Genomic DNA, 431,573 nt, shown 5'->3' with positions numbered 1-431,573 from the left:
ATTTAATCATTATATCGTTATGCCCGCGTTAGGGATTGTAGTGGATAGCCCACAGCGGAGGTACGACGCGAGCACTTGAAACCCTTAGACTCCGCTCAGGATAAAATTCAGCCCGACCCCTTTGGGGAACGCACTAATGAATTTATACATATATATTGTGTGGGTTTGTTTATACTATTATCTTTGCAGCCTTAATTTAAATTATTTTAATGATACATATTACTTTACCTGATGGTAGCGTGAAGACTTTTGACGAGGGCGTTACACCAATGGATGTTGCTAAAAACATTAGTGAGGGGTTTGCGAGAAATGTGATTTCGGCAAATTTTAATGGTATAACTGTGGAAACTGCTACGCCATTGACCACCGATGGTTCGTTGGTTTTATATACTTGGAAAGATGACGAGGGAAAGACGGCTTTTTGGCATTCGTCTGCACACGTTTTGGCTCAGGCTATTGAGGAATTGTATGCTGGTGCTAAATTGACTATTGGTCCTGCGATTGAAAATGGTTTTTATTATGATGTAGATTTTGGCGAGCACACCGTATCTGAAAAAGATTTTAAGGCTATTGAAAATAAAATGTTAGAGATTGCTAGAGAAAAGCACGATTTTAATATGCGCTCTGTTAGCAAATCTGAAGCATTGAAAATATATAAGGACAACGTTTTTAAAACGGAATTGATAGAGAATTTGGAGGATGGCACGATTACGTTTTGTGATCATTCTACATTTACAGATTTATGTCGTGGTGGCCATATACCAAATACTGGTATCATTAAAGCCGTAAAAATACTGAGTGTTGCTGGTGCATATTGGCGTGGCGATGAGAACAAACCACAGTTGACACGTGTTTATGGAATTTCTTTCCCGAAACAAAAAGAGCTTACTGAGTATTTAGAAATGCTTGAAGAGGCCAAAAAGCGTGACCATAGAAAGCTTGGTAAAGAATTAGAGTTATTTACATTTTCACAAAAAGTTGGTCAAGGTTTACCATTATGGTTACCAAAAGGTGCGGCTTTACGTGAGCGCTTAGAAAACTTTTTGAAGGCAGCACAGAAAAAAGCTGGATATGAAATGGTGGTGACACCGCATATTGGGCAAAAGGAACTTTATGTTACTTCTGGACATTATGCCAAATATGGAGAAGATAGCTTTCAGCCGATATTAACGCCTAAAGAAGATGAAGAATTCTTGTTAAAACCAATGAACTGCCCACACCATTGTGAGATTTACAACAGTTCGCAATGGAGTTATAAAGATTTACCAAAGCGTTATGCCGAATTTGGAACCGTTTACAGATATGAGCAAAGTGGAGAATTACATGGTTTAACTCGTGTACGTGGTTTTACTCAAGATGATGCCCATTTGTTTTGTATGCCAGAACAATTAGATAAAGAGTTTAAAGATGTTATTGATTTGGTGCTTTATGTGTTTGGCTCCTTAGGCTTTGAAAATTTTACAGCCCAGGTATCTGTAAGGGATCCTGAAAACCCAGACAAATATATTGGTGATGTCGCTAACTGGGAAAAAGCAGAACAAGCTATTATAAATGCTGCTACGGATAAAGGCCTTGATTTTGTTATTGAAGAAGGTGAAGCTGCTTTTTACGGTCCGAAGTTAGATTTTATGGTGAAAGACGCTTTAGGAAGGCGCTGGCAACTTGGAACAATTCAGGTAGACTACAACTTACCTGAACGTTTTGATTTGACTTATAAAGGTAGTGATAATGAGTCTCATAGACCTATTATGATACATCGCGCACCCTTTGGAAGTATGGAGCGATTTGTGGCATTATTGTTGGAGCATACTGGTGGTAATTTTCCGCTTTGGCTGATGCCAACGCAAGCAATTATTTTATCAATTAGTGAGAAATATGAAAAATACTCTGAAAAAGTTTTAAATTTGCTAGAAAATGACGAAATTCGCGCCCTTGTAGACCATAGAAATGAGACTATAGGGAAGAAAATCAGGGAAGCTGAAATGCAGAAACACCCCTATATGATTATCATTGGCGAACAAGAAGAGCAAGAAGGCAAAATAACTGTAAGACAACATGGTGGCACAGATTTAGGCATGATATCAGTAGAAGCTTTCTCAAACATAATAAAAGAAGACATTAAAAAAACGTTGAAATCGTTTTAAAAAATAATAAGTTTAATTTAAAACCATAAAGCCATAGCAATTAGAAGAAGACAGCAACCTAGAAGGGTTTCACAAGAAGATAAGCATAAGATTAACTCTAAGATTACTGCTCAAAAAGTACGTCTTGTAGGAGATAACGTTGAGATTGGTATCTATACCAAAGGAGACGCTATGAGAATAGCCAACGAGCAAGAATTAGATTTAGTAGAGATTTCGCCAAATGCTGATCCTCCTGTTTGTAAGGTTATGGATTATAAAAAGTTTCTTTACGAGCAAAAGAAACGTGATAAAGCTTTAAAGTCTAAGGCTACTAAAGTTATTATTAAAGAAATTCGTTTTGGTCCTCAGACTGATGATCATGATTACGATTTTAAAAAGAAGCATGCAGAGAAATTCTTAAAGGAAGGTGCAAAGCTTAAAGCTTTTGTATTCTTTAAAGGACGATCGATTATATTTAAAGAGCAAGGACAAATTTTATTGCTTCGTTTAGCACAAGATTTGGAAGAATTTGGAAAGGTAGAACAGATGCCACGTTTGGAAGGAAAACGTATGACCATGTTTATTGCTCCTAAGAAATAATAAAAAATTACTGAAATAAGTTCAGTAGAAAATAATTAAGCGAAATAATTAAAAACTAGGAAAAGAAATGCCTAAAATGAAAACAAAATCTAGTGCCAAAAAGCGTTTTAAGCTTACAGGTACTGGTAAGATTAAAAGAAAGCACGCTTTTAAGAGTCACATCTTAACAAAGAAGTCTAAGAAGCGTAAGCTTGCGTTAACCCATGATACATTAGTACATAAGGCTGACGAAGATAATATTAAAACCATGTTACGTTTAAAGTAACCAACGTTTTAATCGGTTAAAACAATTTATAAACCCTGGAGTTAGGCCATATTGAAAGTGTCAATTTATTGACCGCCTACTACAAAAAACAATTAAAATTATGCCAAGATCAGTAAATTCTGTAGCAAAAAGAGCCCGTAGAAAAAAGGTTCTAAAACAAGCAAAAGGTTACTTTGGACGTCGTAAAAACGTTTGGACAGTAGCAAAAAACGCGGTTGACAAAGCGATGCAATACTCGTATAGAGACCGTAGAAACAAAAAGAGAACATTCCGTGCTTTATGGATTACGCGTATTAACGCAGGAGCCAGAGAATACGGTTTATCATATTCTCAATTTATGGGGAAATTAAAAGCTAATGATATTGAATTAAACCGTAAGGTTTTAGCAGATTTAGCTATGAATAACCCTGAAGCTTTTAAAGCTATAATTAACAAAGTAAAATAAGGCGCTTTCGCCTATTGTAAAACATATTATTCGCTTAATAAAAAATCCGGTTCGCAAGAATCGGATTTTTTTATTTATTACTTATTTCAATGCGTTATATATACGAAGTAATATTAAGTTTGTAATTCAAAACGGTTTATATGAATTTATCTAAAATAAAATTGGTTGTGACCGATATGGACGGCACCTTACTAAACTCTAACCATGAAGTAAGTCCACTATTTTTTGAATTATTTGAACAGCTGAAAGAACACCATGTGTTGTTTGCAGCTGCCAGTGGCAGACCGTATTATAGTATTATTGAGAAATTAAGCGCCATTAAAAATGACATTATTGTTGTTGCCGAAAATGGAGGTATCGTTATAGAGAAAGATGATTTGCTATTATCGACACCAATAAATAAAACACATTTGCATGATATTGAATTATTAATAGATTCAAACAGCCACATTCATCCAGTGTTTTGTACAAAAAACAAAGGTTACTTTAAAAGTAACTCTGATGGTAATATCAAATTATTATCTGAATATTACCCATTATTTGAAGTTATTGAAAGTATTGATGACATAGAAGATGACATTATGAAGGTAGCGTTGTATCATGCCGAAGATTCAGAAAAGTACATATACCCGCATTTTAAACATCTTGAAAATGCTTATAAAGTAAAAATTTCCGGAAAGCATTGGTTAGATCTTTCAGATGAATTAGCTAATAAAGGTTATGCGATAGAATTATTACAGCGAAAATTTAATATATCACCAGATGAAACTCTAGTTTTTGGAGATTATAATAACGATATAGAAATGTTGAAAAAAGCAACTTATAGTTTTGCGATGGAAAATGCACATGAAAATGTAAAAGAAATTGCTAATTATAAAACAAAAAGCAATAATGATTTTGGAGTTGAATATATTTTAGAAAAACTGATAAATTCAAAAACTAAGTTCCGAAAACAGTAATTACTATAGTTCTGGAGCCTCCATAATCTCTATGCTCACACAGATAAATACCTTGCCAAATACCTAAATTTAACTTACCGTTGGAAATTGGTATTAGCACAGAAGCTCCTAACATAGATGCCTTAATATGTGCAGGCATATCATCTGAACCTTCATACGTATGTTTGTAATACGATGCATTTTCAGGAACCATTTTGTTAAAGTGACTTTCGAAATCTTGTCTTACTGTAAAATCTGCGTTTTCGTTAATTGTTAAACTAGCCGACGTATGCTTAATAAACACTTGTAATTGCCCAATACTAATCTGATTTATTTCAGGTATGGCATTCAATACTTCGTTTGTAACTAAATGAAACCCTCTTGGTTGTGATTTTAATTTTATTTCTTTTTGAAAATACTTCACTTGTTTTTAATTTTAAATTTCATGAATACCATAAATTTTCAACTTGTCTTTCTTTCCTTTTAAAAGTAAATCTCCAATTTTTTCAGACTTATATTTCGATTTTAAATTTAAATCCTTTAATATATTTTCAGATATTAGAAGTGATTGATTATACTTATTACAAGCCTCTTGTATTCTAGAGGTTGTATTTATGACATCGCCATGATAAGCTAACTCCTTTTTTAATGTACCAACTTCAGTAACTATTAATTTTCCGCCATGAATACCTGCCTTAAAAAACGGTTCAATTTCATAATTTTTTAAATAATAATTTGAGCGTTTTACTAGAAGTTTCTGAAAATCAAAATACAAATCAATACATCTCCTGTTTTTTATACCTTTGTTATAATTCCAACTCAAAACTGCTTCGTCTCCAACATATTGATAAACTTCAGCATTATAACGTCCTATTATTCTATTAAGATCGAAAAAACAATCTTGAAGAAGTTGACTGTATTTATAATGTCCTAATTTTTCCGCTAAAGTTGTAGAAGATTTCAAATCTATAAACATAAATAAGCGTTCTTCTTCAATCGGTTTTCTGTACTTACCTGAAATCATATTGAATAAAACACCTCTACCAAATTTCTCATTAGCTAGCTTAACAAATTGAAACACTAACGACGCTATGAAGAAATATGAGATGACCACCCAGAAAATTCCATTATTAAGCCACCAAGATATATCATTTACTAAGTCTATATCCATTTCAATTTCTGCCAGATTTATAATAAACAGAAATGAAAACACAAGTAATACTAAATAAATAATTGTCTTTAAAAAGATGGCTAAACCAAGATAAATATTTTTTGTAATTAATTTCTCGAAAAGGAACTCAATAACCGAATAAACTGTACCAATTAACACACCTAAAATAACCCCGAAATGTAACCAACTAAAAATATCACTCGTGTTATCTGAAACCGAATGTATAGCCTCTTGCTCTTCTCCGTAAGCAACAAAACGAATAAAAATAAATAAGAAAAAGGCTAACGTCCAAAACAGAATTGAATAAACAAATAGTCTTAAAAATTGTTTTAAGTTATACATTTTAAAAATTTAATTTTATTTTTAATATACATAAAAACTGAGTTTATTGATAAATTACTTTGATCATTTTTAAATTGTAAATAATTTTACGCAACCAATTTACATTTTTTTCATCTTGTTAATGACAAACTACCTATTTATGAAAACTAAATTTCTTTTATTTTATTTATCTATCGGACTAATTGTTAGCTGTTTACCAGATAACAATATCAAAACGTCCGATCAAACGGAAACTATTATAAAGTGGCATTTAAATACTGTTTCTGGAGGTTTTGCTGGAGTAGATCACAATTTTGAAATGGGTGTAATCCTATGGCAATTTGAAGACGCAAATGGTATACTGTATGTTGAAAACAACAATAACGATGATGACCTTGAAGATGGTTTTGATACAGGAATTTATTCTTATCGAGTCATACAAGATGAAGATTCTAGACTATACTTAGAAGTGGATGGAATTGATAATGGTTTACTTTCTATTTCTGATGAAGATGGTACTTTTACTTTAGACCAAAATACTAAATTATCGGGCTCTGGTGCTGACGGCTATATCTATACTTTTACCAGAGAAGTTGTTGTTGTAGAATAATTAATTCGTTCTCTAGCCAATTTAGATTATTTCACTTTTTAAAAGTTTAATATTTTCAGTTACATCAAAAACTTGGATAGGTATTCTAGTGATTCAACATATTTGGGTATTACATTAGTTTTACTTTGAAACAATTTAGAAGTCTTTATTTATGTTTTTTGTTTTTTCTTTTTTGCTGCTGGAAATAAAACATTATTTAAAATTAGGCGATAACCTGGTGAAGTTGGGTGCAAATCTAATTCAGTCTTGGCATCTCCTACTCTATGTTGATAATCTTCAGGATCATGCCCTCCATAAAATGTAAAAAAGCCTTTACCTTTTATACCATGAATATATTTGGCTTCTCCATTTGATTTTGTTTCTCCTAGCACCAATACGTTCGATTTTATTTCTTCTCTAGTAAAGGATGTGGTTTGTCCCATAAAACCTTTTACTAAAGCGGTGTGATTTTGACAAAGCATACTCGGAATTGGATCCCATTTAGCAGAAAATTCCATGAGTGAAAAATAATCAGCAGTCTTTGGAATCATGCGTTTTCTAGTCATATCAATAGAAGAAAATTCATAAATTTTTGGGTCTCGTTCTAAGGTATAATTAGTAAATGCAAAGGTTTTCTTATAATCAATTTTATTTTGATAACCGGCATCACTTCCATCGCCATCAAACATAGGCTCACAAATGTCTACTCCTTCAGCAGATAAAGCAATATCAAAACTATCTGTTGCGCTACACATCGCAAACATAAATCCTCCACCTATTACATAATCGCGAATTTTAAGGGCCACAGCCAACTTTTCTTGAGATACTTTATTATATCCTAAATTACTCGCTAATTCTTCTGCATCTTTCTTCTCTTGAATATACCAAGAAGCCGCTCTGTATTGTGCATAAAATTTACCATACTGTCCTGTAAAATCTTCGTGATGCAAATGCAACCAATCAAAAGCTAATAACCCATCGTTTAATACCTCTTCATCATAAACCGTTTCATATGGAATTTCAGCATATTGCAAAACCATTGTTACGGCATCATCCCAGGGCTGTTTTCCGGTTGGGGTGTAAACGGCAATTTTCGGAGCTTTTTCTAAAACTACAGCTTCCATATTTTGACTCGGACTTGCTATTTCTTCTAGAATGCCTTCAGCTTTAGCGTTAGAAATAACTTCGAATGATACACCTCGAATTTGGCATTCTCTTCTGATAGCTTCAGTATCTGGGAGTAAAAATGAACCTCCTTTGTAATTTAAAAGCCATTTAACTTTTAACTCTTTTTTGAGTGTCCAATAGGTTATTCCGTATGCTTTTAAATGGTTTTTTTGACTATCTACATCCATAGGAATTAGGATGTATGAGGCAAACATAGGTGAATAGATAAGTAAAAATAATATGAATAGGGCTTTCTTCATAGGTTGAAAGATACTCAAAAAATATGCCCGAGTAAAAACTTTATAAAAAAATTAGGTATTAAGAGTTCTATTAAAATGGTACTTCGTTATCCTCATCATCATTGAAAGAACTTCCAAATGCTTGATCTGGACTCGCTTTAAAGTTATCCGATTTAAACGTATCATCATTGGCGGCAGCATTCATTTTAGAATGAAACTCGAAAGGCGAATCAAAATCATCGAGATTATCAAACTTACCTAAATGCCCAATAAATTTTAATCGAATGTTTTCTAAACCACCGTTACGGTGTTTTGCAACAATAAATTCGGCTTGACCTTCTGTAGGTGAACGTTCTTCATCATCCCACTCATCAATTTTGTAGTATTCCGGTCTGTAAATAAAGCTTACAATATCGGCATCTTGTTCGATAGCACCAGATTCACGTAAATCTGAAAGTAATGGTCGTTTACTTCCACCACGAGTTTCAACCGCACGCGATAACTGCGATAATGCGATAACAGGTACATTTAATTCTTTCGCTAATGCCTTTAAGTTTCTTGATATCATAGATATTTCTTGCTCACGATTTCCACCATGACTACTGCCACCAGTCATTAACTGTAAGTAATCAATCATGATTAATTTGATACCGTGTTGTGACGATAAACGACGTGCTTTTGCTCTTAAATCGAAAATAGAAAGTGATGGTGTATCATCAATAAATAGAGGCGCTTTTTCGAGTCCTTTAACTTTTACGTTTAATTGTTCCCATTCGTGTTTTTCAAGTTTACCTGTTCTTAATTTTTCAGAGGACAAGCCTGTTTCACTAGAAATTAAACGTGTAATTAACTGTACTGATGCCATCTCCAAAGAGAAGAAGGCCACTGGAATATTTTGATCTACAGCAATATTTCGTGCCATAGATAATGTTAATGCTGTTTTACCCATACCAGGACGGGCAGCCACAATGATTAAATCTGAAGGTTGCCAACCTGAAGTTAATTTATCTAATTTATTAAAACCTGTTGGAATACCACTTAAACCTTCTTTATTTGAAATTTCCTCAATTTTCTTTTTAGCCTGAATCACTAAATCTTGAGCTGTTTCACTGGATTTTTTAATATTACCTTGAGTGACTTCGTATAATTTCGCTTCAGCATTATCTAATAAATCGAAAACATCTTTAGTTTCGTCATAAGAATCTTCAATAATTTCACTAGAAATTTTTATTAAACTACGTTGAATAAATTTCTGTAAAATGATACGCGCATGAAACTCAATATGTGCAGAGGAAGACACTTTTTGGGTTAAGGAAATCAAATAAAAATCGCCTCCTGAAATTTCTAGCTTGGAATTTTTCTTTAATTGTGATGAAACGGTTAATAAATCCACCGGTTCACTATTTTCGAAAAGCTGAAAAATAGCTTCAAAGATATGTTGGTGGGCTTCTTTATAAAACGCTTCGGGACTTAAAATATCTATAACTTCATCAACCCCCTTCTTGTCAATCATCATAGCGCCTAGCACAACTTCCTCTAAATCAAGAGCTTGAGGAGGGATTTTACCTTTCTCAAGATTGATTATGGTACTCTTGTCTATTTTATAGCCTTGTAAATGATTGGGTTGTTTCATAGCTACGAAAGTAATTAAAAAGAAGGTTGTTTTGTAGTTTTATTATATTTCTATGTTCACTACTCGTTAACAATTTAACTGTTAATAAGTTAAAAAAATTGTGGATAAGTACAAAAAAAACTGAAGATTAAACTTCAGTTTCTTAAAAGTTATTGATTTAAAAGACTTAATCTTTATAAACTCCCATTTGAGCATATTTATCCATACGCTGAGAAACCAAATCTTTTGGTGATAAGTTTTTAAGTTCGTCGTAACATTTTACGATAGTGTCACTAACAGATTTAAAAGTTTTCTCTCTATCTCGATGTGCTCCACCAAGTGGTTCTTTAATTATACCATCTATTAATTTTTGCTTTTTCATATCGGCAGCAGTTAATTTTAACGCTTCAGCAGCTTGTTCTTTATACTCCCAACTACGCCAAAGAATAGATGAACAAGATTCGGGAGAAATTACAGAATACCAAGTGTTTTCAAGCATGTACACTCTATCTCCTACTCCAATACCTAATGCTCCACCCGAGGCACCTTCACCAATAATTATCGTTATAATCGGCACTTTCAAGCGTGTCATTTCTAAAATGTTTCTTGCAATAGCTTCTCCTTGCCCGCGCTCTTCAGCTTCTAATCCAGGATAAGCACCAGGTGTATCTAGCAATGTTACAACTGGAATACCAAATTTCTCTGCAGATTTCATTAATCTTAAAGCTTTTCTATAACCTTCTGGATTTGCCATTCCAAAATTTCTATACTGTCTTGTTTTGGTATTAAATCCTTTTTGCTGACCAATAAACATGAAACTTTGATCGCCAATTTTTCCCAAACCGCCAATCATAGCTTTATCATCTTTAAAGCTTCTGTCTCCATGCAGTTCCAGAAAAGTGTCCCCACAGATGGCTCTAATATGGTCTAAGGTATAGGGTCTGTCTGGATGACGTGATAGTTGAACACGTTGCCAAGGACTTAAGTTTTTGTATATTTCTTTTTGAGCTACAGCTAGTTTCTTCTCAATTTGTTTACATGTCTCAGAAACATCGACATCGCTTTCTTCACCTATCACCTTGCACTTTGTCAATTGATCTTCTAGCTCTTTTATTGGGAGTTCAAATTCTAAATATTCCATAAGAAATTTATTTTTGACTTTTAAAATTTAGTTAGTGTACAAATATAAAAACTTTAATTGTGTTTAAACGCTAAGTATACTTTCTTTTTAGTTTTCTCTTATTTTTCAAGATGGCATTTAAAAACACCACGCCAATAATTATGATTGCTCCGTAATAAAAGGAATTTGTCATTTTTTCCTTTTCGGGGAATAAAATAAGAGCTAAAATAATTCCATAAACAGGCTCTAAGTTATAGGTTAAAACTACAGTATATGGGCTAATTGTTTTCATAATATAGACTGATGCGATAAAAGCATATGCGGTGCAAATTGAGGCTAAAATGAAAAGATACCCAAAATCTAAATGACTCAGATTGAAAAACTCTGCAGTAAATCCTTCGCCAAAAAATAAGAGGTACAAAGAAATAAATGTTACTCCGCTAATAAATTCATAAAAAGAAATTACCGTTGCCGTATGTTTTTTTAAAAAACTCCCATTAAGTACAGCAAATAAGGATGATAAAAAAGCTGATGAAATTCCTAAAATTATTCCAGTAAGATATTTTAATTCACTTTGTGTAATTATAAAAACACCTGTAATTACTAATATCCCGAAAACTATTTCATAGCCAATTATGGCTCGTTTATAAATAATAGGCTCAATAATAGATGCAAAAAAAGCCCCAGTTGAAAACATAGCTAAAGCAATAGATATATTGGCTTCATCGATACTTCCAAAAAAGGTAATCCAATGTAAGGCTATAATGACTCCAGCGATAGAAAGTCGTAGGACTGATTTTAAGTCTATTTTTAAGTTAACCTTCGCTATTTTAATGTAAATGAATATTAAAATGAACGCCATTACCATTCTATACCATACTAAAGAAATGGCCTTTATAGTAATTAACTCACCTAGTATAGCAGTAAAACCAGCTATAAAAACTAAGAAATGTAAGTGTAGAAAATTTTTAACCTTAGCGTTTGGCATTGTACAATAAGTATATTGCTAAAATACCAAAAATGACATTAGGAAACCATACGGCAATTAAAGGCGGGAAGTCTGATTGTTCTGCCATGACACCAAAAATTTTATCAAAAAACACAAATACCATAGCGATACATATCCCTACAGCAAGGTTTACTCCCATTCCTCCCCTTCTTTTAATAGAAGAAACGGCAACAGCAATAATGGTTAAAATAAATACCGAAACAGGCAAACTCCATTTTCTATATAACACGAGCTTAAATCGCCCAACATTTGAAGATCCTCGTGCTTCTTCCTTAGCAATAAAATCTCTTAATTCGCCATACATTTTTGTTTCAGCAGCATAAATTACAGGAATTAAATCATCAACATCAAAAGAGAAAAGCGTGTCTTTTCTTCTTATAATTTCAAGCTCATCGGTATGCTCTCCAATGTCTCTTTTTACATAGTTAGTTAATCTGTAAACAGTATCATTAGGCATATACCTTATACTGCTCGCTGTAATTTTATATTGAAGTTTATTATCTTCAAAATGTTCTAAAGTAAAGTTATTACCTACATTGTTTTTAACATCAAAATTACTTACATAAATAATTTCTTGGTCATTTATCTGCCTAAAAACGTTGGTAGTTTCAATTGCACTTTTTCCTTTCTTAAAATATTTATATGAAAAATCATTAAAACCTTCACTTGCTTTTGGCGCTAAAAATAATCCTAAAACTATTGAAAAAAGTGCCACAAAGGTAGCACCAATCATATAAGGTCTTAAAAATCTTGTAAATGACACACCTGAACTTAAAAAAGCTATTACCTCTGTATTGTTAGCTAATTTTGAAGTGAACCAGATTACCGAAATAAATAAAAACAGCGGAAACAGTAAATAAACAAAGTAAACAGTAAAATCTAAAAAGTAAATCATTACCTCACCGAATGGCACTTCGTTTTCGAGAATTTTACCAATTTTTTCAGCAATATGCACTGTTATCATTATTGGAATAAATAACAATAATAGCATGGTGAAAGTAATCAAATATCGTTTTAATATGTACCAGTCTAATATTTTCATTAATGCCTATAAACGATTGTTCATTTGTTTAACCATTTGATCTTTCCAAGTATTGAAATCTCCTGCTAATATATGTTTTCTTGCTTCGCGAACCAACCATAAATAAAAGCCCAAGTTATGAATGGTTGCTATTTGTTTTCCTAATAACTCATTAACAGTGAATAAATGTCTCAAATAAGCTTTTGTATATTCAGTATCCACAAAAGTGATTCCCATCTCATCAATAGGTGAAAAATCATCAGCCCATTTCAAATTTTTAATATTTATACTTCCATGAGCCGTAAACAACATACCATTTCTAGCGTTTCTGGTTGGCATAACACAATCAAACATATCTACACCTAACGCAATATTTTCTAAAATATTGATTGGTGTCCCCACGCCCATTAAATATCTTGGTTTATCTTCTGGCAAAATAGAACAAACTACATCGGTCATGGCATACATTTCTTCAGCAGGTTCGCCAACTGATAATCCTCCAATAGCGTTACCAATAGCGCCTGCATTGGCAATGTATTCAGCTGATTGCTTTCTCAAATCTTTATAAGTACTCCCTTGAACTATTGGGAAAAAAGCCTGGTTATAATCATATTTTAATGGTGTTTTTTCAAGATGATTTATACATCTATCAAGCCACCTATGTGTCATGTGCATGGAACGTTTTGCATAATTATAATCGCAAGGATAGGGTGTGCATTCATCAAAAGCCATAATAATATCTGCACCTATTGAACGTTGAATTTCCATAACATTTTCTGGTGTAAACGTATGGTAGCTTCCATCAATATGAGATTTAAATTTGACACCTTCTTCTTTAATTTTTCTATTTGCAGACAAAGAATACACTTGATAACCACCAGAATCGGTTAAAATATTTCTATCCCAATTCATGAACTTATGCAACCCTCCAGCCTGCTCTAAAATGTTGGTTTGAGGACGTAAGTATAAATGATAAGTGTTACCGAGAATAATATCTGGGTTTATATCTTTTTTTAATTCACGCTGATGTACGCCTTTTACTGTTCCTACAGTACCAACAGGCATAAAAATTGGTGTTTCTATAACACCATGATCTGTAGTTATTTTTCCAGCTCTAGCTTTACTTTGAGCATCTTTTGCGTGCAATTCGAATTTCATTGAAAGTAATTATAAGCAGCAAAGATAAATAACTGAAAAAAGAAAATGATTGTATTAAAAAGAAAATAAAATACTTTTGGCAACGTTTTTGATATTGTTAATGAAATCTAAAAAAACGAACATTATGAAAAGTTTGCAAAACTTTCGTGAACGCTTAAAACCTTTTAGCGTCGTGAACAAGAATTTATTTTTTATTTTATTTATTGCCATTGTTATTCCAAATGTTTCTTTGGCTCAAACCGCTCAAGGTATTGGATTAAAGGCCGGTTTAAATTATAACGCTAATGGTGATTATTTTGAATCTATTAATGATAACTACAAGAACCCCGACAGAAATGTAGGTTATCACATTGGATTATTTGGGAAAATTGGAAATCAAGTATTTTTTAGACCTGAAATAATCTATACTAGTACCAAAAGTGATTATGATGATGATAGTTTTGAAATGCAAAAGCTTGACGCACCATTATTGGTAGGTTTAAAGGTATTAGGACCAATTAGCGTATTTGGAGGCCCTTCTTTACAGTATATTTTAGATACTGAATTTGATGGTATTGCTATTAATAATGTAGAAGAAGATTTCTCCGTAGGATTAAATTTTGGAATCGGGCTTAACTTTAAAAAATTGGGTATTGATTTAAGATACGAACGAGGGTTTACTGATAATGAAGCTACTTTTATTGGAAACAATGGTATTAGTACGGATAGATTAGATACCAGACCAGATCAATTAATTTTGAGTTTATCGTTATTATTATAGATATACATTTAAACAAAAAAACCTCGCTAACGCGAGGTTTTTTTTGTTTTAAAATACATTTATTCATCATCTAAATAATCATAAATTCCATCTGAATCAGAATCTGTAAAGGTTATTATGGTACCAGTATATGTTCCATCTGTTTCTTTTGATATTTTATTTAAAAGAACTTGGTTAGATTCCAACGGCAAGTTTTTAATTTCTTCAATAGTTGCTCTATTTTCAGTTGTTACAACAATTTCATCTTCGGTTAAAATACCATCGCCGTCATCATCAGTATCAAAATAATTTGGTGCACCATCGCCATCTGTATCATCATCTGTTTCATCAGTTAAATCATCAAAGTTAACATCAAAAACTGCGTCGCTTCCTGGTGTTCCATCCCCTTTAAACAAATCTTCTAAATAAGAAGGGATGCCATCGCCATCATGATCATTTTGAAAAGTAGCAATCAATTCAAATTTAAAAATAAGAGGTGCGTATGAAGACCCAGGTACTGCAGATGAAAAATAAGCTAATCCTGAAGGTAAAAACATAACACCTAAACCACTATTTACAAAATTTACTGTGCCATCGCCATTTTCATTGTAGCTCTCAGCCGTATTAAATTCTGGCAAAACCAATCGCCATCCTTGAATTAAGGAAACTAAATCAAAAGGATCGTCACCTAATGCATTCACTCTACTGTCAAACACCTCATTATCTAAAGTAAAACCTTCGTAAGTTACTACAACATTATCGGCAAAAGTTGGCTTATCGATACCGCCGCCGTCATTTAATCTTAAAACATAGTAATCGTAATCAGTATCTTCATAAACAGCTTGCTTTGTTAGTACAGCGTTTATTAACAATGAATCTGCATCGCTAGAAATAATCTCGTCTGTGATTTTGGTAATTTCAATGTCTGCTAAATTAAGGTCAGTGCTACTTCCATCAAAAGCACTTTTGTTAAAATAATGAGTTTCTAAATAGTCTATAATAGAATCATTATCACTTATTTGTTGCTCCGCTCTATCACGTATTTCAATGGTCACAATATTTCCGTCGTCATCCTTTTTACAAGAAGCAAATACAACAACAAAACTTAATATATAAAAACCAATTTTTCTTAAACTCATTATTCCTTATTTTTGAGGCTGCAAGATACAATTTTAAAACATTCTTGCACAACAAAATTAACGCCCTTTAACACATTAATTGTATGCGTGTAGATAAGTATTTATGGTGTATCAGGTATTTTAAAACAAGGACCTTAGCGACTACCGCTTGCAAAAAAGGGCATATCAAAGTTAATGGTGATGTCATAAAACCCAGTAGAGAAGTGTTTCCGCAGGATATAATTGAGTTGAGAAAAGATCAAATTAATTATAAGTTAAAAGTTAATGATATTCCAGAGAGTAGAATTGGCGCGAAATTAGTAGATATTTATAGAACAGATACCACGCCAAAAGAACAATTTGAAGCTCGAGAACTTTTAAAATACTCTAAAGATTATTACAGAAAAAAGGGTGTGGGTAGACCGACTAAAAAAGACCGAAGAGATATTGATGATTTTACAGATGAAACTTCATTAGAAGATATTTAATTTTAATTGCATTTGACGCCTTTAAAAACTAGAGAATACAAATAAAAATGAGTAATTTTATACTTTAAATTTACAAACACCCTATGGAAGTAAAAGATAACATCATCCTTAATCATAACGAAATTAAACACAAAATAAGGAGAATTGCTTTTCAAATATATGAAAGTAACGTAGATGAAAAGGAGGTTATACTTGCTGGAATTGATAAAAATGGATTCGTATTTGCAAAAAAAATAAAATCCGAATTACAGAAAATTTCAGATATTGAACCCATTCTTTGTAAAGTTAGTATTGATAAAAAGAATCCATTGGCAGAAATAAAAACTTCTATTGCTGCTGAAGATTTCAAAAACAAATCAATTGTATTGGTTGATGATGTTTTAAATTCTGGAACTACCTTAATTTATGGCGTAAAACACTTTTTAAGCGTACCACTAAAACAGTTTAAAACAGCTGTATTAGTGAATAGAAATCATAAAAAATACCCTGTAAAAGCAGATTTTAAAGGTATTTCGCTTTCTACATCATTACATGAGCATGTGCAGGTAGTATTAGAAGGCAAAAAATTTGAAGTTGTTTTAGAATAATTCAAGAATAATATCTTCTACAATTTCGTCTTTAGTTTTATTATCAATAGCAACTTGTATTTCCGCTTGGTTATAAAATTGAACACGTTCAAACAAATGTTTTCCAATAAACTCGGTCATTTCTGTTTCAGTTTCTATGTGAGCTATTAATGGGCGTGTTGCCTTCTTTCTCATTAATTTTTCTACCAAAGTATTCAAAGAAGCCTTTAAATAGATACTATTAACATTTTTTGAGTTAAGAATAACATCCATATTACCGCTGTAACAAGGCGTACCACCACCAACGGATAAAACCCTGTTTTTTTTAGATTTTAATAATTTATTTAGATAAAAAGATTCTTGCTTTCTAAAATAAATCTCTCCTTTCTCTTTAAACACCTCAGTAACAGACATGTTCTCTTTTTCTACAATATAATCATCTAAATCAATGAATTTATAATTCAATTTTTTTGCTAATTTCTTTCCAACAGACGTCTTTCCGGAAGCCATATACCCAATTAATACAATGATCATTTTTTCGCTATAAATTGATTATTAAAAACATACGCATTTGCTGCACAAAAAAACGAAAATTTCTTTAAAAAAAGTATTGTTTTATTAATTAAACATTTTATATTTGCACCCGCTAACGGCAGTATGTTAGTTATTGAAATAATGACCTGGTAGCTCAGTTGGTAGAGCATCTCCCTTTTAAGGAGAGGGTCCTGGGTTCGAGCCCCAGCCCGGTCACAAGAAAAAAGTTAAGCGTTATTGCTTAACTTTTTCTATTTTTACTCACCTCATTAATGCGCACGTGGCGGAATTGGTAGACGCGCTGGCTTGAGGGGCCAGTATCCGTTTTAGGATGTGGAAGTTCGAATCTTCTCGTGCGCACTTTATAGTGTATCATTTCCTTGCTTAGTTTATTATTCAACACGTAATAAATTATATTTTTATTACTTTGAACTGTCGTGATTTTTACTATTTAATCATTAGTAAAACATCGGGTTTTAACAGAAACAAATTATGATTAATAAAACTTTTTTGCTAATTCTCAATTAATATTAGTATTTTTGTTTAACAAAATATAAATTTTAATGAACAATATTAAGGTTAATTTTAGTATTAAGGATTTAGAGAACCTAACAGGCATAAAGGCTCATACCATTCGTGTTTGGGAAAAAAGATATAATCTTTTAAGTCCAGATAGGTCTGATACCAATATTAGAAATTACAGTTTAACAAGTTTTCAGAAACTTTTAAATATTTCTTTTCTCAATAATAATGGTATTAAAATTTCTAAAATCGCAAATCTCAGTGAAGAAGAAATCCCGATAAAAGTCAGAGAAATTGCCTCTAGAGCCAAAGTTGAAGATCATGCCATCAACGCCTTGAAAATGGCTATGATTAATTTTGATCAAGTTTTGTTTTATAGTACGTACAACAACCTACTCGAAAACAAGACTTTCAGTGAAATTTTCTATTCTGTTTTTCTTCCGTTGCTTAATGAAATAGGACTATTATGGCAAACAGACACAATAACGCCTGCACACGAACACTTCCTATCTGTACATATAAAACAAAAAATTCTCTTAAATACAGAACGTATCCAATTATTAGAACCTAAACCAGATTCTAAGACCTTTGTACTTTTCTTACCCGAAAATGAAATTCACGATATCGGACTGTTATTTATAAACTATCAATTACGCAGTAAGGGTTATCATACTATTTTCTTAGGAGAAAGTGTTCCTATGGAAAGTTTAACCGATTTATTAGAGTTTTTTGATGAAGTAACCTTTGTATCATACTTTACAGTATATCCTGAAGCGAAAGATATACCAAAATACTTAAATGACTTCAATGAATTACTATTAAGGAAAGAGAATACAAAATTATATTTACTAGGAAAAAAGCTTTCTGAAGTTGAAACGATTAGCCTTCCTAAAAAAATGAGTACCTTCAATTCTATAGAAAATTTGGTAAAAGAGTTGTAAATATTTTGTTTTGTTTAACTTTTTACTATATTTGTTAAACATTATGAAATCAACAATCAACATTATAGGTTCCGGATTTTCTTCATTAGCAGCATCTTGTTATTTAGCAAAAGCTGGTTTCGAGGTTACAATCTTTGAAAAAAACAGTACTATCGGCGGAAGAGCAAGACAACTTATCAAAGATGGCTTTACCTTTGATATTGGTCCAACTTGGTATTGGATGCCCGATGTCTTTCAACGCTTTTTTTCCGATTTTAACAAAAAACCATCGGATTACTACACCTTAGAAAAATTAAACCCTGCTTACAGTGTTTATTTTCGAAAAGACGACTATATCACGATTGAAGATACTTTAGAAAAAATTAAACTTGCTTTTGATAAAGAAGAACCTGGCAGTTCAAAAAAGCTCCAAAAATTTATAGATACCGCAAAAAACAATTATGATATTGCTATAAAAGACTTGGTTTATAATCCTGGGGTTTCACCTTTAGAATTAATTACTCCGGCAACAATTAAAAAAATCAACCAATTCTTTAGTACTATAAAGAAGGATGTCAGAAAAGAATTTAAAAACGAAAGGTTAGTTAAAATTCTTGAATTTCCAGTCCTATTTTTAGGCGCCAAACCAAGTGATACCCCTTCATTTTATAGTTTTATGAATTATGCCGATTTTGGATTAGGCACTTTTCATCCTAAAAAAGGCATGTATCAAGTAATACTGGCTATGGAACATTTAGCTAAAGAACTTGGAGTTAATATAAAGGTAAATGCACCTGTTGAAAGCATACTTATAGAGAACAAAGAAGCAAAAGGATTAGTTTCAAACGGAACCAATTATTATTCAGATATTGTAGTAAGTGGTGCAGACTATCATCATACAGAAACACTTATTGATTCATCATTAAGGCAATATTCCGAGAGTTATTGGGAAAAGAAAACATTTGCTCCTTCTTCACTCCTCTTTTACGTAGGGTTCGATAAAAAATTAGAAAATGTAAATCATCACACCTTATTTTTCGATGTTGATTTTGATGTACATGCCAAAGCCATTTACGATAACCCAAAATGGCCTAAAGACCCATTATTTTATGCGAGTTTCCCGAGTATAACAGATGATAACGCTGCCCCCGAAGGCAAAGAAGCAGGAATATTTTTAATTCCATTAGCTCCTGGATTAGAAGATACTCCCGAATTAAGATCTGAATATTTTGATAAAATAATCAATCGGTTTGAACATTTAACTTCTCAAGACGTTAAGAAAAGTATTATATTTAAGGAGAGTTTTTGTATTAACGATTTTATAAACGACTATAACTCATATAAAGGAAATGCATATGGTATGGCTAACACGCTATTGCAAACCGCGTTTCTAAGACCAAAAATTAAAAGTAAAAAGGTTAATAATTTATTTTTTACCGGACAATTAACTGTACCTGGTCCTGGGGTTCCTCCATCATTAATTTCAGGAAAATTAGTAGCCGATTTAGTAACAAAACACCATAGTATTTTAGTATGAAGTCATTATTCGATACCGTTTCTTACAATTGTAGTAAGCTAGTAACAAAAACGTATAGCACGTCTTTTTCATTAGCTACAAAAATGTTATATAAATCAATTAGACACGATATTTATAACATATATGGCTTTGTGCGTTTTGCTGATGAAATCGTAGACTCTTTTCATGATTACAATAAAGAAGAGCTTTTTGATAGATTTTCTGAAGATCTGGAGTTAGCATTGAAAGATAAAATAAGTTTAAATCCCATATTGAACTCATTTCAATATACGTTTCATAAATACCAGATTGACAAGGCTTTAGTTGATGCTTTCATGCAAAGTATGAGGCTCGATTTACACAAAACCACCTATTTAACCGAAGATGAATACAAAGCATACATCTATGGGTCTGCAGACGTTGTTGGCTTAATGTGTTTAAAAGTATTTGTTAATGGGAATGACGAAAAATATAATGAACTCAAGGAATCTGCTATGGCATTAGGTTCAGCCTTTCAAAAAGTAAATTTCTTAAGAGATTTAAAAGCTGATTTTGAAGGTTTAGATAGAACCTATTTTCCGAACACCGATTTAAAAAATTTAAACGAATTATCGAAACAAGAAATTATAAATGATATCGAAAATGATTTTGAAGCAGGATTAAGCGGTATTAAAAAATTACCTATTGAAGCTAAATTTGGTGTTTTTATGGCTTACAGGTACTACAAACAATTATTAAAAAAACTTAAAAGAACACCCGCGTTAAAAATAAAAGATTCTAGAATTCGCGTCTCAAACCCGAAAAAAATCGAGCTTTTAATGCGCAGTTATGTAAAATATCAATTAAATTTATTGTAAAATTTCAAACATGCATACTTTCTATTGGATACTTATATTTTTAGGCACCTATGGCTTTATGGAGTTTATGGCGTGGTTTACCCATAAATATATTATGCATGGGTTTTTATGGAGTTTACATAAAGATCATCATCATAAAGACCATGATAGTTGGTTTGAACGAAATGATGCTTTCTTCATTTTTTATGCAGTGGTTAGTATCGGTTTCTTTTTACTTTGGAAATACACCAGTTTTTGGGCAGGCTTACCTATCGGACTTGGTATTTTTGCTTACGGATTATCATACTTCATTGTGCATGATATTTTTATCCATCAGCGTTTTAAACTGTTTAGAAATGCCAATAATTGGTATGCTAAAGGCGTAAGACGCGCACACAAAATTCATCATAAGCACTTAGGTAAAAAAGATGGTGAGTGTTTTGGGATGCTATTTGTACCTTTTAAATATTTTAAAAAGTAGTTTACACTTCAAACTAATGGCAAATAATACCCATTTCGATTATATCATTATTGGAAATGGTTTAGCTGGGTTACAGCTTGCTCTAAAATTGGCATCGGATACTTTTTTTGATAACAAAAACATCGCGTTAATTGATGCATCACCTAAAAATAGTAACGATAAAACGTGGAGTTTTTGGGAATCTGGTAAATCTCAGTGGGATACTATAACCCATAAAACTTGGAGTAAAGCATCGGTTATAACTAATAAAAAGCACATCAATTTAGAGTTAATTCCATATACGTACAAAACCGTTCGGGCAATTGATTTTTATAATTATGCGAAGCAAATGCTTTCAGTTAAAGAAAACTTTAATTTTATAATAAAGAAAGTTGAAACGGTGACAGAAGTTGATAACGTATCTGTAAAAACTAACACGAATACATATTCAGCTTCTCACGTTTTTGACAGTAGAATTCCTGATGCATTTTCCCTTCTTTCAAAAAAGCATATTTCGATTATCCAACATTTTAAAGGCTGGGTTATAGAAACTAAAAAAAACGTATTTAAGCCTGATTCCATTACCATGATGGACTATCGATTAAAGGACGGCAATCAAACTACATTTACCTATGTGCTACCCTTTTCTGAAAACACGGCTTTAGTAGAGTTCACCTATTTTACATCAGAATTGGTCAGTGAAACTACGTACGATTCTTTTTTAAAAAAATACATTAGTGATTACCTTAATATTGAAGACTATAAAATTATAGAAACTGAAATGGGTCAAATACCCATGACTAACTTTCCATTTGAAAACTATAGCACAAATAGTGTAACAAAAATAGGAACTGGTGGTGGTTGGGTTAAAGGGTCTACTGGGTATTCTCTTAAACACACTGAGAAAAAAGTCTCAAAAATTATAGAAAATTTAAAAGCCAATAAAAACCCTTCAGCGCGCTTATTTAAACGTCGATTTAAGTTTTATGATAAAGTATTCTTGAAAGTTTTAAAAGATGAAAACCATAGAGGAGAATGGATATTTCAACAGTTTTACGATAAAAATTCAATACAAACCATGTTCCGGTTTTTAGATGAAGAATCAACAGTAATTGAAGAAATTAAAATCATGTATTCTTTATTTTCTTGGAGTTTTATAAAGGCCTTTTTTAAAACGTTTTAAAGTTTTAATAAATCGTCAATAGTAGTTCGGACTTTGTCGCTATTCCAATTGGCTGCTCCAGTTTTATCAATAACAATATGTCCTTCTTTATCTAAAAGAAATGTTCTTGGAATACTTGTTACATCAAAGTTGCTAGGATATTGCGTCAATGGGTTAAACACTTCAAAAGTGTAGCCTTTCTTTTTAATAAACTCGTTAACTACTTGAAATTCTTCATTTGAAACAAAAACAAAGTCAATTTTACCACTATAATCTTTATATAGGGCTTCCATACTCGGCATTTCAGCAATACATGGCGGACACCAAGTAGCCCAAAAATTAACCAAAATAACTTTTCCTTTTAGGTCTTGAAAATTTAGAACGGCACCCTCACTGTTTTTAAGTAACCAATTGTAATCTTCAAGAGTTTCTTGTTTAGACGTATTGATTGTAGAAGGACTAAATACTGCTAAACTTTTATGCAACAAAACCTGTATTGGCTGTCTTGTTTGAGGAATTATTAATAAACCAATAATTATAAAAAAAATAATATTTTTTATTTTACCTTTTGTTAATTTCATGGTTTAAAAATCAAAAAACCTTCTAAATGAAGGCTTTTTATATTTAATATTATTCTTCTTCGTTTGAAGCTTCTTCTTCAACTATTTCTAAATCGTTGAGCATATCGTGCTGTTGCAACAAGTTATACCATTGTATTACTTTCTTAATATCGCTAGCATATACTCTATCTTCGTCATAATCTGGCAGAACATCAAAGAAATATTCCTCCAATTTATCTTTACTATCTTTTGGTTTCACAGAAGTTGGCGCTCCGTTTTCTTTCTTTTTTATATTCAGAAAAACTTGACGTAAAGGCACTTCTTCTGTTAAAGTATAAATTGCAATCTCACTTAATACACTTACATTGCTTTGTATACTTACAGAAATTCGTTTATTGTCTACTAATGATTCAGCAACAAAACCACCACGCGTTTGAGTTATTAACTTATATAACCCTGGTTTTCCCGAAATTGAAATTACTTTATCTAAACTCATAAATTATGTTTTAAAAAGGGGCAAATATCAAATGTTTATTAATGTATTGCAAGTATTATCGTTTCTTTTTTTCATCGGGAAAACGCATTCTGTAATCTACATTTATTTTTCCTTTAGAGATATTGGTTAACTTGCCTTTTATTAATCTCTTTTTTAGGCTAGATAATTTATCGGTAAATAAAACACCTTCTATATGATCGTACTCATGCTGAATTACTCGAGCTATTAATCCGTTATAAGTTTCTTTATGCGGATTAAAGTTCTCGTCTAAATATTCAATTGTAACAATTGGTTTTCTAAATACATCTTCCCTTACATCCGGGATACTTAAACAGCCTTCGTTAAATGCCCACTCATCACCCGCTTCTTCAACAATTTTAGCATTTATAAAAACACGCTTGAACCCTTTTAACAACTCTTTTTCTTCATTTGTAAAATCTTCATCTTCTGAAAAAGGTGCTGTATCCACTAAAAACATTCTAATTGGCAAACCTATTTGGGGTGCAGCAAGACCTACTCCAGCCGCATTATACATAGTCTCAAACATACTTTGTAAAAGTGTATCGAAATTAGGATAATCTTTCGTTATCTCTTTTGCCTTCCTCTTTAATACAGGGTCTCCGTATGCTACTATTGGTAAAATCATGCTGTGTTTAATTAAATCTTTGCAAAAATACAATACTTATATATTTTGTATTGTATTTAACAAAAATTTATTCTTTTAAGAAATAAATTATTTTGAGTATAAATAACTTTGTAAAATAAGAGTAGCGCTTATTTCGTCTATAAGAGCTTTATTTTTTCTTTGATTCTTTTTTAGTCCACTATCAATCATGGTTTGAAATGCCATTTTAGAAGTAAATCGTTCGTCTACACGCTTAATAGGGATTTTAGGAAAAGCCTTCTCCAATTTAGTAATAAAAGGTAAAATGTGAGTTTCACTTTCAGAAGGCGTATTGTCCATTTGCTTTGGTTCACCAACTAAAAACAATTCAACGGTTTCATTTGTGGTGTATTCTTTTAAAAATTGAAGCAACGTTTTGGTTTCAACTGTTGTTAAACCAGATGCTATAATTTGCATTTCGTCCGTTACAGCTAAACCAGTTCGTTTGGTTCCAAAATCAATTGCTAAAATTCTTGCCATTTATTTTTTTTGCAAAAATATGATAATAAAATAAGAAAGGCTATCCAAACGGACAGCCTTTACTCAATAGTTAACCTTAATTATTAATACTTGAACATTATTTTTAAGCTCTTGCAGCTTTATTTATTTCTTTAAAAACTAAATTGATATTACTTACTTTTCTTTTACGGTTTAAGTAAATTCTAATATCACTAGTACTTCGTGCAATCGTTTCATTAAATTCTGAAACATCAATTAATAATGAATCATCATTTACAGTATTAGTCTCTACCATCATAGTAGCTATTTCAGCATCTACAGAAAAAGAAACAGTCTTATTAGTTTCTATTGCATCTACTTCAGAAGCACTTTGTGCATTTCCGAAAGAGAAAGAAAGTAATAAAATTAATAATATGTAAATATTTGTTTTCATCTGTTTATCATTGTTTGATGATTCAAATATATATCGAGTTGTTATGTTTTGAATAAAAAATTAGTTGTAGGAGCCAGTATTTTCGATAACTAGAGCAGCGGTAAATTTTTACCGATAAATGGTTTAAATACAATTTTTAACGCTCAAATACAAGCTGTCCTGCTTTTAGTCGAGTAATCGATTAGTCTAAAAGATAAAAAGCACTATTTATCCATAAAAAGCACATACAGAATTGAATAATTTTCATTGAAATGAGCTTATTATTATTTCTTATTCAATGACTTTTTGAAGGATAGCCATTATATTTGCCAAAAATTATAAATCAATGACTGAACTACAACAAATCATAGAGAACGCTTGGAATAACAGAGCGCTTTTAAAAGAAGAGGAAACAACCACAGCTATTAGAAACGTAATCGATTTACTAGACAAAGGTGAATTACGTGTTGCAGAACCAACAAAAGACGGTTGGCAGGTTAACGAATGGGTTAAAAAAGCAGTTGTTTTATATTTCCCAATTCAAAAGATGGAAACTCTAGAAGCTGGTATTTTTGAATATCATGATAAAATTCCGTTGAAAAGAAATTATGCTGAACGCGGCATTAGAGTAGTTCCTAACGCTGTAGCACGACATGGTGCTTATATTTCTCCAGGAACTATATTAATGCCTAGTTATGTAAATATTGGTGCTTATGTTGATGAAGGTACCATGGTTGATACTTGGGCTACGGTTGGAAGCTGTGCTCAAATTGGTAAAAATGTTCATTTATCTGGTGGTGTTGGTATTGGTGGTGTTTTAGAGCCATTACAAGCTGCTCCTGTAATTATTGAAGATAATGCCTTTATTGGTAGCCGTTGTATTGTTGTTGAAGGCGTACGTGTTGAAACCGAAGCTGTTTTAGGTGCTGGAGTTACTTTAACTATGAGTACTAAAATTATTGATGTTACTGGCGACAAACCAGTTGAATATAAAGGTCGTGTACCAGCGCGTTCTGTAGTTATTCCTGGAAGTTATGCAAAAGAGTTTCCTTCAGGAACTTACAACGTACCATGTGCTTTAATTATTGGTAAACGTAAAGAAAGCACCAATAAGAAAACAAGTTTAAACGATGCTTTACGTGAACATAATGTAGCGGTTTAATTTAAGCAACGAATTAAAATAAAAATAAGATCAGCTTTATGTAAGTTGGTCTTATTTTTTTTCAAACAATTTCTACTTTAAATTTAATATTAAACTACCTTGTAGTTTTATTTTATATTTGTCAAAATTATTCGCATAATGCTTAAAAACATACGTAAGTTCAGCATGAGGATGTTGAGAAAATTAAAGTTTTTACCTCCAAAAACTTATGCTCACTTTCTTTATGAACATTACACCGGAAAAAAATTAAATCTCGAAAATCCACAAGAATTTAATGCCAAAATACAATGGCTTAAAGTTTTTTATCACCCTGACATCTTAACACAATTGGTAGATAAATATGCAGTAAGAGCATATGTTGAAGCAAAAATTGGTGCACAATATTTAAACGATATTTATGGCGTTTATGACCATCCAAAAGAAATAAATTACGACGATTTACCTGTTAAATTTATAGTAAAAGCGACCCATGCCAGTAGTTATAATTTAATTGTTCGAGATAATGAAAATCTAAATAAAGAGAAAACCAGCAAACTTTTTAAAAAATGGCTAAATAAAAGTCAGTACTATCGAACAGGTCAAGAATGGGCATATAAAAACGTAAAACCTCGATTAATTATTGAAAAGCTTTTAAAAGATGAAGGCGGAATATCTTTAATTGATTACAAATTTTATTGCTTTAAAGGGAAAGCTAAGTTTTTAGAGGTACATTTAGATAGAGAACAAAATCATAAACGTGGATTTTATGATTTCGAATTTAACCCTCTGCCATTTAGATATGTATCTCTTAAAAAAAGTATTTCATCGGAAGTTGAAAAACCAAGCAATTTAGAAGAAATGATAAAATTATCTGAAATCTTAGCTGGTAATTTCCCATTTGTTCGAGTTGATTTTTACTCTATTGAAGGCAAAAGCGTTTTTGGCGAAATGACATTCTATCCCTCAGACGGAAGAAAAGATTTTATTCCAGATGAATACAATAAAATTATTGGTGAATATATTGAACTTCCTAAACTTAAAAAAGGGCAGAAAGTTATTACTGAAATTTAATAAATAAAATGTTACAAGATACCATCCGCTCGTTAAGTTATGACTACAACTAAAACAGAAGAACTTATTATTGATGCCGTAATTTTATGGGTAGATGGTGATGACGAAAAACATCAGGCCAAAATATTGCCTTTTTTAAAAGACTCAAATAAAATTACTTCTAAAAAATTCAGAACCCGATTTGATCAAGTCAATGAGATTAAATTTACAATTGATTCTATTCTGAAATTTGCTTCATATGTTAGAAATATTTACGTTGTAACTGATGAACAAACTCCAAGTTTTCTGAAAAATGAGCATAAGGATGCTAAATACAAAAACGTAAAAATTATTGATCATACGGAGATTTTTGATGGTTATGAAAAATATTTACCCACCTTTAATTGTAGGCCCATTGAAACGTGTTTATATAGAATTCCTGAATTAGCTGAACATTTTATTTATTTTAACGACGACTTCTTCCTAATTAATGAAACAAAACCATCAGATTTTTTTCAAAATGGTCTCCCTGTATTAAGAGGTAAATGGTTGAAGTTTGATAAAGATATCTTTTATAAAAAGTTCAAAAAAGCAAAAAAAGGTCATAAAGCAATACAACAAAATGCTGCGAAACTCGCTGGATTCAATAAATACTATAATTTCAAACATACACCGCATCCATTACGAAAAACGACGTTTAAAACATACTTCGAAGGTCATGAGGCTGTTTTAATTGAAAATATTAAACATAAATTTAGAAGCGACCTACAATTTACACCTCAAGGATTAGCAAATCATCTTGAAATAAAAAATAAATCCTGCGTTTTTAAAGATGATTTACAATTGTTATACTTTAGGTCTTACAAGAAACCATTAATTTGGTATAAGTTTAAATTAAATGTAAAAGCAAAAAACAAGTTATTTTTAAGCATGCAAAGCTTAGATTTGTGTCCGCCAAAAATTTTAGATTATATTTTGAAATGGCTAGAAAACCGTATGGTTTAGTGATAATTTCAAACCAATTGTAATCTCAAAAGTTAGAATGAATTATAGATTTTTAATTTACATATCATATAGTTATGCGCTGCCCATAGGTAATCCTTTGGAAACAGAGATTATAAACAGAGGTTTTACCGTAAAATGGTTTGCAGATTTAGATGACGGAAAAAAATCAATAAGTCATAAAACAAATACATTAGATACAATTAACGACGTAATAGCATATAAACCCGATATTGTTTTAACTGCAACCAACGAAGTTCCAGATTTCATTACAGGTTTAAAAGTTCAAATATTTCATGGTTTTTTAACTTATAAAAGACCTGAAAAGAAAACAGGAGAAGCACATTTTAGAATTCGGGGTTTTTTCGATTTGTATTGTACACAAGGGCCTTCAACTACAATAGGGTTTCTAGAACAAAAAAAGAAGCACCCTTATATTGAAGTTATGGAAACTGGTTGGCCTAAAGTAGACCCTTTATTTCCGTTAGAAAATAAAGAAAACACTAAAACGATTATGATAGCTTCAACGTTTACTGAACGTTTAAGTTTAGCCTATAATGATGCTGTTTTTAATGAAATAAAACGACTTTCAAATAGCGGTTTGTTCAATTTTATAATGGTTTTACATCCAAAATTACCAGAACATATTGTTGAAAAATGGCAATCATTAAACGGAAAACATTTCAAATTTCATAACACAACCCAATTAATTCCGTTGTTCAAAACATCAGATATTTTGTTTGCCGATACCACTTCAGCAATTCAAGAATATTTATTACAAAAAAAGCCTGTAGTAACTTTTAACCACACCTACAAACACGATTACTTATTGCATGTTAATAATGCGAGTGCTTTAGAAGACACTTTTAACTTTGCCTTAAGCTATCCTAAAGATTTAATAGAAAAAATTAACGACTTTGTTCAAGAATTACATCCCTACTCCGATGGAAAATCGAGCGGCAGACTTATTGATGCTACTATTTCATTTTTACATAAAGATAAACGCCATTTAAAATCTAAACCGTTAAATTTGATTCGAAAATTTAAAATCAGAAAAAAGCTTAATTACTTTACATTAAAAAGCTATAACAAGCAGTTTACCATTTCAAAAGATTAAAAATGCAAAAGCTTACAGCCATCATCCCAACTGGGAATGAAATACATAATATTGAAGCCGTTGTTGCTTCAGTAAATTTTGCAGATGAAATAATAGTAGTAGATAGTTTAAGTACAGATGGCACCTATGAAAAAGCAAAAGAATTAGGCGTAAAAGTGATTAGAAGGGCATATGAATATTCTGCATCTCAAAAAAATTGGGCTATTCCACAAGCGAAACACGAATGGATTTTATTGGTTGATGCCGATGAGCGAGTTACACCTGAATTGAAATCCGAAATTCTTCAAACTTTAAAAAATCCTCCAGAACCTATTGTAGCCTACTGGATAGGTAGAAACAATCATTTTATGGGTGAACGCGTCAAGTATAGTGGTTGGAGAAACGATGCTGTTATCCGATTGTTTAAAAGAGATTTCTGTAAATATCAAGATAAGCATGTACATGCCGAAATTATTGCAGATGGTGACGTAGGGCGATTAAAAGAAAAACTGTATCATAACACCTATATTACTTTCGATAAATATCTTGAAAAAATGAATCGTTATGCGTGGTGGCAAGCGAAAGATTATGATAAAAAAACGGGAAAGCTAACACCTTATCATTTTATTATAAAACCATTTTGGGGCTTCTTTAAACACTATATTTTACAAAGTGGTTTTCGTGATGGTGTTGTAGGTTTAACCATTGGTTATATACAAGGATATGTTGTATTTATGCGCTATGTAAAACTTTGGTTACTTCGAAAAAACAGACAATGATCTATTTTTTCCAAAATTTCAATTTCTTTTTTAGGCGTTTCTTTTTATGAAATTTATATTGAAACGTTTCTGTAGAATTCCACATTAAATCAAAAATCTTATTAAAATCTTCACCTGATGCTTTCGCATACTCATCACTCATTAATTCAACCATAGATTTATGAGTTGTAAGTCTAGAGAAGTTTTTAATTCTACTTTCAAAATCTAAAGATTCAAACTTCATCCGGTTTAAATCCACTAAGTAAAAATCGTAAGTATTACCATTTTTTTTAATTAAAGTATTTCCAGGAGAATGATCTAGAAAATGGATTCCTTTTTCATGCAGACTATAGGTAAATCTCGTAAATGCTCTTAAAATAGCATTGAAATCAGGGTAATTTAAATCTTTAGTAAGTTCTCTATAAGTTAAATCGCATTGTAATTGCTCACTAACATAAAAGCTCTCTTTAAAAAACAGAGGGTTCTTATTTTCAAAATATGCTATTGGTTTCGGGGTTCCTACTTTTAATTCACTCAACTTTTTCGCATATTCAAAAGAACGTTGTGCTTTACTTTTTCTAAAAAAATTATAAGCTATTTTGTTAAATATATTAGGAATTTTAAAGGCTTTAATATTATAATCAACCCCTTCTATTTTCACTATTTTGATGATGTTTCGTTTTCCAACACCACCTTCAATCTCACTGAAGTTATCAACTATCTTAGAAATCTCCGTTTTAAAAGAGTCACTTAAATCTTCACTAAAAACCTTAATTTTCTTCATATATAAAACAAACTAGCAAATGCTAGTTTTATTTTCTGTTGTAAATTTGCAATGCTGCAAATATAGCTTCAAAATATGAATAAAGAAATTAATAGCGCACTTGAAGTTTTAAAAGCAGGGGGACTTATACTCTACCCTACAGATACGGTTTGGGCTATTGGTTGCGACGCCTCGAACGCAGAAGCGATAGATAGAGTTTTTGCATTAAAAAAACGTGATAAAAGCAAACCATTAACCTGTTTGGTTTCAGACGACAGAATGCTAAAAAAATATGTAAAGCACGTGCCTGCTTCTGCTTTAAACATCATAGAAATAACCGATAAACCAACAACTATAATTTACGACGAAGCTCAACATTTGCCTTTAAATTTAAATGCTAAGGACGGAACAATCGCCATTAGAATTCCAGACGACGATTTTTGCTATTGGCTTACCAGAAAACTTAATGGTGCACTTGTCTCTACCTCTGCAAATATTAGTGACCAACCAACTCCAAAATCATTTAAAGAAATAAGTCCAGAGGTTTTAAAAGGTGTGGACTATGTTGTAAATTTGCAACACGATAAAATCTGTTCAAAACCATCATCAATAATCAAATTGGGTAACAATGGTATTGTTAAGATTATAAGAGCTTAAAACCTCAACATCATCAATGAATTACAAAGAAGCGTTACAACATCCTATTTTCAATATCATATCAAAATCTGCTAAAGAACTGCAATTGGATGCTTTTGTTATTGGAGGTTTTGTTCGCGATTTTCTTTTAAAGCGCGGTGATGCGAAGGATATTGATGTTGTTGCGATTGGCAATGGTATTAAATTGGCAAAACAAGTTGCTCAAAACCTTCCTAATAAACCAAAAGTACAAGTTTTTAAAACCTATGGAACCGCTATGTTGCGTTTTGAAGATATAGAAATTGAATTTGTTGGCGCACGCAAAGAATCTTATTCTGAAAACAGTAGAAATCCATCTGTTGAACACGGCACACTTGAAGACGATCAAAACCGACGCGATTTCACAATTAATGCCTTAGCTTTAAATCTAAATCCAGCTCATTTTGGCGATTTATTGGACCCTTTTAATGGTATTAAGGATCTAGAAAATAAAACGATAAGAACACCCTTAAACCCAGATATTACTTATAGTGACGACCCATTGCGAATGATGCGAGCTATACGTTTTGCAGCCCAATTAAACTTTAAAATTGAAGATGCTTCTTTAAAATCCATCTCAAAAAATTGTGAGCGCATCAAAATAATTACCGAAGAACGTATCGTGACGGAGCTCAATAAAATTCTTGAAAGCCAACAACCTTCCATTGGCTTTTTGCTATTAGAAAAAACAGGGTTACTTAAATATATTTTGCCCGAATTAATTGCCTTAAAGGGTATTGATGAAGTTGAAGGACAAAGGCATAAAGATAACTTTTATCACACCTTAGAAGTGGTTGATAATATTGCCCAAAATACAGATAATCTTTGGTTACGATGGGCTGCACTGCTTCATGATATTGGTAAAGCTCCTACCAAAAAATTTAGCAAAAAAGTTGGTTGGACATTTCATGGGCACGAATTTGAAGGTTCAAAAATGGTATATCGCTTATTTAAAAGACTTAAAATGCCATTGAATGACAAAATGAAATTTGTTCAAAAAATGGTATTAATGAGTTCTCGCCCAATTGTTTTAGCACAAGATATTGTAACCGATTCGGCCGTGAGAAGATTGGTTTTTGATGCGAGCGATTATGTAGATGATTTAATGACTTTATGTGAAGCCGACATTACTACCAAGAACCCAAAAAAATTCACGAAATATCATAATAACTTTAAAATTGTTCGTGAAAAAATTATTGAAGTTGAAGAGCGCGATCATGTTAGAAATTTTCAACCTCCTATTTCTGGTGAGGAAATCATGTCGGTTTTTAATTTAAAACCTTCACGAGAAATTGGCATTATTAAGGAGGCCATAAAAGAAGCCATCCTGGAAGGTGAAATTCCAAACGAATATGAAGCAGCATACAAACTCATGCTGGAGAAAGGTAAAAAATTAGGGCTAAATTCTGCCGTAGATTCATGATTACTGTAAAAAGAACAAATTCTGAAAATAAAGATTTTATAGGTTTGGTATCCTTATTAAACACCTATTTAAAAATAATTGATGGCGATGAACATGCGTTTTACAGTCAGTATAATAATATTGATGTTTTAAATCATGTAGTTGTTGTCTATAAAAATGAAACGCCACTTGCATGTGGTGCGTTTAAAGCCTTAAGCGAAGATACAGTTGAAGTAAAACGCATGTTTACTCAAGAAGATTCTAGAGGCATGGGTTTAGCCTCTAAGGTAATACAAGAATTGGAAGTTTGGGCAAGAGAACTTGATTTTAACACCTGTGTTTTGGAAACAGGAAAACGTCAAAAGGAAGCCGTTTCATTTTATAAAAAAATGAATTATAGTATAATACCAAACTACGGACAGTACATTGGTATTGAAAACAGTTTATGTTTTAAAAAGGAATTAAAATAAACTATTTTCTCCTCGAGCGCAGTCGAGAGGTTATAACATTTAATAGGTCTCGACTGCGCTCGACCAGACAGATATGAAAAAGGACAACAAAAAAATAATTTATTGGTTATTAACGGGTTGCATTTTAATTTTTATAATGGTTGTTGTTGGTGGCATTACCAGATTAACACATTCTGGATTGTCTATTTCTAACTATAAACTAATATCAGGAACCATTCCTCCTATGAATGCAGTTGAATGGCAGGAAGCTTTCGATTTATACAAGCAGTACCCAGAATATCAAAAATTAAACAACCAATTTACACTTGAAGATTTTAAAGATATCTACTTTTGGGAATGGCTCCACCGTGTTATTGGAAGGTTTATAGGTCTCGTATTTTTAATTCCATTTTTATATTTTTTAATAACGAAACAACTTTCAAAATCCACTTTAAAAAAAGCAATAGTTTTACTCTGCCTTGGATCCTTCCAGGGCTTTCTAGGTTGGTATATGGTAAAAAGCGGATTGGTTGATAATCCTGATGTTAGTCATTACAGATTAGCAGCGCATTTAACTACCGCATTTATAACCTTTGCTTATACTTTTTGGGTAGCATTAGATTTAATGTTTCCTGATAAGAAAGCAATCAATAATGCGTTTAGAAACTTAATTCGCTGGGGGTTATTTATAGTAATTGTGCAAATTATTTACGGTGCTTTTGTAGCAGGTTTAGATGCCGGTTTTATGCACAACCATTGGCCAATGATGAGCGAAGGAAAATTTATGCATGAAACCGTTTATACCGAACAAACTCCTACCTATAAAAACTTTATTGAAGGCAAAAGCGGAGTGCAATTTGTACACAGAATACTAGCTTTTGTAGTGGTTGGATTTATATTAGCAATTTATTTTATATCTAAAAAATTAGCCCTTACAAACTATCAATCAAAAGGATTAAATTTATTAGTTATTATTTTAGGGTTTCAATTTTTATTAGGGGTTTTTACCATATTATTACAAGTCCCTGTTTGGTTAGGTGTTGCTCATCAAGTTGGTGCATTTTTTCTTTTAAGTGCTATGACATTTACTTTGCATCGCTTTTCCAAATAAGATAAATGAGTTAACTTTGCACTTCAATATTTATACGTAATGATCTATAGATTTAGAGTTATTTTAGATAATGACACAGAAGAAGATATCTTCCGCGATTTAGAAATTCGTGAAACCGATACGCTTGAAGATTTGCACAACATCATAACGCAATCGTTTGGTTTCGACGGAACTGAAATGGCTTCATTTTATTTAAGTAACGATCAATGGGATCAAGGTGAAGAAATTTCATTATTCGATTTAAGTGATGATGGTTCTGCGCGTTTAATGAATGAAACTAGTTTAGATAGTGTTGTTCACGAAGCACAAACTAAACTTATTTATGTTTACGATTTTTTAAGCATGTGGACCTTCTTTGTTGAATTAGCCGAAATAGTTGAAGAAACTGAAGGGCACGATTATCCGAACTTGATGTTTGTTAAAGGACAAGTTCCAGATGAAGCTCATGAAAAATCGTTTGAAACTTATAGTGACGAAGATGAATTTAATGAGTTTGAAGATGAAATTGACGTTGATGATTACGATAATTTAGATTTTGATGAGAACTGGAATTAACCTATTAGCGTTTTAAATTTTCTAAAGTAACATTCTCATAATTACGGGTTAAAAAGTCAAGCGAATATTTAAGTATTTCTCCCATATTCTTACTTTTCTTAAAATTTACATCGTTGGTGTAACTAAAAATAGTCATCTTTAATTGGTCCACGTGTTCTTTTGGCGAAATGTCATCTGCCTCCATACATTTTATTAATCGGGCTACCCTATTTTGAAAACTCTTTAAACGCTTTACTAATATAGAACGCTCTTCAGTTTTGTATTGATCTATTGACAACTTCTGAATACTATTTGAAACTAATTCTACCATTTGAAAATTTTCCTTGAAAAACTGAGGTCTATAAATATTAAATTTTCCTTCATAAGACTGTTGATCAAAATCTATGGCTCTTATCTTGTAAACTACTTTATCAAAATCATGAGTAGGAACAATTACATAGTTATACGAACGCATATCTCCTAGCATTCTAATCATGCAACGTTCATTAAATTTTACAAACTCTTTGGCTATTTGAGACTTTTCAGATTTATTACAATCTGGCAACATATTTTTTATAAACTCATCACCTGGGATTCCTGCAATATGTTCTTCAATCAAAGTGTTTTCGTATACTAGAAAATTCAAATTGTAAGGCGAAAGCATGTGCTCCAACTCCAACCCGTAAACACGAGAAGCATCGGCAGTTTTTACATAGAAATAAGTAGAATTATCATTTAAAATATTTCTAATCTTTACTCTAAAAGGTTTAGAGTTTCCGAAAGTGCAATAATCTATGGCATCAACACTTAAAAATGGCAATATATTCTCATTACCATCTGAGTGGAAAATGGTATAAACTTTTTTTAAGGCAGACTCAATTTCTTCACGCTCAAACTCATTGTAATACACACGAATCCAAAGGGTGTCATTATCATCTTTATCATACACCACAATAGACCCTTGAAATCTTAATAAATCATCATAAAAAATAGGAATTTTTACGTTTCTATTATATAAGGTAAGATATTCATCCAACTTTTGTGTTATAGGAAATGAAGGCTTTCTTTTAGATATTTTTAAATCTTGCATAGAGGTATAAACTTATTCAAATTTAAGGTTTTTATCATAAACTTGTAACAATAATTAAAGACTCTCGTCTTACTTAAACAACTAACCATTGCTAACATCTTCAGCTAGCAGAAAAACATTATAGTTTGGAATCTATTCTTACAATAAACAACCTTACGAAAAAATTCGGGTATTTAACGGCTGTTAAAGATTTATCATTCACCATTAACAAAGGAAATGTTTATGGAATTTTGGGTCCGAATGGTAGCGGAAAATCTACAACCTTAGGCATAGTACTTAACGTTGTGAACAAAACCGAAGGGAGTTTTCATTGGTTTGATGGCAACACCTCAACACATGATGCTTTAAAGAAGGTAGGCGCTATTATTGAGCGCCCAAACTTTTACCCGTACATGACAGCCACACAAAATTTAAAATTGGTTTGTAAAATTAAGGGCGTAGATTTTAGTAAAATAGACGAAAAGCTAGAAATAGTTGGTTTATTAGAACGTAAAGATAGTAAGTTTAAAACCTATTCTTTAGGTATGAAACAGCGATTAGCCATTGCTTCTGCCCTATTAAACGACCCAGAAATTTTAATACTAGACGAACCTACAAACGGGTTGGACCCTCAAGGAATTCATCAAATTCGAGAAATAATAAAGCAAATTGCTGCAAAAGGGACTACCATTCTACTTGCATCTCATTTACTTGATGAAGTTGAGAAGGTATGTTCTCATGTTGTTGTACTTCGAAAAGGTGTTAAATTATATTCGGGCAGAGTTGATGAAATGATTTCCAGCCACGGTTTTTTCGAGCTTAAATGCAATAAAGAAACCGAACTTATTAAGTTGCTTGAAAACCACAAGTCTTTTGGTAAAGTGAAGATTCAAGACCATTTAATTACTGGATTTCTTAACGAACCCATGCTTTCTGATGATTTTAATAAATACCTTTTTGAACAAGGTATTGTATTAACGCATTTAGTGCAGCGTAAAGAAAGCTTAGAAGAGCAATTTTTGCAATTAACAGACCATAACCAAAACTAATTTTTATGCTACGACTATTAAATTTAGAATTGCAAAAATTATTGCTGAATAGAACGAGTAAAATACTCATTTTTATATCTTTTATTTTGCCTTTTTTTGTGATTTTACTATCATCATTAAAAATTAATGTATTTGGTTTTTTTACGTTAGAATTAGGAGAATTGGGAGTGTTTAATTTTCCGATTATTTGGCATTTAACAACTTTTTTTGCCTCTCAGTTTAAATTCTTTTTCGCTATAGTTGTAGTGAGTATGATAGGCAACGAATACAGTAATAAAACTATAAAACAAAACCTTATTGATGGCTTAAGTAAAAAGGAATTTATACTTTCTAAGTTCTATACCATTGTATTTTTTTCGTTGGTTTCAACAGTTTTAATTACGTTAATTTCATTTTGTATTGGTATGTATTATTCCAGTTATACCGAAGTTTCCATAGTGGTTAGAGAAACTGAATTTTTATTAGCTTACTTTGTTAAATTGATTGGTTTTTTTAGTTTGTGTTTATTCTTTGGAATGTTAGTAAAGAGATCTGCTTTCGCTTTAGCCTTTCTATTTATTGTATATATTTTAGAATGGATACTGTTTGGTTTAATAACATGGCAATTTAATGCTTCAATTGCAGAAAAAATACAAAATTTCTTTCCATTAAAGTCTATGTATAAACTTATAGACCAACCTTTTCAGAGAGTAGCCATGACGAAATTCCCAGACAAAGGGGAATTGGCCTATGATTATGGCGCTCACAGCTACGAAATAATTATTGTACTATGTTGGACTGCCTTATTTATCTTTTTGTCGTATAGATTATTAAAAAAGCGAGATTTATAATATCTTTGGTAGCTTTCGCTATTGAAAAATGAAAAAAACTGCTTTATCTGTAATTTTTAGTCTTTTTGGACTACTAATCTATGCTCAAAATGAAGCCTCAAATTGGTATTTTGGAGAGAATGCGGGTATATCTTTCGATCTAGCTTCGAATACCATTATTCAAAAAACCGACGGACAATTAAATACTCGTGAAGGCTGTTCATCAATATCCGATGAAGATGGTAACTTGCTTTTTTATACTGATGGCGTTACCATTTGGAACAGTAACCATTTACAAATGGTTAATGGGTTTGGTTTACATGGTGATTCATCCAGTACACAATCCGCCATTATAGTTCCAAAACCTGCAGACCCAGCAATTTATTATGTGTTTACAGTTGATAATAGTCTCGACGGCGTCAATAACGGTTTAAATTATTCAGTAGTCAATATGACACTTAATGGAGGTTTAGGTCAAGTGACAGCTAAAAACACCCAATTACTTTCATTTTGTTCAGAGAAAATAACCGCGGTTTTAAAAGATTGCGTAACTGAATCCATTTGGGTGGTAACTTATGCATCAGAAGATGGTACAGGCACTACTTTTGATACGTTTCATGCCTTTGAAATAAGTAATACAGGTATTAACACCACTTCTGTAAAATCTCCTGGAATGAATCCAACTAACGAGTTACGTGGCTATCTAAAACTATCTCCTGATGGAACGAAAGCTGTTGCTGCTAATATAAAAAGTGGATTATTTTTATACGATTTTGATTCAGCTTTAGGTACACTGTCCAACGAAACCGCCCTATTTATTTCCTCAAATAATGGAGGAGCTTTTCCTTATGGAGTAGAATTCTCACCAAATAGCAAACTTTTGTACGTGCATTCATACAATGATTTTTTTGATTTTCAAAATCCTAATAGCAATGACAATCCAAGTAATCATAAATCTACCTTAACACAATTTAACCTATCAACTGCCGATGTGCAAAACTCTCAGGTTAACTTAGATTCAAGACAACTTTTTCGAGGAGCATTACAATTAGGTCCAGATGGAAAGATTTATAGAGCCTTAAGTTCAACTTACGATGTTGGATTACCTTTTTTAGGTGTTATAGAAAACCCAAATACTGCGGGTTTAGGTTGTTCTTATGTACATAATGCTATAAACCTTTCTCCATTTAATTCAACTCAAGGGTTACCGCCATTTATAGCTTCTTTTTTTAATACTGAAATTGATATCATAAAAAACGGAAAAAGCTCGATTAATTTAAATATTTGTGATGGTGGCTCGTACACTTTAGCCGCTGATGATATTCCTGGAGCTACTTATATTTGGACGGTTGATGGTAATCCTTTAACTGAAACAGATTTTGATTTGGAAATTTTTCAAGAAGGACATTATCAAGTTTATATTGAGCCCAACAATGGTGACTGTGCTTTAGAAGGGCAAGCATTTGTAAATTTTGTTCCCAATCCAGAAGCAAATAATCATGTTTTACTACAATGTGATGAAGACGGAATTGCAGATAACTTAACTACTTTTAATCTAACTGAAGCACATAACGACTTAGTCGGGAATATTTTTAATCGATCGACAAAATTTTATCAAGATTTTTCACGAACTATAGAGCTTAATGCTGATGCATATAACAATATATCTAATCCTCAAACGGTATATGTTGAGGTTATAAACGATTTAACAGGATGTTCAAGTTTTTCAGAATTGGTGCTAGCGGTTAGCTCTACAAGTGCTAGTGATGCTTCCCTAGAGCATTGTGATGATGATGGTATTGAGGATGGATTTTATAGCTTCACCCTTAGCGATGCCGAAAATGATATCATTAACGGATTGCCTGCAGGGTTAAACCTCTCGTATTTTGAAACTTATAACGATGCCTTGTTAGAAATAAATCATTTACCAATTGCTTATACCAATATTGTCCCTTACAATCAAGTTATCTATGCACGCGTTGAAAATGCCAACAATTGCTACGGTATAAGTGAAGTTTTATTAACGGTACACGAATTACCGAATATAGAAACTGAAGGGTCTGATATTTATTGTATCAATTTTTTTCCAAGCACTATCAATATTGATGCAGGACTTATAAATGATGCTTCAAGTAATTACAATTACAATTGGTCTAACGGAGATACAAATTATGTTACTCAAATAAATGAGGTTGGCACCTACACCGTTACGGTAACTCATAAGATAACAGGCTGTACCAAAAATAGAACGGTAACAGTAGAGCCATCTAACATTGCAACTTTTCAAGATCCAGCTTTTGAGGTTACCGATGCCTCACAAAATAATACTATAACTGTTTTTGTTAGCGGCGAGGGCACGTATCAATACAGCTTAATTGATGAAAATAACATCACCACGCATCCATATCAAGACAGTAACTATTTTGAGAACGTTTTTCCTGGGATTTATGATGTTCTCGTTAAAGATGTAAAAAATGATTGTGGTATTGTAAATCAAAATGTATCAGTCATTGGGTTTCCAAAGTTTTTCACTCCAAATAACGATGGGGTGAATGACACATGGAAAATATATGGTGTTTCAAGCATGTTTCAACCTAATACTAAAATTCAAATTTTTAACAGATATGGTAAATTGGTTAAAGAACTTGACCCTTTAGGGCAAGGTTGGAATGGATTATATCAAGGTGAAATATTACCTAGTGATGATTATTGGTTTGCTGTTCGTTTACAGGATGGTAGAATATTTAAGGATCATTTCACTCTCAAACATTAACATATTGAAAGTATATCTAAAATTTAGTTTTTTCTGTTTGATAGTTTTGTATTCGAACTTATTAATAAGTCAAGAACCAACGGATTGTATCAACGCTGTAACAGCATGTGGAAATGCTGATATTACTTTAGATGTAAACGGAATAGGCACACAAGAATTAGGTGCAGGCCAAAACTGTTCAAGTCAAGAAAACAATAGCATTTGGCTTAGTGTTACTACAGTTACTTCTGGAACTCTTGGGTTCACCTTATCACCAAACAGTAGAAGTATCACTGAAGATTATGATTTTTTTGTTTTTGGTCCAAATGTGGCTTGTGGCGCTTTAGGTCAAGCTATAAGATGTTCAACAACTAATCCTCAAAACGCAGGTTTATCAAACAATAAAACTGGTATGAATGGTTCAGAAACCGACACTTCTGAAGGGCCAGGAGCAAGTGGCAATAGTTTTGTAAGATGGCTTGATGTCAATGCTGGAGAAACCTATTTTATTGTTATAGACCGACCTATTGGTAACAGTCCGTTCAGTTTAGAATGGACAGGAACTGCTACCTTCTCGGAGCCTCCAACTGATGAGTCAGGAACTTCTGGAGCAGCATTAGATATTGATTCTTGCGATGAAATTGCACCTTTTACAGATGAAACAACAGAGTTTACACTTTCCAATAATACACCGTCAATTATAGGTTCACAATCCAACGTTTCAGTGACGTACCATATTTCTGCAAGTGATGCTAATATAGGCACAAACGCTTTAAACAGCCCTTATACTAATATTAACAATCCACAAACTATTTATGCTAGAATTACAAATAATTCCACTGGTTGCTTTGAATTAACTGATTTTCAATTAAGTGTTAGCGGACCAGATTTTACAACACCATCAGATTATATTTTATGTGACAATCTAGATGATGGCGATGATAAAAACGGACAGGTTATATTTGATTTGGCTTCAAAAAACAGCGAAATTCTTAATGGGCAAAACCCGGCAGATTTCAATGTATTATATTATACTTCAAGTACAGATGCTGAAAATAGAATTGGTGCCCTTCCCTATTCCTATTACAATACTACGCCTTTTAACGAGCAAATATTTGTACGTATTGAAGAAGTATCCAATTCATTTTGTAGCAGTTTTACAACTTTAAATTTACAAGTAAATGAAGCTCCTGAAGCTTTAAACACTACTTTATTGCAATGTGATGAAGATGGGTTATCAGATGGGTTAACAACTTTTAATCTAAATCAAGCAGAGGCTGAATTATCTGGAGCTGCTGCGAATAGGACATTAAAATTCTATACGGATGCCCTAAGAACTTCTGAAGTTAATGGCGATGCATTTAACAATACCTCGAATCCACAAATAATTTATCTAGAAGTAATTAATAATGCTTCGGGATGCATTGGCTATTCTGAACTTACACTTGCGGTTACCGTTACAGATTCGAACAACGCATATCTCACTTTTTGTGACGATGATGGTATAGAAGATGGGCTTTACAACTTTAATTTAGAGGATGCTTCAGCAGATATATTAGCGGGGTTACCGGCAAATCTAGATGTTGTTTACTATCAAACTTTTAAAGATGCCGTATTAGAGCAAAATCCGTTAAGTCCAATTTATACCAATACTACACCATTTTATCATATTGTTTATGCTAGAGTTGAAAATGCGAATGATTGCTATGGCATCAGTCAAGTTTTTCTATATGTGTTCCCTTTACCTGATATTAAAACTGAAGATTTATTTTACTATTGTTTGAATGATTTTCCTCAAACTATAACTATTGATGCGGCATTGAACAGCGGAAATCAAAATAATTATACATACAACTGGTCTAACGGAGCCAATACCTATACAACTCAAATAAATGAACCAGGTATTTACACCGTAACAGTTTCCAATGGTTATAACTGTTTTAAAGAACGTACGGTTACCATTGAAGCTTCAAACACGGCAACATTTAACTCTCCAGCTTTCGATGTTAATGATGTTTCTCAAAATAATACCATAACAGTTTACGTTTCAGGAGAAGGGATTTATCAATATCGTTTGATAGATGAAAACGGATTTACCGTAAGAGATTATCAAGACAGCAATATTTTTGATAATGTTTATCCAGGCATTTATACGGTTTTAGTAAAAGATGTAAAAAACGATTGTGGTATTACACAAAGTGATGTTTCTGTTATTGGGTTTCCAAAATTTTTCACACCTAATAATGATGGCGTTAATGATGAATGGAAAATTTATGGCGTATCTAGTATGTTTCAGCCCAATACTAAAATCAAAATCTATGATCGCTACGGAAAATTAATAAAACAACTCATTCCGTTAAGTGAAGGATGGAATGGCTATTTCAATGGTGAAAAATTACCTAGTGATGATTATTGGTTTTCTGTCATTTTACAAGACGGAAGAATATTTAAGGATCATTTCACTCTGAAAAACTAGATGACAGGGTCTAAAAAACTAAATTTCGTGCATTTTGTCCGATTTTTTTTGCGCTTCATCTAAATATACCTATTTTTCGGCCATATTAGTCCCAACTAATGGTCATATTTTAATTAATAATAACCTAATAGAAAATACCTACACGTTATGAGATTTGCACGTTTCATCATAATTTCGATTCTTTGCGGAAGTAATTATTTGTTTTCACAGCAAATAACTGTAGATGATACTGTTAGTTTACAAGCTTTAATACAAGACAATCTAGTAAACGGTTGTGTAGATATTTCTAATATTGATTCATTCGTGAATGGTAGTGCCAACGGTCTTTCTAGTTATGCTTATTTTGAAAGAGGTAGTTCAAATTTTCCGTTTGAAAGAGGTATTATGTTATCAACCGGTGGAGCAGCCTCTGGAGGTAATGCTACTATCACACCAACGCTTAGTGAAGGCTCGAATACATGGGGAACAGACCCCGATTTAGAAACCGCTCTTGGAATTACAAATACAGTTAATGCGACATCAATAGAATTCGATTTTGTTTCTATTTCAAATCAGTTTCAGTTTAATTACTTGTTAGCATCCGAAGAATACTTTGGTATTAATCCGTGTCAATTTTCTGATGGCTTCGTTTTTCTAATAAAAGAAGCCGGAACAACCAATCCATATCAAAATATCGCACTTATTCCTGGTACAGCCATTCCTGTAAACACCAATACCATTCACGACGAAATTTTTGGAGTTTGTGCTGCACAAAACGACCAATATTTTGATGGTTATAACCGTGGTGACACAAATTATAATGGGAGAACTACCGTTTTAACAGCAATGGGTAGCATTCAACCTAACGTCACCTATCATATTAAATTAATAATCGCCGACCAAACAGATGGAACTTTTGATTCTGCTGTATTTATCGAAGGTGATAGTTTTAGAGTACTCGATTTAGGGGAAGATATAGCAACTTGCGAAAGTGTGGCAACTCTAGATGCAGATTTACAAAATCCATTAGCTTCTTACGCTTGGTATAGAAATGGTACTTTAATACCAGGAGCAATATCACCAACCTATACAACTATTCAAGATGGAACTTATCGTGTTGAAGTTTCTGTACCTGTAAATGGAAGTACTTGTTTAGAAACAGATGAGATTGAGGTTGTTTTAAACACCGAAGAGCCTATGGATCCTGTTTCGGATTATGAGATATGTGATGATGCAAGCGGCGATGAAACCGAAATCTTTGATTTATCAACCAAAGATGCAGAAGTTATTGCAAATATTCCTTTTACAAATTATACGTTTAGCTATCATTTATCCGATAGTGATGCACGACTTGATATTTTACCTATAACAACGCCTATTTCAAACACCTCAAACCCGCAGCCAATATTTGTTAGGGTTGAGGATGACGATAGTAATTGTTTAGCATATACAAGTTTTAATTTAATTGTTAATCCGTTACCAGATATTGTAGCGCCTACAACTTTAGAAATTTGTGATGGAGACGACATCCCTGATGGTTATGCCATTATTGATTTAACTCAAAAAGATGACGAAATCACACAAGGTCAAACTAATTTACTAGTAACCTATCATTATAATCCTCTTGATGCTAGTACAGGAAACAATCCTATACCAACACCTTACATTAACACCAACACACCAAATGAACAAGTTTATGTAAGAGTTGTTGATACAACCACAGGATGTATTACCACCACAACTTTAGATGTTGTAATTACACTTAGTCCTATAGTGAACAGAGAAACTCAATATATTGACGCCTGTGATAGAGATTTAGATGGCGATGCCACGTTCGATTTAACTGAGGTTATAAGCGCCATACTTAATGGCTTAACAGGTGTTTCCACAACTTTTCATGCCACTTATGATGATGCATTTAACAACACAAATGTTATTGCAGACGAAACCAATTACCAATATACAAATGCCGTGTTAGAACCTGGTTCTGCCACATTATATTTAAGAATTGAAGATGATACGACCGGATGTACAACTATAGTACCATTCGAAATTCATACCAATTTATTACTTACTGGAACGGATACTGGCGATTTTGCACTTTGTGATACCAATGATGACAATTCAGACACCTTAAATTTCGATTTAAATACCGTAGAAATATTTATTGCTAACGATTTACCAAATTCCATTACAGTTACTTTTTACGAAACAGAAGAAGACAGAGATAATGGGACAAACCCTATAGATAAAACTGCACCTTACGCGGCAACAAGCCCACAAGTTTTATATATTAGAATAGAAGATGGTGGTTGTGTTGAAAATTCTCAAATTACATTATTAGTAAACCCTATATTATTATTTTCAAATGTAACAATACCATATTGTGATGATGATGATGACGGTATAGCAAGCATAGATTTACAATCAATAGATGACATAATCACTGGTGGAAACACCAATTTTACGGTTACTTATTTTGATAATAATGCAGATGCTCAAAGTAATAATACGGCGAATCAATTACCGCCTTTTTATAACAACACCAATGCCGTAGAAACCATTTATGCGCGTATTGAGAGTTTAGATTCTGGTTGTTCTACAGTAAACCCGTTTCAAATTGAAGTATTGGTTGCTCCTACTACCAATCAACCTACTAATGAAATAATATGTGATGACGATCAAGATGGTTTTTCAATAATAAACCTTGAAGATAAAATTGATGAAGCCGTACCAAGTAGAACAGGTTTAAACTTAGATGTTTATACATCTTTTGAAGATGCTGATAACAATACAAACCCTATTCCTGTTGCAGACCGAAGTGCTTACAATTCAAATACACAAACCATTTATATCCGAGTAGAAGATGCTGCAAGTGGCACGGGTTGTTATTCTATTGTTTCATTTGAAGCGATTATAAATACATTACCCGTTTTCCCAACTATTAGTAATTTTCAATTATGTGAAGATGATGGTGATAGAACTTCAGATTTCCTATTAGTTGATAAGGATGCCGAAATTTTAAACGGACAACCTGGTAAAGAAGTTTATTATTTTGAAGACGCAGCATATACCATTCCAATAGATAAAAATAATGTCTATCAAAATACTTCTAGTCCTCAAACAATTTATGTTAGGGTAGAAAATATTACAGATCCATCCTGTTTTGGTACCTCATCTTTTCTCATTCAAGTTTCGCCAGATCCTGTTTATAATCCAGTAGTAGATTATTTAATTTGTGATGATGATAGTAATGATGGTTTACATGAATTTAATCTAGTTGAAAAAGCAAATGAAATTAGTTCAGGTTCGCCCGATAATTTAAATATTTCGTTCCATATTTCACCTGAAGATGCGGATTCTAATACAGCGCCTTTACCTTCTACATATACTAATACTACGAATCCGCAAAGTATTTATATCAGAATTGAAAGTGAAGATTCATTATGCCACATCGTTGAAGAATTAGGTATTAATATTATAGCAGCTCCAGATGTTATGTACAACGTGCCTAGTATTACCAATTGTGATATTGATTATGACGGTATTGTTGATTTTGATTTAACAACATATAATATTGATACTGTTGATGATGATTTTGAAGTTTTAGATAGAGTAAAAAGTAATCTTTCTATAAACTATTTCGAGAATTTAACAGATATAAATCCAGACGACGGTTTAGATAACTCCATGGAAATTACAAATCCATCTAATTTTAATTCGAATACGAAAACTGTTTATATAAAAGTAGCCAATAATTTAACTGGCTGTTTTGTTGTTATTCCTTTAGAATTAATAGTAAACCTGCCACCTGCAACTAATTTAATAGGTACAATCGAGATTTGCGATAATGAAACGAATACTTATGATTTATCGCAAGTTGATAATATGATTGTTAGCGATCCTTCTGCTGTTACGATATCATATCATAATTCACAATCTGATGCGGATGATAATTTGGCACCTTTAAGTAGTACCTTTAATTATTCAGCGGCAAGCCATACCATATACATCAGGGTATCAGACCCTTCTACCGGATGCTATTTTGTACCCACTTTTGTATTGCAAATAAATGAAAATCCAGTTGCCAACACACCGCCAGATTTAGTTGATTGTGATGATGATTACGATGGTATACAAAGCTTTGATTTACGAGATAATAACAGTATTATTCTAGGGTCTTTAAATTCATTAAATCATATCATAACCTTCTATAGTTCTTTAGAAAATGCTGAAAGCAAAACGGATAATCTACCGAATATTTATTCAGCTTCAAATGGCGACACAATCTATGCAAGATTGGAAAACAATAGAACAGATTGTTATAGCACAACACAATTTAATATTCGCATAAATAATTTACCCGTTATTGCAATGAATGAAACTGTACCGTTGTGTAATAACGAACCTGTTACTGTATCTGCAGATACCGGAGTAGCTGGCGATAGATATCTATGGTCTACAGGAGCCACTACTAGCAGCATTGTAATCCCTCCAACAAATCCTGGTAATTATGCTGTAACCGTAACTAGACCTAATGTTGTGGGTAATGACTGTTCATACACTCATAATTTTGAAGTAATTCCTTCAGAAGATGCGATAATAAACTTCACTTCAACTGTTAATTTTGCTGACCCAAATAGAATTACAGTTGAAATAGATAACTCGAGAATAGGAGATTATATTTATATTCTGGACGATGGTGAACCGCAAAATTCAAATATTTTTGAAGATGTTTCTTTCGGAGAACATCTTGTAACCGTAAGAGATATCAACGGGTGTATGGATGTTACAAAACAAGTATTCGTTTTCGATATTCCAAAATTTGTAACTCCAAATAATGATAGCGCTTACGATACTTGGCATATTGTAGGAGCAAATCAATTGCCTGGAACTATGGTTTATATTTATAACCGACACGGAAAACTCATTAAAACATTACCTCATTATTCAGAAGGTTGGGATGGAACTTATAATGGCGAAAATATGCCTTCAGATGATTACTGGTTTTCGGCAGACATAGTTCAAAATGGAGAAACTTTCAATATTAAAGGGCATTTTGCTTTAAAACGATAATTTAAAAATAAAGTTGTTTTAACGATGTAATTAAACCTTAAAAGTTTTTTTAAGTCTTATTTACTTTAAATATTATATTTTAGTTTTTCCAACTAGTAATTAAGGTAATTACTTAATATTAAAACATGACGAATAATATTATCGTTAAAGGATTTATATTTTGTTTATTAATTCTTTGTAGTATTCGAGGTTATGCACAATTAAGTAAAAAACACTACATACCGCCACTAACGTTTGCCAACTCGGGTAGTTCCACTCCTCAAGACCAGTATATTTACTTATCAACGCCTAGAAACATAGATGTTCCTTATACTATAAAACCAATAGGCCAACCAGAGGCGAATTACATTACGGGCGTAGTAAATAATTCAAACCCTGCAGAAATATCAATAGGATCTGGAGGTAATACACAATTGTTTATACCCTCGCCTTCATCGAGTGTCATAACTACTAATAAAGGATATATAATTGAATCTGAGGATGTAATTTATGTATCAGTTAGAATGAATGCAGGTTCTCAAGCAGGTGCATTAGTAAGTAAAGGACTATCTGCACCAGATACAATTTTTAGAATTGGTAGTTATACGAGTGAAAATCCGCAGGACAACTACCTCAACTTTGTCTCTGTCATGGCCACAGTAGACGATACTAAAGTTAATTTCAGTGATCTTCCAAATGGTATTATCATTCAAAATTACAGTGGACCAATACCCGTGAACGTCACATTGGATGAAGGTGAAAGTTATACCTTGGCCATTAATTGTAATGATACGAGTATAAATACCGATGGATTAATAGGATGTCTGGTGAGTTCAGACAAACCAGTTGTAGTGAATTGCGGTTCTGCCAATGGAAGTTTTGGTACTGGCGGTGCAAGAGATTATGGTATCGATCAAATAGTTGGATTAAGTAAAATTGGTACTGAATATATTTTTGTTAGAGGCGATGGCACAAATGACTGGGAAAACATTTTATTAGTGGCCCACACAAACAACACCTCTATAAATATTAACGGAAATGTTACAGGAGTAACTATTGATGCTGGAGAGTATTATGTAATAGAGGGCAACTACTATAGCAGTAATGGCAACATGTATGTTGAAACCTCCCAAACCGTTTTTGCATATCAAGGGGTTGGAGGACTAAATAACAATGGCTCACCCTCCGAAGCCAACCAAGGTATGTTTTTTGTACCTCCTTTAAGTTGTGAAACTCGAGGTAATTTAGATAATATTGCCAATATAAATAACATTGGATCTACACCTTATGAGGGTGGTATTACAATAGTGACTAAAGCTACCGCAAATGTTACAGTGACGTCTTCTATAACTGGAAATATTAACTTAGGTGCTGTAAATGCTGTAACTGGAAAAGCAGATTACATCACTTATAAAATAAAGGGAATAAGTGGCAATATTACAGTTGAAAGTGATGACGAGTTGTATTGTGCATACTTTAACTATAGTGGCGCCGCAACTTCTGGAAGTTTTTATTCAGGTTTTCCATCACCACCAGAAATTAATTTTAACGCAGAATTTGCAACACTAGGAAATTGTATTCCAAATGTAACTTTAGAAGCCGCTAATGCAGAAAACTTTGATAGTTTTAGATGGCTTTTTGATGATGGTAGCGGGTCAGGGTTTATTGATCTTATGGAGTCTACAGCAAGTTTAACACCAAATGCACCTGGCACCTATAAATTAATTGGAATAATTACTTGTACAGGTGAAGAATTAGAGTCTATAGAAATCCCTGTAAGTATTTGTCCCGATGATAGGGATGATGACGGTATTATCGATAACGTTGATATTGATAACGATAACGACGGTATACCCGATTGCACAGAATCTCTAGGAGATGTCATTATAAACGTAACTAATCTTAACACGCCTCAGCTAATTTTTCAAGACGCAAGTACCAATAACACCATTGCGAGTGGCGTTCTTATGCAATCAAATAGTAATGGTGGTACTAATACATTTAACGGTAGCACTGCAGGTAAAATTACGAGCACATTAGCGCCAGCTTCATCAGCGGAAAATAACTACAGTATATCATTTACAGAATCTGTCGATGTCAAATTTTTAGAAGATATCTCAGCAGTACATTCCACTAGCAACGGTGAATATTTTATAGCCAGAATACTGCCTGTAAATAAAAATATAACACTTGTAGACCCAGATGACAGACTATTAGTAGATTCAAATTTCGATGGTATTTTTGAAACTGGTGTAACTATGCTTTCTGGTTCAGAAATACGATTTAAATTTAATCCATCCCCAAATGGCACGACACCATATGAGTTTCTTGCGAATCAAGTTGATGGTTTATCATTTGTTCATATTTTAGAAAATGGCAATGCGACATCAACATTTAACGGCATCATTTCCTTATCGTGCTATAAAAAAGATACAGATTTTGATGGAATTAAAGATGCCTTCGATTTAGATAGCGATAATGATGGTATCCCAGATTTTATTGAAAATACAGGAACCTATGTTCCTTTGTCTGGTGTGGATTCTAATAATGACGGATTAGATGATATTTACAATGCTAGTATAGCCCCATTAGATACTGATGGTGATACCATACCAGATTTTTACGATTTGGATAGTGATAATGATGGGATTACTGATTTGTTTGAAACAGGTGAATTAGGATTGCTTTCCGATACCGATTTAAACGGTATTGTTGATGGCCCAGGTTTTGGAATTAACGGTTGGACAGATTTTGCCGAAACCACACCCGATAGTAATGAAATTGGATATGCACTTAATGATGAAGATATCGATGGTATTTTTAGTTATATAGATGAAGATAGCGATGGCGATAATTGTACAGATGTTATAGAGGCCGGTTTCTCAGATGGAAATATGGATACTTATTTAGGTGACGGAACTGTTTTAGTAGATTTAGTATCCGATTCTATTACAGGACTAGGATTAGTTACCAATGCCAGCGATGGTTACACGATACCAAATGCAGATTATTTAACCCATAGTCCTATTTCTATAACGCAACAACCTTTAAATCTAGTGGCATGCGAAGCATCAATAGAAAGTTTTATAGTTATATCTCCCGAAGCAGAAGTTTTTCAATGGGAAATTAGTACCAATGGTGGTACTACTTGGGCTTTAATTACTGATGATGCAACTTACTCCGGTTCTCAAACAGATGAGCTAACTATAACTAATATTCAACCTACTTTTAATAATTTTCAATTCCGTGTAAAACTGGATAGAAGTGGGAATAGTTGTGGCATATATTCTGAGGCTGCATTATTAGAAGTCAATGAATTACCGGTTGCAAATAATCCTAGTATTTATAATCAATGTGATGACGATAGTAATGATGGGCAATCCTTTTTCAATTTAACTCAAGACCATATTAAATCTGAAATAAACCCAAATTTTGTAATAGAAAATTTAGTTTTTACCTATTTCGAAACTGAACCAGACGCAAACAATAATACTAACCCGATTTTAGCCCCGGAAGCCTATCAGGATGCTTTAGGCTTTACACCAGAAACGATTTGGATAAGAGTTGAAGACTCAAACGGTTGCTATAGAATTGTGCCTTTAACACTCGAGGTAAACCCAAGTAGTGCGGTATTAACAACTTATAATGCACAACCGTTGTTTCAATGTGATGATGGTGTTGATAACCGCGATGGGACTGCCATTTTTGATATGACAGCTATTAAAGATGACATTGAAACCAATGTATTTAATACCATAAACGTTACGACTCATTTTTATGAAAGCATAATTGATGCCGAATTAGAAAATAACGAAATATTGGATGTTGCGAATCACGAAAACACTAACTCTCCCAATATTCAAACAATATGGGTAAGAGTAAAAAGTGATTTAGGTAATAATTGTTTAGGTCTAAAAGAGCTCACGAATATTTTAAATGTTGAAGCCTTACCTGTTGCAAGTCCTGTTGAGTTTGATAGACAATGCGATATTGATATGACTGATACCATTTTAAACTTTCCGTTCGATACTTCACAACTAGAATCCGATATTTTAAATGGCCAAAACCTAGCAGATGTTAACATAACCTATTATACTGAAACGGGCGCTCCACTTTTTTATTCAGATGGTACTCAAGTTGTAAGTCCTATTCAGCCTAATTTTTTAACTGAAAATCAAAATATAATAGTTAGAGTGACTAATAACAACACTCAGGATCGTGATGGTGCTTGTTTCGATGAGACCTTAATTAACTTTATTGTAGATGAACAGCCTGTAATAGTTAATACTATTCCTGCTCAAGTTGAATGCGATGGAAATGCAGGAGATGTTGATGATGATGGTGTTTTTCCGTTTGTAACAACAACATTTTCAAATACTATTTTAGGAAACCAAACGGGTATGAACGTTCGATTTAGTTATATTGATGAAAATAGTGTTAAGGTTAACAACAGTCCTACTCTACCCGATCCATTTATCTCAGGAAATCAAACTATTACTGTAGAAGTTTTTAACACTATAAACCCATCATGCTCAGTATCAACAACGGTAGATTTTGTGGTAAATCCGTTACCTGAATTTGAAGTAGAAAGCCCAAGATTAGTTTGTTCATCAGACCCAACGTTCTCCATTCAATTGGAGCCTTTTGAAGCCAATTCATCAGAGGTTTTTGATTATGAATGGTTTTTTACAAGTTTGGATAATACGGTTTCAAATCAATTTTTTTCAAATAATAGAATAATAACAGTATCAGATCCTGGCATTTATACCATAACATTAACCAAAACCGATGGAACTAACTGTTCTAAATCTAAGGAAATTTATGTTGATGCATCCGAAATCGCAACCATTACTCAGGACGATGTTACAATTGTTGATCTTTCTGAAAACAACTCAGTAACTATAAATACGACACATCTCGGTTCGGGAAATTATCAGTTTGCATTACAAGAAGAAGGTTCAACATTTATTGTTTATCAAGACAATCCTTTCTTTAATAATGTTCGCCCAGGTTTTTACACCATCCATGTTTTAGACGATATTTGTGGAGTTTCCACATTAGATATTGCCGTTGTTGGCTATTCTAAATATTTCACACCAAATGGGGATGGCGTTAATGATACATGGAAAATACAAGGTGTAGATGCTAGATTTCAATCTAACAGCACCGTACTGATTTACGATAGATATGGCAAGCTATTAAAACAGCTGTTAGTTGATTATGATGGCTGGGACGGATCTTTTAATGGATCAATTTTACCAACCGATGATTATTGGTTCCAAGTTTTTCTTGAAGATGGCAGGCAATTTTCTGGTCACTTTACATTAAAACGATAATTCTAAATTTCACAAGGCTTAAATTCCAAAATCCATCTACTTTAAGTAATTTAGTCAAATAAAATACTTTGGCATTTAAGTGATATATGAAATTCATAATTGAATCGGATTTTAGTCCAACTGGCGACCAACCTCAAGCCATAAAACAACTCGTTCAAGGAATCGAATCTAAAGAAAGATACCAAACCTTACTTGGCGTCACAGGTTCTGGAAAAACATTTACTGTTGCTAATGTGATTCAGGAAGTACAAAAACCTACTTTGGTTCTAGCCCATAATAAAACGTTGGCTGCTCAATTATACTCAGAATTCAAACAATTTTTCCCTGATAATGCAGTTGAATATTTTGTTTCATATTACGATTATTACCAACCTGAAGCTTACATTCCTGTTTCTGGCGTTTATATAGAAAAAGATTTATCTATAAATGAGGAAATAGAAAAAATGCGTTTAAGTACTACATCATCGTTACTTTCTGGCAGACGAGATGTGTTGGTAGTAGCATCGGTATCTTGCCTTTATGGTATTGGAAATCCGGTTGAGTTTCAGAAGAATGTAATTACAATAGAAAGAGATCAAGTTATTTCCAGAACAAAATTGTTACATCAACTCGTGCAAAGTTTATATTCAAGAACCGAAGGAGAATTTAATCATGGTAACTTCAGAATAAAAGGAGATACTGTTGATATTTTCCCCAGTTATGCTGATGATGCCTTTAGAATTCATTTTTTTGGTGATGAAATAGAAGATATAGAATCATTCAACATTCAAACCAATCAAGTGGTTGAAAAATATGATAGATTAAACATTTATCCTGCAAACATGTTTGTGACTTCGCCCGAAATCCTTCAAGGGGCGATTAAAGAAATTCAAGACGATTTAGTTAAACAACATGATTATTTTAAAGAAATAGGCAAACATTTAGAAGCCAAAAGACTCAAAGAACGTACAGAATTCGATCTAGAGATGATACGTGAATTAGGGTATTGTTCAGGTATTGAAAACTATTCGCGATATTTAGATGGCAGACAACCTGGAACTCGTCCTTTCTGTTTATTAGATTATTTTCCAGACGATTATTTAATGATTGTTGATGAAAGTCATGTTACCATTTCACAAGTACACGCTATGTATGGTGGCGACAGAAGTAGAAAAGAAAATCTAGTGGAATATGGATTTAGGCTACCAGCAGCTATGGACAACAGGCCTTTAAAATTTGAAGAGTTTGAAGCATTGCAAAATCAAGTCATTTACGTGAGTGCAACACCTGCCGATTATGAACTACAAAAAACTGATGGTGTTTATGTAGAACAGGTCATTCGGCCTACAGGTTTACTTGATCCTATAATTCAAGTCCGACCTAGTTTAAACCAAATAGATGATTTAATTGAAGAAATTCAACAACGCGTTGAAAACGATGAGCGCACTTTAGTAACGACTTTAACTAAACGTATGGCGGAAGAGCTTACTAAATATCTGGATAGAATTCAAATTCGATGCCGATACATCCATAGTGATGTGGATACTTTAGAACGAGTTGAAATTATGCAAGATTTGCGAAAAGGACTTTTTGATGTTTTGGTTGGAGTTAATTTACTTCGTGAAGGTTTAGATTTACCTGAAGTATCGTTAGTAGCTATTCTGGATGCCGATAAAGAAGGCTTTTTACGATCGGCACGTTCATTGACACAAACCGTTGGTAGGGCCGCTAGAAACTTAAATGGAAAAGCCATTATGTATGCCGATAAAATTACCAAAAGCATGCAAAAAACTATTGATGAAACGGAATACAGACGCGAAAAACAAATTGCTTACAATACTAAAAACAACATTACACCAAAGGCTTTAAATAAGAGTTTAGATAACGCACTTTCAAAAAATTCGGTTAGTACATACAGCTATGAACTTGAAGCGCTAAAAGCTGCTGAACCAGAAAGCGAATATTTAAGTAAGGGTGAATTAGAAAAGAAAATCCGTGAAAAACGTAAGCTCATGGAAGAAGCTGCTAAAGCTTTAGATTTTATTGTAGCAGCAAAACTTAGAGACGATATTAAAAACTATCGTACAAAATTAGAAAAGCTAAAAGAATAAACTTTTAGCTTTTCGGTAATCTACTCTTGTAAATTATAATCAACACTAAATTATTAGGGTCTTTAGAACTATCTAAAGAGAAACTACTAGTTATACTGCGTCTTAAAAATGTCTATTAAAACATCTGGAGGCACAATTTTATTTGGAAAACTTTCCATTAAATAAAGCACTTTGGTAATTGATTCATGGCTCAGACCCATGCGCAAACCAAAATTATAAAGTTTAATTACTCCAGCAGAGTTATTATCCTCATTATGCTCTTGTTCTATATTCATTAACAAAACCAATCTATGGAATTGAACAATGCGCTCACTATGAGATTTTAAATGTGTATAAGTTACTGGGTTTTCTAACAAATATTCAAAATCTTCTCGAGAGATATCTAACTGTTTTGCAACTCCTAATAAGAAATTATACTCGATTCGCCGAATATCCTTGTCGTATTTCGCGAATGCTATCATTTCTGATAGAAGACTCAATTTTTCTACTCTATTTATCATTATGGAAGGGATCAATTAATTACAATATAAAGTTAAGCAGATACATCTTTTAATAATCGTGGTTATTAGGTAACTTATCGAAAAAGGATAGGTATTTAATCGTAGATTTTGACAATTTCATCAATTATTTAATTTATTATATCCAAAAAAAATGCAATTCAACATTTTTATTATTTACTCAAAAGTTAAAATAAACGAATACATATTGTTGATTTTCAACATTTTAACTTAATTAAAGATACGCAAAATTAAGTTCTTAAAATAGCAGGATTTTTAGTGTCTCAATTAATAAAGACAAAACGTTAGATTTGAAGTCTGCAAGAATGAAAATCGATGAAATACATGTATCTTTAGACCGTTAAAAGAATTACGATGACAAATAACGATATTTTAAAAAAATTAAGGGTGGCTTTAAAACTTCGGGATGATGATATTGTAAAAATATTAGCACTTGTAGATTTTAGAATATCTAAAAGTGAATTAGGGGCATTTTTCAGAAAAGAAGATCATCCAAAATATATGGAGTGCGGTGATCAAATACTTCGGAATTTTTTAAATGGTCTTGTTATCCACCTTAGAGGACCAATGCCAGACAAAAGAATAGACCAATCCAAAAACGATTCTAGATTGGAAAAAGACCAAGCTTCCGCGAAAGCGAAAAACAAAAAACCTAAAAAAAAGAAAAGCTTATTACATTCTAATACAAATAAAAAGAGCATCAAATAATTGATGCTCTTTTTTTATTTCAAATTACAGAATTCTTATTCTGCAATATCTATTTAAGCTAATACTTCTTGAACTTTATCTGCAGCTTCTTGAAATTCAGTTGCACTTAATACTGCTAAACCAGAATTATCAATTAACTCCTTCGCGATATCTGCATTAGTTCCTTGTAAACGCACTATAATGGGTACATTAATGTTACCCATGTTTTTATATGCATCTATAACACCTTGTGCAACACGATCACAACGTACAATACCACCAAAAATATTAATTAAGATGGCTTTAACCGCTGGGTCTTTTAAGATAATCTTAAATGCTGCTTCTACACGAGCTGCATCTGCAGTTCCACCAACATCTAAAAAGTTTGCCGGCTCTCCTCCTGCCTGTTTAATTAAATCCATTGTAGCCATGGCTAAACCTGCGCCATTAACCATACAACCTACATTTCCATCTAAGTCTACATAGTTTAGTCCTAGTTCACCTGCTTCAACTTCAATAGCACTTTCTTCACGTACATCACGTAAATCAACATAATTTTTATGTCTGAATAAGGCGTTATCATCTATAGTTACTTTGGCATCAACTGCCATAATTTTATTATCACTCGTTTTTAAAACAGGATTGATTTCAAATAACGAAGAATCAGATTTCACGTAAGCTGTGTATAATGCAGTTACAAATTTCAACATTTCTTTAAATGCTAAACCAGAAAGTCCTAGGTTAAAAGCAATACGTCTTGCTTGAAATGGCAATAAACCAACAGCAGGATCAACTTCTTCAGTAAAAATTAAATGTGGTGTTTGTTCAGCAACAGTTTCAATATCCATTCCACCTTCAGTAGAATACATAATAATATTTCGTCCTGTACCTCTATTTAATAAAACAGACATATAGAATTCATTAGTTTCACTTTCTCCAGGATAATACACATCCTCAGCTACTAACACTTGATGAACACGCTTACCTTGGGCTGAAGTTTGTGGAGTTACTAAATCCATGCCAATAATTTTTCCAGCAATTTCTTCAACTTCTTTAAGGTTTTTGGCAAGTTTAACACCGCCACCTTTTCCACGTCCACCAGCATGAACTTGAGCTTTAATAACGTGCCAACTTGTGCCAGTTTCGCTTGTTAGTTGTTTTGCTGCAGCCACAGCTTCTTGAGCATTTTGGGCTACAATTCCGCGTTGTATACGCACTCCAAAAGTGCTTAATATTTCTTTACCTTGGTATTCGTGTAAGTTCATAATTTAACTTCTGTTTTAAGATTCACAAATGTATATAATAGCGTTTACTTACCCTAATATTTAATTACGAAAACTTGAATAATATTAATTATTGTTAAATAATTAACATTATGTTTAATTTTAAAAATTTTTTATTTATTTATTTTTTTTTTCACTCAAAGAAATATCTTTGACAAAAATTAGAAGTACTATGTTAGATAATCAGTTGCTTAAAATTGCACAAGATTTTGGAAGTCCAGTTTATGTTTACGATGCTGGTAAAATTGAAAGTCAGTATAAAAGACTCACCAATGCCTTTAAAGATGTTAAGAAGTTAAAACTTAATTATGCCGTTAAAGCTTTGTCAAACATTTCTATTTTAAAGCTTTTTAAGTCGCTTGGATCTGGTATTGACACGGTTTCAATTCAGGAAGTTCAATTAGGTTTGGCTGCTGGTTTTTCGCCAGACCAAATTATTTACACTCCTAATGGCGTATCATTAGATGAAATTGAAGAAGCTGCAAAATTAGGTGTTAAAATTAATATTGATAATCTATCTATACTAGAACAATTTGGGACAAAACACCCTAAAATTCCAGTTTGTATTAGAATTAACCCGCACGTTATGGCGGGAGGAAATGCCAATATTTCGGTTGGACATATCGATTCAAAATTTGGGATTTCAATACACCAAATACCACACATACTAAGAATAGTAGAAAATACCAAAATGAATATTAATGGTATACATATGCATACTGGTAGTGATATATTAGATATTGAAGTGTTTTTATACGCCAGTGAAATATTATTTGATACGGCAAAACAATTTAAAAATTTAGATTTCATCGATTTTGGTTCTGGTTTTAAAGTACCTTATAAACCAGGAGATATAGAAACTAATATTGAAGAATTAGGCAAAAAATTAACGGCAAGATTTAATGCATTCTGTAAAGAATACGGTAAAGAATTAACCTTAGCTTTTGAACCTGGAAAATTCTTAGTCAGTGAATCTGGTTACTTTTTAACTAAGGTGAATGCGGTTAAACAAACAACCTCAACGGTATTTGCTCAAGTAGATTCTGGATTTAATCATTTAATTAGACCCATGTTTTACGGCTCTCATCATGAAATCTCAAACATTTCTAACCCGAAAGGACGTGAACGTTTTTACACTGTAGTTGGCTATATCTGCGAAACAGATACTTTTGGTAACAACAGACGAATTAATGAAATTAATGAAGGTGATATTTTAAGTTTTAAAAATGCTGGGGCTTATTGTTTCTCTATGGCGAGTAATTACAATTCAAGATTCAGACCTGCTGAAGTATTATGGTATAATGGTAAAGCGCATCTTATTAGAAAAAGAGAATCTTTTGAAGACATTCTGAACAACCAAATTGAAGTGGATTTTTCTACAAAAACCAAAAAACAGTTAGTAAAATAGCTTATTATATTTCATTATTACAATTTCAAAAATGCTTAACAAATGTTAAGCATTTTTTTATTTTTTCTTCTTATTTCATAAATATTATTCAAAATAGTTGTTAATATTCAATATTTTATCTAATATTATACTATTCCCTAAGTTTTTTTTAACACTAAATAAAAAGACTTTTATGCTATCTCTGAAATTCATTTGGCGTATTTTTTTAATTACTCTTCAATAACCTATAAAAAAATGAATCAACCCATAAAAATATTGATTGTTGAAGATGAAATGATAATTGGTGCAAACATGTCACTGCAACTTACTTCCTTAGGGTATGATGTAATTGGTCTTATTCCCACTGGCGAAGAAGCTTTGAATCAAATAAAGCAAAACCAACCTGATATTATTTTACTGGATATTAATTTAAAAGGAAATCTTACAGGCATTAATACTGCTGAAATTATACAAGAAGACTATAATATTCCAATAATTTATGTTACCGCCAATGCCGATAATGCCCATTTTAATAAAGCAAAATCTACAAATCCTTATGCATTTATATCAAAACCGTTTAAGAAATTAGACTTACAACGCGCAATAGAGTTGGTAATAAATAGAATGCAATTTGAAAAAGATGTAGAAATTCCAGTAACCGAAGAAAAAGCGAATCCTTTTATATTGAGTGACTGCATATTTGTACGTCACCATGAAAAAATGGTTCGTGTTAACATCAAAGACATTTTTTATGTTGAAGCTGAAAGAAACTATTGTCGGATTCATTGTAAAGACAAAGAATATTTAATAACCACTACCCTAAAAGATATGGATGATAAGTTACCCGATCATCATTTTATAAGGGTACACAGATCATTTATAGTTAACCTTTCAAATATTGATGAAATAGCTAATACCCACATTGTTATATCAAAAAAAGCCATTCCAATAAGTTCAGATTCAAAAAAACAATTACTTCAACTTATCCAAAAAGTATAATTCATAACTTCTCTCAATTATGAAAAAACTGTTATTCCTACTATCAATTATTCATTTTATAGGATATAGTCAAGAAACAAGTATTAACGATCTTCAGCAACAATTAAACTCAGAGCAACAACCAAATAAGCAACTCGAAATTATCAACCAAATGGTAGATATTGCTTTTAATAAAGATATGGCGCAAGCCTTAAAATTTGCTAAGAAAGGCGTAAAATTATCTGAAGAAATAGACGATAAAAGCTGGCGACCAAAATTTTACGAAATGCAAGGCAGGATGCATGCCAATTTGTTACAATTAGATTCGGCCACTATATTTTTTAATAAAGCTGTAAAAGGTTATGAGGCTGTTGACAATAAAAGAGGAAAAGCCACTACACTATTTAAATTGTCATGGGTTGATAAAAAAATTGGCAATTTAGACGAGGCGTTACAGAAAGACATTTCTGGTTTGAAATTAATGGAACTCCTTAACGACAAGGAAGGTATATGCGATGGTTTAACCCGAGTTTCCGAAGACTTAACAAGGCAAAATCGATTAAACGAAGCTTTAGATTATGCTGAAGAAGCAATTCAAATTGCAGAAGAAAACAATTTAACTTCAGAGAAATTCTATGTTATTTTTAACGCTGCGAATGTTGCCATGGCAAAAAATAATTATGCCCAATCTCTTGAGTATTATAAAGATGCTTTGGCTATAGCACAAGTACAAAACTTAGGCTTACCAACCCAAGCCGATGTTACCAACGGTATAGGAAATGCTTACAAAAGACTTGGGAAATATATAGATGCCATGAAGAGTTACGAATCTTGTTTAGTATTGGCAAAAAAATCTAATTATTTTAATGCTATCAACACCGTAACTGCAAATTTGGGGGAAGTAAATATGCTCCTAGGTGATTACGACACCGCGTTAAATTACCAATTACAAACTAAGGCATTACAAGAAAATAATAATGACTACTCGAATTTAATTGAAAATTATAATCATATAAGTACCATTTATAATAAGTTAGGAAACTACAAATCTGCTTTAGATTTTAAACAAAAAGCATATACGCTAAGAGACAGTATAGCATCGATGGAAAGTGATGCAAAAATGTCTGAGCTTTTAACCCAATATGAAACGCAAAAGAAAGAAGAAACCATTGCCATTCAAGAAACTAAAATTACTCAACAACGTTTAATTCAAACTCTTAGTTTTGGTTTTGTTGCACTTTTATTAGGCTTACTTGTTTTTGGTTTTATAAGTTATCGAAACAGAAGTAAAAGAAATAAACTGCTGGCTGCAAAAAATGCTGAAATAGAATTATTATTAAAGGAAGTGCACCACAGAGTGAAAAATAATTTAGAAGTGGTATCTAGTTTACTATCGTTACAATCGGCTCAAATAGAAGACTTAAACACCAAAGAAGCCATGTTAGAAAGTCAAAATAGAGTAAATTCAATTGGTATCGTACACCAAAAACTTTATCAAGGCAAAAACCTTGGAGCCATTGAAATGAAAGATTACTTTCTAAACTTAAGTGAAAGTATTTTAGATAGTTTAGGTGCAGAAAATAAGGTAAGTTTAAATTTAGCTATGAATCAATTAAACTTAGATATTGATACAGCTGTTCCGTTAGGTTTAATAATTAATGAGCTATTAACCAACACCGTTAAATATGCATTTCCTGAAAATAACAAAGGAACTGTTACTATTAAACTTCAAAAACAAAACAATAATATACTTCATTTAGAAGTTGCTGATAATGGTCAAGGTAAATCTGATGTCATAAAAGGTACTGGTTTTGGCTCGCAACTTGTCTCATTACTCACTCGTCAATTAAATGGTACCATGACAGAGATAAATAAAAACGGTACAACTTTTATTTTCGATTTTCAACTCAAACATTCTTCATAAGAGTCTCTGTTTTACTTTTTAAGAAAATCTAAAAAAGGCCTTTCGATAAAAAAAACCTATCCTTTGGACATTATTTAATCCGTTTCGTCCGCTATCGCTTTTATTACATTGTTTATAATCAGAAATTATGTAAAAATTTAAACTATTTAGTTAGTCGATTTTTCAAACCAACCAATCAAAACTAAACCTACATTATTTGATTTTGATATGTGTCAACTTCAATTTTGTAGGTTTTTTTTAATTCAATAATAAAATGAAAAAAGCAGGTATTATAGGAGGCTCAGGTTTTATTGGTAGCTACATCACAAAAAAATTTCTAGAACATGGGTATCAAGTAAAAGTTTCAACAACGGATATTTCTCGTGAAGACAAGTATGAACATTTAATGACACTTAAAAATTCTGAAAATCTTTACATAAGTGAGCTGAATGTTACAGATAAGTCCGCATTAAAAGATTTTGTAAGTGATTGTGATATAATTGTTCATGGCGGCACACCTTTTAAATTAGATGTTGAAGATCCAAAAACCGAATTATTCGACCCAACCATTACAGGCACTGAAAATTTTTTAGACATCGTCAATACAACACCAAGTATCGAAAAAGCAGTTTTTATAGCTTCAGTTGCCGGATGGAATACAAATTTTCCTTTTCCGCCTGAGGGCAAAAGTTTTACTGATACCATTGATGAACAAGGAACTAGGTTTATGAGCACTGAAAGTCATCCTTATGCTCAAGCAAAATTCATAGCTAACAAAACCGTTGAAAAATTTATTCAAAATAATCCAGATACGCATTTTGAAATTAGTACTGTTTCTCCAGTAGCAGTCATGGGAAAAGCCCTTTCTAAAAGAGAAGATTCTACTTCTAATGGTTTACAATTTTTGATTAAAAATAATATGGCTCCAAATGACTTTATGAAAGCATTATACGAAAACGATGTGCCTTTTGCACTGGTGGATGTAGAAGATGTTGCCAACGCCATTTACAAACTTGCGACTACGTTGGGCCTTCATGGTAAAGATTATTTACTGAGCAGTGAAACCTATAAAATATCTGATATGCAAGCAATGCTTAATAATGATCAACCTAATGAAAAACCAAGCATTGTTTATAAAAATGATTTAGCTAAAACCGATTTAGGTATTCAATTTAAACCTATAAAATCCACATTAAACCATTACTCAACATGAGTATTAAAATAACTCTATTAACAAATAACTTAAAACCAAGAAAAAATGAAAACAAAAACTTTATTACCAATTCTCGCTTTTCTTTTAAGCATCACGAGCATTTATGCTCAAAAAAAATCAAACGGTACTGTTTATATCGATCATCCAGCAATTGTAACAGTTGAAGCCATGACAAAAGCATTTGTTGCAGGCGATTCTACAAAAGTGGCTAGCTATTTAGCAGATGACTTTAAAGTTTATAATGGTGTAAGCACAGCCACAAAACAAAAAGGTCGAGACAAGGCTTCGTTTGCAGGAGGCGCCATTGGCTGGAACAAAGCTTTAGATTATTTTTCAATAGTACGTACTAAAGGTGCATATCCAGACGCTATTGAGTACAAAAAAGACAACGACAAAAACGAGGTTTGGGTACAAACCTGGGAAGACATTAAAGGTGTTCACAAAAAAACTGGAGTAAAAGTTAATATGCCCATGCACAGACTTTATGTTGTGAATAAAGACAATAAAATACAAACTCTTATAAATTATACTAACCAAAGTGTTTTCGACGAGATTGGAGCTAGCTATGGAAATAGAACGAATGGCACAATTTACAATCATCATGATAATATCAACACGGTTCGTAACGCTTTTTATGCTTTCGAACAATCAGATTTAGACAAATGCTTAAGTTATTTTAGTGATGATGCTACTTTCAGCACTATTCATCAGAAATTCGGGGAATCGGACAATAAAACCGAAGCAAGAGCGCGCTGGCAAGGATTCTTGGATAATTTTGAAATTGTAAGTCTTGATATGATTGGATACCCAGATTATTTAGAATATGAAATGAGTAACGGTCGTGAGGTGCTTTCATGGTGGAATTATCATTTAATACGCAAATCTGATAAAAAAGAATTAGAACTACCTCTTCATGCAAGTAGCAGTTTTGATAAAGATGGTAAAATTACATCGCACATGATTTATTACAGTCAATCTTTACTAGATGCGAAGTAAGCTTCATACTATACCAAAAGACAGCCAAGCCGTATTGGCTGTCTTTTAGTTTTATTCCCTTTAACGAAACTCGTTATCATAAATCAAACCATTTAAATAATGAAAACAACACAAAAACTAAAATTAGGTTTGTTATCAATCATTCTTTGCACGATTTTCTTAGGATGCAACCAAACCAAACAAGAGGAAATTAAAGAAGTTGAAGTAGTTGAAACAACGCCTGAAGGACCGGATTTCTTCCTACTGCGTCCAGAAGTTGAAAAAGCTTACGGCTATTCGCACGCTGTTAAAATTGGAAATGACATTAAAATATCTGGAGCCGTAAGTATGGATGATGAAGGAAACCCCACAGCAATTGGGGATATAGAACAGCAAATGAAAAACTGTTATTCCGATTTGGAGAAAATCTTAAAACATTATGGTTGCACTTTTGATGATGTGATTGTAGAAAATGTTTTTACCACAAACATGCCCCAGTTTCTCGAAGTTGCAGGATATAGAAATGAAATTTACAAAGGAAGATTCCCAACAGGCTCCTGGTTGGGTGTAAAAGAATTGGCAATTCCCGAATTTATGATTGAAATTGAATTAGAAGCACATAAAGCCAAATAACAAATTATCACTAAAACTATTAACCAACCAAAAATTAAAATCATGAGAAATCTTAAAAACATACTGCTATTATTTGTTGTCTCAATCAGCGCACCGAGTTCATTTTATGTACATGCTCAAAATGTAGACGTAGAAAGAATGCACCAACAATATATCACGTTGATAGATACTGAGAATCTAGATTTTATAGATGAATTGTATACCAAAGATGCCTCAATTAAAAATACAGACGGTAGTATGGTATCTGGTTTAGATGCCATAAAAGCTCAATATGGTGCCACATTTAATGCTGGAAAATATAATATTACCTTAAAAACGATTGATGAAACGGTGTTAAAAAAAGGTTTTATGTTTGTTAGTGGCTCTTTTGTATTTAGTAAAATTGAAGAACCAAAAGCTGTACAAAGTGGGCAATTTGTAAACACATTAAAAAAGGTAAAAGGCAATTGGAAAATTTTTAAAAGCTATCGCTATGCCATACCTCAAAAAAATGCAGCCATAGTTGATGCAATGTATAAAGCATTTTCAGAGGGCGATATTCCAGCAGTATTAAGCCGGTTTGATTCTAAAATAGTCTGGAATGAAGCAGAAAGTAATAAAATGGCAGATGGTAATCCTTACATTGGTCCAGATGCTGTTTTAAACGGTGTTTTTGCACGTGTTGGTGAAGACCATGAATATTTTAAACTCGCTGATATTACATTGCATGAAATGAGCAATAACAAAGTTTTGGCAACATTGCGCTATGATGCCAAATATAAAGAAAGTGGTAAAACTTATAATGCACAGGCAGCTCACCTCTGGACAATAAATGACGGAAAAGTAATTGCTTTTCAGCAATACGTAGATACCAAAAAACTCGCCGAAGCAGAAAAAAAATAAACCGTCATGCAATTAAAACAATCACTCATAATTGCAGTAACTATAGGATTTCTATCAGTAACTGCATGGGAGCTTTATTGGCGCTCGCAAGGTCATCACCCAAATATCGACGATAATAAAAACCTTTGGGCGAATCAAAGAGCGAAATTAGAAAATAGCCAAGAAAACACAGTAGCTATTATAGGTTCTTCCAGGATTTTATATGACTTACAATTAGATATTTGGAAAACAGAAACCAACACCGACCCAGTTATGTTAGCCACACAAGGGGCATCGCCTATTCCTGTTTTTAAAGATATTGTAGATAACACCGATTTTAGTGGAACACTCTTAGTAGGCGTTACACCTCCGTTACTATTCGCTACAACATATCCTGAAGCGGAGTTTATGAAGCGATCTCAAACACTAGTTGATTACTATTATAATAGAACCTACGCACAACGTATTAACCATAAGTTATCGGTTCCGCTTCAAAAAAGTTTGGCATTTATTCGTGATGGTGATGAAAATTGGGATTCTGATGTGGATTTAAAAACACTACTAAAAAATTTAAATCCAGACGAACGTGGAGGTCCAATTTATCCGCCCTTCAACAATTTTGAAGACATTACTTTAGAAAGGCATATGAAAATGACCAAACGAATGGAAAACGACACAGCATATGCCAACACCGTAAAAAAAGTATGGACCGCTATTTTATCAGGCGACCATCCACCACCAGATAAAGACGGAACAATTGCTGCATTTTCTGAATTAGCTAAGAAATTCAAAGCAAGAGGTGGCAACCTCATTTTAATAAGGTGCCCGTCATCAGGTCTTTTTCAAATGGTTGAAAGTAAAGGGTTTCCGAGAGAAGCGTTTTGGAACGTCCTTGTTGAACAATCGGGAGCGAAAGCTTATAATTATCTTGACTACCCTAAATTTCAAAATTTATTTTTACCTGAGTGGTCTCATTTAGCTGTAAAAGATGCTCAGTTTTTTACCAGAGAGCTTATTAAAATTATGAAATCTGATGGCGCATTAACTAACTCTAACACCAATTAGTTATGTTATTTAATTCATTAAGCTTCGTAGTATTTTTAGTTGTAGTTTTAGCACTTTATTATTTAAAACTATTTAGTTGGACTGGAAAAAAGAGAATGCTTCTTTTGGCGAGTTATGTGTTTTATGGCTTATGGAATCCGCCATTAGTTATTTTACTTTGGATTTCAACAGTTGTAGATTGGACGGCAGGTAAAAAGCTTGCTATTGAGGAGAACCAAAAGAAACGAAAAATGTGGTTACTGCTAAGCATGTTTGTTAATCTTGGATTTTTAGCATTTTTTAAATATGGCGATTTTATACTTGAAAACTTTGTCGCTCTTATGAATGCTTTTGGGGTAGATTTTCAGGCGCGACCAATGGATATTATTTTACCAATGGGTATTTCCTTTTACACGTTTCAAACCATGTCTTATACCATTGACATGTATAAGAGAAAAATTGAACCAGCTAGAACTTTTCTAGATTTCGCATTATACGTTACCTTTTTTCCTCAATTGGTTGCAGGACCAATTGTTAGAGCAAAAGAATTAATCTCTCAGTTTTACGAAGAAAAGAAAGCAACGGCTAATCAATTTATTTGGGGATTGTTTTTATTAACCATCGGCTTGTTTCAAAAAGTAGTAATGGCTGATACCTTATTGGCTGATACTTCAGATACTGTTTTTGGCGCTGGCAAAATACTCAATGGTGTTGATGCGTGGATAGGAACCGTTGCTTTTTCAGGACAAATATTTTTCGATTTTGCAGGCTACTCAACCTGTGCAATAGGAATCGCTTTAATGTTAGGAATCATTCTACCAGACAACTTTAGATACCCTTATGCATCGCTTGGATTTTCTGACTTATGGAAACGTTGGCACATTTCATTATCATCATGGTTAAAAGATTATTTATACATACCATTAGGAGGAAATCGACATGGAATTACTAGAATGTATGTAGCGTTGATGCTAACTATGTTGTTAGGCGGTTTATGGCACGGAGCAGCTTGGACTTTTATTGTTTGGGGCGGTTTACATGGCACCTATTTAATTTTAGAACGACTGCAACGGCAATATTTACCATTTAAAATAACCAAATGGAATGGTGTTTTTTTAGCATTCATCACATTTTCATGCGTTAATATTACATGGGTGTTTTTTAGAGCTAGAGAATTTGAAACCGCTTGGAACATGATAAAATCTATGTTTTATTTAAACCAAGATGGTTCCAAAATTCTTCAATCATTCGATATAATTAAAGTATCAATAGTTATAAGTCTTTTATTTTTATGCCATTGGATCATGCGAAATACTTCAATGAAAGAAGTATCTTTAAAAACACCAACGTGGGTATTGGGTGTTGTTTGGGCAATCATGTTTTTTTTAATCGTTATTGCACAAGGCAGCGGCGAACAATTTATTTATTTTCAATTTTAAACACTTAAATTAGTTGCATGAGTATCATAAAATCAACCCGAATTGAATCTATTGATGTATTAAGAGGTGTTGTCATGGTAATTATGGCGCTAGATCATGTTAGAGATTATTTTCATTATGGAGCGTTTTTTAACGACCCAACCAATCTTGAAACAACAACACCATTCTTGTTTTTTACTAGATTTATAACACACTATTGCGCACCGGTTTTTATATTCTTAGCAGGGACTTCTGCATTTTTATATGGTAGTAAAAAATCAAAGTCCCAACTTTTTAAATTCCTTTTAACAAGAGGGTTGTGGTTAGTTTTTTTAGAGATTGTTTTAAACAATTTATTTTGGTGGTTTAATATTAATTATGAATTTATTGCGCTTCAAGTTATTTGGGCTATAGGCCTATGTATGATACTTTTATCTTTTCTTATTTACCTCCGAAAAAAACTACTGTTACTGATTGGTGTAATTTTAATTGCATGCCATAATTTGTTAGATGGAATTGTGCTTCAAGGCAAAAGTTTTACGTCTATCTTATGGTATATATTGCACCAATTTCAATTTGTAAGTTTTGAGAATGGCAGAATGATAGCCTTTGTTTATCCCATAATTCCGTGGGTCGGATTAATAAGTTTGGGTTATTGCTTTGGAACGTTTTATAACAAAGATTTTGATGCTGCTTTAAGAAAAAAATGGTTACTACGCCTAGGTCTTGGAGCTATTCTTTTATTTTTTGTTGTTAGAGGGTTAAATGTTTATGGAGATTTAGTCCCATGGACAGAACAGGCTACCACTACAAAGACTATTTTATCATTTTTTAAAGTAACCAAATACCCACCTTCCCTTTCGTTTTTGTTAATTACCATAGGACCTGCACTTTTATTTTTATATGGTATAGAACGTGTGAAAAATAAAATTACCGACTTCTTACTAGTCTTTGGACGTGTGCCCTTCTTTTTTTACTTCATACATGTCCTTGTTATTCACGTTTTGGCCATAATAGGTATGCTTATTTTTGGCGGTAATTGGAAAAACATGATTATTACTGTAGATGTTTTTAATAACGCAAAGCTTCTAGACTACGGTTATTCACTATTTGTGGTATATTTAGTTTGGATTGGAGTTATTGCACTCCTATATTTTCCGAGCAAAAAATACATGATTTACAAAGCTAATAATAAAGACAAATGGTGGTTAAGCTATTTATAATAAGGAAACTATGATTCAAAAAGAAGAAGGATTAAAAAGGCGAGTTGGCGTATTAGGCTTATCAGCAAACATCGTTAATATTATAATTGGGTCTGGTATATTTGTACTTCCTGCCATTGTAGCCAGCTATATGGGAGCTTCAAGCATCATTGCTTACCTTTTTTGCGGCTTATTAATGGCAATGATTATGCTATGCTTTGCAGAAGCAGGCAGTAAAGTGACCAACACTGGCGGTCCTTATACGTATATAGAAACCGCGTTTGGAGATTATGCCGGTTTTATTGCAGGCTTTTTTGCCATTGGAAGTAATTTGTTTGCAGATGCGGCAGTATCCAATGCTTTAGTTAATGTTATTGGTTCTGCATACCCGATTTTCGCAGAAGGTTTACCTCGGTTTGTGTTCCTTTTTATATTGTTTTATGGCATGGTGTACATAAATGTTATTGGCCTGAAACAAGGTATTGGCTTAGTGAAATTTAACACACTAATGAAACTCATACCACTACTACTTCTTATTGTTATAGGTTTTAAAGATGTTTCAATAAGTAATTTATATTTTGAAAATATGCCAAGTATTAAAACGCTTGGTGAAACATCGCTTATATTATTTTTTGCCTTTCAAGGGTGTGAAACTGGTATTATTGTTGGTGGTGAGGTCATCAATCCTAAACGTACAATTCCTAGAGCTATATTAATAAGTATTACAACAGTAGTTGTTGTCTATGTATTAATTCAAACGGTTTCTCAAGGTGTTATGGGATCTGATTTACCAGATTTTAAGGCAGCACCATTAGCAGAAACCGCTAAGGTGGTTATGGGTTCTTTTGGGTATACGCTGTTAATTATTGGTGCCGTCATTTCTATGTTTGGTTATATGAGTGGCACTATATTAAATAGCCCAAGAATAGTTTACGCCCTTTCAAGAGATAACGTTATACCTATAAAAGCATTATCTAAAATTCACAAATCATTTGCAACACCTTATGTCGCCATAATTGTATATGCAACCATCGGCTTCATTTTAGCCATATCTGGGAGTTTCGAACAACTTGCAGTTATTGCCAGTAGTTCTATGCTAATCCTCTATTTAGGTGTAGCCTTGTCTGTAATCAAATTACGTAAATCTGAAAAAGATTCTTATGAAGGTTTTAAAATTCCTGGAGGTTGGACCGTACCAATTGTAGCTATTGCCACTATTCTGTATTTTTTATCAAATCTATCAACAAATGAAATGGCAGTAACTGGAATAGTCATTTCAATTTTAAGCTTAATCTTTTTAATTATGAGATTTATTAGAAGGAAAGGATAAAAAAGATGAACTCACTATTCTCTTAACTTTCCAGAGAACACACTAACTTTAGAATTAAACGGATTACCAGAAGCACGTCTCAACATAACTACTTGTCCGCAATGCCACAGCGCATCTGAAATTGGCCCATTTATAAGATTCCAAAACGGGAATTTTTCATTATCGAATTTTGATAAATCATTTGTTCCTCTTAGTAATTCTGAAGCCTTTTGAAAGTTTAGCAATGTTTGCTTTCTTTGTTCTTGAAACGTCATGTCTTCAGCCTCCAAAGCTTTAAAATCTGAAGAAATTGATTTTAAAATAAAATTAGAAAGTCCAAAAATATGAGCAATCGTTTCTTTTGAAGTTCGTCCCGATTCACTCGGTTTATAGTTTAAATCCTCAGGCTTTAAACCTTCAGTAGCCCAATAATATCGAAATCCTAACCCATCAACCATTCTTGAAGCCACTGTTCCAGGAGTATAAGTTTCAGCGTAATCTGGTATTTGATAAAAGGGCAGTTTTTCTTCGTTCTGAGCCATAACAAAGGTGTTTAAAATTAAGACTAAAATGATGGGTAATTTTTTCATTTAGTTAAACTAATCTTTTATTGGCGCCGCATTAGCAATCGGGTTTACGCCATATTTATCGAACAAGTATACCAAAGCGGTCATGGTTGCAGCACCCAACTCTAGCTCCCTTTTATTAACGGCATCAAAGGTATCGTTGCTTGCATGATGATGGTCAAAATAGCGCTGCGAGTCTGGACGCAAACCAGCCAATACATTGGTTTCTGTTTTAAGCGGACCTACATCTGCACCGCTTCCACCCTTTTCAAAATAATGAATAAGATAAGGCTTGAATAAAGGTTGCCAACTTAACACTTGATTAAAAGCAGCGTCGTTACAATCAAAACTAAACCCACGAGGTGTAAAACCACCTGAATCACTTTCAAGCGCAAATACATGGTTTTCACCTTTTTGTTTGGCCACCTCAGCATATTTTCTTCCACCTCGTAAACCATTTTCTTCATTCATAAATAAAACTACTCGAATGCTGCGCTTTGGTGTTATTCCTGATTCCTTTAAAAGCCTCAGTACGTCCATAGATTGTACAACACCCGCACCATCGTCGTGTGAGCCATCACCTAAATCCCATGAATCTAAATGACCACCAACAACCATATATTCATTAGGGTATTCGCTTCCTGTTATTTCTCCAATAACATTATAAGACTGCACATCATTAAGTTGTTTGCAGTTTTGTTTGAAGTAAAATTTAATGTTCTTGTTTAGCTTTAGCATGGTACTTAATAATTCGGCATCATTGGTGCTAATTGCGGCAGATGGAATACGTCTATCAACAGGTAAGTTATCGTAAGTCATACTTCCGGTATGAGGCAAATCATCCATTCGTAAATTCATAGAACGCACAATAACCCCAATTGCTCCATATTTAATGGCCTCGGCAGCCCCTTGATAACGTTGATTTACACAACCACCGTATGCTTCAAATGTATTTACTAAATCGGCTTGCATGGGACGGTTATAGAACACAATTTTACCTTCAATATTTTCGGCTCCCAAAGCGTTTAACTCTTCAAAATTTTTCACTTCAACAACTTCGGCTTTTAAACCTAAAGCTGGTGTAGCTACTGAGCCACCTAAAGCACAAATATTCACATTGGTTGTTTTTCCTGGTTCACTTTCAATATAGGCGTACTCTTTAGAACCTCGAACCCATTTAGGAACCATGACAGGTTGCAACCATACTTTGTCTAATCCCAGTTTATCAAGCTCTTCTTTTGTATATTCAACAGCTCTTTCGGCTCCTAAAGACCCTGATAAACGGCTACCAATTTGATTGGATAAATGATTTAACCAAGCATAACTTTTACCGTTAGTCAAGGATTGTTTATAAATGGTTTTTAGAACATCCTCATCGGTTTGTGCATTAAAATTTAATGTTGAAATGATTGTGAGGACAAGTAGAATAGATTTTAAAATTTTCATGGGATTGAAATCTTTTTTTGGTGCTCAATAAGAATCTTTATTATAATTCGACAATGATATTTTCATTGTTAAAGATACTATTTATTGAAAACTGAAAACTAAAACTGAACTTAAATTTGTGTTAATACCATGCATTAATTGCATTAACGCTTATACGGTTTGAATTATGGGAATATAAATCTGTAGATTAGTTAAAAGGTATAAAAACTACCTAATAAACTTATTCATTATTAAGTTGCTGTTTATACATTTCGATATTGGCTTTTATATCGTCGTCAAGTTCTGGTTCTTTAATATTGTTGTATGTTTTTAAGGTATCCAACATAATTTTTGCTACCAAAAAACGAGCAGTCGGTTTATCATCGGCAGGAATAGTAAACCAAGGCGCATGAGGCTTTGAGGTTCTATTGATAGCGTCTTCATAACAGTTTTGGTATTTATCCCATAGCTTGCGTTCTTTTAAATCGCCTGGTGAGAATTTCCAGTTTTTTTCTTGTTTACGCAAACGACGTAAAAGTCTATTTTTTTGCTCAGCTTTGGATAAATTTAAGAAGAATTTAAAAATGATAGTTCCGTTTTCTGCAATGTGTTTTTCGAAGTTATTTATTTGCTCGAAACGCTTATTCCAAAAAGCATCGTTAACATCTTCTACACTTTCTACTCCCGGAATATTTTCACCCATAATGTAATACGGATGCACCCGAGTTACTAATACATTTTCGTAGTGCGTTCTATTAAAAACACCAAACTTACCACGTGCCGGAAGCGCGATGTAATGCCTCCATAAATAGTCGTGTTTTAACTCTAATTCTGTAGGCACTTTAAAACTATGAACTACAACCCCTCTGGCATTAAAATCTTTAAAAACCTCTCGAATTAAGCTGTCTTTACCCGCTGTATCCATACCTTGTAAACATACCAATACTGAATATTTACCGTGTGCGTAAAGTGTGTCTTGAAGTTTTCCTAATTCTTTTCTAAGTTTTTTAAGTTGCTTTTCAGCATCGTCTATAACAACTTTGGTTTGTGTGCTTTTTAAAGAAATGTTTGAGGTTACTTTGTAATCGTTCATAAAATTTTTAATTAACTGGATTTAAATATATAAAAATGCTATCGATTTTCTCATGCATAGCATTATTAGTTTCTATTTAAAAACGATAATTCAAGGACATAAAAGTTGTTATTTTGTTATAATGAAATGAATTATGAATAAAACTGTTATTATACAAGGTAGCTCTAGAAGTGAGGGAGACACTAGCAAAATAGTGAATTATCTCGCTAGTAAAAATCATTTTGATGTTATTGATTTGAACACAAAAACAATTGGACATTATGATTATGATTATAAGAATGAAGATGACGATTTTATAGATTTAATCACCAACATTATAAACACATACGATACCATCATTTTTGCAACACCTGTATATTGGTATAGTATGAGTGGTTTATTAAAGGTGTTTTTTGATAGAATTTCTGATTTGATAAGGGTGCATAAAAATACAGGTAGAAAATTACGGGGTAAAAATATGGCTATGATTAGCATTAATAATCATGATGATTTAGTTGAAGGATTTAACATGCCGTTTGTGCAGTCTGCTAAATATTTAGGGATGCATTATTTGGGTGATATTCATACCTATGTTGAAGACAATAGGATACCCGATGTTATAAAAAAAAGAATCGATGATTTTGCTAAACATATTAAAGAGGTCTTATAAAATAAGACCTCTTTTGATTTATTTAGAAGCAAATAACTTAACATCCTGTTCGCTAACTTCGTTACCTCCAAGAATAATTAATCGTTCTATAACATTACGAAGTTCTCGAATATTCCCTGTCCAGTCATACTCTTGTAAAAGTTTAATTGCTTTATCTGAAAACGTCTTTTTAGTTGTCCCTTGCTCGTTGGCTATTTTTTCTGAGAAATGATCTACTAGCAACGGAATATCATCTCGTCTCTCATTTAAAGCTGGAACTTTAATTAAAATAACGGCGAGTCTGTGATATAAATCTTCACGGAAATTACCCTCCTCTATTTCCTTTTTTAAATTCTTGTTTGTGGCTGCAATTACTCGAACATCAACTTTAATATCCTTATCGCTTCCAACACGTTGCACTCTACTTTCTTGTAGTGCCCTTAATACTTTAGCTTGGGCCGAAAGGCTCATATCGCCAATTTCATCTAGAAAAATAGTTCCTCCATTAGCCGCTTCAAATTTTCCTGCACGATCCTTATTAGCACTCGTAAAGGCTCCTTTTACATGCCCGAACAATTCACTTTCAATTAATTCACTTGGAATAGCAGCACAGTTTACTTCAATTAAACTACCTTTTGCACGTTCACTTTTTTCGTGTAGCCAATGTGCTACTAATTCTTTACCAGTTCCATTTGGCCCTGTTATTAATACACGTGCATCAGTTGGTGCTACTTTATCGATAATTTCTTTAATCTGAGAAATGGCCTCACTTTCGCCAATCATTTCATACTTTTTACTTACCTTCTTTTTTAGAATTTTGTTTTCTACAACTAATTCCTTTCTATCTAAAGCATTTCTAACCGTGTTTAACAATCGGTTTAAATCTGGTGGTTTTGAGATATAATCAAAAGCCCCTAGTCGCATCGTGTTTACTGCAGTATCTAAATCGCCATGACCAGAAATCATAACAATAGGAATTTCAGGTTTAATTTTTTTAACTGCTTCTAACACCTCAACACCATCCATTTTAGGCATTTTGATATCGCAGAGAATTAAATCGAAATCGTCATTTTTTATTTTTTCTATACCAGACAATCCATCTTCTGCTTCGTCCACAGAATATGCTTCATTTTCTTCAGATAGTATTTTAACTAGCACGCGTCTTATAGCTGCTTCATCTTCAATAACTAGTATTTTTGCCATATTTATATTTTAAATTTTAAACCTGTTCTTAAATAAAATGCATTCACATCGTTCAATTTAAAAACTTCATCTCTATTTTTATTTCGTAATACATTATTCAATCTAAACGTATATCCTGTATACATATAAGCCACTAAATGTTTTGTAAAGCAATATTCATACCCAAGTCCGCCAATGGCAACAGATAATGAAATATGATCTACATTTTCACCATTTATTGTAGTAGGTTCTTGTAAATGTGCCAAATATCCATCTAACCCCACAAATGCTTGTAAGTTGTTTTCTTTGTTAAAGGTATATTTAATATTAGACTTTGGTACGCCTAAATTAAAACTCCATTGCTCATTCACCTCTCTAAAATAACTTACAAAGGGTAGCGGAAAAGGAATCCCTGTTGTTGCATTGTAAGTTAATCCTAAAATTAAACGGTATGGACGTTTTAAACTTTCATCTTTAGTTCTGTCGTTTAAAACAAAAACACCACCATTCATGAAATAATCATCGGAGTTTAAAGCCTTTGAAAGTGTTGATGCAATTCTAGGATTAAACTTCACACCAAACCGCCAGTTTTCATTCCATTTAAAGGTATAACCCAGATTTAAATCTATTACATGAATTTTATTTAAACTCGATGTTTCAAACGGATAACTATCTTCTAAGTTAAGTAATATTCGATTATATTCTGCACCAACAATAAGATAAGAGTCGTTTTTTAATTCTATAGGGTAATTTAAAAGTGCTCGTAATCGGGTGTATTGATCTTCAGATTTACTTTGAGGTATAAACGAATACTCTAGCCTCGCCAAATCAGTAAGTTGAGCAGTTGTAACCTGAAAAGATAAGAACATAGATATCACTACAAATCTTGCTTTTAGCTTTAATTTATAATCTAATTTGCAATTAATCAATTCGATGTCTATTTTTTTATAATATGAATATCTCTTTGTGGGAATGGTATAGTAACGTTATGTTCTCTAAATAATCTATCTATTTCAAAACGAATATCGCTCTTAGGAAATTGTGCTTTAAAACTATCGTTTAATGTAAATACGATTTTAAAATTAAGTGAGCTGTCGCCAAAATCTGTAAAAACAACTGTGGGCTCTGGTGTACTAATAACCTCTGGATGTGTACTGGCTGCTTGAATTAATAACTTTTTTACCAATTGTACATCACTTCCATAGGCAACACCGACACTTACAGACTCTCTTGTGGTTGTGCCATTTTGTGTCCAATTAAATAAACTATTTTCTAAATATAAATGATTCGGAATAACCAACACCTTATTATCTATCGTTACAGCGCGCGTAGTTCTTAGTTTTATTTCTTCTACTCTACCAATTTTATCATCAATTTCAATAATATCGCCTACATGAACAGATTGGTCTACTAAAATAAAAATACCAGAGATAATATCTTGAAAAAGCGTTTGCAGCGCTAAACCAATACCAATTAATAGAGCTGCTGAAGCTGCAAAAATAGCTGTTACATTAATTCCTATAGAATCAAAAACAACGAGTAAAACGATGGTGTAAATTATCCATTTAGCAAACGAAAAAACGGTTGTAAATTTAACCTTATCGTCTTTAGGCATGTTTTTAGTTACCAATTTTCTAACCGACCTTAAGACGAATGTTGTTGCGATTAAGACTAAAGCAACCAATAATACATATTTTACCTTAAGCACAATATCGTGGGCTTCAGCACCTGTTCCGGTTGTATAATTAATAATTTTATATTCGAGAAACTCATTAATTTTCTCCCATAAAGAACTTTCAGTAATGACTTCTTCTACTTGTTGTACTTTATCTTCGATTTGATTTTTTACATTGTCTTGCATGCTAATATTTAATCCATTTAATTAATTCTTTGTAACTCGGTTTCTTACCATACATCAATATACCAACACGATAAATTTTTGCTGCAAACCAAACCGTAAACATAAAAGAGCCTATTAAAACTAATAAGGATAGTACCTGTTGCCAAATTGGAACACCAAAAGGAATCCGCATTAGCATAACCACAGGCGAAGTTAATGGTATAAATGAAAATACCGTTGAAACTGTACCGTGGGGATCTTCTATAACCGTAAATATACCAATATATACTGCTAAAATAAGTGGAAGCATTATGGGTAACATAAATTGTTGGGTATCTGTTTCGTTATCAACTGCTGCACCAATTGCTGCGTATAACGAACTGTATAATAAATAGCCTCCAATAAAAAATAATATAAAAGCAACAATTAAATTAGTTAACGGTAAATTATAAAAACCTGTTAGAATATTTTGTAATTGTGCATTCACCTCCGGGCTTTCCATGGCTTGTTCTATAATTTGTTGCTGCGGCGTTTGCATTTGCGCCATATCAATTCCTAAAATCAATGACACTATACTCATTAATATAGAACCTAAAATTATCCAAATTACGAATTGAGTAATTCCGGCTAGCGACGTTCCAATAATTTTACCAAGCATGAGTTGGACAGGTTTTACTGAAGAAATTATCACCTCAATAATTCTACTTGTTTTTTCCTCAATAACGCTCCGCATAATCATGTTACCATATATAATAATAAACATGAATAATAAGTAACCTGCTAAACCTCCAAAAATAAGTTTGATTACACTATCTGCCTTAGATGTTTTTTCACCTTCAAAACTTTCTTGATTAATTTCAATATTAACTATAGAAGCTTTAAGTTTTTCAACATCAATTCCTTCTTTTATCCTATTTTGAAGGGTTAACTCTGATTGAATTTGACTTTCTAAACCAGATATTAAAGTAAGAGATGGTGATTCTTCGGAATAGAATGTGATATTTTTTGATTCGATTTTTCCACCTGAAATATCTTCAATATGTAACAACCCATAACCATTAGAAATTTTTACTAAGTTTTTAGCGTCTTCTAAAGACATACTTTCTAGAATATTATACGATGTATTTTTAGTACTCTTAAAAATATTTTTTACTAAACCAGATTCATCTAATATAGTTACTACTCTTACTTTATCACTATTTAACTGGGATAAATAGGCAACAATGGCAACAAATGCTATAACAATTAACGGGCTCAAAAAAGTCATTATAATAAACGACTTGTTTTTCACTTTCGTTAAATATTCACGTTTAATAATAAGGGGTAAGTGATTCATAGCTTAGTTATTCTTAACAGCTTTAATAAATATATCGTTTACACTAGGAATAAGCTCCACAAAATGAGACACATCGCCTCTTTCTGTTAGATAGCGCAATAACTCATTCGGGGTTTCATTCTCTTGAAGTTTTATATTGAGTTTCAACTCGTCTTCTAAAGTTTTAAAATTAGCTTTTGAAATACTAAATTTATCAGCTAAATCCTTTTCTAGATCATTTTGATTGTTGGTTCTAATTCCTACTTCATAAGTATTAATTTTAAATTGACGTTTTATATCAACCAAATTACCATCTAATATTTTATTAGATTCATGTATTAAAGCAATATCGTCGCATAATTCTTCAACCGATTCCATTCTGTGCGTTGAAAATATAACCGTCGCTCCATTTTCGCGAAGTCTTAAAATTTCATCCTTTATTAAATTAGCATTTATCGGGTCGAAGCCGGAAAACGGTTCATCAAAAATTAACAATTTAGGTTCATGAAGCACAGTAACCACAAATTGAATTTTTTGTGCCATCCCTTTAGAGAGTTCTTGAATTTTTTTATTCCACCAATCTCCAATTTCTAAACGCTCAAACCAATATTTCAGTCTTTTTTTGGCTTCAGATTTACTCAAACCCTTTAATTGGGCCAAATAAATACACTGCTCTCCAACTTTCATAGATTTATATAAACCTCGTTCTTCAGGCAAATATCCTATATCAACAATATGCTTTTGACTTAAGCTTTCACCATCTAAAAAAACAGAACCAGAATCGGGTATTGTAATTTGATTAATTACCCTAATAAGTGTTGTTTTTCCGGCGCCATTAGGGCCTAACAACCCAAAAATACTACCTGATGGTATTGAAATGGACACGTCATTCAATGCCCTAAAATCGCCAAAATACTTGGAAACACCGTTTACTTCAAGCAAGTTATTCATGCAAATTTTTTAATTAACTTCTAAATGGTAAATATATTAAATGTTGCCTAAGAAGTTCGGTGCTTTCAGCAATAATTATTTTTAATTAGTAAGACATTTATTAAATTTTTTAAGTGAACTCGGAATTCATTCGGGATAAATTCTACTTACAATTTTTTGGCTTCCTAAAATTGAGTTTTACTTAAAAAACAAAACCCACCCTTAATAAATTAAGGATGGGAAAAAAATTGCTATGAAAAAGAAAAATTACCACTAAATAAATTTAGTGATAGTCAAATATAGTTTTTTTTTCAATAATAATAGCAAAACTATTAATTATCTTCACTTTTTATGCAAAAAAAAATCCACTATAAAAGTGGATTTTCATGCTGTATGACCCGTTTTCTTAAGAAAACATATCTTTTACTTTTTCAAAGAAAGACTTATCTGAACTTTCTGGTTTCGGTGAAAAATGGTCGTCATCTTGCATCGATTCAAAAAAGTCTTTTTGTTGTTTATTTAGTGTTTTGGGCGTCCAAACATTTACGTGAACTAGCAAATCGCCTTTACCATAACCATTTATGCTTGGTATTCCTTTTCCACGTAATCTTAAAATTTTACCAGACTGTACACCGGCTTCAACTTTTATACGCACTTTACCTGTTACGGTATCAATTTCTTTTGAAGTCCCTAAAACGGCCTCTGGGAAACTCACATACAAATCATAGTGTAAGTTATCGCCTTCGCGTTGTAATTTTTCGTGTGTTTCTTCTTCAATCACTACAATTAAATCTCCTGAAATTCCATTTCCTGGTGCTTCATTTCCTTTACCAGAAACTTTAAGTTGCATACCATCAACTACACCTGCAGGAATTTTAATTGATACAGTTTCTTCGGCTACTTTCAAGCCTTGTGCATCTGCATCACTCGGTTTTTTATCAATAGTCTGTCCTGCACCACCACATACATTACAAGGTGATGATGTTTGCATTCTACCCAATATTGTATTCGCTATTCTGGTAACTTGCCCAGAACCATTACATGTCGAGCAAGTTTTATATGTTGTACCTGGTGCTTGAACTTTACGTTTTACTTTAACTTTCTTTTCAACACCGTTTGCTATTTCTTCCAAGGTTAATTTGACACGAATACGTAAGTTACTCCCTTTTACTCGACGTTGGCCACCGCCACCGCCAAATCCAGAGAAACCACCTCCAAAGCCACCACCAAAAATATCACCAAACTGACTGAATATGTCATCCATATTCATTCCACCGCCACCAAAGCCACCACCATTCTCGAAAGCTTGATGACCATATTGATCGTAACGCGCTTTTTTGTTCTCGTCGCTTAGTACTTCATAAGCTTCAGCTGCTTCCTTAAAATTCGCTTCTGCTTGTTTATCATCTGGGTTTTTATCAGGATGAAATTCAATCGCTTTTTTTCTGTAAGCCTTTTTAATTTCAGCAGCACTCGCACCCTTACTAATTCCTAATACTTCGTAATAATCTCTTTTAGCCATGTCTTAATTTTATTGCCCTATAACTACTTTCGGGAAACGAATTACTTTCTCTCCAAGAAGGTATCCTTTTTCTACAATGTCGATAATTTTTCCTTTTAAATCATCGCTTGGGGCAGGTATTTGTGTAATTGCTTCGTGGTTATCTGCATTAAAGGCATCGCCTTTGTTAACCTCCATTGCTTTTAAACCTTTTTGCTCTAATGTTTTTATTAATTTTTGATAAATTAACAACACTCCTTTACGTAATTCTTCAGCTTCTTTATCTTCTTCAATATGAGTTAATGCGCGTTCGAAATCATCAAGAACAGGTAATAAGGTTTTCATCACATCTTCACTCGCTGTTGAAAATAACTCAATGCGTTCTTTTGATGTGCGTCTTTTATAATTTTCAAATTCTGCAAACAAACGTAAAAACTTATCTTTTTCTTGTTTCAATTCAGCTTCAAGTTTTTCTTCTTTGGTTTGTTCTTCAGTTACTTGCTCCTCAACTTCAACAGTTTCTGCTTGAGTAGTTTCAACTTGTTCCTTATCAATATTCTTCTTATCTTTTTTACTCATAGTAAATTCAAATTTTCAATCTTAAATTTAGTTGGCAAAAGTACTGCCAATATTATAAAAATGTCATAATGTCATTAAAATTATTTTAATTTTTTTTTTGAAAGCGAATGACTAATTTTACAAGCCAACACTAAAAACAATTAAAATGAAAAAGAATTTTGTAATTATTTTATTTATTTCAGCATTTACATTTGCTGTAACATCCTGTAAAGACAAGGCAAAAGAAGCAACGACTACAGCAGCCGAGGCAGTTGAAGAAGTTGTAAACGCAGAAGCTTACACGGTTAACAAAGACGCATCAACGATTGCATGGAAAGGGTTTAAACCTACGGGAACGCACACTGGCACCATTGCTATTGAAAATGGGGTGCTTGATGTTTCTAATGGAAACATAGTAGGTGGAACTTTTTTAATTGACATGAACTCTATAGTTGTAACCGATATTCCTGCTGAAGACGAGAAAAACGCAAAACTTACAGGACATTTAAAAAGTCCAGACTTTTTTGATGCCCAAAAGTATCCAAGTGCAGGATTTACAATAACTGGTTTAGAAGAGGTTGAAGGAAAAATGATGCTTTCTGGTAATTTATCTCTTAAAGATGCAAAGAACAATGTAACATTTCCAGTAAGTGTAACTAATGAAAATGGTGTGGTTACTTTAACAAGTGAAACGTTTACCATCGACAGAAGTAAATGGAATGTACAATACGGTTCTAAATCGTTTTTTGATAATTTAGGTGATAAATTTATTAACGACGATATTGAATTAAAGGTTTCTGTTTCGGCTGCAAAGTCTTAATTGATAGAACAATCTAATTGAAAAACCATCTTGTAAAAATAGGATGGTTTTTTTATTTATATACCGATGAGCATCGTATCAAAAAAAGTAATAATCCTGCACTAAGCTTTAACGCGAATATTATTTACCCAACAAATCTGTCAATGCTGGTTCTAGATAGTTATACTCAAAATTAAACCCTTTGTTTTCAATTTTTTTAGAACTTACACGTTGACTTTCAAAGAGTAGAATATGCATTTCGCCCAAAATCAATTTCATAAAAAACTTAGGAATATTTGGCATAAATAAAGGCTTGTTTAATACACTTGCCGCCGTTTTGGTTAACTCTAAATTAGAAACTGGATTTGGTGCTACCGCATTATAAACACCAATTAAATTATTTTGTAATACATACATAAATAAGTTTGCTAAATCGTGAATATGAATCCACGATTGCCATTGCTTACCGCTACCAAAAGCAGCGCCTACACCAAACTTTATTGGTTTTACAATTTCTGTAAGTGCGCCACCTTCACTGGAAAGCACCAAGCCTATTCTTATTTTTGAAACACTTATGGATAGTTTAGCAAACTCATCGACTGCCTGTTCCCAAACCTCAACTACGTTTCCTAAAAACGACGCACTAACTTCTTGATGAGATTGGTCGTAATAATTGGTTAATGAGTCTGGATAGATACCAATTGCACTTGCCGATATTACTTGTGTAACTTTATGTTTATTATGCTTAAGCGCATCAACTAATAAAGCCGTAGTTTGGGTTCTACTGCTTAAAATTGCTTTTTTATAACTAGGTGTCCAACGTTTTGAAACCGTTGCGCCTGCTAAATGAATAATGGCATCAACATCTTTGATGCACTCAACATCAATTTCGTTTGCTTTTGGATTCCAATAAAATCCTTTATAATTTTCTTTTTGAACAATTTTAGATTTACTTGTTGTTAAGTAATTTACTTGAATGTCTTTTTCATGACAAAGCTTTACAATTTCTCCTCCAATTAATCCGGTTGCTCCAGTAATTAAAACTCGCATTTACTTTTTTTTATAAAGTTACGAAATGGTAAGAGGCTTATTGAAATTTTATATTAGGTTTAACACAGTGTAGGAAGAAGATGCAAGTTTCAAGCAGGAAATTAAAAATTATCACTTGCCTTAAATACTTCTACCCCAAACTGAGAAAGAATACGGCAAATTATTTGGTAGCCCTTAGCATTTCGCGTTTACCTGGAGGCCCAGGAAGTCTTTCTACTTTAAACCCAACGGCTTGCATTGCTCTACGCACACTTCCTTTGGCAGAGTAAGTTACCAAAATGCCTTTTGGCTTTAAAGCCTTGTACATTATTGTGAATATTTGCTCTGTCCATAAATCGGGTTGTACCCGAGCTCCAAAAGCATCGAAATAGATGATATCGTGTACTTTGGAATCATTAATTTTTGAAAAAAATTGTTTTCGTTTTATTAAATTGAACGCATCATTAATTTGATGTTTTTCTTCCCAAGTGACTTTATGAAGGGTTTTAAAAACTTCAGATTTGTTTTCTGCATTTAAAGTTTCGATATAATTTAATGCTTGAATTTCAGCTGTTGAAACTGGGTAAGCTTCTACCCCATTATAATTGATGTTTAGTTTTAGTTTTTCGGCTTCTAAAAGTGTAATGAAGGCATTTAAGCCTGTACCGAAACCGATTTCTAGTATGGAGATGTTATTACCATATTCGTCACTTTGTTTTGAATGACAAAAATGATGCAAACCAGACTTAATAAATACATGATACGCTTCTTGGATTGCGCCGTGTTTGGAATGGTATTGTTCGTTCCATTCTGGGATGTGAATGGTTGAAGATCCATCGGCGGTAATAATAATTTCGCGCTTCATGTGTTGCTTATCTATAAATGAGTTGATTTTAAATTGAACGAAAAGCTGTCCATTATTGATTGACCCCGCGTTAGGGATAGTAATGAAAAGCCCACAGCGGAGGCACGGAGCGAGGACCTGTAATGTATAGCCCGACCCTTGTGGTAACCTGCCTGCCGGCAGGCCGGCGCCCAAAAAATTATTTTTTACTGTGCTACTAAAACACCATCGGCCTCGAAGGAGTACGTGCGTTTAGGCTCTGTAATACTTGCAATTTCTTCGGGGGTTTTACCAGCATCTTCGGCATAATGGCGCTGCTCGTCTACAGAGACTTCTTGTATAAATGCCTTACCATTAATGATAACGGTTTTGCCTGAAATGTCTTTTGGAACGAAAAATCCATAGTCTTTAAACTTTACCATTACCTCATTTTCGTCGTCTAACTGTAAACGCATCCAACAGCCTTTGGCTTGACAAACTTCGTTTACTTTTGCTTTTATTTTTGAGTCGATGCTATCGCCTACATTCAAGGTTTTGTAATGGGTTGCCATAGAGCTAGCTGCAATGGCATCTGTGGCAATAATACTTTTACCGAATGAAGCGAACTCTATTTTTTTTTCTTTTGGGATAGTTTCTGTATTTTCTTGAGCATTGTTTTTGCAAGAAATTAACATAAAAACTGATATAATTAATAATGTAACTGATTTCATGACACTAAAATTTCAATTTTAAACGATTTATGTAAATATACCGCTTTTTTAAAAACGATTTTCTTTAAATTTGTCTCTTAAAATAACAAGACTATGAATACTATTATCAACAACATAGCGATTGAAAAAGCTAAAACTTCGAAAATCAATGAAGTAGATTTTGATAATTTGAAATTTGGACATGTTTTCTCTGACCACATGTTGGAATGTAACTATAAAGGTGGTAAATGGCAAACTCCTGTAGTGAAGCCTTACCAACCCATTGTATTGGATCCTGCTGCTAAAATTTTTCATTACGGGCAATCTGTTTTTGAAGGCATGAAAGCTTATAAGGATGTCGATGAGAAAGTCTGGTTATTTCGCCCGTTAGAGAATTTTAAACGTTTGAATATTTCATCGAAACGATTGGCTATTCCTGAGCTTCCTGAAAGTTATTTTATGGATGGTTTGAAAACTTTGCTAGAAGTTGATAAAGATTGGATTCCAAAAAAAGCAGGAAGTTCGTTATATATAAGACCGTTTATTTTTGCTTCAGGAAATGGCTTTCATGCATCGCCAGCAGATGAGTATAAATTTATAATTTGTACTGCACCATCAGGGGCTTATTTTGCTGGTGAAGTTAGAGTTTTAATTGAAGAAAAATATTCGCGTTCTGCTAATGGTGGTGTTGGTTTTGCCAAAGCTGGTGGTAACTATGCAGGACAATTTTACCCAACACAGTTAGCTATAGAAAAAGGTTATCAACAAGTGATTTGGACTGATGATAACACCCACGAATATATTGAAGAGGCCGGAGCTATGAATATTTTTGTTCGAATTAATGATACATTAATTACCGGACCAACAAGTGATAGAATTCTTGATGGTATTACCAGAAAGAGTATTATTGAATTGGCTAAAACTGAAAACATACCTGTAGAGGTTAGAAAAATAACGGTTAGTGAAGTTGTTGAAGCTGCTAAAAACGGGTCGTTAAAAGAAATGTTTGGCGCAGGTACTGCTGCTGTAATCTCTCCTATTTCTGGGTTTGGTTATAAAAATGAAGATTACGAATTACCAAAATTTGATGATACTTACGCTAGTTATTTAAAGAAGCGTATTACCGATATTCAAACTAACAAAGCAGCAGATCCTTTTGGATGGCGCTACGAAGTTAAGTAATAAAAAAAGCAGCCAATTGGCTGCTTTTTTTATATATAAATTATTTGGAATCTATTTGTCTAAAATGGCTTCAATATTTGGTTTGAAATAATTTGGACCTTTTAAAACTTTACCGTCTTCTCGATAAATAGGCTTTCCGTCTTCACCCAATTTACTCATGTTACTGCGCTGAATTTCTTCAAACACTTCTTCAATTTTATGTTGCAAACCATGTTCGATGATTGTTCCACATAAAATATACAGCATATCTCCTAGCGCATCGGCGACTTCAACTAAATCATTATTATTGGCTGCATCAAGGTATTCTTCATTTTCTTCTCGCATTAACTTATACCGTAACATGTTTTTTGCGAGACCTAAATCTGCTTTAGGAGTTTCTCTATGACCTATTTTAAAAGCGGTATGAAATGCTTTTACAGCTTCAATTTTATTTTCCATCTAGTTGATATTTAGTTGTTTAAATTACGATGCGGTTTAATTTTTTTGGAACATTCTTATTTAAAAGTAAATCCTATCTTGATTTTGCTAAATTTGCAATAAAAATAACTATATGTTTAGTAAAGGTCAAATCATTTTTGGAATTATATTTTTTTTGGTGTTCGCTACTATAATTGCATATACTTACCGAAAAGATTTAAAAATACATAAGCGCTTTTATGCTGGTAGCGTTTGGATATTAATTGCCTTTATTTCATTTATATTATTTATTTCTGCGATTAAGTTTTTCTTTAAATAAGAATCCCAATACATTCTACAATCATTTATGAATGGTTAATAATAAGCCTTAGATAATTAATTTATTTTTTTTGACGCAACCATTTTTAAAAGATTGCATCTAGTATATACTAAACAAAACTAAAAAATGAATATTTTATTAATTGTTTGCGCTCTCGTAATAGTCAATCTAATTTTATTAGTTTTTAGTGTAAACAACAAAACAGAACCTTAAAAAAGATTCTGCTTTTGTTATCCCATTTATTTCAATATTTAATTTACCTCTGGTAAAAAGCTATATTGCTCGCTGTAGTTTAGCATTTGTCCTGCAAATGTTTCTGGTTGCGTTATTTTTAAATCTGTAATTTCACCTTCATCATTTTTTTCTGCAACTAATACAGGGTTTACAAAACCGCTATAAGGTGCAGAAGTGAATTGCTTATTTCGTTCTAAAACTTCAGCATGTATGGCTTGATCTACTTTTACGCCGTAATTTTCAACCAATGCCTCAACAGCTGCATAATCGCCCTCAGATTTAATACGTTGGGTTTCTCTTAATAATTGACCGAAAAGTTCATGGAGTTTTTCGTAATCGTTAATATTAAAATAGGTTTTACCATCTCGGGTTACTTTTTCGATTACATTATCTTTTAGCCCTTTTTCATAAGCCCAAGCTGAAATCCATTGTCTATTACGCATGTGAGCTTCTTCAACATCATCGCCTAGATTTAAACGAATTAACTGCATCATCAATCCATTTCGTATATAACCATCATAAGTAGCTTTTCCAACTGCTTTCCAGTCATCAACCAATCCTAATTCTTGCAGTTTTGGGTTATACAAATAAAATAATGCCACTAAATCTGCTCGTCCTTCTTCTAACGTGGAAGCGTAATTTTTTAGCGTTTCTTTAGTTTCTCCAACACCAGGATTTAACTGACCCGATGCATGACCAATCACTTCGTGTAATGCAGTGTGCAACTTGTCTCCTAACTGACCAAATTTTTCTTCCAATTCAAATTCTTCATCATCATGTACAAATTCTTTTAATCGTCCGGAGCTTGAAGCATTATTATAAGCATTGGTTATATTTCCTAATGAAACCGATTTACTACCTACAGCAGCACGTATCCAGTTGGCGTTTGGTAAATTCACACCAATAGGTGTACTTGGTGAAGCATCACCAGCTTCCCCAGCCACATTAACCACCTTATAAGTTACACCCACAACGTTCTTCTTTTTATGAGCATCCATTAATGTAGAATTGTCTTCAAACCATTGTGCGTTATCAGACAACACCTTCATTTTCTGTGACATATCAAAATCATTAATTTGTACGATATTTTCATAAGAACCTCTGTATCCTAAAGGGTCATTATACACTTCTATAAAACTATTGATGTAATCAATATTACCTTCTGTTGCTGCTGTCCAAGCAACATTGTAATCATCCCAAGTTTGTAAATCACCTGTTTTGTAATATTCGATTAAAAGTCCAAGAGCATTTCCTTGCGCTTCATTTTCTGCCACACCTTTTGCCAATTCTAGCCATTTTACAATTTCATCAATGGCTTGCCCGTAAAGTCCGCCTGACTTATATACACGCTCTTTTAAAACACCATTTTCTTTCACCAGTTGTGAGTTTAAACCAAATGATAAGGGCTTTTTAGGATCTGGAGATTTTTTTGCTTTATAAAATGTTTCAACATCTGCATTGGTAACATTGGGTCCGTAAAAATTCACAGCTGAAAGTGCAACATTATCTACACCTTTAGCTTGATTAACCTTTTTAGCATCTTCGTTATTAAAAATAACATCAAAAGCTTCACCTTTTAAGGTTGTTTGAGTCGCAGTTAACAATTCCTTCAAATAATCTGAAGAAAATTCAGGTTTTAGCTTGTCATTAGAATAGTGGTGGTGAATGCCATTACTAAACCAAACACGCTTTAAATAGGTTTCAAAAGCCTTCCAATTTTCCGAAGTTTTATCACCATCAAAATTCGTATAGATGTTTTCTAAAGCTTTTCTTATGGTTAAATTATGTCTGTAATTTTGATCCCACATAATATCTCTTCCTGATAATCCTGCCTGAACCAAATAATAAACTAATTTTTTCTCCTTAATTGTAAGTTGCTCCCAACCAGGAACTTGGTATCTTAATATTTTAATATCAGCGAACTGCTCAACGTTATGATCAAACGCTAAAGATTCTTTTGATGCCAAATTATCACTATCTTTTTGAGATTTCTCATTACCACAGGAGAACAAAATTGCAGCAACAAATATTAAATTTAAAATAGATTTTAGTTTCATCGTGTTTAAATATGTTTTAAATTATAAATAAAAAAACGCTTAAAAAAGCTCTTAAATTATTGATAATACGAAAATTTTACGTTTTAAATATTAATTATCTATTATCAACACAACAAATGTAATAATTTATTAATCGAAAATTAAAAATGATTATCTTTGATTTGTAAATAATCAAACAAAAAATAATGAAAGCTCTCAAATACATTTTATTCTTATTACTCATAGTTATAATTGGTGTAGCTATATATATTGCAATTCAACCTAACGAGTTTGAAGTGAGCAGAACTAGAACAATAAAAGCACCTGCACCAGTTATTTATAACAATGTCATTGATTTTAAAAACTGGGAAGCTTGGTCGTCTTGGGTGGAAGCAGATCCAGATATGCAAATAATGCTTTCTGATCAAACTCAAGGTGTTGATGGTTCTTATTCATGGGAAGATAAAGATGGCGTTGGTACGATGAAAAATATTGCTACAACTCCAAATAAATCCATCACACAACAAATGCTATTTGCTGATTTTCCACCTTCTGATATTTCTTGGGAGTTTAATCCAAATGAAGACCAGACAACTGATGTTACCTGGACCATTTCAGGTAAAAATTTACCTTTTGGTTTTAAGGCATATGCAACGTTTACTGGAGGTATGGAAAAACAAATTGCACCACATTACGAGCGTAGTTTAGAGAAATTAGATAGTATTGTTGTTGCCGATATGAAAAAATTTAGTGTTACCGTTGATGGTGTTACCGAACATAGCGGCGGATTTTATATATACAACACTGTATCGTGTAAAATCCCAGATATGCCAGCAAATATCGAAAAAATGATGCCTAAATTAGGTGCATATGCCATGGACAATAATATTAAGATGGCTGGAGCTCCTTTTAATTATTATCATAAGTGGGATGAAGAAAATAATACAACCATGTTCTCATGTTGTATCCCAACCATTAGTAAAATTATTTCAACTGAACCCGATATTCTAACTGGTCAGTTAAAGCCATTTAAAGCACTTAAAACAACTTTAAAAGGTGATTATTCTAATTTAAAAGAAGCTTGGGAAGTTGCTATGAAATATGTTGAGGATAATAATTTAGTACAAGATGAAAATGGTCCTGCTCTTGAAGTGTACACGAACGATCCTATGCAACATCCAAATCCTGCCGATTGGACAACCGAAATTTATTTGGCATTAAAGTAATGAAGCAACTGTTTTTAGTTTTTGTTGGTGGCGGATTTGGAAGTGTGTTACGATTTATACTCGGGAAATATTTAAACAACGCTGAAAATAGCTTACCATATGGTACTTTTTTAGCCAATATAATAGGAAGTTTACTTATAGGTATTATTCTCGGTTTAGCGGCTAAAAACAATACCTTATCACAAAGTCAATCCTTACTTTTAGCTACGGGTTTTTGCGGCGGTTTTACAACCTTTTCAACTTTCGCTTATGAGAATCATATCTTTTTAAAATCTGGCGATTTTACAAATTTTGCCATATATACCATAGCTAGTTTCGTTATCGGTTTTTTAGCAGTTTTTCTGGGAATCTTTTTAGTGAAATAAAAAATGAATGCAAAAGTAGATACATTTTTAGCTAACCTCAAAACTTGGCAAGAAGAGTTGACACGATTACGAGAACTTATTCTTGATTGCGGATTAACTGAAGATTTCAAATGGATGCACCCTTGTTACACTTACAATGGTAAGAATGTGATTTTAATTCACGGTTTTAAAGATTATTGTGCCCTACTTTTCAATAAAGGTGCCTTGTTAAGTGATGAAAAAGGCATTTTAGTACAACAAACAGAAAACACACAATCTGCAAGACAATTAAGATTTACAAACCTTAATGACATTGAACAACAAAAGTCCGTTATTAAATCTTATATTTTTGAAGCCATAGAAGTTGAAAAAATGGGTCTAAAAGTAAAGATGAAAACAACTTCTGAATTTGAAACTCCAGATGAATTAGAGCAGATATTCAAAAGTAATTCAGCGTTTGAAAAAGCTTTTTATAAATTAACTGAAGGCAGACAACGGGGTTACCTTTTACATTTTTCTAAACCGAAACAATCAAAAACTAGAATCTCTAGAATCAAAAAAAACATTAAAAGAATAATAGATGGTTATGGTTTAAATGATTGCACTTGTGGCTTATCCAAACGAAAACCGAATTGCGACGGTTCCCATAAATTTATTTGAAACCCTATTTTTTAGAAAAAGCTTTTACTCCCGCTTCAATTCTAGTTTTTAAATAATTTTTTCTTGGAACTAACGGACAAGAATATTTATCATTATAAGCGCAATACGGATTATAAGCTTGGTTAAAATCAATTATCATAGTTTCGCCCTCAGGTATTCTGGCATCAACATACCTACCTCCACCATAACTTTCTAAACCGTTGGTTTCATCTAAAAAAGGTAAAAACAAATAATCTTCATAACCTTCTTTGGTGATTAATTCTTGATTTTGATAGATATTTAAAGTAAAAGATTCGCCTTTCAAATTAAAAAATAACTCACCATATTTCACATAAATGGGTCTTCTTGAAGTTGTCGTTTTCATTTTAAAGGGTTTTTCATTTGGTGTTCTTTTAAAACTGGCTTCAACAACATAAAGCGAATCAAACTTAAAAAAATCTAATCCTTCAAATTGTTTTCTATCCTTATCTTTTAAAGGAGATTGTGAGGCATCCTTATATTTTGCGTTAAGCTCTTTTTGAAACTCGGTTTCCCCTTTTAACGCTCTTTTTTTTTGTGCGCAACTCAACAGTGAAATGAATAGAATACTAATAAAAATTGCATTTTTCATTAATTTTCTGGATTAAATGATGGATTAAGATTGGTATTATAATTTTGTATTAAATCGTTTGAAAATGTATTAAAAGTCTCTTCATCAGCAAACATTTTGATTTTTTCAGGATCAAAATTTCCTTGCAAATAAAAAGCTGTTGTCTCAGTTGGATTACTATTAAAAATAATGGCATCGGTAACGACAACTCCTAATTCACGCACAGAAATAATTCGAGTATTATCAAACTCATTTTTTCTAAATACATCTGTAAATCCATTATTTGTAACGGCACTCATTTCCGCAATTAAGTTTTGTCGCTTTATATTATCAACCTTCTCGAATTTTATGTATTTGAAATCTGAAATATTTCCAATGGCGTGTTTTACTTCGGGAGAAATATTACCTAAAACAGCTTTCATGAAATTGGGCACTTGAAACGATGTTGTGCCCATATCTGCTTTATGGTTATCATAAAAACTTTGAAAACTACTACTACAAGAAACCAGCAAAAAGCTGATTAATAATGCTAAACCAAATCGCTTCATATTATAAAAATTATCAATGTAAAAATACAAGTTAAATTTATTTTACCTAGATTTGATTCACGAAAAGAAATAAAATGTTAAATAACGTCAGAATTTATAGAAAGCAATGGACCTCTTGTATTAAGGCAAGAAGCTGGACTTTTTATATATTATGGTGATATGATTATAAATTATTACAATATGTAAAAGTCCGACTTCACCGTCGGACTTTTTATTTTTAAAGACATTACGAATTCAATTTTAATATGCAGTTTCGCACCAATTAAAACCAATGAAAAAATTATTCAACAATTATCTTGATACATTTAAAGGACTTTCAAAAGAAGTATGGTGGCTTGCTTTAATTACATTAATTAATAGAGCCGGTACTATGGTCATTCCTTTTTTATCATTATATCTTACTGAAGATTTAAACTTTTCTTTAAGTAATGTTGGTACGCTTATGGTTTGTTTTGGTCTGGGGTCAGTTTCTGGTTCATGGTTAGGAGGTAAATTAACCGATACTATTGGCTACTACAAAGTTATGGTAAGAAGTCTTTTAAGCACGGGCGTTTTATTTATAGCGCTTCAGTTTTTAGATACTTTTTACGCCTTATGCTTTGGTATTTTTTTAGTGATGTTGGTTGCAGATATGTTTCGTCCTGCCATGTTTGTGGCTTTAAGTGCTTATAGCAAACCCGAAAATAAAACACGAAGTGTAACGCTTATAAGGTTAGCAATAAACTTAGGTTTTTCAGCGGGTCCTGCTATTGGTGGAATTATTATTACTACTATGGGATACGGCGGCTTATTTTGGGTAGATGGCATTACATGTATACTGGCAACAGTAGTTTTAATAATGGTATTAAATCCTAAAAAATCTACAGTACTCGATGATATTATGGTGTCTAATCCTGTTTCTGCATATAGTGATAAGGCATTCACGATATTTTTGATAGCCATGTTTTTATTCGGTGTTATATTTTTACAATACTTCTCTACAATGCCTATTTATTACCGAGAAGTTCATGTTTTAACAGAACTTGAAATTGGGCTACTTCTTGGTGCCAATGGCTTTTTTATTTTTTTATTAGAAATGCCTTTAATAAAGTGGCTAGAAAATAGCAGACTGTCGAAAACCGAACTCATGCTTATAGGTGCAACCCTAACAACATCAAGTTTTATAATTTTAAATTATACAACTTGGTCTGGTATTTTAATTGTTGGTATGTTTTTAATGACCATAGGCGAAATGATTGCTTTTCCTTTCTCCAATGCTTTTGCAATGGAACGCGCTAAAAAAGGAAATCAAGGGGAATATATGGCTCTTTATTCCATCGCGTTTTCAATGGCACATATTTTCGGACACAAGGCAGGTATGCAAATGGTTGATGGTTTTGGGTTTGATAATACTTGGTATATGATTACCATTATAGGTGGCTTTTGCATGCTGTTACTTCTTATTTTGAGGAGTCATTTAAAATTAAAGAAAAGCTTTTAAAATTCTTTGTTTATGAATTTAAATCAAATAACCGTTCCGTCTCTTCAATTAGAACAAGCTGTAGCGTTTTATAAATCTTTAGGCTTGAAATTAATTGTGGATGCCATCCCAAATTATGCAAGATTTGAATGTCCTGATGGAGATGCTACCTTTTCTATTCATAAAGTTGATGAGCTTCCAAAAGGTGCAGGTGTTACCATCTATTTTGAAGAAATTGATTTAGATACATATGTAGATGAACTTCGAAAAAAAGGTATTCAATTCGATGTTCTTCCAGAGGACAAACCGTGGCTTTGGCGTGAGGCACATTTAAAGGATCCTGACGGAAATTGTATCATTTTATATAAAGCAGGTGAAAACAGAAAAAATCCACCTTGGCGCGTACACTAAAGGATTACTTAAGCGGTTTTATTTCTTTTTGTTTAACAACCCGAGACAAAACGATTTGAGTTTTTGATTCACCATAGGTAATCAATTGGTCTATAAAGGTTTCTAAATGTTTTTGATTTTTCAAAACTACTTCCATTACAATGTTTTCATCACCTGTAATTCTATAACAATTGATAACTTCATCATAGGTTTTTACTTTTTCTAAAAAGGGCTTCAGTTTACCCATAAAAGCACGTAAGGTTATGATAGCTTTAAGTTGATATCCAATTTCAAATGGAGAAACAATAGTTTTATAACCCTCTATTATTCCAAGATCTTCCATTTTTTTAATGCGTTCTGAAACTGCAGGAGAACTTATGCCAACTTGCCTCCCAATGGCAGCATTTGATAGTCTCGCATTTTCTTGTAAGCACTTTAAAATTTTGCTATTTATATTATCGATACTCATTTAAAGGAAAATTAACTAAAAATAATTAATAATTAAAGCAAATATACATTTTTACTTTAAAAACTAAAGTTGAATATCATAACTTGTGAGTAATTTTGGTAAAATTGCTTACTGAATTAAGATATGTTACACAATACCCCATCAAACCTATCGGATTTACCGGTTTATCAAAAGGCTTTAGAGATTTTCGCCTTATCTCAGAACATATCTTTGTATTTAAATCACGACCTATCTAATTTAAAACCAGATGGTTCAGAAGATATCAATATCTATTTCTCTGGTGATATTGTACAACAATCTGTATCCCTTGTTCCTGAAATTGTTAATGCCGAATTAGAGCGCTATTCAGATAAGAAACATAAACATCTTGCGTCTTTAAGAAAACTTACAAACAAACTTTACAGAAACTCCTATCGATTAGAAAAATCTAATAGTAACGGTAAAGATTTCTTGCCAATTTTAAGAAGTGAATTGAAAAAATTCAAAAAACTTCAAAGTTCGTGGATGTTGACTTTATAATTTAGATTTTATTGAATTTTAGTATTCAACTGTCATTGAATTACTGCACCCTTTGATTAGTTTAAAAAAATGAGATTATGTTCTAAGTTAAGTGATTAACGGCTTACATATTTCTGCGATACTGACCTCCAACTTCAAATAATGCATTCGTTATTTGCCCTAAGGAGCAAACTTTACAAACTTCCATTAAAGATTCAAAAATGTTTTTGCTATTAATAGCTTTTTGTTGAAGTTCTTTAAGTAAGGCTTCGGTTTTATGTGCTTTATGAAGATTTTCTAAAGTTTTAATTTGGAATTTCTTTTCCCCTTCCGTGGCTCGAATAACTTCAGCAGGTAAAACTGTTGGAGATCCCTTACTACTCAAAAATGTATTTACACCTATAATTGGGAAATCCCCGTTATGTTTTAATGTTTCATAATACAAACTTTCTTCTTGGATTTTAGATCGTTGATACATGGTTTCCATGGCACCAAGAACACCTCCTCTTTCAGTAATTCTATCGAATTCTAACAACACAGCTTCTTCTACCAAATCGGTTAATTCTTCAATAATGAAAGATCCTTGAATTGGATTTTCGTTTTTCGCTAATCCTAATTCTTTATTTATTATAAGCTGTATAGCCATTGCACGACGTACAGATTCTTCAGTAGGTGTTGTTATCGCTTCATCATAAGCATTGGTATGCAGTGAGTTACAATTATCGTAAATGGCATATAATGCTTGAAGCGTAGTACGAATATCATTAAAATCAATTTCCTGAGCATGTAAACTTCGTCCTGAGGTTTGGATATGATATTTTAGCATTTGTGCTCGCGCATTGGCTCCGTATTTAAGCTTCATAGCTTTGGCCCAAATTTTTCTTGCCACACGACCTATAACAGCATATTCAGGATCGATTCCGTTTGAAAAGAAAAACGATAAATTAGGACCAAATTTATTGATGTCCATACCGCGACTTAAATAATATTCTACATAGGTAAAACCATTAGACAGTGTTAATGCCAACTGTGTGATTGGGTTTGCCCCAGCTTCTGCAATATGATAGCCTGAAATAGAAACTGAATAAAAGTTACGCACATTATTTTCAATAAAATATTCCTGAACATCACCCATTAAGCGCAATGCAAATTCAGTTGAAAAAATACAAGTATTTTGTGCTTGATCTTCTTTTAAAATATCGGCTTGAACCGTTCCTCGTACTTGGGATATGGTATTCGCTTTTATACTTTCGTAAACATCTTCAGGCAACACTTGATCACCTGTTACCCCTAACAACATTAACCCTAGTCCGTTATTACCTTCAGGTAATTCTCCATTATATTTGGGTCTTTCATTACCTTTATAAATCTTAGTTATTTTAGCTTCAACCTCTTTTTCTAAACCGTTTTCTTTTATATAAATTTCACATTGTTGGTCGATGGCTGCATTCATAAAAAAACCTAATAACATGGGCGCAGGACCATTTATTGTCATACTCACCGACGTCATAACATCAGCCAAATTAAACCCTGAGTACAGTTTTTTAGCATCATCTAGACAGCAAATACTAACACCAGCATTTCCAATTTTTCCGTAAATATCTGGTCTATAATCAGGATCGTTTCCATAAAGCGTTACACTATCAAAAGCTGTAGATAAACGTTTGGCAGGCAAACCAGCACTTACATAATGAAAACGTTTGTTGGTTCGTTCTGGACCACCTTCGCCCGCAAACATTCTAGCAGGATCTTCGCCAGTTCTTTTAAACGGATACAGTCCAGATGTAAAAGGAAATTCCCCCGGAACATTTTCCTGCAAACACCATTTTAAAATATCGCCCCAAGCCTGGTATTTAGGAAGCGCTACTTTCGGAATTTGGACATGTGATAAAGACTCCGTATGGGTTTCAATTTTAACCTCTTTATCTCTAACTTTGAAGCTATAAACTGGATTTTTGTATCTGTCTACTTTTTCGTTCCAACCTGTTATCATTTCCCAGTTATGAGGGTCTAGGTTTAGTTTTACTCTATCGAATTCTCCTGTAAGCAATTTTATAAACTCTCTATTTTCTTTAGATTCGATTGACTTTGAATCAATTCCTGCTTTATCTAATTTTGGAGATTTTCCCAAAACAGATTCTAAGGTTTTATAAATTCCATATAATTTTTGTGCAACATCAACCTGATCAATAGCTGTTTTATCATAAGCTCTATTATTCTCTGCAATTTCTGATAAATAACGGGTTCTATTTGGGGGAATTACAAAAATCTTTTCACTCATTTCAAGTGAAATTTCAAACGTAGATTTTAAATCAGAGTCCGTCTTATCAACCAATTTATCCATGACTGCTTTATATAGCGTGTTCATACCTGGATCATTAAACTGTGATGCTATGGTACCAAAAACAGGTAAGTCCTCTTGTGGCGTATTCCATAAATTGTTGTTACGCATATACTGCTTTTTCACATCGCGTAAAGCATCTAAAGAGCCTCGTTTATCAAATTTATTAATAGCTACTAAGTCTGCAAAATCAAGCATATCAATTTTTTCTAATTGTGTAGCTGCTCCAAATTCTGGAGTCATAACATACAACGAGACATCACTATGTTCAATAATTTCGGTATCTGATTGACCAATTCCTGAAGTTTCTAAAATAATCAAATCAAACTCAGCTGCTTTTAAAACTTCAACCGCTTCATTAACATGTTTTGATAATGCTAAATTAGATTGACGTGTAGCTAAACTGCGCATATAAACTCTTGAGTTATTAATAGAATTCATTCTGATTCTATCGCCCAACAATGCGCCACCTGTTTTTCTTTTAGAGGGGTCAACAGATATAATACCAACTGTCTTAGAAGGAAAATCAATTAAAAATCGTCTTACTAATTCATCGACTAAACTAGATTTACCTGCACCTCCTGTTCCTGTTATACCTAAAACTGGGATTTTTGAATTTTTATTCTTAATATGAATTTTATCCAATGTTTCTTTTGCTATATCCGGAAAATTTTCTGCGGAAGATATAACCCTGGCAATGGTTTTTGGAGTTTTATTTTCTAAGTCCTTTAGCGTTATATTTAAATTATCACCAATGGCAAAATCTGATTGGTTAACCAAATCATTAATCATGCCTTGCAATCCCATTTCTCGACCATCATCTGGCGAATAGATTCTAGAAATTCCATAATCCATTAAATCTTTTATTTCCGCAGGCAAAATTACGCCTCCGCCGCCGCCAAATATTTTAATGTTATCTGCTCCTTTTTCCTTAAGCAAATCATACATGTATTTAAAATACTCGTTATGTCCACCTTGATATGAAGTTAAACAAATAGCATTCACATCTTCTTGAATGGCAGTATTAACAACCTCTTCGACGCTTCTATCATGCCCTAAATGTATCACTTCTACACCTGTTGCTTGAATAATTCGGCGCATAATATTAATTGACGCATCATGTCCATCAAAAAGTGATGCAGCTGTTACAATTCTAACTTTATGCTCGGGCTTATAAGGCACTTGTTGGTTCATTCGTAAAGATTATTACATTTTAGTACCGCAATTTACGAAATATTCAAAAAAATAAGCCATTTACAAAAGATTATATAAAACTATTATTCCAATTCTTGCCTAAGTCAATTTTAAACTATTTTTAGCGCCGAATACTGAAGGCATTATGAATAAGATTACCATATTAATACATTGTAAAGACCGACCTAAAATAATTGCATCTGTTACAAGTTTTATTGCAGAACAAGGCGGAAATATTGTTTATATTGACCAACATGTTGATCGAGAACAAGACATCTTTTTTATGCGATTAGAGAGTGAATTTAGTTCGGAATCATTTTCTACAGAACATTTTAAATCTGTTTTTGAAACTGGTTTAGCTAAAACATTTGAAATGAAATGGCGTATTTATTCTTCTGAAAAGAAACCTAAAATGGCTTTATTTGTATCAAAATATGACCATTGCTTATACGATCTACTTGGACGCTACAACTCAGGAGAACTCAATTTAGAAATACCTTTTATTATTAGCAATCATTTGGATTTAAAACCTATTGCAGACAGTTTTAATATTCCGTTTTATCATATACCAGTAACTAAAGAGTTAAAAGATGAAGCTGAAAACCAACAGCTGGAACTTCTAGAAAACCATAGAATAGATTTTATAGTACTTGCCAGATATATGCAAATAGTTTCTGGAAAATTAATTGATCAATACCCTAATAAAATCATCAACATTCATCATTCGTTCTTACCAGCGTTTGTTGGTGCCAAACCTTATCACTCTGCTTTTAAACGTGGTGTTAAAATTATTGGTGCCACAAGCCATTATGTTACAGAGGAGCTAGATGCTGGTCCTATTATCGAACAAGATGTTACAAGAGTATCACATTCTCATGCCATATCAGATTTAATTGCAAAAGGACGCGATTTAGAAAAGATAGTTCTCGCCAACGCAGTTAAACTGCACGCTAATAGAAAAGTAATGGTTTTTAATAATAAAACTGTGATCTTCTCCTAGTCCATTTATTTAAGATTCTTATTGCAAAAAATTAAAATTTACTCTTAACAAATGTTAATTTCTATTTTTTTTGTGTGACTTATTTATTTTATGTGTGTCTCACAATTGTGGAAATATTAACCCATTAACTAAATTTTAATTTTTATGAAAACAAAAGTATTTTTATGCCTAACTTTTTTATTAGGCTTAGGTTTTGCTCAAGCTCAAAACCTACCCTCGAACCCAGAACCAGGGAAGTGTTATGTAAAATGTATCACGAAAGATGAATTCAATGAAGTTACAGAAACTATTGAAGTATATCCTTCTTATACAAAATTAGAAGTTGTCCCTGCAACTTACAAAACTGTTGAAGATCGTGTATTAATTAAAGAAGCGTCTAAAAAATTCGTATATGTACCTGCTGTATATGAAACTGTTGATGTTCCTTATACTAAAAAAGATGGTAGAGGTGATTTAAAGGTTAGTCCTGCATCATTTGCTACTAACTCTAGAACTTTTGAGGTTTATCCTGAAACTTCTGGATGGGAATACAAAGAAACTGCATGTGATTCTCCAAACAAAGAGGACTGTATGGTTGCTTGTTATGTTGGGTACCCAGCTCAATTTAAAGATGTTAGCTTTACAACTTTAGCAAAAGATGCTACAGTAAGTAACTCACCAGTTGGAGAAGTAGGTGGAACTTACAAAAAACGTGTTGTTAAAACTCCAGCTACAATGACTGAGATTGAAATTCCTGCTGAATATGGAACTATCACTCGTCAAGTTGTTGCTAGTCCTGCAACTACAAGAAGTATAACTGTACCTGCAAAAACACAAACTATTACTAGAACTGTTTTAGCTAAAAAAGGTGGAATCACTACTTGGGAAGAAGTTGACTGTGGATTATTTGACGCTAACGTATTACCAATTTTCTATGAGTTAGGTAGCGCGCGTATTACTCCAGCTTCTAAGAAAACTATTGATGAAACTTTATTACCATTATTAAACAGTAAGCCTGTAAATATTGAATTAATGTCTCATACAGATGCTAGAGGTAATGATGATTTCAACATGTCTTTATCACAACAACGTGCTAATGCTGTTGTAAACTACTTAGTATCTAAAGGTATTAACAGAAGCCGTTTATCTGGTAGAGGATACGGAGAAACTAGATTAGTAAACCGTTGTTCTAATGGTGTAGAGTGCTCTGAAGCAGAACACCAAAAAAATAGAAGAACTGAATTTAGAGTATTAAAAAACAACTAATAGTTATAATTCAACACTATAATGAAAAAAGGCATCCAATTGGGTGCCTTTTTTTATTTATACAATCTTCTTAAGATATTAAGGTCTAGAAGATTTATCTTCCTCTTCTTGTTATTATATATTCAGGATATTGAGTAACCTTCTTTTCAATATCAATACCATAATTATCCTTCATTATAGACACCATTAAATCAAAATACTTATAATGAATATCCCAATCATGCTCTTGGTTTTCGACATTCGATGTTACGATTATCGGTGTTTCAAGTACATTAGAAAGCTGAAACTTAACTTGATTTAATGTAACATTATCTGCCTTAATTTCAGAATCACCAATTAAAAACTGCTGTGTATCCTTACCCCAATCGATTTGATTAGTATCCCAAAATGTTGGGTTCTTAATTTCAAAAACCAAAGCTTCTCCCTCAGTATATTTTCTGGACTCCTTCATTTTTAATGCCTTCAATATATATTTAGATTTATTATTAAACGCATCCGAATCAATTCTTAATTTAACCCGATACGAATCATTATTGGCATTAGTTAATTTAATTTGGCTTTTGTAACAATCTAGAGCATATGCCAAAATATCTTTTAAATTACCGGTTAACTCAATATAACTGTCATGTTTTACAATTTGTAATGTAGCATCCCAAGATTCATTTAAAGGAGATATCTCAATATCTTTTTTTAGCTCATCTTCCTTTTTAGCAACCGTTTTTTGATATGCTTGCGTTAGTATTATTTTATCTACTGCTATTTTATTGGGGTTATCTCTCAAAAACTTTTCTAAATGATTTGGCTTAAAATCGGCAGGATGACCTTCCCAAAGTTTCATACCATGTGCGTTGTATAAAATGCTGTAAGGTAAACTCTGTACTTTATTTTTGGAAAAAGTTTGTCCTTCGTAGTCGATTGCTGTAGCTAATCCATTTTGATGTTTAAGCATAAAACGTTTCACAACTTCCGGACTTTCTTGAGATAACGAAAGCACATAAAAATCATCAGCATATTGCTTTTGTAGCGATTCAATATATTTAGATGCATGAACACAAGGACCGCACCAGGTAGCCCAAAAATCTACAAAATAAAGCTTATTGTCTGTTTGAGTCGCAATGGATGATTGTTGAATATATTCAGAAACCTTTATTTGTCCGAAGATAAATGTCGAACTAAATAAGCATACTAAATAAAAAGATATCTTTTTAAATTTCATTATAATTTAAACTTTAACTTGATTAAATTGTCTTTGTATCAATTACATAACAAACATTGTGCTAAAATAGTATTTTATTAAATAAAAGTATAAACCTAAAAATTTTAAGAACTAAAATTTATCTTTGTTTCACATAAAACCCAAAATCATGACACGTAAATTATTAGCCTTATTTTTAATTCTTAACCTAACTGCCTGTGCAGAACTTCAACAAGTTGTCAATCAACTCCCGCAAGGAGGAACCCTTGGAAATTCTGATATTGCTGCTGGATTAAGACAAGCATTAGACTTTGGTATAGATAAACAGGTAACTAAACTAACCCAAACCGATGGATTTTTTAAAAATGAATTGGTTAAAATATTACTACCTGAAGAACTTCAGAAAGTCGATAAAACACTTCGAGATATTGGTTTAGATAATTTGGCAGACGAAGGTCTAAAAGTACTTAACAGAGCTGCGGAAGATGCCGTTAAAGAAGCTACTCCAATATTTGTGGATGCTGTAAAGGAAATTACTTTTGATGATGCTAAAAACATTCTATTAGGAGATAATGATGCTGCAACACAATACCTCACCGCAAAAACACAATTGGAGTTATACGCTAAATTCAACCCAGTAATTAAAAATTCTTTTGATAAAGTAGGTGCAGATGAAATTTGGAGTAATTTGATTAATAGATACAATAACATTCCTTTTACAAACAAGGTGAATCCAGATTTAACGGATTATGTAACTAGTGAAGCTTTAAAAGGGGTTTATACCATGATAGCTGTTGAAGAAAAAGATATTAGAACAAATATATCTTCAAGAACAACAGATTTACTCAAAAAAGTTTTCGCACTACAAGATTAGAGTAAAATGCCTTGTCTTATTGGACTAATTTTTCTCGTTTGAATTTTTTAAATAAAAAATGTATATTTAAATGATTGAAATTTAACTAAGTCATGCAAAACACGGATGTGATTCTTAAAAAGCAGGAAGAACTCAATATTAAATACAAAAAATTAGTTGAACAAGCTTATAATTTTAGACAAACAGATTCTGCATTAAGTGATATTTCAGAATACAAAGCAATAAAGCTTCTAAACAAACTTAATCGACTAAAATTTCTTGCTAGAGAACAATATCAATCTATTGCTTAAATTTATTTAATAATTCTTTAACTATTCCGTCACATCTAATTGGCTCATTTATACGTACTTTAAAGTATAAAAAAGAACGTATATGAACACACAATTTTGTAGAGTTGGAAAAATAAGACCCAACCTTAGTAAAGCAATCAGTTTAAAAGAATTAGAAAGACGAATAGCGAACTTTGTAGACGACACATCAAAAGTCTATTATTCTGAAGATTTAAAAAGTGCTTTTTAAAACTTTCATCGAAATATATTAAAATATCTAGCTAGTTTCGAAAGAGTATAGCTTAGATATTTATGGCTAAAACTCAATCAAATTAATTCTAATATTGAGCGCATTTCTTCCTGCAATTCTTGAGATTTTCTTGCAGCGGCCTGTGCAAAATCAGTATCGTTTGAAGCATAAATAATACCTCTTGAAGAATTTATAAGCAAACCGACATTATCGTTCATCCCGTATTTACAAACGTCTTGCAAATTTCCGCCTTGAGCGCCAACACCAGGAACCAATAAAAAACTATCAGGAATTATTTTTCTAATATCCGCTAGATATTCGGCCTTGGTAGCTCCAACTACATACATTAATTGCTCAGCATTTTTCCATTGTTTTGAAGTTTCCAATACCTGTTTGTACACTTCTTTTCCATCAATGGTTTTTGTCTGAAAATCAAAAGCACCTTGATTTGAAGTAAGGGCCAAAAGTATAGTGTGCTTATTTGTAAATGCTAAAAAAGGCTCGACGGAATCTTGACCCATGTAAGGTGCAACTGTTACAGAATCGAACGCAAGGTCTTCAAAAAATGCTTTAGCGTACATACTGCTTGTGTTACCAATATCACCACGTTTAGCATCGGCAATTGTAAATATTTCAGGATGATTATTATTAATGTAGTTAATAGTTTTTTCTAAAGACTGCCAACCTTTAATACCATAAGCTTCATAAAATGCCGTATTTGGTTTGTAGGCCACACATAAATGATGAGTGGCATCAATTATGGCTTTATTGAATTCGAAAATTGCATCCTCGGCTTCTAAAAGATGCTTTGGTATTTTATTTAAATCAACATCTAATCCTATGCATAAAAAGGATTTCTTTTTTTTGATTTCCTGAACGAGTTGTGCTGTTGTCACTTAGTTAGTTTTAAATTACGTCGCTATTTGCCTTTAACTTTTCGGTATTTTCAGCAAGCTGTAATTCGTCAATTATTTTTTGAATATCGCCATTTACTATATTACTCAAATCGTAAAGAGTTAAACCAATTCTATGGTCTGTTACACGACCTTGGGGATAGTTATACGTTCTAATTTTTGCACTTCTATCACCAGAAGACACCATACTACCACGTTTAGCTGCATCTTCTTCTTGCTTTTTAGCAAGTTCTAAATCGTATAATCGTGAGCGTAAAACTTTAAATGCCTTTTCTTTATTTTTATGTTGTGATTTTTGATCTTGACATTGAGCAACTAAACCGGTTGGAATATGCGTTAAACGCACCGCCGAATACGTGGTGTTTACCGATTGACCACCAGGACCAGAAGAACAGAAAAAATCAATTCTTACATCCTTCGGGTTTATTTCAACATCAAATTCTTCAGCTTCAGGAAAAACCATAACGGTAGCTGCACTAGTATGCACGCGACCTTGTGTTTCTGTTTGTGGTACGCGTTGAACACGATGCACTCCTGCTTCAAATTTTAATGTTCCGTAAACATCTTCACCAGTAACTTCAAACTGAATTTCCTTGAAGCCTCCATTGGTGCCTTCACTAAAATCTACAGTATCTACTTTCCAACCTTTACTTTCGCAATATTTAGTATACATTCTAAATAAATCACCTGCAAAAATACTTGCTTCATCACCACCTGTACCCGCACGTAATTCTACAACGGCATTTTTAGCATCTTCAGGATCTTTAGGTATTAATAACACTTTAATTTCTTCTTCTAAAGCTGAAATTCCTGATTTGGCTTCATCATATTGCATTTTAGCCATTTCAACCATTTCTGAATCGCTTCCATCAGAAATAATTTCTTCAGCTTCTGCTAAATTATTGGTAAGTTCTATGTATTTCTCGCGTTTATCCATAAGAATTCGCAAGTCTTTATATTCCCTATTTAGCTCAACATATCGCTTTTTATCTGATATAATATCTGGTTGGATAATTAAATCGCTAACCTCATCAAAACGTTGCTTTACTATCTGTAATTTCTTTAACATCTGCCTTTTATAATTGGACACCAAAAATACGATAATTTATCAATTTTCAATGATTAGTCAGGGTTGTAATTGGTAAAATAAAAAATAATATCTCGTATAAATCGTTATTAATGATACTCATGCAGCAACTATTATCCATATTGATGTTTTACAGACCATTTATTATTTGGTCTTTAATACTAAACATGTTGTTTTCTTTTATAAAGTTAGACATCATCGTAATTCTTATAGTTAAATTGCTTTTAGTGCTTTCATTATGGCATTTATTGAATGAATCTCGTGCCAAACGTAAACTAAATCTCTACAAAAATTTAGGCATAACAACTTTAAAATTGTTCTCATTTATTTTTATTATTGACGCGGTATTTTCGCTTCCCTTTTTAATCATATTACAAGAGTTTATATAATTGAAGTTGCCTTTTGAATAATAAAAAAAGGAAACCAATGGGCTTCCTTTTTTAAAAATCTATTTTATTCTAATATTAACCGCACTTTGAAGAACCGCAATCTTTACAAGTTAAACAACCTTCTTGGTAAATTAAATTTTCAGATTTGCAATTATCGCAAGCTTGTCCTTTGGCCTTTGTACCATCTGCAACATAACGCTTCAATGCTCTTACTACACCATTTTTCCATGTATTGATAGATTCACTATCTAATTGTAAACTGTTAATTAAATCTACAATTTTATCAATTGGCATACCGTGACGCAGCGTGCTTGAAATGAGTTTTGCATAATTCCAAAACTCTGGATTAAATTTATGCGACAACCCTTCTATAGTTGTTTTATAACCTCGGGTGTTTTTGTATTGAAAATCGTATCTGGTACTACCATCCTCATCTTTATTTTTAATGATTACACCTTTATTAACCCAACGCGGAATTAAGATTCCATCTTCATCATCAGCTAGTCCAGTAAACACTTCATAAGGCTTCTCATCTATTAACCCTATGAAGGCAATCCACTTTTCTTTACTGTTCTGAAAACGAACCACATCGGCTTCTAAAACTTGCGGACGCTTAATTGGGAACGCCGTTAGCGTTGTATCTGCTTTTTCTTCTTTATTATCTTCATTAGAAATTAATACTCCTGAACGCGAACCATCTCTATAAACGGTAACGCCTTTACAACCTACTTCCCATGCTTTTAAGTACAACTCGCCAACTAAATCTTCTGAAACATCATTTGGTAAATTGATAGTTACACTAATGGAGTGATCTACCCATTTTTGAATAGCACCTTGCATGCTCACTTTACTTAACCAATCGACATCATTGGAAGTCGCTTTATAGTAAGGCGATTTTTTTATTAGCTTATCAATTTCAGTTTGAGAAAAGTTTTTCGTAGTATCAATGCCTTGCACTTCCATCCATTGTTTGAAACGATGATGAAAAACAACATATTCTTCCCAAGAATCTCCTACTTCATCAACAAAATCAACACGTGCGTCATTATCGTTAGGATTTACTTTTCTTCTTCTTTTATATACAGGCATAAACACCGGTTCAATTCCCGAAGTTGTTTGTGTCATTAAACTTGTTGTTCCTGTTGGAGCGATAGTTAACAAGGCAATATTTCGTCTGCCATATTCCAACATTTCATAATAGAGTTGACTATCGGCTTCTTTTAACCTATTTATAAAAGGATTATTTTTTTCACGCTCTACATCAAAAATCGAAAATGCACCACGATCTTTAGCTAAATGCACAGATGCTCTATAAGCTTCAATTGCAATTGTTTTATGAACTTCTAATGAAAATGCATTACCTGCTTTACTTCCATACTGAATACCTAAAGCTGCCAACATATCGCCTTCTGCCGTAATACCAACTCCCGTTCTTCTTCCTTCTTCAGCTTTACGCTGAATGTTTAACCATAAATTACGTTCGGTAGCTTTAACTTCGTCTAATTCTGGGTCTTGGTCAATTTTTTTAATGATATTATCGATTTTTTCAAGTTCTAAATCAATGATATCATCCATAATACGTTGTGCTGCCGCAACGTGTTTTTTAAATAATTCAAAATTGAATGCTGCTTTATCTGTAAACGGATTTTCTACATAAGAAAACAAGTTTATAGCTAACAATCTACATGAATCATATGGACACAAAGGGATTTCTCCGCAAGGGTTAGTAGACACGGTTTTATAACCTAAATCAGCATAACAATCTGGAACTGATTCGTTGATTATAGTATCCCAAAATAAAATTCCGGGTTCTGCAGATTTCCATGCATTATGAACTATTTTTTTCCATAAAGTATTTGCTTTTATAGTTTTAGAAACTTTTGGGTTTTCACTGAAGACTGGATATTTCTGAATGTAATCTGAGTCGTTTTTAACAGCTTTCATAAACTCATCATCAATTCTTACTGAAACGTTCGCACCAGTTACTTTACCTTGCTCTAATTTGGCATTGATAAAATCTTCGGAATCTGGATGATTAATTGAAACTGAAAGCATAAGTGCACCTCGTCTTCCATCTTGCGCTACTTCTCTTGTAGAATTTGAATAACGCTCCATAAAAGGCACAATACCTGTAGAGGTTAATGCCGAATTTTTTACGGCTGATCCTTTAGGTCTGATATGTGACAAATCGTGACCAACACCACCACGGCGCTTCATAAGCTGAACTTGTTCTTGGTCAATTTTCATGATGCCACCGTAAGAATCAGAATTTCCATCATTACCAATAACAAAACAATTGGATAGTGACCCAATTTGATAAGGATTTCCTATTCCGGCCATTGGGCTTCCTTGAGGAACTATATATTTAAAATCTTTAATAAGATCAAATATTTCTTTTTCAGACATCGGATTTGCATACTTTTTCTCGACTCTAGCAATTTCTTTTGCTATGCGAGTATGCATATCGTTAGGCGTTAATTCGTAAATGTTCCCTTCCGAATCTTTTAAAGCGTATTTGTTTAACCAAACACGGGCGGCTAATTCATCATTTTTAAAATATTTGAGGGAGGCTTCAAATGCACTGTCAGTGCTGTAAGTTTTGGCTGTTTTTTGGGCAAGTTCAGTGTTCATTAATACATTCAAGGTTTTAAGGTTAATACAGATTAATTAATTCTATAAAGAAACCCTAAATGTACAACATAAAATATGACAAAAGTCATAAAGTTTACCAACAAAACGACTTAAGTAACTGATTTATAGTGTTTTGATAATTTATCAACATAAAAAAGTTAACAAATTTTTCAATAAAGTTGTGATTTATTTTTTTAGAAATCTAGAGCAAAACCAACTCCTAAAAACTGTTTCCATTGCACTTTAGCCCCAGCTTCATCAAACTCCCCCTCTATCTCGGTAGGTGTTTGTATTTTAACATCGTCGTCATATCTAATATGAGAACCAAGTGTGGCTCGAACAAACGAGTTCACTTTAAAATCGAAATCTATTCTCCAATCAATATCTAGATTTCCGAAGTTATTTATATAATCTGAATAAAGACTTAATTGATTTTTAACGTTTATATTTTCTGCAAGCTCCATTTGATAACTATTGGTTACCAAAACTCCTACTTCCCGCCTTATTTGTTCGCCAGGAACAAGCACATTGCCTTCATCATCGAAAATCGCAGGCGTAACACCAAATGATCCAGCATTTGCTAAATCTTCATCTAAAACAAAAGTGGCTTTTAAAGTTAATGGAGAAAAGTAAAATGATAGTTGTTCAATTCGTTTACCATATTCCATACCAACACCTAAAAACAAGTAGCCTGGAGCCATTAATCTAGAAATTGGCTCATCAGTATTTGGATATTTATAACCGTTGGTAAGTTGAGTTCTGAAATTTAGTCTTGCGGAGTAAAACCAATTTGATAAACTATCTGGTTTATACCCCATATTCGAGTTTAACTCAAATAAATCGTCGGTTTTTCTAAGCTCACGTGATTGCTGTTTATTAATACCGTAACTAATGGATGCGTTATTTTTCCAATTGAAGAATTTATCACTATAATTTAAGGCAGATCTTAAACCAACTAAAGCAGAAATTGAATTACTACCACCAGAATTCCAGTTAGTAAATGAAACTTGATTGATATCTGCTGATACATTATTCTTTTGTTTCCATTGTGGCCCTGTGTATTTTTCTTTTTTAACTTTTATGTAAAGCGTATCTGGTTGCGCAAAGACAAAATTAACAAATAGACATACTAAAATTAAAATGGTGTTTTTCATGGTTGTTAGGTTGATTTTAAAATCAGTTTTTGCCTCAAAAACTATTCCACAGTAAATTAAATTTTAAGAATTTTAGTAACTAAACTCACCAAACTCTGATTTTATTGTAAGCTTCTTAACTTTTGAAGCCTCAACTCTACCTATAATTTTAGCATTTACATTAAAAGACTTCGATATTTCAATGATGCTTTCCGCCACTTCAGGTGATACATATAATTCCATGCGGTGTCCGCAATTAAAGACTTGATACATTTCCTTCCAATCGGTTTTTGATTGCTCTTGAATCAATTTAAATAATGGTGGAATTGGAAACATATTATCTTTTACAATATGAAACTCATCAACAAAATGAAGAATTTTAGTTTGTGCACCACCAGAACAATGTACCATACCATGAATAGATTCACTGTTATATTTAGATAAAATGGCTTTTATTATTGGCGCATACGTTCGAGTAGGCGATAGCACTAATTTACCAGCATCAAGCGGTGAATCATTAACACTATCTGTTAGTTTCACACCTCCAGAATACACTAAATCTTCTGGAACTGACGCGTCAAAACTTTCAGGGTATTTTTTTGCTAGATATTTACTGAACACATCATGTCGTGCAGATGTTAAACCGTTACTTCCCATACCTCCATTATATTCCTTCTCATAAGTGGCTTGCCCGAAACTCTCTAAACCAACAATAACATCGCCAGCTTTGATATTTGCATTATCGATAACCTCGCTTCGTTTCATTCTTGCGGTTACGGTAGAATCAACAATAATGGTTCTAACCAAATCGCCAACATCGGCAGTTTCACCACCTGTAGAATGAATAGTTACACCGAACGATTTTAAATCATCGAGCAATTCTTCAGTACCGTTAATAATAGCAGAAAGTACTTCGCCTGGAATTAAATTTTTATTTCTTCCTATGGTTGATGATAACATGATATTATCAGTTGCCCCAACACATAACAGGTCGTCGATATTCATGATTAACGCATCTTGAGCAATACCTTTCCAAACAGAAATATCGCCAGTTTCTTTCCAATACATGTAAGCTAAAGAAGATTTTGTCCCTGCACCATCGGCATGCATGATTAGGCAATAATCGTCATCATTAGTTAAATAATCTGGAACTATTTTGCAGAATGCTTTAGGAAACAATCCTTTATCAATGTTCTTAATGGCATTATGCACATCTTCTTTTGATGCTGATACACCGCGTTGCGCATATCGTTTTGAAACTTCTTGACTCATAAAAATATAATATGGTGCAAAGGTAATTCTTTGTATTAAAACTTAAGTGGTTTTTTAATCCAGTTTTACTAACAGGTTTTAAACTAAAACAAATTTCATTTTGTAAAAATTTTCAATTAAATTCGTTTATTTAATTAAAAATAACGCATCTGAGTTTTTAATTGCCAACTAATAATGAAGGGGAAAATATTTGCTATTTGGATTGTCTTTTTATTACTAACATTACTAAGTTGTTCTGATTCTGACTCAAAAATTGAATATTTCCCTGACTATGATAAAGTCGAACAGTTTAAAATGGTTTGGGTTGGCGCCGAAAAAGAATACAATTCAAATATAAGATATCGTTTTGATACTAATAACAACTACACATCTTTTAGTACTGGTAGTCTTTTTGCAGAAAAATTTAGCGAGCCGGATAGTTTAGTGATTGATGATTATTTTACGAATTTAACAAATCTCTACATAACAAGAAGATGTATTAAATTTAATCATGAGCATTTTGTCATATATAGATTTGATAGCAAAATGAAATTTATTGAACACAAATCAATAATTCATTTTAACCAAAATAAAGTCATTACAAAAATTCAAACCTTTATTTCTTCAGATAAAGATTCTCTTGGGTTTCTCGAGGGGCATAAAATTATTTTTTCTCATAACGATCAAGAAAATCTAATCAAAATAGAAGAGTTTACAAACGAAAACCCATCGCCAGTAAGAAACACCAATACAAACTGGAGAAAAGGATCTATTTATGAAAATTTTGAATTCTTAGACCATTCATTTCCCAGCTTATTACTTAGTAAACAATATTATTATGTTCTACCCCAAGAGCTATTTGTTATACTCTACAACAAAGGTTTTCGATTTTCTAAAAAAGGAATTACAAGTTTTTACCGAAACTATATAGATTATAATGGCAATTTAAGTCCTTACAGTTATTCTTTAGAAATCAGAAAACAGAATGAATTCCAGTATGAAGTTAAATCCTTCGATAACAATTCAAAATATAGTAAGTATGATTATTTAGTTTCATTTAAAGCTTTAGAATGAATCAGAACCTAGTTTTCAAGCGAATTTAATTTTACACTTTTATCTCTTTTTCTGAGAAAAACATTATTTATTAAAAATATCAAGAAGCCATTTGAACTTAAACTCCAAAATAGTCACCTCAACTGACTAATGAAAAACTATCTTGTAAACAACATTTCACGGTACTTGGTTAGAGGCCAAATTTCGTCGTCGATTAACAATTCTAACTTGTCGCAATGATAACGAATATCATCAAATAATGGTTTAACCTGATTGCAATAAGCATGTGCCTTTTTATCAATGTCTTTCATATCGTTTGCCACTTTTCTCGCGTCAATCATTTTATTTACATTAATGTTAATGCCTTCTATATGATTTGAAATTTCTTCAATAAGATTGATTTGCTCCTTAGACACACTGTTGTACTTTTCTTCAAATATCTCCTTCAATCCGCGTACGTTTTCAACCAATATATTTTGATATTTCACAGCAGTTGGTACGATATGATTTCTTGCAATATCACCTAACACTCGGCTTTCAATTTGCACATGCATGATGTAAGCTTCAACCTCAATTTCGTAACGAGCTTCAGTTTCGGTTTTACTCATTACTTTCATGTCTTCAAACAAAGCAATACTTTCTTTTGAAATTTTAGCTTTTAAGGCTTCGGGCGTGGTTTTGTTATTACTTAATCCACGCTTTTTCGCTTCTTTTTCCCATTCTTTTCCATAACCGTTTCCTTCAAATAAGATAGCTCTCGAAGATTTAATATATTCTCTTAGTACATTAAAAACGGCTTCGTCTTTCTTTAAGTCTTTTTTCGCTATTAAGGTATCAACCTCTTTTTTGAAGTCTTTTAGTTGTTTAGCAACGATGGTGTTTAAAACCGTCATCGGGTTACCGCAATTTGCAAGCGACCCCACAGCTCTAAACTCAAACTTATTTCCTGTAAAGGCGAAAGGCGATGTACGATTTCTATCAGTATTGTCAAGAAGTACATCAGGAATTTTACCTACTACATTTAATTTTAATTCGGTTTTTTCTTCTGGCGATAATTTACCTTTGGTTACACCTTCTAACTCCTCTAAAACCTTTGTTAATTGGTCTCCAATAAACACCGACATAATTGCTGGCGGCGCTTCGTTAGCTCCCAATCTATGATCGTTACTTGCAGAAGCAATCGATGCTCGCAGAAGAGCTTCGTAGGTATGTACTGCTTTAATGGTATTAATGAAAAATGTCAAAAACTGCAGATTACTCATTGGGGTCTTTCCGGGTGCCAATAAATTCACACCGGTATCTGTTGACAATGACCAATTGTTATGCTTACCAGAACCATTTACACCTGCAAACGGTTTTTCATGAAGCAACACTTTAAAATTATGTCGTGAAGCGACGCGTCCCATAATATCCATAAGTAAAGCGTTATGATCGACAGCTAAATTGGCTTCTTCAAATATTGGAGCCAATTCAAATTGATTCGGAGCCACCTCATTATGTCTTGTTTTAACCGGAATACCAAGAAGCATACATTCGGTTTCTAATTCACGCATAAAGTTAAGAGCTCTGTTAGGAATAGATCCAAAGTAATGATCATCTAATTGTTGTCCCTTGGCTGAAGAATGTCCTAATAAGGTTCTGCCCGTTAAGGAAATATCTGGACGACTGGCCGCCATTAATTTATCTATTAAAAAGTATTCTTGTTCCCAACCTAAAGATGAAGTTACTTTTTTTACGTTTTTATCAAAATATTTACACACAGCTGTTGCCGCTGAATCTACAGCTTGTAAGGCTCTTAAAAGTGGTGTTTTATAATCTAAAGCCTCTCCTGTATAAGCTACGAAAATGGTTGGAATACAAAGCGTTGTACCATATATAAAAGCTGGTGATGTTGGATCCCAAGCGGTATATCCTCTTGCTTCAAATGTATTCCGAATACCTCCACTTGGAAAACTAGACGCATCTGGTTCCTGTTGTACCAATTGATTACCTCCAAATTTCTCAATAGCCATTCCGCCTTCTATAGTTTCAAAAAAGGCGTCATGTTTTTCTGCAGTCGCACCCGTTAAAGGCTGAAACCAATGCGTATAATGGGTTACGCCCTTAGATAAGGCCCAATCTTTCATAGATGAAGCCACCTGGTCGGCAATTGATCTTTTAATTTTGGTACCATCCTGAATGGCACTCATTACACCAAGAAAAGCGTCTTTTGTTAAATACTGACGCATCGTGTTCTCATTAAATACATTTTTTCCAAAAATCTCTGAACGCTTCAAAGATTCTTCAATAGGAATAGGTTTATGAGCGAATGATTCTTTTAAAGCATGAAATCGTAATGTTGACATGGGCGTATTAATTTGATTCAATTAGAATTACAAAATTAACTATAGCGATTGAATCCTGAAACACCTAGTTAACAATTTTTCAATATTTATATAATATACTATGCTTTTTTTAAAATAAACCCCAAAAAAATAGGGTATAAATAAAAATAACTCAGGTTTTCACATTAACACCCCCTCAAATATGCAGTGTCTCAATAAAAATATATATTTGTTGAAACAATATTAATTTCTCATTTTAAAATATTATGGCAAAAATTAAATTAGAATACATTTGGTTAGACGGGTATTTCCCAACTCAAAATTTGAGAAGTAAAACTAAAGTAGAAGAGCATGAAAACTTTAAAGGAACTATTGAAGAATTAGACAATTGGTCTTTTGACGGATCTTCAACTAGACAAGCGGAGGGCGGATCTTCTGATTGTATCCTTAAACCAGTTGCTATTTTTCCAGATCCGGAGCGCGTTAACGGTTATTTAGTTATGACTGAAGTTTTAAATGCTGATGGAACACCTCACGTATCAAACGGAAGAGCAACTATTGATGATGATGATAATGATTTCTGGTTTGGTTTTGAGCAAGAATATTTCATAATGGATACTGCTACTCAATTACCATTAGGTTTCCCTGTAGGAGGATATCCTGCGCCACAAGGAATGTACTACTGTTCTGTTGGTGGTAAAAACACACATGGTAGAGATTTAGTTGAAGAGCACGCTGATCTATGTATTGCTGCTGGATTAAACTTTGAAGGTATTAACCAAGAGGTTGCTTGTGGACAATGGGAATTCCAACTATTCGCAAAAGGTGCTAAATTAGCTGGTGACGAAATGTGGGTTGCTAGATATTTATTAGATAGATTGACTGAAAAATATGGATACTACATTGATTACCATCCAAAACCACTTGGAAAAGATATGGATTGGAATGGTTCTGGTATGCACGCTAACTTCTCTAACACGACTTTAAGAACTTGTGGTTCTAAAGAAGTTTACGAGAAAATATGTGAAGCTTTCCGCCCTGTAGTGAAAGAACACATTGCTGTTTATGGTGAGTTTAACGATCAACGTTTAACTGGTTTACACGAAACAGCTGCTATTACTGATTTCTCTTATGGAGTATCTGACCGTGGAGCTTCAATAAGAATTCCAATTATTACTGTTGAAAAAGGATGGAAAGGATGGTTAGAAGACAGAAGACCTGCTTCTAATGGTGACCCTTATAAAATTGCAGGACGTATTATTAAAACTGTTAAATCTGCAAAAGTTTAATAATATTAGTTTTGTTCATAAAAAAAAGCGCTTACAGTTGTAAGCGCTTTTTTTTTTATAAATAACTTTAAGAGGGTCTTTAATTGAATTTGTATTTAAAACACCTAACTTAGTGATTCACAAACACATTAAACTAACTAACCTCTAATGTTATGAAACTATTTCAATATCTTTTTATAGCACTCTTATTAATGGGGTGCGAAACTAAAATAGCCACAAAAAATACATCATCTGAAGATTTAAAAAATTGGGCATTTCCGTATTTTGAAAAAGTTGATAGCTTAAACCCTATTTTAAGTCCAACCTCGGATTTAAAATTTTTAGACCCTATTACAAACAATACGGTAAATTGGGAAGAACGCAATGTGCTTAACCCAACAGCAATTGTAAAAGACAATAAAGTTTATTTATTATACAGAGCACAAGACTCTTTGGGAACTTCCCGAATTGGTTTGGCTATAAGTGAAGACGGTTTGCATTTCGATAAAATGCCAGAACCTATTTTCTATCCTGATACCGATGCTATGAAAATTTACGAATGGAATTATAAAAAAGATTCGACTGCGCAAACAAATTCTGAAGACTGTTATTTCTGTTATTTTGATGGTGTTGAAGACCCTAGAATTGTAGAGAGCGATACTGGAGAATATTTTATGACCTACACATCATACGATGGAAAAACGGCTCGCTTGAGTATCGCATCATCAAAAGATTTAGCAACATGGGTAAAACATGGTTTGGTTTTAAAAGATGAAAAATATAAAGATTTATGGTCTAAAGCTGGTGCCATAGTAAGTGAATTACAAGGCAATAAAATGGTTGCAAAAAAAATTGATGGCAAATACTGGATGTATTTTGGCGATACTAATATTTTTATGGCATATTCTGAAGACCTTATAAATTGGGAAGTCGCTGAAAACTCGGAATCTAAAAAAATGATTTCAGTACTACACCCAAGAATGGGCTATTTTGATAGCAGATTAGTTGAACCTGGACCTTATGCGTTAATTACAGACGATGGCATTCTGTTGATTTATAATGGTAGTAATGCCGAAAATTTTAACGATACGAGTTTACCGAAATTTACTTATGCTGCAGGACAAGCCTTGTTTGATAAAAACGCACCTTTTAAACTAATTGATAGAACGGATAAGCATTTTATTCACCCAGATAAAGATTATGAAAAAGTGGGCGAAGTGAATGAAGTATGTTTTGTTGAAGGTTTAGTTTATTTTAATAACCAATGGTTTTTATATTATGGTACTGCAGATTCTAAAATTGCAGTTGCCGTATATAAAGATTAAAAGATTTAAAATTTGCCTTTGGTAAATACCAGAAACATAAAAACACCGTAACAAATTACTAGAAAGAATCCTTCGAGTCGCCCTATTTGTAATCGTTTGGGTAAAAATATTAATGGAATTAAGACTGCTGAAAAACCAAGCATCCAAAAAATATCGCTTGAAAGAATTTGTGGTTCTGTTACTGGAATTGGCTTAACTAAGGCTGTTAATCCTAAAACGGAACCTATATTAAATATATTTGAGCCAATTAAATTTCCTAAAGAAATAGCTTTCTCCTTTTTAGCTGCGGCTATTACCGATGCTGCTAATTCTGGAACACTGGTGCCAATTGCAATTAAAGAAACGCCTATTACGGCTTCACTTACTCCTACAGAACGCGCGATTTCTTTAGAACCTTCTACCAACCATTCGCTACCAAAATATAACGCCACCGCACCAATTAATAACCATAGTGCAATTTTAAAATTTGATATAGTAGAAAGTGCTTCGTCAACTTCTTCTACAACCAAATCCTTTTTTGCACTTTTAATAAGAATGACTAAAAATAAAAGAAGGCCGATGAAAAGTATAGCTCCTTCTGATGCCGATAGCAGGTTGTCGTTTTTTAAAAAATAATAAAGTACTATTGAAAAAACCATCATTACTGGCCAATTTAGCTTGTAAAACGATTTATCGACAGCTATAGCACCTACCAAAGCAGTAATTCCCAGAACTAAACCGATATTAGCAATATTTGATCCTACAACATTATTTATGGCTATTGCAGGTGAACCTGAAAGTGCTGCTTGTAAACTAACTAATAACTCGGGTGCAGACGTGGCAAAAGATACCACCGTCATACCAATAACCATTCTAGAGATATTAAATTTAAATGATAATGCTACCGAAGATCTAACAAGATACTCACCTCCTACGACTAGCAAAATAAAACCAAGGATTACCCAAAGGATACTCATAAATAAAATTTTTGCGAAGATAATACAAGAATTTACGAATTACGATTTTTGAATTATGATTTTCAAATTGGAGTTGAAAACTTAAAATTTAGTTAAATAACTACTAACATAGTTGTATAACTATAAAAATAGTTATAGGTTTGTAATGCGTTAGGGATTGCAGTGGTTAGCTTTTGGCGAGGCGAGCATCGAGCCAAAACTAGTAACGAAAAGCCCGACCCTTGTGGTAACCTGCCTGCCGGCAGGCAGGCGCCCAAATTAAAACACATAAGTTTACGCTTGTACCGACTTAAAAACACATGAATTAATGGAAAAATTAACCAATAAGGAAGAGGAAATTATGCACATTTTATGGAAGTTAGAAAAGGCTTTTGTAAAAGATGTACTTGCAGAAATAAAAGATGACAAACCACATTATAACACGCTTTCTACAATTATTAGAAATTTAGAAGACAAAGGTTATGTGGCTTACAACGCTTATGGTAAAACACACCAGTACTACCCTATTGTGAAAAAGGAAGATTATAGAAAACGATTTATGAATATGGCCATAGATAATTATTTTAATAATTCGTATAAAAATGTGGTGTCGTTTTTTGCTAAGGAAGAAAAAATAAGTATTGAGGACTTAAAGGAGATTATTAAACTAATTGAAAAAGAAGCCTAATCATGGAACATATTATTAAAGCCAGTGCCATTATAGCTATATTATACTTGTTTTACAAACTACTGTTACAGCGAGAAACATTCTTTAAGTCTAACCGATGGTTTTTGTTAATAGGACTGTTAGTTGCTTTAACTGTACCTTTGATTGTTATTCCGGTATACGTTGAGTATACACCTGTTAATGTAACCAATTACGCTTTTATTGATGTTACGCCTGCTACGACAGATTCGGGATTGAGCTTAATAGATTATACCATATTTGCCTATGTATTGGGGATGGTCTTGTTTTTTACGCGATTCTTAATTCAAATGTCTTCTTTAGCACGAGTTATAGCAGGAAATGATAAAGAGAAAATTGGCGAATACACTTTTGTAAAAACAGCTGAGGACGTGTCTCCCTTCTCATTCTTTAATTGGATTGTTTACAATCCAGATCAATTTGATCAAGCAGAGTTAAATCAGATAATAGCACACGAAAAGGTTCATGCAAAACAATACCACAGTATTGATATTTTACTTACACATTTGGCATGTATTGCGCTTTGGTTTAATCCGTTTATATGGCTTTATGCCAAAGATTTAAAACAAAATTTAGAGTTTTTAGCTGATAATGATACCGTTAATAATACGGTATGCAAAAAAACGTATCAATATACCTTGCTTAAAACGAGTGTGCCAACTCATCAATTGGCCTTAAGCAATAATTTCTATAATTCATTAATCAAAAAACGAATCGTTATGTTACAAAAATCAAAATCAAAAAACATTAAAAAAATTAAGTATGCCCTTGTTGTTCCTTTAATAGCTCTATTTCTTATGAGTTTTAATACGAAGGAAATTTATATTGAAAAGACAGAACCTGTTGTGAACATGATGCCCAATACGATTCTAGGTAATTTAGAACCGTTTGAAACTTCAACTGCGCTTGGAAACGAAATGGTAATCGTTAAGCCATCAGCTATTAGCAATGGTATAGATGCACGAAAAGAATTAGAAGTATTTATTATTACAAAAACCACAACCGACGCCGAATTAGATAAAATAGCGAAAACCGCCAAATCGAAAGGTGTTACATTAAAGTTTAAAGGTTTGAGTCGTAATGCAGAAGGTGAAATAACTGCCATTAAAATTGAAGCTTCTGGAAAAGACTCGAACGCCAATTTTAACTTAAACTCTGATGAAGCCATTGCACCTATTAAAATAGCTTTTGGTAAAAACGGGAAAAACATTTCTATTGGCAATGCAGATATTAAAAGAGAAATAATCTCTTATGTTATAAAAGATGGCGATACTGTTAGCCACAAAATTCGTAGAACAGGAAGTGGCACTAATGCTATTTTTATTTCTGATGAGGACGAAGTTTATGAATTAAATAATGATTCTATTCATTTTATAACTAAAGATAAGGGAGAAAACACCTTTAAAAAACGCATTAAGGTTGTTGAAATTAACGAAAACAGTGATGAAGACGATATTATTGAAGTGATAGTAGATAATGACGACATCAACAAAGAAGAAGACATTATAATTGTTAAAGGCAATGAATCAAACGGGAAATCTTATAAAATAAAAACATTAGGAAAAGGTGAAGGTAAAAACAAGTTTGTTTTAAAAACTGAAGATGGTGAGGAACCTTTATACATTATTGATGGTAAAGTTGTAGATTCAAAAACGTTTAAAGCATTAGATAATGATGATATTAAAACTATAAACGTGATTAAAGGAGATTCCGCCATTAAAAAACATGGTAAACCGGCTGAACATGGTGTTGTTGAAATTACTACCAAAAAATAAAAGTATCATTTTAGTTTAAAATTCAAAGGCACTCCTACGAGTGTCTTTTTTTGTTTTAATTATCCTAAAAAAGATGAATTCTTTAAAATATTGAATTTTTACAACCAAAAACCCCTAGGGTTTTAAAAAACAGTACAAAACACCTCTATATTTATAACATAATTTTACTTTTTTAATATAATTTGTTATTAATTGAAACTTCTACAAAGGGGGTCACTATAATATTAAAACTAATTTTATTTTATTAATTACAAATCTATATCCAAATTCATCGATTTTTGCTTAAACGTTTGGTGGACATATCTTGAAATCTATATCTTCAAAAAACATTCAAAAAAATAATCTAATTAATAATCTTCTAAATTTTAAAAACTATGATTGCACTTGCCAAAATTATCATTAGTGTGATATTATTTCTAATCGCACTTATTTAATCAAAATGCTGTAAAACTTAGTCTAGAATAAGTTTTACTATTTTTGCATTAAAACAGACAGCAACGTGAAAAAGCAAGTTTTTAAAATATTAGCAAAGGTTAACAAACTCATCTTACCGAGTTATTCCAAAAAACAATTAGATTTAGCTAAAGCCACTAAAATACAAATAGCAATTATAGGCTGGAGATGGTTTGTAACCAGAAATGCATTAAATTGATAGGTAAAATTTGCATTTTGGCTTAAATTTTGTTTTTTAAATGATTGGTATATTACATTTGTACAATAATTAAAAAAAGCCCCACAAATCGAACACTCATGGTTAAACATATTTATCCATTAATATTATTTTTAAGCTTCACCATAAACCTATTTGCTCAAGAAGAAGCCAAAATTGCTACCAAATTCGCTCAAGATGGTGCGCTTTATGCCACTGAAGCATCAAATTCTGAAACTATTGCTGAATTTAAAGAGAACGAAAGATGTATCGTAACTAGCTACTTAGGCAGTTATACCTACAAAGTAAAATATAAAGACCTTGTTGGCTTTGTAAAAGATCAATATCTCTTTGTGAATGAGCAAATGATGGATTTATATTTCGATCATGAAGAAGCTCAAAGAATAAAAGCTATTGCCGAAAGGAAAGAAAGACAAAGAAAATTAGACGAAATAGCGAATAAAGCCAATGCAGAAAAAGCTTTAATCGAACAACGAAAGAAAGATTCAATTGCAGCAATTGAAGCTGAAGCCAATAGAATACTGGTGGAGAAAAAACGTAATGACTCCATTGCTAAGGCTAAAGTTGAAGCTGAAAGACTTTTAGCCTTACAAAAACGTAACGACTCCATTGCAAAAGCGAAAGCCGAAGAAGAACGCCTGCGTTTAGTGCAAGCCAAAAAAGATTCTTTGGCCCGAGTAGCTTTAGAACAAAAAAGACTTCTAGAAGAAAAACGAAAACAAGATTCAATCGCTAAAGCAAAAGCGGAAGCCCAAGCTGAAGCTGAAAGACTTTTAGCCTTACAAAAACGTAACGACTCCATTGCAAAAGCTAAAGCCGAAGAAGAACGACTGCGTTTAGTGCAAGCCAAAAAAGATTCTTTGGCCCGAGTAGCTTTAGAACAAAAAAGACTTCTAGAAGAAAAACGAAAACAAGATTCAATCGCTAAAGCAAAAGCGGAAGCCCAAGCTGAAGCTGAAAGACTTTTAGCCTTACAAAAACGTAACGACTCCATTGCAAAAGCGAAAGCCGAAGAAGAACGACTGCGTTTAGTGCAAGCCAAAAAAGATTCTTTGGCCCGAGTAGCTTTAGAACAAAAAAGACTTCTAGAAGAAAAACGAAAACAAGATTCAATCGCTAAAGCAAAAGCGGAAGCCCAAGCTGAAGCTGAAAGACTTTTAGCCTTACAAAAACGTAACGACTCCATTGCAAAAGCGAAAGCCGAAGAAGAACGCCTGCGTTTAGAACAAGCCAAAAAAGATTCTTTAGCCCAAGTAGCTTTAGAACAAAAAAGACTTCTAGAAGAAAAGCAAAAGCAAGACTCTATCGCCAAAGCAAAAGCTGAGGCTCAAGCTGAAGCTGAAAGACTCCTTACATTACAAAAGCGTAACGACTCCATTGCAAAAGCCAAAGCCGAAGAAGAACGACTGCGTTTAGCGCAAGTCAAAAAAGATTCTTTAGCCCAAGTAGCTTTAGAACAAAAAAGACGATTAGAAGAAAAGCAAAAGCAAGACTCTATCGCCAAAGCAAAAGCTGAGGCTCAAGCCGAAGCAGAAAGACTCCTTGCGTTGCAAAAACGTAACGACTCTATAATAAAAGCTAAAGCCGAAGAAGAACGCCTGCGTTTGGAACAAGCCAAAAAAGATTCTTTAGCCCAAGTAGGTTTAGAACAAAAAAGACGATTAGAAGAAAAGCAAAAACAAGATTCTATCGCTAAAGCAAAAGCTGAGGCTCAAGCCGAAGCAGAAAGACTCCTTACGTTGCAAAAACGTAACGACTCTATAATAAAAGCTAAAGCCGAAGAAGAACGCCTGCGTTTGGAACAAGCCAAAAAAGATTCTATTGCCAAAGCTGAAGCAGAAGCAGAAAAGCTAATAGCACTGCGAAAACGTAACGACTCTATAATTAAAGCAGAAAAAGAAGCACAAGAGAAAGCACTGGAGCTACTAAGAAAAAGAAACGACTCTGTTGCCAAAGTTCAAGCAGCACAAAAAGCATTGGACGAAAGAAAAAAGCAAGAAGCGATTGCCAAAGCTGAAGTAGAAAGGCAAAAAGAACTCGAGCTTCTTAGAAAAAGAAACGACTCCGTTGCAAAAGCGCAAGCACAACAAAAAGCATTAGCAGCAGCTCAGGAACAAAATAAGTTGAATCAGAGTCAAGAGGCACAAGCAAAACTACTTCTAGAGAAAAGAATTAAAGATTCTGTCGCCCAAGCAATAGAAAAGGAACGTAAAGAATTACAAAAGCTTAAAAGACAAAACGATTCTATCGCTCAAGTTTTACAACAAGAACGCTTAGCATTAGAAAGAATAAGAAACAACACAAATAACGCAACTGAAAATCAAAAGATCGCTTCTAAATCTGCTGAAGAAGAACGTAAACAAAAGGCCTTGTTAGAAAGGATGAAGTTTAGAGACTCTTGTCATTACCAGATTAATGAATATGATAAATTCTATAACATCACAACTATAAGAACTGAGCCTTATACCTTAGGTAAAAATCTAACAGTAGAGCTTTACAAACAAGGTAGAAAAACAGACATCTTTTTCAATCTAACAGATGATTTAGGTTGCGCCACATATTTACCAAACCAAAGATCTAGCGTACGTGTAACCCTAGAAAACGATCGTACCATAGCATTTTATCATTCTTGGGATATCGAATGCGGAGAAGTATTTCTTTTCAAAGCAAGATTATCCGATACACATATAGAAATATTAAAAACTGCTCCCATAAAATCTATTGAACTTCGCGGAACCGAAGACATTAAAATCATTCCTTTTATAGAATACAAAGAGTTCTTTATGGATAAGCTAAAATGTATAGAATAGCGAATAAAAAAAAGCGAGTTTCAAAATTGAAACTCGCTTTTAAATACTTTTTCTCTAGTAATATTTTTGTGACCATGGCAGGATTCAAACCTGCAACCTCTTGAGCCGTAATCAAGTGCGCTATTCAGTTGCGCCACATGGCCTTTTTTCGTGGGTGCAAATATACATTTTTTATTAAAACTCCACCAAACAATTTCTTTCAATTTTTTTAAATTCATTACTTTTGAATATGAATTCAAACGTACTACAAAATAAATTCAATTCTATTTTTGATGAAGCGCTCCTCAACGAAATAGATACTGTTGGTAAATTAGTTTCTTTTAAAAAGGATGACATCATCATAGATATCAACCAACCACTAACGCACATTCCTATTCTTCTAAATGGAAACATCAAAATACTCCGTGAAGACGAAGGTGGTAACGAGCTCCTTATCTATTTTTTAGAAGCTGGCGAAACCTGCACCATGTCCCTTACCTGTTGTATGGGTACCACAAAAAGTAAGATTAGAGCGGTTGCTGAACAAGACTCAACCCTAATTATGATTCCTGTTCAAAACATGCAAAAATGGTTTCATAACAATGAGAGCTGGAGAAATTTCATCATTCAAAGCTACCAAACCCGATTCGATGAAATGCTAGAAGCCATAGATAGTATAGCATTCTTAAAAATGGACGAGCGCCTCTACAACTATCTCATAAACAAAACTAAACTGCATGCGTCAAAAACCTTAGTTGTAAAACATTTAGACATCGCTGAAGACTTACATACTTCGCGCGTGGTTATTTCAAGACTGTTAAAGCAACTCGAAAACGAAAACAAAATCAAACTCAGCAGAAACAAAATAGAAATATTGTAAACCGTTATTAGGGCGCCTGCCTGCCGGCAGGCAGGTTACCACAAGGGTCGGGCTTTACACTTCAAGTCCTCGCTTCGTACCTCAGCTGTGGGCTTTCCATTTCAATCCCTAACGCGGTCAAGACCTATGGTTCAAACACTTTACGTATCTTTCGGCATTAATAAGTAACAAATATTACATAACTTAAATTCGACTAATTTAAATTCGCAGAAATTCATGGACTTACAATTCATTTTAAATCCATGGCCTTGGTATGTTTCAGGGCCATTAATTGCCTTTGTTATGGCACTTCTACTCTACTTTGGTAAAACTTTCGGCATGTCATCAAACCTTAGCACCATGTGCTCAATGGCTGGAGCTGGTAAATTCTCAGATTTTTTCAATGTTAATTGGAAAGATAAACTCTGGAATTTAACTGTTGTTCTAGGATCTATAATTGGGGGTTTTATTGCTGTACAATTTTTATCCAATGACAGCGGAACCAATTTAAACCCTACTACCATTGGAGAACTAGAAAAAATGGGGTTTAATAATCCAGGAAAAAGCCTAGTACCAAACGAACTTTTTGGTTTAGAAAATTTAAACTCACCAAGTACACTCTTATTATTGGTAGTTGGTGGCCTTTTGGTAGGTTTCGGTACGCGCTATGCCGCTGGCTGTACTTCAGGTCATGCTATTTCTGGTTTAAGTAGTTTACAAAAACCATCTTTAATTGCTGTAATAGGTTTTTTTATAGGCGGTTTAGTCATGGCAAATTTTTTATTACCTCTAATATTTTAAACATATGAAAGCATTAAGATTTTTATTAGTAGGTATATTTTTTGGTATCATTTTGGTGAAATCTGAAGCCGTTTCATGGTACCGCATTTATGAAATGTTTAGGTTTCAATCTTTCCACATGTATGGCATTATTGGTACAGCCATAATTACTGGAATTGTATTTCTTCAAATTTCAAATAAAGGATATATAAAAAGCATCACAGGCTCAAAAATACATGTTCCTAAAAAAGAACATGGATTAGTTAGATACATTGTTGGTGGAATAATATTTGGTTTTGGTTGGGCGCTTATAGGTGCATGTCCAGGGCCAATGTACATCCTTTTAGGTACCGGAGTTTGGAGCATGATAATTGTTATAGCTGCTGCCATAGTTGGAACTTTCATATACGGACTTGTAAAAAACAAATTACCGCACTAAATGGATTTAACCGAAATGTTAGGATACTTAGGAGCACTAATCGTAGGTCTAGTTTTAGGACTTATAGGTGGTGGTGGCTCCATTTTAACAGTTCCTCTTTTGGTTTACTTACTTGGTTATAATCCTGTCATTGCTACAGCATATTCTCTTTTTGTAGTGGGCACATCATCAATGGTGGGCACCTATCAAAAGCACAAAAAAGGTCTGGTTGATTTTAAAACAGGATTAGCTTTCTCATTCCCGTCTTTTGTCGCAGTATATTTATCACGACGCTATTTGGTTCCAGGAATACCAGAAACTCTGTTATCTATAGGAGACTTTCAACTTTCAAAAGGGATGGGCATCATGATATTTTTTGCCATTATCATGCTTTTGGCCTCTATTTCTATGATTAAAAATAGAAAAGAACTGGAAGTAAGTTCAAAGAGTCAACCTTATTACAAAACATTTGTTCAAGGCTTAGTAATAGGAACAATTACGGGAATTATTGGTGCCGGCGGTGGTTTTTTGTACGTCCCAGCTTTAGTGATTTGGGCAAATATTCCTATGAAAAAAGCCGTAGGAACATCGTTAATTATTGTAACTATAAATTCATTAATAGGATTTATCGGTGACGTTCAAACTTTAGAAATTGAATGGGTATTCTTGTTGACATTTACATTAATTTCAGTTTTCGGAATCGTTTTAGGCGTGTTTTTATCAAAATTTATTAGTGGCCCTAAATTAAAAAAGAGTTTCGGCTACTTTGTATTAATTATGGCTATATATATCATTTACAAAGAGTTAAAATAGTATTAAATCTGACCTAAATCACATTTCGATTGATTAAGGTTTTGTAATTTTAAGACAATTAAGATTAGTTATGAAAATTGAACAAATATATACAGGCTGTTTAGCCCAAGGAGCTTATTACATTGAATCGAATGGTGAAGTTGCTATTATAGACCCCTTGCGAGAAACACAACAATATGTTGACAAAGCGAATAAAGAAAATGCCAAAATCAAATATATTTTTGAAACCCATTTTCATGCCGATTTTGTTTCAGGACATATTGATTTAGCAAAAAAAACAGGCGCTAAAATAATATTTGGCCCTGGTGCTAAAACCAGTTATGATATTCATGAAGCCAAAGATAATGAAGCGTTTAAAGTGGGTAATATCACCATTAAGGTATTGCATACACCCGGACACACACTAGAATCTTCAACCTATCTGTTATTAGACGAAAATGGAAAAGAACACGCAATTTTCTCTGGTGACACCCTGTTTTTAGGTGATGTTGGACGACCAGATTTAGCTATAAAATCAGATTTAACAAAAGAAGATTTAGCGAGTATGTTATATGATTCTCTGCGTAATAAGATAATGCCTTTACCAGATGATGTTATTGTTTATCCGGCTCATGGTGCAGGATCTGCATGTGGAAAAAATTTAAGTAAAGAAACTGTTGGTGTTTTAGGCGAACAAAAGAAAACAAACTATGCGCTTCGAGCAGACATGACCAGAGAAGAGTTTGTTAAAGAAGTTTTAACTGGTATTGCACCACCACCGCAATATTTTGCTAAAAATGCCATGATGAATAAATCTGGATATGATGCTTTTGAAACCATTTTGAAAAAAGGTGATACACCTTTAAATCCAGAAGAATTTGAAAATATAGCGAATAATGAAGATGCCCTAGTATTAGATGTGCGAAGCGAAAAGGAATTTGTAAAAGCACATATACCGAACTCGATATTTATAGGTTTAAATGGCTCTTTCGCGCCTTGGGTTGGTGCTTTAATATCAGATTTAAAACAACCTATTTTATTAGTTACTCCTAAAGGCAAAGAAAAAGAAACCGTTACAAGACTTTCTAGGGTTGGTTACGACAATACCTTAGGTTATTTGGAAGGCGGTTTACAGGCTTGGGAAAAAGCTGGAAAAGATATTGAAACCATTGAATCTATTGATGCTGAAACCTTTTCTGAAATTTTTAAATCTCAAAATATTAAAGTTTTAGATGTTCGAAAAGATGGCGAATACCAATCTGAACATTTGGAAGGCGATAATGTGAAACACTTTGCATTAGACTATATTAACGATAACATGAATGCTATTAATAAAAACGAAACTTACTATGTGCACTGTGCTGGAGGTTATCGTTCTGTTATAGCTGCATCCATTTTAAAAGCTCGTGGATTTAACAATTTAGTTGATTTGGCAGGTGGTTTTGCTGATTTGAAAAAAACCGATTTGCCAAAAACCAATTATGTGTGCCCATCAACTTTAAACTAATTCTTAAACTAATCGCATATGAAAAAGAACATTGGGAATTTAGATAAAGGCTTAAGAGTCATCATAGCAATTACAGTGGCGTTATTATATTACTTTAATGTTATTGCTGGAACACTAGCCTATATATTAATGGTTGTTGCCATTATTCTACTAATAACTAGTTTTATAAATTTTTGTCCTATTTATAGCATTTTAGGAGTGAATAGTTTAAAATCTAAAAAATGAATACTACAATACAAATACAAAATTTAAAATGTGGTGGTTGTGCTAATACCATTACTAAAAAACTCTCTAGTTTAGATGATGTTTCACAAATTTTAGTAAATAACGAAACAAGCACCGTTACTTTTGATTATGAAAATGAAAGTACTATTGCAAAAGTGAAAGCCGTTTTAGTGGATATAGGATATCCTGAGGTTGGAGATAAAAATGCCATTACCACAAAAGCAAAGTCGTTTGTGAGTTGTGCTATTGGCAGAATGAATAATTAAACGATTTCTGCACTCAATCCTGCTTCTAAAAGCATAGAGCAACGTGGTTTTAAATCGTCGTATAAGCCTGTTTTTACAGTACATTTTCCCTTATAATGCACGATTAACGAACATTGTTCTGCTTGTTCTGCGGTATGGTCGCAGGCATAAATTAGTGTTTCAATAACATGATCGAAGGTGTTTACCTCGTCGTTATATAACACAATCTCGTTTTGAGTTAAGACTTCTTCCTGTAATAATAATTCTTCGGATGTTTTTTCTTGATTACTCATAATTTCAACAATCTTTGGGGATTAATTTCTTTACTAATTTAAAAATTTTAATGATACCCAATTGTTTCGTTCTAGTTTTTCTTCAAATTTTAACAAATGTTTTTCACATTCGTAAGTGATTAATGCAACATCGTCATCATAAAATCCACTTAAAAATAACATGCCATTTTTATTTAAACACGAGATGTAAGTTGCCATATCTTGCAATAAGATGTTTCGGTTAATATTTGCAATTATAATGTCGTATTTATTTTTTAACACTGTTGCATCTCCCTCAATAACAGTGATGTGTTTACAATTATTACGCTCTACATTTTCTAAACTGTTGAGATAGCACCAATTATCATAATCTATAGCATCTATTGGTTTTGCGCCTTTTAATTCGGCTAAAATAGCCAACACGCCAGTACCGCAGCCCATATCTAAAACAGATTTATCTTTAAAATCATTTTTTAAAATATGCTGTATCATCATATGTGTAGTTTCGTGATGCCCTGTACCGAAACTCATTTTTGGTTCTATAATGATATCGAATTGCACATTAAATTTTTCGTGAAATGGCGCGCGAACTGCACAATTATCATCGACTACAATAGGATTGAAATTCTTTTCCCATTCGGCATTCCAATTGGTTTGCTCGATGTCTTCAAAAGTATAGGTAATATTGAACTCCTTGGAGTTTAGTATTTGAACATCTTCCAAAATATCTTGGTTCCACTCTTTTTTTTGAATGTATGCCGTAACGCCATCTTCATTTTCAACAAAACTTTCAAAACCGGCATAACCCAATTCTGCAATGAGTATTTCTACTGCTGGTTGAAGCGGTTGTACTTTAAAGTTGTAACCAATATAGATTGTATTGGACATGGCTTAAACTATTATTTTGACGGATTAACCCGCGTTAGCGATTGCAATGGAAAGCCCACAGCTTTAGCGATTAATATCGCTAAAGCGAGGACTTGAAGTGTAAAGCGCGACCCTTGTGGTAACCTGCCTGCCGGCAGGTAGGCGCACAAGTTATTTTTAAAAATTTCCTTAGTTCGGGAAATGTTAAAAACTATAAATTTTTAAAATGCGTTTACTATAGCAAAGAAATCATCGGCATTTAGCGACGCTCCACCAATTAAACCTCCATCGACATCTGGTTTTGAGAAAATCTCTTCGGCATTAGCAGGTTTTACACTTCCGCCGTAAAGAATTGAAACTTCTTCAGCAATATCGTTTCCGTATTTATCTGCAAGTGTTTTTCTGATGAATGCATGCATGTCTTGCGCCTGCTCTGGACTTGCAGTTTCGCCAGTTCCAATAGCCCATACTGGTTCGTAAGCTAAAATGATATTTTGAAATGCCGCCGCATTTAAATGAAACAACGCGTTTTTGATTTGGTTTCCAACTACTGTTTCTTCTTTTCCAGCTTTTCTGTCGGCCAATTCTTCACCAAAACAAAAAATAACGCGCATTCCTTTTGCAAGAGCAGCATCTACCTTTTTAGCAAGCAGCTCGTCGGTTTCATTGAAATACTCACGACGCTCACTGTGTCCTAAAATAACTGTATTTATACCGATGCTTTTTAACATACTTGCACTGATTTCGCCAGTGTAAGCACCATTTTCTGCAAAATGCATATTTTGTGCTATAACTTCGATTTTTGAATCTTTTAACGAGTTATATGCTTGCCACAGATTGGTTGCTGTCGGCGCAATCATGACTTCGGCATCAGTAGTTTTAGTTTGTTTTTTTAAGGCAGTGATTAGCGCTTCGGTTTGTGCTAAATCATTGTTCATCTTCCAGTTTCCGGCTACTATTTGTTTTCTCATTTTATAATACCCATTTTTAAGTTTGGGATTTTATTTAATTATTTTAAACTCTGTTTTATGTTATCGTCATCGGCTTTTATAGCCTTGAATAATTTTATGTTTCCTTGGGTATCAACTACCATATATCTTGGTATCCAATCTAGTTTCACAAACTCTCCGAATGGACCATCCCAACCTGATTTCATGAAATAATGATTCCCCTTTATCTTATATTTTTTAATACCTCGTTTCCAAGCTTCTTGGTTTTTATCTAAAGATAAAAACACATAAGACGCATCTGGATACGATTTTTGTAATGCTTTTACTTTTGGCATGCCTTTTAAACAATCGCCACACCAAGATGCCCAAATATCTATAACGATGGTTTGATTGCTCTGGGCTTTTAAAATGTTATTAAATGCTATATCATCACCATCTAAAGTGACAAACATATCATTTAGAGCGACTTCTGAAAATTGTGCTGGTACTTGCGAATTACAGCTAAAAACTGATAAAAATAGGATTAAGATATACAGTGTTTTCTTCATACGTTAAGGCTACTTGTAAAGTGCTTGCTTTTACAGTAATTATTCTAGTTTTACTTTTGGGTCTAACCAAACGTAAATAATATCTACAAAAATATTGATTATTATAAACATTACGGCTATAATTAACACAGAACCCATAATTACAGGTAAATCTAGTGTATTTAAGGCGTTTACAATCTCTTTTCCTAAGCCGTTCCAACCAAAAATGTACTCCACAAACACTGCTCCTGCCAGCATGGAAGCAAACCAACCTGAAATTGCAGTAACAACAGGGTTTAGCGCATTCTTTACGGCGTGCTTTTTAATTATTTGAAATTCGCTTAAGCCTTTGGCACGTGCGGTTCTGATATAATCTTGATTAAAAACTTCTAATAACGAATTTCTCATTAATTGAATGACTACAGCTAACGGACGAATTCCTAAAACCACAGCTGGCAAAATTAAATTTTTCCATTTAATATGCATGGCTTCACCAAAATCATCAAGTTCATACAGACTTCCCGTCATTTCTAAATTGGTGAATTCGTGTAAAATATAACCAAAAAACCAAGCGAATAAAATCGCACTAAAAAAAGAAGGAATACTCATCCCCAAAGTGCTAAAAATTTGAATACTCTTATCAAGCCATTGATCTTTATAGAGTGCCGATACAATACCCAATAAAATTCCTATTATTATGGCTATAATAATTGCCGATACCGCTAAAACAAATGTATTTGGCAAGGTTTCAGATAATACCTGACTAACACGTTTACCTTGCTTCGCAAAAGACTCTCTTAAGTATGGCTTTTTTAATACTGTGATTGTATTACCAAAAGAAAACAGCGATGTTGCATTATATTTCCCTTCACTTAGAAATGTATAATCTTGTGCATTATTAGAATGAAATGATATGGGAGATAAATCGTTTAAGTAATACAAATACTGTGTAGATATTGGCTTATCAAAACCGTATTTTTTCTTGATTATAGCTAATTGTTCGCTATCATCATTTTGCCCCATCATCATTTGTGCAGGATCTCCTGGAAGGACGCTAAATAAAAAGAATATTACTGTAACGACTCCCAGTAAAGTCAGTAACGCGTAAAAAATTTTATTTAGTAGATAGTTTATCAATAAACAATATTAGTTGTTGATGCGTTTAGTTGTTTTGAATTCAAATACAGATTAATCCTTGAGCTCTATTTCGATAATTCCTTTATATGTAGTCTTATTTAAGGCATTCAATTCCTTAATTTGAACAGAATCCTTAATAACATTTACACTTTCAATGTTAGCAGAATCTATTGCTTCTACTTCTACTTTTGTTGATGGTTCTCCATTCACAAAATAGGCTATTTCCTCTGCTTTTTTTGGTTCTGGTTGTTTTGCAACCTTTGGAAGCTTCAAATCTTCAATATCATTCCAGTGCACTTTTTGTTGCACCAAACCTTTATCTAATTCTAAAACTCCTGGGTTAGAACGCACCACAGTTTTTAGTGCTTTTTCATCGCATAAATACCAGTTGAAATCAATATTATAAGCCTCATTTATTCGCTTTTTAGCATCTTCTCCTGAAGCTGTTAACCCTATAATTTGATAATTGTTTTTTCTCGCTTTATCTTGTAACGCTTTCAGTTTTAAAGCGCCTTGTTGTTCGATGCTTTCTAAACTGTAAGATACCACTAGAATTAGATTTTCTTGTTCTAAGAAGTGCGTAGTTAAATCTTCATCCGCACTTTCAATGGAAAAATCGACTACCGGTGGCGTGTAACCTTCTTGAATAACTTTTGTTTCAACCTCTAAAAACTCGCCATCAACAGACGGATAAGATCCATTGGTTTTTATAATTTTTTCTTCGCCATTTACATTAAACTTCCAACTGTATTCTTGAATTGGTTTTGGTGCATCTTCTGGTATCAACATACCTTCTTGAATATTTTTACCAATGGCATAAGCTCTAAAATCGATTGTTGGTAAATGCATCAGCACATGGTATCCAAACCATAAACTGATGATAAAACTTAAAAGCGCAAGAATGGTTGTAGGCAATTTTGAAAACACAGGATTGATATACTTCACACCAATAAAAAGAATGAGTATAAAAAACAAAAGTGCCACATCTTTCCAGAAGGTTTCCCAAGGCTTCAGTTTAATAAAATCGCCAAAGCAACCGCAATCTTTTACTTTTTCAAAATAAGCGGCGTAAAAGGTTAGAAATGTAAAAAACAAAATCATAAGCAATAAACTCCAAACTGTAAATTTTGGTTTATAACCTATGAGTAAAAACACCCCTAAAACCACTTCAAAAACAACAACAAAAATTGAAATTATTAATGCGTAAGGTTCTAAAAAAGGAATATTTAATACATCTGGACTGAAATATTCTTGTAATTTATAAGAAAACCCTAATGGGTCGTTTAGTTTTATAAATCCCGAAAAAATAAATAATACACCTACTAAAATTCTTGATATACTTACTATTGCTTTCATGACCTGCCTTCGTTTAAATGAATCATTGCAAAAACCGCATAGTTAATCATATCTTGATAATTAGCATCAATACCTTCGCTCACTATTGTTTTGCCTTGGTTATCTTCAATTTGTTTTACACGCAACAACTTTTGTAAAATTAAATCGGTTAAACTACTCACACGCATATCTCGCCATGCTTCGCCGTAGTCGTGATTTTTATCTTCCATCAATTGTTTCGTTATAGCGACTTTCTCTTCGTATAATTTTGCGGCTTCTTCAGTAGACATATCGGGTTGTTCTACAACACCTTTTTCCAACTGAATTAAAGCCATAATGCAGTAATTTATAATGCCAATAAACTCACTAGCTTCACCCTCATCAACTTTTCTAACCTCGTTTTGTTGTAGACTTCTAATACGTTGTGCTTTAATAAAAATTTGATCGGTTAAAGATGGTAATCTAAGAATTCTCCAAGCGCTTCCGTAGTCGCTCATTTTCTTTACAAATAAACTTTTACAGGTATCTATTACCGCATCGTATTGTTTTGAAGTATCTTGCATCTATAAATTGAATTTTGCGTAAATTTCGCATAAATAATTAAAACCTTCAAGGTTTATGGTTTAAAGTTTTAAATTATGTACCAACACCATTCAAAACAATATAAATGACTATTAATTGCAAAGGCGAACTGATTGATTTGTCGTCACCAAAAGTGATGGGAATACTAAATATAACCCCAGACTCTTTCTATGATGGTGGTAAGCACAAAAATGAAAGAGAAGTTCTAAAACACGTTGAGCAAATGTTAAATGAAGGTGCCACTTTTATAGATGTTGGAGCCTATAGTTCGCGACCCAATGCAGAGCATATTAGTGAGACCGACGAATTAAATCGTATTCTACCAATTGTAAACTTAATTCTAAGAGCATTTCCAGAAGTTATACTTTCAATTGACACCTTTAGAAGCGAAGTCGCACAAAAATGTATAGAAGCTGGTGCTGCTATAATTAACGATATTTCTGCGGGAAAATTAGATAGCAATATGCTAACAACCATTGCTAAATTACAAGTGCCTTATATTATGATGCACATGCGCGGAAACCCAAAAACCATGCAAAAACTTACAGAATATGATGATTTACTGAAAGACATTTTATATTATTTTTCAGAACGTATTGCTGCTGCAAATGCCTCAGGGATTATTGATGTTATTATCGATCCTGGTTTTGGTTTTGCTAAAACTTTAGAGCAGAATTTTGAGCTTTTGAACAAATTGCAGCTTTTTAATACTATTGAAAAACCTTTGTTAGTAGGTGTATCCAGAAAATCAATGATATATAAACCCTTAAAAAATTCAGCAAAGGAGGCCTTGAACGGTACTTCGGTATTAAATACAGTGGCTTTACAAAAGGGTGCTTCAATTTTAAGAGTTCATGATGTTAAAGAAGCCTTAGAATGTATTAAGTTAGTTGAATTGTTAGATTTTAAATAATTATGAAGTATATATTTTTCATGTTCATTTTATTAGTTTTCATATCCTGCGGAAACGAAAAAGTAGTACAATTACCAGAGATAAGTCATTCTGAAATATCTGAAATAAATGATGTTTCGGCAGCGTATTTATTTTATGATGAGACAGCTGAGGACGGTGTGGAACTTAATAGAAAAAACCTCATCAGCACCACGAATTGGTTAGTTAATGTTGATAAGCGCTTGACGTTAAAACAAGTCATTCCTAACATACAATATTTACAAAACAAAAAGGCTAATGCTGGTCATAAAAATGAAAATGCTAAAAACTATTATACCTGTAGTGATACCAGTAAAAAGAATTTAGGATTTATTGAGTTTACTGATATTGCTTATCAAACTGAATCGTTGGATAATTATTCTGGTGCCATTTCAAATTTTGAAGATTCAAATAATTCTACCGCGATAGCTTTTGAAGCCAACAATGGAATTACTATAGCAAGCACGTCGCTAAAAACCATGATTGTAGAAACAACAAAAGACAGTCTATCATATTACCTAAAAAAATGCGATACAATTAAAGGCATTATTTTATTGAATTTTAATGAAGATTTATCTTTCCAAAACTACATTGACTATAAATCAATAATGGAACAAACAGATTTAAAACATACTAAAATCTCTAATAAAGAATTCATTTTTAATTAAGCCTTTTTTACTAAATTTACAAAAACCCGCCACCATTGGATATTTTTAAAGACCTTTTAAAATTTACTGTTGTAGATATTATAGATGTTATTCTCGTTGCACTTCTACTCTACTATGTTTACAGACTTATTAAAGGAACCGTTGCTATCAACATTTTTATTGGAATCATTATTATTTACGGCGCTTGGAGATTAACGGATTTTCTGAATATGGAACTGCTAACTGGTATTTTTGGTGGTTTTATGAAAGTGGGTATTATCGCGTTAATAGTTGTATTTCAGCCAGAAATTAGAAAATTTTTGCTCATGGTTGGGTCTACAAATTTTGGAAGGCGACGCAAATTTCTGCAACAAATTAAATTTTTAAAAACAGAGACTAATGATGAAACCAATGTTGATGCCATTATATCTGCTTGTAATAAAATGTCGATGTCTAAAACGGGAGCACTTATTGTTTTCGAGCGAAATAATAATTTAGATTTTTTATCCTCTTCTGGAGATGAAATGAATATAAAAGTTACCCAACCTATTATTGAAAGTATCTTTTTTAAGAATAGTCCGTTACACGATGGCGCCATAATTATTAGTAATAATATTGTTAAAGCAACACGTGTTATTCTCCCTGTAAACAATGAAAAATCAATTCCGCAGCGATTTGGTTTACGTCATAGAGCAGCAATTGGAATTACTGAAAAAACCGATGCCCTAGCTCTTGTAGTAAGTGAAGAAACCGGACATATATCCTATTTTAAAGATGGTGAATTTGTAGTTTTCGATGATACTACCGAGCTTACAGCAATGATAAAAGAAGATTTAGTTTAGTATGACTTGTAAAAATTGCGCCAATACTTTAAGTTCTGATTTTAGTTTTTGCCCAAGCTGTGGCGCAAAAGTTGTGAGTAAACGAATTACTGCCAAAAGTCTTATTTCAGATTTTTTTGAACGCTATTTTAATTTAGACAATACCTTTTTTAAAACCCTTTGGAACATGCTTGTAAAACCGCAAGAAGTTTGTGGTGGGTATATAAACGGATTGCGAAAAAAATACTTAAACCCTGTGAGTATGCTAGCCATAGCGCTAACAACATCGGGGTTAATTTTGTTTTTTATGAAAAAAGTGGCGTGGGGTAAAATCGATTTTTCAAAAATAAGTTACGCCCAAACAAGCAACCCACAAGAAGGTACAGAAAAAATATTCTCAGCTTCAATGGAATATAGCTCATTAATCTATTTCTTATATATTCCAATTATTACGTTAGCGAGTTATTTAGTCTTTAATAGAAAGAAGTATAATTTACCAGAACACGTTATTATTTCTACTTATTCACTTACAAGCTTCAGTATCATCTCAACGGTTTATGCAGTATTATTGTTGGCTTTAAGCCCTCAAATGTACGTAGATACAGCCTTAATTTATGTGGTTATAATGATTCTATTTTGTATGTACGTGGCTATTAAAAATTCACCCTGTAGTTATGCATCATTGCTTTGGAGAATACCTTCATTTCTAATGATTGTATTTATTGGCTATATGGGCATTTCAATTTTTACAATGATTATTTTATTTTTAACGGGCGATTTAAATATTCAAGATTTTGTGCCTAAAAAATAATTAAATAAGCTCTTCTTCTTGTAAAAATTGAACTTCGTATAAGTTTCTGTAATACCCATCTTTCTTTTTAAGAAGTTCATCATGTGTACCTTGTTCTACAATTTGTCCTGCATCCATAACAATAATTTTATCTGCTTTTTTGATTGTTGCTAAACGGTGCGCAATAACTATAGAAGTTCTTCCTTTTGTAATTTTATCGGTTGCATTTTGAATGAGTTGTTCTGAATACGAATCAACAGACGACGTGGCTTCATCCAACACCAAAATACTCGGTTTAGTTGTGTATGCTCTTAAAAACGATATGAGTTGGCGCTGACCAGATGATAACATCGCACCTCGCTCCTTTACGTTATAATGGTAACCATCGGGTAAACTCATAATAAAATCATGAATTCCAATATCTTTCGCTGCTTGATACACCTGCTCTTCGGTAATTTCAGGATGATTTAAAGTTATATTGTTTAAAATAGTATCGGCAAATAAAAACACATCTTGCAAGACCACAGCTATTTGAGTCCGTAGCGACTGTAAAGTCACTTCTTTAATATTAATACCATCAACGGAAATGACACCATCACCAATTTCATAAAAACGATTCAGTAAATTTATAATTGTGGATTTTCCTGCTCCTGTAGCACCAACAATAGCAACAGTTTCGCCAGCTTTCACATCAAACGAAATACCTTTTAAAACCTCTTCATCAGGAACATAGCTAAAGTGTACATTATCAAACTTTATATTTCCATTAAAAGATTGCGCTACGTGAGTTCCCAAATCATCAATTTGCGATGTGGTATCAATAACCTTAAACACTCTTGTCGCTGCAACCATTCCCATTTGAAGTGTATTAAACTTATCGGCAATTTGTCTTAAAGGTCTAAACAACATAGGTACAAACATGATAAACGCTACCAAATCTCCTTGCGACACCAAGCTACTTTCCAGTACAACATTTAAACCACCATACCAAGCCACCAAACCAATGGTGATTGAAGAAAACAAATCGGCTAACGGGAAAAATATCGAGTTATACCAAACCGTTTTTAACCATCCTTTTTTATGGCGTTCGTTTATGGCTTTAAATTTCTTGTATTCTGTAACTTCACGCGTAAAAATTTGTAAAATCTTCATCCCTGTCAAACGTTCTTGAACAAACGAATTCAAATTTGAAACCTCTGTTCTTACCTCCTCAAAAGCGCGTTTCATATATTTCTGAAAAATCCTAGTGGCATAAAGCAACACAGGCATCATTATAAACACAATTAAACTCAGCTTCACATTTAAATAAACCATCACACCAAAAACAACAGTCATGGTTAATAAATCTCTTACAATCATAAAAAGGCCTTCACCAAAAATATCAGCAATTCTTTCCATGTCGGTTACGGCTCTAGTTATAAGAACCCCAACCGATGAGTTATCGTAATATTTCATTTTAAAACGCAACAAATGGTCAAACAATTTTACGCGCACATCCATCACAAGATTTTGCCCTAACCAAGCCGCATAATAAATAAACAGTAACTGAAAAACCGTTTGCATCACTAATACCCCTAACATGAGCATGATGTAAAACAAAAAGTCTTTTTCAACTTTGTTGGTTATACTTTCATCAATGGCATATTTAGTAATATAGGGTGTTGCTGCACTTAAAGCAGCCAACATGATAACAAGAAATATTAAACCAAAAAAAATAACTTTATAAGGCTTAATATAATCAAACAGACGCTTAAAAAGTTTCACGTCAAAAATTTGCTCTTTCGTTTTACTCATTTACAATTTTATATCTTCAGGATACTCAATATTCGTTAAATACAACCCATGCGCCGGAACCGAGTACCCCGCTTCACTCCTATTTTTCGAAGCAATTATGGTATGTAATTCGTCAACCGAAATCTTCCCTAAACCAATATTAATCATGGTCCCCACAATAGCGCGCACCATATTTCGCAAAAAACGGTTGGCTTTAATAACAAAATGCAGCTCGTCATCTTTAAAAAACCATTCCGCATATGTAATATCACAATAATACGTTTTTACATCAGTATTACTTTTAGAAAAGCATTGAAAATCTTTATACTCCAATAACATTTTCGAGGCTTCATTCATTTTCTCAACATCCAAATCCTGTTTTACAAAGTAAGCATTATCAAAGGTAAATACATTTTTTTTTAAGGCTACACGGTACAAATAGGTTCTACTAATTGCGTCAAATCGGGCGTGCGCTTCAGGTTTTACTTTAAAAATGCGGTTAATGGCCACATCTATGGGTAAAAAAGAATTTAGCTTGTATGTTAGGTCCTTAGGTACAAAATTAACAGCGGTATCAAAATGCGCAAATAGCTGTGTAGCATGCACACCGGCATCTGTACGGCCTGCGCCCATTATGGCTATTGGCTGCCCCAGTAAAGTAGACAATCCCTTCTCAACAACTTCTTGAACCGACAAAGCATTGGGCTGGTTTTGCCAACCATGATACTCCTTGCCATTATACGAAAGTTCTATAAAATACCTCAATGCGTTCTTTACCAATTTAAAAGCACAAAGATAGACAGATTTGCGCTTCCTAAAAAGCACCGCATCTTAATTAAATATTAAAAGTTTAATTGTGTCACTTCGAGCGATTTCGTTTTTTTAATCGGAATTGTATTGAGAATTAGGTCGCTTGCCTGCCGGCAGGCAGGTTACCACAAGAGTCGGGCTTTTCGTTACAAGTCCTCGCTCCGTACCGCCGCTGTGGGCTATCCACTACAATCCCTAACGTGAGTTTGTTATTTAGAGTGTATTTATAAATATAGGAGTTTATTAATTTTGATGCTTATATTATGGTTTATAATAAAAGCAATAGTGGGTTAAAAACTCTGTTTTTCGCCACTATTACTTTTCGATTCAAGGTTGATTACAACTATTAATTCTTTTCAAAAGTTAAATAATCCGTCTCACCATTTCCTCCACTAATATCTATAAGTTCAATTTTAGTAGCCGTTTGAGAAATAAAATCCCAATCATCATTTAGATCTTCAAAGTCATTAGTTAAATTGAAGTTGATATTAAAATCTAAATCATCTACACTGTCGTCATTACTATTACTATACGTTAAGCTCCAAGTACCATCGTAGTTATTAATTCCGTTGTTTGCATTTAAAACACCTGTACTATTAAATGTAAAATCGTATCCTGCAAAATGATTCGTTTCGTCTTTTCCAGAATCTTCAAATTTAGTAATACGCCACGTACCACTTTGAACATTATTTTGAACTTGATTTTGAATGTTGATCGAAGAATTATCATCATCGTTACTACAAGAAATAAAAGACAATAAAACAACCAGCATCATTAATATGATTCTCGTTTTCATAAGTCTATTTTTTTTCTTTTAATGAACACGTACTTATACCTAAAGGTGCATAAATTGGACAAAAGCTAATAAAGCTTGTCAAAACAAATACTCCTGCTAAAATTAGTAGTATAAGTCCTAAAGTTCCTGTAATAATTCCTGTGAAGTAAAGAATCCCTATAATTGCAGCGATTATAATTCTGATAACCCTGTCTGCTGTTCCCATATTCTTTTTCATTTTCTAATATTTTAATTATGAGCAATATTGCTACTTCAAAATTAAAGGTATTAGAAATTCTGTGCAGTGACTCAAGTCACCACTCATCGGTAATTTTAATGCCTTCATGAGTCTGCTCCACTTTACCATCTGTTTCAAGTTTTTTTAAAACCCTCGTAATTACCTCGCGAACCGTACCCAACTCATTGGCTAATTGATTGTGACTCATTTTAATAGTAGTGGTATTGCTCAACCTTAATTTTTTCTTCAAATGTTCAAAAAGTCTCTTATCCATTTTATCTAACAACAGGTGTCCTATGGTATCTAGTAGTTCCGAATATCTCAGATTAAATTGATTATAGAACAATTCATTAAAATCTGGATAAACTTTTAACCACGTAGATAAATGTTGAACCGGAATTAATAAAATTTTCGAATCTTCTTCGGTAGTTGCATAAACTTTGCTGGGAGTGTTTTTTAATGCCGCATAAAAAGTCATGACACAACTTTGTGATGGCTCGATATAATATAAGAGTAGTTCTTTTTCATTAAATTTAGAATAAACTTTAACTAATCCCTCTAATACAATTGGTAATACTTTTACATATTGTTCTTCTTTTAAAATTTCTGTTCCATTTGGAATGTTCTTCACATCTGATACTTCAATTATGTTATCAATTAATTGCGGTTTTAGAAATGAAAGTCTTTTCTTGATATTTTCCATTTGTTATAGTCGTTTCGTTAAAGCTATATTGAACGTAAAAATGAAGATTTAGTTCGATGAATTTTATCAGTTATATAGCGAATTTCGACATTTTTATTATAAATCAAATGCTACCCAGTAATATAATATGGCATCGCATAAAACAATAATCAGTAACATTTTATGACACACAAAACATGCTGTTCAATTCCTAACGTCGTTAGTTTGAAGATTATGTATTTAATCTAAACGTGATTTTTTTTAAGAGGGTTGTTATTAATTTTTCAAGACTATCCTAAATCTAGCTTTACCTTTTTCTAAATGTTCTAGGGCTTCATTCACCTTTGCCATTGGAAATTCCTCAACATCTGGATAAATATTATGTCTTACACAAAAATCAAGCATGGTTTTAGTTAGTGCAGGACTACCTATAGGACTTCCGCCAACCGATTTTTCTCCCATAATTAAACTAAATGCTGAAATTTCCATTGGCTCTAATACTGCACCTACCGTGTGAAATTTTCCTTTGGGTGCTAATGTGGCCAAGTAAGAATTCCAATCTAATGAAACATTAGTGGTATTTAATATAAAATTTAGTTTGCCGCTTATACTTTCTAGTTCTTCGGGTGATGTTGAATCTATCACCTGACTCGCACCCATTTGTAAAATGGACTTCTTTTTGGCTGGATTTGAACTAAACGCAATTACCTCGCACCCCCAGTGTTTTAAAAACTTAACGGCCATATGCCCTAAGCCTCCAATGCCAATAACGCCAACGCGATCCGTTGGTTTAACACCAGCTAATATTATAGGATTGAAAACGGTAATACCTCCGCATAATAAAGGTCCTGCTTTACTCATATCTATACCTTTAGGAAGCGGAATGGCCCAAGACCAATGCCCGCGAACCTTGTCGGCAAACCCACCATTTCTGCCTACAATTGTAGCCTCACTTTTTGCGCAAAGGTGGTGTTCGCCATCCATACATTGATCGCAACTCATACATGATGCCGACATCCAGCCCAATCCTACTTTGTCGCCAACACTAATATTTTTAACGGCATTACCTTTGGCTATTACCTCACCAATTATTTCATGACCAGGCACCATGGGATATTGAGTCATTCCCCAATCATTATTTATCATACTCAAATCTGAATGACATATACCACAATAGGAAACTTTAATATCAACTTCTTCAGAACCAATTTCTCCTAATTCATATGAGAATGGTACTAATTTTGCTTTTTGCTCTAGGGCAGCATATCCGTTTACTTTCATAATATATTATTTAATTGGTTAGTTTTTATTTACAAACAACGAAGGTTACGTGGCAAGGTTATAATGTTTTTACCTTAAACTTAAAGATAGTCGAAAACTTTCAAATAGTCAAGTAATTATTTACTTGTATATAAAAGTTTAAATCAAATATCAATAACTTTACCTGCGCAAACGCCTATTACAAATTCATGACCAAAATACTCTTACTCTCAGACACGCATAGTTATATTGACGATGATATTTTAAGGCACGTAAAACAAGCCGACGAGGTTTGGCATGCCGGCGATATTGGCGACTTAAAAGTTACCGATGCCATTAAAGCTTTAAAGCCCCTACGAGCGGTTTATGGCAATATTGACGATGATAAAGTGCGTCTAGAATACCCTGAACACAATCGTTTTATGTGTGAAGGTGTTGATGTTTGGATAACACATATTGGTGGGTATCCGCCAAAATATAACAGTAGAGTTTATGAAGGAATTAAAAGAAACCCTCCAAGACTGTTTATTTGTGGCCATTCGCATATTTTAAAAGTGATGCCCGATAAAAAATTAAGCCTATTACACATGAATCCGGGTGCTGTTGGTAAACATGGTTTTCATAAAGTACGGACCATGCTACGATTTACCATTGATGGAAAAAAAATTGATAATTTGGAGGTTATTGAGTTTCCGGTTAGGCATCCTAAAACGAGTATTTAACCACAGTGTTCTAAACAAATAGTGACTTTACTTTATAATTATAAATGTACTTAGCAAACATGTGCGTTAGGGATTGTAGTGGAAAGCCCACAGCGGAGGCACGGAGCGAGGACTTGCAACAGAAAGCCCGACCCCTTTTCGGGGTAACGCCCAAAGATTTATTATAATTCTGTTAAAAATCTAATAAGTACGAGAAGTGATGCAAAAAAGCACCTCCTTTTTGCCTTATAAGTTGTAAATTTGCTGACTTATTTAAAAAAACAGTAAACATTATTATTTATGAGTCAAGTAAAAGAAAATGATACGGTAAAAGTACATTACACAGGAAAATTAAGCAACGGGCAAATTTTTGATAGCTCGTTAGAACGAGAACCACTAGAAGTGACTTTAGGGCAAGGTATGTTGATTCCTGGTTTTGAGAAAGGTATTATTTCTATGGCGCTAAACGAGAAAAAAACCATTACTATTCCGGTTGCAGAAGCTTATGGTGAAGTGCAACAAGAATTATTTTATAACGTACAGAAAGAACAACTTCCGCAAGAAATTACACCTGAAGTTGGTATGGGATTAGCTTCTAAAGACGAAAATGGTAGAGAAGTACAATTTCGTGTTGCCGAGGTTAACGAGGAATTTATTGTTGTTGATGCCAATCACCCATTAGCTGGACAAGAATTAACTTTCGATTTGGAACTTATTGAGATAAAATAACATTAAGGATATAAATCTTTGTTATTAAAAAAGGTAGGTTAATAGGCCTATAATATAAAAAAACCCAAAGCAATTGCTTTGGGTTTTTCGCACTAATACTACTAAGATGTTAGGTTTAACGCAATCTATCAACAGATTTTACGAGGTCTTCATCCTTCTTGATGGCCTTATTGGCTAATGCCAACAACACGATAGAAACAATAGGGAGAAGCATCCCAATACCTTTCTCTGAAACCGCCGTTTCTCCAGATATATTTAGTGATTGATAAACGAAAAATCCTAGTAAAATAAAGTTTAATATGATGTTAAGTCGCCCCATTACAAATTGAGACTTCCTATTTTTATACATAAATATGGCTACTATCGATAAAATTGCAGAGCCTAAAAATAAGGCAAAATACAATAATTCATCTTTCGCATAAACCACAACATCTTGTTCTGTAATCCAGATATGAAATACAAAAGTTAAGCCTGCTGAAACCCCAGCGGCTAATAAAAGATATACAGTTTGTATGCGTTGTAACATAAATTTTTAAGAAACTAGACCGCAAAAATAATAGAATTAATATTAAAAAATAAAATAAAGTTGTATTATTGCAGTAATAATTCACAACAATCGCAATTACAAGCGATTAATTCTTCAGATTATAAAATCAAAATTTTCAAGATTACTTATAATAGTATTCAAATATAATATTCAATTCAACATCAATGTTTGAAATTTCACAACTTAAAGAACAAAAACTTACTGATTTACAGGAGATTGCTAAAAAATTAAACGTACCTAAATACCGTACTTTAAAGAAAATGGATTTAGTGTATCAAATTTTAGATCAGCAAGCCGCAGACCCATCAGCTGTAAAAGCTGTAGTTCCAAATGAAGCTGCAGATGCATCAGCAAATCCTAAACCTGCTGCAAGAAAACCAAGACAGCGTGTACAAAAACCTGTAAAAAACGAACAGCCACAACGTGCTGATAAACCCGCAGAATCTTCTACTGTGGTTAAAGCTGAAACAGCTCCTCAGAACGACGCTACAAATCAGCAACCAAAAGAAGATAAAAAACAGGATAATAATCCAAGACATAAAAATCAGAACGACAATCAACAACGTTCGAGTCAAAAAGGACATAAAAATCCGCATAAAAACCAGAAAAATGGTAATGTAGAAAAGGGTAATAAAGATAACCGTAATCGTTATCGTGAGCCTGATTATGAGTTTGATGCCATTATTGAAAGTGAAGGTGTTTTAGACATCATGCAAGATGGTTATGGATTTTTACGTTCATCGGACTACAACTATTTATCATCACCAGATGATATTTATGTATCGCAATCGCAAATAAGATTGTTTGGTTTAAAAACAGGTGATACCGTTTTAGGGCATGTACGTCCGCCAAAAGAAGGTGAAAAGTATTTCCCTTTAATTAAGGTGAGCAAAATTAACGGACAAAATCCAAATGTGGTGAGAGACCGTGTGTCTTTCGAGCATTTAACACCGTTATTTCCTCAAGAAAAATTCAACATTGCCGAAAAACAAAGCACCATTTCAACTCGTATAATGGACTTGTTCGCTCCTATTGGGAAAGGACAACGTGGTATGATTGTTTCGCAACCAAAAACGGGTAAAACCATGTTGCTTAAAGATGTTGCTAACGCCATTGCTGCTAACCACCCAGAAGTTTATCAAATGATATTATTAATTGATGAGCGTCCGGAAGAGGTTACCGATATGCAACGTAATGTACGCGGTGAAGTTATTGCTTCTACCTTTGATAAAGAAGCACATGAGCACGTAAAAATTGCCAATATTGTTCTTGAAAAAGCAAAACGTTTGGTAGAATGTGGTCATGATGTGGTGATTCTTTTAGATTCTATAACACGTTTAGCGAGAGCTTATAATACTGTACAACCGGCTTCTGGTAAAATTTTAAGTGGTGGTGTTGACGCCAATGCATTACATAAACCAAAACGTTTCTTTGGTGCTGCACGTAACATTGAGAACGGAGGTTCTTTAACCATTATAGCTACTGCACTTACCGAAACTGGTTCTAAAATGGATGAAGTAATTTTCGAAGAATTTAAAGGAACTGGTAATATGGAACTTCAATTGGATAGAAAAATATCTAACCGTCGAATTTTCCCTGCTATCGATTTAACGTCTTCAAGCACGCGTCGTGATGATATTTTATTAGACGATGTAACCATTCAACGTATGTGGGTAATGCGCAAATATCTTGCTGACATGAACCCTGTTGAAGCTATGGAATTTATTAACGACCGATTTAAGCAAACCAGAAACAACGAGGAATTCTTGATTTCTATGAATGGATAATTAACACGTATTTTACACCCTTTTAAACGGGTAACTATATAACTAACTCAAATTAAAAAAGCCAAAACATAACTTGTTGAGGCTTTTTTTTATGTACATCTGTATATCGTGCTAATTTAATATTCCTGAACTCGTAATTTAAAATCTATTTCAATGGTATCGTTTATAGAAATTAGACCGAATAGTTTTTTAGGAGCTTCTAAATTATACTCATTTAAACTTAATTCTAAGTTTCCTGAAACGAGCAAACCATGTTCTTTCTTAATTTTCACAGGAATTTCATGAGTTTTCTTAAATCCTGCAATTTCAATAGCGATTTTGGCTTCAACGCTTTTACCATTATTTAAAAGACTAATTTTTTCTAAATTCAAAAATATTTTTGGGTGATTGTCTGATTTTAATATTTTTTTAAAATCATTATTAATTGCCTTTCCACCACAATCAAAACAATCTGTTTCTAAAACCAATACGGTGTTATCAAAAATCATTTCACCAGCATTCGTAATAAAACTTACAGGAATTTTATTTTCCAATGTTGAAATATTAAAATCACATGAAAAATTACTAATGTTGGTTGTTCCTTTTACATACAAGTAACTATCAGAATTTATAAAAACTGATGTGTTTTTACTTGACGAATCTCTAGTTGTAAAAGCTAGAGCTGAAACTATAAAAATTAGAAATATTAACTTTTTGAAAATCATGATAATTTATGCCATGCTTTATACTTCTGCAAAATTCAAAGTCTCAAAAATAATGCTAATTTAAATACTTGTACAAATAATTAAATCGATTACTTTTTGAGACTTGTGAATAAATGTACTTAAATTAATTAAAAACTAATTACTGCTTCAGCCATTAAACCGTTGAATTTACCTTCGTCAAAAATACTTGTAGCGCTATAACCATCATGTTTTTGTGACACGTATTCTAGTTTTAATAAAATATTATTTGTCATAAACCAACCTGCTCCTAATTGAAATCTTGATATCTCAACATCATCACCACTTGCATCTTCGGCATCTACTTTATTGTAACGTGTACCTAAATAAAAGTTTTCAGTGTTACCGAATCTATATATTAACTCACCAGCAAATTGCTTTGCAGTTCTTTCTTCAGTTTCAGAATTACTTTTTCCTTTTGATGTTTCAATGGTTCCGAAAAACTCTAATCCTTTATATTTTACAAAAGGGTTAAACATAATTGCTGTAATTTCATTACCAAAATTTGGGTTATATCGACCTGATCTGAAGTTACCCTTAGTTGTCGCGTCTTCACCTTCTAATACCAAGTAATAACGAGATCCTGTTCTATCTGCACTATATAAATAAGATGTTCTTACAGCTCCTGTGTTGTAAAGAGACCCCGTTAGTCTTAATCTTAAGTCGTTATTAATTTGTTTGTCGTAACCTAACTTAGCTAAGAAAGAAGCGCCACCAGTATCAGGATTATCAACTGCTTGATTTAATTTACCGTTTGTAAACCCAATCATTCCTAATAATCCACTATCACACTGATAGTATAACTCTGCTCCAACCTCGGTTGTAAAAGCGTCCATAATTAAGTTTCCAACAAACGGGTTGTAAATAGTTTGTGCATTATCGCTTCTTCTAAAGTGAGCATCACCATAGTTATTTTCCATGTGCCCAATTTTAATTGTAGCATGCTTCATGAAATTGCTTAAGAATCCTTCGCTAATAAAATCTAATTTATCAATTTGGAAATAACCACCTTTTACGTATGGTTCTGGGTGGTGACGAGAAGACAGGTAAGTACGTAAGTGCATTCTAACACCATCATATAAAGCTACATCTAAATCTAAATTGGCAGTAGCTAAATTAAAGTTTGTGCCAATTTCTTTTAAAGCTACAGCACCAGAGTTTTCGTGGTCTAAAGATTGAAATTGTAAGGTTGAAGACCCTCCTACTCTTACCTTTACATCTGTAAAAGTTGAAACGGTATCTTTTGGTGCTTCAAATACATTTATGCCATTTTTATCTGGCTGTCTATAATTATCCAAATTTCTATTTTGAGCATAAAAACTGGTTGCTGTTAATACAGCGATAAAAAATATACTACTTTTAATTAGTTTTTTCATGGTTGTTATTTTTAAGTTGATTGTAAAAATTATTTATAAATTGATGTGAATTTAATTGTTAAGTCATTTCCGGTAGTTATTGTACCAAATAAAGCTTTTGGTGGATCTATGTTATAATCAGTCATTTTAATAGCCTTTTCTCCTTTCAATGTTATTTTATTGTTTTCAACGTGAAGGACAAAATCTATTGGTATTAGCTTTTTAGCATCTGTAATTGTTAGGTTTCCAACACTTTTTAGCAAAAATTTACCAGGGCCTTGGTTTATGATTTCTTTAACTTCAACAAGCTCATAAGTAATTGCTTTATACTTATCTGTTTTCAATGCCTTATAAGTATTCTTGTCCATTGCGCCCTTACCACTTTTAAGACTTTCTGCTAGGACTTTGAAACTACATGATTTAAGTTCTCCTGTTTCAAGGTTTGTACAAATAAGTTTCCCACTTTTATTTTCAGCAGTAACATGCCAATCATGTAAACTTGAAGTACCATAAACGGCTAATGTAGATTCTTGATTATTTAAACTAAACTCTTGTGCTTGTATTAAATTAGGAAGTAAAAAAATTAAAGCTATTAATCCAATAATCTTTAATTTATCATCTATTATTAAATTATTCATATTATTACTTTTGTTAATTCTATGCAAATTTCATTGTAATACTCATGTGATTTTATGACAATTGTCATATGTTATTTAAATCCTGATTTAGGTCATAATACGAATGATAAAGAAAGAATTTTTATATAATTTTGATTCTCATTTAGCAATTCTGAAAAGATTCAAATTAAGATCGAAAAAACTTATAAAACCAGAACAAATAAAAAATCTAAAAAAGATTTAGAATCTTACCACATCGATTGAGTACTTTAATATGCTCAATCAAATTCCAAATGAAACAAAAAAAACCTCGACAACATATGTTGTCGAGGTTTTACTTTATTAATGAAATCTGTTTATTTAGAAATCATTTAAAAGATCTCTATACTCTTTCAAATCGGCTATATTACCTTTATTGTTTAAATTCTTCAACAACGAAATTAAGTATTTAAGGCTTTCAACGGGATCGTTATCACCACTTACCACGTCACCATCTTCTTCTATAGGCTCATCATCAAGAATAGGTATTAAGAAAGATTCATTCGCTTCAATATGCTCGTAGGTTAACCTTAATACTTTTACAACTAAAGGAATTTGTGCTTCTAAAGCATAACCTCTTAAGGTTTTAAGATTTTCTACTAAGCCTTCTGTATTAATCCCAGTCTTGTCTAGGTTTTTAAGAATTTTATCAATTAATTTCTGTGCTTCTTTATTTTCCAACGGATAAGATGATTTAATTTATACTTTCAGTGAAATGCAAATTTAAATTTTAGAAGTCAATTTAAGACACTTTTCTTCGTTTTTATTCCAATTAAAAAAACTTTAACTTAAATAATAAAATTTAATGATTAAGCATAAAAAAAGCCTCTCATTTCTGAGAGGCTTTTAATTATTTTAAACTTTAAATTAAAGTGCAGCTATATGTTTAGCTAAACCAGATTTTAGGTTGGCAGCTTTGTTAGCATGAATAATGTTTTTCTTTGCTAATCTATCTAACATTGAAACAACCGATGGAAATAAAGCCTCAGCTTCTTTCTTATCAGTTAACTCACGTAATCTTTTTATAGCATTACGAGTCGTTTTGTGCTGATACTTATTCACTAAGCGTTTTGCTTCGTTGCTTCTAATTCTTTTTAATGCTGACTTATGATTTGCCATTTTGTTTTTTTCTTAATTTTTTAATTGTAGCCCGTAGGGGAATCGAACCCCTCTTACCAGGATGAAAACCTGGCGTCCTAGCCGATAGACGAACGGGCCATTTGGTTTGAGTCTGCAAATATAAATACTTAAATCTATACTTACAATATCTTTCAAATAACTCACAACGTTTCCATTGCGGATGCAAAAATACAACTATTTTTAAATGTTGCAAGAGGTAGATAATCTTTTTTTAAAAAAAATTTTACTTACCTCATTTTCAGCACTAATTAATACGCCTTTGCGAACAATACTCTACGTTTTGAAGGGTTTCCTGAGTACACACAAACACCCGGCTCTATTTTTCCTTTTAAAGGAATACACCTAATTGTTGCCTTTGTAAGCTCTTTAATTTTATCTTCAGTCTCATTTGTACCATCCCAATGCGCAGAAATAAAACCTGTTTTAGATTCTAAAACTGTTTTAAATTCTTCAAAATTATCAACTTCTGTTATATGTGAATCTCTAAATTCTAGTGCTTTATTAAATAAAGAGTCTTGTATTTCTTTTAATAATACTTCAATTTTATCATTCAAATCTGATAATGCCACAACTTCTTTGGTTAGCAAATCTCTACGCGCTAACTCTACAGTACCATTAGCCAAATCTCTTGCTCCTATAGCAATTCTAAGTGGTACACCTTGCAATTCGTGCTGCGCAAATTTAGCTCCAGGTCTGTGTGTAGTTCTGTTGTCATACTTAACAGAAATATGTTTGGCTCTTAAATCTGAAATAATCGTATTTGCTACCTCTGTTATAGCATTTAAATCGTCTTCACTTTTATATATAGGAACAATAACCACTTGATTTGGTGCCAAACTTGGAGGTAAAACCAATCCGTTATCATCGCTATGTGTCATTATTAAAGCGCCCATTAATCGAGTTGATACACCCCAAGAAGTTGCCCAAACGTAATCTTGTTTTCCTTCTTTATTAGCAAATTTCACATCAAATGCTTTTGCAAAGTTTTGACCGAGGAAATGCGATGTTCCTGCTTGTAACGCTTTACCATCTTGCATTAAAGCTTCAATACAATACGTTTCATCTGCACCAGCGAAACGCTCGCTCTCTGTTTTTAACCCTTGAATAACCGGAATAGCCATGAACTTTTCAACAAAAGTGGCATAAACATTATTCATTAATTCGGCTTCAGCCAATGCTTCTGCCTTTGTTTCGTGAGCAGTATGTCCTTCTTGCCATAAAAATTCAGCTGTTCGTAAAAATAAACGTGTTCTCATTTCCCAACGTACTACATTAGCCCATTGGTTTATTAACAGAGGTAAATCTCTGTAAGATTGTATCCATCCTCTGTAGGTATTCCAAATAATTGCTTCACTGGTAGGTCTTACAATAAGCTCTTCTTCTAACTTCGCTTCAGGATCTACTCTCAATTTTCCTGGTTTGTCAGGATCATTTTGTAATCTATAATGGGTTACTATGGCGCATTCTTTTGCAAAACCTTCGGCATTTTTTTCTTCAGCTTCAAATAAACTCTTAGGTACAAATAATGGAAAATAGGCATTTTGATGCCCAGTTTCTTTAAACATTCTATCTAATTCTGCTTGCATTTTTTCCCATATTGCATAACCATAGGGCTTAATTACCATGCAACCTCTAACCGCCGAATTCTCCGCTAGGTCTGCTTTAACAACCAATTCATTATACCATTTTGAATAATCCTCTGCTCTACTTGTAAGTTTTTTGCTCATATTTTTGTTTTGGCACAAATATTGTGACTATTGTAAATAAAATAGTTTAGCAAAACTAACTATTTTTGTTATGTTCAACAATAAAATTATCGAGATATGCAATTTAACAACTACCTTAAACGAAAAGTGCCATTTGTAGCCCTACTTGGCCTGCTATTTGGCTTAGCTTCATGTGGTTCTTACCAATATGTTGGCGTAGACAGTGATGGAATTTATGGTGATACATATACACCACCAAATACGGAGGCTGTTGTTAAAGTGGAAAACGAAGCAAATAGTAATTATTATAAGGACTATTTTAAAACGAAAGCCATAGAATCTGAAAATATTTATGCGGGCGACGAAATCTTTACAGATATTGATGCTTACGAAGGTCCTAACTATGTTGAAAATGACACCCTAACCATTGACTATCAAGGATATGCCGGATGGGGACAAGATAGCAACAATATCACCATTAATTATATAGACAACGGATGGAACAACTGGGGTTGGAACGGAGGTTTTGGCTTCGGATGGAATCGTTGGAACCGTTGGGGCAACAACTGGGGTTGGAATAACTGGGGTTGGAACGGTGGCTTTTATGGCGGCTGGAATACTTGGGGATACTATGACCCATTCTGGTGTCCACCTTATTATGGTGGTTTTTATGGTGGTTGGGCATTTAACAATTACTGGGGTTACAACAGAGGATTTTACAACCGAGGATTCTACAATCGTGGATATTATAACAACAGAGGTTACAGAAATAATGTGTCTTACAGCAATAGTCGAAGAGGTAGCTACTATGCAAGTAATGCTAGAAGCTCGAACAATAACTTAACGCGAAGAAGCTCTGTAACTACTCAAGGTAGAACAACTTCAAAATACAATACATCGCGTCGAGGAAGTGTTGCTTCAAATGCTAATTCCGCTACAACTACGAGAAGAACGTACAACCCTAACGGAACACGTTCATCATCAGGAGTGGTAAGACGTTCAACAGTTGCGAGAACACCTTCTTCTAATTCAGCAGTAAGATCATCAGCTTCAACAGCAAGAAGAAGCTCAAGTTCAGTTTATGGTCAATCGTCAAGAAGTAGCTCAAATTCTGGAACATATAGAAGATCATCTTCATCTAGTAACAATAGAAGTTATTCACCAAGATCTAGTTCTTCTAGTTCTAGGTCAAGTTCTGCTTCTCGATCATCATCAAGTAGTAGAAGTTCTGGAAGTAGCTCGAGATCATCAAGTGGTGGTAGAAGACGTTAATCCTAATTTATTAAAGAGAAAATTCAAGATATGAAAAAGTTAAATTTACTGTTCATAGGTTTACTATCTATGTCTACAATTTACGCGCAAGATATAAGTGATGCCGTAAGATTTTCACAAAGTGAAATTCAAGGAACTGCCCGTTTTAGAGCTTTAAGTGGTGCTTTTGGAGCCTTGGGTGGTGATATGAGTGCTGTTAGTGCAAACCCAGCTAGTTCTGCCGTTTTTAGCAGAAGTCATGCTTCTTTTTCTGGCTCAAACGTTGATTTAGAAAATAATGCCAATTACTTTAACAGCTCTACAAACACAAATACTTCTGATTTCAATATTAATCAGGGTGGTGCTGCGTTTGTATTTGCAAACCGAAATAACAATTCGCCTTGGAAAAAATTCACCCTAGGTATTGCTTATGAAAGGACTAATAATTATGATGATGTTTGGAATGCTGTTGGAACCAATACCAACAATCAATCTATAGACCTCTATTTCTTAAACTACGCAGATGGTGTAAGGTTAGGCGACATCTCCTTATTAGATGGCGAGTTTATTGAAGATGCCTATGCGGATATCGGTAATGTTTTCGGCTTTGCACATCAACAAGCTTTTTTAGGATATCAATCATTTATTCTAGAACCTGACGCTGATGATGATGAAAACACTACATATTTTTCAAATTTAGTTGATGGTACATTCGATCAAGATTACCTATATACAAGCACCGGTTATAATGGAAAAATCTCATTTAACCTTGCAGCCCAATATGAAGACAATCTTTATTTGGGAATCAACTTAAATTCACATTTTATTGATTATCAAAGAAGTACCTCTTTAATGGAGGATAATGCCAACGGAGGGTCAATAAACTTTATTGATTTTGATAACACATTGTCAACAACTGGAAACGGATTTTCTTTTCAAATTGGTGGTATCATGAAATTATCGCCAGAGTTTAGAGCTGGATTGACATACGACTCACCTACATGGTATTCTATTGATGAAGAGGCCTCACAATTTATTGAGACAAATCAATCGGATTCTGATATGGACTTTATAGGAAGTATTGTAAACGTTTATCCAAGATACAAACTACAAACACCAGCGAAAATCACAGGTAGTTTAGCATATGTTTTTGGACAACAAGGACTGATAAGTTTTGATTATTCTAAAAAAGATTATGGCAAAACGAAGTTTACTCCAGAAAATGATTATTCAAATTTAAATAACGCCATAAGTGAAATTTTAACTGATGCAGCAACTTACCGTTTTGGTGCCGAATACAAGCACGAACAATTCAGTTTTAGAGGTGGTTATCGTTTTGAAGAAAGCCCATACGCAGACGGTATAACGGTAGGCGATCTAACCGGCTTTTCTTTAGGACTTGGATACAACTTTGGCAATACTAAATTAGACATTACATATGATAAATGGGAGCGTACAGATTCAACACCACTATATAATGTTGGTCTTATTGATACGGCTTCTATAGACAGATCAAATTCTAATATAACCTTATCATTAGGATTTAATATTTAACACATTTTGAAACTAAAAGTATAAAGCTTGAATCAAATCGTTCAAGCTTTTTTTTATTATGCTGTAATTTCAACTAAAAACAGCAGACTAAGTCTAATATTAATTATTTTTAAACTGCAATTATAGCAAAACAGAAATGCTTATCTTTGCAAATTAAATTTTGAGCTTTTAATCATGAAATTTGATAACAACTTGGAAGATTTTGATGCCTTAGGAAATGAGCACATTGGTACTTCTGAAAATACACCAATGCGAAATGATGCTTTTAAACTTTCTAACGAAGAAAAAATAGACATTATAAAAGATGACGTGCGTCACATCATGGAAACTCTTGGATTAGATTTAACAGACGACAGTTTAAAAGGAACGCCTAATCGTGTTGCTAAAATGTTTGTTAAAGAAATTTTTGGTGGGTTAGATCCTAATAAAAAGCCAAGTGCTTCTACTTTTGAAAATAAATACAAGTATGGAGAAATGCTTGTTGAAAAAAATATAACTGTATATTCAACTTGCGAGCATCATTTGTTGCCAATAGTTGGGCGTGCGCACATTGCATATATTTCTAACGGCACTGTTGTAGGGTTATCTAAAATGAATCGAATTGTCGATTATTTTGCAAAACGTCCTCAAGTACAAGAACGTTTAACAATTCAAGTTGTAAGAGAACTTCAAGAAGTTTTAGGTACTAAAGATGTGGCTTGTGTAATTGATGCTAAACACCTTTGTGTGAATTCTAGAGGTATTCGAGATATAGAAAGTAGCACGGTAACTTCAGAATTTGGAGGAAAATTCAAAGATATGGCTACTCGTCGTGAATTTCTAGATTACATAAAATTAGATACTAAGTTCTAAGATGTTTGATGTTTAGTCGTAAAGCCGTTAAGTTGGATAGAAATAATCAACTTTACAAGTACACGACATACAACTAAACTATTAAAAAATGCATGTATATTCTTTTGAAAAGTTAGACGTTTGGAAAGAAGCTATTAATTTGGCAGCAAAAACTTATCAAATTACAGAATTATTTCCAAATGAAGAAAAATTTGGACTTACCTCTCAAATGAGAAGATGTTCTGTTTCTGTTTCTTCAAATATTGCTGAAGGTACTGCAAGATTAACTCAAAAAGATAGAGCACACTTCATGACTTTAGCTTATAGTTCCGCCCTAGAATTATTAAACCAAGCATTAATATCAAAAGAACTTGGATTTATTTCCGAAGAAAACTTTAAAAATATTAGATTTGAAGTGGAATCTATTACTAATAAGATTAACTCATTACGAAATCATTTTCTAAAGTCCTAACGACTTAACAGCTATGCAACTCTACGAAGAACAACAGATAAAAATATATAACTCACTTACCGGTAAAAAAGAACTTTTCAAACCTATAAACGAAGGTTACATAGGCATGTATGTTTGTGGGCCTACTGTATACAGTAATGTACATTTGGGAAACGTGAGAACTTTTATGTCTTTCGACATGGTATTTCGCTATCTTAAGCATTTAGGCTACAAAGTAAGATACGTTAGAAACATTACTGATGCTGGGCATTTAGAAAATGATGCTGATGCTGGTGAAGATAAAATCACAAAAAAAGCGCGTTTAGAACAAATTGAACCCATGGAAGTTGTTCAGCGCTACACTGTCGATTTTCATAATATTTTAAATACACTTAACTTTTTACCTCCAAGCATAGAGCCTACAGCAACAGGACATATCATTGAGCAAATCGAGTTAATAAAAAATATCATTGATAATGGTTTTGCTTATGAAGTAAACGGATCGGTTTATTTTGATGTACACAAATTTAACGAAACCAATGAATACGGAAAATTAAGCAAAAGAAAGCTTGAAGACTTAATTCATAATACACGTGAGTTAGATGGTCAAAGTGATAAAAAGAATCCTCAAGATTTTGCGCTTTGGAAAAAAGCCGAACCTCAACATATCATGCGCTGGCCTTCGCCTTGGAGCGATGGATTCCCAGGATGGCACCTTGAATGTACTGCCATGAGCACTAAATATTTAGGTGAACAATTTGATATTCATGGTGGTGGAATGGATTTAAAATTTCCGCATCACGAATGTGAAATAGCACAAAATGAAGCGGCTAAAGGTAAAAGTCCCGTAAATTATTGGATGCATGCCAACATGCTAGAGCTAAACGGTCAACGCATGTCTAAAACTACAGGAAACACTGTAAATCCTGACGAACTCTTATCGGGAAAAAACAAATTTTTCAGTAAAGCTTACTCGCCAAGTGTTATAAGATTTTTTAATGCCATGTCTTCTTATCGAAGTGTATTAGATTTAACCGATGATGGATTATTAGCAAGCGAAAAAGGATTTCATAGATTAATGGACGCCGTAAATCTATTAAGTGATTTAAAAGCTTCAAACTCCTCAACTTTAAATATTCAAGCATGGAAACAGAAGTGTTATGATGCGATGAATGATGATTTTAATTCACCAATCTTAATTGCTCATTTATTTGAAGCAGCGAAATATATCAATCAAATAAAAGAAGGTTCTGAAACTTTAAATGCTGAAGATTTAGCGTTACTAACAAACACTATTAACGATTTTGTTTTTGATGTTCTAGGACTCAAAAATACGAATGAAGGCGATTCTGGAACCGATAAACTTGCAGGAGCTGTAGATGTGTTAATTAAATTAAGACAAGACGCAAGAGCCAATAAAGATTTTGCACTTTCTGACAAAATACGTGATGAATTAGCTGCAGTTGGTATTCAACTTAAAGATGGTAAAGACGGTACGACTTTTTCAACAAATTAAGAATGTTTGGCGGTTCTAGTGCAGTCGAGAACTATTTTATCTTTAAACACAAATAGTAGGTTTCGACTATGCTCAACCTGACAGTCTAACACAAAATGAAAAAACTACTCATTACACCGTTTTTATTTCTGATAAAAGTGTACCAAACACTTATATCTCCACTGACGCCTGCGACTTGTAGATACCATCCAACTTGTTCACACTACAGCAAAGAAGCTTTACAGAAACATGGGTTGATTAAAGGTGGTTGGTTAGCGTTAAAACGTATTTTTAGTTGTCATCCTTGGGGAGGTTCCGGCTATGACCCTGTGCCTTAAAATCAAGACGGCTATAACTTATTCCTCCAGTAAACACAACTGTTCATTAACATTTTTATGCTCGTAGCTTTGAAATGCCCTCTTGAGAGACAATAAAATAAAACAGGGTCTCAATATCAATTGAAACCCTGCTTGTTATAAATTATCTTATTTAAATTTCCTAATGCTTAATAAGTTTTACAATTTTAGTAGCATTACCTTGAGTAACTGTTACAAAATATAATCCAGATTCCAGCGTTGCCCCTATTTTATAATCCCTATTTGGAACACCCGTTTTAAAGGAAACTAATCTGTTATTTAAATCAAAAACCTGGATATACATTTTATCAACCGTGTTTTTAGATTTTAATTTAAGATTAAAGTAATCGTCCGATGGATTTGGCCATGATACTAATTCTAAGCCGTCATATAACTCCTCTGCTAATGGTTCTGTAGCCTTACTACTAGTATTACCTAAACTAAATCCACTATGGACTTTAAGGTTCCCTCCTATAAGTTGCAATTCATCAGTAGCAATTCCAGTCCAATTACTTGAGTAAAGAAGTTCTCCAGACCCTCCATTGGTTAAATTAAATGCAATCGAATCAAATTCACCTGGTTCTCCTCTATCTGTCATATCTACTTTTAAAATTAGATTACCCCCTAAAGAAATTGTGTTTAAAGGATCTGTAATGTCTTTTAAATTAGATTTTGTTATGAATGTAGCAAACTGTGCATCTTCATCTGAAACATCAACACCTAAAGATTGTACGGCGTTACTTTTAATTTGATACACGTGTATAATGCCGTCATTCTCCAGTCTTCTAAAAATGACATTCATATGCCCTTTCAATTTATTTCCTTTTTTATTATACTTCACATTAAAACCAAAATTTGTTTTCAAGCCATCGGTTGAAGCATATTCACCAGCTGAAGCATTTGGTAATATGTAACCACCACCAGTGATGAAATCTCCTGTTGGAATATAAATAGTAACAACCGTATCATCTTCACTAGAATTTCTAATATAAAAACCAGTATCAACAATAATTCCTATTGTAAATGATTCGGATGTGTTATTTCCAGATATTGAAGTTGCCCATTCGTAGCTTACTGTACCCGTTACTGGGTCTATCAAATCGTTAACATCTAACCAACCAGAATCAAAAGTGCCTTCTCTATCTACAAACTTTAATCTTGCATTCAAAATATCTCCTTGGTATGGATCATAAAGCGTATTGCTAGGATTAATTGTAATATCCTGAATATTAGCACTAAGAACTATCGTAGCGCTTGTGCTATTAGCATTCGGTGTTGCCTGAAGCGATTGCCCCGTATAATTTACAATGGCATCTTCTTGAGTAATATCGAAATATTTGTTATCACTGCTACCAAGGTAACTAGCATCTTCAGTAAATTCAGCATTTACTGTATATATACCTGCTGGATCCTGAGTTAAAATTAAAGTTGTAGAAGCTTCACCACTTGTATTAGTGACTGCCGTTGTTGATTGTGACCCGATAGTGAATGTTATTGTTTTTCCTTGGACACCATCTCCAGATACATCATCAGTTAAAGTTGCAGATAAATCGACACTATCCGAATATTGCTCAACTAAATCACCATTATATGTTAATATTGTTGGGCGTTTTATTACTTCAACAATTGTTGTGCAATCAGAGTCATTCCCATTAACATCTAACGCCGTCCAACTCATTGTATTTGTTCCTAAAGATAATTGGACTCCATCCATTAAAGACCCACTTGTACTAGGTGAGCCACCTGTATAGGTTATTGAAGCAATTTCACAATTATCCGTAGCAGTTGCATCAAACTCTGTTCCATCTACAGTGTAGTATGTTTGATAAGGGTCAATAAATCGCGTATCATTTGATGCACAAGTAATAACGGGATCAACATTATCCTCAACAGTAATCACTGCTGTGGTTGTTGATACATTATTATTGTTATCAGTAACTGTTAAGGTAACCGTGTTAGGTCCAACATGTGAACAATCGAAACTGTTATCCGCTTCTAAACTCAAGATACCACAAGCATCATTCGAGCCATTATCGATATCAGCAGCCGTAATTGAAGCTGCTCCGCTAGCATCTAATTGAACTGTGATGTCTTTAGCAATTGCAATAGGATCAACATTATCCTCAACAGTAATCACTGCTGTGGTTGTTGATACATTATTATTGTTATCAGTAACTGTTAAGGTAACCGTGTTAGGTCCAACATGTGAACAATCGAAACTGTTATCCGCTTCTAAACTCAAGATACCACAAGCATCATTCGAGCCATTATCAATATCAGCAGCCGTAATTGAAGCTGCTCCGCTAGCATCTAATTGAACTGTGATGTCTTTAGCAATTGCAATAGGATCAACATTATCCTCTACAGTAATCACTGCTGTGGTTGTTGATACATTATTATTGTTATCAGTAACTGTTAAGGTAACCGTGTTAGGTCCAACATGTGAACAATCGAAACTATTATCCGCTTCTAAACTCAAGATACCACAAGCATCATTCGAGCCATTATCGATATCAGCAGCCGTAATTGAAGCTGCTCCGCTAGCATCTAATTGAACTGTGATGTCTTTAGCAATTGCAATAGGATCAACATTATCCTCAACAGTAATCACTGCTGTGGTTGTTGATACATTATTATTGTTATCAGTAACTGTTAAAGTAACCGTGTTAGGTCCAACATGTGAACAATCGAAACTGTTATCCGCTTCTAAACTCAAGATGCCACAAGCATCATTCGAGCCATTATCGATATCAGCAGCCGTAATTGAAGCTGCTCCGCTAGCATCTAATTGAACTGTGATGTCTTTAGCAATAGCAATAGGATCAACATTATCCTCAACAGTAATCACTGCTGTGGTTGTTGATACATTATTATTGTTATCAGTAACTGTTAAGGTAACCGTGTTAGGTCCAACATGTGAACAATCGAAACTGTTATCCGCTTCTAAACTCAAGATACCACAAGCATCATTCGAGCCATTATCAATATCAGCAGCCGTAATTGAAGCTGCTCCGCTAGCATCTAATTGAACTGTGATGTCTTTAGCAATAGCAATAGGATCAACATTATCCTCTACAGTAATCACTGCTGTGGTTGTTGATACATTATTATTGTTATCAGTAACTGTTAAGGTAACCGTGTTAGGTCCAACATGTGAACAATCGAAACTGTTATCCGCTTCTAAACTCAAGATACCACAAGCATCATTCGAGCCATTATCGATATCAGCAGCCGTAATTGAAGCTGCTCCGCTAGCATCTAATTGAACTGTGATGTCTTTAGCAATAGCTTCTGGAAGTACCTTATCTTCTACTGTTACATTCCCTGTACAAATTGAACTATTACCATTAACATCCATAACCAATAAAGTCACTTCATTAGCACCAATATTTGAGCAATCAAAATCAATACTCTCTGCAGTAACATTGGTAATAGTTTGTTTAATACGAATATTATCTAATGCAATATCAGTATCAGTGCCGTTAATTTCAGCCCTGAAACCTATATTCTGATTAGCAGCAGTAGCCACAAAAGTTACACTAAAGGCTGTCCAATTAGTACCTGGATTTGGACGTGTAGCAATTTCTACTCCATCTAAATCAATTGCAAAAATGTCACTACCAGTTGTATTGCTATCATTGCTTTTATAATCTCCAGTGATGGTATACGGTTCTCCAATGTTAAGATTATTGATGGTTTGAAGAATGGTAGGATCAGACCCAGCATTTCCATCACCACTTAAAAGAAAGAATTCATCAGGATTACCACCACCAGATTGTGGTCCACCAATCGAATTATTAGTAACAGCCCATGCATAAGTTCCTTGTAAGAAGCTGCCATTCTGGACTAATTCTTCTCCACCTAAAGTACCTGTAAGAAATGATACGGAAGCAATTCCACAATTATCTGATGCTCCTCCATTTATATCTGATGCGTTAATGGTTGTTGTGCCATTATCATCTAATTGAATTATACTATCCTGACAGACAATAACAGGCGGTAAATTATCAACAACCGTAACCGTAGCATCACATGTTGCTATAGCACCAAGAGTACTTTCAACAGTAAGTGTTACAGTATTCTCTCCTACATTTTCACAACCAAAAGTATCAATATCTAAACTTAGGCTACCAATACCGACAACCGAATTAGATCCATTATCGATATCTTCAGGAGCAATTGTTACAGTTCCATTTTCATCTAAATAAACTGTAATAGATTGACAAATAGCATTTGGCACTGGGTCAATAACAGTTACTATTACAGGTACTGTTGTTTCATTTCCGCTAGGATCGGTTCCGGTTAATTGAATGGTTACGGGGCTATCTATAGCATCTTGTGCTCCAAATGTATCCTGACTTATACTATAATCGACTAATCCACAATTATCTGAACCTGTATCTAAAACATCATTAGCAACAATACTTACGGTTCCGCTCGCCGTTAATGTTACTTCTATATTTTGACCAACTACATCGGGTGGTAAATTATCCTCAACAGTTATAGTTTGTGTACAGGAATCTGAATTTCCATTAGCATCAGTTGCTGTCCAAATAATTTCTGTACTACCAACAGGATAAACACCGGAAGCATCACTGGTTCCTGTAACATTATTAGTCAGGCTATAAACCAATAATGGTATATCATTAATAACCCAATCTGTTGCAGGAACCATATTGTTTAAAGTACCAGTGTTACCATTTCCAGAGCTATCGGCCAAAGTATTACTGCCTTCACCATCTTCAAAATTATAGTAAGCTACTAATCCTGGTTCAGTTCCAGATAGTAATTTATTATGAGAAAAAGCGATTTCTGTTGCTGACAATGCTCGATTCCAAATACGCATTTCGTCCATTTTTCCTTTGAAAAACTCTGGAACACCGGTAATCCTATCTTCACCTATTATTAAATCTAAATTTGAAGGTGTTATTGATGTAAAGGTGGCCATTGAAGAATTTACTTCTATACCATTTACATAAATTCTTATGGTACCATTATCAAATGTCCCTGCAACATGATTCCAAGAATTTAGACTCAGAACATTAGGACTCGAAACAGATGCTGATGCCGCATTGTTAAGAAATACTAATCTCAGACCTCGCCCATTTGGCTCAGATGGATCATAGGTATCGAACACGAATTCACCTGGATTACTACCTCCTCCTGAGTAATTAGTTAAAATTCTTGAATAAGTATTTTTTTCAGGATAGATCCATGCTTCCATTGTTACCTCGGTACCAAAAGAAAAACTCGAACTATATGGAATAATAATTTTATCATTAATTCCGTCAAACTCTAAAGATGTTGACCCGATATTACTGCAATTATCAGTGACACCTGGTGGCATAACCGATATATTAGCTTCACATACTCCAGGGTCTACATCAACAGTAAGCGGTTCGCAAACCAATACTGGTGGTGTTGTATCTTCCAAAATCACATTTTGAGTTTGATTTACTGAACCTCCATCAGTCTCGTAAGTCCAAGTAATGACCGTTGTTCCTTGGGCAATAATTGGCAAATTAGCATCATGCATCACATTTACTGAGCCTCCACAAACTGTGCTAGCCGAAGGAGGTGTTAATTGTGTAACTTCACATTCTGCTGTTATATCTGGCAACGTTTCCAAATCTGGTATTGGTAACAATAAACTAAGATCTGGCGGCCCTACTGTATGTGTTCCTATTGTTAAACACCCATTGTTAGCGAGTACACTATAATCATAATTACCAGCAGCAATGCCCGAGAATATACCCGTTGTGTTTGTAATATTATTAAATGTATAAACGAATGGCCCAGAATTATAAGTATCTGGTATAGCAGTAAGGGTTAGTTCATTCCCTGGATTGCTGCACACCTTATCTGCTCCATAAAAACCACTATACACCGAAGTAAAGAATGAGGTATTTGGTGGTGTACTAGCATTATCATAATACTGTGTTAATGGTTGATTGGTGCCTTGCACTTCAAAAGCAAACCACACCTTAAAATCACCTTGTTGACTAATATCTAATACAGGCCAATCTAATCCTAAATTTGGAAGTCCTGTTTCGCCGCCATCTACAAAATGGTTTGGAATACTTCCAACAACACCTGCACTCATTGGTGAGGTACCAGTTGCTCCAACTGGTTGAACTTGCATTCTAAATTGTGTATTGACGCTTTGCAGTTGACCATTCGCTGGATTTGTCCATGTGAGTGGCGCTGTACTGTGGAAAGTAGCCACACCCGTATTTACATCGAAACTATGAAAAACCATAGAGCCTGTTGCTGCCTGAGTACTGTGTCTTGGGTTTTCTATATTATTAAAAGTAAACCATAAGCCACCATAATTTTCTGGTAAGAGGTCTGTAAAAGTCCAAGTTCTCCCACCAGCTTCTCCTGGGTTACTACCTGCAGAAGCAAATGTGTAATCAGTACCATCTACAAAATCAACACCAAATTCTAAGGGCGTTACAGGGCCGTAAGTAACACTAGTTACATCAAAATCCACGTCCACTGGATTCATATTATCTAGTGTGTTAGGATTACAATCGTTATCTACACCGTCGCAATTTACTTCTGAAGCTCCTGGATATACACTGGAATTAGTATCGTCGCAATCTTGATTATTTGTTGCATAACCAGCTTGTAAACTACATAAGGCCGTCCCTACAGTATCTGCACCAAAACCATCATTATCTGCATCTGTATAATATAGGACTTCAGACAATCTGGTAACGGCAATGGAATAGTCCTGAGTTATACCGCAAGCTTCAACTGTTATCGTAATGATATTTAGCCCTTCACTTAATGCTGCATACCCATCACCTACAATACTTGTGCTAGGTAATGTGTTAGTTGCAGTAGCACTTATTATGGTTTCTGTAATACTGTTACATACTTCTGCTGTATAGGCAAAAGTATTAGAATCAAAAGCAGGAGATAGCACCAAATCCGTACCTGTTAAACTTGCCAAAAAGGCATCTGACACAGCATTATTATCAATCTCACCATCACAATTATTATCTATACCATCGCACAGTTCATCTGCTCCAGGGTAAATTGAAGCGTTGTTATCGTCACAATCACAATCATCTACAGTAACACCATCACCATCATTATCTGTGGCATTGGGCTGTATACCTATTGTAAACTCATAACTTTGTTGGCAATCGGTATCATCAGTTTCTCTAATAGATACTGTATAGGTTCCTGGGCCTAAATTATCTATAGGTAGTGCAAACGGGTTTGTTGGTGGGGTACCAAAAGGAAACCAGTCTGGACCGCCTAAATTACCCTCTATAGCTACAGGAGCGTCTGCAAAATTTATGGTTATTTCTGCTCCACCATCTTCTGCGGTGGCACAAGAAGCATCTATTGTATTTGCTGTTACGGAAGCAAGGTCACAACCTGTAACATTAATCGTACGTGTTAAAACTTCCGATTCATTACCCGAGCCATCAACAGCTTTATAACTTAAAATGTATTCACCAATGGTGTTTACATCTACTGTACCTGTAATTTCAATTTCAGCAGCACAATTATCTGTAGCAGTTGCTTCTGGATCTGTAAAAGTTTCTCCTATTATAACATCTATTATTGCATCGCCATTTAATGAAATAGTTGGGGCTATATTGTCTTCTACGATAACTCCAAAAGCCTGAGATCTTGAATTACCTAATGGGTCAGCAGCTGTTAATATTACTGAATTAGAACCAGAACTGCCGTAAGCACTACCTTCCGCTATTTTAATACCAGAAATAATGTTTGAATTATAATCTGAAAACCAAATAACCTCACCATCAAATGCTGTAGAGTAAAGGTTTACATTGGTAGTATAAGACCCTATATAGTTCCCACTCAAATCTAGTTGATGCAACACCCTATAATTGTTAGGTAAATTACTCCACCCAATTGCATTTCCACCTATATAAATAAAACCATTAGCTATTACTAAAGCTCCAACTGTGTATAATTGCCCAGGTAGGTTTATATACTTTACAAAAGCGCCTGTGTTTTTGTCTAATACATGTATTTTATAACTGTTATAATAGCTAAGAGCATAGACATAATTAGCATCTGTAGATAATGACCTAGCATATTGTCCACTGCCGAGATTATATGACCAAATAGTAGTACTTCCATTTCGTTTAGTAAAAGTATTATAACCATTATTTGCTGTATAATAATCTGTTGCACTATCTGAATCTACCCACAACTGTATCATTTGCGGTTGACCAGAATCAAAAGTCCCTAATAAATTATGGTCTTTGTCGTACCTATAAATTATACTTCCAGACCACTGTGGATACCAAAATTCTTCGGCGATTGGATTGTAACCACCACCATGAGAATGTGTTGGTTGAGTTTCTGTTCCAATAAAAGTTGGTGTAATAGCTGTTGAATTCCCTCCTAAATCATCGCAATTAAAACTATTTATATCTATGCTAAGAGTCACTGGTCCATCTGGATCTGTTGTACCTGTATCAATGTCTTGTGGTGTAATATTTGCGTTACCATTTTCATCCAATAATACTGTTATATCCTGCCCTTGAATAATTGGTGCAGATGTATTAAATTCTATTTGATAGACCTCAATTTCGGTGATAAAACCTGAATAAAACGATAAATTTTGAGTTGAACTTGCATAACCTATTAATGATTGTAAGCTTGTTGACGAACGATAAGCACTTCCATCAATGGAGTTATAACCCCATACATTAAAATATCCACTATTCATATCAGATCTAACATGAATGTCATGTCCATTACCAAAAGTTGGACCATAACTTGGATGTGTATAAATACTGTTTTGCGGATAATAAGGACTCGCCTTCCTGTCTGTATTTAAATTAAACAAAAAGGCTTGTGTACTATGTCTATATCCAGGGCTACTAGATGACCAAGAATTTGGTGTATACCCCCCAAAAACTTGCCCGTTACTAGCTTTAAAAATAACTAGAGTTGGTCCTTTATCATCACATAAATTATGAAATGCAGTTGCACTAGCACCATGTATAGACCTCCGGTACAACAAGGTACCAGAAGGCGCTACGCCGTAGTCATCTAACCAGTCTCTTAGTACTTGGTCATCATTCCCTACTGCAATTGCAGAACCTGGTACTATTGGAAAAATTGTTTGTGCATTTATTGTAGCGGACATTAAAAATAAGAGTCCTATTATCGAAGTAATTTGTGTAATTTTTTTCATAGCCCTTAATTTTCAATGTTGATTATAAATTCGTTTAAAAAATCAGTAACTGCTATCGGATATTGGTCCTGATACTGTTTTGTGAGCATCATTTTAGGTGCTGTTTCGCAAGTTTCTAATAAGGTTGTACCTGAAACTACGGAGATAGTTTCAAGTTCGTCGCTATTATCTGTTGTCGTCACTTTAGAAAAAGTTATGGATTTGCTTAAAGCATTATTATTTATAATTTTGAGCTTGAATGTTTCGTGTCTTAAATCTCCTTGTTCTGCAAATTCTATTGGATCAATATTCTGCCCACTTTCACAAGGAATTAATTCATAAAAAATTTGAATATTAGATTCTTCTTTTAACAATGTCCAGGAGTCCTGAGCATACGTTTGAAATGAAAAAAGCATTAATACAATAATGCCAAGAAAGAAATTTTTGAGTTGGTTGGTTTTCATAATGGTTGGTTTTAGTGATAATTAACCAAAACACAAACAAGTCAGGTTACTATTGTTTGCCTACAATAAGAAAACAATACTGCATTTAATTTTATGATACATTTAGGCCGCTAATAAGAAGTATAATTAGAGAAAACGCTTTAAATAGCCATATAAATTTTGAATTCCAGTTTTTAAATGAAGGAATACGGCTTTAAAACATGAATTTAATCGTTAGGGAGATTAATAATAGCACCGACAAATTAGAAATAAAGTCTAAGTTATAAAATACCGTGAAGACGGTAATTCGTTAAAACGAGCCATTTATACTATAAAATGCCATTTAAACAGCAAAATTCGATTAGCTCTATTTTGTTATGGCAATTACTTTTTTTAAGAATATTTTTACGGTGAGTCACCACGGTATGTTCGCTTATTGTGAGCTCGTTCGCAATATTTTTATTAGTAAATCCTTTATCGATAAGGCGAATTATCTCCTTTTCTCTTTCTGTAAAAAAATTAGCGAATTCATGATAAATACTTTTTTTGAAGGGGGTTACATCTATATTACCCGCATAAAGCTCCCATTCGACAAAATTAGTACTGGTTTTCATGAATGAAATATCGGTTAGCACTGATAAATGCGTTATTAAAATACCATCTTCACCCGTTTGATAAGGTAAAGACTGCCGCATGACCCTTAAATAGGTTCCATCTTTTTTTAATAACCGGAAGGTGACGTTCAAATATTGCTTTTGTGCGTTTACATTATTATTAATAGCAAAATTTACAACGCCTTTTAGGATTCTATTAATCACATCGATATCATCTGGATGAATCCATGTTAAAGCCATATCCATGGTAAATTCATCTTTTGAATATCCTAACATTTCTAGAATTCCGCGCGAATATGTTAATTGTGCTTTTTGCCAGTTTAAAATATACATGGCTTGCTTACCTAAGACTATAGGAAAATTTTTAATCGACTTGAATTTATGAGTTTTAACAATACGGTCTTGCAGTATTTTAGCAATTTCCTTGCTAAATTTTGATGAGTCAAACAATGTCGTTTTTCTATTGTTGATCAATTTTATTGGGCTGGTAAGTTTTTTAAATATACTGAAAATATAATTTTTGTACAAAAATTAGTGGTACCGATGTAATAATGTATCTTGTTTTTGTTGTCATCCTTGGGGAGGTTCCGGCTATGACCCTGTGCCTTAACAAGTTTATAAAAAACTTTTTTCAACAATTAAAAAAATAAAAAAAGCAAATAAATAAATGTTTCTTTTTAGAGGCAATTTAGGGCTTACTTTATGTTTCACTAAATATTTGCTTTTGTACATATTTAATATGTTGTACAACAAATATATTAAATTATAGATAAAACACAAATAAACTCGATAAAGTGTAATTTTTGGTGTTATTTTCTTTCAAGTTTACTTTTCAATTTCCATTTATTATCGAACTAAAATATTTTTTATTCCGGTAATCCTGTTCTTAAATTATAAATTATTGCTAACGCTTTGTATAATTATTGTAATTTGAAAGTTTAAAACTGACTTAGATGAAATTAAAAAAATTCCGTTTGAAATATATAAGCCTATTATTAGTTTTTCTAATGGCTTGTTCAAATCCTAAAAACGAATTTGCGACTTTGATTATTTATGGTGGTACAATTTATACCGTAGATTCTACTTCTACTCAAGTTGAAGCTGTAGCTATAAAAAACAATCTAATCATTTTTACTGGAAAATTATCGGAAGCCGAACATTTCAAAAATGACAATACAGAACTTATTGATTTAAAAGGAAAAACCATGACACCAGGCTTTATTGAAGGTCATGGTCATTTCATGGGTTTAGGTTACAATGAACTCAATCTAGATTTGATGCACACCACAAGCTACCAAGATATTGTTGATGCTGTTGCAGAACGCGTAAAAACTGCGCAACCAGGAGAATGGATAATTGGAAGGGGCTGGCATCAAAGCAAATGGGATTCCATGCCTTCTGGATTAGTAAATGGTTTTCAAACACATCACTTGTTAAGTGAAGTATCACCAGACAATCCGGTTTATTTAAGACACGCTAGTGGTCATGCAGGATTTGCTAATGCAAAAGCTATGGAAATTGCGGGTTTGCAAGTTTTAGCTAAAGAAGGTATTAAGAATTTTAAAGTAGAAGGTGGGGAAGTTATTATTGATGAGTTTGGAAGACCCACAGGTATTTTTAATGAACGTGCTCAAACTTTAATCGTCAAACATATTCCTAAAAAAACGTTAGAAACCGACCAACAAGCATTTAATTTAGCTGTAAAAGCTTGTCAAAGAAATGGCATTACCAGTTTTCATGACGCCGGAATCCCTAAAGAAACCATCGCGTTATATGAAAAAATGAAATCGGAAGGCAAGATGAAAACAAGAATTTACGCCATGTTAACTGGTTGGGATAAAGACTTGCTCGAAGACTGGTATTCGAAAGGCCCAATGATTGATCCCGATCATCTTTTAACCATTCGCTCAGTAAAATTAAATTGCGATGGTGCTTTAGGCTCGAGAGGAGCCTGGTTACTGGAACCTTATGCGGATAGACCAGATCATTTCGGTCACGAAACCTTACCCATGGAATTTGTAGAAGAAACTGCAATTAAAGGCTTAAATCATGGCTTTCAAGTATGTGCGCATGCTATTGGAGATCGTGCGAATAGAGAAATTTTAGACCGTTATGAAATGGCTTTTAAAGAACTTCCAGATGCCACAACAAATCATAGATTTAGAATAGAACATGCCCAACATCTGCATCCAGATGATATTCCCCGTTTTGCAGAATTACAAGTCATTCCTGCAATGCAAGCCGTACACATGTCGTCTGACAGACCTTGGGCTATTGATAGATTAGGCGAAAAGAGAATTAAAGAAGGTGCCTACATGTGGCAAGGCCTATTACAAACCGGTGTTCCCATAGTAAATGGAACTGATGTACCCGTTGAACCTATAAATCCCATTGCGAGTTTTTATGCCAGTGTGAGCAGGAAAACTTTAAAGGGTACGCCTGAAGGTGGCTATGAACCAGAACAAAAAATGACAAGAACACAAGCTTTAAGGTCTTATACCTTAGATGCTGCTTATGGTGCTTTTGAAGAACAGATTAAAGGTTCCATTAGTGTTGGTAAACTTGCTGATTTTACCATATTCAACCAAGACATCATGACCGTTGAAGAATCTCAAATTTTAGACACTGAAGTGGTCATGACCATTTTTGATGGAAACGTCGTATATTCAATAGCAGATTAGATTAATTTTATTTAACCGGAATTGCTTTTAATATCTCTAAAACAAACTTCCAATATTTTTGAACAGAAGAAATTTGAGCGCGCTCGTCTGGAGAATGTGCGCCTTTAATATTTGGTCCAAAACTAATCATATCCATATCTGGATAATTTTGCCCAAGAATACCACATTCTAATCCTGCATGACATGCTGCAACATGTGGTTTTTCACCATTCAAATCTTCGTATAGCTTCGTCATGACTTTTAGAATTGGCGAATCCATATTAGGTGTCCAACCTGGATAATCTCCACTAAATTCAACCTCACATCCCGTTAATTCAAAAGCAGCACGCAGCGTATTAGCTAAATCCATTTTAGCACTTTCAACAGAAGATCGTGTTAAACAGCCCACTTTAATATGGCCGTCTTTAACAACAACTCTAGCTATATTATTTGAAGTTTCTACTAAATCTGGGATATCAGCACTCATTCTATAAACACCATTTAAAGCTGCATACATTGCTCTAGTAAATCCTTCCTGTACTCCTAAATCCATTATTTTACGCGGGTATTCCACCTTAGAAACGTTAATCTCTAAATTTGGTTCCATCGTTTTGTATTCTTTTCTTATCGCTGTAGAAATCATAGCCATTTCTAACAAAAATGCATCTTCATGAATAGCATCAATAGCTACAACTGCTTTACTTTCTCTAGGAATCGCATTGCGTAAACTACCTCCATCAATTTCAGAAATTCGCAATCCGAAGTTTTCAAAGCCATCAAACAACACACGATTCATAATTTTGTTCGCGTTCCCCAATCCTTCATGGATTTGCATACCCGAGTGACCACCTTGCAATCCTTTCACTGAAACTTCATATCCTATTTTAAACTCTGGAGTCTCTTCTTCATTATAAGTTCTTGTTGCAGTAACATCAATTCCTCCTGCGCATCCTACACCAATTTCATCATCTTCTTCAGTATCTAAATTGAGTAAAATTCCACCAGTAAGCAATCCTCCTTTTAAGCCCGAAGCACCAGTCATTCCTGTTTCTTCATCGATAGTAAATAAAGCCTCAATTGCTGGATGCGGAATATCGGTACTTTCTAAAATAGCCATTATTGTTGCTACTCCTAATCCATTGTCGGCTCCTAAGGTTGTTCCTTTAGCTTTGACCCAATCGCCATCAACATACATTTCAATACCTTGTGTATCAAAATCAAAAATAGTATCGTTGTTTTTTTGATGAACCATATCCAAATGCGATTGCATCACCACCGTTGTTCTATCCTCCATTCCTGGAGTTGCTGGTTTTTTGATTATTACATTTCCAACGGCATCCTCAATGGTTTCTAAACCTAGATTTTTTCCAAAATCCTTCATGAAAGCGATAACGCGCTCTTCTTTTTTTGATGGTCGTGGTACTGCGTTTAAATCCGCAAATTTATTCCAAAGTGCCTGTGGCTGTAATTGTCTTATTTCGGTGCTCATAATTTAAAAGTAAAGTTTTACAAAGGTACATATTCATATTAGCATTCATAAACTATTTCCTATTTTTGAATGATGCTAAAAAATAAAAAAAAATTAATTGCGCTTTCTATAATTCCGCAGTATTTGGTAATTAAGCTATTATCAAATTATCCTGATTTTGTGGAACAGTATTACAGCAATGGCTTGTACCCAATTATTTCCAAATTTTTAAGATATACCTTAGGTTGGATGCCTTTTTCTTTTGGTGATTTGGTCTATACTTTTGGTAGTATTTATGCGATAAGATGGTTTTATAAAAACCGAAAACGGTTACTTAAAGACACGAAGTACTGGTTTATAGATGTTTTTGCTGCTTTCGCTATACTCTTTGGTGCTTTTCATTTGTTTTGGGGCCTCAATTATCATCGCTTACCGCTGCATAAAAGTTTAAATTTAGAACAAGATTATACCACCGAGCAATTAGTTAAAGTCACCGAATTACTTATTGAAAAATCAAACAGTTTGCATTCTGAAATTTCAGAAAATGATACTCTTAAAGTTGATATTCCATTAACTAAATCTGAAATTTTTAAAATGACACCTTCGGGATATGAAAATTTAATGCAACGATTCCCGCACTTGGAATACCACCCAAAAAGCTTAAAAAAATCGCTGTACAGTTATCCTTTAACTTACATGGGTTTTAGTGGTTATTTAAATCCATTATCTAACGAAGCTCAAGTGGATGGTCTAATTCCAGTTTTTAAATTTCCAACCACTTCGGCACATGAAATTGCGCATCAGTTGGGTTATGCTGCTGAGAATGAAGCAAATTTTATTGGTTTTATGGCAACTACAAGCAATGATAATATTTACTTTAAATACGCTGGTTACACCTTTGCATTACGATTTTGTTTGAATGAAATTTACAGGCGTGACGAAGCTTTATATGAAGAGGTTGTTTTAAATGTAAATGAAGGCATTTTAAAAAACTATAAAGAGGTTCGAGATTTCTGGGAAGCCCACGAAAATCCTGCCGAACCCCTTTTTAAGATTTTTTATAGTAATTTTTTAAAAGCCAATAAACAAAGTAAAGGCATGCAAAGCTACAATTATGTTGTAGCCCTTATTGTTAATTATTTTGAAAACGAACCTCTGTAATTAATCAACAATTGTTGCACCTGCCGGCGCTTCAAAAATTTCTGGTTCTGGTTTTTCCGTTGAAAGATTTACGTTGGTAAATACATTTTCGCTATGTACAGTGGTCGGTAAATTATTTTCATAGTTATAACGCACCATCGTCTCTGGTAATAATAATCCATTTACATTTTGCCAATTGTTATAACGTCTAAAATGAAATTCCTTAGCCTTTTCTTGAGAGAAGAATGTTACGGTATAGCCTAACCATTCCATTTTATAAGTTTCTGGGTTGTAATACATAATGTATTCGTCTTCTGATGATTCCCCTATTCCGTTTTCATAAGAAATTTTAATACCAGGATAAGATTGCCCTTCAAAAACGAGAGGCTCAGCATCTTCATAGATAATACCATCATCGGCTAATATAAAAGGCATGGCATAAAAATAAAACATCAGGTTGTAATAAAATCTTGGATTACCTCCGTAAAGTGTGTACGTAGTGGTATCTTTATTTTTTAACCAAACATGTTCACCATCATAACCAATAGAGTGATGTGGCATTTCTATTAAAGATTTTCTATTTTTCAAGTTGGTTGTTGTTACCTCATTACCATCGGGTTTTGGCATCGTAAATTCTAGCGACTTCATGGTGTTCCATTTATCTACGCCTCCGTGAGCTTCGAATACTTTAGTGATGTTTTCTGGGTAAATACTTGTGGTTATATCTAGAGTTTCTTCGGAATAATCAACCGTAGTTGTTGTATTATTTTTACAAGCAATTACTGAAATTGTTAGTACTAAAAGAATTAATTTTTTCATGAATATGTTTTTGTATGATTTTGGGGTTTGTCGACCTTATCAGCGCATAATTACATAAAAAACAATTACTTTTGTTTGATTCTTATGAAAACAATTACCAGTTCACAAAACACATTTATAAAACAACTTGTTCAATTAAAGGATAAGTCACGCGAACGCAAGAAATTAGGACAGTTTTTGATTGAAGGTGTGCGCGAAATTTCATTGGCAATAAAAGGCGGTTATGATTTAGAAACGGTTTTATTTTATCCAGAATTATTTTCAGAAGAAAAACGTAAAGACTTCATAAATCAAGAAATTAACATCATAGAGATTTCAAAAGAAGTATACCAAAAACTAGCTTATCGCGATACCACTGAAGGGATTCTAGCAGTTGCAAAAACTAAACCCAATAGTTTGGATCATTTAAAACTAGAGCGTAAAAACCCACTAATTTTAGTTGCTGAAGCGCCAGAAAAACCCGGAAACATTGGTGCCATTCTACGAACTGCTGATGCTGCTCATGTTGATGCGGTAATTATTGCGAATCCTAAAACCGATTTATACAATCCCAATATCATTCGTTCAAGTGTAGGATGTGTCTTTACCAATCAAATTGCCGTTGGAAACACAAGTGAGATTATAAATTTTCTGAATCAAAATAGCATCAGTATTTATTGTGCGGCGTTACAAGCTTCGGTAAACTATCATACTCAAGATTTCACAACCTCAACAGCCATTGTTGTTGGTACAGAAGCTACTGGTTTGAGTGAAGAATGGCTAGAAAACTCAGCTCAAAATATTATTATTCCCATGCAAGGTGAAATTGATTCCATGAATGTGTCGGTAGCAGCAGGAATTCTTATTTTTGAGGCCAAAAGACAACGAAATTTCAAATAATATTTCATGACATCAACCACACTTTTTTATATCATCATTGCTATAATCATTATCAATTTTATAATTGATAAAATACTAGACGCATTAAATGCAAAGCATTTTAATGATAAACTACCAGAAGCCATACAAGATGTTTATGACGAGACCGAATATAAAAAGTCGCAACAATATAAAGCCACGAAGTACAGATTTGGCTTGATAACCTCAACATTTTCTGTGCTTTTAACGTTAGGCTTTTTATGGATTGATGGATTTGAGTTTGTAGATAACATTGCCAGAACTTATAGCGATAATTCGATTGTTATTGCATTAATTTTCTTTGGTATAATTATGATAGGTAGCGACATTATCACCACGCCATTCTCCTATTTCAGCACTTTTGTTATTGAAGAAAAATTCGGATTTAACAAAACAACTTTAAAAACTTTTGTTTTAGATAAGATTAAAGGCTGGTTGATGATGGCCCTTGTTGGCGGTGGTATTTTGGCATTAATTATCTGGTTTTATCAAGTTACAGGAAAACACTTTTGGCTATATGCTTGGGGATTAGTAACTGTTTTTACCGTGTTTATGAATATGTTTTATTCTAAATTGATTGTGCCTTTGTTTAATAAACAAACGCCTTTAGAAGCAGGTACTTTACGCGATAAAATATCGGCATACGCAAAAACCGTAGGTTTTAAATTAGATAAGATTTTTGTGATTGATGGCTCAAAACGAAGTACCAAAGCCAATGCTTATTTTTCTGGTTTTGGAAGTGAAAAACGTGTAACGCTTTACGATACTTTGATTAACGATTTAGACGATGAAGAAATTGTTGCGGTTTTAGCGCACGAGGTTGGACATTACAAAAAGAAGCACATCATTTTTAATTTAATTGCTTCGATATTACTCACAGGATTGACGCTTTATCTATTGTCGTTGTTTATTTCTAATCCGTTATTATCGCAAGCTTTGGGTGTTGAAATTCCTAGTTTTCACATTGGATTGATTGCTTTTGGACTCCTCTATTCGCCTATTTCTGAAATTACAGGTTTGATAATGAATCTATTTTCCAGAAAATTTGAATATCAAGCCGACGATTATGCTAAAAACACCTATAAAGGTGAACCTTTAATTACAGCGCTTAAAAAACTTTCTAAAAACAGTTTGAGTAATTTAACACCGCATCCTGCTTACGTGTTTATGCATTACTCGCATCCTACGCTTTTGGAGCGTATTGGGAATTTGAGGAAGTCGTAAACTTATTATACACGTATTTGTATTTTTATTTTGTGCGAAAAAATTTATAAATTCGTTGTCTTTGTAATTAATTATTTAAATTAACAAAAGGAAACGACATCAGTACTACCATGAAAAATGCATTAACCGCATTCATTTTTTTTATTTCAATTGTTAGTTTTAGCCAAAGCAACAAACATACTTTCTATTATTTTCAAAATCAAGAAATAACGAAATCCGAATTTGAAACTTTTAATCCTAATAAAATTTACGTTAAAACTATTGAAAATGACACCGCCATCGTAGAGCTCGTAAACCTTCGCAAAACTATTGGAAAACTTGATTCAATTTCATTTCGCCAAGTCAAAATGCTTTTATCAAATATTATTGGAGATGAATTTAATCCACACATAAACACACTCGTACATTTGTATAGAAAAAACAACGAAAACATTTATGCGGATTCTCATTATAGAAAATATTGGAAGTGGATTAAAAGTCACTCAAAAAAATATCAAGCTTACTTAATAACAAATAATGAATCGCATAGAGTTGAAGATAAAAAAGAACACAATTTTATTGATGCTTATAATGTGTTAGACAAATTATTCTTTCAGGCTTCTGATGCACAACTAAACCATTTTCTTTTAAAACCTAACGGTGAAATTTACACCTATTTTGGGATGGATGATATTTTAGACATTCTTGACTGGTCGGTAGATTAAAAGTAATTATAAATTTAAAGATCGTTACCGACAGGTTTTATTATCTTTTTGACTTGGTCATAAAAAATACATAACTTCGTTTCATTCCAGATTCAAGGTCTTTATTTGATTATACTTGATACCAAACGAAATCAATATTATGAACTTTAATAGAAAAGTACTTTTATTTCTAGCAATTCTCATTTTCTTCTTGAATTGTAAAAATAAAAATGATTTAAAGAATAAACACATTGGAAAAACGGAATTAGAATTAAAGTTTATTAAGCAAAAACAAGATTCATTAATTGATATTTACTTAAAAAATGGGGCATGGAAATATCCTCTTTACTCTTCAGAATGGCAATCTGAAATAGATAAAGGTTTAGCTATAGATTCTACAATTGCATATTTATGGCAGCAAAAAGCAATGCCACTGTTTAAACAAGGAAAATATGAATTAGGGATGATTTATATTGATAAAGCTGTAACATACAATAGACAACGTTGGCAAGATTACAGAGCATTTATAAAATGCATCTTTGCCAAAACTTATAGAGAAGCAATTAAAGATTTTGAGGATTGTAAAAAACGCTTCGGTTACGGATATGTAATGGATCACACCTACGATTTTCATATTGCACTTTCATACTTGCAACTCAATGAGTTTAAGAAAGCTGAAGAAATTTTTAAAATTGATTACGAAAAACAACTTCGTGAACACGGTGAAGATTGGTTACATCCTGTCGATTTATTCTATTATGGTATTAGCAAATACGAACAAAGAAAATATCTAGAAGCAATAGATATATTTGATTTAGCACTTAAAATTCACACTCAATTTTCAGATGTACAATATTACAAAGCAATCTCTTTAGGTAAAATTGGAAAAACTAATGAAGCACAAGAGTTACTGGAAACAGCTAAACTTAATGGTAAAAACGGATTTACACTAAATGAAGATAATGCCATTTATGAAAGGTATCCATATCAAGTGAGATGGCAGTAATAACTTTGAAACGGTTTCATATCAACATCAATTTAACCGTCCTTTTCAAAAATAAACCAACTTTCATTCCAAACCTAAAAGCTAGCAAATAAGCCCGCGTTTGGGATTGTAGCGGCATCCTTTTTTGCCAATAAAAGCAAAAAAGATATAGCGTAAAGCCAGACCCAACCTAAGGAGGGGAACGCCCAAATAATTTAAATTAAGCACCTTATGATGAGATTCCTGTCTATGAAGGAATGACAATCCAAATAATAATGTATCTTTGCCGCTTGAAACTCAAGACGAGTTTAAATTCCTCAGAGAGAGGATGTGTTACTGGAAGTTTAGGTTAAGTATGTCGATTCGCTTCTTTATGTAACACTACATAATTAAATCGCATACATAAAACAAGAATGAACACATTCAAAGATTTAGGTCTTAATGACGACCTATTACAAGCTATTACAGATTTAGGGTTTACAAAACCTAGTGAAGTACAAGAAAAAGCCATCCCTATTTTATTAAATTCTGAAACCGATTTGGTAGCATTAGCCCAAACAGGTACCGGTAAAACCGCTGCTTTTGGTTTTCCAATGCTACAAAAAATTGATGTAGATAGCAGAACTACGCAAGGGTTAATTTTATCGCCTACCAGAGAGCTTTGTTTACAAATTACCAACGAGATGAAATTGTATGGTAAATATTGTAAAGGCCTTAACGTGGTTGCGGTTTACGGCGGATCTAGTATTACAGACCAAGCGCGCGAGATTAAACGTGGTGCCCAAATTATTGTGGCAACTCCTGGACGTATGAAAGATATGATTAACCGTAGATTGGTTGATATTTCTAAAATCCAATATTCGGTTTTAGATGAGGCCGATGAGATGTTAAACATGGGCTTTAAAGAGGATATTACTGATATTTTATCGCATACCCCAGAAGATAAAAATACCTGGTTATTTTCAGCAACAATGCCCCGTGAGGTGGCAACTATTGCTAAAAAATTCATGTATGACCCTGAAGAAATTACGGTTGGAAAGAAAAATGAAAGTACTAGTAACGTATCGCATGAATACTATTTAGTGAATGCAAGAGACCGTTACCAAGCGTTGAAGCGTCTATCGGATGCTAATCCGGATATCTTTTCGGTAATTTTTTGTAGAACGAAACGTGATACTCAAAAAGTTGCTGAAAACTTAATTGAGGATGGTTATAGCGCTGGCGCATTACATGGCGATTTGAGCCAAAATCAACGTGATTTAGTAATGAAATCGTTTAGAAATCAACAAATACAAATGCTTGTGGCTACCGATGTGGCTGCACGTGGTATTGACGTTGATGATATTACACACGTTATAAACTACCAATTACCAGACGAGATTGAAACCTATACACACCGTTCTGGAAGAACAGGGCGTGCTGGTAAAACTGGGGTTTCTATGGTGATTGTTTCTAAAAGTGAGGTGCGTAAAATAAAAAGTATTGAGCGTATTATAAACCAGCAATTTGAGAAAAAGGAAATTCCTGATGGTTCTGAAATTTGCGAGGTGCAATTGATGTCGCTAGCCAATAAAATTCACAACACCGAAATAAACCACGAAATAGATAAGCATTTAGCGAGCATAAACGAATTATTTGCTGATACTGACAAGGATGAATTGATTAAAAAATTCTTCTCGGTTGAGTTTACACGATTCTATAATTATTACCAAAAATCGAAAGACTTAAATGTTGCTGAAAGCTCTAGCGATAGAGAGGGCGGACGCGATTTTAGTAGAGGCGGAAAAGATTCTACACGTTACTTTATAAATGTTGGTGGAAAAGATGGTTTTGATTGGATGAAGTTGAAAGACTTTTTAAAAGAGCAATTAGGGCTTGGTAGAGATGATGTTTTTAAAGTAGAAACTAAAGATAGTTTCTCGTTTTTTAACACTGAAAACGAATTAAAAGAGAAAGTTTTAGCGCATTTTACCGACTTTAAACACGAAGGCCGATTTGTAAATGTTGAAGTTTCTGAAAACCGTGGCGGTGGCGGAAGACGCGACAGAAAAGGTGGCGGAAAACGACGTGACGATAAACGCGGTGGCGGTGGAAGACGCGACGATAGAAGAAGCGGATCTGGAAACCGTAGCGACAGACGCAAAAGCGAAGGTAGCTCGAAACCGAGACGTTCTAATTCTAGTGATTTTGCAAGCTCTAGACCAAGACGCTCTAGACGATAAATTGTAAGCATTTTTGTTAATTTTAAGTCAAAAAACTGGCATAATACCTGTTCTAAAGTTTTCTTTAGTACTTTTATAACTTAATTAGCGTTAATTATTTCATGAAACAGTACGTTTATCTTTGTCTTTTTTTATTATGCTCTGCAGTTGGATTATCTCAAGAAACCGACAAAGTTTTGGGTGTTGTTTTAAATTCTGCCGATAAATCGGTTTTAGAGAATGTAAATATTGTTAACCTAAACCAAGTTGTGGGAACGACTACCAATAAAAAGGGAGAGTTTCAAATTAAGGCCCAAGTTAATGATACGCTTCACTTTTCTTATTTAGGTTTTAAATCTATTAGAGTTAGAGTAACTAACGACTGGTTAAAGTTTGGAAGTTCCAATATTGAATTAACAGAATTGGCTCTTGCCTTGGAAGAAGTAGTTATTAACCAACTAAAACTAACAGGATATTTAGAAGTTGATATTAAACAAGTTCCTGATATTAACACCAATTACCGTTATAGTATTTCTGGGCTTGAAGGCACAGGTTATGAAGCGAGCAAAAAATCTGGGCTAACCAATGTAATTGGTTCTATTTTTAATCCTGCAGATTTTTTACACCGTATGTTTGGTAAAAAGCCAAATGAACTGCGTAAGCTTAAAAAGATGAAGGAAGATGATGAGATTAGAAACCTACTGGCATCTCGTTTTGATCGTGAAATGCTAACCGTTTTACTACAAGTTGATCGTGTTGATTTAGATGAAATTGTAAGTCAGTGTAATTACTCCAAAGGCTTTATACAAACCGCAAACGACCTTCAGATACTCGACGCTATTAGTGGTTGTTATGAAGAATACAAACTCCTGAGTCGGGGTCGAAGTAGAAAAATATAAGTAAAAAAGGAATCGTAAATGATTCCTTTTTTTATTTGTTTGAATGTAAAGCCACTCGATTGCCTTCGGTATCAATAAAAACACCCATATAGCCGTATTCTGGAGATATTTGAGTTTTAGGTTGGTATATTTTGCCACCTGCACCTTCTATCCTATCCAATTCCACTTGCACGTCATCACTCATAAAATAAACAAGAGTCCCTTCTTTACTTGGCACATAAGTTTCTTGTTTTATTAACGTTCCTGCTGCACCTTCTTTCCCTTCAGAAAAAGGAAACCATCCCATGAGCATGCCTCCAAAATCATGAATTTCAATTTGAACTTTAAAAACTGTTTCGTAAAATGCTTTGGCTCTATCCATATCGCTTACTGGAATTTCAAACCAACCTACCATATTTCGTTTCATCTCTGCGTATAATTTATTTTTCTAAAATAATTTTTAAACTTGCTAATCCTTCTTCAAAATCCTTTCCAACGGTTTTATCCAAATTAAAAAACATCATAAAAATGTTAAATGGAATTGGGTTTTTACCTGAAAATCCCCAAGTTACTTTGGTATTATTATTGCCTGCATCTTCAACTTTTAAATAGGCATCTGACTGTGATTTCCATGGTTTAAAAAAGCGTAATCGCGATTCGATAACTTCATTTTCAACAATACGCAGTATTTCCTGTTCACCAGTACCTACATCTTTGTTGCCTTCCCATTTTGACAAAAAACCTATCTCTCCATCTGTTCCAATAAATTCTTGTTTCATATTAGGGTCTTTCTTTTTCCATGGCGACCAATCATTATGGTTTTTAATGTATTTTAAATATTCAAATACTTCTGGGAGCGATTTGTTGATTACAATACTCCTTTTTAGTTCATAGTTTTTTGGTGCTACTAAAGCAAGAAACACAATTACTATGACTAAAGCAATTAAAATATAGAGTAGAATATTCATGATAACTTCTTATTAATTAGACTTTTAAATGTACTGATTTTATTCGGGATTATAGTAGCGTTCAACAATCTCATCATAACTTTTGATGGTTTTTTTACACCAATCTAAGCGCTTTTCATTTAATTCCGTTTCTGTTAAATGCCAATTGATATCGGTTTGCCTTAATTTATTAGAAACTTGTTGTAATAAGATAGCTGCAGAAACTGATATGTTTAAGCTTTCAGTAAAACCTACCATTGGGATTTTTAAATAGCAATCTGCCATATTCAGTACTTCTTGCGATAACCCTTCAGTTTCTCTTCCAAAGAAAAAACAAGATTTTTTTGTAACATCAAAATCATGCAATTCACAATCATTGGCATGCGGCGTTGTCGCAACTATTTGATAACCTTTTGCTCTTAAATCTGAGATACATTCACGTACCGTTTGATACCGATTTAAATCCACCCACTTTTGTGCGCCCATGGCAATTTCTTTATCAATACGCTTTGTGTTTCGTTCTTCTATAATATTCACCTCTTGAATACCAAACACATCGCAACTTCTTATGACAGCGCTTGTATTATGAAGCTGATATACATCTTCAGTAGCCACAGTAAAGTGCTTTGTGCGTTGCGATAAAACAGCATCAAATCTTTGTTTTCTAGAGGCAGTGAGATAAGATTCTAAATGTTCTAAGAGTTTTAAATCAATCATTATTCAAAAATAAAGAAAGTTTTTGGTCTCTATGAAGAATAATGAATACTTAGTATCTTTGAATAGATTTCACTTTTAATTGCATAATATAAAATAATGAAACATCTTGTTGTACTTACTGGAGCCGGCATGAGTGCCGAAAGTGGTATTAAAACCTTTAGAGATGCCGATGGTTTATGGGAAGGACATGATGTTATGGAAGTGGCAACACCTGAAGGTTTTCATGCTAATCCGGAATTAGTTTTAGATTTTTATAATCAACGAAGACGGCAGTTATTAGAAGTAGAACCTAACCCTGCACATTTTGATTTAGCCGAATTAGAAAAACATTTTAAGGTTACAATTATCACACAAAATATAGACGATTTACATGAGCGAGCAGGAAGTTCTAATGTGATTCATTTACATGGCGAACTTTTAAAAGTAAGAAGTACTTATGATAAATCTGATATACAACAATGGACCAACGATTTATGCCTTGGCGATTTGTGTCCAAAAGGCCATCAATTAAGACCGCATATTGTTTGGTTTGGAGAAGATGTTCCTATGATTGAAAAAGCCATGGATATTTGTGCCACAGCTGATAAATTATTAATTATAGGAACCTCAATGCAAGTATATCCTGCTGCCGGTTTAATGCATTACATACCTCAACAGACACCAACCTATTTAATTGACCCTAAGCCAAATATTGAAAGCAAAGAAAACTTAACTGTAATTGCAGAAAGAGCCACGGTAGGCATGAAAATGTTTATAAGCTATTTCAATTTCTAACTGCCATGATACTAGACCAGTGTTTGGTGTCTTTCCAAGCTTTAAACCCATGCTTTTCTAAAATCTTGAGATAAGGGTCTACATTTTCGTTTTCGTCAAGATGCATTTCTATATTTAACGTATTGACAATTTTTAACCAGGATAAATCTTCGTTTTTTAAGATATCTTCTTCGGCACCTTCGATATCCATCTTTATGAAATCGATTTTAGTTAAATTATACGTTTCTATAATCTTTGAAATGGTTGTGCTTTTTATTTTGATACTATTGTCACCATCAGCTTTTTCTTTTAAAGAATAAGCATCAAAATCTGAACTCGGGTTATAGCTAACCGTAGTATTCTCTGTCCAAATGGCTTGATTATGCACATGTACATCATCATAACTTTTTGTGTTATATTTTGCTAACAAGTAATTATCGGTATTCATTTCATAAGCATAAATAGTTGCTTGCGGATAAACCTGTTTGAGGTGCACAATAGTCAAACCTATATTACTGCCTAAATCTAAAATAACAGGGTTTTCAGGTAACGAAACTTCTTTTGGTGGCAAATGATATTGATCTGCAAATACGTAACCCACCACTTCTTTATCAATAAAGTTTTTACGGATTTTTATGTCGTGACCTAATCCGTTTAAATTCAATTTCACAAATCCTTTTTTAGGGTTTCCGCGTTCAATTTTTGAAAGTTTAACTCTATCTAAAGTACTATAAAGTGGATGTGGTTGAGTAAATACCCTTATTTTTCGGTACTTTTTTTTAATTGAATTGTAAAGCTTTTTTAACATGATTCTTGATAAAGTCTGTTAGAAACGAAAGTAAATCGAATTTATAACATAATCAAATGGTGATAGTTATTCGTTTTTATGTTTTTCTTCAATCCATTTGCTCATAAATTTAGTACTTTGCAAAGCATGATGCTGCAGCATTTGCCCTGTAAAATTGCTCATTCGATGTTGCTTAAGTTGACTCGCTATTTTTGAATTTTTATTCAATAATATTTTCTGATGTTTGTTCTTATCAAACCGATTATTTATCACATTAAAACCATTGGCTTGTAAGGTACACCATGAATTTTCATCTTCATATAATTGAACTGATTTTAATGCAAATGCTTCAGGGTTGTCCTCAATAAATGCATTAGGCTCTAAATTTCCATACATGCCTTCAGCTCCAATACTTGTGGTTACAACAGGAGTTCCGTTTTTCATGGCATCTACAATCTTGCCTTTTAAACCAGCACCAAATCTTACCGGTACTAAACAGACTTTGGCATTTTTCATAACAGTATCAACATCTTCGGCAAAACCTTTTATTAAAAAACCTTCCTTTTCATTATGTAATTGATTTACTTTTTGCGACGCATAAGCACCATATACATGTAGTTCTGCCTGCGGTAATTTCGCTCTAATTAATGGCCAAATGGTTTCTTTTAAATAAAGTACTGCATTATAATTTGGTTCGTGCAAAAAGTTCCCAATAGTTATAAAATGATTTCTATTTTCAAATTTTGGTAAATTTTCAGAATGCCTTTTTGAAATCGATTTAAGCATAAAAGGTGAATATAAAAGCAAAGATTCATCAACTTTAAATTGTTGTTTTAGAATATCCATTTCAGCTTCAGAAATCATCAGACTCAAATCACATCTGTAGATACTGGCAATTTCGCGCTTCGCGATATCACTGAATAGGTATGAATCATCAAAGGTTTTTCCATCTTTAAAAGCTTGCTGCCTACCCTTTCTCAAACTATGAAAATCTTCAGTATCTAAAACTCTTAAGGCATTCGGACATTGTTCTGATACACGCCAACCAAATTGTTCTTCCATCATAAAACGGTCGAATAACACCACATCTGGATTTAAGTTTTTTACAAACGTATCAAAGGAGGAATTATTTAGCTTAATAGTACTTGGAGTCACATCAATACTTTCTAAATCAAAAGCATTATCACTTTTCGTACAAGGACTTGCAAAGGTGATCTTATAATCATCTAATTGAAAAGCCTCTATGAGCTGCAACATCCTACTACCAGCCGCAGAACTTTTTGGCTCTGGCCATACAAAACCAATAATTAAAAGATGCTTACGCATGAAATGGTTAGATTATTAGAATTCTATTCAGGCTTTGGTTCTAAACCGTATTTAAGTCGCACTAATTTGGCCCAATCTACTACAGCTTTTATTTGTGCATCGGTAAGTTTAGCTTCGGTATGAGTCCAAGTATAAGAATTTAAAGGCATTTCTTTTTTTTCAACCATTTCAATAAGTTCTTCAAACTTATGGTCTTTTCTTTTTACAGAATTACCTTCCCAATTAGACACGTTAAAATGTTTTTTTCCATGCTTAATATGGTCTGCTAACCAATAATTTACAGGTGTAATATTGTTATACCAAGGGTACCGTGTAACATCGCTATGGCAATCAAAACAGGTTTCTTTTAAAATCATTTTCACATCTTCGGGCGGATTTGTTTCAGCCATAAATGCGTCAATTGAAGCCATATCACCTTGGTTTTTTTCAGGACCGAAAAATTGTGCAATCACCAAAGCAATGAGTAATAGCCAAAGTACTTTTTTTATTATTTGCATTTTAAGTAAATTTAAAAACTAAAAATAAGAAATCCTTTTGACTACGGCGCAATTATATAACGAATTAAATTATATGGACCATTCGCGAGAAAAGCGCTTGCACTATGCTCGCTTAATGCAAAACAATCCTGAATTAATTCCGAATTTATTAGACATTTTATTTAAAGTAGACGATAAAATTTCGCCACGGGCAGCTTGGGTTTTCGAGTTTATGTGTTCAGAGAATATTGAAACTATCACACCACATTTAGAGGTATTTACAGCAAACATCCATAAAGTACATATCGATTCGGCGGTAAGACCTGTAGCCAAAGTTTGTGAGTTAATAGCAATTGCTTACACTTCAAAAGAAGACAATAAAATCAAAGATGCTCTAAACGAAACACAAATTGAACGCATTATAGAAACCTGCTTTGATTACATGATTAATGATGAAAAAGTAGCACCAAAGGCTTATAGTATGTCTGCACTTTTTCTATTGGGAAAAGATTATGATTGGGTTTACCCCGAACTCACTCGTATTTTAGAAACCGATTTTACCAAACAAAGTGCTGCTTTTAAAGCTAGAGCACGCCATATTTTAAAAAAGGTTAAGAAAATCAAATCTTAAAATAGGCAAAAAACTTCCGAGTTCAATCTACGGTCTTCAGTAAAAATTCTATCTTTGCAACTTCTTAAAACCAATCTTAAATTATGTCATTATCAGCATTGAATGCCATTTCTCCAATTGATGGACGCTACAGAAGTAAAGTAAATGAATTAGCTCCCTATTTTTCTGAAGAAGCCTTAATTAATTACCGTGTTTTAGTTGAAATAGAATACTTTATTGCGCTTTGCGAAATTCCGTTACCGCAACTAAAATCTGTTGACACCAATGTATTTGATAGTTTAAGAGCCATTTATAAAGATTTTTCTTCTGAAGATGCTACAGCAATAAAAAAGATAGAAAGTGTTACCAATCATGATGTCAAAGCTGTTGAATATTTTATTAAAGAAAAATTTGATGCTTTAGGGTTATCTGAATTTAAAGAGTTTATTCATTTTGGATTAACTTCTCAAGACATAAACAATACAGCAATTCCTTTAAGTATTAAGGAAGCCATGAACGATGTTTATGTTCCTGAATATTTTAAAGTTTTAGAAAAACTAAAATCTTTAGCTAAAGATTGGGAAGCTATTTCAATGCTAGCTAGAACGCACGGGCAACCTGCATCTCCTACCAGACTTGGTAAGGAAATTGAAGTTTTTGTAGTGCGATTACAAGAGCAATTTAATTTATTAAATGATATTCCGAGTGCCGCAAAATTTGGTGGTGCAACAGGTAATTTTAATGCGCACCATGTGGCTTATCCAAATATTGATTGGAAAGCTTTTGGGAGCCAATTTGTGCAAGAAAAGTTAGGATTACAACACTCTTTTCCAACAACGCAAATTGAGCATTACGACCACATGGCGGCATTGTTTGATACCTTAAAACGTATTAATACCATTATTCTTGATTTAGACCGAGATATTTGGACCTACGTTTCTATGGACTATTTCAAACAAAAAATTAAAGCTGGTGAAGTAGGAAGTTCGGCAATGCCGCATAAAGTGAACCCGATAGATTTTGAAAATTCTGAAGGAAACCTTGGTATTGCAAATGCTATTTTTGAACACCTATCTGCAAAATTACCAGTTTCTAGATTACAACGCGATTTAACTGACAGTACTGTTTTACGTAATGTGGGCGTGCCTTTTGGACATACACTTATAGGATTTAAATCGACTTTAAAAGGTTTAAACAAGTTATTACTTAACGAAAGTAAGTTTGCAGAAGATCTAGAAAATAATTGGGCTGTAGTAGCCGAAGCGATACAAACTATATTACGTCGAGAGGGATATCCTAACCCATACGAAGCTTTAAAAGGCCTTACCAGAACAAATACAAAAATAAATCAGGACTCTATTTCAAATTTTATTGATACTTTAGAGGTTTCTAACACAATAAAAGAAGAATTAAAACGTATTACTCCTAGTAATTATACTGGAATTTAAAATTAAAATTATGTTGAACGATAAACAATCATTAATTCTTTCAGGACTGATGGCTGCTAGTATTTTCATTTTTGGAATACTAGATATCTTAGACAATTTTATCATTTTAACGGTTTTAACCATTGTGTTTTTTACAATAGTCATTAATATGTTTTATACTAAAACAAAACCTAAAGAAACATTAAGACAAGAACCTGTACAAAATAAAAAAGCTTCCTGATTAAGGAAGCTTTTTAGTTTTATAATAATTTCAAATTTTACTTTATTCTTTAAAGAAATTCAAAATATCTTCTATTTGGCCTTCTTCAACGTTGGCATGTTGTAAAGCTTCCATTAAGGTAACCATTTTTTCAGGATTCATATCATCTCCTAAAATTCTAACAATACCAAAACCCATATCTTTAGCGCTTCCAAAGATAACAACTTCATCGGCCTCTTCATCGGTACCAATATATTTTACATATATTTTGTTGCCTTTATCGCTAAATTCCATTAAATCGTTGTATTTACTATCACTTAGAATAGTTTTAACCTGCTCCACTTCTTTTTTAAAAGTTTCTGCATCGGTTTCGCTGGCTTTATAGCCTAAAAAATTCAATCTATTTACCGAATTATAAGCTTCTGTTTGCGCTTCGGTAAACTTAGATTTGTCAATTTCAACCATAGAAAGTGGTAAGTCTTGAGTCATGAAGTTTTTAGCTTCTTGGTGGTCTACAAAATAGCTTTGTAAACTCGTACCATTACCGCAGCTCGTTAAAAAAACTGCGGTAAGTACTGTGTATACTAGTAATTTGATTGCTCGTTGCATTGACTGATGTTTAGTTTTTATTTATTCTTATCTAAATGCTTCCCTCCTGGGATATTCATTTTATCGGTAAGTTTAGAGATTTGGTTAAGATCAATATCTCCAGTCATCGACACCACAACGGTTTCAATTTTACGTTCTTTTCCGTTAATTTCAATCTTATCGTCCATCATTTTATCAATACCATTCACAAAGATTAAAAGTTCCTTAACGTGGTCGGCATCTTTACCTTCTTTTACATAAAATTTTACTTCTGTACCATCGTCTTTAACCTCCATAAGCTCTTCTAAACCACCAGATCTAGATTTTACCCATTTATGAATATCAGCAGAAATGGTTTTGTTATCCGTTACAATAGTTTTAAAACTGGTAATACTACTTACCATATCCATATATGCTTTAGCTTCTGGGTCTTCAACATTAATACCCATTTTAGCTATCATTTGAAACATTTTAGGTTTTATTGAAACATAGGTAACATCAGAGTTATCGCTATATTTATCAAAAATGTTCGATTGCGCCATTCCTGTTAGTGGTAATAACATAATGGCCATTATTAGTACTATTAATTTATTTTTCATCGTTCTTGTTTTTAAGTTATTTGTGTGTGTGTTAATTTTAATGATTTACTTTTTTAAAAATGATACTTGTTGTGTTTTCAATTTCGTTAAGATATCCTAACGTTGCTGTGCCTTTATTCACTTCATTAAGATAACCTACTGTTGCTGTGCCTTTATTAAAGTTTTTAGAAATCATTTCCATAGATTTCGAAAACTCATTAAAAGCCATTTCCGGATCTTCAAAAGTTCCTAGATCGTTGCTACCAATCGTAGTTCCAAAGTAAATCCCCAACGCAAGAACCGCTACTGCTGCGACCGAAATCCATTTATAATTAAAAATTGTCTTAGTTTTTAATGGAACGTCTTTAGTAAATTGTTCTTGTTTGTTTACCAAAAAATACGCAAACATAGGCTTGTACACTTCTAAATGTGGCGCAACTGTGTCGCTGGTAAAATAGGTTTTCAACACTTGCTCTTCTTTAAGCGATGTTTCACCGTTTTCGTACTTTTCTAGTAATTTTTCTATATTATTTAACACCATAACTGTGTGTTTTTGTTAATTTTTCCCTTATTGTTTTTCTTGCTCTCGATAAGGCCACACGTACTGCCGTATTATTCATATCCAGCATTTTAGCAATCTCATCAAAATCATAATCTTCTATATCTCGTAGCTGGATTATCATGCGTTGTTGTTCTGGCAAATCCTCAATAATTTTTGCTACCCAATTTACACTATCATTTAACTCAACTTGCTTCTGTAACGGTGTGCTTTTTTCCTCATAATTACTATGTACAATTTTCAAATTTTGCGATTGTTTCGATTTTAATTTGTCAAAACAATAATTCTTTGTCATCGTCATCGAAAAAGCCTCAACATTCCTATACTCAGCAATTTTATTTTTGTTATTCCACAATTTCAACAGAACTTCTTGTGTTGCATCTTCGGCCTCCTCTGTCGATACCAACAAGCGTTTAGCCAATCGAAATACCTTATCCTTAAAAGGCAATACAATATTTAAAAACTCTGTTTGAGTCATTTTGGTTTGGTTTAATTAAAACAGCTTAGTTACGGCTATTTAGTATTACGACGATACATTAATTAATTTGTTACAAGGCCAGTAAAAAAAATAAATATTAGGGCGCCTTCCTGCCGGCAGGCAGGTATCCCTTTCGCGTCGATCTTTCACAAGTCGCTCTCATTAAGGAGCTCCAACAATTGCTCAATCCCTTACGCGTGCATGTCAGTCAAATTATAGTTAAAACGCCATTTTTGTTAACATACTATTGCGTTTTAGCCCCTATAATTCACATTAATTTTTTTATACACAATAATGTCAGTAAATTTAGGGTTTTACAGATTAAAATTATCTAAAGTATTGCTATGAAAAATTATAAAGCCCTTTTCCTACTACTTATTGTTTCATTTTCCTTTTTCAATTGTTTTGAAGATAACGACGATATTGGCGTTACTGCAAACCAAATAAACGATTTTGTTTGGAAAGGCATGAATCTTTTCTATTTATACAAAGATGATGTACCAGACTTAGGTAACACCCGATTTTCAAGCGATGCCGAATACGCCTCATTTTTAAACACCTTTTCAACGCCACCTGGTTTGTTTGAAAGTTTAATATATGACAGACAAAATGTTGATAGATTTAGTTGGATTGTTGATGATTATATCGCTTTAGAACAATTATTAGATGGCGTTACAGCAAGTAATGGCATGGAGTTTCAAGTATTTCGGTTTGCACTATCAGACACCAATAGATACGGAATTGTTACTCACGTATTACCAGATACAGATGCCGCCGCTAAAGGCATAAAACGTGGCGATATTTTTTATGGTATAGATGGCATACAACTTACAGGCTCTAATCTTAGCGATCTTACTAATCAAGATAACTACAGCATTAATATTGGTATTTATAACGACAATGGCACCGAAGATACCACAGATGACACCGTGGATACGACCTCAGAAAGTATTGCACTTTCTAAATCACAATACTCAGAAAACCCCATCCATGTCAATACAGTAATAGATGTTAATGGAATTAAAATTGGCTATCTCATGTATAATGGTTTTACAGGAACCGAAACCTATAATAATGCTTTAAATACTGTTTTTGCAGGATTCAAAAGTGCTGGTGTTAACGAACTTGTGGTAGATTTAAGATACAATTCTGGAGGTACTGTGGAAAGTGCTGTATTACTTGGAAGCTTAATAACGGGACAATTTGAAGGTGATGTTTTTAGTAAAGAACAATGGAACTCAGAATTTCAAGAAGCTTTTGAATCTCAAAACCCAGAAGCACTAATCAATAATTTTGTTGGTTCTTACAACGGCAATTCATTGAACAGTTTGAACTTATCTAAAGTCTATTTTTTAACCACAGGTAGAAGTGCTTCTGCCAGCGAATTGGTAATAAATTCATTAAGACCTTATATTGATGTGGTGCAAATAGGTACAACAACAACAGGAAAATATCAAGCGTCTAGAATTGTTTATGACTCAGCAAATTTTGGTCGAGAAGGTGCTAATCAAGGTCATACTTATGCCATGTTACCATTAATTTACAAATCCGTAAATGCTGTTGGTAATACCGATTATTTTGATGGTTTAGAACCAGACATTTTAATTAGTGAGCAAGTTAGAAACTTCGGCATTTTAGGTAATGAAAACGAACGCTTCCTAGCTGCTGCAATTTCAGATATTACAGGAGAAGGACGGTTTATTCACGATAAGCAAAATTCAGAACTAGAATTTACTTTCAGCAGTAAAGATTATATTCCTGCTGGTTTAGGTATGTATAGTAATAAAGAATTACCTTCAGGATTACTGAAAAGATAAGAAAGTATAAAAAAAACCTGAAGATCTTTCTATAAACACTTCAGGTCTTTTTTATGATTTAAAATAAATTTAAAGGTTCAAATTCAAACCTAAACTCACATTTCTTCCTTTGGTTGTATAACCCAATATTTCAAAATAATCTTCATTTAACAGGTTAGTTACAGTCGCAAATAACTTCAATTTATTATGAATCAATTTATGACTATAGTATAAATCGACTAACGAATACGAACTCAAATCTTCATTTACGAAAGTTGAAAAGTTAAGATCGGTCCTACTCCCTACAAATTGATAATTTAATGACGCGAAAGATTTTTCAGAAAAATTATATCCTAAACTTGCGTTCGCTTTATGTTTAGGTATTCTTAATCGTACACCATCTTTTACTTCTGTGAAGGTGTAATTTGTAGAAACAGATAAATTCTCAATCAAATCAATCTCAGCTTCCACTTCTAAACCATGCACCGTGGCATCGGTAGTTGCATTTTCATAAGCTGTGGTATAAATAATCGTATGTTTTTCGTTTCTGTTAAAATATACACCGTTAACTCGAAATCCGTTTTTCGTGTTAAATTCTAAACCACCTTCAATGGTAATATTCTCTTCCGGTTGCAAATCAGGATTGGCTCCAAAGAAGCCAAATAACTGAGATAAATTTGGCGCGATAAACGAAGTTGCATATGATCCGAACACCTTCGCGTAACCCTTATCTACGGGAATATTAAAAGACGGATTTAAACTGTATACAAAGTGCGATCCGTATTCGCTATGGTTGTTTAAACGACCTCCAATATTCAAATTTAACCCAGAATCAGAAACATAAACCACATTTACATAAGGGTCTGTGTTTGTAAAACTTTCATCTTCAACGAACAAACTCTCATAATCTCCATAATTTAAACCAATAATGGTGTAAAACGATTCGTTAAACACATATTTGTTAAACGCATCAACAACAAAACTCTTAGCTTCGTTTATTGTACTAAAATCTGAAATAGTTTCTCTATCAATTTTACTTAAAGCCGCATTAACTTGAAAACTACCATTTTTATAGCTCAATTTTGGTGATAGACTCACACGTTTTTGCTGAGATGTATAGGTATCTTTGGTATCAGAAAAAGTGTAAAACGGTGGTGGAAACCCGTCAATATCGGTTTTAAATTTATCATAACTTGCAAAAGCCGTTAATTCAAACTTATCGGAGAATTCATAACCCAATTTTAAATTGGTGTTATATCGTGAAAATGGATCGTTCTCTGGAGTTTCAGATTTTGCTGCCGATAATCCATCAACATATCTATTTCCAAAACTAGCTAAATAACTCAATTTATTCAGCGTCCCATTTATCGATACATTATTTGTGAAATTGGCACCGTTATAATTCAAATCATCTTGAGATTGATTGGTTCCAACCACAGTTAAAAAACTTCCTGCAATCTTATCTGTAGATGATTTTTTAGTCGTAATATTTAAAACAGCCGTTGCAGCTGCGTTCCCATAAAGTGTACTTGCTGCACCTTTTATAATTTCAATCGATTCAATAGTATTTACATCTAATAAACGTAGATCGAAATCATTCGAGACTAACGACGGGTCGTTTACCTGAACACCATCAATCAAAACCAATACCTGTCTGTTGTTTCCACCTCTAACAAAGCTTCCAAGATTTTGACCTTCTACACTTCTACTTCCATTAATTTCTATACCACTTTTGGTGTTAATTAATTCGGCAACAGTTCTGCCTTGATTGTTTTCAAGCTCTTGCTTTGAAATCTTAATTACCGTTTTACCTGAATTTTCACGTTTCAATTTAAATCGTGAATCTGAAATTACAACTTCATCAAGTTGCTCAATTTGGCTTAAATTGGTTTGCTCTTGCGCAAAACCAGCCCATGCGAATCCTAATAATAGGAGTCCTAACACATTAGTTTTTTTCATTTAAATGACTAATTACTCGGAATGGTAAGGTGTTAACCGTACTCAAACTTTTATCCCGAAAGTTTAACTTATTTGTTTTGAAAATGGCAGGTCTCCTGACTTGCGTCTTCATGTTGGTCTTCCCATCAAAATGACAGTGACATTGAAGTATAACATGAAGCTTTATAGCTTACAGTTGCGGGAACAGTTCAAGAATTGAAGACAAAGTATCGCTACTATGTATGTAAATCTTCGCACTTGATTCCCTTTTAATCGACATAAAAAATAGTCGAACCAAATTTCGGTGTAAATGTACTTTTTTAAAGATTAAAATCTATAAAAAACTACTTTTTCTTATTTAGTTTGTAAATAAGATAAATAAAACCAATAAGAAAATGAGCTATTATAACTCCAGCTACTATATATATTGTTAAATTTGAACCGTCTCGCATGATTTTATTTTTGTCAAAAATAAGTAACCAAATCATGTTTAAATCTGACAATTATCATATTACAACTATGACCAAAACTTTTCTTTATTTATTTCTAATTTGTAGTCTGCTTGCCTGTAATAAAAAGGTTAAAACTGAAGTATTAAATTCAGAAGAAAATCAAAAATCAGAATTAAAATATGCCGAAGGATTTTCGATAACTAAAACAACCAATTACACTATTATTGAAATAAACCAACCATGGCCTAATGCTGAGAAAAGTTATAAATATATGGTGATTTCTAAAGCAAATGCTGCCAAAACTAGCTTTTTAAAAGATGAATTTGATGGCATTATAATTACCCCAATTGAAAAAATAGTAGTCACTTCAACCACACACCTTCCTGCGTTAGAATTACTCGAGGAAGAAGAAACTTTAGTTGGTTTTCCGGGAACACATTACATTTCATCAGAATCCATTAGAAACCGAATAGACAATAACAAAGTAGGAGAGCTTGGGAAAAATGAAGGCATAAATACCGAAGTATTGTTAGAATTAAACCCAGATCTTGTTGTTGGTTTTGGTATTGATGGCGGAAACCGCTCTCTTGAAATTATTAAAAAATCTGGTGTTCCTGTAATATTTAATGGCGATTGGGTTGAGCATTCACCGCTTGCAAAGGCTGAATGGATTAAATTTTTTGGTGTCCTTTACAATAAAGAAAAAAAGGCAGATTCTATTTTTAATCATATTGAAAAAGATTACTTAGCTACTAAACAATTGGCACTTAATGCAACAACTAAACCAAGCGTATTAAGTGGTGCCATGCATAACGACATTTGGTACTTGCCAAACGGAAATAGTACGGAGGCACAACTTTTAATTGATGCTAACGTGAATTATCTTTGGAACGATTCCGAAGGAAAAGGAAGTTTGCAGCTTAATTTTGAATCAGTTTTTGTTAAAGCCCGAGATGCTAATATTTGGTTGAACCCGTCAAATTATTCAAGTTTAGACGCTTTAAAAAATGGTAACGAAAACCATGCGATGTTTGATGCATTCAAAAATAAAAATGTGTATTCATTTACTAATACCACTGGGATAACTGGCGGTGTTTTATATTACGAATTAGGAATGGCAAGACCAGATTTAGTATTAAAAGATCTAATTAAAATTTGTCACCCCAACTTACTTCAAGATTACAAACCCTTCTTCTTTAAACCATTAGAATAATTGTTGGATAAAAAAACATATCAGGTGTCTTTCATCATATTAATAGTTTTATTAATTGTGTGTTTTTTTGTGAATATTAGTTTAGGGTCGGTTTCTATTCCGTTAAAAGCGATAGTTAATAGTCTTATTGGTAACGCCACGGATCAAGAAACTTGGCAACTCATTATTCAAAATTATAGATTACCAAAAGCCTTAACTGCAATTATAGTGGGCTCCGGATTAGGTATTTCAGGATTACTTATGCAAACACTTTTTAGAAACCCTTTAGCAGGACCATTTGTTTTAGGTATAAGCTCTGGTGCCAGTTTGGGTGTTGCACTTGTTATTCTAGGATCAAATATTTTTGGAGGTGTATTGGCAGTAATAATGATTTCAAAATGGGGCATAGTTTTAGCAGCGAGTATAGGTAGTTTTTTGGTATTGATTGCAGTACTATTGGTTTCTTTAAAAGTACAAGATACCATGGCCATATTAATCATAGGACTTATGTTTGCCAGTATTACCGCAGCAATTGTTAGTGTGCTTTCCTTTTTCGGGTCTGCGGAACAATTACAGCAATATATCTTCTGGGGTTTTGGAAGTTTAGGCAATTTAACCTGGGATGATTTAATTATTTTACTTTCAATTTATAGCATCGGTCTTATTCTCGGCATTGCTTCAATTAAATCATTAAACACCTTTCTATTAGGAGAAAATTACGCCAAAAGCTTAGGTTTGAATTTAAAACAAAGTAGGTTCTTAATCATAATTGCAACGAGTTTACTCGCGGGAACCATTACAGCTTTTACTGGCCCAATTGCATTTATTGGTCTGGCAATTCCGCATTTAACAAGACAAGTTTTTAATACCTCAAATCATAAAATATTACTGCCAGCAGTTTTTTTATTTGGGGCCATTGTGATGCTTATTTGCGATATAATTGCGCAATTACCGCACAGCGATTATACATTACCTATAAATGCAATTACGTCTCTAGTAGGTGCGCCTGTGGTTATTTGGCTTTTAGTTAGAAAACGAAAAATGATATTTTAATGACAGACACCAACAAACATATCATTTTAAAAACTAAAGATTTATCTATTGGTTATACTTCCAAGAAGTCTAAAACATTAGTGGCTTCGAACATTAATATTGAATTAAAAAAAGGTACTCTCGTTGGACTAATTGGTGCAAATGGAATTGGTAAATCTACCCTATTACGAACGCTCACCAATGTACAAAACCCACTAAGTGGAGAAGTTTACATCAACAACACCAACTTACTAAAATACGCTGCTATTGATTTAGCTAAAGTTTTAAGTTTGGTTTTAACCGAACCTGTAGCTTCAAAAAACATGTCGGTTTTAGAGCTCGTAGCTTTAGGCAGACAACCCTATACAAACTGGATTGGGAGCCTATCCAAACGCGATTTAGAGATTATTAATAAAGCCTTGAACCAAACTAATATCACAGGATTAAAACACAAAAAATGTTTTGAATTAAGTGATGGTCAACTTCAAAAAGTCATGATTACAAGGGCTTTAGCACAGGATACCGATTTAATTATTCTAGATGAACCTACAACGCATTTAGATATGTATCATAAAGCCTATATTTTAAAACTACTTCAGAGGTTAGCCATAGAAACCAATAAAACCATACTTTTTTCTTCGCACGAAATCGATTTGGCTATTCAACTGTGTGATCAATTGGTTGTGATGACAAAAACGGGAGTCGTTTCAGATGCACCTTGTAACTTAATAAAAAAAGGTACTTTTGAAACGCTGTTTCCTAAAGACTTAATTGCTTTTGATGAGAAAACGGGCAGTTTTAGGGTGAAGAAATAAATTCAAAAAGTAATACAATTTCAAAACTTTTAAGGCTAAAAAAATTATCTTTGAGTTTATTACTCTTTTTAAATGAACGACAATCTTATTCTTATTCTATCTATTATAATTTCTGCTTCCATTGGTGGATATTTAGGCATGCTTTTTACAAAATTGAAAAGTAAAAGTGAACAGTCCACGCTCGAAGAACGTCAAAATCAAATGCAATTAACTATTGAAGAATTAAAGCGAAATTTGAGTAAAATTGAATCTGAACGTGAAGAGATTAGAAGAGAAAAAGATTTTTTAAATACCGAATTAGCGAGAAAAAATTCGGAATACGAAAACCTTCAAGAATTAAACCTAAAACGAGATAAAGAACTTGAAGAACGTCAAGAGCAACTTCGTAAAGATTTTGAATTATTAGCTACCAAGATATTAGAAGAAAAGTCTGAAAAATTCACGCTTCAGAATAAAGAAAACATCAAAAACATATTAAATCCGCTTCAAGAAAAAATAAAAACATTTGAAGAAAAAGTAGATTTAACCCAAAAGGAAAGCATTAGTATGCATTCGGCTTTAAAAGAGCAATTACTGGGTTTAAAAGACCTTAACCAACAAATGACTAAGGAAGCCACCAATTTAACTCGAGCCCTAAAAGGTGATAGTAAAATGCAGGGTAACTGGGGTGAATTGGTATTAGAACGTGTTCTGGAAAAATCTGGTTTAGAAAAAGATAGAGAGTATTTTGTGCAACAAAGTTTTACACTAGAAAACGGTTCGCGCGTATTACCAGATGTTGTCCTTCATCTTCCCGACGGAAAGAAAATGATTATTGACAGTAAAGTATCTTTAACCGATTACGAACGATTGGTTAATGCCGATGATGAAGAAAAAGACCGCTTTTTAAAAGCACATGTTAATTCAATTAGAAAACATGTTGACCAGCTTTCTGAAAAAAATTATCAAGATTTATATGATATAGAATCGCCAGATTTTGTGCTCATGTTTATCCCTATAGAACCTGCTTTTGCTGTGGTTGTAAATGAAGACAATTCTATCTATAATAAGGCTTTTGAAAAAAATATTGTAATTGTAACACCATCAACACTACTTGCTACCTTGCGCACCATTGATAGTATGTGGAACAATGAAAAGCAACAACAGAATGCCATAGAAATTGCGCGACAAGCTGGAGCCCTTTACGATAAATTTGAAGGCTTAGTATCCGATTTAACTGGGGTTGGCAAAAAAATTGATGCCGCTAAAAGTGATTATTCCGCAGCTATGAACAAATTAGTTGAAGGACGAGGAAATCTGATCACAAGTGTTGAAAAACTAAAAAAAATGGGCGCAAAAGCCAAAAAATCTCTACCCGAAGCCATTATAAAACGAGCTGAAGAAGAGTAGCCTCTTTTATTTGTTCTTAACTCAGAGCAATTATTGATTATCACGAATGATCGATAAATAGTTATTGAAATTATTTTTTAAAGTGAAATAATTCATAACTTCTTAAAAATAATGGCCTACTTAAAAGCGCAATCAATATATTATTATTTTAGCTTTATAATAAACCAAAACCATCACTCATGTTTAAACACGCCAAAGATTCTCAAGTATCAATAACAGAACTTATGCTACCCGCCCATTCTAATTTTAGTGGTAAAATTCATGGTGGACATATTTTAAATTTAATGGATCAAATAGCATTTGCGTGCGCTTCAAAACACTCCAGAAACTATTGTGTTACCGCATCTGTTAATCGTGTAGATTTTTTAAACCCTATTGAAGTTGGTGAATTGGTCACCCTCAAAGCATCGGTAAATTATACCGGAAGAACTTCAATGGTGATTGGGCTTCGTGTAGAGTCTCAAAACATTCAAACAGGTAAAGTGAAACATTGTAATTCGTCATACTTCACAATGGTTGCTAAAGATGAAAATGGTAAAAATGTTAAGGTTCCTGGTTTAATTTTAGATGACAAACAAAGCGTAAGACGTTTTGCCAGAAGCATAGCCAGACAAGAACAAGCTAAAACCAGATCATCAAGATTTAAGTCTTCAGAATTTAAGATGGAAGAGCATTTAGAGGCTATAAAACTGCACAATGTTAAACTTGAGCTTTAGAAATAAACTCTAAAAACGGCATTTGGAGTAAATCCTAAAGAATTCTGTGTGGTTTCAACAATTAGTTCGTTATTCAGGCGATAAAATTTATTAATCTGATTGTCATTATCTAAAACATTCCATATTGAAACACCAATATTGGCTTTTGTATGAGGTCCTAAATTAAAATCATAAATTGCTGAAAAATCTATTCGCATGTAGTCTTCTAAATTGGATGCATTTGTTGCCCCAAAATTCACTTCATTATTTATAATTTCATTTCCTAATATTGGCAAGGTAGTTGGTTTACCTGAATGCCAATTTAAACCTGCTGAAAGTTTTAAATTATTCAATTTATAAGCTGTTCCTACAGTAAAAGTTTGTGTTACATCAAAATTACTAGGAAAATAATCAGCTTCTAATTCATTAAAAAAATAGCGATTATTCATTAAAGAATAACTTAGCCAGGTATTAAATTTTTTGAGTTGTTTACTTATTAAAACGTCAACGCCTTTTACATCATACTTTCCTTTACTTTTTACAAATTCATATTGATTTTGAAACCCCTGACTTTGAGTTGTAACGCCTTTCACAACTTTATAAAACCAATCAATATCAACCAACCAACCATTATTGTTATAATTTATTCCTGCTGAAATTTGTTTACTTGTAATAACAGGGATGTTTTGATTATTTGATAATTGCCACCTCCGTTTTTCTATGCCTAAAAAATCATTCTGAAAATTTATAACTTGTGATGTATTTTGATGCTTATATTCACCTAGAACTTCTAATGAAAAATGGTCAAGAAATTGGTGACTAAAATTCAATCTTGGTTCCCAAATAGATTTTTTGAATTTATTAATATAATTGTACCTCAATCCAACATTTAAACTGGTTCTTCTGTTTAACGATTTATAATCTATCTGAGAAAAAATGCCATGAGTTCTTAAAACTTCAGAAACCAAATTTTTAAATCTCGGGATGTCAACATCATCCAAATTTGTAACTTCCGTTTCTACAAAATGATAGCCAGTTAAAAACTTAAACGTATTGTTTAATTTATAATTCGATTTAAGTTTAATACTAGTTTCCGAGACTATATTCTCTTGAAGATAACGCTGAGATTCTAAAACATTTACATTTACCGCTTTCAGTTTATAATCGGTTTCATAAATTTCCAGCTCTGTATTAAAATCCTGATTCCAGTCCCTAATATAGTGTAACGCTCCTGCAATACTATTTTGTGATAATTGACTTTCTCGAGATACAAATTGATTATTAATTGTAGCATTCTCATTAAATTGAAGTTGGTTATGAACATTAATAAAATTAAGTCGAACCTCATCGGTATCACTAATTTTATAAACCCATCTTAAAGACGTATCGTAAAAGTCGAACGTTTCATTGCTATTGGTAATTGTTGAAGCATTACTAGAGACCTCGGTATTTTGCGAAATCCGGTCAAAAAAAGCAGTATAGGTGGGTGTTTCAACGAAATCACTAATAGATTTTCTGGCAGCAATCTGAATTGAAGACGATTCGTTAATTGGCACATCCACGAAACCATTTATATTAGTTAAATTAACTTCAGCTAAACCATTAAACTCTTTATTTATAGCCTTTTCGGTTTGCATTGCTATGGTACCAGAAACACCATCGGTATAGCTTACATCACTACCATTTTTTCTTAAAAAAACAGTTTGCGTAATATGTGGATTATACATAGAAATGAGACCAAAAAAATGACCGGATTGATACATTTTTATTCCATCCCAAAGCATTAAATTTTGGTCGTGAGTTCCTCCTCGAATATTAATATTAGAAACCGTTTCATTTATACTTTGTATACCTGGAAAAGCTTGTACAGACTGCAAAACATCATCATCTATTAATCCGGGTAAAATATCAAAATTAGAAAAATCTATTTCGTAAGAACCATCACTTAACTTATTAATCCCACTAGTAATATAGTTTGAAATAACAACCTCGGCTAAAGATTGAATATTTGAGGATAAATAAATATCATCACATTTCAATATACTAAATTCATGTAATGGTTTTGTTATGGTTTTATAACCTAAAAACCGAATGGTTATAGGTGTGTTTATATTTTCAATTTCTATTTGAAAAAAACCATTGTCGTCGGTTATTGTTGAATGATTTGTTGACTGAATAGTTGCTGCTACTAACGGTTGCAAACTACTTTTATCTTTTATATAACCACAAAATGTGCTATTCTTTTTGGGTTTTACTAATACGATACGATCGTTCATAATTGAAAACGATAAGCCCGTTTTAGTTTCTAAATAAGTTAGCACTTCATTTAATGACAAACTCTCCAATGGAGGCATTATAACAAAGTCCTCAATAGTATCTTCAGCATAATTAAACTGAACATCAAAACGTTCTTGTAATACATCTATAACAAGAGAAAGTGACTCTTGCTTTTTAGTTTTTTGAGCATAACAACTAAAAAGAACAAAAAATAATAAACTAAAAAAAATGATTATTTTTTTTTTTCTAATTACCATGTATTACTACCAGATTTGAAGTATTAATTTCATAGGTCATATTCATGGGTTGTGTAATTGCAATAAGGGCATTTTCAAGATTATCATGTGGAAAAATTCCAGTAAACAATCTTGTTACATCTATATTTTTCGAGACTACCTCAATTTTATATTGTCTTTCTAGTTCCGCTATAACTTCACCAATAGGAATAGCATTAAATTCACTTATGTTTTGAGTCCATTTTGGCGAACCTGCTAAAGTCTTTGCTTTGGAAAACTTACCATCTAGAATCAGATAGACATCACCAGCCGATAATTGTCTAACAATAGTATCTGAAACAACATTTACTTCGCCTTCAAAACATTTAACTTCAAAATAATTTTTACGTTGTTTTACATTAAATTTTGTACCTACAACGGTAACTAAACCAGTGGTTGTTTTTACCTGAAACGAGTTTCCTTTGGCGACTTTAAAATAGGCTTCACCATTTAATATTAAAGTCCTTTTATTTTCCCAATTTCTATCATTATACTCTATTGAAGAAAGCGCATTCAATTCAACTTGCGAACTATCAGGAAGTTGTATTGTCGTTTTTTGGCTTGCTAAAGTTTTCACAACTATATTGTTATTGTAAATAAAGGTAAGGTACAACGCTAATAATACAAATACAATACTTGCTATTTTTATAAATGGATTAAACCAAGTTAACTTTTTGGTTGTTTTTTTTGATGCTTTATATTGAGCTTTTAGGTTATCAAAATCAGCTATTTTTTGAGAAGGATCTGATTTAAAATATTTAGCACTATCAATAACATATTGGTTTACAGTAGCGTCATCTAATTCATTAAATGCTTGTTTTTCAGAATCTGTAAGATCTTCATTCAACCATTTTTTTATTAAATATTCTTTATCCATTGTAAGCTTAACTTTAATATATAACAACTAAAACTTAGAAACTCCTGATTATTTTATTTTAAATCCTTTCAATTCTTTTTTCAAAATATTAAAAGCACTGTAAATTCTATATTCAACTACTTTTTGTGTAACCCCTAAAAGCTCTGCAATCTCACTGTGTTTTTTCCCTTCAGCTTTATTCAATAAGAAAGCTACACGTTGTTCTTCACTTAATTTCTCTAATACTTTTTGATATTGTTGTAAAAACTCCTCTTGCTCTAGAATAAACTCTGGGGACTCATTTGTATATTGTTTAGGCTTTTCTAATTGATATTTTAATACCACTTTTTGATGTTTAATAGCATTTAACGTCATATTATTAGCCACAGTAAATAAAAACGCTTTGGCTTTATTTAACGGTACTTTTTTGCAATTACGCCATAGTTTAATAAAGGCTTCTTGGGTTTTATCAGAGGGATTATTTTGTTCCCCATATTTGTAATACAAAAAGTTGTACAAATCTTTCGCGTACTTTTTATAAATACGTTCAAAAATAGCATCTTCACAAATATTATCGTTAAGTTCTTTCGGCAAGGTGGCTCATTTTATTCTCTAAAGTTAGATAAAAAATTTGTACGAATTTAAAGAGTTATATTATGTATCGAAGTTTTAATTAAAAGATAGTTGAGTAACTTATAACAAACTACCCTATTATAAATTTTACATATACTTCAAATAAAATCAAAAAAAGTTTCAGGAGTTTTTAAGTTTAAGTTGTTTTATTAATAAAGGCCTTAATTGCGGGTTTAGTAATCATGAGAAAATCATTTTATAAATCGGTACTAGTTTTATTTTTTGTCTCACTGGCATTTGCGTCATGTAGAACTGAAGAATCAGAACTCATAGAATCTCCTCCTGAAGATGTTTTAGTTGCGAGTTCTACGGTCACTAGATTAATGAAAAACGTTTCAATCAATGATGGATCAATTGATAACATAATTGATTATGCCAACTGTTTTATTATCAAATTACCAGTAGAAGTAAATGTGAACGGGCAAGAAATTACTATTAATTATGAAAACGATTACAAAAAGATTGAGTATATATTTGATGACTCTGATGACGACGTGGATACTATCAGCATTACCTATCCTATACAAATAATTCTTAAAGATTTTACAGAAGTTGTTATAAATAATAATACCGAATTATTGAGCTATTCCAGTAACTGTAATGGTGAAAATGAATATGATGAGGATATTGAATGTTTGGATTTTAACTACCCAATTTCAGCTTTTATTTTCAATTCTAATGATGAAATTATATACACACTACAAATCACTAACGATAGCGAAATATTTAACCTCATTCAGAACCTTGACAACTTTGATTTTGTATCTCTAAGATTTCCATTAACATTGACGATTTATGATGACACCGAGTTGATAATTAATAATTTAAATCAATTAGAAACCACTATTGAAGCTTACAAAGATTCCTGCGATGAAGACGATGATTATGATTTTAATGATGATGATTGTAATGATTGCGATCCCCACCAGCTGATTGATATTTTAACGAATTGCTCGGATTGGACAGTAGATAAATTAAAACGTTACGGTAATGACTATGATGATGTGTATGACGGTTACAACTTTAACTTTCAAAAAGATGGAACTGTAAGCGCATATTACTCTGGAGGTTCTGCATATGGTACATGGACAGCAAGTGGAGCTGGCAATAATATAACAGTAACTATTGATATACCTGATTTACCGTATTGTAATAATGATTGGATATTACACGAAATTTCTGAATATTCTGAAACAAAAATTGATTTAAGAGTAGGAAGTTATAGTAGGTTAAGATATGAGAACATTTGCAACTAATAATAGTGGATAACAATGTACAAACATTGTTACCTCTAAAAAAAATTAAGCTAGTAGAAATACTTTTATGAAAAAGAAAAGTTTCTTGATCGGATTATTTTCCCATACAATCTAGGAAATAATTGGTTAGCTAGCAACTGCTTCGGTATTTGATTACCGAAGCAGTTTTAAAATACTTTGAAATAATACTATGAAAAAGTTACTACTTATTATTGTGCTTATAATTACAGCTTTTTGTTTGTATAAATATGTTTATCAGAATCATAGAGATATAGAAAACGAAGAAGCTAGTTTTGAACTTAAATCAAGCACGCTAATTAATGAGTTTTCAATAAATCCGATTGAATCAGAAACCAAATATCTTAATAAAACTATTGAAATAACTGGCTCAATTACAGATATAAACGCCACCAATCTTACCTTAAACAATATCATTTTTTGTCAATTTTCAGAGCATTTACAAAAATCACTTTCGATGAATTCCCAAGTCAAAATAAAAGGACGTTTTATAGGCTATGATGATTTATTAGAACAAATCAAACTAGACCAATGTACAGTTGGCATTAATTAAGAAACTATTACTATGAAAATCAAACTACTAACATTATTTTTTTTAGGAATTACATCCCTAAGCGCTCAAACAACTCATAATTTAAATTGGCAAATTGGAATTGGCACAAATGTAGATTTAACTATTGAAGTTGGTGATACCGTTATTTGGAATTGGACAGATAATGCACCCCATACTGTTACAAGTTTACCTGGAAGCGCAGAATCTTTTAATAGTGGGTCCATTACTGGTAATGGCTTAACATATTCAAGAGTTTTCAACATTGTTGGCAGTAATCCATACGAATGTAGTTTTCATCCATTTTCAATGGCTGGAACAATTACAGTTCAAAACACGCTAAGCGTTAATGATTTTTTTAAAAATAGCTTTTCCATTTCTCCTAATCCAGTAAAAACTGTTATCAACTTAAAAATGCCTTTAAATGTTAAGATAGACGAAGTTAAAATTTATAATCTATTAGGTAAAGAAGTGTATTTTAATAGTATATTAGAGAAACAAATAAATATTTCTAAATTAAGTAATGGTATTTATCTTGTAAAAATATCATCTGAAGGAAAAACTAAAACTAAACGATTCATTAAAATATAGACTTAAAATTTTTGAACAATTACAAAAAATAAATTCTCTATAATAAATACCAGCCAAATGAAATATCAATTATTAGCATTTTTACTTATTCCGATAATAGTAATTTCTCAAAACGATTTATTAGATGAAATAGATTCTGATACGCTCGTTGACCAATATGCAACTGCTGCCTTTAAAGGATTAAAAATTGTGAATTTTGAATCTACTAAACTAGTAGCTGAAGGAGAATTAAATTTTATTGTATCTCATAGATTTGGCAGTGTTGAAGGCGGATTTGATAGTTTTTTTGGTCTTGATGAGGCAGTAACACGGATACATTTTGTTTACGGGTTAACGGAAGCTATAAATATAGGGGTTTCTAGAAGTTCATTTCTTAAAATCTATGATGTTACGGCAAAGTATAGATTAATTCAACAAAAAGAAAATGGGTTTCCTTTTACTATAGTCGGATTTAACGCTTTATTAATTAACACGGCTTTAGATAAAGATAATTTGCCCCTTTTAGAATTTAAACACCGTTTAGGCTATACGGCACAACTATTAATTTCAAGAAAAGTGAATACTGATTTAACCTTACAATTGGCGCCAACTTTTTTTCATGACAATTATGTTGTTTTTGATGCGCAGGCAAATTCACAAATAGCTTTAGGAATTGGTGGTAGATACAAATTAGGAAAAAGATGGTCTGTAAATGCCGATTATGGTTTGCATCTTAACAGAGCAGATAACTCGCCTTTTAAAAATCCGTTATCTATAGGATTCGATTTAGAAACGGGTGGGCATGTATTCCAAATGCACTTTTCTAATGCTCAAGCCATGAATACCAATGGCTTTTTAGGACAAGGATCCGGTGATTGGAGTGATGGTGATATTTATTTCGGATTTAACTTGAGTAGAACTTTCTAAATTTTTTTTAGAATTAATTATTATAAAAATAGAATTCAACAAATAACTTAAAAATAAAAACTATGAAAACTAAAAATTTAATTTTCGTTCTAGCAATATCGATGTTGCTATTCAATTGTTCTAGTGATAGTAATGATGATGTCAAGGAACAAGAAATGAATCCAGATCCAACAACAATTACTTATAGTGCAAATATAGCAAGCATAATTAATAACAATTGTAACCAATGCCATGGAAGTACACCCTCTAATGGAGCGCCTTTTTCGTTAACTACTTACGATGACGTAAAAAATAGAGTTGACCGCATCATTGCACGTGTAAATAATTCTACTAACCCAATGCCACCATCAGGACAAATAAGTTCAAGCTTAAGAGATATGATTCAGCAATGGAAAGACGATGGCCTTCTAGAAAACTAGTAGTTATAAACTATGGTTTAGTTTTTGCATGTGTTTAGTGATTATCAAATTAAAAGAAATATGATACGAAAGAAATATTTTTTGACTTTAGTCATATGCTTTATTAGTTGTATTGGTTTTTCTCAAACCAAGTACATTACTAAAACCGGTGAGGTATCTTTTGAAGCCTCAGTCCCCTCTTTTGAAGAAGTAAAAGCATCAAACAATTCGGTAACAGCCATTATAAATACAGATTCTGGTGAATTTGCTGCACTTGTTCTTATAAAAGGCTTTCGCTTTAAAAATGCCTTAATGGAGGAACATTTTAATGAAAATTATGCAGAGTCAGACCAATTTCCTAAAGCGACTTTTAAGGGTAAAATTACTGATTTTAATTTAGGGAATATCACAACAAACACGTCTTTTAAAGCTAATGGTGAGTTAACTTTTCATGGTAAAACAAAGCAACTCAAAGATATTGTGTTTAATATTTCCAAGGGAGAAAATGAAATTTCCATTACAGGAAATTTTAATACTTTAGCTTCAGATTTTGATATTAAAATTCCAAAGATAGTTAGTAACAAAATTGCTGAAGATATTGAAGTGTCTTTTCAGTTTGATTTAAAAAAGAAATAAAAAAAGCCGCTTAAAGCGGCTTTTTTTATTCAATATATGTTTACTATTTACTCAAATACATTTTTCTTCTCGAGTATAATTCGTAAAACTCATCGTCTTTCAAACTATCTATAAACAAAATACTCTCTCCTGTACTTTTCATTTCAGGGCCTAAGGTTTTATCAACATTAGGGAATTTATTAAAAGAGAATACTGGTTGCTTAATAGCGTAACCTTCAAGTTGTGGATTAAACTTAAAGTCTTTTACTTTTTTCTCACCAAGCATTATTTTGGTTGCATAGTTTACATAAGGCTCACCATAAGCTTTAGCAATAAATGGTACTGTTCTAGAAGCTCTTGGGTTGGCTTCAATTATGTAAACCACATCATCTTTTATTGCAAATTGAATATTAATCAATCCAACAGTATTTAAGGCTAAAGCAATTTTTTTCGTGTGATCTTTAATTTGTTGCATCACAAACTCACCCAAATTAAAAGGTGGTAATGTAGAATTACTATCTCCAGAGTGAACACCACAAGGTTCAATATGCTCCATTATTCCAATAATGTAAACATCTTCACCATCACAAATTGCATCGGCTTCAGCTTCAATAGCACCTTCTAAATAATGATCTAGAAGTAATTGATTCCCTGGCATTGCGCTTAACAATTCAACTACATGCTTTTCAAGTTCTTGCTTGTTAATTACAATTTTCATGCCTTGTCCTCCAAGTACATAAGACGGACGCACTAATATTGGGAAATCTAAAACATCGGCAATCGCTGACGCTTCATCTGCTGTTGTTGCAATATCAAATTGTGGATAAGGAATATTATTTTCTTTTAACAGATTCGAAAATAAACCTCTATCCTCAGCTAAATCTAACGATTTAAAGCTAGTTCCAATAATTTTCACACCATATCTATCAAGTTTCTCAGCAAGTTTAAGTGCTGTTTGCCCACCTAATTGAACAATTACACCTTCAGGTTTTTCATGCTTAATGATGTCGTAAATATGTTCCCAAAAAACAGGCTCGAAATATAGTTTATCCGCTGTATCAAAATCTGTTGAAACAGTTTCTGGATTACAGTTTATCATGATGGTTTCGTAACCACATTCCTGTGCAGCATACACACCATGTACACAACAGTAATCAAATTCAATTCCTTGTCCGATTCTATTTGGTCCAGAACCAAGAACAATTATTTTCTTTTTATCTGTAACTATACTTTCATTATCAGAGTATCGCTTACCATCAGCAGTTTGCATATCACTTTCAAATGTTGAATAGTAATATGGTGTTTTTGCTTCAAATTCAGCAGCACAAGTATCTACCAACTTGTATACACGATTAATACCTAATTCTTCACGTTTGTTGTATACCTGACTTTCTAAACATCCCAACATGTGAGCTATTTGTCTGTCTCCATACCCTTTTTGCTTTCCTTCTAATAATAATTCTTTATCAATAGTATCGATATTAAACGTAGAAATCTCTTTTTCTAAGAAATATAGTTCTTCATATTGTTTTAAGAACCACATATCGATTTTCGTGATTTCAAAAATCCTACTTAAAGGAATACCCATTTTAATGGCATCATAAATAATAAATACACGATCCCAAGAAGCATGAGTTAACTTTTCTATAATTTGTTCGTAGTTGGTATTTTCTTTACCATCGGCACCCAAACCATTACGCTTAATTTCTAATGATTGTGTAGCTTTATGCAGTGCTTCTTGGAACGAGCGACCAATCCCCATAACCTCACCTACAGCCTTCATTTGAAGGCCTAATGTTCTATCAGAACCTTCGAACTTATCAAAATTCCAACGTGGTATTTTTACAATAACATAATCTAAAGTAGGCTCAAATAACGCCGAAGTAGATTTCGTAATTTGATTATTTAATTCATCTAAATGGTAACCTAAAGCCAATTTTGTAGCAATCTTTGCAATTGGATATCCAGTAGCTTTACTTGCCAATGCAGATGAACGTGATACACGCGGGTTAATTTCAATGGCGATAATATCTTCATTATCATCAGGACTTACAGCAAATTGCACATTACAACCACCTGCAAAATCACCAATACTTCGCATCATATGGATTGCCATATCACGCATTTTTTGATATGTTCTATCACTTAACGTCATTGCCGGCGCAACCGTAATAGAATCTCCTGTATGAATGCCCATGGGATCCATATTTTCGATTGAACAGATAATCACCACATTATCGTTAGCATCTCTAAGTAACTCAAGTTCATACTCTTTCCATCCTAAAAGTGCTTTATCTATCATCACTTCATGGATAGGTGAAATTTCTAATCCATGACGTAAAAGCTTATCGAAATCCTTTTCTTCATAAACAATTGCAGCACCAGCACCACCTAAAGTAAACGAAGAGCGTATACATAATGGAAAACCAAACTCTTGAGCAATTTCTTTTCCTTTTAAGAATGAAGAAGCTGTAGCTTGAGGTGCCATTGGGATACCAATTTTTTCCATGAGCTCTCTAAATTGCTCCCTATCTTCAGTAATATTTATTGCATCAATATCAACACCAATAAGCTCAACACCAAAATCTTTCCATATCCCTTTTTCATCAGCTTCAATAGCTAAATTTAAAGCGGTTTGTCCTCCCATTGTTGGTAGAACAGCATCAATCTGTGGGTGTTCTTTTAAAATCTTTATAATAGATTTTGTGTTTAATGGAAGTAAGTAAACATGATCTGCCATTGACGGATCAGTCATGATTGTTGCTGGGTTTGAATTAATTAAAATCGTCTCAATTCCATCCTCTCTTAACGATCTAAGGGCTTGCGATCCTGAATAATCAAACTCACAGGCTTGCCCGATAACGATAGGTCCGGAACCAATAATTAAAATAGATTTAATTTTCGAATTTTTCGGCATTTTCTTTTGGTTATAAGTTGTATTTTAATTTGTTACAAAAATAGTAATCCGTAGATATAAAAAAAGGCGTTACACTTAAGTAACACCTTTATATTATCAACAATTGTTAATCATTATTTCTTATGTCTAGCTTCAGTTGACACAGATAACTTTTTTCTTCCTTTAGCTCTTCTACGTGCTAATACCTTTCTACCGTTAGCAGAAGCCATTCTTTCTCTGAAACCATGTTTGTTTCTTCTCTTTCTTTTCGAAGGCTGAAATGTTCTTTTACTCATTATCTTATATCTTTAAAACTGAATTGTAATTTTTAAAATAGATGGCTTGTTAAAACCGAGGGCAAATATACAAAGCCTTTATTACTTTGCAAATCATTTTTATAAAAAAATTTGAAATATTTTTCATCCTTGAAAAATCTTCGTGAGACCTTTATTTATTTAGGATAAACGCATACAATCTTAAAAGTCTTTATATATTTTTTGATAAAAATTTAGTTTCTTTGCAGTCTCAAAACATCAATGTGGTTTGATTCTTTACTGATAACACATTTAATTATTTGAAATTTTATAAATATGTATAATAAAATCATAAAACTTATTATTGCTGCAGGAATTATTGCTTTTGCAGTTTATCAATTTTCTGAAGGCTATATTGGTAATGGTATTTCCCTTATTTTTTTAGCTTCAATCTTTGTATTCTTATACTTTAAAAACGAGTTTATATTATTAGCTTTTTTAAGGTTACGTAAACAGGACTTTGAAGGTGCTAAAAAATGGCTAAACAAAATTAAAAATCCTGAATCTGCGTTGGTAACCAAACAACAAGGTTATTATAATTACTTACATGGTATTATGGTTTCTCAAGATAATATGAATGAAGCCGAAAAATATTTTAAGAAAGCTGTTTCTTTAGGATTGTCAATGGATCATGACTTAGCTATGGCTAAACTGAATTTAGCAGGTATTGCTTTTTCTAAACGTAGAAAACAAGAAGCTCAAAAACTTTTGGCTGAGGCTCAAAAATTAGATAAACAAGGCATGCTTACCGAACAGATAAAAATGATGAAACAAAACATGAAGCAAGCCGTTGGTCCTAATCAGCATTATGGAGCTGGTGCTTCTGTGAGATCGCAAAAAAGAAGAGGTAGATAATTTATATTAAAGGAGACCAAAGTCTACAAACCGATTCTTTTATTTTTTTATATCTGGAGCGTTGTAGGTAATCTTCAAAATCAACTGCTTCACACTCTTGAAGGTCGTCAATAAAATGTTGTTTTAATATTTTACTCGTTCCCTTATCATAAATAAAGGCATTCACTTCAAAATTGATGTTAAAACTTCTATAATCCATATTAGCGGTTCCTACCGTTGAAAAAATATCATCAACAACCATAGTTTTGGCGTGAATAAATCCTTTTTTGTAACGGTATACCTTTGCCCCTGCTTCTAACAACTTATCTAAATAAGAATTTGTGGCGTGCTTTACGATTTTAGAATCAGACTTTTTTGGAATAATAAGCTTCACATCTAAACCGCTTTTAGCAGCAACTACTAGCGCTGTTATAATTTCATCATTAGGCACAAAATAAGGAGTTGTTATGTAAATATACTCTTCGGCTGTGGCAATTGCAGTAAACATAGCCTCCATAATATTTGCCCAATCGGTATCAGGTCCGCTTGCCGCAATCTGTAATGCCACATTCTTCGTGCATTCAGTGTCTGGAAAATAAACTTTCTCAATATGAAATGTTTGGTTTGAAACAAAATCCCAGGTGGTAAAGAAGTAGATTTGTAATGATTTTACAGCTTCGCCTACAATTCTAACATGTGTATCTCTCCAGAAATGATTTTTATTTTCGTCATTTAAATACTCATCTTCAATATTTATGCCGCCAACATAAGCTATGACACCATCAATAATGGCAATTTTCCGATGATTTCGATAATTCATTTTGCCAGTAAATCTTGAAAATAAAACGGGCATAAAAGGATAATGTTCTACACCACTATCTGTAAGTTTTCGCTTCATACCTGCCGATATGTTGCTACCTACATCATCATAAGTCAACCGTACTTCAATGCCTTCTTTTGCTTTTTCGCATAAGATGTTTAAAATTTCGGTTCCTATTTTATCATCCTTAATGATGTAATATTCTAAATGAATGTGATGTTTGGCTGATTTGAGATCTTGAATAAGTTTTGGAAACTTAATATTTCCATCCTTCAAGATTTCTATATCATTATGCAACGTTAAGGGTGAGTTATCGCTACTATACAGCAGATTTACGAGTTTGACCTTCTCATCTAAATAGTTATCTACTTTCTGTATTTCTTTTTCATCAAATTTAAAATCTTCCTGAATCGATTTAATAATGCTCTGATTTAGTACATTTTTTCTGTTGAAGATTTTATTTTTTCGATATTCTTGTCCAAATAAGTAATAAACTACTAGCCCTAGAAACGGAAAAAATATTAATACTATAATGTAGGATAGCGTTTTTGTAGGGTTAATATTTTTGAGCAAAATAGTAATAGCAGCCGAAGCTGCTATTATATAGTTTAACGTTAAGAGAATACTCCAGTAATTGTGCTTTATGTATTCAATCATTTTTTAATTATAAGAGTAGAAACCCTCTTTTGGGATTTCAACTAAATATGATTTTCTGCTACGGTTATTTAAATGTGGTTCACGTAACCAAGGGTTGTGCAGTTTTAAAATTTTATAGTTGATTCCAAATCTTTTTGCAAACTGAGTAAAGTCAGTCACAGCAGTATCCACTTCAACTTTATAGGTTGGAATATTGGTATATAAATCTTTTTCTCTAAAGTTAAATCCGTATTTTTTTGGATTCGATAAAATCTCTTTCAAGGCTACAATTCTAAACAAATAACGTCCTGTTTCCTCGCCTAAAAGCAAATCATAATAATCAGTAACACCTTGTTCTTCAAGTCGTCTTGAAATTCCAGCATTTCCAGCATTATAAGCAGCTGCAGCCGAAGTCCACGAACCTAAACTTTCTTTTGCTTTTAAAATGTATTTACAGGCCACTTCAGTAGCCTTTTCTAAATGATAACGTTCGTCCACATTACTATTAACTTCTAATCCATTTTCTCTTCCTGTAGCTGGCATAATTTGCCAAACGCCCTTGGCTCCCGCCGGAGACACTGCATTTGTTAGTCCGCTTTCTATTACAGCCAAATACTTAAAATCATCTGGTACGCCGTGTTTAGCTAAAATAGGCTCAATAATTGGAAAATATTTTTTGGCCCGCTTAAACATTAATAAGCCGTTGGATTGCCAATAGGTATTAACTAATAATTCTCTATCCATACGCTCTAAAATATCAGGATTTTGAAGTGGTACAGGCTCACCTGCAAAACTCAAATCTTCTGGAATCTGAAGTGCATAAATGTTATAATCATTAATTAATTTCGTTTCAAAATTTTCATCGGTAGGAGCATCTTGTAGGGCATAAATAAATAAGGCACATAAACTTAATAATCCCACCATCGCCAATGCTTTCTGTATTATCTTCATTTTTATAAGTTTTGGTTAAAATTAAAAAAAAATACCTTAGCTATCTAAAATAAGTTTAGGTAAATTTTCATTAAACCATTTATATTTATTGATAATAACTATGTGAGTTCCATTTTTTATCACAATACATCTCGTAATATATTTAATAGGAAAAACTGGGTCTTTATCTCCATGAATGTGTATAATTTCTTCATGACAATTTTCTTGATTCCAACATACCATCTCTTTTATAGCCCAACTTAAATATTTGCTATCGTTTACAGACAAATATTTTTTATAAAGTTCTAATCGTTTTACAATATTTTTACCAAATGCATATTTTTCAAACACATCAATTTTACTTGCCAAACTAGTTGGTGCCAACAGATAAGCCTTGGTTGCTTTAGCTAAAAGCATACGCTTGGGTAATTCATTTTTAGTTTTAACACTTGAAACAATTATGAGCTTCCTAACATTTAAATATTTACTCATTTCCTGAACTAAAACACCACCAAAAGACACCCCTAACAATACAATATTTTCATGCTTTATATTCTTTGAAAGCCTTAACGCATAATCACTCAATGACTCATTGTTATAAGGAATAAGCCACTCTAAAAAGTGGATTTTAAATTGAGTTTCGGGCAATTTAATATGCTCAAAAATTTTTGGGCTTGCTGCCATTCCAGGCATGAAATACACATGTATTATCTCTTGATCCATAAGGCATTAACCTTTAATTCCCTTTAAAATGTCGTTTTTTTTTCGTACTTTTGCACAAAGTTATAGAAATAGTACTCACTATTACGGATTTCCTAAAGAATTAAAACATTAAATTATTATGGTTGAAGCTGCAGAATTAATTGACAATGATTTTTTACGTCAATTTGAAATTAAAATTGATAATGATTTAGCAAAAATCGAATATTCATTACAAGAGCGAAAGATTTTTTTAACCAAACTTATTATTCCAGATACAATTAACAATGAAGAATTCAAAAAAGAATTTTTATCACTTGTATTTGAAGAGATTGAATCGCGTAACTTAAGCGTTATGCCTACATGTCCTGCAATTGCTAAATTTGTTAGGAGTAACAGAAAGTACAAACGTATGCTCCCTGTTGGAGTTAGAATTTAATTTTTCTAAAAAAAACAAAAAAGCCGAAACTAATAGTTTCGGCTTTTTTGTTTTAAAGTGTTTTATTTTTCTGATAGACTAAAGTTAAATCCTTAGTCTCTACTATTTCGCTAAGATCTGCATTATACACTTCAAGTCTGTCTTCAAAAACAATTGAAATTTCAGTACCATCATAATACGCTTCTATTTCACCAACGTAAATTATCTCGCTAGACCTTGTATAAGAAGTTGCTAGACTAATAATACCTTCAGTATCACATGTAACATTAAAACTATATAGATTCAATAAAGGATCTAATAAAATAATGTCTAAGTCTGGATTGAAGGTCGTGTTTAACGAAACTACACCATTATCATCAAAAAATAGAGTTTCATTTCTCGCGCAGTCTATCTCGTTTAGAAGATTTGTATTCACTGTGCCATCATTATTAACATCAAAACCCCCGTCAATATTCCAAGCCGTTAATTCCCAAACACCTGTTAATGGATTGCTATCTGTTTCTTGATTGTCATCAGAAGAGCAACTGGTAAAACAAACTAAAATTAGGATAGCTAAGAGGTTAAAAATTATCTTATTCATTTTGGGGCATGATTAATTACTAGTAAAAATAATAGCGATTGTTTTAATTGCATAATTAATAGGCTAAAGGGCTTAAAATCAAGGTTTATTAGATTAAAATGACCTCAATTAATTCATAAACAGCTTATTAAACTCAAATCTCACTAAACCATCGGCGTCAATTTCAGTTAATTCTACTTGATGTAAGGTATTAATCAACTCCGGATTCCATGGCGTTTTAACTTTAATATAGTTTTCAGTAAAACCATGAATAAATCCTTCTTTATTTTCGCTTTCAAATAATACCGTTCTTTTTGTTTTCAACTGACTTTCATAAAAAGCACGACGTTTTTTTACAGATAACCCTCGTAACATTTTGCTACGCTTACTTCTTACATTGTTTGGCACAACACCTTCCATTGTAGCCGCTTCGGTATTATCTCTTTCTGAATAAGTAAAGACGTGTAAATATGAAATATCTAGTTCCGTTAAAAAATTGTAAGTTTCAAGAAATTCCTCATCAGTCTCACCCGGAAAACCAACAATAACATCTACTCCTATACAAGCATGAGGCATCACATCTTTTATCTTCTCTACCCTATCCACATACAATTCACGCATATAGCGACGCTTCATTTTTTTCAAAATAGCATTACTTCCTGATTGTAAAGGAATATGAAAATGAGGCACAAAGGCTCTCGATTTTGACACCAAATCAATGGTTTCGTTTTTCAATAAATTAGGCTCGATAGACGAAATTCGCAAGCGCTCAATTCCTTCTACTTGATCTAATTCGGTAACTAAATCTAAAAAGGTGTGTTCGTGTTTTTTATTTCCAAATTCACCTTTTCCATAATCACCAATATTGACGCCTGTAAGCACAATTTCTTTAATATTTTGCTTCGAAATTTCTTGCGCATTTTTTAATACATTGGCCATGGTATCGCTTCTAGATATTCCTCTTGCCAACGGAATGGTACAATAGGTACATTTATAATCACACCCATCTTGTACTTTTAAAAAGGCTCGTGTTCTATCACCAATGGAATAGCTACCAACGTAAAAATCGGCATCTTCAATTTCACAAGAATGCACCTCGCCAAAGTCGTTTTTAGAAAGGTCATTTAAGTAATCCGTAATTTTAAATTTCTCAGTTGCTCCAAGAACCAAATCAACACCATGAACATCGGCTAATTCTTGTGGTTTTAATTGTGCATAACAACCAACCGCAGCAACAAAAGCATCAGGATTTGCCTTTTGGGCTTGCTTTACTATAGTTTTAAATCGCTTATCGGCATTTTCTGTAACCGAACAGGTATTTATAACGTAAATATCTGCCTTTTCAGAAAAATCAACTCTATCAAAACCTTCACTATTAAAACTTCTGGCAATGGTAGACGTTTCTGAAAAATTCAGTTTACAACCTAAAGTATAAAAAGCAACTTTTTTATTCATTATTTTTATCATCCTGAGTTTGCATCAGGAAGGTTAAAAAATTTATCTTTACATTTAAAAGTCTGCAAATTTACAACTAATTACTTACATGATAAAACCAATTTTAAGTCGATCAATTACTTATTTATCAATTAGTTGCGTTATCATTTTGTTTTTTTCGTGTGACAAAAAATCAAAGATCGATAGAGACCACTTAGTATTTCGATACAACGAACACGCCAACATAAACACCCTCGACCCTGCATTTTCCAGAACTCTACAAGACACCTGGGTATGCAACCAACTGTTTAATGGGTTAGTTCAGCTGGATAGTGAATTAAATATTTTACCGTCGATTGCAAAAAACTGGACTATTTCAGAGAATGGTTTAACATACACCTTTAATCTACGTAACGATGTGTACTTTCATAAACATGAATTGTTTGGAAAGGACTCAACAAGAACGGTTATAGCCAATGATTTCGCCTATAGTTTGAATCGCCTAAAAGATGAAAAAATTGCAGCCCCTGGAAGTTGGGTATTAAATAAAGTAGCGAATTTTAGAGCAGTTAACGATACTATTTTTGAAATAAATTTAACACAACCATTTCCAGCATTTATAGGTTTGTTAAGCATGAAATATTGCTCGGTAGTACCAAAAGAAGTTGCTGATTATTACGGCACCGATTTTAGGTCGAATCCCATTGGCACAGGCCCATTTAAATTTAAGCGTTGGGAAGAAAATATTAAATTGGTTTTTAGACGAAACAATTTATATTTTGAAACTGATGAGCAAGGAATGTCACTCCCTTATTTAGAGGCTGTAGCTATTACTTTTTTACCCGATAAACAAAGTGAATTTTTACAATTCGCTCAAGGGAATATTGACTTCTTGAACAGTTTGGATGCCTCCTATAAAGACGAACTTTTAACTGCCGATGGAAAATTGAGGGCTAAATATGCTGAAACGGTAGATATGATTCGTGGCCCATATTTGAATACTGAATACCTGGGATTTTATTTGGATTCTGAAACACCAGAAATTAAATCTGAATTGATACGGAAAGCCATTAACTATGGTTTTGATAGAAAAAAAATGATGATTTATCTAAGAAACGGTATTGGCAATCCTGCGAATGGCGGTTTTATCCCGAAAGGATTACCGGGGCACAATACAACAATTGGGTTTACTTACCAACCCGAAAAAGCCAAACAACTGGTAGAACAATTTAAAAAGGAAAGCGGAATCATAAATCCTGAAATTACCTTAGTCACTTCTAGCAGCTACCTAAGTTTTTGTGAATTTATACAGCGTGAACTTGAAAAAACAGGCTTAACCATTAATGTGGACGTGATGCCCGAATCTACATTAAGATCGGCAAGATCGAACGGCAAAGTAGATATGTTTAGAAGCTCATGGGTTGCTGATTATTTAGATGCTGAAAACTACTTATCGATATTTTACAGTAAAAATTTCGCACCCGATGGCTCCAATTACTTTCATTATAAGAGCGCTCTTGTAGATAGTTTGTACAACAAAGCATTTACGATAACCGATATTGAAAAACGAAAACACTTATATACCACCATTGATTCTTTAGCGATGCAAAAAACCATTATGGTGCCTTTGTATTATGATGAAGTGATACGCTTTACAAGAAAAAATGTAAAAGGCTTAGGAACCAATCCTATTAATTTATTGGATTTAAGGTACGTGAGAAAAGATTAGTCGTTTGGTATATTTCTACTTGTATAGTTTATCCCATCTTTTATATAAGGCAACGCCCAAATTTTAATCTCTTCTATATTGTTTGGTTTCTTCAAAAACATGCTCGAGAATAGCTTTGTCCTGGTCTGAAAACTCAACATTTCGTCTAGCCATAACCACCGTGGCAACTTCGAAGGCTTTTTTTGTGAGATAGGTTGTAAATCCGCTATGACCTCCCCAACTAAAACTTGGCACAAAATTACGCGGGAAACCGCTGCCAAAAATATTAGCACTTACACCCACAACGGTTCCTGTATTGAACATGGTATTAATGCCGCATTTGCTATGATCGCCCATCATAAGGCCGCAAAATTGCAGTCCTGTTTTGGCAAAACCTTGAGTTTGATAATCCCAAAGGCGCACTTCGGCATAGTTATTTTTTAAATTTGAATTGTTAGTGTCTGCACCTAAATTGCACCATTCGCCCAAAACAGAATTTCCTAAAAATCCATCATGACCTTTGTTTGAATATCCAAAAATAACAGAGTTGTTAACTTCTCCACCAACTTTACTAAAAGGCCCCACAGTAGTAGATCCGTAAATTTTGGCACCTAATTTAATACCCGCACCTTCGCAAAGTGCCAATGGCCCACGGATAATCGCGCCTTCCATTATTTCGGCATTTTTTCCTATATATATTGGTCCAGTACTGGCGTTTAATGTTGCAAATTCAAGCTTTGCACCTTCTTCAATAAAGATATTTTCTGGCGCGATAACATTATTGCTAGATGGTATTGGTTGCGACGTGTTCTCTTTGGTTAAAAGGGCAAAATCTTCTTGAATGGCTTCACCATTTTTTGAGAAGATATCCCAGGTGTTTTCTATCTTAATGATATCATCTGCTAATTCTATTGCTTCATAAGTATCAAAGTTAATATCATCCTGAGCTTCTTTCGTAAAAAAAGCAACAACATCTTCACCAGAAAAAATGGCTTGGTTTTCTGTTAAATCCCTTACCATTTCTACCAACTCTAAATTTGGCAGATACGATGCATTAATCATAATGTTTTCATCCATTTCTACCATTGGATATTTATCAGACAAATAATCCTCGGTAACCGTAGTAGTGGTTGTTTTTAAAAAGGCCTCCCACTTTTCTCTTATGGTTAGAATACCAACACGAATATCGGCAACGGGTCTTGTAAATGTAAAAGGCAATAAGTTATTACGCGACGGACCATCAAAAAGGATATAATTCATATGAAAGCGAATAGTTGAAGTTAAAAGTTTTATTTGCTATTTCTTAAAACTTATGGTTTAAACAAAAATAGATGAATTGTATATAATAAAAAAGCCTTCACATTTAAATATGAAGGCTTTTCTCTATATAGAATAATACTAAATTTATTTTTTAAATTTAGAATATTTGTTTTTGAACTTATCAATACGACCAGCTGTATCTACTAATTTAGATTTACCAGTGTAGTAAGGATGCGATGTTCTAGAAATTTCCATTTTTACAAGTGGGTATTCAACACCGTCAACTTCTAATGTTTCGTTAGTATTTGCAGTAGATTTTGTTAAAAACACATCGTCGTTAGACATATCTTTAAATGCTACTATTCTATAATTTTCTGGATGTATACCTTTTCTCATCGCTAAATGCTTTTTATTCTTTCAATTTTGGAAGTGCAAATTTAAGTATTTTTTATAAATGCGCAATACTTTTTATAATTTTTTATTTTCAATACAAGTGTAACGATTTAGTATCTTTGAATACTAACTAGTCAACTAACAAATTAATTTATTAATTATGGAAAAATCTTTAAAATCAATTGCCACAAATTACGGCCTTTATTTAGGTGTTCTTTTAGCCGCTGTAACAGTTTTAGCTTATGCTGTTAAATTAGAATTACTTACAAACATGTGGTTAGGCATCACCCTACTCATTGTTATTATTGTTTTTGGTATTATATCTATTGTTAAAGTAAAACAAGCCCAGGGTGGATTTGCTTCTTTTAAAGAAGCATTTACCTCTTATTTTATTACGATTCTATTAGGCCTATTAATAAGTACCGTTGTTTCTTTTTTAATTTTTAACGTTGTTGATACTGATGCAGCCGAAACTCTAAAGCAAAAGACCATAGAGCAAACGGTACAAATGATGGAAGGATTTAATACACCTGTTGAAGTTATTGATGAAACCGTTGAAAAAATGGAGGCTCAAAATCAATTTGGAATTGCTGGCGTTTTAAAAAACCTAGCAGGTCAATTGGTCCTTTTTAGTATTATTGGTTTAATTGTAGCGGCAGTTATGAAAAAAAGTAACCCAGACGCCGAATAATTTCAGTATTTTTGAATATTATTTTGAAATTATTCTAAATGCATATATCTGTAGTTATACCACTACTAAACGAAGAAGAATCCTTAACAGAATTACACGATTGGATTGCAAATGTTATGCAATCCAATCAATTTTCGTACGAAATTATTTTTATAGATGATGGTAGTACTGATAACTCTTGGAAAACCATTACGCAACTTGCTTCTAAAAACAACAACGTAAAAGGCATCCGTTTCCTTAGAAATTTCGGTAAATCTCAAGCGTTACATGCCGGTTTTTCTAAAACCAATGGCGACGTTGTTATCACTATGGATGCTGATCTACAAGACAATCCGGACGAAATTCCAGAACTTTATAACATGATCGTAAACGAAGATTACGATTTGGTTTCTGGTTGGAAAAAGAAACGTTACGACTCGGTAATTTCTAAAAACTTACCTTCAAAATTATTCAATTGGGCTGCAAGAAAAACATCTGGAGTAAAATTACACGATTTTAATTGCGGTATCAAAGCCTACAAAAGTGATGTTATAAAAAACATCGATGTTAATGGCGAAATGCATCGCTATATTCCGCTGCTATCAAAAAACGCAGGATTCAATAAAATAGGTGAAAAAGTGGTACAACATCAAGCCAGAAAATATGGTCAAACCAAATTTGGCATGAATCGTTTCATATACGGTTTTCTAGATTTAATCACCATTTGGTTTTTGTCTCATTTTGGCAAACGCCCCATGCATCTCTTTGGCGCTTTGGGTTTCATCATGTTCGCCATCGGTTTTATATTTGCGACCTATTTAGGAATCGACAAGTTATTTTTAAATCCATCTGGAAGATTAATTACCCAACGTCCGCAATTTTACATCGCCCTTACAACTATGATTATTGGTACACAATTTTTCGTGGCAGGATTCTTAGGTGAACTCATTTTACGTAATAAAACAGACAAAAAACGCTACTTGGTAAAAGATGAATTAAATTTAAATTAATTTTTTTTGGCGCCTGCCTGCCGGTAGGCAGGTTACCATAAGGGTCGGACTATCACTACTCTCCCTATGCTAATCGAGATCAAACATACCGTTCAATCCCTAACGCAATGAAAAACACCCAACAAATCTCAAATTTAATTAGTAATTTTATCTTACCAATCAATAAATCTAAATATTCAACTTCAAAACGTAATTTATTTAAGAGTATTCTCTCACAATTCATTACTTTTGAATCACAAATTATTCTAACATTATGATACACATTGAACCAGCAATCCTAAAACGTATAAATACATGGTTAACACCATCGTTTGATGCCGATACACAAAACCTCATTAAAGATAGTATAGCCAACAATCCTGCCGATATCCAAGAAAGCTTTTACAAAGATTTAGAATTTGGAACAGGTGGTATGCGCGGTGTTATGGGTGTAGGCACAAACCGAATTAATAAATATACATTAGGAAAAAGTACGCAAGGTTTAAGTGATTATTTACATAAACAATTTCCAAACGAAACACCAAAAGCTGTCATTGCTTATGATTGTAGACACAATAGTAAAACACTTGCAAAAGTAGTTGCCGATGTGTTCTCAGCAAACGGCATAGAAGTCTATTTGTTTGAAGATTTACGTGCAACTCCAGAATTATCATTTGCTGTAAAACATTTAAACTGCCACTGTGGTATTGTTTTAACAGCTTCACATAATCCGCCAGAATACAATGGCTACAAAGTGTATTGGAAAGATGGTGGGCAATTAGTACCTCCTCATGATGGCGCAGTTATTAGTATGATTAATCAAATTGATTATGCTAATGTAAAGTTTGAAGCTAATAACAACCTAATACATTATATCGGTAAAGATATCGATGATGCCTTTATTGATGCATCAGTTAAAAATGGCTGTGTTGGGGCTACTCAAAATGCCAAAGACAATCTAAAAATTGTTTTCACTTCACTTCACGGTACTTCAATTACAGCTGTTCCTGAAACCTTAAAACGTGCAGGATACAAAAATGTATCGATTGTTAAAGATCAAGAAGTTCCAGATGGTGGATTTCCAACGGTAAAATCACCAAACCCTGAAGAGCCAGCCGCTCTTAAAATGGCACTTGAACTTGCTGAAAAAGAAGGTGCGGATATCGTAATAGGTACCGATCCTGATTGTGATAGATTAGGTGTTGCGGTTCGTAATTCTGATGGAAACTTACAATTGCTTAACGGTAATCAAACTATGGTGATGATGGTTGATTTCTTGCTTAAGCAGTGGAAAGCAGAAGGTAAAATAAAAGGTAAAGAGTTTATTGCCACTACAATTGTGTCTACACCAATGCTTACAAAGCTTGCAGATGCATACAACGTAGATAACAAAATAGTTTTAACAGGGTTTAAATGGATTGCGAAATTAATCGTTGATTATCCTGAACTTGCTTTTATTGGTGGTGGTGAAGAAAGTTTCGGATTTATGGTTGGCGATTTCGTTAGAGATAAAGATGCTGTAACTTCTACACTTTTAGCTTGCGAAATTGCCGCTATTACAAAATCTAACGGTAGTTCTTTTTTCGACGAGCTTGTTAAGCTTTATGTAGAACACGGCTTTTACAAAGAAAAATTAGTCTCGCTTACAAAAAAAGGTATTGAAGGTGCTCAAGAAATCAAACAAATGATGATTGATGCTCGTGAAAACCCATTAAAAATTATCAACGGATCGAAGGTATTAAAAATTGAAGATTACGATTTATCAATAGCCAAAAACATGCAAACCGGTAAGGAATCTAAAATTGATGTTCCAAAATCGAACGTTATTATTTACTACACAGAAGATGGTAGTCAAGTGGCATTAAGACCAAGTGGAACAGAGCCAAAAATTAAGTTCTACGTAAGTGTTAACGCACCACTAAAATCTGTTAATGATTTTAAGGAAACAGAATCGATGCTAGATGCTAAGGCTGACGCTATTTTAAAAGACATGAAGTTAATATAATAACTCGTATCTTTGCACAACATTCACATGCTTTTATGGTAACATAAAAGCATGTTTTATAAACAGACGTATTTTATTTAATGAGTCATTTTACTAACATTCTTAAATATGCTAAACCTTATAAGAAATATGCACTAGGACACATTATTTCTAATATTTTTTACGCATTATTTGGTACGTTGTCGTTTATAGCGTTAAAGCCCATGCTTGATGTTATTTTCGATAAAAAAAAGCAACCTCCAGCTACGGTTCCGAAATTTACAAATCTTAACGACATTGGAGATTTCGCAGAAGACTACTTAATCTATCACATGCATGACTTTACAGGTGGCGATAAATCAAAAGCTTTGCTTTTTGTTATCCTACTTATTGTTGTTATGTTTCTGCTAAAAAATATTGCAGGGTATTTAGCAAACTATTTTATGGTGTTTTTGCGTAATGGTGTCATCAGAGATATTAGAAATAAGGTGTACCAGAAAACTGTAGAATTACCGTTATCATTCTTTTCAGAACAACGTAAAGGTGATATTATTGCAAGAGTTACAGGCGATGTTAACGATTTACAATATTCTTTTCTGCCCGTTTTAGAAATCATCATTCGAGAACCATTAACCATTATTTTCACCTTAATTGCAATGCTTATAATAAGTCCGCAATTAACCCTTTTCGTTTTTATATTCATTCCAATCATGAGTTTTGTAATATCCAGAATTGGAAAAAGTTTAAAACGAAAATCGGGTCGTGTTCAAAAAGAACAAGGTGTATTTCTTTCAACATTAGAAGAAACATTAACAGGATTACGCATTATTAAAGGCTTTAATTCTGAAAAAGAATTTAACGACAGGTTTCAAGAATCTACCAATAAATTTTACAACTTTTCAAATAAGTTATTAAACCGTCAAAACTTGGCATCACCAACCAGCGAAGTCTTGGGGATTTTAATGGTTTCCGGTATTTTGTGGTATGGCGGCAATCTTGTACTTAGCGACGATGCCAATACTATATTAGATGGTAGCGCATTTTTGGTTTATATGACACTTTCTTATCAAATTCTAACGCCTGCAAAAGCCATTACCCGAGGCATATATAATATTAAAAAAGGTGGTGCCGCAGCAGAACGAATTCAGGAAATACTCGATACTGAAAACCCGTTAAAGGATAAAGAAAATGCCATTGAAATAGAAGGATTCCATTCGGATATCGCATTTAAAAATATTTCGTTTAAATATCAGGATGAGTACGTTCTAAAAAACTTATCACTTGATATTAAAAAAGGAGAAACTGTTGCTTTAGTTGGACAATCTGGTAGCGGAAAGTCTACTATAGCTAATCTCATTACCCGATTCTATCATGTTAATGAAGGTGAAATATTAATTGATGGTATAAACATTAATAATATCACAACAAGTTCCTTGAGAAAGCAACTCGGTCTTGTAACTCAAGAAGCCATATTATTTAATGATAGCATCAAGAATAACTTGAAACTTGGTAAAAAAGATGCCACCGACGACGAAATTATAGAGGCATTAAAAGTTGCCAATGCTTGGGAATTTGTTAAAGATCTACCGAATGGTATAGAAACCAATATTGGCGATGCTGGAGGTAAACTTTCTGGCGGACAAAAGCAACGCTTAAGTATTGCTAGGGCTGTTTTAAAAAGTCCGCCTATTATGGTTTTAGACGAAGCCACCTCAGCTTTAGATACAGAAAGTGAACGTCTCGTGCAAGTAGCACTAGAGAATATGATGAAAAACAGAACTTCAATTGTTATTGCGCACAGGCTATCTACCATTCAAAAAGCTGATAAAATTGTGGTTCTTAACAAAGGTGAAATTGTTGAGCAAGGTAAACACGACGAACTTATTGCTCAAAAAGGCGTCTACCACAAATTAGTAGAAATGCAAAGTTTCGAATAGAAAAAGCACGTTCAAATTTATGAAATAAAAAAAAGGATAGAGATTTGGGTTTCTATCCTTTTTCGTTTGGTTTTTGTTAGACTTGGGGACGACTAACAACATAAGTAGGTTTCGATTACAAACATAAAACATAAAAACTAATCTTACAACAAAAATTACACTTAATCGTTTATTTAATGCATTTCATCGATAATAATTTAATTAACTTTCTGATAACCAATAAGTTATTTTTTTAGCAAAATTTTAAATATACGGGGTTAAACTTTTAGTATATTTAAGAGTCTAAAGACTAAACAATTGTTCGTGATTGACGAAGCACAATTTTTAACGAAGCTTAAATCAGAAAACCATAAAAACGAAGCCTTTAAAGAGCTATTAGAGCTCTATAAAGAACGTTTGTATTGGCACATCCGTAATATTGTGAAATCGCATGACGATGCCGACGATGTGTTACAAAACACATTTATTAAAGTGTTTAGAAACATAAACCAATTTAATGGCGATAGTAAATTGTTTTCTTGGATGTATCGTATTGCAACAAACGAATCGATAACTTTTATAAACAAGAAAGCCAAACAATTACAAGTTAGTAATCAAGAAGTACAGGAACTAGCGATAAACAATCTCCATTCAGATGTATATTTTGAAGGCGACGATATCCAAATTAAATTACAAAAAGCTATAGCAACGTTACCCGAAAAACAACAATTGGTTTTTAATATGAAATATTTTCAGGATATTAAATATTCAGAAATGGCGGAAATATTAGACACAAGTGAAGGCGCCTTAAAAGCGTCTTACCACATTGCAACAAAAAAAATTGAAGCCTATTTAACTCACAATTAAACCTTTTGGTAATTTTTTAGTCAAAGAAGCACAAGTAAAACAATGAAAAATAAAGACTTACATAATATAAAATCTACGGGCTTTAAAGCTCCAGATGACTATTTTAGTTCTTTTGATGAAAAAGTTTTTAGTAAATTAGATTCTGAAAGTACATTAAATACCATTAAAAAAACAGGGTTTAAAGTACCCGAAGAATATTTTGAATCACTCCAAGCAGAGACTTTATTAAAGCATGCTGAAAGAAAAGAAACGAAAGTCATTCCGCTTTTCAGTAAGAGAAACTTAATTTATATTTCTGGTGTTGCCGCTGCAATTTTATTGCTATTCAATCTTTCGGTATTTGATAAGAACCCTTCATTTGATAATTTAGAAACCAATGTTGTTGAAAATTACCTTATGGAAGAATATTTTAGCACTAATGATGATATTGCTGCTTTATTTACAGAAGATGAAATTGAACAACACGTAAGTATTGATCATGATTTTAGCGAATCTAATATTGAAGAATACCTATTAAACAATGCCGATATTGAATCGTTATTGTTAGATTAAAACATATGAAAATGAAAAAATTAGTCCCTATATTACTATTATTAATATCGTTAAACCTAACGGCTCAACACAAAAATCGAGACCGTGTTAAGGCGCTTAAAGTTGCTTTTATTACTGAAAAATTAGATTTATCAGAAAAAGAAGCACAAGAATTTTGGCCAATTTATAATGCTTTTGAATCAAAAAGAGCTAACATTAAATACAATGAGCTTCGAGGTATTAAAAAAGAAATTGACGAGAAAATTGAAACCATGACTAATGCTGAAGCAAGTAAACTTATTACTAGAATTAATAATGCTGAAAATGAAATGCACGAGCTTAAAATGGAATTTTCAAAGAAAATATTAAAAATACTTCCTCCAAAAAAAGTGATTTTGCTAAAAACAGCAGAAGACGATTTTAAAAGGAAAATGTTCGAGGAATTTAAAAAACTTAAAAGAGAGAGAAATTAATTTTTCTCTTTTTTTTATTCTTTAAACAAAAGTTTCGAAATTCTGCCAGCACCAGCAGCATAAGCAATACTATCATTTAAAAACCTAATGGTGTAAAACCCGTCGTCACTTAAATGCTTCCACGTTTCGCCAGCGTCATTACTATAATCAATTCCTTTAAACCCAATTGCAACGAGCTCCTTGCCTTCTCTATTCGGCATGTACTGAACACAACTGCGGTATCCTGGATTTTGATTTTGCGCTACCAATTGCCATGTTTTTCCACCATCGGTAGTTTTTATTTTATTGGCTGCATTATCGTCTGCCTTCGTGTAGTCACCTCCAATAGCATAACCATTTAACGCATCATAAAAATCAATAGAATAAATCCCTTCCGTATCTTTTTCCTTAACTATAGGCGTATCAAAAACCTCCCAAGTTTTTCCTTTATCTGGTGAATAATATACGCGACCAGCAGTTGTTGCTACCCAAGTATTGTCTCCTACAATAGCAATATTCGTATCACTAGCAGCAAATGCCCCTTCGTTTTCAGTGCCTTTTGGTAATTGGTCACATGAGAGTTTGGTCCAGGTAAATCCGCTATCTCTAGTAATAATCACACTTAAACAACCATCAATAGAATCCCCTATTGCAATGCCTTCTTCTTCATTCCAAAATTCTAGAGAATCATAGAAAACGTTATCATGATTTTCTTGATAAACAATTTTGTTTTTTTCTAAATCGGCATCTAAACTGTACAATAATGCAGGGTTTCCAATTGTAATGCCAAATCCATTCTTCTTTGTTACCGCCAAAGCTCTAAAGTTTAATTGAAGCGAATCAGTCGATAGGTTAACAGTATGGTTATAAATGGTTTTATTTTTTAATGAATCAACATGCCGATAGAGTACATTGGGCATTATTATTCCTAATACACCTTTAGACGTTAAATATATTGGACCCGTAAATTCAGCCTTAATGATTTCTAAAGCTCTTACATCTAAAGTAGAATCTTCTACCAATGTTTCAATTTCAACTTTAGAAATATTTCTATGCTTAATTATGTTCTCATTTTTAAAGGAAAACAAAAAAACAACTAACAAAACGACTAAGACAACCTGTTTCATAAATTTAAATTTCCTTAAAAATAGAAAAGCTAAACCAATTAACTAATAAACGTTTAAACAAATACACATTTAAAAACGTAACTTTGCAGCCTTATTTAAAACATCATGCGATTACACAGAAACCTCTGCTTTGCAGTTATAGACGGATTAACCCTTATTTTTAATGAAGGGCACTATGCCGATAAAGTTATTCAGCAACTCTTAAAGCGCGACAAACGTTGGGGATCGAGAGATAGAGGCTTTGTTGCCGAAACCACCTACGATATTGTACGTTGGAAACGCCTTTATGCTGAAATTGCAGAAGTTAAAGAGCCTTTTGATCGTGATAATTTATGGCGTCTATTTGCGGTTTGGGCCACCCTAAAAGGTATTAAATTACCCGATTGGAAATATTTTGAAAACACACCAACACGAAAAATAAAAGGTCGTTTTGATGAGCTTACCAAAGTGAGAAAACTGCGCGAATCTATTCCAGATTGGATCGACGAAGTAGGTTTAGCCGAATTAGGCGAAGCCAAATGGACCAAAGAAATAGCAATGCAAAACGAGCAAGCCGAAGTTATTTTAAGAACCAATACTTTAAAAACCACCAAAGAAGACTTACAGAATATACTTTTTGATGAAGGCATTGAAACCGAAGCAATCAAAGGTTACGATTCTGCATTAAAATTAAAAGAACGTGCTAACGTTTTTGTAACCGATGCGTTTAAAAACGGACTGTTTGAAGTACAAGATGCCTCATCGCAACTGGTAGCCGAATTTTTAGATGTTAAACCAGGTATGAAAGTGGTTGACACTTGTGCTGGTGCCGGCGGAAAAACCTTGCACATTGCCTCGTTAATGGAAAATAAAGGGCAAATTATTGCTATGGATATTTACGAAAGTAAACTTAAAAAGCTAAAAATAAGAGCGCGACGAAATGGAGTTCATAATATAGATATGAAAGTGATTGAATCTACAAAACCCATAAAAAAACTTTACGATAAGGCAGACCGTGTACTTATTGATGCGCCATGTTCGGGTTTAGGTGTTTTACGCAGAAATCCTGATGCCAAATGGAAACTAGAACCTGAGTTTTTAGACCGCATTCGTGTTACCCAACAAGAAGTGTTGCAACAATACTCTAGAATGGTGAAACCACAAGGTAAATTGGTTTATGCCACATGTTCGGTATTACCCTCTGAAAACCAAAACCAAGTAAAAGCCTTTTTAAAATCTGAAGGCGGTGCTAATTTTACCTTAGTAAAAGATAAAAAAATATTGGCCCACGAAAACGGATACGATGGGTTTTACATGGCCCTAATGGAGCGTAAAGCTTAAATTTTGCAATGTTTATTGATACAAATAGCAGAGTGTAATTATAGTTTAGACACTTAACATATCTCATAACAGTATTTAAAATCCTGATAGTTACCTATCAGGATTTTTTGATTTTTATTGTAGGAAAGTTTGATTATATTTATTGGATACAACTCACGCTAAAGTTGCATTATCCTGACTTTTTTGGCGGGTAACTGAATTCCTCAATAAACAGAAAATGCAGATGGCTCACCAATTAGAACTTTTGCAAGAGTGGGAAAACAAAAAAGCTATGGCTATGAAAAACTGGAGTAAACAAATAGAAGAGAACACTCAAAATTTTGTAGACACTTTTGGTGGTTTAAGTATGGAACAATTAAATTGGAAACCTAATGCTAACACTTGGAGTATTGCGCAAAATATAGAGCATTTAATAGTAATAAATAAAACCTATTTTCCAATTATTGAATCTATTCGCAATGGGAAATATAAAAAACCGTTTATTGCAAAATTTGGATTTATAGTTGCCTTCTTTGGTAAAACAATTTTACAAGCGGTTCAGCCAGATAGGAAAAAGAAAATGAAAACATTTTCAATTTGGGAACCATCAAAAAGTGCAATACCTGAAGGGATTCTTGATAGATTCAAAGCACACCAATCTGAACTCCAACAAATCATTGAGTATTCAAGAGATTTGATAGAAAAAGGAACCATCATCTCATCGCCAGCAAACAAAAATTTAGTCTATAAATTAGAAACGGCATTTGATATTATTGTAACCCACGAACAGCGACACTTTCAGCAATCAAAAGAAACCTATCAACTCATGATAAAAGAATCTATCAGCTAACTAAGGCTTAAAGCAATGACCTGACTTCGTTTATTTCTAAAAATCCGGCAAATTCCCCACTGATTAGAGAACTTTTGTAAAATTAGCTGCTTAAACAAACAACGGAACTATTTACAACAACCTTGGTTGCAATTTCAACAGAAATTACCAAAATAAACTATCTGATTATTAAAGTAATAAAGATTTATTTTAAAATTATTACCTTCACGGGCTAGGCATTTTATAGACTTAATTGTTTTATATTATAATAGATAACAAAATAAATTTCAAATCTTATGAAAACCCCAAATTTCAAATTACTTACAATGTTAACCGCATTGACACTTTTTATTGGAACATTTACATCCTGTTCAGATGATGATGATGGACCAACTGCAAATATCACTGTAAACGAAGGACCTTCTGGTGATATAGGAGGAGATTTTACCGGAAATGGTGGAGATGCTTCCCGAACAATTAATTGGACAAATAATTTGGCAACAGCCGACTATAATGCTGATATCACTGCTACTGCTGGTGGCGTTTTTCAAATGGTTGTCGCAGATGCTAACGGCACTGTAGTTCTTGACAGGACTCTAAATGGTGGAACCGAACCAGATAGTATCGACGGTGTAACTAGTTCAGGCGAACCAGGAAATTGGACCGTTACCATTACACTTACTTCTTTTAATGGAGACGGAAGTTATTCATTAAGCGCTGGAAACTAATTACAGTTGACATATAAATTACTAAAAAGGCTGTCTTTTATTGGATAGCCTTTTCTTATTCAAAATCAATAATACTATAGCCAACACCGTATATGGCTCTTTGCTGCTAAATACCTTATCGGAATTCATTGCAATTTGCTATCTTTCGGTTACGACGGAAAATCATAGCTGATTCTTCGCAAAGAGCTAAACACAAAAAACGAAGGAACACGTTCAGCAACAAGCTGAAAAATCCGAAATGGAATTACAGAAAGCCAACATAACAGACATTACCAAACTGAGAAAAATCTGCATTGAAGCCTATTCCAAAAGCTTTTATGACCATTGGAACGAAGGTGGCCTTGAGTGGTACTTAGATAAAGAATTTAGTATTGAAAGGCTCACATCCGATCTGTTGGATACAAAAACTGCATACTATTTTATCACACATGAATTAAACCATGTCGGGTTTATAAAAATTAGAAACCAAGAGCACAAAACTTTTGAAATAGAAAACGCAGTAGAATTGGAAAAAATTTATGTGCTTCCGGAATACAAAGGCATGGGAATCGGGAAATTAGCATTGATTGAAATTATAAAAATAACCAAGGCACAAGACTATAAAAATATATTTCTGTGCGTGATAGACACCAATGCAAATGCCATTGCGTTCTATGAAAAGCTCGGTTTCAATTTTCATAGTAAAACCATTTTAGACGTGCCTTATTTTAAAGCCGAACTAAAAGGCATGCATCGCATGATAAAGAAACTGGACAACGAAAAGCCCGTTACCAATAATGTATAACCATAACTGGCGGTTATAAAATAACGGCTAGAAACACTAAATAAAACAAAATGCAAACACTTAGAATATTCATTTTATTAATAGCACTTGTAACATTGAGTTCTTGCCAGTTCAACCAATCCGTAAATAAAGATGTAACAACTGGTGCCTATTCCAGAGGTGATGGCATTGGCGTTGATGATATTGCCATAGAGGTTAACGGAGAAACCGACAATAGAAATGAATTCATGTTTGGTGAACATGTCAACCTTTTGTTCGATAACGTTTCCGGACTCACCAAAGCAAACGGAAAAACATTTCCTGAGCTTGCCATGTATATTGTAAAAAATGAGAAAGACACCATGCTTGCCTACCCGAACTTACTTAAGAGTTTAAATGCTGGAACCGAGCTTTCACCACTTCAATTACAAGCCACTTTCAGTGCAGCCTTACCAAATAAAAACAACGAAAAGTATAAAGTATTTATAGAAATTACAGATAAAAAAGGCAAAGGAAAATTTAATTACGAATTGCCGTTTACAGTAAAACCAAACGACTTATTAGACCTAAAAAACAATGGTATTGAATACTCAAATATTTATTTGTGGAATGATACCCTAAAACAACCCGTTTTTGATAATAATATAAGTTTTGAACATCTTTTTATCTTAATTCTAGACGATATTGAAGGTTTAGAAATAACGAACGAAAAGGTATTTCCTATTTTTTCTGTAGACTTAGTTGATAGCAGTGGCCATGTAATACTTTCAAGTCCGAATATATTAAGTGCTTACGAGGAAACAGGTGTAAATCCTCAAGATTTAAAAAATCAAATAACCGCTAAACTAACTTTAGCTAAAGGCACCTTAAATAATCCTTGTAAATTAACTGCAACATTGAAAGATAAAAATTCGGCAAAGGAAATAAATATCACGACTGAATTAAATATAAATTAAGGTTACAACAACAGTTAAAATTTGCGGCTACTAAAAAACCATGAGATACTTCTATCATTACATGTTCGTATTACTTATGCTCGCCTCTTGCAAACAAACACAAGACCGAGAACCAGTAACACAACAGCAAGCAGACATTCATGCTGAAACGAGCATCCAAACAGAGAAGATTGAAAAAACTGATAGTATTCGGATACTAAACACGGGCCCAAGAGGAGGTGCCTATCAAAATTCCAAAGGGGAAAATTTTAGGTATACCGTTTTTAGAGTAGAAGTTCTCAATAACGCCAGCCAACCAGTACATTTAGATCTCAATTTCCCTAAAAGTCCCATAGGGCTTTTACCCGATTCAACCATTGTGTTTCAGGTCTTTTTAGTTCCCGAGAAGTACACGCCCGATACCATACAAGACACCTTCAATTTCGGTGCGAGACTTGAAGCGCTGTTTGAATCTGGAGACCCTTACCAGTATGAGCTTTCAACAGCAATTGAGCCACAAGACCAGCAAACCCTTTATATTGGCATTCTATTAAAAAGCCAAATTATTGATGGCGCAACCCGGGCAAAGTTATTTGTTGAAGGGCAAGACCAAGACGCCCCATTTTTTAAGGTAGCGTCTCAAAACAATTATAAACTCCAAAACAAGCCTATAAATTTGGTTTACGGCGTTAGCGTTGCAGCTGCAAAATACCACACTTTGATACCTTGCGGGCAAATTAAAATAGAATAAAAGTTAACAGTTCTACAAAACGGTCTTGCCATAAAAAATTGCTAACCGGCTTGATCACAGTATTTAAAATCCTGATGGGAAACTATCAGGATTTTTAGATTTTATTTGTAGGAAAAATTGTTTATATTTATTGTGTGAAACTTTTACTGAAGTTGCTTTATCTTGACTTGTTTGGCGGGTATTAGTAATTGAGGTTGATTTAAAACATGTTACAAATAATTTGAGACAAATTCCATGAATAAAAAAAATCAGATATTATACATTTTAGCATTCATTTTGCTCTTTTCTTGTTCCAATAATAATGAGGAAATTTCGGAACTACAGAATAATTTACCAGACGCTATTAGAATTGTAGATCAACAAAACACAGCTAATTATAGTTTGGAATATATGAACAATCAAATTAGTACTTTGACAGGTTCTCATTCAACAATAATTGACAGATTTTATTACGACAATACGAATTTAGTCAAAATTGATTTTGAAAATATAAATGGACAATATGATTTGGAGTATGATTCTCAAAACAGATTCACTCGTTATTACTTTTGGTATGGAGAAAATTCTAATGAATATGTCAGAACTGATTTGGAGTATCAAGAGAATTCAATAACCAGAAATCATTATTTCAAAAATAGTAGTGATGTTTACGAATATGTTTTTTCGGAAAAACTGACAATTGAGAATGGTAACATTACCAAAATAGAAGATTTAACTAACTCAATTATTTTAGAATATCAATATGGAGAAAAGTTTACTCCTTTTAAAAATATTGATTCTTTTAATGAAATTCAAATTGTTCTTACAACCTTCCATGGAGCAAATAGACCACATATCAACTTAAGGGAACTCTTTTTAGGAAAAAATAATTTGGTTAAAGCAATGGATATTAATGCAGGAAACTCAAATAGCTTTCAGTACGATTATAATAGCAATGGACTTCCTGAAAAGATTGTTAATTACGATGATATTGACAACGTCACAGTAGAAACATTTGAAATTGATTTTTAAAAAACTATTTATATCAAAGTGTAAAAATAATTGCTTGGTTCTTGCCTACTCGGAAAATCCTGCGGATTTTCCTCTGGTTCGTTCCATTTTTGTTAAGTTGGTTACTTAACCACGCAACTATCCTTACACGAACCGTTACCCAACTTTTGAGAAAAAACCGAAAACTGAACAACTAAATATTTATGAGACACTTAATAATACTTTTATTAATTACCAACTTTTGTTTTAGTCAAGAATGGTCAAAAACTGAATTAACTGACTTTGCTTCGATTGAATTTCCAATCTCACCTGAAAAAACAAATTCAAATGGTAGTATTTACTATTCTACTTCAGATGATATTGGAGTATATATGGTAACGATTAAAGATTTAGGAAATCCAAAAATAACAGAATCTCGATTGCCAGAATTTTATCAAGGCGTTATATCTGGAGCTTTAGAATCTGTAAATGGTGAGCTATTAGAAAAAAAAGAATTTCAATTGAACGAAATTAAAGGTATGGAACTATCTTATATAGCAAATTCTAATCCACAACTTCCGAATTTAAGGCACAAACGAATCCTTGTAGTGAATAATAATTTTATTAGCTACGAATTTTGGACTTTTAAAGAAAATAAGCAATTAGCTTCCATCAATAAAGACAAGTTTCTTAATTCAATTTCTATATCTGCCGAAAAAGTAATTGAACCTAAAAAGAAGGAGACCAATTCTACGTATGAAAGTGGGTTTATTTTTGGAAAAATAATTTCTTATTTGCTGATAATTGGTTTAATCATTGGAGGAATTCTATTATTACGAAAACTAACAAGGAAAAAGAATAAAAACGTTGGGTAACACCGTATAAAAAAAAAATTGCTAGTTTTAGCTTACTTCTAAAACTCCTATCACCTAACCATCTAACTTTTAAACTACAAACACGATAATAATTATTAAAAGAAAACAAAATGAAAAAACTGATTACCTTATTTTTAACTAGTATTATATTAATAAGTTGTGGCGTATCCATTAAATCTGTAGTAGATAGTTCAGCAATAAAAGAACCATATTCTAACCCACTCATTGTTATTCCATTTGAAAAAAATAGTACTAGGAATTTTTCAGAAAAATTAGAGGAAAAATTAGAGATTGAATTTAACAATGATAACAAGAAAGTTGAATTTTTGCTCGTAGAACAAGGAAGTCAAAAACTTGCGCTTAATCAAAACGACGATGTAAATTCAAAAATAGATAACGCCGTTCGAACCGACCAAAAAGACATTGTTTTGATTTTTAAGCCAACAAATTTATCATATTACAACGGAGGTCTCCAATCGGCTACATATCAATTAACTGGAATTGATGTTACAACCAAAAAGGAAGTCTGGAAAGCAACATTTAATTCAAATAGCTCCTTCGGACCTGCTTTATTCGCGGAAAAATCGGCCAAAACTATTTTTGAAAAACTGAAAACTGACAAAGTTTTATAAAATAACTTTTGCTGGAATAAATTATAACTAATTAAACTAAAATGAATAAAAATCTATTATCATTAGGAATTTTATTATTCCTTTTTTCTTGTTCTTCTTCAAAACAAATTTCAAAGAATACACCGCAAATTCTTCGTGACTTTAATACATTTTTGATTACCGAAATATCTACTGATAAAACTTATGGATTATCTCCTAAAAACCCAGTCGAGGTTGGAGGAGCTAAATATTCGGAAGGGCCAATAAATGAAAGGCGATTTCTTAATGCTTTAGCAGGACCAAACGGTGAAGAAATTTCATATTTTCGAGCAGGCAGCTGTTGTGCTGTAAAAAGTAACAACGACCCCTTTGGTTTTGGAAGTGTTATGTTAGATGATTATAGAGTAACATGGGAGAATTCTAAAGATACAATTTCAATATATATTAATATGTATGATTCAGGTAAACTGAAAGCACCAATTGGATTTACGTTAAAAAAATAGCTTTTACCAACAAATTTAAACACAATTATAGCGGATTCAAATACATCCAAGTCTACTTTGAATTGTTACACTAAGCCAAACCAAAAAACAGCACATAATAACCCTTAACCAACGGTTAACCAAAACCGTTTTATATAAATAAATTGATTACACTAACAAAAAAGAAACTATGAAAAAAATTATTTTATTAGTATTAACTACTTTGATGGTATCTTCATTTACCGTAGATAACATTTCGGATTTTAGTATTGTAGGAAAATGGCAAGGAGTAGAAGGAGACGAAGTTGGATATTTTATCTTTGATGAAGAAGGTTATGCTTATATAGAAGCAAAAGGACTTAAAATTGGAGGGAAAGAATTTGAGATGAAAGGAAAAAAAGGAAGTATGAGGTATGAAATTGATTATTCTAAATCTCCAATGGAAATTGATTTTATAGTTACAATATTTGATGATAACAAAACTGAACGCTTATTGTGTATTGCAAAAAAAATAGATAATGATAAAATTTTATTCTCGATTGGTTTTAATGGAGAACGCCCGATAGATTTTAAAGAGAACAACGAAATGATTTTTAACAGAATAAAAGAGTAATTGTTTGCAACAGCTTACAAAATTAAATGCAAGGTTATAGCATACAATCAAAAACCTTATAAATCTTTTCAATCTGTAGTAATTACTGTATTTATTATTTAAACAACAAACCACTCATTTGCTCCATACCCTAACTCATACAAATCAATAGAATGAAAAAAAAAATTATCACGCTCATCCTGATAATCATAATTATTAAAATCGGATCTGCTCAATCTAAAAACATTAAAATTAAAACAGATAATTTAAAAGAATCACATTATCTAAAAATGGATGATTTTTATTTAACTCATTATCTATATATCGATTTATTTCTAAGAGAAAATCTATTCCCAGAAGCAACTACAAAAGATGTTAATTCCATATTATCAGCACTAAAAAAATATGTTTCGGTAGAAAATAAGTTAGATATTGAAATTGAAAAACCGGGACAAAGAAATTATTTGATTCGGTTTGCTATCTTAAAGAAGGAGGACGGAACCGAGCTTTTAATTGCATTTACCAATTGGAGTACTAAGAATAAAATGTTTGAAAAAGACTTAAAAATAGAAAATGATTCTTATACCAGGTGGTATTTCTTAAATGGAGACAAAATGACCTACAGAAAAGATATGTCCTCTGAAAATAATTATTCAAACTTGTCTGAGTCTGACTTAGCAAATTCTTATTTGTTTGATGAACTACCAGAGAATGACACCTTGATTACAAGTAAAATCGACAGCGTATTAAATGAAAGTAATTTGAGTATCGAAGACAAAATTATGGCTAATTTAATACTATTAAAATATCAAATATTCCAAAGAGATAATGATAAAATAATTAAGCAAACTGAGTACCTCGATGAACTATTTGAAAACAATAAATCGAAAGCTAATTTAAATGGACTAGAAATGGCTTTTAATGCGACAAAAATTCAAATAGAATTAATGAAATAAACTCAAAATAGAATTAATTAACACTTTGGTGTATTTCTATTTTAAAACCCTCGAGAACACTCTATTTAGTTAGTTTTCAATTAAAAAGATTACATAAAATAACCATACACAAACAAAAACTAGCCAATATCTACCAAAGTATGAGAGCAAGGAAAATTTTAATTATTAATGGCCATCCTGATAAAGAAAGTTTCAATTTCGGTCTTTCGGAAGCCTATAAAAAGGGGGCTAAAAAAACTGATGCTATTATAAAAGAAATTAACATCAGAGAATTGAATTTTAATGTAAACCTTGAATTTGGTTACAGAAAACGCACCGAACTTGAACCCGACTTGTTAGATGCTCAGGAAAAACTAAAATGGGCAGACCATATTGTTTGGATTTATCCTGTTTGGTGGGGGTCTGTACCTGCAATTATGAAAGGTTTTTTAGATAGAGTTTTATTACCTGGATTTGCTTTTAAAAAAAGAGAAGGTTCTGCGTGGTGGGATAAGTATTTTACTGGAAAAACAGTGCGCTTAATTTGTACAATGGACCAACCAACTTGGTATTACAGACTGATTAACCGAAGTCCTTCTCATCATGCCATGAAGAAACTAACCATGCAATTTATAGGTGTAAAAAAGGTTAAAATAACATCTATTGGACCCTTGCGACTCTCGAACGCTAACTTCCGTGAAAGGTGGTTACAAAAAATTGAATTACTTGGTGCAAAAAACAAATAAAACAAAATAAGTTGCTTTATTTACTAACACTTCAAACACAACAATCCCAATTCCAAACCCACAACCCTAGCAGATAGCTGCGTTAGGGATTGCAGTGGAAATCCTTTTTATGAGGCACGAATAAAAAGATTGTAATGTAAAGCCCGCCCCTTGTGGTAACCTTCCTGCCGGCAGGAAGGCGCCTATAAAAAAAACACCTGTTTAAAACTCCTTAATAACTCCAATATTCCCTGTAATTTTTATGCTTAAAATTTGAGTAAAAAGACCTAAATTTGCCTTTTTTAAAACACTCACAAACCGAGACATAATGATTCACTTCTTTGGAAACATAACTAGCAACGTTTTTGCGGTTCAAACAACAAAAGAATTATTGCCTGATACCATTTTAAAATTAACCTGGTTATTTGGCAACCAACCTAAAATTGAGCAAGCATCGATAGATGCTTTTTTTGTTGGCCCTCGTGCGGCTATGATTACGCCTTGGAGTACCAATGCGGTTGAAATTACCCAAAATATGGGCATTAGTGATATTATTAGAATTGAGGAGTTTAAAGCGGTTACCAAAGATTTTAAGGATTTTGACCCGATGATTTCGGAGAAATTTAAGGGCTTAAACCAAAACATGTTTACCATTGCTATTACCCCTGAACCGATACTTGATATTGAGGATATTGCGGCGTATAACCAGCAGGAAGGCTTATCGTTAAGCGATGAAGAGGTGGTGTATTTGGAAGGTGTTTCGAAAAAAATTGGTAGACCCTTAACAGACTCTGAAGTGTTTGGGTTTTCGCAAGTGAATAGCGAGCATTGTAGACATAAAATTTTTAACGGAACCTTTGTTATTGATGGTGAAGAGAAACCTACCTCGTTATTTAAATTGATTAAAGAAACATCGAAACAACACCCTAACACGATTGTTTCGGCGTATAAGGATAATGTGGCTTTTATTGAAGGCCCGAAAGTGGAGCAGTTTGCACCTAAACGCGCTGATATTCCAGATTTTTACACCACACAGGACTTTAATTCGGTGATTTCGCTTAAAGCGGAAACGCACAATTTCCCAACAACGGTTGAGCCTTTTAATGGTGCGGCAACAGGTTCGGGTGGTGAAATTAGAGATAGACTTGCGGGCGGAAAAGGTTCGTTACCATTAGCGGGAACTGCGGTGTATATGACGTCGTATTCGCGATTGGAAGCGAATCGCCCTTGGGAAAAAGGCATGGTGGAACGCCCTTGGTTGTACCAAACCCCAATGGATATTTTAATTAAAGCTTCGAACGGTGCTTCAGATTTTGGAAATAAATTTGGGCAACCGCTTATTTGTGGTTCGGTTTTAACTTTTGAACACGATGAGCAAAACGATGTCTCCCTGAGCGCAGTCGAAGGGCCTCAACGTAAATTAGGTTACGATAAAGTGATTATGCAAGCTGGTGGTATTGGTTATGGCAAAAAAGAACAAGCATTAAAAGACACCCCTAAAACTGGCGATAAAATAGTAATTCTTGGTGGTGAAAATTACCGTATAGGCATGGGTGGTGCTGCGGTATCATCCGCAGATACTGGTGAGTTTGCTTCTGGCATTGAATTGAATGCTGTACAGCGTTCCAACCCAGAAATGCAAAAACGTGCTGCCAATGCGGTGCGTGGCATGGTGGAAAGTGATGAGAATTTTATCGTATCTATTCACGATCATGGTGCTGGTGGACACTTAAATTGTCTGTCGGAATTGGTTGAAGATACCGGTGGAAAAATTGATTTGGACGCCTTACCTGTTGGCGACCCAACCCTATCTGATAAAGAAATTATTGGTAACGAATCTCAAGAACGTATGGGATTAGTAATTGCCGAAAAGCATATAGAAACGCTGCGTAACATTGCCGATAGAGAACGTTCGCCCATGTACACCGTTGGTGATGTAACTGGTGATGATAGATTTACGTTCCAATCTAAAACCAAAGGCAACAAACCTATGGATTTGGCCATGGAAGATATGTTTGGAAGTTCCCCTAAAACCATCATGACCGATAAAACGGTGAAGCGTCATTACAGCGAATTAAACTATAAAGCAGACGATTTTTACAGCTATTTAGACCAAGTTTTACAACTGGAGGCAGTGGCTTGTAAAGATTGGTTAACAAATAAAGTAGACCGTTGTGTTGGCGGTAAAGTTGCCAAACAACAATGTGCTGGCCCTTTACAATTACCACTTAACAACGTGGGTGTGATGGCGCTAGATTTTAAAGGTAAAGAAGGTATTGCGACTTCTATTGGGCACTCGCCTATTTCTGGATTAATTAGTCCGGTGGCTGGAAGCAGAAACAGTATTACCGAAGCCTTAAGTAATATTATTTGGGCGCCTTTAAAAGATGGTTTAAAATCGGTTTCGCTTTCTGCAAACTGGATGTGGCCTTGTAAAAATGAAGGTGAAGATGCGCGTTTATACGAAGCGGTTGAAGCGGTTTCAAAATTTGCTATCGATTTAGGTATTAATGTGCCTACCGGAAAGGATTCGCTTTCTATGAAGCAAAAATACCCGAATGAAGATGTGATTTCTCCTGGAACAGTCATTATTTCGGCTGCCGGAAATTGTAACGACATTACCAAAGTGGTAGAGCCTGTTTTTAAGCACAATGCTGGTGATATTTATTACATCAACTTATCAAAAGATAACTTCAAACTGGGCGGAAGTTCGTTTGCACAAGTATTAAACAAAATTGGTAATGATGCACCTAATGTGAATGATGCCGCATATGTTAAAACGGTTTTTAATACCATACAACAACTTATTGTTGACGACATCATAGTTGCAGGACACGATGTGGCTTCTGGTGGATTGATTACAACTTTACTGGAGTTATGTTTTGCAAATACCAATACAGGTGCAGAATTAGACCTTTCTGCTCTAGGTGAACAAGATGCTTTTAAAGTGTTGTTTGCTGAAAATGCTGGTTTGGTAATTCAAGCTAAAGATGCTTCCATTGAACGTGTTTTAGCTGATGCGAATATTGAATTTTATAACATCGGAAAAGTAACAGCGTCTGATGTGTTGAGTATTATCAATAACACCGATGTGTTTACCATGTCGGTTTCAAGATTACGCGATGTTTGGTATAAAACATCATTCTTACTTGACCAAAAACAAACGGCCAATGGATTAGCGGAAGACAGATATAACAATTATAAAAATCAACCTTTAGAGTATACGTTCCCGAAACATTTTACGGGTAAATTAAAAGATGTCATTGCGAACAAAGTGAAGCAATCTGCTTCTGATGGAACGATTGCCGCGTCGCAAACTCCTCGCAATGACGGTAAAAGACCTAAAGCTGCTATTCTACGTGAAAAAGGATCAAACTCTGAACGCGAAATGGCAAACGCCATGTATTTAGCTGGTTTTGATGTGAAAGATGTGCACATGACCGATTTAATTTCTGGTCGTGAAACCCTTGAAGATATTCAGTTTTTAGGTGCTGTTGGTGGTTTTAGTAATTCGGATGTTTTAGGTTCTGCCAAAGGTTGGGCAGGTGCCATTAAATACAACGAAAAGGCGAATACGGTTTTTCAGAATTTCTTTAAAAGAGAAGACACCTTATCTGTAGGCATTTGTAACGGTTGCCAATTGTTTATGGAATTGGATGAAATTAATCCGGAGCATGAAATACACGGAAAGATGGTTCATAACGATTCGCATAAACACGAAAGTGGCTTTACATCGGTAAAAATTCAAGAGAATACATCAGTAATGTTATCGACGCTTGCTGGAACTACGTTAGGTGTATGGATTTCGCATGGTGAAGGTAAATTTAAGTTGCCTTACACTGAAGACAAATACAACATTGTTGCTAAATATGCTTATGCTGAATATCCTCATAACCCGAACGGTTCAGATTTCAATACTGCCATGATGTGTGATAAAACAGGAAGACATTTGGTAACAATGCCACATATAGAGCGTTCGACATTCCAATGGAATTGGGCCCATTATCCTGATGGTAGAAAAGATGAAGTTACGCCTTGGTTAGAAGCGTTTGTAAATGCTAGAGAGTGGTTGGAAAAGCATTAAAAAACGCTTAACCAACCATTAAATATTTTGTGTTACTTGGTAATCATTTTTGAAACCCCTTGAACTTTTACAATATAAGTGCCTTTAGTAAGGCTATTGATATTGATTTGACCTTTAGGTGCCTCAATGGTTGAGTTGATTACCGTTCTGCCTAACATATCTATAATTTGAACCTGCCCTAAATTTAGATTTTCTAACGCAAGATTTAAATAATCGCCAGTTACTGGTACAGGATACAAGCGAAGATTATTGCCTTGTTTCGTCTTGTAATCGACACTTAATGTACCGCTACCTCCAAAACCAACAACTAAACCTACATCTGATTGTCTGTAAGGTCTGCCAGTTCCGCTAGCATTAAACTCTTCTGCTCCAGCATCAAAATTTGCTGGTCTTGAACCGCCTATGATATCTTCGGTTAAAAAAGGATAAGAACCCGTGGCGTAATCTATGGCTGCACTTCCGCTAGTAATTCTGTAAAAATCGGTACCAGAAGTAAGCAAACCTGAAGTCACATTAATGTTACCCGTTGCTGTTACAGACCCAAAAGAATCGAATGTTCCGTTTTGTTTTATATTATTCTCATACTTTGAGGCTGCTCCTATTAATTGCGTTGTTACCTGAATAGCTTTATTGGTGTTTTCATACATGATGTTGTTGGCAATAATAACATCTTGAGGCGCCTGATTTTGAGTACCTGAACTGAAAGTCGCCCCTACTCGAATACCTAAATCGCAGTTTACAAACGTGTTGTTTATAATGGTTGCGTTTTTTACTTGATAATAACCATTTAATGGACTATTTAAAATGCCGTTATGAATATTGATGCCGGCAAGTCCGTTGGTTGATGAATTATTTGGATATTTCGCAACCGTGCCTTCGATATAATTGTTGTAAACTTTATGGTTTTCACCCATCATTCGAATACCTCCGCTAAAAGATTGCCCATTGGCTAAAAAGAAGTTGTTATAAACTTCGCAGTTATCACCATGTCTTAAAGTTAATGCGCCTGAATAATCTTCGAAAGTATTGTTGTAGTATTTATTGCTGCCACTTTTATTTGAAATGACTTCAATCTCGCCAACAAAATTGTAGAAATAATTGTCGTAAACTTCAGTAAACGAGTCTGATAATGATGTCGAACTGCTTCCAATTCTAATCGCATCTTGATCGTTTTCATCATTAACCACACCAATAGGCGTTCTATCGGCAAAATAATTATGATGAATTTTATGATAGTTTGCAATGGTTGAACTTCTGTTGTCATTAATAATACTTCCAACGCCATTTTTACCAATAAAAGACGAATAGCTTACTTCGTTATTCGCGCCTCTCAATAAAATCCACTTATAAACACTTGTTGCTTGTGCTGCCGATTGGTTATAAGAATCTATTTTGATATTGGTTACTGTACAATTATTACAATCGTTAGACGCCTTAAAATCTATTACCGGTGTCCCAGTCGCGATGTTGGAAGCGTTTTGAAAAACAACGCCTTCAAAAATAATATAAGACCCGCCCATTTTAACAGAGCATTTCCCTTCAAAGAATACACTCCCTGGTGTTTGAGCCTTTATTGTTACTGGATTAGACATCGTTCCAGATTTTTGAATAGTGATCTGAACGTCTGTCCATGTTCCGTTAGCCAATGTTATGGTTGTGCCAGGAACCGCGTTGCTAATTGCTGTATTTAATTCGGCATTTGTGGTAACCGTTTGCGCTCCTAGAAGCCCACCAAATAAAAACAATACAAATAGAAAGAAAGGAAATGTAATTTTTTTCATAACATCTAAGATTAAACTTGATTATAAAATTGATTAACCAATCTGGTTAACCAAATATACGATTAAAAGTAAACCATGATACAAAAATGAAAAAATAAATTTGGGCTTCATTACAAACACCCTTAAACACTCAAAAAGAAGGACTTATACAGCTAATTGTTATTACCTATTTATAAAAAAAACGTGTTACCTAAGTATGTTTTATGTAAGAAAAAAGTAACGCACATTTTTCTAAAAACGCTAATGTCATCACTTTAAATGAATTAACTCGTCATTTTAAATCATATGTCATTATTAAAAACATAATCATTCTAATTTCAAAAAGAAAGCCAGAAATGAAACATTCATCTCTGGCTTTGCAATTCAAAAAAATAAATAAAAAAATAAAAAAATTATTATAGGGATGATTTAATAGCCGCTTGAGCCGAAACTAATCTTGCTATAGGTACACGATAAGGTGAGCAACTCACATAATCCATTCCTGAATTATAGAAAAACTCTACCGAGCTTGGTTCGCCTCCATGCTCTCCACAAACTCCAACTTTTAAATCTGGTTTTATGCTTCTACCGCGTTCGATACCGAGATTGACTAACTGCCCCACCCCTTCTTGATCTAGAACTTCAAAAGGATCGTCTTTTAGAATTCCTTTTTCGATATAAATTGGTAAAAACTTACCCGCATCATCACGAGAATAACCAAATGTCATTTGGGTTAAATCGTTTGTTCCGAACGAGAAGAAATCTGCTTTTTTAGCAATTTGATCTGCTAATAAAGTTGCTCTAGGAATTTCAATCATCGTTCCAACCAAATATTCAACTTTATCATTGCGTTCTTCAAAAATCTTATTGGCAGTGGTTCTAATAATTTGCTCTTGGAATTCAAATTCTTTAACCGTTCCGATTAAAGGCACCATGATTTCAGGTTTACAAATGATACCTCGTTCTTTTAAATTAATTGCCGCTTCAATAATAGCACGTGTTTGCATTTCGGTAATTTCAGGATAGGTATTTCCTAATCGACAACCACGATGACCCAACATAGGGTTAAACTCTTCCAGCTCTGCTACTTTATTTTTTACAGCTTGTAAAGAAATATGCATTTCTTCCGCCAGTTCTTTTTGAGTTGCCAGTTGGTGAGGTACAAACTCATGCAACGGTGGGTCTAGTAAACGAATGGTTACGGCATAACCTTCCATGGCTTCAAAAATACCTTCAAAATCGGCACGTTGCATAGGCAGTAAATCTTCTAAAGCTTGTTTTCTTCCTTTAACAGTATCGGCCAAAATCATTTCACGCATGGCTTTAATTCTGTCAACTTCAAAAAACATATGTTCGGTACGCGTGAGTCCAATTCCTTGCGCCCCATAACTCCTTGCCACTTTAGCATCGTTAGGAGAATCGGCATTGGTACGCACTTTCATTTTTGCATACTTATCAGACAGCTTCATGACTTCTGCAAATTCACCGCTTAACTCGGGCTCCATGGTCGCTACTTTACCTTCAATGATATTTCCTGTAGAACCGTTTAAAGAAATCCAATCGCCCTCATGATACACATGATTACCAACGGTTAAGGTTCTTGTTTTATAATTTATTTTTAATGCGCCAGCACCAGAAATACAGCATTTACCCATACCTCTTGCAACAACCGCAGCATGCGATGTCATACCACCACGGGCCGTTAAAATACCCTTGGCAATATTCATCCCTTCTAAATCTTCAGGAGAGGTTTCTATTCTTACCAGAATACTATTTTTGTATTTATCGGCTTCATCTGCGAAGAACACAATTTTTCCTGTGGCAGCTCCTGGTGATGCTGGTAAACCTTGAGCAATAACATGTGCTCTTTTTAAGGCTTTAGGATCAAAAATAGGATGTAATAATTCATCTAATTTATTTGGTTCGATTAACAATAAAGCTTCTTTTTCGTTAATCATACCTTCTTTTAGTAAATCCATGGCAATTTTTACCATAGCGGCACCGGTACGTTTACCATTTCTGGTTTGCAATATCCAAAGCTTTCCATCTTGAATAGTAAACTCCATATCTTGCATATCGCGATAATGCTTTTCGAGGATATCTTGGTACGAGTTAAGCTCCTTATACATTTTAGGCATTAATTCCTCCAATGACGGATAATTTTCCAATCTATCGTCTTCTTCAATTTTGGCTAATTCTGCCCAACGTTGAGATCCTAGTTTTGTAATTTGTTGAGGCGTTCTTACACCTGCTACTACATCTTCACCTTGTGCATTTATTAAATACTCACCATTGAAAACATTTTCGCCAGTTCCGGCATCACGTGTAAAACAAACGCCAGTACCAGAATTATCACCCATATTTCCGTAAACCATGGCTTGCACGTTTACAGCTGTTCCCCAATCGGCAGGATAGCCATTCATGTTTCTATAATAAATAGCTCTATCGCCATTCCAACTATTGAAAACGGCTATTATAGCACCCCAAAGTTGTTCCCATGGGTCACTTGGAAAAATCAAACCTTTTTTCTTTCTAACAACATCTTTAAAATCGAAAACTAAGTCTTGTAAATCTTGAACCGAAAACTCCGTATCTAGATTTATTCCACGTTTTTCTTTAAGGTTTTCAATAATTTCTTCGAATGGATCGATATCTTCTTTAGATTCTGGCTTCATGCCTAAAACCACACCGCCATACATTTGTATAAATCTTCGGTAAGAATCCCAAGCAAAAAGCTCGTTATTGGTTTTTTTAGCTAATCCTAATACGACCTCATCATTCATACCTAAATTTAAAACGGTATCCATCATTCCTGGCATTGAAACTCTTGCCCCAGATCGCACAGATACTAACAATGGATTTTCTTTATCGCCAAATGTTGTACCCATTAAAGATTCAATGTTTGCAATGGATGCTTCAACCTCTGCTTTTATTAAGTCAACTACAGCATCTTTACCTAGTAAATTATATTCGGTACAGACTTCAGTTGTAATCGTGAACCCTGGCGGCACTGGTATGCCTATGGCGCTCATTTCGGCTAAGTTGGCACCTTTACCTCCTAAAAGGTTTTTCATTGTACTATTTCCGTCAGCTTTTTTGTTTCCAAACTTGTAAACTCTAGCTTTTACCTCTTCAAGTATTTCCATAATTTTTGATTTAAAATTGCACTTAAAAACACTAGTAAATGTAGCCACTTAAAGGAAAATATTTAATGATAAAAATCATGTAAAATGCAATAAAATGAGGAATTACGAAGATATTTTTAGAATTTAATAAGATATCTCTCGGATAGTAAGAATTTCATATTTTGAATAGCTCAAAATAACCAGTCTATTGGACTTTTTTTGCATATGAAATCAAAAAAAAGCACCTTCAAAAAACGAAGATGCTCTTTCTTGCAATTAACTAAAACTTGACTTATACTAATTCAAACTCTTTATTTATCTTTTTATACGCTTGATTAACTTCTCGTTTCATGAATAACGAAACCACTAAAGCAACTACAAATAATCCTGCAAACACAGTTAAAGTAGCATCTAAAGAACCTGTGGCGTTTTTAACAACATCGTAAATTGTTGGTCCTACAACACCTGCTAATCCCCAAGCAGCGAGAACCATACCATGTATTGCACCCAATTGTTTGGTTCCAAATAAATCTCCTAAAAAGGCAGGTAATGTTGCAAAACCACCACCGTACATGGTAATTACTGTAAACAATACAATTAAGAAACTTAATTCCATGGTCATTTTTGGCAAGAAATAGAATGCCAAAATTTGAAATGCAAAGAATATAATATAGGTGTTTGCACGCCCTAAATAATCAGATAAGCTAGACCATAAAATTCTACCTAATCCGTTAAATACACCTATAAAACCAACTATTGCTGCGGCTTCCATTGGAGTGTAATTTAATTTTTCTTGCATCATTGGGCTTGCCGCTGATATGATGGCTATACCGCATGCAATGTTTATAAACATCATGATCCAGATGTAATAAAAACGATTTGTTTTTAATGAAGCATTGGCATCAATATTAGACATATCGGCTTTAATGGTTTTACCTTCTCCAGGTTTGAAACCTTCCGGCATATACCCTTCTGGTGGTCTTTCAATATATCTTGCAGATGATAAAATTAGTACCATGTAAATAACACCTAAAATATAAAAGGCATTAGATACCCCAACAGCATCAAACAACGATTGCATGACTGGGCCAAATATTAAGGCGGCAAAACCGAAGCCCATAATAGCCATTCCTGTGGCTAATCCACGTCTGTCTGGAAACCATTTTACAAGTGTACTTACTGGTGTAATATAACCTAAGCCTAAGCCAATACCTCCTATAACGCCATAGCACAAATAAAATAACCATAACGATTCTAGTTGAACGGCTAGACCCGATCCTAAAATACCTATACCGTAAAAGAATCCGGCTGTTGTTCCGCTTACTTTTGGTCCTACTTTCTCTACCCAGCGACCTAAAAATGCCGCTGATAATCCTAATAATAAAATAGCAATTTTAAATGCCCATTTTATAACACTACCATCAACATCAAAAATATCTTTAACAGGGTTGGTCATTACTGAATAAGCATAAACGGAACCAATTGAAATATGAATTCCAACTGCCGATGCCGCAATTAACCAACGATTTTTTAATTTTTGTGTTTTCATCTTTATCTTCTTTAATACTGAAATTATCAGTATTGTTTAGTTTACTTTTACTTCTTTGAAATAGTTTTGCAGTATTTCTTTTGCAGCATCTATTTCTTCTTTTGTATTCTCACGAGCTTCTTTTAATTGATATTCCCATCCTAAAGCTTCCCATTTATGAATCCCTAGTTTATGATAAGGCTGAAGCTCAATTTTTTCTATAGTCTCATACTCCTTAAAGTATTCACCCATTGCATGTAATAAGTTAGGCGTATTGGTAATTCCTGGTATTAACACATAGCGTAACCACATTTTTTTACCTGAAGCCTCTCTATGTTTTGCGAAATTGAATGTCGTTTCTTTGTTACGTTGTCCGGTTATATACTCATATCCTTCCTCTGTCATATGTTTTACATCCAACATCACTAAATCTGCATATTTATCTATAAGTTCTTCAGAAAAATGATTTAGAACTCTACCATTAGTATCAATATTGGTATGAATACCTTCTTCTTTAAGACGTTTAAAAAACGGAATTAATGCTTTGGATTGTAGCAATGGTTCACCGCCAGAAACGGTAACTCCGCCTTTTTTTCCAAAATAAGGTTTCAATTTTATCGCCATCTTTACAAGCTCATCGATATGATATTCTTTTCCTCCTACCGTATCAATAGTATCTGGATTATGGCAGTACAAACATTTAAGTTTGCAGCCTTGAAGAAAAAGCACCATTCTTACGCCTGGACCATCATGGGTTCCGAAGGACTCAATGGAGTGTACGTTTAATATGTTATCTTTAGTTTTGATACCTTAAATTTTTTAAAATAAGCATCCCAAAAAGAAGTTTTGACACTTCTTTTCAAGATGCTACTCAAATATTAATAAAAAAATTACATGGACTCGTGGAACGAACGTGTTATAACTTCCATTTGCTGTTCTTTCGTTAATCTTACAAAGTTTACAGCGTATCCTGAAACACGTATGGTTAATTGTGGATATTCTTCTGGATGCTCCATAGCATCTAGTAGCATTTGTTTATCTAAAACATTTACATTTAAATGTTGTGCTTTATTGATAAAATATCCATCGATAATTGACACTAAGTTCTCGATTCTTTCTTCTGAATCCGCTCCTAAAGATTTAGGTACAATTGAGAAGGTATTTGAGATACCATCTAAAGAATCTTTATAATCAATTTTTGCAACCGAATTTAATGAAGCAATAGCACCATTACAATCGCGACCGTGCATTGGGTTTGCGCCAGGAGCAAATGGAATTCCGCTTGGTCTTCCATCTGGTGTAGCACCAGTTTTCTTACCATAAGACACGTTTGATGTGATTGTTAACACAGACATTGTTGGTTCTGCATTTTTATAAACAGGTAGCTTTTTCAATTCATCATTAAAATCTGCTACAGCTTTTGCAGCTAAAGCATCCACACGATCATCATCATTTCCGTATTTCGGGAACTCCCCTTCAACTTTAAAGTCTACGGTAAGTCCGTCTTCATTTCTAATTGGTTTTACTTTAGCATATTTAATTGCAGAAAGTGAATCGGCAACAATAGATAAACCAGCAATACCATAAGCAATATTAATACTAGGATTAGTATCAATTAAAGCCATTTGTGCTTTTTCGTAGTAATACTTATCATGCATGTAGTGAATAATGTTCATTGAATCATTATAAACTCTCGCAACTTCTTTCATGGCAATTTTAAAATTAGCCATTATTTTATCGTAATCTAAATATTCACAATCGCAAGGCTCAATACCTTCTACCATTAATGTGCCCGTAGTTTCGCAACGTCCACCATTAATAGCAAGTAATAACGTTTTTGCTAAGTTTGTACGAGCTCCGAAAAACTGAATAGATTTACCTAAATCTTGGTAAGAAACGCAACAAGCAATTCCGTAATCATCAGAACCACGTTCTGCTCTCATTAAGTTATCATTTTCAAACTGAATTGAAGATGTATCAATGGCTACTTTAGAGCAATAAGCTTTAAAGTTTTCTGGTAATTGCTCAGACCAAAGAATTGTCATATTTGGTTCTGGTGAAGGTCCTAAATTGTATAAGGTATTTAAGAAACGGTAAGACGTTTTAGTTACTTTAGTTCTTCCGTCTTCAAACATTCCTCCAATAGCTTCTGTTACCCAAGTAGGATCTCCTGCAAAAATTTCATCATAAGCTGCCATTCTTAAGTGACGAACCATACGTAACTTCATCACAAATTGGTCGATATATTCTTGAGCTTCTTCCTCGTTAATTAAACCTTCTTGTAAATCGTTTTCAATATAAATATCTAAGAAAGTAGATACATTTCCTAAAGACATGGCTGCACCATCTTGTTCTTTTACAGCTGCTAAATATGCCATGTACGTCCATTGTACAGCTTCTTTTGCATTATCAGCAGGACGACTTAAATCTAGGTTATAAGTTTTACCTAGTTCAAGCATGTCTTTTAGTGCTTTAATTTGCTCTGAAACCTCTTCACGCAAACGGATAACCGCTTCAGTCATAGGACCAGTAATATTTGCTAAATCTTTAGCTTTTTCTTCAATTAAAAAGTTAATTCCGTAAAGGGCCACACGACGGTAGTCACCAATAATTCTACCTCTAGCATAATTATCAGGTAATCCTGTTAAAAACCCTAACGAACGGAATTTTCTAATTTCCTCATTATAAGCATCAAAAACACCATCATTATGTGTTTTAACGTATTTAGAAAATAAGTCTGTTAAAGCATCATTTGGTTTTACACCTTGTTCTGCTAACGCTTTTTGAACCACTTTAAAACCTCCAAAAGGTTTCATGGCTCTTTTTAATAATTCATCGGTTTGCAAACCAACAATAACTTCATTTTCTTTATCGATATAACCCGCACCAAACGAGCTAACCGTTGAAATCGTTTCTGTATCTACAGATCGTACACCATTATTTTTTCGTTCTTCCTGTGTAGCTGCTTTGCAGACCTCCCATAATTTAAGAGTTCTTTCGCTCGGACCAACTAAAAATTCGTGTGTTCCGTGGTAAGGAGTAATGTTATTGTATACAAAATCTCTAACATTAAGTTCCTCAGTCCAAATCCCGTAATTAAATTGTTTTACTTCCATTTTTTTATGTATTAATATTTTAAGAAATCAAATTTTATAAGTACATCACAAAATTAAATACGGGGCTTCATAATAAACCTGATAAATGTCAGTAAATCCCTAAAACCCAATAAACCAAGTGATTTTATTTTACGAAAACGTTTGAGTTTAATCCTTTTAAATTGTGATTAATCTACAACCTTAACACTTTAAATAGAAAATTGACAATAAAAATGATGTAATTAAAGTTTTTTTGCAAAATTTCAATAATTACATTACACTTTTAATAAAAATTACTAGTTCATTGTAAAGATTTATGAATATTTTGAAATTGAAATAATCGTACTACTTTTTTTTTAATTTGAACATAAAATGAGTTCAATGATTCTAAAACTAAGGCAATAACCTATTTATTTTTCAACCCATTAGACCAATACATACCTATCATTAAAACAATCATTTTTTTTTTAAGTTTTCATCTTGACATTATAGAGTATTTGAAATTCCTATTTAATTTCATACTTTGCACAAAGGCTACAACTAAACTTATGAAAGAAATAACCAGACTTTTTGATTTTGCTTACTACCAATTAGAAAATAAACCTAATGATGCTGCATTAGTTACAAAATATAACGGAGCATGGGTTAAAACCTCAACTCAAAAGTATATTGATAAAGCGAATTGCATTAGTAGAGCATTGCTACGATTAGGTGTTAAAAAAAATGATAGAATTGCCGTTATTTCATCGACTAACCGTACCGAATGGAATTTCATGGATATTGCAGTTTTACAAATTGGAGCTCAAAATATTCCAATATATCCTACAATTTGTGCTGAAGATTATGAATATGTTTTGAATCACAGCGAATCAATTTATTGTTTTGTTTCAGACGAAGAAGTTTTAGAAAAAGTAAGAAAAGTACAAGGAAATACAAAACTGAAAGAGGTCTACTCTTTTGATCATATAGAAGGCTGTAAACATTATTCAGAATTATTTAAACTAGGTGAAGACACTTCTAATCAAAATGAAGTTGATGCTCGGAAAGATGAAGTTAAACCTGAAGATTTGGCTACAATAATTTACACTTCGGGAACCACTGGAAAACCTAAAGGCGTAATGCTTTCGCATTGGAATATTACTAGTAATGTATTGGATAGCTTCCCTCGAGTACCTCTAAAAGGAAATAATACAAGAGTTTTAAGTTTTTTACCTATTTGCCATATTTTTGAACGCGTTCTTATATATGTATACCAATATGCAGGAACATCAATCTACTTTGCAGAAGGCATTGATAAAATAGGTGATAACGCCAAAGAAATAAAACCCAATTTAATGAGTGTTGTTCCAAGACTTCTTGAGAAGGTTTACGACAAAATTATGGCTAAAGCTGAAGAACTATCAGGCATTAAAAAAATGTTGTTTTATTGGGCTGTAGGTTTGGGCGAAAAGTGGGAACCTTACGGAAAAAATGGCGCATGGTATGAATTTAGATTAAAAATTGCGAACAAGCTTATTTTTAGTAAATGGCGAGAAGCCCTAGGCGGCGAATTATATACTATGGTTTCTGGAAGTGCGGCTTTACAACCTCGATTATCTAGAATTTTTGGTGCCGCTGGCATGCAAGTAATGGAAGGTTATGGTTTAACTGAGACTTCTCCAGTAGTTTCAGTTGGTAAATATGAGGGCCATTTATTTAAAGTTGGTACAGTTGGTAAGCCTATAGATCATGTAGAAGTTAAGATAGCCGAAGACGGCGAAATACTAATAAAAGGCCCTAATGTGATGATGGGCTATTACAAAGATCCTGAAAAAACGGCTAGCGTCATGACAGGTGATTATTTTCATACTGGCGATAAAGGAGAAATTGATGATGATGGGTTTTTAAAAATTACAGGTCGTAAAAAAGAAATGTTTAAAACCTCAGGTGGCAAATATATTATCCCAACACTTCTTGAAAATGAATTTAAGCAATCCCGTTTTATAGAGCAGATTATGGTTATTGGCGAAGGCGAAAAAATGCCTGCAGCTTTAATACAGCCAAATTTTGAGTTTATTAAAGATTGGATAGATCATAAAAGTCAATCTATTGGAACCTCTTTTGAAGATATTGTGAATTCTCAAATAATTCATGATCGCATTCAAGAAGAAATTGATCAGTGCAACAAGAAGTTTGGAAAATGGGAGCAAATCAAGAAATTCGAATTGACACCAGAAATTTGGTCTATTGATGCAGGTCACCTAACGCCTACTTTAAAAATGAAACGCGATGTAATTAAGAATAAGTATCTCGATTTAATTGAAAAAATTTATCGCCCATAATTAATTTTAGCACTTCAGAATAAAAATCAAATTTCAAAATTTACTGAGAAAAACACAATTATTATTGTAATAATTTATCAATATTGCAATAATTTAATACTTAATTTGATGTTTTAATAAGTCTTTAATACATTTAAGAACTAACTAATTAAAATAAATCAAATGAAAACAAAAAACTTTTTAGTTTCAGGAATTGTTGGAGGTATAGTCGATTTCCTTTTAGGATGGCTTTTCTACGGAATTATTTTTGCGAGTACCTTTCCACAACCAGAAGAAAATTCTAATACCATGATTATGATTTTCTTGGGATGTATGACTTTCGGATTATTTGTTGCTTACATCTTCACCAAATGGGCACAAATAACCACCGCAATGACGGGCCTTAAGGCTGGTGCTACAATTGGCTTGTTTGTAGGTCTCTTTTACAACTTCTTTAATTTGGCCATGAACACTGAGTTCACATTTGAACTTGCTGCGATTGATGTAGGTATTTCTATAGTCATGTCTGCTATTATAGGGGCCGCAGTTGGTGCTGTAAATGGAAAGTTAGGATAGCCTTTATCTTATACATTTCTAAGATTTTTAATACGTTGAAAATCTAATATCATAAAACAATTATAATTTTATCAAAAATACTATGCATGCATAGTATTTTTTTTTATATTTGAGCACATCAACAAAAAAGTATGAAGGACAAAACCATCGATTATATGCTGAGAACTACCTGGTTAACAGTTCAAAAAATGTATAATGAAGAAGCCTCGAAATTTGATAGTACCATGGCCACTGGTTTCACCTTATTAAGTATAGACCCAGATAAAGGAACGCCATCAACGGCATTAGGACCAAAAATGGGAATGGAAGCTACCAGTCTATCTAGAATTTTGAAAACCATGGAAAAAAAAGGATTAATTGAAAGACATCCCAATCCTGAAGATGGAAGAGGCGTAATAATTTCTCTCACAGATTTTGGAAGAGAAAAAAGAGCCTATTCAAAAGATAGAGTACTTACATTCAATGAAACCATCAAAAAAAATATTTCTGAAGAAAAATTAAAACATTTTTATGAAGTTGCCGAAATCATAAATGAGTTGGTTTCAAACAAGAAAATATACAATCAATCAGATAGTTAAAAAATAAAATGAGCAAGCGAAGAATTAAAAAAGTAGCCATAATTGGTTCTGGTATAATGGGAAGTGGTATAGCATGCCATTTTGCCAATATAGGGGTAGATGTCCTATTATTAGACATTGTTCCTAGAGAACTAAATGACAAGGAAAAAGCCAAAGGTTTAACGTTGGAAGATAAAATAGTTAGAAATAGATTAGTTAATGATGCCCTAACGGCATCTTTAAAATCTAAACCCTCTCCTATTTATCATCAATCATTTGCCAACCGTATAACTACAGGAAATTTAGAAGACGATATTGCTCAAGTTGCCCATGTAGATTGGATCATGGAAGTTGTTGTTGAGCGATTAGACATCAAACAACAAGTTTTTGAAAAACTAGAAAAACATAGAACTCCTGGTACATTAATTACTTCGAATACTTCAGGTATTCCAATTAAATTTATGAGTGAAGGGCGTTCTGAAGATTTTCAAAAACATTTCTGCGGAACACACTTTTTTAACCCTGCGCGTTACTTAAAATTATTCGAAATCATTCCGGGTCCAAAAACAGATGCTGCCGTTTTAGATTTCTTAAATGAATATGGCGAAAAATTCTTAGGTAAAACATCAGTAATAGCTAAAGATACACCAGCATTTATTGGAAATAGAATTGGTATTTTTAGCATACAAAGTTTATTTCATGCGGTAAAGGAATTAGATTTAACCATTGAGGAAGTTGATAAATTATCTGGACCGGTAATTGGTCGTCCAAAATCGGCAACCTTCCGTACTGTTGATGTTGTTGGCTTAGATACACTTGTGCATGTTGCGAATGGTATTAGAGAAAATTGCCCTAACGATGAACGTTCAGAGCTTTTTAAACTGCCTGACTTCATCAATACCATGATGGAAAAAAAATGGTTAGGTAGCAAAACAGGACAAGGCTTCTACAAAAAGCATGTTTCTGCTGATGGCTCTAAAGAAATTCTTTCATTAGATTTAAATACCTTAGAATATCGTGAAGCTAAACGCGCAAAATTTGCAACCTTAGAACTAACTAAAACAATTGACAAGGTTGTAGACCGTTTTAAAGTTTTAATTTCTGGGAAAGATAAAGCAGGCGAATTTTATCGCAAAAGTTTTACTGCACTATTCGCATATGTTTCAAACCGAATCCCTGAAATAACAGATGAGCTCTACAAAATTGATGACGCTATGAAAGCTGGATTTGGTTGGGAACATGGTCCTTTCCAAATATGGGATGCTATTGGCGTTGAAAAAGGTATCGAATTAATGAAAGCTGAAGGATTAGAACCTGCTGCTTGGGTTAATGACATGATTGCATCTGGAAACACATCTTTTTACACAGTAAAAGAAGGGGCTTCCTTTTATTATGATATTCCTTCAAAAACACAAACGAAAATTCCGGGTCAAGATGCCTTCATCATATTAGACAACATCAGAAAATCAAATGAAGTATTTAAAAATTCTGGAGTTGTTATTGAAGACTTAGGTGATGGTATATTGAATTGTGAATTCCAATCTAAAATGAACACCATTGGTGGCGATGTTTTAGCTGGATTGAATAAAGCGATAGACTTAGCTGAGAAAGATTTTGATGGATTAGTTATAGGTAATCAAGGAGCAAACTTCTCTGTAGGCGCAAATATTGGAATGATTTTCATGATGGCTGTTGAGCAAGAATACGATGAATTGAATGCGGCAATAAAATATTTTCAAGATACGATGATGCGCATGCGTTATTCATCAATCCCAACTGTTGCAGCACCTCATGGTATGTCCTTAGGTGGTGCTTGTGAATTGTCTATGCATGCTGATAAAGTGGTTGCTGCTGCTGAAACTTACATGGGTCTTGTAGAATTTGGAGTTGGCGTTATTCCAGGTGGTGCCGGATCTAAAGAAATGGCCTTAAGAGCTGCAGATACCTTTCAAAAAGGAGATGTTGAATTAAATACTTTACAGGAATACTTCTTAACTATTGGTATGGCTAAAGTTTCTACTTCTGCTTACGAAGCATTTGATTTAGGAGTACTTCAAAAAGGAAAAGATATTGTTGTTGTGAATAAAGACCGCCAAATAGCAACGGCGAAAGCACATGCTAAATTAATGGCAGATATAGGATATACACAGCCCGTTAAACGCAAAGACATTAAGGTGTTAGGAAAACAAGCTTTAGGTATGTTCTTAGTTGGAACAGACGCTATGGAAGACAGTAACTATATATCTGAACATGATAAGAAAATTGCTAATAAACTCGCATATGTTATGGCTGGAGGTGATTTATCGGAACCTACACTGGTAACCGAACAATATTTACTAGACCTAGAACGTGAAGCTTTCTTATCGTTATGTACAGAAAGAAAAACCTTAGAACGTATTCAACACATGCTAACTAAAGGAAAACCATTAAGAAACTAAGAAAATGAAACAAGCATATATAGTAAAAGCATATAGAACGGCCGTTGGTAAAGCTCCAAAAGGAGTCTTCCGATTTAAAAGAGCTGATGAATTGGGTGCTGAAACCATTCAATACATGATGAAGGAATTACCAGGATTAGACGTTAAGAGAATTGACGATGTTATCGTTGGTAATGCTATGCCGGAAGGTTCGCAAGGTTTAAATATGGCACGATTTATTTCATTAATTGGATTGAATAGTGTTGATGTTCCAGGAGTAACCGTTAATCGTTTTTGTTCTTCAGGAGTTGAAACGATTGCTATCGCCACAGCGAAAATTCAAGCTGGAATGGCCGATTGTATTATCGCTGGTGGTGCAGAAAGTATGAGTTCTGTGCCAATGACAGGATTTAAACCAGAATTAAATTACGACACGGTTAAAGCAGGTCACGAAGATTATTATTGGGGTATGGGAAATACTGCGGAAGCGGTTGCAAAACAATTTAAAGTATCTCGTGAAGATCAGGATGAGTTCGCATTTAATTCACATATGAAAGCATTGAAGGCGCAAGCTGAAAATCGTTTTAAAGATCAAATTGCTCCAATTGATGTAGAGCAAACTTACCTTGATGAAAATGGAAAAAAAGCAACTAAAAAATATACCGTAACTAAAGATGAAGGTCCTCGTGCAGGAACAAGCATTGAAGCTTTATCAAAATTACGCCCGGTATTTGCTGCAAACGGTAGTGTAACTGCTGGAAATTCGTCTCAAATGAGTGATGGAGCAGCTTTTGTTATGGTGATGAGTGAAGATATGTTAAAAGAGTTAAACCTTGAACCTATTGCAAGATTGGTAAATTATGCTGCAGCAGGTGTAGAACCTAGAATTATGGGTATAGGTCCTGTTAAAGCTATTCCGAAAGCATTAAAACTAGCGGGCTTAAAACAATCAGATTTAGAATTAATTGAGTTAAACGAAGCCTTTGCTTCGCAATCTTTAGCTGTAATTCGCGAATTAGATTTAAATCCAGATATAGTTAACGTGAATGGTGGAGCTATCGCTTTAGGACATCCGCTAGGTTGCACTGGTGCAAAACTTTCGGTACAACTATTTGATGAAATGCGTCAGCGAAACATGAAAGGAAAATACGGCGCCGTTACAATGTGTGTAGGAACAGGGCAAGGTGCTTGTGGTATTTTCGAATTTTTAAATTAAAGAAACTAAATATAAAGTAAAGAAATGGAAAAAGACATTTTACGTGGCGGTCAATTCTTAGTAAAAGAAATCGATTGTGAAGACATTTTTACTCCTGAAGATTTCAATGAAGATCAGCTTATGATGAAAGAAGCTGTAACTGAATTTGTTGATAGAGAAATCTGGTCTAAAAAAGCACAATTTGAAAAGAAGGACTATGCCTTAACTGAATCGTGTATGAGACAAGCCGGAGAACTGGGCTTTTTAAGTATTGCTGTTCCTGAAGAATACGGCGGAATGGGCTTAGGTTTTGTTGATACGGTTTTAGTATGTGACTATATTTCTGGTGCAACAGGCTCGTTTAGTACGGCATTTGGAGCTCACACAGGGATTGGAACCATGCCTATTACTTTATATGGAAATGAAGAACAAAAACAAAAGTATGTACCAAAATTAGCTTCAGGCGAATGGTTTGGTTCCTACTGTTTAACAGAGCCTAGTGCGGGAAGTGATGCTAACTCTGGAAAAACAAAAGCGGTGCTATCTGAAGATGGAAAAACCTATAAAATTACAGGGCAGAAAATGTGGATTTCTAATGCCGGATTTTGTAGCCTAATGATTGTTTTTGCTAGAATTGAAGATGATAAAAATATTACTGGATTTATTGTAGAATATGATCCTGAAAACCCAAATGGTATTACCATGGGTGAAGAAGAGCACAAACTAGGTATTCGTGCATCTTCAACAAGACAAGTATTCTTTAACGATACCGTTGTTCCAGCTGAAAACATGCTTTCAACAAGAGGTAACGGATTTAAAATTGCAATGAACGCACTAAACGTAGGTAGAATTAAATTAGCGGCTGCTTGTTTAGATGCCCAACGTCGTGTGATATCAGAATCAGTAAATTATGCGAACGAAAGAATTCAATTTAAAGTTCCTATTTCAAGTTTTGGAGCTATCCGTCAGAAAATAGCTGAAATGGCTACGAATTGCTGGGTTGGAGAAGCGGCAACTTATCGTGCTTCAAAAAATATAGAAGACCGAATTACGATCCGTCAAAATAACGGCAAAGACACACATCAAGAAGCTGAATTAAAAGGTGTAGAAGAGTACGCAATCGAATGTTCTATTCTTAAAGTAGCTGTTTCAGAATTCATTCAAAATTGTTCAGATGAAGGTATTCAAATTTACGGTGGAATGGGCTTCTCTGAAGAAACACCAATCGAATCTGCTTGGAGAGATGCTAGAATTGCCAGAATTTATGAAGGTACCAACGAAATAAACCGAATGCTTTCAATAGGTATGCTTATTAAAAAAGCTATGAAAGGCCATGTAGACTTGTTAGGTCCTGCTCAAGAGGTAGCTAAAGAACTTACTGGTATACCTTCATTTGATGTTCCAGATTTTTCAGCATTATTTTCAGAAGAAAAAAGTATTATAAAGAACCTTAAAAAACTCTTTTTAATGGTTTCTGGTGCTGCTCTTCAGAAATATGGTGAAAAAATTGAAGCGCAACAACAGCTTATGTTGGCAGCTTCGGATATTTTAATTCAGATATACCTTGCAGAATCTGCTATTCTTCGTGCAGAAAAAATGGCGAAGAAACAAGGTGAAGACAAAGTAAAAGAACAGATAGCTATGGCCAAATTAAACTTGTTTCATGCTATAGATGTTATTGAAACTGCTGGAAAACATTCTATTATTTCCTTCTCTTCTGGAGATGAGCAACGTATGATGTTAATGGGCTTAAAACGTTACATTAAATACGTGAACATGCCAAACATTATTGAGCTTCGTAATATCATTGCTGATAAAGTAATTAAAGAAAACAAGTATTGTTTTTAATAATATATTGAGTGACTAATTCTATTATTAAAGGCGCCTCTAATTAATTTTCGAGGCGTTTTTTTATTTCATTATCTTTATATCAAATAATTTATTTTTAATGAAAACAGTTTACATCTTATTTTTAGTTTTTTTTATAACTCCTTTTGTAAATATTCAAGCTCAAGGTTTACTTTCTGAGAAAACAGAGTTTACAAGACAAGACACCTTGAGAGGCAGCATAACCCCAGAGCGCGAATGGTGGGATTTAACGTATTATCATCTTGATATTAAGGTAGATCCTGAAAATAAATTCATTTCTGGAAAAAACACTATTCAATACAAAGTTTTAGATCAAGACTCTGTCATGCAAATTGATTTACAACCACCAATGGAACTACTTAAAGCAGTTCAAAACGGACAAGAATTAAAAATTAAGCATGATGGCAATGCGCATTTTATTTCACTATCGGATAATCAAAATGTAGATGAAGTGAATGAATTAATAGTGCACTACCAAGGGCATCCAAGAGAAGCTGTAAAAGCACCGTGGGACGGAGGTATTTCATGGAAAAAAGACAAAAACGGCAATCATTTTATAGCTTCATCCTGTCAAGGATTAGGCGCCAGTGTTTGGTGGCCCTGTAAAGACCATATGTACGATGAAGTAGATAGCATGCAAATTAGTGTAAACGTTCCTAGTAAATTAACCAACGTTTCAAACGGAAGATTACGTCGAGTGGATCAAATAGGAGATACCAAAACCTATACTTGGATTGTGAAAAACCCGATTAATAATTACGGCGTCAATATCAATATCGGAGATTATGTAAATTTCTCAGAAGTATATGATGGGATGGCAGGAAATCTAGATTTAGATTATTATGTTTTAAGTTATAACCTAGAAAAGGCCAAAGAACAGTTTAAGCAAGTCCCTATGATGATGGAAGCATTCGAGCATTGGTTTGGACAATATCCGTTTTACAAAGACAGTTTTAAGCTTGTTGAGGTGCCATATTTAGGAATGGAACACCAAAGTTCAGTAACCTACGGTAACGGATACCAAAATGGTTATTTAGGAAATGATTTATCAGGAACTGGTTGGGGTTTAAAATTCGATTTTATTATTATTCATGAAGCGGGCCATGAGTGGTTTGCTAATAATATTACCAACAAAGATGTTGCTGATATGTGGATACACGAAGGTTTTACCGCTTATTCTGAAAACTTATATTTAGATTATCATTTTGGGAAACAAGCTTCTGCAGAATATGTGATAGGCACTCGAAAAAACATTCAGAACGACCGACCTCTTATAGGCTATTATGATGTAAATAAAGAAGGCTCATCTGATATGTATTACAAAGGCGCTAATATGCTACATACACTTCGACAACTTATTGAAGATGATGAAAAATGGCGCAAGATTTTGCGTAAAATGAATGTAACCTTTTACCATCAAACGGTTTCAAGTAAGCAAATTGAAGATTTTTTAAGTCAGGAAACAGGTATTGATTTAACAGAGTTTTTCAATCAATATTTAAGAACAACAAAGGTTCCAACATTAGAATATACTATCAATAAAAAAACATTGAAGTACCGTTGGATTAGTATTGTTGAAGGTTTTGATATGCCAATTCAAGTTATAATTAACGATGAAGATATGTGGTTATTCCCAAAAGCTGATTGGCAAACAATGAATTTAGAGTCAAAACAATCCTCCATTAAAATAGACCCAGATTTTTATATTTATAGCCAAAAAATTTAAGTGCATTGAAATTACCCGAACTCTATTTTAAAAGCGATAAAGAATGGCGAAATTGGTTGCACAACAATCACCATAATTGTTCAGGAATATACCTCATTTTTTATAAAGTAGAACACGAAAATGATTCCATGCGTTGGGAAGAAGCCGTAAAAGTCGCTTTATGTTATGGTTGGATAGACTCTACAGTAAAAAGTTTGGGCAATGGTAAGCGCAGACAATATTTTACACCTAGAAACCCTAAAAGCGTTTGGAGTGCATTGAACAAAACACATTTAAAAGAGCTAATCTCCAAGAATTTAATGCATGAAAGTGGATTAAAAACCATAGAAATAGCTAAACAAAATGGTAGTTGGACCGCTTTGGATGATGTTGAAAAGGGAATTGTTCCTAAAGCATTGCAAATTGCTTTCGATAAAAATCCAAAAGCCTTTGAAAATTATCAAAACTTTGCCCCTTCTTACAGAAAAAGTTATTTGTATTGGCTCAATCAAGCAAAACGTGAAACCACACGAGAAAAACGGATAAAAGAAATAATTCGTTTATGTCACGATAATATAAAATCGAGGAATACCTGGTAGTTATATCTCGTTTTCATAGCATGTCGACATAGACAAGAATGAAAACCCTCGTCTTTTTTAAACTATTAATATATTTAAATACCGCTTATAAAACTTCCATAAGGGTCTTTAAATTGAATACCTTCTGTAAACCTATGTTTACTCAATACTTTAAATTCTACAAGAGCCCAAAGCACAAATTCCTTCACAAAGTAACTATCTTGTTTTGTTAGGTTTGGTTGATACTTTCCGAGTAAATCATCCAAAGGTGAAATTGCATTTATTAAGTTTTTGTATTCTTTATCTCTTAAATCATCCAGCAACTCAAAGCCTTCTTTCAAATTAAAAAACCATGAAACAATATCATCGTATGGACCATCTTCATCTTCTTTTTGAAGCTTGCTTATTTTCGGAAAAAACTCTGTAAACAAACTTTTTACGGCATCGCCAATTAAGTTATAAGCTACCATTGCTGCGCCCTCCTGCTCACCTTCATAAACCAACTCTACTTTTCCCGTAATAGCCGGAATAATTCCAACAAAATCTGATAACCTAATGGTAGTTTGACCATCTCCATTAATTAACGCGCGACGCTCTGCGGTACTCAATAAGTTTTCTAGTGCTGTGATACTTAAACGCGCACTTACCCCACTTTTGGCGTCAATTAATTCGCTCTCTCTTGCTTCAAATACAATTTGTTCGAGTAAATCTCTAGCTAAATCTGGAACAATAACAGTTGTTTTTTGACCTTCAACCAATTTGGCTTCTTGCTCAGTAATAAGTCTTGCGGTTTCAATATCTACAGGATAATGCGTTAATATTTGAGATCCAATTCTATCTTTTAAAGGCGTAACTATACTGCCTCTATTGGTATAATCTTCAGGATTTGCCGTAAATAAAAACTGAATATCAAGAGGTAATCGTAGTTTAAATCCTCTTATTTGAATATCGCCTTCTTGCAATATATTAAATAACGCCACTTGTATTCTGGCTTGTAAATCGGGTAATTCGTTAATAACAAAAATGCATCGGTTGGCTCTAGGAATCATGCCGTAATGGATTACTCGATCATCAGCATAACTTAATTTTAAATTGGCTGCTTTAATAGGATCTACATCACCTATAATATCTGCCACTGTAACATCGGGTGTGGCTAATTTTTCAGCAAATCGCTCACTTCTATGGAGCCAATATATAGGTGTTTCATTACCCTTTTCTTTAATTATTTCTTTAGCAAAACGCGATATTGGATTAAGTGGATCGTCATTAATTTCGGATCCTTCAACTACAGGAATATATTCATCTAACAAATTCAACATTAATCGTGCAAGCCTTGTTTTTGCTTGTCCGCGTAAGCCTAATAAGTTTATATTATGACGAGATAAAATAGCACGTTCAAGCTCTGGAATAACAGTGTTTTCATAACCATGAACTCCTTCAAAAGTGGTTTCCTTATTCTTTAGTTTTTTAATTAAATTATCTCGTAATTCATCCTTAATAGTTTTACTTTGATATCTGGCTTTTTTTAAATCACCTAGTGTTTTTATTGTTTCTATTTTCATATTTAGCTTTTGAATTGTTACTTCTAGCTTTAAGCGAATCAAACTGAATGAGACTCAATGCTATTTGCTAAAAGTTCTTTATTTATCCTCTAATTCTTTTTTTTCTATTGGTCTCGTAATCCTCAAAAATCATTTCACCCAAACCTTTTAAACCTGTATAAAAAGCTTTGCCCTGATTAGCATAGGTAAACTCACGCACAAATTGCATTAAATAGCTGTCTTGAGCTATCATAAATGTTGTGATGGGAATATGTAATTTTCTTGCTTGTTGCGCCATCATATAACATTTATTGACAATATGGGTATCCAGACCGTTACTGTTCTTGTAATATGTCCCATCTGGTTGACGTAAACAGCTCGGTTTACCATCAGTAATCATAAATATTTGTTTGTTCGTGTTTCGTTTACGTCTCAGTAAATCCATAGCCAATTGCAATCCTGCCACCGTATTGGTATGATACGGACCAACTTTTAAATAGGGCAAATCTTTAATTTCGATTTGCCACGCATCGTTACCAAAAACTAATATATCCAGCGTATCTTTTGGGTAGCGTGTTGTAATGAGTTCAGCAAGCGCCATAGCCACTTTTTTAGCAGGCGTGATGCGGTCTTCGCCATAAAGAATCATACTGTGGCTAATATCAATCATTAAAACAGTACTCATCTGAGATTTATGCAGAGTCTCCTCAACAACCAAATCGTCTTCAGTCAAATTAAAATCGGATATCCCATGATTTATTTGGGCATTTTTCAAACTTTCGGTCATTGATACCTTATCTAATGCATCTCCAAACTGGTAATTTCTAAAATCCCCGGTGTGCTCATCACCAATACCAATACCTTTACTTTTATGGCTACCTTGACCACTGCGTTTTATTTTTCCAAATATATGATCTAATGCTTGCTGCCGAATGGCCCGTTCTGTTTTTGAAGTAATTGCTAAAGTACCGTTACCATCAGGATCTATTTCTTCACGCAAATACCCTTTTTGTTTTAAATCTTCAATAAAATCCTCTATGGTGTACTCTGGCGTCGTCAGTTTATATTCTTTATCTAACTCACGCAACCAATCTATGGCTTCATCAAAATCGCCAGAAGTATGCGTAATGAGTTCTTTAAATATTTCGAAAAGTTTATCGAACGGTGATTGATTAGGCGATTCGTATTTTTTAAAAACGAAACCTTTTCTTGGTGTTTTATTGTGTTTCATAGCGTTATAAAAATACTACATTTCTACAATAAGAACTTTAACATTAACAACTATTTATATAAATCTTCTAAAAAGAAAGTAAAAACCGTTAAAAATGTTTTAAAAAAATAGACCGAAATAAAAAGAAGCTCCAAAAAAGCTTTAGAACTAAACGACTAACTTATTATTCTATGCGCTTTAAGCCATTCAAATCTTCAATCTTGATAAATTTACCAATTGTTGAAATAAGGCCATCTTTTTTAAACTGAGACAACACCCTAATAGCAGATTCTGTAGCTGTACCAACGATACTAGCATAGTCTTCTCGCGATAAAAGGATACTCAATGTGCCATCTGGATTTACTCCAAAATTTTCATGAATATATATCAGGGATTCAGCTAAACGCTGACGAACCGATTTTTGAGCCATATTCACAATAACATCGTCGGCTTCTCTTAAATCGCTTGCCATATCTTTTAATACATCGAATGAGAACTTGGGATTTTTTTGTAAATCTGCGATTATTTCACTTTTAGGGATAAAGCAAACCTCCATATCATTTAATGCTATAGCTTGTAAATTTGAAGCTTCATCACTTATAATAGATCGTTGCCCTAACAACTGTCCTTTTACAACCATTTTCACGATTTGGTCTTTACCGTTTTCGCTTAATTTAGTTAATTTACAGATTCCATCTCTAACACAATAGACGCCGTTTAACATTTCTCCTTCTTCAAAAATAACCTCTCCTTTTTTTATTTTCTTTGAAGTTTTACATGCCGATATACGCACTAATTCGTCTTTGGTTAAAGACTTTAAGGAATTAAACTGCTTGATAATACATTGCTCACATTTACTCATAGCACCTCTTTACAGAGCGTAAAAATAAACAAATCATGATTAATATCATATTTTAATTCTGCTTTACTCTTCAATTTTGCATTAGGTATAAAAGAGCAAATTAAAATGAGTAAAAACGCATGTTTTCATTGTGGTTTAGAAGCAGATGCATCTAAAATCATGTTTGACAACAAACCTTTTTGTTGCAATGGCTGCAAAACGGTATACGAAATCTTTTCTACAAATGATTTAGGTTGTTATTACGATTTACAAAATGCGCCAGGAGCAACGCCCAAAGACATAGAAGGCAAGTACAACTTTTTAGATAACCCTAAAATTGTTGATCAATTGCTTGAATTTAATGACGAAGATACCCAAATCATAACACTTTACATTCCGCATATTCATTGTAGTTCGTGTATTTGGATACTTGAAAACTTAAACAAATTAAATCCAGATATAAATTCTTCAATCGTAAATTTTGGAAAGAAAACAGTAAGGGTCGCGTTCAATTTTGAAAGGGTATCATTGAAAGATGTGGTGACGCTTTTAAGCAGTATTGGTTACGAACCCTATATAAGTTTAGATGATTACAGCGTAGGCAAAAAACGTGTAGACAGATCGCTAATTTACAAATTAGGTGTTGCAGGTTTTGCTTTTGGAAATGTGATGTTTTTATCTTTTCCAGAGTATTTTCAAGTTGGGGAATTTTGGCTAGAACAATTCAAACCCCTTTTTAGGTGGCTCATGTTTGCATTTTCAGTTCCAGTGATTTTTTATGCAGCTCAAGATTACTTCATATCTGCATATAAAGGGCTCCGATCTAAGATATTGAATATTGATGTCCCAATAGCATTGGGCGCATCTGTACTCTTTATTAGAAGTACCTGGGAAATTGTTTTCGATTTAGGCACTGGCTTCTTTGATAGCTTAACGGGCTTAATTTTCTTTTTACTACTTGGGAAATTTTTTCAGCAGAAAACCTATACTTTTTTATCTTTTGAAAGGGATTATAAATCTTACTTCCCAATTGGAATAACTAAAATCACTTCAGAAGACAAGGAAGAATCCATTCAAGTTTATGACATTGAAAAAGGCGATAGACTTTTAATTAGAAACGAAGAATTAATTCCTGTTGATTGTATTCTCATAAAAGGCAAAGCGAGAATTGATTATAGTTTTGTTACGGGCGAATCAAAAACGGTTTCTAAACAATCTGGCGATAAACTTTTTGCAGGAGGCAAACAATTGGACGGTAGCATAGAGGTTGATGTTTTAAACTCGGTTGAGCAAAGTTATCTTACCCAACTGTGGAGTAACGATGTATTTAAACATGACAAAGAATTATCGTTTACAAACATTACAAATAGTATTAGTAAACGCTTTACCATTACTATTTTATTGATTGCTTTCGTAGCTACATCATTTTGGCTTTTTACAGATTCTAGTAAAGCATTGAACGTTTTTACTTCAGTTTTAATTATTGCTTGCCCTTGCGCCATAGCCCTTTCTGCTCCGTTTACATTTGGTAACATGTTACGCATTTTAGGAAAGAAAAAATTCTACCTAAAAAATGCTTCGGTAATTGAGCAACTTGCCAAAATAAACACCATCATTTTTGATAAAACTGGAACAATAACTGCTAATAAAGAAACCACAATTGATTACGAAGGGTTGGAACTTACAACTGCTGAAGAATCTTTATTAAAAAGTACGCTTCGAGGCTCTAACCATCCTTTAAGCCGTTCGTTATATACGCTTTTAAATGAGCACGATATTTTAACTTTAGATACTTATCAAGAGCATTTAGGAAAAGGTATTGAAGCGAAATATCAAGACCAAAACATTAAAGTTGGTTCAGCCCCATTTGTTGGTTTAGTATCCGATAACGCAACGCTAAACACGGCAGTTCATGTTAGCACAAACAACCAATATAAAGGGAAATTTACGTTTTACAATAAATATAGAAAAGGACTATCAAAATTATTTAATAAGCTAAAATCTGAATATGATTTAGTTATTTTATCTGGTGACAATGCAGGTGAAAAAAGCAATTTAACCAAATTACTACCTACAAAAACCAAACTCCTTTTTAACCAAAAGCCAGAAGACAAGCTTGAATATATAAAATATCATCAAAGTGAAGACGCTAAAGTATTGATGATTGGCGACGGATTAAATGATGCAGGTGCTTTGGCGCAGAGTGATGTTGGTATTGCGATTTCGGAAAATGTGAATGTGTTTTCCCCTGCTTGTGATGCCATTTTGGATGCTTCAAAATTCAATCAGATTTACAATTACATAAAAGCAAGTAAAGGCGCCATTAAGATAATTAAATGGAGTTTTGCCCTGTCTTTTATATACAATATCATCGGCTTATATTTTGCGGTTACTGGCCAGTTGGAACCCGTTGTTGCAGCTATTTTGATGCCCCTTAGTTCTATAAGTATTGTGGCTTTCACAACTATATGTACAAACATAATAGGTCGAAAATTGAAATAGATTTAAAAATTAAAATTCAACACAATTGTTAAACTGAATTCAAGTATACAGTTGCTTAATAAGTTAAAATTATATATCTAATATGATAAATATCATCTTTTAAAATAATGTATAAAAGTATTTTTGAACCATAACTTCAAATAGGTATGAGTGTTATATATGTTTTACTTGCTATAAGCATAACCGTTGCTGTTGGCTTTTTTATTGCCTTTATTTTGGCTGTAAAAAGCGGGCAGTTCGACGACAGTTATACCCCTTCGGTACGCATGCTATTTGAAGATGAACTTGTTAAAGATAAATCCAAAAAAAAAGTACTAACCAAAAAAAATATTAATAACTAAATTATGGAGATGCAACAATTTTATTACGATAACAAAATCGTTACCAAATTTATTTATGCCACCATTGTTTTTGGAGTGGTAGGTATGTCGGTAGGTTTGTTACTTGCCTTTATGTTTTTATTTCCCAACTTAACAGATGGTATTTCGTGGTTAAGTTTTGGTCGTTTAAGACCTTTACATACCAACGCTGTTATTTTTGCCTTTGTTGGAAATGCCATGTTTGCTGGTATTTATTACTCGTTACAACGTTTGTTAAAAACTCGTATGGCTAGTGATTTGCTAAGTAACATTAACTTTTGGGGTTGGCAACTCATTATTGTGGCAGCAGCGATTTCGTTACCTCTGGGATATACAACTTCCAAAGAATACGCAGAGTTAGAATGGCCAATCGATATTGCCATAGCCCTTATATGGGTCGTTTTTGGGATTAACATGATTTGGACGATATTGAAACGTCGCCAGCGTCATTTATACGTTGCCATATGGTTTTATATTGCCACGTTTGTAACGGTTGCGGTACTTCATATTTTTAACAATTTAGAATTGCCTGTTAGCGCAATGAAAAGCTACTCGGTTTACGCGGGTGTGCAAGATGCTTTAGTGCAATGGTGGTACGGACACAATGCTGTAGCATTCTTTTTAACAACACCATTTTTAGGATTAATGTATTATTTTGTTCCTAAAGCTGCCAATAGACCGGTTTATTCTTATAGACTTTCTATCGTGCATTTCTGGTCGTTAATTTTCATTTATATATGGGCAGGACCTCACCATTTATTGTACTCGGCTTTACCAGAATGGGCTCAAAACTTAGGGGTTACTTTTTCTGTAATGCTTTTAATGCCATCTTGGGGTGGTATGATAAACGGACTTTTAACCTTGCGTGGTGCTTGGGATAAAGTGCGTACAGATCCTGTTTTAAAATTTATGGTTGTAGCCATTACAGGTTACGGTATGGCCACTTTTGAAGGACCAACCTTATCGCTTAAAAATGTAAACGCTATTGCTCACTTTACTGATTGGATTATTGCACACGTGCACGTGGGTGCATTAGCATGGAACGGTTTTATGGCATTTGGTATTATTTATTACTTAATCCCGCGATTGTTTAAAACCAAATTACACTCTATAGGATTAGCTAACCTACATTTCTGGTTAGGAACTCTAGGTATTATTATCTATGCATTACCTATGTATGTTGCTGGATTTACTCAAGCAAGTATGTGGAAGCAATTTAATCCAGATGGGACATTAGTTTATGGTAACTTTTTAGAAACGGTTACTGAAATTATGCCAATGTATTGGATGCGTGCCATTGGTGGTAGTTTATATATTGTAGGTATGTTCATTCTAGTTTACAATATTATTGTTACAGTGAAACAAGGTAGCAAAGTAACAGATGAACTAGCCGAAGCACCAGCTCTAGAGCGCGTCACTAAAAAACGTACTGCATCAGAAGGATGGCATACTTGGTTAGAAAGAAGACCAATACAATTAACCCTATTAGCAACTGTAGCTATTTTAATTGGAGGTGTCGTGCAAATTGTTCCAACCATCATGGTAAAATCTAACATACCTACCATTGCAAGTGTAAAACCTTATACCCCTTTAGAATTAGAAGGTAGAGATATTTACATACGTGAAGGTTGTGTAGGTTGTCATTCGCAAATGATTCGTCCTTTTAGAAGTGAAGTTGAGCGCTATGGTGAATACTCAAAAGCTGGAGAATATGTTTATGATCACCCATTCCTTTGGGGTAGTAAACGTACCGGACCAGACTTACATCGTATAGGTGGTAAATATTCTGATAACTGGCACTTTAACCACATGTACGATCCGCAAAGTACCTCATCGGGTTCTATTATGCCTCGTTACCCTTGGTTAATTTCTGGAAGCAGCAGCACATTAGATAAATCGCTTACCGAGACTAAAATGGAAGCCATGGTATCCTTAGGCGTTCCTTATACAGATGAAGAGATTGCGAATGCCCAACAGAGCATGTTAGAACAAGGTACTCAGATTGAGCAAAACCTTTATAGTGATCCGGATTTCGCAAATAACTACGAAGCTGACAAAAAATATGCAGCTGAAAATGGTGAGGAATTTGTTGAAATGAAAAATCGTGAAATAGTAGCACTTATTGCATATTTACAACGATTAGGAACCGATATTAATGTAGAAACAGCTCAAAATTAACCTTTAAAAAACACAAAGTATCATGTTGAAATTTGTAAAAAATCATATGGAGAGCATCGCAGGTATAGAAATATATCCTATTATTTCACTGCTTATCTTCTTCATCTTTTTTGTCGCGCTATTTTGGTGGGTAATTTCCGCTAAAAAAGACTATATAAATAACGTTAGTAACATTCCATTAGACAACCAAAACGACGATATATTATGAAAAATATTCCATCTTGGATTCGAGTTCCAATAGTATTCTTTATCATTTTCGGAGCTGTAGAGTTCTTTATAGATTCTGGAGAAAAACCAGCATTTATTGAATATCCTGCTGTCATGTTATTTCTGCTATTGGTACTTTTAATTCTTATTGCTATTGAAGCAATTGTAGGTGCTTTAGAAAACGTGATGCTTCACAAATTAGATGAAGAAGCTAAAGCTCGCTTTTTAGCCGAAAAAGAAAAAACTTTTGAATTTACTTGGTTTAAAGAAACTTATAAGAAATTATTAGGTTCGAAGCCAATTGAAGAAGAAGGTGAAATAATTCTAGATCATAATTACGATGGTATAAAAGAGTTAGATAACAATTTACCGCCATGGTGGTTATATGGTTTTTACATCTCGATTGTATTTGCTGTTGTTTACATGTTAAGATTTCATGTTTTTGATGGCTACACTCAAGCAGATGAGTTAGAAACTGAATTAGCAGATGCAAGAGAAGCCATAGAAGCTTATAAGAAAACCGCTAAAAATTTAGTAGACATTAATACTGTAACACTATTAACTGATGCAGCAGATTTAAGTGCAGGTAAAACCATTTTTGAAACCAACTGTGTGGCTTGCCATATGGCAGATGGTGGTGGTGGTATTGGACCAAACTTAACAGACGACCATTGGATTCTTGGTGGCGGTATTAAAAATGTATTTAAAACGGTATCAGAAGGTGGACGTTCTGGTAAAGGAATGATTGCTTGGAAACAGCAACTAAAACCATTAGAAATGGCTCAAGTATCAAGTTATGTATTAACATTTCAAGGTATATCACCTGCAAATCCTAAAGATGCTGAAGGCGATATTTGGGTAGATGAAACTGCAGAAGCCGCCGTAGAAGCTACAGCGCCTGAAGCTGTAATTGAAGAATAAATTTAATATCTATAAGTACTAATTAAACTAATGTACCCAATACCTGTCGGGTTTTAAACTCGGCAGGTATTTAAATCAAAACAAAATTGGAAACCCCAGATAACGAAAATTTCAGAGACTCTATTGGAACGATTACCGAAGAAGGTAAACGTGCCTGGGTATTTCCTAAAAAACCTAGTGGAAAGTTTTATAAATACAGAAAATGGGTTAGCTACTTTTTATTGGCGTTCCTACTATTATCGCCGTTTATTAAAATAAATGGCAATCAGTTTTTAATGTTCAATGTTTTGGAACGGCGATTTAATATTTTCGGGTTTCCGTTTTGGCCACAAGACTTTCATTTATTTGTAATATCTATGCTTATTGGTGTTGTATTTATTACTCTTTTTACCGTGGCTTTTGGTAGAATTTTTTGTGGGTGGATTTGTCCGCAAACCATTTTTATGGAGATGGTTTTTAGACGCATTGAATATTGGATTGAAGGTGACAGAAACAAACAACGCAAACTTGCAAGACAAAAATGGGATGCCGAAAAAATAAGAAAGAAAGGGTTAAAGCTCTTTATTTTCTTAATTATATCGTTTGTAATCGCGAATGTGTTTTTAGCCTATTTAATTGGAAGTGACAAGTTAATACAATACATAATTGATGGCCCATTTAGCCATATAAGTACCTTAATTTCGTTACTGATTTTTACTGGTGTATTCTATTTTGTATTTGCGTGGTTTAGAGAGCAGGTGTGCATTATTGCCTGCCCTTACGGAAGATTGCAAGGTGTTTTATTAGACACAAAATCGATTGTAGTGGCCTACGATCATAAACGAGGTGAAGGTGAAAGTGGAAGAAAGAAGTTTAGAAAAAATGAAGACAGAGCAGCCTTAGGGCATGGCGACTGTATTGATTGTTTGCAATGTGTACATGTTTGCCCAACAGGAATAGATATTAGAAACGGTACGCAGCTAGAATGTGTAAACTGTACAGCATGTATTGATGAGTGCGACCACATTATGGAAAGCATAAATTTACCGAAAGGGTTAATTCGTTATGCCAGCGAAGAGAATATAGAAAATAAAGCGCCTTTTAAATTAACGGCAAGAATGAAAGGCTACATTGCTGTATTGTCTATAATGGTTGGTTTATTAATTGGGATGCTGTTTTTAAGAAATGATATTGAAGCTCGTGTATTAAGATTGCCTGGTCAATTATATGAACACAAAGAGAACAACATCATTAGCAATGTGTTTACCTATAAATTGGTTAATAAAACGACAGAAACTATTGAAGACGTAAGCCTTAAATTGATGTCGCATAAAGGTGAATTAAAACTGGTATCTACGGGTGATGAGTTTGTGGTGCCGAGTCAAGGTTTAGCTGAAGGCACATTGTTTATAGAGATTAATAATTCGGCATTAAGTGGCGATAGAAACAAGATAAAAATTGGTGTTTACCAAGGTGATGAGTTAATTGAAACAACTACGGCTAACTTTTTAGGCCCTAGGAGTTATAAATAGGTTGAAGTCACGGTAATAAATTAAAGTGCCTACTTTTTTGGGAGGTAAATGACTTTAGCGAATGGGTGCATTAGGGATTGAAGTGGCATCCTTTTTTGAGGCACGAGAAAAAGATATAACGGAAAGCCCGACCCTTTAGGGTAATGCCATAAAAATTAAGAAATTATGAAAATTAGTTGGGGAACTGGAATTGTACTAGCGTTTATAGGGTTTATTAGCTTTATCATGTATTTTATTGTGACTATGAATATAGACGATAAATACAACCATGATTTGGTGAGTGATGACTATTATGGTGATGAATTGATTTACCAAAAGGATATTGATAAACTGCAAAACTCTGAAACTTTAGAGTCGAATATTGGCTACGAAAAAACGGCTGATGGTTTGCTAATAAAATTCCCAGAAACTTTAGATTACAACGAAATTAAAGGCACTTTGTTCCTATATAGACCATCTAACAAACAGCTAGACTTTGATACTGCTATTTCATTGTCTAATTCTAATTTGCTCATACCTGACAAACGTTTGGTAGATGGTCGTTGGAACATAAAAATTGATTGGCAATATAAAGGAAAATCTTATTTATATAAAGAATCTATAAATTATTAATATGCTTTTTTCGGCATTTATATTAGGGCTTTTAGGAAGTTTCCACTGCGTTGGTATGTGTGGGCCTATTGCTTTTATGTTGCCTGTAGACCGCAGTAATTCGGTTAAAAAAGTATCTCAAATTACATTTTATCATATAGGCAGGCTTGTAGCCTATGGTCTAATTGGGTTAGTGTTTGGACTTATAGGTAAAAGCCTGTTTATTTTTGGGTTTCAGCAGCAACTGTCTATTATTATTGGCGTTTTAATGATTTTAGCAGTGGTTATTCCTCAGAAATATTTTAGTAAATACAAAGTCTCTAAACCAATTTATAAAGTGATCTCTAAAGTAAAATCAGCTTTGGGAACGGCTTTAAAGAAAAAAACAATGGATACATTTTTAACCATTGGTTTTTTAAATGGCTTTTTACCATGTGGATTAGTTTATATGGCGCTGTTTGGTGCTATTGCTGGTGGTAATGCAATTAACGGAAGTTTATATATGCTTATTTTTGGTTTAGGTACTATTCCTTTAATGACTACTGCGATTTATTTTAGTCATTTTTTAAAAGGCAAAGCAAGACAACGCATACAAAACGCCATTCCTGTATTTGTAGTTATTATAGGCGCTTTATTTATTCTTCGTGGTTTAGGGCTTGGAATTCCTTACCTCTCTCCTGCTCCGGTTTACGACATGGTTACAAACGGTATTGATTGTCATTAACCATACTTTTTTTTTCCATAAATCATCTTTTATTGTAATGATATATAAGTTTTATTGATTACGTATTGATAAAATTGATAGTTTTGTTTTCTAATATAATAGTATTACTTTTATATTTGCAATTAAATACATTAATTATGGATTCTTTACTTTCAAATTTAAAAATTACTGTTCCGGAAAAACTTTACGTCAAAGACCCAGAGTCTTCTGATTTGGGTAAACGTATTGTGCAACATAGCATACTTTTAATTGACGAGATTGGTTTCGATGGTTTCACATTTAAAAAATTAGGCACCAAAATAGGTTCTAATGAGAGTTCTGTTTACCGTTATTTTGAAAGCAAACACAACCTACTACTCTACCTGAGTTCATGGTACTGGGCTTGGATAGAATATCAATTAGTATTTGAAACACATAGTTTAAATCCTAACGAAAAACTAGAAAAGGCTATTGAAATTGTAACAAGAACCATAAAAGAGGATTCTAAATTTTCGCATGTTAACGAGGTGATATTGAATAAGATTATGATAAAAGAGAATTCAAAATCCTTTCTTACCAATCAGGTAGATCAAGAAAACAAAGATGGCTATTTCATTATTTACAAACGCATAGTGCATCGTTTAAGGGATATGATTAAAGCAATAAATCCGAAATACATATACCCTTCAAGTCTAGCTAGCACCATATTAGAAGGAAGTTTACACCAACATTTTTTAAAAGCTCATTTTACAACCATTACAGATTGTAACGATAAACTAACACCTACAGATTTTATTAAAAACCTGGTACTTAACACCTTGAAAGCTTAACTATGGAAGAGAAACTCATGACCCCTTGGCGCCGTTTAATAGGCTTACTGCAATTAGAAAAAAGAGACATTCTACAAATATTCTATTACGCGATATTTGCAGGAATTGTTGCTTTATCATTGCCTTTAGGCATACAAGCCATAATAAATTTAATTCAAGGCGCACAAATATCAACCTCTTGGGTTATTCTAGTAATTATAGTAACTCTAGGTGTTGCTTTTTCTGGAGCACTTCAATTGATGCAACTTCGAATTATTGAAACGATACAGCAACGTGTTTTTACAAGATCTTCTTTTGAATTGGCTTATCGCTTTCCAAAAATTAAAATGGCCGAATTGCGTAATTTTTATCCGCCAGAATTAGCCAATAGATTTTTTGATACGTTAACCATACAAAAAAGCTTATCAAAGATCTTAATAGACGTCCCTACAGCAGTTTTACAAATTCTATTTGCTTTAATCCTGCTTTCGTTCTACCATCCGTTTTTTATCATATTCGGTATTTTACTACTAGCGTTAATTTTTGTGGTATTTAAATTTACGGCTCAAAAAGGGCTTGAAACAAGCCTGAAAGAATCAAAAAACAAATACAAAGTTGCACATTGGATTCAAGAAATAGCGCGTTCTGTTATTAGTTTTAAACTTTCAGGAAGCACAAGTTTAGGAATCAATAAAAACGACGATTTAGTAAACGAGTATTTGAAGGCCAGAGAAAGTCACTTTAAAATTTTGATGCTCCAATTTATACAAATGATAAGCTTTAAGGTAATTGTTACTGCTAGCTTACTTCTAATTGGTGGGGCATTAGTTTTAAATCAGGAAATGAATATCGGGCAATTCGTTGCAGCAGAAATTATTATTTTATTGGTTATAGCCTCAGTTGAAAAATTAATTTTAGGATTAGAATCGTTTTATGATGCTTTAACTTCTCTTGAAAAAATTGGACAAATTGTAGATAAAGATTTAGAAAGTCAAGAAGGCGAAAAACCTCAATTCTCAAAAAGTATTCAAATAGAGCTAGACCATGTTTCATATGAAGTTGACAATAGAGATCAGCATATTTTAAATGATATTTCATTAAAAATAAATTCAAAAAGCAGAATATTAATAAATGGTGAAAGTGGATCTGGAAAGTCTACATTGCTAAGATTAATATCTGGGGTTATTGAAGCAACAGGCGGACATATTTACGTAAATGATATGTCGATTAATAGTATCAATCTGAATTTTTACAGGTCGCAATTGGGGTTATCACTTTCTGACGAAAATCCTTTTGAAGGTACAATCAGAGAAAATTTAACTTTCTCAAACCCCAATATCTCTGATGAAAAAATATATGAAGTACTAGATATTGTAGGGCTCAAATCATTTATAAAAGCCCAACCCGACGGACTAAATACCATACTTTATCCTGATGGCAAACAAATGTCTTACTCTTTGTCGAAAAAATTAGTTTTGGCGCGAGCTATTTTGAAAAACCCAAAAGTGCTGATTCTTGAAGATGCCTTAGACAGATTTAACAGAGCTGAAACCAAGGCCATCGTAGACTATTTATCGCATCCTGATAGACCTTGGGCATTAATTGTAGTGAGCTTTAGTTCTGTTTGGAATGGTAAATGCACAGAAATAATCACCCTTGAACAAGGTAAAATAATATCTAAAACCAATTAAGTTATGCTAAATATATCTCATAACCAATTGAATAAAAAAATAGACTTAAGTCAATATAAGTCTGGTAAAAAAATAATGCATATTGAGTATTACCGATACTTCAATAAATTTTTGTTGGCTGCTGCTATTTTTGGGTTTATTGTACTTTTTTTACCATGGACTCAAAATATAACTGGACAAGGTACAGTAACAACTTTAAGGCCTAATCAGCGTCCGCAACATATCCAATCACAAATACCAGGGCGTATTGAAGAATGGTATGTACAGGAAGGAGACGAAGTAAAAAAAGGTGATACGATTTTAAGAATATCTGAAGTGAAAAGTGAGTATTTTGACGATAGATTAGTTGAACGCACAAACGACCAGATACAATCAAAATCGTCTTCAGTTACCGCATATCAAGGTAAGGTAGAGGCGTTAAACAGACAAATTTCAGCATTACGTAATGAGCAGCAATTAAAATTAGAGCAAACTAAAAACAAACTCATGCAATCGCAATTAAAAGTTAAAAGCGATAGTATTGATTTAGAAGCGGCTAAAACAAATTTAAAAATAGCAGAAACACAGTTTAATCGTATTGCAACATTGCAAGAAGAAGGACTAAAAGCTGTAAGAGATGTAGAGGAAAAACGTTTAAAACTTCAAGAAACCCAAGCTAAATATATTTCGCAAGAAAACAAGTATTTAGCCAGTAAAAACGAAGTTATTAATGCGCGACTAGAATTATCAAGAACTAACGCTTCGTATGCCGATAAAATTTCAAAAGCGCAGAGCGATATGTTTACAGCACAGTCTAGCGGATTTGATACGCAAGCACAAGTTACCAAACTTGAAAATGAATATAGCAATTACAAAAAACGTAATAGCTTGCTTTATGTTACAGCACCCCAAAACGGCTTTATAAATAAGGTTTTAACCGGTGGTATTGGAGTAACATTTAAAGAAGGTGAGCAATTGGTTGGTATTATGCCATCAACATACGATTTGGCTGTAGAAACATTTGTTCGCCCAATAGATTTGCCATTACTTCATATAGGCGAACATGTGCGTGTGCAATTCGATGGCTGGCCAGCAATTGTGTTTAGCGGATGGCCCAATGTATCATACGGAACTTATGGCGCTAAAGTTGTAGCCATTGAGCGCTTTATTAGCGACAACGGAAAATACAGAGTTTTACTTGCTCCTGACTCATCAGATCATGAATGGCCAGAAGCCATAAGAGTTGGCTCAGGAGCCAAAACAATCGCCTTGCTCGAGGATGTGCCCATTTGGTTTGAGCTATGGAGGCAGATTAACAGCTTCCCTCCTAATTATTATCAACCCAAAAACAACGATAAAAGTCTTAAAAAAGGATAATAAATGAAAGTACTTTTAACCAGTATATTACTTTGTTTTAGCTTTATAATTCCAGCTCAGGATAGCACATCGGTGATTTCTTTGGCAGAATATTTAGGTTACGTAAAAACGTTTCATCCAATTGTGAAACAAGCAAATCTTACCATAAATGAAAGTGAAGCTAAACTTATGAAAGCGCGTGGTGCATTTGATCCTAAATTAGAAGTAGATTTTGATAGGAAAACATTTAAAAATACTGAGTATTATGATAAGTTAAATGCATCATTTAAAATACCAACATGGTTTGGCATTGAGTTAAAGGGGAATTTTGAAGAAAACACAGGCGATTTTTTAAACCCTGAAGCTTTTGTTCCTGAAGATGGTTTGTACAGCGCAGGTATTTCAGTACCTGTTGCCCGCGGATTGCTAACCAACCAGCGAATGGCTATGTTAAGACAATCAAGGCTTTATGTAAAACAAGCACAAGCAGACCGCCAATTACTGGTAAATAATATTTTATACAATGCTACAGTCACTTATTTTAATTGGTTAAAAACCTATAATGAGAAATTGGTTTACGAAGATTTTTTAAGCAATGCTGAAATGCGTTTTAACGGGATTAAAAAAAGTTTCGAGGTTGGTGACAAACCTGCTATTGATACGCTTGAGGCTAGAATCGCTTTGAATAACAGAAAGCTAAACTTAGAGAAATCAAGAATAAAATACATCAAATCATCTCTTGAGTTGTCGAATTTTTTATGGTTGAATGATAATACACCTGTAGAAATTACAGACCGTATTATTCCGGATGTTAATACTTTTGAATCGATTGACGCCACGTTGAATACTTCGGCTTTAAACGTTGAAAATTACGAGATATCCAATCATCCAAAGTTATTATCATTAGATTATAAATACCAAAGTTTAAATATTGAAAAACGGTTAAAACTGAATAATTTATTACCTCAAATTGATTTACAGTACAATTTCTTATCGCAAACACCAGAGGTTGCACGTTCGTTTAGTACTTCAGCATACAAAAGTGGCGTGAACATTAATTTTCCGTTGTTTTTACGTAGAGAACGAGGTGATTTAAAACTAGCAAAAATCAAGATACAAGACACAAAATTTGAGATTCAAAATACAAAAGTAAATCTTAAAAACAAGATTGATGCCTTAACTATGGAGTTGGATTCTTATATACTTCAGAATGACCTAACGGTAACTATTGTTAATGACTATTCAATAATGTTATCTGCAGAAGAACGCAAGTTTTTTTTAGGAGAAAGTTCACTCTTTATTGTTAATTCTCGTGAAGCCAAACTTATTGATGCTAAATTAAAAGCGATTGAACTAGAAAACAGTTTTTTTAAAACCAAGGCTAATTTATTTAATGTTTTGGCTAGTAATGAAGTGCCTTTAAACTAAACAGCATTAGTTTTTAAAAGGCAATCTAGAATACTAATTGATCTATTAAAATCATAAAGCATTCTTGACTGCCTACAACTAAAAAAAATATCATTTAAATTTTAAAGGTCATTACTGGCAATGTAGAATGGTTTGCTACATCTTCACTAATACTCCCTTCAAAGAAGTGAGCCAATCCTTTTCTACCATGTGTAGGCAAAATTATAAGATCTGCTCCTATTTTATTAGCACAATTTAAAACGCCTTCTTCTACTGAATAATCACTTACATAAAATACATCATCCATTTTATCGAGATTTTGTTCTGCCTTAGTAAAGAAGTTTACAGCCTTTTTTTCTACTTCTAAAGAACTCATAAATCGATCATTAGGTAAATTTACATTCACTATATACATCTTTGTATCTACCTTATCGAACATCTGTTTCGCTTTTAAATAAGAGCTAATGGCTTCTTCTGAAAAATCGCAGGCAAAAACGACCACATCAAAATTAACATCGTTTACATGATTTTTTACTACTAAAACCGGAATACTAGCGTTTCTTACAACGCGTTCTGTATTAGATCCAATTAAAAACTCTTTAAGTCCACTTGCGCCATGAGAACCCATAACTATCAAATCGGCGTCGTGTTTTTGTGCAACATCATTTACCTCACTAAATACCTTAAAGTGTTTTATAATAGGTGTTACCTTGATATCTTTTAGATAATCCTTCTTTAAAAAGTCTTCAAATTTTTGTTCTGCTAACTGAAGAAAAAATGCTGCCTTTTGGTTTTGAAGCCCATCTGAAGCTGTTAGCATAATATCAGACATTTCAAGCATGTGTAAGGCAAGTAACTCTGAATCATTTTTTACAGCAAGTTTTGCTGCAGTTTTAAGTGCATATTCTGAATGTTCAGAGAAGTCTATAGGTATAATAATTTTTTTCATAATCTTATTTTTTAGTTGGTTTATACTAAATACACATTCATCAAACAGTCATAGAAAACAACTGCATTTCTGGTTTTTTTCTTTGTAACAATACATCAAATGCCATACAAATATTTCTAACAAATGGTCTGCCTTTTAGGGTGACTTCAATTTTATTAGAATCAATTTTAAGCAGCTCATCTTTTTCCATTTCTTTAAGTTTAATTATGGCATCTGGCAATTCATTAAACCATAAATAATCTGTAGTCCAAGAGGTTTCAAATTGACACATTAAATTAAGAATGTGTCTTCTAATAATTAAATCTTCAGCGTTTAAAATATGTCCTCTAAAAACTGGTAAAGTATCTTCTTCTAACAAATTATAATAGCTTTCTATGCTTTTTATATTTTGAGCAAACCCATACCAACTATCACTTATAGACGATACACCTAAACCAATCATAGCTTGGGTTTTTGAAGCCGAATAACCCATAAAATTTCGATGTAAATTACCGTTTATAGCCGACTGATATAAGGCATCGGTAGTTAATGCGAAATGGTCCATACCTATTTCGTGATACCCTACCTCAGCTAATAATTCTTTACCTAACTCATATTGTTCTCTTTTTACTTCTGCCAATGGTAAGTTGGAATCGTCAAATCCGCGTTGTCCATTTCCTTTTATCCATGGCACATGTGCATAACTATAAAATGCCAATCGGTCTGGTAGTAATTCTTTAGTTTTTATTATGGTTTCTTTTATATGATCGATGGTTTGAAACGGTAAACCAAAAATAATATCATGACCTACAGAGGTATAACCAATTTCTCTAGCCAATGCTGTGGCCCGTTTTACATTTTCAAAGGGTTGAATTCTATGAATGGCTCGTTGCACTGTTTCGTTATAATCTTGAACGCCATAACTTACGCGTCTAAATCCAACATCGTATAGAGCTTGCAAATGTTCGCGTGTTGTATTATTTGGATGACCTTCAAAACTAAACTCGTAAGCTGGAGCTAAAATGGAGGCTTCTAAAATGCCATTAATTAACAGTTTTAAGTTTTCAGGACTAAAAAAAGTAGGGGTACCACCACCAAGATGTAATTCTTTTATAATGGGTTTGGTATCAAATAACTCTAAATACAAATGCCACTCTTTTAATACAGCTTTTATGTATGGCGATTCTACACTGTGTTGCTTGGTAATGCGCTTATTACAACCACAAAACGTACATAAACTTTCGCAAAAAGGTAAGTGGATATATAGACTAATTCCTTCTTTAGAATTGCTTTCATTATAAGATTCTATTAACGAGGACTTCCATTTTTCGCGAGAAAACGTTTCTACATCCCAATACGGAACTGTTGGATAACTCGTATAACGAGGACCCGCAATATTATATTTATTGACTAATGATTTATTCATACCTAACTATTATGAATCAAAACTACTACAAAAGGGAGCAAGAAAAAATGATATATATCATGGTGCTTACTTGCAATTTGTTTAAGAATACCTTAACTTTCGATAGAATAAAAAACTGGAAAAATGAAAAAATTAAGCATCTTATGTATTGCCATAATAATAGGATTCACCTCTTGTAAAAACGAGAAAAAAGAAACTAAAACTATTGAAACCGAGGTTACTGAAACCGAAGTGGTTACTTCTAAAAAAATAAAAATGACTTTAAACGCTAAAAGTGATAGTAATGTTAGCGGCAATGTTGTTTTTAAAGAAGTTGATGGCGAAGTTAGCATGACTGCCATTATTAGTGGTTTAACTCCTGGGCAACATGCCATTCATATTCATGCCAACTCTGATTGTACTGCTCCTGATGGAACATCGGCTGGAGGACATTGGAACCCTACGGCGCAACCACATGGAAAATGGGGTGACGAAGCAGGCTTCCACAAAGGTGATATTGGTAATTTTACAGCTGATGAAAACGGAAACGGCACCATATCATTTTCAACAGACGAATGGTGTATTGGCTGTGGTGATGAAACTAAAGACATACTTGGAAAAAGCGTTATTGTACATGCCGGTGAAGACGATTTAACCTCACAGCCTTCTGGTGCTGCCGGTGCTCGTGTAAGTTGTGCGGGTATTATCCAGTAATTTAATCAAACACCATTTCAAATAAGTAAATGGTGTTTATCATAGCTTTTATTAATTCCATTTTTATGTAAATCAAGAATTTGTAACTACTAAAACTTAAGGTAAATATTTAATATTCAATAAGTTAATTTTATTTACAAAATAATAAGAATTATCCTTCGTTTTTTATATGTTTGTGAGACTTAAACCTTAATTTATTTAACACAACATTCTAACAAAATGAAGAAACATTTATTATTTCTATTTATAGCTATTCTCTCTATTAATTCATATTCCCAAATTAAATTTGAAAAAGGTTATTTCGTGTATGATGCCGATTTAAAAGTTGAATGTTTTATAAAAAACATAGATTGGTCTAATAATCCAACTGAATTTGAATACAAACTACTCGACGATTCAGAAGAGAAGATAGCTTCAATTAATGCTGTAAAAGAATTTGGAATTTACAATGTTTCAAAATACATAAAAAGCAAAGTAAAAATAGATCGATCTAGTGGTAACATCAACGATTTAACTTATGATAAAAGCCCTGTTTTAAAAGAAGAAACTCTTTTTCTAAAGGTTTTAATTGAAGGAAAAGCGAATTTATACTCATATGAAGACGGAAATTTAATTCGTTATTTTTTCAATACTGAAACTTCAAATATTGAGCAATTAATATATAAGAAATACAAAAATCATGAAAATGACACCAAAAAGAACAATCAATTTAAACAACAATTATGGAGTGTTTTTAAATGTGAAGAAATAACGTTAGACGGCATAGAAAGGTTGAAATACAATAGAAGTAGTCTGGTAAAATTGTTCACTGAATATAATACTTGTAAAAATTCTAATTATAAAAATTATACGTCGGTAGAAAAGAAAGATTTATTTAACTTCACTCTAAGACCTAGACTAAACAATTCTAAATTAAGTATTTATGAATCTGGTGTTAGAACTACTGGATTTCCGTTTCCAACTTCCGTAACTCACGAATATGACAACCAAACGAGTTTTGGATTCGGTCTAGAAGCAGAATATATTTTACCAATTAACAAGAACAAATGGGCAATTGTAATAGAAGCAGCATACCAAAACTTTAAAGGCGAAACAACTACCAAGGATGAAGATCTTGTAGACGGAGAATCTCAATCTAAAGTAGATTATAGTTCAGTTGAAGTTCCAATTAGCTTAAGACATTATTTCTTTATAAATGATAATTCTAAAATTTTCGTTAACGCTTCGTATGTAATAGACTTTAATTCAAAATCAACAATAGTATTTAAAAGATCAAACGGCGATACTTTAAAAAGTTTAGAAATTAATAGTAACCCTAATTTGGCGATTGGAATTGGTTACAAAGCCTATGATAAATATAGTTTTGAAATAAGGTATCAAACCAATAGAGAAATTTTAAGAGATTATGTTTATAGTAACTCTGATTATAATTCACTATCTTTTATCATTGGATATTCATTGTTTTAAACTATTAAATCTTAAATTGAAATGAAACTTTTAAAAAAGATTTCGCTTATTGTAACGGTGTTAAATTGTAGTTGTTTTTTGTTTGCACAAAACACAGATAACGCATTTGAAATAGAACAAATTACCGAAACCCTAATGCACTATATTGAGGGAACAGCCAACGGAGAACCAGACCGATTACGACAAGCCTTTCATCCAGATTTTAACCTTTATACGGTGACTGAAGCGGATAGTTTAAGAATTCGGTCGGGTGAAAAGTACATTTCTAATTTTCAACCTGGTAAAAAATCAAATCGTGTCGGACGTATTATTTCTATAGATTTTGAAAAAGATGCTGCCATAGCTAAGGCTGAAATAGTAGTTCCTAATTGGCGAATTATTACGGATTACTTTCTGCTTTTGAAATATGAAGGATCCTGGAAAATTGTTCATAAAAGCTATACTTGGAAACCTTTTCCTGTAACTGCAACAAAAACAAAGTCTGATTAACCAGTTCACTTTACTTGGAGTTAAAATGTAATGATCGTTTTGTACTTTGAGATAGTTTATTTCATTATTAGTTAAAATCGATTAATTTTTGAAATACAATCCTCTCGTTTCTCCAAACACTAATCATTTATGAATCAACTATATACTTTAATCTTTTTAATCATTCAAACAACCATGACTCTATTTAATTTCAATAGCGAGAGCAATATTTCTAAATGGAACATTATTGATGATGGTGTTATGGGTGGACGTTCTCAAGGACATTTTAAAATTAACGATGCTGGAAATGGCTTGTTTTATGGCGATGTATCTTTAGAAAATAATGGTGGTTTTTCAATGGTGCAATATCGTTTTGATACCATAGAAGCCAAGAACTATTCTAAAGTCTATATAAAAGTAAAAGGCGATGGTGAAACCTATCAATTTAGAATTAAAGAAAACGAATCAGATTACTATTCTTTTGTGGCTACTTTTGAAACTACAAAAGCATGGGAAACTATCGAAATTCCTTTTAATACCATGTATCCCGCTTTTCGCGGAAAAAAATTAGATGCTGCCAATTATACAGGAAAACAAATGGAAATGATTGCGTTTTTAATTGGTAATAAGAAAGCAGAACCCTTTAATCTTGAAATTGAAAGCATTATTTTAAAATAAGCAAGTCAAAATTTAAAGCGCACTAATAATATCGTATTTGGTAATAATTTGATATTTCCCTTCGCTTAAATGAACCAAAACAGCATTATTTTCTTTGTTGAATAGTTTTGAAATCACATCAATGGGTGTGTTTTTATCTACTATGGGAAAAGGCTTGTGCATCACGTCTTTTATTGGCAAATTAGAAATGTCTTTATTTTCAATATACATGCGTAATAAATCTGCTTCATCAATAGCACCTACAAATCCGGTAGAATCTTCAACAGGAATTTGAGATATTTTATAGGCTTTCATGCGCTCGATGGCGTGAGATACCAATTCTTCTGTTTTTACAGTCACTAAAGTTTTCTCTGAATCGCTTGCTACAAGATCTGCTGCCGAGGTTATTTTGTCTTCAATAAAACCGCGTTCGCGCATCCACTCATCATTATACATTTTACCAACATAACGACTGCCATGATCATGAAATAAAACCACTACCACATCGTCTTTCGTAAAATGTTCTTTTAACTGAAGTAAACCTTTGATGGCTGCTCCTGCGGAATTACCAAGAAACATACCTTCCTCTTTGGCTAATTTTTGAGTGTAAATAGCCGCATATTTATCGGTTACTTTGGTGAAACCATCAATAATGTTAAAATCGACATTTTTTGGTAGAATATCTTCACCAATGCCTTCGGTGATGTATGGATAAATTTCATTCTCGTCGAACACACCTGTTTCGTGATACTTTTTAAATACAGAACCGTAAGTATCGACACCCCAAATTTTAACATTAGGGTTTTGTTCTTTTAAGTATTTACCAACACCAGAAATGGTTCCGCCAGTACCAACACCCACAACAAAATGTGTTATTTTACCATCGGTTTGTTTCCAGATTTCTGGTCCGGTACTTTCGTAATGCGCTAAGGCATTACTCGGGTTATCGTATTGATTAACATACCAAGAATTTGGGGTTTCTTCGGCAAGACGTTTTGATGTTGAATAATACGATTTAGGATCGTCTGGCTCAACATTAGTAGGACACACAACCACTTTACTTCCTACGGCGCGCAGGATATCCATTTTTTCTTTACTCTGTTTATCGCTTATCACACAAATCATTTTATAACCTTTGACTATCGCTGCCAATGCGAGACCCATACCGGTGTTTCCAGAGGTTCCTTCTATGATGGTACCTCCTGGTTTTAAACGTCCATCGTCTTCGGCATCTTCAATCATTTTAACCGCCATTCGATCTTTTGTGGAGTTACCTGGATTGAAGGTTTCGTATTTTGCTAGTACTAAACAAGGTAAGTTTTTTGTTAAAACATTAAGCTTAACAAGCGGTGTGTTACCTATAGTTTCTAATATGTTTTTGGCGTATTCCATAAGGTTTTTTCGTGTTGTTTCAAAAATACTAAAAACCTAGTTGGTATATGTTAAAAGTTAGTTATTATGTGCGTTAGGGATTGCAGTGGCATCCTTTGTGCGGAGCTTTTATTTTGTCTTTTTAAATCTAGGCATATGCCTATTTGTTAGAAAAATCCTGAAACTAATTCGAGAATGCATTGCAGAAAGATATAACGAAACATTTTATGTTCATGAATTCAATAATTTAAAATAGAAATGCATGAATAAAAGCCCGACCCTTGTGGTAACCTACCTGCCGAAAGGCAAACGCCCTAAAAAAAACTAATCGAAGCGAATGGCTTTTACTGGCGATATCTTTGTAATGATATACGAAGGCACAAGCAGCATGAGTAAGCAAAGAATGAGTGTGCCTATATTGAGCGCTATAATATAGCCCAAACTGATATAAACGGGCGCTTCGGAAACATAATACACGCTTGGGTCTAATGGGAAAAGTTTGAAATATTTTTGCGCATAAAGCAAGCCTAAGCCTAAAATATTGCCCCAAAACAAACCTAGAAGTATGAGGTAAGCAGCGTTGTATATAAAGATTTTGCGAATACCCCAGTTACTACTACCCAAAGTTTTTAAAACTCCAATCATGCGGGTGCGCTCTAGAATTAAAACTAGGAGTGCCGTAATCATGTTAATACCTGCTACGAGTATCATGATACCAATGATTCCGTAAATATTTTTATCAAAAATTTTAATCCATTCGAAAATAGAATAATATCTATCGGTTATGGTTTGGGAGTCTAATAGCGATGAAATATTTTGATGGATTTGTGCTGCTGTTTCATCGAGGGAATTGTAATCGCTGATAAAAACTTCGAAATGACCTACTTGATCTTTTTCCCAACGATTGATGCGCTGTAAGTGACGGATATCGCCAATAATATATTGGGCATCAAGATCTTGAAAACCTGAATTGTAAATGCCTTTTACATGGTAGGTAATGATGTTTGGGATTTTTTCTGGATCGTCTTTAGCAAATACCATTTGGAATTTATCTCCAACTTTAAAATGGAGTCTGTTTGCTAAATATTGTGAAACTAAAACCTCTTCGTTTCGGTTTTGCGTATAATCGGGCAATTCACCTTCTAATAAAAACTCTTTAAAATAACTCCAGTTATAATCAGCACCTACACCTTTTAGGTACACGCCTTCAAAATCGGTTTCTGTTCGAATAACGCCAAATTTTGAAGCAACCCCTTGTACATGGCTTACACTAGTCACCGCCTTAAATTTTGGATAGAAATCTTGGTTTTTAGATATAGGCGATACACTTTCTTGCGAGTTGTTACTATCGTATTTTGTAATGGTAACATGCCCGTTAAACGCCACTACTTTATCGCGAATTTTTTGCTGTAAACCAATGCCAGTGGCTATGGCAATCATCATCACCACAATGCCAATAGCAATTGCTGCGATACCAATTTTTATTATTGGTGCCGATATGCTACTTTTATACGCTTTACTACCAATAATGCGTTTAGCTATAAAAAACTCGTAATTCAAAATTTTACTATGCGGTTTAATGTTTTCAAAAATACAGTTTTATTATTTGTTTTAGTCATGATTTCTTGCGCTTCTAAAGTGAAAAATAAGACTTCTGAAAAAGCTGAGACTATTGAACAAACTCAAATGGACAGCGCTATTGTTGTTGGCGCAAATCAAACTGAGATTTATTTGCCATTATTAAAAGGGAAACGCATTGGTATTGTAGCCAACCAAACATCGGTGATTTTTAAAAACCAAGCTCATACCAGTTATGCGCATTTGGTTGATTCATTAGTAGCTTTAAAAGTTGATATAAAAAAAGTATTTGCTCCTGAACACGGTTTTCGTGGGCAAGCAGATGCCGGTGAAGTGGTTAAAGATGGCGTAGACACCAAAACCAATTTACCTATTATCTCGCTTTACGGAAAAAACAAAAAACCTTCGGCCGAACAGCTAAAAGATTTAGACCTTGTTGTATTTGATATTCAAGATGTTGGTGCGCGATTTTACACTTATATTTCGTCGCTGCACTACGTTTTGGAAGCTTGTGCCGAAAACAATATATCTGTTTTAGTTTTAGACAGACCCAATCCAAATGGGCATTATGTAGATGGACCTATTTTAGAAATGGAGCACAAAAGTTTTGTAGGCATGCATCCAATTCCTGTAGTTCATGGGATGACAATTGGAGAATATGCACAAATGATTAACGGTGAAAAATGGTTAGCCAATGGAATTCAATGTGAATTGGAAGTTATTAATATGAAGCATTACAATCACCAAAAAAAATATAGTTTACCTATTAAACCGAGTCCGAATTTACCAAATGACCAGGCAATTAACCTCTACCCTAGTTTATGCTTTTTTGAAGGTACCAATGTTAGTGCTGGACGAGGTACCGAAATGCAATTTCAGATTTTTGGTAGTCCGTTTTTAAATCCGGAGTCATTCGATTTTCAATTTACACCGAAACCTAATTTTGGATCGAAATACCCAAAACATGAAAATAAAGTTTGTTATGGTAAAGATTTAAGGAACACCAAAGCTCTTGATTTTTTAAATTTAGAATGGTTAATTGAAGCCTATCAACAAACAACAGATAAAAGCACTTTTTTTAATCCATTTTTCAGTAAACTGGCAGGTACTGAAACGCTGCAACAACAGATAAAATCTGGTCTTTCTCAAGCAGAGATAAAAGCCACTTGGAAAGAAGGCTTGGATAAGTTTAAAGCGATGAGGACACCTTATTTAATCTATCAGTAAATCTATTTGAACATTTATTTTTAATACTTAATAAAAAATTAATCTGCATTTTAAGCTAAAAGCTTAATTTTACACCGTATTAAGCGAACGAAGTTATGAACCCATCTTCCGCAGGTTGGATAAAAAAATTGATCAAGGAGATTGATAAAAACAATCTCTTTTTAAAACTCGACGAAGAAACCTTTTACGGTGCTCTAAGGTCTTGCGGGTTTATATACGGAAGTAATTTAGATGTTGTAGCACAAGTTATTGATAAAAATGACCTAACGGAAGACGAGCTTTGTAAAACCAATTTATGTTTAGCGCTTTATTACACACACGCCAATTCTAAACAAAATATTCCTTTTGTTGATAGCGTTATTAGTTTTTATTCTGAAATTGATGACATAAAAACGTCTTTTTTAAAAGGTTTATTAGGCGGAAAAAAATCGAATGAAGAACTTGAAAAAATTATACACACGCGCATTCAGATTGATGCCAACGTGCTCACAAAAAACTTCAACTACTTTATTATTAATGCCTTGTTGTTTGTTGATGTTTTAGCTTATGAAGTTTATTTGAACAACCTCACCATATCAACCGATTATCTTAAAAATTTAGAAGCCTCTATTGCTTCTATTTCTCTAGATGTTTTAAATTCTAAAGAAACTAAAAATCAGTACGACGAAAGTTTAATTAAATTATTTGAATCTTCGTTACGCTATCAAGACGCTTCGGAATTAAATTATACCAAAGCCATTAAAAACGTAAATACAAATCTAGAGAAGTATTATATTTTAGATTTAGCTTGTATGGCAACTTGGAGTGACCAAATGATAGATGTCGAGGAACAACATTTTTTAGAAAAATTGGGGAACGATTTAGAGTTAAGTATGTCGCGTATACATCAATCGATAAAAGCGGTGAATCACTTTTATACCGTTCATAAAGATAATATTGCGCTTTTAAGTTCTAAGAATATTGTTCAGAGCTTTTATAACAATTCGAGCAAAATGGTGAATAAACTGATTTCTCGAAACAGTAAACGCTTGTACCAAGAACTTAAAGACAGTAAAGAATTGATGGTGCTCCTTTCACAATCAACAGTAAGAGATTTAAGTAAAGAGGAACAAAAAAAAGTACAAGAACAACTACTCGACATTTTTAAATCGATACCTAGTCTTGCGATTTTTTTACTTCCTGGTGGGGCTTTATTATTGCCTTTGGTAGTTAAATTTATACCAAAATTATTACCTTCTGCGTTTGACGAAAATAGAATAGACGAGTAAATCCTCTTTTTTTTACTTTATTTCCAGTAGCTTTACAACTACTCACTAACCTTAAATAATAATGACATCTTATACTATTCAAGAAATTAACAACCTGTTAAAGGGTGAATTAATTGGAAACACTACACAACCTATTGAAGGCCCGGAACAATTACAAAATGCTAAAAAACAACATATTACATTTATAGGCAGCCATAAATATGTGAAATATTGGGCAGATTCTAAAGCGAGTGCCGTTTTAGTAAACGACAATTTAACTGTGGTACCTGATGAGAATCGGGCGGTAATAAAAGTTAAAAATGCGGATTTGGCTATGGCTAAAGTTTTGGAATTATTCAATCCGCCAGCTCCAGCTTTTGAATCGGATATTCATCCTACAGCGGTTATTCATGAAACTGCTTCAATAGGTGAAGGTTGTAAAATTGGAGCCAATTGCTATGTTGGTAAAAACGTTTCGCTTGGCAAAGGTGTAATTTTATACCCCAATGTTTGTGTTTTTGACGAAACTACAATTGGAGACCACACTATAGTTTGGTCTGGAACAGTGATTAGAGAGCGTTGTATTATTGGTAACCATTGTATTTTTCATACCAACGTGAGTATTGGTGCCGATGGTTTTGGGTACCGCCCTAGCGATGATGGCAGAGGATTGGTAAAAATTCCGCAAATAGGGAATGTTATTATTGGGCATCATGTTGAAATTGGCGCCAACTCTTGTGTGGATAGAGCTAAATTTAGCAGCACCATTATTGGAGACGGCTGTAAAATAGATAATTTGGTACAAATTGCACATAATAGTGTTATGGGACGCTCCTGTATTATGGCGGGACATAGCGGACTTGCAGGTTCGGTAACCTTAGGAGATGGTGTTATCATTGGAGGTTCGGCATCTATAAAAGATCACACCACTATACATTCTGGCGCGACTGTTGGTGCAGGTTCAGGAGTTATGAACGATGTACCTGCCGGACAAACCGTTCTTGGTTATCCAGCACAAGACTCTCGAGAAATGTTGAAGCAATGGGTAGCGATGCGAAGATTAACAAAAAAGTAAAGTTCAATAATATAAATTTGGGTGAAATTTTAACGAATTTCGCTAAATATTAGATGTATACATTTTAAGTTTTTATATGTTTCAATTACAAGAAACATAAATCTATTCCAACCACATCTTAAAATCTTTAACGCGTTCGCGGGCAACGACAACCTCTTGTTCGTTATAAGAATTTAATTTGATTTGCAATCTTGAATTGGTATAACTCACCATATCTTTTATGGCATTGATATTTACAAAAAATTTGCGGTTTATCCGGTAAAAGGTTCGTGGTTCTAACTCATCTTCTAACTGCTCTAAAGTGGTATCTAAAAGGTAGTTTCTACCTTCTGTAGTATGCAAATAGGTGCCTTTGTTTTCGCTGTAAAAACATTCGATATCGTCTATATTTATAAGTTTAAGATGCTGCCCTACTTTTACCGAGAAGCGTTTTTTGTACTCACGGTCTAAAGGGTTTACCAAGAGTTTTTTTATATCGTTAAAATCTAAAGTTACGGCTTGCTTTTGTGGTGCACGTTCTTGGTACTTTTTTACTGCGGTGGCCAAATCTTCGTCGTCAATAGGTTTTAATAAATAATCGATACTATTAAGTTTGAAGGCTTGAAGTGCATACTCATCATAAGCAGTGGTGAAAATTATTGCAGACTTTATTTCGATGGTTTCGAAAATTTCGAACGAAAGTCCATCGCTTAATTGAATGTCTAGAAATATTAAATCGGGGTGCGGGTTATTTTGAAACCAGTTTATGGATTCTTCTACGGAGTGCAGCATAACTTCGACTTTCATATCTAAACTTTCGAGCATACGTTGTAAGCGTCTTGCTGATGGTTTTTCGTCTTCTATAATGATTACTTTCATTTTGATTTTTTATGATTGTTTAATTGGTGTTCTGGTTTGCGTTAGGGGTTGAGGGATTTGTTGAAGCTCCCCGAAGCAGGAGGTAGCGACTCGCGAAAACCCGACCCTTGTGGTAACCTGCCTGCCGGCAGGCACGCGCCCTAATTATTTTATTTCCATTGCCTTTTATCGTTATCCATGAACTCTTTTATTTTACGTTCTTCCCACGATTTGCTAAACATATAGTTTTTACCAAATACTGAGAGGGCATGAAAACCCAAACCAATACCCCAAAAAATGGCGGTTGAAAAGGTGCCGAAATGCCAGAATTCGCCCCCGTTGGATACTATGGTGTATACTAAAAAAATGTTTACCGCTACATACCAAAACGCATGCCAATAGAAGCCTTTAAGTTCTTTTACGCGTTTTTTAGCTCGTGCATAGGCTTGCTCTTTTTGGAAATCTTTATCTTGATATGGTTCTAAGTTATAATTTTCCATTGTTTTAATGTTTTAATTCCATTTGTTTTCTTCTTTACGCATAAATTCTTGGATTTTGCGTTCTTCCCACTTGCGACCAAATTTACCTTTGTGAACAAATACAATAAACCCGTGAATGGCAACCGCAATGCCCCAGCTTATTACAGAATACCAAAACCATTTGTAATCCCAATAGGTTTTATAATTAATAAAAATGGTAAACGGTGTAAATAGACAATAGGCTAACAAGTGCTGGTAAAAGCCTTTTATTTCTTCGACACGCTTGCGCGCTCTAGAGACTTTATGATTCGTTTCTGTATCTGGTAATTTTTTCATGATGACTTAAGTTTAGTCCCAGTTCTTTTTTTCTTCGTTACGCATAATTTCTTCCATTTTTCGCTTTTCCCAACTTTGACCTAAGAATCCATTGGTTACAAAAACTCTAAATGCTTGAATGGTTAAACCAATGCCCCAACCAAACATGGGGAACCAAAACCATTGAAAGCCCCATGAGGTTCTGTAGTTGATATAAATTAAAATTGGAATAACTATAACATAAGATATAAGGCTATAATAGAACCCTTTTAGTTCGTCCACATAGTTTAGTGCTCGCAAGTAACTATCGTCTATTTGCGATGATGCTTGTTCTGTTCTCATGACTGATATTTTTTTAGTAAGCATAGGTATTGCTACTGCAAAACGGTTTGCTTCTTTTATGATATTTACTTTTTTATTGGTTAATAAATCGTAACGTTGAGTAATGTTACCTAATCCTACCCCGCTACTTTTTTTAACTATTTGTTTGGGTTGCAAATTGTTTTCTACAATAAGGCTTCCTTGATCTTCGTAAATGTTAATTTTTAACGGCTTACTTGATGTTACCATATTATGCTTTACGGCATTTTCTAGAAGTAATTGTAGCGATAAAGGCACCACTTTACTTTCTGGGTTTGATGCTTTTTCGGGCATGGTGAAGATGATACTATCTTCAAAACGCATTTTAAGTAAAGACATGTACGTTTTTGCGAATTGCAATTCCTCATCAACCGTTACTAGTTCCTTGTTTTTTTGCTCTAACACATAACGATACACTTTAGACAGTGATGTGGTGAATTTCTGCGCATTTTCAGGGTTTTCTTCAATTAAACTGGTTAATACATTTAAACTATTGAATAGAAAATGAGGGTCTAATTGGTTTTTTAAAGCATCAAACTTGGCGCTAGCGGTTCCTGCTATTACTTTTTGTTCTTTAATTCGGTTTTGCTGGTATCTATTATAAAAATAAATGACATAAAATATAATTACGATGGTAAGTGTTATCCATAATCCGAACTGATAATTTTTAAACTTTTCATTAGACAAAAAATCTGAAAAGTTATCGCCGTTATAAATTACAGCAGTAGATGCTCTTAGTATGAAAAGTGCGATTAAAGTGATTACCGTTGCACCTAGGATACCTAGAACAATGCGTTTTATGGTATCGTTCTTTTTCCAACTGCGACTTTCCATATAATCAAAGAAATACATATTAGAATATGCTATTACAAAAGAGTGCAGTTGATACAGACTAAAATTGACTAAAAACTCGTTGACACTTTCAAATTGGAGCCCTCTAGACATGAGATTGCCAATTACAAAAATGATGCATCCAATAATAAAAGCAATAATGATATTTTTAGACGATTTTGTCATGATCTAATTGATATAAGTATTATTTTCCGCAAGTTTCTAATAACATTTCTACGCGGTCTTTTCCCCAATTTGGATGAAAAGGTGTTTCTGGTTTAAAGTTAGCAAAAAGTTCTAAGGCATGTTCTAAATCTTTGCAAAATGGTGTCGTGTCTTGTCCAAAATATTTAGCGCCACCCATATCCCATTCTGCTTTGCAATAAACGACTCTTGGATTTTCAGGCGCCATCATTTTGGCTTTGGTATAAATTTCAACAACTTTTCCCGAAAGTGTCATGCCATAGGTAGCACCATCATAAGCAACCCAAGCGGTATGCAACAACGCTTGCAAAACCATTATTTCTGGATTTTCTTTTGAAATAGCAGTTGCGTCGTTTATTAAATCTTGAGCTTTTTTAAGTTTTGCTGAAAGCACATCTTCGTCTCTTTCTCCAAAACTATATAGGATGTTAATTTGCGCTGCATAATATGCTGGCAACCAATTATCTGTTTCAGCGCTGGAAATGCGCTCAAAAAGATTTGCGGCCTCAGTTGGTTGGTTGTTAGTCCATAAATCAAAGGCTTTTTGCATCCCTTGTTCGTAATTAGTTTGTGCATTTAAAAATGCTGAAACTAGTACTGTTGCGATAATAATTAATTTTTTCATGAGTGTTCGTTTTTAATGATGGTTCAAATATCCAAAAGAAATCGAGAGTTTTAAAAACGGACTTACCGAACTGTTATTTTTTTATGCTGAAATGTTAATCTGCTATTATTTCTAAATCTGAAATACTATATTTCAGTATTAAAAATTCATTTTATGAAAACTCTAATAGCCTTTTTCGTTATTTCTATTACTTCTTTGAGTTATGGTCAGACTGAAAAAATATCAATGATTGACTATGTTCAAGTTTTAAATAGCAATAAACCTGAAGCTCTTTTTTATTATCAAAACAATTGGGAACAATTACGAATTAAGGCTATTGAGAAAGGATATATACATAGTTATCAACTTTTAGAAACTGAACCTACTGAAACGGAACCCTATAGTTTTATATTGATAACAACCTATAAAAACCAATTGCAGTTTGACGCAAGTGAAACTAATTTTAATACACTTATTGAAGCTGGAAATGGATTAAAACTAATGAACAAAAAAAAGCCGGGTGAATTTAGAAAAATTATAAGCCACAACAGTGCTGTAAAACATTGGAATTAAACAAAAAGGGCAGTCTGAATTTCTTCAGACTGCCCATTCCCCATTTGTACACAATACTATTAGTTTTTATGAACCAGTATCAAGCTTAAAGAAGATTGGTACAGCATAAGCCACTTTTACAGGCATACCGCGCTGTTTACCGGGTTTCATTTTTGGTAATTTCCCGATAATACGTTCTGCTTCTTGTTGTAAAATTTTATCTGGTCCTCTAGATCTAATATTGGTTATGTGTCCTGATTTATCGATTACGAAAACGACTGAAACACGTCCTTGTATTCCTAAGTCTAATGCCGTTTGCGGGTAAGTAAAATTCTTACCGACATGCTCTTGTATTTTTTTCTGAAAACAATCTTTTGTGCCTTGTTTTGACAACCCTTCGCATCCAGGAAATACAGGAACATCTTCTATTATCGCAAAAGCAACTTGAACATCTTCATCTACCTCTTCAACTTCCACATCGCTAACTTCTACAATGCGCTCCTCAACAGCATCATCTTGACCAATTTCGGTGCTTTCGATTACGGTTTCTTCAACCTCTTCAACATCTTCTACAATCTGTATAACTTCTTGAACCACAGCTGGTGGTGGTGGCGGTGGTGGTGTATTTGCATTTACGATAGGAATTTCTTCCTCAAACTGAGTCTCCATATTTACAACACCAATTTCTACATCATCTTGCTCGTAAGTTCTGTATTCTAAAGCTCTCCATGACAATAATAACATTAAGTTCAGGCCAATAGCAAAATAAATGCCACTATTTCTTCCTATTTCTAATTCTGGATTCTTTTTAGCTTCCATGACATTTGGTTTTTACAGATGGGGATACCATCATCATTTCTACAGTGTAAAATTATTATATAATCAGAATATCAACTATGATATTTATCATATCTCAAAAAAAATCCTATTTTCTGATAATATCGTATTTAGTAAGCGTTTGAATCTTCACATAATCTTGAAATTATCAGAAAAAAAGCATAACTTCGTTTTAACTCAAAATGAAAAATGTGGTATATTTTTGGAAATCCATCAATAATATAATGAGATGAGAAGACTAATTCACTTTTTAATCCTTATACTAATAACTACTTCTTGTGAATCTCAAACCAAGAATGTTAAAACCAACGCGTTGGTTGGAGGCCCATGTGAAGGTTGTGAAGCCGTATATGAGTATGGTAACAAGAAACTCACAACAACTGACACTTTACCCGAATTTTATAATACCGAACCTAAGCTAAAGTTAACAGGTACGATATTTAAAAAAGATGGAAAAACACCCGCCGAAAATATCATTCTTTATATCTATCAAACAAATCGAAAGGGTATTTATCCAACTAAGGGCGATGAAAAAGGATGGGCAAAAAGACATGGACACATTCGCGGATGGATTAAAACGGACCAATCTGGTCAATATACCTTTTATACATTTAGGCCTGCATCTTACCCAAATAGCACTGTGCCAGAACACATTCATGTCACGATTAAAGAACCTGATAAAAACGAATATTATATTGATGATTTTGTATTTGATGACGACCAGTTTCTAACTGAGAAACAAAGAAATGGCTTAACTAATAGAGGTGGTTCAGGCTTAGTAAACCCCATTTTAGAAGACAACATACTCACAGTTCATAGAGACATTATACTAGGTTTAAACATCCCAAACTACGAATAACATCAGGATAGGTGTATTCGCTGTATTTAATTTCTTTAAAACTCTCACTAATATCTAATTCAATTGATTGTATTATTATACCAATTGAAACATCTCAATCTTAATTTAAATGAAGCGCTTATTGAGTGTACATTGAATTGGAATTGTCTGGTTTTTTTAGTAAATTAGAAGGACGCTCAATAAAGTTATTAGAACGAAATTATTCGAAACTTTAGATGTTGATTCAAAACATTAATACAAGGAATCATGAAAAATATACTAGTTACTTTGGATTTTGAAGAAAACGAAAAAAAGTTAATTGATGTTGCTACTCAATTTGCGCAATCCTTCAATTCTAAATTATGGCTTATTCATATAACTGCGCCAGATCCTGATTTCGTTGGTTATGATGCTGGACCACAATATATAAGAGATAATAGAGCAAAAGAAATTAAAAAGGAGCATAGGCAACTGGAAGATTACTGCAGAGCACTTGAAAAACAAGGTATGGATGCAGATGGCATATTATTACAAGGTGCAACTACAGAAATGATAATAAAAAAATCTGAAAAATTAAATATAGACCTTATAATTACCGGTCATCGAAATCGCGGTATATTCTACAAGGCACTATTAGGAAGTGTTTCATCTCAAATCATTAAAAAATCCAAAATACCTGTACTTGTTATTCCATTGAGATAGTTTCAAAACGCATATAGTATTCCCAAAACATCAATGAATTTTGATTGTAGTTATTTTAACTATGGATTTTTCTCTTCTATAAATTATCCAACTGATTGCTCTTTTTATCCTCACTAATGGTCCAGAAAAAACCAACAAAAAAGAACTGATCGGTTGCAGGTTGTAATGCGCGTCTGTTATAATTACCATTAACATCTGGTGTATTCGCATATTGATAGCCATTTACGTTTTTAAATCCTAAAACATTATTAACGCTCGCATAAAGTATTTTTTGCGGACTAATTAAATATGCCCAATTCACACTTAAACTATTAAAAGCTTTGGTTTTTACATTTAAAAACCCAGGGTTGTTTGGATTGGTATAAGTCCTACCTGACGCATGTGCAAAACTAAAACCCAATTGACTGCGCCATTTATCAACCCAATACTTCCCAACTATTGAAAGGTTATGTGTGTTTGCAAAATCGGGTTGCGCTTTGGTAAGGTAATTTTTGTAGTCGCGCTTGGTATCTAAAAATGAATAGCTTAACCAATAATCAAAATTCTTTAGGCTTTTACTATCTCTCCAAAAGAAATCCACACCGCGTGCAAAACCACTTCCGCTGTTACTATAGTTGCTATCAAAATTTGCAAAATCAGAATCGTACTTCACTAAATTACTATAAGTTTTATAATAAGCTTCCGCTCTAAATAACTTTCTATCGGCATTGTATTGATAGTTAAATATATAATGTGATGTTTGCTCAGAATTTAAATCTTGATTAAACTTCAATACTTCACTTGAGGGGTTTTGGTAAAATTCGCCATATGCCAACGATAACTGACTTTTTCCACTGGTTTTATAAGCCAAAGATAATCTCGGAGCTATTTTGAAATCCTTAAATATCGTGCTGTATTCTCCTCGTAAACCCGTTTTAAAGGCTAGCTTTTTGGAAAGGAAAATATCAGCTTCGGCATAGGTTGCAGCAATATTATTATTATATCCATAATTGTTTGCTTCTATGGTTTCATCTTGATATCGTTCGTCAAAGTTTGTTGCAAAATACTCCGTTCCAAAATAGAGTTTCAAACGGTTACTTATTCTGTTTTTGAATTTTAACTTTGCATGTAAAGAGTTTTCTGTGTCGTTAATTTGGCTTTCAATAACGTTTAAATTGTTTTTGGCATGTGTGAAGCTCATGCCTCCAAAAATCGACCATGTAGGACTTAAAACACCGTCATACGAGCCATTAACGTAAACATTATTATTTCTTAATTTGATGTAGGCACCTTCGGGCTCGTTTATATCTTCTTGAGTTAATTCGAATCCAGTAGCGTCAAAAGCACTGTATAGCTTAAATAATCCAGCATTGGTTTTTCTTCTAAAAACAGCTTCACCAGAAACAGTTTCAAAAGGTTTAATCCAATCGTTTCTGTTTTTAAAAATGGCGTTATAAGGCGCCAAATTAATATATGACGCATTAACACTCACCGAGCTTTTCTCCCATTTTTGTGTATTCCCGAGTGTTGCACCTACACTCATAATACCAATATCTGTTTTCTCTTGGTCGGGTTCGTCAACGGTATTTAAAAGCAACACACTAGACAAGGCTTGCCCATATTCAGCCGAATAACCGCCAGTAGAAAAGGTAATGCCATCAAACAAAAACGGCGAGTATCGTCCTCTTGTTGGCGCATTATTGGTAGTTGGTGAATACGGCGTAAATACGCGAATACCATCAATAAAAATTTGGGTTTCGTTGGCGTCTCCACCTCGTACAAATAGCCTACCATCTTCGGCAACTGTTGTTGTTCCTGGTAAAGTTTGTAATGCACCTACAAAATCGCCTAAGGCACTTGCAGTAGTTACAACGTCTAATGGCTTTAAAACATTAACCTTACTATTATCTCCTGCTGCGAAAGTACCTGCCGAAAGCACGACAGCATCTAAAGTATTTACATCATCAAGAAGTTTTATTGTTAAATCTTGCATAAAACTAATGTCACCCATCATGGTATACGTTTCATAAGACAAAAATGAAACCACTAAATTTTGTGTTCCTGTTTCGGAAGTTTTAAATGAAAAGGTACCACCAGCACCTGAAGTGCTACCATCATAAGTTCCTTGTAAATAAATATTCGCACCTTCGATAGGTTCATTTTTTGAATTGAGTACAGTTCCGTTGATAGTCGTTTGAGCTGAAATTTGAATACTTAATAAAGCTAAAAGAATAAAAGTTAATGTTTTCATGATTGATTATTTACTGTTCGTTTTTCATGAGCTGAAATTATTTCAGCATCTGAAAATTTTAATTGATGAGACAAAAATGCAATTAGAATCTTGTTACCAAAATTCTAAATTACCGAACTGTAATTTTTACATGATGAATTGAAAAGACCGAAATAAAACTTCTAAAAAAAACTCAAAAATTATCTTAATCTCTACACTCGCGAACAAAAACTATTCAAGCTTTTTTAAGCCAAATTGCAACAAATAAATTTTTTATATATTAGCTAAACTAAACTGCTTCAAAACCCGTAAAATCACCTCAAAACACATCATAGATTTTTTCTATAGTTAATATTCAACATTTTGATTACCAGACTTAAACGAATTTAATATAAACTAAAGGTTTAAATTTCAAAAAATAGCTCCATCCACCCCTAATATTGCAAAAATTCAATCTAAAATTCACAAAATCACGTAGCTTCTGTCGTAGCATTTTTAAATGCAATATCATTATATTTATAGCTTCATGTAACGTTTTAAAAAATTAAGCTACTTACATAGTAACTAAACCACGCCATTGAATAAAGAACTGGAACATAATTTTGTAAAATTGCTAGAGCAGCATCAAAATATTGTGCACAAAGTTTGCCGTTTGTACACCAATAATCAAGATGCGCATAACGATTTATTTCAAGAAATAACCATACAACTCTGGAAAGCATATCCGAAGTTTCGTGGCGATGCTAAATTTAGTACTTGGATGTATCGTGTAGGCCTAAATACTGCCATTACGCTTTACAGGAAATCGAAACGCTCTATAAACACACAAAATTTTGAAGGGGTAGAATACAAAATAAAAGCCGAAGTTTATGACGACACCGAAGAACAACAATTAAAAATATTATACAAAGCAGTACACCAATTAAACGACATTGAAAAAGCTCTTGTTTTTCTGTATTTAGAAGACAAAGATTATAGGGAAATTAGTGAAACACTTGGTATAAGTGAAGTGAATGCCAGAGTAAAGATGAACCGAATTAAAACTAAACTTAGAACCATTTTAAATCCGTAAGATTATGGATGAATTAGATTTATTAAAAAAAGACTGGAAAAAGGACGATAGCACCTACCCAAAACTATCTTATAACGAGATTTATAAGATGATTTTGAAAAAATCTTCCTCCATCGTCAAGTGGATATTTATCATCAGCCTGCTAGAATTTGGATTCTGGTTAGCCCTGTCATTTATGTTAAAAGGTACCGCGTATTCTAGCAAAATGGAAGCGCTAAACATGAACCATATCCTAATCCCAATAACCGTTATCAGTTATGCTGTTTTAATCTATTTCTTCTATTTATTTTACAAAAATTATAGAAATATTTCTGCCACCGATAGTTCCAAAAAGCTCATGGAAAACATCATAAAAACCAGAAAAACTGTGAAGTATTATGTTATTTTCAACCTAGCCTCATTAGTAGTTGGCGCATGTATTGGCGCATTTTACGGTTTTAGTCACAACCCAGAGTTTTCAGATAAATTACAACTAGCCTCAGCCAATGGTGAAGTTTTTAAATTTTACGCCCTTTTATTTATCGTTACCATAATAATTTTAGCCATAGTAATTGGGGTTTTACTACTATTTTACTGGCTCATTTACGGTATTCTATTAAAACGCCTCAATCAGAATTACAAAGAACTAAAAAAACTGGAAGTTTAAATTTTATTAGGTCGCCTGCCTGCCGGTAGGCAGGTTACCACATGGGTCGCTCCGAAGTTTATCCTGAGCGGAGTCGAAGGACTGCAAGTCCTCGTTCGTACCTCACTGTGGGCTTTCCGCTGCAATCGCTAACGCGGGTTTCATCTTTTGTTTTAAATTTAACTTAAACATTAAAGCTTTCAACTTCAATAACCTCACCAACTTGCATAGATTTTATATATATGTTCCCTACCCTAACTCTTACCAGTCGCAATGTTGGAAAACCAACTGCCGAAGTCATTTTTCGAACCTGCCTAAACTTACCTTCATTTAAAGTTACAGAAATCCATGTGGTTGGTCCGTGGCGCGCATCTCTTATCTTTTTAGCACGCTTTGGTAAATCTGGTTCGTCATTCAATTTAAATACCTTACAGGGCTTTGTTTTATACTTTTTACCGTTAAAACCAATTTCAACACCACCTTCAAGTTTTTCAATAGCCTCTTCTGTAATATCGCCATCCACTAAAGAATAATACTCTTTGTCTACTTTTCGGCTATTAACAAAATCGCTCATCTTACCATCGGTAGTCAGCAATAACAAACCTTCCGATTTTTCATCAAGTCTGCCAATGGCCATTATGTTTTCAGGAAAAACATATAGCTTACCCAAAAAGTTCTTAGATTGTTGTTTTGAGTCGTTACTACTAAACTGACTCAAATAACCATAAGGTTTATAGATAGCAAAATGCCTGTGGTTGGTTTTACACGCTTCCATTTAATATACTGTAAACAAGTTCGCGTGTTGGTTGTTGGCCGTTAATTTTAGTTCTCACAGTATCAAAGTTCACTTTAAAATCACATCCCGATTTATAAGCACTGCATCCATAAGCCGTTTTACCTTTTATAACAGTGCCTTTTTTACATTTTGGGCACACCAATTCATTAGTCTTTGGTTTAGCTTTCTTTTGTTTTGGCTCTAGTTTTAACTTAAAATTTTCATCAAACCTTAGCAAGCCTTCAACATCACCAGTATCTGTTTTAAAACCCTTTAAATTAACTGTAGAACCTTTTTGAAGCAAGCGTATAAATTGCTTTTCTGAAATCTTCTTTCCAGCAAAACTAAACGGCATCACAAAATCGCAACCCGATTTATATTGGCTACAGCCATATGCAGATTTGCCTTTTATTACTTGACCTTGTTTACATTTTGGGCAAGTTTCAGCAGTTATACCAGCAACTTTTTTAGCTTTTGCTTTTTCAGCGCGCTTTTTAACAGTTACCGTATGCGATATATTGGCACGTTTGGTTTCACTTCTAACCTCATAAACCAAAGCATCAACCATACGTTTCATGTTTTTTATGAACGCCCCAGCACTAAATTCACCTTTTTCTATATCTTTTAATTGCTTTTCCCAAGAGCCTGTTAATTCAGCAGATTTTAATAAATCATTTTGAATGGTATCAATTAACTGAATTCCAGTAACCGTAGGAAGTACTTGCTTTTTATTTCGTTTTATATATTTCCGTTTAAATAAGGTTTCTATAATATTGGCTCTGGTTGATGGTCGTCCAATACCATTTTCTTTCATCAAATCTCGTAATTCTTCATCATCAACCTGTTTTCCAGCTGTTTCCATAGCACGCAATAAGGAAGCTTCTGTAAACTGATTAGGTGGTTTTGTTTCCTTTTCCAGAAATGAAGGTTCGTGTGGGCCTTTTTCTCCTTTTACAAAAGTTGGTAAAATACCTGTTTCTTTTTCTTTCTTATTTGGATCTTCAAATACCACGCGCCAACCTTTTTTTAGAATCTCTTTTCCTGTGGTTTTAAAAGATACCTCTGCCACTTTTCCAATAACTGTGGTATTCGACACTGCACAATCTTCATAAAAAACAGCTATAAATCGTTTTACAATAATATCATAAACCTGCTGCTGGTTGTATTGCAAGTTAGTTTGCATACCAGTTGGAATAATAGCATGGTGGTCGGTAACTTTTTTATCATTAAACACCTTGGTAGATTTCTTAATCTTTTTACCTAACAGCGGTTGCGTTAAATTAGAATAGTTGGTTAACTTTTGAAGAATTCCAGAAACTTTAGGGTAAATATCGTTTGGTAAAAATGTAGTATCTACTCTAGGGTACGTCACTACTTTACGTTCGTACAATGTCTGAACTATTTTCAGCGTTTCATCTGCTGAAAATCCAAATTTAGTATTACAATACACCTGTAACCCTGTTAAATCGAACAATTTGGGCGCATATTCTGTTCCTTTTTTCTTGGTAATTGATTCGATTTCAAAATCACTTTCTTTTACTTTATTAGCTAAAGTTTCACCATCTTCTTTTTTGAGAAAACGCCCTTCCTCATAGCTAAATAAGGTATCGCGATAAAGGGTTTGTAACTCCCAATACGGTTGTGGTTTAAAGTTTTCAATTTCTTTAAAACGATTAACAACCATGGCCAATGTAGGTGTTTGCACTCGACCAACCGATAAAACTTGCTTATATCCACCATGCTTTACGGTGTATAATCTTGTAGCATTAATTCCTAACAACCAATCGCCTATGGCTCTCGAAAAACCCGCGTAATATAAATTATCATAGTCGGTTGCGGGTTTAAGGTTTTCGAAACCTTCTTTAATCGCTTCGGTGGTTAGCGACGAAATCCAGAGTCGTTTGACTTCGCCTTTATAATTAGCCTCATTCATCACCCAACGCTGAATAAGCTCTCCTTCTTGACCAGCATCACCGCAGTTTATAATCACTTCGGCTTTATCAAATAAACTCTTAACAATTTTAAACTGCTTTTGTATTCCAGAATTTGAAACTACTTTCGTTTCAAACTTCTCGGGAAGCATGGGTAAGTTGTTCAAATCCCAACTTTTCCAATAAGGCTTATAATCTACTGGTTCTTTTAAGGTACACAAATGTCCAAAGGTATACGTAACGGCATAACCGTTGCCTTCAAAATAGCCATCGCGCTTAGTATTGGCGCCTAATACAGCAGCAATTTCGCGGGCAACACTTGGTTTTTCGGCAATACAGACTTTCATTAATATACCTTATAAGAGTGCTGCAAAATAGAAATTTTAAAACGAGTTTAAAAAGGTAATTGTTAGGAGTTATTAACTGAAATTATAAGTTAAAACGGTAAATAGAAAAACACAGTTTCGACGACTTATTAGGCTTCGGAAAGAATGAAAAATTTAACAAAAGAAAATCTACTATAATACCAAAATCTTCAGTTAAAAAAACATAAAAAATATACTATTCTTTAATTTTCCATCGACGCAATTTATCTAACTCTTCTTGCGCTTTCAATTCAGCTTCTGGGATAACCTTCAAAAACGAAGGATGTTGCTCAATGGCGTACTCAATTTTTTTTACGATATCTTCGGTAGTTTCGTTATCGTAATCAATTTCAAGAGGCGCTTTGATCTCCATGGATTGCAGGATGTTTTTCTTTTTTATACGCAATCCTTTTTTATCAAACGAACGTCGAAAACCATCAATAACAATAGGTACAACTACAGGTTTGTAGCGTTTAATAATGTGGGCAGTTCCTTTACGAATGGGTTTAAACGGTGTTGTGGTGCCCTGAGGAAAAGTAATTACCCAACCATCGTCTAGCGCCTTCCCAATATTCGAAATATCGCTCATTTTTACTTGCCTTTGCACATCTTTACCTTCGCTTCGCCATGTACGCTCAATACTTACTGAACCAACGTAGGCTAAAATCTTAGGCAATAAACCAGCTTTCATGGTTTCTTTAGCTGCAACATAATAGATATTTAGTTTCGGATTCCAAAGGTACCCTACATTTTTTATAGAATCTGTACGTCCGCTTAAACTCGCATTAAACACATGAAACATAGCCACCACATCGGCAAAATAGGTTTGATGATTAGAGATGAACAGTACGTTAGTATCTGGTAAATCTTTTATGTGTTCCGAACCTTCAATCTGTAATTCGTTAAACCCGCGAAAACGTCTATGGGTCATCGCACCAAGTATACGAATGAGCCATTTTTTTACAAATAATATATGTCCAAATGGATTTCTTTTAATCAATCCCATAAATCGTGTGCTTAAGAGTTAGTAAGTTACTTAATTTTCTACAAATTAAGAATGCAAATGTAACAAAACTAACAAACTACAAAAGTTGTTTTAGTAAGTCTTTAATTTCACTAAGCATCATTGCGGTCGCACCCCAAACCACATGGTTGTTTAATTTAAACGCAGGAACCTCAACCTCAATACTATAGGAAGTTGCTACAGTTTTTGTGATTAGCGATTGGTCATCTAGAAAATGTTCTAAATCAACTTCTATTAAGGCTTCTACCTCGCTATCTTGCTTTTTAAATTGCGGTGTATTTTCTGTAATTCCAATAAATGGTTGTACATAAAAGTTGCTTGGAGGAATATAAACCTGCGATACTTTTTTGAGTATTTGAATGGTTTCGATGGTAACACCTACTTCTTCATAAGTTTCTCTTAAAGCCGTATCTAATATAGATTTATCTTGTTTTTCCACTTTTCCCCCAGGAAATGCCACTTGATCAGAATGGACCCCTTTGTATGTTTTTCTAAGTATTAATATAAATTTGGTTTGCGCACTTTCATCTGGGTAAAATAAAGCTAAAACCCCAGCATGTTTGGCTTTTTTAATGGCTTCTTCTTGCTTTTTAAGTAGCTCTTGACGAAATGGCGGCAGCATTTTAAAGTGCGAAGCTTCGGCTGGTAGCGGTATATTTTTTATTTTTGAAACTGATTTTAAAAATTCTTCAAACTTCATATCTATGCGCTTCCTTTTATTTTTATGTTTTTTTGTATTATTTCTGAATTGTGAAGATAAACAATCAAAACAAAAAAGCATACCAAAAACTGAAGTTGAAAAAGATGTTGAAGAAGATAAACCCGAAGATACTGAGCAAGAGCCTAAGCGAGAATTCCCTAAGTTGAATTCTAAAACGGCGATGGAATTTTTCTTAGAATACGACAAAAAGCATAAAGAAAATAAAGTTAGAATTACAACCGATTTTGGCGAAATAGACATTTTGCTTTACAACGAAACGAAATTTCACCGTTCAAATTTCATATGGTTAACGAAGCAGAAATACTTTAACGGCACACAGTTTTACCGAGTTATTGATAATTTTATAGTGCAAGCAGGAAATAGCGATGATGTTAAAACTGCCAGAAAACGAGCTTTCATAGGCAAATACTTACTACCTCCTGATACGAAACGTGGTTTTAAGCATGATCGTGGTGTTATTTCGATGCCGAGTAGTGAGATTAGAAATCCGCATAAACTCGCTTCTCCATTTGAGTTTTTTATCGTCTGCCAAAAAGGTGGCGCCCATTTTTTAGATGGCGATTATACTATTTTTGGACACGTAACTCGCGGGATGGATGTAGTTGATAAAATTGCTGCTGTTGAAACCGATGATGGCGACTGGCCCGATAAAAACATTTTTATTAGAAATGTTGAAATTCTTGATTAAGGCTTTAAACATGATCTTTCGAATAGATATTGGGTAATGCAATTTTAAATTTCACCGCAAGTAATCTAACCACAATTACCACAATTCCGGCAACAACAAATACGTAGTTATCCTTTATAGGAAATTCACGAAGCAGAAAATATGTTATTCCTCCTAGAATACATGCCGTAGCATAAATTTCTTTTCTAAATATTACGGGAATTTCGTTACATAGAATATCTCTAATAACACCTCCAAAACTAGCTGTCATAGTCCCTAAGGCGATACAAATTATGGGATGCAATTCTGCATTCAATCCCTTTTCTATACCAACAAGAGTGTAAAGACCAATACCTATAGTATCGAATAAGAATAAAGAGGTTCTTAAATAATTTATTTTACTTCGAAATATAATAGCGAAAATTGCGGCACCTAATATCACGTAGGTATACGTAATATCCGTCATCCAACTTACAGGCGTGTCTCCAATCAGTAAATCGCGTAAAGTTCCACCACCAACGGCGGTTACAAAGGCAATAATTAATATTCCGAATAAATCCATCTTTTTGTTGAAAGCCACTAAAACGCCAGAAATGGCAAAGGCGATGGTTCCTAATATATCTATGGTGTAAAACATGATTGTTTGTTTCTATTTTTAGTTTATGCTATAAATTGCGTTTGCGATTAAGGCATTTATTGGATCCCAATAACTTTCGGGAGACTACAGAAAGCCCGACACTTGTAGAAACGCCTTAAAAAATTTCTTTACTGTAAAACTTTAATTTCAAATATCCCGAAGCTTATTCGAGATGAGTGATTCGCACAATTTTTCTAAAATAAAAATTGGCTCTCTTTTATCCCGAAGCTTATTCGGGATGAGTGATTCGCACAATTTTTCTAAAATAAAAATTGGCTCTCTACTCACATACTTTGAGTATAAAAGTTATAGTCTTTTAAAATAACATCAATAAACTCAATATCTGTGGGGTGTTTTACATCTTTTATAACAGCCACTTCTATAATTTTTTGTCTTAATTTAATTAGGGTTTGATAATCTTTGGCGTTACGCGCAGCAGCATAAGTTTCTTTAATGATTCTGGCATCGTTATCAGACAATTTTATAACATTTGGGTACGTTGGTTTGTAGTTATCTTTAAGATTCTCGAGAATGGTATGGGAAATATTTACATTGTTTTTTAAAGCAATTACCGCAGTTCCTGCGGCCATATCGCCAATACGCTGCGTTTTTTTATTAAATAACATGATGAAAAATCCAATACCAAAAATGTAAATATCTACTATTCTAAAGAACCACCGCACCACATAATCTGAAAACGAGGCCTGATAGCCATCAATTTTTACAACTCTAATTTTTAAAACACGTTTCCCAATAGTTTGACCTTGTAATAACGACTCGAGTGCCAGAGTATAAAACATAACCGGAAAGCCTAACACAGTATTTATAGCTATTTGCGACCATTGGTCCATGTTATCGAATGCACCAAATGTCCAGTTTAAAATGAGCATGTAGCCAATTTTTATGGCCGAATCTATAATAAACGCAAGTAATCGCTCTCCAGCTCCGGCAGCGTTAAAGGTTATTTTTACATTTTGAGTCGTGTTAATTTGTAACTCTGACATTTTATATTTTATTTTATCAAAAATACATGAATTTATTCATTTGAAAATTTTAAAAAATGAATGAATAAATTGCATGGATTAACGAAGTGGTTACTGAAGTGAAACTAAATTTTGTAATTTTTTGGATGCGAAATTTAGTTTTTTACAGAAGAAATATATGAGGGAAGTTGCATTTATCAAGCAAAATAAAGAAAAATGGTTGAGTTTTGAAAAAGCAATCGTTAATAATGATTTTGATAATCCAGATGAGCTTGCATCGCAATACATTCATGTCATTAATGATTTAGCCTACGCTCAAACTTACTATCCTAAAAGCAAAGTAATTACATACCTCAACCAATTATCTGCTAACGCTTACCAGAAAATTTATAAAACTAAAACTACAGATACTAATAGGATTATTTCCTTTTGGAAAACCGAAGTACCTCTAATTTGTTATCAATACCGCAAGTTCATTTACATTGCGTTTATCATCTTTTTTGCATTCACATTTATTGGCGCTATTTCTGCGGCGAACGACGGTGAATTTGTACGTTCGGTGTTAGGCGATAATTATGTAAACATGTCGTTAGAGAATATTGAGGCTGGCGATCCCGTGGCTGTATACAAAAGCGGTAGCAACTGGGGCAGTTTTATTGGTATTACGATTAATAATTTACGCGTAGGGTTAATTGCTTTTGTATTAGGCGTGTTCTTAGGCGTAGGGACACTTTACATTATGTTTAAAAACTGTATAATGTTGGGATCTTTTCAATATTTCTTTTATGATAAAGGCGTGTTTTGGGAGAGCGTGAGAGGAATCTGGATTCATGGTGCCATGGAAATTTTCGCCATTGTTATAGAATGTGCTGCAGGTTTAATTCTAGGAGCTAGCATTCTGTTTCCAGCTACGTATTCTAGATACACTTCGTTTAAAAAAGGAGCCAAAATCGGTGTTAAAATTTTAATTAGCACCTTTCCCTTTACATTTGCTGCTGGGTTTTTAGAAGGTTTTATTACGCGATATTCCAACATCATGCCCCATTGGTTATCGGTTAGTATAATTCTAATTACGTTGAGTATTATTTGTTATTACTATTTAATCTATCCTTTTAAAATACAAAAACAAGTGACGCAACCCCAAAATTTAAGTCCGGTTATTCATTGAAAATTAAACACTTAAATATTTACCTATTTTTTATCCTTTTGGCTTGTAATATCCAGATGGCTTCTGCTATACATTTGGTTCAAACGCCAGATAGTCAAAGAACATTTGACAATGATTTTAAAGACCGTTATCGCAGTGATAAATATAATTACGAAGGCACAAAAATTGTTAGCGAAACACCTTCAGGGTCTGGGAATTATGAGGATTATAAAAATGAAGAAGCCAAACGAAAAGAACAAAATAATTCGGATAGCTTTAGTATAAATCTTGGTCCTTTTACTTGGATATTTTACCTAGCTATTGCAGGTGCTGTTGTGTTTCTAGTTTATATTTTAGTTAATGAAGGTGGTAGTAATCTATTTTCTTCAAACCGAAATAAAACCTTAAATAATTTTGAAGAAATCACTGCCGAAAACATTGAAAATGCAGATATAATTACTTTAATAAAAAATGCTGAAAATGATGATGATTACAGACTTGCCATTCGGTATTACTACTTACTGGTTTTAAAAACTCTAAGTTTAAAAAACTACATAAAATTTGAAGACGATAAAACCAACAATGAGTATTTAATTGAGGTTAGCGATAAACCTTTTAGTAAAGATTTTCAATACACATCATATTTGTACAACTACATATGGTACGGTGAGTTTCCAATAAATTTAAATAATTATACAAAAGCAAAAAGTAATATGGAGTCCCTTATAAAACAAGTTAAATAATTAATGAAAAAGATTTTACCCATAGTTTTAGTTTTAATTGCGCTTATAATTACAGCTGCCGTAGTTATTGGGGTTAAACGAACCAAAACCGTTGATTGGGAAGAATCTTTTGACGAAAAAAGTAACAAGCCCTATGGTGTTAGTGTGCTTTATAAAGAATTACCAAACCTGTTTGAAGGCTATAAAGTTAGAACCGTTTATCATCAACCGGCTAGTTATTTAAAAGCCAATTCCGAAGATGGCTATGGCGAACATGTTGCAGAAGGCAATTTTATTATCATAGGAAATACAGATTATTTAGAAGACGAATCCATTGATGAATTGCTTCATTTTGTAGATTCTGGAAACACATTGTTTATTTCAGACTATTACTTCCCACAAAAAATACACGACACCTTAGATGTAAGCGTTGATTATATTGAAAATGAAAAAGACAGTATTTCTTATCTATCATTAAAAAATAAAAACGTTCAGGAGATAACACTTGATAAAAACAAATTCGACCAGTATTTCTCTGAATACGATTCCATAAACCATACGGTTTTAGGGCATTCGAAAATTGACTACAAACACATTAACTTTCTGCAAGTGCCTTTTGGAAAAGGGAAAGTACTTTTGCATCTAGAGCCTAAAGCCTTTACAAATTATCATTTGTTAAAGGAAGAGCGTTATAAATATGTTGAAGGGGTTTTATCCTATTTACCGGATGCTAATGTGTATTTTGACTCGTATACTAAAATTCAAACGGGTTACGATGGTGATGTTGAAAAGGAATCAAACCTAGCTTGGTTTTTAGAACAATTATCATTTCGATGGGCTTGGTATACCGCAATTGTATTTGGCATTTTATTCATGATTTTTAATGCGAAACGGAGACAACGCGTTATTAAAATCATTAAACCCTTACAAAATACCACGGTGGCTTTTGTTAAAACGGTTTCGAATTTATACTTTGATACCAAAGACCACAAAAATCTTATTGATAAAAAAATCACTTACTTTCTTGAAAAAATAAGGCACGATTTACATTTAAATACCGATAATTTAGATGAAGAATTCACCGAAAAACTTGCTGCTAAAACCGGAAAGAAAAAAGAGGATGTTAAAAAACTTATCAATTACATTAATTTAATGAAATCAAAAAATGAGTTTTTCGAAGAGAACTTGATAAAACTCAACAGACAAATAGAAGCATTTTATTCAAAATAATTATGGACGAAAACAAGATACCAAAAGACCATCAAGAACCTACTCAAAATTCAGAAGACGCACTTTCTTCAATAGATGATAGCGTATTGAAAAATAACGACGATTTGAAGTTTCAAAGCCGTTTAGATTTGTCTGAATTGCAACAAAATGTTGAAAAAATAAAGCAAGAAATAGGCAAAGTTATAGTTGGCCAAAAAGATATGGTAGATATGCTTATCGCATCACTTTTAGCTAAAGGGCATTCGCTTATTGAAGGTGTTCCTGGGGTTGCAAAAACCATTACTGCTAAACTTTTAGCCAAATCGTTAAGTGTTGATTTTAGTAGAATTCAATTCACACCAGATTTAATGCCGAGTGACATCTTAGGAACTTCAGTTTTCAATTTAAAAGACTCCGAATTCGAATTTAAAAAAGGTCCTATTTTCTCTAATATGATACTTATTGACGAGATAAACCGTGCCCCTGCAAAAACGCAAGCGGCTTTGTTTGAAGTTATGGAGGAACAACAAATTACCATTGATGGTAACAAATTTAAATTGGATTCGCCTTTTATGGTACTTGCAACCCAAAATCCTATTGAACAAGAAGGAACATATCGTTTACCTGAAGCTCAATTGGACAGATTCCTATTTAAAATAGACGTAAACTACCCGAATTTAGATGAAGAAATTGAAATTTTATCTAGAGAACATGAGCTAAAAGACAAGGTGAAAACCGATGAAGCGGTATCGTTTTTAACAGCAAAACAAATCTCTGAATACCAAAATTTAGTGTCTCAGGTTATTGTTGAAGCACATTTACTTAAATACATTGCGCAACTCATTGTGGCAACCAGAAGCAACCAGTTTTTGTATCTAGGGGCCTCACCAAGAGCATCTATTGCCATATTAAAATCAAGTAAAGCATTTGCTGCTATGAGCGGTAGAGATTTTGTAACACCCGAAGATATTAAACGAGCCGCAATTCCTGTATTACATCACAGGGTTATCGTAACGCCAGAACGCGAAATGGAAGGTATTTCAAGTAAACAAATAATTAAACAAATAATTGAAACGGTTGAAATACCGAGGTAATAGTATTTAGTCGCAATATCAGTTTTCAGTATTCAACAGATAAATAAAATAACATATAAATAACATTTTGAAATTCCTTAAACCCTTTTACATTCAACCTCGATTTTTCTATGCTGGTATTGGCATTGTCATGTTGTTTGCTTTAAGTTATTTCATTCCTATTTTATTTAACATCGCCCAACTTTCAATTTTAGTTTTAGTTTTACTTTTCTTTCTAGATTTTCTAATTGTTTTCATAGGGAAAAACAAAATTGAAGCCACAAGAATTTTACCCGATAAGTTTTCAAACGGCGACAAAAACCAAATTATACTCAACATTAACAATAATTATTCGCACACCATATTTCTGGAAATTATTGACGAAATTCCTGAACAATTTCAAGTTCGAGATTTCAAACTAAAAGATGCCATAGCTTCTAAAAATTCAAAAACAATTACGTATCATTTAAAACCAACAGAACGTGGCGAATATCATTTTGGTAGCCTTAATGTTTACGCGTCTTCCATTTTAAAATTGGTGGCTAAACGCTTTACTTTTAACAGTGGCGCTATGGTTCCTACCTATCCTGGTTTTAAACAACTTAAAAAATTCGAGCTTCTAAACATCAATCAAAACGCTTTAGAATATGGACTCAAAAAAGTAAGACGACTTGGGCACTCCATGGAGTTTGAACAAATTAAAGATTATGTTCTAGGAGACGATTTACGCACCATAAACTGGAAAGCAACCGCAAAGAAAAATCAGTTAATGGTAAATCAGTTTCAAGACGAAAAATCGCAACCCGTGTATTCAATAATCGATAAAGGCCGCATCATGAAAATGCCATTTAACGGTTTAAGCTTGCTAGATTATGCCATTAATTCATCACTTGTTATTAGTAATGTCGTTCTAAAAAAACACGATAAAGCAGGTATACTATCATTCTCAAGACGAATTGAAAACGTGGTAGTTGCCGAAAGACGCAGCTCCCAAATGCAACTCATTTTAGAAGCGCTTTACAATGTGAATACCGATTTTTTCGAAAGCGATTTTAGCCGTTTATACGCTAGCATTAAAAGGCACATCACCAACCGCAGCCTTATTTTAATGTACACCAATTTTGAAACACTCGATGGTTTAGAGCGCCAACTACCTTACTTAAAAGCCATTGCAAAAAGTCATTTATTGGTTGTTATTTTCTTTAAAAACACCGAGTTAAATCAGCTTATAAACCATAAGGCAGAAACTATAGAGAGGGTTTACGATAAAGTTATCGCAGAAAAATTTGCCTTCGAAAAACGCCTCATTGTCAACGAACTTAAAAAATACGGTATCTACTCCATACTAACCACTCCCGAACACTTAACCATCGATACCATCAATAAATACCTCGAAATTAAAGCCCGCGGCTTATTATAATTTTGGCGCCTGCCTGCTGGCAGGCAGGTTACCACAATGGTCGAGCTTTTCATTACAATTTTGCTCGTTACCTCACAATAGAATTTTCATTGCAATCCTTTACGCGGTTATTAGCAGCTTTCAAATGGGTTTAAAAAGCTAAATTCTAAAAACTTTACAGTTCAGCATTAAAAAATTACAATTCGGTAACAACCTTTTCAAAAACTTGCTTTAGTGTTAGATATTTGAAGTGTAAAACAAATAAACCATAAAAAAATGAGAACACTAGCACTAACCATCGCACTAATTTTTTCAGTAACTTTTAGCAACGCTCAAGATGCTGAAAACACAAACCATATTACCGTAACTATTAACAACATTAAAAACAATAACGGACATGTGGTACTATCACTTCATACAGCAGACACCTTTATGAAAGGCCCTGGCATAAAAAGTATAAAAAGTGAAGTCGTAAATGGCGAAATCAAAGTTACTTTCGAGAATGTAGAAGCTGGGACTTACGCAATTATGGCATTGCATGACGAAAACGATAATAACCGAATGGATTTTAGCGAAAACGGTATGCCTAAGGAATCTTACGGCATGTCAAATAACCCAATGAATTTTGGGCCTCCAGAGTACCAAGCTGCCAAATTTGAGTTAACCAATGAAGATTTAGAATTAAACATCTTATTCTAATACTTATAAAATAAAAAAAGAGCGACACAGAATTGTTGTCGCTCTTTTTAACCAAACTAACTAAACTAATAAAACTAACCTTTTTTCTTAGACGGTTTCACCTAACCAAGCTTTCATCATCCAAACGGTTTTTTCTTGCTCGGTAATAAAATCACTCATCATCGAGTTTGTACCTTCATCATTCGCATCACCAGATTTATCTAAAATATCTCTTTCAATTTTTAATAATTCGGTAAGTGAATCTACAATTAATCTTACCGCTTTTTCATCCTCCGAAATATTCTTCCCAACAGGAACTTGTGCTTTTGTGGTATAATCTTCAAAAGTGTGCAACGGTGTTGCGCCTAAAGTTAAAATGCGTTCTGCTATTTCATCAACTTTTAAATTTGCATCAGTGTATAATTCTTCAAATTTTACATGTAAATCGAAGAAGCGCTTTCCTTTAATATTCCAATGTATTCCTCTTAAATTTTGATAATATATTTGAAAATTAGCTAGTAAATTGTTCAAATCACTTGCTAAATCTTTTGTTTTATGGGTATCTAAACCTATACTATTCAATGTTTTCATGTCTATCATATTTCTACTACAAATTTAAATTATAATTAACCTTAATTTCCATAAGTTTTATTGATAGTTTTTATATTTTTATAGCCTAAATTGATACTTATGACTATTACCCAATTATATTACGTACTGGCGGTTGCAGAAAACCAAAATTTCACTAAAGCAGCCGAAAAATGCTTTGTTACTCAGCCAACATTAAGCATGCAAATTCAAAAACTTGAAGACCAATTGGATGTTCAAATTTTTGATAGAAGCAAAAAACCCATTGAGCTCACAGAAGTAGGAAAAAAAATAGTAACTCAAGCCCGAAATATTGTAAACGAATCTTACAGAATACAAGATATTGTAGACCAGCAAAAAGGTTTTATTGGTGGCGAATTTAAACTTGGTATTATCCCTACAGTTATGCCTACGTTACTGCCTATGTTTTTAAAAAGCTTCATAAAAAAACACCCAAAAGTTAAACTTAAAATTGAAGAGTTAACCACCGAAGAAATCATAACAAGAATAAAGGATGGACATTTAGATGCTGCTATTGCTGCTACGCCTTTAGAAGATGACAATATTAAAGAACGTGTCTTGTATTTCGAGCCTTTTGTATGTTATATTCCTAAGGGACACCGTTTACATACGAATAAAAAAATTAATATTTCAGATTTAGATGTTAACGATATGCTGTTATTAGAAGACGGACATTGTTTTAGAGATGGCGTTATTAATTTATGTAAAGTATTTAAAGATCATGCAGACGATCAATTTCAATTAGAAAGTGGAAGTATTGAAACCTTAATAAAGCTATCTAACGAAGGCTTAGGCATGACGCTACTGCCCTATTTACACACATTGGATATTAATGAAAAAGAAAAAAGCCACTTGCATTTCTTTAATGAACCATCTCCTGCACGGGAGGTAAGTTTGATTTACCATAAAAGTGAATTAAAAATGCAAATCATTGAAGCCCTACAAGATGTTATTTCTGGAATAATAAGAGGTGCGATAGCCTTTGAAAATGTAAAAATTATAAGTCCCTTACCAAATAAATAAACTAAAAAAGCGACTTAAAAGTCGCTTTTTTTTATGGTTTTAAATAAATTAAACATTGGTCTAATTCTGGGTTTTGCTGTACAAGAGAATGAATAAAAATTTTAAGCTCTTCAATCTCGTAAGGTAATAAGCGTTGTAACGCTTTTTGTACTTCTCTGCAAAACAACGTTGCATCAAAACTAACTTTATTAAGCACGGTTTTGGTGTATTCTAGCATTGCTCTTGCCATAATATTTTTTTAGGTTTAGGTTAAAATATAAAAGTAGATTTTTGGTATAAGCTCTATTTTTTTGAACACTGAAAATTACTAAAAAATTGCATGCGAACTAAAAATTATAGGATATTTAACATTTAAAATCGATAATCTCCATCTAAGATATCACCTAAACCACCAAGAATAACACTTCCGCCATTATACCTTTTCTCTAGTTTAGATTGTATTCTATTTTGTTTTTCAAAAAGACTTTAACAAAAAACCCTGCGAAAGTAGCTCCGCAGGATTAATTTTCAATTAAAAAATAGTAAGCCTATATAAACAGGATTAGATACTTTATTTGCTATTCAATTAGTATTTTCTTAAAGTATACCTTGTTGCCATTCTTAATTTTTATAACATAAAATCCACTAGCATTATTCTTCAAATCGATAACTGTATTGTTAGCATCAACTTTCCCAGAGGTTAATTGTTGACCAATATTGTTAAATATTACAAAATCAAATTCTGGAGTAGACTTATTCAATCTTACAGTTATAAATCCATGTTTTACAGGATTAGGATAAAATCTAGGTACATCTGAGGCTGACATTTCAACATCATCAACTGCTAAAGTATTAAAGCTCACATTAGTTTCCCATGTACCTCTTCCATAAGTAGCAGCTCTTAACTTTCCTGTAGTTGGTGATGTGTAATAAATCTCTAAATCTTGAATCGCATTTCTAGGTAGATCTGTTGCTTCTTCAGTCCAAGAGTTTTGTGTATCATCAATATAATACACTCCAATGTCAGCCCCAATATAAATACCTTCTTGAGCACTATTTTTAAGATGAACTATAGTGTTTATAGGTAAATTTGGTAATGTACTAGAGTAAACGTCTGTCCAGGTTGAACCTCCGTTGGATGTTTTAAATACTTTCGTTGTAGCACTATAACCAGAAAACACAACCCATACTTTGTTTGGGTTTGAGTTAGAAATTGCAAGATTTTTTAATGTAGCAGCTCCAACAGGTAATGTTCCCGTTACATTTGTCCAAGAGGATCCGGCATTCGAAGATTTTGAAATTCTATTTTCTGTTATTGCATAAATAATTTGATTATTACTTGGCGCAATTTCAAAACGTCGAATATTTTTACCAGCATGTGGTGTGCCTAATTCTACCCAAGTTGGGTTTACAAAATCAGGATTCGTTAGAATATCAGTACTTCTATATAATGCAGGTCTTCCTCCTAAATAAACTCTTTCAGCATCACCGGCAGCACTACCTGGGTCTTGATGAATTGGACTAAACCATTCTCCTTTAGTACTAGGATAGTTTGATTGCACGCCATAACTTGTTCTAAAAAACTGTCCGTTTGTGGTAGATGTTATAAATATGTTATTATCTGTACGGTCTATAAAACCATCTTCACCATCACCACCACTTAAAATAGACCAATTACCAGGACTAGTTGTGTTTTTAATGGAACCAATATCTTGCAAACCTGCAAAATAGAGATTAGGATCAGAAGCAGAAAGCGCAATATTTGTTTGTTGCCCTACCGCTATATTATTGGTAATATCTTCCCAAGTAGATTGCCCATTAGAAACACCTTTAGAAATACCTCCATCACAAGTAGAATATAGAGTGGTATCATCATGAGGTGAATACGCAATGTATTGTATATCTGCGTGGATATAAGGTTTTGTTTCTGTTTCAGGATATTGAGAGCCAGGGAAACCATCTTTAACTCCTAACCAATGTGTAATTCTGGTCCAGTTTACACCACCATCTGTAGATTGCCATTGATTAATACCACCTATTGTTACTAAGTTGGCATTTAATGGAGATACAGCAATAGCTAAATCATGGTCTGCTTGTCCACCATTCCATCCTTCAGTTGGTGAAGACGGTGGCGTTGGATCAGCATGTAAAATATTTGGAGTACTAGATCTTAACGTAAAAGTACTACCGCTATCAGTAGACCTATATAGTCCTTTAAACCCTCTACTATCATTACCTAAAATAGCATAGACATAGGCATTATTATGAGGTGACACAGCCAGTTCAACTCTACCAACATCTGAAGTAGGTAGCCCTGTAGATTGTGTAAAATTTTCGCCATTATCTGTCGATTTCCAAATTTCAGTATAAGTTGAAGCATAAACAGTATTCTCCGTAGGAAGCGTAATACCTGGTTTAAACTCTATATCATAAAACTCGCCAGATGTAAATGGTTGATAAATATTACCGCTGGTAGCCCAACCGTCATATGTTTTAAAAATACCCTTATTGGTTGCAACCATCATAATTAATGGATCTGTAGGATCCATAACAATTTTTGATATTTTATAATTATCTGAAGCTGTCCAAGTTAAAGCTGTCGTAATCCAAGTAGCACCACCATCAGTTGATTTTAAAACCCCTATACTTCTTCTATCATCCTCTCTGTCCCCAGTAGCTAAATACATGATAGAAGTGGTGGCTGGGTGAATTACCAAACCTGAACAACCTATAACTGATAAAAAATCGGTATTAGTTGTCCAATTGCTACCACCATCTGTGGTTTTCCATAAACCTCCATCTGGAGCACCTACATAAAGTGTTGATGAGCTTATTGGATCAAAAGTGATAAATGATAATCTACCAGAGCCTGTATCATAACCGGCTGCTACAGAAGTTCCATTTAAAGTCGTCCAACTAGAAGCATTAACATTATAACTATTTTCGTTTTTATTGGATTTACTAGTTTTTACCCAATCCATGTAATTGGAATACGTAGAGGATAATAGCGACATGTCTCCCGAGGGATAAACCTTATCAGCTACTTTATTTTCCCAACGTTTAAAAATATTATAGCCTTGTCCTTTTTGGGGTGTTCGATTTTCCCAATATTTATCAAATTTTGCTTGAACATCATAGAAAGTCTGATTTTTACTAGCACCCTTTTTTGTCCAACTTTTATCATTCTGTCCAAACGATAAAACTGAAAAGAATACAGTTAATACAATTGCGTAAAGTTTTTTCATTTTCAAAGTGAATTAGTTAATTTTTAGATATTTTCTTTTTAAAAGATGCCTTTCAATATCTACGTGAGTAAATTTTTCGAGGCATTAACATTTGTTTATAGCAACACAAATATCATTAACCAATTAAAAGAATGGTAATAATTAACCACACACCTACTACACACATGTACAAATTTTATATGATTTTAACTTTTAGGGAGATAATCTTCTTAAATTTGATAGTCATCAATAAGAATTTCTTGCAAGGTAAGATCGTTTTCTTGAAGATTTAATTTTTTCCTAATACGATAACGTCTACCCTCAATGGCGCGTGTTGTTGTTTTTAAAAACACCGCTATTTCTTTGCTTTTAAAACCTACAAACAAATAATAACATATTAAAATATCAGAATCATTTAATTGCGGACAATTGTTTTTAATTTTGGTGAAGAAATCTATATTAAGATCATTTACCAGTTTTAAATGATCTTCGTTTTTATTCAATAGAAGAGATGCATTAAGGTGTAAATTTTTGTACAATTCTTTTATTTTTTGACGTTGCTCTGGACCGCCTTCTAAGGATGAAATACTTTTAATTTCTTTTTTTACATCGCTTAAATACTCTTCTAAACCATGAACTTTTAATTTCAATTTTTCATGATTTGATTTTAAATAAGAAAACTCATCATTGCTTTTATCAAACTTATTGGCTATTTTTTTTAAACGCTTATGCTTTATGATGTAGAAGGATGCCAACAAAACTACGATGATGAAAAGCAATAATGCCCATAATCTATTGGTGTTTTTTTTATTTCGTTCAAGAACCAATTCAGATTCAGAATTCATCAAATTGTCACCACCAAGTAAACCGGCATCCATAGTCTTTTTTAAAACTTGATCTTCTAAAATCCTTAATGAATCTATATAATTATTTTTAGACTTATAATCTTCTTTAAAGTCATAATAATCGATATAAAGATTGTAGTAGTTGCGTTTGTCGTTGTCATTCATTGCGTATCTGATACCATCAGATTTAGCGAAATAAAACAATGTAGAATCAATGTCTTTTTTCTTGAAGTGAAACCCTCCTAAACTACCATAAATAGTAGCTAAGCTATTATTAAATAACAAAGGGGTAATTGTTTTATTATCCTCTAGCTTTTTAAAGCTAGTAAAATACTTATGAGCAAGATTTAAACTATCTAAATGAATGTAATTGGTTGTTAACAGATACAAACCATACATATAATAATACGCATCGTCTTCGATACTTTTATATTCCTCTAAGTTTTTTAATAACAAACGATTGCTTTCATTATAACTATCATTATTTAATTCAGCTAAAGCATACATTTGCGTAACTTCAGCTAAACCATATTTGTTTTTACTAAGAGAATAAAACTTTTGTGCATCTTCTAGATACTTAAATGCACTAGAATCTTTTTTTATAACATTAGTATTATAAAAAAGCTCTAACGAAGCCCAACCTGCGATATCATAATTTTTCTCTTGTTCAGCATACTTTAAAGTTAATATACTATTTTGATAGAGTTTAGCCGTTTCTTTATTTTTATCATTAATTAAAACCTTTAATTTATAATAACACGCCAAATGTCCTTTAATACTTTTTTTTAAAGGCTGAGGAATTGAATCTAAATATAATGCAGCAATTTTTGGATTTTCATCTAGGGCATTGTCCGCAGATTCGATGTATTTTAGATACCCTTCTTGATGATCATTTTGAGCAGAAAGAAACAGCCCAAAACATAGCGTAAATAATAGAAAGAATTTATTTGGTATTTTTATAATCAAAGTAGTTTGGGTATTAACATTTGTTAATTAACTCAAACAAAAATAAAAAAGGCTATGCTTAAAACATAACCTTTTCCTTCTTTTTAATTATTAAGTTTTAAAATCGATTATCGCCATCTAAGATATCGCCTAATCCACCAAGGATACTGCCTTCGCCTTTATCTTTACCACCACCTCTAGGTGCCGATGCTAAAACACGACCTGCTAACCTACTAAATGGTAACGATTGTACGTAAACTGTACCTGGACCTTGTAATTTTGCAAAAAACAAGCCTTCGCCGCCAAATACCGTATTTTTAATACCTCCTACAAATTCAATATCATAATCTACGGATTGATCGAATCCTACAATACATCCAGTATCTACTCTAAGTGTTTCGCCTGCTGCCAATTCTTTTCTTGCCATGGTACCACCAGCATGTACAAATGCCATACCATCGCCTTCTAGTTTTTGCATGATGAAGCCTTCGCCACCAAACAATCCTCGTCCTAGTTTTTTAGAAAACTCGATACCCACACTTACGCCTTTTGCTGCACAAAGGAAGGCATCTTTTTGACAAATGAACTTACCACCAAACTCTGTTAAATCAATAGGAATGATTTTACCTGGATATGGCGACGCGAAAGATACATTGCGTTTACCTGTTAGGTCATTATAAAAAGCAGTCATGAACAAACTTTCGCCAGTAAGTATACGTTTGCCTGCGCCTAATATTTTACCTAAAAAGCCTGTGTCTTTTTGTGAGCCATCGCCAAATATAGTTTCCATTTTAATACCATCATCCATCATCATAAAACTACCTGCTTCAGCCACTACACCTTCTTGAGGGTCTAGTTCTATTTCTACGTATTGCATTTCTTCGCCGTAGATTCTGTAGTCAATTTCGTGTGCTGTCATAATACTGTATGTTGTTGAGTTATTTGCTTTTTATTTGATTATCTGCTATTAGTTGATGGTTTTGGAATTTTGTTACATTTTTTTATTTGTTGATTAAGTACTTGTTGTTAAGTTGTAAATCAACTAAACGTCTATACGGCAAACAACTTAACTCTTCACTTTAACACTCCATTCAAAATTAAAGGTAGATACCACAATACCTTCCTCGTTCACACCAACAGATTGCATCCAAAGGGTTTGCCCTTCTCCAGTTTCTATAGCTTTTTTAAGAATGGCATCAATAGCTTTACCATCATTACAAGTAAAAACAATTTTACCTACTGCTTTTTTAGTAAACGTAGCCTTGTTTGATGTGACTAACATTGATACCTTTTTACCCGATTCTTGAATCTTACTCATCATTAAAGCGCCTGTAGAGAACTCTGCTGCCATACCTTGTACTGCCCAAAACATAGACTTGAATGGGTTTTTGTTTATCCAATTTAGTTTCACACCAACTATACATTTTTCGCTATTAATCTCTTTGGTTCTTACGCCACAAAAATAGGCTGAAGGTAGCTTGAACATGGTGTAAGCATTTAATTTTTTTGGTGTTATCATCTATTTTATGCGGTTTAAATTTTTACTAAGTTATGAAATATTACAAGATTACAAATTGTTAAAGTTATGTTAATTTTTAGTACTATGCGTAACAAAGTACCTTCTTTTAGACATATATTTGTATAAGAAACTATTATATGTTTTAAATCAATCGAAAAAATCATGTTAGACAATCATCAAAAAAACATTGCCACTTTTATTCATTTATCTACGTTTAGTCGGTTTTTTATTCCGTTTGGAAATTTTATTGGTCCTATTATATTATGGATTGCCAATAGAGATAAATCGGAGTTTATAGATAAACATGGTAAACAAATTATCAATTTTCAAATTAGCATTTTATTATATGCTACTATTTTAGGAACGCTAACTATTCCATTTTTTATTTTTAAGATATTTAATGGTATTGACTTTATAGATTTTAATGGGTTTGAGAGTTTCCATGTCAATATTGGGAAGCCTTCGCCTTTGCTATACATTGGTGGAGCCTTAGGTGCGCTGGCCATTATTGGATTTATAATTGAATTGGCCCTAATAGTGGTAGCAAGTTTGAAAGCTAGAGATGGCCAATTGTATAATTACCCACTAACAATTAACTTTTTAAAGTAGTATGACTTATATTAAAAAACTAAAAATGGCTGATAGACCCCGCGTTAGGGATTGGAGTGAAAAGCCCACAGCAAAGGTACGAAGCGAGGACTTGTAACGTAAAGCCCGACCCGATAGGGTAACCTGCCTACCGGCAGGCAGGCGCCCAACTTCTCGATACGATTCCGATGAAAAAGAGGAACCACTCGAAGCGACAAAATAAAATTTCATCAATAAATAATCATCAATCAAATCAATCAAAAAATGAACAGTTTCACAACATTAAAAGCATGACACTATGAAGATAGAAAACACAAAAGCACAAATGCGTAAAGGCGTATTGGAATTCTGCATACTCTCGGTTTTGAAAGACGAAGACGCGTATGTAGCAGAGATTCTAGACACTTTAAAAGATGCTAAGTTGCTGGTGGTAGAAGGGACCATTTACCCTTTATTGACCAGACTTAAAAACGCAGGACTTTTAAATTACAGATGGGAAGAATCAACTTCTGGACCTCCTAGAAAGTACTATGGTTTAACCGAAACGGGGAAACTATTTTTAAAGGAACTAAACACCACCTGGAGCGAATTGCACAATGCAGTAACAATAGTAACAAGCCAAAAAAACACAAAAAAATGAATAAAACAGTCAACATAAATTTAGCAGGTATATTTTTTCATATAGATGAAGATGCGTACTTAAAATTACAGCGCTATCTTGAGGCTATAAAACGTTCATTTACAGACTCGCAAGGGCGATCTGAAATTATAGCAGATATTGAAGCGCGTATAGCAGAACTTTTTAGCGAACGTGTACAGAATGATAAGCAAGTGATTAGAATTTCGGAAGTAGACGAAGTAATCTCGATTATGGGGCAACCTGAGGATTACTTAGTAGATGATGAAATTTTTGAGGATGAGCCGCAAACAGCGTACCGCAGTAAATCAACAACTTCTAGAAAGCTTTTTAGAGATACGGACAACTCGTACGTTGGTGGTGTTTCGTCTGGATTGGCACATTACTTTGGTATTGATGCTGTTTGGATTCGTTTAGCTTGGATTTTATTAATTTTTGGAGCTGGTACCGGTATTTTACTCTACATTTTACTTTGGGTTTTAGTGCCTGAAGCTAAAACTACAGCCGAAAAACTAATGATGACGGGAGAACCTGTAAATATTAGTAACATCGAAAAAAAAATCAAGGACGGATTTGATTCTGTAACCGAAACCGTTGGTGATGTTGCAAAAAATGTTTCAGACTCAGTATCAAACGCAGCAAAGAAAATTGATGTTAATAAGAGTGCCAATTCGATAAAATCGTCTTCAAGAACTTTTTTTGATACGCTAGGCGATGTTATCATGTTTTTCTTTAAAGTGTTTGCCAAATTTATAGGTGTTTTACTTATAATTATTGGAGCAGCTACTTTAATAAGTTTAATAATTGGATTGTTTTCAATTGGTGTTGCCAATGTGATTCAAATTCCTGGGTTAGACTTTGTAGAGCTTGCTAATGCCGGAAACACACCCATTTGGTTAGTGTCTCTATTTGCACTTTTTGCTGTTGGTATTCCCTTCTTTTTCTTGTTTTACCTTGGGCTAAAGATTTTAATTAACAACCTAAAATCTATAGGCAGTGTTGCCAAATTCTCCTTACTTGGGCTTTGGTTAATATCTGTAATTGCTTTAATTGTTTTTGGAGTAAGACAAGCTAGTGAACATGCTTTTGAAGAGAGCTATACGGAAAAAACAGAATTACCAATTACGGCAACAGACACGCTACTTGTTAAAATGAAAGGTCATGATAATTTTAATACAGACAGTTATAATCACGACAGGTTTAAATTAGCCTATAACGATAACGGTGATAAGGTATTATACTCATCGGATGTGGATATAATTGTAAAATCTACGACAGATTCTGTGGCTAAAATTGCCATTAGAAAAAGAGCCGATGGTAGTGACTATGAAAAAGCCATAGCACGTGCTAAAAACATTAACTACGACTTTAATTTTAAAAACAAAACCTTATTGCTTAACTCATATCTAACAACACATCCAGATAATAAATTTAGTGATCAGGAGGTTGATGTAATTCTTTATTTGCCAGAAAGCTCTGTAGTATATTTTAACAACAGTACTAGACATAGCCTACACTATAACACCTATGATGGCAATATTGTATCGAGAGATGACACGAACCATTACCTTAAAATTGGTTATGAAGAAGCCCTATGTTTAGATTGCCCTGAGGAAGGATTAAAAGTAAAAGTAAAAACACCACGACTTAAAATAGACGATAAAGGCATTGAAATAAATGCTAAGGATGGTAAATTGAAGATTGACGAGAGCGGTATAAAGGCAGAATCGGATGATGTGAAATTTAACATTGATTCTGATGGTGTAGAAATTATCGAATCTGAGGAATAAAAAATAAATGAGAACCTATCCCGATGTCAAATCGGGATGTGTTCAACTAGAAAACTTAAGACACTACGTTTTATGTTTTGGGTTTCATTAACAATTCATCATTGAAATATAACAACTCAGGAATTCAAATTATAATTCAATAAGTTATTATAGGATATTTGAGCTGTTAATTAATCATCAAAAAACCGAATAATTATGACAACTTTAATCAAATTTATTGTAGCTACAGTTTTAAGCTTGATGCTTTTATCTTGTAACTTCGACATGAACCTTAATTCGGGTGTTCGTGGTAATGGAAACGTTATTACTACAGACCGAAATATTAGTGCTTCTTTTACTTCTTTAAAAGCTACCGAAGGATTGGATGTTTACCTCACCCAAAGTAATACTGAATCCATAAGTGTTGAGGCCGATGAAAATCTGCATGATCTTATTTTAACTGAAGTAGAAGATGGTGTTTTAAGAATTCATACCAAAGAAAATATTGGTAGAGCATCTTCAAAACGCGTCAATGTAAGTTTTAAAGACATTTCTAGTATAACCTCTACAAGTGGAAGCGATGTGTATTCAACAAATACCATTACTGCAGAACGTTTAGATTTAAAATCGACTAGCGGTAGTGATATGACATTAGATGTTAATACTTCTATTTTAAATTGTAAATCTACCAGTGGTAGTGATTTAAGATTGTCTGGTAAAACTATAAAATTGTACGCTGAGGCTACAAGTGGAAGTGATATTAAAGCGGCTGATTTAAGTGCAGAATCCAGTGAAGTAAAAGCTACAAGTGGCGCTGACATTACCGTAAACACATCTAAAGCTTTAACCGCAAGAGCAACAAGTGGTGGTGATATTAGATATTATGGCAACCCAGAAACGGTTGACAAAAGTGATAGCTCTTCAGGAAGTATCAAACAGCAATAAGTAAAAACATATCAATCAACCAAGTAAAAAACCATTTCAGACTTAAATCAAGTTTGAAGTGGTTTTTGTTTTATATTTGTTTGTGACTAAGTAACTCTGTATGTGTCAAAACATTAAATGTTACCTTCAGTTTGGTAATTAATCCATTTATGAAAATGAAAAAATCCTTCTCCGTTCTTATTATCACGTTTCTTACCATCTCTTTAGCGATGGCCCAAAGTGCCGAAAAAATAAAAGGCAATAGAATAGTTAGCATTCAAACCACTGATATAGCTTCGTTCCATACGATTGCTTTAGATGAAGATTTTGATATTGAAATTATTTATGCTAAAACACCTTTTGTAGAAGTTGAAACCGATGAGAATTTACATGAATTTATTGAGTTTCAAGTTATAGATAGCGTGCTTACCTTTAATAAAACCATTAGAATTACATCTAAAAAAAAGCTAAACATTAAAGTTGGTTATGATGATGCTTTAAAACATATTGAGGCTTCTGGTGATTCAGAATTGTTATCATTATCTACTATGGATTTAGAAAATGGCTCTTTAAAAGCAAGAGAATCTTCAAAAGTAGGTTTAACCGTTAAATCTGATCATTTTGATATTGATACCGATGATAAATCGAAAGTAAAACTGAATCTTACGAGTGAAAATTGTGTTCTTAATATGAGCGGAAACAGTAAACTTGACGCACTGGTAAATACGACAGATTTTATAGCTACACTCTATCAACGCGCTCAAACAGATATTGAAGGATCATGTAACACTAGCAAAATAGACTTAGACAATAATTCTAATTTTAACGGAAAAAACTTTACAACAACTACCTGTAATGTAACCTGCAATATAAGCAGTGATGCTTTTCTTGAAGTTCAGGATACCATCACTATTGAAGCCACAGGAACAAGTTCGGTATATTTATACGGTAACCCGAAAATCCTTATTGATAAATTAACCGACACCTCTAAGCTTCAGAAAAAAGTTAAATAAGTGGGCTTTCTCTTTAAGTTTAAGGGAATTTGAAATTTCAAACAAATCGAATTTTACCTCAATTCTTTATTTAAAAATTAGATGATTATTAAACTTTTATTTTTTCCAAAGGTTCTCCATTTCTTCTAGTGTTTTTCCTTTAGTTTCAGGGACAAATTTCCAAACAAACCACATTGCTAGAAGAGACATTACACCGTAAACCCAGTAAGCAAAACCATGATTAAATTGTTCTGTTAAAGCGGTGTTATCATTCATCATTGGGAATGTTAACGATACTAAATAATTTGATATCCACTGAGCTGCAACAGCAACTGCCATGGCTTTCCCTCTAATTTTATTAGGAAATATTTCAGAAAGCAATACCCAAACTACTGGTCCCCAACTTAAGGCGAAACTTGCTACGTAAAGCATCATGCAAGCCAATGCTAAATAACCTGTTGCTCCCGAGAAAAACACAAACCCTAAAGCTAACATAGCAATAGCCATTCCTAAGGCACCGATTAGCATTAACGGTTTTCTACCACGTTTGTCTACAGTTTTTACTGCTATAATCGTGAATAAGAAGTTTACGATTCCCACTATAATAGTGAGCAATAAAGCACCATCCGTATTCGGATCAATAGATTTAAAAATTTCAGGGGCATAATATAACACAACGTTGATACCTACAAATTGTTGGAATACTGAAAGAGCTATACCAATAAGTATTATACCCCAACCGTATGATAATAACTTCCCTGAACTTTCAGTTTCTGTAACTGAATGCTCAATTTCAGCTAAAATGCGCTTTCCTTCTTCTTCACCATTTACTTTTATAAGAACATCTAAGGCTTCTTCTGGTTTATTCTTCAACATTAAAGAACGTGGTGTATCTGGCACAAAAAATAATAATCCTAAAAATAATCCAGCAGGAATAACTTCTGAGGCAAACATCCATCTCCAACCTACCTCATTCAACCAAGCATCTGATCCTCCGCCTCTTGAGATAAAATAGTTTACAAAATAAACTACCATGAAACCACCAACAATTGCTAGTTGATTAAATGAGACCAATTTACCTCTACTATCAGCAGGTGCTATTTCCGCAATATAAAGTGGTGATAGCATAGACGCCAATCCTACACCAATACCACCTAGAATTCTATAAAAAATAAAGATAGTAGAAAACGTATGGTCTAACTCACCAATTGGTTTAATAAACATTTCTGGCATTGCAGACCCTAAAGCTGATATTAAAAATAATAGGGCCGCTAGTATTAATCCTTTTTTTCTACCTAACTTTTTACTTACAAGTCCACCAAAAATTCCACCTATAATACAACCTATTAAGGCACTAGCAACTAAGAAACCTTTAAAAGCATTAGCAGCTGCTTCTGATAACCCTTTAGGAGTTACAAAAAAGCTATCTAGAGAGCCTACGGTCCCTGAAATTACTCCTGTATCATACCCAAATAAGAGACCTCCTAGTGTTGCAACTAAGGTTAGTTTTATTAAATATCCTGAATTTTTTGATGCTCCCATAATTTATATTTAGTTAGTTAATATTAAAATCTTTCAGGCGTTTAAACCTGAAAGATCTTATGGTTCTTATATATATTGATTGATAATGTTTTCGAACAACTCTTGTTTTCCACTTTTTAATTGTAATTCGCCGTTTTCTTGAGCGATTTTATATAAATCTTGTAAACTTAGTTTTCCGTTCTCAAAATCTTTTCCTTTTCCTGAATCGAAAGAACTATAACGTTCTTTTCTTAGTTTTTCATAAGGGGATGAAGTTATGATTTTATCTGCAATTAACAAGGCGCGAGCAAAAGTATCTGCGCCTCCAATGTGTGCATGGAAAACATCGTCTAAGTCTGTTGAGTTTCTTCTTATTTTAGCATCAAAATTAACACCGCCACCTTGTAAGCCTCCAGCTTTTAGGAAAACCAACATGGCCTCTGTAGTTTCTTGAATATTATTTGGGAACTGATCGGTATCCCATCCGTTTTGGTAATCGCCTCTATTGGCATCTAAACTTCCTAGCATACCTGCTTTTGCAGCGGTTTCAATTTCGTGTTGGAAGGTGTGTTGTGCTAACGTAGCGTGGTTGACTTCAATATTTATTTTAAAATCCTTATCTAAGCGGTATTCTCTTAAGAACCCTATAGCTGTTGCAGTATCAAAATCGTATTGGTGTTTTGATGGCTCCATAGGCTTTGGCTCGATAAAGAAGTTTCCTTTAAAGCCTTGTGCTCTTGCGTAATCTCTACACATGGTTAAAAACTGCCCCATGTGATCTAGCTCACGTCCCATATCGGTATTTAATAATGACATGTAGCCTTCTCTACCACCCCAAAACACATAGTTTTCACCACCTAATTTAATGGTCGCATCTAAGGCTAATTTTATTTGACCTCCTGCTCTTGCAACCACATCGAAATCTGGGTTCGTAGAAGCACCATTCATGTAACGTGGGTTTGAAAAACAGTTTGCGGTTCCCCATAACAATTTAACACCACTAGCAGCTTGCTTGTCTTTGATATAATCGGTAATGGTTGCTAATCTTTGTTCTGATTCTGCAAAAGTTGCACCTTCTTGAATTAAATCGAAATCGTGAAAACAGAAATAATCGAACCCCATTTTACCTATAAATTCGAAAGCAGCATCTGCTTTGTCTTTTGCAGCTTGAATAGGGTCTGAGGATTGATCCCAAGCAAAGTTTTGTGTTCCAGGACCAAATGGATCTGAACCCTGCCCACAGAATGTATGCCAGTAAGCAATTGAAAACTTAAACCAATCTTTCATAGTTTTTCCTGCTACTACTTGGTCTGGGTTGTAGTATTTAAATGCCAGTGGATTATCTGATTCTTTGCCTTCAAATTTAATTTTGTCTATTCCTTTAAAGTATTCTTTAGTTGCCATAATGAAATGTGTATTTGTCGTTTTGTTTATATCGATATTTAGTTTTTAGTTCTACACCCGCGTTAGGGATTGCAGAGGAAATCCTTTTTGTGAGGCACGAACAAAAAGATTGGAACATAAAGCCCGACCCTTGTGGTAACGCCCAATTATTATTTATTTAATATGAGTTCTAATTCTTTTTTCCAATTGTTATATGCGTTTAAATATTGTTGCTTGTCTTTAAAAGGCATGAATGTCATAACGTGGTCGTTATCCATGATTGCCTTCCCGAAGGCTTCAAAATCGCCTTTGTGCAAATTTGCTGCTCGTGCGGCACCAATGGCACCTGTGGTGTTGTAAATTTCTATCTCCTGCTCGATTAAAGTGGCTACCGTATTTGCAAATATCTCTGAACGAAATAAATTATCGTTTCCGGCGCGCATTACACTCGGTTTAATACCATCGGATGTCATGATTTCCATACCATATACAAATGAAAACGCGATACCTTCAAGTGCTGCTCTACACATGTGGCCTTTGTGATGGTTGTTTAGGTTTACATTTACTATTCGGGTACCTATTTCTTTGTTATTAAGCATACGTTCTGCACCATTTCCGAACGGAATTAAACAAACACCATCTGATCCTACTGGAATCTCAGAAGCTAGATTATTCATCTCTTCGTATGAGCTTACCGCTAAATTATTAAGTAGCCAACGGTACTGAATACCGGCGCCATTTATACATAATAATTTACCAATTCTTGGGTCTGCTCCTTTTTGATAATTTACATGAGCAAAATTATTAACACGAGAACTTTCTTTGGCCGATAAACTATTAGTTACCGCATACACCACACCAGAAGTACCGCCAGTTGCCGCTACTTCTCCTGGGTTGAATACGTTTAATGTTAAGGCATTATTAGGTTGATCTCCTGCTCTGTATAGAATAGGTGTTCCTGCAGCAATTCCGCTTTCGGCTTCTCCCTTTGCATCTACTGTAGATTGCACTCCGAAGGTTTCTACAATATCTGGAACTAAGGCTTGATCTATGCCATAATGTTCTAATAGAAAATCGGCTACATTGTCCTCTTTGAAATTCCAAAAGATACCTTCTGATAATCCTGAAATGGTTGTATTTATGGTATTTGAAAATTTATAAGCCACATAATCACCTGGAAGCATGAATTTATGAATCTTATTGTAAATATCTGGCTCGTTTTCTTTTACCCATTTTAATTTTGAAGCCGTAAAATTTGCTGGAGAGTTTAATAGATTTGAAGCGCAAGTATCATTCCCTATAGCATTAAAGGCCTTGTTACCTATTTCAACAGCTCTACTATCGCACCAAATGATACTTTTCCGTAATGGTTCTCCGTTTTTATCTACAACAACCAATCCATGCATTTGATATGATATACCAATGCCTTTAATTTGGGTTCTGCTTATGTTATACTGCGTTTTTAAAGCGGTTATAGCGTTACAAATATGTTGCCACCAGTCATTTGGTTTTTGTTCTGCCCATCCATTTTTTGCAGCGAACATACCCATTTCTTCTTTTGGCTCTTGTACAACGCCCAGACTCTTACCTGTTTCAACTTCTACTAAAGCTGCTTTAATAGAAGAACTCCCAATGTCTAATCCTAAGTAATAATTCATTGTAATGAATCTCTTTAAATTTGTTGTTTTCAATTTAATACAACTAGTGATTGTATTTTGAAAAAACAGCTTATGAATATTTTAAAATCTAAATTTCAATAAGAAATTGACTTTATTACTTTTGAAACTTTTTGCTAAATACTAAGAATAGAATTCCACATAATAACCAAGCTGGAAGTGTTACAAACGATAAGAACACATCAAACTGAACTGAAATAAAATAAAACAATCCGAAACTAATTGCCCACGCCCAAAATACCGATTTATTAAACGATAAGTTAGCAACTTCAGCGTAGTTCTTTACGATACCGGCCTTTTTATAGAAAAAATGCTCAAATACAATAATGGCTCCAAAAGGTGCTAATATAAACCCGTAAAGCGCAACGAAACCTAAAAGTTTCATAGCGAATGCAGGGAATAAACCTGCAATAGTAGCTACAGTTCCTGCTAAAATAGTCACTTTTACTGTTGACAATTTTGGCAAAATAGCTTGAAATGCTAAACCTGCTCTGTAAATTGTAGGATTAGCAGTAGTCCAACCCGCTAATACAACGGCAATAATACCAAATATACCAATTGCGTTATTTGCTAAAGGTCCAGGCGCAACTGGTGGCGCATCACCATTACTCAAAAATGCTTGAGCCTCTGGAGATTTCAAATAAACCGCGTATAATAATGCCGCTGCTATCCACGCCATATAATGGCCCACATACATCCCTGCAGCAGTTGTCCATCCTGCTTTAGCTTCTTTTGCAAATCTGAAAACCGATAAATCAGACATCCCAACGTGCATAGCTGCATTAGCAAACCAAGACCATATAACTACATGCCAAAACGTAAATTTGGTTTGACCCGGAAATGGTTCTCCGCCTTCACCCCAAATCTCCCAGAAATCTGAAAAACTATTCACATTTAATTGAGTTAACGCAACTATACCTGCTGCAACAAATGCTAAAACAATTATTGGTGACATCCAGTTAGCTGCTTTTGTAACCGTATCATAACCACGTGCAGCTATAATTGAAATTACAGCTCCAATCAATATCACGATGATAACCCAAGTCATTCCATTAGGCATAGTATCAGTTAATTTTGGCATTGGCATATCAAATGGAATACCAACTGCAGTTGCAGAAACCGTAATCATTGCACCAGCTAAAAAACAAAATAATACACCATTTGCTAAATTATAGCCAGTTACTAATTTCTTACCACAAATTTTTTCCAATTGATAATAAAGAGTCAGTCTGTTTTTTACAGCAATTTCTGCTGTTAAAAAACGCCAGCTCAAAACCGCTAAAAGATTACCAAGTAGTAATCCGACAATTAAATCAAAAGCACTAACGCCTGCAGTTAAAAACAACGGTCCTATCATAAATTCCGTTCCAGCAGCATGCTCTCCTGCATACATCCCTATAAAACTTTTCCAACCTTTTAATTTTGATTTCGGTACCGGAGTTCTTTCAAATTCTCCTCCTGCTAAATCTTCAATGTCTTCTTCAATGTTAAATTGGCTCATATAAATGGTTGTTTAGTTGTTAGAAATATTTATAGTTACATTAAAATAGCTTTAAACTTTATAAAGCCAAAATCAAAAATAGATTCTCATTATCACAAATGTATCCTGTACTGTACTGCCATAAAAATTATCGGTAAAATAAATATAATCACGAAATAATCTACAGATAAAATAAAAAGGATTAATTAATAGTGTTTCGAACCTAGTGCAGGTCAGTGCAGGATAGATAATGATTTGTATTCTTATATTTTTATCTTAAGTTTAGATTTTTATCAAACAAATGGAAAAGAAAAAAATAAAAGTAGGGCTCTTTATACCTTGCTATATAAATCAATTATACCCACAAGTTGGCATTGCTACGTTTCAATTATTAGAAAAATTAGGTGTTGATGTAGATTATCCTCAAGGTCAAACCTGCTGTGGCCAACCCTTAGGCAATTCAGGATACGAAGATGATTCCAAAGGCATATGCAATTTATTTGTTGAAAACTTCAAACAGTACGACTATATTGTTGGACCTTCGGGAAGCTGTATCTATCATGTTAAACATCATTTCGATATCTTAGAACAAACACCTGATGTTAAAAGAGTAAGGAATAATGCTTACGAACTTTGCGAGTTTATTGTAAAAATACTTGGTAAAACTGATTTAGGTGCGTCATTCCCGCATAAAGTTGGTTTACATAAAAGTTGTCATGGATTAAGAGGTCTTAAATTAGGCTCTTGTTCAGAATTACAAGGTGAACACTATTCTACCGAAGAAGATCTATTAAATGGAGTAAAAGGTTTGGAGCTCATGTCTTTAAATAGAAAAGACGAATGCTGCGGCTTTGGAGGCACATTTGCCGTTTTTGAAGAAGCTATATCAGCCAAAATGGGAAAAGATCGAGTTCAAGATCATTTGGATAGTGAAGTGGAAGTGCTTACAGGGGCAGATCATTCTTGCCTGATGCACCTTGAAGGTATCGTAAATAGAAACAAGCAACCCTTAAAGGTAATGCATATTGCCGAAATACTAAATAGCAGTTTATAAATTATGAATCACGCAAAACGCGCAACAGAATTTAATAAAGACGAAGCTAAAGTCAATTGGCACGATAAAGCTTTGTGGTATGTAAGAGAAAAACGGGATAAATCTGCTCATAATGTTCAAGGGTGGGAATATTTGAGACAATTAGGGTCTGAAATTAAAGCCAATGTATTATCTAATTTAGATGAATATTTAATTCAGTTTGAATCAAATGCCAAAAAAAATGGCGTACATGTGCATTGGGCAGCTAACGCGCAAGAACATAATGAAATAATACAAAGTATTCTAGAAAAACACAATGCTAAAAAAGTAGTAAAAAGTAAATCTATGTTAACTGAAGAATGCCATTTAAATCCATTTTTGGAGGACAAAGGGATTGAAGTTATAGACACAGATTTAGGCGAACGCATTGTACAATTAGCCGAAGAACCACCAAGCCATATTGTTTTACCAGCCATTCATAAAACCAAAGAAGAAGTTGATGTTTTGTTTCAAGAGCACTTGGGAACAAAACCTAGCCAAGGCAATCCTGAATATTTAGTTAGTGAAGCTAGAAAGCATTTAAGAGACAAATTTTTAAATGCAGATGTTGCCATTACTGGGGTCAATTTTGCCGTGGCAGAAACTGGTGGATTTGTTGTTTGTACTAATGAAGGTAATGCCGACATGGGCGTGCACTTGGCAAAAGCACATATTGCATGTATGGGTATAGAAAAAATCATTCCTGAAGAAAAACATTTAGGTGTATTTTTAAGGTTGTTAGCTAGAAGTGCAACTGGACAACCTATTACTACCTATTCGTCGCATTTTAACCAAGCTGAAGAAGGTAAAGAACTGCATATTGTTATTGTAGATAATGGTAGAACAGAACAATTAAGTAGGGAAGATTTCAGAGCTTCTTTACATTGTATCCGTTGCGGTGCTTGCATGAATACTTGCCCAATATACAGAAGAAGTGGTGGACATAGCTACGATTACACAATACCAGGACCCATCGGTTCTATTCTTTCTCCGGGCAAAGACTTGAAAAAACACAGTTCACTACCTTTTGCTTCTACCCTTTGCGGTTCCTGTTCTAATGTTTGTCCTGTAAAAATAAACATCCATGAGCAGTTATATAAATGGCGACAAGTCATTGTAAAGGAAGAGAAACAGCCCATTGTAAAAAAATCAATTCTTAAAACAGCTGGAATGGTTTTATCTAAACCTAAATTATATAAAATAGCTGGAAAATCAGCACGATTTGCGTTGAAGCATGCGCCAAAATTTATGATTTACAATAAATTAAATGCTTGGGGAAAAGCTAGAGATTTACCTGAAGTAAAAGGCGATAGTTTTGACGAATGGTATAAAAAAAGACAGAAGAATGAGTAGAGAAGCCATATTAAATTCAGTAAAAAAGAACAAACCTGAATTACTTCCATTACCAGAAATTAATGAAGTTAAGTTTAAAGAAGATGTTGATTTAAAAGAAACTTTTAAAAACAATGTTGCCTTAGTTGGTGGAAATATTATTGAAACCACTGTTGCTTCTATTGATGACATTATTAAAGCTCAGTATCCTGATAAAACTAATATTGTTTCTACAACAAATAAATCCAAATTAGGAACAATTTCGGTTGATAAAAATACAGACCCACATACGCTAGAGCATATTGACTTAGCGATTGTGGAAGGTGAACTTGGAGTTTCTGAAAATGGTGCTATTTGGGTGACCGCAAGCAATAGCGTGGTGAGAGCGCTTCCATTCATTACTAATGATTTGGTAATTATATTAAATAAAAAAAGCATTTGCTTACATATGCTTGATGCTTATAAAGTTATAGATAACAGAGATAGAAACTTTGGTGTATTTATATCTGGACCATCTAAAACAGCTGATATAGAGCAGTGTCTAGTAGTTGGTGCCCATGGCGCTATGAGTTTATCTGTCCTTTTAGTTTAAAAAACAAAAAACACTTTATAAAAAAAGCTCAACTATAAATAGTTGAGCTTTTTTGTATTTAAAATTACGTTTAATAATATTTAGCGTAAACTACACGGGTGTGTAAATATTCTTCCATACCATGTTTTCCATCAGCTCCTCCTACTCCAGACTTTTTCCATCCAGCGTGAAACCCTTGTATGGCTTCAAAATGTTCTCTGTTTACATAGGTTTCACCAAAATGCAAACTATTAGTAGCATGCATAATATTGTTATAATTTTCTGAAAATATAGACGATGTTAATCCAAATTGACAATCATTTGAGAGTGCAATAGCTTCATCTAATGTACCAAATTTCATCACTGGTAATACTGGCCCAAATACTTCCTCTTGAATAATTTCAGATTGTTGGGAAACATTAGTTAAAATGGTTGGTTCATAGAAGTATCCTCTATCAAATTGATTAGGTTGCTTGCCTCCTACTAAAACTTCGGCGCCTTCTTTTTTAGCAAACTCTACCATTTCTGTTATTTTATCTAGCTGCGATTGTGAAACTAAACTACTCATATCGGCGTTAGTTCCTGTTAAGGCATCTTCAATAGTAACCTTGCTCATTTTTTTAGTTAGCTTATCAACAAACTCGTCATAAATACTATCTTGAACATATACCCGTTCTGCGCAGTTACAAACTTGCCCGCTAAAAATTACTTTTGAAGAAACGATGGCATTAAGAGCCAATTCCATATTCGCATCTGCACATACGATTGCTGGCGCTTTACCTCCTAATTCTAGAGAAACTTTTGTAATGTTTTCTGCAGCTGCACTGATTACTTTCTGTCCTGCGCCAACACTACCTGTTAAACTAATAATTCCAGTAATTGGACTTTTAGAAAGTGCATTACCAACAGTTCGTCCCGCACCACAAACAAAATTTAAAACACCTGCAGGTAAATTTATCTTTTGAATAAAATCTGCAAATTCCATTATGGTATTAGGTGCCTCTGAACTTGGTTTAATAACACAGGTGTTTCCGGTTATTAAGGATGCAGCTACTTTACGCGCCATCACGAAAAATGGAAAATTCCAAGGACAAATACCTACTGCAACTCCAATTGGAACTTTATGCAAATAAATATGTTCTTTTTCTCTGTCACTTTGGATGATTTCACCTTCTATTCTTCGTGCCCAACCAGCATTATAATCAAAATAATCGGCTGTTACATCTATCTCAACTTGAGCTAAACCTATAACTTTAGCTTGTTCTTTAGATAAAGTCTCTGCTAAAAACACACGATTTTCTCTAATAACATCTGCCATTTTATGTAAAAAAGCAGCTCTTTGTATGGCTGGTAAAGCTTCCCATGCCGGTTGTGCAGCTTGTGCAGCTTCTAAGGCATTATCGGCATCTTCAACTGTACCTGTAGATATAGTACTTATTACCTCTTCTGTACAAGGGTTTAATATTTCTATTACGGATGTTGCTTTGGAGTCTACAAATTGACCGTTAATATATTGCTTATAATGTTTCATAATTCTGAGTTATTTCTAATACTATCTTTTATGCCAAAAATTTCATTCTTAAATCTTCGACCTGTTCATCATTTATTGGAACCATTTCACCTAATGAATGTCCTAAAACAATTGATTTTGCGCTAAACTCTGCAACTTCAAGATAATCGAAGGTTTGTAATAATTTGTCTCCTGTTACAATTACAGAATCATTTTCTATGATTAAAGCTGTTGGACAATTATCGACAATTTCTGAATTATTATTCTTTCTAAAATGATTGCCATACTTTACAAAATCAATGTCTTGTAAAAATATCCAGCTTTCAGGAATCGTTCTTACATTAAGATATTCTCCCGTTACGCCAAAGGCCATTAAATATGGCGACTGCGTCATTATAATTGAGTTTACATTAGGATTTCGATTGTAAATTTCTTGATGAACCCAAGTTGCTCTACTTGGTGTTTTTCCTTCTTCTCGCTTGCCATCTTTTATTTGCACAATATCTTCTAAATCAATATCCCATCTATTGATTCCTGTTGGCGTAATTAGGAAATCATTTCCTTTTAATCTCATAGAAACTGTGCCATAAGAGCTTATCATTAATCCTTGCTGACAGGAACGTTTTACGATGTTGCAAATCTCTAATCGTTTTTCAACTTCGTATGATGGATATGTTGTGGTTTTCATCTCTGGCAAGACTCCTGTTGCTTGAGCTTCAAACTCATCAATTTGCTGGTCAGTAAGGTATTTAGGTGTTCCTATTTGTGAACCATAAATTATGGTACTAGCACAAAACTCTAAAGCTTCAAAGCGTTCATAAGCATCCGTTAAATCACTTCCCCCTAAAACAGTTCCGTGATTTTCCATTATAATGGCTTTATATCCTTTTTTAAACTCCTCTGCAATGACTTCTCCTAAATCTTCACTTCCTGGCAACCTATAATCTGCATAACCAATAGGTCCACAGATATGTTTTGCTTGTGATATGATATTTGTATTTGGAATTTGTCTAACAATACTGAAAGAAACTAATGCAGGCGGATGCGCATGTATAACAGACTTAATATCTGGTCTTGCTTCATAAATAGCTTTGTGAAACGGAAACTCTGATGATGGTTTATGTTTACCAACCACAGTACCGTCTTTTTGCACACATATGATATCTGATGAACGCAATGAACCTTTATCAATTGCAGATGGGGTTACCCAAATATTTCCATCGTCGTCAATTATTGAAATATTACCACCAGAAGTGGTAGTCATTCCTCTCTTATAAATTCTACTTATTACCTCGGTAATTTGATCTCTAGGGTGTACTAGTTTAATGTTTTTTGACATTTGTTTATATATTCAAGAACTAACTATTATAACAAGTTAATTCTTATGTTGTTTCATTATTTTTTAGAAAGTCTTAACCACTTATAATAAATGGCACATGTTTTTTCAGCGCATAGTTTTTTTTCAAAAACTTAGAATTAAGTTTAGTATCTGAAATAGAAATAGCAGCACCAAGTGCAGAGCCTAATGAGGCATTTGTAGTCCTTAATTTTTTATCCCTAAAATTGTGAGACAAAAGTTTTATAAATAAGTCGTTGTCACTAAAACCACCATCTACATATAGTCCTGATATTACATCATTTCCTATCGCTTTCTTAATGCATTTTATTTGTAGTAAAACCAATTCGGTCATTAATTGATGATATGCATGTTCATATTTATCATAATAAAACTCTGTTTTTTCAGCCATATCAGCATCAATTATACTATCCCATTTAAAACAATGTTTAAAGTCTTTCATGATGGCTAAATAGGTATCATAGTCAAACTTTACGTTTCGGTGATAATCATCATCAACACCAAATTTTTTGTTTAATTTTTCTACCTGTACCTTGTATTCATTTCCTAAAAACAATCGAGATGCTTTTACAGGTTTACCATTAATGCGCATGTAATTGATAACATCGCTATCATCTACTTCTGTAGAAATTGGATTGTCTGTAAACGGATTAAAAGTAATACTCCAGGTACCTGTAGAAATTAAAACAAACTTCTTTTTTATACTCCGTACATACGGCAGTAAAGCCGCAGAGCTATCATGAATTCCAACACCTATTTTAATACGGTTACCATTGTAATTCATATTAATACTTGTTTCTGTTGAAACAATAGGTGGTAAAATTTTATCTATACCTTCATTATAAACCCAGCTATGATAATCATTTTTACTATAATCCCAAAGTGCCGTATGACAGCCTATACTTGTATATTCACTTAATGGAATACCAGTAAAAACATGACTGAGATATTGGGGTAAGTGTAAAGAATATTTTATGTTTTTAAAAACTTCTGGTTTTGAATGCTTCAACCAATATAATTGAAGCCCAGAATTAAGCATACTTAAATCTGCACATCCGGTAGTTTGAAGAAATTCTTCTCTAGGTCCGTACTTCTCAAAAAAAGAAGTAACAATTTCTTTTGGTAAAGGTTTTGTGTAATTATAGAGCGGTGTTAAAGGTTTTCCATATCGGTCTATGTGCACAAAACTAGCCCCATATGTTGAAAAATTAATTGCTTTTACGTTGAATTCTTTTTTTTCTAAAATTCGATCAAATACCTTTTTTAACCATTTTTTTAACGCAGGAAGATTTTCAGTTGGGTGCCCATCTTCATCCTTTATTTCTTCAAACGAAATATATTCTTTGTGGACTTCTTTGAAATCTTTATCAAATAGAAAAAACTTTTTATTTGTTTTTCCTATATCAAAAACTGCAGTTACTTTTTGTTTCATGATTTTGGTTTATAAACCAGTGGCGACTGTGTTTTTACCTCTTTCTTTTATTAAGCTATTTCTAACATCTAAAGCGCGATAAGCTTGTATAGGGCTTAATGCACCACCTCTTTCTAATCTTGCTTTTTCCAATAATGGTCTAACATCTGTTCTATAAGCACCTTGCAATATTTCTTGACACTTTACAACATCGTTATCTATCTGCGCTGCTTTTAATGCTGCTTGATCTATAAGCAATGCTTTAGCATAAGCTTCTTGAATAGCTTCAAGTGATTGAATCAAATCTTCTAATGGGTCTTTAACGTTATGGCTTGCATCAATCATCCACGCTAAATCTGGGTTTTGAGGATTATTTTGCATGCCGTATACTAATTCGTTAAAAATTAAGAATAACGCATAAGGTTTGATACTGCCTACTGTTAAATCGTCATCACCATATTTACTATCATTAAAGTGGAATCCACCTAACTTTCCTTTTAATTGTAAAATTGAAACGATTTGTTCAATATTACTATTCGGTAAATGATGTCCTAAATCTACTAATGTATAGGCTTTGTCACCACAACCATTGGCAAGCATTAAAGAAGCTCCCCAATCTTGAATTACAGTACTGTAAAAATTTGGTTCGTACGGTTTGTATTCAACCAGCATTTTCCAATCGTTTGGTAAACCTTTATAGATATCAATTAAGCTATCTTGTGTATTTTGAAATGCTGTTTGAAAATTATTTTGACCTGGGAAACAAGACCCATCTGCCAACCAAACAGTTAACGCTTTTGAACCTAATTTATCTCCAATTTTTATGACATCCAAGTTATGTTGAATAGCTTGTTCTCTTACAGCTTTGCTAGTATTACTTAAAGAGCCATACTTATAACTTTCAGATGCGTCTTTTTGATCCTGAAACGTATTAGAATTTACGGCATCAAATTTAATATCTAAAGCATTCGCCTTTTCTTTTATAGCATTATAATCTGAAGGGATATCCCATGGAATATGCAATGAAACGGCACCTGCAGTTTGTGTTAAACTGTGCAGCACTCCAATATCTTCTATTTTTTGCTCAAGATTTGATGGTTCTCCAAAAAAAGAAAAGCGCCCGAAACGAGTTCCGCCAGCGCCTAATGCCCAACTTGGGATAGCTACTTGAAAATCTGCAAGTTTTGAAACTATTGCATTAACATCATTTCCTTGATTTGTTAATTTATTTGCTAAAAAATCAAAATTTTGATTATGATTTTCAATTCCCTTTTTATTGTAATTTACAATGTGTTCTTTCTGTATTTTCATGATTAAATTTCTATTAAAAAAAAAGACACTTCCATAAAACAAATCGTTCTACGGAAGTTGTCTTTTTTTTAACTAACTACTAACTACAAATAATTTCATTTTTTATCTTACAAATGCATTGGCCATACCTCCGTCAACATTAATAATGTTTCCAGTAGATTTATCAAGTATCCCTACAAAAGAGAATACGCCATTTGCTATATCATCTGGGGTAATGATTTCGTGTAAAAGATTTCTTTTTGCATAAAATGCTGGTAATTCCTCTACAGTTATATTGTTTGCTTTAGCTCTACCTTCTGCCCAAGCACCTTCCCATATTTTACTTCCTACAATTACACCATCAGGATTAACTGTATTTACTCTTACTTTATCTTTAGCTAATTCGGCTGCAAGTAAACGTACCATATGCTGTTGCGCCGCTTTTGCTGTTCCATAAGCGACATTATTTGGTCCGGCTACTAAGCCATTTTTACTTGCAATGGCAATATAATCGCCTCCAATTCCTTGTTTACGAACAATCGCAGCAAATTGTTTTGCTAAATCGAACTGCCCTTTTACTAATATATTCTGTAATATATTCCAATCTTTATCAGTTGTATCTTCTAGTGGTTTTGAAATAGCCAAACCTGCACTATGTACAATAATATCGACTCCTCCAAACTCAAGAATTGCTTTCTTGTATGCACTTTCTATGGATGCGGTACTGGTTACATCGCATACGGCATATGTTGACACGTCTCTTGCGTAAGTTGCATTCGCCTCAACTAGTGCATCTTCGTTAATATCTGTAAGAACCACATTGGCGCCTTCTGCTGCCAATTTATCAGCAATCGCTTTACCTATTCCGCCTCCTGCTCCTGTTACAAAAGCTACTTTACGCGATAATGGTTTTTCTTTTGGCATACGCTGTAATTTTGCCTCTTCTAGCAACCAATATTCAATATCAAAAGCCTCTTGTCTTGGCAACGAAGTGTATTCTGTTATCGCTTCGGCACCTCGCATAACGTTGATAGCATTGATATAAAACTCACTTGCTACACGCGTAGTTTGCTTGTTTTTTGCAAAACTAAACATACCAACTCCTGGATAAATAATAATAACAGGGTTTGCATCTCGAATGGCTGGACTATTATCTTTTTTACAGGTGTTGTAATAATCTACGTATTCTTGACGGTAGGCTTCAAATGCTGGTTCTAATTTCTTTAAAATCGCATCAGCATCTGATAAATCTTCATTTTTATCTAATTTTAATACTAATGGTTGAATTTTGGTTCTCAAGAAATGATCTGGACAAGATGTGCCCATAGGCGCCAATCTTTCTAAATCATGACTATTAATATATTCCATAACCACATCTGTATCAGAAAAATGACCAATCATGCGTTTTTCAGAAGAACATAATCCTCTAAGTAATGGCATTAATTGGGTTGCTTTTTCTAAACGTTCTTCTTTAGGTAAGCTTTCAACTTTTTGACCACCAAAAACAGAACCTTTTTCTTTTATTTTCTTTGTAATATATTCAGAAGCCATTTCAATAACTTCTAAACTATTCATATAACACTCGTAAGAGGTATCTCCCCAAGTAAATAAGCCATGACTTCCTAAAACAATTCCTCTAATTCCAGGGTTATCGGCCAAACATTTTTCTAATTGTAATCCTAAATCGAATCCTGGTTTTTGCCATGGTACCCAGCCCATGGTGTCTCCCCAAATTTCTTTGGTTACCTTCTCACTATCTTTGGCAGCTGCAACGGCAATTAAAGCATCTGGATGCAAATGATCTATATGTGCAAATGGCAATAAACCATGCAAAGGTGTATCTATTGATGGTGCTTTACTGTCTAAATCATATATACAATGATTAAACAGACCTACCATTCTATCCTCATCATGTAATCCTTGGTAAACGTTTTTTAAATCTCGTAAGCGTTTCGTATATAAACCTGCTATTCCAGATCTTGTTAAAGTTCCTATATCCCCTCCTGAGCCTTTAACCCACATTACTTCAACCTCTTCGTTTGTTAATGGGTCGGTTTCCATAGTTTTACAACTGGTGTTTCCTCCGCCATAATTTGTAATTCTTAAATCTGCACCTAATATATTAGAACGGTATAGAAACAATTCTACTTGGTTATCTCCTAAACTGTTTGCTTTTTTGTCATCCCATAGATAATCTACGTACTTGAAGTTTTTAGTAATGTTTTCCATTTTTTGAATTAGAATAATTAGTGAATCAAAAATAAATAAGGAAATGTTTTTCTCTATCCTGTACTATACTGCTATTCTAAATATTATTCTAAAAATATAATTTTTTCGTAAACCGATTGAATTATTCATTGTTTTTCAATCGATTAGTATTAAATTCTTATCTTTAATTGTTTTCTGCCTTAAAATTGTTCAACAGCACACTTTTTAATATGGTGTGTTTTCGTTTTTAAAAATTAAGTTAAGGGTATTTGTTCTATTTAAAAGATTGAATTATGGAAATACACAAATTTATTAAACTAGATGAGAATTCCAGAATTCCTAAATATCAGCAAATTGTAAATGCTGTTATCTATAATATTTCTACTGGTAATTTTAAAATAGATTATAAAATACCATCAATAAATAGGCTTAGTGAAGATTTATATCTTTCAAGAGACACCGTTGAAAAAGCATATAGTATTCTTAAAGAGAGAAATATAATTACGTCAATTAGGGGGAAGGGTTTTTATATTTCCCGTACTAAATTAATTAAGAAATTAAACATTCTATTTCTTATCAATAAATTGAGCTGGTACAAAATGGAAATCTATCATTCATTTTTAAATAGCATTGGTCCTAACGCTTATATTGACTTACATATTTATCATTGTGATGAATCCTTATTTTTAAATTTGCTTAGTAAACATGAAAAAGCTTATGACTATTATGTTATTATGCCCCATTTTAAAACTGAAAATAGTGAGTACACAAGTACTACAGTGGCTGTAACACAAGCTATGAATAAGATTCCAAAAAACAAATTAATTATACTAGACAATAAACAAATTCCAATTGAAGATAATATTATTACTGTTTATGAGGACTTTGAAAACGATATTAACAATGCTCTAGAAAAGGGGATTAAAAAAATTTCTAGATATAAAAAAATCATTCTTATTTATCCAGAAAAAGCAGTTTATCCTTATCCCAAAAGAATTAAGCGTGGTTTCATGAGATTCTGCGCTAAATATAATTTGGACTTTGATATTTTAAATCGAGTTTATGACGACATGATTCTTTTACAAGGAGATTTATTTATAACCATTGAAGAAGACGACTTAATTAATTTGCTTGAACAAATAAGAGAAAAAGAGTTTGTCTTAGGAAATGATATAGGTATTATTTCATATAACGACACGCCGTTAAAAGCACTTCTTGGAATTACAGTTATTTCAACCGATTTTAGAATCATGGGAGAAACAACAGCAGGTATGATTTTAAATAATGAGAAGGGAGTTTACAAAGTGCCTTTTAATTTTATTGAAAGAAAATCCGTTTAGCTGATAACTAAATATATACTTCTTTTCTTTAAACAAAGTAATCTATACTAATTTGTTTTTGTTGAGATTTTCACGAAAAAAATTTAGTATAAGTACCAAAAAATTAGTTTAATTGTTAATTTCTATATTTATTGCATTATTTAGAATTTTATAATTAATTTAAATTTTTATTAAATTTTTTCTAAATGGATTTATATAAGTTTATAAATATTGACGAGAATTCAAGGGTACCAAAATATCAACAAATTGTTGATTCGGTAATCGAAAATATTTCAAAAGGAAATTTCAATATAGATGAAAAAATACCTTCCATTAATAGGTTTAGTGAAGAATTCTATTTATCTAGAGATACCGTAGAAAAAGCTTATAGCATCTTAAAAGAACGTAATATAATAACTTCAATTCGAGGTAAGGGGTTTTATATTTCCCGTACTAAATTAATTTCTAAAGTCAATATCTTATTCTTAATCAACAAACTAAGTAACTATAAACTTAGAACTTACAACCACTTTATAGATGCCATTGGAGCTAATTCACACACAGATTTACACGTTTACCATTGCGACGAAACCTTATTTTTAAATTTAATTGATAAAAACAAATCGGCATACGATTATTTTATAATCATGCCACATTTTAAAACTGATGATTTAAAACATGTAAGTTTCACTGATAAGGCTTTAAAAGCACTGGAAAAAATTCCACAACAAAAATTAATTATTTTAGATAATATAAAACCTGAAATGAGTGGCGCCTTAGGAGAAGTGTATCAAGATTTTGAAAATGATATATATGGAGCATTAAATGAAGGGCTTACCAAAATAAAGAAGTATCAAAAAATAATTTTAGTGTATCCTGAAAAGGCTGTTCATCCATATCCACGAAGAATTTTACATGGCTTTAGAAAATTTTGCGTTGAACATAATTTAGACTTCGAAATTATAGACAAAGTATACCACGATATGATTCTAAAAAAAGGGGATCTATTTATTACTATTGAAGAAGCAGATTTAGTTAACTTGGTTAAACAAGTAAGAGAAGACGAATATATTCTAGGAAGCGATATAGGCATCATATCTTACAATGATACGCCTTTAAAAGACCTTTTGGGGATTACCGTAATATCAACAGATTTTAAAGTTATGGGAGAAACTGCTGCACAAATTATTTTGAACAAGAAAAAGCTCAAACTAAAAGCGCCTTTTAATTTAATTGAAAGAGATTCGTTGTAACAAAAAACAATTAATTTTTAATTCTGTAAGTACACATTTGTATGCTAGCTGGACTACTTACATCAATATCTTCTTGTAGTTTTTTAAGAGTTCCTGTTTGAATATTCCGTTTAAATACAATTATATTATCTGTAAATTGATTTGCTACTAATAAATAGTTCCCATCAGGAGAAATAGCAAAATTTCTTGGATGTTCTCCATATGTTGGTTCGTGACCTACAAGACTTAAAGTACCTAAATCTTGATTTATTAAAAATATAGATATACTATCTTCATCAGGACCACGATTTGACGCATATAGAAATTTACCATCGGGGGAAATATGTATATCTGCTGCCCTGTAAATATCTTGAATTTGTTGATAAGACAGATAATCTTCGATAAAAGTCAAATTACCATTATTATATTCATAAGCAGTAATTTTACCGCTTAACTCTGCCACACCATAACCAAATTTTCCGTTAGGATGAAATGCAAAATGCCTTGGACCACTTCCAGGTTTCACCTTAATTTCATTTTCATTTTGAAGTACTGAATCTTTGTGATTACTTATAAAATTGAAACCTCGTATTTTATCCGAACCCAAATCTTGAGCAAATAAGAACTTTCCATCAGGTGAAAAGTTTGAAGAATGAATATGCGCACTTTCTTGTCGGCTTTCAATAATGCTACTATCTTTAAATCGAACCACTTGATCGTAAGATTTCAAGCTGCCATTTTGGTTAATTTTGAAAACACTTAAGCTTGGATCTGAATAATTGGAATTCACAAGATACTCACCTGTTTTACTTATCTCTAGATGCGCTGGATTTCTTCCGCCTGAATCTTTCATATTCAAAAGCTTCAGCTTATAATTTATAGAATCTACCGCAAAAGCAGCAATCTTTCCATCATAATTCATCTGACTTTCAACCACCGAATATAGATACTTACCATTTGGCGCTAAACGTAAAAACGATGTATTTATAATACTATCTACTGTGAATTTTAAGGTGCTTTTTCCTGTATGACTATCAAACTCATAAACATGAATGCCTTTACCTGGATTTTTATCAGTAAAACTACCCACAAATAATAAAGTTCTCTCTTTTTCTGTTTTACAACTAATCACATTGCATAGCATTATAAAGAAAACTAATATCTGGTAATATTTCATGTTATCGAATTATATAATTAATTAACAATTAGGTAAATTCTTTTATCTCAAGCAAGCTTCTAATGTAGCCAGTTCTGGTTTTCCTCCACGATTACCACTCCCCGCTGCTGTGTAAATCGTGTTTTCATAAAGTATGGCTTGTGTTCCGTGTCTTCCCGTAATAAGTTTTGGCGCAACTTTCCAGCTACCACTTTTTATATCCATAATTTCAACATCGTTATGTGCTGTTTTTTGACTTGCACTTTCACCGCCAAGAATAATTAAATTTCCGCCATTAATAATAGATGATGCCCCAGCTCTTTGAGTGGGAATATTTGAAGCTTCAGAAAGTGTAACCCATTCATCCTTCTCTATGTAATAAACATCAATTTCCGGAATGGTAAGATTAAATGTTTCATTAGTTTTTGCAGATGAGTTTCTACCACTAGCGCAATAAATATTGTTATTATGAATAGCCGCTTGAAAATGATCTCTTGCTCTTGGAGCATTAGTTAAAACAGTCCATTTACCAGTTTTGAAATTATATTTATCCGCCCAGGACACATGACCTTCCCAATGTCCATCTGTAATACCACAAAATATGTATGCCACATCATCTTTTATTACAATTCCTGCTGAACCTCTTCTTCTAGATTCTGGAATGGTATCTCCCCATATCCATAAATCTTCAATTGGTTTATAAATTAATATTTTATCTAGTGGCGTTTCATGCGGGTATTTACCAGTCATCGCGGCAATAACGTAAATATTATTATTATAATTTACAGCTTGAAAATGATGAATTTCAATTGGGGGTTTGGTACCTTGTGTCCATTTTTCAGTTTTAATATTATAAATATCAACGGGTTTTAAACCTCTTCCTCCAATTAAGTAAAATAGTCCGTTTGCTTCAACAAAACCGCACTCGTGTCTTGCTGATGGCAAATTATATGATTCAACCTGCTCCCATTTAAAATCCTCCAAAGATTTACATTGAAATAAAAAGAAAAGCATCGAAAATAAAAGCAAAAATTGTACGGTATGTTTAATCGTCATAAATTTTTAAACTTTATTTAATATTCTTTATAAAATACGTTATCAGTAATTGGGCCAATGACTTTATTTTTATAAGTCATACTTTCACCTTCACCAATATAAATACTTTTTAATTCTTTTTTTTGATTTAAGGTAATAACTGCAAAAGTTCCTTTAAAAAAGACATCTATTTCTTCATTCTGAAATGATTCATTTTTAGATTGCGTAATAATATATTGAATTAAAGTTTCAGAAGGTGTAGTACTCACAATTTTTAAGCCTTTATACAGTCCGTCTTGTTCAATTTTAGTAACGGATTGAATGGATGAGGTTTCCTTTTCATTATAAGGCTCAAAAACCACTACAAAGGGATTCTCCCATGCCTCGCCTTCCTTTCTAACGACTAAGGTTGGTGTTGGCATAGCGTCATAAGGATTAGGAGACTCGAAAGTAGTTGGCGCTTTTACTTTGGTGTAGGTTCTGTTTTCAAAACCCGGAATATGCAATTGCATAAAAATATCGCCTTGTTTTAATTTTTTTGTATGAAATGTAGCTTTTACATCACTTGTAAACGATTTTGATGTTTTTACATCTTTGAAAAAATGCCATCCTGGATGCCTATAAACTTTGTTACGTTGCCAAGGCGAATCTGCATTCGTCATGTATCTTTTAGGTGTTTTTTGAAAATTTAAATCCTTGTTTTCAAAAACTAATTTATCTCCTATGTTGTGATATAAATAATCATGATATTCATTCGGTAGTCTAGATTTTGAACGAAACACATCCACATAATACCCTGTTGTTGGTGAAGTTCTAATTAAAGCCAAGGTGCGTTCTTGAATTGCTTCGGCCTTATCCCCTTTATCATCTTCAAAACTTGTTAAACTAAAAGAATGATTGGGAGACACCCCTGTTTTACCAACTTCGGGTTCCATAGAAATAAGTTCAATTTTATTCATCCCTAAATTAACCCATCCGCCTTCACCTTGCGAACTCCCATTTACGATAACTGTATTATGAGCAGCAAAAATTCTGGAATAATTTTCATGAAGGTCTACACCATAACGATTTCGGCCGTTATCTACACCTAAAACCTGTCCTTCACCGTATAATTCAATATTCATGCCTTCAGCATGCCCATGTACCATGTGCGCACCACCAACAAAACACATTAAACCATCTTTGGGATTTTTAGTGCTACTTAAATTTCGCTGTAAAACAATACCTGCATGATACACTCTATCAGTCCGAGACAAGTCTACATTTGTAGATGCATTATCAAAACTACCATCGTACCAAAACAAAGCCTCGATACCTTCTCGTTTATATTTCCCTTTACTAATTGCCTTATTAATAAGTGGTGCAAATTTATTTTGAATTTCCGTTAACCCATCCATCTCAGCCAAGGCATATGCATCATCATAAGCTTCATAAGGCACATGAGCATGCCTATGTCCATCTCCCCAACGCACAATTTCATTGTTAGGATATACAAAATAATCTAGTCGCGGTAACGCATGTAACACATTGGGGTGCTTTTCCCCCAATTTTAAGGACGGATCGTATTTATTTAATACCAACATCAACCTTGCTAAAATTGATGTCGTATGGTTTAAATATTGAGATGTTTCTGGCCAGATATCACCTTCATTTTTATAATTTTTAACCATAACGTTTAAGGCATCTTGGTTTTCTGTACTTTCTGTTAAGAAATAGGATAACCATTTTTCTCGCTCCGCTTTATCATCCATTGCTAAGGCATTATACACCAAACTAGGTGCTTCTAAAACACAGTGGTTTGAGCCTGTTTGTCCATAATTTACCGTTAAGTTGGCGTAGGCTTTAAAAACCTTTTGCGCTTCTTCAAAAGGAAAATCCACTTTTTTGTTTATAATAATATCAAAAGCTTTACCCTCTTTTATGAGATAAGGATGGATAAAATCATAAATCAAGGGCAGTCTGTATCCTATAACACGAACTTCTCGAAAGCCATCATACGGAAATAACCAACCACCTCTACTGCGCCAAGTGGATACTTCAGATTGCTGTACTGATTTTAAAAATGAATACAAAATACTACTTGCCATGTAAGCATATTTCTCATCTTGGGTTATGTAGTAAATCGTACCACAATCTAAAGCCACTTGTAAATATGTAATTAAAAGTTCGGCAGGTTTCCAATCCTCATCTGTGGCATTATCCAAATTTTCTTGAACACCATTGCTTACATGTGTTGTTTTTAAAAATGGAGGAAAATGGCTTTGTTGTTTTTCAGACCAATTGAATGGCAATTGTTTTATATAAAATTGTGGGTTTTCGTAAAACTTGTTAACCTCAACATCGGTTTTTAATTTCAATTTTAAATAGATGTCGTTAGCCCAGTTTTGAGTATTTATTTTCTCAAGAATTTGACCACGCTCTTCTGAAGAAACTAAAATAAAGGGGCGTTCTTTGATTTGACTACTCACGCTATTGGTAATCAAAATCAAAAAAACAAGCTTTAATAATTTAAAATTCATGTTATATTCTGGTTGTGTTTAATCACTCAAACCATTCTGTATTGTATATATTTCGTAATCTTTCTAAATCATTTTTAAATTTAGGATCGTTAGTGAAATGCGTCGTCTCAAAAGGGTCTTGCTTCAAGTTTAACAACTGTTCTTCAACGCCTTCTAAATCATAGCGCACATATTTTAAGCCATTTTTATCAACAACCATTTTACCTATTTCACTTTCCACACCAAGTGTTTCGCGCCATGCTACATCTTTGCCTTCAAAAAGTGGTTTTAAACTTTTACCTCGATTATCAGAAACTCCCTCTATATTGGCATAATCGCACACTGTGGGAAGTAAGTCTATTCCATTTGAAATCAAATCCACCTCATTGACTTTACCTGCTGGAATATGGCCTTTCCACATCGCCATAAATGGAATATTTGCAGATTCTTCGTATAATGTTGACTTATGTTCCATACGATGACTTGCACTCATATCGCCATGATCACTTGAGAAAATAACAAGTGTATTCTCTTCTTGTCCGCTGTTTTTTATAGCATCCAAAATCACTTGCACTTCTCTGTCCATCACCTCAGTTAAACGATGGTAAGCATACCTATGATGCCTCCAATCGTTATCTGTAAAATGTTCTCTCGCGTTTTTACGAAACGGTCTGGCATTTATTAGGCTCTTGACTGCTGCAGGTTCATCAATTTGAGGTTCGAAATTTTTTGGAAGCGGTGGACAATAATTCGCATAAAAATCTTCTTCAGTAATACCTTCAGGAATTTTCATAGCTTCATCTAAGGTCGCCAATTCAACCTTAGCTCGTTTTAATAGTATAGCGTCATTTTCACTAGTGGCTTTTTCGCGCAATGCCATATAGCAAATATCATGCGGATTTATCAATGAAACTACCATAAAGTATGGGTTTTCATGTTTTTCTTTAATAATATCTGCCGCCTTATTTACCAACTCACCTCTTTCATCATCGCTAAATTTATTAAAGCCAAGTGCTTTAGGTGTGAGTGACTCTGGCAAATGTTCTTTTCCACCAAAGTATAACTCATAATTCGCTTTTTTAAGATATGAAGCAATGGTAGTGTTTGCGACTTCTTGAGAAACCTGAGGAATTTTCATAGACGCTCTGTTTTCTCGAATTTCATTCCCCTTATCATCTTTAAAATCACTTGGAAACCTACCAGTCATTAAACTAACTCTTGCCGGCGAACAAACTGGATTGGTAGTATAAGCTCTTGTAAAACGGATACCATTCTTAGCAATATAATCTAGTGCGGGTGTTTTTAAATAGGTGTTACCAGCGCAACTCATCATATTAGCGCTCATTTGGTCAACATAAACATATATAATGTTAGGTTGGGGTTTTTTTTGATCTACTTTTTTTGCTTTATTCTGACAACTAGTTATTCCTATAAAAAGGAACAAAAACACAGAAAGTAATTTGTTTTTTGGATTCGTGAAAATTTTCATGACTTTAACAATTATTTTAAAAAATCTTTACCCCATTTTGCTCTTAGTTCTTTTGCCAGTTGGTTAACGGTTTCTAGATACTCAGGTTTTTCAGCTAAATTATCAAGTTCTAAAGGGTCTGTTTTGTGGTCGAACAACATACGTGCATAAGCCACTCCATCATCTTTAGTCCACTCGGTATAAAATAAATCACCTTTTATTAAAGTCACAGCATCTTTAAATTTACTAACCGCCCAATCTTTTTCCGGTGTTTCTCCATTTAATAGCGGAACAAAACTTTGGCCTTCAAGTGTTTTTGGTGCTTCTACACCTATAAGTTCTGCTAAACTTGGGTAAATATCAATATACTCTGTTATAGCATCTGTTTTCTGACCATTCGTTTTACCAGGTACTTTTATTACTAATGGTGTTCTTAAAGCGGTTTCGAAAGTGGAGTGTTTACACCATAATTGATGGTCGCCCAAATTCCAACCGTGGTCGCCCCATAACACAACTATGGTATCGTCTTCTAGCTCTAATCGTTTTAATTCATCTAAAACCAAACCAATTTGTGCATCTACATAACTCACGCAGGCGTAATAACCGTGTATCAATTCTTTAGCTAAATCATCAGGAATATCGCCTTTCTTAGGAATATTACCATAATTTCGTAACTCACCAAAATTATGAAATGCTTGTTTCGGTGTGCTTTCTGGCTGAAGATAACTATCGGGAAATTCAATTTTAGATCTATCATACAAATCCCAATATTTTTTTGGAGCATTGAATGGTAAATGCGGTTTCATAAACCCAATAGCTAAAAAGAAAGGTGTGTTTTTGTTTTTTAGCTTTTGTAAGTCTGCTATTCCCTTTTGCGCTATTTTACCATCAAAGTATGCAGTATCATTAACTTCAGCCATTTCAAAAGCAGTAGCACCAGCGACAGCCAAATTAGCATTACCATTCTCTTTTATATTTTTTTCTAATTGATAATTTCGAATATTCCCTTCTGGAAACCAAATAGAATTCCAAGAAGAAACATCATCCTCCACATTATGATAAATTTTACCATCAGCAATTGTGGTATAACCGTTTTGTTTTAAAAGTCTTGGTAAGGAAATCGCATCAGGAACATCCACATCGGCTCTGGTACTATAATCTATAAAACGATGTCTTGTGGGACGTAGCCCCGTTAATAGACTTGCTCTTGAAGCCCCGCATACCGGAATGTTGCAATACGCTCGATTAAAAACTAAACTCTCTTCAGCCAATTTATCGAGATTGGGTGATTGAATATGATCAGCACCATAAAATTTGAGTTCAGGACGCAAATCGTCAACTGCAATAAACAATATGTTCATTGGTTTTTGTTCTAGTGAGTCTGTAGTTTTATCTTTTTCATTTTTACATGACATAAAAAGCAAGGACAAACCAATTATATATTTGAAAAATTTATTCATTTTAATAAGTTTTTACCAATGTTCAATTACGATATAATCGTCTTTTTTTAGGGTGTTTTTTATGGAATCTGGAATTTTTCGTCTAGGCGTATCTTGGTCTAGTTTAAATCCTTTATTTCCTTTAGGAGTTATGATTGGCATATTACCTGTGGCTTCATCTAAAATATCTCCTTGAGATTTCATCCAACTGAACATGTCTTTTATTAATTTTTGCTTTATTGGCAACAATTCTGTATTATTAGCCAAATTGTTTTGTTCAAATGGGTCATTCTGTAAATCGTACAATTCCTCAAATGGCTCATTTTTATGTGCATTTGCGCCTCTTTTGATGAAGTAATCTACATTGGGCTTTCCTGTTAAATTTTGCTCAACGACTTCCAATGCATTAAAGTTTCGGATGTACTTATATCGTTTATCTCGAATCATTCTTGATGGAAAAACTTCAGAGTTTAAAATGTTCTGATTTGTTCTAACACCATACACATATTTGTTTATTTCAACATCTTCGCCTTGTAACAGAGGTAAAAAACTATTCCCATCTATATCTTCAGTTGCCTTACCTCCTGCAATATTCATGAATGTTGGCAAAACATCTGTATAATGAATGAGTTGATTTGAAGTTGTTCCAGGCTTTATAACTTTTGGCCAACGTACTACAAACGGAACTTTTAAACCAATATCTTTAACCGTGAATTTACCTGACACCCCATGATCTGCACTATAGATAAATAGAGTGTTTTCATCTAAATACGTATCAACTAATTCTAACACTTTATCTATTTGCGTATTATCTTCTTCGATGCTTCTGTAATAGCCAGCTTTAGCTTTTACATAAGCTTCATTCTTTTTTTTATCTTCATTAAATGGATAAAACTTAATAGCCTCGGCCTTTGGATTTTCAACATCAAAATATTTACCATGTGGGTATTTTGATGTGATGAACATGCAAAATGGTTTTTTTGAAGTTTTAAAATAATTTTCAATACTATCTAAAGGAATATACTCTCGAGGCACATCTTTTTTTGGGACTGGTTCCCATTCTCTATCCCATTGGTACACACTTGCTGGCTTTACATGGCTTTTTCCTGCTAGAACAACTTCATAACCCAAATTCTTCATTTGAGTCGTCACGCTTTTAATATCGGGTTTTGTGGCGGTATGATTAGCAAAACAGCCATTTTTTAATGGATATTTACCAGTAAAAAGCTGCGATCTACTGGGAGCACAAATGGCTTGAGCGGTAAAAGCATTATTAAAAAGCATACCTTCTTTAGCTAGACGGTCTACTGCAGCTGTATTGACTTTTTCATTACCGTAGCAACCATAATCGTAAACGTCTTGATCGTCGGCCAAGTAAAATATGATACTGGGTTTTTCGGTTTTGTTTATACCATAATTAATCTCTGACAAGTCCTTTTTTTGTTTGCCATTACAACCTAATAATGACAAAAAAATCACACTTAATACAATTACAAATAATCGTTTTTTATCTAACATGATGTTGACTTTATCCTTCTTTATAATTTTCATTTCTGAATAGATTATCTTTCTGCCCCGATAACTTTTACAGGTTTATCAGGCAAACCATTTACACGTTTTTTCTGCTCCACAAAATAGGGTTGAAAAGTATAATTTGACTCTGAATCCCACTTCGCGTTACTTTTTGGCAACAAGGTTTTTAACTCTTCGATTTTATTTTTGAATTTTGGATTATTTGCTTCATTTGCCCATTCATTTGGGTCGGTGCTGTGATCATAAAATTCTTCTTTACCATCTTCATATTGTATGTATCTATACCCATTTACCCTTACAGCATGATTATTCATACCAAAAGTGGTTATGGCTCTTGCGGCTTCCAATCCTTCATCATTTTTCATCATGGCAACTAAACTTTTCCCTTCATTCCTCTCATAGGCCGGCAATCCGCTTAATTCTAAAAGCGTTGGATATATAGATAACATCTCTACAGGAGCATTAATTTTCTTTCCTTTAGGTAAATTAGGTCCAGCAAACATTAACGGTGCTTTGGTTGCTGTTTCCCAAAGTGCGTGTTTTGCAAAAGTTCCTTTTTCCCCTAAGCGATAGCCATGATCTGACCATAAAACCACAACTGTATTATCAGCATATTGACTTTCTTCCAAGGCATCTAAAACACGTCCTAATTCATAATCTACGTAACTCATACAAGCCAGATAAGCTTGAACTATTTTTTTCCATTCACCACTTTCTTTTGCCCATTCTGTTGATGGCATCATAGGCAAATCATTAATCTGCAACCCTACTGGTGGAATATCGTTCAAATCATCGGCTAAATATGGTGGTGTTTTAATGCTTTCCAAAGGATGCATATCAAACCATTTTTGCGGTACATAAAGCGGTACATGCACGCGCAAAAATCCTAGTCCCATAAAGAATGGCTTGTCATATTCTCTATTTAAACGTTCCACAACCCAATTGACAGATTGGTGGTCTGGCATTAAGGTATCGTTATCAGGAAATGCGCCCCAATCTGTACTCGTTCTCCCATGAGTTCCTCTAATACCCTTTCCAAAACCATCCCAAACAAAACGCTTTTCAGGATAAGGACCAAAACCTTTCACACGCCCCCCAGATTCATTAAAAACACTATCTGGTGCGTGAATATGAAACAGTTTACCAATACCCATGGTATGATAGCCGTTATTCTCAAAATATTCTGGTAAAAATGTAATGTCTTTTGTAGCTGGGTTACCTGCTCTTCGAATTTTATTATCAGGAGTCATTCCGTAAATCCCTGTCGTAGAAGGCCTCAGTCCTGACATTACTGACGCTCTTGATGGTCCACACAGAGGCGCTTGCACGTGCGCGTTTGAAAAAGTAACTCCCATTTGTGCTAATCTATCAAAATTGGGCGTTTTGGCATTTGAAAATCCATCAATAGGTGTAATCCAATTGTTTAAATCATCAACCGCAATAAATAAAACATTCGGTTTTAAAATTTCATTCTTTTCTACATTCTTTTTTTCATTATTACACGAAAAAACGAATGTTAAAACCACCAATAATATCAAGTATGTTTTATTCATAGTACATGCTTTTTATTCTGCTCTAAAACCAGCGATTTTTTGTTGTAGTTGTTCCACTATTTCCGGGTTATTTTCGGATATATCATTCTTTTCAAAAGGATCTTCATCAATATTAAATAATTGAATTTTTTCATTTGGCTTTCTAACAGGGTCTGGAACAATTAATTTATATGGTGGAGCAATGGCAATATTGTAAAACATGCTGGACTCTACGGTATCAAAATCATGTGCGTAGATTTCTCCAAAAATTGCATCACGACTTTTTAGTTGTTCTTCGTTCAAAACACTTACACCTGGTAAGTTTTTGGGTTTATCAATATCTAATATATCAAGAACTGTTGGCACCATATCAATGCTACTTACCACAGTTGTAGTATCCATATTAGGTTTTATTTTACCAGCCCATTTATACATGATTGGTGTACGCATGCCTAAATCATAAGGCGATCGTTTTGATATTTTATCGTAACTAGAGTCGTTTAAGTTTTGCACCCAACCATTATCACAGACATAAACAAATAAGGTGTTTTCAGTTTGACCTCTTTCTTCAATAATATCAAATAATTCGCCACAGGTTTCATCAAACCATTCACACATGGCCCAATATTTGGCAACATGTTCAGTCGGCGCTTTCGGAAGATACTTATCTAATAAACGTTGAGGAGGGTTATGAGGTGCATGTGGTAAAAAAGGTGCATACCACAGGAAAAATGGTTTTTCTTCTTTTATTGCTAAATCTACATAGCTTGTTAATGTATCCATGCCTTTTCGTCCAATTTCTAAACCATAATCACCATGACGTCCACCTCGTTTTGGGTCTCCATGCGTCATTCCGTAATCAAAACCGCCGTTTCTATGGTTTCCAATCCACCATTTACCTGTTTGAAACGATAAATAGCCCTTATCTTTTAATAAATCTGGCAACGTATTTAAACCTTTAAAATTCTCGATTACTGGTTCATAATTTTTAGCACGCCAATCCTTTCTATTAGCCTTTGTGTTACCGGGAAGCACTCTATCATTTCCTAAAACTTTATGGTCTTTGGGGTACAGTCCTGTAATGATGGTTGCTAATGAAGGCGAGCATAAGGAAGTTGGCACATATCCTCTAGTAAAGGTTAAACTTTCAGAAGCAAATTTATCTAACCTTGGTGTTTCAATGTTTTTATCTCCCATAAAACCATAATCGGTCCATGATTGATCATCTGATAAGATGAAAACGATATTTGGTTGTTGTTGTACCGTCTTATCATCTACTATTTTAGCCTCGTCTGTTTTCGATTTGTTTCCACAAGAAAAACAAATGCTTACAAGCAATATTAAATAACTTATTTTATTTAATTTCTTCATTGTTCTTAATTTATTTGATTTATCGTTAATTATTAAATGTTATTCTTCATGTTTTAGCACCTGTGCTTCATTTTTATTACGCATCACAGCACCATTATCTCCTAAGAGATACATCTTTCTGAAGTCTGACCCTTTTACTTTTTCTCCAACAATCATTCTAGCATCAGGATGTGGATTATCAATTAGAGAAGAAATTACAAAACCGGAATTCTTTCTACTTAAAAAAACCTTGCTCTTTTTAAACGATTTGCCTCCATCGAAACTATCCCACCTACTTATTTCTCCAATATTTTCTTGGGTTTGACTTTCTAAATATAAACTTACTTCTTTAGATGATGTTACATCCAGATCAGCATCACCTTTAGGCAGATTAGAAGTATCGCCCTTTAACCATTCTTGTCCATCCCATCTGAAATATTGCAAGCATTTGGGGCCACTTCTGTTTGCTCCTACGTCTGGACCAACCATTACACCTACATGTGGAATTCCTTTTGGGTCTACATCGGTAATCCCTTGAAACGTCCAATCTTCGGCTATTATGCTAACCAATGCTTTTTCATCAGCCATTTCCTTGGTTAAAGGCATTTCTAAAGATTCATTTTTAACATTTTTCCATTGTCCTGTCTTAGTATCAAAAACCATATAATATAGGTTGTGTCTTTCTGGAATATGACCACGTAGGTCTTGAGCATTTTTATTATCTCTACAAATATGGTAGTCGAATGCTACAATAATATCGTCTCCATTACCTCTACTCACCCAAGGGTACCAAGAATCTTCGGCTTCAATATCTGTTCTACGCTTATGCTTTAAAAAGGAAACAGGTTCACCAAAAGTAACACCATTATCGGTTGATTTTTGGTATACCCAATTGCTTCTATGCGCACCATGGCGATAAAACAGATAGATATCGCCATTATCCATTTTTATAAACTGACTATAGGTTCCAAATAATGAAATATTATCTAATGTTTCCCACTCAGAAATATCTAAAGGTTTTTTAGAAACTGCATGTAAATTTTTTCCATAATGATGATTTCCTAACGAATTTTTACCATCTTCGGGTGTCCCGCCATGACCACCAAAAGCAATATGAATATAGCCGTCATCATCTATAAGAATAGCTGGTTTACCATGATTATCTATTTTCTTTTTACGGTTTGGGTCTTTTCCCATTTCACTTACCCCCACTTTAAATGGGCCTTTCCACTCTTTGGTAGTATGATTGTATGATGCTACATAAGGATCTTCCAACTCGCCTTGGTAAGCAACATAAGTAATGCCTTTGTGATAAACACCTGATGGATGTTGCACAATGGCCACCGCATTGCCAAAACCATTGTTGGCAAAGTAATCTACCATTTCATTTTCTTCTGTAGTTACTTTGACATTTTTGGTTTTTGATGCACATCCCAAAAAGCAAAAGCATATCAATAGTATTCCGAAAAAGAGTTTATTCATTATTATTATCAAGCTTTACTTTTTTATAAAATTGAATCTTTACATGACCTAATAATCCTGATGTTAATAATTCATCCTGTTTTATCTAATCTTTCCATGATGAAATCGTAGTGCTATCGCTTTGGTGTTCTAAAATCTTACCAACCAATCGGGTAAGCTTTTTATTCTAATAAAATTCTAAAGTTTTACCATTGTTTTCAGCATTTACCAGATTAAGGAGAAACGTAAAAGTCTTCTTTTTTTTTTCGCACTGCCTTGCTCATCCAATACTTTATATCTAAAGCTTCGAATTTAGTTTGGTTTTGTGGTAAAACTATCCTTAACTGTCCTGTAGTATTTAATAAAATTTGAGTAAGTTGACGATTTCTGTATAACGTCTTACACTAATCTAGCATATTAACACCCTAATGAAAAAGGTTTATGATTCATATTTGTTTGCATTAAAATGTCACCAAAAAGTTACTAGTTGAGTTATGGCATTACCTCAAGATTATCAAACAAATTACCATCATAAGAGCTTCCTAACATAACATAACCAGACTTTTTATCATGACTAACTTTTGTTATAGAATGTCCATCAACGAAAGCTTCTATTTCCTTGTCCATAAATGTCAATTCCAATTTATGCCAAATGTTAGCATCAAAATTTTCGACACTCCCTTGTCCAAGCGTTTGTTTATCAAAAACTAGCGTCCAATTCCCGTTTTTCTCAAGCATTAATCTATAACCTTTCAAATAACTTCCTTGAACACGACCACCTAGTTCCACGTTACCACCTTCTATAAAAACATCTACACTACAGGTAAAATTCGTCCATGTTACATCTCCAACTAACGTGTTGGGTTTTATGTTTGAACGGCGATATACGCGCATCCAATCATAACCTTGCTCTGGGTTTATTTGTTTCAAACAATTAGTTCCATCTTCTTTTTGAACAATTTCAAAACTACCTGTTTGGTCTGAATGGTATTTTGGCAAGTCACCAACTTTACGATCCTCATAATCTTCTTTATATGGGAATGGGAATGGTGTTTCTTCTGGTATACTGTATTGTCCTTTTTGTTGACCTGTTGTAGTTGTTAACGAATAAATACACTTAGGATCTAGTTTAATTGTAAATAAACCGTTCTTTGGCTTTATACTTTCAAGCTGTACAAACTGCTCTTTCTCGCTAGATTTCCAGACATTAACAAGGGTATTCGACAAGCCTTTTTCAATAGCTACCTCAATAGTTTCATGTTCCTCGGTACAGATAATCATACTCCAGTCTGAACTATTTTTATTTTTCATTGTAACACAGCTGCCTTTATATGTTGACGCATCAAACAATCCACAAGCTTCATCTAAATATTGCCAATCATTAGCTTCGGCAAATTGTGTGGTATGTGCAGTAGCCCAAATAGTTGGCCATACTTCATAATAGCCACTCCAAGGACTATTGGCTTTCATGGCTCCAGCTTTATCCCAGGTTACCGATTTATAAATGGAACCTATGGGCGCCCAAATTAGCGTTTTGGTTATTTTATCTCTAATATAAAACTTGTTGTAAATACGCGCTAAATTCAGAGCCCCAGCTCCACCCCAGTCCTTACCCGTCCAGCTCCAATCTTCACTAGCCCACAATGGTCTACCTGATGCTTTGGCCTTTGCTGTTGTTGGGCGTCCACGACCATCTACCATATCTTCCGTGAACTCTCTTCCCGTTACGTAATGATACCCCACAGCCTCAATCACTTTATCAAATTCGGGGTCTTTTTCCAATTCTTCAAATATTTGCCAGTCTCCACTATTATCATCAGGACCTTGAATCTTAACGTTTTCATAGCCTCTTGCATCTAACATAGGACGTACTTCATTCACCAACCAATCACGATCGGTATAGTTTTCATTCTCTGCAGCTGCTACCCAATCAATATCTAAATTCCAATCTCTTTTGGCTACATCAAGGAAAGTCACAAAATACTCCGCAGATTCCTTAGTATAAATATTAGGTTTTAAATACCCCGGAAAACTCCAAGGTAGATATTCCAAAATCATGTTAGGGTTTCTGTCTTTAGCAGCTCTCATAAACCAAAACTCATAGCCTCTTGAAACGGGATTCTTTAACTCTTCACGCGTAATGGCATGTGATGGTTCAGAACCACAAGTAGAGTTTTCGCCACCACCCATTTCAACTTTTAAATGCTGAAAGCCAGCACCAAATTTAGGTTTAAAAAGAATGTCGAGAATATGGTTGCGGTATGGATCTTTATAATCGTACAACAAATCGGTTGAAGCACCAGCACTTACACCACCAATACCTTCAAAGGTACGTCCTTTATCTTTCGGATTTAAAGTAATTTTCACTACACCATTCTCCTGCTTAAAAACTGGTGGCTCGAAAGCTTTTTCTGGATCTACAATGTCTCCCATTTCAAACCAAGCAGGTTCACTATGCCTAACGCCTCGATTATTACCCCATACGGTAACTCTCCAATATACTTTTTGTCCAGATTTTAAGGGTTCACCTAGATACTGATATGGTCCCGTCTCTGACTTGCTAGTTGGTCCCGTATCCCAAAGATCTGGGTACTTTAATTTCTCAATACTTGTGGCCATCATAATACGAAAACCGCCTTGTTCCTGACTTATACTGTCTCCCACAAAAGTCCAGCTAAAAGATGGTCTAGCCAAAGTTATTCCCGTTGGGTTACTTTGTGACTCACACTTTAAGTCTTTTACTTGAATGGCTTGAGCTGTAGAGCACAAACACCATAGATAAATTACTATTTGCTTCATGATGTTATTTTTGTTTTAGTTCATTCTTAAATGACCATTTAGAGTTGTTGGATTACCGAAATATTAATTTTTACAAGACCTAACTTCATATTGATAATTTATGCGTTGGGTCGCTTAGAAATAATTCAAGCTGCCTCTCTTTTTCTTCTAACATTACATCGCAAGGTTGATTCACGGTAATTCCGCCTTTAATTTTTGATGTTCCATTTATGTCAAATACGATGCCCGACATTTTTTTATCAATGGTTTCATCAGAATGAAGTGCCTCTATTTACGATTTGAAAAGGTTTGTATTTATGCTACGTCTTTAATTTTTTGATTTACATAATAATCTTAAACATTTTTATGGAATTGAATCAATTCGAAAGGATATGTCTCGGCTGAACTATTGTCATTACTAAAATTACCACAGATAACCGTAGCAATAAAAATAAATGTTAGAATCAGATAAGTTTTAAAAAACTTCATCAAGAATTTATTTTTTAATCAATCCTTATTGCAACTAAAAAACATTAGTAATGCATTAAAAATTATTAATCCTCCCGTTATATAAATTATCATCAGCATACTTTTCTCTTTAAATTAATCAATAAAAAGTTCATCTAAATAAGGACCACTTTCTCCTGTTGTTTCGAGCTTAACACTATTCGCACCAGCCTTAAGCCTTATAATTGTTGGCACAAATTTCCATTCCTTTTCCCAACCTCCAGTAGAATTAAATTCTAAGGTTCGTATATACTCATCGTTTACATATAATTTCATAGGATGCAATTTCCCTTCATTATTATGCATATATCTAAAACGAATACTGTAATCTCCTTCTTCGCCATCATTTTCTTGATAGAATTCTACCGACCCCTCGTTACCATCAAATCTTACAAAGCCACTACCCTTATATCGATGTGCATCTTCACTTGTTATCGCACCTCCTTGAAGAATACCATCTTCTGCAGAAATGTTAACGCCTCTTCCAATCCACATATCTTTAGAATGTTCATCTCCCCAAAATAAGCCTTCGTTTTGCCCAAAAGTTTCTTCCATTTTTAAAACTATTTTTCCGTTTAGTTTTGCAATAGCTTTTACTGTTGTGCCATCAATAACTTGAAAAGTGCCCTTATAAATAATGCCACTTGATTCTGGATTTTCTCCATTAGTTGTATAAAGTATCTCTAAATCATCAGTATTTGAAGTGCCAAAAATTTGAACTTGTTGGGCATCTATAGTGATTTTATTTGAAGTATATAGCGCCTTATCTCCTAAAATTGATGCTGTTATTATCGAAGCCTTTTTTGCGTTGGGTAATGCTCTTAAAAACAATCTAGATTTTCCAAAAAACAAGGTTCTAAAATCTGATTTTGTTCTACTTGTAGGATCAATAGGATTTCCATTTTCCATGGAAATTTTCTTTACATCACCTTGAATGTTATAGTAAACCTTGTTTTCTCCGTAAGGATATAAATTGTCATTTTCATCTACACTTTCTGAGGTGATGATATAACTTGTTGTAAAACTATCTTCAGCATCTAATTTTTGAATACTTGTTATTAATTTTGAAGGTTGCTTACTGGTTGAAAAAGACGTTCTTTTTACTTCTTTCTCATTAATATATGCGATTGCTTCCAATTTTCCTTCTTCATATGGTACCATCCATTCGCATTGCATTTCGTTCCAAACGGTTCCTGGTTGGTCTTTGCCTAAAGATTTTCCATTTAAAAACAGCTCTACCTCTTCTGCATTGGAATATACCCAAACAGGGATTACAGTACCTTTTTCCATTCTTGGATGTGTCCAATGTGGTAACATGTGAATCATCGGTTCTTTTGTCCATTGGCTTTGGTAGAAATAAAACAAATCCTTTTTAAATCCAGCTACATCTATGGCACCACCCATAAATAAATTGAATGGTAAACCTCCATGAACCAAACCAGCTTCTCCGTAATAATCGAAACCTGTCCATCGAAAATGCCCACTATGCCATGGATGATCTCGCATCACTTCCCAATATTTTCTGGCCGAAACTCTTACTGTTGCATTATCGTAAGATGAATTGAAACTTTGCTTTCTGTTTTTCCAGTTTTTAGGATTTATACCTTCATAGAAAAATATTTCTTTCTCTGTTAAATTAGGCAACTCGTAAGTACCTGGTAATTCATTATCGCGCCACCATGTTTGAGTTCTGTAATAGCCTCGTGTTTGCCATGTGTGAGGTGCTTCGGTTGAAATAAATGGTTTATCAAACGTTTTACTTTCTATAAATGATTTAGTTTCAGAACCACCGTTAACACCTTCAATATCCATATCCTCCGGATTTCCAGCACCTGAAGTAAATAAACGTGTTGGATCTAATTTTTTTCCAAACTTTACGAGTTCTGGAGCAATATCGCTATGGGTTTCGTTACCCAAACTCCAAACAAAAATACTTGGGTGATTTCTATCTCTAGTAATCCATTCCTTTACATCGCGTTGCCACCACTCATCAAATGCTTGTTTGCCATAATCTTGAGGTGCTTTTTTGTGCCAACCATCAAAAATTTCATCCATTACCAACAAACCAATTTCATCACAAATATCATAAAACATAGGTGGTGTTGGGTTGTGAGAAGGACGAATGGCATTAATACCCATATCTTTTAGAGATTGTAATTTCCAACGTAATAAAGGTTTCGTCCATGCGCCTCCAACAGGTCCACCTTCCCAATGTTCGCAAACACCCTTTAGCTTTACATTTTCACCATTTATCCAAAAGCCTGTTTCAGTTACCCATTTTACTGTTTTAAAACCAAAAGTGGTTTCTATCTTATCAAGGACTTTTTTACCATCTAAAATCTGAGTCACAGCTTTGTATAATTTTGGTGAATCTGGACTCCATAATTCTGGATTTTCTATTTCAAACTGATAAGTTGGATTTGATGCTTTTAATTTTTCAATTGTGTTGGTCAATTCTTTTCCATCTGGAGAATACAATTTCACCTCATACTTAAGTTTCTCTATATCACCATTAATTTCTGCATCAACATTTACAAAAGCACTATTTTTTTGAATATTGGGGGTCGTAATAAATATACTATTGGGTTTAAAATGCGTCGTATTTACCTCTAATAATTTCACGGACGCATAAATTCCACATGGATGATACCAACGCGCTGAAGGTTCTAAGCTATTATCAACTCTCACGGCTATCGTATTTTCACCTTCCTTTAAATACTTTGAAATATCATATCTAAAACTAATATATCCGTAAGGTCTTTTTCCTAAATAATTACCATTTACCCAAACCTCACTATTCATATACACACCATCAAAATTGATGTATGTTATTTTTGAAAGGCTTTCTTTTTTTACGTTGAAATATTTTCTATACCAACCAATGCCTCCATCATGATAACCACCACCTTGACCTTGATCGCCACCTTTACGTACGCCTTTTTCAAACGACCAATCATGAGGAACATTCAAAGTGCTCCAATAATCATCATTAATGTTTTCTTGCGAAAAAACTGTATCATCTTCTAAAGTAAACCGCCAACTGTTATTGAAATTAGTTTCTGCTCGTTGCGAAAAGAGTTCTAACGAAAACAGTAGAATGGCTATTAATATTTTGAGGTTCTTACCCATTTTAAAATTAAAGAATTATCGTTGCGCCTTTTTTATAGTTGATTGTTTAAATTTTTATCGTTTCCTTGGAATATCGTTTTGTAAAAATGGTTTATCTCTAGGAAACTGCTGTTCTAAAAGTTTTTTCATACGTCGCTCTACTTCGTTGTATTTAGAATTTCCAATTAAATTCACAAAAGACAATAAGCTATTTTTATGTTCATACAACTCTGCTTGCAAGATTTCATTGGTTACCGAATCTCTCCACTCTGTATAACGCCACTCACCATCTGTAGCTGTACAACCCATAATATTTTTTCCTCTAGCATAGACACTTGTTGCAACCTCATCCCATTTCTCGTTCGGGTTGTTAATTACTGAAAGTATACTTTTACCATCAGATTTAGGCCCTTCTAGACCACACAAATCAACCAAGGTTGGAAAAATATCAACATTTTCAACTAATGCATCTGAAGCTTTACCTGTAACTCTTTCTTTATATCCTGTTTCTCTGCTTATAATTAATGGCACGCGTACATCTATTTCAACATTAGAATGTTTACACCAAGCTCCATATTCTCCTATTTTATAACCATGATCGCTCATAAAAATAACCATGGTGTTTTTGCGTAGATCTAATTCTTCCAGTGTTTTCATAACTTTACCTACTTGCGCATCTATATAACTTATAGAAGCGTGGTAACCATGAATTAAATCGCGTGTTAAATCATCATCTAAGTCGCCTTCTTGAGGAATACCATAATAACCTTTTAATTCTCCCCAATTGGTTAATGCCAACCTATAGGCTCCTTTCGGCTTTTCTCTAGAAGGGATTTTAAAATTGTTTTTATCATATAAATCCCAGTACTTTTTTGGCGCATTAAATGGTAAGTGTGGTTTACTTAACCCTACGAACATTAAAAATTTATCGTCTTTTATTTTTTGTAATGTTTCTATAGCATATTTTGACGCGCGACCATCCTTATACGCCTCATCATCAACATCGGCAGCTTCAAAAGCAGGTCCTTTTATAGGTTTCCCTTCTTTTTTAAGACGCTCTAAGATCGTAGCATATTCTGGTTTATTATAGGTATTCCCTTCTTTTTTAAAATGAAGGGTCCAGTTTTCTTTATCATCATTACTTTGATGATATACTTTACCTATACTGACTGTTTGGTATCCATTAGCCTTGAATAATTGTGGCATAGAAACTACATCTTTATGCACTTTACGAAGTGGTGTGAAAATACTATAAATTCCAAGTGTTTCTGGACGCAACCCAGTTAATGTACTCATTCTAGAAGGTGCACAAATGGCTTGTTGCGTGTAAGCTTTATTAAACAACACACCTTCACCCGCCAACTTATCGATATTTGGAGTTATTGCTGTTTCGCTTCCGTAACATCCTAATTCTGCTCTTAAATCATCAACATAAAAAACTAACACATTAGGCTGTTCTTTAGTTGTACTTGTTTCTAATTGTTGCGCAATGCCATTTGAAAAACAAAAGATGACTAGTACTATGATTATGATATTTTTCATTTTATTACTTTTGAATGGGTTTTGGTGATTGCGAAGCGTTTATGTATTCATCAAATTATCTATATAAACAGCTTAGTTTTATCTTTTTTACAGCTTAAAAAAGATATTAAAACCAATAATGTTACTTGAGATAAAAGTTTTAGATTCATGTAAATTTTTAATTGCTTATTTTAGAGTTGATGTAAATTTATAGGATCCTGGTTGTGCCAATAGTTCAAACCCAGATTCTGCTGTCTCAACTAATTTGACTTGATTACTATCTTCAAGTTTTTTACCATTTAGCAATAGTTCATTTGATGTATCTGCTGGCACAATTATTTTTGCTGTAGTATTAGGAGGAACAACAACTGCTAAATGAAATTCTCCATTCTTTATTTCCCAAGACGAAGACACTTTTCCATACGGTGTGTTTAATGATGCGGAAGCAGAATTAAGCGGCTGTCTAGCTTGAGGTGCTATTTTAATAACTTTATATCCTGCCTCTAAAGGCGCAATACCCGCAATACGCTCATACATCCATTCACCAATTGCACCATAAGCATAATGGTTTAAACTGTTCATGCTCATTGGATTATAACCTTCTGTTTTGCTGTAACTGTTCCAGCGTTCCCAAATAGTTGTAGCGCCTTGATTGATTGAATAAAACCAAGATGGATACGTTTCGTTGAAAATTAATTTATATACTAAATCTATTTCTCCCATGTCATCTAAAACTTTTGATAATAATGGTGTTCCTAAAAAACCTGTTCGTAAATGATAATCTGCCTCTTTTAATTTTCGTAATAAATTATTTTGAGCGTTTTCTATTTTTGATTCTGGAAGTAAATCAAATGCTAAGGCTAATAGATATGTTGTTTGTGTTTCTGTAACATCTTTTACCTTTCCTGTTTCATCAAAAAACTTTTCATCAAAAGCTTTAGCCACATTTTTATATAAGGCTTCATATTTTTCTTGTTCTTTAACCTCTCCTAAAACCTGAGCTGTTAATGCTGTTAACTTTGCCGAATGTGCAAAAAATGCTGTACCTATTAAGCTACTCGAGGTATCGCCTCTAGTGTTTCCATTTTCTGGAAAAGGCTGTAACCAATCTGAAAAAGACATCATATTGGATATATAGTTTTTTGATTTTAATTCATGATAAGACACCCATTGTTTCATCATTTCAAAATTATCCTCCAAAAAGCCAACATCACCTGTACGTAAATATATTTTCCAAGGAATAATGGTTCCTACATCGCCCCAACCAGAACTTCCAATTTTATTTCCACGGGAATCTGGAACCGTCCATGGAATAGCACCATCTTCTAATTGTGCTTCCCTAACACTTTGTAACCAACTGGCCCAAAACTTATAAACATCGGCATTAAACATAGATGTTGGCCCAAATACTTGCGCATCACCAGTCCACCCTAATCGTTCATCACGTTGCGGACAATCGGTAGGAATATCTAAAAAATTACCACGTAGACCCCAAACGATGTTACTTTGTAGTTGATTTAACTTATCATGTGATGAAGCAAACTTACCATTATCATCAAAATCTGAATACAAAACGACTCCTTTTACCCAATCTTTTGAAGGTTCTTTTGATGTGTCAAACCCGCTAAGTTCTACATACCTAAAACCGTGAAATGTAAATTTGGGCATATAAGTGATGTCTCCATCTTTAGCAGCTATGTAATAATCTGTTGAATGTGCCGAACGGTAATTTTTAGTATAAAACGAACCATCTGGCGATAGCATTTCTGCAAACCTTACTTTTAGGGTATCTCCCTTTTTCATAGGAACATTTACAACAGGTACACCTACCATATTTTGTTTTAAATCAAATACAGCCGCTCCGTCATTACTCGTCATGTCTTGCGGTACTAACTCTATTTTACCTTTTACGGTAGTGTGGCGCTTTGGTTCTAACTTAACATTATCATCCAGAGCTGCAACTTCAACGGTCGCCCAATCTTTATCATCAAAATTGTTAGTCGTCCAATTAGGCATTTCTAAATTTGCATTATAAATTTCACCATCATAGATTTCAGCGAACTGAAGCGGACCATTTGTTGTCCCTTTCCAACTATCATCAGAAACTATAATTTCTTTAGCGCCATCACTCAACGTTATTTCTAACTGTGCTAAAACTTTTGGCGAAATTGTATTATCCCATGGTGTTGTTCCCCAAAGTAAACGACCCGAATACCAGCCCGAAGCCAGTTCAACACCAATGGTATTTTGTCCAGATTCTATTAATTTGGTAACATCATAAGTTAAGGTCTCAATGCGTTTATCATAAGTGGTAAAGCCAGGTGACATCGCATCATCTGAAACATTTTCACCATTTATAGAAACATCAAACACGCCTTTAGAGGTAATGTATAATCGTGCTGAAGTTACATCGTTGGTTAGCTCAAATCCTTTTCTTAAATATTGTGGTTTATGTATGAGTACTTTTCCACGTCCTCTAATACTATCTTTGGCAGTATCCAAACCAACCCATTTGGCTTTCCAATCGCTATTATTTAATAAACCTAATTCGAAGTTTTGAACAGCACTCCATTTTGAAGCTTCATTATCTTGATTCCAATATTTTACTTGCCAAAAAACTTTTTGTCGAGATTTTAAAGCTTCTCCTTCATATTTTACCCATGTAGATTGTGTGGTTTGCTGTTTTTCGGAGTTCCACAAATCAGCATGATCTGGTAATAATTCTGGACTACTAGCTACTACTATTTGATAAGCTGACTGACTTAGCACACCTTCAGAAACTGGTAATTGCCAAGTAAAAGTAGGTGAGCTATCATAAAAACCTAAAGGGTTTTCAAACCCCTCGGAAATTGTTAATTTTTGAGCTTCTACAAGAGTTTCTTGTTCTTTACATGATGTAAAGCTCAAAAAAACACAAGCACAAAAAGCAAATAAGAAATGTTTTAAGTTTAATTTTTTTAACATGATTATAGTTTAGTTTGAATGTTATATGATCCTGGTTCTGCTAAAAGTTTTAATGTATTATTATCAGAACGAATTAATTTTAAATTTGAAGCTTCTTTTAAAGCATTACCATTTACAAGTAAGTTATTTTGAGTTGCATTTGGAATATGAATTTCAGCAGTTGTATTCGGAGGAATTACAACATCAAGATTAAAAGAATCATCCTCAATTACCCATGATGATGACGCTTTTCCATAAGGTGTTTTTACACTTGCAGAAGCCGATCTTAAAAACTCGGTATTTGGTATGGGTGCAATTCTTATTTTCTTATATCCAGGCTCTAAAGAAGCGATTCCGGCAATGCGTTCGTACATCCATTCACCAATAGCTCCATAAGCATAATGGTTCAAACTATTCATAGGCTGTGGATTATAGCCATCTGCTTTACTATAACTATTCCAACGTTCCCACATCGTAGTTGCCCCTTGGTTTATAGAGTAAAACCAAGATGGGTAGGTTTCTTTAAATAGAATTTTATACATCATGTCTATTTCTCCCATATCATCTAAAACCTTTGGCAAAATTGGTGTTCCTAGAAATCCTGTTCCTAAATGATAATCTGCATTCTTTATCTCTTCAAGTAAGTGCTTTTGTGCTTTTATTTTAGTTTCTGGCTTTAATAAATCAAAATGTATGGCGAGTAAATAGCTGGTTTGTGTTTGTATTTCTCCTGTTAACCTTCCGTTTCCATCAAAAAATTCATTCTCAAAAGCACTAGCAATAGTATTGTACAATTTTTTGTATTTTTTTTCATCTTCTGTTTTACCTAAAACACTAGCGATTTTAGATACTAAATGCGCTGAATGCGCAAAAAAAGCAGTATGAATTAACTCTTTTGGTGTATCTCCTCTATTGCCCCCTTTACCTGTTTTAGAAGGATAAGGTTGCAACCAATCTCCAAAAGAATGCATTATTGGAATGTAGGTTTTATCTTTAACTTTGGATTGATAATATCCAACCCATTTTTTAGCCGACTCGTAACTCTCTTCCAGCACGGTAATATCGCCTGTTGCATTGTAAATATCCCAAGGAATAATTACAGCAGCATCACCCCAACCAGAACTTCCGTTTTTGGTTTGCAATACATCTGGCACAATAAAAGGTACCATACCGTCTTTATGTTCAGATTGATTTTCTCTTAAACTTTGCAACCAGGCTGTCCAAAAGGCATGTACATCATAGTTAAACAACGATGTTGGCGCAATAACTTGTGCATCTCCTGTCCAACCCAATCGTTCATCACGTTGTGGGCAGTCTGTAGGGATATCAAAGAAGTTGTCTCGTAAGCCCCAAGTAATATTACTTTGTAATTGATTCAATTTATCATGCGATGATGTAAATGTCCCGTTTTTCTCAAAATTGGAATGTTGTGCTATCCCTTGTACCCAAGAAGCATCTGGTTTCGCATTTTTATCATAACCACTTAATTCCAAAAATTGAAATCCGTGAAACGTGAATTTTGGTGTGTATTCGATGATGCCATCCGACACAGCGATATAATAATCAGTTGATTTTGCAGAACGGTAATTTTTAGTGTAAAAAGTTCCATCAGATAATAGCATTTCAGAAAACCGAATTTTTAAAGTATCGTCTTTTTTCATAGGTACTTTAACTTTTGGCACGCCCACCATGTTTTGTTTAAGATTAAAAACTGCCGAATTTTCATCAACCGAAACAATTTCCACATCTGTTAAAACCAGTTGATTTTTTACGGTAAGATGTCTTTTTGGAGCTAATTTAACATCCTTAGAAATAGTTTCAACTTCAACCAATTCCCAATTAGAATCATCAAAAGTAGCAGTGTTCCAATTTGGCATTTCAAAATTTGCATCATAGACTTCGCCATCGTAAATACCTGCTAAACGTATGGGGCCATTTGTAGTACCTTTCCAAGATTCATCTGAAATAATGGTTTGTTTTGAACCATCTTTCATGACCACTTCTAGCTGACATAGAATTTTAGGTGATAAAAAATTATCATAAAGGGCAGTTCTTCTACTAATTCTTCCTGAATGCCAACCTGAGGCTAATTCTACTGCAATGGCATTATTACCCGTTTCTAAAAAATCAGAAACATCGTAAGTAAGTGTTTCTATGCGATGATTGTAAGGCGTCCAACCTGGAGTCATGACATCATCACTTACATCTTTTCCATTTAAATACACATCAAAAACACCTTTTGCAGTAATGTATAGTCTTGCTGAAACAACATCTGAAGATAATTCAAAACCTTTTCTTAAATATTGTGGTCTGTGCATTAAAAACTTTCTAACGCCCTTAATGCTATCTTTGGCAGTATCTAATCCTGCCCATTTGGCTTGCCAATCGTTATTGTTTAAGAGTCCTAGCTCAAAAGAATTGATTTCACTCCACTCTGAAGCGTTTTCATCTTGATTCCAAAAGCGCACTTGCCAGAACACTTTTTGACGTGACTTTAATTCTTTACCTTGATATTTTACAAAAGTAGATTTAGAACTTTCTTGTTTTTCGGAATCCCATAAATCTGGATTATCAGGTAAATTTGATTTTGATGTAGCTACAACTATTTGATAAGCAGATTGCGATTTAATTTGTTCTGATACTGGCAATATCCAAGAAAATGTTGGCTTACTATTATAGAACCCTACTGGGTTTTTAAATCCTTCTGATATTATAAGACCCTCAGGTTTTAATACTCTAGTCTTATCACATGTACTTAAAAATGTTAGTAATAAAGTACTAGTTACTATAAATAAATATCGAATGGTCATTAATTTTCGAAAACTTAAATCTTTACTGATTTAGATTATATATTTAATTGCTACACTCTTGTAATATTTGTAACTGTATTACTTAAGTTTTTTATCATTTTATTATTTGAATACACACCCCATCTAAAATGGTACAAAGCATCGATATTCCCCAAAGTACTTTCTTCAGAAATTCCTGTAAACTTTAATTCATCATTAAAATAGACTTCCATGTCTTTACCATTACTTCTTATTTTAATTTTGAAACTTTTTGCTCCATTTGCCCAATCTTCATCTGAAGAAATACGTATATTTCCATTAGACCTTGATCCTACATGTATTCTTCCATTAGATCTGACTTCAACTCTAAGTTGAGGACCACAACAACCTGCGAAAAGCTGTGCTATAGTATATGTTTCATGTAGTTTATCACTAGGCATCATTGTTGCTTCAAATGTATGCCACTCCGCTCCTTCTTTCCACTTTAAACCTTGTCCGGCTTCTGTTCTAGCATGTTTTCTCTCCCCTACAAATTCATCACCAATAAATAATTTAAAGATTTGTTTGTTGGCAGATTCTTCATACCATTTCGAAACGGTGTTAAAATCTTTTCGTTCTACATCATCATCAATAACTGTGAATAAATTAAACGGACTAGGAATACCTTCATGCGGAGTTAATGGAATACCACTATCTTGTTCTTCCTGTTCTTCCTGTTCTTCTTCTATGTTGTATTCAGGACTATCGCTACCACTACAATTTAGTAATGTTACAAACGCAATAAGAGCAAGAAATTTAACAGCTATTTTTTTCATGAAATATTTAAAAATATTAAAGAGCAAGATTGTTTCTATTTTTCAAAAAACCATCCTGCTCTGTCTTGCAAAGAGGCTGTTTTTTTAATTTATTTATTTATCCTTCGATAAATTGAAATTAAATTTATTTCTGTTCGTTGAATTTCTAATGACCAGTTGAGACTTTAATATTTTATGAGAGAAATCAATAGATAGATTATTTATTCTTTCAAAAATTAATCGAGCAGATTCCTGTCCCATTTGAAATGCTGGTTGATCTATACTCGTTAATGATGGTTCAAGTAGTTCATTAACTGGCTCATTATTAAAACCAATGATAGCTAAGTCTACTGGGATTTTAAGCCCCCGTTCTTTAGCCGCAACCATTGCTGCTATTGCTATTTGATCGCTAAATGCTATAATTCCATCAGGAGGATTAGGCGAATAGAGTAATTTTCTCGAGGCACTTAAATTACTTTCTTTCGTAAAATTGCAGAATTCTATTTGCTTTTCATCTATCGCAATATTAGCATCTTTTAATGCCTGCTTGTATCCTAAAAGACGCGTATTACTTATTTGTAATATTTCAGGACCACCTATGTACGCAATGCGTTTACAACCTATTGATAATAAATGTTCGGTTGCATCGTGTGCCGCCTTAAAATTATCAATTACTACTTTATCAGCTGCAACTTCATCACATTGCCTATTAAATAAAACCAATGGTATATTTTTTTCTTGGAGTCCTAAAAAATGATCAAACTGCTTAGTTTCACCCGCTAGAGAAACTATTAAACCTGAAACCCCCATATTTACGAGCTCCTCTGTTAATTTTTTTTCTCTTTCGTAGGATTCATTCGATTGACAAATAATTATGTGCATATTATGCGCTTCAGCTATTTTTTCAATTCCGCTAATTGCCATCGCGTATAAATGGTATTTTATTTCTGGAACAATAACTCCTATGGCATTGATTTTTTTAGGCAAGACCGAATCCGGAAACTTGTTAGTGAAATAATTTAAGTCGTAGGCAGTTTTTAAAACCTGATTTCGAACCTGCTCGCTAATTCTTGGGTTATTTTGAAGTGCTCGTGATACCGTAGAAGTAGAAATTTCTAAAATATCAGCAATATCTTTTAATGTTATTTTCTTTTCCAAATTGCAATTTTACGTGTTGCTAAAGATATTGAATAATATCTCTTGCGCAAAATATTGCACAATAATTTCACTAATTTAAAATTTTATCATTATAAAATTTAACAAATTATCCTATATTTGCTACAATTATTATCATATAATTACACTATGCAATTTATTGCACAATAAGATTAAACTTAGAAATATTATTAAAATGAGTAAAAATTACAACATCGCAGTTGTACCTGGAGATGGTATTGGAAATGAAATTGTACCGGAAGGCTATAGAGTATTAGAAGCTGTTGCTAAAAAACATAACTTTAGTTTAAGTTCTAAAAATTTTGATTGGGGCGCAGGATATTATTTAAAAAATGGTGAATTTCTACCAAAAGATGGATTGGAAACCCTTAAAAAATTTGATGCCATTTATTTTGGCTCTGTTGGACTGCCTGCTGTTGACGATACATTACCGGCTAAAGATTATACATTCAAAGTACGTGCTAACTTCAATCAATATGTAAACCACAGACCTGTTAGAACATATCCTGGTGTAACACGACCACTTAGAAGTGAAAAACACATTGATTTTGTTATTGTTAGAGAAAATGTAGAAGGTGAGTTTGTACAAATGGGAGGTCAGTTTTTACCTGATTCTGCAGACGGTATGGGTATTGACACTAGCGTTTTTACAAGAAAAGGCATTGAACGTGTTGCACATTATGCATTTAAACTAGCTAGAAAAAGACGAAACAAAGTAACACATATTACTAAATCTAACACCTTAATAAATAGCTTAAGCTATTGGGATCGTGTCATAACAGAAGTCGCAGAGCAATATCCAGATGTAGCACATGACCAAATGTATATTGATAACTGCACTGCCAATTTTGTTTTAAAACCAGAAATTTTTGATGTGGTTTTAACAACCAATCTATTTGGAGATATTTTAAGTGATTTGGGTGGCGCTATTATGGGCAGCTTAGGCCTAGGAGGAAGTGGAAATATTAATCCAGAAAAGGAATTCCCATCTATGTTTGAACCTATACATGGTTCTGCACCAGACATTGCTGGTAATAATATTGCAAATCCTTATGGCCAAATTTGGTCTGCGGCAATTATGTTAGAGCATTTAGGTGAAATTGAAGCAGCAAATAATATTATGGACGCTATTGATAAAAGCACACAACAAGGGGTGCTTACTAAAGATTTAGGCGGTAATGCAGGCACAAAAGAAGTGGCTGATGCCGTAATAAAAAATCTATAAAATAAGATGCATCGAATTGTAGATCTTACATTAACATATAACGATAATTTTACTGGATTTTCAAAATCAACCAGTAAAACGATTGATAGCGACGGGTGGAATGCGAGTACTTTAACTTTTTACTCGCATTGTGGCACCCATATGGATGCACCCATCCATTTTAATGTAAGTAAGCAAACTATAGATACCATGCCAGTATCAGATTTTATTGGACGCGCATGGGTTATAGATATTCGTCAAATTGGTGCAAAAACTTTAATCAATCCAGAACATATCCCACAAGATATTCAAGAACAATTTATCGCTGGTGACAGTCTGGTTTTTTGGACGGATTGGTCAAAATTTGTAAATACTCCAAAATACAGAGATGAATTACCAAGAATAAGCGAATCGCTAGCGCATTGGTGTTTAGATAATAAGGTGAAAATGCTTGGAGTTGAACCACCTTCAGTTGCTGATGTTAATAATTTAGCTGAAGTCACTAAAATTCATCAAATATTATTAAAAGGGGTTGTTATTATTGAAGGACTTACAAACTTAGAAAATTTACAATCTAATTGCGTTGAACTCATTGCACTACCGTTAAAAATTGAAAAAGGAGATGGTTCTCCTGCACGCGTTATAGCCATTGAAAAATATTAATGAATATTTCTTTAAAAGATATATCAAAACAATTACCAAAAGAAGACACTTCTAATTATAGAAGCTTGAATAAACAATTGTTTGATACATCAAAAAGAACATGTGTGGTAATAGATGACGATCCAACAGGGAATCAAACGGTTTATGATATTCCGCTTTTAACAGAATGGGATCTAGAAACGCTCATAATCGAATTTAAGAAAGAAACCCCCACATTCTTTTTACTAACAAATTCTAGAAGTTTATCACAAGAAAAGTCTTCCGACATTTATGACGAAATCACAAAAAATCTTTTAAAAGCATCCGAGGTAACACATCGAAAATTTACAATTATAAGTCGCAGTGATTCTACACTAAGAGGTCATTTTTCTGAAATAGAGATTATCAAACAGTCTGAATATTTCAAAAATGCTATTACTTTTTTTATTCCAGTTATGTTTGAAGGCGGAAGGGTTACTATAAATGATATACATTACATTTCAGAAAGCGAGCAATTAATTCCTGTAAATAAAACACCGTTTTCTCAAGACCATACTTTTGCGTATAATCATGCTAATTTAAAATCTTACATCGAAGAAAAAACTAACGGGCGCATCAAAAATAATGATGTTGTTTCATTAGATATTGAATCTATTCGTTTGTTGGATGTTAATATTTTAAGTTCAAAAATAAGCGCTATTGAATCTGGAAAATATTGTATTGTAAACGCCCTAAATTATAATGATTTAGACAAAGTGGCCCTAGCATTATTACTTGCTGAAAACTCAAAAAAACAGATTTTATATCGCACGTCGAGTTCGTTCGTTCCTTCATACATTGGCTTAACACCAAAACCACTATTATCTGCTGAAGCAATAATTGATAACAATATCAATACTGGTGGTTTAATAATTATCGGGTCTTATGTGCAAAAATCTTCTGCACAATTAAAATATGTATTAGATAATGCTAATCAAATAGAAGTTATTGAAATAAACGTTGAAACAATATTAAGTAACACCTCAAACACGTATTTAGAATCTCTTATTTCTAAAATTGATAAAACCATTAAAACTGGTAAAGATGTTGTTGTTTATACCAGTAGAAAAATAATTACTGGCAAAGACACAAATACCACTATAAATATAGCATCAAAAGTATCTCAAGCTTTAGTGCATATTGTAAATGGCATTACTGTTCGCCCAAAATACCTATTAGCCAAAGGAGGCATAACTTCTCATGATTTAGCTACAAAAGGGTTAAATATGAAACGCTCTAAAGTTTTAGGGCAAATACTTCCAGGTATTCCTATCTGGGAAATGGCAGAAGAAACAAAGTTTCCAAAACTATTATATATTGTTTTTCCAGGAAACGTTGGCGACGAAAAATCACTTTCTAAAATAATACAAACACTATCTTGATATGAGCATAAAGACACGTATACCAACAAAAAGATACGGATTCTTTTTAGGATCTTTTTTGATAACTTTATTGTTATACATAGACAGAGTTTGTATTTCTTCTGCGAAAGATTCTATTAGCGGCGATTTAAACTTAAACGACATAGAAATGGGTTGGGTACTCAGTGCATTTGCCTTGGGTTATGCCTTATTTCAAGTACCTGGTGGTGCACTTGGAGATAAATATGGTGTTAGAAAAGTATTGACATCTATCATGGTAATATGGTCAATTTTTACTGCAATTACAGGATTAGCATGGAATTATATATCTATGCTTTTAGCTCGCTTCATTTTTGGAGCAGGAGAAGCTGGAGCTTTTCCGAACATTTCAAGAGCAGCTTACTCGTGGGTGCCGTTAAAAGAACGCGGTATTTTTCAAGGCATCAACTTTTCTGGATCAAGATTAGGCGCTGCTTTTGCACTTCCTCTTGTAGCGTATTTGATTGATGCTTGGGGCTGGCGCAGTATTTTTTATTTTTTCGGTGCATTAGGTATTTTATGTGCGGTATTGTTCTATTTTCTTTTTAGGAATAAACCAGAAGAACATCCAAGCATTTCTGAAGTCGAAAAAGAATTTATAGTTAAAAACCGTCAACAAGAAAAAGAAACGCAGAATGAAAGCTTGCCACTCGGTCGAATTTTTGGCTCTAAAAATGTAATTTTAGCTATGATTCAATATATCGGGAGTAACTTTATTTTCTTTTTTACGCTTACTTGGTTGTTCCCATATATAAAAGCTAAATACGATTTAAATTTAGTCACTACTGGATTCTATGCGATGATGCCTCTATTAGCTGGCGCTGTAGGCAATTGGGTATCAGGATTCACCGTTGATGCCATATACAAAACTGGAAAATGGAAAGCATCTAGGCAGATTCCAGCAATAATAGGCTTTTGTTTGGTAGTTACAGGTATTCTTTCTAGCTTGTATATGGATACGCCATTAGGGGCCGTTTTATGTTTATCTGTTGCTATATTTGGAGCAGATATGACCCTAAGCCCTTCTTGGTCATTTTGTATGGATATAGGTAAAGAGCATTCTGGAAAAGTATCTGGTATGATGAATATGGCAGGAAATCTGGGAGCTTTCACCACAGCTCTGGCATTTCCATATTTACAATCATGGACGGGCTCAAACGATCCGTTCTTTTTCGTAGCTGCAATATTAGGAGTAGTTGCAATAATTTGTTGGATATTTATGGATTCTACTAAACCAATACTTGATGAAAACTAAATTAAAAGGTGTTGCTATTGGCGCAGGGTATTTTAGTAAGTTTCAATATGAAGCTTGGACACGTATACCAGAAGTTGAAATAACAGCACTATGTAATTCGAATATAGAACGTGCTAAAAGTATCATGGAACCTTACGGCGTAAAAAATCATTACACCGATTACAAGGAAATGATTATTAAAGAAAAACCAGATTTTGTTGATATAATTACACCTCCAGAAACGCACTTTGAAATTTGTAAATTCGCTGCAGACAACGGTGTACATATTATTTGCCAAAAACCTTTGGCTCCTACTTTTGAAGAATCTAAAAAAATAGTTGAATACGTTTCTAAAAAAAATGTGCGCTTTGTAGTTCATGAAAATTTCAGGTTTCAGCCTTGGCATCGTGAAATAAAAAAAATCATCAACGAAGGTACGATAGGTGATTTGTTCAGTTTAAATTTCAGAAGCCGCATGGGTGATGGATGGGGTGAAGACGCTTATTTATCAAGACAACCTTATTTTCGAGATTATAAAAAACTACTTATTTACGAAACAGGTGTTCATTTTATTGATACCTTCAGATATCATGCTGGTGAAATAAAAAGTGTTTATGCCATTCTTAAAAGACTAAATCCTGTTATTAAAGGCGAAGATTCAGGGTTGATGATTCTTAATTTTGAAAACGATTCGCACGCCATTTGGGATGCCAATCGTTACAACGAAAACAATTTCAAAAAACAGCGCTATACCTTTGGAGAATATTCAATTGACGGCTCAAAAGGCTCTATACGACTATATTCTGATGGGAATATAACCGTTCAAAAATTGGGTGGCAAGGAAGAAAGTCACAACTACACACATAACGATGTTGGTTTCGCTGGAGATTGTTGTTATATTTTCCAAAGGGATTTTATTGATACATTATTATCAAAAAATACGTTTGAAACAAGTGGCGAAAATTATCTGAAAACCTTGAAAGCCCAAGAAGCAGTATATAAATCGGCTGAAAAAAACACACCTATTTATTTATAAAAAACGCTTGTTGTATAAACTGCGATAATGAGTTAATATAAATTAAAAAAGTCAGCAAAATATAAATTTTGCTGGCTTTTTTAATGAAATCTACACCTATTTTATTATCAATTTTCCATGATAGAATCTTTGATTATCATCTTGCACTTTTATTAAATAAAGCCCAGGTTTAAATCGTCCGTTATTTTCAATATCGATTCTATTGGTGCTCATTGTATTTTGATATATTATTTTACCAAGCATATCATTTATTATAATAGTTCCTCTATTCCCACCATTAAGTAATACGGTAAAACTATTGGTTGCTGGATTAGGAAAAATCTTTGCAGAAAATGGATTAGTATCTACCTCATTAACACTTAAAGTAGTAGATTCAACAATCCATTTTGATCGATCGTCTGTGTTTCCAATGTGCTCAATAATCCCGTTCACATTATGATAGATATAATTTGAACCGTTTCGCGTCTGGAATTGATAGGTACCATCACCGCTATTATAAATGACTGTAAACTGTTTATCTGTATCTTCTCTAGGTGCTCCAAATCCAGTATTAATAATGTCATTTGGCGGGTTGCCAGCAGCTCTTAGGATACCTCTGTCCGATCTTTTACTTTCTATATTATAATAATTCCCAGCCTTAACAAACTCCCACTCTTTATCACCAGAAACCACATTATTATCATTATCGCTTTCAACAACATCAGCACCTACAGAATGAAGATATTTACCCGTTACAAAATTCTTTATGGCGTAGACATCACCCGTCAAATCTGTAGGATCAAACACTTGAATGTTCACAGTAATTACCGAAGAAGACACGGTTTCGTTACTTGCATTATAAGCTATTGCTTGTAATGAATAAGTTCCTTCTGTACTTGGTGACCAACTTACCGAATAAGGTTCGGTTGCATCATCAGCAAAAAATACTCCATTAACCCAAAATTCAACTTTTGAAATACTTCCATTTTCATCAACGGCATCTGCAGATATTTGTACAGTTTCTCCAATATTAAAGGTTTCACCATCGGACGGAGATGTTAGGTACACTCTAAAAGGCTCATCTGTTATATCTAAATCAATAATTTGCAAATAAAGAGGTTGTGCATTTCCTGATTTATTCTCCATTAAATAGTAATAGAGTTTTCCGTTATTAATATGCACTCTACCATGATCAAAAGTTTTTCCAGAAGTAGCTTGATAAACAGTGGTGAAATTATTTGTACCACCTTCTGTCTTTTGAATAAACACCCTATTATTTTTTAAACCTATAATAAAAACACTGTCTCCCGATGTATAGATAGAAGTGCCACCTGCAAAATCTTCTGTAGTTATAAAATCTGTTGCACCCGCTGGTTTGTAGGTATGTAGATATTTGGTAACGTTGTATTGATTATCCTTTACCTTGCTGATGATATGCACATCACCGTTATCAGTAACCGTCCAATCAAAATCTGCAACAATATGAACTTGGTCTATTTGAGTTGTTTGTACATAATCACCAGGTTCCATCACTTTTATAAAATCGGCATCATATAAGGGTAAATTAAAGCTTTGACCTTGGTGGTTTTTCCATCCAGATGCGCCGCTTTGATCATCAGAATAGGCATAATATACTCCATTTTGATATTGGTACTTATCTACCTTATTTTCTCTTCGCTGAAAACCAATTCTAATTTTTCCGTCTACATATTTCATATTCCCATAAAGCCCCCAGTTATAATCTACTCCTGGTTGGTTTTTGGCATTTAAAACATTGAAATGTGTAAAATTAGACCAAGTAGAAGTATTGGCGTCGTATTTCGAAAATTTGTATGCCCCATTATTGTTTCCACCTTCACGCATGTACATAAATACATCACCTGCATCATTTAAGAAAAACTGCGGATAAGTAAGCGCAGAAAAATTACTGTATTCTTCATTAGGGTAGCCAGGTCTTCCACTATTTAAGGATAAATGTTTATAAACGCCGGGGCTAGATGGTTTTTCCACAAACTTATCTAAAGTAAATTCAGCATCAGAAACCGATGCTACACCTGCTATCGAGTAGGAATACCTAAAATAATCATCACTCAAACTACCATCAGAAGGCCTTGAGTTACTATACGCGTGCATATCATAAAGTAGATGAATGCTACCATCAATTGGACTTACCGCAACAGCAATGGTGTTATGCGATTCTCCAATCCACCATTTATTTTGATAGCCAGTATGCCTATGAGGAAACTCAATAGTTGCCATGGTGCCTGTAAGCGTATTGTAACGTGTTAACATCACATGGCGATCTGCTTTTGGTCCACGATACCATGTCATGAAAACATAGTCTCCATAGGTTTTTATACAATCGCCATGAGCCGAAATACTACGCCCAAAAAAATAATCATAAGGCGCATTATCTCCTGTATTTGACGCTCCACTAGTAACTTTACTCCCATCAAAATGCAAACCTAAGTCGGTAATTTTAATTTCGTTTTCTAATACGACTTGAGAATTTAAAATAAAGGAAAACATGAATAAAACACATAATAGAACACAATTATGATATCTCATTTTGTGAGAGCAACTTTTTTTCATAGCGTTTTTGTACTAATCTATTTATATATTAGTCCCTAAAAATACGTTCATTTTATTTATAAACTATCCTGCGCTATACTGCAGAAAATATTCAAATAAAAACTCGATTAAAGCAATTAAGACTCTTTGTGAAAAAATATTAAGTAAAAACTAACACTCTACTTTGTAGTGAAACTCCAAACTTGCCCAATACTTACACCTCCTTTATCATCTCTCACGACCACTTTAAAGTAATACGTAGATGCTGCACTTAAACCTGTAGCATTATAATTGGTCTCAGATTGGTTTTCAGAAACTTTTGTTGAGGGATCTGAGTTAGTATCCAAATAAACATCATAAGTTAAAGGATCTCCATCAGCATCTGATGCTGACCAAATTAAAGTCGTACTCGTTCCGTCTACTTCTGAGTTTAATGCAGGCGCAACTAGACTTGGTGCAAATGGCACATGATTACTAACTCCATCTCCTTCTGTTAAAAATTGCATCGCTGGAGAGTATGCGCTTGCTGCGGACTTATTATCGGTTGCCTTTATTCGCCAGTAGAAGGCTTTTCCTTTTTCCAAACTAATCAATTTGGATAACGAAGCACTAGTTTCTATCTTTGATATTGGAGAAAAACTATTATTCTCTGAAATTTCTACAGTATATGTTATTCTATTTTCCTCGGCGTCTGTAGACGCATCCCACACAAAAACAATATTGTTATTAATACAAATCGCATTGTTTAATGGATAAACTTGGATTGGTACTGTCGGTGCAGTATTTTCTTCTGGCATTTGCGTCTCGTCTGAATCATCTCCACCGCCGCTGCAAGACATCATAATCAATCCTACAGCTACAATTAAATATAAGTATGTCTTTTTCATTTTATTTCTTTATCACTTTAACAAATACTGGTTGCTCAGCATTAACTTTTACAAAATAAATACCATTTGGCTTATCCTCTAAATTCAATTGCACTTTACCAGCGTTTACTGTATAGGTTTTAGAAACAATTAATTGAGATTGCATGTTGTATACTTCTAAATCTATTGTTTTTATGTCATTTGGAATATACATCTCAAATAATCCGTTTGTAGGGTTTGGATACGCCTTGAGTTCTTGAAGTAAGTTAACTGTTTTTACCATCTCACCTTGACAGGCTTCCTTACTTTTTATTTGAATATTATCACCATGATTTACATCTACAGAAAAGTTTAATTGATACGTTTCAAATAATTTTTGCCCATTTTTTATAACAGTAAAAGGTGCTTTCCCTGTTTGCACAGAAACTGTTGCTGATTTTTTACTAATACTAATTTTACCTGTTAAGCCTTCTGCTGCTGCTATGGTTACCTCATAGCAATGACTAAAATCTTTCCCAACAACATCTATACACAAATCATAAGTTCCGGGACTTAAACCTTCAATAGTTTTATCTTTTGTAAAATCGTAGCTAACACCATCTATAATGGCTACGTAATCATGCACTGCATTACCGCTAATTATTAACTTGCCATTGTCCGTACCTGAACAGGTCTCACCTTTGGTCTGAATAGTAAAATTATTAGGACCCAATGGATCTATAGGCACGATATCTAAATCAATAATTTGTAGATACAATGGTTGTTGATCTCCAGATTGTCTTTCCATCAAATAATAATACAATTTTCCATCGCTAATTGTAACAACACCATGTCGAAAACGTTTTCCTGAAGTTGCTTCATAAACTTTAACGAAGTTATTTGTACCCCCCTCAGATTTCTCCACAAAAATTTGTCCAGACGAATTTAATCCAATTATAAAAATATCGTTTCCTGATGTGTATAATGTAGAAGCTCCAGAAAAATCTGTGCTTGTTATGAAATCTGATGCCCCATTTGGTTTGTATGTGTGTACATGCTTGGTAACATTATTTTCGTCATCTCTTACCCGTCCTATAATATGAACATCTCCTTTTTGCGTAACAGTCCAATCGAAACCACCAACCATATATACCATATTTTTTTGTGTGGTTTCTACCAAATCTCCAGGTTCATATACCAAAAGATCATCAGCATCCCTCAACGGTATGGTGATATCTTCTCCTTTATGATTTTTCCATTGGGATGCTCCCGATTGATCATCAGAATAACCGTAATAAAATCCGTTTTGATATAGATATTTATCTTCTTGATTATTTAATCTTCTTTGAAAACCTATGCCAATTTTACCATTCAAGTATTTTAAACTCCCATACATACCCCAGTTGTATTCTTGACCAAAGTTTGAGGCATTAGGTTGTGCGAACTGAATAAAATCTGACCATGTTGAACTTGATGCATCATATTTTGCAAAATGATAGCCTCCATTTGGGCTTGACCCCTTTCGCATTGAGAAAAATAAATCTCCTAAATCATTCAAAAAAAACTGTGGGTATGTAAATCCTGAAAAGACCGCATGATTATCTACTCCATTTAAGCTTAAATGTGTATAATCTCCATCCACATCATTTTCTTCCACGAATAAACTTAATACAAATTCATCATCCGAAACCTCAGCAGCGTTTTTTACAGAATAAGCATATCTAAAATAATCTTCACTCAAACTTCCATCAGCAGGTCTAGTTCTTGAATAGGCATGCATATCAAAAAGTAAATGAATTGTACCATCTAAAGGACTAACACCTACAGCTATAGTGTTATGTGATTCTCCAATCCACCATATATTTCTAAACCCTGTATGTCTGTGTGGAAATTCAATTGTCTTTTTGGTACCCGTTATTGTATTATAGCGCGTTAACATCATGTTACGATTATTTTTCCCTCCTTTATACCACGTTACAAAAACGTAGTTTTTATAGGTAGTAATACAATCCCCATGTGCTGAAATTTGAGGACCAAAAGCATAATCATACCCTGTTGAAGAATTTGCTGCATCTTCACCAACTTTTTTGCCATCAAAATGCAAACCTAAGTCGGTAATTTTAATTTCATTTTCTAATACGACTTGAGCAAAACTAGTCTGTACAAAGCATATTGCGATTAATACACAGATGTTTTTTATTAAAATCCGTGAGATCTCTCTCTTTCTTTTCATGCTGTTTTTTTTATTCAAATTTGAAAATTTAAATAAAATTAGCAAATAAATCATTTGGTGGCATCCTGTCCTATCCTGAATTCTAACCTTCTTCAGTTAAAAATATTTTAGCACTTAATTTTCCAATAATCCTAAATCTGTTGTGAGCCAAATTTTTAGTTCTTTGGTCCAATCAATCCCCGTTCTATTGAAATTAAACCCAAAACCATGTCCTCCTTTTTCTAAGGCAGTATACTTGTATTTGATGTTATATTTTTCTAAACTATCACAATAAATTACACTGTTTTGATATACAACAGATTTATCATCCAAAGCATGTATTATATAAGTTGGAGGTGTTGTAATATTTACTTGATTTTCCATTGAATAATAATCGAGTAAAGTTTGGTCATTGAATTTATTCGCCAACAATCTTTTATAGGAACCCTTATGTCGATATGGCAAATTGAATGACATAACAGGATACATCAAAATAGTAGCTGCTATTTTTAAATCATCTTGTTTCACATTAGGAGCAATAATAGAATCTTTTAAATTACTTAAAGAAGCTGCTAGGTGACCTCCTGCCGAAGACCCGATTACAACAATTTTTTCTCTATTAACCGACCAATTTGAAGCGTTCTGATGAACCAATGATAACGCTTTTTGCGCATCACAAAGAGGTACTTGTTCTTGAGAATTAACAATTAATGTGTCGGGAAGTCTATATTTTAAAACTGCCACTACGTTAAATCCCATATCCAAAAAATATTTGGCTTCATTGGCGCCATTATTTTTCCCGATGGTTACATTGGCATATCCTCCCCCTGGACAAAACAACATCGCAGCTCCGTTATTTTTCAAATTTTTGTTTTTATAGACATAAAGCATGGGCTCTGATATTTGCGTATATCGTAAACCTACCTCATCAAGCTTTTCATTTAGTAAAATCTCTTTTTTATTAAAAGGAATTGATTCATTTTGCCAAAGCTTAATGGTTTGTAAGTTATAATCTTGACTAAACAGACTTGACACATTTATAAAAATGCTAAATACTATCAGTTTTAATATTTTTTTACTCATTTTAATTATATTTTCTTTCATGAGATTTCGCATTTTGTTAGCAACTGCCTTATTATTAAAGTTCTGCGTTTTTTGTATAGATAAGGTTTTTTATAAATTATATTTAATAATTACGGCATATAAAACACTTCTTCTAAAGGAATAGAAACAGGTGAATTATCAGGATTAACCTCCATGATGTCTGCCATAAAATCCCACCATTTTTTCACAATATCATTGTTTGATAAATCTTGAGAGCCACCTGCACCTGATACTTTTTGAAACGCAAAAAGAGTACTGGTTTCTTCATCTAAAAATATGGAGTATTCACTTACCCCATTATCTTTTAATAATTTTTTCAACTCGGGCCAAAGCTCATCATGTCGTTTTTTGTACGCTTCTTTTTGACCTTTATTTAATTTCATTTTAAATGCTAATCTTTCCATTTATTATTTATTTAATCAACTCGAACTATTAATTCTTTGTATATACCACCTAAATCTAAACTTCTTTTACTAGGAGAAGCATTACCTATGGAAACTATCGCAGTTCCTTTATGCCGTTTTTCTCTTCCTTCTTGGTCGATATAATTAAAGGCATTTGATTTGAGTTTAAATTCAAAGATTTTTGATTCTTTTGATTTCAGTTGTATGCGCTTGAAATCTTTTAGTGAAGATAAAGGTGCATTGTTATCATTCTCTTTAAGTGAGATATAAAGTTGTAAAACATCTTCTACGTCAAAATCTCCTGTATTTGTGATTTTAATTTTCACTGTTTGTGTTTCTTTCTTCTTTATTTTTTTTGAAGAAATACTTATATCTGACATATCTAATTTAGAATACGTGAGTCCATAACCAAAAGGATACATGGGTTCTTCAATCATGTATTTATATGTTCGCCCTTTCATATTATAATCTTCGTAAGGCGGAAGTTGCTCAATATTTTTTGGAAATGTAATTGGCAATTTCCCAGAAGGTGAAACATCGCCAAATATAACATCTGCAATAGCATTACCGCCTTGTTCTCCTGGGTACCACGCATAAATTACAGCATCTGCTAATTCACTCACTTCAGTTAAATCTAACGGACAACCAGCAAAAACAACAACAATTAAAGGTTTATCATGGTTGCCTCTCATTTTTCTTAAATACGCCATTTGATTTTCAGGCAATTGCATAGTGATATTATCTCCTTTATTTGAAGACCCTATGGCTTCATTTTCTTCCCCTTCCATAACAATGGTAAGACCTAAAGCAATAATTGTAGCATCTGCTTTTCCAGCTAAATGGCTGTAATTATCGCCATCATTACTGTTTGAATGATTGATTAAAGTTCCAGCTCTATATTGAACCCTTGTAATTGGCGAAACTTTGCCTACAACACCTTCAACAAGTGTCACTAAATTATCTCCCAAACCATGATAATTGCCAATAAGTGTACGAACATCTCCTGCCAGCGGACCACTTATATAAAGTTGTTCTAAATCTTTTTTAATAGGAAGTACATTATCATTTTTTAAAAGCACCACCGATTTTTGTGCCACTTCTCTGGTAAGATTAATGTTTTTTGCAGAGTGAATAACATCTAAACTAATATTAGCGTATGGATTTACTTCAGGGCTGTCAAACATTCCCAATTTAAAACGTGTTTTTAATAACGGACGCAAACCATTATTAATATCATCTTCTGTAACCAAACCTTTTTGAAAGGCACTATACAAGGTACTATATGTGTTCCCGCAATTTAAATTTGTACCACTCTTTAACGCTAACGCCGCAGATTCTTCTGGAGTTGTTGTTAATTTATGAAACTTATGAAAATTTCTAATGGCTCCGCAATCGCTTACAACGTGGCCTTTAAAACCCCAATTATCTCTTAAAATGGTTTGCAGTAAAGTTGGACTACCGCAACAAGCTTCGTTATTTGTTCTATTGTAAGCGCACATTACTGCTTCAACACCAGCATCTACGCATGCTTTAAACGCAGGTAAATACGTTTCATTCAAATCTTGAGGATTTACAATGGCGTTGAAACTATGTCGTTGCGCTTCAGGACCGCTATGAACCGCATAATGTTTGGCGCATGCTGCAGTTTTTAAATATTTAGGATGATTACCTTGCATGCCTTTTATAAAAGATGCTCCTATTTGACCTGAAAGAAATGGATCTTCACCATAAGTTTCCTGACCTCTTCCCCATCGAGGGTCTCTAAAGATATTAACATTTGGACTCCAAAAAGACAATCCCATATAACGAATAAAATTGCCGTTATTTTTTACCAAATAATTGTTTACCGCTCTGGCTTCATCGGAAATAGCATTACCTACATCTTGTATTAAATCTTTGTCGAATGTAGAAGCCAACCCTATAGCTTGAGGAAAAATAGTTGCTTTCGGACCTCTTGCAACACCATGTAATGCTTCATTCCACCAGTCATACGATTTTATATCTAATCGATTAACAGCAGAACTTGCATTGAGTAACTGCGATATTTTTTCTTCTAGAGTTAGGCAATTCATTAAGAGTTCAACACGCTCGTCAAAACTTAAATTACTATCCGTCCATGGTTTTAGTTCACAGTTTGATTGCGCTCTCAAACTAAATGAAAAAGCAATGGTTAGCATTAAAAATAGAAAACAGTTTTTTTTGAATGGTTTCATAAAATCACCGATTAATTACATTGATATATTAAAGCGGTTGGTCTGTTATTTAAGCCTATTGCTTTAAACATTTACAGACTAACATTTAATTAAATATAAAAAAAATCATCCTGTCTTTAAACTGAAAGACAGGATGATTTAAAGTTATTTAACAAAGGTTTTAAACTTATTCTTTAATAATTTTTTTGCTATAGCTTCCGTTATCACCTACCATTTTTACAATGTATAAGCCACTTGCAAGCGTACTAACGTCCATATTTAAAGTTGATGCACCATCTACCTTAATTGACATAATTTGTTTACCAAGTAAGCTATAAATGTTCACATCTTTAACATTCGGAGTTAAACCTTTGATAGTTAACTCATCATTTACTGGGTTTGATACAAAAATCGCGCTTGTGTCAAAATCTGCAGTGCTTAATGCACTTATAAGATGGTATTGAAGAACATCAATTCCTCCACCATCAAACAACACATCTTCACCTGCTGCCGTTGGAATTACACCATACCTTGAAGCTCCTGTCGCTCCTTCTGGTTTAACAAATAATGCATTGTTTCCATCTGCTGGGTTAGTTCCATTAGGGTCAGCTAATCCATCTGGACCAACTTTAGCTTTTCTTCTTTGAAACTGGTCAAAACCGTAGTTTGGATCCGCTGTATCACTTATCGGCAGACCTGGTCTAACACTTATTCTAAAATCTTTATCATTTTGATCAAACAGACCTGTTACTGGATCTACGGCTATAGTTGATTGATCTACAATCATGGTAAAGGCTCCAGGACCAGGAGTGATATCTGCTGTAATCTCCACATACCCAGCAGAAGCTGGCATTCTATGGTCTGTTACAGTCCAAAGTTGTGTTGCATCATCGGGTGTTATTTCAGCATCCCACACTAAATCACCAGTAGTGGTAGAAATTGTCAAATAAAGATTCGGAGTTAAACCTGATGTTGAAATTTTATAAACACCAGGCTCAGTCCATAATGCTTGACCTTGCACTTGAATCGCAAACATAGTTAGCAACAAAAATGTTGTAATTTTTAAAGTAGTTTTTTTCATAATTAATTAAATTTTAGTTTTAGTTAATGTATAACTGGATTAATAATGCTACAATTTATATTTTATTAGCTTATTTACTATCCTGTAGTATCCTGTAAAAAATTCGGACAAAAAAAGAAAAGGGAACAAAATGCTCCCTTTTTAAGCTGTTACAAGTTATATGTTAGTTAACGGTTAGCGTTATTTTTTGTAAATCTTTTTCTAAAGATGAACTTCCAATTGAAACTGTAAATGTTCCAGGTTCTACAACTTTTTTCAAGTCTTGATTTAAAACATTAAGCTCATCAAAACCTAATTTGAATGTTACTGTTTTCGTTTCGCCTGGATTTAAAGTGATTCGTTCAAAGCCTTTGAGCAATTTCAGGTATCTTCCTACGGATGCAAAATCGTCGCGCACATACATTTGCACAACTTCATCTCCAACTTTATTTCCAGTATTTGTAACTTCAACTGAAACTGAAGTTGTTCCATTTGTATTCATGACTTCGTTTTCCAATTTTGGTGTACCATATTTAAATGTAGTATAACTTAAACCATAGCCAAACGGAAATAAGGGTGACTTATCACTAAATCTATACTTTCCTTTTCCAGATCCAATAAAGTCAGGACGCTCAAGATAAGTTACAGGCACTTGCCCAACGGAGCGTGGAAAAGACATGGTTAACTTACCTCCTGGATTTACGTCTCCAAAAATGACGTTGGCAACCGCATCTCCTGCCCTCATGCCTCCATACCACGTTTCAAGTACAGATGGTATATTTTCGGCAATGTAGTTTATACTTAATGGACGTCCATTAATTAGAACCACAATTACTGGCTTTCCAGTTTTATGAATGGCCTCTACTAATTCATTTTGAACGCCATATAAATCAAGATCAGAACGATCTCCGCCTTCACCACAGGTTCTATGAGAGCTACCCACCACTAAAACAACAGCATCAGATTTTTTTGCAGCAGAAACAGCCTCAGGAAACCCTTCTTTTGAAAAACTATCAATATCACAACCTTTGGCATAGTTTATTTTTACTTTATCACCTACTTTATTCTTTAAACCATCAAGAACTGAAACATAATATGGAGGTAATCCTGAATAGCCACCCAATAATTTATATGTTCCCTTTTTTGGTCTTTCTTCGTGAGCATTAGGCCCAATTACCGCTAAGGATTTTATTTTTGATAAATCTATGGGTAAGAGATTATTATCATTTTTTAGCATGATAATAGATTTTTCGGCTAACTCCAATGCAAACTCGCGATGTTCATCAGGACCAGCATTTACTGTTTCCTCGTCAATTTCTTTTGGCTCTTCATCAAATAAACCTAATTTATATTTTGCGGTTAAAATACGGGATGTCGCTTTGTCTATATAAGGCATCAATGAAGGATCCTGAGTTACTGTATCCTTCAAAATATTGCTGTGATACGTTGCTAATTCAACATTCTTCCCAATTACCAAGTCCATATCAACCCCCGCTTTTAATCCTAAAATAGCAGCTTTAGTTCTGGTTTCAGGAATGAAATGCATGGTCTCTAATCTTCCTACATCATTATTATCTGAAACAATAAAACCATCAAATCCTAGCTCATCTCTTAAGATATCCTTTAACAACCATGTATTCATATGACATGGCACGCCGTTAAAATCTTGATGCCCTGGCATAACAGAACCTACTTGTGCTTCCTTTACTGCCGCCTCAAACGGAGGCAGGTAAACCTCACGTAAACGACGTTCAGACATGTCGCTAAATCCCCCATTTATACCACGTCGGTTTTCTGGGTATCCAACAAAATGTTTTGCCGTTGCAATCACATGATTTTCATCAAATTGCTCATCGCCTGTACCCTGTAAACCTTGAATAAATGCAACGCCCATTCGAGAAACTAAATAAGGGTCTTCACCATACGATTCTTCAACACGACCGTAGCGCGCATCTCCTGCGTACACATCCAAATTAGGTGAGTAACAATGTGTAACACCCAAAGCACGCGCTTCTAGTGCTGTTTGAGACGCCATTTTTTTAATGAGTTCTGGCTCCCAAGTTGAAGCACAAGCCACCGCTTGTGGATAAACAGTGGTATTACCATAATAGTCAAGCACAAGCCATAATCCATGTAATGCTTCTCCATATTTCATATAAGGAATACCTAGTCTGTCATTAGCAGGAGCATCTTGTGTCATTTCTGCTATTTTTTCGTCTAGCGTCATTTCACTGATAAGTTGCTTTACTTTTTGAGCTATTTCGGAATCCTTTGGATTGACTTCTTTACTATCTTGTTTTGAATTACAACTCAAACAAGTTATTGCAATAAGGGTAATAAATAATACTTTTTTCATGGGTTATTTTATAGTTAGTTTCTTAAAAGTTTCGGATTCCTGGAAGAATTTTTAAATTAACTTCTTCTTGGTTAAAAGGCCATTTTAATATAATTAGTTTTTGACTGTTCTCATCCCAAATAAAATCTGAAGGATTTGATCCTTCTGGTGCTTTATATATTTCTAATCCTACTTTTTTTAAAGGGTTGTAATACATTACAAAATCATCATTTATAATAATTGAAAAACCGTCAGGATAATGCCGGTTGGCACCAATAAAAATTTTGGAAGCACCTTTACTATTATCTGTTTTTATATTTAAATTTAAAGTTCTTGTGGCATGATTGAATAAAAACGATTGAATATCTCCGGCAATAGTTTGCGGAAAAGGACGTGAGATTACATCTGTAATATATTTACGTTCTACAGTTCCGGCATCTGTTTTATCACTAAAGATTGACCATGTTGAAGGCCCACCAGGAAGGAAATTTTGCATGGTTCTATTGCCCAAAAACCAAGCTTTTATGGAGCCAACGCCCATACGATCAAAAACTTCGGCGGTTCGTATATAGAGTTCTCTATATTTTAATTGCCCCAGATTACCTTCTATAATGGTATCTGTAGTTGCAAACGTTGGGAACCCCCATTCACCAATAAGAATTGGGGCCTTTAGCATATCAGATTCTTTATCGAATCTATCCATATTACGTTTTATAAAACTAATATCATTTTGGTATATATGTGGCGCAAAAATGATATTCTTTCGGTTGATAGGAGCCGTTATTTCTGAATATTGATTATTATCTATTTTCTCACCTTTGTTCATAAAGATGGACTGAAACAATATCATTTTGTCAGGATTTATTTTTTGGCTTTCATCAATGATTTTTTGATATAGAGGAATGAGGTATTTATTAGTAAGATCTTCATAAGAAATATCCATAGATAACTTTCTGGGTTCGTTAACTACGTCATAGCCTAAAACATAGGGCTCATTCGCATATCTGTTCCAGATAACTTTCCAAGCATCCATGTAAGTTTGGTATTCATTCTTTTTGTTTTGCCAAAACTCTTCCCAAACAAACTTGTCTACACCGTAAACCGTCATTTTGAAAACTGTTTTGATATCTGAATGTCTACCTAATGCCACAAGAGAGTCTAATTTTTTAAGATAGTTAGGTACAAGTTTACCACCAGGAAAATTACTAAGTTTACCCAGTTCTAAACGAACCACTTGGGTGTTAGCACCCATTCTTACCTGACGTACATAGTCATCACTATTAAAAAAAACTTCACCTTTATGGTCGTTTGTATTTATTACAAACCCTCTGGGTATGATGTGTCTTCCTAACTCATCTCTGAGACCATGTTTAATTTGTGAAAACGAATGCACGGTACTAAAAACAAAAACAAGTAGAATTAATCGAACTTTTACTAACATGATAAAAGATTTTGTATTTAATTAAAATGAGCTATTTCTTAAATCAAAAATAGCATGTTGATATCAGATTTGTATCCTGTACCGTTCTGCAAAAAGGGAAATTTAAATAATAAGTTTATAGACTTAAAAAACGAGTACATCATTTTACAAAAAATAAAAGACCGAAAGCATAAATCTTTCGGTCTTTTAACACTAAAACTAAACTAAATTTTATCTATATCCATTATTTGTTGGGTCTGACTCCAATAACGCTGGGTTATTCTCTAACTCCTGTAAAGGAATAGGTAATTTTACATGCCATGGTCTGATATTTTCGTTTGGTTTCCAAAATCTAAATTCTAAATTTTGAACAACATCAAGTAATATTCCCCATCTGATTAAGTCGTATCGTCTTGTACATTCTCCAGCCAACTCCCACTTACGCTCATCGTAAATAGCCTCTCTAAATTCTTGCTGACTAAGTCCTAAAATGGCTTCAGCTTCAACTTGAGTTGCATAAGCACGCTCTCTAATTGGTCTGATATACTCAAAAGCCGTATTTGGGTTTCCTCCTGGGCGCTCATTTTCACATTCGGCAGCCATTAAATGTACATCAGCTAAACGAAATATCATTCTGTTATCAGAGTGGTTAAAACGTGGAGATCTGTCTAATTCTAAATTCCAGAATTTTGCCATATATGGAAATACTAGATCGAAACCTAAATAGTTGTCTACAATATTTAACTCTCTTCTTAAATCATTCATCGGGAATTTCTCTGCAAAATCCTTCGATGCTATTTGTAATCCTGTACCATTAAAAGCTTCTCCTCTAGCTCTAAGTGCATCTCCTAAAGCACCTCTTTCATCTGTATTAAGAGGCTCATCTCTTAAACGTGGATTAAACATACTTGGTCTCCAGTTACTATTACCTGCAAAAGCGGCGCCAGGAAACGCTGGATCAAATTGCCCAGTAATATCTTTTGCAAAATCTAACGACCAAATAATCTCAGCATTATATTCATTAAACTGATCGAACACTTCATTATAAGTCGGCAATAAACTATGTGGCGATTGGTTTATAATTTCTAAACATTTATCTAAACCTAATTGCCATTGCTGTTGCTTCATATAAATTTTAGCCATTACAATTGCAGCAGCCCATTTAGATGCTCTACCACTTTGATCGCCAGTATAAGCATCTTTTAAATTATCTTGCGCAAACTGTAAATCTTCTAAAACTCCGGCTAAAATAGTAGCTTCAGGTGTTCTTCCTAAAGAACCAATCTCTTCTAAAGTTAACACTTCGGTGTAATAAGGAGCGTCACCCCACAGATTAGTAATATGCCAGTAACATAAACCTCTAATAAATCTAGTGTCAGCAATAATATCTGTTCGCGTTTCTTGAGTTCCTACAGCTTCATTACCTGTTACTCTATCTATAATTACATTGGCGTTTAATATGATTCTGTAAAAATCTTTCCATGTATCAGAAACACTCATTTTTTGAACAGAAACATCTGCTAAAGCTTCATTCATTGAGTAATTCCCCATGGGTTCTACAAAGTTTGCAGCACGGTTAGGCTCAATAATATCACAACCATTATCATAAAAATGATCAAGACCTACTTGCCCATAAATGGAATTGTTCTTTAAAATAGCGTACATCCCTTGCACTGCTTGTCTTGCGTCATTTTCCGAAGCAAAAAAGGTTTCAGGAGAAATAAGCGCTTTTGGGTCTTCTTCTAAAAAGCTTTCACAACTAAAGCATGTGAAAACTATAAAGACGTATAAAATTATATTTTTTGTTTTCATGTCGAATTTTTTAAAAAGTTACGTTTAAACCAAGTGTTAAAACTCTTGGGTTAGGATACTGAGCACTAAGATATCCTTGTGCTATATTGCTACGACCAAAATTACTTGCTTCTGGATCTATCAATCTCGTATTAGAAAATAATAATAAATTCGATCCTGAAAAATAAACCGTAGCATTTTTAATTCCATCTAATCCCATTTGATCAACAGGGAAATTATAAGCTAGTCTTAAAGTTTTAAGACGTATATGCGATCCATCTTCAACATACTCCGAGTTACTCGGTGTATTTGTCACAGAATCTGCACCAGCTCTAGGAATGTCAGAGGTTGGATTATCTACCGTCCAACGGTCACGTAAGTCTCCAAATTTTACAGCCTCCCCGCGATTAAAGTAATTATTTCGCATTGATAAATTATATACTTCGTTACCTGATGTACCTTGAAAATAGAAAGAAAAATCCCAATTCTTGTATGAAAATGAGTTTTCAATACCAAAAATTAAATCAGGGAATGGACTACCCAAAACAACAGCGTCTTCGGTTGAAGCAATACCATCTCCGTTTAGGTCTTCAAAATGAGAACCTCCAACAACCTGAGGGTCTGTTCTACCCGATGCATCAATTTCGGCTTGACTTTTCCAAGTCCCTAAGTATCTAACTCCCGTATAGACAGGTACTGATTCACCCACAATTAATCTTGTATTACCTGAACCAATAATAGGATCTACCACAATATCAATAAAATCTACACCTCCTAGGTCTAAAATTTCATTTTTATTTGATGATAATGTTACTGTAGAATTCCAATTAAAGTTAGATGTGCTAACATTTGTAGAGTTTACAAGTAATTCCCATCCTTTATTTTCTAAAGAACCAATATTTTGTAACTGACTATTAAAACCAGTTTGTCTAGGAATAGTAACGTCTAGTAATAAATCTTCGGTCTTCTTATAGTAATAGTTAAACTCTGTGAAAACTTTCCCTCTGAATAAAGATGCTTCCAAAGCAATATCAAATGAACTTGTAGTTTCCCATTGTAAGTTTGGATTTGATGGCCTACCTAAAGTTAAACCAGGAACTTCTACACCATTAAGTGTTGTATTCGCTTCTGTTAACAAACCAAAAGTACTGTATGGGTCAATGGCTTGATTACCTGATTTACCCCAACTTGCTCTTAATTTTAAATCTTGAAAAATATTTTGATCTTGCATAAAATCTTCTTCAGATATTTTCCAAGCCCCTGCTACTGAAGGGAAAAATGCATATTTATTACCTTCAGCAAAAACAGAACTACCATCCGTTCTTCCTACTAAAGTTAAAAGATATTTATCTTTATACGAATAATTTAAACGTCCGAAAAAAGATGCAATTTGAAACCCAGAAAAGTCACTAGTTACTACTGATCTTGTAGGGTCTGAATTATTTAAATTATTAAATCCTGTAGCGTCACTTGTAATACCAAATGCCTCAGCCATTGCTGACTCTGTTGACACTTTTTGAAAAGACGCACCTGCAAGAGCAGTAATACTATGGTCATCACCAATATCAGACGTAAACTGAATAGTATTTTCATTATTCCACCCATTACTAGCAACAGTACGAACACTAGCACTTCCTTGCCCAGTCTCTCCTACTGAAAGTAAATCTGGCGCCTGACTAGAATTAAATCTGTTTTGTTTGATATTATTAAATTCTGGACTGAATGTAGAACGAATAGTCCATTTTGGCGCAGGACTCCACTCTAAATAAACCGTTGCTAATAAGTTATTAGTAAATGTTTCATTAATATCTAATTCCCTATTAGCCAATGGGTTTGAGAACGGAGACCCCGAAACATCATCAAATCCATTATATGATCCATCGTCATTATAGATAGGTTGTGTTCTAGCTATTCCAAAAGCTGCTTGACTAAAACTAGCTAGCGCATTATCTTGCTCTAATCTAGAGTAGTTTAATCTAAACCCTGTTTTTACCTTATCACTTATTTTAAGGTCTAAATTTGTTCTGAAAATATATTTTTCAAGACCAGAGCTCTTAACTATACCTTCTTGATTAAAATAATTAAATGAGGTATAGTAGTTAACATTATCTGATGCTCCAGAAACAGAAACATCCGCATTATAAATTGGAGCAGGCCCTAAAACTAAATCTACCCAATCATTGTCAGGATACGTAGATGGGTCGTTAGGAAATGGCTCTGCAGCTGATCTAAAACGAGCACTTTCGTTTGTAAATTCTATTTGTTCTCTTTGAGAAAGTCTATCTGGTAATTCCGGTAATATTTGCGAACTTGTATAAAGATTTACACTTATTTCTGGTTTTCCAGCACCTATTCCGGCTCCATTTTTAGTAGTTACTAAAACAACACCATTTGCACCTCTTGAACCATAAATAGCAATTGAAGATGCATCCTTTAAAATCTCAATAGATTTTATATCATTACTATTAATATTATTCAAGTTGAAATTTGTTCCAACCACAATACCATCAACAACCCAAAGCGGTTCGTTACTACCTGTAATGGAGTTACCTCCCCTTACTCTAATAACTGTTCCTGCTCCAGGCGCACCATTTACCTGAGTTACTTGTACACCAGAAGCCCTACCCTGTAGTGCTTGATCTACCCTTGATACTGGAATCGCAGTTAAATCCTCAGAACTTACTGAAGATACCGAACCAGTTAAATCAGACTTTCGTTGTGTACCATAACCAATTACAACAACTTCATCGAGCTCATTAGACTCATCTAGGCTAATATTAATTTGAGTTTGATTCCCTACAGTTACTTCTTTGGTTGCATAACCGATGTAAGAAATAACCAAAACACCCTCTGGTGTTGCCTCAATTGTAAAATTTCCATCAAAATCGGTACTTGCTCCTTTTGTTGTACCTTTTAATAGAACTGTAGCTCCTGGCAGTGGCTGGCCATCTGCCGTTACGGTACCCGAAACCGTTTGTGCATTTGTCATTGCCATTGAAAATAATAGCAACGCTGCACACATCCAGATTTTCTTCAAACCGGAATGGGATTTTTGTGTAGTTTTTGAATTCATAAATATTTAGTTAATTGTTTATTGAAGGCTAAATCTATTACGGAATATTTTGTCAACCATCCTGTACTAACCGTTCTGAACTGTGCTGAATTATAATTTCAAACTATCATATTCTCAATAATATTCAATAAAAAATGTATTACAGGATAGAACAGGTTACACAACTAACTGTTAGTGTCTATATTTAAACTATTAGAATCCAAATTAGAAAAACAAAACACAAGAATTATAATAACAAAAAGCTAGATGAATAACATCAAATTAAAATTTATAAGCACACTAATCATTGGAATATTTTGTTTCAAAAGTTTTGCTCAAAAAGACTTACTCGGTCGTTCAATAATTAATGATTCTATAATTTTTGAAGAACAAGATGGCATTGTTGCAGTAGAAGCCGAATTTTTCTACAAGCAATCCTTAGCAGAATTAAGACAATGGTACATAACATCCAAGAATGAAGCACCAAAAATAGGACGTGATGATGATGCACAACATTGTTATGATGCTAGTAATAATGCATACCTTGAAATATTACCCGATGAGCGTGTGACGCACGATGACCAATTAATACATGGAGAAAATTTCACTAATGAACCCGGTAAAATGGGTGTTTTAAGTTACAAGGTAAAGTTTAACACTCCAGGTCGTTATTATGTATGGGTACGCGCATTTAGCACTGGCGGAGAGGATAATGGCATACATGTTGGCTTAAATGGCACATGGCCAGAACATGGCCAACGTATGCAATGGTGTCAAGGAAAAAATCAATGGACTTGGGAAAGTAAACAACGAACCAAAGAAATACATTGTGGTGTTCCTCATGAAATTTATTTAGATATACCTAACCCTGGAATTCATGATATTCAATTTAGTATGAGGGAAGATGGTTTTGAGTTTGATAAATTTATTTTAACTAAAGATATCGACTACGTTCCTATTGAAAAAGGCCCGAAAGTCATTGTCACTCATGGAGTCCTGCCAGAACCGTTTCCTGAAGTTAAAGTTCCGTCGTATTTCAAAACAATATGTGGATCTTCAGAAGCTACCAGATGTATTGCTGCTCAAGAATTCCCAGTTGAAGGAACAAACTTTTACAAAAATGGAAAAAATTGGCTAGCGATTAACCCAAAAAAATATGAAGAAGCCAAAACTAGTACCATCTTTAATTTTGAATCTGGAACTTATGATGTTGTGTTTGTTGGCGTGGGAGAAAATGATGGTAAATCTACCTTCACTATTTCAATAAATAATGAAAAAATTGGAAGTTATTCACCTGAATTAACTCAACGACTATTTGAAGAAGGCAAAAAATTTAATGCCCTATGGAAAAATGTATCAATAAAAAAAGGAGATACTATTACAGTAACAAGTAAAATAGGTAGCGATGGTGTAGAATGGACTCGAGGTCGATGGGCAGGAATTGTTTTTACGCCTGTTGGAAAAGGAGAATCTATACAAAATGCCTCATCTACATATTATCAAAACTAAAAACATTTATACACACTTTACAATCTTTACATAAAAGCCTAAAACATATTTTTAAAATGCATCACAAAACTTTACTATTTCTATTCATTTTTTCATTGATTTCGATAACTGTAGCCGCTCAAATAGTTAAACCACCCAAAGGTCGTATTGCTATAGTTGCCGATGGAAATTCACCCGACCCTGATGATCTTGGGGGTACAGCCATTTCTATTGCATTACTTAGATCTGCAGGTCTTGAGGATAGACTTGTACATTATTCACATAGTTGCGATTTAGTGCGAGACGACAGAATTTCTGAAAAAGCCGAAAAAGAAAGACACCATTTAATGCAAGTAGCTTGCGACATGACGGCACGTCGTTGGGGCGGATTTGAACAGCTTACGTTTTACGATGCCCTATGGCAAAAAGAAGAAACCATTAACGATTTAGCTTGGGCTATAAATGCATCAACTGCCGACGATCCTCTATGGATTATTGAAGCAGGAGAGCCTGATATTATTGGTATGGCCTTAAAAATAACACCTACTGAAAAACACCAATTTGTAAAAGTTGTAACGCATCACCCTGCTAATGATAACGCTGGCGATTATTATACTTGGCAACAAATATTAGATTTTGGCATTGAGGAAGTGCGAATCCCAGATCAAAATATTAATTTAAAAGTAGATATCGAACAATGGGATTGGGCTAAAAACCATCAAGACCCACGGATAAGACTAATTTGGACGATAGGAAACCTTGCAGAAATTGATAACATAGTAAATTTCCAAAAAGGCAAATGGGATTGCTCTGATGCTGGTATGATTTTATTTTGGATTACTGGGGCTAATGTTAATAATGGACTTAAAGCTGGGAGTGTAGATGTCGTAAAGAATCTTTTGAATGAGTATGTAAGACATAACCCAGAATTAAAGAAAAATTAGACTCTAATTGAAACAAAAAACAATACAAACCTTTTAATTTACCAAAATCTGATAATTCATGAAACGAGCATTAATATCTTTACTCTTTCTCTTTTTAACCACGACACTATTGGCTCAAAAAGTCATAGAAAATCCTGCTTACGAAGTAAAAAGATCAAGCATCTATGATGTTGATAAAATAGAACTTACAGAAAATGAAACTAGAGTTTATGTTCGTGGTTCTATTTTTCCAGGTTGGTTTTTAAAATTTAGTAAAAATGATTTTTTAAAAGACTGCAAAACTGGCAAAGAGTATACTATTATAAAAATTGAAGATTATAATTTTGATGAAAAAATTTATATACCAGAATCTGGCGAAAAAACAGTTGTACTGGTTTTTCCTCCCTTAGACAAAAATGTTAAAAAAATAGATTTTAAGCATGCGCTTTACGGGATATCTTTAACAAAACAAAAAAGTGCTGAACCAACACCTAAGGAAGTACCTATACATGTAAACAAATGGATACAGGAGGAACTAGATAAAGTAAATGAATACCCAATTAAAGATTTTAATTCTAATCAATTTTTCAATCCTAAGAAATCAAAGTTAATTGGCTATATAAAGGGTTATGACAAGAGATTAAAATTTGATACAGGTATCGTATATCAAGGTAATAATATTACTAGAGAAGATTATCCAATTGTTATTGAAGTTCATGAGGATGGGCGTTTTGAAGCAGAACTACCTTTAATTCACCCAGAAACAAATTTTTTAAGCATAAATAAATCAACGGTAAGTTATTATATTGAACCAGGACAAACCCTAGCCATGATACTTGATTGGGAAGATTTTTTAACACAAGCCATTTATAGAAGAAGCACTTCATCTCGTTATAAGTTTAAAAAAACAACTTTTAAAGGGCCTTTAGCTGAAATTAATAGACATTTAATGAATTTTACTGTTGAAGATTTTAATTATAGAGCCTTAAAAGAAAAAATTAAAAATCAAACACCTGCAGCATTTAGAAAAGAACAAGAATCTACATATCAAATAAACAAAGACTTACTTAAAAAATACATTACAAATAACGATGTAAACAATAAAACAAAACAAGTATTACAAAACGTTTTAATTACAAGGTATGCTACAGTTTTGTTTGATTTTTTGAGAGTAAGAGAATATGAAGCAAAAAAAGACACCTTAAACACTATTTTAAAACTACCCGTTGCAGATGATTATTATAGCTTTTTAAAAGAAATAGACTTTAATAAGGCTTTATTAGTTCCTAATACGTATTCAACATTTGTAAACAGATTTGAATATAGTAAACCTATTAGTATTTACCCAAAGCTTAATAAAATAAAAATTGACCCTGAAATAACTTTATCTCAATATTTAGAAAACCATAAAATTGAACTAACAGAAAACGATAAAAAGCTGCGAGAAGAATCGAAAAACTTAAAGTTTAAATCTTACGAAGATTATAAATCTTTTCAAAAAAAATTCAGCAAACCCTATATAGATGCACTTGAAGCCTATAATTCGAAATATATACAACCTTTAATCGATAAGCAAAGGGATGATATTACAGAAACTAATATGGAGAAGTGGCGTTTAAGAGATTCTGTTTTAAAAAACGTATATCATTTAGACAAGAATATTGTTCATGATATGACTAAAATTAGAAGCCTAAAGTATGATATTGATAGAGCTGATAATGAAAATGCTAGAAGTTATTGGAATGCATTAAAAAAAACCATTGATGACCCTTTTTTAATAGAGGAAGGAGAAAGAATTGTAAGCAAAAAGTTTCCTCTAGTTGAAAAAAATATTCTAAACGATTCACCAAATTCTGGTATTACAAGTTCAACATTAAACGCTACCACTACTAAACTACCAGAAGGGAAACCAACACGTATTTTTAATGATATTATAAAACAACATACTGGAAAAATATTGTTTGTAGATTTTTGGGCAACAACATGTCCACCTTGTGTTGGCTCTATAAAAAGAATGAAAGAAACTAGAGCTAAATACAAAAACAATCCAGACATTGATTTTGTTTTTATTACTAGTAATAATGCATCACCAGAAAAAACATATTTAAAGTTTGTAGAAAGTCAGGAACTTGTGAATACTTTTAGAATATCAAATGATCAGTTTAATTACTTACGCCAGTTATTTAAATTTAATGGAATTCCAAAATATGTAGTTATTGCTAAAAATGGAGAAGTAATTGATGATGACTATAAAATGTATCAATTTAATAATACTGTAGATCACATAATTAAAAAATTTAAGTAATCACATTACAAAAAATAATCTTCAACATGAACTATAAACTTTCTTTTGTTTTATTAATAGCTTTTTTTAATACAAGTATGTCTTTTACTCAAGAAAAAAACTTAGAAGTTTTAGTATTCTCCAAAACACAAGCTTTTAGGCATAAATCTATCCCCACAGGCCTAGAGTTTTTGGCAGATATGGCTAAAAAAAATAATTGGAATATAAAGTTTTCTGAGGATTCAAATGATTTTAGCATTAGCAATCTTTCACAATATCAAGTTTTAGTTTTCCTAAATACTTCGGGCGATATTTTTTCTGAAGCACAAAAAGCTGCGCTACAAAACTATTTTTCACGAGGTAAAGGTTTTGTTGGGATACATGCGGCTTCTGACACTGAAAAAGACTGGGGCTGGTTTACTGAAATGATTGGGGCAACTTTTAAAAATCATCCTAAAGTACAAGAAGCAACTCTTAATATAAATACAGAATGTAATCATCCAGCCATTAACGGACTAAAAAGCAAAGAAGTATTTAAGGACGAGTGGTATAATTTTTTAAAACCTGTTGGGAAACATGTATCTGTTTTAGCTTCCTTAGACGAATCTTCTTATGAAGGCAAAAAAATGGATACCGATAATCACCCTATAAGTTGGTATCATATATATGATGGTGGTCGTGTTTTTTATACCGGCTTAGGACATACGGATGAAATTTATAACGATTCAAGATATTACAGTCATATTGAAGGTGGTATTTTATGGGCTTCGGGCATGAAAAAAGAACCATCGATTTCAAAAAAATGGACCAATTTAATTGATGGCAATCCTCACAAAAATTGGGATGTATTTATTGGTGCTCCGCATGCTACAGTGAAGGATTTAGAAGGTGTAGACCCAAAAAGCGATGGTAAAAATGCTAAACCTTTAGGATTAAATAACGACCCTAAAAAAGTATTTGACTTTAAAACAACAATTGAAGGTGAGCAAGTACTTCATATATCTGGTGAAATTTATGGCGCTTTAACTTCTAAAAAAGAATATGAAAACTATCATTTAAAACTACAATTTAAATGGGGTAAAAACATTTGGGAACCTAGGTTGCTGCGTAAAAGAGATAGTGGTATTTTATACCATTGTACGGGACCAAATGGGGCCTTTTGGAATGTTTGGATGCAATCTCAAGAATTTCAAGTTCAGGAAGGTGATATGGGAGATTATTATGCTTTAGCTGGAACCATCATTGATATTCCATCGGTAAAAAAAGAAGGCCAAAAAGAATTTGATTATGCAGTTGAAGGTCAACTCCATACATTTTCAAGTACAGAAAAAAAATTTCCGGCGCATTGCAACAAAGGTTTAAACAATGAAAATCCGCATGGCGAATGGAATACCTTAGAATTAATTTGTTTTGAAGGCACAAGTTTACACATTGTGAACGGAAAAGTTGTAAATGCCTTATTTAATTCACGTCATAAAGATTTAGATGATAATATTGTACCGTTGCAAAAAGGACGTATTCAAATTCAATCAGAAGCAGCAGAAGCGTTCTATAAGACCATAAAGATTAAATCAATTGATAAAATCCCAAATAAGTATAAAAAATACGTAAAAGGCTATATGAAAGGTTAATATTTATCCTGATCTATTAAAAAAACAAATCGTTAATTAATTTTAACTAAACATTCTTCTGTTATTGAGGAATAAGCTCGATAAGTTTAACACTATGCGGTTCTAAATCAACTTCTAACGTAAGTTTACCTTCTACTTTTTTAATTAAAGAACCTGAAATGGTTTGAGGTAATTCAGCCAACTGGGTATATTTTGATAAGTTGGCATTAAGCACGTTTTTCCATCCATCTTCAAAACGATCTGAAGGTCTGTTCCCATAAATACGTCCATTCGTTTTTTCACCTACACCAGCAGCTCTAACATCTTTATAAAGCTCGTGCATCATGATACCATGCGTTTTATCAACCGTCCATTCATTCATTCTCCAAGTTGTTCCACCAGCAATTATGCCGCCTTCTAATTGCGGATACAAGGTTCTTTTTGACGTGCTCGTTCTAGTTGTGTTATGATTATAAACCAATAGGTAGATTATATCGCCTTTAACTACAGGAATTACTCCCGCATGACCACTTAAACTTTCTATAGCTTCTAGCCTATTACCTCCTTCCATCTTCAAAAACATTTCAGTCACATTTCTTCTACCTTGGGGCAGATCGCTAGATTCTATTTCTTGTCCCCAATCATAAATTTCAGTGATTCTGTTCTCGTAAGCTAAATCTGCTATTCTAGCATACCAGCTTGCCCCAAATTCTGTGGCATCTGTTAGACTCACTCCTCGAACTCTATTTTCGTCACGCAATATTCCAAATTCTTGAATATCAAAAGGTATATTACTAAACTGAGGGTAACTATTAAGTTTTGCTCTAAATGCTTGAACAGTTTCTGGGAGTCTTACTTTATTTTCATCCATTTTCTCATAATATGAAAAACAGAAAAAATCCATTTTTGTACCTGTTTCTCCTGTTGCATAATTTGTACCGTTTGCACAATGGTCAATAATTTCTGTGGTATATGTCGCTACGCCCTCTGTTAAATTATTTCCCGGACCAATAATGGCATCAGGAATTACTTTTAAAACTTCATCTACAGTAATATCATAATGCTTAAAAAATTCCTCTTTTGTACCATTCCAGTGTTGAGGTGAGTAATTTGGCTCTGTAGCTACTCTAAAACGCCAAGTTTTAACTTCATTCATACCAAACTCAGTGATAAGCGTTTGCAAGAATGCATTTATGTATTGTCTCCAAATGTTATAATCATCTGGTGGATTTGTATTTCCATAAGTATTCACCTCTTTTACAGCATTCATTTCCCAGGGCACATTATCTAAAACAATTCTTGGTTTGAAACCTGTTTGCATGAAACCACGCATACTGCTTAATAAACCACTAAAATCTGTTATAATGTTTCCTGAGCCATCTACACCTTTATAAAAATCGTTTAAATTATCAGTTCTTCCTCCAAGAACTCTCACCATATTGTAACTTTTTACATAAGACTTTATAGGATCAAGCGAAGACCGAAAACTGGAACTTGCAAATCTGGTTTGATTAACCATTGGTCTAGTAGACCAGAAGTTATATAATTGCCCAACTACTGAACTTGTGTTAATAGTCACTAAATTATTTGGATCTACAACTATTACTGGCGCTTCTGGTTCTTCTGGTTCTTCAGGCTCTGGATTTTCTATAATTATGTCTCCAATATCGTCAGATTTTGAACAGGTAAACATTACAAAACTAGCAAATACAAGTACTAGTAAAACAATTATTTTTTTATTGGGAGCGAACATAATGTGGTTTTTTTTAATAAGTTACTAATATCAAATTTAAAAAGTTAATCTAAAAATGCCATCCTGCTCTATCATGGCTGAAAACTAAAAAATTGGCTCAATATTCACCAATTTATCCAAATATTTGAAGACGGCCTCAATATGCTTTTTCCAAAAAATGACAGAATCGGATCTATTATTGTTCTTGAAAATGATGGAAAAACTAAAGAATATAGATATTGCATTTAGAATTAAACCTAATGCTTTATTTTAATATTTTTATACTGTACTTTCATTGGTGGCCCAACGTGAACTTGAACTCCGAGAAACCCCTTATTTGCTCTGTTTTCAGTATCTAAATCTAAAACATCACAGATTAAAACACCATTTATATAATGCTGCATACGATTGTCTTTAACAATAAGATGTACGCTATTCCAATCATTTTCTTTAATATGAGATTTTAATTGCTTTAAGTCTCCTAGAGTATCGGATACGATACGTGTTTGCCAGCAATTTTTCTTTACATTCTTTCTTAGGTTTGTTTTACTAATACTATCTGGCATAGAGGGGATAGTTACTTTTTCACCCATGTAAGCTAAAGTGGTTCGTTTTTTTTCCTCGTAATTTTGCCCTGTGTATCTATTTTTTCCATCAATATCGCATTGATAGCCTTTTAAGGCGAAAGGAAACTTTTCTATGCGTTCACTTCTATAATTAATTCCACTATTTCCAGAATTAGAAATTTTATATTCTAGTTTTAATTCAAAATTACTGGGTTGTGCTTTCTCATAAATAATAAAAGAATTGCGTTCTAAAATAGTTTCTGGAGTTACTTCGCCAACTAATGTACCTTCTTTGACGCTCCAATATGTTGAATCGCCCACCCAACCTGACAAATCTTTTTCGTTGAATATAGATATGAAATCTGATTCATTTTGATACTCTTTCTTATTTTCTTTGTTTAAACACGACATGAGCATGATAAATATCAAACTCAGAAAGATTATTGTTTTTAATTTCATAATAAATTAATCGATTGTTACTTTACTTTTCCACCAGTTTTCATTGGGTTGAAAATCTTTTGATAGAACTTCTAAACGTTGCTTTTCTAAAGATGGCCACTTGTTATTAATGGTATTTAAATAACGTGTTTCAGCTTTATTTTTATTGTATTTCGTATCGTCAACTGGATATTTAGCGTTTACATTGTTTAACCACAACAATAAATTATCACTAAGTGATTTTGCAACTTCAGGATACCGAGCAATCACATTTAAATCATCATTTTCTTGTGATGGTAGTTTATACAATTCTTCACGACCATCTTCCCAATAGTGAATTAGCTTCCATCCATTTTCTTGAATTATGGAAGCAGGCTCTCCTCCTTGATTTCCATAATGGGGATAATGCCAATATAATGGTCTATTTACCTCCAATGGCTGTCCCTCTAATAATGGCTTAAGACTGATACCATCTTTATGCTGCTCTGGATTTAATGGCACATTAGCCAAATCTAAAAGCGTTGGATAAAAATCGGTATTAATTACAGAAAACTCTGTTTTTACACCTGCATTTTTTAACCATGGTACTTTTATAAAATAGGGTTCGCGTATACCACCTTCCCATTGGTAGCCTTTTCCGCCTCTTAGTGGTAAATTACTAGTTGCATAATGATCTCCTGATGCTACACCGCCATTATCGGAAGTAAATACGACAATCGTATTATTAGCAACACCATTATCTTTTAGCGCTTTTAATACAATACCCACAGCGTCATCCATAGTTTCAACTAATCCTGCATAAATGGGATTATCCTGTACCTGACGGATAGGTAGTACACGCTCCATCTTATAACCTGAATCTGCAATGCCTAGGCTATCGGCTTTATCGCGGTATTTTCGCCATTTTGCTTCTGTAGTTTGAATGGGTGCATGAACCGCATAAAAAGATAAAAATGCAAAAAATGTTGTGTCTTTATGTTTTGAAATAAAATCGGCCGTTTCATTGGCTAAACGGATGGTTAAATTTTCACCATCTTGATTATTTTTCAATTTAGGATTTTGCCAAGGCGCGAAATACCCACCTTTTGGTGAACCTGCTTCTATACCACCTATATTTATGTCGAAACCATGGTTTTCAGGATAAGAGCCTTCGTCTCCTAAATGCCATTTTCCAGCAAAAAAGGTTTTATAGCCATTGCTTTTGAATGCTTCGGCGATAGTAATTTCTTCTAGTGGTAAGGCTTGTACATAATCTGCCGGTAATAATTTATCATGGCGATTTCTAGTGCGCCACGCCTCTCCAGTTTTTGCTCCTATCCAATCGGTAATACCATGACGTGCGGTGAACTTCCCTGTCATGATACTGGCGCGCGACGGACTGCATACGCGACTTGCTGCATAACCATTTGTAAATATCATCCCTTGGTTTGCTAATTTATCTACATTTGGGGTTTCATAAAACGTGCTACCCGTAACTCCTAAATCGTGATAGCCTAAATCGTCTACTAAAATAAATAAAACATTGGGTTTTGTTTGTTCTTTTTGTAATTGCCCTTTGCTATTACAACTTAAAAAAACTAGTAAGACTAAACAGAAACTGAATATTTTAGACAGATGCATATTTACTATTTTTTTAATCTACTGAGATTTTACTTTTTTGTGGTTAAGCATAAACATAACTATTAGCGCGTTAGGGATTGCAGCGGCATCCTTTTTAATACTCGACTTGACTAAAGATAGTTTTTAAACTATACAGTAAAAGATTGCCATGTCGCTCGCTCCTCGCAATGACATATTAAAAAGATATAGCGGAAAGCCCGACCCCTTGCGGGTAATGCCCAAATATTTAATTAAAGTTTTGCCGCTTTGGGCCCATCATAATCATAAGTGAACCAATCGACATCGATATATCCTGCATCTTCTTTTTCGTTCCATGAAAAGAAGCCTAAACGATCGCCCGTCCATTTTCCAAACGCAATGGTAAAGGTAGGACCGAAAGGTTTATAGTTCTCGCCATCGAGACTATACTCGTAGATAGCTTGGTTGCTCTTATTTGATGTTTTAACGTATAAATCGTTTCCAGTTATTTCTGGGCCTTTAGTTTTTTGCGCCATTGGGTCCATGTAAAACAGATGTTTTTTTCCGTTTTCGTCCATTTCTATACCTAGCAAATTGAAAACGCCACCATAGCGTACAAAGCCTGCTAATTGATGTGGTTTCATTCCTGAAATATCAAATTTTGCCTCGGCAGTTCCTGTGGTTATACCCATAATACGCTGACTTAGCGTATTTGAAGCTCTCCAGAAATCGGAGTCGGACCCATCGTTATTGGTCCACTCGTTTATGTTTGGTCCGTAGCCTTTTTCGTTTGGTAATATTTTGCTTGCTTTAAGGCGTAACCAACCCGGACGCTCGGTTAACGACCAATGTGTATTTCTTGGATTGTGGTTCCATTCCCATTGGAAACCTAATTTTGGCGATGAAAAATCGTCGTCTGAACTCGGTGCAACAATTGGGTAACCATCTATTGGTTTTTTATATTGTTTTACGGGTTCGCCAATACCATCGTTATCTTCGTCTATGCCTATAATTGGCCAACCGTCAACCCAATTTACAGGTTCTAAACATTGTGGACGCCCTTGAAACGGTATAGTATCGTTTTGAATCAATTGATGCATGTACCACCACGATTTATCTGGTGCCTGCATTAATGCGCCTTGGCTTGCACTACGGTTGTTAAAGGCTGTACCTTTTTCTAAAACAGTTTTTACTTCGTAAGGACCATAAATACTTTCTTTTGAACGCAGCACAATTTGCTTACGGTCGTTTTTTGGGTTTTTAACACCTGGTTTGGTGGATGTATCACCCATGGTCCATTGCGCTAAAAAGATATACCAAGTGCCATCTATTTTATAGATTTTAGCAGCTTCGGCACCCATACCTGTATAAACCAATTTACCTTCATCAAGAATTCTGGTGCCATCCCAACTCATTTCGTAAATTCTATTTTCATTGCCTTCAATTTTATTACTTGCTGCTTTTTGCTTGCCTGCAGTGTTAATAATCACGTAAGCTTTATGCGCTTCTTCATCCCAAAATACTGCTGGATCATCTAATACTTTTGCCTTTGGAAGCATCATAATAGGCTTGCTCCATGGACCTTTGATATCTTTTGCTGTTGCCACCATTAAACCATGTTGGTAGTCAATTTGATAGCAATACCAAGTGCCTTCGTGATAGGCTAAATCGCCTGCCCAAGTACCAAAAGAATAACCATTCATTCTATCCCAATTGTATTCTGGTGCCCAAGACAGACTATCAAATACGTGACCTACATTGGTCCAGTTTACCATATCCTTAGATTCCAAAATAGGCATCCCTGGCGACATGTGTTGTTTGGATGTAATCATATAATACGTATCACCTACTTGCTCGATATCGGAATCTGGATAATCGGCATTTAAAATAGGGTTGATGTATGTGCCGTCTCCTTGGTCTCCAAAGCTTCCTGTTTGCCCTTGAGCCACATCTTTTGATGCTATTGTTTTGTTTTCTGGTTTTGAATTACAACTGGCAAATGACACTAATAGTATAATAATTAGGGGTTTTAAAACAGTTTTGTATGCTAGATTCATGCTTTATATTTTATATATTTTTAATGTCTGGTAAACTTAGTTTTTAGAATATGCTATAGTGTAATCTCCTGAACCTAAAATTACAAATCTGTCTGCTATTTCAAAAGTATTATTTTGTTTAAATTCTGAAATAGGCTCCCCGTTTATTTTTAAACTTTCAAGTTCTGATGGCGTTACAATAAGCCTAGCTTGTGTATTAAATGGTACTTCAAGATTTAGGCTTAACACGTCATCTTTTATCGACCAATTATTGATAATATCTCCATAAGGTGTTGGCACTTTAACTTCCGTTTTTGTAATCGACGTAGGAAACTCAGGATTTACAGTAAATGCTTTAAAACCTGGTTGATCTTCTGAAGATTTAATACCGCCTAATGATTCATAAAAATAAGCCGCAAATCCAGAGTGCATCGGGTGATTTAAAGAATTTGTTGGACCTTCCATTTTCTCCCATTCAAATTGACGTTCTGGCCAAGTGGTAAATCCGGAATTCATCACATAAGTTTGACTCGGAAATTCTGGAGTTGTTAATATTTGATGTGCTAAATCTGCTTTTCCATATTTTGAAAGAACCGTATAGATATAACGGTTTCCGTGAATTCCTGTAGAATGATGTCCGCCTTTTACTTCAACAATATCATAAGCTAAACCATTAACTACGCTTTCAATGTCTTCCTCAGGCACCATTCCAAATTGTAAGGCTTGAACAGTTGCCGTTTGACTTTGATACCATTTATATGATGTATTTGGAATAGTAACTAAAAACTCCTTATTGAAAGCTTCTTTCAAAGCTTGTTTTTCATTTTTCATTTTTAGTGCATATGAATTATCATTATTCATTTCTGCAAAAGTTTCCATAATGCCTAAAACATCATAAAAATAGGCATTAGCCGAAATAATCGGATCACATTCCATAGCCTCAGGGTTTAATCGTCTATCCCAACGTGGTGGACACCAATCGCCCATGCCATCTTGCATGATTCCATTCTCTCCTTTATAAGAAAGATAGAAGTTAGTTAAACCTCTCATATCTTCATAATAGTCTTTAACAATCGTATCATCTCCGTAATACAAGTAATTATACCAAGGTAAGTACATGGTTGCCACACCCCAGTCTATTTTTGCGTAAGTTGATGTGCGTTTTCCTGGAGCAATCATTGTGGGCACCTGAAATTTGATATCTGGATTGTTATGCCCTTTAGTTGGCCGCATTTGGGTACGGATGTCTTCCATATATTTTTTATAGAAATCGTACATATCGTAATTGTACAAGGCGTATTCACAAAAGGCGTGTGCATCTCCTAGCCAGCCACATTTTTCTCTGTGTGGACAATCTTCAGGAATACCGTGAACGTTATCAACAATCGTCCATTTACTGATACTATGCATTTTATTTAAAAGTTCGTCCGAACAAGTAAAACTTCCTGTTTCTTGAATATCGGTTGCTACTAAAACGGCTTTAATCATTTCAGCATCTGGTTTGCTAGAAATGCCATTTATTTTTGCATATCGAAACCCGTGATAACTAAATTTTGGCTCCCAAGATTCTATACCATCGCCATTACAGATGTACTTATAAATTTGAGCCATACCATTTGCACCGCCTCCTGTGGAGCCTTGAAAAATATCTTTTCCATTGGTTAATAGTGCCTCAGTTGTGGTAATTTCTATTAATTGTCCTTCTTTTTCTTGAACATTAAGTTTAACCCAACCTGCAATATTTTGTCCAAAATCTACAATCCAGTTGCCATCAGGTGCTTTAAATACGTTTCGAGGTTCAAACTCCATTAACTTTTTAATTGGTGGAATTTGATTTGCACTTATTTCTTTAACCTGCGGAGATGCTACTTTTGCATTACCCCATTTGGCATCATCGTAACCAACAGTATTCCAATTTCCTAGTTCATAACGCGCATCATAGGTGTCACCTCCATAAATATTATTGAATACGATTGGTCCTGTAGCCTCTTTCCAATTTTCATCGGTGTAGAAATCTGAAGTTGACCCGTCTGAATATTTTAATTTTATTAAACATCGCACTGTTGGAGGTCCGTAAGCCAAATCTTTTTCAGATTCAGGGTCGTTTTTCCAAGAAATATTCTGTCCGTAAAACCCATTTCCTAAAATAATTCCGAAGGCATTTTTTCCAGATTTTAATTGGTCTGTTATATCATAATTCACATAATAAGCTTGTTTATCATAATTTGAAGGCGCGGGATCTAACACATGGTCCCCAACTTTTTCGCCGTTTAAATACAGCTCGTAGTAGCCTAATCCACAGATGTAAGCTTGGGCATTTTCGATATTTTTACTAACGTCAATGGTATTTCTAAAATAGCCTGCTGCAAAACCATCAACAAGTACAGGCTTTTTCATTTTTCCTGTTTGATAATCTCGAAAGCGGTGTGGTGATGTTCGAGTATCTTTATTTAAAGTAATCCATTTTGAATCTCCCCAATTAGCTTCATTCATGAGCCCCATTTCAAACTTTTGAATCTCAGACCAATTGGATGCATTCCCACTTTCATCCCAAATTTTTACCTGCCAGTAATAGGTGTTTAAAGGTTCTAAAGGCTCACCTTTATATTTAACAAAAGCCGATTTGCTACTTTCTTCTTTATTTGAATCCCATAAATCAGCATCATACTCATTTAGTTTTTCTTCAGAAGATGCTACCAATAAATGATAAGCTGACTGCGATTTATTAAATCCTTCAGCATTTATAATCCATGAAAAAAGCGGTTGTTCACTTTCTATGGTTGATGGATTTACTTTTGAATTAACTAATAGTTTATCAAAAGATATTGTTGTATTCAACGTTGTTTTCTCAATGCATGAAAAACAAAAAGCAGTAAAAAGTAATACTGAAAATAGAAGTTGGTTTTTTTTCATTTTTATAGTCTGAATTTGAATATTATTCTACAAAATTTTAATTATTGAAGGTACTTGAATACTTTAAATACCTTATCCTGTACTATCATGTATAAATCGTATAATTTGTTATTTTAAAAAAACAAAAACGCTACCTCAAAAATATTTTGGTAGCGTATTGTTATCTGTCTTTTTTTAGATTTGAAATAAATTTAAAAAACCTTGCATTAAAGATCTAATTGACCACAATTTTATGAGTTGAGACGCCTTGGGCTCCCTCTAATTTTAATATATAGATACCTGTTTGATTAGTCTCAAATCGAATCTCTTTTGAAGAAACAAAATTCCCTTTTTGAATTTCTACACCGTTTATTGAATAGATTCGATATTGGGTATCATCTTCATAGTTAAGCTTTATGTTAAAAACACCTTTACTCGGATTTGGATATATACGCACCTCATTTTGTTTTACAATTTTTGAGGAAGACAAAGATGCATTAGTTAATTCAATTATATTTATTGAAAATTTAGGCAAAGTAATACTTTGACTCCCTTCACTAATTAAAGTTAACGGATTAACATCAATACCCATAGCTCTTTCTTCATCCAAAGTTGAAAACGAGATGGCTTTGTGCACTGTTGGTTCTGTATAAGGCACACCATCAATATTCACATGAAACGGCACATCTTGATTACTAAGATTTACAACAAAAACTGAGGTTTTACCGTCTTTTGTTACGACTCTAGCGTTAACAGATTTTACCCCGTCTACAAGATTAGGAACTTGTACATCACTTTCAATTAATGTAGTATTTTCAAGTGCCCAACGTATAATTTCGTAGGCAGAACCAAACAACGTTTTTTCTAAAGGATACTTAATTCTTGGACGTTCTACACCACTTGGCGAAATATAAGTTTCCCAAACGTAATGCGAATTTAATTTCCCATTTACGCTAAACCAGTTTGCACGCTCAAAAACATCTTGATTTTGACTCATAAAAATATAGCAATCTGCCATACCTAAGGCAGATACCGCATTTGGCCCACCAGATTTTACACCCCACTCGGTTAACCAAATGGGTTTATTGGGTGCTACTTGATGTGCATAATCATAAATAGAATTCCCTAAGTGTTTACGTGCTGTAAGTGCAGTGCTATAAGCTTCGTTACTATTACTTGAATCATCGGGGTCTGAACCCACATAAGTATGCACAGTCACCGCATCAAAATATGTAAGATCTTCTGTTAAATCGCTATTCCAATTAGGGTTAGCCCAACTATCTCTTCTCAAAAGTGGCACAGACACTTTCATATTTGGATCTTTAGCTTTTAAAGCTGCAGACATCGACTTTGCTCTTGCAATATAATCTTCAGCATTTGGAATAATAGAACTTCGTTGACCTGGATAAAAACACTCATTACCCATTTCAACAACTTTTACCTCAAAGCCTCTAGCAATTAAATCATCATATCGTGCTATTGTTTCTGGACATCCATTATTAAAATCGGTACCATCAGCGCTCATGTTAAAGGTCCACATCATATCAAAACCCTTTCCTGTTGTTGATTTTCTGGTGGTATTTAAACTTGTAAGCCCATCAATTCCTACTTTTATGTTAAGTCTATCAAATGTTTTTATACTCTCTAATAAGTCTACTGTTTTTGTTTTAATAGTCTTATTTACCCCTTGTTCATACTCAAAGCTTTCTGTCCCAAAAAGCCTGGTAACATCACGTCGCCAATCATACCAATTAGACCATAAACCATGTGGAAATCTTATAGTAATAGGTTTTAATTTATTTATTAAATCTTTCTCGACTGCAGTTGTAAAATGATGCGTATTTGTTCCGAGTAATAAATTATTAAATTCTTCTTTTGAAGTCGAAGTTATATTAATAGTTGCCTCCATATCTGAAGGTAACGTAAACGGATAATCTTGCGCCAATATTGAGGTTGAGATTAACAGTGTAAAACAAAAATTAAGCAATCTCTTATTCATTTCCTTTTTTATTGGTTTAATTAAGTAAAAGTAGGGCTGTTTTAAATCACTAGCATCCTGCACTATCATGATTAAAATAAAATTGGTAATACCAAAAACATATGGAACATAATCATACAATTGAGCTGGTTTACACGAGATATAGCGCTTATGGCAATAGCAATACAAACGATTTAACGGCTCATATAGACTTTATGAATATTAAGTTGTGCCGAGATTAGAATAGAAAACTAAATCTATATAGAATTCCCAATTCCGACTAAAACAACAGATAAAAGAATAACAACTATTCCAACTGTAATTGTCCATTTTGTTTTTTTGGCAACACCTTTCCATTCTTTTCTATATATACCCCAAAGATTAGCCGTTAAAATAATGGTTGACATGTGTAAAATCCATGAACTTGCTCCATTGCCTAATTTGCTTTCACCCATACCGTAAAAAAAGAACTGCAAAAACCATATCGTTCCAGCGAGCGCTGAAAACAATAAATTGTTACCAATTGGTGTTGCTGTATTTGTAAAATCTTTATAAGAATTGTTTTTAAGGCTCAATATAGTTGTCCATACCAAATTTGTTGCTAAGCCACCCCAGAGAATTACCACGAATGTTACATTGTTAGCGAATAAATGGTCGTATCCTGCAGCTACAGCAGCATCGGCCAATGGCTTACCTGCTTCAATACCAAAACTAAAAAACGAACTTAAAATACCAGAAAGAATGGCAACAATTAACCCTTTAATTAAATTAAATTCTGAAACACTTTTTTTCTTCTCTTCATCAGATAATTCCTTTTCCTTCATCATTCCTGCCTTTCCCGAAAGTGCAATACCAAGCAAGCAAACCAAAACACCAAGCAATACAACTTGACCTCCTGATGAACTTAACATATCGGTAAATGAAACCTTCCCTTCTTCTGGATTAAAATTATAATATATTGAAGGTACAATTGCGCCAAATGCAGCACAGAACCCTAGGACAACTGAATTCCCTAAAGACATCCCCAGATAGCGCACTCCAAGTCCGTAAGACAACCCACCTACTCCCCAAAGCAAGCCCATTAAAAAGGTAAAACTTAAAATTGCATTCGAACTTGATGCAATAATTTCCATAAATCCGGGAACGGTTAAATAAGCAGCTACTGGAGGTACAATAAGCCAAGACATTACGCCCCCTACCATCCAGTAGGTCTCCCAAGACCAACCTTTTACTTTGTTATATGGCATGTAAAAACTACCTGCCGCTACACCCCCTAATGAGTGAAATATGACTCCTAATATTGCTTGCATAATTTTTTAATTTATTTCTTTTGATTTATAAATCACAATTTTAACTGGCCCCAACAAACCCGATGGTAGTAATTTGGAATCTTTATGCCAATGTTTGAATGCAGGAAGTGTTTCACGCTCGGTTGGACGCTCTTCATTGTTCAACAGCCACTCCGGCCATTGTGATATTTGCGGACCTTTCCGTTTATAATCCAGTGGTAATTGTTCATCGCCAATTAGTCTATTTGGCCAAAGATTGGTTATTTTTACCTCAAGTGTATTGGTGCCTTTTACAACAGCTTCGTCAATATTAATTCTAAAAGGAGACTTCCATAAAATTCCTAAATTTTTTCCATTAAGAATGACTTCTGCAATTACCTTAACATTACTTAAATCTAATTCTAAAGAATAACATGATTTAATAAGTTTTGCAGGGATTTGAAACTCCTTTTTATAGCTGGCAGTCCCCGAAAAATAACGTATATCTTCCTCTGAAGCATCTGACCATGACGTTAAATTCTTAAAAGTTTTATCTAAAACAGCTTTATCTTTTAAAGGAAAACTCACGTTCCAATTTCCGGTCATTTCTATAGGTTCTGGCACTGAATTTACTTTTAACGTTTTGGTTTTTCCGTTTGAAGATTCATAGGTCATTTCACCAGCAACGGGCGTAACCAAATTCACTTTATCATCTTCAAATACTAACTTTGGTTCTGATGTAGTTTGAGTCAATTTTAATATACCTCCATTGGAAACAGTAACAATTTTCTCCTCATCATTAGTTGTATAAATAACGCGTAAGGCTTTCTTTGTCTTGATCTCTTTTTCTTCAAGGAAACTGTCATTTACTGGAATTTCATATACTCCTGAAGTAACCATTGATTTTACTTTTTTAGTGACATCAAAAACTGGTTTGTTTGGTGGGATGCCATTAACACCTCTTGCAAACTTGCCAAAGACAGCATTCAAGATTTCTAATTTACCGTTGATAGGAGCATCAATTTCTAGCCATTCTTTTTCCATGGCATTTTTTTCGAATACCGCTTCTCCAATTTTATATTGAATGCGTAATTCCTTTTTGTAACCTGGCGCCGGATCACCTTTAGAAAGTTCTCTTGTCGCGTGTATATTTAATCCATTATTTTGAATCCTGTTTGCTACTACTTCTGTTACATCAACCAAACCATCAGGTAGAAATGTTCCGTATTCTGCTTTAATAATTTTTAAGTTTGAAAGAGGTGTTACCACTGGGTTTTTCAACTTGATTTCAGCATTTACAATGTGTTGACTTGAACGTATCGGATTTCTAAAAACGACAAATACAGAACCTTCTGGCTCAAACGAAATCGACACTGTTGTAGTACCATCATCATTTTTATGCCATATTGTGGCCTTAGTTATTTTTCCAGTTTCGGCATTCCATAGCTCTGGTTGTTTTCCTGTTACTCGAAAACGACAAGCTAACTCTCGACTTTCTTTTTTAGAATTTACTACAAAATATATGTCGGCATCTTCTGTTTTTCTGTGAATAAAATCTATAGATTCACGATGTCCTTTTTCAATTGAAAAGTCAGGAGGTAGTGCTCCATTCTTCAAGACATCTGCAATGGAATGCGCTTTTACGAGTCCTTTATCCCATAATTTATTAGCCTTGTGTTCAATATCTTCATCACACTCAGGATATTTTTTAAGACTTGGAGACTTATTAGGCTTAGAGCCAATAACTAAAGCTCCATATTCAGCCAGTTCTTCAATTTTAGCAAGTATTTCTGGAGTTACCCATTCAGTTGAAGGCAATACCAAAGCTCGATATTTTTCACCAACTGATGTACAAACTAAACCATCTTTAACCGTTAATGCCTTTATCTTGTTAGATCCAATCACATCATAATCATATCCTAATGCCTTTATTTCCGGCATTAATAAGGCATCATTGGGAGATGCTTCTCCTGTGAACACCAAAACATCAGCCACAGAGGTGCCTTGTTGTAATAAAAACTGACCTCTACTGATATAATCCACAAACGGTTTACTTTGGTTCCACCAGGTATTTAACCGGTTAAAGTCGGTTCCAAAAACTTGTAAAGTCAATCCAGGCCCTACATCCCAAGGTTGATGTACATAACTATGAAAAACAAAACGATTAATCCCTTGTGCCCATGCTAAATCGCCCATGGCTTTGAGCGTACTTGGGTGCTGATCCCAACCTCCCATGCCTGTAAAAGACTCTGCCTCAGCAATCGGGTTTCCATTCAATTTGGCAATAGAGGCAACAAACTTAGGGGAGTCAAAAAAGGCAAGGCTTCCGCTCCAGAACTCAGACACAACCATATCTGCTTTTTCTCCAATTTGCATGTTATCAAAGGGTCCCCAATAAGGCTCAATAGAAAGAAACAAGTTGTTTTTATGACTGAGTTCAGCAAAGCGTCCATAATAATTTTCAGCAATTAAATCACTTATGGTTCGACGGAAATCCCAAAGAAATCGCTCTGTTTCTTCTCCACTCTCAACGTAATACCCAGCCAAAGCGGGCAAATATGAGCGACAATCATAAGAACGTAATTTTTTGAATGCTTCAGCGAAATTCGAAGTCCAGTTTGTAGTTCCAACTTCATAACTATCAATATGACACCTTTTAACTGTGGTACCAACTAGCGTGTCTAACTTTTTTAGTATGGGCTTAATGCTACCATCCCAAAACACATCAACCGCTTGTTTACTCATTTTATCACACTCTAAACCACGACCACCATCACTTGGAAAACGATTCATTTCACCTGTTGGCGTATGTCCAATTCTTAGAATAACCCAATCTCCTTCAGGCGCATTCCATTCTAAAAAACCATCACTGTTAAGCTTCGATGTTAAATCAATAATATCTTGTTTTTTTACAACTGCTAAATCAGTAATAGGTTTATCATCAGGGTTTAAATGACTACGAACTTTATGAGAAAGGATTTTTATTTCTAATTCATCAATACGCACATCACTCTTGGGTTTTGGGAAAGCCAGTATAGAAATATCCTTGTAGAATCCCAATTTAGTTTCAGGTTGTTCTAACTTACCTTTAAATACTGTAGCTCCCCGATGTATCGTTTCTGTATAAACCAGTTCTTGCATAGCATATTCTGGCGTAATAGAAGGCCCTCCAGATGATGACCAACCTGCCCCATTATGAAAACCCAGATCAAGCCCTAAACGTTGAGCTTCCAATCCTGCATAGTTAAAGAGTTCCAGCCACTCTGGACTTAAATAAGGCGCCACACCTTCAGGATTTCCCAAACTCACATTAAAAAGAATTGCGCCTTGAATACCCACATTTTTCATGGCTTCTAAATCGGCAGTTATCCCCGTTTTTGTGACATTTCCATTAATCCAAAACCAAATGGTTTGTGGCTTTGCATTTGGCGGAGGGTTCTTGAAACTCTCTTCCAATGACTCATTTTGAGCTTGAAAAGTTGGCACAGACAAACTAAGCAATAAGGCTACAAACATGGTTTTACTCACCATCCTTCTAATTTTTTTATTGAGCACTCGATTACGAATCATATTGTGTAATAATTTTATTCATTATTTTTAGTTGACAGCAAGATTTTTTCATAATCAAGATAAATTAATTAGTTTCTGTTGTTAAGATTTTTACAGGCCCAATTAATCCAGAAGGAAGAAGCTGTGTTGCTTTAGTAAACTTTCTGATATTGGTTTTCGTAAATTGTTCTTCTTCTGGTAAAAAGGCATCTCCAATTAGTCGATTTGGCCAGAGGTTTACAACATCAATTTCTAAAGTGTTGTCTTTTGCTCTTACCTGTGATGTCATGTTTACGCGGTATGGTTTTGACCAAGTAATTCCTAAATCAATACCATTTAATTTAACACGAGCCAACTCATGAACTTGTCCTAAATCTAGGTAAAACTCTTCATTTTCATTTAAGTTTTTAACATCAAAAGTTTTACGATAAGTCGCAGTACCCGAGTAATATTTAATACCTGAGATGTCGTGTTTCGACCAATCTATTAAATCAGGAAAAACAATTGTTTCTGGTCCTCCCCAATTTTTATCAAAACTCAAGTTCCACACCCCTTCTATTTGTTGAACAGTTTTAAATGTTGGCCAATTTGAAACTGAATTTTGTATTGATATTGGTTCTTTAAAAACAACAAAATAAGAACTAGAGGGTCCAAATTCCATAGGAATGATGGTTTGTCCGTTTTCTTCTTTAAAATTGGTTAAAAGACGTGTTTCGCCAGTAACAGGATTCCATAATTCTGGCTGCTTATCACTCACTCTAAAAGTACATTCTACTTTTTCAATAGGTTGCCATTTACTCGCAACATAATAGATGTCTGAGTCTTCCGTTTTGCGGTGGATGAAATCGACAACCCCAACATCACTTAAACCAGTACATTCAAAATCTGGAAGGATATTTTGATTTTGCAAAACTTCTCGGATCGATTTATTCCAAACAAATTTGCCTTTACCAATTTTATATTCCCCTTTTTCAAGATTACCCCAAATGCGTTTTGTCAAATTTTGGTACTCAGCCACATCATCTGTTTTACCCAACATGGAGGTTTCTATTTGACCCACAACTGTTGCACCTTGTTCTGCAAGTTTTATTATTTTTTTTAATGCTTTTAGCGATACAGGTGTTTTTTCATCAACAACCAAAACTTTATAGTTCATGCCGTCAGGTAATACCAACTTGTTATTCTTGAATTCTAGTCTGGTTAACAAAACTTCTTCGTTGCATTTATCGTAATCGTAACCTTTCCCTAAACTAACTGGTGGGTTTTTCATACCGTCCTCCCACTCAAATGCATCAGCGCCTAATCGTAAACCGTGTCCGTTATAAAACAGCACATCAGCAACAAACAATCCTTGTTGTAGCATGTAAGAGCAACGTGAAAGATAATCAACAAAAGGCATTGACTGATTCCACCATGTATTGGTTCTGTCAAAATGAGTACCTGCACTATGCGTTAAACCAGGCATTTCCGTAATCGAAGGACGATGCGAAAATGTGTGAAAACAAATCCAATTGAGCCCATCACAAAACGCCTGATCTGCGGCGGCTTTCATTTGAAAAGGAGAGACTTCCCAATTCGGGCCAACAGAAGTGAACGATTCAGCAAATACTTTTTTAATACCATAAATATGTGCTGCTGTTGCTGCTTCACGCACCAAGAAACGCCCACTAGGTTTTTCTCTATGTGGCGATGGCATCCAAAATTCTCCCATAGCCACATCACATTTGCTCACACACTTCTTTAAATCGGCTTGGTATTGGTGAGGACCAGCCGCCTCTGCATAAGAATCTAAGCCGTGTTCATGGGCGACTTCCTGCTGTCTTCCATAATGATTTTCAGATATCAAATCACTAATTGTTAATCTAAAATCATTTAAAAAATGTTCAGTTGTTTTATCAGATTCAATGTTTACTCCAACTAATGCAGGCATATATTTTACAATATCATAACCTCGACGTTGTCTAAATTCGTCTGGAAAATATTTCGTCCAGTTAGGATCACCAGCTTCCCAGCTATCGCATTCTACGTATTTAAAAGCTTTTCTTTCGTCAGGGCTCATTTCTTTTAGTAAAGTCCCCACGGTTTTTTGCCAATGCAAATCGAATGCCTCTTTACTTAAATGGTCGATATAAAAAATACCACCTAAATTACGTCCAGTTGGGCGGTATCCGAACCTAATTATACGCCAATGGCCTTTAGGAGCATTCCATTTTAAACGACCCTTTTCATCGAGCTTGTCGGTAATATTAATAATTTCGTTTATTGAGGGTGTTTTGCCATCAGGAAAGGCCAAAATAGCAATATCATTGTAAAAGGCATTTTGTGCGTCTTTTACCGTTTGATCTTCTCGTTGCCTTTTAGTTTGAACTGGAAAATTTGGTTCTGGAAATTCTTGGTTTATTATATTCCCTCCTTCAACCATTAGTTCTCCCCAAACCAGCTCTTGTTGACCATGACTGGGGGTTACCCAGGGCGCAGCGCATCCAGCTGGACCAATAAAAACGCCAAAATCAAGTCCTAAACGTCCAGCTTCCAGTGATGCAAATCGAATTTTGTCTCTCCAAGGTTTTGACCAAACTTCTATTTTTTCAGTAGGTTGTCTCAAGCTTCCGTCTTTGTACTCATCGGTGACTTCATACCTAATTTCAGTGGAATCAATTATGGTTTTCTTTTTCCATTTTCGCGGACCAAAAGGCCCTACGCCACCATCTAACACCATGCATCCCGATAGACCTTTGGCTTTCATCTCTTCCAAATCCTTTGTGATAGCTTCATTATTGGTAGGCGTTTGAAGCCACCACCACCATGCTTGTGGTCTTACCTCATGTGGTGGGTTTTTAAAATTTTGTTGAAGCGTAACATTCGCAGAATCACCTGTATTTGAAACCGTTAAGCATGATGTAAATAGCAGCATTGCAAAATAAAAACTTGAAACAACTAAGATTAAATGACTTCGTCTCATATTCTTTGAATTACTCAAAATGGATGTGTAAAGTTAAATCTCTATTTATAAATTTTATTCAATTTTTATTTAACAAATACGGACTACTCGTAAATTTAAAAGGTTTCCAAGTTTCTCAATTTTATTGGCAATGTGCCCTACACCAATAGCGCAATGATGGGACGGACCTTGTTTAGACCATTCGTTCATAAAAGCTCTCGCTCCTATGGAGAAGCGATAACGACTATTCGTGTTTCCTATTTGCAGAACAGGTCCTTCAACCGATTCTCCTTCTGCAACTAATAAAAATACATCATCTTTAC

365 protein-coding genes, 4 tRNA genes and 1 riboswitch (1 of these 370 only partly in view) are annotated in these 431,573 nt (G+C 33.6%); of the genes, 194 read left to right on the top strand and 175 right to left on the bottom strand.

What is annotated here, in order from left to right; translation table 11 throughout:
• Window positions 1–209 precede the first annotated feature (209 nt).
• The 5 genes from thrS (at window position 210) to O5O44_RS06750 (ending at window position 4,392) form a co-directional block, all read left to right on the top strand.
• Window positions 210–2,144, top strand: coding sequence for a threonine--tRNA ligase (thrS, locus tag O5O44_RS06770; RefSeq protein WP_289196266.1), 1,935 nt, complete (start codon window positions 210–212; stop codon window positions 2,142–2,144).
• A gap of 90 nt (window positions 2,145–2,234) precedes the next feature.
• Window positions 2,235–2,723: a translation initiation factor IF-3 gene (gene infC / locus O5O44_RS06765; RefSeq protein WP_211516794.1), complete on the top strand. Its 489-nt coding sequence runs from the start codon at window positions 2,235–2,237 to the stop codon at window positions 2,721–2,723.
• Window positions 2,724–2,790: 67 nt separating this feature from the next.
• Window positions 2,791–2,988, top strand: a complete 198-nt coding sequence (gene rpmI / locus O5O44_RS06760) for a 50S ribosomal protein L35 (RefSeq protein ID WP_019388182.1) — start codon at window positions 2,791–2,793, stop codon at window positions 2,986–2,988.
• Window positions 2,989–3,088: 100 nt separating this feature from the next.
• Window positions 3,089–3,433 carry a 50S ribosomal protein L20 gene (rplT, locus tag O5O44_RS06755; protein WP_019388181.1) on the top strand — a complete coding sequence of 115 codons (345 nt, stop codon included), beginning with the start codon at window positions 3,089–3,091 and terminating at the stop codon, window positions 3,431–3,433.
• 140 nt (window positions 3,434–3,573) lie between these two features.
• On the top strand, window positions 3,574–4,392 hold the full coding sequence (locus O5O44_RS06750; protein WP_289196265.1) for an HAD family hydrolase: 819 nt from the start codon (window positions 3,574–3,576) through the stop codon (window positions 4,390–4,392).
• Here O5O44_RS06750 and O5O44_RS06745 read toward each other — a convergent pair.
• Together O5O44_RS06745 and O5O44_RS06740 are read right to left on the bottom strand one after the other, a co-directional pair.
• Window positions 4,373–4,795, bottom strand: coding sequence for a secondary thiamine-phosphate synthase enzyme YjbQ (locus tag O5O44_RS06745; RefSeq protein WP_289196264.1), 423 nt, complete (start codon window positions 4,793–4,795; stop codon window positions 4,373–4,375). The genes O5O44_RS06750 and O5O44_RS06745 overlap by 20 nt on opposite strands.
• Window positions 4,796–4,807: 12 nt before the next feature.
• Entirely contained in the window at window positions 4,808–5,884 is a 1,077-nt protein-coding gene (locus O5O44_RS06740) for an adenylate/guanylate cyclase domain-containing protein (RefSeq protein ID WP_289196263.1), read from the bottom strand.
• A gap of 139 nt (window positions 5,885–6,023) precedes the next feature.
• On the opposite strand from O5O44_RS06740, the gene O5O44_RS06735 reads away from it, so the two are divergent.
• Entirely contained in the window at window positions 6,024–6,473 is a 450-nt protein-coding gene (locus O5O44_RS06735) for a hypothetical protein (RefSeq protein ID WP_289196262.1), read from the top strand.
• Between the two features lie 149 nt (window positions 6,474–6,622).
• On the opposite strand, the gene O5O44_RS06730 is transcribed toward O5O44_RS06735, so the two are convergent.
• The 6 genes from O5O44_RS06730 to tgt all read right to left on the bottom strand — a co-directional run bounded on the left by O5O44_RS06730 (window position 6,623) and on the right by tgt (window position 13,778).
• Window positions 6,623–7,879, bottom strand: coding sequence for an asparagine synthetase B (locus O5O44_RS06730; protein ID WP_289196261.1), 1,257 nt, complete (start codon window positions 7,877–7,879; stop codon window positions 6,623–6,625).
• A gap of 70 nt (window positions 7,880–7,949) precedes the next feature.
• Window positions 7,950–9,491: a replicative DNA helicase gene (gene dnaB / locus O5O44_RS06725; protein WP_289196260.1), complete on the bottom strand. Its 1,542-nt coding sequence runs from the start codon at window positions 9,489–9,491 to the stop codon at window positions 7,950–7,952.
• A gap of 166 nt (window positions 9,492–9,657) precedes the next feature.
• Window positions 9,658–10,611: an acetyl-CoA carboxylase carboxyltransferase subunit alpha gene (locus O5O44_RS06720; RefSeq protein ID WP_019388174.1), complete on the bottom strand. Its 954-nt coding sequence runs from the start codon at window positions 10,609–10,611 to the stop codon at window positions 9,658–9,660.
• A gap of 70 nt (window positions 10,612–10,681) precedes the next feature.
• Window positions 10,682–11,578: a DMT family transporter gene (locus tag O5O44_RS06715; RefSeq protein WP_289196259.1), complete on the bottom strand. Its 897-nt coding sequence runs from the start codon at window positions 11,576–11,578 to the stop codon at window positions 10,682–10,684.
• On the bottom strand, window positions 11,565–12,641 hold the full coding sequence (locus O5O44_RS06710; protein WP_072794752.1) for an LptF/LptG family permease: 1,077 nt from the start codon (window positions 12,639–12,641) through the stop codon (window positions 11,565–11,567). The genes O5O44_RS06715 and O5O44_RS06710 overlap by 14 nt, the downstream gene beginning before the upstream one ends.
• A 6-nt stretch (window positions 12,642–12,647) precedes the next feature.
• Complete coding sequence (gene tgt / locus O5O44_RS06705) at window positions 12,648–13,778, bottom strand: tRNA guanosine(34) transglycosylase Tgt (protein WP_289196258.1); 1,131 nt, start codon at window positions 13,776–13,778, stop codon at window positions 12,648–12,650.
• Between the two features lie 172 nt (window positions 13,779–13,950).
• Here tgt and O5O44_RS06700 point away from each other — a divergent pair, with 172 nt between their 5' ends.
• On the top strand, window positions 13,951–14,538 hold the full coding sequence (locus tag O5O44_RS06700; RefSeq protein ID WP_434088354.1) for an outer membrane beta-barrel protein: 588 nt from the start codon (window positions 13,951–13,953) through the stop codon (window positions 14,536–14,538).
• Window positions 14,539–14,597: 59 nt separating this feature from the next.
• Here O5O44_RS06700 and O5O44_RS06695 read toward each other — a convergent pair whose 3' ends face one another.
• Window positions 14,598–15,656, bottom strand: a complete 1,059-nt coding sequence (locus O5O44_RS06695) for an FKBP-type peptidyl-prolyl cis-trans isomerase (protein ID WP_019388169.1) — start codon at window positions 15,654–15,656, stop codon at window positions 14,598–14,600.
• An 83-nt stretch (window positions 15,657–15,739) separates the two neighbouring features.
• Between O5O44_RS06695 and O5O44_RS06690 the strand changes: the two genes are divergently transcribed.
• Window positions 15,740–16,123: an RNA-binding S4 domain-containing protein gene (locus O5O44_RS06690; protein ID WP_289196256.1), complete on the top strand. Its 384-nt coding sequence runs from the start codon at window positions 15,740–15,742 to the stop codon at window positions 16,121–16,123.
• Window positions 16,124–16,206: 83 nt separating this feature from the next.
• Window positions 16,207–16,710, top strand: coding sequence for a phosphoribosyltransferase family protein (locus O5O44_RS06685; RefSeq protein ID WP_019388167.1), 504 nt, complete (start codon window positions 16,207–16,209; stop codon window positions 16,708–16,710).
• On the opposite strand, the gene O5O44_RS06680 is transcribed toward O5O44_RS06685, so the two are convergent.
• Window positions 16,702–17,223, bottom strand: coding sequence for a shikimate kinase (locus tag O5O44_RS06680; protein WP_289196255.1), 522 nt, complete (start codon window positions 17,221–17,223; stop codon window positions 16,702–16,704). The genes O5O44_RS06685 and O5O44_RS06680 overlap by 9 nt on opposite strands.
• 143 nt (window positions 17,224–17,366) lie before the next feature.
• On the opposite strand from O5O44_RS06680, the gene O5O44_RS06675 reads away from it, so the two are divergent.
• The 7 genes from O5O44_RS06675 (at window position 17,367) to O5O44_RS06645 (ending at window position 22,660) form a co-directional block, all read left to right on the top strand.
• Window positions 17,367–17,439 (top strand) — tRNA-Lys (locus O5O44_RS06675).
• Window positions 17,440–17,497: 58 nt separating this feature from the next.
• Window positions 17,498–17,583: transfer RNA gene (locus tag O5O44_RS06670), tRNA-Leu, on the top strand.
• A gap of 203 nt (window positions 17,584–17,786) precedes the next feature.
• On the top strand, window positions 17,787–18,686 hold the full coding sequence (locus tag O5O44_RS06665; RefSeq protein WP_289196254.1) for a MerR family transcriptional regulator: 900 nt from the start codon (window positions 17,787–17,789) through the stop codon (window positions 18,684–18,686).
• A gap of 43 nt (window positions 18,687–18,729) precedes the next feature.
• On the top strand, window positions 18,730–20,202 hold the full coding sequence (crtID, locus tag O5O44_RS06660; RefSeq protein ID WP_289196253.1) for a bifunctional phytoene desaturase/3,4-desaturase: 1,473 nt from the start codon (window positions 18,730–18,732) through the stop codon (window positions 20,200–20,202).
• Complete coding sequence (locus O5O44_RS06655; protein ID WP_026010091.1) at window positions 20,199–21,038, top strand: phytoene/squalene synthase family protein; 840 nt, start codon at window positions 20,199–20,201, stop codon at window positions 21,036–21,038. Before crtID ends, O5O44_RS06655 begins: the two co-directional genes overlap by 4 nt.
• A 10-nt stretch (window positions 21,039–21,048) precedes the next feature.
• Window positions 21,049–21,498: a sterol desaturase family protein gene (locus tag O5O44_RS06650; RefSeq protein ID WP_019388162.1), complete on the top strand. Its 450-nt coding sequence runs from the start codon at window positions 21,049–21,051 to the stop codon at window positions 21,496–21,498.
• A 16-nt stretch (window positions 21,499–21,514) separates the two neighbouring features.
• Window positions 21,515–22,660 (top strand): lycopene cyclase family protein, encoded by a 1,146-nt coding sequence (locus O5O44_RS06645; RefSeq protein WP_289196252.1) that lies wholly within the window; start codon window positions 21,515–21,517, stop codon window positions 22,658–22,660.
• On the opposite strand, the gene O5O44_RS06640 is transcribed toward O5O44_RS06645, so the two are convergent.
• From O5O44_RS06640 to O5O44_RS06620, 5 genes are all read right to left on the bottom strand, one after another.
• Window positions 22,657–23,220 carry a TlpA family protein disulfide reductase gene (locus O5O44_RS06640; RefSeq protein WP_289196251.1) on the bottom strand — a complete coding sequence of 188 codons (564 nt, stop codon included), beginning with the start codon at window positions 23,218–23,220 and terminating at the stop codon, window positions 22,657–22,659. The two genes, O5O44_RS06645 and O5O44_RS06640, sit on opposite strands and share 4 nt — an antisense overlap.
• Window positions 23,221–23,269: 49 nt before the next feature.
• Window positions 23,270–23,695: a DUF5606 family protein gene (locus tag O5O44_RS06635; RefSeq protein WP_289196250.1), complete on the bottom strand. Its 426-nt coding sequence runs from the start codon at window positions 23,693–23,695 to the stop codon at window positions 23,270–23,272.
• A 55-nt stretch (window positions 23,696–23,750) separates the two neighbouring features.
• Window positions 23,751–24,341: a peptide deformylase gene (def, locus tag O5O44_RS06630; RefSeq protein WP_289196249.1), complete on the bottom strand. Its 591-nt coding sequence runs from the start codon at window positions 24,339–24,341 to the stop codon at window positions 23,751–23,753.
• A gap of 87 nt (window positions 24,342–24,428) precedes the next feature.
• A complete protein-coding gene (gene ruvX / locus O5O44_RS06625) occupies window positions 24,429–24,839 on the bottom strand; it encodes a Holliday junction resolvase RuvX (protein WP_289196248.1) in 411 nt (136 codons plus the stop codon).
• Between the two features lie 103 nt (window positions 24,840–24,942).
• Entirely contained in the window at window positions 24,943–25,251 is a 309-nt protein-coding gene (locus tag O5O44_RS06620; RefSeq protein WP_289196247.1) for a hypothetical protein, read from the bottom strand.
• 325 nt (window positions 25,252–25,576) lie between these two features.
• Between O5O44_RS06620 and O5O44_RS06615 the strand changes: the two genes are divergently transcribed.
• From O5O44_RS06615 to O5O44_RS06595, 5 genes are all read left to right on the top strand, one after another.
• Complete coding sequence (locus O5O44_RS06615; protein WP_289196246.1) at window positions 25,577–26,392, top strand: 2,3,4,5-tetrahydropyridine-2,6-dicarboxylate N-succinyltransferase; 816 nt, start codon at window positions 25,577–25,579, stop codon at window positions 26,390–26,392.
• Window positions 26,393–26,530: 138 nt separating this feature from the next.
• Window positions 26,531–27,442, top strand: a complete 912-nt coding sequence (locus tag O5O44_RS06610) for an ATP-grasp fold amidoligase family protein (protein ID WP_289196245.1) — start codon at window positions 26,531–26,533, stop codon at window positions 27,440–27,442.
• 39 nt (window positions 27,443–27,481) lie between these two features.
• Window positions 27,482–28,426, top strand: a complete 945-nt coding sequence (locus O5O44_RS06605) for a Stealth CR1 domain-containing protein (RefSeq protein WP_289196244.1) — start codon at window positions 27,482–27,484, stop codon at window positions 28,424–28,426.
• A gap of 37 nt (window positions 28,427–28,463) precedes the next feature.
• Window positions 28,464–29,540 (top strand): CDP-glycerol glycerophosphotransferase family protein, encoded by a 1,077-nt coding sequence (locus O5O44_RS06600; RefSeq protein WP_289196243.1) that lies wholly within the window; start codon window positions 28,464–28,466, stop codon window positions 29,538–29,540.
• 2 nt (window positions 29,541–29,542) lie between these two features.
• On the top strand, window positions 29,543–30,298 hold the full coding sequence (locus O5O44_RS06595; protein WP_289196242.1) for a glycosyltransferase family 2 protein: 756 nt from the start codon (window positions 29,543–29,545) through the stop codon (window positions 30,296–30,298).
• Between the two features lies 1 nt (window position 30,299).
• Here O5O44_RS06595 and O5O44_RS06590 read toward each other — a convergent pair whose 3' ends face one another.
• Window positions 30,300–31,061, bottom strand: coding sequence for a lipopolysaccharide kinase InaA family protein (locus O5O44_RS06590; RefSeq protein WP_289196241.1), 762 nt, complete (start codon window positions 31,059–31,061; stop codon window positions 30,300–30,302).
• A gap of 75 nt (window positions 31,062–31,136) precedes the next feature.
• Here O5O44_RS06590 and O5O44_RS06585 point away from each other — a divergent pair, with 75 nt between their 5' ends.
• The 5 genes from O5O44_RS06585 to O5O44_RS06565 all read left to right on the top strand — a co-directional run bounded on the left by O5O44_RS06585 (window position 31,137) and on the right by O5O44_RS06565 (window position 35,232).
• Window positions 31,137–31,697 (top strand): L-threonylcarbamoyladenylate synthase, encoded by a 561-nt coding sequence (locus O5O44_RS06585; RefSeq protein WP_289196240.1) that lies wholly within the window; start codon window positions 31,137–31,139, stop codon window positions 31,695–31,697.
• 16 nt (window positions 31,698–31,713) lie between these two features.
• Window positions 31,714–33,138: a CCA tRNA nucleotidyltransferase gene (locus tag O5O44_RS06580; protein WP_289196239.1), complete on the top strand. Its 1,425-nt coding sequence runs from the start codon at window positions 31,714–31,716 to the stop codon at window positions 33,136–33,138.
• Window positions 33,135–33,587 (top strand): GNAT family N-acetyltransferase, encoded by a 453-nt coding sequence (locus O5O44_RS06575; RefSeq protein ID WP_289196238.1) that lies wholly within the window; start codon window positions 33,135–33,137, stop codon window positions 33,585–33,587. The genes O5O44_RS06580 and O5O44_RS06575 overlap by 4 nt, the downstream gene beginning before the upstream one ends.
• A gap of 73 nt (window positions 33,588–33,660) precedes the next feature.
• The gene (locus O5O44_RS06570; protein WP_289196237.1) at window positions 33,661–34,677 is read left to right on the top strand and encodes a COX15/CtaA family protein; all 1,017 of its coding nucleotides are present in this window, start codon (window positions 33,661–33,663) and stop codon (window positions 34,675–34,677) included.
• A 39-nt stretch (window positions 34,678–34,716) separates the two neighbouring features.
• Window positions 34,717–35,232 carry an IS1096 element passenger TnpR family protein gene (locus O5O44_RS06565; RefSeq protein ID WP_289196236.1) on the top strand — a complete coding sequence of 172 codons (516 nt, stop codon included), beginning with the start codon at window positions 34,717–34,719 and terminating at the stop codon, window positions 35,230–35,232.
• 4 nt (window positions 35,233–35,236) lie between these two features.
• Here the strand turns inward: O5O44_RS06565 and O5O44_RS06560 are convergent, their stop codons facing one another.
• Window positions 35,237–36,301 (bottom strand): hypothetical protein, encoded by a 1,065-nt coding sequence (locus O5O44_RS06560; protein ID WP_019388144.1) that lies wholly within the window; start codon window positions 36,299–36,301, stop codon window positions 35,237–35,239.
• A 125-nt stretch (window positions 36,302–36,426) separates the two neighbouring features.
• On the opposite strand from O5O44_RS06560, the gene O5O44_RS06555 reads away from it, so the two are divergent.
• The 7 genes from O5O44_RS06555 to uvrB all read left to right on the top strand — a co-directional run bounded on the left by O5O44_RS06555 (window position 36,427) and on the right by uvrB (window position 55,826).
• The gene (locus O5O44_RS06555; protein ID WP_289196235.1) at window positions 36,427–37,329 is read left to right on the top strand and encodes an ABC transporter ATP-binding protein; all 903 of its coding nucleotides are present in this window, start codon (window positions 36,427–36,429) and stop codon (window positions 37,327–37,329) included.
• Window positions 37,330–37,334: 5 nt separating this feature from the next.
• Window positions 37,335–38,159 (top strand): ABC transporter permease, encoded by an 825-nt coding sequence (locus tag O5O44_RS06550; protein ID WP_289196234.1) that lies wholly within the window; start codon window positions 37,335–37,337, stop codon window positions 38,157–38,159.
• A gap of 28 nt (window positions 38,160–38,187) precedes the next feature.
• Window positions 38,188–40,911: a T9SS type B sorting domain-containing protein gene (locus tag O5O44_RS06545; RefSeq protein ID WP_289196233.1), complete on the top strand. Its 2,724-nt coding sequence runs from the start codon at window positions 38,188–38,190 to the stop codon at window positions 40,909–40,911.
• A 4-nt stretch (window positions 40,912–40,915) separates the two neighbouring features.
• Window positions 40,916–43,366, top strand: coding sequence for a T9SS type B sorting domain-containing protein (locus tag O5O44_RS06540; protein WP_289196232.1), 2,451 nt, complete (start codon window positions 40,916–40,918; stop codon window positions 43,364–43,366).
• A 147-nt stretch (window positions 43,367–43,513) separates the two neighbouring features.
• The gene (locus tag O5O44_RS06535) at window positions 43,514–48,421 is read left to right on the top strand and encodes a T9SS type B sorting domain-containing protein (protein ID WP_289196231.1); all 4,908 of its coding nucleotides are present in this window, start codon (window positions 43,514–43,516) and stop codon (window positions 48,419–48,421) included.
• Window positions 48,422–48,546: 125 nt separating this feature from the next.
• The gene (locus tag O5O44_RS06530; protein WP_289196230.1) at window positions 48,547–53,736 is read left to right on the top strand and encodes an FIDD domain-containing protein; all 5,190 of its coding nucleotides are present in this window, start codon (window positions 48,547–48,549) and stop codon (window positions 53,734–53,736) included.
• 86 nt (window positions 53,737–53,822) lie between these two features.
• A complete protein-coding gene (gene uvrB, locus O5O44_RS06525; RefSeq protein WP_289196229.1) occupies window positions 53,823–55,826 on the top strand; it encodes an excinuclease ABC subunit UvrB in 2,004 nt (667 codons plus the stop codon).
• An 86-nt stretch (window positions 55,827–55,912) separates the two neighbouring features.
• Here uvrB and O5O44_RS06520 read toward each other — a convergent pair whose 3' ends face one another.
• Complete coding sequence (locus O5O44_RS06520; RefSeq protein ID WP_019388136.1) at window positions 55,913–56,326, bottom strand: hypothetical protein; 414 nt, start codon at window positions 56,324–56,326, stop codon at window positions 55,913–55,915.
• A 372-nt stretch (window positions 56,327–56,698) separates the two neighbouring features.
• Between O5O44_RS06520 and O5O44_RS06515 the strand changes: the two genes are divergently transcribed.
• Window positions 56,699–57,052, top strand: a complete 354-nt coding sequence (locus O5O44_RS06515; RefSeq protein WP_289196228.1) for a DUF1456 family protein — start codon at window positions 56,699–56,701, stop codon at window positions 57,050–57,052.
• Window positions 57,053–57,105: 53 nt separating this feature from the next.
• Here the strand turns inward: O5O44_RS06515 and sucC are convergent, their stop codons facing one another.
• On the bottom strand, window positions 57,106–58,296 hold the full coding sequence (gene sucC, locus O5O44_RS06510) for an ADP-forming succinate--CoA ligase subunit beta (RefSeq protein WP_289196227.1): 1,191 nt from the start codon (window positions 58,294–58,296) through the stop codon (window positions 57,106–57,108).
• A gap of 190 nt (window positions 58,297–58,486) precedes the next feature.
• On the opposite strand from sucC, the gene lysA reads away from it, so the two are divergent.
• The 11 genes from lysA (at window position 58,487) to O5O44_RS06455 (ending at window position 71,258) form a co-directional block, all read left to right on the top strand.
• Window positions 58,487–59,722 (top strand): diaminopimelate decarboxylase, encoded by a 1,236-nt coding sequence (lysA, locus tag O5O44_RS06505; protein ID WP_289196439.1) that lies wholly within the window; start codon window positions 58,487–58,489, stop codon window positions 59,720–59,722.
• A 234-nt stretch (window positions 59,723–59,956) separates the two neighbouring features.
• Complete coding sequence (locus tag O5O44_RS06500) at window positions 59,957–60,700, top strand: LytR/AlgR family response regulator transcription factor (protein WP_289196226.1); 744 nt, start codon at window positions 59,957–59,959, stop codon at window positions 60,698–60,700.
• 19 nt (window positions 60,701–60,719) lie between these two features.
• The gene (locus O5O44_RS06495) at window positions 60,720–62,603 is read left to right on the top strand and encodes a sensor histidine kinase (RefSeq protein WP_289196225.1); all 1,884 of its coding nucleotides are present in this window, start codon (window positions 60,720–60,722) and stop codon (window positions 62,601–62,603) included.
• Window positions 62,604–62,856: 253 nt separating this feature from the next.
• Window positions 62,857–63,795 (top strand): NAD-dependent epimerase/dehydratase family protein, encoded by a 939-nt coding sequence (locus O5O44_RS06490; protein WP_289196224.1) that lies wholly within the window; start codon window positions 62,857–62,859, stop codon window positions 63,793–63,795.
• 45 nt (window positions 63,796–63,840) lie between these two features.
• Entirely contained in the window at window positions 63,841–64,791 is a 951-nt protein-coding gene (locus O5O44_RS06485; protein WP_289196223.1) for a nuclear transport factor 2 family protein, read from the top strand.
• Window positions 64,792–64,890: 99 nt separating this feature from the next.
• On the top strand, window positions 64,891–65,403 hold the full coding sequence (locus tag O5O44_RS06480) for a RidA family protein (protein ID WP_289196222.1): 513 nt from the start codon (window positions 64,891–64,893) through the stop codon (window positions 65,401–65,403).
• Window positions 65,404–65,445: 42 nt separating this feature from the next.
• Complete coding sequence (locus O5O44_RS06475) at window positions 65,446–66,285, top strand: nuclear transport factor 2 family protein (protein ID WP_289196221.1); 840 nt, start codon at window positions 65,446–65,448, stop codon at window positions 66,283–66,285.
• 6 nt (window positions 66,286–66,291) lie between these two features.
• Window positions 66,292–67,329 carry a hypothetical protein gene (locus tag O5O44_RS06470; RefSeq protein ID WP_289196220.1) on the top strand — a complete coding sequence of 346 codons (1,038 nt, stop codon included), beginning with the start codon at window positions 66,292–66,294 and terminating at the stop codon, window positions 67,327–67,329.
• 2 nt (window positions 67,330–67,331) lie between these two features.
• Window positions 67,332–68,747 (top strand): MBOAT family O-acyltransferase, encoded by a 1,416-nt coding sequence (locus O5O44_RS06465; protein ID WP_289196219.1) that lies wholly within the window; start codon window positions 67,332–67,334, stop codon window positions 68,745–68,747.
• Window positions 68,748–68,764: 17 nt separating this feature from the next.
• Entirely contained in the window at window positions 68,765–69,949 is a 1,185-nt protein-coding gene (locus O5O44_RS06460; RefSeq protein WP_289196218.1) for an acetyltransferase domain-containing protein, read from the top strand.
• A gap of 10 nt (window positions 69,950–69,959) precedes the next feature.
• A complete protein-coding gene (locus tag O5O44_RS06455; protein ID WP_289196217.1) occupies window positions 69,960–71,258 on the top strand; it encodes an APC family permease in 1,299 nt (432 codons plus the stop codon).
• A gap of 14 nt (window positions 71,259–71,272) precedes the next feature.
• Here O5O44_RS06455 and O5O44_RS06450 read toward each other — a convergent pair whose 3' ends face one another.
• The 3 genes from O5O44_RS06450 to O5O44_RS06440 form a co-directional block, all read right to left on the bottom strand.
• Window positions 71,273–71,779: a hypothetical protein gene (locus O5O44_RS06450; RefSeq protein WP_237714671.1), complete on the bottom strand. Its 507-nt coding sequence runs from the start codon at window positions 71,777–71,779 to the stop codon at window positions 71,273–71,275.
• Between the two features lie 57 nt (window positions 71,780–71,836).
• Complete coding sequence (locus tag O5O44_RS06445) at window positions 71,837–73,249, bottom strand: M20/M25/M40 family metallo-hydrolase (protein WP_289196216.1); 1,413 nt, start codon at window positions 73,247–73,249, stop codon at window positions 71,837–71,839.
• 220 nt (window positions 73,250–73,469) lie between these two features.
• Window positions 73,470–74,321: a PPK2 family polyphosphate kinase gene (locus O5O44_RS06440; protein WP_289196215.1), complete on the bottom strand. Its 852-nt coding sequence runs from the start codon at window positions 74,319–74,321 to the stop codon at window positions 73,470–73,472.
• Between the two features lie 133 nt (window positions 74,322–74,454).
• Here O5O44_RS06440 and O5O44_RS06435 point away from each other — a divergent pair, with 133 nt between their 5' ends.
• A complete protein-coding gene (locus O5O44_RS06435) occupies window positions 74,455–74,970 on the top strand; it encodes a flavodoxin family protein (protein WP_289196214.1) in 516 nt (171 codons plus the stop codon).
• Window positions 74,971–74,988: 18 nt separating this feature from the next.
• Here the strand turns inward: O5O44_RS06435 and O5O44_RS06430 are convergent, their stop codons facing one another.
• From O5O44_RS06430 to O5O44_RS06400, 7 genes are all read right to left on the bottom strand, one after another.
• Window positions 74,989–76,152 carry a sigma-54-dependent transcriptional regulator gene (locus O5O44_RS06430; RefSeq protein ID WP_019388121.1) on the bottom strand — a complete coding sequence of 388 codons (1,164 nt, stop codon included), beginning with the start codon at window positions 76,150–76,152 and terminating at the stop codon, window positions 74,989–74,991.
• A gap of 2 nt (window positions 76,153–76,154) precedes the next feature.
• Window positions 76,155–77,060, bottom strand: coding sequence for a DUF6268 family outer membrane beta-barrel protein (locus tag O5O44_RS06425; protein ID WP_289196213.1), 906 nt, complete (start codon window positions 77,058–77,060; stop codon window positions 76,155–76,157).
• An 8-nt stretch (window positions 77,061–77,068) separates the two neighbouring features.
• Complete coding sequence (locus O5O44_RS06420; RefSeq protein ID WP_289196212.1) at window positions 77,069–77,992, bottom strand: mechanosensitive ion channel family protein; 924 nt, start codon at window positions 77,990–77,992, stop codon at window positions 77,069–77,071.
• A 1-nt stretch (window position 77,993) separates the two neighbouring features.
• Entirely contained in the window at window positions 77,994–79,307 is a 1,314-nt protein-coding gene (locus O5O44_RS06415; protein WP_289196211.1) for an ABC transporter permease, read from the bottom strand.
• A gap of 3 nt (window positions 79,308–79,310) precedes the next feature.
• The gene (locus O5O44_RS06410) at window positions 79,311–80,237 is read right to left on the bottom strand and encodes an ABC transporter ATP-binding protein (protein WP_289196210.1); all 927 of its coding nucleotides are present in this window, start codon (window positions 80,235–80,237) and stop codon (window positions 79,311–79,313) included.
• Between the two features lie 385 nt (window positions 80,238–80,622).
• Entirely contained in the window at window positions 80,623–81,738 is a 1,116-nt protein-coding gene (gene dnaJ / locus O5O44_RS06405; RefSeq protein WP_289196209.1) for a molecular chaperone DnaJ, read from the bottom strand.
• Window positions 81,739–81,747: 9 nt separating this feature from the next.
• On the bottom strand, window positions 81,748–82,296 hold the full coding sequence (locus O5O44_RS06400; protein WP_289196208.1) for a nucleotide exchange factor GrpE: 549 nt from the start codon (window positions 82,294–82,296) through the stop codon (window positions 81,748–81,750).
• Between the two features lie 145 nt (window positions 82,297–82,441).
• On the opposite strand from O5O44_RS06400, the gene O5O44_RS06395 reads away from it, so the two are divergent.
• A complete protein-coding gene (locus O5O44_RS06395) occupies window positions 82,442–83,095 on the top strand; it encodes a YceI family protein (RefSeq protein WP_289196207.1) in 654 nt (217 codons plus the stop codon).
• Between the two features lie 120 nt (window positions 83,096–83,215).
• Here O5O44_RS06395 and O5O44_RS06390 read toward each other — a convergent pair whose 3' ends face one another.
• From O5O44_RS06390 to O5O44_RS06380, 3 genes are all read right to left on the bottom strand, one after another.
• Entirely contained in the window at window positions 83,216–84,124 is a 909-nt protein-coding gene (locus O5O44_RS06390) for a TIGR01777 family oxidoreductase (protein ID WP_289196206.1), read from the bottom strand.
• Window positions 84,125–84,284: 160 nt separating this feature from the next.
• Entirely contained in the window at window positions 84,285–84,968 is a 684-nt protein-coding gene (gene mnmC2, locus O5O44_RS06385) for a tRNA (5-methylaminomethyl-2-thiouridine)(34)-methyltransferase MnmC2 (RefSeq protein ID WP_289196205.1), read from the bottom strand.
• A 185-nt stretch (window positions 84,969–85,153) separates the two neighbouring features.
• A complete protein-coding gene (locus O5O44_RS06380; RefSeq protein WP_289196204.1) occupies window positions 85,154–85,657 on the bottom strand; it encodes a DUF4920 domain-containing protein in 504 nt (167 codons plus the stop codon).
• A 93-nt stretch (window positions 85,658–85,750) separates the two neighbouring features.
• Here O5O44_RS06380 and O5O44_RS06375 point away from each other — a divergent pair, with 93 nt between their 5' ends.
• Window positions 85,751–86,818: a branched-chain amino acid aminotransferase gene (locus O5O44_RS06375; protein WP_289196203.1), complete on the top strand. Its 1,068-nt coding sequence runs from the start codon at window positions 85,751–85,753 to the stop codon at window positions 86,816–86,818.
• A 51-nt stretch (window positions 86,819–86,869) separates the two neighbouring features.
• Here O5O44_RS06375 and O5O44_RS06370 read toward each other — a convergent pair whose 3' ends face one another.
• On the bottom strand, window positions 86,870–87,256 hold the full coding sequence (locus O5O44_RS06370) for a pyrophosphohydrolase domain-containing protein (RefSeq protein ID WP_019388109.1): 387 nt from the start codon (window positions 87,254–87,256) through the stop codon (window positions 86,870–86,872).
• 549 nt (window positions 87,257–87,805) lie between these two features.
• Window positions 87,806–89,845, bottom strand: coding sequence for a dipeptidyl-peptidase 3 family protein (locus tag O5O44_RS06360; RefSeq protein ID WP_289196202.1), 2,040 nt, complete (start codon window positions 89,843–89,845; stop codon window positions 87,806–87,808).
• Window positions 89,846–90,030: 185 nt separating this feature from the next.
• Here O5O44_RS06360 and O5O44_RS06355 point away from each other — a divergent pair, with 185 nt between their 5' ends.
• The 3 genes from O5O44_RS06355 to O5O44_RS06345 are packed head-to-tail and all read left to right on the top strand — an operon-like array spanning window position 90,031 to window position 92,054.
• Window positions 90,031–91,050, top strand: a complete 1,020-nt coding sequence (locus O5O44_RS06355) for an SRPBCC family protein (protein ID WP_289196201.1) — start codon at window positions 90,031–90,033, stop codon at window positions 91,048–91,050.
• The gene (gene crcB / locus O5O44_RS06350) at window positions 91,050–91,415 is read left to right on the top strand and encodes a fluoride efflux transporter CrcB (RefSeq protein WP_019388101.1); all 366 of its coding nucleotides are present in this window, start codon (window positions 91,050–91,052) and stop codon (window positions 91,413–91,415) included. The genes O5O44_RS06355 and crcB overlap by 1 nt, the downstream gene beginning before the upstream one ends.
• A 3-nt stretch (window positions 91,416–91,418) precedes the next feature.
• Window positions 91,419–92,054 (top strand): DUF1801 domain-containing protein, encoded by a 636-nt coding sequence (locus tag O5O44_RS06345; RefSeq protein WP_289196200.1) that lies wholly within the window; start codon window positions 91,419–91,421, stop codon window positions 92,052–92,054.
• Between the two features lie 4 nt (window positions 92,055–92,058).
• Here the strand turns inward: O5O44_RS06345 and O5O44_RS06340 are convergent, their stop codons facing one another.
• Together O5O44_RS06340 and O5O44_RS06335 are read right to left on the bottom strand one after the other, a co-directional pair.
• Window positions 92,059–92,664, bottom strand: coding sequence for a DUF1684 domain-containing protein (locus O5O44_RS06340; protein ID WP_289196199.1), 606 nt, complete (start codon window positions 92,662–92,664; stop codon window positions 92,059–92,061).
• Window positions 92,664–93,221 carry a DUF4252 domain-containing protein gene (locus tag O5O44_RS06335; RefSeq protein WP_289196198.1) on the bottom strand — a complete coding sequence of 186 codons (558 nt, stop codon included), beginning with the start codon at window positions 93,219–93,221 and terminating at the stop codon, window positions 92,664–92,666. The genes O5O44_RS06340 and O5O44_RS06335 overlap by 1 nt, the downstream gene beginning before the upstream one ends.
• A 241-nt stretch (window positions 93,222–93,462) precedes the next feature.
• Here O5O44_RS06335 and O5O44_RS06330 point away from each other — a divergent pair, with 241 nt between their 5' ends.
• A complete protein-coding gene (locus O5O44_RS06330) occupies window positions 93,463–94,671 on the top strand; it encodes an MDR family MFS transporter (RefSeq protein ID WP_289196197.1) in 1,209 nt (402 codons plus the stop codon).
• A gap of 12 nt (window positions 94,672–94,683) precedes the next feature.
• Window positions 94,684–95,061, top strand: coding sequence for a VOC family protein (locus tag O5O44_RS06325; protein ID WP_289196196.1), 378 nt, complete (start codon window positions 94,684–94,686; stop codon window positions 95,059–95,061).
• A gap of 4 nt (window positions 95,062–95,065) precedes the next feature.
• Here the strand turns inward: O5O44_RS06325 and O5O44_RS06320 are convergent, their stop codons facing one another.
• The gene (locus O5O44_RS06320) at window positions 95,066–95,509 is read right to left on the bottom strand and encodes an Lrp/AsnC family transcriptional regulator (RefSeq protein ID WP_019388095.1); all 444 of its coding nucleotides are present in this window, start codon (window positions 95,507–95,509) and stop codon (window positions 95,066–95,068) included.
• 123 nt (window positions 95,510–95,632) lie between these two features.
• Here O5O44_RS06320 and O5O44_RS06315 point away from each other — a divergent pair, with 123 nt between their 5' ends.
• Entirely contained in the window at window positions 95,633–96,028 is a 396-nt protein-coding gene (locus tag O5O44_RS06315; protein ID WP_019388094.1) for a hypothetical protein, read from the top strand.
• Window positions 96,029–96,131: 103 nt separating this feature from the next.
• Here the strand turns inward: O5O44_RS06315 and O5O44_RS06310 are convergent, their stop codons facing one another.
• Window positions 96,132–99,542 (bottom strand): methylmalonyl-CoA mutase family protein, encoded by a 3,411-nt coding sequence (locus O5O44_RS06310; protein WP_289196195.1) that lies wholly within the window; start codon window positions 99,540–99,542, stop codon window positions 96,132–96,134.
• 145 nt (window positions 99,543–99,687) lie between these two features.
• On the opposite strand from O5O44_RS06310, the gene purU reads away from it, so the two are divergent.
• Both purU and O5O44_RS06300 read left to right on the top strand, forming a co-directional pair.
• Entirely contained in the window at window positions 99,688–100,542 is an 855-nt protein-coding gene (gene purU, locus O5O44_RS06305) for a formyltetrahydrofolate deformylase (protein ID WP_289196194.1), read from the top strand.
• Between the two features lie 144 nt (window positions 100,543–100,686).
• Window positions 100,687–101,787, top strand: coding sequence for an OmpA family protein (locus O5O44_RS06300; protein ID WP_289196193.1), 1,101 nt, complete (start codon window positions 100,687–100,689; stop codon window positions 101,785–101,787).
• A gap of 94 nt (window positions 101,788–101,881) precedes the next feature.
• On the opposite strand, the gene O5O44_RS06295 is transcribed toward O5O44_RS06300, so the two are convergent.
• Complete coding sequence (locus tag O5O44_RS06295) at window positions 101,882–103,003, bottom strand: TlpA family protein disulfide reductase (RefSeq protein ID WP_289196192.1); 1,122 nt, start codon at window positions 103,001–103,003, stop codon at window positions 101,882–101,884.
• 148 nt (window positions 103,004–103,151) lie between these two features.
• On the opposite strand from O5O44_RS06295, the gene O5O44_RS06290 reads away from it, so the two are divergent.
• The 3 genes from O5O44_RS06290 to O5O44_RS06280 all read left to right on the top strand — a co-directional run bounded on the left by O5O44_RS06290 (window position 103,152) and on the right by O5O44_RS06280 (window position 104,375).
• The gene (locus O5O44_RS06290; RefSeq protein ID WP_289196191.1) at window positions 103,152–103,856 is read left to right on the top strand and encodes a DUF4197 domain-containing protein; all 705 of its coding nucleotides are present in this window, start codon (window positions 103,152–103,154) and stop codon (window positions 103,854–103,856) included.
• 92 nt (window positions 103,857–103,948) lie between these two features.
• Entirely contained in the window at window positions 103,949–104,146 is a 198-nt protein-coding gene (locus O5O44_RS06285) for a Lacal_2735 family protein (RefSeq protein ID WP_289196190.1), read from the top strand.
• A gap of 82 nt (window positions 104,147–104,228) precedes the next feature.
• Window positions 104,229–104,375, top strand: coding sequence for a hypothetical protein (locus tag O5O44_RS06280; protein ID WP_019388087.1), 147 nt, complete (start codon window positions 104,229–104,231; stop codon window positions 104,373–104,375).
• Between the two features lie 77 nt (window positions 104,376–104,452).
• On the opposite strand, the gene pyrF is transcribed toward O5O44_RS06280, so the two are convergent.
• Window positions 104,453–105,271 (bottom strand): orotidine-5'-phosphate decarboxylase, encoded by an 819-nt coding sequence (pyrF, locus tag O5O44_RS06275; protein ID WP_289196189.1) that lies wholly within the window; start codon window positions 105,269–105,271, stop codon window positions 104,453–104,455.
• Window positions 105,272–105,281: 10 nt separating this feature from the next.
• Window positions 105,282–106,358 carry a peptide chain release factor 1 gene (gene prfA, locus O5O44_RS06270; RefSeq protein WP_289196188.1) on the bottom strand — a complete coding sequence of 359 codons (1,077 nt, stop codon included), beginning with the start codon at window positions 106,356–106,358 and terminating at the stop codon, window positions 105,282–105,284.
• A 119-nt stretch (window positions 106,359–106,477) separates the two neighbouring features.
• Between prfA and O5O44_RS06265 the strand changes: the two genes are divergently transcribed.
• Window positions 106,478–106,765: a hypothetical protein gene (locus tag O5O44_RS06265; RefSeq protein ID WP_289196187.1), complete on the top strand. Its 288-nt coding sequence runs from the start codon at window positions 106,478–106,480 to the stop codon at window positions 106,763–106,765.
• Between the two features lie 75 nt (window positions 106,766–106,840).
• Here O5O44_RS06265 and O5O44_RS06260 read toward each other — a convergent pair whose 3' ends face one another.
• From O5O44_RS06260 to O5O44_RS06250, 3 genes are all read right to left on the bottom strand, one after another.
• The gene (locus O5O44_RS06260) at window positions 106,841–109,396 is read right to left on the bottom strand and encodes an adenosylcobalamin-dependent ribonucleoside-diphosphate reductase (protein ID WP_289196186.1); all 2,556 of its coding nucleotides are present in this window, start codon (window positions 109,394–109,396) and stop codon (window positions 106,841–106,843) included.
• Between the two features lie 194 nt (window positions 109,397–109,590).
• Entirely contained in the window at window positions 109,591–110,550 is a 960-nt protein-coding gene (locus O5O44_RS06255; RefSeq protein WP_019388083.1) for a DUF3078 domain-containing protein, read from the bottom strand.
• 72 nt (window positions 110,551–110,622) lie between these two features.
• Window positions 110,623–111,801, bottom strand: a complete 1,179-nt coding sequence (locus O5O44_RS06250; protein ID WP_289196185.1) for an AIR synthase related protein — start codon at window positions 111,799–111,801, stop codon at window positions 110,623–110,625.
• A 174-nt stretch (window positions 111,802–111,975) separates the two neighbouring features.
• Here O5O44_RS06250 and O5O44_RS06245 point away from each other — a divergent pair, with 174 nt between their 5' ends.
• A complete protein-coding gene (locus O5O44_RS06245) occupies window positions 111,976–112,854 on the top strand; it encodes a hypothetical protein (protein ID WP_289196184.1) in 879 nt (292 codons plus the stop codon).
• Window positions 112,855–112,991: 137 nt separating this feature from the next.
• Here the strand turns inward: O5O44_RS06245 and O5O44_RS06240 are convergent, their stop codons facing one another.
• Window positions 112,992–115,178: a glutamine synthetase III family protein gene (locus O5O44_RS06240; protein ID WP_289196183.1), complete on the bottom strand. Its 2,187-nt coding sequence runs from the start codon at window positions 115,176–115,178 to the stop codon at window positions 112,992–112,994.
• Window positions 115,179–115,423: 245 nt separating this feature from the next.
• Between O5O44_RS06240 and O5O44_RS06235 the strand changes: the two genes are divergently transcribed.
• Window positions 115,424–116,446, top strand: coding sequence for a glutamine synthetase beta-grasp domain-containing protein (locus O5O44_RS06235; RefSeq protein WP_019388079.1), 1,023 nt, complete (start codon window positions 115,424–115,426; stop codon window positions 116,444–116,446).
• 152 nt (window positions 116,447–116,598) lie between these two features.
• Entirely contained in the window at window positions 116,599–117,750 is a 1,152-nt protein-coding gene (locus O5O44_RS06230) for a glycoside hydrolase family 130 protein (RefSeq protein ID WP_289196182.1), read from the top strand.
• A gap of 5 nt (window positions 117,751–117,755) precedes the next feature.
• On the opposite strand, the gene O5O44_RS06225 is transcribed toward O5O44_RS06230, so the two are convergent.
• Entirely contained in the window at window positions 117,756–118,706 is a 951-nt protein-coding gene (locus tag O5O44_RS06225; protein ID WP_289196181.1) for a calcium/sodium antiporter, read from the bottom strand.
• A gap of 307 nt (window positions 118,707–119,013) precedes the next feature.
• Between O5O44_RS06225 and O5O44_RS06220 the strand changes: the two genes are divergently transcribed.
• The 4 genes from O5O44_RS06220 (at window position 119,014) to O5O44_RS06205 (ending at window position 124,646) form a co-directional block, all read left to right on the top strand.
• Entirely contained in the window at window positions 119,014–119,373 is a 360-nt protein-coding gene (locus tag O5O44_RS06220; RefSeq protein WP_289196180.1) for a BlaI/MecI/CopY family transcriptional regulator, read from the top strand.
• Window positions 119,374–119,375: 2 nt separating this feature from the next.
• Entirely contained in the window at window positions 119,376–121,166 is a 1,791-nt protein-coding gene (locus O5O44_RS06215; RefSeq protein WP_289196179.1) for a M56 family metallopeptidase, read from the top strand.
• 499 nt (window positions 121,167–121,665) lie between these two features.
• Entirely contained in the window at window positions 121,666–121,818 is a 153-nt protein-coding gene (locus O5O44_RS06210) for an SsrA-binding protein (RefSeq protein WP_289196178.1), read from the top strand.
• Window positions 121,819–121,916: 98 nt separating this feature from the next.
• Window positions 121,917–124,646 (top strand): hypothetical protein, encoded by a 2,730-nt coding sequence (locus tag O5O44_RS06205; RefSeq protein ID WP_289196177.1) that lies wholly within the window; start codon window positions 121,917–121,919, stop codon window positions 124,644–124,646.
• A 69-nt stretch (window positions 124,647–124,715) separates the two neighbouring features.
• Here the strand turns inward: O5O44_RS06205 and O5O44_RS06200 are convergent.
• Window positions 124,716–124,789, bottom strand: a tRNA-Arg gene (locus tag O5O44_RS06200).
• 86 nt (window positions 124,790–124,875) lie between these two features.
• Between O5O44_RS06200 and O5O44_RS06195 the strand changes: the two genes are divergently transcribed.
• From O5O44_RS06195 to O5O44_RS06165, 7 genes are all read left to right on the top strand, one after another.
• Window positions 124,876–125,505, top strand: a complete 630-nt coding sequence (locus tag O5O44_RS06195; protein WP_019388796.1) for a Crp/Fnr family transcriptional regulator — start codon at window positions 124,876–124,878, stop codon at window positions 125,503–125,505.
• Between the two features lie 216 nt (window positions 125,506–125,721).
• Window positions 125,722–126,285 (top strand): YeeE/YedE family protein, encoded by a 564-nt coding sequence (locus tag O5O44_RS06190; RefSeq protein ID WP_019388795.1) that lies wholly within the window; start codon window positions 125,722–125,724, stop codon window positions 126,283–126,285.
• Window positions 126,286–126,289: 4 nt separating this feature from the next.
• Window positions 126,290–126,703: a DUF6691 family protein gene (locus tag O5O44_RS06185; RefSeq protein WP_019388794.1), complete on the top strand. Its 414-nt coding sequence runs from the start codon at window positions 126,290–126,292 to the stop codon at window positions 126,701–126,703.
• Window positions 126,704–127,495, top strand: a complete 792-nt coding sequence (locus tag O5O44_RS06180; protein ID WP_019388793.1) for a sulfite exporter TauE/SafE family protein — start codon at window positions 126,704–126,706, stop codon at window positions 127,493–127,495.
• A gap of 70 nt (window positions 127,496–127,565) precedes the next feature.
• Window positions 127,566–128,981, top strand: coding sequence for an MBL fold metallo-hydrolase (locus tag O5O44_RS06175; protein WP_289196176.1), 1,416 nt, complete (start codon window positions 127,566–127,568; stop codon window positions 128,979–128,981).
• 18 nt (window positions 128,982–128,999) lie between these two features.
• Window positions 129,000–129,206 (top strand): YgaP family membrane protein, encoded by a 207-nt coding sequence (locus tag O5O44_RS06170; protein ID WP_289196175.1) that lies wholly within the window; start codon window positions 129,000–129,002, stop codon window positions 129,204–129,206.
• Window positions 129,203–129,472 (top strand): heavy-metal-associated domain-containing protein, encoded by a 270-nt coding sequence (locus O5O44_RS06165; RefSeq protein WP_289196174.1) that lies wholly within the window; start codon window positions 129,203–129,205, stop codon window positions 129,470–129,472. Before O5O44_RS06170 ends, O5O44_RS06165 begins: the two co-directional genes overlap by 4 nt.
• On the opposite strand, the gene O5O44_RS06160 is transcribed toward O5O44_RS06165, so the two are convergent.
• The 7 genes from O5O44_RS06160 to O5O44_RS06130 all read right to left on the bottom strand — a co-directional run bounded on the left by O5O44_RS06160 (window position 129,469) and on the right by O5O44_RS06130 (window position 135,102).
• Entirely contained in the window at window positions 129,469–129,744 is a 276-nt protein-coding gene (locus O5O44_RS06160; protein WP_019388789.1) for an ATP-dependent Clp protease adaptor ClpS, read from the bottom strand. The two genes, O5O44_RS06165 and O5O44_RS06160, sit on opposite strands and share 4 nt — an antisense overlap.
• 33 nt (window positions 129,745–129,777) lie before the next feature.
• Complete coding sequence (prmA, locus tag O5O44_RS06155) at window positions 129,778–130,611, bottom strand: 50S ribosomal protein L11 methyltransferase (RefSeq protein WP_289196173.1); 834 nt, start codon at window positions 130,609–130,611, stop codon at window positions 129,778–129,780.
• Window positions 130,612–130,811: 200 nt separating this feature from the next.
• Window positions 130,812–131,561: a triose-phosphate isomerase gene (gene tpiA, locus O5O44_RS06150; RefSeq protein WP_019388787.1), complete on the bottom strand. Its 750-nt coding sequence runs from the start codon at window positions 131,559–131,561 to the stop codon at window positions 130,812–130,814.
• 38 nt (window positions 131,562–131,599) lie between these two features.
• A complete protein-coding gene (locus O5O44_RS06145) occupies window positions 131,600–132,088 on the bottom strand; it encodes a TlpA family protein disulfide reductase (RefSeq protein ID WP_289196172.1) in 489 nt (162 codons plus the stop codon).
• 39 nt (window positions 132,089–132,127) lie between these two features.
• Window positions 132,128–133,204 (bottom strand): ABC transporter permease, encoded by a 1,077-nt coding sequence (locus O5O44_RS06140; protein ID WP_289196171.1) that lies wholly within the window; start codon window positions 133,202–133,204, stop codon window positions 132,128–132,130.
• A gap of 51 nt (window positions 133,205–133,255) precedes the next feature.
• Complete coding sequence (locus O5O44_RS06135; RefSeq protein WP_289196170.1) at window positions 133,256–134,560, bottom strand: BT_3928 family protein; 1,305 nt, start codon at window positions 134,558–134,560, stop codon at window positions 133,256–133,258.
• Window positions 134,557–135,102: a DUF1599 domain-containing protein gene (locus O5O44_RS06130; RefSeq protein WP_289196169.1), complete on the bottom strand. Its 546-nt coding sequence runs from the start codon at window positions 135,100–135,102 to the stop codon at window positions 134,557–134,559. The genes O5O44_RS06135 and O5O44_RS06130 overlap by 4 nt, the downstream gene beginning before the upstream one ends.
• 104 nt (window positions 135,103–135,206) lie before the next feature.
• Here O5O44_RS06130 and folP point away from each other — a divergent pair, with 104 nt between their 5' ends.
• The 4 genes from folP to O5O44_RS06110 are packed head-to-tail and all read left to right on the top strand — an operon-like array spanning window position 135,207 to window position 138,331.
• A complete protein-coding gene (gene folP, locus O5O44_RS06125) occupies window positions 135,207–136,034 on the top strand; it encodes a dihydropteroate synthase (protein WP_289196168.1) in 828 nt (275 codons plus the stop codon).
• Window positions 136,035–136,036: 2 nt separating this feature from the next.
• Entirely contained in the window at window positions 136,037–136,720 is a 684-nt protein-coding gene (locus O5O44_RS06120; protein WP_289196167.1) for a hypothetical protein, read from the top strand.
• Window positions 136,721–136,755: 35 nt separating this feature from the next.
• Window positions 136,756–137,541: a diadenylate cyclase gene (locus O5O44_RS06115; protein ID WP_289196166.1), complete on the top strand. Its 786-nt coding sequence runs from the start codon at window positions 136,756–136,758 to the stop codon at window positions 137,539–137,541.
• Between the two features lies 1 nt (window position 137,542).
• The gene (locus O5O44_RS06110; protein ID WP_289196165.1) at window positions 137,543–138,331 is read left to right on the top strand and encodes a DUF3667 domain-containing protein; all 789 of its coding nucleotides are present in this window, start codon (window positions 137,543–137,545) and stop codon (window positions 138,329–138,331) included.
• On the opposite strand, the gene O5O44_RS06105 is transcribed toward O5O44_RS06110, so the two are convergent.
• The 6 genes from O5O44_RS06105 to ahr form a co-directional block, all read right to left on the bottom strand.
• The gene (locus O5O44_RS06105; RefSeq protein WP_289196164.1) at window positions 138,332–140,104 is read right to left on the bottom strand and encodes an ABC transporter ATP-binding protein; all 1,773 of its coding nucleotides are present in this window, start codon (window positions 140,102–140,104) and stop codon (window positions 138,332–138,334) included.
• Entirely contained in the window at window positions 140,105–140,848 is a 744-nt protein-coding gene (gene truA, locus O5O44_RS06100) for a tRNA pseudouridine(38-40) synthase TruA (protein WP_289196163.1), read from the bottom strand.
• Between the two features lie 391 nt (window positions 140,849–141,239).
• Window positions 141,240–141,689, bottom strand: coding sequence for a hypothetical protein (locus tag O5O44_RS06095; RefSeq protein ID WP_289196162.1), 450 nt, complete (start codon window positions 141,687–141,689; stop codon window positions 141,240–141,242).
• Window positions 141,690–141,693: 4 nt separating this feature from the next.
• The gene (locus O5O44_RS06090; RefSeq protein ID WP_289196161.1) at window positions 141,694–141,906 is read right to left on the bottom strand and encodes a YgaP family membrane protein; all 213 of its coding nucleotides are present in this window, start codon (window positions 141,904–141,906) and stop codon (window positions 141,694–141,696) included.
• Between the two features lie 76 nt (window positions 141,907–141,982).
• Entirely contained in the window at window positions 141,983–142,609 is a 627-nt protein-coding gene (locus tag O5O44_RS06085; RefSeq protein WP_289196160.1) for a Crp/Fnr family transcriptional regulator, read from the bottom strand.
• A gap of 255 nt (window positions 142,610–142,864) precedes the next feature.
• A complete protein-coding gene (gene ahr, locus O5O44_RS06080; protein WP_289196159.1) occupies window positions 142,865–143,869 on the bottom strand; it encodes an NADPH-dependent aldehyde reductase Ahr in 1,005 nt (334 codons plus the stop codon).
• A 188-nt stretch (window positions 143,870–144,057) separates the two neighbouring features.
• On the opposite strand from ahr, the gene O5O44_RS06075 reads away from it, so the two are divergent.
• Window positions 144,058–144,570 (top strand): metallophosphoesterase family protein, encoded by a 513-nt coding sequence (locus O5O44_RS06075; RefSeq protein WP_289196158.1) that lies wholly within the window; start codon window positions 144,058–144,060, stop codon window positions 144,568–144,570.
• A gap of 279 nt (window positions 144,571–144,849) precedes the next feature.
• Window positions 144,850–145,278, top strand: coding sequence for an FKBP-type peptidyl-prolyl cis-trans isomerase (locus tag O5O44_RS06070; protein WP_019388771.1), 429 nt, complete (start codon window positions 144,850–144,852; stop codon window positions 145,276–145,278).
• A gap of 115 nt (window positions 145,279–145,393) precedes the next feature.
• Here the strand turns inward: O5O44_RS06070 and O5O44_RS06065 are convergent, their stop codons facing one another.
• On the bottom strand, window positions 145,394–145,804 hold the full coding sequence (locus O5O44_RS06065) for a DUF4293 domain-containing protein (RefSeq protein ID WP_019388770.1): 411 nt from the start codon (window positions 145,802–145,804) through the stop codon (window positions 145,394–145,396).
• 185 nt (window positions 145,805–145,989) lie between these two features.
• Between O5O44_RS06065 and rho the strand changes: the two genes are divergently transcribed.
• Complete coding sequence (gene rho / locus O5O44_RS06060; RefSeq protein ID WP_289196157.1) at window positions 145,990–147,612, top strand: transcription termination factor Rho; 1,623 nt, start codon at window positions 145,990–145,992, stop codon at window positions 147,610–147,612.
• Window positions 147,613–147,728: 116 nt separating this feature from the next.
• On the opposite strand, the gene O5O44_RS06055 is transcribed toward rho, so the two are convergent.
• The 7 genes from O5O44_RS06055 to proS all read right to left on the bottom strand — a co-directional run bounded on the left by O5O44_RS06055 (window position 147,729) and on the right by proS (window position 153,212).
• Entirely contained in the window at window positions 147,729–148,316 is a 588-nt protein-coding gene (locus O5O44_RS06055; RefSeq protein WP_289196156.1) for a hypothetical protein, read from the bottom strand.
• A 128-nt stretch (window positions 148,317–148,444) separates the two neighbouring features.
• A complete protein-coding gene (locus O5O44_RS06050) occupies window positions 148,445–149,710 on the bottom strand; it encodes a TonB-dependent receptor (RefSeq protein WP_289196155.1) in 1,266 nt (421 codons plus the stop codon).
• 29 nt (window positions 149,711–149,739) lie between these two features.
• Window positions 149,740–150,327, bottom strand: coding sequence for a YceI family protein (locus O5O44_RS06045; protein ID WP_289196154.1), 588 nt, complete (start codon window positions 150,325–150,327; stop codon window positions 149,740–149,742).
• 339 nt (window positions 150,328–150,666) lie between these two features.
• The gene (locus O5O44_RS06040; RefSeq protein WP_019388764.1) at window positions 150,667–151,026 is read right to left on the bottom strand and encodes a hypothetical protein; all 360 of its coding nucleotides are present in this window, start codon (window positions 151,024–151,026) and stop codon (window positions 150,667–150,669) included.
• A gap of 186 nt (window positions 151,027–151,212) precedes the next feature.
• Window positions 151,213–151,464, bottom strand: a complete 252-nt coding sequence (rpsT, locus tag O5O44_RS06035) for a 30S ribosomal protein S20 (RefSeq protein WP_019388763.1) — start codon at window positions 151,462–151,464, stop codon at window positions 151,213–151,215.
• 27 nt (window positions 151,465–151,491) lie between these two features.
• Window positions 151,492–151,563 (bottom strand) — tRNA-Glu (locus O5O44_RS06030).
• Window positions 151,564–151,733: 170 nt separating this feature from the next.
• A complete protein-coding gene (gene proS / locus O5O44_RS06025; protein WP_289196153.1) occupies window positions 151,734–153,212 on the bottom strand; it encodes a proline--tRNA ligase in 1,479 nt (492 codons plus the stop codon).
• 96 nt (window positions 153,213–153,308) lie between these two features.
• Here proS and O5O44_RS06020 point away from each other — a divergent pair, with 96 nt between their 5' ends.
• From O5O44_RS06020 to yidD, 6 genes are all read left to right on the top strand, one after another.
• Window positions 153,309–154,463: a hypothetical protein gene (locus O5O44_RS06020; protein WP_289196152.1), complete on the top strand. Its 1,155-nt coding sequence runs from the start codon at window positions 153,309–153,311 to the stop codon at window positions 154,461–154,463.
• 30 nt (window positions 154,464–154,493) lie between these two features.
• Entirely contained in the window at window positions 154,494–155,996 is a 1,503-nt protein-coding gene (locus tag O5O44_RS06015) for an OmpP1/FadL family transporter (protein ID WP_289196151.1), read from the top strand.
• 174 nt (window positions 155,997–156,170) lie between these two features.
• Window positions 156,171–156,848, top strand: a complete 678-nt coding sequence (gene folE / locus O5O44_RS06010) for a GTP cyclohydrolase I FolE (protein WP_019388759.1) — start codon at window positions 156,171–156,173, stop codon at window positions 156,846–156,848.
• A gap of 88 nt (window positions 156,849–156,936) precedes the next feature.
• Complete coding sequence (locus O5O44_RS06005) at window positions 156,937–157,299, top strand: four helix bundle protein (RefSeq protein WP_289196150.1); 363 nt, start codon at window positions 156,937–156,939, stop codon at window positions 157,297–157,299.
• 13 nt (window positions 157,300–157,312) lie between these two features.
• The gene (gene cysS / locus O5O44_RS06000; RefSeq protein ID WP_289196149.1) at window positions 157,313–158,794 is read left to right on the top strand and encodes a cysteine--tRNA ligase; all 1,482 of its coding nucleotides are present in this window, start codon (window positions 157,313–157,315) and stop codon (window positions 158,792–158,794) included.
• A gap of 95 nt (window positions 158,795–158,889) precedes the next feature.
• Window positions 158,890–159,111, top strand: a complete 222-nt coding sequence (gene yidD / locus O5O44_RS05995) for a membrane protein insertion efficiency factor YidD (RefSeq protein WP_289196148.1) — start codon at window positions 158,890–158,892, stop codon at window positions 159,109–159,111.
• A gap of 160 nt (window positions 159,112–159,271) precedes the next feature.
• On the opposite strand, the gene O5O44_RS05990 is transcribed toward yidD, so the two are convergent.
• From O5O44_RS05990 to O5O44_RS05980, 3 genes are all read right to left on the bottom strand, one after another.
• Window positions 159,272–168,322 carry a LamG-like jellyroll fold domain-containing protein gene (locus O5O44_RS05990; protein WP_289196147.1) on the bottom strand — a complete coding sequence of 3,017 codons (9,051 nt, stop codon included), beginning with the start codon at window positions 168,320–168,322 and terminating at the stop codon, window positions 159,272–159,274.
• Window positions 168,323–168,327: 5 nt separating this feature from the next.
• Window positions 168,328–168,765, bottom strand: coding sequence for a hypothetical protein (locus tag O5O44_RS05985; protein ID WP_289196146.1), 438 nt, complete (start codon window positions 168,763–168,765; stop codon window positions 168,328–168,330).
• A 308-nt stretch (window positions 168,766–169,073) separates the two neighbouring features.
• Entirely contained in the window at window positions 169,074–169,832 is a 759-nt protein-coding gene (locus O5O44_RS05980) for a LuxR C-terminal-related transcriptional regulator (protein WP_289196145.1), read from the bottom strand.
• A gap of 479 nt (window positions 169,833–170,311) precedes the next feature.
• Between O5O44_RS05980 and O5O44_RS05975 the strand changes: the two genes are divergently transcribed.
• Window positions 170,312–172,039, top strand: a complete 1,728-nt coding sequence (locus O5O44_RS05975) for an amidohydrolase (protein ID WP_289196144.1) — start codon at window positions 170,312–170,314, stop codon at window positions 172,037–172,039.
• Between the two features lie 7 nt (window positions 172,040–172,046).
• Here O5O44_RS05975 and O5O44_RS05970 read toward each other — a convergent pair whose 3' ends face one another.
• Complete coding sequence (locus tag O5O44_RS05970; protein WP_289196143.1) at window positions 172,047–173,507, bottom strand: aminoacyl-histidine dipeptidase; 1,461 nt, start codon at window positions 173,505–173,507, stop codon at window positions 172,047–172,049.
• Between the two features lie 72 nt (window positions 173,508–173,579).
• Here O5O44_RS05970 and O5O44_RS05965 point away from each other — a divergent pair, with 72 nt between their 5' ends.
• A complete protein-coding gene (locus O5O44_RS05965) occupies window positions 173,580–174,647 on the top strand; it encodes a DUF3810 domain-containing protein (protein ID WP_289196142.1) in 1,068 nt (355 codons plus the stop codon).
• Here O5O44_RS05965 and O5O44_RS05960 read toward each other — a convergent pair whose 3' ends face one another.
• Window positions 174,648–175,445 carry a DUF6503 family protein gene (locus tag O5O44_RS05960; protein ID WP_289196141.1) on the bottom strand — a complete coding sequence of 266 codons (798 nt, stop codon included), beginning with the start codon at window positions 175,443–175,445 and terminating at the stop codon, window positions 174,648–174,650.
• 84 nt (window positions 175,446–175,529) lie between these two features.
• On the opposite strand from O5O44_RS05960, the gene O5O44_RS05955 reads away from it, so the two are divergent.
• The 6 genes from O5O44_RS05955 (at window position 175,530) to O5O44_RS05930 (ending at window position 182,334) form a co-directional block, all read left to right on the top strand.
• The gene (locus O5O44_RS05955) at window positions 175,530–176,324 is read left to right on the top strand and encodes a TrmH family RNA methyltransferase (RefSeq protein WP_289196140.1); all 795 of its coding nucleotides are present in this window, start codon (window positions 175,530–175,532) and stop codon (window positions 176,322–176,324) included.
• Between the two features lie 6 nt (window positions 176,325–176,330).
• Window positions 176,331–177,566, top strand: coding sequence for a M48 family metallopeptidase (locus O5O44_RS05950; RefSeq protein ID WP_289196139.1), 1,236 nt, complete (start codon window positions 176,331–176,333; stop codon window positions 177,564–177,566).
• A 110-nt stretch (window positions 177,567–177,676) separates the two neighbouring features.
• On the top strand, window positions 177,677–178,270 hold the full coding sequence (locus O5O44_RS05945) for a hypothetical protein (protein ID WP_289196138.1): 594 nt from the start codon (window positions 177,677–177,679) through the stop codon (window positions 178,268–178,270).
• A 139-nt stretch (window positions 178,271–178,409) separates the two neighbouring features.
• Window positions 178,410–179,255, top strand: a complete 846-nt coding sequence (locus O5O44_RS05940) for a tetratricopeptide repeat protein (protein ID WP_289196137.1) — start codon at window positions 178,410–178,412, stop codon at window positions 179,253–179,255.
• 392 nt (window positions 179,256–179,647) lie between these two features.
• A complete protein-coding gene (locus O5O44_RS05935; protein ID WP_289196136.1) occupies window positions 179,648–181,456 on the top strand; it encodes a DEAD/DEAH box helicase in 1,809 nt (602 codons plus the stop codon).
• A 101-nt stretch (window positions 181,457–181,557) separates the two neighbouring features.
• Window positions 181,558–182,334, top strand: a complete 777-nt coding sequence (locus tag O5O44_RS05930; RefSeq protein WP_289196135.1) for a carboxypeptidase-like regulatory domain-containing protein — start codon at window positions 181,558–181,560, stop codon at window positions 182,332–182,334.
• A 31-nt stretch (window positions 182,335–182,365) separates the two neighbouring features.
• Here O5O44_RS05930 and O5O44_RS05925 read toward each other — a convergent pair whose 3' ends face one another.
• Genes O5O44_RS05925 through O5O44_RS05915 form a run of 3 tightly spaced genes read right to left on the bottom strand, consistent with a single transcriptional unit; the run spans window position 182,366 to window position 183,977 of the window.
• A complete protein-coding gene (locus tag O5O44_RS05925) occupies window positions 182,366–182,740 on the bottom strand; it encodes a VOC family protein (RefSeq protein ID WP_289196134.1) in 375 nt (124 codons plus the stop codon).
• Between the two features lie 13 nt (window positions 182,741–182,753).
• Window positions 182,754–183,281 carry an SRPBCC family protein gene (locus O5O44_RS05920; RefSeq protein WP_289196133.1) on the bottom strand — a complete coding sequence of 176 codons (528 nt, stop codon included), beginning with the start codon at window positions 183,279–183,281 and terminating at the stop codon, window positions 182,754–182,756.
• 39 nt (window positions 183,282–183,320) lie between these two features.
• Window positions 183,321–183,977: a TrmH family RNA methyltransferase gene (locus tag O5O44_RS05915; RefSeq protein ID WP_289196132.1), complete on the bottom strand. Its 657-nt coding sequence runs from the start codon at window positions 183,975–183,977 to the stop codon at window positions 183,321–183,323.
• A 96-nt stretch (window positions 183,978–184,073) separates the two neighbouring features.
• Here O5O44_RS05915 and O5O44_RS05910 point away from each other — a divergent pair, with 96 nt between their 5' ends.
• The gene (locus O5O44_RS05910; protein ID WP_289196131.1) at window positions 184,074–184,751 is read left to right on the top strand and encodes an SIR2 family NAD-dependent protein deacylase; all 678 of its coding nucleotides are present in this window, start codon (window positions 184,074–184,076) and stop codon (window positions 184,749–184,751) included.
• On the opposite strand, the gene O5O44_RS05905 is transcribed toward O5O44_RS05910, so the two are convergent.
• The 3 genes from O5O44_RS05905 to O5O44_RS05895 all read right to left on the bottom strand — a co-directional run bounded on the left by O5O44_RS05905 (window position 184,741) and on the right by O5O44_RS05895 (window position 187,340).
• Window positions 184,741–185,538 (bottom strand): FkbM family methyltransferase, encoded by a 798-nt coding sequence (locus O5O44_RS05905; RefSeq protein ID WP_289196130.1) that lies wholly within the window; start codon window positions 185,536–185,538, stop codon window positions 184,741–184,743. The two genes, O5O44_RS05910 and O5O44_RS05905, sit on opposite strands and share 11 nt — an antisense overlap.
• Window positions 185,539–185,604: 66 nt before the next feature.
• Complete coding sequence (locus O5O44_RS05900; RefSeq protein WP_289196129.1) at window positions 185,605–186,843, bottom strand: glycosyltransferase; 1,239 nt, start codon at window positions 186,841–186,843, stop codon at window positions 185,605–185,607.
• Between the two features lie 23 nt (window positions 186,844–186,866).
• Window positions 186,867–187,340, bottom strand: coding sequence for a heme-binding domain-containing protein (locus O5O44_RS05895; RefSeq protein ID WP_289196128.1), 474 nt, complete (start codon window positions 187,338–187,340; stop codon window positions 186,867–186,869).
• Between the two features lie 73 nt (window positions 187,341–187,413).
• On the opposite strand from O5O44_RS05895, the gene O5O44_RS05890 reads away from it, so the two are divergent.
• The 3 genes from O5O44_RS05890 (at window position 187,414) to O5O44_RS05880 (ending at window position 189,597) form a co-directional block, all read left to right on the top strand.
• Window positions 187,414–187,950, top strand: a complete 537-nt coding sequence (locus tag O5O44_RS05890) for a HEAT-like fold family protein (RefSeq protein ID WP_350494437.1) — start codon at window positions 187,414–187,416, stop codon at window positions 187,948–187,950.
• An 83-nt stretch (window positions 187,951–188,033) separates the two neighbouring features.
• On the top strand, window positions 188,034–189,377 hold the full coding sequence (purB, locus tag O5O44_RS05885) for an adenylosuccinate lyase (RefSeq protein WP_289196126.1): 1,344 nt from the start codon (window positions 188,034–188,036) through the stop codon (window positions 189,375–189,377).
• A 10-nt stretch (window positions 189,378–189,387) separates the two neighbouring features.
• Window positions 189,388–189,597, top strand: coding sequence for a hypothetical protein (locus O5O44_RS05880; protein ID WP_289196125.1), 210 nt, complete (start codon window positions 189,388–189,390; stop codon window positions 189,595–189,597).
• Window positions 189,598–189,639: 42 nt separating this feature from the next.
• Here O5O44_RS05880 and O5O44_RS05875 read toward each other — a convergent pair whose 3' ends face one another.
• The 4 genes from O5O44_RS05875 to O5O44_RS05860 are packed head-to-tail and all read right to left on the bottom strand — an operon-like array spanning window position 189,640 to window position 191,779.
• Window positions 189,640–190,185, bottom strand: coding sequence for a GFO_1091 family lipoprotein (locus tag O5O44_RS05875; RefSeq protein WP_289196124.1), 546 nt, complete (start codon window positions 190,183–190,185; stop codon window positions 189,640–189,642).
• 17 nt (window positions 190,186–190,202) lie between these two features.
• Window positions 190,203–190,763 carry a GFO_1090 family protein gene (locus tag O5O44_RS05870; protein ID WP_289196123.1) on the bottom strand — a complete coding sequence of 187 codons (561 nt, stop codon included), beginning with the start codon at window positions 190,761–190,763 and terminating at the stop codon, window positions 190,203–190,205.
• A 37-nt stretch (window positions 190,764–190,800) separates the two neighbouring features.
• Window positions 190,801–191,283 (bottom strand): PG0215 family putative anti-sigma factor, encoded by a 483-nt coding sequence (locus O5O44_RS05865; RefSeq protein WP_289196122.1) that lies wholly within the window; start codon window positions 191,281–191,283, stop codon window positions 190,801–190,803.
• On the bottom strand, window positions 191,270–191,779 hold the full coding sequence (locus O5O44_RS05860; RefSeq protein WP_289196121.1) for a GFO_1088 family ECF-type sigma factor: 510 nt from the start codon (window positions 191,777–191,779) through the stop codon (window positions 191,270–191,272). The genes O5O44_RS05865 and O5O44_RS05860 overlap by 14 nt, the downstream gene beginning before the upstream one ends.
• A 344-nt stretch (window positions 191,780–192,123) precedes the next feature.
• Here O5O44_RS05860 and O5O44_RS05855 point away from each other — a divergent pair, with 344 nt between their 5' ends.
• On the top strand, window positions 192,124–193,596 hold the full coding sequence (locus tag O5O44_RS05855) for a GFO_1087 family putative carboxy terminal peptidase (protein ID WP_289196120.1): 1,473 nt from the start codon (window positions 192,124–192,126) through the stop codon (window positions 193,594–193,596).
• Window positions 193,597–193,665: 69 nt separating this feature from the next.
• On the opposite strand, the gene O5O44_RS05850 is transcribed toward O5O44_RS05855, so the two are convergent.
• Window positions 193,666–195,534 carry a TonB-dependent receptor plug domain-containing protein gene (locus O5O44_RS05850; protein ID WP_289196119.1) on the bottom strand — a complete coding sequence of 623 codons (1,869 nt, stop codon included), beginning with the start codon at window positions 195,532–195,534 and terminating at the stop codon, window positions 193,666–193,668.
• Window positions 195,535–195,602: 68 nt separating this feature from the next.
• Window positions 195,603–195,827: riboswitch (cobalamin riboswitch) on the bottom strand.
• Between the two features lie 172 nt (window positions 195,828–195,999).
• Between O5O44_RS05850 and O5O44_RS05845 the strand changes: the two genes are divergently transcribed.
• From O5O44_RS05845 to O5O44_RS05825, 5 genes are all read left to right on the top strand, one after another.
• On the top strand, window positions 196,000–197,178 hold the full coding sequence (locus O5O44_RS05845; protein WP_289196118.1) for an ABC transporter substrate-binding protein: 1,179 nt from the start codon (window positions 196,000–196,002) through the stop codon (window positions 197,176–197,178).
• The gene (locus O5O44_RS05840; RefSeq protein WP_289196117.1) at window positions 197,179–198,210 is read left to right on the top strand and encodes a FecCD family ABC transporter permease; all 1,032 of its coding nucleotides are present in this window, start codon (window positions 197,179–197,181) and stop codon (window positions 198,208–198,210) included.
• The gene (locus O5O44_RS05835) at window positions 198,210–199,004 is read left to right on the top strand and encodes an ABC transporter ATP-binding protein (RefSeq protein ID WP_289196116.1); all 795 of its coding nucleotides are present in this window, start codon (window positions 198,210–198,212) and stop codon (window positions 199,002–199,004) included. The genes O5O44_RS05840 and O5O44_RS05835 overlap by 1 nt, the downstream gene beginning before the upstream one ends.
• A 72-nt stretch (window positions 199,005–199,076) precedes the next feature.
• Window positions 199,077–200,393, top strand: coding sequence for a DNA recombination protein RmuC (locus O5O44_RS05830; RefSeq protein WP_289196115.1), 1,317 nt, complete (start codon window positions 199,077–199,079; stop codon window positions 200,391–200,393).
• A 179-nt stretch (window positions 200,394–200,572) separates the two neighbouring features.
• Complete coding sequence (locus tag O5O44_RS05825) at window positions 200,573–201,109, top strand: acyl-CoA thioesterase (protein WP_019387128.1); 537 nt, start codon at window positions 200,573–200,575, stop codon at window positions 201,107–201,109.
• Here O5O44_RS05825 and O5O44_RS05820 read toward each other — a convergent pair.
• From O5O44_RS05820 to O5O44_RS05810, 3 genes are read right to left on the bottom strand one after another with little or no spacing between them, the layout of a single operon-like run.
• Window positions 201,106–203,622, bottom strand: a complete 2,517-nt coding sequence (locus O5O44_RS05820; protein ID WP_289196114.1) for a TonB-dependent receptor — start codon at window positions 203,620–203,622, stop codon at window positions 201,106–201,108. The two genes, O5O44_RS05825 and O5O44_RS05820, sit on opposite strands and share 4 nt — an antisense overlap.
• Window positions 203,612–204,517, bottom strand: a complete 906-nt coding sequence (locus tag O5O44_RS05815) for a FecR family protein (RefSeq protein ID WP_289196113.1) — start codon at window positions 204,515–204,517, stop codon at window positions 203,612–203,614. Before O5O44_RS05815 ends, O5O44_RS05820 begins: the two co-directional genes overlap by 11 nt.
• Window positions 204,518–204,565: 48 nt before the next feature.
• Complete coding sequence (locus O5O44_RS05810; protein ID WP_289196112.1) at window positions 204,566–205,090, bottom strand: RNA polymerase sigma factor; 525 nt, start codon at window positions 205,088–205,090, stop codon at window positions 204,566–204,568.
• A gap of 221 nt (window positions 205,091–205,311) precedes the next feature.
• On the opposite strand from O5O44_RS05810, the gene O5O44_RS05805 reads away from it, so the two are divergent.
• From O5O44_RS05805 to O5O44_RS05780, 6 genes are all read left to right on the top strand, one after another.
• The gene (locus O5O44_RS05805; RefSeq protein ID WP_289196111.1) at window positions 205,312–206,385 is read left to right on the top strand and encodes a hypothetical protein; all 1,074 of its coding nucleotides are present in this window, start codon (window positions 205,312–205,314) and stop codon (window positions 206,383–206,385) included.
• A 190-nt stretch (window positions 206,386–206,575) separates the two neighbouring features.
• A complete protein-coding gene (locus tag O5O44_RS05800) occupies window positions 206,576–206,956 on the top strand; it encodes an OB-fold protein (protein ID WP_019387123.1) in 381 nt (126 codons plus the stop codon).
• A gap of 12 nt (window positions 206,957–206,968) precedes the next feature.
• On the top strand, window positions 206,969–207,544 hold the full coding sequence (locus O5O44_RS05795) for a T9SS type A sorting domain-containing protein (RefSeq protein WP_289196110.1): 576 nt from the start codon (window positions 206,969–206,971) through the stop codon (window positions 207,542–207,544).
• A 57-nt stretch (window positions 207,545–207,601) separates the two neighbouring features.
• Window positions 207,602–208,450 (top strand): DUF5777 family beta-barrel protein, encoded by an 849-nt coding sequence (locus O5O44_RS05790; protein WP_289196109.1) that lies wholly within the window; start codon window positions 207,602–207,604, stop codon window positions 208,448–208,450.
• A 62-nt stretch (window positions 208,451–208,512) separates the two neighbouring features.
• Window positions 208,513–208,869 (top strand): c-type cytochrome, encoded by a 357-nt coding sequence (locus tag O5O44_RS05785; RefSeq protein ID WP_289196108.1) that lies wholly within the window; start codon window positions 208,513–208,515, stop codon window positions 208,867–208,869.
• 60 nt (window positions 208,870–208,929) lie between these two features.
• Window positions 208,930–209,484 (top strand): YceI family protein, encoded by a 555-nt coding sequence (locus O5O44_RS05780; protein WP_289196107.1) that lies wholly within the window; start codon window positions 208,930–208,932, stop codon window positions 209,482–209,484.
• Between the two features lie 43 nt (window positions 209,485–209,527).
• On the opposite strand, the gene carB is transcribed toward O5O44_RS05780, so the two are convergent.
• Together carB and rpmH are read right to left on the bottom strand one after the other, a co-directional pair.
• Window positions 209,528–212,380: a carbamoyl-phosphate synthase large subunit gene (carB, locus tag O5O44_RS05775; RefSeq protein WP_019387118.1), complete on the bottom strand. Its 2,853-nt coding sequence runs from the start codon at window positions 212,378–212,380 to the stop codon at window positions 209,528–209,530.
• 113 nt (window positions 212,381–212,493) lie between these two features.
• Window positions 212,494–212,655 (bottom strand): 50S ribosomal protein L34, encoded by a 162-nt coding sequence (gene rpmH, locus O5O44_RS05770; protein WP_019387117.1) that lies wholly within the window; start codon window positions 212,653–212,655, stop codon window positions 212,494–212,496.
• Window positions 212,656–212,949: 294 nt separating this feature from the next.
• Between rpmH and O5O44_RS05765 the strand changes: the two genes are divergently transcribed.
• Window positions 212,950–213,528, top strand: a complete 579-nt coding sequence (locus O5O44_RS05765; protein ID WP_289196106.1) for a DUF2892 domain-containing protein — start codon at window positions 212,950–212,952, stop codon at window positions 213,526–213,528.
• 1 nt (window position 213,529) lies between these two features.
• Here O5O44_RS05765 and cls read toward each other — a convergent pair whose 3' ends face one another.
• The 3 genes from cls to O5O44_RS05750 are packed head-to-tail and all read right to left on the bottom strand — an operon-like array spanning window position 213,530 to window position 216,616.
• Window positions 213,530–214,984, bottom strand: coding sequence for a cardiolipin synthase (cls, locus tag O5O44_RS05760; RefSeq protein WP_289196105.1), 1,455 nt, complete (start codon window positions 214,982–214,984; stop codon window positions 213,530–213,532).
• A 3-nt stretch (window positions 214,985–214,987) separates the two neighbouring features.
• On the bottom strand, window positions 214,988–215,914 hold the full coding sequence (locus tag O5O44_RS05755) for a lytic transglycosylase domain-containing protein (RefSeq protein ID WP_019387114.1): 927 nt from the start codon (window positions 215,912–215,914) through the stop codon (window positions 214,988–214,990).
• Between the two features lie 36 nt (window positions 215,915–215,950).
• On the bottom strand, window positions 215,951–216,616 hold the full coding sequence (locus O5O44_RS05750) for an alpha/beta hydrolase family protein (protein WP_289196104.1): 666 nt from the start codon (window positions 216,614–216,616) through the stop codon (window positions 215,951–215,953).
• A 118-nt stretch (window positions 216,617–216,734) separates the two neighbouring features.
• Between O5O44_RS05750 and O5O44_RS05745 the strand changes: the two genes are divergently transcribed.
• A complete protein-coding gene (locus O5O44_RS05745; RefSeq protein WP_019387112.1) occupies window positions 216,735–217,031 on the top strand; it encodes an N-acetyltransferase in 297 nt (98 codons plus the stop codon).
• Window positions 217,032–217,083: 52 nt separating this feature from the next.
• Here the strand turns inward: O5O44_RS05745 and O5O44_RS05740 are convergent, their stop codons facing one another.
• Both O5O44_RS05740 and mtaB read right to left on the bottom strand, forming a co-directional pair.
• Window positions 217,084–217,611 (bottom strand): hypothetical protein, encoded by a 528-nt coding sequence (locus O5O44_RS05740; protein ID WP_289196103.1) that lies wholly within the window; start codon window positions 217,609–217,611, stop codon window positions 217,084–217,086.
• 108 nt (window positions 217,612–217,719) lie between these two features.
• Window positions 217,720–219,045, bottom strand: coding sequence for a tRNA (N(6)-L-threonylcarbamoyladenosine(37)-C(2))-methylthiotransferase MtaB (mtaB, locus tag O5O44_RS05735; RefSeq protein ID WP_289196102.1), 1,326 nt, complete (start codon window positions 219,043–219,045; stop codon window positions 217,720–217,722).
• Window positions 219,046–219,133: 88 nt separating this feature from the next.
• On the opposite strand from mtaB, the gene O5O44_RS05730 reads away from it, so the two are divergent.
• Window positions 219,134–220,753, top strand: a complete 1,620-nt coding sequence (locus O5O44_RS05730; protein WP_289196101.1) for an ABC transporter substrate-binding protein — start codon at window positions 219,134–219,136, stop codon at window positions 220,751–220,753.
• 63 nt (window positions 220,754–220,816) lie between these two features.
• On the opposite strand, the gene O5O44_RS05725 is transcribed toward O5O44_RS05730, so the two are convergent.
• Together O5O44_RS05725 and O5O44_RS05720 are read right to left on the bottom strand one after the other, a co-directional pair.
• Entirely contained in the window at window positions 220,817–221,992 is a 1,176-nt protein-coding gene (locus O5O44_RS05725; RefSeq protein WP_289196100.1) for a GlmU family protein, read from the bottom strand.
• A gap of 144 nt (window positions 221,993–222,136) precedes the next feature.
• On the bottom strand, window positions 222,137–222,388 hold the full coding sequence (locus O5O44_RS05720; RefSeq protein ID WP_019387107.1) for a type B 50S ribosomal protein L31: 252 nt from the start codon (window positions 222,386–222,388) through the stop codon (window positions 222,137–222,139).
• Between the two features lie 157 nt (window positions 222,389–222,545).
• On the opposite strand from O5O44_RS05720, the gene O5O44_RS05715 reads away from it, so the two are divergent.
• The 7 genes from O5O44_RS05715 to O5O44_RS05685 all read left to right on the top strand — a co-directional run bounded on the left by O5O44_RS05715 (window position 222,546) and on the right by O5O44_RS05685 (window position 229,815).
• On the top strand, window positions 222,546–223,076 hold the full coding sequence (locus tag O5O44_RS05715; RefSeq protein ID WP_289196099.1) for a DUF4199 domain-containing protein: 531 nt from the start codon (window positions 222,546–222,548) through the stop codon (window positions 223,074–223,076).
• 38 nt (window positions 223,077–223,114) lie between these two features.
• Window positions 223,115–224,065 (top strand): glycosyltransferase family 2 protein, encoded by a 951-nt coding sequence (locus tag O5O44_RS05710; RefSeq protein WP_019387105.1) that lies wholly within the window; start codon window positions 223,115–223,117, stop codon window positions 224,063–224,065.
• A 253-nt stretch (window positions 224,066–224,318) separates the two neighbouring features.
• Window positions 224,319–226,049, top strand: a complete 1,731-nt coding sequence (locus O5O44_RS05705; RefSeq protein ID WP_289196098.1) for a phospho-sugar mutase — start codon at window positions 224,319–224,321, stop codon at window positions 226,047–226,049.
• A gap of 80 nt (window positions 226,050–226,129) precedes the next feature.
• A complete protein-coding gene (locus tag O5O44_RS05700; protein WP_289196097.1) occupies window positions 226,130–227,965 on the top strand; it encodes an ABC transporter ATP-binding protein in 1,836 nt (611 codons plus the stop codon).
• A 303-nt stretch (window positions 227,966–228,268) separates the two neighbouring features.
• Window positions 228,269–228,811: an RNA polymerase sigma factor gene (locus O5O44_RS05695; protein ID WP_019387102.1), complete on the top strand. Its 543-nt coding sequence runs from the start codon at window positions 228,269–228,271 to the stop codon at window positions 228,809–228,811.
• Between the two features lie 42 nt (window positions 228,812–228,853).
• Window positions 228,854–229,363 carry a hypothetical protein gene (locus O5O44_RS05690; RefSeq protein WP_289196096.1) on the top strand — a complete coding sequence of 170 codons (510 nt, stop codon included), beginning with the start codon at window positions 228,854–228,856 and terminating at the stop codon, window positions 229,361–229,363.
• 11 nt (window positions 229,364–229,374) lie between these two features.
• Entirely contained in the window at window positions 229,375–229,815 is a 441-nt protein-coding gene (locus O5O44_RS05685) for a hypothetical protein (protein ID WP_289196095.1), read from the top strand.
• A gap of 14 nt (window positions 229,816–229,829) precedes the next feature.
• On the opposite strand, the gene O5O44_RS05680 is transcribed toward O5O44_RS05685, so the two are convergent.
• On the bottom strand, window positions 229,830–230,921 hold the full coding sequence (locus tag O5O44_RS05680) for a WD40/YVTN/BNR-like repeat-containing protein (protein ID WP_289196094.1): 1,092 nt from the start codon (window positions 230,919–230,921) through the stop codon (window positions 229,830–229,832).
• Between the two features lie 105 nt (window positions 230,922–231,026).
• On the opposite strand from O5O44_RS05680, the gene O5O44_RS05675 reads away from it, so the two are divergent.
• The 14 genes from O5O44_RS05675 (at window position 231,027) to purL (ending at window position 245,499) form a co-directional block, all read left to right on the top strand.
• Window positions 231,027–232,241 carry an RsmB/NOP family class I SAM-dependent RNA methyltransferase gene (locus tag O5O44_RS05675; RefSeq protein WP_289196093.1) on the top strand — a complete coding sequence of 405 codons (1,215 nt, stop codon included), beginning with the start codon at window positions 231,027–231,029 and terminating at the stop codon, window positions 232,239–232,241.
• Between the two features lie 223 nt (window positions 232,242–232,464).
• Window positions 232,465–233,070 carry a DinB family protein gene (locus O5O44_RS05670; protein WP_289196092.1) on the top strand — a complete coding sequence of 202 codons (606 nt, stop codon included), beginning with the start codon at window positions 232,465–232,467 and terminating at the stop codon, window positions 233,068–233,070.
• A 275-nt stretch (window positions 233,071–233,345) separates the two neighbouring features.
• Window positions 233,346–233,777, top strand: a complete 432-nt coding sequence (locus O5O44_RS05665) for a hypothetical protein (protein WP_019387095.1) — start codon at window positions 233,346–233,348, stop codon at window positions 233,775–233,777.
• A gap of 238 nt (window positions 233,778–234,015) precedes the next feature.
• Window positions 234,016–234,561, top strand: coding sequence for a GNAT family N-acetyltransferase (locus tag O5O44_RS05660; protein WP_289196091.1), 546 nt, complete (start codon window positions 234,016–234,018; stop codon window positions 234,559–234,561).
• Between the two features lie 50 nt (window positions 234,562–234,611).
• Window positions 234,612–235,496 (top strand): hypothetical protein, encoded by an 885-nt coding sequence (locus O5O44_RS05655; RefSeq protein WP_289196090.1) that lies wholly within the window; start codon window positions 234,612–234,614, stop codon window positions 235,494–235,496.
• 40 nt (window positions 235,497–235,536) lie between these two features.
• Complete coding sequence (locus tag O5O44_RS05650) at window positions 235,537–236,226, top strand: hypothetical protein (RefSeq protein WP_289196089.1); 690 nt, start codon at window positions 235,537–235,539, stop codon at window positions 236,224–236,226.
• Between the two features lie 276 nt (window positions 236,227–236,502).
• A complete protein-coding gene (locus tag O5O44_RS05645) occupies window positions 236,503–237,237 on the top strand; it encodes a hypothetical protein (RefSeq protein WP_289196088.1) in 735 nt (244 codons plus the stop codon).
• 182 nt (window positions 237,238–237,419) lie between these two features.
• On the top strand, window positions 237,420–238,070 hold the full coding sequence (locus tag O5O44_RS05640; RefSeq protein WP_289196087.1) for a hypothetical protein: 651 nt from the start codon (window positions 237,420–237,422) through the stop codon (window positions 238,068–238,070).
• Window positions 238,071–238,180: 110 nt separating this feature from the next.
• Window positions 238,181–238,702 carry a hypothetical protein gene (locus tag O5O44_RS05635; RefSeq protein WP_289196086.1) on the top strand — a complete coding sequence of 174 codons (522 nt, stop codon included), beginning with the start codon at window positions 238,181–238,183 and terminating at the stop codon, window positions 238,700–238,702.
• Between the two features lie 41 nt (window positions 238,703–238,743).
• Window positions 238,744–239,184 carry a 2-dehydro-3-deoxyphosphooctonate aldolase gene (locus O5O44_RS05630; RefSeq protein ID WP_289196085.1) on the top strand — a complete coding sequence of 147 codons (441 nt, stop codon included), beginning with the start codon at window positions 238,744–238,746 and terminating at the stop codon, window positions 239,182–239,184.
• Window positions 239,185–239,353: 169 nt separating this feature from the next.
• Window positions 239,354–239,776 carry a hypothetical protein gene (locus O5O44_RS05625; protein WP_289196084.1) on the top strand — a complete coding sequence of 141 codons (423 nt, stop codon included), beginning with the start codon at window positions 239,354–239,356 and terminating at the stop codon, window positions 239,774–239,776.
• Between the two features lie 152 nt (window positions 239,777–239,928).
• A complete protein-coding gene (locus O5O44_RS05620; protein WP_289196083.1) occupies window positions 239,929–240,711 on the top strand; it encodes a hypothetical protein in 783 nt (260 codons plus the stop codon).
• A gap of 140 nt (window positions 240,712–240,851) precedes the next feature.
• Window positions 240,852–241,436 (top strand): NAD(P)H-dependent oxidoreductase, encoded by a 585-nt coding sequence (locus O5O44_RS05615; RefSeq protein ID WP_289196082.1) that lies wholly within the window; start codon window positions 240,852–240,854, stop codon window positions 241,434–241,436.
• Window positions 241,437–241,743: 307 nt separating this feature from the next.
• Complete coding sequence (gene purL / locus O5O44_RS05610) at window positions 241,744–245,499, top strand: phosphoribosylformylglycinamidine synthase (protein WP_289196081.1); 3,756 nt, start codon at window positions 241,744–241,746, stop codon at window positions 245,497–245,499.
• Between the two features lie 32 nt (window positions 245,500–245,531).
• Here purL and O5O44_RS05605 read toward each other — a convergent pair whose 3' ends face one another.
• The 5 genes from O5O44_RS05605 to pflB all read right to left on the bottom strand — a co-directional run bounded on the left by O5O44_RS05605 (window position 245,532) and on the right by pflB (window position 255,028).
• Window positions 245,532–247,280, bottom strand: a complete 1,749-nt coding sequence (locus O5O44_RS05605) for a chondroitinase-B domain-containing protein (protein WP_289196080.1) — start codon at window positions 247,278–247,280, stop codon at window positions 245,532–245,534.
• 395 nt (window positions 247,281–247,675) lie between these two features.
• Entirely contained in the window at window positions 247,676–250,405 is a 2,730-nt protein-coding gene (gene ppdK, locus O5O44_RS05600; RefSeq protein ID WP_019387085.1) for a pyruvate, phosphate dikinase, read from the bottom strand.
• Window positions 250,406–250,676: 271 nt separating this feature from the next.
• Window positions 250,677–251,933, bottom strand: coding sequence for an L-lactate MFS transporter (locus O5O44_RS05595; protein WP_019387084.1), 1,257 nt, complete (start codon window positions 251,931–251,933; stop codon window positions 250,677–250,679).
• 36 nt (window positions 251,934–251,969) lie between these two features.
• Window positions 251,970–252,644 carry a pyruvate formate-lyase-activating protein gene (pflA, locus tag O5O44_RS05590; RefSeq protein WP_289196079.1) on the bottom strand — a complete coding sequence of 225 codons (675 nt, stop codon included), beginning with the start codon at window positions 252,642–252,644 and terminating at the stop codon, window positions 251,970–251,972.
• Window positions 252,645–252,802: 158 nt separating this feature from the next.
• Window positions 252,803–255,028 (bottom strand): formate C-acetyltransferase, encoded by a 2,226-nt coding sequence (pflB, locus tag O5O44_RS05585; protein ID WP_289196078.1) that lies wholly within the window; start codon window positions 255,026–255,028, stop codon window positions 252,803–252,805.
• Window positions 255,029–255,555: 527 nt separating this feature from the next.
• Here pflB and O5O44_RS05580 point away from each other — a divergent pair.
• The 8 genes from O5O44_RS05580 (at window position 255,556) to O5O44_RS05545 (ending at window position 266,225) form a co-directional block, all read left to right on the top strand.
• The gene (locus O5O44_RS05580; protein WP_289196077.1) at window positions 255,556–257,328 is read left to right on the top strand and encodes an AMP-dependent synthetase/ligase; all 1,773 of its coding nucleotides are present in this window, start codon (window positions 255,556–255,558) and stop codon (window positions 257,326–257,328) included.
• 162 nt (window positions 257,329–257,490) lie between these two features.
• On the top strand, window positions 257,491–257,883 hold the full coding sequence (locus O5O44_RS05575) for a DUF1761 family protein (protein ID WP_019387080.1): 393 nt from the start codon (window positions 257,491–257,493) through the stop codon (window positions 257,881–257,883).
• 131 nt (window positions 257,884–258,014) lie between these two features.
• Window positions 258,015–258,461 carry a MarR family winged helix-turn-helix transcriptional regulator gene (locus O5O44_RS05570; RefSeq protein ID WP_026009994.1) on the top strand — a complete coding sequence of 149 codons (447 nt, stop codon included), beginning with the start codon at window positions 258,015–258,017 and terminating at the stop codon, window positions 258,459–258,461.
• Window positions 258,462–258,469: 8 nt separating this feature from the next.
• Window positions 258,470–260,878, top strand: coding sequence for a 3-hydroxyacyl-CoA dehydrogenase/enoyl-CoA hydratase family protein (locus O5O44_RS05565; protein ID WP_289196076.1), 2,409 nt, complete (start codon window positions 258,470–258,472; stop codon window positions 260,876–260,878).
• A gap of 4 nt (window positions 260,879–260,882) precedes the next feature.
• Window positions 260,883–262,073: an acetyl-CoA C-acyltransferase gene (locus O5O44_RS05560; protein ID WP_289196075.1), complete on the top strand. Its 1,191-nt coding sequence runs from the start codon at window positions 260,883–260,885 to the stop codon at window positions 262,071–262,073.
• Window positions 262,074–262,097: 24 nt separating this feature from the next.
• On the top strand, window positions 262,098–263,900 hold the full coding sequence (locus O5O44_RS05555) for an acyl-CoA dehydrogenase FadE (RefSeq protein WP_019387076.1): 1,803 nt from the start codon (window positions 262,098–262,100) through the stop codon (window positions 263,898–263,900).
• Window positions 263,901–264,000: 100 nt separating this feature from the next.
• On the top strand, window positions 264,001–265,647 hold the full coding sequence (locus O5O44_RS05550; protein WP_289196074.1) for a M1 family metallopeptidase: 1,647 nt from the start codon (window positions 264,001–264,003) through the stop codon (window positions 265,645–265,647).
• A gap of 5 nt (window positions 265,648–265,652) precedes the next feature.
• Window positions 265,653–266,225, top strand: a complete 573-nt coding sequence (locus O5O44_RS05545; protein WP_289196073.1) for a YdeI/OmpD-associated family protein — start codon at window positions 265,653–265,655, stop codon at window positions 266,223–266,225.
• 74 nt (window positions 266,226–266,299) lie between these two features.
• Here O5O44_RS05545 and O5O44_RS05540 read toward each other — a convergent pair whose 3' ends face one another.
• The 3 genes from O5O44_RS05540 to O5O44_RS05530 form a co-directional block, all read right to left on the bottom strand.
• The gene (locus tag O5O44_RS05540; protein WP_289196072.1) at window positions 266,300–267,766 is read right to left on the bottom strand and encodes a magnesium chelatase; all 1,467 of its coding nucleotides are present in this window, start codon (window positions 267,764–267,766) and stop codon (window positions 266,300–266,302) included.
• An 82-nt stretch (window positions 267,767–267,848) separates the two neighbouring features.
• On the bottom strand, window positions 267,849–268,976 hold the full coding sequence (locus tag O5O44_RS05535; RefSeq protein WP_289196071.1) for a vWA domain-containing protein: 1,128 nt from the start codon (window positions 268,974–268,976) through the stop codon (window positions 267,849–267,851).
• Window positions 268,977–269,139: 163 nt separating this feature from the next.
• Window positions 269,140–269,817 (bottom strand): Crp/Fnr family transcriptional regulator, encoded by a 678-nt coding sequence (locus tag O5O44_RS05530; RefSeq protein WP_019387068.1) that lies wholly within the window; start codon window positions 269,815–269,817, stop codon window positions 269,140–269,142.
• 105 nt (window positions 269,818–269,922) lie between these two features.
• On the opposite strand from O5O44_RS05530, the gene O5O44_RS05525 reads away from it, so the two are divergent.
• The 12 genes from O5O44_RS05525 to O5O44_RS05470 all read left to right on the top strand — a co-directional run bounded on the left by O5O44_RS05525 (window position 269,923) and on the right by O5O44_RS05470 (window position 284,031).
• The gene (locus tag O5O44_RS05525; RefSeq protein ID WP_289196070.1) at window positions 269,923–272,298 is read left to right on the top strand and encodes a heavy metal translocating P-type ATPase; all 2,376 of its coding nucleotides are present in this window, start codon (window positions 269,923–269,925) and stop codon (window positions 272,296–272,298) included.
• Window positions 272,299–272,444: 146 nt separating this feature from the next.
• Window positions 272,445–272,639, top strand: coding sequence for a cbb3-type cytochrome oxidase assembly protein CcoS (ccoS, locus tag O5O44_RS05520; protein WP_289196069.1), 195 nt, complete (start codon window positions 272,445–272,447; stop codon window positions 272,637–272,639).
• A 3-nt stretch (window positions 272,640–272,642) separates the two neighbouring features.
• A complete protein-coding gene (gene ccoN / locus O5O44_RS05515) occupies window positions 272,643–274,835 on the top strand; it encodes a cytochrome-c oxidase, cbb3-type subunit I (RefSeq protein ID WP_026009992.1) in 2,193 nt (730 codons plus the stop codon).
• A gap of 22 nt (window positions 274,836–274,857) precedes the next feature.
• Window positions 274,858–275,043, top strand: coding sequence for a cytochrome c oxidase subunit IV (locus O5O44_RS05510; RefSeq protein ID WP_026009991.1), 186 nt, complete (start codon window positions 274,858–274,860; stop codon window positions 275,041–275,043).
• Entirely contained in the window at window positions 275,040–275,963 is a 924-nt protein-coding gene (locus O5O44_RS05505; protein ID WP_289196068.1) for a cbb3-type cytochrome c oxidase N-terminal domain-containing protein, read from the top strand. The genes O5O44_RS05510 and O5O44_RS05505 overlap by 4 nt, the downstream gene beginning before the upstream one ends.
• An 86-nt stretch (window positions 275,964–276,049) precedes the next feature.
• Window positions 276,050–277,474 (top strand): cytochrome c oxidase accessory protein CcoG, encoded by a 1,425-nt coding sequence (gene ccoG / locus O5O44_RS05500; protein ID WP_289196067.1) that lies wholly within the window; start codon window positions 276,050–276,052, stop codon window positions 277,472–277,474.
• 165 nt (window positions 277,475–277,639) lie between these two features.
• Window positions 277,640–278,086 carry a FixH family protein gene (locus O5O44_RS05495; RefSeq protein WP_289196066.1) on the top strand — a complete coding sequence of 149 codons (447 nt, stop codon included), beginning with the start codon at window positions 277,640–277,642 and terminating at the stop codon, window positions 278,084–278,086.
• 1 nt (window position 278,087) lies between these two features.
• A complete protein-coding gene (locus O5O44_RS05490) occupies window positions 278,088–278,789 on the top strand; it encodes a sulfite exporter TauE/SafE family protein (protein WP_289196065.1) in 702 nt (233 codons plus the stop codon).
• A 137-nt stretch (window positions 278,790–278,926) separates the two neighbouring features.
• Window positions 278,927–279,598 carry a TetR/AcrR family transcriptional regulator gene (locus O5O44_RS05485; RefSeq protein WP_019387059.1) on the top strand — a complete coding sequence of 224 codons (672 nt, stop codon included), beginning with the start codon at window positions 278,927–278,929 and terminating at the stop codon, window positions 279,596–279,598.
• A 2-nt stretch (window positions 279,599–279,600) separates the two neighbouring features.
• Window positions 279,601–281,268: a peptidase domain-containing ABC transporter gene (locus O5O44_RS05480; protein ID WP_289196064.1), complete on the top strand. Its 1,668-nt coding sequence runs from the start codon at window positions 279,601–279,603 to the stop codon at window positions 281,266–281,268.
• Between the two features lie 3 nt (window positions 281,269–281,271).
• Window positions 281,272–282,624: an HlyD family secretion protein gene (locus O5O44_RS05475; RefSeq protein WP_019387057.1), complete on the top strand. Its 1,353-nt coding sequence runs from the start codon at window positions 281,272–281,274 to the stop codon at window positions 282,622–282,624.
• A gap of 3 nt (window positions 282,625–282,627) precedes the next feature.
• Window positions 282,628–284,031, top strand: a complete 1,404-nt coding sequence (locus O5O44_RS05470; RefSeq protein WP_289196063.1) for a TolC family protein — start codon at window positions 282,628–282,630, stop codon at window positions 284,029–284,031.
• Between the two features lie 94 nt (window positions 284,032–284,125).
• On the opposite strand, the gene O5O44_RS05465 is transcribed toward O5O44_RS05470, so the two are convergent.
• Together O5O44_RS05465 and hemN are read right to left on the bottom strand one after the other, a co-directional pair.
• Entirely contained in the window at window positions 284,126–284,959 is an 834-nt protein-coding gene (locus O5O44_RS05465; RefSeq protein WP_019387055.1) for a universal stress protein, read from the bottom strand.
• A 40-nt stretch (window positions 284,960–284,999) separates the two neighbouring features.
• A complete protein-coding gene (gene hemN / locus O5O44_RS05460; protein ID WP_289196062.1) occupies window positions 285,000–286,364 on the bottom strand; it encodes an oxygen-independent coproporphyrinogen III oxidase in 1,365 nt (454 codons plus the stop codon).
• Between the two features lie 123 nt (window positions 286,365–286,487).
• Between hemN and O5O44_RS05455 the strand changes: the two genes are divergently transcribed.
• The 4 genes from O5O44_RS05455 to O5O44_RS05440 all read left to right on the top strand — a co-directional run bounded on the left by O5O44_RS05455 (window position 286,488) and on the right by O5O44_RS05440 (window position 289,670).
• Complete coding sequence (locus tag O5O44_RS05455; RefSeq protein WP_289196061.1) at window positions 286,488–287,057, top strand: superoxide dismutase family protein; 570 nt, start codon at window positions 286,488–286,490, stop codon at window positions 287,055–287,057.
• Window positions 287,058–287,276: 219 nt separating this feature from the next.
• Complete coding sequence (locus O5O44_RS05450) at window positions 287,277–288,524, top strand: porin family protein (protein ID WP_289196060.1); 1,248 nt, start codon at window positions 287,277–287,279, stop codon at window positions 288,522–288,524.
• Between the two features lie 21 nt (window positions 288,525–288,545).
• Window positions 288,546–289,013: a nuclear transport factor 2 family protein gene (locus tag O5O44_RS05445; RefSeq protein ID WP_289196059.1), complete on the top strand. Its 468-nt coding sequence runs from the start codon at window positions 288,546–288,548 to the stop codon at window positions 289,011–289,013.
• Between the two features lie 129 nt (window positions 289,014–289,142).
• The gene (locus O5O44_RS05440) at window positions 289,143–289,670 is read left to right on the top strand and encodes a CIA30 family protein (protein ID WP_289196058.1); all 528 of its coding nucleotides are present in this window, start codon (window positions 289,143–289,145) and stop codon (window positions 289,668–289,670) included.
• A 12-nt stretch (window positions 289,671–289,682) separates the two neighbouring features.
• On the opposite strand, the gene O5O44_RS05435 is transcribed toward O5O44_RS05440, so the two are convergent.
• Window positions 289,683–291,041 (bottom strand): pyridoxal-phosphate dependent enzyme, encoded by a 1,359-nt coding sequence (locus O5O44_RS05435; protein WP_289196057.1) that lies wholly within the window; start codon window positions 291,039–291,041, stop codon window positions 289,683–289,685.
• A 303-nt stretch (window positions 291,042–291,344) separates the two neighbouring features.
• Window positions 291,345–292,580: an ABC transporter permease gene (locus O5O44_RS05430; RefSeq protein ID WP_289196056.1), complete on the bottom strand. Its 1,236-nt coding sequence runs from the start codon at window positions 292,578–292,580 to the stop codon at window positions 291,345–291,347.
• Window positions 292,581–292,589: 9 nt separating this feature from the next.
• Between O5O44_RS05430 and O5O44_RS05425 the strand changes: the two genes are divergently transcribed.
• The 3 genes from O5O44_RS05425 to lpxD all read left to right on the top strand — a co-directional run bounded on the left by O5O44_RS05425 (window position 292,590) and on the right by lpxD (window position 296,147).
• Window positions 292,590–293,825, top strand: a complete 1,236-nt coding sequence (locus O5O44_RS05425; protein ID WP_289196055.1) for an exo-beta-N-acetylmuramidase NamZ family protein — start codon at window positions 292,590–292,592, stop codon at window positions 293,823–293,825.
• Window positions 293,826–293,920: 95 nt separating this feature from the next.
• On the top strand, window positions 293,921–295,093 hold the full coding sequence (locus tag O5O44_RS05420; protein WP_289196054.1) for an LETM1-related biofilm-associated protein: 1,173 nt from the start codon (window positions 293,921–293,923) through the stop codon (window positions 295,091–295,093).
• Window positions 295,094–295,154: 61 nt separating this feature from the next.
• Window positions 295,155–296,147, top strand: coding sequence for a UDP-3-O-(3-hydroxymyristoyl)glucosamine N-acyltransferase (gene lpxD, locus O5O44_RS05415; RefSeq protein WP_289196053.1), 993 nt, complete (start codon window positions 295,155–295,157; stop codon window positions 296,145–296,147).
• A 102-nt stretch (window positions 296,148–296,249) separates the two neighbouring features.
• On the opposite strand, the gene O5O44_RS05410 is transcribed toward lpxD, so the two are convergent.
• The 5 genes from O5O44_RS05410 to O5O44_RS05390 form a co-directional block, all read right to left on the bottom strand.
• Window positions 296,250–297,005 (bottom strand): LytR/AlgR family response regulator transcription factor, encoded by a 756-nt coding sequence (locus O5O44_RS05410; protein ID WP_289196052.1) that lies wholly within the window; start codon window positions 297,003–297,005, stop codon window positions 296,250–296,252.
• Between the two features lie 149 nt (window positions 297,006–297,154).
• The gene (locus tag O5O44_RS05405) at window positions 297,155–297,484 is read right to left on the bottom strand and encodes a 2TM domain-containing protein (RefSeq protein WP_289196051.1); all 330 of its coding nucleotides are present in this window, start codon (window positions 297,482–297,484) and stop codon (window positions 297,155–297,157) included.
• A gap of 12 nt (window positions 297,485–297,496) precedes the next feature.
• Window positions 297,497–297,799 carry a 2TM domain-containing protein gene (locus O5O44_RS05400; RefSeq protein WP_289196050.1) on the bottom strand — a complete coding sequence of 101 codons (303 nt, stop codon included), beginning with the start codon at window positions 297,797–297,799 and terminating at the stop codon, window positions 297,497–297,499.
• Between the two features lie 12 nt (window positions 297,800–297,811).
• Window positions 297,812–299,155, bottom strand: a complete 1,344-nt coding sequence (locus O5O44_RS05395; protein ID WP_289196049.1) for a histidine kinase — start codon at window positions 299,153–299,155, stop codon at window positions 297,812–297,814.
• Window positions 299,156–299,174: 19 nt separating this feature from the next.
• Window positions 299,175–299,798 (bottom strand): hypothetical protein, encoded by a 624-nt coding sequence (locus O5O44_RS05390; RefSeq protein WP_289196048.1) that lies wholly within the window; start codon window positions 299,796–299,798, stop codon window positions 299,175–299,177.
• A 153-nt stretch (window positions 299,799–299,951) separates the two neighbouring features.
• On the opposite strand from O5O44_RS05390, the gene O5O44_RS05385 reads away from it, so the two are divergent.
• Entirely contained in the window at window positions 299,952–300,350 is a 399-nt protein-coding gene (locus tag O5O44_RS05385; RefSeq protein WP_289196047.1) for a hypothetical protein, read from the top strand.
• A gap of 66 nt (window positions 300,351–300,416) precedes the next feature.
• Here the strand turns inward: O5O44_RS05385 and O5O44_RS05380 are convergent, their stop codons facing one another.
• Window positions 300,417–301,148, bottom strand: a complete 732-nt coding sequence (locus O5O44_RS05380) for an energy transducer TonB (protein ID WP_019387039.1) — start codon at window positions 301,146–301,148, stop codon at window positions 300,417–300,419.
• Window positions 301,149–301,395: 247 nt separating this feature from the next.
• Here O5O44_RS05380 and O5O44_RS05375 point away from each other — a divergent pair, with 247 nt between their 5' ends.
• Entirely contained in the window at window positions 301,396–302,025 is a 630-nt protein-coding gene (locus tag O5O44_RS05375; protein ID WP_289196046.1) for a dioxygenase family protein, read from the top strand.
• A gap of 246 nt (window positions 302,026–302,271) precedes the next feature.
• Window positions 302,272–302,706: a universal stress protein gene (locus tag O5O44_RS05370; RefSeq protein WP_289196045.1), complete on the top strand. Its 435-nt coding sequence runs from the start codon at window positions 302,272–302,274 to the stop codon at window positions 302,704–302,706.
• A gap of 76 nt (window positions 302,707–302,782) precedes the next feature.
• Here O5O44_RS05370 and O5O44_RS05365 read toward each other — a convergent pair whose 3' ends face one another.
• On the bottom strand, window positions 302,783–304,936 hold the full coding sequence (locus tag O5O44_RS05365) for a TonB-dependent receptor (RefSeq protein WP_289196044.1): 2,154 nt from the start codon (window positions 304,934–304,936) through the stop codon (window positions 302,783–302,785).
• Window positions 304,937–305,492: 556 nt separating this feature from the next.
• Between O5O44_RS05365 and O5O44_RS05360 the strand changes: the two genes are divergently transcribed.
• Together O5O44_RS05360 and O5O44_RS05355 are read left to right on the top strand one after the other, a co-directional pair.
• On the top strand, window positions 305,493–305,987 hold the full coding sequence (locus tag O5O44_RS05360) for an RNA polymerase sigma factor (protein WP_289196043.1): 495 nt from the start codon (window positions 305,493–305,495) through the stop codon (window positions 305,985–305,987).
• 4 nt (window positions 305,988–305,991) lie between these two features.
• Window positions 305,992–306,633 carry a DUF8845 family protein gene (locus O5O44_RS05355; RefSeq protein ID WP_289196042.1) on the top strand — a complete coding sequence of 214 codons (642 nt, stop codon included), beginning with the start codon at window positions 305,992–305,994 and terminating at the stop codon, window positions 306,631–306,633.
• 163 nt (window positions 306,634–306,796) lie between these two features.
• Here the strand turns inward: O5O44_RS05355 and O5O44_RS05350 are convergent, their stop codons facing one another.
• The 4 genes from O5O44_RS05350 to O5O44_RS05335 all read right to left on the bottom strand — a co-directional run bounded on the left by O5O44_RS05350 (window position 306,797) and on the right by O5O44_RS05335 (window position 311,407).
• Window positions 306,797–307,387, bottom strand: coding sequence for a pseudouridine synthase (locus O5O44_RS05350; protein WP_289196041.1), 591 nt, complete (start codon window positions 307,385–307,387; stop codon window positions 306,797–306,799).
• On the bottom strand, window positions 307,374–309,665 hold the full coding sequence (locus O5O44_RS05345; protein WP_289196040.1) for a type IA DNA topoisomerase: 2,292 nt from the start codon (window positions 309,663–309,665) through the stop codon (window positions 307,374–307,376). Before O5O44_RS05345 ends, O5O44_RS05350 begins: the two co-directional genes overlap by 14 nt.
• A gap of 214 nt (window positions 309,666–309,879) precedes the next feature.
• Window positions 309,880–310,689, bottom strand: coding sequence for a lysophospholipid acyltransferase family protein (locus O5O44_RS05340; protein ID WP_289196039.1), 810 nt, complete (start codon window positions 310,687–310,689; stop codon window positions 309,880–309,882).
• A 76-nt stretch (window positions 310,690–310,765) separates the two neighbouring features.
• Window positions 310,766–311,407: an NUDIX hydrolase gene (locus tag O5O44_RS05335; protein WP_289196038.1), complete on the bottom strand. Its 642-nt coding sequence runs from the start codon at window positions 311,405–311,407 to the stop codon at window positions 310,766–310,768.
• Between the two features lie 4 nt (window positions 311,408–311,411).
• Here O5O44_RS05335 and O5O44_RS05330 point away from each other — a divergent pair, with 4 nt between their 5' ends.
• On the top strand, window positions 311,412–312,116 hold the full coding sequence (locus tag O5O44_RS05330) for a peptidylprolyl isomerase (RefSeq protein WP_289196037.1): 705 nt from the start codon (window positions 311,412–311,414) through the stop codon (window positions 312,114–312,116).
• Between the two features lie 4 nt (window positions 312,117–312,120).
• On the opposite strand, the gene O5O44_RS05325 is transcribed toward O5O44_RS05330, so the two are convergent.
• Both O5O44_RS05325 and O5O44_RS05320 read right to left on the bottom strand, forming a co-directional pair.
• Window positions 312,121–312,732, bottom strand: coding sequence for a trimeric intracellular cation channel family protein (locus O5O44_RS05325; RefSeq protein WP_019387028.1), 612 nt, complete (start codon window positions 312,730–312,732; stop codon window positions 312,121–312,123).
• Window positions 312,733–313,016: 284 nt separating this feature from the next.
• Window positions 313,017–313,736, bottom strand: a complete 720-nt coding sequence (locus O5O44_RS05320; RefSeq protein WP_289196036.1) for an RDD family protein — start codon at window positions 313,734–313,736, stop codon at window positions 313,017–313,019.
• 157 nt (window positions 313,737–313,893) lie between these two features.
• Between O5O44_RS05320 and O5O44_RS05315 the strand changes: the two genes are divergently transcribed.
• From O5O44_RS05315 to O5O44_RS05290, 6 genes are all read left to right on the top strand, one after another.
• Window positions 313,894–314,883: a stage II sporulation protein M gene (locus O5O44_RS05315; RefSeq protein WP_289196035.1), complete on the top strand. Its 990-nt coding sequence runs from the start codon at window positions 313,894–313,896 to the stop codon at window positions 314,881–314,883.
• Window positions 314,884–314,939: 56 nt separating this feature from the next.
• Window positions 314,940–315,605, top strand: a complete 666-nt coding sequence (locus O5O44_RS05310) for a hypothetical protein (protein WP_289196034.1) — start codon at window positions 314,940–314,942, stop codon at window positions 315,603–315,605.
• A 3-nt stretch (window positions 315,606–315,608) separates the two neighbouring features.
• On the top strand, window positions 315,609–316,814 hold the full coding sequence (locus tag O5O44_RS05305; RefSeq protein ID WP_289196033.1) for a DUF4350 domain-containing protein: 1,206 nt from the start codon (window positions 315,609–315,611) through the stop codon (window positions 316,812–316,814).
• 2 nt (window positions 316,815–316,816) lie between these two features.
• Entirely contained in the window at window positions 316,817–317,887 is a 1,071-nt protein-coding gene (locus tag O5O44_RS05300; RefSeq protein WP_289196032.1) for an AAA family ATPase, read from the top strand.
• Between the two features lie 67 nt (window positions 317,888–317,954).
• Window positions 317,955–319,286, top strand: a complete 1,332-nt coding sequence (locus O5O44_RS05295) for a DUF58 domain-containing protein (protein WP_434088353.1) — start codon at window positions 317,955–317,957, stop codon at window positions 319,284–319,286.
• A gap of 255 nt (window positions 319,287–319,541) precedes the next feature.
• Window positions 319,542–319,964 carry a DUF2141 domain-containing protein gene (locus O5O44_RS05290; protein ID WP_289196031.1) on the top strand — a complete coding sequence of 141 codons (423 nt, stop codon included), beginning with the start codon at window positions 319,542–319,544 and terminating at the stop codon, window positions 319,962–319,964.
• Window positions 319,965–320,051: 87 nt separating this feature from the next.
• Here the strand turns inward: O5O44_RS05290 and O5O44_RS05285 are convergent, their stop codons facing one another.
• Entirely contained in the window at window positions 320,052–320,543 is a 492-nt protein-coding gene (locus tag O5O44_RS05285; RefSeq protein WP_019387020.1) for a Dps family protein, read from the bottom strand.
• A 90-nt stretch (window positions 320,544–320,633) separates the two neighbouring features.
• Here O5O44_RS05285 and O5O44_RS05280 point away from each other — a divergent pair, with 90 nt between their 5' ends.
• Window positions 320,634–321,575, top strand: coding sequence for a hydrogen peroxide-inducible genes activator (locus O5O44_RS05280; protein WP_289196030.1), 942 nt, complete (start codon window positions 320,634–320,636; stop codon window positions 321,573–321,575).
• A gap of 31 nt (window positions 321,576–321,606) precedes the next feature.
• Here O5O44_RS05280 and O5O44_RS05275 read toward each other — a convergent pair whose 3' ends face one another.
• The 5 genes from O5O44_RS05275 to O5O44_RS05255 all read right to left on the bottom strand — a co-directional run bounded on the left by O5O44_RS05275 (window position 321,607) and on the right by O5O44_RS05255 (window position 328,087).
• A complete protein-coding gene (locus O5O44_RS05275; RefSeq protein ID WP_019387018.1) occupies window positions 321,607–321,804 on the bottom strand; it encodes a hypothetical protein in 198 nt (65 codons plus the stop codon).
• A 328-nt stretch (window positions 321,805–322,132) separates the two neighbouring features.
• Window positions 322,133–324,799, bottom strand: a complete 2,667-nt coding sequence (locus O5O44_RS05270) for a T9SS type A sorting domain-containing protein (RefSeq protein ID WP_289196029.1) — start codon at window positions 324,797–324,799, stop codon at window positions 322,133–322,135.
• Window positions 324,800–325,008: 209 nt separating this feature from the next.
• Window positions 325,009–326,589, bottom strand: coding sequence for a helix-turn-helix transcriptional regulator (locus tag O5O44_RS05265; protein ID WP_289196028.1), 1,581 nt, complete (start codon window positions 326,587–326,589; stop codon window positions 325,009–325,011).
• Between the two features lie 97 nt (window positions 326,590–326,686).
• On the bottom strand, window positions 326,687–327,487 hold the full coding sequence (locus O5O44_RS05260) for a TIGR00266 family protein (RefSeq protein WP_019387017.1): 801 nt from the start codon (window positions 327,485–327,487) through the stop codon (window positions 326,687–326,689).
• A 147-nt stretch (window positions 327,488–327,634) separates the two neighbouring features.
• Entirely contained in the window at window positions 327,635–328,087 is a 453-nt protein-coding gene (locus O5O44_RS05255; RefSeq protein WP_019387016.1) for a DUF4442 domain-containing protein, read from the bottom strand.
• A 162-nt stretch (window positions 328,088–328,249) separates the two neighbouring features.
• On the opposite strand from O5O44_RS05255, the gene O5O44_RS05250 reads away from it, so the two are divergent.
• The 5 genes from O5O44_RS05250 to O5O44_RS05230 all read left to right on the top strand — a co-directional run bounded on the left by O5O44_RS05250 (window position 328,250) and on the right by O5O44_RS05230 (window position 333,018).
• A complete protein-coding gene (locus tag O5O44_RS05250; protein ID WP_289196027.1) occupies window positions 328,250–328,696 on the top strand; it encodes a DUF4870 domain-containing protein in 447 nt (148 codons plus the stop codon).
• Window positions 328,697–328,973: 277 nt separating this feature from the next.
• Window positions 328,974–329,315 (top strand): PadR family transcriptional regulator, encoded by a 342-nt coding sequence (locus tag O5O44_RS05245; RefSeq protein ID WP_019387014.1) that lies wholly within the window; start codon window positions 328,974–328,976, stop codon window positions 329,313–329,315.
• Complete coding sequence (locus O5O44_RS05240) at window positions 329,312–331,102, top strand: PspC domain-containing protein (protein ID WP_289196026.1); 1,791 nt, start codon at window positions 329,312–329,314, stop codon at window positions 331,100–331,102. Before O5O44_RS05245 ends, O5O44_RS05240 begins: the two co-directional genes overlap by 4 nt.
• Window positions 331,103–331,297: 195 nt before the next feature.
• Entirely contained in the window at window positions 331,298–332,026 is a 729-nt protein-coding gene (locus O5O44_RS05235) for a head GIN domain-containing protein (protein ID WP_289196025.1), read from the top strand.
• Between the two features lie 155 nt (window positions 332,027–332,181).
• The gene (locus tag O5O44_RS05230) at window positions 332,182–333,018 is read left to right on the top strand and encodes a GIN domain-containing protein (RefSeq protein ID WP_289196024.1); all 837 of its coding nucleotides are present in this window, start codon (window positions 332,182–332,184) and stop codon (window positions 333,016–333,018) included.
• 96 nt (window positions 333,019–333,114) lie between these two features.
• Here O5O44_RS05230 and xylE read toward each other — a convergent pair whose 3' ends face one another.
• The 4 genes from xylE to O5O44_RS05210 all read right to left on the bottom strand — a co-directional run bounded on the left by xylE (window position 333,115) and on the right by O5O44_RS05210 (window position 339,078).
• Window positions 333,115–334,539 (bottom strand): D-xylose transporter XylE, encoded by a 1,425-nt coding sequence (xylE, locus tag O5O44_RS05225; RefSeq protein WP_289196023.1) that lies wholly within the window; start codon window positions 334,537–334,539, stop codon window positions 333,115–333,117.
• A gap of 66 nt (window positions 334,540–334,605) precedes the next feature.
• Window positions 334,606–335,922, bottom strand: coding sequence for a xylose isomerase (xylA, locus tag O5O44_RS05220; RefSeq protein WP_289196022.1), 1,317 nt, complete (start codon window positions 335,920–335,922; stop codon window positions 334,606–334,608).
• 149 nt (window positions 335,923–336,071) lie between these two features.
• Window positions 336,072–337,559, bottom strand: a complete 1,488-nt coding sequence (locus tag O5O44_RS05215) for a xylulokinase (RefSeq protein WP_289196021.1) — start codon at window positions 337,557–337,559, stop codon at window positions 336,072–336,074.
• Window positions 337,560–337,674: 115 nt separating this feature from the next.
• Window positions 337,675–339,078, bottom strand: a complete 1,404-nt coding sequence (locus O5O44_RS05210) for a purine-cytosine permease family protein (RefSeq protein WP_019387003.1) — start codon at window positions 339,076–339,078, stop codon at window positions 337,675–337,677.
• A 280-nt stretch (window positions 339,079–339,358) separates the two neighbouring features.
• On the opposite strand from O5O44_RS05210, the gene O5O44_RS05205 reads away from it, so the two are divergent.
• From O5O44_RS05205 to O5O44_RS05195, 3 genes are read left to right on the top strand one after another with little or no spacing between them, the layout of a single operon-like run.
• Complete coding sequence (locus O5O44_RS05205) at window positions 339,359–340,111, top strand: (Fe-S)-binding protein (RefSeq protein WP_019387002.1); 753 nt, start codon at window positions 339,359–339,361, stop codon at window positions 340,109–340,111.
• A 3-nt stretch (window positions 340,112–340,114) separates the two neighbouring features.
• Window positions 340,115–341,482, top strand: coding sequence for a LutB/LldF family L-lactate oxidation iron-sulfur protein (locus O5O44_RS05200; RefSeq protein ID WP_289196020.1), 1,368 nt, complete (start codon window positions 340,115–340,117; stop codon window positions 341,480–341,482).
• Window positions 341,475–342,053, top strand: a complete 579-nt coding sequence (locus tag O5O44_RS05195; RefSeq protein ID WP_289196019.1) for a LutC/YkgG family protein — start codon at window positions 341,475–341,477, stop codon at window positions 342,051–342,053. Before O5O44_RS05200 ends, O5O44_RS05195 begins: the two co-directional genes overlap by 8 nt.
• Window positions 342,054–342,123: 70 nt before the next feature.
• Here the strand turns inward: O5O44_RS05195 and aldA are convergent, their stop codons facing one another.
• The 5 genes from aldA to O5O44_RS05170 form a co-directional block, all read right to left on the bottom strand.
• Window positions 342,124–343,563 (bottom strand): aldehyde dehydrogenase, encoded by a 1,440-nt coding sequence (aldA, locus tag O5O44_RS05190; protein WP_289196018.1) that lies wholly within the window; start codon window positions 343,561–343,563, stop codon window positions 342,124–342,126.
• A gap of 28 nt (window positions 343,564–343,591) precedes the next feature.
• Window positions 343,592–344,881, bottom strand: coding sequence for a class II aldolase/adducin family protein (locus tag O5O44_RS05185; RefSeq protein ID WP_019386998.1), 1,290 nt, complete (start codon window positions 344,879–344,881; stop codon window positions 343,592–343,594).
• A gap of 73 nt (window positions 344,882–344,954) precedes the next feature.
• Window positions 344,955–346,331, bottom strand: a complete 1,377-nt coding sequence (locus O5O44_RS05180) for an FGGY-family carbohydrate kinase (RefSeq protein WP_289196017.1) — start codon at window positions 346,329–346,331, stop codon at window positions 344,955–344,957.
• A 9-nt stretch (window positions 346,332–346,340) separates the two neighbouring features.
• A complete protein-coding gene (locus O5O44_RS05175; RefSeq protein ID WP_289196016.1) occupies window positions 346,341–347,621 on the bottom strand; it encodes a sugar isomerase in 1,281 nt (426 codons plus the stop codon).
• A gap of 102 nt (window positions 347,622–347,723) precedes the next feature.
• Window positions 347,724–349,829, bottom strand: coding sequence for a bifunctional rhamnulose-1-phosphate aldolase/short-chain dehydrogenase (locus tag O5O44_RS05170; protein WP_019386995.1), 2,106 nt, complete (start codon window positions 349,827–349,829; stop codon window positions 347,724–347,726).
• 272 nt (window positions 349,830–350,101) lie between these two features.
• Here O5O44_RS05170 and O5O44_RS05165 point away from each other — a divergent pair, with 272 nt between their 5' ends.
• Complete coding sequence (locus O5O44_RS05165; protein WP_289196015.1) at window positions 350,102–351,148, top strand: GntR family transcriptional regulator; 1,047 nt, start codon at window positions 350,102–350,104, stop codon at window positions 351,146–351,148.
• A 185-nt stretch (window positions 351,149–351,333) separates the two neighbouring features.
• Window positions 351,334–352,380, top strand: coding sequence for a GntR family transcriptional regulator (locus O5O44_RS05160; RefSeq protein ID WP_019386993.1), 1,047 nt, complete (start codon window positions 351,334–351,336; stop codon window positions 352,378–352,380).
• A 10-nt stretch (window positions 352,381–352,390) separates the two neighbouring features.
• Here O5O44_RS05160 and O5O44_RS05155 read toward each other — a convergent pair whose 3' ends face one another.
• The 17 genes from O5O44_RS05155 to O5O44_RS05075 form a co-directional block, all read right to left on the bottom strand.
• Window positions 352,391–353,536: a lactonase family protein gene (locus O5O44_RS05155; RefSeq protein ID WP_289196014.1), complete on the bottom strand. Its 1,146-nt coding sequence runs from the start codon at window positions 353,534–353,536 to the stop codon at window positions 352,391–352,393.
• A 42-nt stretch (window positions 353,537–353,578) separates the two neighbouring features.
• Window positions 353,579–354,571, bottom strand: a complete 993-nt coding sequence (locus O5O44_RS05150; protein ID WP_289196013.1) for a Kelch repeat-containing protein — start codon at window positions 354,569–354,571, stop codon at window positions 353,579–353,581.
• 17 nt (window positions 354,572–354,588) lie between these two features.
• A complete protein-coding gene (locus O5O44_RS05145; RefSeq protein WP_289196012.1) occupies window positions 354,589–357,069 on the bottom strand; it encodes an endo-acting ulvan lysase-like protein in 2,481 nt (826 codons plus the stop codon).
• A gap of 22 nt (window positions 357,070–357,091) precedes the next feature.
• Window positions 357,092–358,537 carry a sulfatase family protein gene (locus O5O44_RS05140; RefSeq protein ID WP_289196011.1) on the bottom strand — a complete coding sequence of 482 codons (1,446 nt, stop codon included), beginning with the start codon at window positions 358,535–358,537 and terminating at the stop codon, window positions 357,092–357,094.
• A gap of 11 nt (window positions 358,538–358,548) precedes the next feature.
• Window positions 358,549–359,976, bottom strand: coding sequence for a sulfatase (locus O5O44_RS05135; RefSeq protein WP_289196010.1), 1,428 nt, complete (start codon window positions 359,974–359,976; stop codon window positions 358,549–358,551).
• A gap of 12 nt (window positions 359,977–359,988) precedes the next feature.
• Entirely contained in the window at window positions 359,989–361,506 is a 1,518-nt protein-coding gene (locus O5O44_RS05130; protein WP_289196009.1) for a sulfatase family protein, read from the bottom strand.
• A gap of 11 nt (window positions 361,507–361,517) precedes the next feature.
• A complete protein-coding gene (locus tag O5O44_RS05125; protein ID WP_289196008.1) occupies window positions 361,518–363,041 on the bottom strand; it encodes a sulfatase in 1,524 nt (507 codons plus the stop codon).
• A 12-nt stretch (window positions 363,042–363,053) separates the two neighbouring features.
• Complete coding sequence (locus tag O5O44_RS05120) at window positions 363,054–364,391, bottom strand: sulfatase-like hydrolase/transferase (RefSeq protein ID WP_289196007.1); 1,338 nt, start codon at window positions 364,389–364,391, stop codon at window positions 363,054–363,056.
• 39 nt (window positions 364,392–364,430) lie between these two features.
• A complete protein-coding gene (locus O5O44_RS05115; RefSeq protein WP_289196006.1) occupies window positions 364,431–365,852 on the bottom strand; it encodes a BNR-4 repeat-containing protein in 1,422 nt (473 codons plus the stop codon).
• 471 nt (window positions 365,853–366,323) lie between these two features.
• Window positions 366,324–368,630: a glycoside hydrolase family 78 protein gene (locus O5O44_RS05110; RefSeq protein WP_289196005.1), complete on the bottom strand. Its 2,307-nt coding sequence runs from the start codon at window positions 368,628–368,630 to the stop codon at window positions 366,324–366,326.
• Window positions 368,631–368,715: 85 nt separating this feature from the next.
• Entirely contained in the window at window positions 368,716–368,862 is a 147-nt protein-coding gene (locus tag O5O44_RS05105; protein WP_289196004.1) for a polysaccharide lyase beta-sandwich domain-containing protein, read from the bottom strand.
• 350 nt (window positions 368,863–369,212) lie between these two features.
• Window positions 369,213–372,245: a glycoside hydrolase family 2 TIM barrel-domain containing protein gene (locus O5O44_RS05100; RefSeq protein ID WP_289196003.1), complete on the bottom strand. Its 3,033-nt coding sequence runs from the start codon at window positions 372,243–372,245 to the stop codon at window positions 369,213–369,215.
• Window positions 372,246–372,299: 54 nt separating this feature from the next.
• Window positions 372,300–373,766, bottom strand: coding sequence for a sulfatase (locus O5O44_RS05095; RefSeq protein ID WP_289196002.1), 1,467 nt, complete (start codon window positions 373,764–373,766; stop codon window positions 372,300–372,302).
• 165 nt (window positions 373,767–373,931) lie between these two features.
• A complete protein-coding gene (locus tag O5O44_RS05090) occupies window positions 373,932–376,709 on the bottom strand; it encodes an alpha-L-rhamnosidase (protein ID WP_289196001.1) in 2,778 nt (925 codons plus the stop codon).
• A 2-nt stretch (window positions 376,710–376,711) separates the two neighbouring features.
• Window positions 376,712–379,498, bottom strand: coding sequence for a family 78 glycoside hydrolase catalytic domain (locus O5O44_RS05085; protein WP_289196000.1), 2,787 nt, complete (start codon window positions 379,496–379,498; stop codon window positions 376,712–376,714).
• 50 nt (window positions 379,499–379,548) lie between these two features.
• Window positions 379,549–380,292 carry a polysaccharide lyase family 7 protein gene (locus O5O44_RS05080; RefSeq protein WP_289195999.1) on the bottom strand — a complete coding sequence of 248 codons (744 nt, stop codon included), beginning with the start codon at window positions 380,290–380,292 and terminating at the stop codon, window positions 379,549–379,551.
• A 93-nt stretch (window positions 380,293–380,385) separates the two neighbouring features.
• Entirely contained in the window at window positions 380,386–381,429 is a 1,044-nt protein-coding gene (locus O5O44_RS05075) for a LacI family DNA-binding transcriptional regulator (protein ID WP_019386976.1), read from the bottom strand.
• A gap of 193 nt (window positions 381,430–381,622) precedes the next feature.
• On the opposite strand from O5O44_RS05075, the gene O5O44_RS05070 reads away from it, so the two are divergent.
• From O5O44_RS05070 to O5O44_RS05050, 5 genes are read left to right on the top strand one after another with little or no spacing between them, the layout of a single operon-like run.
• Window positions 381,623–382,672 carry a tartrate dehydrogenase gene (locus O5O44_RS05070; RefSeq protein WP_289195998.1) on the top strand — a complete coding sequence of 350 codons (1,050 nt, stop codon included), beginning with the start codon at window positions 381,623–381,625 and terminating at the stop codon, window positions 382,670–382,672.
• A 6-nt stretch (window positions 382,673–382,678) separates the two neighbouring features.
• Entirely contained in the window at window positions 382,679–383,314 is a 636-nt protein-coding gene (locus O5O44_RS05065) for a cyclase family protein (protein WP_289195997.1), read from the top strand.
• The gene (locus O5O44_RS05060) at window positions 383,314–384,714 is read left to right on the top strand and encodes a four-carbon acid sugar kinase family protein (protein WP_289195996.1); all 1,401 of its coding nucleotides are present in this window, start codon (window positions 383,314–383,316) and stop codon (window positions 384,712–384,714) included. The genes O5O44_RS05065 and O5O44_RS05060 overlap by 1 nt, the downstream gene beginning before the upstream one ends.
• 1 nt (window position 384,715) lies before the next feature.
• Window positions 384,716–385,987 (top strand): MFS transporter, encoded by a 1,272-nt coding sequence (locus O5O44_RS05055; RefSeq protein WP_289195995.1) that lies wholly within the window; start codon window positions 384,716–384,718, stop codon window positions 385,985–385,987.
• Window positions 385,977–387,002: a Gfo/Idh/MocA family protein gene (locus tag O5O44_RS05050; protein WP_289195994.1), complete on the top strand. Its 1,026-nt coding sequence runs from the start codon at window positions 385,977–385,979 to the stop codon at window positions 387,000–387,002. The genes O5O44_RS05055 and O5O44_RS05050 overlap by 11 nt, the downstream gene beginning before the upstream one ends.
• Window positions 387,003–387,098: 96 nt before the next feature.
• Here O5O44_RS05050 and O5O44_RS05045 read toward each other — a convergent pair whose 3' ends face one another.
• The 11 genes from O5O44_RS05045 to O5O44_RS04995 form a co-directional block, all read right to left on the bottom strand.
• The gene (locus O5O44_RS05045) at window positions 387,099–389,510 is read right to left on the bottom strand and encodes a T9SS type A sorting domain-containing protein (RefSeq protein WP_289195993.1); all 2,412 of its coding nucleotides are present in this window, start codon (window positions 389,508–389,510) and stop codon (window positions 387,099–387,101) included.
• Between the two features lie 221 nt (window positions 389,511–389,731).
• A complete protein-coding gene (locus O5O44_RS05040) occupies window positions 389,732–390,439 on the bottom strand; it encodes a fibronectin type III domain-containing protein (RefSeq protein ID WP_289195992.1) in 708 nt (235 codons plus the stop codon).
• Between the two features lies 1 nt (window position 390,440).
• Entirely contained in the window at window positions 390,441–392,630 is a 2,190-nt protein-coding gene (locus O5O44_RS05035; protein ID WP_289195991.1) for a T9SS type A sorting domain-containing protein, read from the bottom strand.
• Window positions 392,631–392,744: 114 nt separating this feature from the next.
• On the bottom strand, window positions 392,745–393,713 hold the full coding sequence (locus tag O5O44_RS05030; protein ID WP_289195990.1) for an alpha/beta hydrolase: 969 nt from the start codon (window positions 393,711–393,713) through the stop codon (window positions 392,745–392,747).
• A gap of 89 nt (window positions 393,714–393,802) precedes the next feature.
• The gene (rhaM, locus tag O5O44_RS05025; protein ID WP_019386966.1) at window positions 393,803–394,117 is read right to left on the bottom strand and encodes an L-rhamnose mutarotase; all 315 of its coding nucleotides are present in this window, start codon (window positions 394,115–394,117) and stop codon (window positions 393,803–393,805) included.
• A gap of 11 nt (window positions 394,118–394,128) precedes the next feature.
• Window positions 394,129–396,330 carry a glycoside hydrolase family 3 N-terminal domain-containing protein gene (locus tag O5O44_RS05020; RefSeq protein WP_289195989.1) on the bottom strand — a complete coding sequence of 734 codons (2,202 nt, stop codon included), beginning with the start codon at window positions 396,328–396,330 and terminating at the stop codon, window positions 394,129–394,131.
• A gap of 166 nt (window positions 396,331–396,496) precedes the next feature.
• The gene (locus O5O44_RS05015; protein WP_289195988.1) at window positions 396,497–397,390 is read right to left on the bottom strand and encodes a T9SS type A sorting domain-containing protein; all 894 of its coding nucleotides are present in this window, start codon (window positions 397,388–397,390) and stop codon (window positions 396,497–396,499) included.
• A 163-nt stretch (window positions 397,391–397,553) separates the two neighbouring features.
• Complete coding sequence (locus O5O44_RS05010; RefSeq protein ID WP_289195987.1) at window positions 397,554–399,725, bottom strand: beta-xylosidase; 2,172 nt, start codon at window positions 399,723–399,725, stop codon at window positions 397,554–397,556.
• 22 nt (window positions 399,726–399,747) lie between these two features.
• Window positions 399,748–401,145, bottom strand: a complete 1,398-nt coding sequence (locus tag O5O44_RS05005) for a cellulase family glycosylhydrolase (RefSeq protein ID WP_289195986.1) — start codon at window positions 401,143–401,145, stop codon at window positions 399,748–399,750.
• Between the two features lie 210 nt (window positions 401,146–401,355).
• Window positions 401,356–402,936 (bottom strand): RagB/SusD family nutrient uptake outer membrane protein, encoded by a 1,581-nt coding sequence (locus O5O44_RS05000; protein ID WP_289195985.1) that lies wholly within the window; start codon window positions 402,934–402,936, stop codon window positions 401,356–401,358.
• Window positions 402,937–402,946: 10 nt separating this feature from the next.
• Complete coding sequence (locus tag O5O44_RS04995; protein WP_289195984.1) at window positions 402,947–405,988, bottom strand: SusC/RagA family TonB-linked outer membrane protein; 3,042 nt, start codon at window positions 405,986–405,988, stop codon at window positions 402,947–402,949.
• 246 nt (window positions 405,989–406,234) lie between these two features.
• Here O5O44_RS04995 and O5O44_RS04990 point away from each other — a divergent pair, with 246 nt between their 5' ends.
• Genes O5O44_RS04990 through O5O44_RS04975 form a run of 4 tightly spaced genes read left to right on the top strand, consistent with a single transcriptional unit; the run spans window position 406,235 to window position 412,293 of the window.
• Window positions 406,235–407,476: a hypothetical protein gene (locus O5O44_RS04990; RefSeq protein WP_289195983.1), complete on the top strand. Its 1,242-nt coding sequence runs from the start codon at window positions 406,235–406,237 to the stop codon at window positions 407,474–407,476.
• A gap of 56 nt (window positions 407,477–407,532) precedes the next feature.
• The gene (locus O5O44_RS04985) at window positions 407,533–408,399 is read left to right on the top strand and encodes a hypothetical protein (protein ID WP_289195982.1); all 867 of its coding nucleotides are present in this window, start codon (window positions 407,533–407,535) and stop codon (window positions 408,397–408,399) included.
• Window positions 408,400–408,457: 58 nt separating this feature from the next.
• Window positions 408,458–410,683, top strand: a complete 2,226-nt coding sequence (locus O5O44_RS04980; RefSeq protein ID WP_289195981.1) for a TlpA family protein disulfide reductase — start codon at window positions 408,458–408,460, stop codon at window positions 410,681–410,683.
• A gap of 26 nt (window positions 410,684–410,709) precedes the next feature.
• A complete protein-coding gene (locus O5O44_RS04975) occupies window positions 410,710–412,293 on the top strand; it encodes a ThuA domain-containing protein (RefSeq protein WP_289195980.1) in 1,584 nt (527 codons plus the stop codon).
• A 61-nt stretch (window positions 412,294–412,354) separates the two neighbouring features.
• On the opposite strand, the gene O5O44_RS04970 is transcribed toward O5O44_RS04975, so the two are convergent.
• The 10 genes from O5O44_RS04970 to O5O44_RS04925 all read right to left on the bottom strand — a co-directional run.
• Window positions 412,355–414,025 carry a GH39 family glycosyl hydrolase gene (locus tag O5O44_RS04970; protein ID WP_289195979.1) on the bottom strand — a complete coding sequence of 557 codons (1,671 nt, stop codon included), beginning with the start codon at window positions 414,023–414,025 and terminating at the stop codon, window positions 412,355–412,357.
• Between the two features lie 236 nt (window positions 414,026–414,261).
• Entirely contained in the window at window positions 414,262–415,029 is a 768-nt protein-coding gene (locus tag O5O44_RS04965) for a 3-keto-disaccharide hydrolase (RefSeq protein WP_289195978.1), read from the bottom strand.
• 6 nt (window positions 415,030–415,035) lie between these two features.
• Window positions 415,036–416,628, bottom strand: a complete 1,593-nt coding sequence (locus O5O44_RS04960; protein WP_289195977.1) for a sulfatase — start codon at window positions 416,626–416,628, stop codon at window positions 415,036–415,038.
• A gap of 230 nt (window positions 416,629–416,858) precedes the next feature.
• The gene (locus O5O44_RS04955; RefSeq protein ID WP_289195976.1) at window positions 416,859–418,643 is read right to left on the bottom strand and encodes a glycoside hydrolase family 43 protein; all 1,785 of its coding nucleotides are present in this window, start codon (window positions 418,641–418,643) and stop codon (window positions 416,859–416,861) included.
• A 36-nt stretch (window positions 418,644–418,679) separates the two neighbouring features.
• The gene (locus O5O44_RS04950) at window positions 418,680–421,535 is read right to left on the bottom strand and encodes an alpha-L-rhamnosidase (protein WP_289195975.1); all 2,856 of its coding nucleotides are present in this window, start codon (window positions 421,533–421,535) and stop codon (window positions 418,680–418,682) included.
• Window positions 421,536–421,749: 214 nt separating this feature from the next.
• A complete protein-coding gene (locus O5O44_RS04945; RefSeq protein WP_289195974.1) occupies window positions 421,750–423,513 on the bottom strand; it encodes a T9SS type A sorting domain-containing protein in 1,764 nt (587 codons plus the stop codon).
• Between the two features lie 236 nt (window positions 423,514–423,749).
• Complete coding sequence (gene rhaT, locus O5O44_RS04940) at window positions 423,750–424,802, bottom strand: L-rhamnose/proton symporter RhaT (protein WP_289195973.1); 1,053 nt, start codon at window positions 424,800–424,802, stop codon at window positions 423,750–423,752.
• Window positions 424,803–424,808: 6 nt separating this feature from the next.
• Window positions 424,809–428,330 carry a glycosyl hydrolase gene (locus O5O44_RS04935; RefSeq protein ID WP_289195972.1) on the bottom strand — a complete coding sequence of 1,174 codons (3,522 nt, stop codon included), beginning with the start codon at window positions 428,328–428,330 and terminating at the stop codon, window positions 424,809–424,811.
• A gap of 64 nt (window positions 428,331–428,394) precedes the next feature.
• Window positions 428,395–431,271, bottom strand: a complete 2,877-nt coding sequence (locus O5O44_RS04930) for a glycosyl hydrolase (protein ID WP_289195971.1) — start codon at window positions 431,269–431,271, stop codon at window positions 428,395–428,397.
• A gap of 69 nt (window positions 431,272–431,340) precedes the next feature.
• Window positions 431,341–431,573: the 3' portion of an L-fucose/L-arabinose isomerase family protein gene (locus O5O44_RS04925; protein WP_289195970.1), read on the bottom strand. 1,180 nt of this gene lie beyond the right edge of the window; the window shows 233 of its 1,413 coding nt (coding positions 1,181–1,413); its start codon lies beyond the right edge, outside the window; the stop codon is at window positions 431,341–431,343.

This window comes from Algibacter luteus (assembly GCF_030344935.1).
Classification (GTDB): Bacteria; Bacteroidota; Bacteroidia; order Flavobacteriales; family Flavobacteriaceae; genus Arenitalea; species Arenitalea lutea.
This window is presented reverse-complemented; position numbering and strand designations above follow the sequence as displayed.

Coding starts and splice junctions, on each gene's coding strand:
- thrS (WP_289196266.1), top strand. CDS start 210: ATGATACATATTACTTTACCTGATGGTAGCGTGAAGACTTTTGACGAG.
- rpmI (WP_019388182.1), top strand. CDS start 2,791: ATGCCTAAAATGAAAACAAAATCTAGTGCCAAAAAGCGTTTTAAGCTT.
- rplT (WP_019388181.1), top strand. CDS start 3,089: ATGCCAAGATCAGTAAATTCTGTAGCAAAAAGAGCCCGTAGAAAAAAG.
- O5O44_RS06750 (WP_289196265.1), top strand. CDS start 3,574: ATGAATTTATCTAAAATAAAATTGGTTGTGACCGATATGGACGGCACC.
- O5O44_RS06740 (WP_289196263.1), bottom strand. CDS start 5,884: ATGTATAACTTAAAACAATTTTTAAGACTATTTGTTTATTCAATTCTG.
- O5O44_RS06735 (WP_289196262.1), top strand. CDS start 6,024: ATGAAAACTAAATTTCTTTTATTTTATTTATCTATCGGACTAATTGTT.
- O5O44_RS06730 (WP_289196261.1), bottom strand. CDS start 7,879: ATGAAGAAAGCCCTATTCATATTATTTTTACTTATCTATTCACCTATG.
- dnaB (WP_289196260.1), bottom strand. CDS start 9,491: ATGAAACAACCCAATCATTTACAAGGCTATAAAATAGACAAGAGTACC.
- O5O44_RS06720 (WP_019388174.1), bottom strand. CDS start 10,611: ATGGAATATTTAGAATTTGAACTCCCAATAAAAGAGCTAGAAGATCAA.
- O5O44_RS06715 (WP_289196259.1), bottom strand. CDS start 11,578: ATGCCAAACGCTAAGGTTAAAAATTTTCTACACTTACATTTCTTAGTT.
- O5O44_RS06710 (WP_072794752.1), bottom strand. CDS start 12,641: ATGAAAATATTAGACTGGTACATATTAAAACGATATTTGATTACTTTC.
- tgt (WP_289196258.1), bottom strand. CDS start 13,778: ATGAAATTCGAATTGCACGCAAAAGATGCTCAAAGTAAAGCTAGAGCT.
- O5O44_RS06695 (WP_019388169.1), bottom strand. CDS start 15,656: ATGAGTTTAAGAAAAATTGGTTTTTATATATTAAGTTTTGTTGTTGTA.
- O5O44_RS06690 (WP_289196256.1), top strand. CDS start 15,740: ATGCGTGTAGATAAGTATTTATGGTGTATCAGGTATTTTAAAACAAGG.
- O5O44_RS06685 (WP_019388167.1), top strand. CDS start 16,207: ATGGAAGTAAAAGATAACATCATCCTTAATCATAACGAAATTAAACAC.
- O5O44_RS06680 (WP_289196255.1), bottom strand. CDS start 17,223: ATGATCATTGTATTAATTGGGTATATGGCTTCCGGAAAGACGTCTGTT.
- O5O44_RS06665 (WP_289196254.1), top strand. CDS start 17,787: ATGAACAATATTAAGGTTAATTTTAGTATTAAGGATTTAGAGAACCTA.
- crtID (WP_289196253.1), top strand. CDS start 18,730: ATGAAATCAACAATCAACATTATAGGTTCCGGATTTTCTTCATTAGCA.
- O5O44_RS06655 (WP_026010091.1), top strand. CDS start 20,199: ATGAAGTCATTATTCGATACCGTTTCTTACAATTGTAGTAAGCTAGTA.
- O5O44_RS06650 (WP_019388162.1), top strand. CDS start 21,049: ATGCATACTTTCTATTGGATACTTATATTTTTAGGCACCTATGGCTTT.
- O5O44_RS06645 (WP_289196252.1), top strand. CDS start 21,515: ATGGCAAATAATACCCATTTCGATTATATCATTATTGGAAATGGTTTA.
- O5O44_RS06640 (WP_289196251.1), bottom strand. CDS start 23,220: ATGAAATTAACAAAAGGTAAAATAAAAAATATTATTTTTTTTATAATT.
- O5O44_RS06635 (WP_289196250.1), bottom strand. CDS start 23,695: ATGAGTTTAGATAAAGTAATTTCAATTTCGGGAAAACCAGGGTTATAT.
- def (WP_289196249.1), bottom strand. CDS start 24,341: ATGATTTTACCAATAGTAGCATACGGAGACCCTGTATTAAAGAGGAAG.
- ruvX (WP_289196248.1), bottom strand. CDS start 24,839: ATGGCAAGAATTTTAGCAATTGATTTTGGAACCAAACGAACTGGTTTA.
- O5O44_RS06620 (WP_289196247.1), bottom strand. CDS start 25,251: ATGAAAACAAATATTTACATATTATTAATTTTATTACTTTCTTTCTCT.
- O5O44_RS06615 (WP_289196246.1), top strand. CDS start 25,577: ATGACTGAACTACAACAAATCATAGAGAACGCTTGGAATAACAGAGCG.
- O5O44_RS06610 (WP_289196245.1), top strand. CDS start 26,531: ATGCTTAAAAACATACGTAAGTTCAGCATGAGGATGTTGAGAAAATTA.
- O5O44_RS06605 (WP_289196244.1), top strand. CDS start 27,482: ATGACTACAACTAAAACAGAAGAACTTATTATTGATGCCGTAATTTTA.
- O5O44_RS06600 (WP_289196243.1), top strand. CDS start 28,464: ATGAATTATAGATTTTTAATTTACATATCATATAGTTATGCGCTGCCC.
- O5O44_RS06595 (WP_289196242.1), top strand. CDS start 29,543: ATGCAAAAGCTTACAGCCATCATCCCAACTGGGAATGAAATACATAAT.
- O5O44_RS06590 (WP_289196241.1), bottom strand. CDS start 31,061: ATGAAGAAAATTAAGGTTTTTAGTGAAGATTTAAGTGACTCTTTTAAA.
- O5O44_RS06585 (WP_289196240.1), top strand. CDS start 31,137: ATGAATAAAGAAATTAATAGCGCACTTGAAGTTTTAAAAGCAGGGGGA.
- O5O44_RS06580 (WP_289196239.1), top strand. CDS start 31,714: ATGAATTACAAAGAAGCGTTACAACATCCTATTTTCAATATCATATCA.
- O5O44_RS06575 (WP_289196238.1), top strand. CDS start 33,135: ATGATTACTGTAAAAAGAACAAATTCTGAAAATAAAGATTTTATAGGT.
- O5O44_RS06570 (WP_289196237.1), top strand. CDS start 33,661: ATGAAAAAGGACAACAAAAAAATAATTTATTGGTTATTAACGGGTTGC.
- O5O44_RS06565 (WP_289196236.1), top strand. CDS start 34,717: ATGATCTATAGATTTAGAGTTATTTTAGATAATGACACAGAAGAAGAT.
- O5O44_RS06560 (WP_019388144.1), bottom strand. CDS start 36,301: ATGCAAGATTTAAAAATATCTAAAAGAAAGCCTTCATTTCCTATAACA.
- O5O44_RS06550 (WP_289196234.1), top strand. CDS start 37,335: ATGCTACGACTATTAAATTTAGAATTGCAAAAATTATTGCTGAATAGA.
- O5O44_RS06545 (WP_289196233.1), top strand. CDS start 38,188: ATGAAAAAAACTGCTTTATCTGTAATTTTTAGTCTTTTTGGACTACTA.
- O5O44_RS06535 (WP_289196231.1), top strand. CDS start 43,514: ATGAGATTTGCACGTTTCATCATAATTTCGATTCTTTGCGGAAGTAAT.
- O5O44_RS06530 (WP_289196230.1), top strand. CDS start 48,547: ATGACGAATAATATTATCGTTAAAGGATTTATATTTTGTTTATTAATT.
- uvrB (WP_289196229.1), top strand. CDS start 53,823: ATGAAATTCATAATTGAATCGGATTTTAGTCCAACTGGCGACCAACCT.
- O5O44_RS06520 (WP_019388136.1), bottom strand. CDS start 56,326: ATGATAAATAGAGTAGAAAAATTGAGTCTTCTATCAGAAATGATAGCA.
- O5O44_RS06515 (WP_289196228.1), top strand. CDS start 56,699: ATGACAAATAACGATATTTTAAAAAAATTAAGGGTGGCTTTAAAACTT.
- sucC (WP_289196227.1), bottom strand. CDS start 58,296: ATGAACTTACACGAATACCAAGGTAAAGAAATATTAAGCACTTTTGGA.
- lysA (WP_289196439.1), top strand. CDS start 58,487: ATGTTAGATAATCAGTTGCTTAAAATTGCACAAGATTTTGGAAGTCCA.
- O5O44_RS06500 (WP_289196226.1), top strand. CDS start 59,957: ATGAATCAACCCATAAAAATATTGATTGTTGAAGATGAAATGATAATT.
- O5O44_RS06495 (WP_289196225.1), top strand. CDS start 60,720: ATGAAAAAACTGTTATTCCTACTATCAATTATTCATTTTATAGGATAT.
- O5O44_RS06490 (WP_289196224.1), top strand. CDS start 62,857: ATGAAAAAAGCAGGTATTATAGGAGGCTCAGGTTTTATTGGTAGCTAC.
- O5O44_RS06485 (WP_289196223.1), top strand. CDS start 63,841: ATGAAAACAAAAACTTTATTACCAATTCTCGCTTTTCTTTTAAGCATC.
- O5O44_RS06480 (WP_289196222.1), top strand. CDS start 64,891: ATGAAAACAACACAAAAACTAAAATTAGGTTTGTTATCAATCATTCTT.
- O5O44_RS06475 (WP_289196221.1), top strand. CDS start 65,446: ATGAGAAATCTTAAAAACATACTGCTATTATTTGTTGTCTCAATCAGC.
- O5O44_RS06470 (WP_289196220.1), top strand. CDS start 66,292: ATGCAATTAAAACAATCACTCATAATTGCAGTAACTATAGGATTTCTA.
- O5O44_RS06465 (WP_289196219.1), top strand. CDS start 67,332: ATGTTATTTAATTCATTAAGCTTCGTAGTATTTTTAGTTGTAGTTTTA.
- O5O44_RS06460 (WP_289196218.1), top strand. CDS start 68,765: ATGAGTATCATAAAATCAACCCGAATTGAATCTATTGATGTATTAAGA.
- O5O44_RS06455 (WP_289196217.1), top strand. CDS start 69,960: ATGATTCAAAAAGAAGAAGGATTAAAAAGGCGAGTTGGCGTATTAGGC.
- O5O44_RS06450 (WP_237714671.1), bottom strand. CDS start 71,779: ATGGCTCAGAACGAAGAAAAACTGCCCTTTTATCAAATACCAGATTAC.
- O5O44_RS06445 (WP_289196216.1), bottom strand. CDS start 73,249: ATGAAAATTTTAAAATCTATTCTACTTGTCCTCACAATCATTTCAACA.
- O5O44_RS06440 (WP_289196215.1), bottom strand. CDS start 74,321: ATGAACGATTACAAAGTAACCTCAAACATTTCTTTAAAAAGCACACAA.
- O5O44_RS06435 (WP_289196214.1), top strand. CDS start 74,455: ATGAATAAAACTGTTATTATACAAGGTAGCTCTAGAAGTGAGGGAGAC.
- O5O44_RS06430 (WP_019388121.1), bottom strand. CDS start 76,152: ATGGCAAAAATACTAGTTATTGAAGATGAAGCAGCTATAAGACGCGTG.
- O5O44_RS06420 (WP_289196212.1), bottom strand. CDS start 77,992: ATGCAAGACAATGTAAAAAATCAAATCGAAGATAAAGTACAACAAGTA.
- O5O44_RS06415 (WP_289196211.1), bottom strand. CDS start 79,307: ATGAATCACTTACCCCTTATTATTAAACGTGAATATTTAACGAAAGTG.
- O5O44_RS06410 (WP_289196210.1), bottom strand. CDS start 80,237: ATGAATAACTTGCTTGAAGTAAACGGTGTTTCCAAGTATTTTGGCGAT.
- dnaJ (WP_289196209.1), bottom strand. CDS start 81,738: ATGGCTAAAAGAGATTATTACGAAGTATTAGGAATTAGTAAGGGTGCG.
- O5O44_RS06400 (WP_289196208.1), bottom strand. CDS start 82,296: ATGAGTAAAAAAGATAAGAAGAATATTGATAAGGAACAAGTTGAAACT.
- O5O44_RS06395 (WP_289196207.1), top strand. CDS start 82,442: ATGAAAAAGAATTTTGTAATTATTTTATTTATTTCAGCATTTACATTT.
- O5O44_RS06390 (WP_289196206.1), bottom strand. CDS start 84,124: ATGCGAGTTTTAATTACTGGAGCAACCGGATTAATTGGAGGAGAAATT.
- mnmC2 (WP_289196205.1), bottom strand. CDS start 84,968: ATGAAGCGCGAAATTATTATTACCGCCGATGGATCTTCAACCATTCAC.
- O5O44_RS06380 (WP_289196204.1), bottom strand. CDS start 85,657: ATGAAATCAGTTACATTATTAATTATATCAGTTTTTATGTTAATTTCT.
- O5O44_RS06375 (WP_289196203.1), top strand. CDS start 85,751: ATGAATACTATTATCAACAACATAGCGATTGAAAAAGCTAAAACTTCG.
- O5O44_RS06370 (WP_019388109.1), bottom strand. CDS start 87,256: ATGGAAAATAAAATTGAAGCTGTAAAAGCATTTCATACCGCTTTTAAA.
- O5O44_RS06360 (WP_289196202.1), bottom strand. CDS start 89,845: ATGAAACTAAAATCTATTTTAAATTTAATATTTGTTGCTGCAATTTTG.
- O5O44_RS06355 (WP_289196201.1), top strand. CDS start 90,031: ATGAAAGCTCTCAAATACATTTTATTCTTATTACTCATAGTTATAATT.
- crcB (WP_019388101.1), top strand. CDS start 91,050: ATGAAGCAACTGTTTTTAGTTTTTGTTGGTGGCGGATTTGGAAGTGTG.
- O5O44_RS06345 (WP_289196200.1), top strand. CDS start 91,419: ATGAATGCAAAAGTAGATACATTTTTAGCTAACCTCAAAACTTGGCAA.
- O5O44_RS06340 (WP_289196199.1), bottom strand. CDS start 92,664: ATGAAAAATGCAATTTTTATTAGTATTCTATTCATTTCACTGTTGAGT.
- O5O44_RS06330 (WP_289196197.1), top strand. CDS start 93,463: ATGAAAAAATTATTCAACAATTATCTTGATACATTTAAAGGACTTTCA.
- O5O44_RS06325 (WP_289196196.1), top strand. CDS start 94,684: ATGAATTTAAATCAAATAACCGTTCCGTCTCTTCAATTAGAACAAGCT.
- O5O44_RS06320 (WP_019388095.1), bottom strand. CDS start 95,509: ATGAGTATCGATAATATAAATAGCAAAATTTTAAAGTGCTTACAAGAA.
- O5O44_RS06315 (WP_019388094.1), top strand. CDS start 95,633: ATGTTACACAATACCCCATCAAACCTATCGGATTTACCGGTTTATCAA.
- O5O44_RS06310 (WP_289196195.1), bottom strand. CDS start 99,542: ATGAACCAACAAGTGCCTTATAAGCCCGAGCATAAAGTTAGAATTGTA.
- purU (WP_289196194.1), top strand. CDS start 99,688: ATGAATAAGATTACCATATTAATACATTGTAAAGACCGACCTAAAATA.
- O5O44_RS06300 (WP_289196193.1), top strand. CDS start 100,687: ATGAAAACAAAAGTATTTTTATGCCTAACTTTTTTATTAGGCTTAGGT.
- O5O44_RS06295 (WP_289196192.1), bottom strand. CDS start 103,003: ATGAAATTTAAAAAGATATCTTTTTATTTAGTATGCTTATTTAGTTCG.
- O5O44_RS06290 (WP_289196191.1), top strand. CDS start 103,152: ATGACACGTAAATTATTAGCCTTATTTTTAATTCTTAACCTAACTGCC.
- O5O44_RS06285 (WP_289196190.1), top strand. CDS start 103,949: ATGCAAAACACGGATGTGATTCTTAAAAAGCAGGAAGAACTCAATATT.
- O5O44_RS06280 (WP_019388087.1), top strand. CDS start 104,229: ATGAACACACAATTTTGTAGAGTTGGAAAAATAAGACCCAACCTTAGT.
- prfA (WP_289196188.1), bottom strand. CDS start 106,358: ATGTTAAAGAAATTACAGATAGTAAAGCAACGTTTTGATGAGGTTAGC.
- O5O44_RS06265 (WP_289196187.1), top strand. CDS start 106,478: ATGCAGCAACTATTATCCATATTGATGTTTTACAGACCATTTATTATT.
- O5O44_RS06260 (WP_289196186.1), bottom strand. CDS start 109,396: ATGAACACTGAACTTGCCCAAAAAACAGCCAAAACTTACAGCACTGAC.
- O5O44_RS06255 (WP_019388083.1), bottom strand. CDS start 110,550: ATGAAAAACACCATTTTAATTTTAGTATGTCTATTTGTTAATTTTGTC.
- O5O44_RS06250 (WP_289196185.1), bottom strand. CDS start 111,801: ATGAGTCAAGAAGTTTCAAAACGATATGCGCAACGCGGTGTATCAGCA.
- O5O44_RS06245 (WP_289196184.1), top strand. CDS start 111,976: ATGAAGGGGAAAATATTTGCTATTTGGATTGTCTTTTTATTACTAACA.
- O5O44_RS06240 (WP_289196183.1), bottom strand. CDS start 115,178: ATGTCAACATTACGATTTCATGCTTTAAAAGAATCATTCGCTCATAAA.
- O5O44_RS06235 (WP_019388079.1), top strand. CDS start 115,424: ATGGCAAAAATTAAATTAGAATACATTTGGTTAGACGGGTATTTCCCA.
- O5O44_RS06230 (WP_289196182.1), top strand. CDS start 116,599: ATGAAACTATTTCAATATCTTTTTATAGCACTCTTATTAATGGGGTGC.
- O5O44_RS06225 (WP_289196181.1), bottom strand. CDS start 118,706: ATGAGTATCCTTTGGGTAATCCTTGGTTTTATTTTGCTAGTCGTAGGA.
- O5O44_RS06220 (WP_289196180.1), top strand. CDS start 119,014: ATGGAAAAATTAACCAATAAGGAAGAGGAAATTATGCACATTTTATGG.
- O5O44_RS06215 (WP_289196179.1), top strand. CDS start 119,376: ATGGAACATATTATTAAAGCCAGTGCCATTATAGCTATATTATACTTG.
- O5O44_RS06205 (WP_289196177.1), top strand. CDS start 121,917: ATGGTTAAACATATTTATCCATTAATATTATTTTTAAGCTTCACCATA.
- O5O44_RS06195 (WP_019388796.1), top strand. CDS start 124,876: ATGAATTCAAACGTACTACAAAATAAATTCAATTCTATTTTTGATGAA.
- O5O44_RS06190 (WP_019388795.1), top strand. CDS start 125,722: ATGGACTTACAATTCATTTTAAATCCATGGCCTTGGTATGTTTCAGGG.
- O5O44_RS06185 (WP_019388794.1), top strand. CDS start 126,290: ATGAAAGCATTAAGATTTTTATTAGTAGGTATATTTTTTGGTATCATT.
- O5O44_RS06180 (WP_019388793.1), top strand. CDS start 126,704: ATGGATTTAACCGAAATGTTAGGATACTTAGGAGCACTAATCGTAGGT.
- O5O44_RS06175 (WP_289196176.1), top strand. CDS start 127,566: ATGAAAATTGAACAAATATATACAGGCTGTTTAGCCCAAGGAGCTTAT.
- O5O44_RS06170 (WP_289196175.1), top strand. CDS start 129,000: ATGAAAAAGAACATTGGGAATTTAGATAAAGGCTTAAGAGTCATCATA.
- O5O44_RS06165 (WP_289196174.1), top strand. CDS start 129,203: ATGAATACTACAATACAAATACAAAATTTAAAATGTGGTGGTTGTGCT.
- O5O44_RS06160 (WP_019388789.1), bottom strand. CDS start 129,744: ATGAGTAATCAAGAAAAAACATCCGAAGAATTATTATTACAGGAAGAA.
- prmA (WP_289196173.1), bottom strand. CDS start 130,611: ATGTCCAATACAATCTATATTGGTTACAACTTTAAAGTACAACCGCTT.
- tpiA (WP_019388787.1), bottom strand. CDS start 131,561: ATGAGAAAACAAATAGTAGCCGGAAACTGGAAGATGAACAATGATTTA.
- O5O44_RS06145 (WP_289196172.1), bottom strand. CDS start 132,088: ATGAAGAAAACACTGTATATCTTAATCCTATTTTTATCAGTTTTTAGC.
- O5O44_RS06135 (WP_289196170.1), bottom strand. CDS start 134,560: ATGAAAGCAATAGTAAGTATATCAAGAATTTTAGTAGGTGTATTATTT.
- O5O44_RS06130 (WP_289196169.1), bottom strand. CDS start 135,102: ATGCAAGATACTTCAAAACAATACGATGCGGTAATAGATACCTGTAAA.
- folP (WP_289196168.1), top strand. CDS start 135,207: ATGACTATTAATTGCAAAGGCGAACTGATTGATTTGTCGTCACCAAAA.
- O5O44_RS06120 (WP_289196167.1), top strand. CDS start 136,037: ATGAAGTATATATTTTTCATGTTCATTTTATTAGTTTTCATATCCTGC.
- O5O44_RS06110 (WP_289196165.1), top strand. CDS start 137,543: ATGACTTGTAAAAATTGCGCCAATACTTTAAGTTCTGATTTTAGTTTT.
- O5O44_RS06105 (WP_289196164.1), bottom strand. CDS start 140,104: ATGAGTAAAACGAAAGAGCAAATTTTTGACGTGAAACTTTTTAAGCGT.
- O5O44_RS06095 (WP_289196162.1), bottom strand. CDS start 141,689: ATGAAAACGAGAATCATATTAATGATGCTGGTTGTTTTATTGTCTTTT.
- O5O44_RS06090 (WP_289196161.1), bottom strand. CDS start 141,906: ATGAAAAAGAATATGGGAACAGCAGACAGGGTTATCAGAATTATAATC.
- O5O44_RS06085 (WP_289196160.1), bottom strand. CDS start 142,609: ATGGAAAATATCAAGAAAAGACTTTCATTTCTAAAACCGCAATTAATT.
- ahr (WP_289196159.1), bottom strand. CDS start 143,869: ATGAAAGTAAACGGATATGCTGCCCTAGAGCAAAAAGCAAAATTAGTA.
- O5O44_RS06075 (WP_289196158.1), top strand. CDS start 144,058: ATGACCAAAATACTCTTACTCTCAGACACGCATAGTTATATTGACGAT.
- O5O44_RS06070 (WP_019388771.1), top strand. CDS start 144,850: ATGAGTCAAGTAAAAGAAAATGATACGGTAAAAGTACATTACACAGGA.
- O5O44_RS06065 (WP_019388770.1), bottom strand. CDS start 145,804: ATGTTACAACGCATACAAACTGTATATCTTTTATTAGCCGCTGGGGTT.
- rho (WP_289196157.1), top strand. CDS start 145,990: ATGTTTGAAATTTCACAACTTAAAGAACAAAAACTTACTGATTTACAG.
- O5O44_RS06055 (WP_289196156.1), bottom strand. CDS start 148,316: ATGATTTTCAAAAAGTTAATATTTCTAATTTTTATAGTTTCAGCTCTA.
- O5O44_RS06050 (WP_289196155.1), bottom strand. CDS start 149,710: ATGAAAAAACTAATTAAAAGTAGTATATTTTTTATCGCTGTATTAACA.
- O5O44_RS06045 (WP_289196154.1), bottom strand. CDS start 150,327: ATGAATAATTTAATAATAGATGATAAATTAAAGATTATTGGATTAATA.
- rpsT (WP_019388763.1), bottom strand. CDS start 151,464: ATGGCAAATCATAAGTCAGCATTAAAAAGAATTAGAAGCAACGAAGCA.
- proS (WP_289196153.1), bottom strand. CDS start 153,212: ATGAGCAAAAAACTTACAAGTAGAGCAGAGGATTATTCAAAATGGTAT.
- O5O44_RS06020 (WP_289196152.1), top strand. CDS start 153,309: ATGCAATTTAACAACTACCTTAAACGAAAAGTGCCATTTGTAGCCCTA.
- O5O44_RS06015 (WP_289196151.1), top strand. CDS start 154,494: ATGAAAAAGTTAAATTTACTGTTCATAGGTTTACTATCTATGTCTACA.
- folE (WP_019388759.1), top strand. CDS start 156,171: ATGAAATTTGATAACAACTTGGAAGATTTTGATGCCTTAGGAAATGAG.
- O5O44_RS06005 (WP_289196150.1), top strand. CDS start 156,937: ATGCATGTATATTCTTTTGAAAAGTTAGACGTTTGGAAAGAAGCTATT.
- cysS (WP_289196149.1), top strand. CDS start 157,313: ATGCAACTCTACGAAGAACAACAGATAAAAATATATAACTCACTTACC.
- yidD (WP_289196148.1), top strand. CDS start 158,890: ATGAAAAAACTACTCATTACACCGTTTTTATTTCTGATAAAAGTGTAC.
- O5O44_RS05990 (WP_289196147.1), bottom strand. CDS start 168,322: ATGAAAAAAATTACACAAATTACTTCGATAATAGGACTCTTATTTTTA.
- O5O44_RS05985 (WP_289196146.1), bottom strand. CDS start 168,765: ATGAAAACCAACCAACTCAAAAATTTCTTTCTTGGCATTATTGTATTA.
- O5O44_RS05975 (WP_289196144.1), top strand. CDS start 170,312: ATGAAATTAAAAAAATTCCGTTTGAAATATATAAGCCTATTATTAGTT.
- O5O44_RS05970 (WP_289196143.1), bottom strand. CDS start 173,507: ATGAGCACCGAAATAAGACAATTACAGCCACAGGCACTTTGGAATAAA.
- O5O44_RS05965 (WP_289196142.1), top strand. CDS start 173,580: ATGCTAAAAAATAAAAAAAAATTAATTGCGCTTTCTATAATTCCGCAG.
- O5O44_RS05960 (WP_289196141.1), bottom strand. CDS start 175,445: ATGAAAAAATTAATTCTTTTAGTACTAACAATTTCAGTAATTGCTTGT.
- O5O44_RS05955 (WP_289196140.1), top strand. CDS start 175,530: ATGAAAACAATTACCAGTTCACAAAACACATTTATAAAACAACTTGTT.
- O5O44_RS05950 (WP_289196139.1), top strand. CDS start 176,331: ATGACATCAACCACACTTTTTTATATCATCATTGCTATAATCATTATC.
- O5O44_RS05945 (WP_289196138.1), top strand. CDS start 177,677: ATGAAAAATGCATTAACCGCATTCATTTTTTTTATTTCAATTGTTAGT.
- O5O44_RS05940 (WP_289196137.1), top strand. CDS start 178,410: ATGAACTTTAATAGAAAAGTACTTTTATTTCTAGCAATTCTCATTTTC.
- O5O44_RS05935 (WP_289196136.1), top strand. CDS start 179,648: ATGAACACATTCAAAGATTTAGGTCTTAATGACGACCTATTACAAGCT.
- O5O44_RS05930 (WP_289196135.1), top strand. CDS start 181,558: ATGAAACAGTACGTTTATCTTTGTCTTTTTTTATTATGCTCTGCAGTT.
- O5O44_RS05925 (WP_289196134.1), bottom strand. CDS start 182,740: ATGAAACGAAATATGGTAGGTTGGTTTGAAATTCCAGTAAGCGATATG.
- O5O44_RS05920 (WP_289196133.1), bottom strand. CDS start 183,281: ATGAATATTCTACTCTATATTTTAATTGCTTTAGTCATAGTAATTGTG.
- O5O44_RS05915 (WP_289196132.1), bottom strand. CDS start 183,977: ATGATTGATTTAAAACTCTTAGAACATTTAGAATCTTATCTCACTGCC.
- O5O44_RS05910 (WP_289196131.1), top strand. CDS start 184,074: ATGAAACATCTTGTTGTACTTACTGGAGCCGGCATGAGTGCCGAAAGT.
- O5O44_RS05905 (WP_289196130.1), bottom strand. CDS start 185,538: ATGTTAAAAAAGCTTTACAATTCAATTAAAAAAAAGTACCGAAAAATA.
- O5O44_RS05900 (WP_289196129.1), bottom strand. CDS start 186,843: ATGCGTAAGCATCTTTTAATTATTGGTTTTGTATGGCCAGAGCCAAAA.
- O5O44_RS05895 (WP_289196128.1), bottom strand. CDS start 187,340: ATGCAAATAATAAAAAAAGTACTTTGGCTATTACTCATTGCTTTGGTG.
- O5O44_RS05890 (WP_350494437.1), top strand. CDS start 187,414: ATGGACCATTCGCGAGAAAAGCGCTTGCACTATGCTCGCTTAATGCAA.
- purB (WP_289196126.1), top strand. CDS start 188,034: ATGTCATTATCAGCATTGAATGCCATTTCTCCAATTGATGGACGCTAC.
- O5O44_RS05880 (WP_289196125.1), top strand. CDS start 189,388: ATGTTGAACGATAAACAATCATTAATTCTTTCAGGACTGATGGCTGCT.
- O5O44_RS05875 (WP_289196124.1), bottom strand. CDS start 190,185: ATGCAACGAGCAATCAAATTACTAGTATACACAGTACTTACCGCAGTT.
- O5O44_RS05870 (WP_289196123.1), bottom strand. CDS start 190,763: ATGAAAAATAAATTAATAGTACTAATAATGGCCATTATGTTATTACCA.
- O5O44_RS05865 (WP_289196122.1), bottom strand. CDS start 191,283: ATGGTGTTAAATAATATAGAAAAATTACTAGAAAAGTACGAAAACGGT.
- O5O44_RS05860 (WP_289196121.1), bottom strand. CDS start 191,779: ATGACTCAAACAGAGTTTTTAAATATTGTATTGCCTTTTAAGGATAAG.
- O5O44_RS05855 (WP_289196120.1), top strand. CDS start 192,124: ATGAAAAATTATAAAGCCCTTTTCCTACTACTTATTGTTTCATTTTCC.
- O5O44_RS05850 (WP_289196119.1), bottom strand. CDS start 195,534: ATGAAAAAAACTAATGTGTTAGGACTCCTATTATTAGGATTCGCATGG.
- O5O44_RS05845 (WP_289196118.1), top strand. CDS start 196,000: ATGTTTAAATCTGACAATTATCATATTACAACTATGACCAAAACTTTT.
- O5O44_RS05835 (WP_289196116.1), top strand. CDS start 198,210: ATGACAGACACCAACAAACATATCATTTTAAAAACTAAAGATTTATCT.
- O5O44_RS05830 (WP_289196115.1), top strand. CDS start 199,077: ATGAACGACAATCTTATTCTTATTCTATCTATTATAATTTCTGCTTCC.
- O5O44_RS05825 (WP_019387128.1), top strand. CDS start 200,573: ATGTTTAAACACGCCAAAGATTCTCAAGTATCAATAACAGAACTTATG.
- O5O44_RS05820 (WP_289196114.1), bottom strand. CDS start 203,622: ATGGTAATTAGAAAAAAAAAAATAATCATTTTTTTTAGTTTATTATTT.
- O5O44_RS05815 (WP_289196113.1), bottom strand. CDS start 204,517: ATGGATAAAGAATATTTAATAAAAAAATGGTTGAATGAAGATCTTACA.
- O5O44_RS05805 (WP_289196111.1), top strand. CDS start 205,312: ATGAGAAAATCATTTTATAAATCGGTACTAGTTTTATTTTTTGTCTCA.
- O5O44_RS05800 (WP_019387123.1), top strand. CDS start 206,576: ATGAAAAAGTTACTACTTATTATTGTGCTTATAATTACAGCTTTTTGT.
- O5O44_RS05795 (WP_289196110.1), top strand. CDS start 206,969: ATGAAAATCAAACTACTAACATTATTTTTTTTAGGAATTACATCCCTA.
- O5O44_RS05790 (WP_289196109.1), top strand. CDS start 207,602: ATGAAATATCAATTATTAGCATTTTTACTTATTCCGATAATAGTAATT.
- O5O44_RS05785 (WP_289196108.1), top strand. CDS start 208,513: ATGAAAACTAAAAATTTAATTTTCGTTCTAGCAATATCGATGTTGCTA.
- O5O44_RS05780 (WP_289196107.1), top strand. CDS start 208,930: ATGATACGAAAGAAATATTTTTTGACTTTAGTCATATGCTTTATTAGT.
- carB (WP_019387118.1), bottom strand. CDS start 212,380: ATGCCGAAAAATTCGAAAATTAAATCTATTTTAATTATTGGTTCCGGA.
- rpmH (WP_019387117.1), bottom strand. CDS start 212,655: ATGAGTAAAAGAACATTTCAGCCTTCGAAAAGAAAGAGAAGAAACAAA.
- O5O44_RS05765 (WP_289196106.1), top strand. CDS start 212,950: ATGTATAATAAAATCATAAAACTTATTATTGCTGCAGGAATTATTGCT.
- cls (WP_289196105.1), bottom strand. CDS start 214,984: ATGATTGAATACATAAAGCACAATTACTGGAGTATTCTCTTAACGTTA.
- O5O44_RS05755 (WP_019387114.1), bottom strand. CDS start 215,914: ATGAAGATAATACAGAAAGCATTGGCGATGGTGGGATTATTAAGTTTA.
- O5O44_RS05750 (WP_289196104.1), bottom strand. CDS start 216,616: ATGGATCAAGAGATAATACATGTGTATTTCATGCCTGGAATGGCAGCA.
- O5O44_RS05745 (WP_019387112.1), top strand. CDS start 216,735: ATGGTTGAAGCTGCAGAATTAATTGACAATGATTTTTTACGTCAATTT.
- O5O44_RS05740 (WP_289196103.1), bottom strand. CDS start 217,611: ATGAATAAGATAATTTTTAACCTCTTAGCTATCCTAATTTTAGTTTGT.
- mtaB (WP_289196102.1), bottom strand. CDS start 219,045: ATGAATAAAAAAGTTGCTTTTTATACTTTAGGTTGTAAACTGAATTTT.
- O5O44_RS05730 (WP_289196101.1), top strand. CDS start 219,134: ATGATAAAACCAATTTTAAGTCGATCAATTACTTATTTATCAATTAGT.
- O5O44_RS05725 (WP_289196100.1), bottom strand. CDS start 221,992: ATGAATTATATCCTTTTTGATGGTCCGTCGCGTAATAACTTATTGCCT.
- O5O44_RS05720 (WP_019387107.1), bottom strand. CDS start 222,388: ATGAGAAAAGGTATACATCCAGAAAATTATAGAATAGTAGCATTTAAA.
- O5O44_RS05715 (WP_289196099.1), top strand. CDS start 222,546: ATGGAAAAATCTTTAAAATCAATTGCCACAAATTACGGCCTTTATTTA.
- O5O44_RS05710 (WP_019387105.1), top strand. CDS start 223,115: ATGCATATATCTGTAGTTATACCACTACTAAACGAAGAAGAATCCTTA.
- O5O44_RS05705 (WP_289196098.1), top strand. CDS start 224,319: ATGATACACATTGAACCAGCAATCCTAAAACGTATAAATACATGGTTA.
- O5O44_RS05700 (WP_289196097.1), top strand. CDS start 226,130: ATGAGTCATTTTACTAACATTCTTAAATATGCTAAACCTTATAAGAAA.
- O5O44_RS05690 (WP_289196096.1), top strand. CDS start 228,854: ATGAAAAATAAAGACTTACATAATATAAAATCTACGGGCTTTAAAGCT.
- O5O44_RS05685 (WP_289196095.1), top strand. CDS start 229,375: ATGAAAAAATTAGTCCCTATATTACTATTATTAATATCGTTAAACCTA.
- O5O44_RS05680 (WP_289196094.1), bottom strand. CDS start 230,921: ATGAAACAGGTTGTCTTAGTCGTTTTGTTAGTTGTTTTTTTGTTTTCC.
- O5O44_RS05675 (WP_289196093.1), top strand. CDS start 231,027: ATGCGATTACACAGAAACCTCTGCTTTGCAGTTATAGACGGATTAACC.
- O5O44_RS05670 (WP_289196092.1), top strand. CDS start 232,465: ATGGCTCACCAATTAGAACTTTTGCAAGAGTGGGAAAACAAAAAAGCT.
- O5O44_RS05665 (WP_019387095.1), top strand. CDS start 233,346: ATGAAAACCCCAAATTTCAAATTACTTACAATGTTAACCGCATTGACA.
- O5O44_RS05660 (WP_289196091.1), top strand. CDS start 234,016: ATGGAATTACAGAAAGCCAACATAACAGACATTACCAAACTGAGAAAA.
- O5O44_RS05655 (WP_289196090.1), top strand. CDS start 234,612: ATGCAAACACTTAGAATATTCATTTTATTAATAGCACTTGTAACATTG.
- O5O44_RS05650 (WP_289196089.1), top strand. CDS start 235,537: ATGAGATACTTCTATCATTACATGTTCGTATTACTTATGCTCGCCTCT.
- O5O44_RS05640 (WP_289196087.1), top strand. CDS start 237,420: ATGAGACACTTAATAATACTTTTATTAATTACCAACTTTTGTTTTAGT.
- O5O44_RS05635 (WP_289196086.1), top strand. CDS start 238,181: ATGAAAAAACTGATTACCTTATTTTTAACTAGTATTATATTAATAAGT.
- O5O44_RS05630 (WP_289196085.1), top strand. CDS start 238,744: ATGAATAAAAATCTATTATCATTAGGAATTTTATTATTCCTTTTTTCT.
- O5O44_RS05625 (WP_289196084.1), top strand. CDS start 239,354: ATGAAAAAAATTATTTTATTAGTATTAACTACTTTGATGGTATCTTCA.
- O5O44_RS05620 (WP_289196083.1), top strand. CDS start 239,929: ATGAAAAAAAAAATTATCACGCTCATCCTGATAATCATAATTATTAAA.
- O5O44_RS05615 (WP_289196082.1), top strand. CDS start 240,852: ATGAGAGCAAGGAAAATTTTAATTATTAATGGCCATCCTGATAAAGAA.
- purL (WP_289196081.1), top strand. CDS start 241,744: ATGATTCACTTCTTTGGAAACATAACTAGCAACGTTTTTGCGGTTCAA.
- O5O44_RS05605 (WP_289196080.1), bottom strand. CDS start 247,280: ATGAAAAAAATTACATTTCCTTTCTTTCTATTTGTATTGTTTTTATTT.
- ppdK (WP_019387085.1), bottom strand. CDS start 250,405: ATGGAAATACTTGAAGAGGTAAAAGCTAGAGTTTACAAGTTTGGAAAC.
- O5O44_RS05595 (WP_019387084.1), bottom strand. CDS start 251,933: ATGAAAACACAAAAATTAAAAAATCGTTGGTTAATTGCGGCATCGGCA.
- pflA (WP_289196079.1), bottom strand. CDS start 252,644: ATGGTGCTTTTTCTTCAAGGCTGCAAACTTAAATGTTTGTACTGCCAT.
- pflB (WP_289196078.1), bottom strand. CDS start 255,028: ATGGAAGTAAAACAATTTAATTACGGGATTTGGACTGAGGAACTTAAT.
- O5O44_RS05580 (WP_289196077.1), top strand. CDS start 255,556: ATGAAAGAAATAACCAGACTTTTTGATTTTGCTTACTACCAATTAGAA.
- O5O44_RS05575 (WP_019387080.1), top strand. CDS start 257,491: ATGAAAACAAAAAACTTTTTAGTTTCAGGAATTGTTGGAGGTATAGTC.
- O5O44_RS05570 (WP_026009994.1), top strand. CDS start 258,015: ATGAAGGACAAAACCATCGATTATATGCTGAGAACTACCTGGTTAACA.
- O5O44_RS05565 (WP_289196076.1), top strand. CDS start 258,470: ATGAGCAAGCGAAGAATTAAAAAAGTAGCCATAATTGGTTCTGGTATA.
- O5O44_RS05560 (WP_289196075.1), top strand. CDS start 260,883: ATGAAACAAGCATATATAGTAAAAGCATATAGAACGGCCGTTGGTAAA.
- O5O44_RS05555 (WP_019387076.1), top strand. CDS start 262,098: ATGGAAAAAGACATTTTACGTGGCGGTCAATTCTTAGTAAAAGAAATC.
- O5O44_RS05550 (WP_289196074.1), top strand. CDS start 264,001: ATGAAAACAGTTTACATCTTATTTTTAGTTTTTTTTATAACTCCTTTT.
- O5O44_RS05540 (WP_289196072.1), bottom strand. CDS start 267,766: ATGAAAATAGAAACAATAAAAACACTAGGTGATTTAAAAAAAGCCAGA.
- O5O44_RS05535 (WP_289196071.1), bottom strand. CDS start 268,976: ATGAAACACAATAAAACACCAAGAAAAGGTTTCGTTTTTAAAAAATAC.
- O5O44_RS05530 (WP_019387068.1), bottom strand. CDS start 269,817: ATGAGTAAATGTGAGCAATGTATTATCAAGCAGTTTAATTCCTTAAAG.
- O5O44_RS05525 (WP_289196070.1), top strand. CDS start 269,923: ATGAGTAAAAACGCATGTTTTCATTGTGGTTTAGAAGCAGATGCATCT.
- ccoS (WP_289196069.1), top strand. CDS start 272,445: ATGAGTGTTATATATGTTTTACTTGCTATAAGCATAACCGTTGCTGTT.
- ccoN (WP_026009992.1), top strand. CDS start 272,643: ATGGAGATGCAACAATTTTATTACGATAACAAAATCGTTACCAAATTT.
- O5O44_RS05510 (WP_026009991.1), top strand. CDS start 274,858: ATGTTGAAATTTGTAAAAAATCATATGGAGAGCATCGCAGGTATAGAA.
- O5O44_RS05505 (WP_289196068.1), top strand. CDS start 275,040: ATGAAAAATATTCCATCTTGGATTCGAGTTCCAATAGTATTCTTTATC.
- O5O44_RS05495 (WP_289196066.1), top strand. CDS start 277,640: ATGAAAATTAGTTGGGGAACTGGAATTGTACTAGCGTTTATAGGGTTT.
- O5O44_RS05490 (WP_289196065.1), top strand. CDS start 278,088: ATGCTTTTTTCGGCATTTATATTAGGGCTTTTAGGAAGTTTCCACTGC.
- O5O44_RS05485 (WP_019387059.1), top strand. CDS start 278,927: ATGGATTCTTTACTTTCAAATTTAAAAATTACTGTTCCGGAAAAACTT.
- O5O44_RS05480 (WP_289196064.1), top strand. CDS start 279,601: ATGGAAGAGAAACTCATGACCCCTTGGCGCCGTTTAATAGGCTTACTG.
- O5O44_RS05475 (WP_019387057.1), top strand. CDS start 281,272: ATGCTAAATATATCTCATAACCAATTGAATAAAAAAATAGACTTAAGT.
- O5O44_RS05470 (WP_289196063.1), top strand. CDS start 282,628: ATGAAAGTACTTTTAACCAGTATATTACTTTGTTTTAGCTTTATAATT.
- O5O44_RS05465 (WP_019387055.1), bottom strand. CDS start 284,959: ATGAAAAAAATTATTATACCTATAGACTTCTCTGAACATTCAGAATAT.
- hemN (WP_289196062.1), bottom strand. CDS start 286,364: ATGAATAAATCATTAGTCAATAAATATAATATTGCGGGTCCTCGTTAT.
- O5O44_RS05455 (WP_289196061.1), top strand. CDS start 286,488: ATGAAAAAATTAAGCATCTTATGTATTGCCATAATAATAGGATTCACC.
- O5O44_RS05450 (WP_289196060.1), top strand. CDS start 287,277: ATGAAGAAACATTTATTATTTCTATTTATAGCTATTCTCTCTATTAAT.
- O5O44_RS05445 (WP_289196059.1), top strand. CDS start 288,546: ATGAAACTTTTAAAAAAGATTTCGCTTATTGTAACGGTGTTAAATTGT.
- O5O44_RS05440 (WP_289196058.1), top strand. CDS start 289,143: ATGAATCAACTATATACTTTAATCTTTTTAATCATTCAAACAACCATG.
- O5O44_RS05435 (WP_289196057.1), bottom strand. CDS start 291,041: ATGGAATACGCCAAAAACATATTAGAAACTATAGGTAACACACCGCTT.
- O5O44_RS05425 (WP_289196055.1), top strand. CDS start 292,590: ATGCGGTTTAATGTTTTCAAAAATACAGTTTTATTATTTGTTTTAGTC.
- O5O44_RS05420 (WP_289196054.1), top strand. CDS start 293,921: ATGAACCCATCTTCCGCAGGTTGGATAAAAAAATTGATCAAGGAGATT.
- lpxD (WP_289196053.1), top strand. CDS start 295,155: ATGACATCTTATACTATTCAAGAAATTAACAACCTGTTAAAGGGTGAA.
- O5O44_RS05410 (WP_289196052.1), bottom strand. CDS start 297,005: ATGAAAGTAATCATTATAGAAGACGAAAAACCATCAGCAAGACGCTTA.
- O5O44_RS05405 (WP_289196051.1), bottom strand. CDS start 297,484: ATGGAAAATTATAACTTAGAACCATATCAAGATAAAGATTTCCAAAAA.
- O5O44_RS05400 (WP_289196050.1), bottom strand. CDS start 297,799: ATGAAAAAATTACCAGATACAGAAACGAATCATAAAGTCTCTAGAGCG.
- O5O44_RS05395 (WP_289196049.1), bottom strand. CDS start 299,155: ATGACAAAATCGTCTAAAAATATCATTATTGCTTTTATTATTGGATGC.
- O5O44_RS05390 (WP_289196048.1), bottom strand. CDS start 299,798: ATGAAAAAATTAATTATTATCGCAACAGTACTAGTTTCAGCATTTTTA.
- O5O44_RS05385 (WP_289196047.1), top strand. CDS start 299,952: ATGAAAACTCTAATAGCCTTTTTCGTTATTTCTATTACTTCTTTGAGT.
- O5O44_RS05380 (WP_019387039.1), bottom strand. CDS start 301,148: ATGGAAGCTAAAAAGAATCCAGAATTAGAAATAGGAAGAAATAGTGGC.
- O5O44_RS05375 (WP_289196046.1), top strand. CDS start 301,396: ATGAGAAGACTAATTCACTTTTTAATCCTTATACTAATAACTACTTCT.
- O5O44_RS05370 (WP_289196045.1), top strand. CDS start 302,272: ATGAAAAATATACTAGTTACTTTGGATTTTGAAGAAAACGAAAAAAAG.
- O5O44_RS05365 (WP_289196044.1), bottom strand. CDS start 304,936: ATGAAAACATTAACTTTTATTCTTTTAGCTTTATTAAGTATTCAAATT.
- O5O44_RS05355 (WP_289196042.1), top strand. CDS start 305,992: ATGGATGAATTAGATTTATTAAAAAAAGACTGGAAAAAGGACGATAGC.
- O5O44_RS05350 (WP_289196041.1), bottom strand. CDS start 307,387: ATGGAAGCGTGTAAAACCAACCACAGGCATTTTGCTATCTATAAACCT.
- O5O44_RS05345 (WP_289196040.1), bottom strand. CDS start 309,665: ATGAAAGTCTGTATTGCCGAAAAACCAAGTGTTGCCCGCGAAATTGCT.
- O5O44_RS05340 (WP_289196039.1), bottom strand. CDS start 310,689: ATGGGATTGATTAAAAGAAATCCATTTGGACATATATTATTTGTAAAA.
- O5O44_RS05335 (WP_289196038.1), bottom strand. CDS start 311,407: ATGAAGTTTGAAGAATTTTTAAAATCAGTTTCAAAAATAAAAAATATA.
- O5O44_RS05330 (WP_289196037.1), top strand. CDS start 311,412: ATGCGCTTCCTTTTATTTTTATGTTTTTTTGTATTATTTCTGAATTGT.
- O5O44_RS05325 (WP_019387028.1), bottom strand. CDS start 312,732: ATGTTTTACACCATAGATATATTAGGAACCATCGCCTTTGCCATTTCT.
- O5O44_RS05320 (WP_289196036.1), bottom strand. CDS start 313,736: ATGTCAGAGTTACAAATTAACACGACTCAAAATGTAAAAATAACCTTT.
- O5O44_RS05315 (WP_289196035.1), top strand. CDS start 313,894: ATGAGGGAAGTTGCATTTATCAAGCAAAATAAAGAAAAATGGTTGAGT.
- O5O44_RS05310 (WP_289196034.1), top strand. CDS start 314,940: ATGGCTTCTGCTATACATTTGGTTCAAACGCCAGATAGTCAAAGAACA.
- O5O44_RS05305 (WP_289196033.1), top strand. CDS start 315,609: ATGAAAAAGATTTTACCCATAGTTTTAGTTTTAATTGCGCTTATAATT.
- O5O44_RS05300 (WP_289196032.1), top strand. CDS start 316,817: ATGGACGAAAACAAGATACCAAAAGACCATCAAGAACCTACTCAAAAT.
- O5O44_RS05290 (WP_289196031.1), top strand. CDS start 319,542: ATGAGAACACTAGCACTAACCATCGCACTAATTTTTTCAGTAACTTTT.
- O5O44_RS05285 (WP_019387020.1), bottom strand. CDS start 320,543: ATGATAGACATGAAAACATTGAATAGTATAGGTTTAGATACCCATAAA.
- O5O44_RS05280 (WP_289196030.1), top strand. CDS start 320,634: ATGACTATTACCCAATTATATTACGTACTGGCGGTTGCAGAAAACCAA.
- O5O44_RS05275 (WP_019387018.1), bottom strand. CDS start 321,804: ATGGCAAGAGCAATGCTAGAATACACCAAAACCGTGCTTAATAAAGTT.
- O5O44_RS05270 (WP_289196029.1), bottom strand. CDS start 324,799: ATGAAAAAACTTTACGCAATTGTATTAACTGTATTCTTTTCAGTTTTA.
- O5O44_RS05260 (WP_019387017.1), bottom strand. CDS start 327,487: ATGACAGCACACGAAATTGACTACAGAATCTACGGCGAAGAAATGCAA.
- O5O44_RS05255 (WP_019387016.1), bottom strand. CDS start 328,087: ATGATAACACCAAAAAAATTAAATGCTTACACCATGTTCAAGCTACCT.
- O5O44_RS05250 (WP_289196027.1), top strand. CDS start 328,250: ATGTTAGACAATCATCAAAAAAACATTGCCACTTTTATTCATTTATCT.
- O5O44_RS05245 (WP_019387014.1), top strand. CDS start 328,974: ATGAAGATAGAAAACACAAAAGCACAAATGCGTAAAGGCGTATTGGAA.
- O5O44_RS05240 (WP_289196026.1), top strand. CDS start 329,312: ATGAATAAAACAGTCAACATAAATTTAGCAGGTATATTTTTTCATATA.
- O5O44_RS05235 (WP_289196025.1), top strand. CDS start 331,298: ATGACAACTTTAATCAAATTTATTGTAGCTACAGTTTTAAGCTTGATG.
- O5O44_RS05230 (WP_289196024.1), top strand. CDS start 332,182: ATGAAAAAATCCTTCTCCGTTCTTATTATCACGTTTCTTACCATCTCT.
- xylE (WP_289196023.1), bottom strand. CDS start 334,539: ATGGGAGCATCAAAAAATTCAGGATATTTAATAAAACTAACCTTAGTT.
- xylA (WP_289196022.1), bottom strand. CDS start 335,922: ATGGCAACTAAAGAATACTTTAAAGGAATAGACAAAATTAAATTTGAA.
- O5O44_RS05215 (WP_289196021.1), bottom strand. CDS start 337,559: ATGAATTATTACTTAGGATTAGACATTGGGAGTTCTTCTATTAAAGCA.
- O5O44_RS05210 (WP_019387003.1), bottom strand. CDS start 339,078: ATGAGCCAATTTAACATTGAAGAAGACATTGAAGATTTAGCAGGAGGA.
- O5O44_RS05205 (WP_019387002.1), top strand. CDS start 339,359: ATGGAAAAGAAAAAAATAAAAGTAGGGCTCTTTATACCTTGCTATATA.
- O5O44_RS05200 (WP_289196020.1), top strand. CDS start 340,115: ATGAATCACGCAAAACGCGCAACAGAATTTAATAAAGACGAAGCTAAA.
- O5O44_RS05195 (WP_289196019.1), top strand. CDS start 341,475: ATGAGTAGAGAAGCCATATTAAATTCAGTAAAAAAGAACAAACCTGAA.
- aldA (WP_289196018.1), bottom strand. CDS start 343,563: ATGAAACATTATAAGCAATATATTAACGGTCAATTTGTAGACTCCAAA.
- O5O44_RS05185 (WP_019386998.1), bottom strand. CDS start 344,881: ATGTCAAAAAACATTAAACTAGTACACCCTAGAGATCAAATTACCGAG.
- O5O44_RS05180 (WP_289196017.1), bottom strand. CDS start 346,331: ATGAAACAAAAAGTAACTGCAGTTTTTGATATAGGAAAAACAAATAAA.
- O5O44_RS05175 (WP_289196016.1), bottom strand. CDS start 347,621: ATGAAAATACAGAAAGAACACATTGTAAATTACAATAAAAAGGGAATT.
- O5O44_RS05170 (WP_019386995.1), bottom strand. CDS start 349,829: ATGGAAAACATTACTAAAAACTTCAAGTACGTAGATTATCTATGGGAT.
- O5O44_RS05165 (WP_289196015.1), top strand. CDS start 350,102: ATGGAAATACACAAATTTATTAAACTAGATGAGAATTCCAGAATTCCT.
- O5O44_RS05160 (WP_019386993.1), top strand. CDS start 351,334: ATGGATTTATATAAGTTTATAAATATTGACGAGAATTCAAGGGTACCA.
- O5O44_RS05155 (WP_289196014.1), bottom strand. CDS start 353,536: ATGAAATATTACCAGATATTAGTTTTCTTTATAATGCTATGCAATGTG.
- O5O44_RS05150 (WP_289196013.1), bottom strand. CDS start 354,571: ATGACGATTAAACATACCGTACAATTTTTGCTTTTATTTTCGATGCTT.
- O5O44_RS05145 (WP_289196012.1), bottom strand. CDS start 357,069: ATGAATTTTAAATTATTAAAGCTTGTTTTTTTGATTTTGATTACCAAT.
- O5O44_RS05140 (WP_289196011.1), bottom strand. CDS start 358,537: ATGAAAATTTTCACGAATCCAAAAAACAAATTACTTTCTGTGTTTTTG.
- O5O44_RS05135 (WP_289196010.1), bottom strand. CDS start 359,976: ATGAATAAATTTTTCAAATATATAATTGGTTTGTCCTTGCTTTTTATG.
- O5O44_RS05130 (WP_289196009.1), bottom strand. CDS start 361,506: ATGAAAATTATAAAGAAGGATAAAGTCAACATCATGTTAGATAAAAAA.
- O5O44_RS05125 (WP_289196008.1), bottom strand. CDS start 363,041: ATGAATAAAACATACTTGATATTATTGGTGGTTTTAACATTCGTTTTT.
- O5O44_RS05120 (WP_289196007.1), bottom strand. CDS start 364,391: ATGAAGAAATTAAATAAAATAAGTTATTTAATATTGCTTGTAAGCATT.
- O5O44_RS05115 (WP_289196006.1), bottom strand. CDS start 365,852: ATGAATAAACTCTTTTTCGGAATACTATTGATATGCTTTTGCTTTTTG.
- O5O44_RS05110 (WP_289196005.1), bottom strand. CDS start 368,630: ATGAAGCAAATAGTAATTTATCTATGGTGTTTGTGCTCTACAGCTCAA.
- O5O44_RS05105 (WP_289196004.1), bottom strand. CDS start 368,862: ATGTCGGGCATCGTATTTGACATAAATGGAACATCAAAAATTAAAGGC.
- O5O44_RS05100 (WP_289196003.1), bottom strand. CDS start 372,245: ATGGGTAAGAACCTCAAAATATTAATAGCCATTCTACTGTTTTCGTTA.
- O5O44_RS05095 (WP_289196002.1), bottom strand. CDS start 373,766: ATGAAAAATATCATAATCATAGTACTAGTCATCTTTTGTTTTTCAAAT.
- O5O44_RS05090 (WP_289196001.1), bottom strand. CDS start 376,709: ATGTTAAAAAAATTAAACTTAAAACATTTCTTATTTGCTTTTTGTGCT.
- O5O44_RS05085 (WP_289196000.1), bottom strand. CDS start 379,498: ATGACCATTCGATATTTATTTATAGTAACTAGTACTTTATTACTAACA.
- O5O44_RS05080 (WP_289195999.1), bottom strand. CDS start 380,292: ATGAAAAAAATAGCTGTTAAATTTCTTGCTCTTATTGCGTTTGTAACA.
- O5O44_RS05070 (WP_289195998.1), top strand. CDS start 381,623: ATGAGTAAAAATTACAACATCGCAGTTGTACCTGGAGATGGTATTGGA.
- O5O44_RS05065 (WP_289195997.1), top strand. CDS start 382,679: ATGCATCGAATTGTAGATCTTACATTAACATATAACGATAATTTTACT.
- O5O44_RS05060 (WP_289195996.1), top strand. CDS start 383,314: ATGAATATTTCTTTAAAAGATATATCAAAACAATTACCAAAAGAAGAC.
- O5O44_RS05055 (WP_289195995.1), top strand. CDS start 384,716: ATGAGCATAAAGACACGTATACCAACAAAAAGATACGGATTCTTTTTA.
- O5O44_RS05050 (WP_289195994.1), top strand. CDS start 385,977: ATGAAAACTAAATTAAAAGGTGTTGCTATTGGCGCAGGGTATTTTAGT.
- O5O44_RS05045 (WP_289195993.1), bottom strand. CDS start 389,510: ATGTTTTCCTTTATTTTAAATTCTCAAGTCGTATTAGAAAACGAAATT.
- O5O44_RS05040 (WP_289195992.1), bottom strand. CDS start 390,439: ATGAAAAAGACATACTTATATTTAATTGTAGCTGTAGGATTGATTATG.
- O5O44_RS05035 (WP_289195991.1), bottom strand. CDS start 392,630: ATGAAAAGAAAGAGAGAGATCTCACGGATTTTAATAAAAAACATCTGT.
- O5O44_RS05030 (WP_289195990.1), bottom strand. CDS start 393,713: ATGAAAGAAAATATAATTAAAATGAGTAAAAAAATATTAAAACTGATA.
- rhaM (WP_019386966.1), bottom strand. CDS start 394,117: ATGGAAAGATTAGCATTTAAAATGAAATTAAATAAAGGTCAAAAAGAA.
- O5O44_RS05020 (WP_289195989.1), bottom strand. CDS start 396,330: ATGAAACCATTCAAAAAAAACTGTTTTCTATTTTTAATGCTAACCATT.
- O5O44_RS05015 (WP_289195988.1), bottom strand. CDS start 397,390: ATGAAAAAAACTACTTTAAAAATTACAACATTTTTGTTGCTAACTATG.
- O5O44_RS05010 (WP_289195987.1), bottom strand. CDS start 399,725: ATGAAAAAAGTATTATTTATTACCCTTATTGCAATAACTTGTTTGAGT.
- O5O44_RS05005 (WP_289195986.1), bottom strand. CDS start 401,145: ATGTTAGTAAAAGTTCGATTAATTCTACTTGTTTTTGTTTTTAGTACC.
- O5O44_RS05000 (WP_289195985.1), bottom strand. CDS start 402,936: ATGAAAACAAAAAATATAATTTTATACGTCTTTATAGTTTTCACATGC.
- O5O44_RS04995 (WP_289195984.1), bottom strand. CDS start 405,988: ATGAATTCAAAAACTACACAAAAATCCCATTCCGGTTTGAAGAAAATC.
- O5O44_RS04990 (WP_289195983.1), top strand. CDS start 406,235: ATGAATAACATCAAATTAAAATTTATAAGCACACTAATCATTGGAATA.
- O5O44_RS04985 (WP_289195982.1), top strand. CDS start 407,533: ATGCATCACAAAACTTTACTATTTCTATTCATTTTTTCATTGATTTCG.
- O5O44_RS04980 (WP_289195981.1), top strand. CDS start 408,458: ATGAAACGAGCATTAATATCTTTACTCTTTCTCTTTTTAACCACGACA.
- O5O44_RS04975 (WP_289195980.1), top strand. CDS start 410,710: ATGAACTATAAACTTTCTTTTGTTTTATTAATAGCTTTTTTTAATACA.
- O5O44_RS04970 (WP_289195979.1), bottom strand. CDS start 414,025: ATGTTCGCTCCCAATAAAAAAATAATTGTTTTACTAGTACTTGTATTT.
- O5O44_RS04965 (WP_289195978.1), bottom strand. CDS start 415,029: ATGAAATTAAAAACAATAATCTTTCTGAGTTTGATATTTATCATGCTC.
- O5O44_RS04960 (WP_289195977.1), bottom strand. CDS start 416,628: ATGCATCTGTCTAAAATATTCAGTTTCTGTTTAGTCTTACTAGTTTTT.
- O5O44_RS04955 (WP_289195976.1), bottom strand. CDS start 418,643: ATGAATCTAGCATACAAAACTGTTTTAAAACCCCTAATTATTATACTA.
- O5O44_RS04950 (WP_289195975.1), bottom strand. CDS start 421,535: ATGAAAAAAAACCAACTTCTATTTTCAGTATTACTTTTTACTGCTTTT.
- O5O44_RS04945 (WP_289195974.1), bottom strand. CDS start 423,513: ATGAATAAGAGATTGCTTAATTTTTGTTTTACACTGTTAATCTCAACC.
- rhaT (WP_289195973.1), bottom strand. CDS start 424,802: ATGCAAGCAATATTAGGAGTCATATTTCACTCATTAGGGGGTGTAGCG.
- O5O44_RS04935 (WP_289195972.1), bottom strand. CDS start 428,330: ATGATTCGTAATCGAGTGCTCAATAAAAAAATTAGAAGGATGGTGAGT.
- O5O44_RS04930 (WP_289195971.1), bottom strand. CDS start 431,271: ATGAGACGAAGTCATTTAATCTTAGTTGTTTCAAGTTTTTATTTTGCA.